The sequence below is a fragment of the Massilia sp. CMS3.1 genome, from assembly GCF_051262535.1.
In the GTDB taxonomy this organism is placed as follows: Bacteria; Pseudomonadota; Gammaproteobacteria; order Burkholderiales; family Burkholderiaceae_D; genus Telluria.
Window position 1 is genome coordinate 56387 of record NZ_JBIMES010000001.1, and the last position, 461373, is coordinate 517759.

The window sequence follows — 461373 nt, forward strand, 5'->3', positions numbered from 1 at the left end:
GGCGCGCCGCGCATCTATTATTCGTCGTATTCGCAGGAGTATCTCGACGCGCTGGCTGCCGACCTGGACGTGCACAGCGCCGCCGGACGCCAGGTCTGGTGCATCTTCGATAACACCGCGGCCGGCGAAGCGGTGCCGAATGCGCTCGACGTCCTGCGTGCCTGCAAGGGCGGCGTGCTGCCCGCTGCCTGACACGGGGGGATCGTCTCATTCAGGTTAGAATCCTGGCGTGAACGTCTCCTTGCCCCTGCTGCAGTTTCCAGTACGCGCCGAGTGCCCGCCCGGCGCCTGTGTCTGCGAGCGCGAACGCCTGATGGTCGAGCCGGACGCCGACGTCCGACCGCTTGCGATCGACCGCAAGCAGGAACAGAAGCTCATCGAGCGCATCGGGCGCATCGAGAGCTATGCCGAGCTGCAGCACGTGCAGGAACTGATCCGGAAAAATATAGGCGCCGAGCTGCGCATCGCACCCGGACCGAAGGAGGTGCGCACGCTGCGCGGCATCATCATCGTGCTCGAAGAAAAGCCGGGGCTGTGCAAGAAGGTGCGCCAGTCGGTGCCGGCGGCGGTGCGCAAGCGCTTGCAGGAAAAGCCGGAGATCGCCTGGGCGATTCTCGATGCCGGCAACCTGTTTGCTTAGATCTTCACCAGGTATTTCATGACGAAGCCGACCACCAGCGTGGCGGCCATGACCAGCGACAGCGCGCCGTGCAGGGCGTCCGAGCCAATCGACACCTCGCGCGACATTTCTTCCTTGCTGATCTTGGCGACGCGGGAGAGTACGACCGGACGCAGCAGTCCCTGGATGCCGAGCAGGATCAGGCCGAGCCCGATCACCGTTTCGCCGGTCAAGCCCTGTTTCAGGCCGCTCCAGACGCCCATGCCGCCGAGGATGGTCCCGAACAGGAACCAGAAGATGCGCGAGCCGGTGTAGCGCGAGAATTTATTGGTGTTCATCGAATGAATGGCTGTCAAAAATCGCATTATAGCGGCGCAGCAGCGCTGGACCGCGGCTTGATGATGACCAACGCCAGCGAGGCCACCACCAGCACGATCCCGGCCCATTGCCAGGGCGTGACGACTTCGTTCAATACCAGCATCCCGGCCGCGATCCCGACCGGCGGCACGGCCAGGCTGAAGGGCGCGACCCGGTTCGCCGGATGGCGTTTCAAGAGGCCCGTCCACATCGCATAACCGAGGATGGTGGCGAACCAGCCGAGATAGGCCATCGAGGTCCAGGCGGTGCCGGATACCGTGCGCCAATCCCAGTTGGTCGAGGGTGGATCGAAGGCGAACGAGAGCAGGATGAAGGGCAGGATTGGGACCATGCTGCTCCAGACCATGAAGGGCAGCACGTCGAACTGCGGCGTGCTGCGCTGGGCGATACGCACGACGATGTTCGAGGCGGCCCACATCGCCGCTGACGCGACGGAGAGGAGAAAACCGGTCAGCGTGACTTGCGAGCCGCGCCCCAAGGCATCCACACACAGGCAGGCCAGGCCAAGGGCGGCAATCCCCATCGCCGCCTGCAGGCGGCGTCCGACCTTTTCCTTCAGGATCACGAATGCGAAGAGGGCGGTGAAAAACACCTGCATCTGCAGCATGACCGGCGCCAGCGAAGCCGACATGCCTTCGCGCAGTGCCAGGAACAGAAGGCCGAACTGGCCCACGCCCTGGAACAGGCCGTACAAGACGACCCAACGCGGCGCCAGCTTCGGCGGGCGCACGAACAGCAGCAGCGGCAAGAGCGCAAACAGATAGCGCCCGGCGCCGAGCTGGAAGGGCGTCACCTCGCGCAGGCCCAGCTTCATGGCCACGAAGTTGGTGCCCCAGACCAGCACGACGCACAGGGCAGCCGCATAGTCGCGTCCTTCCAGTGCGCCGGCCTCCTTCATGCTAGTGCGCGTGCCCGCCGCCGAGATAAGCCGCCACCACCTTCGGATCGTTTTTCAGGCTCTCGGCCGCACCGTGCACCGAGATCCGTCCGTTCTCCAGCACATAGCCGTAGTCGGCCACGTTCAGCGCGGCGGCCGCGAACTGCTCGACCAGCAGCATCGTCACGCCCTCGGATTTCAAGCGCGTGATGATGCGAAACACCTCTTCGACCAGGATCGGCGCCAGGCCCATCGAAGGTTCGTCGAGCAGCACGACGTCCGGATTGAGCATGACGGCGCGCGCCATGGCCAGCATCTGCTGCTCGCCACCGGATAAAGTACCCGCCAGCTGGTTCCGCCGTTCCTTCAGGCGCGGGAACAGTTCCATCGCCTTTTCCAGGTCGCGCGCGACGTCGCCTTTCGGACGGGCGCGGGTAAAGCGCGGGAAGGCGCCCAGCAGCAGGTTGTCGGTCACGCTCATGGTCGCGAACACGCGCCGCCCTTCCGGCGAATGCGCCAGGCCCGCACGCGCGATGCGGTGCGAGTCGAGTCCCGTGATGTCCTTGCCCGCCAGGCTGATGCTGCCCGCCGTCGGCTTGATCATGCCCGAGATCGCGCGCATGGTCGTGGTCTTGCCGGCGCCGTTCGAGCCGATCAGGGTGACCAGTTTGCCCTTGGGGACCTCGAGCGAGATGCCGTGCAGGACCTGCACCTTGCCGTAGGCTGCTTCCAGATTATGAATGGATAACATGGTCTGGTTCTCCTTAAACGGTGGCCGCAGCCGGTGGGGTGGCCTCGACGGTGCCGCCGAGGTAGGCCTCGATGACCTTCGGATCGGCCTGCACGCTCGCAGGAATACCCTCGGCGATCTTCTGGCCGAAGTCGAGCACGGTGACCGTGTCCGAGATCGACATCACGACATCCATGTGGTGCTCGATCAGGATGATGGTGATGCCGTGGTCGCGGATCTTGCGGATGATCGCCATCAGCTCGCGGATGTCCGGCGCCGTCAGGCCCGCGGCCGGTTCGTCCAGCAGCAGCAGTTGCGGGTTCAGGCCCAGCGCGCGGCCGATTTCCAGCAGGCGCTGCTTGCCGTAGGGGAGGTTGCGCGCTTCCTCGTCGGCGAGATCCGACAGGCCGACGAACTCGAGGATCGCCGCCGCACGCTTCCTCGCCGCCGCTTCCTCGCGCCGTATGCGCGGCGTGGTGACCATCGCATCGAACACGGTCGAACGGAAGGTATGGTGCAGGCCGACCAGCACGTTTTCGGTGGCGGTCATCTCGCCGAACAGTTGCACGTTCTGGAAGGTGCGTGCGATGCCACCGAGCGCGATCTGCGACGGCGTACGTCCGGTGATCGGCTGGCCCGCGAACACGACGCCGCCCGCGGTCGGCTTGTAGATGCCGGTCAGGACGTTCATCATCGTGCTCTTGCCCGAGCCGTTTGGCCCGATCAGGCCGTGCACCGAACCGCGTGCGACGTTCAGGTTGACCAGGTTCAGGGCTTTCAGGCCGCCGAACTGCATCAGGATCTGCTCCGCGCGCAGCAGGTCGCCGCCCGTCTGGCCCTTGGCCACGCCTTCGAACGGATCAGCCGCAGCGTCTAGCCCGACCGCACGCACGTGTGCCGTACGCCGTCCCAGCAGCTGGCGGAAGAAGCCGACGATGCCATCCTGCAGGTAGTAGACGACGAACAGGGTCATCAGGCCGAAGATCGTCAGGCGCCAGTCGACCATGTTCTCGATCCGGTACGACCAGAAGGCCAGGCCAATCGTGGCCACCAGCGGAATGAGCACCTTGCGTGGCGTGGCGCGCTTCTTGACCAGGGCCAGCACCGAGAAGATCACGCCGAGCACGGCTGCGGCGACGGCGATCTGGCGGAACAGGGCGATGTCGGACAAGAGGCTCGGCAGCATGACGACGATGATCGCGCCAAGAATGGCACCGGTACGGGTCTTGCGGCCGCCCATGATCACGGCCAGCAGGAACAGGATGGTCAGCTCGAAGTTATAGGTATTCGGCGAAATATACTGTTCCGAATAGGCGTACAGGCTGCCGGCAAGACCGGCGAAGCCGGCGCTGATCACGAACGCATAGACCTTGTAGCGGTACACCGACACGCCCATGCAGTCGGACGCGATCGGGCTGTCGCGCAGCGCTTGGAAGGCGCGCCCGATATTCGATTTCAGCAAGCGGTGCACGAGCACCAGCGAGAGCAGCATGAACGCGGCGACCATGTAGTAATACTGCGTCTCGGAGAGTTCCTTGCCCAGCACATGCGGCTTGGGCACCGTGATGCCCATCGGGCCTTCGGTGAGGAAGGTCATCTCGTTGATCATGATCTGGGCGATGGTGCCGAAGGCCAGGGTGACCATCGCCAGGTAGGGACCGGTCACGCGCAGCGCCGGCAGCGCGAGAATCGCTCCGAACAGCGCGGTGATGACGATACTGGCGGGGACGGCAAGGAACCAGGGCGCGCCCAGTTTCATCACCAGAACGCCGGTGACGTAGGAGCCGATGCCGAACAGGCCGGCGTGGCCGAGCGAGACCTGGCCGGTATAGCCGACCACGATGTCCAGGCCGAACAGCAGGATCGCGTAGATCAGGATCGTTTCGGCCAGGTGGATGTAATACGGATTGGTGAAGGCGAGCGGGAACACGGCCAGCACGATCAGGCCGAGCACGCTGGCAACGAGGAGGGTTTTATTTTTCATCATGGTCAGACCTTCTTGATCGCGGCTTTGCCGAACAGGCCGGACGGTTTGATCGCCAGCACCAAGAGCAGCAGGATCAGACCCGGCACTTCCTTGTAGCCGGTCGAGATGTAGTAGCCGGTCGCCACTTCCGCGATGCCCAGGATCAGGCCGCCGACAATGGCGCCCATGCCCGAGGTCAGGCCGCCGATGATGGCCACCGCAAATGCTTTCAGGCCGAGCGAGGCGCCCATGGTGGCGCTGGTGAGCGTGAGTGGCGCGATCAGGGCGCCGGCAAAGGCGGCCGTGGCCGAGGACAGCGCATACGAGAAGGTGATCACGCGGCCGGTGTTAATGCCCATCAGGCCGGCGGCATCGCGGTCGTTCGAGGTGGCGACGACGGCTTTGCCGTAGATCGATTTGCGGTTGAAGATCTCGACCGCGAGCATCATCGCCAGCGCGCCGATGATGACGGCCACCTGCATCGGCTGCACGTTCGCGCCCATGACCTGGAAGGGCGTCGACGGCAGCGGCGACGGGAAGGGCAGCACGTCCTTGCCCCAGATGTTCTCGGCGACGTTCTTGAAGATGATGGCCAGCGCGATGGTCGACATGATCCAGCCGAATTCGGACTTGATCTTGATGGCAGGGCGCACGCCGATCCATTCGACGAACATGCCTTGCAGCGCGCCGAACATGATCACCAGCGGGATCATGAGCCAGTAGCTCATGTAGGGGCCGCCGTGGACGCCGCCCACGAAGGAAAGGCCGACCAGGGCGCCGAGCATGAGTGCCTCGCCCTGGCCGAAATTGAGGGTGCCGGAAGTGGCAAAGGTAAGTTGATAGCCGAACGCGACGACGGCATAGATCATGCCGAGTGCGATACCGCTGAAGACTAGCTGCAGAAGGATATCCATGATTTCACCAGTAGGAGGCGCATGCTGCGCCACCGGTCAACAAAAAAATGGCCAGCCGGTACGGTCCTGGCTGGCCACGGTCGAAACGTCTAGCCGCTGCCTTATTTGGCCTGCACCACGCGGCCGCCGTGTACTTCGCCGAACATGGTGTTGTTGAAGTTGATGGCTTCGTGGTCGGCCTTGGTGTATGGCTTGTCGTAGGTGGTGACGACGCCTTCAACCTTGGTGTTCAGGTTTTCGAGCGCGGCGACGATCTTCGGGCCTTCGGTGGAATTGGCCTGCTTCATGGCCGCGGCCAGCAGATAGATCGAGTCGTAGCCCTGGGCGGCCGACACGGCCGACGGCATGCGGCCACCCGGCGGGTTGTAGGCTTTGACGTAGGCGTCGATGAAGGCCTTGCGCTTTGGCGTGGTCGCTTCCTGGATGAAGGTTTGCGGCATGCGCGTGCCTTCGCCGTTCTTGCCGGCGTTGTCGACGAAGTTCGCCATCGACAGCGTCCAGCTGCCGACCATCGGTACTTTCCAGCCCAGTTTCTCCATGCCGTTGGCAATTTGCGCCAGCTCGGGGCCGATGCCGTAGGTGAGCACCGCTTCGGCGCCGGCCTGCTTGGCTTTGAGCAGCTGGGACGTCATGTCGACGTCCTGCAGGTTGTATTTTTCGATGACGACCGGCTTGATGCCTTTTTTCTCGAGTGCTTTTTCCAGGTCGGCGCGGCCGAGCTGGCCGTAGTTGGTCGAGTCGGCCAGGATCGCAACCTTCTTGAAGCCGCGGCGGGTGACGGCTTCCTCGACGATCATCTGCGACTGGATCGCATCGCTGGCCGAGGTACGGAACACGAAGTTCACCGGCTGGGTGGCGAACTGCTGGGTGATGATCGAGCCCGTGGCGACGTTGTTCATCACCGGGATCTGCGCCTGCTGGTAGAAGCGCTGCGATGCCTGCGCGACGCCGGTGTTGATGTAGCCGACGGTGGCGACGACGCGCTCCTTGTTGATCAGCTCCTGGGCAATTTGCACGCCGCGTTCGTTCTTCGCTTCGTCGTCGCGCTCGATCAACTGGATCTTGCGGCCAAGGACACCGCCGGCGGCGTTGATCTCGGTAACGGCCAGTTTGACGCCGTCACGCATCGACACGCCCATCGGGGCCGAGCCGCCCGTGAATGGTCCGGAAACGCCGATCTTGATGGGTTCCTGCGCCATGCCGGACATCGAAAAACCCAGTGCTACTCCTGCAACCAGTGCCTTCAACTTGAAATTCATTGCCGTCTCCGTAGTATGTTTTGGTCATGCCGTACGCTGGCCATGGGGCGGAAGATGCCGCCCGAGTGCCATCGACTGACCCATTGTAGATTAGCAATTGATACACAGCAATCGATTGCTAAGTTGCATACCAATATGCAACAAACATAAGCCAACGTAAGAAAACGGTAAGGAAAAGGGCGTATGGTGGCGCAAAATAAAAGAGGCCGCACGTATTCGTGCGGCCTCCCTGTTTTGGTGCATTTTGCAACAACGCGATGGCAGCTGCCTTGTTCCGTCAACGTCGGCGGTAACCGCCGCCGCGATGATGATGGTGACCACCGAAACTGCGGCCGAAACTAAAACCCAGGCCGATCGAGACCGGCGGATACCAGTACGGGTCCTGCACATAGACCGGCGCCGGCACATACACCGGCGGCGCCGCGTACACGGAGCGGCCCGGCACCACGGGCGCAGGGTTGACAAGGACGTTCGAGCTGGTGACTACACCGGCATCGCCCGCCCGCGCGCCGGTACCGGCGGGTACCGGCGTCACCGACACGACTTGCCAGCCGTTCGGGTCGGCCGCTTGGGAATAAGCACGGCTGCCGTAGTTCGCCGGACCGGGTCCGGGCGCAGCGCAGCCAGCCAGCACAGCTGCTGAAGCTAGTACGAGAATGAATTTTTTCATGGCGCTCCTCCTGATGACACCATGATAGTTTTTTCGCATCTATTTTGGCGGAGAATTACAGCTTGTTACACCTGGGGTTGTAACGATACATCAGCCTCTTCGCCGGCGGGTCAGCCCGGCTGTTCGTCGACGACGCTGCCACTGGTTATGAAGGGCGCCAGCGGCACCGCGTTGGCAATGGCCTGGTAGCCGGCATCGCTCGGATGCAGGTGGTCACCGCTGTCGTAGGTGGGCAGCACGCGTGCCGGCCGCGCCGGGTCGCGCAGCGCCGCTTCGACGTCGAGCAGGGCGTCGAACTCGCCGCTCGCGCGCATCCAGTCGTTGACGGCGCGGCGCACGCCTTCGCGCGCTGCCGTGTAATAGACAAAACCCTCGAAAGGCGGCAAGGTTGCCCCGATGATGGTGATGTCCCGCGCCTGGGCGCGCGATATCAGCTGGCGGTAGCCGGCGATGAGCTCAGCCGCCGGGATGGGGTTCGAGCCCGAGCTGTAGCAAATGTCGTTGATGCCGATGAACGCAACCAGGAAACGCACCCCGCTTGCCGCGAGGACGTCGCGATCGAAACGCTCGAGCGCGGCGTAACCGGCGAGCAGTGCGGTGGGGTAATCGGTGAGCATGGAATTGCCGCTGATACCCCGGTTCACGACGCCGATGCGTCCCGCCGCGCCAAGGGACGCCTGCAGGCGCCGTGCCAGGTAATCGGGCCAGCGCCGGTTCGCGTTCATGGTGCTGCCCTGGCCATCGGTGATCGAGTCGCCGAGGGCCACCAGGCAGGGGGCAGCGGCGTTGACGTCGACCTGGGTAAGGAAGGGCCAGGACGAAAGCGTACGCGATACCGGCATCGAAATCGTGGAGGTATAGTCGCCGCCGGGCGACACATAACTGCTCTGCAGCGCGGCATTGTGCAAGGTGGTTCCCTGCGCACTGCCGACCAGGTAAAGACTGATGGCGAGGTCGGCCTGGGCCGGCACCACAAGGTCGAGTGGGTCGGAGATGGCCGGAGCGCGCGCGGGAATCGTGACCCAGGCCGCGCCGCCGAAGCGCAGCTCGCGCAGGCTGGCCTGGTTCACCGCCGCGCCGCTCGAACGCAAGGCGATGCTGGCGCGGCCAATGCGCAGCGGCGTGGAACCCATTTCGTTGGACACGCGCACACGCACCCGGTTGCCCCCGATGGAGGTGCGCACGATCAAACGCAGCGTCTGGCCGGAATAGGTCTGGATGCTGCCCGAGGGCGGTGGCCCGGCCGGCGCCGCGCCCCAGGTGGCGCACCAGCGCACGGGACTGCCGCTCTGCGCGCGCGCCGGCAGCGCCGGCACCGCGAGCGAGGCCGCCAGCAGCGGCGCGGATTTCAGGAGGGCACGCCGGGTTGCGCCTTCGGCGGACGCTGGGGGCGACACGTTCTTCATGATCACTGCTCCCTGGACAGGTTGGCGGAACCGGCAGCGCCGTGCATGAGAATGGCGCAACGACCAATCTAAATCGCAGTAGCTATGGCACTCAAGGGATGCGCAACAAGGGGTTTGCGCTAGCGCAGGACTTGATGAGAATTGTCTTGGGGTTTAGCAACTGTGTGTTTGATTCAACCCGAACTTTTATCCCAGCACCGCCAGCACCCCATCCAGGCCACTGAAATTGAGCGCCACATCGGCCTGCGCCCGCACCACGGGCTTGGCCCGAAACGCCACCGACAGCCCGGCAACGCCCATCATCTTCAGGTCGTTCGCGCCGTCGCCCATCACGATCGCGCGCCGCGTATCGACGCCGAGTTCGGCGCACACGCGCTCCACGGTCCGCATCTTTTCCTCGGCGTCGACAATGCCGCCAATCACGCGGCCCGTGAGCCTGCCGTCCTCGACTTCGAGCACATTGGCGTGCGTGTAATCGAGGCCCAGACGCGTCTTCAAACGATCGGTGAAGAAGGTGAAGCCGCCCGACACCAGCAGCGTCGTCAAGCCGGCAGCCTTGACGGCGGCGAGCATGGTGTCGGCGCCCGGCGACAGGCGCAGCCGCTCTTCGCACACCCGCTCCAGACTGGATGCTTCCAGCCCTGCCAGCAACGCCACGCGCCGCGTCAAGCTGGCCGCGAAATCGAGCTCGCCGCGCATCGCGCTTTCCGTGATTTCCGATACCTGGGCCTTGAGTCCCTGCATGTCCGCGATTTCGTCGATGCACTCGATCGTGATCAGGGTCGAGTCCATGTCCATCGCCACCAGCGAAAAGTCCGCCAGCGTCCGTCCGGCCTCGATGAAGGTCGCATCGACCCGCGCCACGAGTGCGGCCGCTTGCACCGCCTCCACCACGTCTGGCGTGGCGGCGACTTCCTCGCAGCGCAGGGCCTGCGATGGCAGGACAGTGACCCGCGCAGGATGCGCCAGCCAGGCGATGCCTTCCATGATTGCGGCCGGAACGCCCGGCCCCTGTAACACCAGATTCATTGTCATGTCGGTCTTATGCGAGCAGTTGTTTGATCGTTTGCTTCACCTGAAGCACCCGCGAGGCCAGGTCCGGCATGGCGGCGGTGATGCGCAGCTTGTCCTGGCCGGCCAGCTTGATGTGGCGGTTCTTCTGGATCAGCGTGATGATCTTGATCGGGTCGATCGGCGGCTTTTCCATGAACTGCAGGCTGGCCGCCTCGCTGTGGGCGTCGATCTTGACGATGCCCACCGTCTTGGCCGCGACGCGCAGGCGGTGCGTCTCGATCAGCGCTTTCACCTGCTCGGGCAGTTTGCCGAAGCGGTCGATCAGTTCTTCCTGCATGTCGTCGATCTTGCCCTGGCTGTCGCAGTTGGCCAGTCGTTTGTAAATCGACAGGCGCTCGTGCACGTCGCCGCAGAAGTCGGCCGGCAGCAGGGCCGGGACGTGCAGGTTGATTTCGGTGGTGGTCGAGAGCGGCGCGGCCAGGTCCGGCTCCTTGCCGGCCTTCAGCGAACGCACCGCCTCGTTGAGCATATCGGAATATAGCTGGAACCCGATCTCCAGCATTTCTCCGGACTGGTTTTCGCCCAGCACTTCGCCGGCGCCGCGGATCTCGAGGTCGTGCATCGCCAGGTAAAAGCCGCTGCCCAGTTCTTCCATCGCCTGGATCGCGTCCAGGCGGCGCTGCGCCTGCTTGGTCAGGTTCTGCACGTCGGTCACGAGCAGATAGGCATAGGCCTGGTGGTGCGAGCGGCCGACCCGTCCGCGCAGCTGGTGCAGCTGGGCGAGGCCGAATTTGTCGGCGCGGTGCATGATGATCGTATTCGCGGTCGGCACGTCGATGCCGGTCTCGATGATGGTCGTGCACAGCAAAATATTGAAGCGCTGGGCCACGAAGTCGCGCATCACCTTTTCCAGGTCGCGCTCGTGCATCTGGCCGTGGGCCACGCCGATGCGCGCTTCCGGCAGCAGTTCGCGCAGCATGGCGAAGCGGTTCTCGATGGTCTCGACTTCGTTGTGCAGGAAGTAGATCTGGCCGCCGCGTTTCAGCTCGCGCAAACACGCTTCGCGGATCACGGAACCGTCTTCGCTGCGGACAAAAGTCTTGATCGCCAAGCGCTTTTGCGGGGCGGTGGCGATGATGGAAAAATCGCGCAAGCCCTCCAAGGCCATGCCCAGCGTGCGCGGGATCGGCGTTGCAGTGAGGGTCAGCACGTCGACTTCCGCGCGCAGGGCCTTCAAGGCCTCCTTCTGGCGCACGCCGAAGCGGTGCTCCTCGTCGATGATCACCAGGCCCAGGCGCGTGAACTTCACGTCCGGCGAGAGCAGCTTGTGGGTGCCGATGACGATGTCGAGGGTGCCGTCGGCCATGCCCTTGATCGCGTTGTTGATTTCTTTCCCGGTGCGAAAGCGCGACAGCTCGGCGATTTTCACCGGCCAGTCGGCGAAGCGGTCGGCGAAGGTTTGCGCGTGCTGCTCGGCCAGGAGCGTGGTCGGCGCCAGGATCGCCACCTGCTTGCCGCCCATGACCGCGATGAAGGCCGCGCGCAGGGCCACTTCGGTCTTGCCGAAGCCGACGTCGCCGCAGACTAGGCGGTCCATCGGCCGGCCCGAGGTCATGTCCTTGATGACGTTGATGATGGCCTCGTGCTGGTCCGGCGTCTCGTCGAAGCCGAAGCTCTGGGCGAAGTTTTCGTAATCAAGCGACGAATACTCGAAGGCGTGGCCGACGCGCAAGGCACGGCGCGCATACAGGTTCAACAGTTCGGCCGCGGTGTCGCGCACCTGTTCGGCGGCCTTGCGCTTGGCCTTGTCCCACTGGCCGGAGCCAAGCGAGTGCAGCGGCGCGTCTTCGGCCGCCGTGCCGGAATAGCGCGAAATGACATGCAACTGCGACACCGGCACATACAGCTTGGTGTCCTTGGCGTACTCGAGGTGCAGGAACTCGGTCTCGCCTTCGCCCAGGTCCATCGAGATGAGACCCATGTAGCGCCCGATGCCGTGGTTGATGTGCACCACCGGGTCGCCGATTTTCAGCTCGGAGAGGTCGCGCACCATCGATTCGACCTGGCTCGTCGCTTCCTGCTTCTTTTTACCGGCGCGGCGGCCTGATCCCGCATACAGCTCGGTCTCGGTGATGAAGACGAGGTGCCCGCTCGACTCCTCGATCAGCTCGAAGCCGGCCTGCAAGGGCGCCACGCCCAGGGCGAGGCGCGCATCGCTGGCGCGCATGCCTTCGAAGCCCTCGACCGGCACCACGCCGAGGTGGTATTCGTTGAAATACTGCTGCAGCGTCTCGCGCCGGCCATTCGACTCGGCGCAGATCATCACGCGCGCATTGGTCCCCGCCAGGAACGCGCGCAGGTTGGCGAGCGGATCTTCCAGGCGCCGATTCACCGCGATGTTGGGGATTGGCGCCGACAGTTCGGAAGCGATACCAGGTTCACGCGCGATGTTCCAGCGCCCGTGCGGCTTGGCGCAGGTGAAGAACTGTTCGTTTGAAATGAACAGTTCGCGCGGCTCGAGCAGGGGGCGATCGCGGTCGCTTTTCAGGAAACGGTAGCGCGATTCGGTATCGATCCAGAAGCGGGCGATGGCGCCATCGATGTCGCCCACCAGGGCCAGCGGACCGTCCTCGGGCAGGTAATCGAAGAGCGTGGACGTTTCTTCGAAAAACAGCGGCAGGTAGTACTCGATGCCGGCCGAGGCGATGCCGCTGCCGATGTCCTTGTAGACCGGGGAACGCGACGGGTCGCCCTCGAAGCGCTCGCGCCAGCGGCTGCGAAAACCCGTCCGTGCCGCCTCGTCCATCGGGAATTCCCGGCCCGGCAGCAGGCGCACTTCGCGCACCGGATACAGCGAGCGCTGGGTGTCGGCATCAAACGTGCGGATGGTTTCGATCTCGTCGCCGAACAAATCGAGCCGGTACGGCAGGGCGGAGCCCATCGGGAACAGGTCGATCAGGCCGCCGCGCACCGAGTATTCGCCGGGCGACATCACCTGCGTGACATGGCTGTAGCCGGCCAGGGTCAGCTGGGCCTTCAGGCGTGCTTCGTCGAGCTTCTCGCCCTGGCGGAAGAAGAAGGTGTACGCGGCGAGAAAAGAAGGCGGCGCCAGGCGCACCAGGGCCGTCGTCGCGGGCACCACCAGCACGTCGCACCCGCCGTTGCGAATTTCGTGCAGCGTCGCCAGCCGTTCGGACACCAGGTCCTGGTGCGGCGAGAAGGCGTCGTAGGGGAGCGTCTCCCAGTCCGGCAGCAGGTGGCAGGACAATGTGCCGTCGGCGAACCAGGCGATTTCATCGAGCAGGCGCTGGCCGTCGCTGGCATTGGCCACGATGACGGTGAGGATGCGCTTCTCCGCCTTGAAGGCGAGGCCGGCGATGGCTAAGGCATAAGCATCGGACGAACCTGCCAGCGCGGGCAGGACGAAACGGCTACCGGATTTGGGGAGGTGCTTGTTGAGGTCGAAAGGCATGCAGACGTGCGCTTTGGGATCTGGCGGATGGGTCCTCGATTATAGACGAACCCACCCGCCCGCGCCCCGCGCACGCAGGTTCAGCGGCGCTTGCCGGCGGCGAACAGCACGCCGCCGAGGATGATGCCGAAGCCCGCCGCGTGGTACAGCCGCGGCGCTTCGCCCAGCAGCGGCCAGGCCGCCAGCGTCGCGAAGACCGGGATCAGGTAGACCGACAGGCTGGCGCGCGCGGGACCGGCGATCGCGACCAGGCGATCGAAACAGAAGTAGGCGCCCAGGCTCGGCACGACCGCCAGAAACACCAGCGCGATATACAGGCGCGGGTCGGTGAAATTGGCGACATTGCCAAGCGAGGCTTCGAGCACCGCGAACGGGGCCAGCACCAGCGCGCCGCCGCCGATCAGCGCCATCAGCTTGACGGTGCTCGGCAGGTGCGGCAGCGGCAGGCGCTTGCCCAGTACCGTGTACAGCGTCCAGCCGCAGGCGGCCAGCACCACCCACAGGTCGCCGGCACCGAAGGCCATGCCGCTCAGCGCGTGAAGATCGCCTTTCGTGAGCACCACCAGCACGCCGAGGATGGCCAGCAGCATGCCGCCGGCCTGTTTGCGGGCGAGGGGCGCCTTCCAGACCAGGGTCTCGAGCAGCATCACCAGGGCAGGGCAGGCAGCAAAGATGATCGCGATATTCGCCGCGCTGGTATGGCGCGCGCCGATGTACTGGGGGCCGACAGCCAGGCCCATGCCGAGTCCGGCCAACAGGATCAGGCGCGGGAAGTTCGCCATGATGACGTGGCGCAGCGCCCACATGCGGGGACCGACGGCTGGCAGCAGGATGGCGAAGGCGAGCCCCCAGCGCCCGAAGGCCAGGAACAGCGGCGGCAAGGCCGCGCTCTCGGCCCAGCGGGCGACGACCAGGTTGGCGGCGAACAAGGCAGGGGTGACCAACATGAGCGGCAGTTCGGCGTTGCGGGAATCGACCCGTAAACTTCCTGATCCTGCGCGGGATACTGCTTCTGACACGAAAACTCCGAAATTCGAATGCTGCAATGCGGGGTGGGGCGGCGCTTCCAGCGACTGGATCGGGCCGGCTTGCCCTGCCGGGATGGCGGACCAGAATTTTAATGCAGCGCACAAAAAATTTTCTTTCGTTCACCCTGGGAAATTGGACGGAACTCGGATAATCCTTCTACGTTCAAGCTAAAATGCAGAAGGATTATCCGATACTGCCCGTATAGACAGGAGGAGCTGCAGCATGAAGGACGGAATACTCGACGAAATCGACAGGAAAATCCTGCGCACCCTCAGCCGCGACGGGCGCATCAGCAACCAGAAGCTGGCCGAGACGGTGAACCTGTCGCCGACACCCTGTTGGCACCGGGTGCGTGCGCTGGAAGAGAGTGGCCACATCGATGGCTATGTTGCCGTACTCGACCAGGGCAGGATGGGGCTGCCCGATACGGTGATCATCGAGGTGACGGTCGACCGCCATGACGACGAGATCTTCCAGGCGTTCTCGGACGCGCTGGCCGACTTGCCGGAAGTGATGGAAGCGTATTTGCTCTCGGGCGAATACGATTACCTGATCAAGGTGGCGGTGTCGGGGACGGAAGGGTACGAGCGCTTCCTGCGCCAGAAGCTCTACAAGCTGCCGGGTGTGAAGCACACGCGCTCGACCTTCACGCTGCGCTGCCTGAAGCGCTCCGCCTCGGTGACGCCTTGAACGACACCGTGCCTCGACGGGCGTTTATTTCGCCTTCGCGCGCAGCGTTTCGAGCTCCATGCGCAGCGCACCGCGATCGCTTTTCGCCGACGCCAGCTGCGCCTGCAAATCCTTGACTTCCAGCGCCAGGCTGTCGCGCGCGGTGGCCGCGCCGATCAGTTCCATTTCGGCCGCCAGGCGCGCATCCGACTGGGTGGAGGAGGCCGTCACATTGCGTTCGAGCTGTCCGCGCAGGTCAAGCAGCTGGGCATCCTTGCCCTCGATCGCCAGCTGGTCCTTGGCCTTGCCGACCAGGGCGTCCATGGCAACCTGGCGCGCATTGCGCAGTTCGGCCATCAGGCGCTCGATTTCCTCACTGCGTTCGTCGGCCACGGCCTGCGCCGCCTCGCGCGCGCTTGACGCATTGTCGATGTCGGCGAGCAGGTCGGTGCGCTCGGCTTCCAGGCGCTCGGCCTCGCTGAGCGCGTCTTCCAGGTCGCGTTCGCGCTGGGCCAGCAGCGCGCGCGCACCGAGGCCGGCATGTTCGGCATGCTGCTGCGCCCAGCGTGCCAGGTCGGCCAGCAGGGCAGGCGGCAACTCGGCCGGTGCCGGTTCGGGCAGCCGTTCGTGCTCGGCACGCCATGCGCGCAAGTGGCGGGCAATCGCCGTGGCCGAACCGCCGTCCAGCACGTCGCGCAAGGTGTCCAGCGACACCGGGGTCCCGGCCTCCTGCAGGTTCGACGCGGCGGCAGCAAGGTCGTCATAGGTGATGTCGAGGCGCGGTGATTCGGTGGTCATGGAGCAAAAGAGAGTGTTGTGGATGGCGTCCATGATACGCGAGGCCCCGCCCTCGACCCGCAACCCGGGGCGCGATATGCACGCTGACCGGCGCCGGACTGTGGTGGAATTGCCTCAATGTAAGATTTTATTATTATCATGTTGTAACATGGATGGTTTTTAACCAACTCGCACACCATGGACGCCTCCGCTGCCCTCCTCGACGACGCGCGTGCACTGCTGGCCGACGCTGACCAGAAACTGGCGCAGCTGCGCGCCATCGAGCCCTACCTGATCGATATCTCGCTGCGCGAGAATCCGGTCGGTTCCGGCATCGGCCACACCCTGGCGGACAAGCTGCGCATCCTTCCGCAGCTGCGCGCCTTCGGCATGCGCAACATCCATCTCGGCTCGCTCGATTATCCGATGCCCGACGAACTCGAAGTAGACGACGATTTCATGCTCTGGCTGCGCGACCACGGCGACGACATGCGCGGCTGCTTCGCTTTCACCGACATCGGGACAGTGCGGGGCGACGGCAGCTTTGCGCCTTCGCCCTCGATGCGCAAGCTCCAGGCCTACAAGGTGCCGAACACCCTGCACGAAATCTATCTCAGCGACGAGGGCATGGCCGGCCTGTACGACTTCGATACCTTGCTGCGCGACCTGCGGGCCAGCATCGGCTGGCTGCACGCGAACATCACAGGCGACAACGGCGGGGCGCCACGTATTCTGATCAATATCGTCGACGGCTGCGACGCGCTCACGAACAGGCTCGAACGCAGCTGCGCGCTGCTGGAGATGCTGGCCGGGCAGGACATCGAAGGCGTCAGCATCGAGGACGATCGCGGCACCTACCTGCCGTTCCAGGTGGGCGCCTGCGTGGCGATCGCGCGCCGCTGCCTGCCGCAGCCGAAAAAGCTGGTGGTGCACGTGCACGCCGGCGCCGGCTACGAGAACGCCTCGGTGATCGAGGCGCTGCTGCGCGGCGCCGACGGCGTCTGGGGCGGCATTCCGAAGCAGGCGGCCATCATCGGCCACGCTTCGCTGGGCGAACTGATCGCCAACCTGGTCCGCATCGGCAACCCGCACATGGCGGCCTACCAGGTCGAACGCCTGCTGCCGCTGGCGACAAGCCTGCAGGAGTTGGACTCCGGCCAGCCGGTACCGGACGACGTTCCCGTACTCGGCCGGAATGCCTACCGGCTGACGCTCGATTTCTTCCGCCAGCAGGGCAGCCGCCCGATGGACTTGCCGCCCGAGCGCATCGGCGGACGCTATGGCTACCGTATCTGCCCGGTCGTGAGCGACCGTCCCGTCATTGCCGGCCGCCTGGCCGAAGTCACCGGCCGGCCGGCCGCTTCGTTTCCGGACGAGGTACTCGACTCGATGATCCGCCTCATGCGGCGCGACCTGCGCGCCGGCCTGCGCCTGGCCTATGACATGCCTGCCGAACTGCTCGAACTGCATCGGCGCGCACTCGCGTTTTTCCCATCACCCATGCAAGCCCCTTCCTGCGAAACCCCATGAGTACCTCACCAAGCTACGACGACCCCGGCGTCTACCGCACCCTGCTCGAATCGACCAAGGCCATTCCCTGGAGGATCGACTGGGCCAGCATGCGCTTCACGTATATCGGTCCGCAGATCGAAACGCTGCTTGGCTGGAGCCAGTCGAGCTGGCAGACGGTGAACGACTGGGCCGAGCGCATTCACGAGGACGACCGCCAGAGAACGGTCGACTTCTGCGTCGCCCAGTCGATTGCCGGTGTCGACCACGAAGCCGACTACCGGGCGCTGACCCGAGACGGCGAGCTGGTCTGGATCCGCGACGTCGTCCACGTGAAGCGTCATCCGGACGGCAGCGTCGATTGCCTGGTCGGCTTCATGTTCGACATCACCGAGCGCAAGATCGCCGAGGACAAGATCCTGCAGCTGCAAAAGGAACTCGAGACCCTGTCCTACCGCGACCCGTTGACCGGCATCGCGAACAGACGCATGTTCGACCGCATCCTGGAGGTGGAGTGGAGCAAGGCGCGCGCGGTCGGCGAGCCGCTGTCCCTGATGATGCTCGACATCGATTTCTTCAAGCAGTACAACGACAGCTACGGCCACCCGCAGGGCGACCTGTGCCTGAAGCAGGTCGCCGGCCTGCTCGACGACACGGCGACGCGCACGCGCGACCTGTGCGCGCGCCTGGGCGGAGAGGAATTCGTGGTCCTGTTGCCGGGGACGAACGAGGAGGCAGCGCACACCATCGCGCAACGCTTCGCGCGCATGCTGTCGCGCGCCGCCATCGCGCACCGCAATTCGCGGGTGTCCGACGTCCTCACCGTCAGCATCGGCCTGGCGAGCATCGTGCCGGGCGCGCACGACACGCCCGGCGCCTTCATCGAGCTGGCCGATACCCGCCTGTACCAAGGCAAAACCGGCGGGCGCAACCGGATCGTGGGCTCGGGCGACTAGCAAATGCTGGGGTCAGCCTGACCCCAGCTGTTGAGTGTCAGGCGGGCGGGGGCGGCGCGACCCGATTCGCCACCCCGAACGGCACATGCACCATTGGAATCGTGCCGCCCGGCCCGGCCCGCAAGTGGGTCAGCTGGTCGTCGAAAAAGATGTGCGGCTTGAACACGCCCAGCACGCGCGACTTGTCCATTCCGCCGAGGAAGAAGGTTTCATCGGCCGACACGCCCCAGCTCTTCAGGGTCGTCACGACCCGCTCGTGGGCGGGCGCGCTGCGCGCCGTGATGATGGCGATGCGCACGATGCGGCGGTAGCCTGGATCGCGGCGCTGGGCGCGTTCTTCCAGACGCTGCATCATCGCCAGCTTCTGGAACATGTTCGCCAGCGGTCCCGGGCTGTGCGGACGGGCCATGTGCAGCGTTTCGTGGGCGTGGAACTGGTCGAGGCCGCCCTGCTTGAAGACGGCCTCCGATTCGTCGTCGGCCAGCACGCCATCGAAGTCGAAGGCGACGCGCAGCTCGAGGTCGTCGTCGCCGTCGTCGATCTGCGAGGGCAGCACCAGCCCGGCCGGATAGTTCACCGCGATGGCGCTTTTCACGTCTTCCTCGTTGGCAGACAGGAACAGCGAGGCATTGAACGCGGGCAGGTAGGGATAGGGCGACTTGCCGGTCATGAAGGCGGCGCGCGAGATGTCGAGGCCGTAGTGGGCGATCGAACGCAGCACGCGCAGGCCGGTTTCGGGCGAGTTCCGGGAGAACAGCACCACCTCGACCGGCGACTGGCGCGGAAAGCATTTATTGATGTTCAGGAAGCGCTTGATGAACGGGAAAGCCACGCCCTTGCCGAGGATGGTGTCGAGGTGCTGTTCCTGGTACAGCCGGTATTCTTCCTGACCTTTATCGAGGTAGACCTGGTGCGATTCGGCCAGGTCGAACAGGGCGCTCGAGGCGATCCCGATCACCAGCTTGTCTTCAATCTGAAATGGCATTCACGCTTCCTGTGGGAGTAAAAGGTCGAAGCAGGGGCGCAGGCGCGGCGTCACGACGGCTGCCACCAGTGGATCGTCAAAGGGCAGTTCGCCGGCATCGACCAGCAGGCGCAGCTTGGCCAGGACGTCGGCGCTTGCGAGCACACTGCCGAGCGCCGTCCCGTGTGCTGCGCCGGCGTCGGCGATGGCGCCGGCAACGGTCGGCGGAAATTCCCATTCGATGGCGATGCCGTGCGCGAGGCCGCGTGCGTGGCCGAGCAAGGCGGCGCAGAACGCGCTTGACCCCGGCAGGTTGTCTTCGGTGTAGACCTGGTCGATCAGGCGGAAGGCGACGACCAGGCCGACGTTCTGGATCAGCCCCGCGAGATAGGCTTCGAACGGATTGGCGGCGGCGTGCGGCGCGAGCGTGGCGGCGGCGAGTGCGCATTTCTCGGATTGCATCCAGATCCGCGGCGCGGCGCGTTTCGCAAAACGTCCGGACTGCATGCCGATCACGGGACGGAAGGCGACACGCGCGAGCAGCATGCGCAAACCGTTCTGGCCCAGCAGCATGACGGCGCCCTCGATATTCTTCACCGGCGTCGGCGGCCGGTAGTAGGGGCTGTTCGCCTCGCGCACGAGCTCTGCGACGAGCACCACGTCCTGCGCGACCATGCGCGACAGGTCGGCGTTCGAGACGCTGTCGTCGCGCAGGCTGCGTAGCAGTTCGGGGATCACGGCCGGCACGCGCGGCACCAGATCGGCGGCGCGTGCGGGGGAGTCGGCCAGGCGCGCCAGTTCGTCCAGGATCAGTCGTTCGGAGGCTTGCGGTGCATCGCCGCCGGCGCCGCCTGCGAGCCAGCGGAAGAAGGCGGCGTCGACCTCGGCGTTGGCGGCGGGTGCCGCCGGCGCGCGGGCGGCCGGCATGGCCGAAACACTCGAGGGGCTCTTGACGCTATCGTCCGGCGTCGAGGCGCCACCAAACCAGCGCGCAAACCAGTTTTTCTTCAAGGGGAAGCCTCGGCCGTGGCGAAAGCCCGATTCTACCTGACAAGTTTGTGGAAGAAAATTCAGCGGGCCGGCCATCTGGCCGGCCCGACAGCACGCACGGAAGGCGTGCCGGAATGCGACTAGCGGCCGGTGCCGGCGCCCGTCGCGGGCGGCGTCATCGGTTGCGTCATGGGGGGCGTCGTGCCTGTTGCGCCCGACGTACCCATGGCGTCGCTTGTGCCCGTTGTTCCGGTGGTGCCGGTCATGCCCGAGCTCGTGCCTGTGGCGCCCGTGCCGGGGGTGCTCATCGTACCGGTGCCGCCCATCGACGAACCCGAGCTGCTGGCGCCCGACATGGTATCGGTGGTGCCGGTCGAGGTGCAGGCGGCCAGGCCCAGGCCCATGGTGGCTGCGAAGATAAGGCTCAGAGTGGTTTGTTTCATATTCTTTTTCCTCTTCGGTTATGTGAGAACTTCATCATGCGAGTACTCCCGTCCACACGCCATAGGAATAAAACGTCAATGCGTGTAGGAGATGCCGGACAGTTAATGTCGAGATGAAACTGACGGTTAGCGCCGCTCGCCCGTATTTGCGGGGGTGGCGCCGGTGGCGCTGGTCGAGCCCTTGACGTCGGCATTCGCGGCGTCGACGCCGCCGGTCGTGCCCGAGGTGCTGGTGGCGCCCGCGCTGCCGGTGCTGCCGCTCGTCATCGAGCCGCTGCTGCTCCCAGAAACACTGCTGTCCATGGCGTCCTTGTTGGCGGTGGTGTTGCAGCCGGCCAGGGCAAGCCCGGTGGCCAAAAGCATGGTGGTCGTGATGCGCTTCATGGTTGTTCTCCCGTGGTAATCACAGGTTGCATGATGCGACGACGTGCGGAAGAGCGCTATAGGAACACTGCTGCCGGGCGTGTAGGACACGCCGGACACGTCAGGCAGTCGAGACAGCCCCCTGGTGCGCGGCTATCCATTCCACGAGTGCGCCCGAGACCACGGGACGACTGAAGAAATAGCCCTGTCCCTTGGCACAGGACTGGGCGCGCACAGCCTCGAGCTGGGCGGCGGTCTCGATGCCTTCGGCGACGGTATTCATGCCCAGGCTTTGCGCGACCTTCACGGTGGCCTCGATCAGCACCCGGTGGTGATGGCTGGTATCGGCCTTGCACACGAACGAGCGGTCGATCTTGACGGTGTCGACCGGCAGCAGGTGCAGGCTCGACAGCGAGGAGTAGCCGGTGCCGAAGTCGTCCAGTGCCAGCTTGACGCCGAGCGCTTTCAGTTCGTGCAGGCGCACCTGGATGTCTTCGTCCTGGGCCGCCAGGCTTTCGGTCACCTCGAGTTGCAGGCTGGTGGCCGGCATGCCGGTCTGCGCCAGGATGCTCGCCACCTTCGCCGCCCAGTCGAGCTGGGCCAGCTGGGCGCGCGACAGGTTCACCGCCATCAGGCGCGGCGCGGCTTCGCCCAGCTCGGCGCGCCAGCGCATGAAGTCCCTGCAGGCGCGTTCGAGCACGAAGTCGCCGATCTGGTCGATCAGGCCGCACTCCTCGGCAATGCCGATAAAGTCGAACGGCGGCACCAGGCCGCGGGTCGGATGCTGCCAGCGCACCAGCGCCTCGACGCCGGCCGAGTAGTCGGTCGAGCCGTCGGCGTTCAGGCCGACGACCGGCTGGTAGACGACAAACAGCTGCTCTTCGGCCAGGGCGGTGCGCAACTGGGCCTCGATATCGGCACGCCGCGCGGCGCGTTCGCGCATTTCCGGCTCGAACACGACATGGCGTGCGCCACCGTCGCGCTTGGCCTCGATCATCGCGATGCTGGCGTCGCGCATGGCTTCGTCGGCGTCGCCGCCGCTGCCGGTGTCCCAGAACACGCCGATACTGGCGCGGCAGGCGACTTCATGGCCGTCGAGCTGGTGCGGGCGCGCCAGCGTGTCGAGCAGGCGCAGCGCCAGGCGTTCGGCCTCGGCCGGGTGGCGCAGGCCCCCTTGCAGGACCACGAATTCGTCGCCGCCGACGCGCGCCACCAGACCGGCGCCGCTTGCCGACGGGTCGATCCGGCCATCCGCGGGCAGGCCGCCGGCGCGCATGCGGTCGGTCAGCGTCGCCAGCAGGCTGTCGCCGACCGCCACCAGCAGGCGGTCGCCGGCGTTCTGGCCGAGCGTGTCGTTGATCTGGCGGAAGCGGTCGCAATTGAGGACCAGCAGCGCGAAGCGTTCGTCGCCGGCTTCGCGGTTGAGCAGGCCTTGCAACTGCTCGACCGCCGCCGCCCGGTTCGGCAGGCGGGTCAATGCATCGGTGCGGGCGGCGCTGCGCAGGCGCCGGCGCAGGTTTTCCTGCTCGCGCTGGATTTCCAGCGTGGCGTCGGTGATCGCCGCCATCAGGCGCTCGGGGTCGAGCTTCATCAGGCTGATCGACAGCACTTGCGGTGCGCCGGGCGTTCCATTGGCATCGCCAAGCGGGACCCGCAGCGCATCGCAGATCACGCCCGAAGGCTGGTCAAACGCGTCGGCCAGGGCTTTTACCTGGGGCGCAACGCCTTCCAACACGGCGAACAGGTTGTCGAGCCCGCCGTCGCAGGCGAGCGGCATCAAGAGGTTCGATGCCATCGGGTTGAGCATTTCCACCGCGCCGTCCATGCTCGTTTGCACCAGGCCGATCGGGGCACGGTACAGGAACTGGACCAGCGCCTCGTAGGCGTTGACCTGCTCAACCTGCATCGCGGCTTCGCTGTGGAGGGTTTTCATGGTTCGAGAGTTCCGGAGTCCATGCGGCGACGCGGTTGCGTCCCTGCGATTTGGCCAGGTACAGCGCCTCATCGGCGCGCGCGATCAGCACGTCGATTCCTTTGGCGTCGCCGTCGAACACGGCCACGCCTGCACTGACCGTGTACGCGATTTCGACGCCGTCAGCGGCCACCAGGCGCGTTGACACCAGCAGGCGCAGGCGCTCGGCGCTCGCCAGGGCTTGCTCGATGCCGGTCGAAGGCAGCAGCACGCCAAATTCCTCGCCGCCCAGGCGTGCGACCGTGTCGACCGCGCGGAAGGTTTCGCGCAGGGCGTCCGCCAGGTCGCACAGCACGCGATCGCCCGCCGGATGGCCATACCGGTCGTTGACACGCTTGAAGTTGTCCGCATCGAAGACGATCAGCGCCAGCGCGCGCGGGGTGTGATTGGCACGGTCGAGCTCCAGCTGCGCCGCTTCGAAGAAGGCGCGCCGGTTCGGGAGTGCGGTCAGGTGGTCGCAAAAGGCCGCCTGGCGCCGTTTTTCGGTCGCTGCACGCTTGTCGCTGATGTCGCGCAGGATCATGCAATAGGCCGGTGCGTGCGGGTGGTCGCCGAACGCTTCGCGGTCCGGCAGCGGCGCAATCAGGGCGCTGCACCAGAACTGGCTGCCGTCGGCGCGCAGGCGCAGGCCTTCATCCATGCTCCAGCCGTCCTTGTCGGCTTCGCGCAGGCGATCGAGCAGATGCTCGTCCGTCATCGCATCGCGGGGATAGAAAACGGAGTAGGGCGAGCCGATCACGTGCTCATCGAAACCGGTGACGCGGGCGATGCTGTCGTTCCAGTCGCACAGCCGGCCGTCGCGGTCGAGAGCGACCAGTGCATAGTCGGTGATGCGCGTCAGGATCGCGCTCAGCCAGGCGTCGCTCTGGCGCAGCTGGCGTTCGCGCCGCATCTCGGCGGTGACGTCCTGGATCACGGCCATGATGCGCGCGTCGTCGAGTTTCAGGAGGGTCAGCGACAGGATTTGCGGCGTGCTGGTGCGTGCGCGTTCGTCCGGCCGCAAGTGGATGTGCAGGCCTTCGAAGACCATGCCGTTATTGCGCGGGTATTGTTCGCACTGGAGGCGCAGGTCGGGCGCCACGCTCTCGAGTGCGGTAAACAGGTTCGTCAGACAACCGTCTGGCGATAGCGGCATCAGGAGCTGGGCCGAGATCGGGTTGATCATCACGATCTCGCCATCGATGCCTGCCTGCACCAGTCCAACCGGTGCCAGATACAGGAAATGCATCAGGGCTTCGTGTTCTGCGCGCAGGCTCTCCACACTGTCGTTGCTCTCCATCACCGCCGCTGCACCAATACGTAACGGGTGCAGCTGTTGGCACTGGCCAGCAGGCGAAGCTTGACCTTGACGGGACGCATGCGCAGGGTCAGGACGTAATCGATCGTGTCGTCGAGTTCGCTGCCTTCTTCAAAGGCGTCTTCGAAACGCTGCGCCACGAGAAAATTGTTCAGACACGGTGCCACATTCGTGAACAGCGGCTCGCCGAGGACGCGTTGCGCCGACAGGCCGGCGGCCTGCGATTCGAAGGCATTGTAGCGCTGCACGACTTCGGCTCCATCGAAACCGATGACACCATAATCGAGCATATCTAGCTGTTCCTGGCTGCTGGCGTCGAGCAGGTCGGCCAGGCCGCGTGCATCGAAAGTAGGGGTAGCACTGGTCATAGGATATTCGCAGATTTTACAATTGATATTGAGAAACAAATGTTGGCACGCGTCAGGGCTGGTGTCAATCGGATGTGGTACAGACGGTCACGATTTTAGCGTGCTCGTTGACAGAATGGTCGGCGCGTTGCAACATCGCCAGCCTTTCATTGTCTCGGTGTAAAGAATGGAACAGTTTCGACAGCCGCAGTGGTGGCAGCATGAGCCGGCCTTGACGCGTGTCGTGCGCGACCTCGTCAGTGCGGAACTGGCCGCGGCGCATCCGGGCCGCGTCCTGCCGGCGCTGTCATCGTGGCCGCTCGACCCCGACCTGGTGGCCGACCTTGGCGCCGACTCGCTCGACCTGATGGGGGCGGCGACCAGCCTGGCCGACCTGCTCGGTTTCGCGCGTACCGGGTCCGAGGACGCGCTGCTGGCACAGACGCGGCTCGCGGACTGGATCGCCGCTGCCCGTGCCAGTCTCGCGCTCGACGACACGGAGCTGACCTTCCGCACCTCGGGCAGCTCGGGCGCGCCGAAGCGCTGCAGCCACCGGCTTGCCGGCCTCTGGCGCGAGGTGGACGAACTGGCCAGGCTGACCCCTGGCCGGCGCCGCATCCTCTCGGCGGTGCCAGCGCATCATATCTATGGCTTCCTGTTTACCGTGCTGCTGCCGCAGGCATCCGGCGCGGCGCTGCCCGTGATGGACCTGCGTGGGTCGTCGCCGGCAGCCTTGGCAAGCATGGTGGCGCCAGGCGACCTGGTGGTCGCGCATCCCGATTTCTGGGGGCAGGTAGCGGCGCTGGGGACGGTCTTTCCCTACGACGTCATCGGCGTCAGCTCCGGTGCGCCTTGTCCCGACGCCACCGCACGCGTGCTGCAGGAGGGCGGCCTTCGCCTGCTGCAGGTGTATGGCAGCTCCGAGACGGCCGGCGTCGGCTGGCGCGATCGGGCAGGGGAGCCGTACCGGCTGCTGCCCTACTGGCGCCGTGGCGGCATTGAACGGACGATCGAACGCACCATCGACGGTGTGGAGGAGCGTTACCCCTTGCAGGACTGGCTCGACTGGACCGATGAGGAGCGCTTCGTGCCGGGCGGGCGCGTCGACCAGGCGGTGCAGGTCGGCGGCACCAACGTGTATCCGGCTTACGTGGCCGAGGTGCTGGGAATGCACCCTGGTGTGTTCGAATGCGTCGTGCGCCCGATGCGGCTGGACGAGGGCACGCGCCTGAAAGCGTTTGTCGTGCCTTGTAAAGCCTTCGCCCCGGAATCCCTGCGCACGGAGCTGGCCGCCTGGATCGCCGAACGATTGGGTCCGGCGGAGCGGCCGGCGGCGTTGTCCTTCGGCCCGGCGCTGCCGCGCCAGCCGAACGGCAAGCCGGCCGACTGGATCATCGACGCCTGGGAGTAGCCCCGGGCTGGGGTTTTATTGCGTTGGCACGAACACCGGCGCCGGGTCGGGCGGCGTTGCCACGCCGTCCGCGCGTGGATGCAGCAGGTAATCGTCCTTGTCTTCGTCCTCCTCGTCCGGCGCCGCTGCCGGCGTATCCTGCGCCGCCACGTTGGTATCGATCGCGCGCAGCTCCGGCATCTCGGCGAACTCCGCATAGATCCAGTCGTCGTTCTCGCGCAGCACCCCTTCCGGCTCGGGACGATCGACCTGTGGACGCTTCGCCAGCGCCACCTGCATGTAGTCGAGCCAGATCGGCAGGGCCAGGGTGGCGCCGAATTCGCGCCCGCCGAGCGAACGCGGCTCGTCATAGCCCATCCACGCGACCGCCACCACATTCCCGCCATAGCCGGCGAACCAGCCATCGAACGCGTCGCTCGTGGTGCCGGTCTTGCCCGCGATGTCAGTGCGGCCCAGGCGCTTGGTTGCGGCCGCGCCGGTGCCGTAGCGGGTCACGTCGCGCAGCATGCTGTCCGTCATCCAGGCGTTGCGGGCGTCCAGCACGCGTGCGGCCTCCAGGCGTGCCTCGGGCGGCTTGTTCTCGATCAGGACCGTGCCGTTGCCATCCTCGACGCGCGCAATCAGGTAAGGCTTGACGCCATAGCCGCCGTTGGCGAAGACGGCATAGGCGCCGGCCATCTGCAGCGGCGTCACCGCGCCCGTGCCCAGCGCCAGGGTCAGGTTCTGCGGGTGGCGCGCCAGGTCGAAGCCGAACTTGCTCAGGAAACCGTGGGCATACGGCACCTCGAGTGCGCGCAGCAGGCGCACGGTCGGCACGTTCTTCGAATGCGCCAGCGAGTAGCGCATCGTGATCGGGCCATTGAAGACGCCGTCGTCGTTTTGCGGCGTCCAGTCGGCGCCGGCATTCTCGCCCGGCATGACCAGTTCCTGATCGAGGATCAGCGTGCCCGGGGAATAGCCTTTGTCGAGCGCCGCCGAATACACGAACGGCTTGATCGCCGAACCCGGCTGGCGCCAGGCTTGCGTGACGTGGTTGAACTTCTGCAGGTTGTAGTCGAAGCCGCCGACCAGGGCCTGGTAGGCGCCGCTGTCGGCATCGATCGCGACAAAGGCGGCCGCCACCAGCGGCACCTGGGTGATGCCCCATTCGGCCTTGGCCACGTCCTTGCCGACGCCTTTGCCCAACAAGCTGATACGCACCACGGCGCCGGGCGTGATGCGTTGGGCTGCTTTCGCCTTGTCCGACAAGCCGGCCGCGGCAAATTTGAGGCCGGCGCCCTTGATGGTGATCGTATCGCCGTCGATCGTCTCGACCTTCACGCTCTTTGCCGAGGCGGCGATGACCACCGCCGGCTCCAGGCCGTCGCTCGACGGACGCTTCTGCAGCGCTTCGACGATCGCTTCCTCGCGTTCTTCATCAAGCTCCGGGAGCTCGATGCGCGCTTCCGGGCCGCGGTAGCCGTGGCGGCTGTCATAGGCCAGGACGTTGCGCCGCACCGAATCGTAAGCCGCTTCCTGGGCCTTCGAGTCGATCGTCGTATACACCTTGATGCCGCGCGTGTACGACTCTTGCGCATACTGGGCGAACACCACCTGGCGCGCCAGCTCGGCCACGTACTGGGCGTGGGTGCCGAATTCCTGCGGCTTCGAATGCACGCGCAGCGGTTCGGCGACCGCCTGCGCATACTGGGCCTCGTCGATGTACTTCAGGTCGCGCATGCGGCGCAGCACCTGTTCCTGGCGCAGCTTGGCGCGTTTCGGATTGACCGCCGGGTTGTGGCGCGACGGGTTTTGCGGCAGGCCGGCCAGCATCGCGGTCTCGGCGATCGTGAGCTGGTCCAGCTTCTTGCTGAAGTAGCTGCGCGCCGCGCTGGCAAAGCCATACGAGCGCTGGCCCAGGAAGATCTGGTTCATGTACAGCTCGAGGATCTGGTCCTTGGTCAGGGCGTCCTCGATTTTGTAGGCCAATACCACTTCATTGAGTTTCCTCGACAAGACCTTTTCGCGCGACAGGAAGAAGTTGCGCGCGACCTGCATCGTGATGGTCGATGCGCCGCCCGAGCCGAAGCCGCCCGTCACATTCGCCTTCACCGCGCGCGCCGCGCCCATCCAGTCGATGCCCTTGTGTTCGTAGAAGCGTGCGTCCTCGATTGCCAGCACCGCCTTTTTCATCATTGGGGGCACTTCGGCGATCGGCACGAAGTCGCGGTGCTCCTCGCCGAATTCGCCGATCAGGACCTTGTCGGCGGTGTAGATGCGCAGCGGGATCTTCGGCTTGTAGTCGGTGACGGCGTCGATCGAGGGTAGGTTCGGCACGATCGCCATCATGAACCAGACGGCGACACCGGCGATCACGAGGACGATGGCGGCGAGGATGAAAAAGATGAAGCCGTGCTGGCGATGCGCTCGCCGCAGGCCTTGAAGGGGCTTGGTCAAGACAGTGTTCTCCTGCTGTGAGCCGCACAAAAGGCAGGCCCGGCGGGGCATTATAATCCGCTTTCTTTCGCACTCGACGTATGCCATAGTCACGCGTTCAGGCCCCCTTAAGAAAGCCTGGCACTTCGATAACCCAGGAACACGATGCCCTACGATCCCGCCTCTACGCCGATCAAGCCCTACATACCGGCGACGGCCGACCTCCCCGAATTCACCATCCGCGCCCTCGTCATGGGGGTCGTGCTGGGGATGATCTTTGGCGCTTCTTCGCTGTACCTGGTATTGAAGGTCGGCCTGACCGTCAGCGCCTCGATTCCGGTGGCGGTGATCGCCATCACCCTGTTCGGCATGTTCAAGAAGATGGGCGGGCGCGAGTCCACCATCCTGGAGAACAGCATCACGCAAACGGCCGGTTCGGCCGGCGAGTCGCTCGCCTTCGGCCTGGGCGTGACGATGCCGGCGATTATGATCCTGGGTTTCGATCTCGAGATCTCGCGCGTGATGCTGGTGGGGGTCCTGGGCGGCCTGCTCGGCATCCTGATGATGATCCCGATGCGCCGCACCATGATCGTCGAGCAGCACCGCGAACTGAAATACCCGGAAGGCACGGCCTGCGCCGAAGTGCTCAAGGCCGCCGCCACCGAAACCTCGCGCGCCGCCGCCGGCGAAGTGCGCGAAGCCGGATCAAGTGCCGCGCGCGACGCCAGCCGCCGCGCCGCGATCATCTTCGGCGGGTTCGGTCTCGGTCTCCTGTACAAGGTGGCCAACGTCTCGCTCAAGGGCTGGAAGGATGTCGCCAACTTCGAGTTCGGCGCACCGTTGAAGGCCGGCTCGGCCGGCGCCGAGATTTCGCCGGAACTGGTCGGCGTCGGCTACATCATCGGCCCGCGCATCGCGTTGACGATGGCGGCCGGCGGCGTGCTGTCCTACCTGCTCCTGATCCCGATGATCAAGTTCTTCGGTGAGCAGCTGGCGGTGCCGGTCTCGCCGGGCACCATGCTCATCAAGGACATGTCGCCGGACGATATCCGCGACGCCTATGTGCTCTATATCGGCGCCGGCGCCGTGGCCGCGGGTGGCCTGATTTCGCTGGTGCGCTCCTTGCCGTCGATCTGGAAGGGCCTGAAGGGTGGTCTCGCAGGGATGGGCAAGGGTGCACCTGCCGCGTCCTCGCTGCGCACCGACCAGGACATCCCGTTCAAATGGGTCGTTATCGGCTGCCTGGCGATCATCGCCATCATCACCGTGGCCACGCCGCTGCACATGAATTTGCTGGGCGCCTTGCTGATCCTGGTGTTCGGCTTCCTGTTCGCCACCGTGTCCTCGCGCCTGACCGGCGAAGTGGGTTCGTCCTCGAACCCGATCTCGGGCATGGCGGTGGCCACGCTGCTGTTTACCTGCCTGATCTTCCTCGTCCTGGGCTGGACCGGCGGCCAGTACTACGTCACCGCGCTGTCGGTCGGCGCGATTGTCTGCATCGCCGCGAGCAACGCCGGCACGACATCGCAGGATTTGAAGACCGGCTTCCTGGTCGGCTCGACGCCGCGCCTGCAGCAGTACGCGATCCTGTGCGGCGCATTCGCGTCGGCCCTGATCCTGGGTCCGATCCTGCTGAAACTGAACGATGCCGGCACGGTGTATGTGCCGGCCGCCCAGGTTGCGCCCGGCATCACGGTCGACGCGGCGAAGCTGAGGGAGACGGCGCAGCTGCAGGGGCCACAAGCCCAAACCGATAACAAGACCTATAAAGTCTGGCGCAAGGTCGGCACCGCCGGCGGGCCGGAAGGCAAATACCTGGTCGGTGACGACGGCAAGCTGGCCTACCTGGTCGACCCGGGCATCAACGGCCACCACAACACGCGTCCGGACGGCACCGAGGTGAAGAAATACGATGCGCCGAAGGCCGTGCTCATGTCCTACATCATCAAGGGCATCCTGGATCAACAGCTGCCGTGGACGCTGGTCCTGTTCGGCGTGATGATCGCGGTGGTGCTGGAAATGGCCGGCGTCCAGGCGCTGGCCTTCTCGGTGGGCGTCTACCTGCCGCTGGTGTCGACGCTGCCGATCGCCATCGGGGGCACGGTGCGCTGGGCGGCCGATCGCCGCAACAGCAAGCTGCCGCAGTATGCCGACCTGACTGCCGAGGAACGCACCGCCGCGGGCGACCGCAGCTCGGGCACCTTGCTCGCATCCGGCTACATCGCCGGCGGCGCGCTGGCGGGCATCGTCATCGCGATTACGGCGGGCGTGCTGACGAACTTCGACAGCATGATGGCAAAGTGGGCAGAAGGTTCGAACCCGTTCTTCGCGGGCCCGAATGCGGACCTGCTGTCGCTGATACCGTATGCGGCGATCGTGCTGCTGCTGTATTGGGTGGCGCGCGAGAAGGCGCGCAAGTAAAACGGCGGGCGCTTCGAGCGCCCGTTTTTTGGTGTCGACGGCCGCCCTTGGGTGGCCGTTTGCATTTGTCGCGTCGTCATTCGTGATGTACGCGCGACTCCGAAGTCGACGACGTCGGCGTGACACAACAAAAAACGGCAGCCGAAGCTGCCGTTCTCGTCGAAGCTAAAAGGCCGATTACTTCACGCCATGCATCAGCTTCTGGATCAGCGGTGCGAGCAGGAACAGCAGCACGCCGCCGGCCAGCAGCGACCAGAAACCGGAGGTGTAGCCGTCCAGAGCCGAGGCGATCGTCATGCCCGATTCGCCCGAGACATGCGAAGCGAAGATACCCGACAGGTTGTTGCCGATACCGGTCGACAGGAACCAGCCGCCCATGCCCAGGCCCACCAGGCGCACGGGAGCGAGCTTGGTGACCATCGACAGGCCGATCGGCGACAGGCACAGCTCACCGATCGACTGGATGAAGTAGACCGTGAACAGGGTCCAGAACGGGATCTTGTTGTCCATGTCCACCAGGCTACCGAGCGCAAACATCAACAGGCCGAAAGCGAGGCCGTTGAAGATCAGGCCGAGGCCGAACTTGCGCGGAATCGACGGGTTCGCGTTGCGGCGGCCCAGCATCACCCAGATGGCGGCGATGATCGGTGCGAACGCGATGATGGCGACCGAGTTCACGCTCTGGAACCAGGCGACCGGGAAGATCCAGCCATTCAGGTCACGGTCGACGATCTGGTCGGCCAGGAAGGTGAACGAGCTGCCGGCCTGCTCGAAGAACATCCAGAACAGGATGTTGAAGGCGAAGATGATCATCATGGCGATGGTCTTGTCGCGCGCGACTTTGCCGTTGCGGATGCCCTCGACCATCAGCATCGCTGCCAGCGCGAGGAACAGCACGGTCAGGATGATCTGCAGCGTACCGGCGCCGAGTTTGAGCAGGAAGTACACGCCGGGGATGACGATGATGCTGCCGATGATGACGGCGATCGAGCGGCCACGGCCCTGTGCCTGCGGTTCCGGAGCGCCGATGCCGGCGAGCGTCTTGCGGCCGATGTAGAACCACACGAGGCTGACCAGCATGCCGAGGCCGGAGACGAAGAACACCACCTTGTAGGCAGGCGTGGTGCCGTCGCCGAGCTCCTGCGCCAGGATCTGGGTCAGGATTGGAGCGATGAATGCACCGGCATTGATACCCATGTAGAAAATGGTAAAGCCCGAATCGCGGCGGGTATCGCCCAGGGAGTACAGTTTGCCGACCATGGTCGAGATGTTCGGCTTGAACATGCCGTTACCGACGATGATCGTGGCAAGACCCAGTTTGAAGATGTCCTGGTCAGGCAAGGTAATCATGAACAGGCCGGCGGCCATGAAGACGGCGCCGATCAGGATCGAGCGCTGGTAGCCGATGACGCGGTCGGCGATCAGGCCGCCGAAGACGGCGCCGGCGTACACCAGCGCGAGGTAGGAACCGTAGGTCAGGTTGGCGTCGGCCTGGCCGACCGCGGCGCCGCCGTAGAACTGGGCGACGATATAGAGCACGAGGGCCCAACGGATGCCGTAGAAGGCGAAGCGCTCCCAGAATTCCGTCATGAACAGCATCCACAGTGGCGCCGGGTGGCCCATGATCTGTTTGAACTCTGGAATGGCCTTTTCGCCAGGTATTGCAGCTGCACCGCTCATGCGGGTCCTCCCGAAATAGTGTTTATAGAGTGACTGTTTTATTGGAATGCCAGGCTTGCCGGAATTTCCAGTTGGGACGCATTTTAGAGGAAATTGCTTACCACAAGAAAAATTTTTGTCATTGTGGTAAACACGCGCGCAGGCGCTGCATTATGTTGCCTGGGTGCACCAATCGCGCGCAGATGCGCGGGCGTCTCTCTGCCACTTATCGTATATTGGTGAAACAGCCAGCCATGTTTCCGGAAGCCTTTATTTCGGAGAATTTGAAAAGGAAGACCTGCATGAACTACGAAGTCGTCGATGTTTTGATTTCCCCCGAAGGCCAGCTCGAGGTGCTCTCGAAGGCCGAAGTGGCCAAGCTGCTCGACACCAGCCAGGGCGGCCTGTACAACATATTCCGCAAGTGCGCGCTCGCAGTCCTGAACTGCGGCAGCTCGATCGATGATGGCAAGGAACTGCTTGAACGCTACAGCAGCTTCGAGATCAGCATCATCCAGCGCGAACGCGGGATCAAGCTCGACATCCGCGGCGCCCCGTCGATCGCCTTTGTCGACGGCAAGATGATCAAGGGTATCCACGAACACCTGTTCGCGGTGCTGCGCGACATCGTTTATGTGCACTTCGAAATCACCGAAAACCCGAAATTCAACCTCGCCAAGCCGGAAGGCATCACCGACGCGGTGTTCCACATCCTGCGTAACGCCAACATCCTGCAGCCGCAGCGCAGCCCGAACCTGGTGGTGTGCTGGGGCGGCCACTCGATCAACCGCGTCGAGTACAACTATTCGAAAGAAGTCGGCTACGCGTTCGGCCTGCGCGAACTCGATATCTGCACCGGCTGCGGCCCGGGCGCCATGAAGGGCCCGATGAAGGGCGCCGCGATCGGCCACTCGAAGCAGCGCCTGCACGGCGGACGCTACCTCGGCATTTCCGAGCCGGGCATCATTGCCGCCGAGTCGCCGAACCCGATCGTCAACGACCTGGTCATCATGCCGGACATCGAAAAGCGCCTCGAGGCCTTTGTGCGCACCGGCCACGGCATCTGTGTGTTCCCGGGCGGCGCCGGCACCGCCGAAGAGATCCTGTACATCCTCGGCATCCTGCTGCATCCCGATAACGCCGAGATGCCGTTCCCGCTGATCTTCACGGGTCCTGCGACCGCGCACGAGTATTTCCGGCAAATCGACGGCTTCATCGGCCAGACGCTCGGCGCGCGCGCCCAGGCCATGTACAAGATCATCATCGACGACCCGGAAGCGGTCGCGCGCGAGATGCAGGCCGGCATCAAGAAGGTGCGCGAATTCCGCAAGGCGCGCAGCGACGCCTATTACTTCAACTGGTTACTGAAAATCGACCAGGAATTCCAGAAGCCGTTCAAGCCGACGCATGAAAACATGCGCAACCTGAAGCTGCACAAGAACCTGGAGACGCACCTGCTGGCCGCGAACCTGCGCCGCGCGTTTTCCGGCGTCGTGGCGGGGAATGTGAAGGAAGAGGGAATTCGCGAGATCGAACAGTTCGGCAAGTACGAGATCCATGGCGACAGCGAGATCATGGGGCCGATGGATGCGTTATTGGCCTCGTTCGTCGAGCAGAGCCGCATGAAATTGCCGGGCAAGGCCTACGTGCCTTGTTACACGATCGTCCAATGACGGCTGCCTTGCGAGTGATGCCGGAATAAAAAACGGGGCGCTTCATTGAGCGCCCCATTTTTTAATCTTCTTTCCGCAAATGCGGGAACAACAGCACATCCCGAATATTCGGCGAGTCCGTCAGAATCATGATCAGGCGATCGATCCCGATCCCGCAGCCACCGGCCGGCGGCATCCCATATTCCAGCGCGCGGATGTAGTCGGCGTCGTAGTACATCGCCTCTTCATCGCCCGCATCCTTGGCCGCGACCTGCGACAGGAAGCGCGCGGCCTGGTCTTCCGGATCGTTCAACTCCGAGAAACCATTCGCAATCTCGCGGCCCACCATGAACAGCTCGAAACGCTCGGTGATGCCCGTACGGGTATCGGACGCGCGCGCCAGCGGCGACACTTCGACCGGATAGTCGATGATGTACGTCGGCTCCCACAATTGCGACTCCGCCGTCTCTTCGAACAGCGCCAGCTGCAGCGCGCCCAGGCCCGCGGTCGCGAACGGCTTGACGCCGAATTTCTTCAGTTCCGCCTTGATGAACTCGGCATCTTCGAGCTGCTCCGGCGTGTAGCCCGGTGCATACTTGTTGATGGCGTCGACGATCGTCAAGCGCTGGAAGGGCTTCGACAAGTCCAGCTCGCGCCCGCCATACGACAGCACGCCCGTGCCCTGGGCATCGACCGCCGCCTGGCGGATGATGGCTTCGGTGAAGTCCATCAGCCAGGTGTACTCGACGTAGGCCGCGTAGAACTCCATCATCGTGAATTCGGGGTTGTGGCGGATCGACACGCCTTCGTTGCGGAAGTTGCGGTTCACTTCGAAGACGCGCTCAAAACCCCCGACGACCAGACGCTTTAAATACAGCTCGGGCGCGATGCGCAAAAACATTTGCATGTCGAGCGCGTTGTGGTGGGTGGTGAAAGGTTTGGCCGCGGCGCCGCCCGGGATCGGGTGCAGCATCGGGGTCTCGACTTCCATGAACTCGTTCTTTTCCATGAAGCGACGCATCGACGACAGCGCGGCGGTACGCGCTTTAAACGTGCGGCGCGTGTCTTCGTTCATGATCAGGTCGACGTAGCGCTGGCGGTACTTGGTCTCCTGGTCCGCCAGGCCATGGAACTTGTCCGGCAGCGGACGCAGCGACTTCGTGATCAGGCGCAGTTTGCTGACCTTGATCGTCAGTTCGTCGACCTTGGTCTTGAACAGCGTGCCTTCGACACCCAGGATGTCGCCCAGGTCGTAGCTGCGCAAGGCCTCCATCGCCGCTTCGCCCGTGGCGTCCAGGGTCACGTAGATCTGGATGCGGCCGTCGGCGCGGATGCCCGATGCGTCCTGCAGCGTCGCGAATGCGGCCTTCTTGCCGGCTTCGCGTTTGAGCATCATGCGGCCGGCCAGCACCACCGGAATGGCTTGTTCTTCCAGTTCTTCGCGCGACAGGGCGCCGTAGTTCTCGATCAGCGCGGCCGCCTTGTGCTGTGGCTTGAAGTCGTTCGGGAAGGCGACCCCAAGCTGGCGGATCGCAGCCAGCTTGGCGCGGCGCTCGGTCATGATCTTGTTTTCGTCGGCCGCTGCCGCTGCCGGCGCCGGCGTGTTCTCTTGGTTTTCCGTAGTCATGGTGAGGTGTGTTGTATTGGTTGGTTCAGGCGAAGAGCGTGTCGATCGACAGGGCGGAGAAATCGTCGGCGATGGCGATCACGTTGTCGAATTCGGCGAAGGCTTCGCGCGGCAGGGTGGTGGTCAGGACCACCACCCGCATGCCGGCGCGGCGAGCCGCTTCCACGCCCAGCGGCGCGTCTTCGAAGACGATGCAGTTGGCCGGGTCGGCGCCGCAGCGGCGGGCCGCTTCCAGGAACACGTCCGGATGCGGCTTGCCGCGCGGGACGTCCGTCGCCCCGACAACCGTCTCGAAATGGCGGCGCAGGTCCAGGCCACCGAGCGTGAAGTCGACGTTCGCCGGCGGCGCGGCGGTACCGACCGCAAGGACGATGCCCTGCGAACGGGCATCGGCGATCAAGTCTTCGAAGCCGGCCACGGTTTTCAGGTGCGGCGCATACAGCTCGCGATAGACCGCTTCCTTCTCGTGGTTGAGCACGGCGACTTCTTCATCGAGCAGGTGCTCGCCCATGTGCGAACGAATGATCTCCTTGCCCTGGCGCCCGGCCGTGGTGCGGAAGAATTCGTCCGCATCGATGTCGCGGCCGCGGCGCTGGAAGAAGGTGACCCACGATTGCGTGTGGAAGGCCATGTTGTCGACGATGGTACCGTCCATGTCGAAGATGAAGGCGCGTTTCACCGACATCACGCTCCCACGCCTTGCTTGAGCGAGGCCGAGATGAAATCGTCCAGGTCGCCATCGAGCACGTTCTTCGTGTTGCCGGTCTCGAAACCGGTCCGCAAATCCTTGATGCGCGACTGGTCGAGCACGTAGGAACGGATCTGGTGGCCCCAGCCGACGTCGGTCTTCGAGTCTTCCAGCTTTTGCTGTTCGCTCATGCGGTTACGCATCTCGAGTTCGAACAGTTTCGCGCGCAGCATGTCGAAGGCCTCGGCCTTGTTGCGGTGCTGCGAACGGTCGTTCTGGCACTGCACGACAATGCCCGACGGGGCGTGCGTCAGACGCACCGCGGAGTCGGTCTTGTTGATGTGCTGGCCACCGGCACCGGATGCGCGGTAGGTATCGATGCGCACGTCGGCCGGGTTGATCTCGATCTCGATCGAATCGTCGACTTCCGGATACACGAACAGCGAGGTGAACGAGGTGTGGCGGCCGTTGGCCGAGTCGAACGGCGACTTGCGCACCAGGCGGTGGACGCCCGTTTCGGTGCGCAGGTGGCCATAGGCGTACTCGCCCTCGACCTTGATGGTCGCGGTCTTGAGGCCGGCGACTTCACCGTCGGACTGTTCCAGGATCTCGGCCTTGAAGCCCTTGCGTTCGCAATAGCGCAGGTACTGGCGCAGCAGCATCGAGGCCCAGTCCTGGGCTTCGGTACCGCCGGCGCCGGCCTGGATGTCGATGAAGCAGTTGGCGTGGTCCATGGGGTTGCCGAACATGCGGCGGAACTCCATGCCCTCGATCACCGCGTTGATCGCGTCGACGTCGGTACTGACGGCTTCGATGGTGTCGTCGTCGCCTTCTTCGCGCGCCATCTCGAACAGGTCGGCCGCGTCCGCGAGATCGGCCTTTGCTTTTTCGAGCGTGAGCACGACGCCTTCCAGCGCTTTTTTCTCTTTGCCGAGGTCGAGCGCGCGTTTCTGGTCGTTCCAGACGGTCGGATCCTCGAGTTCTTCGTTGACCTGCTCTAGTTTCTCTGACTTCCGATCGAAGTCAAAGATACCTCCGAAGTTCGGCCTCACGACCGGTTAGGTCGTTCAGCAGGGCGGAGATGGCGTTGATGCGTTCAGCTTCCATGGTGGTGGCGTCTCGGGGTAAGGTGAATGAGTGAGTTAAATCGAACCTTCGATTATACCCCAGTCGCTTGCCGCCATCCGTGCCGCTGCCGTATCATCGGCCCGTCTCCCATCGAAGAATCCCATGCGCCACTCCCTCCCATGTCAAATCGGCATTGCCTTGTTGCCTGCCGTCCTCGTTTCGCCCAGCCTGGCCGCATCCACGGCGCCAAAAGGCGCCAGCGCGACCCTCGCCGTGTTAGAGACCACCGACCTGCATGCGAACGTAGTCGGCTATGACTACTTCAAGCTCGCTGACGAGCCCTCGATCGGGCTGGATCGCACCGCGCGCCTGATCGCGCAGGCGCGCGCGGAGTTCGCCAATACCGTCTTGTTCGACAACGGCGACACCATCCAGGGCAATGCGCTGGCCGACTACCAGGCACTCGTCAAGCCGCTGCGCTGCGACCAGACGCTCGGCATCTACAAGGTGATGAACGCCTTGAAGTACGACGGCGCCTCGATCGGCAACCACGAGTTCAATTACGGCCTCGGTTTCCTCAGCCAGGTGACCGGCAACCGGTTCCAGGTCGCGGGCGTGGACCAGCCAAAGCGCTGCGCCGGTCCCGCCTTTCCGCAGGTGCTGGCCAACGTCTACAGCGTGCAGACGAAAAAGCCGCTGTTCGCGCCGTATCGCATCATCGAGAAAAAGGTGAGCGCGCGCGATGCGAACGGGCGCGCGATCACGGCGCTTGTGAAGGTCGGCATCATCGGCTTTACGCCGCCGACCATCATGTCGTGGGACAAGCGCTGGCTCGAAGGGAAGGTCTACACGCTTGGAGTGCGCGAAGCGGCCCTGAAATACATTCCGGAGATGCGCAGACAAGGCGCGGACATCGTGGTCGCCATCGCCCACGGCGGCCTGGACGCCAATCCGTACACAGCCACAATGGAAAACGCCGGCTGGTACCTGGCGCAGGTGCCGGGCGTGGACGCGATGCTGCTCGGGCACGCGCACCAGGTGTTCCCGAACGCCGCCAGCACGGCCCCGCAGTTCAAGCTGCCGGGCGTCGACAAGGCAAAGGGGCTGGTGCATGGGGTGCCCACCGTGATGGCGAATTTGTGGGGCAAGCACCTGGGCGTGATCGCACTGCAGCTGCGCGCCGACGGCAAGCGCTGGACGGTCGAGAAAGACAGGACGCGCGTCGAGGCGCGCAGCGCCCAGAATGCGGATAAAACCTTTGTCGCCGCCGATCCAGCCGTGATGGCGCTGATCCGGGAAGAGCATGAAGCGACCATCGGCTACGTCAAGACGCCGGTCGGCAGCACCGACTTTCGCATGACGACCTATTTCGCCGATGTCGGCGACACCTCCGCGATCACCGTGGTGAACGCCGCGCAGACGCGGTATGTGAAGAATTACGTGGCGGCCAACCTGCCCCAGTATGCCAGGCTGCCGGTGCTGTCGATGTCGGCGCCGTTCAAGAGCGGCCTGGCGGGTGCCTTCGATTTTACCGATGTCCCCGCCGGGAACCTGGCGCTGAACAATGCGGCCGACCTGTATCTGTACCCAAACGCGCTGTACGCGGTGAAGGTCGACGGCGCAGGCTTGAAAGCCTGGCTCGAGACCTCGGCGCGCCGCTTCAACACGATCGATCCTTCCAACAGTAGGCCGCAGGAGTTAATCAATGCTGCGGTCCCGAGCTACAACTTCGATACGCCAACGTCGAACGAGCTCAGCTACGAGATCGACCTCACCGCGCCGCCGGGCGAACGCATCCGTCAGCTCGCGCTGCGCGGTGTGCCGGTCACGCCCACGCAGGAGTTCATCGTCGCCACGAATAACTACCGTGCCAGCGGTGGCGGCAATTTCCCCGGCCTGGACGGCAGCAAGACGATTCTCGCCTCGCCCGACACCAGCCGCGATGTGCTCATCGCGTATATCCGCGAGGTCAAGCAGCTGACCCGCGCCACTCACGGCGCGACGCGCAGCTGGCGCTTCACGCCCGTCAAGACGGCCGGGCCGGTCGTATTCCATTCGGCGCCGGGCGTGCTGGGCCTGGCCGCGGAGGCGGGGCTGGAGAATGTGACGATGCTGCGTGCCGACGACGGCCTCGGCAAGGGCTTTGCGCTGTATGCGGTGGATCTGGCGAAATGAAGACGCTGGTGCTGGCGCTCGCGCTGCTGGGAGGGGGCGCCGCCCAGGCTGCGCAGCCTGCGCCAGTGGTGCAGGCGCAGGCCGGCGACGTCCATGCTGCCTGGAAGCTGGGACTGTTGTACCGGAACGGCACTGGCGTGGCTGCCGATGCCGGGCTCGCTGCGCACTGGATCGGCAGCGCTGCGCGCGGCGGACTGGCGCAGGCAATGTTCACGCTGTCGAACATGCTGGCGGCGGGAGAGGGTGTTGCGGTGGATGCTGCCGGCGCACGGCGCTGGCTGGAGGAATCGGCCGCACTGGGTTATCCGGCGGCCTTGCAGGAACTGGCCTTGAAGGAGCGGGATCCGCGTCAGTCGGCGCTCCTGATGCGCCAGGCGGCGCATGCCTTGCAGCACTGGCCGGCGCAGCCGCAGGGTGCATCTGCGTCAGCGGCAGCTGTCAGGCCTTGATCGACGCCTCGATCTCGCTCTCCGCAATCGCGGCCAGGTCGATCAGCGCCTGCAGTTCGGATGCGCGCAGCTTGCGCGGTTCGCGGTCGATCACGCACAGGGTGCCCATCGGCCTGCCCGAGGGATCGCGCACCGGCACGCCGGCGTAGAAGCGGATGTGCGGGTCGGCCAGCACCAGCGGATTGTCGGAAAAGCGCGTGTCGCTCAACGCGTCTTCGACCACGAACGGTCCGTCCTGCAGGATCGCATGCGAACAGAAGGCCCACTCGCGTGGCGTCTGCTGAGCCGGCAGGCCGACGCGCGCCTTGAACCACTGGCGGCGCGCGGTCAGGAGCGACAGGAGGGCGATCGGCGACTCGGTCACTTTCGAGGCCAGGCGCACGATGCGCTCGAAACGCTCATCCGACAGGGTATCTACGAGATTGGTTGCGGCCAGCGCGGCAAGGCGCTGCGCTTCGTCGTTGGCCACCGGGAAACCGGGATCGGGACTGGGCAGGAATTCGGGGTCGGTCGGCGTCGGCGGCAGGCGGCGCTCGGGCGAGCCGCCGTGACTGGAGACCCTGGTCATCAAGGCGCGTATATGGCTCTCGCGCGTGCGGCGGTGGCCACCCGGGGTTTTCCAGGACTCGATCGCGCCGCTTTCCATCCAGAGCTGGACGGTACTGGTCGCCACGCCAAGCAGACGGGCGGCAGCGCTGGTAGTGAGGATCGGATCCTCTTCCATTACATTGCTGTTCATCAATATTCCTACAGTTTATGGAAGTATAGCCGATTTGATGAAATTGTCCGCATGTTCCGGTTTTGTCCCGCTAAATTATCATTAAAACGGCAAAGTCGGCAGATTTAGTTTTCGTCTTGAAAACAATCCGGTGCCGCTTGTCAAGCTTTCATCAATTTCCAAGCGGCCATTCCCGCGTTTTCCTGAGGATCTGCCCTCAGGCGAGATGTTGTTTCACGCCGCTGCCAGCGCCAATGGCGAGGTCGTGGTGGCGGCACGTGTGCGGGCCGGTGCAAGGCCGAGCTCGTCCAGCGTGAAGGTGCTGACTACCTGCGCCAGGCGCGCAGCCTGTTCCTGCATCGACTCGGCGGCGGCTGCCGCTTCCTCGACCAGGGCCGCGTTCTGCTGGGTGACCTGGTCCATATCGACGATCGCGCTGTTGACCTGTTCGATACCGGCGCTTTGCTCTTCGCTGGCGTGGGCGATATCGGCGATGATGGTCGTCACCTGCTCGATGCTGCGCACGATCTCGCCCATGGTGGCGCCGGCGCGGTCGACCTGGCCGTTACCTGCCGCGACCTTGTTCACCGAGTCGTCGATGAGCAGCTTGATCTCCTTTGCCGCGCTTGCCGAACGCTGGGCCAGGTTGCGCACCTCGCCGGCGACAACCGCGAAGCCGCGGCCCTGCTCGCCGGCGCGGGCCGCTTCGACTGCCGCGTTCAGGGCCAGGATGTTGGTCTGGAAGGCGATGCCGTCGATGACGCTGATAATGTCGACGATCTTGCGCGAGGAGTCGTTGATCGAGCCCATCGTCGCCACCACTTCCGCCACCACGGCGCCGCCCTGGCCCGCAATCGCGGCGGCGTTCTTCGCGAGTTGGTTCGCTTCGCGCGCATTGTCCGCATTCTGGCGCACGGTCGAGGTCAGTTCTTCCATCGACGAGGCGGTTTCTTCCAGGGAGCCGGCCTGCTGCTCGGTGCGGGCGGAGAGGTCGGCGTTGCCGCTGGCGATCTCGTTCGACGCGGTGGCGATGGAGCCGGTGCTGCTCCGGACGTGGCCGACGAGGTCCGCCAACGCGGCCGACATGTCGCCCAGTGCGCGCAGCAGGTCGCCGGTTTCGTCGCGCTCGGTGGCCGGAGGGCGGCTGGTCAGGTCGCCGCGTGCGACGCGCTGGGCGAAGCTGACGGCGTGGCGCAGCGGCACCGTGATCGAGCGCGTGATCAGCCAGGCACAGGCCGCGCCCAGCAGCAGGGCGGCCACGCCCAGCGAGATCAGGATGACGCGGGTGCTCGCATAGGCGTCGAGGATGCCCTTGGCGACGCCGTCGGCGGCGTCGATCTGCATCGCCGCCAGCTTGTTCATCTCGCCGAGGAAGGCCGCGGCGAGCGGCGTGAGCTGCGCGGTATAGATCTTGTCGGCGCCCGCGACGTCGCCGGCGCGCTTGGCCGCGAACAGCGCGGCGCGCGCCTTCAGGTAAGGATCGCGGCTGGCTTTCACGACGGCGAACTGGGCGCGCACCGCTTCGTTGCGCAGCGATGCTTCCACCGTATTTTGCAGCTCGGTGGAGCGGACCGAGACTTCCTTCATGCGCGCTTCGACGCGCGCGATGACGGCGCTGTCGTCGGTCACATAGACGGTCTGCATCATCGCGCTGTTGAGCTCGATCAGCTTGCCCCATTCGGCGACATTGCGCTGGTTCTTGATGCTGGTATGCACCAGCCGGCCCGTCATGTCGCCCGCTTCCTGCATGCGCAGCACGGCGGTCACGGTCACGGCCAGCAGCAATGCCAGTACGATGGCAAATCCCGCGCCGAGGCGCACGCCGATCTTGAGGTTTTTCACGTTGGATTCCCGATGAATGCGCGGCCGGGGGCCGCTGTTTGAATTCGATACGACCGTCGGACTGACCGGTACGCGGCGAGCGCCGCAATCGAGCGATTCAGGGGAGTATACCAGCGCAGCGGCATTAAATGATGCCTTGCGGCAAATTCGCAACATCACGCGATGGCAATGTTGCAATCAGAGGCGGGTAGTAGCAGAGAGGGCGCCCTGAAGACTCAGTGCAGCTGCTTCTTTTCGGGCTGGACCAGAATGAACGGATGCACGACCGCCGCCCACAGCGCGGCGCCGCCGGCACTCCAGGTCTCGGCCTGCAGGTCCGATACCTTGGCAACTTTGGCGTCGGCCATCCAGCGCGCAATGGTCGCCTTGTCGTCGTGCGAGATGCGCATCGCGACGTCGATCAGGTCGAGTTCTTCGCTGACATAGATGACATTGCCCTGGGCGAAATGGCGCTCCAGCTCGCTCCATTCGACGCGGCCGGTCTCGCGGTTGATCTTGTCGTGCAGTTCGGTATCGTTTTCGGGCTTGGTTTTCATGGCTGCTTACATCAAATAATCTCGACCGTCGGAGTCGGCGAACCCGCCCATGTTAACCGATAGGCCTGGCCCTTGCGCACATTGCCGACCAGGGCCGGGCGGAAGCACGCCAGGTTGATGCCGGTGGGCGCGCGCACGCTCGGGTAAATGATGCCCATCGCGCCCAGTTCGAGCAGGGTGTTGGCCAGCTCCTGCGAGGCGACATAGCTGCGCGGATCGAGGCATTTGGTGAAGCCGCGCGCGCCGCGGATGTCGTGGAAGGTCGCGTTGAAATCGGCCAGCATCGCCTGGTAAGTCACGCTGTCCTCGAAACGCCCGATTTCCTGATACTCGACCGTCTTGTGGAAGCTGACCTCGGCCAGGGCCGTCCTGGCGTCGAACGCGCAATACCAGGCGCCGCGTTCGCCATCGTTGAAACGGCTGCCTTCCGGGCGCGCATAGGTGTAAGCGGCATTGATGATGCGGAAGTTCGGCAAGCCGAAGACCAGCTCGTCCATGCCGATCCCGGGCAACAGGCCCGCTTCGCCGCGCAGGCGCGCGTTGGTCGCGTTGTCGAGGTCGAACAGGTCGCGCAGGGTGTCGTCGTTGTCGGAGAGCGGCGCGAGCACCGAATCTTCGAGGTCGGCGAAGCGCGAGGGGAGCAGGCGGCAGGTATCGAACTGGCGCAGGCTGGCGAGTTTGGGAAGCGCCGCGAAGATCACAGGCCCCCGCGGCGTGCGTCGAGCAGCTGGCGCACCGTTTGCATGGCCAGCAGGCCGCCGCCCAGCATCACGGCCAGCGGCGTGCGTCCGCCGAAGATCAGGTTGCTGTTCGGGAGATGCACCCATTCGTCGGCGAGCTTGTCGCCGTACAGGATGTGCAGGGCCTTGTAGACGCCCAGCAGGTAGGAGATGCGCGTGATGCGGTCGACCTCGAGCACCCGGTCCGGATTCTTCTTCCAGTCGTAGAAGCTGGAAGCGGACAGGCCGCCGAGCAGTTCGCGCGCATCTTCGTCGCGCACTTGCCAGGCGCCGGCCAGCTTGAAGAAGCCGGACAGGGCGGACTTCGACAGGCGCTCGCGCTCGGCGCGGGAATTCAGGTCGACCAGGACCGCGGGCTCGAAGCGGCTGCGCGGGTAGGAGTAAGCAAGATTCATGGGTTTCTCCGTTTCTGGAGTATTTATACTCCGTTTTCGGACCTGTTGCAACTGATGGTTGTCAAGCCGTGTGGACCGTGACAGAATTGGCGCCGAATTGTCAGAAGGAAAAGGTTATTCCAATGCGGTGGCGATCGGCGGGAGTGTTGTTGGTGGTGGTGGCCTGCATTGCGCTGGCGGCCGTCGGCATGGCGCGCGGTTCGCGCGTGGCCCCGGGCGACTTGCGCCAGCAAGTCATGGCAGCCGAACGCGGCTTCGCCGCGACGATGGCGCGGCGCGACTTCGAGGCGTTCAGCGCTTACCTGTCGCGCGAGGCGGTCTTCATGCATCCCGGCGCTGCGTCGCGCGGCAAGGAAGCGGTGGCCCAGGCCTGGCGCGGCTATTTCGACAAGCCGCAAGCGCCGTTTTCGTGGGAGCCCGATGAGGTCGAGGTGCTGGCATCGGGGACGCTGGCCTACAGCAGCGGCCCGGTGCGCGATGCCGGCGGCAAGCAGATCCGGCGCTTCAACTCGGTCTGGCGGCTGGAAGGGCCGGGCACCTGGCGGGTGGTATTCGACCGCGGCTGCGACTGCCCGCGCTAGCGCAGCACCGGCAGCTCGATGTAACTCTGGTTGCCGGCATCGTGGTGCACCGCGTTATCGGCCACCACACCCACCTTCTCGCTTTCGTTCGGCCCGCCGGTATTGAGGTTGCGAACGAATTTCGGGAAATTCGACGAGCTCACCTCGACCCGGATCCGATGCCCCGCACCGAACTGTATCGCAGTCGCGATCGGGGTCGGGCGGATCGTCACCACTTCGCCGGGGGTGAGCATTGCGGGCTTGTCGAAACCGTTGCGGTAACGGGCGCGCAAGATCGTGTCGCCGATGATCCAGGCGGTGCCGTCAGGCGCGACATCGACCAGTTTTACCGAGAAATCGGTATCCTTCGCGCTGGAGGAGACGTTCAAGACCGCGTCGACGAAGCCCGCAACGCTGACCGGTGTGGGCAGCGGGTCGCTGGTGTAGACGAGCACGTCGGTCCTGGCTTCGACCTGACGCTGGTCGAAGGCGCCGGGCACCACGATGCCGCCGTTGCAGCAGTCGCCGCCGCCGATCGTCTGCACCGGATTCATCGGGTCGTAGCGGTAACGGTCCGCCGCTTCGGCCTGTGTCGGCGGCTCGGCCGAGAGGCGGCCGTCCCCATGGAGCGAATTGGCCTTGCCGCCAGAGCGCAGGTACAGCCGCATCGGCCTGGCCTTCTCGGGCGGCCATTGGCTTGCGCTCTGCCAGCGGTTGGCGCCCATCTCGAAATAGCGCACGCGCGGCGTATTCGCGGGGAAGGCCCTGGCATTGCCTTTCAGCCAGCGGTCGAACCAGCCAAACACGGCGCCGTCGACATCGAAGCTGGTGTCGCCCATGGCGCGTTCGCCGACGGTGGTGTCCGGGCCGAGCTTGGCGAACTGGCAATGCGGCACCGGCGCGACCACGGCATACTGGTTCGCGCTCGCCTCCTTGTCGGTGCTGGCCGCACGCGCATGGTTGAACAGCTCGAGGTTGGGCCCGATCGACACGTCATACCAGCTGTTGAACCAGAGCGCAGGCACGCCCCAGCCCATGTCGTCGTGATACAACCCGCCCTGGCGCCAGCCCGGATCGCCCGGGGTGCGCTTGATGAACTGCTCGAAGGTCGACGGCGGCTCGCCGAGCGAACTCAATAGCCCGTCGACAGGCAGGTGCTTGATCTGCTTGTTCCAGTCGACCTTTGGTTTGCCCGGATCGAGGTCGTTGTATGCCTCGATCCGTGCGCGCAGCTTTTCATCGACAATGGAAGCCGGCAGTTCGGCGCGCAGCGGATTGTCGACGCCATACAGCCAGACGAAGAACAGGTTGCGCGGCACGCCCCCGGTGTACCAGTTGCCTTGTTCCTGGAAACGTCCCACCTTGCCGATACCGGCGCCGGCCGCCATCGGCACCATCGCCGCATGCGCCGGGTGGTTCAGCCCGGCGAGCGCCAGCTGCCATTCGGCCGACGACGAGCAACCGAGCGTGCCGACCTTGCCGTTCGACCAGGTCTGCCCGGCGATCCAGGACAGGGTGTCGTAACCGTCGGTGTGCGGATTGCCGAGGATCTCCCATTTCCCTCCCGAGAAATAGCGGCCGCGCTCGTTCTGGACGATGAAGGTATAGCCGCGTTTGACCGATTCGAGCACGTAACGCAGTGTCGCGCCCTTGAGCTTGCCTTCGTTGTAAGGCGTCTTCCACAGGATGGTCGGGAGCGCGCCTTTCGTGTTTTTCGGCATATAGATGTCGGTCGACAGCGCAACGCCGTCGCGCATGCGCACCATGACCGAGGACCGCGCAGTAGCGGTCTGCACCAGTTCCTTCTCCAGGGCTTCCTGGCTGTATTTCGCATAGTCCTGCGCCGCGACATCGGTGACATCGGACAGGAACAGCGCTGCTGCGACTAGACTGGCGGTCATGGTTCTCAAGACAACTTCTCATGCGAATGAAAGCAAAAGCTGGGGTCAGGTTGACATTCAGACACGACCTCAACCGTACAGGTGGGCCTGGCGCGACATCGTGGTGCTAAAGCAGAGTTCGTGTACGAATGTCAGACCTGACCCCAGCCGTGGAACGTTCAGTCGGCGGTCGCGCCCGACTTCTTCACCGTCTGTCCCCACTTCGCCGTTTCGCTGCGGATGAATTCAGCGAACTGCTCGGGCTTTTCGCCATGCGGTTCGGCGCCTTGCTCGGCGAATTTCTTTTTCACGTCCGGATCGGCCAGCGCTTTGAGGATGGCGGCGTTCAGCTTGGCCACCACCGGCGCCGGGGTGCCGGCGGGGGCCAGCAGGCCGAACCAGGAGGTGGCGCTGTAGCCCGGCACGCCGGCTTCGGCGATCGTCGGCACGTCGGGCAGGGCCGGCGAGCGCTGCGGCGTCGTCACCGCCAGCGGCCGCAGTTTTCCGGCCCGGACGTGGCTGATCACCGACGGCATGTTGTCGAACATGAGCGCGGTCTGCCCGGACAGCAGGTCGGTCAGCGCAGGCGCGCTGCCTTTATACGGGATGTGCTGCATGTCGACGCCGGCCATCTGGTTGAACATCTCGGCCGACAGGTGGATCGAGGTGCCGCTGCCGGACGAAGCGAAGTTGATCTTGCCGGGATTGGCCTTGGCATGCGCGATCAACTCCTTGACGGTCTTGTAGGGCTGCGAGGGATGGACCACCAGCAGGTTCGGCACCAGCGCCACGCGGGTGATCGGCTGGAAGTCCTTGATCGGATCGAAGGCCAGCTTCTTGTACAGGCTCTGGTTGATGGCGTGCGTGCCGACGGTACCCATCAGCAGGGTATGGCCGTCGGCCGCGGCGCGCGCGACCATCTGCGTGCCGATATTGCCGCCGGCGCCGGGACGGTTATCGATCATCACCGACTGGCCCAGCTCGCGGCCCATGTGCTGGCCGATGATGCGCGCCAGGGTGTCGGTCGTGCCGCCCGCCGAGAAGCCGACGACGATCGTGATCGGTTTGCTCGGGAACGCGGCCTGGGCCTGGGCGGCGAAGGGCGCCAGCGCGAGGGCGCCAAGGGCAGCTGCGGCGAGGGCGAGCGTGCGGCGCTTCGGTAGGGTGGAACGAATCATGGCGGGTCTCCTGAATAGTGAATAGTTATGGTGGTAAAGGCGAAAGGTGCTAGATGGGTGCGACCCCGAGCGTGGTGCCGCCGCAGACGTACAGCACCTGGCCGGTCACGAAGCCATTCTCGGGCGCGAGGAAGAACAGCGCGGCGCGCGCGACATCCTCGGGCGTGCCGAGGCGCTTGACGACGATGCTGTCCAAAATACGCTGGGTCTGCGGCGCGCCCTCGGGATTACTGTTGCGGAAAAGCTCGGTGGCGATCGGTCCGGGCGCGACGGCATTGACGGTGATGCCGTCGGCGCCGAGTTCCTGGGCCAGCGTGCGCGTCAGGCCAATCAGCCCGGCCTTGGTGCTGGCATAGACGATGCGTTCGGGTTTGCCCAGTGCCGCGCGCGACGCGATGTTGACGATGCGGCCCTGTCCTGATGCGCGCAGGGCCGGCAGGCAGGCCTGGACCAGCAGGATGGGGGCTTTCAGGTGCAGGCCGACGACGTCGTCCAGGTCAGCCATGGTGGCGCTGTCGATGCTGCCGGGACGGGTGGCGCCGGCGTTGTTGACCAGGGCCGTCACGGCGTAGGTCGTGGTGATTTGGCGCGCGGCGCCCGCGATCTCGTCCTGGCGGGTCAGGTCCGCCTGCAGCGAGAAGAGACGGTCGTGGCCCCAGTCGGGCGCCCGGTAGTCGAGATTGACGACGCTGCGGCCCTGCGCCAGCAGCGCTTCGCAGATCGCCCGGCCGATGCCGGAACTGCCGCCCGTAACGAGGGTAACTTCCTGTGGTTCGCTCATCCATGCCTTTCTTGACCGATGCCCATGGCCTCGCAGCCCGGAATGCATAAATATTAGCATGGCATCGGCGGCCGATGAGCACAGCCGTACGAGCGCGTTACGCAGGCGCCCGAATGCGCGTTTACGCCGGCTCCGCGTGCTCCACCAGCAGCTGCACCTTGGTCACGCCGTTGTACTCGTTGGCGTCGAGCCGGAAGGCGACCCGCGCGCGTTCGCCCAGGCCGTCGGTATGGCCGAACCAGATGGCGTCATAGCGGCGCCCGTTGCGCTCGAGCAGAAGCTTGAGGTGCTTCTCTTTGAGGATGCGCTGGCTCAGTACGCGAAATTCGTCGCAGAACACGGGCGGCGCGAAGCCCTGGCCCCAGACCTGGCCATCCATCAGTTCGATGAAGGAGGTCGTGTAATACTCGTCTTCGAGCGGGCCGTCGGTCTCGACCACGCGCTCGAGCTGCGCCTGGGTCAGCCAGGCGCGCCCGACCGCTTCGAAGGCCTGCTGGAAGGCCTCGAACGATTCGTGCTTCATCGTCAGGCCCGCCGCCATCGCATGGCCGCCGAACTTGTCGATCAGGCCCGGTACCCTTTTCGATACCAGATCGAGCGCGTCGCGCATGTGAAAGCCCGGAATCGAACGTCCCGAGCCCTTGATCAAGCCCGGGCCGCCGGGAGCGAAGGTGATCGTCGGGCGGAAGAATTTTTCTTTCAGGCGCGACGCGACGATGCCGATCACACCCTGGTGCCAGCCGTCGTCGAAGACGGTAATCGTGCTGCTGTCGGTGGGCTCGAACGCGTCGAGGTGCAGCAGCGCCGTGTCCTGCATGTCGGCCTCGATCTCGCGCCGCTTCAGGTTGATGTCGTTGAGCTGCTGGGCGATCGCCCAGGCGCGGCCTTCGTCGTCGGTGGTGAGACATTCGATCCCGAGCGCCATGTCTTGCAGGCGTCCGGCCGCATTCAGGCGCGGGCCGACGGCAAAGCCCAGGTCGAACGGCGAGGCGCAGCGCGCTTCGCGGCCGGCGACCCGGAACAGGGCCGCCACGCCCGCATGCATGCGGCCGGCGCGCATGCGCTTGATGCCCTGCGCGACCAGGATGCGGTTGTTGGCGTCGAGTTTCACGACGTCGGCGACGGTGCCCAGGGCGACCAGGTCGAGCAGGTTGTCGAGTTTCGGCTGGGTCTGCGCATCGAACACGCCGCGCCGGCGCATTTCCGCGCGCAGGGCCAGCAATACATAAAAGACCACGCCGACCCCGGCCAGGTTCTTGCTCGGAAAACCGCACTCGGGCTGGTTCGGATTGACGATCACGCGTGCCGGCGGCAGGAAATCGCCCGGCAGGTGGTGGTCGGTGACGACGACTTCGATGCCGCGCCGGTTCGCCTCGATCACGCCGTCGACGCTGGCAATGCCGTTGTCGACGGTGACGATGATGTCGGGTGCCTTTTCGCGCGCCGTGAGTTCGACGATTTCGGGCGTGAGGCCATAGCCGTGCACCACGCGGTCGGGCACGATGTAGTCGACGTTCGCGCCCATCGCGCGCAGCCCCCTCAGGGCGGTCGCGCAGGCGGTGGCGCCGTCGCAGTCGTAGTCGGCGACGATCGTCATTTTCTTGCCGGCGGCGATGGCGTCGGCCAGGAATACTGCGGCCACGTCGATGTGTTTCAGGCCGCCGGGGGGCACCAGGGCGGTCAGTTCGCAGGACAGTTCGCGTACGTCGAGCAGGCCGCGCGCGGCGTAGATGCGGGCCAAAACAGGGTGCACGCCGCCCTGGCGCAGCATGTCGGACTGGCGCGGCGGGCAGGGGCGGGTCGAAATGCGCGTAGTCAAAGCAGTCGGTCCAGGGTAGGGCGGCGCCAGAAGGTGCGTTGCGCCAGGGCGGTGGTGGAGAATTCGGCATGCGCGTCGCGGTGGCTCAGCACCAGGGCAACTTTGCGTACGCGGCCCTTCATCAATGCGTCCAAGATGGGTGCGAACAGCGCGGCTTCAAGCTGCTGCAGCTGGTTGATCCAGCCGCCCCAGTCGGCGCCGACCGCATACGGGGCCGCGTTGGCGCAGTAGAGGATGGTGTCGCGGCCGGCGCCGGCGCCGAGGTCGACGAAAAACCGGGCCAGGTCGTCCACGAGGGTGTCGGCCAGGGCGTTGACGCCGCCATGCGCAGCGAAGGCCGCCAGCTTCGGCGCCCTTGCGTCTGGCGCCGGGAAGCGTGCCGCATCGGCCCCGCCCCAGATCCAGAACGCGTTCACGGGCGTCAGGCGGCGCGCCTCGCGCGCCAGGTTCACCGGGTGCGTATGCCAAAGGATTTGCACCTCGTTCTGCAGGCGCCGAAAGGCCGCCGCGCGGGTGCCGATCGGCATCCAGTCGGTCAGGTCCATGCCGAGCGCGGCGTCAAGCGTGGACGTGTCGAGGTCCGCCCAGTCGTCGGCGCGCATGAACCAGGTGCCGGCGTCGCCGTACACGAGCGTGTGGCCCGCCTCCTCGAAATACGGAAGGGCGGTGTCGAACAGGGCGCGGCTGTCGGCCTCAAGCAGGTGCAGCATGCCGGGGTCGCCCATCATCAAGTGGGTGCGCGCAATTTCGATATGGACCGGATTGACGATGAACCAGGTACCCGCCTCTGGGGTGAGGCCGCAGGCGCGCATCGCCGCCGTGGCCAGCGCCGGACGCCCGGCGTCATGCAAACCGAGCGCCCGGGCCAGCCATTGCTCGTGCGGCAGGGCGCGGATCGCATCGTCGACCTGCACGCGCGCGTGGCTGCTGGTACGCGACAGCAGCGAGGCCAGGGCCGGCGCCTCGAGGGCGCGCACCAGGTCGGGTGCGAATTCGGGAATGGGGAGGGCGAACGGAAGGACGAGCGTGATCTGGGACATCCCGTGATTGTAGGCGAAATGGCCTGCGCGCGAGTGGTCGGCCGCCGAACCCGGCAGGTAAAAGAGGGAGGCTGCGAACGCTTGCGGCGGCATGTCGTCTCCGCTGATGGGCAGATCACCCATTCGAGCGGCGCCGGACTCGGTAAGTTCCTGCCGCGGCAGGGGGCTTTCGTGGGGTGGCGCACTGTCATGGATGAGCTTTGTGTGGCAAACTGCGGGTCGGTTGTCAAACACTTACATTCATGAGCATCCTCTACAAGCTGCCGTTCGAAGCGCTGGTCGGGCTGCGCTATACGCGCGCCGGCAAGCGCAGCGGCCGCAACCGCTTCATTTCCTTCATTTCGATGATTTCCGTGGGCGGCATCGCGCTCGGCGTCGCGGCCCTGATCGTCGTGCTGTCGGTGATGAACGGTTTTCAGAAAGAAGTGACCGACCGCATGCTGTCAGTGCTGGCCCATATCGAAGTCTACGACGTGCGCGGCGCCATGCCGGACTGGCGCGCGGTCGAGCGTGCCGCGGCCCGCAACGGGCAAGTGCTGGCCGCCGCGCCCTTCGCCGACGTGCAGGGCATGCTGCTGCGCGACGGCGTGATGAAGCCGACCCTGCTGCGCGGCGTGTTGCCGGCGTTTGAATCCAAGGTGTCGGAAGTGGCGCAGCAGATGCGCCAGGGCAGCTTCGACAGCCTCACGCCGGGCTCGATGAACGTCGTGCTGGGGAGCGCACTGGCCAAGTCGCTGGAAGTAACAGTCGGCGAACGCGTGACGATGTTGCTCGGGTCCGCTGGCAGCAGCGGCGGCGCCCCGCCCGCGCCGCGCACCCAGACGTTGACGGTGGTCGGCATCTTCGAGGCCGGCCACTACGAATTCGATTCCACGCTCGCTTTTGCCCATCTGGACGACGCTGTCGCGGCCGCGCGCATCGAAGGCCCGGCCGGCCTGCGCCTGCGCCTGCGCGACATGCACCAGGCGCCGCAAGTGGCGGCCGAGTTGCGCCGCAGCCTGGCTGGGGAACTGGTGCTGCGCGACTGGTCGCAGGTGAACACCATCTGGTTCGCCGCCGTGCAGTCGCAAAAGCGCATGATGTTCATCATCCTGGCGATGATCATCGCGGTTGCCGCCTTCAACCTGGTCTCCACGCTCGTCATGACGGTGAAGGACAAGCAGTCGGACATCGCGATCCTGCGCACGCTGGGCGCGTCGCCGCGCTCGATCATGAAGATCTTCATCGTGCAGGGCACCCTGGTCGGCCTGCTCGGCAGCGCGCTCGGCGTGCTGCTCGGCGTCACGGTGGCGATGAATGTCGACCTTATCGTGCCGGCGATCGAGCGCGTGCTGGGAGTCCAGTTCCTCTCGAAGGAGATCTACCTGATCAGCGAGATTCCGTCGGAACTGCGCTGGCCGGATGTGGCGAGCATCGGCGGCCTGGCCGTGCTGCTGGCCTTCCTGGCGACGCTCTACCCGAGCTGGGCGGCGGCGCGCGTGAATCCGGCGCAGGCGCTGCGCTACGAATGATCATTCCTGACCTGATAAGCTGCGCACCATGAGCATTCTCCACAAACTGCCGTTCGAATGGCTGGTCGGCCTGCGCTACACGCGCGCCGGCAAGGGCAGCGACAACAGCGGCTTCATCTCCTTCATTTCGCTGATCTCGGTGGCGGGCATCGCGCTCGGCGTGGCGGCGCTCATCATCGTGCTGTCGGTGATGAACGGCTTCCAGAAACAGGTCACCGACCGCATGCTGTCGGTGCTGGCGCACATCGAGGTGTTCGACGCGCGCGGCGACATGCCGCAGTGGCAGGACGCCGCGCAAGAAGCGCTGCGCAACCCGGCCGTCCTCGGCGCCGCGCCCTTCGTGCAGAGCGAAGCGCTGCTGCAGCAGCGTGAGGGCGCGATGCGACCGGCCGTGATTCGCGGCATCCTGCCCGAAGCGGAACGCAATGTCTCGGATATGGCAGGCACCATGCGCCAGGGCCGGCTCGATTCGCTCACCCCCGGCAGCTTCAACATCGTGCTCGGCTACGCGCTGGCGGGCGCCCTGAACCTGCAGGTCGGCGACAAGGTCACCATGCTGCTGGCCCAGGCCCAGGCCACACCGGCGGGCCTGCTGCCGCGCATGCGCACGTTCACGGTGTCCGGCATCTTCGAGGCGGGCCATGCCGAGTTCGACGCGAGCATGGCCTTCATCAGCCTGACCGATGCGCAGAAGATGGAGCGCCTCGCCGCACCGGCCGGCCTGCGCCTGCGTGTCCGGGACATGCACGCCGCGCCGCAGGTGGCCCTGGAATTGAAAAAATCGATGTCGGGCGATCTCGTCATGCGCGACTGGTCGAAGCTCAACGCCATGTGGTTCGGCGCCGTACAGACCGAGAAAAAAATGATGTTCATCATCCTGACCCTGATCGTGACGGTGGCGGCCTTCAATCTCGTGTCGACGCTGGTGATGACGGTGACCGACAAGCAGGCCGACATCGCGATCCTGCGCACGCTCGGCGCCTCGCCGCGCTCGATCATGAAGATCTTCATGGTGCAGGGCGCGGTCGCGGGCCTGCTCGGCACCGCGGCAGGCGTTGCCGGCGGCGTGCTGGTCGCGCTGAATATCGATGTCATCGTTCCATTCATTGAACAGTTATTGGGAGTGCAGTTCTTGTCCAAGGATATTTACCAATTCACGGCCGTTCCATCCGACCTGCGCTGGCCGGACGTGACCCGCATCGGCGTCGTTGCCGTGATCCTGTCGTTCGTCGCCACCCTGTATCCGAGCTGGTCGGCGTCGCGCGTGAAACCTGCGGAGGCACTGCGCTATGAGTGATTCCACGAATACGCCGGTACTGGCCTGCCGCGGCCTGTCCAAGACGTTCAAGCAGGGAGACTACGAAGTGCAGGTGCTCGATAAGATCGATTTCACCATCGGTCGCGGCGAACGGGTCGCCATCGTCGGCGCCTCCGGCTCGGGTAAATCGACGCTGCTGCACCTGCTGGGCGGGCTGGACACGCCAACCGAGGGTTCGGTAACGCTGCTGGGCGAGGATTTCGCCACCCTGTCCGAAACGCGCCGTGGCGAGTTGCGCAATTCGTCGCTCGGCTTCGTCTACCAGTTTCACCACCTGCTGCCCGAATTCTCGGCGCTCGACAACGTCGCCATGCCGCTGCGGATCCGGCGCGTCAAACACGCGCAGGCAAGCGAGCAGGCGCAGGCGATCCTGGCGCGCGTCGGTCTCGCCAAGCGCGTCATCCACCGTCCCGGCGAACTGTCGGGCGGCGAACGCCAGCGCGTGGCGCTGGCCCGTGCGCTTGTCACCCAGCCGGCCTGCGTGCTGGCCGACGAGCCGACCGGTAACCTCGACCACACGACGGCGCTCGTCATCTTCGACCTGATGCTCGAACTCTCGCGCACCCTCGGCACGGCCTTTGTGATCGTCACCCACGACATGGAACTGGCGCGCCGCTGCGACCGCGCCTTGCGCCTGACCGAACACGGGCTGGTGCCGCTCGAGGAGTAAAAAAACCATGTGGATCGATACCCACTGCCATCTGGACGCACACGAATTCGGGGCCGATGCACTCGGCATCGCGGCGCGGGCGGAGGGCGCCGGGGTGTCGATGATCGTGATCCCGGCAGTCGAACGCGGTAACTTCGACGCCGTCGCACGCCTGGCGCATACGGCGCCGAACGCCAGCTACGCGCTCGGCATTCACCCGATCTGTGTGCCGCAGGCGCGCGACGAGGACCTGGTGCTGCTGCGCGCCGCCGTCGAAGCGGCAATGAGCGACCCGCGTTTTGTCGCGATCGGCGAGATCGGGCTCGATTTCTTCATCCCCTCCTTATGCGAACCGGCCATGCGCGAGAAGCAGGAACGCTTCTTTCGCGAACAACTGCGCATCGCGCGCGACTTCGGCCTGCCGGTGCTGACCCACGTGCGCCGTTCGCAAGACCAGGTGCTGAAACACCTGCGCCAGGTGACCCCGCCAGGCGGTATCGCGCACGCCTTCAACGGCAGCGAGCAGCAGGCGAATACCTTCATCAAGCTCGGCATGCATCTCGGGTTCGGCGGCGCCATGACGTTTACGCGCGCGCTGCAGATCCGGCGCCTGGCGAGCAGCCTGCCCTTGGACCGGATCGTGCTGGAAACCGATGCGCCCGACATTTCCCCAAGCTGGATTCATCCGGCGCGCAATAGCCCCGAGCAGCTGCCGGCGATCGGCGCGGCACTGGCCGTACTACGCGGCCTCGATACGGCCGAGGTAAGCGCCGCCGCCTGGCACAGTTCAGCGGCTGCGATTCCGCGTTTGACAGCGTTGCTGTCGTAATAAAACCGCGATTGGATGGAACCTTTTGTGCTGGCCGGACTCGGCTGTGCGCGCATACAGAAGAGTGTCCAGACCGTGCAAAGTTCGCCACATCGGGCCCGGGCACGATGACACGGCGCAACCGGGTATTGTCGGCTTCGTGTGACCATGGCTTCTTTCGGCCTGGGAGACGACATTGGACAGCGCAAGTGCCTTCCTGCGGGTGCTACGGCATGAACAGTCACTGAGCACGGCGCACCGCGCTCTGCGCCTGCGGCTCGGGCATGCCGAGGGACTCGAGGGCGACGTCCTGCTGCCGCAGCAGGTCACGGGCACGGAATCGATTTGCGGGGGCATCGAGTACCGCGTTGCCTGCGTGTCGAGCAACCCGGCGCTGCCGCTCAAGGCATTCATTGCGCTGCCGGCCGACATCCAGATCGTCACCGACCGCGGCGCGCTGCGCAGCGTGTGCGGCATCATTACCGAGGCGCGCTCCGGCGACAGCGACGGCGGCCTCACGACTTACCAGCTGGTGCTGCGCGACGCGCTGGCGATCATGGAAAAGCGGTTCAACAGCCGCGTCTTTCGCAACCAGAACGAGCTTGGCATCGTGCAGGTCCTGTTCGACGAATGGCGCCATGCGAACGCGGTGCTGGCCGGCGCCTTCGAATACGAGCTCGACGCGCTGCTCGACCTGGCCGACTATCCGGCGCGCGAACAGACCATGCAGTACAACGAGTCCGACGCCGCGTTTGTCCGGCGCCTGCTGCGCCGGCGCGGCATCTCCTGGTGCGTGCGCCCCGGGCGTAGCCGCGGCAGCGCCGTCGACCCCTCCCATGACCGCATCCCCGCGCATACGCTGGTGCTGTTCGCCGACGCCGGCAAGCTGCCGCAGAATGCCGCCGGCACCGTGCGCTACCACCGCGACGACGCCACCGACGCCCGCGACACCATCACCGCCTGGAGCGCGGCGCGCAGCCTGCAGCCGGGTTCCACGTCCCGCCACAGCTGGGATTACAAGCAGCCCGCCGGCAGCCAGTTCATGGCAAGCACTGCCCGCGCCGATGTCGACCAGGGCGGGCACGGCAACGCCCTGGCGGCCACCCTCGACGACTACCTGGTCGAGGCGCCGCATGCCGGCAACGATATCGAGGACAGCGTGCGCCTCGGCCAGCTGCGCATGGCGCGTCACGGCTTCGAGGCGAAATGCTTTCATGGCGAAGGCACGGTGCGCGATTTCTGCGCCGGCCAATACTTTGTACTCGCCGAACATCCCGAGATCGATACCCATCCGGAGAACGAGCGCGAATTTCTCATTACCGAAGTCCACGCCAGCGTGCGCAACAACCTGCCGGGCGATATGTCGGCGCGCATCGAACGCCTGCTGGCAAAAAGCGGCTGGGGCGCAGCGCTCGGCAGCGCCCCGGTACAGGTAGGGTTCACGGCCGTGCGGCGCGGCGTCCCGGTCGTGCCGGCATTCGACGCACGGGCCGATCTGCCGCACCCGCAGCTGCAAAGCGCCATCGTCGTCGGCCCGGCGGGCGAGGAAGTCCATTGCGACAGCCTGGGCCGCGTGAAGATCCGCTTTCCCGGCATGCGCACGCGTGACCACGCGCACGCGCACGGCGCCGGCGCGTCGGGCTCGCCGCTCGACTCGGCCTGGGTCCGCGTCGCCTCGAACTGGGCGGGAAACGGTCCCGGCAGTGCCCAGCAGTGCGGCACGCTCGGCCTGCCGCGCGTCGGCAGCGAGGTGCTGGTGGCTTTTCTCGGCGGCGACCCGGACAAGCCGATCGTGCTGGCCCAGCTGTTCAGCGGCCAGGCGCCGCCGCCCGCGCTCAGCCCGAACGGCGACCTGCCCGGCAACCGCTACCTGTCGGGCTTGCGCAGCCGTGAAGTGAGCGGGCAGCGCGGCAACCAGCTGCGCTTCGACGACACGCGCGGCCAGATCAGCGCCCAGCTGGCGAGCGACCATGGCGCCTCCGAACTGAACCTCGGCTGGCTGACGCGCCCGCGCGCCAACGGCGAAGGCGAAGCGCGCGGGGAGGGTGCGGAGCTGCGCAGCGATGCCCATGTGGCGATCCGCGGGCGCAAGGGCGTATTGATCAGCGCCGAGGCGGCATCGCAGGGCGAAGGCGGGCAACTGGCGCGCAGCAGCCTGATCGGCCTGACGGAATTGATGCAGAGCGTGGTCGACGAAATGGCCAGGCTGGCCGAGCAGCATGCCGGCGACGAGCCCAGTAGCCCACGCCTGGCCGAACTGGCCGAGAAGCTGAAGCACTGGGAAGACGGGAGCAACACGGCGCCAGGCGGGGACGGGGCGGCGCCGATCGTCGCCGTCACCGCGCCGGCCGGGATGGTGCTGGCCAGCCAGGACAATGTGGCACTCGGCTCCGAAAAAAAGGTTGACGTGGTCAGCGGCGGCGACGTCGGCGTCACAGCCGGGGGCAACGTGTTCGTGCGCGCCGCGCGCGGTATCCGGGGCTTCGCGCACGCGCTCGGCATCAAGCTCGTCGCGGCGCGCGGCAACGTCACCCTCGAGGCGCATCAGGGCGGCATCGACCTGATGTCGTCCGGGCGCATCAGCCTGGTCTCTTCGGAAGCCATCTATATCGAGGCGCCGCTGGTGCGAATTATCTCGAAGGGCGCGACAACGGAATGGGCGAACGGCGCGATCGATCAGCAAAGCAGCGGGAAGCATGTCGTGAAGGCCGCCTCGATCGTGCACGGCGGGCCGGGCGGGGGGTCCCCGGCGACGCTCGATTTCGCAGCATCGAAAATCCGCACAGACGAGCGCGTTGTCTTGCGCCACTTGCAGACACGCGACCCACTTCCCCACCAGCGCTACACCGCGTATCTGGAAGACGGCAGCACGGTCGACGGCGTCAGCGACGAAGACGGGCGCACGGCGCTTGTCAACACTGCCACGCTGGGGCCGGTCCGTTTCGACCTACTTCCCTGAAGCCCCGAATTCGTCCCCATGAGTGAACCGACCAGGCCACTGCCGCCTCCTACCCCCTTGTCCAACGGTGGCTGGGCGGTCCATTCATTCACGTCCTCGACGGAATACACAGTGAGGGGGCTGGGTCTGGTGCCGCCGAATCACGTGATTCCGGTGATTGTCGTGCCTGGGATCATGGGGACCAATCTGAAGGCGAAAGCGAAGCCGCGTCTGGGGCGGATCATCAACGAAAAGAACGCGAAAGTCCCGCTTGGAGACAAGGCCTGGCGTCCACCTAACGGCATGCAGGAGGGCCTGAATGCTTCGATTGAATGGGGCCGTTTTTCAGCAGCGGACCGCCAGGAAATATTCGATGGCCCGACGCTGGAAGTGGACGACGCTGGCGCCGTCACATTGTTGGACGCCGTCGACGGTTATGTGCTAACAGAGGCGGATGTGCGCCAGCGCGGGTGGGGCGAGGTCCATGCCGACTCGTATGGCATCTTGCTGCATGCGCTGCAGACGCGCCTGAACCAGACCTTCGGGTTCGACGAACAGACAAAGAAGCGCGTTCTCCAGCAGCACTGGAAGGATGTGATGGCGTGCGAGCCGCAGAAGTGGGGGGTGCGCGAGTTTGAACCGCTGACGGAAAACCACCTCGTGAAACACGCAGGGCATTATTTCCCGGTCTACGCCGTTGGCTACAACTGGCTGGAAGATTGCGAACAATCGTCGCAGCGCTTGGAAAAGCGCATTCTCGAGATCATTGAGTTCTGGGCCCAGGCAAAACGTAGTTGCGACAAGGTAATCCTCGTGACGCACTCAATGGGTGGCCTGGTGACACGCGCCTGCGCCAAGCGCATTCCGGACAAGATCGCGGGTATCATTCACGGCGCCATGCCCGCATACGGGGCGCCGGCCGCCTACCGCCGCTTGGCCTGCGGGACCGAAAGTTCGAGTCCGGATAGCAATCCGCTCGACAATATGGAAGCATCCGCCCTCGCGAAAATCCTCGGCGAAACAACCGAGAAAACCACCCCCGTGCTTGCGACCTCGCCCGGTGCCCTCGAGTTGCTGCCGAATCATCTCTATCCTGGACCGTGGCTGCATGTCCGCATCACGACGTCCATCGGCAAGCATCAAGCTGCAGCCGCCACCACGAAAGCTAGCGTCGCAGCCAACAGCCCGGCGTCCAGCGATTATCTGCATCTTCCAGGCGGAAGATTGACTAATCCGTATGACATGTACCGAGACATGACATCTTGGTATCGCCTGATTAACCCAGCATTGTCAGACCCGGCTGATAAGTATCGAGAAAAACCGGGCGGAGTGGAAAAAGCTATCAAATCAGCAATTGAGACTGCAGAGAAATTTCACCGAGCCCTCGGCGATTATTACCATCCGAATACCTACGCTTTTTACGGCGCCGATCAGTACCGACGATCGTATGGCCGAGTGCGTTGGGTCGCGAAGCAACAGGCAGGGGCGGCAACAGTCGTCACAGCGGCAAACGTCGGGGCTGCACGTTTTCTTAGTCACACTGCTCTCGGCCAGCGGCGCGTCCGGTTGGAAGAGAAGGCGGACCTGCTTTTCGAGCTCGAAGAGCAGGACGCCCGTGGCGACGGTACGGTCCCTCACCAGTCAGGCATGGGGCCGAGCGGGAAGGCAAAACAGGTTTTCGCGACGCAAGGATACGACCATCAGGGGGCGTACAACCATTCCGATATGTTGATGCTGACGTTACGCCTGATCGTGAAGATCGTCCAGGAGATGCCGTGAAGCGTTGGCTCCGGAACGGGCTGGCCAAGCTGCTGGCCGGGTTGGTCATCGTCGGATTGATGGGCGCCTGGGCCGTCGGCGAGGTTCGGGAAAAGCGCGAGGCGGCGCAACGGGACAAAGATGAGGTAGCACGCATGACGCAGAAAATGACGACGGTATGTATAGGAAGGTTTCTGATCGACTTGCCTGAGGAAACCCGGCTTGAGCTGGCACGGCCGCGCATCCATGGGCTTGATATCTCGTCTTTCGATGAGCCGGAAGATGAGTTTCAGGTCCGCCTTGCGCAGCGCGAAGCGCGCCTGCGGGCGGCACCAGACCGACTCGGAGGAAACAAGAACCTCGAATCGATTAGGGAGGTAAAAACCGACAACGGCATCGTAGGCAAGATTTTCGTACATAGCCGGACAGTGATGGAAGGCACCCAGGCAAGGGGTCTGGAGCTAGAGCGCTACCGTTATGAAGGTGTTTCAGTCGAGGCCCTTGTGCATGGAAGGGGCATGAGCTTCGATCTGTCAGCGGTCGATTACGACCCCAATAAAATCGAAAATCTACCTAGGTTGGTCTCCAAGCTCGTGCCGAATCCGGATGGCCGCGCACCTACAGAACCGGGGTTTTGCATCCACCGAGCGTGGTTCCGTGATCCCCTGACCGCCGACCAGGGAGAACGAATCATGATGTTCGCCCAGTTGCCCAGCCATCCGGACATCGAATTGACAGCCATTCTGGCCGCCGGACTCAAGCCCGATAAGCAAAGCTTGTTAGAGAGGAGTGCGGATATCGAGGCAAGATTGACACCGGATGAAAAGAAACGCGTAGTCAACCTTCGCGCAGCGCCACGGGCGATTGACGGCGTTACCGGCGACGAGATAGTAACGCGTGTCGCTGAGCTGAATGACACGACCGGTTATAGCTTTTGGTGGGAGGTCAAGGGGACGGAGGACAACGTCCTTGTTCCGCATTTCGTCTTCAAGATGACGACTGGAAAAGGTAGCAACCGACCTGTTCCTACCTCGTTGTCTCAAGGAGCCACAATTGCTCTGTGGGACAAGATATCGTCCAGCATTCGATTGCGCCCTGCGGAGCCGCCCAAACCAATTGCTGCCGAGCCGCCGCCCACGCCCCTCGGCGCCTACGCCTGGGCAGGCGAGCCTTGCCCGGAAAGCGGCTGGTGGCGTTGCAGCGTCGGCGGCAACGGCACCGGCGTGCTCGGTGGGCAGCGCCGGTATGTCAACAAGGGCGAGCGGATGCCGCAGGCGCTGCTGCTGCCGCCGCGGACGCTGTGGGAAAAGTTCAGGCGCATCCAGCCGAGTGTGGAAAGCCCGACGCAAACTTCGTGGAAACTGATCGACAAGCGCGCCCGCACCCGCGACCGCGCGCACTCGCCGCTGCCGCTGGCGCAGGCCACGCCCTCGGTAGATACCGGCATCCTGGAGCCGCAAGCCATGCCGCTCGGCAGCGTCGCCGCCACCGGCGTTTCCTGTCCCGCCAGCGGCTGGTGGCAATGCGAGGATTCGCGCGCGCTCGACGGAACCCGCTGGTTCGCCCGGGGCAGCCTGCTGCCGCCGGCAAGCTTTGCCGCCCCGCCCGGCGCCTTCGGCCGTTCGGGCGGCGCGGCAAGGTCGATCGAGCGTCGCGGTACCTGGCGCCTGGTGCGCCTGGCCGACGAGCCGGGGCAGGCCGCCAGCGGCAGCGGGGAAACGGCATGACGCGTCCCTTGCGCAACAGGCTGGGCGCCCTGTTCGCCGCCCTGGCATTCGCCGGCGTGGCGGCAAGCCTGGTCGCCGGCCAGGTGCGCGAGGCCGAGGCGGCGCACCGTGATCAAGCCGATGTGGCGCGCATGACGACAAACATGAAGTCCGTCTGCATCGGCAGGTTTCTCATCGACCTGCCGCAAGAGACACGCCTCGAGTTGCGCGGGCCGCGCATCGATGGCTTCGACATTTCGTCCTTCGACGAGCCGGAAGCCGCCTTTTACGTCCGCCTTGCGCAGCGCGAGGCCGAGCTGCGGGCGACGCCGGATCAGTTTGGGGGGAACAAGAACCTCCGATCGGTTCGGGAGGTAAAGACGGACAACGGCGTCATCGGCAAGATTTTTGTCCATGGCCACAAAGTGACGGAAGGCACGCGAAACAGGGGGCTGGAACTGGAGCATTACCGGGATGAAGGAGTGGCGATCGAAGCCATGGTGCACGGCCATGGGATGAGCTTTGCTGTGGCGGCAGGCGATTACAACCCCGACAACATCGAAGACCTGCCCAGGCTGGTCGCGAAGCTGGTACCGAACCCGCGCAACCAGATCCCAACCGAACCGGGCTTCTGCATCGACCGCGCCTGGTTCCGCGATCCGCTGACGGCCGATCAGGGCGAAGAGATCATGATGTCCGCCCAGTTGCCAAGCCACCCGGACATCGAGTTCCTGACCATTCTGGCTGCCGGGAACAAGCCCTCTCGTCAGAGCTTGCTCGAAAGGAGCGCAGACACGGATGCAAGGTTGACACTGGCCGAACGGTGGCGCATATCCACTCTGCGCGCAGCACCGCGACAAATTGCCGGCATTACCGGCGATGAACTGGTCACACGTTACGCCGAGATGAATGATACTGTCGGTTATTCATTCTGGTGGGAAGTCGCCGGAACAGTAGACAACGTACTCGTTCCGCACTTTGTTTTCAAAATGACCACCGGCGAAGGCGATCAGGAACCGGTTTCCACGTCGATGTCGGAAGACGCCGCCATGGCGCTCTGGGACAAGATCACGTCAAGCATCCGCTTTCACACGCCCGTCCCGGCGAAACGCGCGCGTCCCGCGTCGCCCGACAACGCATCAGCCAAGTCGTTGCGCCTGCCCGAGGCCTGACGATCCCGCTGCCCATCAGCCAGCGCACAATGCGCTCCACCATCCTCGGCTTCGTCGCCGGTGCCGCCTTCCTGCAAACCCGCGCCACGCTGCCTGAGGCCTGGCAGATCGCAGCCTGTGCAGCCGCAGCGCTCGCCCTGCTGCTCGCCGTGCGCGGCCCCGTGCGCGGCGCCATCGCCGGCACCTTGTTCGGCTTCTGCTGGGCCGCCTTCATCGCCCACCTGGCCCTCGCGCCCCAACTCGACAAAGCCGACGAAGGCCGCGACATCGAGATCGTCGGCACGGTCGCCAAGCTGCCGCACGACTTCGGCCAGGGTGTGCGCTTTCAATTCACCGTCGAAGATGTGCTGACCAGTGCAACCGGAGTGCCGCCGACGCTGGCGCTGTCCTGGTATCGCGGTGAGGACGAGAAACTGCAACTACGTCCCGGCCAGCGCTGGCGCCTGACCGTACGCCTGCAGCGCCCGCACGGTAACGCCAACCCGCATGGCTTCGACTACGAAGCCTGGCTGCTGGGGCAGGGCATACGCGCGACCGGCTACGTGCGCGTGGCCCCTGGCAACCGCCGGCTCGACGATTTCGTCCTGCGCCCTGGCCACATCGTCGAACGCAGCCGCGATATCCTGCGCACGCGCATCCTCGAAGCGCTGGCCAATGAACCCTATGCCGGCGTGATCGTCGCACTGGTGGTCGGCGACCAGCGCGGCATCGAGCAGCCCGACTGGGATGTGTTCAACCGCACCGGCGTGAGCCACCTGGTCGCCATCTCCGGGCTGCACATCACGATGGTGGCGGGACTGGCGGCCCTGGGAATATCAACGCTCTGGCGCCACTCCTTCTTCACGAACGCCCAACTGCCCCTGCTCCTGCCCGCGCAAAAGGTGGCGGCCCTTGGCGGCGCGCTTGCCGCGCTCTTGTACGTGCTGCTGGCCGGCTTCGGCGTGCCGGCCCAGCGCACGCTCTACATGCTGGCCGTCGTGGCGGCCGCCTTGTGGATGGGACGCGCGACAAGCGTGTCGCACATCCTGTGCCTGGCGCTCGGACTGGTCGTGCTGCTCGACCCCTGGGCCGTGCTGTGGCCGGGCTTCTGGCTGTCGTTCGGCGCGGTCGGCGTCATCCTGTATGCGGGCCTGGGCAGGATGGAAGAAGGCGCCCCTGGCTGGCGCGGCACGCTGCGCCTGGCCGCGCGCGCGCAGTACGCGGTCACGCTTGGCCTGGTGCCCTTGACGCTGCTGCTGTTCTCGCAGGTGTCGTTGGTCGGCCCGCTCGCCAATGCAGTCGCGATTCCGGTCGTCAGCTTCGTCGTTACCCCGCTGGCTCTGGTCGGCAGCTTCCTGCCTGCGGCGCTGGCAGGACCGGTGCTGTGGATTGCCCATCTGGCGCTCGCCTTGCTGGCCAAGTCCCTGGAGTGGCTCGCCGCGCTGCCGCTGGCTGTCTGGAGCGCGCCGGCGCCGCCACCCTGGCTGTTCGCGTTGGCCTTGCTCGGCACCGCCTGGATGCTGGCGCCGCGCGGCTGGCCGCATCGCTGGGCCGGTGCGGCGGCCTGGCTGCCGCTGTTCCTGCTGCAGCCGGCGCATCCGGCGCGCGGCCAGTTCACGGTCACCGCCTTCGACGTCGGGCAGGGCATGGCGCTGCTGGTCGAAACGGCACGGCACCGGCTGCTTTACGACACCGGTCCGCAATACGCGCCGGCGCAGGACGCGGGCAGCCGCGTTATCCTGCCTTACCTGCGCGCGCGTGGCATCAGGCACCTCGACACGCTGGTCGTCTCACACAGCGACCTCGATCACGCCGGCGGCGCATTGACCCTGCTCGATGCGCTGCCGGTCGACCATGTGAGCAGTTCGCTGGGGGAGGGGCACCGGGTCGTCGCGGCAGCAAAGCACCACACGCGCTGCAGCGCCGGGCAGCGCTGGGAATGGGACGGCGTCGTGTTCGAGATGCTGCATCCGGCGCTTGCCAGCTACGACACCGCCGGCCTGAAGGCCAACGCGCGCAGCTGCACCTTGCGCATATCGGCGGGGGGAAGGGCGATCCTGCTGGCCGGCGACATTGAAGCGGCGCAGGAGGCGGCACTGGTGAATGCGGCGCCGGACCAGGTGCGCGCCGACGTCCTGCTCGCGCCCCATCACGGCAGCGGCACCTCTTCCACGCCGGCCTTCCTGGCCGCGGTCAGGCCGTCGATCGGCGTGTTCCAGGTCGGCCACCGGAATCGTTACCGGCACCCGAAAAAGGAAGTGTTTGAACGCTATGGCGAGCTGGCCATCCAACGCCTGCGCACCGACGAATCGGGCGCCATTACCTTTGAATTCGCGCGGCACATCACGACGAGTGAACACCGCCGCGATCACGCGCGCTACTGGTACGACCGTTAGAGCGGCAGCACGATCGCCACCTGCAGCCCGCCACCCTCGCGGTTCGTCGCCCGGATCGTGCCGCCATGCGCGTGCACCACGCGTTCGGCGATCGCCAGGCCCAGGCCGTGGCCGTCGACGTTGTTATTCGACGGATTCGAGCGGAAGAAGGGCTGGAAGATGGTCGGCAGGTCGCCCGGCGCGATGCCGGGGCCGCGATCGAGCACGTCGACATACACCCAGGCGGTGTCGCAGCGCAGCGCCAATTCGACGGCGCCGCCCGCGCCGCCATGCTTGACGGCGTTGCGTACCACGTTCTCGATCGCGCGCCACAGCAGGTCGGGCGCGCCGCGCACGGCCACCTGCAGTTCGCCCGCGATCCGGACGGCGATAGCGGGACCATCGGGGCCGGCCTCGAAACGCGCGTCGGACGCGACGCCGTCGACCAGCTCTCCCATGTCGACCAGTTCGATTTTCGGGAGCTCCGGGTTCGCCTCCAGGCGCGACAGCGTCAACAGTTCGCCGACCAGTTTATCCATGCGCACGCTCTCGCGCTCGATGCGTTCGAGCGATGTCGCGATTTTGTCGGGCTGCTGGTGCGCCAGGCCGATCGCCGCCTGCAGGCGCGCCAGCGGCGAGCGCAGTTCGTGCGAGACATCGTGCAGCAGGCGGCGCTGGCCATCCATCAGGGCGCGCAGGCGGCCGCTCATGCGGTCAAAATCGCGTCCCAGGTCGTTCAGTTCGTCGCCGCCGCTGCTCTTGCTGCCGGCGAAACGCGGCGCCAGGTCGCCGGCCGCGGCGGCTTCGAAGGCATTGCGCAGGGCACGGATCGGACGCGAAAAATACCAGGCCAGCAGCAGGGCGAACAGCAGGCTGACGATCACGCTGGCCAGCAGCGGGATCGGGTTGTTCAATTGCCAGCCGGGGCCGAACGGGCCGACGTGGCCGCGTGGACCGCCGCCGCGCGCAAAACCCGGGCCACCGTCGGGGCCCGCGTGCGCACCGGCGTGCGAGGGGCGCGCTTCGCCGCGGCCGCCACTGGCGCCCTGGCCGGGAGGCGCACCCGCGCCGGCAAGCACGGAATGCAGCGCGCCCGCATGCAGGTGGCGCGGCACGAAAGCCAGCAGTCGCTGTCCATCAGGGGCAAGCAGTTCGCGCACGGGACGGAACGGGAGGTCGGCGCCAAGTTCGCGCCGCGCCTGGGCGAGGACCGCCGGCGCGACGCTGCGTCCGAGCAGTTCGCGTCCTGTCGGATCGATGACCAAGACCGTATGCCGCGTCATCTTTCCGACGATCTCGCGCAGCGCAGGCAAGCCGCCGTGTTTCAGGGCGATCGCGCTCGCGTCGAGCAGGAAACCGGCTGGCGGCCCGGTCTCGATGCCCGTCGCAGTGGTCGACAGGCGTGCCTGTTCGCGCAGCCAGAAGTAGCTGCCGATGCCGACTGCTGCCGCCACCTGCGCCAGCAGGATCGAGAGGAAGAATTTCCAGAAGAGCCGTCCCGCCGGCCGCGTGATCCTGCGCGCCATCGTCACACGCGAATGAGCTGGTAGCCGAGACGGTACACGGTCTGCAGCGGCGAGCGGCCGTCCGCCAAGGTGCCAAGCTTGTGACGCAGGCTGCTCAGGTGGACGTCGATATTCCGGTCGAAGCGCGCCAGCGGCCGGCCCAGGCCCTGTTCCGACAGCTCGCCCTTGCTGACCGGGCGGCCCGCATGGCGCGCCAGCACCTCCAGCAGGTTGAATTCGGTGCTCGTCAGTTCCAGGTTGGCGCCGTCCCAGGTGGCGCGGCGCTGCTCGGGCAGCATGGTCAGCTTGCCGACCGTGAGCACGACGCCGGCATCCCCGCCTGGTGCGGCGTCATGGGTGCGGCGCAGGATGGCGCGCACGCGCGCGGTAAGCTCGCGCGGGGTGCAGGGCTTGGTGACGTAGTCGTCGGCGCCGAGTTCCAGGCCGAGTATGCGGTCGGCGTCGTCGCCGCGGCCGGTCAGCATCAGCACCGGGATCTTGCTGGCGGCGCGGATGCGGCGCAGCGTGTCGATGCCGTTCAGGGACGGCATCATCACGTCCAGGATCGCAATCGCATGGCGTCCGCTGAGGGCTTCGCGCGCACCTGTCGCACCATGGTGGGCGCAGGCGACCGTGAAGCCTTCCTGTTCCAGGTATTCGGTAAACATGGCGACGAGCTCGATGTCGTCGTCGATCAGCAGGACATGGTTCATCCCCGGGATGATAGCAGCGCCGTTCTCCCCCGGGCGCGTTGCGCGATGCCATTTACCGTTCTTTACATGGCTGTGTCCTCGCCGCGACTTACGCGGTTCTACCTCCGCTTTACGGCAATTTACAGGCTGCCGCCAGCCGGCGCCAAAGCCTGCGCTGGCTGTTCGCGGGTACCGCTGCCGTGCCGCTGTACGGCTGCGCCGCCGGTTCGAGCGCCGGCACGAGCGCAAGCACCACGGCCGCCGCCGGCACGCCCGTCTACCTCTGGCATTGCGACCGCGACGGCAACTACGCGATGTCTTCGAGCGCGATCAGCGCGGAGAACTACCTGCGCGGCGTGCAGGAGGCGGACGCCGACGGTGTCGTCACCTTCACCACCATCTTCCCCGGCTGCTATGACGGGCGCATGCCGCAGGTGCACGTCGAGGTGTATCCGACGCTGGCCAAGGCGACGAGTGCCGCGAACCGCGTGAAGACCTCGCAGTTCGCCTTCCCGCTGGCCACTTGCAACGACGTGTACACGGCCAACGGCTACAGCGCATCCGTGCGCAACCTGGCGCGCATCAGCTACGCGCTTGATAAGGTATTCGTCGACGGCACGGCGTTGCAGATGGCGTCGATGACGGGCGACGTCGTGAATGGCTATGTCGCGACGCTGACTGTAGGTGTTTCCCTCTAAAGGAAGTTCACGCACGAGCTGCTCACATTACAATCAGGGCTTCTTCCGATTGGCCCCGCCCGCTTCATGACCAAGCCCCTGCTGCATTTCTGTCACGGTAACAGCTTCCCTTCCGGTACCTACCGCCAGCTGCTCGGCGGCCTGCGCTCCCATTACGAGGTCCATACGACCGACATGGTCGGGCACGATCCGCGCTTCCCGGTGGGCGATGGCTGGAGCGGCCTGGTGGACGAACTGGGTGCGGACCTCGAGCGCCATGGCCGCCCGGCGATCCTGGTCGGCCATTCGCTCGGCGGCATGCTGAGCACCATGCTGGCGGCGCGCCGTCCCGAACTGGCGCGCTGCGTCGTGATGCTCGACTCGCCCGTGGTGGCCGGCTGGCGCGCGCAGGCCTGGCGCGTGGTCAAACTGCTCGGTAAAGGCGCGCGCTTTTCGCCGGCGCGCTTTTCTGAGCGGCGCCGCAATGTCTGGCCGAACCGGGCCGCCGCGCATGAACACTTCATCTCGAAGGATATCTTCGCGGCCTGGGCGCCGGGCGTGCTGGACGATTACCTCGACGTCGGCCTGGCGCCCCATCCGGACGGGGTGCAGCTGCGCTTCGATCGCGCTGTCGAAACGGCCATCTACAATGGCCTGCCGCACCACATGGGCCAGGTGATCGGCCGCGGTTTTCCGGTGCCGATCGGTTTCATTGGCGCGAACAACTCGGAAGAGCTGCGCCAGGCGGGTCTCGCCTCGACGCGCAAACTCGTCGGCCCCAACTTCATCATGACCGAGGGATCCCATTTGTACCCGCTCGAGCACCCGAAGCGCGCCGCCCGGCTCACGCACGAGATGATCCAGCGCCTGCTGGGCACGCGCGTCGAGCGCAAGTCAATGCTGGCGCAAGGACAAGCCTGAGGGCGACCGCACCGGGCTTTTCGCGTAAAATCGTGGGATTCCAAGCAATCCTGAAAGAACCCAGCATGGCAATTAAGAGCGATAAATGGATCCGCCGCATGGCGCAAGAAACCGGCATGATCGAGCCGTTCTCACCTGGCCAGGTCCGCGAGGAAGAAGGCCGCCGCATCATCTCCTACGGCACCTCGTCGTATGGCTACGATATCCGCTGCGCCGACGAGTTCAAGATTTTCACGAACATCAACAGTACCATCGTCGACCCGAAGAACTTCGATTCGAACTCGTTCGTCGATGTGAAGAGCGACGTGTGCATCATCCCGCCGAATTCGTTCGCGCTGGCGCGCACCATCGAATACTTCCGCATCCCGAGGAATGTCTTGACCATTTGCCTGGGTAAATCAACCTATGCGCGCTGCGGCATCATCGTCAACGTCACGCCGTTCGAGCCGGAATGGGAAGGTTATGTGACGCTCGAGTTCTCGAACACGACGCCGCTGCCGGCCAAGATCTATGCCGGCGAAGGCTGCGCCCAGGTGCTGTTCTTCGAATCCGACGAAGTCTGCGAAACCTCGTACAAGGACCGCGGCGGCAAGTACCAGGGCCAGGTCGGCGTGACGCTGCCGAAAACCTGATACGTTTTTTAAGGGCAGGCTTCAAATCTTGTATCACTTCTAGCGGAGGCCGCCATGGCCGATTGCTGCAGCGGCGGGTGTTCAGCCGACAAACCGCCGGTGGACCCGGTCTACCGGCGCATCCTCTGGATCGCGCTCGTCGTCAACGCGCTCATGTTCGGCGTCGAGCTGGTCGGCGGCTGGGCGGCGGGCTCCGTGTCGCTGCTGGCCGACGCGGTCGACTTCTTCGGCGACGCCGCCAACTACGGCATCTCCCTGTTCGTGCTCGGCATGGCGCCGATCTGGCGTTCGCGCACCGCGCTGGTCAAGGGGATGAGCATGGGTGCCTACGGCGTCTTCGTCATCGGTACGGCCTTGTGGCACCTCGCGGCCGGCACCGTGCCGCGGGCCTCGACGATGGGCGCGATCGGCTTTGCGGCGTTGGCGGCCAATGGACTGGTGGCGGTGCTGCTGTTCGCGTACCGCAACGGCGACTCGAACATGCGCTCGGTCTGGCTGTGCACGCGCAATGACGCGATCGGGAACGTCGCCGTGATGCTGGCGGCGCTCGGCGTCTACCAGACGGGCAGCGGCTTGCCGGACCTGGTCGTGGCCGGGGTGATGGGTGTGCTCGGGTTGACGGCGGCGCGCAGTGTGATCATGCAGGCGCGGGCCGAGATGAATACGGTGCCCGCCATCACGACGGAGCCGATCGTTGAGTTAAAGCGTCGGTAGGGTGGACCACCGCCAACAAAAAAAGAGGAGCCAGCGGCTCCTCTTTTCACATCAGCGAAACAGCAATCAGTCCAGCTTCACGCAATCGACGAAGTAATCCCGCTTGCCATTCACCTCACGCTTGACCAGCCCGTGCACGTCGGTCTCGAAGCCCGGGAAGCGTTCGTTGAAGTCGCGTGCGAAGCGCAGGTAGTCGACGATGATCTTGTTGAAGCGCTCGCCCGGGATCAGGAGCGGAATGCCCGGCGGGTAAGGCGTCAGCAGGATCGCAGTAGTGCGGCCTTCGAGGTCTTCGATCGCCACGCGCTCGATGTCGCGGCGCGCCATCTTGGCGAAGGCGTCCGACGGCTTCATCGCCGGGACCATGTCCGACAAATACATCTCGGTGGTCAGGCGTGCCACGTCGTACTGCTTGTAGAAGGTGTGGATCTGGGTGCACAGGTCGCGCAGGCCGCTCGTTTCGTAGCGCGGATTGGCGGCGGCGAACTTGGGCATGACCTGCCACATCTGCTTGTTGCGGTCGTAGTCGTCCTTGAACTGCTGCAGTGCAGTCACCAGCGTGTTCCAGCGGCCCTTGGTGATACCGATCGTGAACATGATGAAGAAGGAGTACAGCCCGCACTTCTCGATGATCACGCCGTGTTCGGCCAGGTACTTGGTCACGATCGAGGCCGGGATCCCGCTCTCGCCGAACTTGCCGTCGAGCGACAGGCCAGGGGTGACGACGGTCGCCTTGATCGGGTCGAGCATGTTGAAGCCCGGCGCGAGTTTGCCGAAGCCGTGCCAGTCGTCCTCGGCGCTGATCATCCAGTCTGCCTGGGTGCCGATGCCTTCTTCGCACAGGGTGTCCGGACCCCAGACCTTGAACCACCAGTCGTTGCCGAATTCGGCGTCGACCTTCTTCATGGCGCGGCGGAAGTCGAGCGCTTCCAGGATCGATTCTTCAACCAGCGCGGTGCCGCCCGGCGCTTCCATCATGGCCGCTGCCACGTCGCAGGAAGCGATGATCGAATACTGGGGCGAGGTCGAGGTGTGCATCAGGAAGGCTTCGTTGAAGGCGTCCTGGTCGAGTTTCACCGTTTCGGATTCGCGTACCAGCACCTGCGAGGCCTGCGACAGGCCGGCCAGCAGTTTGTGGGTCGACTGGGTCGAGAAGATCATCGACTGCTTGGCGCGCGGGCGGTCGCGGCCGATCGCGTGCATGTTCTTGTAGAAGTCGTGGAAGGTCGCGTGCGGCAGCCAGGCTTCGTCGAAGTGCAGTGTCTCGATGCGGCCGTCCAGCATTTCGCGCAGGGTCTCGACGTTGTAGACCACGCCGTCGTAGGTCGACTGGGTAATCGTCAGGATGCGCGGCTTCTTGTCCTTCGCTTCACGGGCGAACGGGTTGGCTTCGATCTTGCGAGCGATCGACTCTTCGGTGAACTCTTCGAGCGGGATCGGGCCGATGATGCCGAGGTTGTTCCGGGTCGGCATCAGGAACACGGGAATCGCGCCGCACATGATGATCGAGTGCAGGATCGACTTGTGGCAGTTGCGGTCGACGACCACGATGTCGCCGGGAGCGACGGTCGAGTGCCAGACCATCTTGTTCGAGGTCGAGGTGCCGTTGGTGACGAAATAGCAGTGGTCGGCGCCGTAGATGCGCGCGGCGTTGCGTTCGGATTTGGCGACAGGACCCGTATGGTCCAGTAACTGGCCGAGTTCCTCGACCGCGTTGCAGACGTCGGCGCGCAGCATGTTCTCGCCGAAGAACTGGTGGAACATCTGGCCGACCGGCGACTTGAGGAAGGCGACGCCGCCCGAGTGGCCCGGGCAGTGCCACGAGTAGGAACCGTCGTAGGCGTAGTTGACCAGCGCGCGGAAGAAGGGCGGCGCCAGGCTGTCGAGATAGGCTTTCGCTTCGCGGATAATGTGGCGCGCGACGAATTCCGGCGTGTCCTCGAACATGTGGATGAAGCCGTGCAGCTCCTTCAGGATGTCGTTCGGGATGTGGCGGCTGGTGCGCGTCTCGCCGTAGATATAGATCGGGATGTTCGAATTCTTGTGGCGGATCTCTTCCACGAAGGCGCGCAGGCGCGTCAGCGCATGGTCGGTTTCCTCGAACGAGCCGGCGCCGAATTCCTCATCGTCGATCGACAGCACGAAGGCCGAGGCGCGCGACTGCTGCTGCGCGAACGACGACATGTCGCCGTAGCTGGTCAGGCCCAGCACTTCCATGCCTTCTTTTTCCATCGCGGCGGCGAGGGCGCGAATGCCCAGGCCGGACGTGTTCTCGGACCGGAAGTCCTCGTCGATGATGATGATGGGGAAACGAAATTTCATTGACAGCTCCAATGCGAAGCGCCGTGGGGCAAGCGCGCCCAGGTTGGGCGGCCCGCCTCGCACGGCACCGAAAATAAGAAGCGGATTTTCGCAGAAAATCCGCTGTCCGGTGTGAGTTTTTTACTAGAGTAACCGGGATGCGGCCGGGTACGGCGCACATCAGTACCGACGAGGCCAGGTTCCGCGCACCGGGCACGCTCAAGCGGCGGTTCCCTTGCGCGCATAGGTGACGAACGCGTAGTCGTAGCCGTTGGCGTCGGAGTGGTGAGCTTCGCGCTCGCGTTCGATCCAGATGTCGCGGTCGATCGGCGGGAAGAAGGTGTCGCAGTCGAAGCGGTAATCGATCTCGGTGACGATCATGCGCTCGGCAATGTCCATGGACGAGGCGAAGATCTGGGCGCCGCCGATGATGCTGGCCGGTTCGTCCTGGATGAGGGCGATCGCCGCTTCCAGCGAGGCGACGGCATCGACGCCCGCGTGGGACCACGCGGCATTTCGCGTCACGACGATGTTGCGCCGGCCCGGCAATGGGCGGCCGATCGAGTCGAAGGTCTTGCGGCCCATGATGATCGGCTGGCCCAGCGTGACGCGCTTGAAGTGGGCCAGGTCTTCCGGCAGGTGCCAGGGCAGCTTGTTGTCGATCCCGATGCCGCGCTGCGCATCGATCGCCACGACCAGGGTCAGGCGGCTCATCGGGCATCCCCTGGATGACGGTGAAAAGCAGGGGCGGGCACGTGCATATCGGTAGTCCTTGTCGATTGATCAAGCGGGGAGGGCAGATGGTGTCGCGACTGGGGCAGCGTGTCAAGCGTCTTGTGCACCGCGGGAGGTCAGCGCCCCTCGAACAAACCTTCGCCCTGCCAGCGCGGGCGCGGCAGGGCCGACTGCGCCGACACCGCCTTCGCCGCGTAACCATCTCCAAGCTTGGCCAGCAGCCGCGGAAAAGCACGGCAGTAGCTCGACTGGATCCCGGCCAGGCGCGCCAGGTGGCGGTATTCGATCACCGCATCCGGCGGGACCGCATCGAGCACGCACCGTACCCGCTCACGCCAATCGTCAAGCCAGGGCTGTTCGAGTACGCCGAGGTCGCGCACCCGGTCGCCGCGCCGGATCGTGCCGCCGGCGAGCACCCGCGCCAGCATGCCGCGCCGCAGCCCAAGCCGACGCGCCAGCCCGCTTTGCTGAACGTCGAGCTGGCCGCAGGCTTCGCACTGGAACATCATGCGCAGCCGCACTTCGCTGCCGACCTGCAGAACCGTGCCCGAAGCCAGTTGCGCGGTGTCCGCGTCGATCAGCAGGTTCTCGTGCAGCGCATGGGGCGGCAGGCGCAATGCATCATAGGCGCCGCTGCTCGCCAGCAGCAGCTGGCGCGGCGAGAGGGCGTCGGCATGGATGTCCCCATCGATGCCGACGCCTGCGCGCACAACAAGGCGCTCGAACGACTCTGGTGGCGCGCTGCGCAAGGTGCGCGATGCCAGCGCCACGACGCTACCGATATCCGCAGTGGTCACCGCCGCAGCGCCCGCACCAGGCCGTCCTCGACAACGATCCGGCTTGCCGCCGGCTCGGCCAGCAGCGCACGCCCGATACGCGCCTCGGCGTCTGCCGTGGTACGGCTGATGCCGAACAGCCGGCATACCGCCCGCGCCAGGCCCTCCGTGCCCGTGGCGCCATGCTGCGCCAGGACGTAAGAGGCGGCATTGCCGAGTTCCTCGACGCAGATGTCGTCGATGCCGCGGCGTGAATCCGGGTCCTGGTCGGGGACACGGAACGCGTCCCAGGCCGCGCCCGTTACGCCTTCAGGCCAATACACGTGCGCGCCATCGTTTGAGGCGGCCGGCGCATGCGGCACCAGCCGCGCCAGGTGCTCCTCGACCCGGCGCGTCAGGCGCGCGATACCCCAGGCCCGCGCGACGCGCTTGAACAGCACACCCTGCATGACCGGTCCCTCGCTGCGGATCACGTTGGCCAGCTGCGCCCGGATCAGCATCGTCGACGCCTTGTCATAGAACAGGTCGGCCTCGCCGCCGTCGATCACGGCGGCCCGGTACACCGGCAGGCTGGATGCCGGCGCGGCCTCGAGCGGCGGCAGCGCCTCGACCGGAGCCGATGGAGGATCGGCGTCAGGCGGTGCAACCGGCTCGGGCTCGGGCAGCACCTCGGCCTCGCTCTCGAGCGGCTGGTTCACCAGCGTCTCCAGGCGTGCAATCAGGCGCCTGCCTGGTTCCTCCGGATTGATCCACCAGTCGGTCGACCAGATCCGGTGCAGTTCCCAGCCCAGCCCTTCCAGCACGTGCTGGCGCAGCCGGTCGCGGTCGCGCGCGGTGGCGGCCGAGTGGTAGCTGGCGCCGTCGCATTCGACGCCGAGCAGGTAGCGCCCCGGCGCACGCGGATCGACCACGCCGATATCGATCCTGAAGCCCGACACACCGACTTGCGGGTGGACCTCCCAGCCGCGTTCGCGCAGCAGGGCGATGACCTGGCGTTCGAAGGGACTATCCGGTTCGCGCCCGGTCGGGATGCGCTGCTCGGTCAGTGCGCGCGGTCCGCGGATCGCAAACTCCAGGTAGTGCTTCAGGTCGCGCACGCCGCTGGCGCGCACGCGCGACAGGTCGATCTGTTCCGGCATCAAGGTGCTGAAAATGACCACTTGCTGGCGCGCGCGCGAGACCGCCACGTTCAGGCGCCGGTGTCCGCCTTCGAGATTGAGCGGGCCGAAGTTCAGGCTCACCTTGCCGGCCGCGTCCGGACCGTAGGTAATCGAGAAATAGATGATGTCGCGCTCGTCGCCCTGGACGTTTTCCAGGTTCTTGATGAACAAGGGCTCCTGGGCGGCAAGGGCCAGCGCCGCGTCCAGCTGCGGCAAGGCCCGGCGCCGTTCGTCGAGCAGGCGCTCGATCAGGTTTTGCTGCGCCTGATTGAAGGTCACGACGCCGACCGTCTGGCGGCGCCTGGCAGGATCCAGGTAATGCGCTTCGATGGCTTTGACGATCGCGTCGGCCTCGGCGCGGTTGGTGCGCGAGCCGCCGCGATCGTAGACACCAATCACGCGCTGGAAACGCACGCCCGTGTCCTCGGTATACGGAGACGGGAAAGTGATCAGCGCATTGTCGTAATAGGTGATGTTGCTGAAGGTGATCAGGCTTTCGTGGCGGCTGCGGTAATGCCAGTGCAGCGTCAACTGCGGCATGCCGATGCCGAGGCACTCATCGAGGATGCTTTCCAGGTCCTGGAGTTCGTCCTCGCCGTCGTCCTCGCCCTCATCGAGCCTGCTGAAGAAGCTCGTGGGGGGCAGCTGCTTCGGGTCGCCCACGCAGACCAGCTGGCGCCCGCGGGCAATCGCCCCGACGGCGTCCCAGACCGGAATCTGGGAGGCTTCGTCGAAGATGACGACGTCGAACTGGGCATGGCCGGCATCGAGATACTGGGCCACCGACAGCGGCGACATCAAGAGGCAGGGTTTCAGGCGCGGCATCAGGGTCGGCAGGTTCTGCACCAGCTGGCGCACCGGCATGTGCTTGCGCTGCTTTTGCAGTTCGCGGCGCAGCTTGCCCATCTCGGAATCGGCGCCCGGCGCGGTGCTGCCCCCAATCGGGATCTGGCCGGCCAGCCTGGCCACCACGTATTGCTGGGTCAAGGTCTGGAAGCGCTCGTCGGCCTGGCGGAATTCCAGGATCTTGCGTTCGTGGTCGGCGCTCGAGAAGGCGCACAGGACGCTTTCCGCGCCGATGGCTTGTCGCACCCACCAGTTGCGGTAGCTGAATTCGAAATAGTCGGCCACGCTGGCCAGGGGCGTGTCGCCCGCCTCCAGGGCGTCGACGATTCCCTGCAGGCCGTTCTTGACGGCGTCGTAACGGGCGCGCTGCCACAGGCTCCACGGTTGCAGCTGGCGCGCGGCCAGGCGCCATCCCTGGAGGGTGGCGAGCAGGCGGCTCAATGCCGCCGGGTTGGCATCGTCGCCCAGCAGGTGGCTGGCGCCGGCCAGTCCCGTTACGGTATCGATGCCGTCGACGCACTGGCGCCATGCATCGCGGTAGGCGAGCAGGATGCGTCCATGCGCCATGTCGCCGCCCAGCAGTGCGCGCTCGCTGTCGACCAGGGCACCCAGCTTGTCGCGCAACAAGCCCATGAGCTCCACGTCGCCGCCCGCGAGACGCAGCGTCGCCTGCGCAAAGCGCGCCGCCCATTGTTCGGCCGCCTCGACCCTGGCCCAGTCGGTCTTGTGACGGGCGAAATCGTCCTGCAGCAGGGTTTCTGCCTGCGGCGCCAGCGTTCCGATCGCCGCGTCTTCCCGGTTCAGCGTGGCGAGGGTATCGAGCATGCCTGGCATATGCGCGTCAAGCAGGGGCTGTCCATCGCTGCGGTAGCCGGAAAGGCGCGTCAGGACGGCGCGCCTGGCGAACCAGCTTTTCGGCCACCAGGTTTGTACGGCCGCGCTCCATTCGAGGCGCAGCGCCTGCGCGTCGAGCGCAGCCACGTCCTCGCGCCAGGCGCCCCCGAAAAGCTCCCAGGCTCGCGCCCGCGCCAGGCCGTGCCGGCGCAATACCGACAAGCGGCTGCGCGCGGCCTCGTCATGGGCGGCACGCGCCACGCCCACCGGGACCTGTGGCGCGGCCAGCAGGATGCCGGCCAGCTCGTCGAGCACGGTCAGCTCGGCCAGCGACAGGTCGCTGTGGTCGAGCCCCAGCAAACCGAAGAAGCGTCCGGCCGCATCCTGCAGGGCGCTCGCCTTCGCTTCCAGGGTGCTTGCGCCCTGCAGCAGCTCCTGCTCCCAGGTGGGCGTCCAGTCGCGGCGCGCAAGCTGCGCCAGCGGATGGCTGGACAGGCCGCTGAGCTGGCCGGCGAGCGCCGCCATCTGGCGGCAACTGGCGCGCAAGGCGTCCAGTTCGGCCCGCGAATGCGTGTCGAGCCCGGGAAAGTGCATGTGCGCGGGACGCCAGCCCGGGTGGCCGACCGTGGTGCCGATCGCGTCGTAGATAGTCAACTCGTTGCGGTGTACCCGGTGCAGGGCTTCTGCCACGCCGTTCAGGTCCTGGCGCAAGGCCCACAGGCGTTTGGCTTCGACTTCCCAGTCGCGCACGGTGCGCGTGCCGGCCGCCTCCAGGGCCGCACCGAGCTGCTTGAGCACATCGGCCTTGCGCGCCTTGGCCGAATGCAGCTCGAGGCAGAAGGCGCCGAGACCCAGTGAACTCAGGCGCCGGTGCACGACGTCGAGCGCCGCCATCTTCTCGGACACGAACAGCACGGTGCGCCCGGTCGCCAGCAGATGGGTGATCAGGTTGGTGATGGTCTGGCTTTTTCCCGTGCCGGGCGGCCCTTCGATGACCAGGTTCTTGCCGCCGCTGGCCACGCAAATGGCGCGCAGTTGCGAGGAATCCGACAGCATCGGCGCGAACAGGTCATGCGGCCGGTGCGTCTCGTCGAGCGTGCGCGGCTCGAAGCCGAGCGGTTCATTCAGGAAGGCTTTGCCCGGATTGTTGATCAGGTGCGCGACGACGCTGTTTTCCTGGAGTTGCCGGTGGCGGTCCTGCAGGTCCTTCCACATCAGGTATTTGGTGAACGAGAAGATCCCCAGCTCCACCGTCTCCTTCACCTCCCATCCCTTCAATTCGCCCACGTGCAGGCGGAAGGTTTGCAGGACGGCGGCGACGTCGATGCCTTTCTCGTCGCCCGGCAGCACATCGAAGGCCGGCAGCTTGAGGCTGAAGTCCCGGGCCAGCTTCTGGCGCAGGGTCGGGTTCACCAGGGCCTCGTCATCATGGCGCATCAAGCGGAAACCGCTGCGCACCGACTGGCGCGACAGGGTGACTGGAATGAGGAGGATCGGCGCCAGGTGGGTCGCTTCGGCGTCCATGCTTTCCTGCCATTGCAGGAAGCCGAAGGCCAGGAACAGGGTATTCGCGCCGCCTTCCTCCAGGCCCGTCGAGGCGGCCCGGAACACTTCGAGCAGGCGCGCGTCCAGGGCCTCGCTTGTGCTGTCGACGACGATTTCGCCGCGGCCCAGTGCGTCGAGCGCGAGCGCATCCAGGGGAGGCGCGCCATGACGCGCGCCGTACACGGCGGCGTCGCGGTTGTCGGCGCCGGTCATCAAGGGCGGCGCCGCCCGGATCCTGAATTCCTTGCCCTCGGCGAGGCTGTCTTCAAAGGCGCCCAGGTCGGGGCAGATCACGCGCAGCGTCGTCTTCGACGGTTTGAAGTTCAGCAGGCGGTTACGCAGTGTCAGGTCCAGCAGCCGGCTTTTCCACTTCGCCAGGCGCCCCTCCGGCGTGTCGGCCGCGAGCTCGCGTGCCGGCAATCCAGCCGGGTCGAGCGGGGGCAGGGGCGGCATCTCTTCGACCGCCGGCGCGCCGTCTTCCAGGGTCGGGACGGCCGGCGTGGCCGAAGTGGAGCGCGAAGGCAGCGGGCGGATCTGGGCTTCGCGCGCGCGGCGCACGTCGATGGCGCAGGTAAACGCCATGTCGCCCGCCAGCTGGTCTTCGCCCTGTTTGCAAGCCGTGCGCAGCGTCGTGCGCGCACCGCTGGCGACAACCGTGGTCTCGAACACCACGAGTTCGCCCGACTGGACGCGCTTGCGTACCGATTGCACGTCATCGACCAGCGCCGTCGGGAAGCTTGTGTCGACCAGCCAGGCGCCGACCCAGGCATGGCTTTCAGCAACAGGACTGGATTCAGGCCGGCCTGCTCGAGGCAGGACGCGAACAGCATCACCAGGTCGAGGCAGGTGGCCACATTGGTGTCGAGGATACGCTCGGGCGTGCGGATTTTTTGTCCGTCGTTGCCGAAGGAGGCCGGCGGATTCGAGTACTGCAGGTCAAGGGCTGCGATGGTGCTGTAGATGCTGGAAACCTGCTTCCAGGCGTGCTCGCGGTTCTTCGACTGGTAGCCGCTCATCGACAAGCCGGGCGCATCTGCGCGCAGCAGCGCCGAGGCCTTGGCCACGAGGCGGTCGACGACCGGCGAATTGGGCATGCAGAAGGCGGCCAGCAACTCCGGCAAGGCGCGGGTTCCGGCCCACTGGTCATAGGCCAGCACCTCGACCGGGCGCAGGGCTTCTGCCGCCGGTTCGCCGCCCACGCTGACGCTGACCTTGAGCGCGCCGCGCTCGGACTCGTCGAGCCCGGCGAGGTAGGCGTGATCGGGTTTCAGGTCGAGCGGCGCGATGCGGCGCACTTCCCCCGGCGCCAGGCGCTCGAAGTGCAGCCGTTCGCCGCGCGCGAAGGCGGGGGCGCAGCCAATCACGACTTCGACGTCTTCCAACGGCGCATCGCCCGGGTTGGTGAGCGTCAGCGCACGCAGTACCGGGAGGTTGTTCTGGATCGCCGCGTATCCCGTCGTCGGGTCGGCCTCAACGTCGATATGCAGGGTGGGTGAACGAGGTGAAACGTCGGCAGGCTGGGGCAAGACTGGCTCCGCGAGCAGGTCTTCGGTCATGATGCGATCCTGAGAAAAGGAAAACCCGCCAGGCATGCGCGAGGCGGGCAATGTTTCAATCTAAAGCCTGAGTCCCGCCTTGTCAATCGTGTACGGCTGGCCTGGAGGCTTGCAGCGCCTATACCGCGACCGGCGCCTTGATTCCCGCATGCGACTGGTAATCGACAAACTCGACATCCTCGAAGCGGTAGTCGAACAAGCATTCCGGTTTGCGCTTGATGACGAGTGTCGGCAGCGGGAAGGGTTCGCGTGACAGCTGCAGGGCGGCTTGCTCGAGGTGGTTCGAGTACAGGTGGCAGTCGCCCCCGGTCCAGACAAAGTCGCCCACTTCCAGGCCCGCCTGCTGCGCCATCATGTGGGTCAGCAGCGCATAGGAGGCGATATTGAAAGGCACGCCGAGGAAGATGTCGGCGCTGCGCTGGTAGAGCTGGCAGGACAGCTTGCCGTCGGCGACGTAGAACTGGAACAGCGCGTGGCAGGGCGGCAGCTTCATCTGGGGGATGTCGGCCACGTTCCAGGCCGAGACGATCATGCGGCGCGAGTCGGGGGTGTTCCTGATCTGCTCGAGGACCTGGCTGATCTGGTCGATGTGTTGGCCCGATGGCGTGGGCCAGTTGCGCCACTGGTGGCCGTAGATCGGACCGAGTTCGCCGTTCGCATCGGCCCATTCGTCCCAGATCGAGACGCCGTTCTCCTTCAGGTAGGCGATGTTGGTCGAGCCCTGCAGGAACCAGATCAGTTCATGGACGATCGACTTCAGGTGCACCTTCTTGGTGGTCACCAGCGGAAAACCGTCCTGCAAATTGAAACGCATCTGGTGCCCGAACACGGACAAGGTGCCGGTACCGGTGCGATCAAGCTTGGGAGCGCCGTGCTCTTTCACATGGCGCATGAAGTCGAGGTATTGGCGCATTGCTGGCTTTCGTGGAGAAACGCGCTATTTTAACTGATCGGCGAACAGGGCCAGGGCCTCGCGCAGCCGCGCCTGCGAAACGTTCAACAGGTTGTCGCCGACGTACAGCTCGAAGTAGCTCGTGCCCGGCAGGACACCGTCCGACACGCGGTTGAACAGCCAGATGCCGTGCCGTTCGGCGAGTTCCGCGCGAATGGCGAGCAAGCGTTCGCGGCTGACGGGCAAATGCAGGTGCAGCATGTTGGCCGCCGGCTTGTCCGGGTTGATGCGGATATCCGGGTGGGCGCGCAGCAATTCGTACAGCAGTTCGGTGCGGCGGAAATAATCCGGCATGCTTGCCAGGCGCGCGTCGAACTGCATGGCCGCCGAGACGACATAGGGCGAGCGGTGGATGACGTCGCCGCCTTGGCGCCGGAACCATTCGGCGGCACGCTCGACAAAGTCGCGGCTGCCGAGCAGCAGCGCGCCACCCAGGCCACCGATGCCCTTGTACAGCGAAACGTAGACCGAATCGAAGCCGGCTGCGATATCAGCCGCACTGCGTCCGTAACCGGCTTGCGCTTCCCACAGGCGCGCGCCATCCATGTGCAGGTGGGCGCCGCACGCCTTGCAATGCGCCTTGATCGCCTCGAGTTCTTCCCACGACGATAGCTGGCCGCCGATCTCGCGCATCGGGAGCTCGAGGCCGACGGCCCCGAGCTTGTCCGGCACGGCTTCCAGGTCGGCGACGCGCCAGGGGCGGTTGCGCTCGCCCACCTGGAGCGCGTCGAAGTGGCCGAGCAGCTGGTAGTTCGAGCGCTCGTGGACAAAAATGTGGGAAGTAGGGTGCAGGGCGGCGGGCGCGTTGGCACGATCAAAGCAGGCCAGGCGCAGGGCGGTCGCTTGCGCCATGGTGCCGCTAATGCAGAAGACAGCGGCTTCAAAGCCGAGCAGGGCGGCGACCTTCTCCTCGAAACGCGTGACCAGTTCCCCGCTGCCGTAGACGTCATGTTCGACCCCGTGCCGTTCGCACCAGGCGGCCATGGCGCCGTACATCTCGGCGGGGGTGCGGGCGCGGTGGCCGGGGAAGACGGTGTCGCAGCGGCGGATCAGTTCAAGGTCGGTCAAGATGGGCTCCTGGGTGGGGAGGCAACTTTACACCGGATGGGCGCAGGGTGGGCACTTGTGCCTTGCGCGGCCCGACCCACCCTGCGGTCAAGCGTGCGTCAGCGCGACCCGCCGGACCGGCGCCTCGAGCGCACCGGCACTTTCATCGAGCCGGAACAAACGCACCGCGCGCGCCAGTTCGGCCGCCTGGTCCTGCAATGCCTGCGCCGCGGCACTGGCTTCCTCGACCAGTGCCGCGTTGTGCTGGGTTGTGTCGTCCATCTCGCCGATTGCGCGGTTGACTTGCTCGATGCCGCTGCTTTGTTCGGCGCTGGCGGCGGTGATGTCGGCCATGATGCTGGTCACGCGGCCGACGCTGGCCAGCACTTCGTTCATCGTGGCGCCGGCTTTCGACACCAGCTCGCGCCCGGCGTCGACTTCGCTGGAAGACGCCGCGATCAGGGTCTTGATCTCTTTCGCTGCGGCGGCGCTGCGCTGGGCCAGGTTGCGCACTTCGCTGGCGACGACGGCAAAACCGCGTCCCTGTTCGCCGGCACGCGCCGCTTCCACCGCGGCGTTCAGGGCCAGGATGTTGGTCTGGAAAGCGATGCCGTCGATGACGCCGGTAATGTCCGAGATCTTGCGCGAGGATTGGTTGATCGATTCCATCGTCTCGACCACTTGGGCGACCATGCTGCCGCCCTTCTGGGCGATGGTCGAGGCGGAGACGGCCAGGGTATTTGCCTGGCGTGCGTGTTCGGCATTCTGGCGCACGGTCTCGGTCAGTTCGCCCATCGAGGACGAGGTCGTGGCCAGGCTGCTGGCTTGCTGCTCGGTGCGGGTGCACAGGTCGAGGTTGCCCGTCGAGATCTCGCTCGAGGCATTCGCGATCTGCTCGGCGCCATCGCGTACCTTGCCCACCACCATTGAAAGTTTGTGGCTGATGCCGTTCATGGCGTCCGCCAGCAGGCCGATCTCGTCGTTGTGGCGGCGCGCGACCGTGACCGTCAGGTCGCCGTCGGCGATGCGCACCGCGGCATCGCGCGCGGCAGCCAGCGGACGGGTGACGGTTGCCCGGACAAATATGTACAGGACGGCGGCGAAGATCGAGAGCGCAATCAGGCCGAAGATGGTGTACTGGTTGCGCAGTCGCGCAGCTTCCTGGGTGATCTCGTCGCGATAGGTGCCGCCTGCGACCACCCAGTTCCAGTCCTTAAAGTGGGTAAACGCGACCATCTTCTCGCGCCCGACCGACTCGCCCGGATTCTTCCAGTCATAACTGATCACGCCGGTCTTCTTCGCGAGGATATCTTTCACGAATTCGACGCCATTCGCGGCGCGGCTGTCGAGGATGTTATCGCCTTCGCGCGTCGGGTGTACCAGCAGCTCGCCATAGTTCTTGCCGGCTGCGGCGTTGAGCACATAGAAATAACCGGTGTCGCCGACCTTGACTGCGCGGATGCGTTCCTTCAGCGCAGCAACCTCCGGCGTGATGTCGACGCCGACGTACAGCGCGCCGACGACCTTGCCGGCCGCATCGCGCACCGGTGCGTACTGGGTGATGAACTGCTTGCCGAACAGCTTGGCGAGGCCGACGTAGGTCTTGCCGTCCTTCAGGGCGGCATACGCGGGGCTGGCGCGATCAAGCTGGGTGCCGACGGCGCGTTCGCCGTTTTCCTTCTTCACCGAGGTGGTGACGCGGACAAAATCGTCGCCGTCGGCCACGAAGATCGTCGCGTTGCCGCCGGTCGCGGCGCTGAAGCTGTCCGGAGCACTGAAATCGAGATTGATCACCTTGCCGTCATGCTTCAGGGAAGGCACCTGCTTGCCGCCGATATCGACTGGCGCAGCCGGATCGCTCTCGAAGCTGCCGCCGAACCCCGCGGCGAAGACGCGGCCGAAACTGACGGCCTCGGCCGACACGGTGCGATTGAACAGCTCGACCGTGTTGACCACGCCCTGCAGTTCGTTATGAAGGTTGTCCTTGGCGCGCTCTTCCAGCATCGCCGCGGTGGTGATCGTGATGGTCACGATCAGGGCCGCCAGGATGGCGCCGACGAGCGCGAAGCTGAAGGCGCTGATCTTGGTGCCGACGCTCCAGTTAATAGGGTGATATTTATTGTTGTTCATGACCGAAATTGACAGTGGTTGATCTTTCCGATCATACCTATCAATTGCTTTCAGTCAATACAAAGTGCCGGAATAGGTGCTAATTTTCAGTCGCGACGCAACACCATGTTCGACAATTAATGCGCGACATGCACATGATGGAACTGCAGCGCCGCCAGGTTGGCGTAAATGCCTTTCATCGCCACCAGCGAGGCATGGGTGCCGGTTTCCACGATCCGGCCGTCTTCCATGACGATGATGCGGTCGGCCCGCTGCACGGTTGCCAACCGGTGCGCGATGATGACCGTGGTGCGCCCGACCATTGCCGCTTCCAGTGCGCCCTGCACCAGGCGCTCGGATTCGGCGTCGAGCGCGCTGGTCGCTTCGTCGAGCAGCAGCAGCGGCGGGTTCTTCAGCAGGGCGCGCGCGATCGCGATGCGCTGGCGCTGGCCGCCCGACAGGCGCACGCCGCGCTCGCCCAGGAAGGAGCGGTAACCCTGCGGCAGGCGCTCGATGAATTCGTGCGCGGCCGCCAGCTTCGCCACGGCGATGACTTCCTCGTCCGTCGCTTCAGGCCGGCCGTAGCGGATGTTTTCCATCGCGTCCGCCGAGAAGATCACCGTGTCCTGGGGGACGATGCCGATCGCGCCGCGCAAGGCATGCAGGTCGAGGTCGCGGATGTCGACGCCATCGAGGGTGATCGAACCCGACTGCGGATCGTAGTAGCGCAGCAGCAGCTGGAACAGCGTCGTCTTGCCGGCGCCCGAGGGTCCGACCACGGCCACCGTTTCACCGGGACGGATCGACAGCGTCAGATGCGACAGCGCCGCCGTGTCCTGGCGCGACGGGTAGGCAAAGGTGAGCTCGTTCATGGCCAGGGCCGCGCCATTCGAGGCGCGGCTTGGGAGGGCGCGCGGATGCGCCGGGTTACGGATGTCGGAACGGGCGGCCAGCAGTTCGAGCAGGCGCTCGGTGGCGCCGGCGGCACGTTGCGCCTCGCCCATCACTTCGGCCAGTGCGCCGATCGAGCCGGCGACGATCGCGGCGTACAGGATGAACTGGCCGAGGTCGCCCCCGCTCATGGTCCCTTCCAGCACGGCGTGCGCGCCCAGCCACAGCACGAACACAATGGTGCCGAATACCAGCACAATGGCCAGCATGGTGAGCAGGGAGCGGGCGCGGATGCGCTGCATGGCGGCCTGGAACGCGCCTTCGACGCTGGCGCCGAAACGCCCGGCTTCGATCTTTTCGTGGGTAAATGCCTGCACGGTCGGCATCGCGTTCAAAATTTCGCCGGCCAGGGCCGAGGCGTCGGCGATGCGGTCTTGCGAATCGCGCGAGAGTTTGCGCACGCGCCGTCCGAACAGCACGATCGGCACGATCACGGCCACGAGCAAGGCCAGGATGATCGCGGTGAGCTTGGCGCTGGTCACGAACAGCATCACCAGGCCGCCGGTGAAGAGCAGGGTATTGCGGAGCGCCAGCGAAATGCTGGTGCCGACCACGCTCTGGATCAGGGTGGTGTCGGTGGTCAGGCGCGACAGTACTTCGCCAGTCTGGGTGGTCTCGAAGAATTCAGGGCTCTGGTGCACGACATGGCGGTACACGGCGCTGCGCACGTCGGCCGTGACGCGCTCGCCCAGCCAGGACACCATGTAGAAGCGCGCCGCGGTGGCCACGCCCAGCACCGCGGCGACGCCGAACAGGGCGAGGAAGGTGGCGTCGACGTGGCGGATGCTGTGGGCGCCGGCCGAGGCGCCGAAGCCCAGGTCGATCATCTGCTTGAAGGCGGCAGGAATGGCCAGCGTGGCGCCGGCCGCGAACAGCAGGGCGATACCGGCCAGGATGAATTGGCGGCGGTAGGGCGCCAGGAAGGGAGTGAGGCCCTTGAGCGCGGCGAGGCTGCCCTTGCGGGACGCGGTGGTGTCGGGAGCGGAAGGGGTAGTGCCGGTACTGGTACTGCTACTGGGTGAACGCTTGGTCATCGTGTCGCTTGTTGTTGTTCTGCTGGTTGTTCTGTCTGGTAATTCAAAGTTTCATCGGCCGCACATAGCCCGTCATCTCGAGGTAGCCGCGTCCCGCCGGCACGCCGTCGCGCGCCACCGTCACCGCGCCCTCCCAATAGACGGCGCCCGTCGAGCGGCGCGAGTCGAGTTCCTGGTCTTGCTGCAGGGGCGCGATCTGCCAGCGCGTGGCGCCCGTCGTGATGGTGGTGGCGACCGGGTAGTCGGCATTCGTACGCGGCGACTTCCACCGCGCCTGCGGAGAAAACCCCACCTCGCCGGGCGCGTAACGGGTGACTTTCCCGTCGGGCCCGCGCACGGTGGCGTGCGACCATAGTTTATCACCGTCCTTGCCGCGGATCTGGAAAGCCATCAGGGCCGAGCCGTCGTCGAGGTTCGCGCCGACCCAATCCCAACCGGTCGCCTCCGGTTGCAGCGCTTCGCTCGACCATTCGTGATCGAACCAGGCGCTGCCCGTGACCGGTCCCACGGCGCCGGTGCGACCCGCGACGCCGGTCACGCGCAGGTGCGGCAGGCTGTAGTAATAGCTGGCGTGCCGCGCGGCTGGCCCCTTGCGCGAATAGCCGCCCTCGCCCTGCAGCAGCGGCGCCTGGGTCGGGGCGAGCGTCAGTTCCAGGGTCAATTCCGACGACTTGAGCGTGACGCGATAATTGCCGTCGGCCGCGCGCGTCATGCGCCAGTCGTCCAGCTTCAGGTCGGTATCGCCCGGTTTCGCCCAGGCCAGGCCAAAGCCTTCGCGGCTGCTCCTCTGGTCGTGCACCAGCCGGCCCAGGCTCGGGTCGGACAACGCGGCGTGGCCGATCACCAGCTGGTGCGGCGCGAATGCGCTCGGGTTGCCCGGGTCGTGTTCGGTGCGGCTCCTGAAGAAGGTCACCTGGAAGCCCAGCGGCTTGCCGGCGGCCGTTTTGAGCCAGCCGGTGACATACCACCATTCGGTCCGGAACTCGGGATGGGCGCCGTAGTCGCGCGGGAAAACCAGCGCCTGCCCCGGTTTCACCGGCGCGAAGCTCGGCGGCGCCGCCTGCGCCAGGCTAACGAACAACAGCATCAAGACCATCAACAGGCGCATCACCAATCCTCCCTCACGGCGCGCACCGGGCCGCCCGACAATGCATAGCGTCCCGACACCAGCGCGGTGCCGACCGAAGCCGCCACCAGCACGGCGGCGACCGTCCCCAATAATCCCCACGGCAGGTGCAGTCCCATGGTCCAGTGGAAGGATTGCGGGTTGACGACGAAGACGAGGATCAGGCTGATGACCAGGCCCAGCGCGAAACCGCAAGCCACGCCCAGCGTCGTCAGCAAGCCGCCTTCGACAGCCAGGATGCCGAGCACCTGGCCGCGCGTCACGCCTACATGGCGCAGCATGCCGAATTCGCGCGCGCGGGCGAGCGTCTGCGCCGAGAAGGTGGCGGCCACGCCGGACAGGCCGATGAGGATGGCGATCGCTTCCAGCAGATAGGTGACGGCAAAGCTGCGGTCGAAAATCTGCAGGCTCATGGCGCGGATCTCGCCGGGACGCGCCAGCTGCAGTGCGCCGCCGAAGGGCAACTGGCGCAGCGCCCGTTCGATCTTGTCGGTCGCCGCTTCGCTGCCGGCATAAATGGCGGCATCGGTGACTTCCAGCGCATTGGTGAGCGCGCGGTAGTCGGACAGCCGCACGACGACCGAACCGGACTGGTTGGCATAGTCGCGCCAGACCCCAGCGACGAAGAACGACGACGGTCGCCCGCCCAGCGGTAGCGCCAGCGTCTGGCCGACCTGCACGCCGTACAGGTCGAGCATCGCTTCCGAGACCCAGGCCGGACGCGCGCCAGGGGGCACGGGCGCGGTGGCGCCGACCAGGAACAGCAGGCGGCCGGGGTCGAGCGGGTCGAGGTCGCGCGCGATCAGGACCACGTCGGGACGGTCGGCGGCGAGAGAAAGGGGGCGCGTGCGCAGGAACTGGACCTGGCCGCCTCCGGCCGCGCGGGCAATGGCATCCTGTTCCGGTGTGCCGAAAAAGCCCGAACTGCCGCCGGCGCTGCTGCGCACGTACAGGTCGGCCGGCAGGATGTGGCGCATCCAGTCGTCGACCGAGATCCGGAAGCTGGCCACCATGATCCCCATCGCGACCATCAGGCTGAAACTGGCCAGCACGCCGCCCAGTGCGATCGAGGCCTGGCCCGGTGCGTTCGCCAGGCGCGAGAGCGTCAGCGCGAGGACGGGGCGCGCTCTGCTCGACCCCAGCAGCGGGCGGCTCAGGAGGCGGAAGGTGCTGGCGGCCAGGCGCGGCATCAGGCCGATGCCGCCAATGAGCAAGAGGGCGATCGCAACATAACCGAACAGGGGCAGCTCGAACACGGGCGGCGCGAATGCGAACAGGCCCGCCAGCGCCAGGCAGACCAGCGAGGGCCAGATGCGCGACAGATTCGCGAGCGCCGCTTCGTCGTTGCCCCCCTTCAGGGCCACGGCCGGCTCGGCGCGCGCCGCCTCCAGGGCCGGCGCCAGGCAGCCGAGCAGGGCGACGCCGAGACCCAGCGCGAAGAAGACAAAAGCCGCCACCGGCGTGAACACGACCTGCGGCTTGATGCCGGGGAAGTAGCCGGCGCCGAGGTCGCCGCCGAAGAAGCGCAGGGCGAGGGCCGCGAGCGCGTAGCCGGCCGCCACGCCGAGCAGGGCGCCGAGCACGCCCAGGCTGGCGCCTTCGACCAGCACCTGGCGCAGCAACTGCCCGCGTTCGACACCGAGCACGCGCAGCAGCGCGAACTGGCTGCGGCGGCGCATCACGGAAAGCGCCTGCGTCGAAAACACGAGGAAGGCGCCGGTGAACAAGGCGACCAGCGCCAGCACGGTCAGGTTCACGCGGTAAGCGCGGCTGAGGTTATTGTTGCGGCTTTCCTGGTCGCTGTCGTTCGGCTGCTGGACCCGGAAGCGCCCAGGGAACTGGCGCTCGAGGTCGACCTTCAGGCGCGCCTCGAACTCGGCGCGGTTCACGCCATCGCGCAGTTTCAGGTCGACGCGCGAGAGTTTGCCGAGCTGGCCGAAGCGCCATTGCAGGGCGCCGATGTCCATCACGCCGAAGCGCTGGCCGGGCCGCGCGCGCGCAACCGGGCCGGCTACGCGCAGTGGAACATCGCTGGTGCCGGCGCGCACCAGCAGCGCCGCATCGCGTTGCAGCTTCAGCCAGCTTTGCGCGGCGGGCGACAGGAAAACGCTGTCGTCGGCCAGCACGTCGCTGCCGCGGCCTTCGGCCGGGACCCCCAGCAGGTCCGGTGCGATATAGCCGGCGCGCAGCGGGTCGATCCCCACGATGCGCAGCGCGCCTTTCGCACTCGGCACGGCAGCCTGGAGCTCGAGCACGGGCGACGCCAGCGCGACGCCCTCGACCTGCGCCAGCACCGGATAGATGGCTTCGTCGAACAGGGCTTCGCGTCCCGCGACCTGGACGTCGGCCTGGCCGGACAGGCTCTTGATCGCGCTTGAAAATTCGTTGAATGCGGCGGCGTTGATCAGGTGGATCGCGAACCCCATGGCCACGCCGACCGCGATCGCGGCCACCGCCAGCACGGCGCGCACGGGGTGGGCGCGCCATTCGCCGACCAGCAGCCAGCGTGACAGGAGGTTCAGGCCGGACATTGAACCGCCAGTACCTCGGCCTGCCGTTTTGCTTTCAGGCGCGCGGAGGAGAGCGTCGCTTTATCGGCGCGCGCCGCGTCTTCCTGCGCCCATTTTTCCTGCAGCCGCAGGCGATTGCATTTCTGGCGCGTGCCGGCAGCCGCGCGCGCGGCGCGCTGGCTGGCGCGGTCGTCGCGTGCCATGGCGGCCGCGCGTTCCTTCTGCAGCATCGCCAGCAGTGCCTTGTCACGCTCGAGCGCTGCGGCCGCCTCGGCGCTCGACGGCGCGGGAGGCACTGCGAGCGCCGTCGCCTTGCCGTCGGCGCACGGCAGCTCACCATAGCTGACCTTGCCGCTGGAAGTGCATTTGTAGATCGTCTGCGCAGCGAGCGGATGCGCCAGCGCGCACAAGATCACCGCTACCATCGTGGTCCTCATCGGTATGCTCCCTGTCTCACAAAATTTTGCCAGGGTTCATAATGCCGAGCGGGTCGAGGGCGCCTTTGATGGCACGCATCATGTTCAGTTCGACCGGATCCTTGTAGCGTTTCAGGTCCTCGCGCTTGAGGGCGCCGATGCCGTGTTCCGCCGAGATCGAGCCCTCGAAAAGCATCACGCTGTCGTGCACGATGCGGTTGATCGCATCCTGGTGGCCCAGGAAGGCCTCGTGCGACACGCCGGCCATCGGCGCGACGTTATAGTGCAGGTTGCCGTCGCCCAGATGGCCGAAGCAGACCACCTGGCAGCCGGGGAACGCGCTTGCCAGCTGGGCGTCGGTGGCGGCGATGAAGGCGCCGATCTGCGAGATCGGCAGCGAGACGTCGTGCTTGATGTTCTTGCCGGCGCTGGCCTGGGCCAGCGGGATGTGTTCGCGCAGCTGCCACAGGCCGCTCGACTGGGCGATCGAGGTGGCGACCACGGCGTCGTCGGCGAGCCCCCCCTCCAGCGCCGCTTCGATCGCCCCCTCCAGCAGGCCCAGCGCATGCGCTTCCGACTCGCTGCTCGACACTTCCAGCAGCGCATACTGCGCATGGCTGCGTGCGAACGGACGCGGCAGGTGCGGGAAATGCTCGCCGACCAGGCGCAGGCAGAAGTCCGACATCAGTTCGTACGCGGTCAGGCTCGAAGCGCACTGGTCCTGCATCAGCGACAGCAGCGACAAGGCGCGTTCCGGCGAATCCATGGCCACCAGCGCCGTCGTGGAGGCTTTCGGTTGCGGATAAAGTTTCAGTACGGCGGCCGTGATCACGCCGAGCGTGCCTTCGGCGCCGATGAACAGGTCGCGCAGCGCATACCCCGTGTTGTCCTTGCGCAGGCCGCGCAAGCCGTCCCAGACCTCGCCTTGTGGTGTGACCACCTGCAGCCCCAGGCACAGGTCGCGTGTGTTCCCGTAGCGCAGCACGGCAGTGCCGCCGGCGTTCGTCGACAGGTTGCCGCCGATGGTGCAGCTGCCTTCGGCCGCCAGCGACAGCGGAAACAGCAGCCCGGCCGCGGCTGCGGCTTCCTGGATTTGCTGCAGGATCGCGCCGGCCTGCACGGTGATGGTGCGGTTCGTCGTGTCGAGTTCGAGGATGCGGTTCATGCGCCGCAGCGACAGCACCACGGCCGCGCCGCTGGCGTCGGGTATGCTGCCCAGCACCAGTCCGGTGCGCCCGCCTTGCGGCACGATCGGCACGCGCTCGGCTGCGCAGGCGGCCACCAGTTGCGCTACCTGGTCCGTGTCCGCGGGAAGCAGCACCGCGCGCGCACGGCCGGTAAACCGGCCGCGCCAGTCGGTGAGGTAGGGTGCCATGTCGGCGTTAACCGACAGCACCCAGGACGCGCCGACGATCTCGCGGCAGCGTCCGAGGAAATCCTCAGTCATGCGGCACTTTTACCTTGTCCAGCAATTCCTTGGCCAGCTTTTGCGCCGCTTTTTTATAGGGACGCAGGTACAGCAGGGCACACGCGAAATACACGCATACCAGCGCCACTTCGCCCAGCGCCATCATGCGTGAGGCCTCGCTCGTGTCGCTCCAGGCGCGTACCACGCCTTCGGTGAAGTAGAGCAGGATCACCATCGACGACCACTGCAGCGTGTACAGGTCGCGCTTGATGACGCCGCGTAGCGGCAGCAACAGCGGCAGGGCTTTCAGGGCCAGCAGCGAGCCGCCCGGGTGCAGCGGTGCGATCCAGATTTCCCAGGCCACCAGCCAGCCGATCAGCCAGATCAGGCTGGCAATCGCGCCACCATGGAAGAGCTTTTGGGTTTGCATCAGCGTGGTCCGTGAAGTTTGGCGGCGGTGTCGGCGAGGCGGCGCCCGAGCGCAATGGCCAGGCGTTTCTCGTCTTCCGTGACCGCCTTGTCGCCGTCGATCCCGGCCCAGTGGGTAGCGCCATAAGGGCTGCCGCCGCTTGATGTCGTCATCAGTTCAGGATGGGTATAGGGCAGGCCCATGAAAAGCATGCCGTGGTGCAGCAGCGGGATCATCATCGACAGCAAGGTCGCTTCCTGGCCGCCATGCAGGCTGCCGGTGGACGCGAACACGACCGCGGGTTTGCCGGACAGGGTGCCGGCCAGCCATTCGGCTGCGGTGCCGTCAAGGAAATATTTCATCGCCGCCGCCATGTTGCCGAAGCGCGTGGGAGAGCCCAGCGCCAGCCCTGCGCACTCGGCCAGGTCGGACAGTTCGACATACGGCGCGCCATTGGACGGAATGCCGGGCGCGGTCGATTCCGCCACCGTCGAGACCGCCGGCACCGTGCGCAGGCGCGCTTCCACACCCGGAACGCTTTCGATGCCCTGGGCGATCAGCTCGGCCAGCTTGCGGGTGGCGCCATGGCGCGAGTAGTACAAAACGAGAATGGTCAGGGTCGGGTTCATCGTTGGTATTATAGAATGCTTTGCCTAAGCGAATGCCCCTGGGCGAATCTAATCCGACAACATGCTTTCCAAAACTGTTCATGCGATTTCGCGCTCCACGAACGAGATCTTCAACGAAGGCGTCGACCGTGTACGCGGGCTGACTTTAGCCGAGGTACGCGACCTGGTGCGCTTCGCACGGCGCCGCCTGCGCGAGGAAATGCTGCCGCAAGTGGCAGGCAGCCTCACCTTTACCACGACACTGGCCCTGGTTCCGCTGCTGACGATCGTACTGGCCATTTTTACCACGTTTCCGATCTTCGGTCAGCTCCGCACGGCGCTGGAGACGTATTTCGCCCAGGCCCTGATCCCGCGGGCGATCTCGAACACGATCATCGCCAACCTGACGCAGTTTGCCGACAAGGCCAAGGGCCTCTCCGCCCTGGGCGCGGTCATGCTGCTGCTCACGACCACCGCCATGATGGGCATGATCGAGCGCGTCTTCAACCAGATCTGGCGCGTGCGCCAGCCGCGCCCGCTGATGCAGCGGATGCTCACTTACTGGGCCCTGATCACGCTCGGTCCCTTGCTGTTCGGCCTGTCGATCAGCCTCACGGCCCAGCTGTTCACGGCCACCGGCGGCATGACACACTCCGTGCCGCTGCTGGGCACCATCCTGTCGACGCTGGCCTCGATTGCGCTCACGACCGGAGCCTACACCTTGCTGTATGTCGCCGTGCCGAACCGCCACGTCGACTGGCGCGATGCCTTGTGGGGCGCGCTGGCCGCCGCCATCGCCTTCGAACTGGCCAAGCGCCTGTTTGCGCTGTTCATCCGCCAGTTCCCGACCTATGCCATCATCTATGGCGCACTGGCCGCGCTGCCGCTGTTCCTGCTGTGGATGTATTTGTCCTGGCTGATCACGCTGCTCGGCGCAGTGGTCGCCGCCGCCTTGCCGGTGGTGAAATACGAACGCTGGTGGCATGTGCCGGCCCCGGGCGGCGTGTTCGTCGACGCCATGGCGGTGCTGAAAGTGCTGCATGGGGGCGCGCATGCGACCGGTTCGGCGCAGGTAGCCTCGAGCGCGATCCGCGCGCATACCCGCATAGGCTATGACGAACTCGGTCTGTTGCTCGAGCAGATGGCCGGCGCCGGATGGGTTGGAAGGGTGCAGCCCGACGCGCCCTTGCAAGGCGGCTGGGGCAGCGCGGCGCGTGCCGGGTCGGACAACTGGGTGCTGTTGGCGGACCTGGACGCGCTGCGCGTGGCCGATGTGTACCGGCTGTTCGTGTTCGGCGGCGCGCACGCGGCGCTGGCGCCGAATGCGCAGCAGGTGGCGGGATCTGTTTTGTCGCTCGATACCGGTGCGCTGGCGCGGCAGGTGGAGACGGCCGTGGCGCAGGGGCTGGACCAGCCGATCAGTGGCTATTTCGCGGACCGCTAGTCCACCCTGCAGCATCAAAAGCTCAATTTGCCGGTCAGCATCTGCCAATACATCACCCAATCCGCCTTGAACGACAGCCACGGCTGCGCAAACGTCGCCGGCCGGTTGTGCTCGTAGAAGAAATGGCCGATCCAGGCGCCGCCGTAGCTGAACACGAGCGCAACGGCGATCCACCAGGCATTCCCGGTCACCAAGGCGGTGGCGATCGCCAGCAGCGCCCCCGAACTTCCGATGAAATGCGTGCGCCGGCAGCGACGGTCGGCGTGCTGGGTCAGATAATACGGATAGAAGTCGGCGAAGCTCATGCGGGCGTCTCCTCGAGCGAGGCGGCAAAGGCATCGAGCGCATCGAGCACCGCATCGGGCTGTTCGCTCATGAGCGAGTGGCCGCAATCGACCTGGACCACTTTGCCATGCGCGATCGTGCCCGTCAGCAGTCCCGTCGAGCGCGCCGGCGTCATCATGTCCTTGGCACCGAAGATGAACAGGGTAGGGCAGCGCACCGCTTGCGCGGCCGCCTCGCCGTTCGCATAGGCGTTGCACGCCGAAAAATCGTTGTAGAACAGCCGGTCGGGATTGATCGCCGACATGCGCTGCATCAGCCGGCGCGCGCCGCCCATCACCGAAAAGCCCGGCCCGGGGCTCGACGGCTTGTGCGCGATCGTCGAATGCGACCAGATGTTGACCATGTCGATCGCGCGCTCCTCGTCGTCGCGTGCGGTGGCGAGCAGCGCATCGGACACCTTCATCGGGTAAGTCGTGCCGAGCATGGCCAGCGCGCGCACCTTGCCAGGTGCGCGTTGCGAGGCCTCCAGCGCGATGAGTGAACCCATGCTGTGGCCAACGAGGAGCGCCTTGCGCACCCCGCAAGCCTCCAGCACGGCGAGCAGCCAGTCGGCCATCTCTTCGACGCTGGCCAGGGCCGGGCCGCTGCTGCGGCCGTGTCCCGGCAGGTCGACGGCCAGTACGCCGAAGCCGTGGTGGGCGAACCAGCGCGACTGCAGGCCCCACACCGAGTGGTCGTTCTGAGCTCCATGGATGAAGACGACGGTGGGCAAGGCCGCATTGAACGCCTTGCCGCCGCTGTAGCAATAGGCGCCATGGCCCTGGATGTCGAGGATCATGGTCAAGCTCCCTTCTGTGAGGCTTTCAGCGCGCGCGCCAGGTCGTCGATCAGGTCGTGGGCATCTTCCAGGCCGACCGACAGGCGCATCGTGCCCTCGGTGATGCCCGACGCCGCCAACTGCTCCGGTGGCACGCGGAAGTGGGTGGTCGAGGCGGGGTGGATGACGAGCGACTTGGCATCGCCGACATTGGCCAGGTGCGAAAATACTTTCAGGGCGTCGACGAAACGCCGGCCCGCGGCGCGGTCGCCTTTCAGGTTGAACGTGAATACGGCGCCGCAGCCTTTCGGCAGCAGCGTCTTTGCCAGCGCGTGGTCGGGATGGCTTTCCAGCTCCGGATAGGAGACGGAGCTGACGGCAGGATTGGCCAGCAGGAATTCGATCACGCGGCGCGTGTTGGCCACGTGGCGGTCCATGCGCAGGCCGAGCGTCTCGATCCCCTGCAGCACGGCAAACGCGTTGTGCGGACTCATCACCGCGCCAAAGTCGCGCAAGCCTTCGCGCCGCGCGCGCAGGGCAAACGCGGCGACGGTCGATTCTTCGGCGAACACCATGCCGTGGAAGCCCTCGTAGGGCTCGCACAGTTCGGCGAAGCGGCCGCTGCGCTCGTAGGCGCCTTGCCAGTCGAAGGTGCCGCCGTCGACCAGCAGGCCGCCGATCGCGGTGCCGTGCCCGCACAGGAACTTGGTGGCGGAATGGAAGACCAGGTCGGCGCCCAGGTCGAACGGACGCAGCAGGTACGGCGTGGTGAACGTGGCGTCGACCATCAGCGGCAGGTCGTGCTCGTGGGCGAGCGCCCCGATGCGCGGAATGTCGAGCACGTCCAGGCCCGGGTTGCCCAGGGTTTCGCCGAACAGCACCTTGGTCTGCGGACGGATCGCGGCGCGCCAGGCGTCGAGGTCGCGCGGGTCGACGAAGGTGGTCTCGATGCCGAAACGCTTCAAGGTGTAGGCCAGCAGGTTATGCGAGCCGCCGTACAGGGCACGCGATGCCACGATGTGCGAGCCGGCGCCTGCAATCGTGGACAGGCCCAGGTGCATGGCGGCCTGGCCGCTGGCCGTGGCGATGCCGGCAACGCCGCCCTCGAGTGCGGCGATGCGCTCTTCCAGCACCGCATTGGTCGGGTTCGAGATGCGCGAATAGACGTGGCCGCTGCGCTCCATGTTGAACAGCGAAGCGGCGTGATCGGAGTCGCGGAAGGCGAACGAGGAAGTGAAATGGATGGGCGTGGCGCGCGCGCCGGTCGCCGGGTCGGGCGTAGCGCCCGCGTGCAGCGACAGGGTGTCGAAGCCCGGATAGCGTGGACCGCTCATGATTGTCTCGTATAGAAATAATTATGGGCGGCATCGTAGCATTCTTTTATGCCCGTGCCACGCCTCGGGCGTCTTGCGCCGCTACTTCCCTTCATAACTGGATTTTCTGCTAACCTTAGGCTACATTCGTATCATGCCTTAGACAAAGAAATCGACTAGTGAATATTCCAACAGAAGCCGGGGTGGCTAATATGAAAGTTTCAGAAATCCTGCAGGTAAAGGGCAATATCCTCTACACGGTGACCCCTGAAACACTGCTTGCCGACGCAGTCAATACGATGTCGGACAAGGACATCGGTTCCCTGGTCGTCATGGAGTATGGCGACCTGGTCGGGATGCTGACTTTCCGCGAAGTGATCAAGGTGCTGCACTCGAACGGCGGCGGGCTCGGCGCCGGCACCGTGCGCAAGCACATGGACGACAGCCCGATCACGGTCACGCCGGACACCGAAGTGAACGAGGTGCGGCGCATGATGCTGGAAAAGCATGCGCGTTACCTGCCGGTGATGAATGCCAAGACGCTGCTGGGGGTGATCTCGTTCTACGACGTCGCGCGTGCGGTGCTCGAGGCCCAGAGTTTCGAGAACCGGATGCTCAAGGCGTATATCCGGGATTGGCCGGCGGAGCAGGCGGCCGAAGACTGACGCCCTGACTCAGGCAGCGTTTTCGAGCTGCTGCGTCCCCAGCCATTCCAGCAAGGCTTGCGGCGACAAGGGCCGCGAGAACAGGTAGCCCTGCGCCAGCGGGCAGCCCAGCGCATGCAGGATCTGCGCCTGGCGCTCGTCCTCGACGCCTTCGGCGATCACCGACAGGCCAAGGTTGCGTCCGAGCTGGATCACCATTTCTGCGATGCTGCTGCCGCGTGCCGAACCGGTGATTTCGCTGACAAATGCGCGGTCGATCTTCAGGCGGTCGACCTTCAGGCGCTGCAGGTGCGACAGCGACGAGAAGCCGGTGCCGAAGTCGTCGATCGCGATCGACACCCCGGTGCGCTTGACCTGGGCCAGCATCTCGGTCAGCTGTTGCGGCTCTTCCATCGCCATTGATTCCGTGATTTCCAGCTCGATGTACTCGGGTGGTGCGCCGCTTTCGCGCAATGCGCGGCGCAGCACGTCGACAAAATGCGGATGGCGGAACTGGGCCTGCGAGACGTTCACCGACATCGTGAACGCGAGGTGCCCGGCGCTGCGCAGGCGCATCAGTTCGGCGCAGGCTTCGCGCAGCACCCAGGCGCCGATCTCGACGATGAGCCCGGAATATTCGGCGATCGGGATGAAGCGGTCCGGCGGGATCATGGTGCCGTCCTCGAGGCGCCAGCGCAGCAGCGCTTCGGCCCCGAAAGGACGGTGGGTCGCGAGGTCGACCTGCGGCTGGTAGGCGAGGAACAGTTCGCCGCGCCCCACGCCGCGGCGCAATGCGTGCATCAGGCGCACGCGCTCGCGGATCTCGACGCCCATGCTGCGCGAAAAATAGAAGTGGCCGCTGCGTTGCTGCGATTTGGCGCGCTTGAGCGCGATGTCCGCATCTTTCAGGGCGTCGGCGCCGCTGCCGTCGTGTTCATGCAGGCGTACCAGGCCCAGCGTGGCCGACACCTGCACATCCTGGCCGTCGATCGAGAAGGGCGCGGCGAACAGCGCCTGGATCGCCGCCGGGGTATTGCGTTCGGCCATGCCAAGCACCGCGAAGATGTCGCCGCTGATGCGTGCCACCGTGAGGCGCGCGTCCAGCTGCTGCTGCAAGCGCTGGGCGACGGTGACCAGCAGCGCGTCACCGAACTGGTGCCCGAGCGCGTCGTTGGTCTCGGCAAAATGGTCGAGGTCGACCAGGGTCAGCGTGGCTTCAAGTGTCCCGCCTGGCGCCTTCCCTTGCGCCACCGCCGCGTCGAGCTCCTCGACCAGGCGGGTGCGGTTCGGCAGACCCGTCAGCCGGTCGAAAAAGGCCGCCGTATTCAGGCGCCCGACCAGTTCGACGTTGTCGAGCCCGACCGCCACGACGCTGGCGAACACGTGCAGCAAGCGCCCGTTTCCCTCGCTGACCGGTTGCGAGAGCGGGATCGCGGCACAGAAATCGCGCCCGGATTTGCCGGGAAAGTACAGGGCCATGCAGGTCGGGCTGAACTCGCTCTGGCACTCGGCCAGCGCGCGTGCGGCAGCGCCCAGCAGCATCGCTTCCTCATGCGCGTCGAGCGTCAAGCCTTCGAGCTCCAGCGCGCTGCCGGCGGCGCCGAGGACGCGCAGGCCGCCCGCTTCGCGCACGCACAGCACGCCGGCCGCTTCCTGGCCGAGCAGGGCAGCGGCCTGCCGCAGCACGGAGCGCGCGACGTCGCGCGCGCCGTGCAGGCGCATCAGCTCGGTACCGGCATGCACGATGCGCTCCAGTCCGGCGCGCCCGATGACCAGCGCGCGCAACTGCTGGTAGCAGCGGACCGCCGCGGCGACCGTCGTATACAGCTTGGTACGGGTGAGCTCGGACTTGGTGCGGTAGTCGTTGATGTCGAGGTCGCGGATCGCTTCCATCTCGGGCGTGTAGCCCGGCTGGCCGGTGCGCAGGATGATGCGCACATCCTTCATGGCTAGCGTTTCGCGAATATGACGGACAAGCTGCAGGCCGGCGTCGGGCTGCTCCATGACGACATCGAGCAGGATCACGGCGATGTCGGGTTCCTGCGCCAGTACGGCACGTGCGGCGTGCGCCGAACGGGCGTGCAGGAATTCGAGAGGACGGTCCTGCACTTCAAGGCCGGCGAGGGCGAAGGTGGTCGTCGAATGGACGTCGGCATCGTCGTCGACGATCAGGATGCGCCAGCCGGGCCGGCTTGGGCGCGTCGGCGCGCGTGGCGTTTCATCGAGGAAAACGAGATCGTCGTGCATGGGTGCGGCGACGCCGGGCGTCATCGATGCGGGCATTATTGTTGCGTCTCCAGAATTAGGCTCGGCATGTCATACCAAGGGAGTATAGCGGACAATGTTGAACGCGCAGCCGTATTCTTGTTTCCTGAGGAAAATTTATATCCTTGAGGCAATTAAGATCCTTGCCCGAAGGGAAGGTTTGGACACCGGCCGATCCCCGCGCGGGCTGGTAGAATGGTCTTTTTCGCCCCTTCCACGCCTGTGCCTATGTCTGGTAATTCCTTCGGTAAACTGTTTTCTGTCACCACTTTCGGCGAATCGCACGGTCCCGCGATCGGCTGCGTCATCGACGGCTGTCCGCCGGGCATGGCGCTCTCCGAGGCCGATATTCAGTTTGATCTCGACCGCCGCAAGCCGGGCACCTCGCGCCACGTAACCCAGCGCCAGGAAGGCGACCGTGTGCAGATCCTGTCGGGGGTGTACGAGGGCGTCACCACCGGCACGCCGATCGCGCTGTTGATTGCCAACGAAGACCAGCGCAGCAAGGATTACGGCAACATCGCCGACACCTTCCGCCCCGGCCACGCGGACTATACCTACTGGCACAAGTACGGCGTGCGCGATCCGCGCGGCGGCGGGCGCTCCTCGGCGCGCCTGACCGCACCGGTGGTCGGTGCCGGCGCGGTGGCCAAGAAGTGGCTGCGCGAGCACTACGGGATCGCATTCGCAGGCTGCATGCGCCAGTTGGGCGAGATCGTCATTCCGTTCGGCGGGTGGGAGCACACCGCGAACAATCCGTTTTTCGCCGCGACAAGCGACACTGCGCTGCTGGCGCGCATGGAAGCCTATATGGACGAGCTGCGCCGCGCCGGCGACTCGATCGGCGCGCGCATCGACGTCGTCGCCACGGGCGTGCCGGTCGGCTTCGGCCAGCCGATCTACGACAAGCTCGACGCCGACATCGCCTACGCGATGATGGGGATCAATGCGGTCAAGGGCGTCGAGATCGGCGCCGGTTTCGCCTCGGTGGCGCAAAAGGGGTCCGAGCACGGCGACGAGCTCACGCCCGAGGGCTTTGTCGGGAACCATGCCGGCGGGGTGCTGGGCGGGATTTCGACCGGGCAGGACATCACGGTGTCGCTGGCGATCAAGCCGACCTCGTCGATCCGTGTGCCGCGCCGCTCGATCGACAAGGCGGGTGTGCCGGCCATGGTGGAAACCTTCGGCCGCCACGATCCTTGCGTGGGCATCCGGGCCACGCCCATCGCCGAAGCGATGCTGGCCCTGGTGCTGATCGACCATGCGCTGATGGGGCGCGCCCAGTGCGGCGACGTGCACGTCGACACGCCGCGCATCTAAGCCCGTTTTTCAGGGCTTGGTTGCTGCCATCTCGCTTTGGGTACGCCGTTCCAGCGTACCCACCACCAGCGCACGTAAATCGTTCAACAGCGAGAATTCGGTCTGGCTCAGATTGATCGACGGGAAGCTGTCGTCCCAGTCGCCATAGATGAAGCCGACCGGCTGGCCGTTCATGCACATCGGGATCACGACGAAGCAGCGCGCTTCCGACAGCGTGCCGCGCCACCAGCCTGGCAGCTTGGCGGCGAACTTCGGATCGCGCGCATTCTCGATGAAGATCACGCGGTCGCTGGTAAGGGCCGCATGGAACACGTCGGCCTCGTAGGCGTCGTCCATGCTCAAGTTCGGCATCAGGGACTTGGCGCCGGCACCGAAGCCCATGCGGGCCAGGTACTTGCCTTCGCGCCGGTTGCGCAGGAACGCAAAGGCGCGCGTGAACGACAGGCCCTGGTAGATGGTTTCCAGCGCCATCGACATCATCTGGCCCGGATTGACAGTCACGCCGACGTCGCGCATGTCGGCCACGCCGCTCATCAGGATCCGGTTGCCGGCTTCGCGCTTGCGTGCCACGACCTCGATCTCGGCGCGTTTTTCTTGCGGCTTGGCCAGCGGTGCGATCGTCAGGTCGGCAGCCGCTTCTATCTTGGCCTTGTCGATCGCGGCCATGACCTGTTCCGGCGCCACGCCCAGCATCGGCGCAAACGCCGCGGCCAGTTCCGCCACCTCGAGGGCACCTGCCTCATCGTTGTTCCAGAGCGAGTTGGCGCAGCGCGTCGACATCGTGCCGAGCGCCGCCAGCCAGTCGTCGTGGCCGAAGCCTTCCTCGCGCTCGCCCGGCTCCAGCGTGCGCATCCCCGCCACCAGGTTGCGCGGCAGGCCCCAGTGCTCGGCCGTGGCGCGGCCCAGCGCCTCGAGCGAGAGCCCAAGCACGTCCTGGGCGGCAGCGCCCTCGAAACCGGCGCCGGCCTGCGCCTGCATCTTGCTCCAGCGTTCGGGCATGTAGAAAGTCACCATCATCCGGCCCAGCGAATGCAGGAGCGAGCAGACCACGGCTTCCTCCGGGTCGCGCGTGGCGGCCCTGGCCGCTACCTGCTGCGCCACCATCCCGGCCAGCACGGCCTTTTCCATCTCGACGTGGGCGTGCGCCGAATCGGGCGTGCTTTTCGAGAGTTCCTCGATCAGCTTCAGGCCCAGCGCCAGATGGCCGATCGCCTCGGTGCCCAGCACCAGCACCGCTTTCGAGACCGTATTGATGCGTTGACCGAAGGCCGAGTACATGCCGCTGTTGGCCAGCCGTAGGACCTTTTGCGTCAGGACCGGGTCCGACAGCACGGTCTGCGTCATCGAGAATTCGCGCTCGTCCTCGCCGCGCATCGACGCCAGGATGGCATTGATGGCACGCGTGAAGCCGGGCATGTCGCCCTGGCGCCGGATGCGTTCCCACAGCAGCTCGAGGGTGGCGTCGGCCCCGGGTGCGCGTTCGTTCGTTGGTGCGGTCATGGTGTCCTGGCTTGACGCTCTGGCGGCAGCAATGCCGTGTAATGGTTGTCTTGCAGGGCGGCCAGGGCCACGTTGGCCGGCATCGGTTTGCCGGTCAGGTAACCCTGGATGTAGCGGCAGTCGCGCGCCTGGAGCCAGCCCAGCTGCTCCTCGGTCTCGACGCCTTCGGCAACGACCGACAGGTCGAGGTGGCGCGCCATGTCGAGCACGGCACTGCAGATGGCCGCTTCCTTCGGCGCGCCCGGCAGGTCTTTCACGAACGCGCGGTCGATTTTCAGCACCGAGATCGGGAAGCGCTTGAGGTAGGCCAGCGACGAGTAGCCGGTGCCGAAGTCGTCGATCGCGATGCGCGCCTGGCGCTCGGCCATTTTGGCGAGGATGGTCTCGGCGTGCTGCGGGTCGACCATCAGCGTGCCTTCGGTAATTTCCAGCACCAGTTTCCTGCCGGGCATGCCGGAGAGGGCCAATGCATCGTCCAGCACTCCAAGGAATTTGTCGTTGCGGAACTGGCGCGGGCTGATGTTGACCGACATGTAGAGCTCGCGCTTGGCCGCTTCCTCGAACTGCATCAGCTGGGCGCAGGCCGCCTTCAGGGCCCAGGCGCCGAGCAGGTTGATCAGGCCGTTCGTTTCCGCGATCGGGATGAAACGCACCGGCGGCACCATGCCCAGCGTCGGGTGCTTCCAGCGCATCAGCGTCTCGAAACCCTCGATCAGGCGCGTCTGGGCGTTGACGATCGGCTGGTAGTAGAGCAGGAATTCGCCTTCGCGCACGGCGCTGAACATGGCCGCTTCGAGCGAGATGTCGTGCTCCGGCGGACCCTGTTCGCGCGCGCTGTAGACGATCGCGCGGCCCTTGCCGGTTTCCTTGGCGCGTGACAAGGCCGCATCGGCCATCGCCAGCAGGCCATGGTCATCCTCGGCATGCTGCGGGTAGAGCGCGACGCCGACCGAGGCGCCAAGATAGATCGTGTGGCCCTCGAGCTCGAACGGCGACTGCAGGGTCGCCAGCAGGCGCCCGGTGACGAGCTTGATCTGGGCTTCGGTGGTGGTGCCGGGCAGGATCACGACGAATTCGTCGCCGCCCACGCGCGCCAGCGTATCGCTGTCGCGCATCGCACGGCGCAGGCGCGTGGCGGCCTGGCGCAGCACGGCGTCGCCGACCGTGTGGCCAAGCGCCTCGTTGACTTTCTTGAAGCCGTCGATGCCGACGGTGGCCACGGCAAAGCCCTGGCCCGAGCGGCGCGCGTTGGCCACCACCATCCGGATCCTGTCCGACAGCAGCAGGCGGTTCGGCAGTTCGGTCAGCGCGTCGTGGGTCGCCATGTGGCGCAGGCGTTCTTCGGTGGCCTGCTGCGCGCTCATGTCGCGTCCGACGACAAACAAGGCATCGTCGCCGCCCACGGCGGCGATACGCAGCTCGAACGCAATCAGGCCTTCCGCGCAGCGCAGGCGCAGGCGCACCAGCACCGGTTCGGCTGCGGCATGCGCGTCCAGGATGGCAGTGCGCAGGGCGGCGCCGTCGGTGTCGGCCGCAAAGGCGCTCAGCGGCATGCCCTCGACCGGAAACTGCAGGCCCAGCAGGCGCACCGCGCGCGCGCTGGCGCTGCGGATCTCGCCACTCGGGGCGATCCGGAACGCACAGTCGCCTGCCGCTTCCATCAGGCTCTCCAGGCCATGCGCCGGAGATGGGTGCGGCTGGTCGAACGGCACGGCGGCAGAAGTGGAGCGCATCGTTGAAATATCAGCCCTATTGCGGACACCTGGAACAGGTGGAACCGTGCGAGTTTAACAAACCCTGCAACAATTTATCATTTAAAAATTCCAACAGGCATTAAAAAATATCCGGGCCCTGGCCACTTTGGAACTCGTTTGCGTTAGCGCAGTCGCATCTTGCCTGAAGTTGCGCTTTGCGCTAGCCTCTTGACTGATCGCTAACATGCGTCGTTCATAATAGACGGCCATTGTCGCCGAAGCGTTGCGTTAGAGAAAGCACAACCGACCAGTTCGATGCTTTTCTGCAACATTACAGACCAGCACGCGCTTTTCATGCGTGGAGACCGCCATGCACCAGTTCGACACCCACGACGTCTTCAACCAGGCGCCGCCCTTCGGCGACGTCAACCTGTTGCGCTGCGACCCCGTGCTGCGGGAAGGCCTGGCGCGCGAGGGGGCGGGTTGGGCAAGCGACGCACTCGACGCGCTCGGTGCGCGCCTGGGCCGTGCCGAGGTACTCGACCTGGCACGCCTGGCGAACGCGAATGGTCCGCGGCTGGTCGCCTTCGACCGCTGCGGACGCCGCGTCGACGAAGTCGAATTCCATCCGGCCTGGCATGAATTGATGGGCATGATGATCGGCGCCGGCGCGCATTCAGCGCCCTGGCTCGACCCGCGTCCCGGTGCCCAGGTAGCGCGCGCCGCTGCCTACCTGTTGTTCGGCCAGGTCGAGAACGGCGCCCAGTGCCCGGTGACGATGACGTATGCCAGCGTGCCGGCGCTGCGCCGCGCGGGCAAACTCGGCGAGCGCTGGCTGCCGAAGGTCCTGTCGAACGACTACGATCCGCGTTCGCTGCCGGTCGAGCAGAAGCGCGGCGCCCTGATCGGCATGGGCATGACGGAAAAGCAGGGCGGTACCGACGTGCGTGCCAACACGACGCGCGCGACCGAAATCCTGCCGCTTGAGGCGGTCGCGCGCTTCGGCGACGAAGGCGAGGGCGCTTGGCGCATCGTCGGCCACAAGTGGTTCTTCTCGGCGCCGCAATCGGATGCGCACCTGATCCTGGCCCAGACCGATGAAGGCGGCAGCCAGGGCTTGTCGTGTTTCTTCGTGCCGCGCTACCTGCCCGACGGCAGCCGCAACGCGATCCGCGTACAGCGCCTGAAGGACAAACTCGGCAACCGTTCGAATGCCTCGTCCGAAGTCGAATTCGAAGGCGCCGTCGGCTGGCTGGTCGGTGCGGTCGGGCGCGGCATCCCGACCATCCTCGAGATGGGCAGCCATACGCGCCTCGACTGCGTGGTCGGCACCGCCGGCATCATGCGCGCGGCCCTGTGCCACGCGCTCAATCACGCGCGCGGGCGCACCGCCTTCGGCAAAGCGCTGGCGCAGCAGCCCCTGATGCAGAACGTGCTGGCCGATCTCGCGCTCGAGTCGGAAGCGGCGACCGCCTTTGCGCTGCGCCTGGCGCGCTGCTTCGACAACCCGGATGATCCCCTGGAAAGCGCGCTCGCGCGCATCCTGACCCCGGCCGGCAAGTACTGGCTGTGCAAGCGCGGGCCCGCTTTCGGCGCCGAGGCGATGGAAGTCATGGGCGGCAACGGCTATGTCGAGGACGGCCCGCTGGCGCGCCTGTACCGCGAGTTTCCCGTCAATTCGATCTGGGAGGGTTCGGGCAATGTGATGTGCCTGGACGTGCTGCGCGCGCTCGGCAAGAATCCGCAAGTCGCGCGCGCCGCCCTCGAGGCCGAGCTGGCGCCGGCAGTAAAGTTGGATACGCGCTTTGCCGCCTACGTGCAGCAGCTGGGGCAGGACATGTTGAGCACGCAGGAGGCGGAGGCGCGCGTGCTGGCGGAACGCCTCGTGATCGCGGTGCAGGGTGCGCTGCTGCTGCGCCATGCGCCGCCGTTCGTGGCCGAGGCCTTCATCGCCTCGCGCATCGCCCAGGACGTCGGCGGTGCCTTCGGCCGGCTGCCGCCGGGGCTCGATGTCGAGGCGATCCTGGCGCGGGCGCTGGCTGTCCAGGGTGATATTTCTACAGCCAGGGCGCGACAAAACGGCGCCCGGCTGGGATAATGGCAGGCTACGAGTTACAACTACAAACATCTCCAATGTCCATCATGAAACAAGACCCGCGTTTTCCCAGCCTTTACATCCTGAGCCACCCGCTGATCCAGCACAAGCTGTCGCACATGCGCGAGCACGACACCTCGACGCGCACCTTCCGCGAGCTGCTCAAGGAAATCACGCTGCTGATGGGCTATGAGATCACGCGCGACCTGCCGCTGACCACGCGCCCGATCCAGACGCCGCTGGTGACGATCGACGCGCCTGTCATCGCGGGCAAGAAGCTGGCCATCGTGCCGATCCTGCGCGCCGGCATCGGCATGAGCGACGGCCTGCTGGAACTGGTGCCGTCGGCACGGGTGGGCCACATCGGCGTGTTCCGCGATCCTGAGACCCACGAGCCGGTCGAATACCTGGTGCGCCTGCCGGACACCTCGGAACGCACCTTCATCCTGTGCGATCCGATGGTCGCCACCGGCAATTCGGCGGTACACGCGATCGACGTACTGAAAAAGCGCGGCGTGCCGGACGATCACATCATCTTCCTGGCCCTGGTCGCGGCGCCGGAAGGCGTCAAGGTCTTCCAGGATGCGCACCCGCACGTGAAGCTGTATGTGGCTGCGCTCGACTCGCACCTGGACGAGCACGCGTATATCGTGCCGGGCCTGGGCGACGCGGGCGACCGCATCTTCGGGACCAAGTAAGCGATGACCGCATCGGTCGATGCGGACTTCTTTGTCCGTTTGACGCAGGCGAACGAAGGTTTCCGCGCCGGCTTGCCCGCGACGCTGGGGCGCCTGCGCCAGGCCGGCGCCGGCTTCAACCCCGCCGCGCCGGCTCCGCAGCTGGCAAGCGAGCTGCAGTCGCTGCTGCATACGCTGGCCGGCGCCGCGGTCACCTTCGGCTTTCGCGAACTGGGGCAGGGCGCGCGCGCGCTCGAGCAGCGCCTGCGCGTGCTGACCGCGTTCGAACTCGTCGGCGAAGACGACTGGCAAGCCTGGCTGTCGTCACTGGACGAATTTGTCCGTGCCGGCCTGGCCGGTCCGACGCCCGCATATCACAGCGCGGCATTCTCTTTGTTGCCTTGAGCTAAAAGTCTAGCGTCGAGCCGTTTGATTCAGCGCAAACTTGAAGTCGGTCGATGACCTATATTGTCCCTAGTGCCGATATCGAAATAAGGGTGCGTAAAAGTTGGCCTACGGCATCGTCGCGTAGCTCAGTTTTTTATTTTACTAAAATCGTACGTGCGCGATTTTATTCGGTATAATACGGGATCGTTGGGTTCGAGCTAGTAAGTGCAGTCTGTCTGTCATTTCTTTCTTGCTACTTCAAACGATCATAAACGGGCGTAAGCCCACTTAACTGAAATAGGAAATTGTAATGGCAACTGGCATCGTTAAATGGTTCAATGACTCGAAGGGCTTCGGCTTCATCACCCCTGATGAAGGCGGCGAAGATCTGTTCGCGCACTTCTCGGCTATCCAGAGCCAAGGCTTCAAGTCCCTGCAAGAGAACCAGCGCGTCTCGTTCGACGTGACCTCGGGTCCTAAGGGCAAACAAGCATCGAACATCCAGCCGATCTAATCGTCTGAATTACCGATGAAAAAATCCTCGGCTCTGCCGAGGATTTTTTTCGTCTGCCGTTTCGCACCAGGGTAGCGAAACGATCTTCCGGCCGCGTTATCGCGGCCGTTTTTATACCCTGCTCACGCTTCCGATCCCTGTTTGATTTCCGCCCGCCAATAATCGGGTTGCGCATAAGCGCGCCGAAGGAAATCGACAAAGGCCCGGATCCGCAGCGGCAGGTGGCGGCGCTGCGCGAATACCGCGTGAATATCGTTGCCCGGCGCGGCATAATCGTCGAGCACCCTCACCAGTCGGCCCGCTTCGATTTGCGCACCGACTTCCCACATCGAACGCCAGGCCAGTCCTTTGCCGTCGAGCGCCCAGTCGTGCAAGACCTCGCCGTCATTACAGACCATGTTCCCCGCGACTTTCAAGGTCACCGCTGTATGATTGTCGCGAAAGCTCCAGCCGCGCTGGCTGCCTTCGCTGCTGATCGCCAGACAATTGTGGCGCGCCAGGTCGGCCAGCGTCCGCGGCGTGCCGTGACGCTTCAGGTAGCCGGGACTTCCCACCACCACACGCGCATTGTCGGCCAGTTTCACGCCGACCAGGTTTGAGTCGCCCAGGCTGGCAATGCGGATCGCCACATCGATCCCTTCGCCGACCACGTCGACGACGCGGTCGTTCAGGTTCAGGTTGATCGTCACGTCGCGGTGTTCGGCGAGAAAAGAGGGCAGCAGGGGCGCCACGTGCTGGCGGCCGAAGCCTGCCGGCGCCGACACCAGTAAATGGCCTTTCGCGTGCGCGCTGCGTTCGGACACGGCCGTTTCCGCTTCTTCCATCTCCACAAGGATACGCTGGCAGTCTTCCAGGAAGGCCGCGCCTTCATCGGTCAGGGCCAGGCGCCGCGTCGTGCGCTGCAGCAGCTTGACGCCGAGCCGCGCTTCCAGGGCATCGAGCCGGCGCCCGATCATGGCCGGCGCAATGCCTTCGGCCCGCGCCGCCGCCGACAGGCTGCCGCGCGCAATGACTTCCACAAACGTCGAGATTTCCCTGAATTTTCCCATGCATTCCCATCTATGACATTTATGCACAGATGAAGTGCGTAAATGTATCGTTTAAGTACTTTATGTTGAATATACTTGATGATATGACAAACGCCAAGCTGGCATATACTTGGCCGCATTGACTATCATCCTGCACGATCACCCATTTCCATCAAGGAGCACCACCATGACCATCGCCACCCCGCAAGGACTGGACATCTCGGGCGAGATCAAGCCCGGGTTCGACGCCATCCTGACGCCTGAGGCACTCGAACTCATCGCGATGTTGACCCGCAAGTTCGAGCCACGCCGCCAGGAATTGCTGGCCGCGCGGGTCGAGCGTGCCAAGCGCCTCGACGCCGGCGAGCGCCCGGACTTCCTGGCCGAAACGAAGCACATTCGCGACGGCGACTGGAAGATCGACCCGATCCCGCAGGCCCTCGAATGCCGCCGCGTCGAAATCACCGGTCCGGTCGAGCGCAAGATGGTCATCAACGCCCTGAACTCGGGCGCGGACAGCTACATGACCGACTTCGAGGATTCGAACGCGCCCAACTGGGACAACCAGATCACCGGCCAGATCAATATGCGCGATGCCGTGCGCCGCACGATCTCGCTCGAGCAGAACGGCAAGTCCTACAAGCTGAACGACAAGGTCGCGACCCTGGTCGTGCGTCCACGCGGCTGGCACCTCGATGAAAAGCATGTGCTCGTCGACGGCAAGCGCATCTCGGGCGGCATCTTCGACTTCGCCCTGTTCATGTTCCATAACGCGAAAGAGCAGCTGGCGCGCGGCGCCGGTCCGTATTTCTACCTGCCAAAGATGGAATCGCACCTGGAAGCACGCCTCTGGAACGACATCTTCATCGCCACCCAGGAAGCGCTCGGCCTGCCGCGCGGCACGGTCAAGGCAACCGTGCTGATCGAAACGATCCTCGCCGCTTTCGAAATGGACGAGATCCTGTACGAACTGCGCGAACACAGCGCCGGCCTGAATGCGGGCCGCTGGGATTACATCTTCTCGTGCATCAAGAAGTTCAAGCTGGACAAGGACTTCTGCCTGGCCGACCGTCCGAAGGTGACGATGACCTCGCCCTTCATGCGCGCGTACGCGTTGCTGCTGCTTAAGACATGCCACAAGCGCGGCGCGCCCGCCATCGGCGGCATGGCAGCCCTGATTCCGATCAAGAACGATCCGGAAAAGAACGAAATCGCGATGGGCGGCGTGCGTACCGACAAGGCGCGCGATGCAACCGACGGCTACGACGGCGGCTGGGTCGCGCACCCCGGCCTGGTCGAGCTGGCGATGACGGAATTTACCAAGGTGCTGGGTGAGAAGCCGAACCAGATCGAGAAGCAGCGTCCGGACGTCGAAGTGACGGCCGAGCAGCTGCTCGACTTCAAGCCGGAAGCCCCGATCACGGAAGCAGGCCTGCGCTACAACATCAATGTCGGCATCCATTACCTCGGCGCCTGGCTGGCGGGTAACGGTTGCGTGCCGATCCACAACCTGATGGAAGACGCGGCCACGGCCGAGATCAGCCGCTCGCAGGTGTGGCAATGGATCCGCTCGCCAAAAGGCGTGCTCGACGACGGCCGCAAGGTGACGGCCGAGATGGTGCGCACGATGATTCCCGAGGAATTGGCGAACGCGAAAGCAGCCGCGCCGAATGGCGACAATCCGAGCTATGCCCGCGCTGCGACCATCTTTGAGGAAATGTCGACGTCGGAAGAGTTCGCGGAATTCCTGACGCTGCCGCTGTACGAAGAAATCTAAGCCGCACGCAGTAAGGGAGGCGCCGTCATTGAGACGGCGCCTTTTTTTGGCCCTCTTCCAAAAATGTAACTAACCAACGAAGCAAGTGACAAAATATGGCGCCCCGGCGAAGAACACGCCGGGGCTTGGCAAGCAGGGCAAGGGTCCACATTCTGGACAATCAGGGGAGCATGGACGCCTTCGGCGTCCGCTGTAGCCGGGATGGACCTTCGCCGTTACGCAAGATCCCACACTTGACGCGAGCCGCACCGTAGTTAAAACACGTTCTTCCATTCACGCAGCGCGGCGAAAGCCTCTCCCTGCGCCGCGCCATCCCGCAATTTCCCGGCTGCCACCAGCGAAGCCACGATCTCGGGTTCGCGATAGCGCAGGAAGGGATTCGTGCGCCGCTCGAGCCCAATGCTTGACGGCACGGTCGGCAGGTGCGCCGCGCGCTTCGCGCTCTCGTCGCGCATGCGCAGCGCCAGCGCTTCGTTGGCTGGCTCGACAGCGAGCGCGAAGCGCAGGTTCGACAGCGTGTATTCGTGCGCACAATAGACTTCGGTATCCTCAGGCAGGGCTGCGAGCTTTTCCAGCGACGCCGCCATCTGCGCCGGCGTGCCTTCGAACAAACGCCCGCAGCCCCCCGCAAAGAGCGTGTCGCCGCAGAACAGCCAGTGCAGGCCGGGGGTCTTGCGCACGTAAGCGATGTGGCCGAGGGTGTGGCCGGGAACCTCCAGCACGGCCAGTTCCAGGCCCAGTCCCGGCACGGTAAAGGAATCGCCTTCGTCCAGGGGATCGGTAACGGCGTCGATGCCGTCATTGCGCGGGCCAAACACCGGCACCGGGAAGCGCTTCAGCAGCGCCGGCACGCCACCAATATGGTCAGCATGGTGATGGGTGAGTAAAATGGCGGTGAGGGTGAGGCCGTGCTCCTCGAGACTGGCGAGGATCGGCGAGGAATCGCCGGGGTCGACTACGGCGGCATGGCGGCCGTCGTGGATCAGCCAAAGATAATTATCCTTGAACGCGGGTACGGTCAAGACACTCAAATCATTACGCGCGGCGATATTGCCGGTAAGTTCAGGTCTGGTTTGCATGAGAGGTCGCCATGGATAGCGCTGCATCCGAAAAATCCATTATAGCGCTCGATGAATGGCTGCTTTCGCCGGCGGGCGCCTATGTGCGCGCCTTCGAACAAGCCTGCCTCGAGGAGCTCACGGCCGACATCTTCGGCTACAACGCGGTACAGATCGGCGTGCCGCAGATCGATGCGCTGTCCGCCAACCGCATGCCAAACAAGTGGCAGGCAGCAACGCGTACTTCGACCGACGATGAGATCGAGTTCGCCGCCAGCGGCAAGCAGGTCGCCGTGGCGCTCGACTTTGCCGACTTGCCTTTCGCGTCGCAAAGCCTCGACCTGGTGGTGCTGCCGCACGTACTCGAGTTCGCTGCCGAGCCGCATCAGGTCTTGCGCGAGGTCGAGCGCGTCCTGATTCCGGAGGGGCAAGTCATCATCTGCGGCTTCAATCCGGCCAGCCTGTGGGGCCTGCGCCAGGGAATCGGCAAGCTCACGCGCACTGGCTACCTGCCGGCGGCAGGCGAATTCATCTCTATGCCCCGCATGAAAGACTGGTTAAAATTGTTGAATCTTGGCGTCACGCGCAGCCACTTCGGCTGCTACGCGCCACCGTTTCGCACGGCCCAATGGATCAACCGCTTCGACGTGATGGAAGGAGCGGGGCAGAAATGGTGGCCCTACCTCGGCGCCGTCTACATCGTCCACGCGGTCAAGCGCGTAAAAGGCATGCACCTGATCGGGCCGGCGTGGAACAAGAAGTCAAACCGGGCGCCGCAAGCGGTCCCGGCAACCAATAGAGAATAGAACCAAGGAAAGACCCGGCGGCATGACGAAAGTGGAAATTTATACCGATGGCGCCTGCAAGGGCAATCCCGGTGCGGGTGGTTGGGGCGCGCTGCTGGTGGCCGACGGTCACGAGAAGGAAATCTTCGGCGGCGAGCCGAACACGACCAACAACCGGATGGAGCTGAAGGCTGTCATTGAAGCCCTGGGCGTGCTGAATCGTCCCTGTGAAGTCGTGCTGCACACCGACAGCCAGTACGTGCAAAAAGGTATCTCCGAGTGGATCCACGGCTGGAAGGCGCGTGGCTGGAAAACGGCCGCCAAGGAGCCGGTCAAGAACGACGATTTGTGGAAGGCGCTCGACCAGGCCCAGCAGCAGCACGCGGTCGAATGGCGCTGGGTGCGCGGCCACAACGGGCATCCGGGCAACGAGCGGGCGGACGTGCTGGCGAACCGTGGTGCGGCGACGGTGCGCCGTTAAGACGAGTCCGCTTGCGCTATACTACGGGCTTGCCTTACTTCATCATTAGCTTGCCATGCGCCAGATTGTCCTCGATACCGAAACCACCGGCCTGAACCCACGAACCGGTGACCGCGTCATCGAAATCGGCTGTGTCGAATTGTTCAATCGCACGCTCACCGGCAACAATTTTCACCGCTACATCAATCCCGAGCGCGAGTCCGACGAGGGCGCGCTCGCGGTGCACGGGTTGACCACCGAGTTCCTCAGCGACAAGCCGAAGTTCCACGACGTCGCCGAAGAACTGCGCGCCTATATCCAGGGCGCCGAAGTCATCATCCATAACGCCCCGTTCGACCTCGGCTTCCTGAACCACGAATTCGGACGCCTCCGCTTGCCGAGCTTCGTCTCGCACTGCAGCGGCGTGATCGATACGCTGGTCAACGCCAAGGAAATGCATCCGGGCAAACGTAACTCGCTGGACGCGCTGTGCGACCGCTACGGCGTCTCGAACGCCCACCGCAAGCTGCACGGCGCACTGCTCGACGCGGAATTGCTGGCCGACGTTTACCTGTCGATGACGCGCGGCCAGAATTCGCTGTCGATGGAGCATGAGATGGAAACGTCCCACGATGGCATCGAACTCGATGCCGTGCCGCTGGGCGAGATCATCGTCGTGGCCGCCAGCGCCGAGGAAGCCGCCGTGCACGAAGAGGTGCTGGCGGGTCTCGACAAGGGCGTCAAAGGGCAGTGTGTTTGGAGAAATTATACTCAGCAGGGGTGACGGTTGAGAAATCTTGTGGCATAATACGCCTCGTTGTCAGGGAGGTTAGCTCAGGGGTAGAGCACTGCATTCACACTGCAGGGGTCGCAAGTTCGAAACTTGCACTTCCCACCAGAATTCGTAAAAGCCCATCAGCTTCGGTTGATGGGCTTTTTGCATTATGGCGGCAGAAACATCGAAAGCAAGCTGAAGAGGCGTTGAACGCGAAAGCGGCGCAGCGCTTTTTTGCTTTTCTGGAGTGGATTTCGTCGCCCTCGTTCTCGCACTTCCATGACCAGCGAACGCAAGCCTGGCAGCTGGCCAGGCTTGACGTCCAGGGTGATGACGTAGTAGATCATGTGACGCGAACAACCGGCATGCTGCATCGCTGTGATGCCCACGCGGCTGGTATGGAAGAAATGCTCACGCTCACGCTGCTGAGCACTCCGCCACATAACGCGGTTCTCAATGCACCGTCCACGTCAGGACGGTATTGCAGAAGCAGCTGCGGCTGGCGGTCGACTATACTCACGCACCTCGATTCCGATATCGTCCTGCGCGACTTCGCCGAGGCTACCGGCTGCAGCATTCGAGCGTTGTAACGATTGCAGACGTTTCGTAGAAGTGGAGCTGCCGTCACTTGCGGGAGTTCGACCGCAAGTACCGTGATCGATGTGGGGAAACGCCTTCGGAGACGCGCAAACGGACAGGCAGAGCTAGTTGAACTGTTGCGCCGTAGCGTACAAACCAAAGTTGCAAAACTCTGTCACAGCACTTTAACCTTGTTTGGTATCCTGAATGATTGCGATCACAATAGGAACACCAGGGTCATTTTTCTCAAGGAAGTAAACGTCGTGATCGAGAAAGTCGTTGAAATGGTCCACCAACTCATCGAGGTCAGGACTGTTTCGCGCCTTGCCCGACATCTTGTTTGCACCCATACGAAGTACGTCATTAACAACGGATGACCATCCACCGGAAGCGGATTCATTGAAATCATATGACTTCCCTGCGGAAAATGTCATTAGCCGATAGATGAAGAAACCAAAGAGATGTTTGTGATTGACATTCCACGGGCTTAAGCGAGCAGTTGCGGTGCCATTGTTTAAAATCAGATACTGGAATGCGCTGGCACGTTGTTCGGCCCAGTTCGGCATGCTGCGGCCAGCCGTATTCGCCGCGGTCTTCTCCCAAAAGGATGAGGCAGCATAATCGAACTGATCGTCGAAATCATAAAACCACCGTTGGGTTTGATTATCTAAGACGTCATCTTTTTTTGCTTGAAAAAAACTGGCTTGTGAGGAAATTACGTTTTTCTTATTGTCAACAAAAACGGTAATACATAATAGGTCAGCTAATTCGCATCTTTCGCTGATGTTGGTGCCCGGATGCGTCGATACATTAGTCGAATTCCTGGCTATGTACGGTCTTTGATGGGCGTATACCCCGCCGAACTTTAAAACGAAACGATTTTGAGCGCCGTTTATCGATTTTGCCAGATTCTTGTTGAGGTAATCAACGCCAGCATTTTTATCCATCACATAGCTTTTGACTAGCTTAGGCTCGGACAGCGTAAAGTCACATCCCCGCCAAGAATTCATTACGTGGTTGATAATTGGTCTTTTGTGCTGAGCTAAGGTCTCGATGAGGTCTGATATTAATGTATGTTTTTGCATGTGGATCATCTTTGATCTGCGTTTTGTCGATTTTTTCCTATTACATCATAAATCAATTGTTGATGCCAAGTACTTGCGTGTAATAAAGGCGCTCGATGGGTGTGCAATAGCGAGGCGGTGTGCGCACGACAAGCGCCTTAGGACTATCGTTACGTTCTGGCGACCAGTGTTTTCACAAATGGTTGAATAAATGTGCATGTGCGCGCTACAGCGGCCCGATGCCAATATCAGGGTTGGAATCCGCTGTATCAGCAAACAGCGGATCGTATACTGGCCACATCGGTGCTCGCACTGTCAGCTTGATCTCGCTATTGTCAATTAGCGGACGCAGCATTGTTTCGTCCTTGTCCGCTGCCGCGCCCTGATTCTGCCCCGGTCATGTCGCAGCGGCCACATTAATCGGCTGAGAAACCGAAATGATCCGGGCCTGCGACTCGCGCATCTTGTCCAGTTCTCCCAGGGTGACCGCATCGTCGGGGCGCAAGGCCGCGCCACCAAAAAACCAGTCGAAATCGACCCCATCGACGAAACTCGGCGTAACTTGTCCCTCCCTGACCACCGACGCCAATAACGAAATCTCCAGCCACAAGTCGGCGGCATGCCCAGCCTGGAAATTTGCCTTGCTCAAGCGCAGCTCCAGACCCTGACTGCCGGGGTCGCGTTCTCCAGGGACGTGGACGACCTGCAATGCGCGTGCGACCTGTGCATCGTCCGGCTCGACCAGTTGCGTCGGCTCGGCTGCCTCGACCGAGCCGTCGGCGTTGATACAGCTGCCGGAAAACAGCGTAGCGGTGCCGTTGGATGCCACCGGCAGGTTGCCGACGAAGGCGAAGGAAAGCAGGTTCGGCTTGACCGTCCGGACGAAGGGCAGCGCGACCCAGTTCGCGCCGTGTGCCTCCGAGCGCAGCGCCAGTTGGAAGGAAGTCAGCGATTCGAGTGCCTGCCTGCCGCCGATCACGCGAATATGGATGGAAAGCTGCCAGCCGGCGGGGGCGCTCGACGGCGCCATGCGATCGAAGCCGGTTGCCTTCAGGTCGATATAGCCGCTGCGATAATGTTCCGGTACGGTCATCGCGCCGGGCGCCTGGTAGCCGAGGATAACGGCGGAGGTTTCGAATTCGATGATGCGTACCCGATCGACGTCGCGGGCGCCCGGAATACGGATATCACGCCCGGATGCCATCACCGCCGGCGACGGCACGTCGATGGGCTTGCCAATTCCCGCGCGCAGATGCGAGGGCAGGAGCGCGATATGGCGCTGGGCATGCACCGGGAAGGGTTTGGTTGACTGATTCGCCCGTATCCACCAGCCAATGCTCTGCCGCTGGAAACGCAGCAGCCATCCGTTATCGAATGCCGAGCGCCTGACCGCGAGTTCGCTGATCCCGACCGGTCCGCCGGCATCGGCAGCGCCGGGGGCAACGGCGCATACCGTATCGAAATTCGTATTCGTGCGGGCCCATTGGAGGGCGCTGCTCGCGCTTGCATTGATCAAGGAAACGGCATGGCCGGCCCCGTGAATCCCGATTTCGGCCGCCTCGCAGGTCACTGGAACCGACCATTCGATGCTGGCCAGCAGCGTCGGCGCATTGCCCGCGCCGCTGCGCTCTGGCACCGAGGACCCGGTGACAAAGAAGACTGAGAGTATCGCACGCCGTGGATCGAGGGGGGTGTGCAGGAAGACGATCGAACCACCGGCGGCCCCGTGCGGAAGAAGGCCGGGAATGCTGCACAGCGTCAGCGGCTGATCGTCGTGATTCAGCTTCAGGCGACCGGGAATCGCTGCCGCCGGGCGTGTGGCGAGGGTCCCGTCGACCGCGTAGCGGTCCACCGTGACCCGCATCGGGCCGTTCCCGCCTTCCTTGGCGGGGACGCAGCAGGCCGTCGCCATGCCGAACGCGTCCGCCTTGCCGGCCACCGACAAGCTTCCGTCGCAGGCGGGAAATTCGATCCACCAGGTGCGTTCGAACGGCGCCCAGACCGTCTGATCGACCGTGGTTGGCAAGGCGGTCGGTTCGTCGACCAGCCAGTGATGGTCCAGGTAGCGCCGCAGCACCACGCTCATGAAATGCTCGGCCAGTTGCGCGCTGGCGAGCGTGGGTCCGGCGTCCGTCGTGCCGCCCGCCAGGCGCCTTGGCGCCAGCAGCAGCGCCGTGCTTGAGAATGCCGGGGCCGCCGCGTCGTCGGCGTCGAAGGTCAGCCCGATCGGGCCCTCCGCCGCCAGTACAACGGTGCGCGCATCGTCGTCTTGCATGCCGAAGTAGGACAGACGGGGATCCGGTCCAAGTTCCTTGCGTGCATCCAGTGGCGCGGTTTGGGTGATGAGTTCGAAGCCGATGCCGGTCCTGATTTCGGCGGCAACACGGGCCGCCAGGCCGCCATTGCAGAACGGGCGCTCCTGCAGCAGCCCGATCAGCGGCGGATTCGCGCTGTCGCCCTCGTCGGCCGAGCTCGTAGCCGGTACCAGCGCCCGCAGCTGCGGACGCGTCAGGATCAGATGGGAGCGGTCGGCCAGCATGGCGATGCGGATCCAGCCTTGCTGCGCCTGTGCGGCCACGGCCGGCCAGGCGTCGCAGGACCCGTTTCGCGGGTTGCGCATGGCGGCGGCATAGCGCGAACGCAAAGTGAAGCGATGGCGGAACATTGTCGCGGACGCGTCTTCCCAAGGCACGTCGATCAGTTCGGTGCTTTCCGGAAGCGGCAGCAGCAGAGCGCTTTCGACCTCGGCGTCATACGGCGCGCGGCCGTAGAACGCCTCCGATTCGAACTCCTGCAGCTGGGGGTGATCGTGAGCGAGCTGGATCGATGTCTGGCCGCCCGCTGCGAGTGCATGCTTCCCGTCCCGCTTGGGCTTGATCCAGGTGTAGATCGGGCGGCCGGAAAAGCGCCATCGTTGCGTCGACACATCCACTCCACCTAGCTGGCGCCAGCGCCAGTCGTCGGCCGGCGGGGCTGCCATCAGGCGGTATGCGCGCGCCCAGTTCTCCGGTTCGTGCACGATGGCCGCATGCGCCTTGTCGAACCAAGCCGTGCGGCTCAGGCGCCAGCCCTCGTCTTTTTCATGGCTCAAGGCGCCCAGCATCGCCTCGATCTGGATACTGTCGCCGTTGAAGCTTGCATGGTCGCCGGTGTCGTCGAAGCCGACCGCCCATTGCAGGAGACGCTCGTCCATCACGCTTGGAAACCCTGCGGCATCCGGCTGGAACAGCGCGCGGCGCACCGCCGGGCGTGCCGAAAAGCGCGCGACGACGCCGGGCGGCACGTTGGCCACCACGTTCGCCCCCGGCGACAACCCGATCCGGCCTGGACGCGACTCGATTTGCACTGCCAGGCTGAGTGCCTGATCGAGCCACGACAGCATTGCCTTGATGTGCCCACCGTCGAGCCACTTGCCATAGGCCGCGGTCATCAGCAAATCGCCGAGGGGCCGCAAGGACACAGTCCGGTGCGCGGCCTGCAGCGCCGTATCGCCGGTCAGGTTCTTCGGCTCGTCCAGCAGCGCATCGGTCGCCACCAGTTCGAGCCGAAGCTCCGACACCGCGGGATCGGGCAGACGCTCGAGCAGCCGCGCCAGTTCCGCGTCCCCGGTTCGTGCGATATAGGCGCCGAGCAGCTGCTCCAGGAATTCGTCGGCCCTGGGCATGGCATTGAACACCTGCTTGCGCAGCACCGGATTGGCGACCCAGCGCGCAAAATCGAGATAGCCAACCCGGGGGTATTGCACGATCGCCCGCACCGGGCGCGAAAACGGCTCCTTCCAGAGCGCGGATCCGGTTTCTCCCAGCAGGACCAGGCTGTCCGGAACCGGCCGCGAGGCCGCCGCGCCGCCTGGCGAATCCGCCGCGGGATCGGCCAGCGTCATGGCGGCCTTGCCGTCGATGGCGCCGACGCGCAGGCGCAGCCAGGCGCTGCCGGCGCGGGCCGTGAATGATTTTTCTTCCAGCTTTGTGCCGTCAAGCAAAATCCGCATGGAATAGCTCTCGGGGTCGCCTTCGGCGACGCCGTCCATGCGCTTGATCTCCGCGACCACGTCGCCGAGCCGGCCCGAGGACGCCTTCACCACCAATTCGTCGATGGCGTTGGCCCCTGCGTTGGCCGCCGTGAACCATGCGATGCCGATCTCGACAACGCTTCCATTGGCAGCCCACAGCCACAGGTCGCGCAGGGTAGCGCGCGTAGTCGTTCCAGTTTTTTGCGGCAATTCGATACTGCCGCTGCCGTCATTGTTGCGATACACGTCGAGGAACTGGCCATGCCTGCTGGACAGGCCCAGGCGCGGATAATCGGCCGCGAGCGGCTTGAGTCCGTCAGGCATCGATTCGCCGGCGCCGCGCAAGGGTGTGATCCCCGTGCGGCCGAGCGCCGTGCGGCGCGAATACGGATAGCGCGTCACATAGCCTTCCTCGATGCGGTCCGGAGGGATCGCGGACACCGGCCGCCAGGGTACGGCGCCGCCGCTCTCCTGCAAGTCCAGCGGCAGCGTGCCGGCGCGGCCGACGGCGTGCGCGGCGATGTCGTAGTGCGCGCCATATGCCAGAGGCGCCACCGGCGCATAGCCAGGATGGACGTCCGGATAGTCGGTCGCGATGAATTTGTCCCAGGTGGCCGCGGCGGGGGCGCTGAGGGTGTTGTCGAAGGCCGAGCTTGCGATCGGCAGGCCATCGTAGGCGACGAAGAGCGTGCGGCGGCTGTCGGTCACTGTCGTCGGGATCGGCTGGATGGACCCGGCGTTTGCCGTCGGCAGCCCGGGGGCAGTCGGAAATTCGACCTCGGCGAGGTTGGCATAAGCCCACGCCTCGCCGGCCGCGGCAGCGCCGCCGCGGCGCACCGTCAGGGCGACGCCGGAAAAGGCGGCGGCGAAGTCGTCGACATTGTCGTCATCGTCGTCGGCTGCCGGATCGATGGTCAGCCGCACCGGCAGTGCCTGGGGCGCGTGGTCGGGCAGGAAACGCGCCGTGTCGGACGGGAACAGGTCGGCTTTGGCGGCGTGCTGCATCAGGCCGGCCACATCGTCCAGGCGCCGCACCCGTGCTGGTAGCTGGTCCGGCTGGCCGATGTAGGCGGCGAAATCGGCAACCGGCCGCGGCAGCATGGCGACCAGGGAGTCCATGTGCTCCTGGTCCGGCGGCGGCGACCCATCGCCGCGCCGCATACCCAGCCGGCGGTGCCAGAACAGGCTGTCATCGAAGGCCTGCGTCAATTGCGCCGCGGTGCCACGCTCGCCGGGCTCGGCCCCACCAAGCAGCAGCAGGTCGGCCAACAGCGAACCGACCGCGTGGCGCGCGGCCTCGGCGCCGTTCATGTCGCCGGCGAGACGCTGCCTGAACGCGTCGAGGGCGTCTGTCCAGGCGCTGCGTGCGCGCTTTGCAATGTCGTCATCGCCGCCCGCCAGCTTGGCGGCGAATGCATCGATAACGCCGTCGAGTGCGAGCATCCGCCCGATCGTGGCCTCGGCCCCGGATTCGCTGGAGACCCGGTCCTGTAACAGCGCCAGTCCCTGGTCGAGCAGCTGGGCCGGCGCGGGCGCAGGGTCTTTACCCGGATTCGTGCGCATTTTCTTCAATGCCGAAAGAATGCGGTCGCGGTTCTCGTCGCTGGGCGTAACGTAATACGCCAGCAGGCTGTCACGCCAGGTGTCCGCTTGCGCAAGGGACGGGTTCGGGGTGTTCTCGATCCGGCATACGCTTTCCAGCAGTTGCACCAGTGTCGCGCGCACGGGGGCATCGGCGTCCGTATCGGCCGGCGCGACGGCAAAGACAGCGCGGATGGCGTCGCGTGCGCACTGGCGCACTGTCGTGCGGCGTGTGCGCTCAGGCAGCACCGCTTCGACCTTGTCGCCGAGGGCGCCGGTCAGCTGCTCGATCAGCAGATCCAGGAACGGCCCCAGAAGCGCGCCGTCGCGCTGTCCACGCCCGGGCATGAGCAGGGCAATCAGGATCGTGTCGAGCGAGGTCGCGAGGGCATGCACAGCGCTCCAGGAAAGCAGCCTGAGTGCCTGCAGGCCCGGCGAATCCGCTGGCGCATCCTCCGCGCCGGCCGGCCAGCGGATCGAGTTCGACAGTTCGCGCACCCCGAGGAGCCCATTCATCAGCGACCCCGCGCGCTGTTCGACGCGGGCCAGCATCCGGTAGCCCGCTTCCGAGCCGGCACCGGCCTGCGCGAAGCCGTTCCGGTAGTCGATGGTGGTGCTTGGCTGCCCGGTACCCACGGGTTTGCTCACGCTGGTTTCGCACGAGCGTCCCTCCACGCTGGCGTAATCGCTCAGCCGCAGCATGGCTCCCTGCGCCGGGACCGCGATCGGGGTGTACGTGTCGGCCGGGACCTTTTCTTCAAAGTAGGGCAGGAAAACCACCGCGGTCCCGGGGGCGATATCGGTTACCCGCAGGACGAAGGCCAGGTGCAGACGTTGCGGAACCGGGGCGATCCAGCTCGCGGCCGCCAGCACAATGTCTTCGGCCCCGAGCGTGTCTTCGCTCTTGACCACGGGGCTGGCGGTGCCGGCGGCTGCCGCGACGAAGAAACGGGCGGGAAATGGCGCCGGCGCCTCGTGCGCGGCCGGCGTCGTGTTCGCGAATGCGGCTGCCTTTGCCTTGGCCTTCTGCCTGGCTTCATGTGCGCTCGCGCGCGCCGCCAGCCACTTGAAGAATTCATCGCGGTAAGGCGCGGCATAGTCTTCCGCGAGTACCAGCGGGTCAGCGGCGCGGACAAGCGTATTGCCGGTCACCGCATAAGCGGCGAAGCGGACGTTTTCGAGGGCGGCGAGGAACTTGCCGTAATCGTCCCTGGCCGAGGCCTCGTCGCCGTCCTCGACCCGGTAACTGAGCCTGACGGAAAAGCCGCGGCTGTTCTCGGGGTGAAACGCGACCGGTTCTTCATCGCTGACGCACAAGATGGTGTCGGTCATGGTTCAGCCTTTCTGTCCATCGATAAGCTTCTTGGCTTTTTTCAGGCTGTCGGCGCTGAGCTTGTAGTCGCTGCTGGTCGAGCTGCTTGACTCGCTTTTTCCGCCACGCATCGCGTAGCGCGCCTCGCCGCCCGCGCTGACCTCGAAAAAGCGCGAGATGCGCACTTTCAGCCGGAAGGTCCCGCTGGCGTCGATATCGCCGTTCTCGCGGTACGAGAGCCGTAACAGCAAGCTGAGCGTTGCATTCGCGATGCACAGAACATCGATTGTGCCGACGATCAACACCACCAGCGCTACCGTCAGGCCGCCGCCAGGCTTGCCGATCAGCTTGCGGTAAGTCAGCGCCACGCTGATGGTGATCGCCACTGAACCTGTACAGCCTGCAAAGCCGAAGCCGAGCGACGCCGAGCCGCCGGCGCCTGCTTCCACCACGACCAGCAATTCGTTCGTGAACGGCCGGTATTCGCAGTCCACGGTCAGCCATCCTGTGCCGCCAATGATGAAGACCGAAAAGATGAAGGGCAGGTCGGGGCGCGCCAGCGAAAAACGGTTGGCGATCATGAAGTCGGGGTAGGCAAGCAGCTGGAACTGGTTCGCGATCTGCAGGTTCTGCACGCCGCTGGTCCCGAACATCAGGTTCATCGGAGGCATGCTGAACAGGTGTTCGACGCCGACCGGGATGCCGTCGCGCTTGACGATTTTCAGGCCGCCGAATTCGTCGCCGACGATTGACTGCAGCGTGTTCTGGATGAACTGGAACGTGGGATTGAGTTTGAGGTTTTTGGGGTCGAAGTCGACCTTCAGGCTGCCGCTCTTGTCATAGCGCAGCTCTACCTTGTTCAGGGTGACCATGCTCTGTCCGCCGACCACCGCGTCGAAGGCCGTGGTGATGGTGGCGCTGCCGCTCTGTTCGACCTTGTCGCTGTCGGCGGCCGCTTCCAGGCGCACCTGGCCGACCAGGTTGGCGTCGAGCAGGTCGAGGCTGAACGGCCCGACCGAAAACAGGGGGTGCCTGCCATCGAGCGGCACGTTGACGTCGATGCAGACCCAGGCCCGCGCCCGCTTCTGGTCGAAATCGTGGGTGATACGGATGGCATCGCGCATCGGGCTGGCGAATGTCTGCCCCTTGAGCAGTTTGCCCAGCTCGCAGCCGGCGAACTTGTCGATGACGGCGCCGATATCGAGCCTGGAGAGGTCCATCGTTTCAAGCCAGTTGCCGATACGGTCGCAGGGGGCGTTCAGGCCCATCGACGCCAGGCCCTCGGCCAGCGCGCCGAAGCGCGCCGTCACCGGGGTAATGTCGACGACGTCGTTGACCGCGCCCAGGTAATAGGCCAGGCGTTCCTTGGCGAAGTCGAGATTGGGCATCGTCGGCGGATCGCCGGCCGCGGCAAAGGCCTTGAGGATGTTGCCCGGCGCCGCATCCAGCCCGCCTGCGCCGATATTGCCGATCGCATCGACCACCCGCTCGCCATACGCCTGGGCTTTCTGACCGCTGCTGGCGAGGTCGCTGCCGATGACGCGTACATCGCGGTCGAAACCATCGAACTTGCGGACCAGTTCGGCATATTTGGCAGGATCGCCGAGTGCCTCCTCGAGGCCGTTCATGACCTCTGCCTGGTACTTCTCCAGGCTGGCGCGCAGCGGTTCGAGAATTTCCGCCACCTCCGCGGTCAGCTGATTGCGGATATTCCTGATGCCGCCGGCGAAACGCCGGCAGGCCTCATCGAGCCCGTTCAGATAGTCACCGCCGAGCGAAAACGGTTTTTCGACGATACCGACGGCCTCGTCGACGATCTCGCCGAGTGCCGCGCCGGCTGCCAGTTTCCATTGCGCTGTGCCTTGCAGGACGGCGAGCGTTTGTACCAGCTCCTGCATCAAGCGGCCGACCCTCGCGTCGTCCAGTACGATCCCGACGATCGCGCCGACCAGCGGTGCCGGAGCGAGCGCCATTTCGACCTCCCTGACGGCATCGAGCGAATGCTCCGCTACCTCGTCAATCACCGTGCCCGCCGTATTGATGACCTCGACACAGCGCGCCGACTCTTGCGTGATCCGCTCCACCGTAATGGCGATGACGGCATCGATCCAGCTGCCTCCATTGGCGAGCAGCGCCAGCACCTGGGCAAGCGTCTCCTGCAGCGGCAGCCGCAGCGCATCGATCGCCGTGCGCACCTCCTCGACGATATCGCCCTGCACGCCATCAAGGTCGGTTTTGAGCTGGTCCAGGATTGCCCGAATGGGCGATCCGGCAACGCCGGCGAGCGCGCGCACCCGATCCGCGGCCTGCATCGCTTCCTTCGATATTGTGCGTCCGGCATGCACCAACACAGTGCCGAGGTCCGCGGCATATGTGGTTGAATTGTTAACCAGGGACGTGAAGTCGTCGATGCCGGCAAGGATGGCATCGATCTTCGCCGTCTGCCCAGGTTGGTCCTTCCTTGCCTTCTCCAGGGCCGCCCTGGCGTCGCCGGCCAGTTTGCCGATGCCTTGCGGTTGCATCTGCAGTGCATCGACCAGCGCGCCGACCTGCGCTTCGAGCTTGCCGTTCAGCGCCAGCCACGCGTCGAGCGCGCGCTGGCCGGCATCGATGCCGTCGAGCGCGCGCGCGGCCGCCGTGCCGACGCGCCGGCTCAGGTCGTCGAGTTCGGTCGCGAGACGGCGGCGCGCATCCCGCACCGCGGCGCTGATTGCCTCGAAGGCGCGCCGCAACACGTCGTCGAGCTGCGCGCCGAATTGCGCCATGCGCGCCTGCGACCACGGTTTTTCCAGGTCCATCGCTTTGCGCACGGCCTGCAACCGGGCGAGGCTGCCCTCGATGCGGGCGACGATCTCGGCGCGTACGTCGGCGATGGCCGACCTGGCGCTTTCTATCCCGCGCCGCAATTTGCCGACTTCAAACTCCGTCCCGGAGAACACGGGCATCAGGAAGTCGGCCATTTCCTCCTCGAGAAACGCGAGCAACATCTGCTCGCTCGCTAACGCGGTCTCGAACACCTCCGGTGTAGCCGCGATGCGCGCCTGCGTCTGCGCTTCCCAGGCCCGCATTTCCTGCACCATCGCCAGCCGTTTCGCGCCGAGCGCCGCCGACAGATTGGTCTTCATGGTCGCGCAGTAGTCCGGCAGGCCATCCTCGACCTTCTTGAGGCCATCGCCGAAGACGCCGAGCGTGGCCTTGTAGGCTGCGCTGATCTTGCCGAGTTCTGTTGGAAGCTCGCCTACCTGGACGGCGCCGGCGGCGGTGCCCAGTGTGTCCATGATCGTCTTGAGTTCCGTCTGCTTGATCGGGTCCGCGGAAAACCCGGCGCGCAGGGCGGTCGAGGCAGCGGCCAGTTTCTCGGAAAAGTCGGTCAGGGGGCCGCCGGCCGGCAAGGCGCTGGCCTTCATCCACGGCCCCGAAAACAGCGGGGCCGGAGCCGCGTTTGCGAGCGCCGCGCCGATCATCAGAGGGTCGTCCGGCGCCACCGGGGTGGCCGCTTGCGCGCCGCCGCCACGCATGAAGGTGATCGACTCGAGCGCGGTGTACACGGGCTGTTCGGCACGGCCGGCATTGATGGTGGTGCGCTGCGCGGGGGGCGCCAGGAGCCAGGTGAAGCGTGCGAAGCCGGGCGGCACGCGCGCCGCGTTGCCACCGTCGTCCGCGCCCGTGGGGTCGCCCGTGCGCTGGCTGGCCGGCCAGTCATGACAGGGCGCCGGCAGGTTGGTGAAGTCGATGCCCAGGCGCGCTTTCCATAGATCGGTGCGGTCATCGACGTTGGTCGTGTCGCTGAAAAAATAGAGATTGTCGGGATTCAGGCACTCCTGCGCCGTTTCAGCATCCTTCTCCTTGCCTTCGGCCGCCGTCACGAAGGCGGTGTCAGGCCGCACGTAGACTTGCGGCCTGACCTGGGCCGCATGGCGGTTCCACAGCGGGATCTGCCAGCCGATCGTACCCACGTCTTCGGCCCAGGCGCTATCGACCGGAATGATCTGGCTGTTGAAGCGCACCCCGCGCAGGAAACCGCAGGTATGCAGCGCCGCACCCGGCATGTCCGGGTAGCGCCGTTCCGGTTGCAGGATCTCAATGTATTCGCTGATCTTGCGCAGCACCGGCCGCCGCGTGCGCGAACCCAGGCCGCCTTCGGGCGTGAACTGGGCCGATGGATTGACAGTGCGTTCGTAGATGACGACATGCTTGGCGCGGTGCCAGAACACGCCGATGCGGCCCAGCACTTCGACCTTCTGGCGGTGGACGAAGCCGCTCCGGGTCGAGGTGATGACGGCGACGATGCCGTTGCAGAATCGCGCGTCCTGCTCCGCGTCGCCGCCATGCGCGGAGAGGGCGATCTGTTCGATCGCCCCCCCTTGCGCGGCGGGTGCGGATACGACCATGTTGAGGACGTTGAACGACTCGATCGGCCACAGTGCACCGCCGGCCAGGCCACGCGGGTGCAGCCGTGGCGACGCATCGCGCACCTGCTGGCGCGGCCAGGTCATGCCGTCGACCGGGACAAGGTCGGCAGCCGGCACGGCCGGCCGGTGCAGCGCGGTCTGGCGCAGGCAGAATCGTGCGCTGTCGGCAAAACGGGCCGGCGCGAAAGCGAGGGTACTGCTTGGATCGTCGGCCCAGACTTCCAGTCGCTCGGGGCGCCGCGCCAGCACCGAGCGCACGCGTTTCCAATGCACTTCGCGCTCCTCGCGCGACTCGGCGTTGGCGGTCATTGGATGGCCAATCAGCGCCTCGATCTCGGCGACCCGGGCGCGCCGGGCCGGTCCGCGCTCGGCAGCGGGCGTGACGGACACCGGCAGGCCGTACACGAACTCGGCGCGCAAGGCCGTCAGCGCGGCGCCGACACCCAGTTCGGATTTTTGCCGGAAAATCCTGGCGCTGGCCCATGGCGGCGCAAAGTAGTTGCGTTCGACGTCAGTGGGCGCGATCCACAGTTCGGCCGGCGGCGTCAGGCGAAACTCGACCGGGTAGCGCCGCAGCGCGGCGTCGCCCGGCGGGACCGGACTGAGGTAACCGTGAGCGGCAAGATCCTTGGGGTCGGCGTCGTGCAGCTCGAGCCGGCGCGGCTTGTCCATGCTTTCGCCAACCGACTGCGGTGGCAGCACGTAATGGTAGCTGCGGCCATCGCGCCTGACTTCCCAGTTGCCCTTGTCGCTGTCATAGGTTCCGACAATGGTGGTATCGGTGCCGCCCAGCGAGCCTAGCGGGCTCGACCAGAAGCGGTGGACCGCGAATGGCTGCTCGGAAAACAGCACGGTCTTGACGTCCGCGCGCCATTGTTCGTTCTCGTTGAGTTGGGCAGTCAGGCGCCAGTCGTTGTCTTCGCTGATCGACTCGGTGATCGCGAGGTAATACCGGGCTTCGGCCGCCGGCACCCCGCCAGGCTGTTCCTGCAACAGGACCGGCCCCGGGCGCAGCGAGCGGTCGCCGCGTTCGATATCGACGCCGGCTGGTGTTGCGGAATTGATGGAGAAAACAAGCTTCAACGTGAGATTGCCGGTTGCCAGCGGGTGACCCGGCTGCAACCCCAGGTCGAGCGGCGCGCGCGCGCCGACACGCAGCGTGGACGGCTGGGTCGCTGCATCGGGCGCCGCATACAGCACGCTCGTGCCCGACTGGAAGAAAATCATGCCGCCCAGGTTGGAGTACAACTCGCGTGCCGCCGTGGCCAGCTCCTCGATCGCGACCCAGACCAGATGATCTTGCGCTTCCAGGCGCTGCGCGCCAGTGTGCCGGCGCGTGCCGAAGGCTTGCGCCTCATGCACCAGGACCAGCGCATGGCGCGTGTTGTTGGCGCTCGTCTCGTAGTGGAACGACGGCCAGCTTGCCGTCAGGCGCAGACGCACATGGTCCTCCGCCTTGGCCGGATTGGCCAGTACATCGGCCGTTTCCAGGCTGGCGCGGAAGGCGTCGATTGCCAGACCGTCGGCTGCGGCGACGGGAAATTTCCCGTGTTCATCCAAGCGGACATCCTGGTATTTGGCAAACATCGCGAAATAGCGCCTCTGCTCCGCCAGTCCGGGCGCCAGGCTCACCTCCGGCAGCAAGGATTGCGGCTGCCGCGGCGACAAGTGACGCAGGCCGGCATGCGCCAAGCGCATCGACGCGAAGCTCGCGCCCAGCAGTTCGCCGACGCCCGCACCGTCTTCGATGGCCGCGGCCGGGCGCAGCAGCTCGGACGTCGCCGCCAGCGTCTCGAGCGCTTCGGACCATCCGATCCGCACCCCGACTGTCATCTCGGGCTGCGCGGCGAAAACGCTGGCGATCACACCTTCGACCTCGATCACGATATAGATCGTCTTGCCCAGTGACAGCCAGCGGTGGCCGCCGCCGGGCGCCCGGACCTGGAATTTCCCGCCGCGCACGCGGATATCGGATTTGTCTTCTGAGATGGCGCCCTGCGCGCCCGGCTCGGTCCTGATCGCGAAACACTGGCGCAGAAGATAGCGAGGCGCTTCCGTGCCCTGCGGTGCAAGCGCGCGCAACGTCACCGAGGGCATCCGTATCAGTGGAGAGCTCCGCGCATACGGCGTGACGACCGTGAACCGTGCATCGGGGTCCGTGCCGGCGAACCTGATGCCAAGCGTGCGCAGAACGCCCGTCAGGATCGTTCGCGAGGTCGGCCAGTTCGTCGTCGGTTCGGGAATGGCATAGCCCCGCGTGTCGCCGTACCTGGCGAAGCGGATGTCAGCCAGCGTGCCGTCTTCCAGCGCCACCTCGACGTTCGCGCCGGGCGGCCCGTAGTTGAGATTGTTGTACACCAGGGCTGTGCCGATGGCCGGCAGGTCGTCCAGCTGCGCTGCATACAGCGCTGAGAACGACAATACCGGCGTGTCGTGTTCGCGCTGCGTTTCAGTCATCGGTGCGGGCAGTCGCAGGCCAAGGTTGAGGCGCAGGGAAGGGTGGTTCCGGTGGCCGATCTGGATCGCGCTCGTATGTACCTGGCCGCCGGCACCGCCGATCCGGTATTCGCCCAGCAGCGGTATGCGCATCTGGCAGGCCTGCGCGCCCGTCTCCGCGCCGTCTTTAACCGGCAACGCATACTGTTCGAGAACGGTGATGCCCTCGAAGCGCAGCCGCTCGCCCTTGCTCACGTGCTTTCCCGATTCATCGAACCGGTAGACGAGTTCACCGTCCATGGCTGCTGCGAAGGCCTCGTTCAACTGGCTGTCGGAAAACGCATGGACATAGGGCAGGGTGGCCAGCGCGCCTTTGAATACCGGCCACGGACCGGAACCGCCGGCAAATGTTGCTTTGCCAAGCCAGCGCAGGCACCCGGCGTAGGTCTTTTTGGCCGGGTCCCACACGAAAAAGATCTCGACCACCCCTGCGGCGCGCAGCGTGGCCGTCTTGCCCACGACCGGAGGCCAGTGCACGGCATCCCCAAACCCACGGAATGCAACAAACCGTTCAGCATTCGCCATTCGAATCCCCGTTCACTGGACATGGAAAGCGTACGAAAGGGCAGCGCGGGCCGGGACAAGAGCGAGAACGGGACCACGAGCGCTCTTCCGGGCAGCTGTCGGGCATGTCCATGTGCAGTTGAATTGCCGGCGATGCTTGCGGGGCGAACTGGGTCCACCTCACATTCGTCCTGAACATCGTTGCATTTTCAAGCACATGCGGCCACCTAGCAAAACGGACAGGCTATTGCGCATCGCCCACAGGCGTAGATTGTCTCGATTGGCCGCGCCGCGATGCATGGCGGCGTACTCGGGTATTTCTTGATGCTCAGGAGGCAGTATGTTCGGTTCGGGTATTCTTGAGACGATTATTGGTCTGATATTCGTATTTTTGCTGGTGAGCATGCTGGTCACGATCATGAACGAAATGATCGCGGCGGCGCTGGCGTCGAGAGCAAAGTGGCTGCGCTTGGGAATCGACCGGCTGCTCGGTTCTACATGGGCCAAGCAGCTGTACGCGCACCCTTTGGTTGAAGGAACGGCGCGCAACGGCAAAGACTTCGCGGCCGGGCGGAATGGTCCTTCGTATATTCCTTCTCGTTCGTTCGCCAACGTGTTGATGCGCATCATCGAGCAGAATTCACAGGGATTCACAGCGTGCACACAGACCCTGAGGTCCGCATTCGATGCCGCCTCCAGCGCGGGATCGACGATCGAAAGCCTGCGGACACACATGTCTGCGGCGGCTGCCGAGATGCGGGCATCCGGTGGCGTCGGCGTGGCCGCAGCCGGCGACCTGGACCGGCGCCTGGAAAGCCTGCACGCGCCGAACACGCGCCAATGGCTGGGCGAACTCGATACCAGGCTCGACGAGATCGGCCGTGCCGCTAGACCGGAGTTCGCGCCGCTGCTCCAGACCCTGGGTACCCTGGTTGCCGACGGTATTCATGCACAGGCCGGGATCGAGGAGCTGCGCACGCGCTTCAACGACGCCGTGACGAACTTGCTGACAGGTCCTGCAACCCAGGTGTTAAAGGATGAACTCACCGTAATGGGCAAACGCTTGCAGGGGCCCTATACCGTGGGGGACGCCTACGCCGACATGCAATGGTGGATCGGCGGCTTCTCAGCCCGCTACGTGCGGCAAATGATCGAGGCGTTGCCTGAAGATCCTTCGGGACGCATGCGGAGCCTGCTGTTGACCTTGTTCGATGATGCGAAAAACGATGTCGATAAATTCAAGGAGAATATCGAGATCTGGTTCAACAACGGCATGGACCGCGTCAACGGCTGGTACAAGCGGCGCTCGCAATGGGTTATTGCAGGGCTTGCCTTGGGAACGGCAGTGGCAATGAATGTCGACGCGATCCTCCTCTTCAAGCATCTGCAAAAATATCCTGCCTCGCGCGACGCGATCGTCGCGCAGGCAAGGCTGTTCGTGGAAAAGAATCCGGCACCGCCGCAAACAGGCCCGACGATCAACTTTGGAAGCCAGTTCAGCGGGTATCTGACACTAAAAAAAGCGGGCACACCGAAAAGCGTGACCGTCACGAGCGAGAACCGTGCTCTCAAGGGCCTGCCCATTGTCGTCGCGGTTGCGCCTGATGCCACGAAAGTACCTTTTACTGTGGATACGGATTTCGCGGACAAGCAGGGTACTGCCGTCATCAAATCCGCAGACAATTCCACCGATGAAGTGACACTGACACTTGCGCCCAGCCTGCCCACGCAATTTTACGCAGCGCGGGAGCAACTCGAATCCCTGGCCATCCCGGTCGGTTGGGTCAGCAAAGGAAATCGTTCCGAAGTTGAGAACGGGCAGGTCCTTCCAGGCTTCCTCGACATTGCCGGCTGCTTCCGGCTGGCCTGGCAGCACGGCTTGGGATGGCTTCTGACAGCAATCGCGGCGACGCTGGGAGCGCCATTCTGGTTCGATATGCTCAATCGCATTATCTCGATACGTGCGGCCGGCAAGGCGCCCGAGGAGGAGCCGAAGCCACCGAAATCGGTGTCGGTTCCGGTCGAGCCGGGGCAATCGCAGCAAGAGGCCGACAGAACGAGGCATGAACACTTTCAAAGAAGATAAACAAGCCTGCAATGAAAGGAATCGCGACATGAGCTTGCCATATGTAGTGCCGGGACTGGTCGAGCCGATGAGGCAGCCGAACGATAACGCGTGCTGGGCCACTGCCTACACCATTCTCAAATCATGGAAAGAACAGCGCTCACTCGACATACGATCTTCTGTCGAAGCGGTCGATAGCAAGTACAGCACACTGTTCGACGCAAAGCAGGGATTGCCAGCGAGCGAGTTCGGCCCTTTTCTTGCGAAAGCAAATTTGCAACATTTGGCGATGATCAATCTCTCGATCGCCGGATGGGAGCAGCAACTGCGGTCCAAAGGGCTGGTATGGGTTGGTTCGATGGCGTCGCTCAGTACTGATTCAATGCTGCATTCGCGCATCTTGGAGGGGATGAGCGGCAATGGATCCCCAGCAGGCACCAACATGTCGATCGTCGACCCCGGCAACGGTACGCGCTATGTCGAGACCTTTGCAAGCTTCATCGCCAAGTATGAAGAAGCTGTTCGAAGAACCGGGTCCGACGAATATTATCAAATTCGTTTTTTCCCCTGAGGTCTGCCTGATCGCTGGAGTAATTTTACGGGGACGGCCTTTGGCGAATACCTTGGCCTGGACAAGCCCTTGCATATTCATGATTCAGGCGACATTAAACTCCCTGTTCAGTTGACTGGCTCGGCCGGATTCTGCGCAACATGGAGGTCAGCCTTCTTTTGGGCCTTCCTGAACGGATAAGCCTGTTGTTTCCGGAAACCGTCAGGGATCTTGCTGCCGACGACACCATAGGTTTCTGGAAATTGCCGATCAGTTTAGACGGCGGCGCCGAACAGGTAGGGAATTGGTGTCGACATGGCGTAGAGGGAGCGAGTTTGACCTGGAGCGCAGGCTACATTATTTTCTAAGAAAACTAGCCTCATGGAAATATCTATGATCTTGGTCGAAGGTCAATCGCAGTGGCCCTGTTGACTCGGTAAATAAGCATCGTGGCGGACCGTAAGATGTTCGTAAGGTATTCATCTCCCATCCCCATTAATGTGTTTTCTGGCATGCAAAAAGTGCATGGTTGAACGCAAACTCCGATGGGAACGCTGATGAATGCTCGCGCTGAAATGCTGGTGGAAGAACACGCTGTTGGGCCGGCGCAGGATCACGTTTCGCATGCGCTGCGCCAGTTGCTGGCCAGTCCGGTGTTCACCAAGGCACCGCGCATGTGTCAATTGCTGTCGTTCCTTGTAGAGAAGAAACTCAGCGGCAAAGAGAGCGACATTACCGAATACGCGATCGGGATGGAGGTGTTTCGCCGCGATGCGCGGCTCTACGACACCGTACTGGACCCGGTGGTAAGGGTGCAGATGGGCCGCCTGCGCGAGCGCCTGGCTGCCTATTATGCCTTACCCGATGCGCCGCTTGGCGTGCGGGTGGCGATCCCGCTGGGAAGCTATGTTCCCACGATCAGCCATGCTACCGTCGCGCGGCCTCTGTTGCACCGTCGGCAGCTGGAACTGACCCCGCTGCGTAACCTCACAGCTGAACACCACAGCAATTGCTTTGTTTCCGGGGTCGATGAGGAGTTGGGCTCCCGGCTGTTTCACGCGTTCGGCGCCCTGATCCAGCTGCGTGATCATGATCAGCCGATGGCGTCGTCGCCGGGCTTTGCCGATACGCGTGCGGCGCATCGCCTGGAGGGGAGCATCCGGGTGGAGAAAAACCACGTGCGGGCGTCGATGCGGTTGCGCGACACGAGCGCCGGGCAAATTTCGTGGTTTTCGCAATTCGATTGCCACGGCGAGCTCGGGATGTATTTGCAGGAAGAATTGGCCGGCGCAATCTGCGATAAGTTGCAGCGCTACCTGGCCGACTATTAACGTGGGATATTGCCTTCCTGTGGATCAATCCCGATCGTCACGTTGGTTATGGTGTTGAGATAGTTGATGTAGAACTGGTATTTGTCTTCCGTCGTGTGCGGGTTATACGTCAAGACCGACAGATTCAAGGCGCCAGGTGTTTGCGAAAGCTCCGGCGAACGGCCGTAGGGAGACGTGTTAACAATCGTCCAGCCACTCATCGTTGACGCATAGTCCAGCACAAACAGGCAGTAAACGGGCTGGTTGACCAGCAAATCGCATAGCGGGGCATTAATGTAGCTCTGCCCGGTAACAGGCGACAAATAACTGTAAAAGGCCTGGGCGTCTTTACCGGTGCCGATAATCGAAATGGTAATAATGCGCTGCGGTGTGGTCAGGGACATAGGGTTCCTTGTTAGCGAGTGGACAAGAATTGGACAAATACAGCGTCGCGGTACCCAATCTGTTGCAGGCGCTTGACCGCGATGTTGGCTTGAGCGTGATTTTGCAGGCAAAAGTTTATTTTGACCCAAGGATCAAGAATTTGGTAATTCGACGTCGATGGACCTTCGCTTTTGATCATGCCATAGGCTTGTCTGCAATTCAATAAAATTAATGAACTGTCATTGTTAGCAAGATGCGGCAGGGTTGACGGCAATAACAGCACGTCAATCAGCGCCAGCCGAGCGCTCAGGTCGGATGGATTACGCGCGTACAGGCCTTGCAGGCGCACGCGGGCCTCGTCGATTTCCCGCTGCGCGTCTTGCGCTTTGCCCCTTGCCAGCAGCGCGGCCGCAATCCGGGTGCGCGAGAGCGCTTCGCGCCTTGCCCACGATGCATTCTTCGGGTCCAGTCGCAGCAAGGATTCCCAATTGCGATGCACTGCGACAAGTTGCGGCAGCAGCACGCCACCGCCTGCGCCGCGGCTCAAGATGCGCAGGCGCTCTTGCTCCAGATGGGCCAGTTCGACCTGCCATACGCGGTTTTTCGGGTCCTGGTCCACAAGCGGCGTGAACAGCCGCTTGGCCTCGTCATAGTCGCGCAAGGCGTTCGCATCCATGCCCAAGGCCAGTGCGATCAGGGCGCGGTGCTGCAAGGCACGCACTTCGCGGTATATCCACATCGACTCGCTCGGGAAGCGCGCGCGCAGGCCCTGGACCAACTGCATTTCCTGCGCGTACAACTTTTCCGCGGCATCCAGCTGGCCCAAGGATTCCCGCGCCGAGGCCAACCACGAATAACTGTCAGCAAGTTCGACGGCAACGGAAGACGAGTCCGGCGTACGCTCGAGCGCACGCCGTTTCAGCGCGATCGACGCCATGAACGCCGGCGCCGCCAGGTCGGGCTTGCCGCGGGTCTGGGCCAGGGCGCCCAGGTTATTGTGCGCGTATGACTGTTCTACCCACCATTCCGGGTTCGCCGGGTCGAACTCGTGCAGCAGGTCGGCATATTTCAGGTAGTCGCGCAGGGCGTCCTCGGCCGCGTGCCAGTTGTTCTGGTCCTTGTGGATTTGTGCCACCCAGTAAGCGTTCGCACCGAGGTTTTTCAATACCTGCAAGTCACGCGGCGCCATGTGCAATTGGCGCATCAGGATGACCTGTGCCTTGACCAACGCGTCGAGGGCCTGTTTCGAATCGCCACGGGAACGGCTTACTTCGCCGATTGTCTGCAATCCCTTGGCGCGTAGCGTCAGCGCAGCCGGGCTCAGGTCGGCGCCGTCCGAACCGCTCAGGTATTGCAGTGATTTGCCGCTGACGCTTTCGAGCAAGTCCAGCCGGCCCAGCGGCCTGAGCTTGTCGGAAAAATCGCCGAGCATGAAGTCCATCAAACCTTCGGCCTCGCTGCGGCGTAATTCGGCTGCCCGGCTTGCCAGTTGCGCGCTTACCCCCAGGCCCACCGCCAACAAGGCCAGGGCCACGATCAGCGCCAGTGCACACATGCGCATCCGGTCACGCTGGCGTACGCGCCGGTTCGACGCAAGGATCAGTTCACGCTCGTGGGCCGTGAGCGACCAGACGCCTGCTTGCTGCAACTCCATCGCTTCCTGCAGCAGCTTTCCTTGGGGCAGCAGTAAATCGGTGGGACAGCCTTCATCGCACCAGCGGCCTGCGTGCTGTGCCAGGCGGCCTCGCGCCGCCAGCGCGTTGCGATGGGCGGCGATCCAGTCGGTCATGCGCGGCCAGCGCCGCAAGATCGCGTCATGGGCGATGCCGAACACGGGCGTGCCGCCGACCAGGTCGCTGACGAACAGGCGCGACTCGATCAATGCGGCCACTGCCTGGCGTGCGTGGTCGTCGCGCAGCGCCGCCCACGGCGCGCGCTGACTGCTGACGTTGACGCCGTCGCTCGAGAGGATGATTACCAGCGACATGATATGGGCCAGCGCGGCCCGCGGAGCCTCGTCCAGGCCAAGCACGACTTTCTCGGCGCGCTGACCAATCGCGCCTTCCAGGTCGCCCAACTGATGGAATGCTTCAAAGCTGAGCTCGCCTTCGCCCGTACGCAACCGGTACAGCTCTTGCAGGCAGTATTGCAGCAGGGGGAGGGCATCGGGCCGGCCGGCGGCGCTTGCACACAGGATATCGTCCAGCCCGGCGCCGGTCACCGGGTCGTTGCCGAAGCTGAGCCTGGCCGCCGCCGCGGGCCGCCGGATCATCTGGGCAATGTCGCTAAAAGCCGGCGGCTCCAGGTCGAAATGGCCGCCATGACGCTTGCCTTCGGTGAGCAAGGGATATTCAGCGATGCTGGGGTAAAAATCGTTGCGGCAGGCGACGACGATGAGGGCGCTGCTGCTGCGGGCCAGTTGTTCGAGCGTTCGCAGGAAGGCGCTGCGCTCGGATTCGGCGATCCGGGTGGCGTTGAACAAGGCTTCGAAGCGATCGATGAAGATGCCAAAGCGCAGGCCTGGCCGGATGGGGACATGCGCCGCAAGCGCCTTGCGCAGTTCGTCGATCACGGTCTCGCAACCGTGTTCCAGGCGCGCGCCGAGGGAGACCGCGTTCTCGCCGGGGAAGGCCCACTGGTCTTCCCATTGCAGGTCGAGCAGGGCGCCGGCCAGTGCCGTGAACAGGGTTTGTTCACCCTGGTCGAACAAGTCGAAGGCGGTGCTGGCGAGCAGGCAGGGCCCAGTGGAAGTGCTTGTACGGGACAAGGCGGGCAGCAGGCCGGCCTGGATCAGCGAGGTCTTGCCCGACCCGCTGGGGCCGAGGATCAGCATCAGTGCCAGGCCGCTCGCCACTTGCGCGCTTGCTGCATCGACCAGCTTGCGCGTGACGTCATCGCGTCCGAAAAAGACGTCGGCATGGTCGGCGTCGAACGCGAGCAGGCCGCGAAACGGCGAGCCCGCCTGCCAGCTCTTGCGGCTGTCCGCGTGCGCGTTGAAGACGACCGGCGCCACCGTACGGTAACCGCGCATGCGCAGGGTTTCGATAAAGCGCGGGGCGCTCGCGCTGTCGCCCAGGGCGCGGCGCAACTGCGCAATGTTCTTGTGAAGCGCACTGTCGCCGGAGTCGGTACTGCCCCAGCACTGCAGCAGGAGCTCGTCGGCGCTGAGGATGGCGCCGTGGGCCTTGCACAAGGCCACCAGCACCTCCATGGTGCGCGGCTCCATCTGGCGCTTCTGATCCGCCGTCACGATCGTATTGCTGGAAGGATCGACCAACCATGGCCCGAACTGGAAGCGCCGCGTCATGCGGTGGCCGTCGAAGGCGTCGTGGGCAGGGCCGGGGAACTCCGCTTGATCATGTTCGCGCTCGTTAACCAGAAGTTAATTATTTTAGCATCGTGCCGACGGTCAATGGTGCTGATCATTGGCGAAAGCGGAGCTCGCCTGATACCACGTTGATACTTGTGTTACGTCAGGGCCGACTCCTACCATCACTTCCGAACTCCCCGATTCCTGGTCAACATTTCAAGTGAGGATGTGATGGCAGACAGCTTGCAAAAATGGGTGGGACGAAATCGTCCACCGCGCGTTCAGATCACCTACGACGTCGAAATCGGTGGTGCCGTCGAGAAGAAGGAATTGCCGCTGGTGGTAGGCCTGCTGGCCGATCTGTCGGGGCAGCCCCTGGTTGCGCCGCCAAAACTGAAGGCGCGGCGCCTGGTCGATATCGACCGCGACAATTTCAACGAGGTGATGCAGAAGATCGCGCCGCGCCTGGACCTGTCGGTGCCCGACACCTATGACAACAAAGGCAACCTGAAGATCGAGCTGAACTTCAAGAACTTCCAGGATTTCCACCCTGAATCGATCGTCAAGCAGGTGCCGCGCCTGGCCAAATTGCTTGAAGTGCGCCAGCAATTGCGCGACCTGCTCGGCAAGCTCGACGGCAACGACGAACTCGACTCGCTGCTCCAGAACATCGTCCAGAGCACGGAAGAGCTCAAGGCGCTGCAAGGGGAAAGTGCCGATCCGGCCGCCCCATCGGCCGCCGAGCCGGCACCCGACAGCACCGAGCCTGTCGCATCCTGATAGCGCCCCCGCGCTGTTTTCTCCCACACTAGAGAAAGAGTAACCATGGCCAGCAATCAAGCGGTTCAGGCCGGTGCCAGCACCACCAGCGAGAGCATGACGCTGTTGGATCGCATCGTTCACGAAGGAAAAATGGCGGTCGAGCCGTCGCAGAACGGCTACGCGCGCACGCTGCTGGGGCAATTCGCCACGCAGGTCCTCAACGAAGGCATGCAAAAGGCACCCGACAAGGGCGTGGTCGCCATGATCAACGAGCGCGTAGCCCAGATCGACAAGATCCTGAGCGCGCAGGTCAACGCGATCATGCACCACGAGGGCTTCCAGGCGCTGGAATCGTCCTGGCGCGGCCTGCATGACATGGTCATGGGCACGGAAACGGGCAGCAAGCTCAAACTGCGCCTGTTGAACGTGTCGAAGAAAGAGCTGCTGAAAGACCTCGAAGGCGCGGTCGATCACGACATGAGTGTGCTGTTCAAGAAGATCTACGAAGAAGAATACGGCACCTTCGGCGGCAATCCGTATTCGCTCTTCATCGGCGACTATTATTTTGGCCGCGATCCGCAGGACATGGCGCTGATCGAGCGCCTGTCGAAAGTGGCGGCCGCCGCGCACGCCCCGTTCATCGCCGCCGCCGCCCCGTCGCTGTTCGACATGACCTCGTTCACCGAACTGGGCGTACCGCGCGACATGTCGAAAATCTTCGACAGCGCCGAACTGACCACCTGGCGCGGCTTTCGCGAATCGGAAGACTCGCGCTACGTCGCCCTGGTGCTGCCGCGCTACGCCGCGCGCCTGCCCTACGGCGCCAGGACCAATCCGGTCGATTCGTTCGCTTTCGAAGAAGACGTCGACGGCACTGATCACAGCAAATACCTGTGGTCGAACTCGGCTTATCAGCTGGGGCTGCGCATCACGGAATCGTTTGCCAAGCACAGTTGGACGACGGCGATCCGCGGCGTCGAGGGCGGCGGCAAGATCACCGGCATGACCGCGCATACGTTCAAGACCGATGACGGCGACGTGGTCCTCAAATGCCCGACCGAAGTGACGATTACGGACCGCCGCGAGAAGGAACTCAACGACCTGGGCTTCATCGCCGTGGTCAACGCCAAGGGCACGGATACGGCGGCGTTCTTCGGGGGGCAGTCGGTGAACAAGCCGAAGTTGTACAACCTGGATTCGGCGAATGCCAATGCGGCACTGTCTTCGCGCTTGCCGTATGTGCTGGCGGCGTCGCGGTTTGCGCATTATCTCAAGGTGATCATGCGAGACAAAATTGGGAGCTTCCAGACCCGTAAGGAAGTCGAGAATTTTCTTAACAACTGGCTCAGTGATTATGTTTTGCTGGATGCCAGTGCGACGCAGTCGGAGAAGGCCCGCTTCCCTCTGTCAGAAGGGCGCGTCGATGTCAAGGAAATCGCCGGCAAACCCGGTGCGTATTCAGCCGTCGTGTTCCTGAAACCGCACTTTCAGATGGAAGAGCTGAGCACGTCGATTCGCTTGGTGGCAGAGCTTCCGGCTGCGGTCGCCTAACGGATCGGCCGCAGTCGCGGACCCCATTTTTAACGTATTCCTGCATGGCAGCGGCATCGTCCGGCTGCCCTCGCATTCACATTGCGGAGTTCATCCATGTCAGACGTTCTCATTCTTGATTTAGGCGACATCAAAGGCAACTGCACGATCGACGGCTATGCGGACAAAGTGATCGTCAGCTCGTTTTCGCACAGCGCATATTTACCGATGGGTAGCGACGCCGGCAATACCGAACGCACAATGGGGCGTCCTGTCTTGTCGGAAATGTCGTTCTCGAAACCTTCCGACCTGGCGACGACGGCTTTGTTCAAAGCTTGTACGCAAGGCAGTAAAATTGGCCCGGCTACGCTGAATATCGGCCGCGTCGAAAATGGCAAATACATGAATTTCATGACATATTTAATGGATAACGCGATGATTTCTCAGATGAGTAGCAACGGCGGCGGCGGAACCCCGAATGATTCGTTTTCGATTAACTTTACGAAGATCACGGCGACGTTTACGCAGCAGCAAGCGGATTCGACCGCAAAAGGCAAGGGAACGTGGACTTGGGATTTGGGGACGATGAAGCCCGAATGATCTGGCGCTCCATGTTTCGTTAGATGTCAGCAAGTGAGATGTGTGAATTTCAGATCTGACTTCCGCACCTTGGACACGAGGGAGAATATGTTAGTTCAGCTGATAGAGTGGGAAAATAGAACAAAAAAGCATCCCTTCGGTGTTTGCGAAGCTGCGACCATGTTATGGCTGCAAAAAATCGACATCGAAGGGGTGCAGGCGGCGACGGAATTACTAGCCCAAGACTGTGATGATATACAGCTACTTGTCGAAGAAGGCCAAATTTCCTGGTTAGTGCATCTGAGGGATTTCCTCCATCCAAATTCAAATTTTCACAATGGGAACGTATTTGCCTTTACTGGCCAAGCGATAAGGGAACTCGACGTCGGCGATTTTATTTTTATCACTGGCGGGATTCATGCTGCTGCAATGTATAAGAATCAAGTTGGAATTTTTTTCTTTAATCCAGGCAAGGGGATGTTCTTGTGCCAGACTTCGCCAAACGTCGCGGACAATGCTCAATCGCACGCGCAGTTGTATAACGCTGTGATGAGTGACGCGGAGCTAGGACGCAATACATTCGCCAAGAAAGGTCGGCTCAGCTGTACCGAACGCGAAGTTGGTTGATGTTTGGGTGAACTGCGGCACGGCGCTGACGTTGTTACTTGTGTTACATACGAGTCGACAGCGATGATTGCCTGATCGCGCGATATATCTTGGATTCGCGTATCAGAACGCTTCACTGATGCCCAGGCACTCATCTTTGGCCTTTCAAACGTATTTAGGAAATGCAAATGCTCCTCGACCCACGTTCACCTGATGGAATAATGAACGCGCTAAACACCACCAGATATCATGATAAAGAGAGGGAGGGCGATGCTGCCTTTCAAACCGGTGACTGGGATGCGGCTGAGAATGCCTACTACGAAGCAATTCAAGCCAGATTACTATGTGGACGTTTGCATGCGCGTAATCATGTCCCGGATCCAGGCGATCATCCGAGGGCAATCGGATTTCTACAAACCAAAATTAACCGGACCTACGTTCAACGTAATGCTGTCCTTGTTCCAGCGGCTGCTCCTACTGCCGCTCCCACGTGGGCGTCACGCATAGGCACACGACGAGCTTGAGCGAATTAGCGCTCAAGGCGGTGATGCCCCGACCCTTACATACAAGACACAAGATAGGCAAGACACGCAAGATACGGAAGACAGGCAAGACGTGGGGTCAGGTATCACATTTGAAATGGGCCTCGCAGTGAAGCATCGCTTAGCCTGGATTAATTCCAATGGCGCGTGCCAATCCACTCCCTGAAGAGCTATGCATGCCCGGCCACGACAACCACCTCGAATACTACCGCCGCGAACTAAGCTACCTGCGCGTCGAGTCAGCCAACTTCGCCGCCCGCCACCCCAAGGTTGCCCGCCGCCTGGTGTTGAGCGACGCCCACTCGGCCGACCCGCACATCCAGCACCTGATCGAATCGGTGGCCTTCCTCACCGCCGGTATCCACCGCGAAATCGATGGTCTGGCGCCAGCCGCGGCGGCCGTCATCCTCGATAACCTGTGTCCCAGCCTGGCGCAACCGGTGCCGTCGATGACCGTCATGCAGATGACGCTCGACCCCGCCGAGGGCAAGGTCACGGCGGGCAGCAAGGTGGCCAAAGGAACGCTGCTGTCCACGACTGCGGCGTCCGGCGAGCCGTGCCGTTTCCAGGTCGGATGGAATACCACCTTGTGGCCGCTGCAGGTCGCCGATGTCGTACTGGAGGACGCCCGCAGCTTGCGTCTCGACCTGCGTACCGATGCCGGCGTCGACCTGGCCGATCTCGAAGTGGAAACGCTGCGCCTGCACCTGGCCGGCGAACTGATGACAACGATGCCACTGCATGAGCTCGTGCTCTGCGGCCTGGATTACGTCGAAGTCGTCAGCAGCGCCGGCGTGCAGCGCTTGCCGGCGCACTACCTGCGCGAAGCCGGCTTCGCCGAAGACGAAGCGATGCTGGGCAGCCCGTCTCATGTTCACCCCGCGTATGGCCTGCTGCAATCGTATTTCGCCTTCCCGCGCGCCTTCCAGTTCTTCCACCTCCAGGGCTTGGGCGGCAGACTGGGTAGCGGCAGCGGCTTCAGCATCCGCCTGACGTTCACCCATGGCGCCAATGTGCTGGCGCTGCTGCGCCCTGAACATATTCGCCTGAACTGCGTCCCGGCGATCAACCTGTTCCCGGTCACCAGCGAGCCGATCGCCTACGACCAGCGCCACTACGAATACCTGCTCATCGCGAATCGCAAGCGCGACGCCACGACCGAGGTGCATTCGGTCGTTTCCGTCACCGTGTCCGACCCGCGCAGCGAACGCGCCGACCTGATTCCCGGCGTGTTCGCCGACACTGGCGGCCTGGACGATACGGACCATATCCGCGGCAATGCGCCACTGTCCTGGACCATGCGGCGCGCCGCCAGCCTGCGGCCCGGCATCATCGGCAGCGACGTGTATCTCGGCTTTGTCGACCGGCGCGACGTGCGGGCCGCGCACGCGGAGCCGGTGATCTACGCCAAGGTGCTATGCACCAACCGCCTGCTCGCCGAGCAGGTCGCGCCCGGCACCCGTTTTTATGGCGAGGGCTTGGCTAGCTCCACCGATATCCGCGCGCTGTACCAGCCAAGCGCGCAAGGTCCGCCGGCCATGGAGAGCGAAGCACTGTGGGCGCTGGTCTCGCTGCTGCGCCTGAACCACCGCTCGCTGGTCGATGGCAGCGCCGGCGTGGCGAGCCTGCGCGAGATGCTGGGCCTGTTTGCCAGCAACAGCACGCGCGACGCGGTACAGGTTCGCGGTATCCGCAGCCTGACGGCGAGCCCGGGCAGTGCCCAACTCCAGGGCGGCGCGGGATCCGCCGCATGGCGTGGTCACTGTCGCGGCACCGACATCGCCCTGGAATTCGCGCAGGACGGCTATGCCGGGTCGTCGGCGCTGATGCTGGCCAGCGTGCTGGCGCACTTTTTCGCGCTCTACACGACGGCCAATTCCTTTGTGCGCCTGACGGTGCGCCGCAATGGCGAAACCTGGAGAACCTGGCCACCCATGACAGGGCGCCAGGCCCTGCTCTGAGGCGCGCCGGGCGCGGCTGATACCGCGTTGTTACTTGTGTTACGCGACGGGCGCCCCCTAGGATCACTCCAAGACTTCCAACCTTGGTACCCCATGCACACTCTGTCCGCCGTTTTGCCGCTGCCCTTGTTCGATCGTTTTGGCGGCGCTTCATCCGGGTCCTCCGGCGTGCGCTTGAGCGCCACCGAGGCGCTGCAGCTGTCGCTCCAGCTCGACCTGACCCGGCTCTTCAACGTGCGCAATGCACTGACGATCGCGCAGTTCCTGGGCACGTCCCCGACCGCGCTCGATTACGGCCTGCCCGACACCCTCGGCCTGTCGGTGCAGTCGGCCACCGACCTGCAGCGCTGGGAGCTGGTCATCGCGCGCGCCATCGCGCTGTACGAGCCGCGACTGAGCCAGGTGCGGGTCGTGGTGATGCCGGACCGCAGCAAGCCGACAGCAGCGCGGGTCACGATCATGGCGATGGCGGCGATGGGCAGCCAGATGTGCCGCTTCGATTTCGATATCGCGCTCGACGAGCGTAGTGCAAGCGCGCAAGCCCATGCCTGACATCCTCTCCCGGCTGCTGCGCGATCCACAGCATTTCAACCTGTTCCAGGCCATCAGCCTGCTCGAAAGGGCAGCGCCCGACCGGGCCCAGGTTGGCGCCGGCGTCGGCATGGACGAAGCTGTGCGCCTGGCCGCCCACGTCGACATGGCGTTTGCCCCCAGCGACATCGCCAGCCTGCGCCCGGGCACCGGGGACGGGCCGGCCTGGATCCTGCGCACGCCCGCCATGACGCTGGCCGGCGGCCAGGGCCCGCTGGCGACGCCCTTCACCGAATTGCTGATCGAGCAGCGCCGCCAGCGCAATCCTTCCGGCCTGGACTTGCTCGACATGTTCAACGGGCGCCTGCTGGCTTTCCGGCACCGTGCGCGCGCCAGGCAGCACCTGGCGCTGGCCCCGGGCGGGACCTCGCCGGTGACGGTGCCCGGCCAGGCGCCGATGGCGCCGCTGCTGCGCACGGTCGATGCGCTCTCGGGTTTGGGCCGCGGCCGGGGCGCGCACGGGCCGCTTGGCGAACTGGGATGGCTGCGCCACGCCGGGCTGCAAAACGCGGCGCCGCGCTCGATGACGAGTTTGCTGACGCTGCTGCGCGACCGCTTCGGGGTCCATTTCACGGGCCGGCAATTCGTCGGCGGGTGGCATCGGCTGGCGCCCGGCGACCAGGCCCGCCTGCTGGGGAGGGGAACGCACCGTCATGGAGGGCAATCGACCGGCATGGGCGCCAGCCTCGGCGCGCGCGCCTGGGACCAGGCAGCGGGCATGGCGCTCACCGCCCCGCCGCTGGCGGCGGCGCAGTTTGCCGCGCTGCTGCCGGGCGGCGCACAGTTTGCCTTGCTGGGGTGGCTGGTGGCGCGCCATCTGCAGGCCGATTTTACCGTGACGCTCACGCTGTCCCTGGCCGCCGCGCCGGCCACCCGCTTGGGCAGGAAGCCTGCACAAGCGTTCGCGCCCCGGCTGGGCCGCAGTGCCTGGCTATGCAGCCGGAATCGCGCGGGGCGATCGGAGCACGACTACCAGCATGCCCGTTTTGTGCTGTCGGCACCGAACGCCAACGACATCAAAGGGGCTTGAGCCATGGACATCGATATTCGCACTTTGCTGGCCCGCCTCAATCCCGAGTGCAAGCGCGCCATGGGCGTGGCGGCCGAACTGTGCGTCAAGCAGACCCATTTCAACGTCGAGGTCGAACACTTCCTGGTGGCGCTGCTCGACGCCGGCGCGCCCGACCTGATGCTGCTGCTGGCCCAATTCGAGGTGAGCCCGGAGGCCGTGCGCACGCAGGTGCAGGGCTGCCTGGACGGCTTCAAGCGCGGCAACGGGCGCACGCCCGCCATGTCGCCGAACTTCGTGGCGCTATTCCAGGAGGCCTGGCTGAGCAGTTCGATGCTGCTGGGGACCCAGCAGATCCGCTCTGGCACGGTGCTGCTGGCGCTGCTGGAGCAGGACCGGCTGCGCGGCATGCTGATCGAAACCGCGCCGGCCTTGCTGACGATTCCACGCGAACGCCTCAAGTCCTCGCTCGCTGCGCTGCTGGCCACGTCGAACGAGGACGCCGGCCCGGCCGGCGCCGTAGCGGCGGATGCGCCGCGCATGGGCGGCGCGGCCGGGACCATGCCGGCACTCGAACTCTACACCGTCGACATGACCGCGCAAGCGCGCGCCGGCCGCATCGACCCGGTACGCGGGCGCAATGCCGAGATCCGCCAGATTATCGACATCCTGCTGCGCCGGCGCCAGAACAATCCGATCCTCACCGGCGAAGCCGGGGTCGGCAAGACCGCCGTGGTCGAAGGCTTCGCGTTGCGCGTGGCTGAAGGCAGCGTGCCGGCCGCGCTGGCCAATGTAAGCGTCTGCTCGCTCGACCTGGCGCTGCTGCAGGCCGGCGCCGGCGTGCGCGGCGAATTCGAGCAGCGTTTGAAGTCGGTGATCGCCGAAGTGCGCGCCGCCACCACGCCCATCATCCTGTTCATCGACGAGGCGCACCAGCTGATCGGCGCCGGCGGCAGCGAAGGGCAGGGCGACGCCGCCAACCTGCTCAAACCCGCGCTGGCGCGCGGCGAATTGCGCACCATCGCGGCCACCACCTGGGCCGAATACAAGAAGCACGTCGAGCGCGATCCGGCGCTGGCGCGGCGCTTCCAGGTGGTGAAGGTGGAGGAGCCCACGCCCGAAGCGGCCATCGGCATGTTGCGCGGCATGGTGGCCACGCTGGAAAGCCACCACGGGGTCGAAATCCTCGATGAGGCGGTGCGCGACGCGGTGCGCCTGTCGCAGCGCTACATCACCGGACGCCAGCTGCCCGACAAGGCCATCAGCGTGCTCGATACAGCTTGCGCGCGCGTGGCCATCGCGCTGGCCGGCACGCCGCCGCAACTCGAATCGCTCGAGCACGAGATCGTGCTGGCCAGGGAAGGGCTGCGCATCCTGCGCCAGCAGCTGGGCCGCGGCGAAGGCGATGCGGCCGAGGCCGACCGCCAGGCCAGTACGCTGGCGCGCTTGAGCGAGCGCCACGCGGGCCTTTCGGCCAAGCTGGCCGAGGAACGCGGCGCCGTCGAGGAAATCCTGGCGCTGCGGCGCCAGATCGCGGGCGACGTCAACCAGGACGACAGTGCCGACGACGAAACCCGCAAGGCCCGTGCCGACCAGTTGCAGCGCCTGCAAAAAGGCCTGGAGACGATCCAGGACGACGAGCCGATGGTGCCGGTCTGCGTCGACTCGAGCATGGTCGCCGGCGTGATCTCCGGCTGGACCGGCATCCCGGTCGGCAGAATGCTGGCCGACGAGGTGCACACGGTGCTGCAGCTGCACGAGCGCCTGTGCGAGCGCGTGGTGGGGCAGGACCAGGCGCTCGACGCGATCGCGCGCCGGGTGCGCACCTTCCGCGCCGAGCTCGATGACCCGGGCAAGCCGGTCGGCGTGTTCATGCTGGTCGGTCCCAGCGGCGTCGGCAAGACCGAAACCGCGTATGCCCTTGCCGACATGCTGTACGGCGGCGAGCGCAACATGATCACCATTAATATGTCGGAGTTCCAGGAGGCGCACACCATCTCCAGCCTGAAGGGCGCGCCGCCCGGCTACGTCGGCTACGGCAAGGGCGGCGTGCTGACCGAGGCGGTGCGGCGCCGGCCCTACAGCGTGGTGCTGTTAGATGAGATGGAAAAGGCCCATCCCGACGTCCTGGAGCTGTTCTTCCAGGTGTTCGACAAGGGCACGATGGAAGACGGCGAGGGCGTCACGATCGACTTCAAGCACACGCTCATCCTGCTGACCTCCAACGCGGCCCAGGACGTGATCACGCGCGCCTGCCAGGATGCCCGCAGCGGCATGCGGCCCGACCCGGCCGCGCTGGTGGAGCAGTTGCGTCCGGCCCTGCTGCGCCAGTTCAGCCCGGCCTTCCTGGGGCGCGTGGTGCTGGTTCCCTACTACCCGCTGGGCGACGCCGAGATTAGCGTCATCGTCGAGATGAAGCTGGCGCGTCTGGCCGAGCGCTTCACCGCCAACCACCACGCGCGCTTCAGCTGGGACGACAGGGTCACGAACGCGATCACGGCACGCTGCACCGAAGTCGACAGCGGCGCGCGCAACATCGACTTCATCCTGACCCAGACCGTGCTGCCGCAGCTGTCGACGCTGGTACTCGAGCGGATCGCCACGGCGTCGGCCTTCTCGGCGGTACACATGTCGATGGCCGGCGGGCAGTTCAGCTACAGCTTGCGCGACAGCCAGCTGCTGGGCGCCGCATGAGGGATCACTTCAAGCAGGCCGGCGGCGTGATGCACTTGACGTCGCCGCTCGGCGCCGACGACCTGCTGCTCGACAGCATGGAGGGCAGCGAGGGCATCTCCGAGCTGTTCAGTTTTACCCTGCACATGCGCTCGAGCAGCACGAGCCTCGATGCGGCGGGCGTGGTGGGCAAGGACATGACGGTGACCATCGCCGGCGCGACGCCGCGCCATGTCAGCGGCATCGTCACGCGTTTTATCCAGAGCGGCCAGGACCGCGATTTCGCGACCTACGAAGCGGAACTGGCGCCCGCCCTGTGGCTGCTGACGCTCGCGCGCGACCGCAAAATCTACCCGAACCAAGGCGTCGACGCCATCGTCAAAGCCGTGCTAAGCAGTTTTGGGATCGTCTTCGAGTCCAGGCTGGGCGCCACCTACGCCGCCTGCGACTATTGCGTACAGTACGACGAGACTGCCTTCGATTTCATCTCGCGCCTGATGGAACAAGCCGGTATCTTTTACTTTTTCACCTTCACCAGCAGCGGCCATACCATGGTACTGGCCGATGCATCGGCGCACTTTTCCGACTGCGGCGGCGCCGCCACAGTGCGCTTCTGGCCCGACAGCGGCATGCAGACACCGGCCGACACTGTCGCGCGCTTCGCCTGGGAGCACCGCATCGCCCTCAAGAAGGCAACCGTCAGCGACTACGACTTCACCGCACCCGACACCGCGCTCGAAGGCAGCTTTGCCGCTGCGGCAGGTGTTGGCGCCACCTACGAATTCGCGACCGGCCACCCAACCGTCGACGCGGCCCGGGCGCTGGCCCGCTTGCGCGTGGAAGCCGGCCAGGCGACTGCCCACATCCTGCGCGGAGACAGTTACTGCGCGCCGTTCACAGCGGGTACCCGCTTTGCCTTGTCCGGCCACTTCGTCGCGGCGCTGAACGCGGCCTTCGTACTGCGCCGCGTGCGCCACACCGTGCGCGACGGCCGGTACGCCAATTCTTTCGAGGCTTTTCCCGCCGGCGTGGCGTTTCGCCCGCCGATGGAAACGCCGCGTCCGCGCGTGGTCGGCTGCGAAACGGCGCGGGTGGTGGGGCCGGCCGGCGAGGAAATCTGGACCGACAAGCATGGCCGCGTCAAGCTGCGCTTTCCGTGGGACCGCGACGGTGCCGACGACAAGCGCGCGCCGTGGGTCCGGGTGGCGCAGGCGGCGGCCGGCAAGGGCGTGGGCGCGCTATTCCTGCCGCGCGTGGGGCACGAAGTGGTCATCACCTACATCAATGGCGACCCGGACCGGCCGCTGGTGACGGGCAGCGTCTACAACGGCACCAACGTCACGCCGGCCACGCTGCCCGCCAACCAGACCCAGTCGATCCTGCGCACGCTGTCTTCCAAGGGGGGCAGCGCCGGCAACGAACTGCGCTTCGAAGACAAGAAAGACGCCGAGCAGCTCTACCTGCACGCCCAGAAGGACATGCTGGTCGAGATCGATAACGCGCTCACCACCACGCTGAAGAAGGGCGCCGAGCTGCACACGCTGGACGAAGGGGACCGCACCGTGGAACTGAAAAAAGGCAAGGAGACCCACAAGGTCGCCGGCACCCGCGACGTCTCGGTCACCGGGGCCGAGCAGCACGTCAACGGCGCGGCTTTCACGCAGTCGGTCAAGGGCGACTATGTCCTCAGCATCGACGGCAACCTCACGATCAGCGTCAAGGGCGCGATCAAGCTGGTGGGCGATAGCGCGATGGTGCTGCAAGCGAGTACCTCATTGACGGCCAAGTCCGGTACCGAATTGCTGTGCGACGCAGGTACCGACCTGGTCAGCAAGGCAGGCAAGGCGCTGTCGCACCAGGCCGGACTGAAAATCGACAACAAGGCGCCGATCATCAACAGCAAGGCCGATGCCACCCAAACCGTCGAGGCCGGGGCGATGCTGACGCTCAAGGGCGCCATGGCGAAGGTGAATTGATGGACGCGCACGACACCGACGCGACCGTGATCGAAGAGCACGATGCCGACGGCACCCTGCTGCTGCGCAGCACGATGGCCGAAGGCGTGTTGCATGGCCCGCTCGAACAGTTCGGCGCCGGCGGCCAGCCGGCGATGACCGCGCATTTTGAAAGCGGCAAGCTGCACGGAACGATGGCCGTGTACGGCGACGATGGCGTGCTGGTACAGCGTAGCGCATTTCGCCACGGCCGCGCCCACGGGCTGATCGAAACCTATGTGCACGGGCGCCGGGTAGCCGCACAGACGATGTCGGACGGCGTCGCCAGCGGGCCCTCGCTGTCCTTCGATGAAGCAGGCCAGATGACGGCGCGCCTGCAACTGGTGGCAGGCCAGGTGGAAGGGCCGGCCGCATTCTTCCACGAAGGCCGCCAGGTGCGCACTGCCAGCTACCACGCGGGCCTGCTTGACGGCGAATCGGTCGACTGCGACGCCGAGGGCCAGGTGGTGCAGCGCTGCGCCTACCGCGCCAACCTGCTGCATGGCGCGCTGCGGCGCTATTGGCCGAACGGCGCCCTGATGGAAGAAGTGCTGTACCACGATGGCGTGCCGCTGGGGGCACCATCCCGCTTCGACGAACAGGGCAAGTCGCTCGGGCACGCGGAAGCGCCGCCGGCGCTGTTCGAGCGGCTCAAACGACTGGTGCGGGGGGATTGATGGGACAACAAGTATGCGCCGGCGCGATGCTGAAATGCTCGTTCGGCCTGGCGCCGGGCGCCCTGGCGGTGCTGCCTGTGAACGGCGTGATGACGGCAGTGCCGGACGCGACCATCATGGACAACAAGCCGATCGTGAACATTGCGCCGTTTGGCATGTGCATCTCGATGGCCAACCCGGCGGTGGCGGCGGCCACCGCGGCGGCGCTGGGCGTGCTGGTGCCGGTGCCATGCATGCCCATTACCAGCGCGCCGTGGATGCCGGGTTCGCCCACGGTCTTGCTGGGAAACCTGCCGGCGCTGAACAATGCCTCGAAGCTGATGTGCATGGCCGGCGGTGTGATTGAAATTTGCATGCCGGGCCAGATGACCGTGGCTCTTCCTTAAATCTACGTTGGCAGGTGTACAGCATGGAATACCGCTTCAGTCTTACCCCGCGCCTGACGGCGCTCGGCGTCTTCGCCTGCGTGGCCTTGCTGGTGCTGCTGTTTGCGCTGGGCTTCTTGCTTGGCCAACGCATGGCCGGGCCGGTCGCCTCACCGGTGCCGGTGGCGGCGCCGGCGGCCCAATCAGCGATGGTAGCGCCATGAGCGGCCTGACTGCGCGCGCCTTGCTGCCGCTGCTCGCCTTGCTGGCAGGCTGCTCGCTGCTGGGCGGCGGGCCTAAACCGGTCCGGGCTGACTGGCAAAGCCTGGCCTTTGCCGCCGCCACTGACGCCAACGCCAACAGCGCACTGGCGGTGGACGTGGTGCTGGTCAAGGACAAGGCCCTGCTCGAGACCCTGGCGGCCATGTCGGCGTCACGCTATTTCGCCGCCAAGGCCGATTTGCAGCGTACCTATCCCGAGGCGCTGATGGTGTTGGCGGTCGAGATCACGCCTGGCCAGTTGATCCAGGTTGAGCGCAAGCGCTTCGGCGCGGAGCGCGTCTGGGCGGCGCTGGCCTTCGCCAACTACGCCGCGCCGGGCGAGCACCGCCTGCGTTTGCCGCTCGATACCGGCGCCTGCCTGCTGCAATTGAACGCCCAAGGCTTTGTCGTCACCGATTCCAAGACGGGCGCCGCCCGCTAACCAAGGAGCCAGCTGCCATGGCTGAAGCACAGTTATTCGACCGTATCCAGTGGCACGAGGGCATGCTGCTCACGCCACAACATTTTCAACAGGAGAGCGCGCGGGTCGACGCCTTGATTGGCTGGCAGGCATTGGCCGGGCAGCCTGCTGCGTGGGGCCTGCGCCGCCTGGTCGTCGACGAAGCGCGTTTTGCCCGCGGCGTGCTGCGCATCGGCGCGCTCGAGGCGGTGCTGCCGAACGGCATGGCGGTGCGCTATGACGCCGACCACGCCCAGGGCCTCACGCTCGAGCTCGACCTGGCTCCCTACGCCGACGCGATGGCGCAGCAAGACCTGCCGGTCTACCTCGTCGTCGGCACCACGCGCTCGCTGCGGCTTCCGGGCCAGCCGCCCATGTTTCGCCGCATTGCCGGCTGCGCGGTCGAAGACGAGGTGTCCGAGGCGCAGGCCGAAGAAGTGCCGCGCATGAGCGCGAACCTTTCGCTGCTGGCCGGGCAGCTGCCGGGCGCGGCCTACGTTTACCTGCAACTGATGACCTTGCGCAAGGAGAACGAGGTCGTTCGCCGCGGCGCCTGGTGGCCGGCCCAGCTGGAGGTAAGCGCCGCCTCGCCGATCAGCCAGCGCGCCAGGGCGCTGGCGGCGCTGATGCGCACCAAGGCCGTGTTCCTGGCCCAGCAGAGCAAATCGAACTCGTCGCGCCTGGAAGACCGTCTGGCCGTGCTCGAGCTGCGCTTCCGCTTGTCGAACCTGATGCTCAACCTGCCGCTGCTCGAAGCGACGCTGGACGCGCCGGCGGTGCAGCCGCTGGCGCTGTACCTGGCCCTGTGCGCCCAGCTCGGTTCACTGGCCGCGCTCGGCCCCGGCGTGGCGCCGCCGCCGCCGCCCTACGTGCATGGGGACAGCTACGCGGCCTTCGATACTGTGCTGACGCAGCTGCACGCGCTGGCCAGTGAAGTCAGCCAACAATGGCGCAGCTGCGCCTTCACTTTCGATGGCGAGTCCTTTGCGCTTCCCATGCGCCCCGAGTGGCTCGGTGCGCAACTGGTGGTGGGCCTGCGCGGGCAGGGCGAACGCGAGTCGGCGCAATGGATGGCCGGGGCGACCATCGGCTCGCGCACGGTGTCGGCCTCGCTGCTCGACTGGCGTGTGCGCGGCGCCGCGCGCGCCATGGTCGACGACGCGCCGGAGTTGGGGCTGCGCGGCGGCGCCGGCTGCACCCTGTTTGCGATCACGGTGGACGATCAGTTCATCGTCGCCGGCCAGGATCTCCTGATCGGCAACGGCAGCGCATCCCAGGCCGCCCTGCGTCCGAAGGAAATCGTTTTGTTCATCAAGGGATAAGCGCATGACCATCCATGACAAGGCCCAGCGCGCCGGCGACGCCGACGGCAACGACCTCGCATCAAGCCAGTTCCGCGCCTTTGTGGCGGTGCTGACCCAGGCGCGCGCTCATGCCGCCAACCTGGCCGAGGCCGAGGGCCGCACGGGCGCTGCCGCGCTCAGCCGTGAGCTGTGTCAACTGATCGAGTTGCAGAGCCTCGAGGCGGGGCGCCGCGGCGGCAAGGGTAGCCTCGACACCCAGTTGCAGGCGCGCTTCGTGAAGGCGGCGCTGGCCGACGAGATGATGCTCAACACTAACTGGGCCGGCCGCACGCATTGGCGTCACCAGCTGGTCGAGTCTGCGCTGCTGCAATCGGCCCACGCAGGCCAGCAGGTGTTCGACGACATCGACCAGTTGCTGCGCGAGCGCGATCCGGCGCGGCGCGCGGTGGCGCGCCTCTACCTGCACCTGCTCGCGCTCGGTTTTCAGGGACGCTATCGCGGCAGCGCCGACCTGGCCCCGATCGCCGCCTACCGGGGCCAACTGTTCCAGTTTGCCTACCAGCGTGCGCCCGGCCTGGGCGCGCGCGATGCCGTCCTCACCGAGCAGACCTATGCCAGCACCTTGTCGTCCGCCACCGGCCAGCGCCTGTCGAAACCGAGCCGCCGGGTTGCCATGCTGGCGCTGTCGCTGGCAGGCCTGCTGGTGCTGTCCCAATCCTTGTGGTTGTGGCAGTCATGGCCGGTGCGCCAGGCGCTGAAAGAGCCGGCCAGGCTCTACACCACGCAGCAGCAGGGGATGCCATGAACTACCTGCACGAGAACCTGCTGCTGATCGCGCTGCTGCTCGCCACGCTGGTGGTGCTGGCGCTGCTGGCCGTGGTGGTGAGCGCGGCGCTGCGCGGCGGCGCCGGCAGCGCCAAGGCGGGCAAGACACTGCGCCTGCTTGGGGCCGAGTCGCTGCACCTGTCGTTTCGCAGCGCGGTCAAGCTGATCGAGGCAAACCTGGCCAGCCGCGGCGAGCGCTACAACCTGTCGTGGACGCTGCTGCTGAACGAGAGCGCGAGCGAGGAGTTGCCCCTGCTGCAGTCGGGCCTGCACAGTGCGCTGAGCGCCGACAGCAGCCTGAACGCTTCGGCGCAGGGTATCGCCTGGAATTTTTTCGACAAGGGCGTGGTGGTCCAGCTGCGCTCCGACTACCTGGGTGCGCCCGAACCCGACAGTGCGGCCAGCAACGGCGTCTGGGATGACTTCCTGGGCCTGTGCCGCAACTACCGGCCCCAGCTCCCATTCGATTGCATCGTGGTGGCCATTCCATGCGCGGCCTTGCTGCAAACCGATCCGCAAGGCCAGATGGCGCTGGTGGCGCGCGCCAAGGCCATCCACCGGCGCCTGTGGCTGGCACAAAACCGGCTCGCCTTGCGCTTCCCGATCCACCTGTTGGTAACCGAGTGCGAAGCCGTGCCGGGGTTCGCCAGCTTTGGCGCTGCCTTGCCCGAATCGTTGCGCCGTTCGATGCTGGGCTGGGCCTCGCCCTACGAGCTGGTGGCCCCGTTTCGCATCCAGTGGGTCGACAGCGCCATGGACCAGATCGTCGGCGCGGTGGCCGACACATGCGCCGAACTGTGCGCACTCGAAACGGCCGACGCCGGCAGCAGCGCCTACTTCTTGTTGCCCAGCGAAGTGGAACGGCTGCGTGCGGGCCTCAAGATCTTCTGCGAAGAATTGATGCGCCCGAGCGCCTACCACGAGTCCTTCCTGCTGCGCGGCATCTACCTGACCGGCGACGCCGGCGCTGCCGCGCTCTTGCAGGCAGGCGCTGCCGGCCTGGACGCGACGCCGCTCGTGCAGCTGCCCGCTCTGGCCACGGCCGCGGGGGAACGCGAGGCAGGTCCGCGCGCGGCCATGCCGGTCTTCCTGCGCGATATCTTCGAACGCAAGATCTTCGCCGAGGTAGGCCTGGTGCGCTCATCGAGCCAGCACATGCGGCGGCCTGCCACAACCCGCCTGGCCTGGTGGGCTGCGCTGCTCGTGCCCATGTCGTGGGGGCTGGGCCTGGGCGTTGCCACCTTCCAGCTGCACCAAAGGCAAGGCGTGGTGCTGGCCTACCTGGCGGGGTCCGGCACGACAACCCAGGTCGCGGCGCCCGGCGTCGATGCAACGCCGGCGCAGCGCCGCGCCATCGCTGCCCTCGACAGCGTCGAGCAGATGCGGGGCGCGCGTTTCAGTTCGGTCTTCATGCCCGGTTCCTGGCCGCTGTTCGACGACCTGCAGGAGCAGTTGCAGCGGCGACTCGAACAGGGTTTCGCCGTTGATGTGGTGAGCGCGCTGCGCCATGCGGCCGTGGCCCGGGTGGGCCGGCTGACCGGGGCCGTGCGCGACCCTGCGACCGGCGACCTGCTGGACAACGGCGAGTGCAAGTTGCCGGCGCATTGGAGCGAGCAGGGGGGGGCGTCATCGGCCGGCCTGGGCCTGAAGGATGTGCCCGAGTATAACTGGCTGCTGGGCTACCTGGCGAGCCTGGACGAGCTCGACCAGGCCATCGGCGCCATGCAGCGCCTGGGGCCGTCCGCCCAGCTGCACAAGCAGGCGCCCGCGTCCGGCGCCGACCTGGCACTGGCGGTCCGCGTGTTGTTGAAGAGGGAGGTGGGCGGCATGCCGACGCGCACGGCCGCGTTGTACCGCGCCGCGGCGCAGGGGATTCCGGTGCTGCCCCTTGGGCCGCTCGAGGCCGCCGCGCGCTGCGCCCTGCGGCTGGGCGAGACGGCCATGTATCGGCGGCTGTTCGAAGACAACAGCCTGCTGCTCAGCGAGCAGGCGGTCACCGGGAGCCTGGCGCGCTTGCGCGACAGTACCCACCAGGGCGCCGACCTCGGCGCGCGCTTGCGCCTGTGGCAAACCCTGCGCACGGCGCTCGACAACCAGCAAAGCGGCCTCGTTACCGGCCAGGGCGGATGGATGCACGAGCGCGTGCTCGACCTTGGCAGTGCGCAGGACAACCTGCTCAAACAGATCGGCGCCAACCGGCTGCTCGGCCCGGTGGCGGTGCGGGACAGCAGGAATCTGGCGGCGCAAGGCTTCGGCCGCTTCAAGGTCGCATGGGAGCGCGTGGTGGCGGCACCCGACCAGGCCGACGGCGGCGCCGGCCTGGCCTGGGACGGCACGTCCTGGGTCTTCACGCCCGAGCGCAAGGCATTGCACAGTGCGGTCGCTGCCCTGATGGCGCAGCCCTACATGAGGGCTGCGGCGACGCTGCGCCTGCCCGTCCTGGGGACGGGAGCCACGATCGGCTGGGACAGGGCCCAGCTCGAGCAGGCAGCCAGCCTGCCTGATGCGCGCAAGGCCTTCCAGGGCGGTGCCTACATCGCTTTGCCCACGTCCTTGCAGCAACCGGCGGCCGCGGTGGTCGACCTGGCGCTGGGCGCCAGTGCCAGCGCTGCGTTGGCGCAAGCGCTGAGCGTGGCGCCGCCGCAGTTGCCCAGCGCCGCCGCCGATGCCGAGCGCGCCGTCGTACTGCGCATCCGGGCCTGGCTGCGGGAAATCGGCGCGCGCCAACTCGCCGACGACCTCGACGCCGCGCTGGAGCGCGATGCGCTATCGCGCCTGGCTCGCCTGGATGAAGTGTTCGATGCGGCGCAGTTGTACGTGCCGCGCGACGCCGGTTTCCAGCAATGGCAAGGCCAGAAGGGTGCCATGCTCGGCGCCTTTGGGGGCGACGTGGCGGGGCTGAACGCCTACCTCGAGCAGCAGCAGGAATTCATCGACACCATGGTCCAGCAGGCCGAGGGCGTACTGGCTGAACTGGCCAGCGGCGCATCGGGCGGGCATCCGCTGGTAGCGAGCTGGCAGGCGCTGGCCGCGGATTTGCGGCGCTACCGGCTCAAGAGCCCGACCAGCTCGCGCATGGCCCTCGAAACCTTCATCGCCATCGGCAGCGCCGAGATCGACATCAACAATTGCGTCGACAAGCTGGCGCTGCGCCAGCCGCCACGGCGTGCCGCTGATGTGTTTGCCGAGCGCCTGCAAAGCCTGCAGGTCGGGATGCTGGCGCGCTGCCGCGAACTGGCCAGTGGCGACGACCAGCGCCAGTGGCAGCATTTCGCCGAAGCCTATAACCGTGAGCTGGGAAAGCGGGCGCCTTTCGTCACGTTTGCCAGCGCGCGCTCCGGCGGGGCCGATGCGGTGCCGGCCGATCTCGAGGCCGTCGGCGCCGTGTTGAAACTGTACGACCGCGCCCGCGCCGCCGGTGCGCTGGCCGAGCGCGATCCGGGGCAGCCGGGCGCGCGTCCGGCGGTGCGCAAGGCCGACCAGCAGTTGCGCCGCGTGCGAGACCTGCTGGCGCCTCTGTATCCGGCCGAGGAGGGCCAGGTCGGGGCGCTCGACGTGACGGTGGAATTTCGCGCCAATACGGGCGGCGAGGCGGGCGCCAACAAGATCATCGACTGGGGACTGACCATCGGGGGAGCCACCGTGCGCCTGGCCGACCGGGCACGCGCCTTGCGTTGGGAGCCCGGCATGATCGTGGCCGATCGTACGGTCAGCTACCGCTTTGACGATCCGTGGGCCTTGTTCAGCTTCATCAACGCTTACCGCGACGGCGGTACCCCGGGCGACGATGGCCGGGTACCGCTGCTGCGCTTCGAGTTTCCCCTGGTGAGCGCGGAGGCGAGGCCGTCGTCGCCGCTGCCGCAGGCGCGCGCGCGCGTGTTCCTGCGCATGCGCGTCAGCGCGCCAGGCAAGCATGCCGCGCTGACCTGGCCGGCCTTGTTTCCGGCCCAGGTGCCGCCATGGCAAGAACCACTACAGAGCGCACTATGACAGCGATGCATGATTTTCCTGACAGTGCGGCTGACCAGCCGGTGCTCGACGCTTTGCTGGCGCCGCTGTCGCCCGAGCCGCCCTGCGGCCCGGCAGCGCGCTATGATCCCGTGTTCACCGCTATCCGCCTGCTGCGCGAGGAGGACGATCCCAGCCTGCCGATGGGTCAGTGGGAGCGCCCGCTGACGTGTGCCGACTGGCCGGAGATCGAGCGCCTTTGTGTCGACATGTTGCGGCTGCGCTCCAAGGATTTGCAGATCGCTGTCTGGCTGGTCGAGTCCTGGATGCGCCAGCGCGGTTTTGCCGGCTTGATGCAGGGCCTGCGGCTGCTCGACGCACTGCTGCAGCGCTACTGGCCGCAGTTGCATCCACTCATTGACGGCGATGATGCCGACGCCCGCCTGGCTGCGCTGGAATGGTTGAACGAATCGCTCAGCACCAGCGTGCGCCTGCACGCCGTCTTGTTGACCTTCGACGGCGGCAAGCCTGTACCCATGACCCTGGCCGAATGGGAACGCATGACGGCACAGGAAATGGCGCCGCATGCTCCGGCTGGCGACAGGCCGCCCGGCGCTGCGGCGCAGTTCTCACGGGCCGATGTCCATGCCGCGTCGGAGCATATCCGGCCGGCCCTGCTGGCGACCGGCGCCGCAGTCGGCGATTGCCTCGATTCCCTGCAGTCGATCATCGCCTTCCTCCATCACCAGCTCGGGGACGAGTCGCCCAACCTGGGCAAACTGGAGGGCACGCTGGAAGCGATCCTGCGCGTTTTGTCGCAGTTGCGACCGGGGCAACCTGCGGACGCGGCAAGCGACGGCACTCTGCCGGTCGACGCGGTGTGCGCCGAGGTCACCGTCGGCTTGGCGAGCGCGGGCAGCGCTTCGGCAGTGGTCCCGGGCATTGCTGTCGAGACCGGGCGTTGGCGCAACCGAGCCGAGGCGTATGCGACGCTTGAAGCGCTGGCCGATTATTTGAGCGAGGTCGAACCGCACAGCCCGTCGCCCTTTCTGATCCGTCGTGCCGTGAATTGGGGACGCATGTCCTTGCCGGAAGTAATTGCCGAAATTATCCGCGAGGAGGGGGATGTCGGCCGCTTGTTGAATGTGCTTGGCATCAAACTATAGGGCCTTGGCGTTCATGTCGCCAAGGGGGTGTGCATAGTCTGGGGCAAGCACGTCCTGATCCGTTTTCAATCGGTGTCGAGGCGATCGACGATCGTTCTCGGTCGCCGTTTTCATGTGCCTGTTCCTGCTCCTTCCCGCGCTAGAGCGGCGTGGCTTGCGTGAACCGTCTCTATACCGATCTCGCGGTGCTGGACGTGACTCTTGAGGGCCTGCGCGTCGTCGAGATGGCGCCGGGCCTGTCTTTCGACGAACTGCAAGCAGCAAGCTCCGCGCCCCTGCTGGCGCCCTGACACCCCCGGCAAAGCTTCGGGTGTGAGCGACGGCCGCCGACGCCGCAGGGACCTCAAGTCAGCGTGATGGACGGCAACGGCACGGTGCAAGCTTGTCTCCTGTTCACAACATCAGCGTCATGCATTTTTGCACTTTCTCCGAATCATTAGACTTATCTCTTCAGTAACGTAGCTACTGCTGTGTACGGTAATTAACGGCATCCAGCCTTCCGGTCACCGCTATTGCGATGAAGAAAATGACGTCTCATTGAATCAACGAGAAGGGCGAAAAATGCAGAAGCTCACATTGATCCCATGCGCATTACTGGCATTCACCCATGGCGCGTTTGCGCAGCAGCTGCCGAGCGCCGCCAGCCAGATGCAACAGATCCCGCCTACGCCGATGCCGCAAAAAACGGCGCCAACAGTCACGCTCACGCCAGCGGGCGCCCCCGCCACGGTGGCCGATGCGCCTGGCGTGAAAATCGTCGTCAAGCGCCTGGGGGTAGCGGGGGCTGGGGCCTACTCCGAAGCCGAGCTGCTGGCGGTGACCGGATTTGCGGCTGGCAGCGAACTGTCACTGCCCGACCTGCGCGCCATGGCCGCGAAGATTGCCGCTTTCTATCATCGTAACGGTTACTTCCTGGCCCAGGCCTACCTGCCGCAGCAAAACGTCAAGGACGGCGCGGTCACGATCGCGGTGCTTGAGGGCCGCTACGGCAAGGTCCTGCTCCGCAACGGGAGCGGCGTTTCCGACGACGTGGCGAACGGCCTTCTCAGCGGGCTCGACAATGGCGACATCGTGGCCGTCGAGCCGCTTGAAAACCGCTTGTTGCTCTTGTCGGACCTGCCGGGCGTGCAGGTCAAATCGACCCTGGTGCCGGGCGCATCGGTGGGTGCATCCGACCTGATCGTCGACCTGACACCTGGCCAGCGCCTTTCCGGCAGCATCGATGCAGACAATGCCGGCAACCGCTACACCGGCGCCAATCGCATCGGCGCGACGGTCAACCTGAACGACCCCACCGGACACGGCGACGTCGTCACGCTGCGCGTGCTGAGTTCGGGCTCCGGTCTGGACTACGGCCGTTTTGCCTACCAGGTGCAGTTTGGCAGGGCGCGGGTCGGCGTAGCGTATAGCGACCTGCGTTACAAGCTGAAACGCGAGTTCGCGCCACTCAATGCCAAGGGCAGCGCGAAAATCGCCAGTGTTTACGGCAACTATCCACTGATCCGTTCGCGCAACACCAACCTGTACGCCCAGGTTAACTTCGACGCCAAGCGCTTCGAGGACAGGGTTGGCTCGACCTCGAGCGTCACCGACAAGACTGCGCGCGTCTTGAACACGAGCCTGTACGGCGACCGTCGCGACAAGCTTGGCGGGGGCGGCCTGAACAGTTACGGGCTGACCTGGTCAACCGGCGAGATCGACCTGCAAACGCCGTCGGTGAGGGCGTTCGACGCCATGTCGGCCGCCAGCAACGGACGCTACAACAAGCTCGGCCTCAATGTCGCCCGGCTGCAAAGCGTGACCGAGTCGCTGTCGGTGTATGCCGCCGCTAACGGCCAATGGGCATCGAAGAACCTGGACGTGTCGGAAAAAATGGAGCTGGGCGGCATGTATGGCGTACGCGCCTATCCCGAAGGTGAAGCCTACGCCGACCAGGGCTATGTGCTCAACCTGGAAGCGCGCATGACTTTGCAGTTCTTCTCCGGGCCCATGGCCGGGCAGGTGCAGCTGGTCGGCTTTGCCGATCATGGCAGTGTCAGGACAAACGAGAACGCGTGGACGGTCGGGCACAACCACAGGGCCCTGTCCGGTGCGGGCGTCGGGCTGACCTGGGCGAAGAACAACAATGTCATGGTCAAGGCGTACTACGCCCACAAGCTCGGTAACGAGAAAGCGCTGTCCGCGCCGGATTCGGCGGGCCGTTTCTGGGTCCAGGCAGTCAAGTACTTCTGAGCTTGTAAATCACTACGGAACCAAAAGGTCACTCAATGAACAAACTCTACCGATCGATCTGGAATGATGCCACCGGCACCTTCGTCGCCGTGTCCGAAAACACCAGGGGCGCGGGCAAGAAAGCCTCGACCTGCACGGGTGCCATCAAGCATGCGCCGCTGGCCATGAAAGTACTTTCCCTGTCGCTGATGATGGTGGGCGCCAGCGCCTGGGCGGCGCCCGTGGACGGTGTCGTTACGGCAGGCGTCGCCACGATTAACGGCACGCCGGGCAGCACGGTCATTACCCAGACGAGCCAGAATGCAGTCATCAACTGGCAGAGCTTCAACGTGGCGGCCGGCGAATCGGTCCGCTTCGACCAGCCAAACGCGCATTCCGTGGCACTGAACCGGGTACTGGGGGCGGACCCGTCGAGCATCCTGGGCACGCTGTCGGCGAACGGCAAGGTGTTCCTGGTCAATCCGAACGGCATCCTCTTCGGCGCCGGCGCCTCCATCAACGTCGGTGGGCTCGTTGCTTCGAGCCTGAACATTGGCGACGCCGACTTCATGGCAGGCAACTATCGCTTCACCGGCGCGGGCAATGGTGAAGTGACCAACCTCGGCACGATCAACGCACCGGGCGGCCATGTCGCGCTGCTGGGCGCACATGTCAGCAATGACGGCGTCATCGCGGCCCGGCTCGGCAGCGTGGCACTTGCCGCCGGCAATGCCATCACACTCGACGTCGCCGGCGACGGCTTGCTCAATGTTGCGATCAGCGAGGGGGCGGTCAACGCACTCGCGTCAAATGGCGGCCTGATCGGGGCAGACGGCGGACAGGTGCTGCTGAGCGCGCGGGCGGCTGGCGGCCTGCTGCAGGGTGGCGTCAACAATAGCGGCGTGATCGAAGCGCGCAGCTTCGACAACCATCACGGTACGATCCGCCTGCTGGGCGATAGCCAGACCGGCGGGGCGCAGGTGAGCGGCACGCTCGACGCGTCCGGCCTGGCCGCAGGGCAGACCGGCGGTACCGTGCAGGTGCTGGGCAATACAGTGGAGTTGGCAGGCGCAACGGTCAATGCATCGGGCGACGTCGGCGGCGGTCTGGTGCACATCGGCGGCGGCTTCGATGGCGACACGACGATACCAGTGGCGCGCGCCACCGTCGTCGACAGCGGCGCGCTGCGTGCCGACGCGATCAGCACTGGCAACGGCGGCCGGATTGCTGTCTCATCGGCTGGTGCCACCTCGGTCAACACCACGCTGACGGCGCGCGGCGGCGCCAGCGGCGGCAACGGCGGCTTCATCGAAACAGCCGGGCAGAACGTGCTGCTGGGCACCGGCAACAGCGTCAGTACGCTGGCCTCATCTGGCAACACCGGTACCTGGCTGCTGCGCCCGGCCAACTGGACGATCGCCGGTGCCGGCGGCGACGAGACGCCGGGACAGGTGTCGACCAGCCTGGTCAGCTCGGATCGACTGATCAACACGACGAACGACATCACCGTGGCCGATGCGCTCGTCTGGACCACTGGACGCAAGCTCGAGCTGAGCGCAGGCCACAACGTGCTCGTCAAGGCGGCGATCACTGCCAGCACGGCCGGCTCCGCCATCGTCCTGACAGCCGGCAATGATGTGCTGGTCGATGGGGCCATTACGGCGAGCGCGACGGGTTCGCGCATCAGCATGGCCGCAGGGCGCGATGTGATCAACACTGCGGCCGTCACGGCAAGCGCGAACGGCGCCAAAATCGCGATGAACGCGAAACGCGACGTCAGCGTGACCACGGTCACCGCGGACGGCGGCGGCTCGATCGACCTGATCGCCAACCACGACGTGAAGGCACACGGACAAATCAGCGCCGACAACGGCGCCGTGATGATGCTTGCCGACAGCGATGGCAACGGCCCCGGTGTGGGCGGAGGTACCGTCAAATTTGTAGGCCCAGGCGCCGTCAACGCGACGGCAACGACGATTCGTTTCAATCCCGTCGCTTACGCCGCCACCAGCACGGAAATAGCGAACTATGCGAACAGGGTGGCATCGGGCACAGTCGACGCCAGGGCATGGGTATTCGCCCAGGGCGACGACAAGGTCTACAATGGCAGCCGCGCCGCTACCGTGTCCTTGCGCGGCTACCCGAGCGTCTGCAGCTGCGTCAACCTTGTGGCGGGCAATGCGACTTTCGACACCAAGAACGTCGGCACAAGCAAGTTGATTACCTTCGACGGCTATATCCTGGGCGGTGCCGACAAGGCGAGGTTTGCCTTGTATGCGCCTTTGGGTACGCCTGCCGGTTCCGGCACCACGACTGCCGACATCACGCCCCGGCCACTGAACGTGAGGGCCTTGGGCACCAACAAGGTCTATGACGGCCACACGGCCGATGCGGTGACCTTCACCGACAACCGCATCACGGGCGATTTGCTCACCGTCACCAGCGCTGCGGCCAACTTCGCCGATCCCAAGGTTGGCAACGGCAAGGCGGTCAGCGTCACCGGCATTAACCTGAGCGGCGCCGACGCCGCCAACTACAGCGCCAACACGACCGCGACGACTGCCGCCGACATTACGCCGGCACCGCTGATTGTGCGTGCGAACAACGCCGCCAAGCCATACGGGCACACGCTCATGCTGTCCCCGTCCGCCTTCACCCAGCTTGGCCTGGTCAACGGCGAGACTATGGGCAGCGTCAGCCAGACGAGCGTCGGCACGCCAGCCACCGCCGCTGTTGCAGGCAAGCCGTATGCGATCGTCCCGAGCGATGCGGCCGGCGGCACTTTTACGCCGTCCAACTACGCCATCAGTTACGTGAACGGAGCGCTGACGATCGTCCCGGCACCCTTGATCGTGGCGGCCCACGACGCCACCTCGCCGTATGGCCAGGATCCGGTGTTGACCGGTTTCATGGCCACCGGCCTGGCCAACGGCGAGAGCGTCGGCAACGTTACCCTGACCAGTCCTGGTGCGTTGGCTGCGGCCAGCGCGGCAGGGTCGTATGCCATCAAGCCGAGCAACGCAAGGGGTGGCACGTTCACGCCGTCCAACTATACGATCGCCTACACAGACGGAACCCTCCACGTGAGCGCACCGCCGGCCCCACCGCCCGCAGTCCTGCCCCCGGTAGCTCCACCGCCCGCAGTCCTGCCTCCAGTGGCCCCGCCGCCCGCAGTCATTCCCCCGGCGGCACCAACGGCGCCTGTCACGCCACCAGCACCGGTTCTGTCGGAACCGATATGGCCGTCCATCCCTCCCGTGAGGATACCGGTGACGGTCGTGCCTGCGCCGACCTCGCCCGACCCGATGCCCGTTATCGTGCTGGCGCAAACACCTGCCGGGCTGCAGACGCTGCTGGCACCAGGAGCCGCCGAGTCACAGCCGGAGCTTGAGCCAGCGCCAGTGCCGACCGGTCCGACGGTTCCCGAAGAGCCGGAAGTTGAGGTTCCCGCGCATCGCCCACCGAAGCAGGACAGGAACTGAGTACTAGTGGCAGCCGAGAATCACGTGAATACGCTACGCATCCTCGGCGCGCGGCTGGCCAGCCGGCTCCGCCTTAGCCTGATGGCCGCCGCTGTCGCCACTTCCCAGCAGGCGCATGCATCCGATGCACTGGGGATGTCGCCGGAACCGGTCGGCCGTGCTCGTGCATCCGATCCCGGGGCGGCGAGCGCCCCGGCTGCGACGTCGGCAGGCACACTCAAACGGGCGCGTTTCGGCGCGTCGATCCCGTCGGACGAAGCGCGACAACTGGCGGACTGGATTCTCGCTTCCAACAACAATCGCCGCCTGCCGTTCCTGATCGTCGACAAGAAGCAGGCCGTGGTTTACGCCTTCCACGCCGATGGACTCCTGCAGGGCATGGCCCCGGTTCTGCTGGGCAGTGCCGTCGGCGACGACTCGGTGCCACGCATTGGCCAACGCAAGCTGTCGGCAATCCGGCCAGACGAACGCACGACGCCGGCGGGACGTTTCGTCGCGGCGCTCGATCGCAACCTGCACGGCGCGGAGATCCTGTGGGTTGACTACAATGCCGCAATCTCGCTGCACCGCGTGGTGACCAGCGTGGCAAAAGAGCGTCGTGCGCAGCGTTTGACAAGCCCGACCCCGCTCGACAACCGGATCTCCTTCGGTTGCATCAATGTGCCGGTAGAGTTTTTCGATCAGGTCATCCGTCATGCATTCAAGGGCACCAATGGCATCGTGTACGTGCTTCCCGAGACACGGCCGGCGCATGAGGTGTTTGGTTCGCGCAAGCTCGATGAGCGCGCGCCCTTGCGAATGATCGACGAGGGCTAGCCGTCCTGGTCATGGGCCGGCGGGGCCAGGCGGTCGTCGGCAGATTTACAAATACCACGGGAAGTCGTATCGTCTGCCTACAACATGGCGTTTCGGATACCAACGTGGAGACAGGCATCATGACCGAGAGAACCTTCGCATCGCAGGCGGACCTGGAAGAAAAGAAGACCAGCTTCATCAAGCTCTCCGATAACGCGTACGCGTACACGGCCGAAGGCGATCCGAATTCCGGCGTCATCATCGGCGACGACAGCGTGATGGTGATCGACACCACCGCCACGCCTCTGATGGCCCAATCGCTCATCAAACACATCCGGGCAGTCACCGACCTGCCGATCAAGTACGTGGTGCTGTCGCACTACCATGCCGTGCGCGTGCTGGGCGCCTCGGCCTATTTTGCCGAAGGCGCCGAGCAGATCATCGCCTCGCGCGGTACCTGGGAACTGATCGTCGAACGCGGCGCGCAGGACATGCAGTCCGAGATCGAACGCTTCCCGCGCCTGTTCGCCGGTGTCGAATCGGTGCCGGGCCTGTCCTGGCCGACCATGGTGTTCGACACCGAAATGACCATCTTCATGGGCAAACTCGAGGTGCGCCTGGCACATATCGGCATGGGCCACACGAAGGGCGACACCATCGCCTGGATCCCGTCGCAGAAGATCTGCTTCTCGGGCGACCTGGTCGAATATGGCGCGGCGGCCTACACCGGCGACGCCCAGCTCGAGGAATGGCCGGCCACGCTGGAGGCGCTGCGCGCGCTCGGGGCGCAGAAGCTCGTGCCCGGCCGTGGCCCGGCGCTGGTCAGCCCGCAGCAGGTGAAAGAGGGCATCGATTACACGAAGGATTTCGTCACCACGCTGTTTCAAAGTGCGAAGGAAGCCGTGGCGGCGCAGATGACGCTGGCCGAAGCCATGACCCATGTGCGCAGCAGGATGGACCCGAAATTCAGCCACGTTTTCATCTACGAGCACTGCCTGCCGTTCGACGTCACGCGCGCCTACGACGAAGCGAAGGGCATCAAGCACCCGCGCATCTGGACCGCGGAGCGCGACAGGGAGATGTGGCACGCGCTGCAGAATTGAGACGGTTCCAACATGGACACCGATTATCAACGCTGCGTCTTCGACTATGTGCCGCGCGGCGCCGGCGTGGCACGCCACCCGGTGGTCGTGGTCGGCGCCGGCCCGGTGGGCCTGGCCACGGCGATCGACCTGGCGCAAAATGGCGTGCCGGTGGTGCTGCTTGACGATGACAACAAGCTCTCGAACGGCTCGCGCGCGATTTGCTTCTCGAAGCGCACCCTCGAAATCTTCGACCGCATCGAATGCGGCGAGCGCATGGCGGCCAAGGGCGTACGCTGGCACGTGGGCCGCGTGTTTCACCGCGACGAGGAAGTCTACAACTTCGACCTGCTGCCCGAGACAGGCCACGAGCGGCCGGCCTTCGTGAACCTGCAGCAGTACTTCGTCGAAGGCTACCTGCACGAGCGCGCGCAGGCGCTGACGAACCTCGACCTGCGCTGGTGCAGCAAGCTCACGCAGCTGGTCCGGCATGCCGACCATGTCGCGCTCACCGTTTCCACGCCGGATGGCGAGTATGTGCTGGAGGCGGCGTACGTCGTCGCGGCCGACGGCGGCAGGAGTACGGTGCGCGCGCTGATGGGGCTCGAGAGCCATGGCCGCACTTTCCGCGACCGCTTCCTGATCGCGGACGTGAAGATGACTGCCGGCTTCCCGGCCGAGCGCTGGTTCTGGTTTGATCCGCCCTTCCACCCGGGCCAGTCGGTGCTGCTGCACCGCCAGCCCGGGAATATCTGGCGCATTGACTTCCAGCTCGGCTGGGACGCCGATCCGGTTCTCGAAAAGGCTCCCGAGCGGGTGATCCCGCGCATCCAGGCGCTGCTCGGGGAGGACGCCCGGTTTGAGCTGGAATGGGTCAGCATCTACACCTTCCGTTGCATGCGCATGGACGCCTTCCGCCACGGCCGCGTCCTGTTCGCCGGCGACGCAGCGCATGGCGTCTCGCCGTTCGGGGCGCGCGGCGCCAACAGCGGCGTGCAGGATGCCGACAACCTGGCATGGAAACTGCGCCTGGTGGTCGAGGGCAAAGCGCCCGATGCGCTGCTCGATACCTATGCGAGCGAGCGCGAAGCTGCGGCCGACGAGAACATCCTGCATTCGACCCGCGCCACCGACTTCATCACCCCGAAGAGCGCGGCGAGCACACTGTTGCGCGACGCCGTGCTGCGGCTGGCGAAGGACCAGCCCTTTGCGCGCAAGCTGGTCAACAGCGGGCGCCTGTCGACCCCGATGACCTACGCCGAGACGATCCTGAACACCGCGGACAGCGATCCGTTTGCCGGCGCCATGGTCCCGGGCGCGCCGGCCGCCGATGCGCCGCTGGCACTGCAGGGTGAACCTGTCTGGCTGCTGCGCCACACCGGCAACGGCTTTACCGGCATTTACTACGCCGGCAGCACGCGGGGCGCTGAAGTGGCCGCCCAGGCCGAAGCACTGGCATCGGACACGATCCCCGTGCGCACCCTGGTCGTGGCGGCAAAGGGGCAGGGCGGTGCCGGCATGTTCGAGGACAGCGACGGCCTGTTCGCCGCCCGTTACGACGCGACGCCGGGCAGCTTCTACCTGCTGCGTCCCGACCAGCACCTCTGCGCACGCTGGCGCAGCGTCGATGTGCAGGCGGTGCGCGCAGCCGTGGCACGCGCCAGCTGCAACGCGGCCGCGCACCAGATGGAGCACGCATGCATCCCCGCCTGAATGTCGAACCGAACATCGCCGACCCGGACGCGTTTTATGCGCTGCTGGTGGACACGCACCAGGATCTGGGCGAGGAGCAAAGCGCGATGCTCAACGCCCAGCTGATCCTGCTGCTGGCCAATCACATCGGCGACCGGGCGGTCCTGCGCGAGGCCTTCGCGATCGCCCGCGGCAACGTACTGCCTTCGTCAGGCGGATAACTCCGGATCGCCCGATTCGACGTAGGTCTTGAGCCGCCCGAGCGCCGCCTCCCACTGCCGGCCGATGGCGTCCAGAGCATGCCGCGCCGCGTCGATGCGCTCCGGCGCGAGCTGCCAGCGCCGCTCGCGCCCGAACTTCAGGTCGTGCACCAGGCCGGCGTCGGCCAGCACTTGCAGGTGCTTGGTCACGCCCTGCCGGCTGATCGCCGTGCTGGCCGTCAGCTGGGCAATCGACAGCAGGCCGCTGCCGCACAGCAGGGTGACCAGCTGCAGCCGGGTCGGGTCGCCCAGGGCCGCGAAGACGTCGGCCAGCCCTGCGGCCGGTCCGGGTGCGCTATTGGCCGTCGACATGGCGCGCGATGTTGCCGACCTGCGTGTCCCAGCCCTGGCTGTTCATGCGGAACGCTTCCAGGCGGCGAGCCGGCGTCACCTTGTCGAAACCGGATTCGACGACCGTGAGGCGGGTCCCATCGTCCGTGTCCTGCAGCGTGAAGCTCACCAGGGTCGGCGCCTCCTGCGTGTAGTCGACCGCCGGGTCGATCGCATACGGGTGCCAATAGAAGGAGAGCAGCTGCTCCGGCTCGACCCGGTCGATGCGCACCTCGAACACAATGTGTTCATAGCCCGGGTGCGTGATGTGCCCGCGCATCTGAGCGCCCGGCACGAAGGCCTGGCCCGGCAGGTTCACGCCGAACCAGCTGCCGAACTCGGTCGTATCGGCGAGTGCGCGCCAGACCCGGGCGCGTGGCGCTTTGATCAGGATGCTGCGTTCAATAGGGTCCGTGCTCGTGCTTGAGCTCGTGTCGGCGGTCATGATGTTGTCTCCTGGCAACGTCTATTTTATTGCAACCATATGGTTGCATAAGACGATTGTACGAGGAAGGAGGGCGCGGCGCAATCGGAGGATCTCCATAGGGTGACAGGCCAAAAACGACGGTACGCGCGGCTTCGCATTCTCAAGACATATGCTCCATGAATAGCCATCATTATGAATTGCAATTTGATTTCTATCTGAATGGGGCCATACTGGATCCATAAGCCAACCAGTGAGGACACCATGACTACCCCGACCGCTACTCTTTTCGACAATGCTTCCCAATTCGTCAAGAAGCTTTTGGCGGGCTCCGCATCGAATGCGCCGACCGGCGACCTCTGGCAGCTGTATCGCATGTCCCGCGGCGTTGATTCGGTCCGTCCGGCAGTGACCCGCAAGCTCGACCTGATGGCCAGCCGTACCGCCAACTGAAGCATCGCAGTCCGATTAGGAACCCCGCCCGCGGGGTTTTTTTTCGCCGAATGGATCGTTGAACTGCCTGGATGCCGAGTGAGGATTGCGTACTCGGGGCAGTTACCGTTGCGTTCACGGTACACCCCGCATCCATGATCGCGACCAAGGGATTCATTCCGCTCTTGCCCGAGACGGCCGTCCGCCTCGTGTTGTCATAGGACAGTTTGCATAATTCGGCCCGAAACGTGGCAAGCTGAGGGGAGACATGTCCTTCCTGAATATCGAACATTCCGGAAAGCAATTAGATTTATTGCTCAAAATCATCATACTGTTGGCATCAGATCACCAGCGAGCAAGCGCATGTCCAGCAGCCAGTCAGCACGACCGTCAACTTCAGTCCCCGATGCGGGCCTGCTGAGCATCGCGCTTTCGTTCGTACAAAAACTCGCCGAGCGTATCGTCGTCCCGGTGGCGACCACCGAGGACATGCAGGACCCGTGGCGCCTGTACCGCTTGACGCCGGTCCGCACGAAGGCTGACGGGGCGCTTGCCACGGACACCGGCCGCCAGGCATCCTGAGCGCGCTGCACAGAAACCCGCCATGAGCGGGTTTTTTTACGCTTCGCGGAAAATGGCGCGTGCCGATTCCGTAATGAATCGACAATAAAGCTGGGTATAATGCGGGTTGGGTGATCGTACCGAACAGGTATGACAGGATGCGCGATGGTCGGGCCGCCACGCGGATACTTTCACGTCCATCGTCCATGACACTTCATCATCGGCTCCCTGCCCGCACATCGGCGCACCTCTCTGTCTTCTCTACATCACCAGTTTCAGCAGGCGAAAGCCTTTGCCCGTCCCAAGGGCTTTTTTACAAGTGCAGCCCCGCCGCGTCGACGGCCGGGCGGACGGAGAAAAAAATTGCGCATTGAAAAACGCCTCTCGAAAACCTTCAAGCAATTCACCGAGTCGGGCAAGGCCGGCGGCATCGTGCTCATTGTTTGCACGCTCATTTCCCTTGCCCTTGCCAACTCTGCGCTGGGAGAAGGCTACCTCGGCTTCTGGCACACCATCGTCGGCGGCCTCTCCATCGAGCATTGGGTCAATGACGCCCTGATGGCGATCTTCTTTCTCCTCATCGGCCTCGAGCTCGAGCGCGAGCTGTACAACGGCGAATTGTCCGATCTCCGGAACGCCATGCTGCCGATCCTGGCCGCGGCCGGCGGCATCGCCGTCCCCGCACTCATCCACTTCATGATGAATGGAGGTACGGCGACCCAGGCCGGCCTCGGCATCCCGATGGCCACCGATATCGCGTTCGCCCTTGGCGTGCTGGCCCTGCTCGGCAGCAGGATCCCGGCGTCGCTGAAAATCTTCCTGACCGCGCTGGCCGTGATGGACGACCTTGGCGCGATCATCGTCATCGCCGTGTTCTACACGGCGGAGCTGTCCTTCCTCTATCTCATGGCCGCCCTCGGCGTCTTCGCGGCGCTGATGCTGATGAACCGGGTGCTGCGCGTCATGGCGCTGCTGCCGTATCTCGTGGGCGGCGCCCTGATGTGGTTCCTGATGCTCAAGTCCGGCGTGCATGCGACGATCGCCGGCGTGCTGCTGGCCTTCACGATTCCCTATTCGGCCGTCGAAGACGATGCCGAGTCGGCCTCGCACCGGCTCGAGGAAGCCCTGCACAAGCCGGTCGCCTTCCTGATCCTGCCGGTGTTCGCCCTGGCCAATACCGGCATCCTGATCGGCACCGGCTGGGCCCAGGAACTCTTGTCGGCCAACAGCCTGGGCATCCTGCTCGGACTGGTCGTGGGTAAACCGGTCGGCATTTTCCTGTTCAGCTATGCGGGCGTCCTGCTCGGGATCTGCCGCCTGCCGCTCGACCTAGCATGGCGCCATATCCTGGGTGCGGGCCTGCTCGGCGGCATCGGCTTCACCATGTCGATCTTCATCACCAACCTGGCATACACCGGGCAGCTCGAGGTGATCAATGCGTCGAAAATGGCGATCCTGCTGGCGTCCCTCGTGGCCGGCATCATCGGCTTCACCTGGCTGAAACTGTTCGGTGCGCCGCTGGCGTCCGATCCGGATCCCGACACCATGGATTTCGACGACACGCCGCTGCGCGGCCCAGGGCGCGTCCGCTGAGATGAAGGCGATCCTGCACCCGGCCTTCTTGCATCCGGTTTCGCCATCCTCGACAATGCGGTCATGATATCGATTACCGAGACGACCCCCACCCTTGCACCGGCAGCCTTGAACCTCCTCGAGTGCGGCGTGATCGTGCTGGACGCGCAGCACCGGATCGTCCTGTGGAACCGCTGGATGGTGAGCCGCTCCGGCCGTTCCGCGGCGCGTGTGCGCGAGCACACCCTGTTCGACGTCTTCCCTGACTTGCGCGGTTCGCGCGTCGAGGCGGCGGTGCTGGCGGCGCTGGGCGATGGGACTTCCAGCAAGGTGCCGGCGGCGCAGGGCGGCGCGCCGTTTCCACTGCGCGAGGCGGGCAGCTTCGACGGTCCGCGCATCGACCAGGCGATTGCCGTCACAGGTTTCAGGGAAGGCAAGGCAGCCTTCTGCATGATCGAGATCCGCGACGTCAGCGGGTTCGTGGACCGCGAACGCCACCTGCTCGAACACGCCGAGTCGCTGCGCGCGCGTTCCTATGTCGATGGCTTGACGGGCATTCACAACCGGGGCTATTTCGACCTGTCGCTCGAGCGCGAACTGCGCCGCGTGCAGCGCCATGGCGGCGCGCTGTCGCTGCTGCTGATGGATATCGATTCGTTCAAGGCCTACAACGACCACTTCGGCCACCAGGCCGGCGACGCCTGTTTGATCACCGTGGCGCAGGCGGTGGCCGTGATGCTGAAACGCCCGGCCGACGTCGCCGCGCGCTACGGTGGCGAAGAGTTTGCCGCGATCCTGCCGGATACCTCCGCCGAACAGGCGCTGAGCCATGCGAACGCGATACGCGCACGGATCGCCGCGCTGGCACTGCCGCATGCGCCGGCAGCGCTCAAGCCGCATGTCACGCTCAGCATTGGCGTGGCGACCTTCGGCACTGGCCGGCTGGATGGCGCGGCCAGCCTGATCGCGGCCGCGGACAAGGCGCTGTATGCGGCCAAGCGCCGCGGGCGAGATCGCGTGGTCATGGCGAGCGAGGCCGGCAATGATTAGCCGGTTTCGGGCCTTTGTCGCTGCAACGCTGATGGCCGGGGCCCTGTGCGGCTGCTCAGACCACATGTACTACAGTGAAGGACGCGTCTACATGGACGCCGTCGAGAGGGTATTGGTCGAACGGGGCCTGTGCGAAAGTCCAAACGCGTGCAGCAGAAGGGAAATGGCCTTTTTCGGCGCCGACGGGGTCACCCTTGGGCCGTACTACGCCGCAGGCGTGAAGTTCGGGCCGTACAGGGCCGGCGGCGCTCGACGCGGCCGGACTCAAGACCAGCACGGGCACCGGCGCGGCAGTGAGTACCTGCCGGGTCTGGCTTCCGGCCATCAGCCTGCAATCCCGGCGCCCACACCCCGTGCGAATGCGATCGCCGCCGCCACTTCCTGGCGCGCGACGTCGGAGCCGTCGGTCGGTACCAGGATGCGCTGGAACATGACGCCTCCTTCCAGGATGAATGTGGCGGCGGTGGAGCCGCGTCAAGGCGTGATCGCCACTTTCAGCACGCCGTCGCGCTGGTTGGCGAACAGTTCATAGGCCGCCTCGATGTCCTCGAGGCGGAAGCGGTGCGTGACCAGCGGCGCGAGGTCGACCCGGTGCGCGGCGACGACATTCATCAGGCGCCGCATGCGCTCCTTGCCGCCCGGGCAGAGCGTGGTGACGATGCGGTGGTCGCCCAGGCCCGCGGCGAACGCGTCGACCGGCAGGCCCAGCTTGCCCGAGTAGACGCCCAGGCTCGACAGGGTGCCGCCCGGTTTCAAAGTGCGCAGGCAGCTCTCGAAGGTCTGCTGGGTGCCGAGCGCCTCGATCGTCACGTCGGCGCCCATGCCGCCCGTCAGGCGCATGACCTGCTCGACCGGGTCGCAGGCGTGAAAGTCGATTGTCTCGTCGGCGCCCAGGCGGCGCGCCATCGCGAGGCGCTCCGGCACGCCGTCGACGACGATGATGCGGCTCGCGCCGCGCAGCTTCGCCCCGGCCGTGGCACACAGCCCGATCGGTCCCTGGGCGAACACGACGACCGTGTCGCCGATGCGGATCGCGCCGTTCTCGGCGCCGCCGAAGCCGGTGCTCATGATGTCGGGGCACATCAGCACCTGCTCGTCGGTGAGGCCATCGGGAATGGGGGCCAGGTTGGCCATCGCATGCGGCACCCTGACGTATTCGGCCTGGCAGCCGTCGATCGTGTTGCCGAAGCGCCAGCCGCCGAGGGCATGGCCGCCGCACTGCGCGCCATGTCCGTCGAGGCAGGTGTGGCACTGGCCGCAAGGCGTGATCGCACCGGCGAGGACACGCTGCCCGAGCTGGTAGCCGGTGACGCCGGCCCCGAGCTGGGCGATGACGCCGACCGGTTCGTGGCCGATGGTCAGGCCCTCGGCGACCGGGTATTCGCCCTTCAGGATGTGCACGTCGGTGCCGCAGATCGTCGTCATCGTCACCTTGATCACTGCCTCGCCGGGGCCGGCGACGGGAACCGGCTTGCGCCCGAGGACGATCCGTCCGGGGCCGGCGAAGGTTGCTGCGTTCATGGTGGTCATGGTGGTCTCCTCGAGCGCGAAGCGCAGGCCTGCATTCAGTGGGCCATCAGCACCGCAGTGGTGCTGTCGGCGAGGACGGTCCGGCTGGCGCCGCCCAGGATCAGTTCATGGAAGGGACTGTGGCCGTAGGCGCCGATCAGGTGTGCGCCGTGCTGGGCGGCCTGCCGGGCCGCCAGTTCCACGCGCGCCTGCGCATGACGCGACAGGTCGGCGTGGACGAGGATGGTCTTGTAATCCATGGCGGGCCCCTGGCCGGCGGGTCGACGCCGGCTTCCCGATCGAGTTTCCTCGCCGCGTTTTGGTTTGTATTTGATCTAAATCAAAAACGTCCGAACAGTTTTTGTACGGTATTCAAAACAACGAATGCGCCGGCTTGCCCGGTGCGGGGCGGGTGCTCGCGCTGTCGGTGGCGCCAGCCCTGGTCCTGCGCGACCCGAGCGAAGCGGCGCCGCCCGAGGCCTGACGGCGTGAGCGCCGCGGCAGGACGTAAAAAAGCGATGCATGCAGCCGCAAGCATCGCTTTTCGCTTTCTGCTACCGCTTCGCCGTGTGGCCGTCGCAATTACGGCACGTACTTCCACGCGCCTTTCTCGATCTTCACCATCACCTGCGAGCGCTGGTCCAGCCCCTGGTGATTGGTCGGGCTCATGTTGAAGATGCCGTGCGAAGCCGGCACGTTCTTGAGCGCCTCGAGCGAATCGCGCAGCGCGGCGCGGAACTCTTTCGTGCCCGGCTTGGCCTTCGGCACAGCCGTCTTGGCAGCTTCCGTGAGCAGGAGCGAGGCGTCCCAGGCGTGGCCGCCAAAGGTCGACACGCTGTCCTTGCCGTGCGCGGCCGTGTACTTGGTCACATAGGTCAGCGCCGTCTTCTTGATCGGATTGGTGTCCGGCAGCTGGTTCGCGACCAGCATCGGGCCGACCGGAACAAACGTGCCTTCGCAGTCGGCACCGCAGACGCGCAGGAAGTCGCTGTTGGCCACGCCGTGGGTCTGGTAGATCTTGCCTTTATAGCCGCGCTCGCGCAGGGCTTTTTGGGGCAGCGCGGCCGGGGTGCCGGAGCCGGCGATCAGGATCGCGTCGGGGTTGGCCGCCATCATTTTCAGGACCTGGCCGGTGACCGAAGTGTCGGTGCGGGCGAAGCGCTCGTTGGCCACCAGCTTGATCCTGCGCGCCGGGGCAAACTTCACCGCTTCGCCGTACCAGCCTTCGCCGTAAGCGTCGGCAAAGCCGATAAAGCCCATCGTTTTCACGCCGGCGTTCGACATGTGCTGGGTAATCGCCGCGGCCATCTGGCCATCGTGCTGGGTGGTCTTGAAGACCCAGCGCCGCTTGGCGTCCATCGGCTCGACGATGCGCGCGGCGCCGGCGATCGTGATCATCGGCGTTTCCGTTTCGGCCGCCACTTCCAGCATGGCCAGCGAGGTCGGCGTGACCGAGGAGCCGATCAGGATGTCGACCTTGTCTTCCGAAATCAGCTTGCGCGCATTCTTGACGGCCTGGGTCGCGTCGGAAGCATCATCGAGCACGATGTACTGCACTTTCTGGCCTGCGATCTCGCTGGGCAGCAGCGCGAATGTGTTCTTTTCCGGGATGCCGAGCGAAGCCGCAGGGCCCGTGGTCGAGATCGACACGCCGACCTTGATCTGCGCGTGGGCGCTGAAGGCGGCGCTCAGGAGGGCGGCGAGAACGGCGCTCTTGCTGGCGGTGGTGATGCTGTGGATGCGGGTCATGCTGTCTCCTTCGTTGTTTTGAAAACCTGAACGATAGTATAGGCTGACAAGACGGAAAAAATGTCGGTTCCTCAACTGTTTTCGCATATCATTTAACCATGGTGGATGGAAAGCAGCTACCCCTGGCCGTATAACGACATTCGAAAAAGGAGGGCCACGCGGGCCGTGCCGCAGGACACATGGCACGCCCCAGGCAGCGGTATGGATTTAACGATTTTCGCCATCCTGACCCAGGACGGCATTGCCAGCGGGGCGGTCTACGTGCTGCTGGCGCTGGCGCTGGTACTGGTGTTTTCGATCACCCGCGTGATCTTCATCCCGCTTGGCGAATTCCTTGCGTTCGGCGCGCTGACCATGGCGGCGCTGCAGGCCGGCAAGGTGCCGCACAGTGCCGCCTTGCTCGTGATTCTGGGCGTGGCGGCCTTCCTGCAGGAGCTGCTGACCACCATGCGCAGTCCGGCCGGGCAGGTGAACCGTCGCCGCGCGCTCGGCATGGGCCTGTTCAAGTTCGTGATCTTCCCGGCGGCCGTCTTCCTCGTTGCGAAGTCGGCCGAGGGATCGTCCTGGCCGATGCTGGCGCAACTGCTGCTCACCTTCGCCATCGTCGCGCCGATGGGGCCGATGATCTATCGCCTGGCCTTCCAGCCGCTCGCTGAAAGTCCGGTGCTGGTGCTGCTGATCGTGGCCGTCGCTGTCCACCTGGCGCTGATGGGTATCGGCCTCGTGATCTTCGGCGCCGAAGGTTCGCGCACCACGCCGTTTTCCGATGCCGTGTTCAACGTCGGCACGCTCACCATCTCGGGCCAGAGCATCGTCGTGATCGTCGCGGCAACGCTGTTGATCGGCGCCTTGTACCTGTATTTCGACCGCACGCTGTCGGGCAAGGCCTTGCGCGCCACCGCCGTGAACCGGCGCGGCGCGCGCCTGGTCGGCATCGGCACCACGCAGGCCGGGCGCCTGGCGTTCTTGTTGGCGTCGACCATCGGCACCCTGTGCGGCGTGCTGATCGCGCCGCTGACCACCATTTATTACGACAGCGGCTTCCTGATGGGCCTGAAAGGCTTCGTCGGCGCCATCATCGGCGGCCTGGCGAGCTATCCGCTGGCGGCCGCCGGCGCCTTGCTGGTCGGGCTGCTGGAAGCGTATTCCTCGTTCTACGCCAGTGCCCTGAAGGAGGTCATCGTCTTTACCCTGATCATTCCGGTGCTGCTGTGGCGCTCGATCGTCCATCCGCAGGTCGAGGAGGGCGACGAATGAAGCGCCATCCATTGACCTGGCTGGGACTGGCCGCCCTGGTCTTCGGCCTGCTGCCGCTGCCGGCCTACTGGATCACCCTCGGCAACTACATCGGCCTGTATGCGATCGTCGCGCTCGGGCTGGTACTGCTCACCGGCGTCGGCGGGCTGACTTCGTTCGGCCAGGCCGCCTTTGTCGGCCTCGGCGCGTATGCCACCGCTTACCTCTCGACCGCGCACGGCATCTCGCCCTGGCTCGGCCTGGTCGTCGGCCTGGTTGTGACCGCCGCCTCGGCACTGTTCATCGGCGCCATCATGCTGCGCCTGTCCGGTCACTACCTGCCGCTCGGGACGATTGCCTGGGGCCTGTCGCTGTACTTCCTGTTCGGGAACCTGGAGTTCCTAGGCAAGTATGACGGCCTGGGCGGTATTCCTCCGATCAGCCTGTTCGGCATCGACCTCGGGTCCGGGAAGAACATGTTCTTCCTGATCTGGCTGATCCTGCTCGTCTCCGTCGCACTCTTGCGCAACCTGCTCAACTCCCGTTCCGGCCGCGCGATCCGTGCCCTGAAGGGCGGCGGCCTGATGGCCGAAGCGATGGGCGTGAACACCGCGGCGATGAAGATCCGCATCTTCGTCATCGCCGCCTTGCTGGCCTGCGTGTCGGGTTGGCTGTACGCGCACCTGCAGCGCGCCGTCAATCCGTCGCCCTTCGGCCTGAACTCGGGCATCGAATACCTGTTCATGGCGGTCATCGGCGGCGCTGGCTACCTGTGGGGCGCGATTCTCGGGGCGGCCGTGCTCACGATCCTGAAGGACCAGCTGCAAAGCTATTTGCCGACCCTGATCGGATCGAGCGGCAACTTCGAGATCATCGTCTTCGGCATCCTGATGGTCATTCTCTTGCAACACGCCCGCAACGGCATCTGGCCTTTTATCGCGCGCTGGCTGCCGCAGCGTCCTGACGCGGTGGCACCCGACACTGCACCGGTTTTGGAGCAGCGCGCCAAGCCTGCCATTGGCCATCCACTGCTCGTGATCGAGAAGGCGCGCAAGCAGTTCGGCGGGCTGGTGGCCGTGAACGACCTGACGTTTACGGTCAATAGCGGCGAGATCGTCGGGCTGATTGGCCCGAACGGCGCCGGCAAGTCGACCATGTTCAACCTGGTGACAGGCGTACTGCCGGTCACCAGCGGGGAGGTTCGCCTCCGTAGCGGCGACAGCCTGCGCCGGATCGACTCGCTCCCTTCGCGCGAGATCGTCAAGCTCGGTATCGGGCGTACCTTCCAGCACGTGCACCTGCTGCCGGAAATGACGGTGCTCGAAAACGTGGCGATCGGCGCCCACCTGCGTGCCCAGCGCGGCGTGTTCGCGAGCAGCCTGGCGCTCGACCGCGGCGAGGAAGCCGCGCTGCTGTTCGAGGCGCGAACGCAGCTCGAACGCGTGGGCCTCGGCGGCTTGCTGTACGAGCAGGCCGGCAACCTGGCGCTGGGCCAGCAGCGCATCCTCGAGATCGCGCGTGCGCTGTGCGCCGACCCGGCGCTGCTGCTGCTCGACGAACCGGCGGCGGGCCTGCGCTACAAGGAAAAGCAAGCACTCGCCACCCTGCTGAATAAACTGAAAGGCGAGGGCATGAGCATCTTGCTGGTGGAGCACGACATGGACTTCGTCATGAACCTGACCGATCGCCTGATCGTCATGGAATTCGGCACGAAGATCGCGCAAGGCAATCCGGCCCAGGTGCAGCAGGATCCGGCCGTGCTGGAAGCCTATCTCGGAGGGATCGACTGATGGCGATACCGATTTTGGAAATCAAGGACCTGCACGTCGCCTACGGCAAGGTCGAAGCGGTGCACGGGCTCAACGTGGTTGTGGGCGCAGGGCAGATCGTGACCGTCATCGGCCCGAACGGCGCCGGCAAGTCGACCATGTTGAATGCGATCGCCGGGGCGCTGGTGTCGAACGCATCGACCACGGGCGCGGTGCTGCTGCGCGGCGTCGATGTCAGCGCGTATCCGGTCGAGGGCCGTGTCGCCCAGGGCATGAGCCTGGTGCCCGAGAGCCGCGACCTGTTCACGACCATGAGCGTCGAGGACAACCTGCTGTTGGGCAGCTACACGCGCTACAAGCGCGGCGAAAAGGATTACGCGGCGGAGCTGGAATCCGTGTACGAACTGTTTCCGCGCCTGCGCGAGCGGCGCACCCAGGCGGCGGGCACGATGTCCGGCGGCGAGCGCCAGATGGTGGCGCTGGGCCGTGCGCTGATGGCGAAACCGGCGCTCCTGATGCTGGACGAACCGAGCCTGGGGCTGGCGCCGCTGATCGTCAAGGAGATCTTCCGCGTCATCGTGCGCCTGAGGGAAACCGGGGTCGGGATCCTGCTGGTCGAGCAGAATGCGCGGGCGGCGCTGCAGGCGGCCGACTACGGCTATGTGCTGGAAACCGGGGAGGTCGTGATGGAAGGGCCGGCGTCGCAACTGGCGAACGATCCGAAAGTGATCGATACCTATCTGGGGCTGAACAAGAAATCGGCGTGAGGAAGCGTATGACTGAGGATATCACTTGCATCGGCGTCATCGGCACCGGCGTCATCGGCGCCAGCTGGGCCGCGTATTTCCTGGCGCGCGGCTTCGATGTGTCGGCCTGCGACCCGATGCCGGGAGCGGAGGCGAAACTGCGCGAGACCGTGCGCGCGCACTGGCCGATTCTCGAAAAAATGGGCCTGGCCGCAGGCGCCTCGCCGGAGCGCCTGCGTTTTTCAAACGACCTGAAACGGGCGCTGGACGGCGTGCACTTCGTTCAGGAGAGCGGTCCAGAGCGCGAAGACCTGAAGCTTGCGCTGTTTCGCGACATGGACGCGCTGCTGGCGCCCGACGTGATCCTGGCGTCGAGCTCGTCCGGCCTGTTGATGAGCGTGGTGCAAGCTGCCTGCCGCCACCCTGAGCGCGTCGTGCTTGGCCACCCGTTCAATCCGCCGCACATGATCCCGCTGGTCGAAGTCATTGGCGGCGCGTTGACGTCAAACGAAACGGTCGAACGCACGATGGCCTTCTACGCGGCGATCGGCAAGCGACCCATCCACGTACGCAAGGAAGTGCCTGGCCATATCGCCAACCGGCTGCAGGCCGCGCTGTGGCGCGAAGCCTTCCACCTGGTGCAGGAGGGCGTGGCGACGGTAGCGGACGTCGATACGGCGATCGCCTATGGCCCGGGCCTGCGCTGGGCGCTGATGGGGCCTTTCCTGAACCTGCACCTGTCTGGCGGCGAGGGTGGGATAAAACACATGCTGGACCACCTGGGAGCGCCGATCGAGAGCTGGTGGGCCGATCTCGGCACGCCCAATATTACCGAGGAGCTGAAACAGCAGCTCAGTGCGGGGGTGGAAGCGGCACTGTCAGGGCGCGATTCGGCGCAACTGGCGCCGGCACGTGACGCCTTGCTGGCCGGACTGATCGAGGCCAAGGCGGGGACCGACAAGCTGCCTTGATGCGGACGTTCCACAGCGTGGAGTCGGGAGTCCACGCGGCACCAAGTTCGAATCTCGAAACGCCCGACAACCTCAGTGCGCCACCAGCACCGGCACCTTGCTGCGCTCGAGCAGCACGCGCGTCACGCCGCCCAGCACCAGTTCGCGGTAGCGGCTGTGTCCGAAGGCGCCGGTCACCAGCAGGCCGGCGTCATGGGCCTGCGCGATGCCGAGCAGCGCCTCGCCGACGGGCGCCGCCGTCTTCTCGTTGACCACGTCGACGCGCACGCCATGGCGCGCCAGGTAGAGGGCGATGTCGGCGCCGGGCTCGTCGCCATGCAGGCTTGATTCACGCTCGGCATTCACCAGCGCCAGGCGCACGCTGCGGGCGCGTACCAGCAGCGGCATGGCCGCCGACATGGCGCGCACCGCCTGCAGGCTGCCGTCCCAGCCGACGACAATGTCGTTCGTCATCGGCTCGCCGGCATAGGTGGGCGGCACCGCCAGCACCGGCCGTGCGCCGTGCAGTGCCACGTACTGCGGCAGGCCGCGCACGCTGTCGCGCGCGCCCGTGTCCTGGCTCGTGACGACGAGGTCGGCGTAGCGCGACTGCAGCAGCAGGGCGTGGCGGTGCTCGTCCTCGACCAGGCGTTCCTCGACCGATTCCACGCCGAGCTGGCGCGCACGTTCGGCAAAATCGCGCAGGCACTGGCGCGCACTCGTGCAGAGCAGGTTGAATTCGTCGATAGGCGTCACGGCCATCGAGCCGGTCAGCAAGGCGTAGGACGACCAGGACAGCCCGGTGGCGGCACTGCCCACGAGATGGGCTTCATGCAGCGTGGCGAGCCAGGCCGCCGCTTGCAGGCGCGATTCCATGGCGCTGCTGTCGTCGACGTGGACGACGATGGTCTTGTACATGTTGTCTCCTTTTTCATTCAAGGGGAAAACGCGACTGGAAAGCTGCTCACCTCGCACGCGCAGCATGGTCGGCCATCTACCCGTACCTTCAAGACTCTACGCCTCTCATCCGGCCATGTCACGCGGTCGAATGACGGCAATCGCCGTTGTGCGAATTCCCTGACGCGCGACGATGAATTCCATCAGGAATCGGGTGATAACGAATGGTATCGATCGCTTGTCGACCGATTTTACAGCTCAACAAGAGTCTATCCCGTCAATGCCCCGCAACGATGCATCGGCACATTTTATGCTTCATGGGTAGCACACCCACTTCGGAGGATTCGTCATGAAACGTCTTGCTCTTGCTTGTTCCATCTCCCTGCTGATGCTTGGCGGCGGGGCGGCGCACGCGGCCGTCATTACCTACTCGGCAACACTGAGTGGTTTGAACGAGGCCCCGCAGAACAACTCGCCGGCGACCGGTCGAACGACGGTGATGATCGATGACGCCACCGGCATGATGACCGTCAACGCGATCTTTTCAGGGCTCACTGGAATAACGACGGCATCCCACATCCATTGCTGTACGGCTATCCCCGGGGTGGGTAATATCGGCGTCGCAACCTCGCTGCCAAGCTTCCCGGCGTTTCCGCTTGGGGTCACGTCCGGCAATTACACCGAAACCTTCGACTTGCTGAACTCTGCCACCTACGCCCCGGCTTTCATCACCAGAAGCGGAGGTACCGTGGATGGCGCGCTGACGGCACTCCTGGCCGGCATGGCAGCCGGCCGCAGCTACCTGAACATTCATACCGAAGCTTTCCCCGGCGGCGAGATCCGCGGTTTCCTTGTCGCCGAAGTGCCCGAGCCTGGGAGCATCGCGCTGTTCGGCCTTGGTGCGGTCGGCGTGGCAGCCCTGGGGCGTCGGCGGGCGGCTGCCGCGGCCTGATCTGTAACAGTGCATGGAACAGCATGGCCCGCCGGTAAATACCGGCGGGCTTTTTCGTTCATGTGCGGGTCGGCGTCACGAACTGTCGCGCGTGAAAATTCGCATTGAGCGCGACCGAAGTATCATGCTCCCAATTTCTTTCTCGGTGGAGCAACAGTGAAACGATTTCTTGTAGTGAGCACCGCGCTCATGTGTGCCCTCGGTATCAGCGCCTGCGCTTACGTGGCGCCCACGTTGGGGCAACTGCCCGAACAGCAGCAGTTGCAAGGCGCGCCGCAATACCGCGACGGCGCGTTTCGCAACGAGGTCGCTTCGCCCCCGCGCCCTGGCGGCTTGGGCATGGCGTTCAGGATGATTCGCGGCCGTTTCGAGCCGCGCGACCCCCGGACAGCGCCAACCGTCGCGCTGCCCTCCGTCAAAACGGATTTGGCCGCACTGCCGCGCGAGCAGGACATCGTGGTCTGGCTGGGCCACTCGTCCTACTTCGTGCAGATCGGCGGCAAGCGCTTGCTGATCGACCCGGTATTTAGCAGCTACGCGGCACCCTTGCCCTGGATGGTGCGCGCTTTCGACGGCAGCAGCCCGTTCGCGATCGAGGATCTGCCCGCCATCGACGTCGTCCTGATTACCCACGACCACTACGACCATCTCGACCACGCGACCATGAAAGCCCTCGAGCCCAAGACCGGCCTGGTCATCGCGGGACTCGGCAACGGCGCCCATCTGCGGCATTGGGGATATGCGCCTGCGAAGATCCGCGAGATGAACTGGAACAGCAGCGTCGAGGTGGCGCCCGGTGTGCAGGTGCATGTCCTGCCCGCACAGCATTACTCGGGCCGCTTCATGCAGCGTAACCAGAGTCTGTGGGCGAGCTATGCGCTCGAGACGTCGGGACGGCGCCTGTACTTTAGCGGCGATACCGGTTTCGGTCCGCATTTCGCCGACATCGGCAAGCGCTTCGAGCGTTTCGATTTCGTCGCGCTCGACGCCGGGCAGTACAACGCAAAGTGGGCCGACATCCACATGACGCCGGAAGAGGCATCGCGTGCGGCCGAGATCCTCGACACGGGGGCACTGCTGAGCGGCCACGCCGGCCGCTTCAGCCTGGCGCGGCATGCCTGGGATGAGCCGTTCGAGCGCGCGCTCGAAGCCAGCAAGGGCAAGAATTACCGGCTCCTGACGCCACGGATTGGTGAGCCGATCAATCTGGGCGATCCGCAGCAATCGTTTGCCCATTGGTGGAAGGGGCTCGAGTAGCAGGTCGCCGCCGCGCCTCTGGAAGGTAGGGCCGGGCAGCAAGGTCTCCGTTGTCGTTCCCGGCGGCCTCGGTCACATGGCCCTGAAACTGGCCAACGCGCTGGGCGCCAGCGTGACGCTATTTAAGCGTTCCGCCGGCAAGGAAGAGGACGCCCTGCGACGCGGCGCCGACGGTCGCCATGACCCATATCGCGAACCAAGAGATCGAGAACGGCAAGGCGGCCGAATGGATGGAAAAGGCTAGCGACGAGCAGTAAGGGGCCGCCAGCCTCGCCGGATGGGTTCAGGCTGCGGTTTCACCGCACACCCTGTTTCGTCCGCCGCGCTTGGCCTCGTACAGCTGACGGTCGGCGCGTTCGATGATATCGGCGGGCCGCAAATTGGCATCGGCGCCAGGGTCGATGGTCGCCACGCCGAAACTTGCGCTGACGATGTGCATGGGTGAGTCGGCATGCGTGAGCTCCAAGGCCAGGATCGCCGCGCGAATGCGTTCTGCGACGGCGGCCGCACCGGCCCGGCCGGTACTGGGCAGGACCACGACGAATTCCTCGCCGCCGTAGCGCGCGCACAGGTCGCCGGCGCGGATGATTTGTTCCGACAATACCCGGCCGATGCCGCGCAGGACGGTGTCGCCTGCCGGGTGCCCGTAGCGGTCGTTGAATTTCTTGAAGTAGTCGACGTCGAGCATGATCAGCGACAGGCAGTTGTCGCCGCGTTGTGCGCGCCTGAGCTCTCCCTCGAGCACCTCGTCGAATGCGAGCCGGTTGGCGACGCCGGTGATCTTGTCCGTGTGCGCGAGGTGGTGCAGGCCGACATTATGTTGTTCCAGGTCGTCCGAACGGGCGCGCAGCTGTTCGTCGAGACGATCGCGGATGATGATTTGCCGGATCAGCTTTTTCGCCAGCAGCGCGAACATCGCGCAGATCGCCAGTACGGCTGCGCCGAGCAGGATTGCCGAGCGCTGCCAGTTCGCCAGCAGCTCGTCCTTGGTGCGTCCGACCGCCACTGCGAAAGGGAAGTTGTCCACGCTTCGGTAACTGTAGAGGCGCTCGATCCCGTCGATCCTCGAGACCAGGATGGACGAACCGGGGCCATGTTTGCGTAATGCCTGCAGCACGGGACCCTGGGAAATGTTGGTGCCGATTAGTTTTTCGTCGAAAGGGCGGCGATAGACGAGCGTGCCTTCGTTCAACGCGAGAAACACTGTACCGGTTGCGCCGACGTCGAGCTCGTCATAGATACGCTCGAAGAAATTCACCCTGAGCGTAACAAGCGCGACCCCGCCGAAGCTGCCGTCGGGCAGGTTGATGCGGCGCGAGACGGGAATGATCCAGACGCCGGTGGACCTGCTCTTGATTGGCGGGCCTACGTGCACTTCGCGGCCCGGATTGGCACGGTGGTAACTGAAGTATTCGCGGTCCGCATTGTTGCCTTGGGACGGCCGGCTCAGGGCGGTCGCCAGCCATGCGCCATCGGCGCCGTAGATGAACAGGCCGTGCAGCTCCGGGCTGGTCTTGGCGATCTCGACCAGATGCACTTGCACGCGCTCCATCGCGTCACTGCCGACACCATCGTGTTCGGCACGCTCGGCGATGTCAACCAGCGCGACGCTTGCCGTTTTCAGGCTCGACTCGACCTGCACCGCGATCATGCGCGCGATGTTCGTGTTGGCGACTTCGGCTTCGCGCAGCTGGGTGTCCCGGGACGTCGAAACGAACCGGGCGCCGGCAACGAGGACCAGAAGGCAGGCCAGCGTCGTGATCAGGAGGACAAGGCGCGCCGCCGGGCGCTTTTTACTGCTCAGGAGGACGAGGTGATTGTCGGTGTCGGTGACAGAAGCGTTCAATGGGGTGGTTCCAGTGCGTCAATTCCGTCATTTTCCCCCAATTGCGGGCGGGTCGGTGGGTTTCTTTCACACTAGATTTGTTGCTATCGGATCGCGTCTATCACCAGGGCGAGCGCGCGAGGGATGGCGCCGGCTCGGGTAAAACGGGTCCAGTCCCGGCCACAGCGGACACCAGTCTTCCATCACGCCCACCAGCCGCCCGGTCTGGACGTGCGCCACCACCAGTTCATCGGGCAGGAAACCCAAGGTTTGCGAATACAGCCGCCATCTTGCTGAATTTCAATCGATATCCAGCTTAGCTAGAGATAAGGCGCGGCAGGTCTGTATTTATTCGCTGCAATCCTGAATCAAACCCGTTCTGGTCCTGCACTTTTGATACAAATGTTGCAATGTTACCTCACTCCCAAATAGTCCATTGGGAGAATCGAAACCGACATCGAGGAACCTGGTAACGCGCCCGCGCCGATGTTAGCTCACGCTATTATACGGTCGCGTTAAATTTGGGTATTTCCTGGGCTAACTATAGTTCGCGTCACCCCGCAAACTGGCGCTATGGAAAAAACACTCCGATCATTAATTAAAGATTTCTTCCAAGCAGGCAGACATCGCCGTCGCCCGGATAACACAGCCGTTCCAGTTGGGGTGGAGAAATTTTCACTGCCCTCACTTCGTTTCCTGGAATGACCCGTCTTTGCACCGGTATTGGATTAGTTTATTAGTCAATGCTCTGTACATGAAAATGGCTATGCCTTAAATTAAAGCGTAGGAAGACTATCTACTACTGACCACACCCACGTTCGATACGTTGCAGATGAAACTCCAGTTAAGGCTCAGTATCAAAGTCTCGGTGTGACAGTCTATGGTCCGAACGCGTTTCTTGCTCCTGCGGGAACTATCTTCGCCAGCATTACTAAACGGTACTAATGTTTCACAAAAGAACAGAACTGCCATTGAGAAATTGGCGGCATTTTATGGTGTGATCCCTGAAAGGATGTCTTAAAATGAAAAATAGTCGCCGCGATTTACTCAAGGGTACCGCCGCAGCAGGCGTACTCGCATCAACTGGTCTTGGAACAAGTGCTGTAGTTGGGCAAGTTGTTGCAGTCCCAACACCTTATGTCACGCCGTTTAAAGACCCGTTGTTTGTGCCAGCAATTAAGGTGTCAGAACCAATGCATCCAGAATGCGCGAAATTTAGGGTAGAAGGAGAGTGCGGACGCGATCCGCATCAGGTCTTTGATCGCTTTCCACCGAGTGCGGAGAGCGAGTACATTGTAAATGTAGGCGTCTCAACCCATCGTTTTCACTCTGAGCTTCCACTCGAACAGGTGTGGACATATGACGGGACAATTCCTGGCCCAACGTTTGTGGAACGCAGCTTCACGCCAACAATGGTGCGCTTCATTAACAATCTTCCGGAAGATCATAAAGGGTTTGGTTCTCCTGAAATAAGTACACACCTTCACGGCGCGCACGTTGGCTCCGAGTCGGATGGCTATGCAGGAAACTATTACAGCAGGGAAGATAAAGGGCCAACGATTAGTGACAAGGGTGCTTTTTACGATAATCACTATCCAAACTACCCGAGCAAAGGTGATCCACGCAACATCTGCGGAACAATGTGGTATCACGACCATCGCGAAGAGTTTACCGCTCCCAACGTTTATCGTGGTCTTGCGGGTATGTACCTCGTGTTCGATGAAATCGATTCAGGCAATGAGAACGACCCAAACCCGAAGGCACTGCGTCTTCCAAGTGGAGTTGGTAAGTACGACATTCCGCTGGTAGTGCAGGACAAAAAGTTTGATGTTGGCGGTAACCTCGTATTTAATCAGTTGGACCCTGAGGGCTTCCTGGGTAACCTCATGATGGTCAACGGGACGGTCTCGCCTTACCTAAAGGTTGAGGGCAGAAAATATCGCTTCCGCCTGTTGGACGCGTCCATGGCCAGGTACTTCCAGTTTCACCTTCACAATGAAGCTGGTAAAGACCAGGAGTTTCACTTCATTGCAAGTGACGGCAACCTGCTGGAGCGCCCAGTGAAGATGACGAAGCTGTTCATGGGTATGGCGGAACGGTCGGACATCATCATCGACTTCGGCAAGTATCCACCTGGCACCAAACTGTACCTCGTCAACAGGCTGGAACAAACTGACCCGCGTAAGCCCAGTGGCAGCCTGTTGAACAAGCCCGTTCGATTGATGCGCTTTGACATTGGTGAAAAGACGACTGACTCACAGCCGATTCCTGCGTTCCTCCGCGCCTTGCCTCCCATGCCAACCAACATCGTGCGCACCCGTCGATGGGAACTTGGACGGAAAAATGGACAATGGACCATCAATGACAAGTTCTTCGATCCTGAGCGGGTTGACGCAGTCGTAAAACACAACCAGGCAGAAATTTGGAAGTTCGATATTGGTGGTGGCTGGGCCCATCCAATTCACATCCACTTGGATGACTTCCGCATTCTCTCGTACGACGGGAGGAGGCCGCCACCCGAATGGGCTGGCCGCAAAGACGTTATTCCACTCTTGCCGGGCGTTGAAATGAGTGTGCTCGTTATGTTCACCGACTATGTCGGAAAGTACATGATGCACTGCCACCAAACGGCGCATGAGGATAGCGCCATGATGATTCGCTATGACGTTGTTAAAGCCTGAGGCCAAAAATGAACAGCAAAAGAAATTTTCTGCTAAGCGCCCTTGGGGTAGCCGCAGCGATTCCAGCAATTGCAGCGCGACCGCAGTCGAAAGAGTACTTGCCAAATGTGGTGCTGCAAACTCACCTTGGCGAGGGGGTCAGGTTTTACGACGACCTTGTGAAAGGGAACAAGGTCGTCGTATTCAACATGATCTACACGGCGTGTCAAAATATCTGCCCGCCAAATACAGCTAACTTGATTCAAGTGCAGAAAATGCTCGGCAGCCGGATGGGTCGCGATATTTTCTTCTTCTCCATCACCCTGCAGCCAGAGGTTGACAAGGCACGTGATTTGCAGGAATACGCTAGGCGGTATGGCATTGCGCCTGGCTGGACGCTGCTGACAGGGAGAAGGAAGGAAATTGACATTGTTCGAAAGACCCTGGGTTTCGTTGATCCTGACCCGGCAGTTGATGAAAGTCTTGAACGACATACAGGTATGCTTCGTATTGGCAATGCGGGAATCGATCGTTGGTCGATGGTGCCATCCTTGTTGAAGCCTCAGCAAATCGTCAAGTCGATAACGTCGATGAAAAAGAGAGTGTCATAAACGATTCCGGCACGGTGGCGCAGCAAGGGTCATCAGCGCTTGCTGCGCCATATATGTTTGTACGAAAAGCGAACTATCACTGCAAGGCCGTTATCGACTCCGTATAAGCGTTCGAGCCAATTCGACGTGTTCGTCATGAATGTTTGAAATAATGTGAAAACGAGCTATAGAAGTGCAGCGAACACCGGGCTCGCTTAGCAGGAGGCATCACGAGCGAACTGGATCAGGAAGACCGCGACGATATGTTCGCCCGGCACTTCGCTTTCCCTGAACAGCACCGGGAATTTCTGGAGGACGCAAACCACGTACGTGCTGCCATCGCGCGCGTCAAACAAGTCGAGGGCGTAACCGACTGCGAGCGGAACGAGGCCTGGACACCTATCCGTGCCGCGGTAAAAAACTTTGACGCGCGAGATTGGGAAAGCGAGAAGCGCAAGCGTTGAGCCAGAACGCTGGGCGGTAGGTTAGCAGCGCCGCAAGCGCGCCGCCATACCATTTGTCGAGCGGCTCGCGGGCTGAAAACTAGCGTTCGGGTCCAGAACGCGCATATCGGCGACGTTGTCGCTCCGCGCTAGCAGATATTGAACGCTATCTTGCCAACTACTCCTGCCGATCCAATCGCAATAGCACTGCCGCCATCATCTTGGCAATATCCTTCCTTACCACGCTTGTCCCGATTACCCCCGGTACATCGAACTTCGGTTCAATGGTGGCGTGGTACACCACCCTGGTGCCGGCAGCGCCGGCCAACGGACTGAGCTCCCAGCTGGCGCGGTAGACTTTCATGTCGCCGTCGATCAGGCTGATGTCGATTCGATCCGGCGCCCGTTCGTGTACCTGCACAACCAAGCGGATAGTCTGGCTAAAGAAAAGGAAGTGCGCAGCTCCCTGTTGTTCGACAATGACCCTGTCACCATTGCGGGACACCACCCGAGCGCTTTTCAGGTTCGGAAGGTAATCGGCCAAATGGTTGTAATCAGTGAGAATACGCCATACAACATCCGGCGTGGACGCCACGGTGCCGCTCGAAGCGATCTGGTAGGCCCTGCCTCCTTGGGTCCCATCGACGCGTTTCACGTTCAGTTCGAACTTGGGGACGTGAGGCTGCGCCGCCACCGGCGCGGTGCCCCAGGCCGCTAAGGCGCACCCGAGCAACAGCATGTTCAAGATGCGATATACCATCCGTCGAGCGTAACATGCGGGTGGGTCCGGGTGACAAGTTAGCAGCGCAGTTTCATGAGTCGTTGCGGTGGTGATTGGGCAGGCGCGCCTTGCCCATCCGAGCCTCCCGTCCACACGCTCTATGGGTTCCCGAACGGCCTCTGGCGCCGTGCGACGATGTGGTAGCGCACCTCCAGTTCGTCCTGTACCGATAGCAGCCCGCGCCCTACTGAAAACGGCGTTATGCCGAAATCGGTCTGCTTCAGGCGGGCCGTTCCACTTGCGGTCACCTGTGCCGCCTCGACCTTGACAGTGGCCGGTAGCGCGAGCCAGCGCGTGGTGCCGTGCAGCGTGGCGGCGATGCGCAGCCGGCCGTCGGCCTGCCGTTCGGCATGCAGCGTCACCACCGGATAGCGCTGCGCGTCGAGCACGGGCCCCAGCATGTTCGCGCGTGTGCCCTCGACCGCCTTCGATGACGGCTGCCTGTCGATGCCCGCGTCGCGCAGCATTTGCGGCTCGTCGACGGTCATCTGGTCGACACGAAATGAGACGTCGGCGTGGCCGGCGCCAGGAGCAACATAGCCCGCCAGGGTGTGGCTGGCCACCACGTGGTCGTGCCCGAGCCGCGCCATCAGGCCCGCGCGGCGTACCGTGACGGCCAGTAGCGAGGCGTGCGGATCGACAGCGTAGACGGCGACACCGGAAGCCGCCGCCGCGCGATACGCGTCTGGATCGGCTCCCGGACCCGGCCCTGGCGGCGCCAGCTGCGGCCCGCAGGCCGTCAGCAGCAACAGCAACGGAAGGAGACGCTTCATGGCGGCCGACCCGGACCGCTTGCGCTCATGTCGCGCTCTTCTGCACTCATATTCGCCCATCATTTTAGAAATTCGCATGAATCAGTCATCGGATCGGTGACTTGAACGACGGTCCCTGGCCGACAGTCGACGCCAGGACGGGGCGAACATATGAAGCCGTTGCTGCGGAAGCCGGCACCAGGATCCGCTGAACTAAACGCTGAACTAAAGCTAAGGCCTGCGCATCAAGTCCTGCAAAGCCACGACCGTCGATTCGACGCCCATCCTCACCGCCGGCCCGTGCTCCACCTTGAACAGCGGGCTGTGATGGCTCGGCAGGCGCAGCTTGCCCGCCTTGGCGGAGGCGATGTTCTCCGGTGCCGTGCCGCCGACCGTGAAATAGACGCTCGGGATATAAGGATCGGTCACGAACATGGGGAAGTCCTCCGAGCCCATCCCTTCGCGAAACTCTTCTTCGCCAATGGCGCCAGGGCCCAGCCTGCCGGTCCAGACCGTGCGCAGGCGCCGCACCAGCTCGACGTTATTGAGAACCGGCGGGGCAGGCGTATCGACCAGTCTTACCTCCGGCAGTTCGTTTTCCGCCATGCCTGCGGCGCGCGCCGTGTTCTCGGCCATGCGTTTGATGGCCCCCAGCAACAGGTCGCGGGTCTTCGGACTTTCGCTGCGCACGGTCAGTTGCAGTTTCGCGTTGTCGCCAATGATGTTGGCCTTGGTGCCGCCATGGAAGGAGCCCACCGTGATCAGGCCGGGCTCGCGCGGGCTGAGTTCGCGGCTGACGATGGTTTGCAGCCCCATGACGATCATCGCGCCGAGCACGATCGGGTCTTTGCCGCGGTGCGGCTGCGCGCCATGGGCCCCGACGCCCTTGATCGCAATCTCGACAGTGTCCGCGCCTGAATACGGCGAGACTTCGGAAGCGTGCACCTTGCCCGTCGCCATGTCGGCCTTGACGTGGAAGCCCAGCGCGAAATCCGGCTTACCGAAGCGCTTGTACAGGCCGTCCTTCATCATCGCCAGCGCCCCGCCGATGCGCTCCTCGGCCGGTTGCCCGACCAGCATCAAGGTACCGGACCATTGGCTGCGCTCGGCAGCCATGCGGCGCGCCGTGCCGACCAGGCTGGTCATGTGGATGTCATGGCCGCAGGCGTGCGCCACGGGTGTCATGTTGCCTTCCATGTCTTTCTGGGTCGCCGTCGAGGCATTCGCCAGGCCGGATTTTTCCAGCATCGGCAAGCCATCCATGTCGGCGCGCATCATCACCAGCGGGCCGGGGCCGTTCTTCAGGATCGCCACCACGCCGGTGCCGTCGACGCCCTCGGTGACGGTGAAACCTGCCGCGCGCAATTCCTTGGCCATGCGCGCCGCGGTTTTCACCTCCAGAAAAGACAGCTCGGGATTGCGGTGGAAGTAATCCAGCAGCGGCGCAAGGTGGGTGTCGTAGTCTTGCGCGACAGCCTTGGACAGTTCATTTGCATGGAGGGCGCCTGGCAGCAGCATGGCAGCAAGCAGGGCGGAAAGCAGTCTCTTGGTCATGGCTTGTCCTGGTCAGGCGGTTGGCAAACGGTGTTCGTGGCAAACGTCGCGCAGCTTGTTCTTCTGGATCTTGCCGGTGCCGCCCATTGACAGCGCCTTGTTACGCACCACGTCGTCCGGAATGCGGCAGATGGCGGCCTTCCCATCCAAGAAGGCCAGCAGCGCCTCGCGCGGGAGGTCCGCACCCGGCCCGGTTGCAGACGTTCTTCAGCAATCAGTGTACGGGATACATTGCTATTGAGGAAATTTTCGATGCGGTGACCGAGTCGAGGCGCGCCTTTGCTTCCGACAGCGGCCAGCCAGCATGGCTCAGTGTACGAGGTTGTTAGCATCAGAGCAAGAAAGAGGTATTGCCAGGCGCTATTAGGCCGGGGCGGTGCCGGCCGGGCCGGCCGGCAGGAACCCCATCCTTAGGGGCAAGAAACGACCGTAAACTGCCCCTCGGCAACCGTGCCTCCCCCTATCGCAAATGTCTTTATCATAAGGCGACTTCCAGACGGCCGCCCCAGCGTTCCGCCCGGAAACCCATCCACGCGGGTCGCCATTGCGCCCACCAGAACAAAAGGCAACGAATATGGACGACCTGAGCGACATGAAGCTGTCGCGGCGCGACTTGTTGAAAAGCGGCGCTGCCGCCGCAACCGCCGCCGCCATCCCCACCGCTGCCGGGGCCCAGGCCCTGGCCGGTGCACCTGTGCCTGCCAATCCCCCGCCCGCCAGCGCGACAACCACGCTGCGCGTGAACGGCCAGCGGCGCGAGCTGACGCTCGACACGCGCACCACGCTGCTCGACGCCTTGCGCGAAAACCTCAAACTGACCGGCACCAAGAAGGGTTGCGACCAGGGCCAGTGCGGCGCCTGCACCGTCATCGTCAACGGCCGGCGCATCAATTCCTGCCTGTCCCTGGCGATCATGCACGACGGCGACGAGGTCACGACCATCGAGGGCTTCGGTACCCCGGGCAAGCTCCATCCGATGCAGGCTGCCTTCGTGAAGCACGACGGCTATCAGTGCGGCTATTGCACGCCGGGACAGATCTGTTCGGCGGTAGCCGTGATCGAGGAAATCCGCGCCGGCATCCCGAGCCACGTCAGCGGCGACCTGAATGTGAAACCGCTGATGAGCGTCGACGAAATCCGCGAACGCATGAGCGGCAACATCTGCCGCTGCGGGGCCTACTCGAATATCCTCGATGCGATTACGGAAGTGGCGGGCGTGCCGGGCGCGCTCGCCGCACGCCAGGAGGGCAAAGCATGAAGGCCTTCACCTACGAACGCGCACGCACCCCCGCCGAGGCGGCCGCGGCCGCCGAACGCCATCCCGGATCGCGCTTCATCGCCGGCGGCACCAACCTGCTCGACCTGATGAAGCTCGAGATCGAGGCGCCGCCGCACCTAATCGACGTCAACGGCCTGAAGCTCGACAAGATCGAAGCGCTCCAGGACGGCGGCCTGCGCATCGGCGCCACGGTCCGCAATACCGACCTCGCAAGCGACGCACGCGTGCGGCGCGATTACGCGGTGCTCTCGCGCGCCCTGTTGTCCGGCGCCTCGGCCCAGCTGCGCAACAAGGCAACGACCTCCGGCAACCTGCTGCAGCGTACCCGTTGCCCTTACTTTTTCGACACCAATTTGCCCTGCAACAAGCGGGTGCAGGGCAGCGGATGTTCGGCGATCGGCGGCTACACGCGCAACCACGCGATTGTCGGCCAGAGCGACGCCTGCATCGCCACCCACCCGAGCGACATGGCGGTGGCAATGCAGCTGCTCGATGCCGGTGTCGAAACGGTGCGCGCCAACGGCAGCACGCGTGTCATCCCGATCGCCGATTTTTATCGCTTGCCGGGCAACACGCCGCACATCGAAAACACCTTGCAGTCGGGCGAACTGATTACCGCCGTCGTGCTGCCGCGTCCGCTCGGCGGCTACCAGACCTACGTCAAGGTGCGCGACCGCGCGTCGTATGCCTTTGCCCTGGTGTCGGTGGCGGCGATCGTGCAAAAGGACGGCAGCGGCCGGGTCGCCCTCGGCGGCGTCGCGCATCGACCCTGGCGTGTGCCGGCGGCCGATGCCGCCATGCCGCGCGGCGCGCGTGCCACCGTCGACATCCTGCTTGCCGGCGCAAAAACAACAAGCGAGAACGCATACAAGGTCCCGCTGATCCAGCGCACGCTGGAAGCGGTGCTGGTCGACGCAAAGAAAGGCTCGGCATGAAATTCATTACTCCCGCCACTACCAACCCGATCGACCAGCTGAAGGTCGTCGGCAAACCGCTGGACCGGATCGACGGTCCCATGAAAACCACGGGCACCGCTCCCTACGCCTATGAGCAGCACAAGGCCGCCCCGAACGCGGCCTACGGCTATGTGATCGGCGCGGCCGTCGCCAAGGGCAAGATCGCCTCGATCGACACGGCGGCGGCGAAACGCGCTCCCGGCGTGCTGGCGATCGTCACGGCGGACAATGCCGGCAAACTCGACAAGGGCAAGTTCAATACTGCCCGCCTGCTGGCCGGGCCGGACGTGCAGCACTACCACCAGGCCGTTGCCGTGGTGGTTGCCGACACCTTCGAACAGGCGCGCGCGGCAGCCGGCCTGGTGAAGGTCGCGTACGTCAAGGAGAAGGGCGAATACGACCTGAAGCGCGCGAAAGCCAGCGCCAAAGTTCCTAAAAAGGAAGAGAAGCCGGAAACCAAGACGGGCGACTTCGGTACCGCGTTTGCCGGCGCCCCGGTCAAGCTGGACGCCACCTACACCACGCCCGACCAGTCGCACGCGATGATGGAGCCGCACGCAACGCTGGCAGTGTGGGAAGGCGATAAATTGACCCTCTGGACCTCGAACCAGATGATCGACTGGGGCCGCCAGGACATGGCGAAGACGCTCGGTATCCCGAAAGAGAACGTGCGGCTGATCTCGCCGTATATCGGCGGCGGCTTCGGCGGCAAGCTGTTCCTGCGCTCGGAAGCGTTGATGGCCGCGCTCGGTGCGCGCGCCGCCGGCCGTCCGGTGAAGGTGACGCTGCAGCGCGCGTTGATGTTCAACAACACCACCCACCGGCCGGCGACGATCCAGCGCATCCGTATCGGCGCCACGCGCGAGGGCCGGATCACGGCGATTTCCCACGAAAGCACCTCCGGCGACTTGCCCGGCGGCCAGCCGGAAACCGCGGTGCAGCAGACCCGCCTGCTGTACGCCGGCGCCAACCGCTTCACCCAACTGAAACTGGCTGTGCTGGACCTGCCCGAAGGGAACGCGATGCGTGCGCCGGGCGAGGCACCGGGCATGATGGCGCTCGAGATTGCGGTCGACGAGATGGCGGAAAAGCTCAAGATGGATCCGGTGACCTTCCGCATCGTCAACGACACGACGGTCGATCCGGAAGAGCGTTCGCGCAAGTTCTCGCAGCGCCGCTTTGTCGAATGCATGCGCCAGGGCGCGGAGCGTTTCGGCTGGAAAAACCGCAATCCCGAACCGGGCAAGCGCCGCGAAGGCCGCTGGCTGGTCGGCATGGGGGTCGCTTCGGCCTTCCGCAACAACATGAACATGAAGTCGGCCGCCCGTGCCCGCCTCGAGCGCAACGGCACGGTCACGATCGAAACCGACATGACCGACATCGGCACCGGCAGCTACACCATCATCGCCCAGACTGCGGCCGAGATGATGGGTCTGCCCATCGAGCGCATCGTCGTGCGCCTGGGCGATTCGGACTTTCCCGTGTCTTCCGGCTCGGGCGGGCAGTGGGGCGGCAATTCGTCCACGGCCGGCGTGTATGCCGCTTGCATGAAATTGCGCGAAGCGGTGGCGGCCAAACTCGGTCTCGACCCGGCCACGGCCGAGTTCGTCGACGGCGGCGTGCGCGCGGGCGGCAAGTCCGTACCGCTGGCGCAGGCCGCGCAGGGCGGCGAAATCAGCGCCGAAGACACCATGGAATACGGCGACCTGGAAAAGAAAACCCAGCAGTCCACTTTCGGGGCCCATTTCGTCGAAGTCGGGGTCGACGCCGCCACCGGCGAAGTGCGGGTGCGGCGCATGCTGGCCGTCTGCGCGGCCGGGCGCATCCTCAATCCGAAGTCCGCGCGCAGCCAGGTGATCGGTGCCATGACGATGGGCGTGGGCGCGGCGCTGATGGAGCATCTCGTGGTCGACAAGCGCATCGGCTTTTTCGTGAACCACGATCTCGCCGGCTACGAAGTGCCGGTCCACGGCGACATTCCGCACCAGGAAGTGGTCTTCCTCGATGAGACCGATCCGATGACTTCGCCCATGAAGGCCAAGGGTGTGGGCGAACTGGGTATCTGCGGCGTGGCGGCTGCGGTGGCGAATGCCGTTTACAACGCCACCGGCGTGCGCGTGCGCGATTATCCGATCACGCTCGACAAGCTGCTGCCGAAAATGCCGGCCTACGTCTAAGGCGCAAGGCAAACCGACCCGGCCCGCTAGCGGCCGGGTGAGCTGCCTCGCGGGCGGCGCAGGCATCTGCGCCGCTCCCGGGGCCGCCAAGGCTTTCCGGCCGTCGGCGAGCTACCCGCACACATGAGGCGAAACCACCTATGGAATGGTTGTCCGATCCAAACATCTGGATAGGGTTTTCTACCCTGGTTGTAATCGAGATCGTTCTCGGCATCGATAACCTGATCTTCATCGCCATCCTCGCCGAAAAGCTGCCGCCGGAACAGCGCGACCGCGCGCGCCTGCTCGGCCTGTCGCTGGCGATGCTGATGCGGGTCGGTTTGCTGACCATGATTTCCTGGATCGTCACGCTGACCGAACCCCTGTTTTCGCTCGGCAGCCTGGCGTTTTCGGGGCGCGACCTGATCCTGCTGCTGGGCGGCCTGTTCCTGCTGTTCAAGGCGACGGTGGAGCTGCACGAGCGGATCGAGGGCAAGACGGCGCACCGCACGGGTTCCGTCGAGTACGCCGCTTTCGGGGTCGTGGTAGCGCAAATCATCGCGCTCGACGCCGTGTTCTCGCTCGACTCGGTGATCACGGCAGTCGGCATGGTCGACGAACTCTGGGTCATGATGGCAGCGGTCGTGGTGTCGATGGGCGTGATGCTGTTCGCTTCGAAAACGCTGACCCGATTCGTCAATGCGCACCCGACCGTGGTCGTGCTGTGCCTCAGTTTCCTCCTGATGATCGGCCTGTCGCTGATCGCCGAGGGCTTCGGCTTCCACATTCCGAAGAGCTATCTGTACGCCGCGATCGGCTTCTCGGTCCTGATCGAGGCATTCAATCAGCTCACCTGGAGAAATGTCGCCAAGGAAGAGGCGCGCATGCCGCTGCGCGAGCGCACGGCCGACGCGATCTTGCGCATGTTGGGCGGCAAGACGGAGGGGCCGGCCACCGGCGCGGTGGCGGCTACGACCATGCATGCGCAGGCTTTCGAGCCGGCCGAGCGCAACATGGTCAGCGGCGTGCTGAGCCTGTCGCAGCGCTCGATCCGCTCGATCATGACTAACCGCTCGGACATTTCCTGGATCGATATCGATGCCAGCGCCGACGTCATCCGCGGCCAGATCATGGTGACGCCGCACAGCTTTTTCCCGGTCTGCAAAGGGGAACTCGACGAAATCATCGGTGTCGTGCGTGCGCGCGATTTGATGGCCGATCTCGCCACGGTCGGGCGCATCGACCCGGCGCATGTGCGCACACCGATCATCATGCCCGAGACCGGGGATGTTCTGAAAGTCATGGAAACACTGAAGCGATCGCACGGCCAGCTGGTCCTGATCGCCGACGAGTACGGCACGCTGCAGGGCCTGGTGACGCCGATCGACATCCTGGAGGCTATCGCCGGCGAGTTCCCGGACGAAGACGAGCAGCCGGCCGTCGTGCAGCAGGGCCCGGACCGCTGGCGCATCGACGGCGCGGCCGACCTGCGTTATGTCGAGCAAGAGCTGGGCGTCGACTCCCTGGTGAGCGAGAGCGACGACTACAGTTCAATGGCCGGTTTCATGCTCGAGCGTTTCGGCAGCTTGCCGCTGGTGGGCGAGCGGGTCGTGGTCGACGACCTGAGTTTCGAGGTCGCCGAGGTGCAGGACCGGCGCATCGCCTGTGTGATCGTCACCCGTATCGAGAAGGCACCGGTGACGGGACGCCCCGGTCGCGCGCCGCGCGGGGAAGGCGGCCAGGCAATGCCGCGCTCGCGCGGCTGAGGCGAGCGCCCGGCAACGCAAACCGCTCGAATTCGGGCGCGCCTCCCTTACACCGGAATGACCGAGGTGCCGCCACCGGCCGCACCATAATTCTGCAGGTCGGCGAAAGGCAGGCGCCGCTCGCCCAGCGCGGTGAGGATGGCTTGCAGCTGCTGCTCGTCCGGCGCGATATACACGATCACCTGGTCGAGTTCGTTCTCGAAATAGGGCGTGTAGGGCACGTCGGTTTCGCCCATGACCTTGGCGACGAAGCGCCCGTCCTGCAGTTCGGCGAAGACGGTGACGAGGGTGGTGGCGGTGGTGCTGTTGTTGACGGTGATTTCCATGGTTCTCCGATGGGTAATGGCGGGTTGCGGGTGCGGAAATGGATGGGCCGATGATCGCGCCAAACCGGCTGAGGTGGCGCAGCGTTGCCGCCAGTTAAATCCTGTCGGCGCTATAGCCGCAGCGCATTCGCGCGCAGGTAATCGTCGAGCACATCAGGTGACGGACTGCCCGCCGCCAGCCCCACATAGGTGTCGGGCCGCAGCAGGTAGAGCGCGTCACGCGCGAGCCCGGCTGCAGCGCAGTCCGCATGCCAGTCGAACTGGCGCAGCGCCACCCCGTGCAGGGCGCACCAGGCCTGCAAGTCCGGCCGGGCGCTGCCGTAGACATGCGCCTGCCATCCCGGTCTGGGCAGCGGACCGAAATTGTCGCCGGTCTCGAAGCGCACCCAGGGCAGGCGGTCCCCGCCATGCACCTTGCCGGCACGTCCCGCATTGAGCGGCGCATGGCGGTAGTGCAGCACCGTCTGCGAAATGGTGCGGAAAAGGAACTCGCGGGCGGCGGGCAGCTTGGCGACCAGGGGCATGATGCGCGGGAAAATGCCGGTGCGGATGATCTCGGCGATCGGGCCGTCGGCGGTCAAGAGGCTGAAGGCGCGGTCGGTCGTGTCCACCAGGCGCCGCGCGAAGGGCAGGCGCTCGGCTTCGTAGCTGTCGAGCAGGCCTTCCGGCGCCTGGCCCTTGGCGACGGCCGCCAGCTTCCAGGCGAGGTTGATGGCGTCGCCGATGCCGGTGTTCATGCCCTGGCCGCCGGCCGGACTGTGGATGTGGCCGGCGTCGCCGACCAGGAAGGCGCGCCCGCGCCTGAAGTGTTCGGCAACGCGGTGGTGTACGCGGTAGGTCGAGAACCAGTTCACCATGTGCACGCTGATCATCAGGTTGTCGATGGCGCGCTGGCTGACGTCGGAAAACTGCAAGGTCTCGGCGCGCTCGGCCCGCTCGTCGCGCACCGTGCCCACCAGCCGCGCGCGGCCGCGCGGCGCCGTTGCGAACACCGCCAGGATGTCCGATTCGTCCAGGTCGAGGTTCAGCTCGCCGTTCAGCGCGGGACTGTCGCCCTCGATATCGGCCACATAGAACACTTGGCGGTAGGTGCCGCCCGGGAAATCGACGCCGATGGCGGTGCGCACGGCCGAGCGCGCACCGTCGCAGCCGATCAGCCAGCGCGCGCTGCAGCGTTCTTCGTTGTCATCCGGGTCGACCAGCCTGGCCTCGACATGGTCGCCATGCTCGTCGAAGCCGATGAAGGTGCGCTCGCGTTCGACCTCGAGGCCGGCCGCGGCGAGGCGTTCGACCAGCAGCCGCTCGTGACGGTCCTGCGGGTAGATGTGGAAAAAAGGGTAGGGCGTCAGGCCGGCGCCGATCGCGCCGAGCGGGATGCGGGCACGGTGCTGGCCTTCGGACCAGACGTTGAAGAACTGGATCGGGTGGCCGTCGTCCAGCACGGGCTGCGCCAGGTCGAGCTGGCGGTACAGCTCGAGGGTGCGCGCCTGCACCGCCAGCGCGCGCGAGGTCGTGCCGGGACCGCTGGCCGCATCGACGATGCGCACGTCGACGCCAAAGGCCTTCAGCCACAGGGCCAGCACCAGCCCGCTGGGACCCGCGCCCACGATCAATACCTCCGCATCTTTCATCGCGCGTCCCCATCGCAGCTGTCCCGGATATCCTACTCCTGCCTGCTACTCGCCGCACTGACGGCGCGTGTCGCCGGCAGACCGGCCACCCGGCGGCGAATGCGCTGGCATTGCGCTTGTACGCGTGCGCCGCGGCGGCGCGTGTGCCCGCATCATGTGCCTGCACCATCCCGGATGCGCCCGCGAGGAGGACCAGTGACCGAGCACCCATCGACAACGCAATGCGCCGGCGTCAAGCGCATCGGCCTGCTCACGGGTGGCGGCGACGCCCCGGGCCTGAACGGCGTCATCAGGTCCGTCGTGCTGTCCGCGGCGCGCCTGGGCTGGGAGTGCCACGGCATCCGCGACGGTTTCAACGGCCTGCTGGCGCCCGAGACGTGTGCCGGCCAGCCGGTGCAGCGCCTTCTCGAGGTCGACGTGCATGCGATCGGCCACCTGGGCGGCACCATCCTCGGCACTACCAACCGCGCCGATCCGCTGCGCTATCCGACGCGCTCAAGCGACGGCAACCTGGTCGAGCAGGACCGCACGCCTGACGTCGTTTCCCTGTGCCGGGCGCGCGGACTCGACGCGCTGGTGATCGTTGGCGGCGACGGTTCGATGGGCATCGCCCAGGCGCTCCATGCGCAGGACTTACCCGTGGTCGGGGTGCCGAAGACCATCGACAACGACCTCGACCGCACCTTCTTCACCTTCGGCTTCGACACTGCGGTCGGTTTTGCCACCGAATGCATCGACCGCCTGCACACGACCGCGCACAGTCAGCACCGCGTGATGGTGGTCGAGGTGATGGGCCGCTACGCCGGTTGGATCGCGCTGCATGCCGGCATCGCCGGCGGCGCACATGCGATCCTGATCCCGGAAATCCCGTACCGTATCGACGCCTTGCTGGATGCCATCGCGGGCCGCGACGCGGGCGGCCACCATCATGCGGTCGTGGTGGTGGCCGAAGGCGCGCAGCCCGTCGATGGCGAACGCGAAGTCCAGGCGGCGGCCGAGGCTGGCCGTGCCGAGCGCCTGGGCGGCATCGGCGCGCTCCTGGCCGCGCAACTCGCGGCGCGCACGGCCAAGGAATGCCGCAGCGTCGTGCTCGGCCACCTGTTGCGTGGCGGCAGTCCGTCGAGTTTCGACCGGGTGATCGCGGCGCGTTTCGGGGCGGCGGCAGTACGCGCGCTGGCGGGCGGGCACAGCGGCGTGATGGTGGCGCTCGGCCTTGACAAAATCGAGCTGGTGCCGCTCGCGTCGGTGGCCGGGCGCACCAAGACCGTGGCGGTCACGGGCGACACGGTCGCGACCGCACGCGAATTGGGCATTTGCCTCGGAGATGGAAGGTGAAACGCCGCTCCAGCGCCCAAACAATCCGCTTGTGTTATTTTTGTAAGCACTGTCTTACATGCATGGGGGTTGCTTGCCGATGTGCGCTGCATAGGACAACACGGATAATTCCGGTAATCATTCAACAAGATTGTGAACACAAGTCCATGACGCCTTCGCTTGTTACCGATGTACCTGATGTACTCCAGACCCAGTGCAGCCGCGCCAGCATGGCCGGGCGTGCCAGGGAACTGTATTTCGCCCTGTACGCGGACCCGCTGACGAATGCGCGCGAGGGGGAGGCCTACCTGCGCGACCAAATCGAGGCCGTGCAGGACATCCCGGCCGACCTGCCGCCGACCCTCGCCCAATTGCCGGCGTGGATAGAAGCGCGCAGCGAAGCGGTCGGCATCCAGTACCGCGAATACCTTGCGGCACGCAAGGGTGGTGCGCCACGCCGCTATTTTCGTAACAAAGCGCATGCCCTGAATTTCATCAAGTCGGCCGCGCCGACCAAGCTGGTCGACGGTTCCTGGCTGTATGGCTTGCTCAAGCACTGGGACAGCCCGGATTTCCATCCCCTGATCAAGACCTACCTCGAAGAGCTGGGCGAGGGTGCGCCAAGCAAGAACCACGTCACGATCTACCGCAAGCTCCTGGCGACCCATGGTATCGACAACTGGGAGGAATTAAGCGACGACCATTTCGTGCAGGGCGCGATCCAGCTGGCACTGGGCCAGAACGCAGAGCGCTTCCTGCCCGAAGTCATCGGCTTTAACCTCGGCTACGAACAATTGCCGCTGCATCTGTTGATCACGTCGTACGAACTGAACGAATTCGGCATCGACCCGTATTACTTCACGCTGCACGTCACGGTCGACAACGCGGCCACGGGCCACGCGCAAAAGGCGGTCCAGGCCTTGCTCGACCTGATGCCGCGCGTGGGTGACCGCGCCGCCTTCTACGGGCGCGTGCTCGACGGTTACCGCCTGAACGAACTGGGCGCCAGTACGAATTCGGTGATCGCCGATTTTCAATTGCAGGACGAGCTGGTGAGCATCCTGGCGCAAAAGAGCACGGTAGGCAAGAACATGCACTCGGATTACTGCCGTGTCGCGGGCCGCTCGGTCAACGACTGGCTGGCGACGCCAGGCGAGATTCCGGGCTTCCTGGCGGCGCTCGAGACCGCCGGCTGGATCAAGCGCGGCGAGGGCGTCGAGCACAGCCGATTCTGGCGCCTGATCGAGGGCGAGCGAGCCGAGATGTTCGGCGTCTTCAGCGCCTACGAGCAGCAGGTGCTGCGCGACTGGATCGTCAGTATCCCGGGCAGCACGGTGAAGGAAGAACGGGTGCTGACCCACCGCGCGCGCCAGCGCACGCTCGACAACCTGGGCCAGCATGCTGACCGTAGCGGCAACTTTCCCGAACGCGGCCTGATCCGGCGCCGTGCCGCGCGCGATTCTGGCAGCGAGAACGAGCTCGCCATGCTGGAACAGCGTGTCGCCGCCGCCAGCGGCAAGGGCGAGGCCATGAATTTGTTGTTCGAGCTGATGACGCCGGCGCACCACCACAGCGCGGCAGGGCTGATGGCTACCCGCATGTACAGCCAGCTGCTCGACATCTGAACCGACAACGGATGTGCTTTACCCGACCGGGGCGTTTGCTGAGAGCGTGCCGGTCGTTTAACACCTGCGATTCAAAACAATAGGGACATTCTCGTGTATATCCTCGAACAACGATTCCTGCGTGGCCCGAACGTGCACGCGGACACTCCCTGCCTGCTCAGTGTGATCGACCTGGAAGACCTGTACGGCATCTCTTCGAAAGACATCCCGGGTTTTAATGACGCGCTGCTGGCAACCCTGCCGTCGCTGAACGGCCAGCCGCTGCCGCTGGGGCAAGCGCGCGGCTTCGCCCAGCGCCTGCGCGCCGGCACCTTCCTGGCGCGTGTCGTCGAACACGTCACGCTGACACTGCAGTCGATGGCCGGTCCGACGGTTGGTTACGGCCGTACGCGGCCGGCCAGCGGCCACCCCGCGGACAGCCGCCCTGGGGACGGCCGCCCCGGCCAGTACCGCGTCGTGGTCCAGTATGCGATTGAAAAACTGGCCGAGCCGGCGTTCCAGCTGGCGCTCGACCTGGTCACGGCACTGGCGAAGGGCGAGGTGTTCGAGGTCGAACCGCGCCTGCAGGAATTGCGCGCGCTCGGATCGCGCTATTCGATCGGGACCAGCACCGCGGCCGTGCTGGCTGCCGCCCACGAGCGCGGCATTCCGACCTCGCGCATCACCGATGAAGCGAACCTGTTCCAGCTTGGCTGGGGCTCGAAGCAAAAGCGCCTGCAGGCGACCGTCACCGGCGACACCAGCTATGTCGCCGTGAAGATCGCCAGCGACAAGCAGCTGACCAAGGCCCTCCTGACGGAAGCCGGCGTGCCGGTGCCCGAAGGCGGCACGGCCACCACGGTCGAAGAAGCCCAGCGCATCGCGCACCGCCTGCGCGTGGCCGTCACCATCAAGCCGCTCGACGGCAACCAGGGCAAGGGCGTGACCACCACCTGTTCGACGCCGGAGGAAGTGGCAACGGCCTTCCATTTCGCGCGCGAATACGGCCGCAAGATCATCATCGAGCGTTTCGTCGAAGGACGCGACTACCGCGTGCTGGTGGCGGGCGGCCGGGTTGCCGCCGCCTCGTTCCGGCGTCCGGCCCATGTGCTGGGCGACGGCGTCAGCACCATCACCGAATTGGTCGAGATCGAAAACCGCAACCCGGCGCGCGGCGCGGGCCACAGCAATGTGCTCACCCGCCTGTCGCTCGACGCCCACGCCGAAGACATGCTGCGCCGCCAGGGCTACGCACCCGATTCGGTGCCCGCCACCGGCGCCTGCGTCGAACTGCGCAGCAATGCGAACCTGTCGACCGGCGGCACCGCCGAAGACGTCACCGATTCTCTCCCCGACATCACGCGCGCCCTGTGCGTGCGCGCCGCCAGGAAGATCGGCCTGGACGTGGCCGGTATCGACATCGTCTGCCACGATATTTCGATTCCGCTCGACGAGCAGGGCGGGGCGGTGATCGAAGTCAATGCCGCGCCTGGCATCCGCATGCACCAGCACCCCAGCAAGGGCGAAGCGCGCGACGCCGGCGAGGCGATCGTCGACGGCCTGATGGGCCAGTCGAACGGACGCATCCCGGTGGTGGCCGTCACCGGCACCAACGGCAAGACCACGACTGCACTGATGATCGGGCACACCGCGCGCGTGGCGGGACTGGGCACGGGCGTGACCACCACCGAAGGGGTTTTTGTGAACGGCAAGCGCCTGGTCAAGGGCGACTGCACCGGCTACTGGTCGGCGCGCACCGTGCTCTCCGCGCCAGACGTCGATTTTGCCGTGCTGGAGACGGCGCGCGGCGGCATCCTGAAACGCGGCCTGGCCTTCGACCGGTGCGATGTCGGCGTCGTGCTGAACGTGGCGGGCGACCACCTCGGGCTCGATGGCGTCGAGACGATCGAGGACCTGGCGCAGGTGAAAGCGGTCGTCGCTTCGTCCGCTTCGAAGGCGCTTGTGTTGAATGCCGAGGACGCGCTGTGCGTCGCGATGGTGCGGCGCGCCAGGCCGGACGCCGAAATCATCTTTTTCTCGATGGATGCGGAAAACCCGATGTTGCTGCAGCACCTGGAAGACGGCGGCCGAGGCGCCTACCTGCAGGACAACGCGATCGTCATCGCCGACGCCAGGCTGCACCAGGAATTGATGCGCGTGGAATCGATGCCGTCGACCTTCGGCGGGCGCGCGCGCTACAACATTGCCAACGCGCTGGCGGCGAGCGCCGCGCTGATGGCTTGCGGGTTTTCGAACAGCCAGGTTGCCGACGGCCTGTCGACCTTTGTGTCCGACAGCAAGACCAATCCGCTGCGCACCAACGTCTTCGACGTGCGCGGCGTGACCGTGATCGTCGACTACGCCCACAACGCTGCCGCCTACGCGGCGCTCGGCGAGATGGCGCGCGCACTGCTGCCGGGCCAGCTGGTCGGCATCGTGACGGCGCCGGGCGACCGCCGCGACAGCGACCTGGTGCAGATCGGCGAAGTCTGCGGCGAGCGTTTCGACGAGCTGGTGGTCTACGAATCGCAAAGGCGCGGCCGTCCGGTAGGCGGCGCCGTCGACCTGATCATCGAGGGCATCGAAAAGGTCATCGGGCCGTCCGATACGACGCACCGCGAGATCGACGTCGACAAGGCGATCCGCCTTGGCCTGTCGCTGTGCCGTCCCGGCGACGTGCTGGTGTTCGCCTGCGGAACCTCGCTCAAGACCTTCATCGATGCGCTGCGCGTGGACGATCCGGAAAGTGCAGACCGGATCGAGGCGCAGACGATTTGATTGTGTCGTTTCGTTGAACAAAAGCGGCCGCGCAGGGCCGCACTCGCATGCGACGATCAAGCGAATCACACCGCTTCCGCTTCGATCCGCTGCGCAATCTCCGGCTTGGTCGGCCGCAGCGCCTCGGTCAGTTCCGAGATCGAGGAGCCGCAACCGAACACCAGCACGTCGCCAGGCTCGCACAGGGCCAGGCCGCGGCGAATCGCGTTGTGCACGTTCAGCTCGCATGCCAGCTTGTCGGCGGCACTGCGCCCGAGGCGCGCACCCTGCACCAGCAGCGCCGCGACTTCGCCCTCGCTACGGCCGCGGTTGACGGTCTCGTAGACGATCAGTTCGTCGAAGCCGGCGGCGCAGGTGCGGCCGATGTCGACCAGGTCGGCGTCGCGGCGGTCACCCGGCGCGGCGACGACGCCCACGACCCTGCCCGGCGTCATCGCGCGCGCCGTTTCCGACAGCGCCGCGTAGGCCGCGCAGTTGTGGGCGTAGTCGACGATCACCGTCACGCCCTCGACATCGAACACGTTCGAGCGCAGCGGGTTGTGCTTGCTGTCGGAGACGAAGCTGCGCATGCCGGCGACGATTTCGGCGTTGCCGAAGCCGGTCGCGGCCAGCGCGGCGGTCGCGGCCAGGGCGTTGGCGATGTTGTAGCGCGCGCAGCCATTCAAGGTGACCGGCATCTGGCGCACGTCGAGCAGCGCTTCGTGGCGCGCGCCGTTGGCCAGCACCACTGTCTTGTTTTCAAGGTAGACGCCGCGTCCGCCGCGTTCCAGGTGACGCAGCAAAACCGGGTTGTCGGCGTCGAGGGCGAAATACAGCACGTCGATATATTCCGCCAGATCCTTCGCCATCGCGACGCAGTAGTCGTCTTCGGCATTCAGGACCACGGCGCGCGAGGCGCGCTGGGCCACGACGGCCTTGACGCGCGCCAGTTCGTCGACCGTATCGACGCCGTCCAGCCCGAGGTGGTCGCTTGACACGTTCAGCACCACCGACACGTCGCAGTGGTCATACGCCAGGCCCCGTTTCAAGATGCCGCCGCGCGCTGTCTCCAGCACCGCGAAATCGACGTCCGGGGAGGTGAGGATGCTGCGCGCCGAGCGGTAGCCGGTGCAGTCGCCCTTGTTCAACAGCTGGCCGTCGACGTACACGCCTTCGGTCGTGCTGACGCCAGTGCGCAGGCCCGCCAGGCGCGCGCTGTGCGCCACCAGCAGCGAGGTCGTGGTCTTGCCGTTGGTGCCGGTCACGGCGACGACCGGAATGCGGCCGTTGTCCTGGCCGAACAGGGCCTCGACAATCGCGGCGCCGGCGTCGCGCGGCGTGCCGCGGCTCGGGTGCAGATGCATGCGGATGCCCGGTGCGGCATTGACCTCGATGATGCCGCCTTTCTGTTCGCGCAGCGGCTGCGAGATGTCCTGGCAGATGACGTCGATGCCGGCGACATCGAGCCCGATCGTACGCGCGGCGCGGATGCATATCGCGCGCGTTTCTTCCGGCAGCAAGTCGGTCACGTCTTCGGCGGTGCCGCCGGTCGACAGGTTGGCGTTGCCGCGCAGGTCGACCGTCACGCCTTTCGGCACGATCGAATCGACGCCATAGCCCTGTTTCTCGAGCGTGCTCAAGGCCAGGTCATCCAGCGGGATCTTGGTGAGGATGTTGGTGTGGCCAAGGCCGCGTGCCGGGTTGCGGTTCTCGACGTCCACCAGCGCGCCCACCGTGGAATGCCCATCGCCCGTCACGCAGGGCGGGCGGCGCCAGGAAGCGGCGGCGATCTCGTTGCCGGTAACGAGCACGCGGTAGTCGCGCCCGGCCAGGAATTCTTCCACGATCACATGGCGCCCGTAGCGGCGTGCGTGTTCGAAGGCGCGCTCGATTTCCTCGGGCGTGGTGCAGGTGGTGGTCACGCCCTTGCCCTGGTTGGCGTCGAGCGGCTTGATGGTGGCCGGGCCACCCAAGCGCCACGCCACGCGCTGGGCGTCCGCCAGCGTGGTGACGGTCGAGCCGCCCGGGACCGGCAGGCCGGCCTGTTCGAGCAGGGTCTTGGTCAGCTGCTTGTCGCTGGCGATGCCAACCGCGATCGAATTGGTCGCCCCGGTAATCGTCGCCTGCAGGCGTTTTTGCTTCGAGCCCCAGCCGAGCTGGAACAGGTTCGCTTCGTCGGTGATGCGCAGGCTCGGGATGCCGCGCCGGAGCGCCGCGTTCACCACCGCGCCGGTGCTCGTGCCAATCGCATAGTCTTCGGCGGTCTCTTGCAGTTCCTTCAGGGCGGCGCCAAGGTCGCAGTCTTCGCCGCGGGCGAGCGCCCCGATCATGACCGTGGCAAGGTCAAGCGCCTGGCGCGCGACCTGCTCGGTGCGATAGCCGCAGACGGCGCGGCGGGCGTCGGGATTGCGGGCGATGGCCAGGGTCTGGCTGAACTCGGCCGGGGCGCCGGCCAGGCGCTGCAGTTCCATCACGATCGGCTCGACAGCGTCGGCCACGCAGGCAAGGCTTGCCAGGCGCGCGGACACTTCCGGCGACAGTTCGGGCAGCAGGGCCAGCAAACGCGCGCCGAACCCGGGCGCGGATTGCGTTCCGGCGGAGTCGATGACCGCCATCAGGCACGGTGCGGCGGAAAACAGATTCGGGCCGCGCAGGACGCGTTGTTCGATGATTCTCACGAGATCGGATTCCTTTTCGTTACGTTTTCCAGGAAGTCACGCAGCGAGGGCGACATCGGCCGGGTCAGCGGTTCCTCGTCGGTCGGCAGGTAATAACGGCTGCCGGCCGGCAGCAGGTGCAGGCGCACGTCGATCAGTTCGGGCGTTGCGCGCTCCTGGATGTCGGCCATGTTGGTGTCCATCGTGCGGCCATCGACGACGGTGACCGAGCCTTCGCCGACGACCTCGATGCCGCGTCCACGTTCGATCACCAGCGCCGTATCCTCGTCGATGCCGATGCCCTGCAAATACGGGTTCTGCGCCACCACCGACAACAGCCGCGACAAGCGCTGCCGCTCCGAGAAGTGCTGGTCGATGACGACGCGGTGCACGAACCCGAGGCCCGCGGCCAGGCTGACCGCGCCTTTTTCCGGCAGCAGGTCGGTCTTGCCCTGGGCCAGCATGTGGCCCGACATGGCCGAGGCACCGGCGCTGGTGCCGCCGATGCAGGCGCCGCGCACCTTCAAGGCGGTGTGCATCGCGGCGTCGAGGGCGGTGCCGCCGATGATTGCCAGCAGGCGCTTCTGGTCGCCGCCGGTCATGAAGATGCCGTCGGCATCAGCGACCATGCGCACCTTTTCTTCGTCGTTCGCATCCTGGCGGCTGTTGAGGACCAGGTGGTCCAGATTGCGCACGCCGAGGTCGCCGAATGCCTGGTCGTAGATATCAAACATCTCGTCGGCGATCCTGCTGGCGGCAGTGATGACGACGATACGGGCGTGCTCGCCGCCGGCCAGTTCGATGAAGCGGCTCAGGATTTCCTTGCCGTGTTGACGGTCTTCGTGGCCGCCGATGATGACGAGGTGACCGTGCTTGGCTGTCCGGTGCGGTTCTGTTTTCATATCATTCGACGATTTTTCCAGTTGGCATATGCGTGTTGCTGCAGGCGGCGGCTTCGCTCTTCGTCACGGCGATCAGGCCGGTGACGACATCCTTGTCGATCAGGTCGATACCGCGCTGCAGCGCCTGCTGCAGGGGCATGCCCTGTTCGAGCCAGCCATAGACGGTGCGCGCCAGCATCTGGCGCACGATGTGTTCGCCGACGCCGGTGGCGGCGATCGCGCCCAGGGGGCCGGCATAGAAGCCGCTGCCCATGATCGGGGTGTCGCCGACGCGGCCCAGCAGCGATGGGGCCGAGCCGCCCGTCGAGGCCGCAACGGCGAAATGGCCGTCCACCCCCCGCACGACTGCGCCGACTGTATCGTGGGCGGCGCTCGTTGGCAGCTGCAGCGGCGTCTGGTAATTCCAGAAGCGTTCGAACATGCGGTTGTCGATGCCGGGCATGACCGGCACCGAAGCGGCAAGTTCCTTCAGCAGTGTCTGGTGTTTGTCAACTTGGCTGTCGCGGATTGGCTGGGCGCGCTCCAGGCCCAGTGCGCGCGCCAGGCGCCCGGCGCCTTCGCCGCACAGCAGCACGTGCGGGGTATCGGCGACAGCGCGTGCCAGCAGGATCGGGTTGCGCACGTCGCGTACGCAGGCGATCGCGCCCAGGCGTGCGCGCGTGTCCATGATCGAGGCGTCCATTTCGACCGTTTCGCCATCCAGGCAGAGCACCGAGCCGGTGCCGGCATTGAAGCGTTCGTCTTCCTCGAGCACCAATACGGCGGCAATCGCCGCTTCGAGCGCATCAGCGGTCTGCTTGAATTTCGCGTGGCCAGCCTCGGCCGCCTGTTCGCAACCGTCGGACAATTCCAGTGGTTCACCGGCGCCGCCATGCGTCACGATGGCAAATCCATGTTCCTTGTTGGTCACGGTGTCTTCCTCTCTGTCGTTGCCTTCGTGCCTTTGGCTCTTGACATATTTGATAGAGGATTATGCAAAACGGGATAGGAAACACCTATCGGTTACGTCGCCGCCTGAATGTAAGAGGATACTTACATCGAAGACAACATTTTCAGCGCAAGCGTGCTGGGTGAGAGCGCATGGCGCGGGCGAGTTCCTGCGCCACCTGCTGGCGCACGGTTTCGGAGACATAGCTGCCGATCTCGATGCGGGTGCCGGGCGACTCGAGCAGGATCAGCTTGCGCTCCCGCGGTAGCGGCGGGGCGATGCGGGTGCGGCCGGGGTCGAGCCGGAACTGGCTGCGCCGTCCGGCGTCGATCCGTTCGACCAGGAGGCTGCCGTCGGTCAGCGCGATGCGTTCGACGTCCAGTGCATGGCGCGCATAGTGCAGCATGGCCCAGCCGACAGCGAGCATTTCGAGCAGGGCGAAGGCGAGCACGATCCAGAAGCCCTGCAGCAGGAAGAACAGCGCGATACCGAAGGAGCCGGTACACAGGAGGATATAGGCGGCCGCCGACTGGCGCGGCGTCAGCGAACAGTTGCGCTTCAGGATCCAGGTGTACGCCATGTCAGGGCTCTCGGGCCGGCGGGGATTCGCTTCATTATAGGGGAGAGAGGCGCCGTATGCCGCGCGCAACGGCTGGAACCATGCCTTCGCCAAGCGAGCTCATTTCTGGTAAGATTTCGCCCCTTCCAAACGCGTCCTCCACAAAGGCAGACATGACGAACGCTTGCGGCGTCGACTTCGGTACGTCGAACTCCACGGTTGGCTGGATCAGGCCAGGGACCACGCCAGGGCCACGCCGGGCAGTACAGGGGGCGGGCGCGCTGCTGTCTCTCGAGGATGGCAAGGCAACCCTGCCGTCGGTCGTGTTTTTCAACGCCGACGATGAAGAGGTGCGCTACGGCCGCGCCGCACTGGCGGACTACCTGGCCGGCTACGAAGGGCGCCTGATGCGTTCCCTCAAGAGCCTGTTGGGGACCAGCCTGATGGATGGCCAGACCGAGGTCGGCGGGCGGGCGCTGCCGTTCCGGCTGCTGCTGGCCCAGTTCATCGGCGAGGTCAAGCGCCGCGCAGAAGCGCAGGCCGGGCGTGGCTTCGAACATGCGGTGTTCGGACGCCCTGTGTTCTTCATCGACGACAACCCGCTTGCCGACAAGCTGGCCGAGGATACGCTGCTGGACGTGGCGCGCAGCGTGGGTTTCCGCGAGGTCGCCTTCCAGTACGAGCCGATCGCCGCGGCCTTCGACTACGAATCCCAGATCGACCGCGAAGAACTGGTCCTGATCGCCGACATCGGCGGCGGTACCTCGGACTTTTCGCTGGTGCGCCTGGGGCCCGGCCGCGCCGGCAAGCTTGAGCGGCGCGACGACATCCTCGCCACCGGCGGCGTGCACATCGGCGGCACCGACTTCGATAAATACCTGAGCCTGGCGTCGGTGATGCCGCTGCTGGGATATAAAACTGCGCTGCGCTCGGGCGCCGAGATTCCATCGAGCTATTACTTCAACCTGGCGACCTGGCATACGATCAACCAGGCGTACACCCGGAAAAGCATCGCCCAGCTCGACGACCTGGTGCGCGATGCGCGCGAGCCGGCCAGGCTGACCCGCTTGCAGCACCTCATCGACGAGCGTGCCGGCCACTGGCTGGCAATGCAGGTCGAAGGCGCGAAGATCGCGCTGTCGCACGACCCGCTGGTAGCGCTCGAACTCGAGCGCCTGGCGCCGCCGGAAACCGTCTTTGTCGAACGCGCCACGTTCGAAGCCGCCATCGGCACAATGCTCGATGCGATCGACAGCACCGTGCTGCGCTTGCTGAGCGACGCCGGCATCAAACCGGCCGAGGTCGACACGGTTTTCTTCACCGGCGGCTCGAGCGGCGTGGGCTTGCTGCGTGAGCGTATCGGCGCCCTGGCACCCAGTGCGCGCAAGGTCGAGGGCGACCTGTTCGGCAGCATCGGCGCCGGCCTGGCACTGGACGCGCTGCGCAAATTCGGCTAAAAGGATCCCATGTCTATTTTCGAACGCCCCATCGTGATGCTCGACTTCGAGACCACGGGACTCTCGCCCGCCATGGGCGACCGCATCACCGAGGTTGCCGCGCTTCGCATCGTGGGCGGGCAGGTCACCGAACGCTTTGTGTCGCTGGTGAACTGCGGCGCGCGCATTCCCTCCTTTATCACCCACCTGACCGGCATCACCCAGGAGATGGTCGACTCGGCGCCGTCCGCACGGCAGGTCGTGCCGGAGCTGCTCGACTTCATCGGCAGCGATACCCTGTCGGCCCACAACGCCAGCTTCGACGAAAAATTCCTGGCCGCCGAGAGCGAGCGGCTCGGACGTGCCTGCGGCCACGTTGGCCTGGTCTGCTCGCTGAAGCTCTCGCGCCGGATGTTTCCCGGCATGCCGAGCTATAAACTGGGCATCCTGTCGCGCCAGCTCGGCATCGCCTTTCGCAGCGCGGCCCACCGGGCCGAGGCCGATGCCGAAGTCGCGGCCGAAGTGCTGATCCACATCGGGCGCCATATCGGCAGCTCGTATGGTCTGGCAGGCGTCGCGCCGGACCTGCTGGTGTCGATCAACAAGCTCTCGGCGGCCAAGGTGCCGACCTGGCTGGGCAAATACGCGGCCGAAAAAAAAGTCGTGCCGTCGCGCTGAGCCGGGTGCCGGGCCGCGCCCGCCGAACCCGCCGCGCCTGCCGCCCGGCGGGTTTTTTCTTGGGGCGCGCGCCGGCACGATTGTGCACCGTCAAACCCGCAGCGGGTCGCTGTCGTTAAAATTTTGTTAATACATATGAGGCCGCCTGAACCGAGTGGCCTACAACCGAACGCGGCAGACCTTGTTTTCACACTGGGGAAGAGCATGAACCACCAGAAGCTCCAGAACGAGAGCCACCAGACCTATCTCTGGTTCCGCCAGGCTGCCGAGCGCGGCAATGCCTACGCCCAGTTCAACCTCGGCCTGATGTACAAGAAGGGCAATGGCGTCGAGCGCGACGATGCCTGTGCCGTGCGCTGGCTGCGCCTGGCGGCGGTACAGGGGCTGGCCTTCGCCCAGAACCATCTCGGCGCCATGTATTACCACGGGCGCGGGGTCGACCGCTGCGACCACGAGGCGGCGCGCTGGTTCCGGCGCGCCGCCGATCAGGGCGACGCCTCGGCCCAGCAGAATCTCGGCCACATGTGCCGCCAGGGCCGCGGCATGGCGATCGATCCCGAACGCGCGCTGTCCTGGTACTACCGCGCGGCCGAGCAGGGCATGGCGGGGGCCCAGAACCAGCTCGGCGAATGCTATCTGAACGGCGTCGGCGCGGCCGTCAATTATCCGCTCGCCATGGCCTGGTTCCGCAAGGCCGCCCTGCAGGGCGAGGCGGCGGCCCAGCTGAACCTGGGGCTGATGTACCAGGGTGGCCTGGGAATCGATGCCAGCGCCGGCCAGGCGCTGTACTGGTTCCGCAAGGCCGCCGCGGCCGGCGAGCGCGGCGCCCAGCGCGAGCTCGGCATCGCCTACGTCGAGGGCAAGGGCGTGCGGCCTGACGCACGGCGCGCCTGTGCATGGCTGCAGCGCGCGGCCGAGCATGGCGACCGCGAAGCGCAGTTCCTGTTCGCCACCATGTGCGTCAACGGACGCGGCGTCGAACGCGACGAGGTCCGTGCGCTCGAATGGTACACGCGGGCGGCGGGGGGCGGGCACATGGCGGCCCAGTACAACCTGGCCAACATGTACGCGCACGGGCGTGGCACCGCGCGCGATCCGGCGCGCGCCTTCGACTGGTACCGGCGGGCGGCCGAGCAGGGCGCGCCGAACGCCCAGTTCAACCTCGGCGTCATCTACGCCAATGGCCAGGGCGTCGAGAAGGACGAGGCACGCGCCGCCTACTGGTACCGACTGGCCGCCGAGCAGGGCGACGCCAGCGCCCAGAACAACCTGGGCGTGATGTATGCGGGCGGCCAGGGCGTCGCCCAGGACGACGCCCTGGCCGTCTACTGGTACGAGCAGGCGGCCGAGCAGGGTCATGCGCTGGCCCAGTACAACCTGGGCGGCATGGTCGGCAGTGGCCTGGGCGTGGCGCGCGACCCGGTGCGCGCCTACATGTGGATGTTGCTGGCGGCCGAGGGCGGCGACAGCGCGGCCAACGTCAACAAGACCATCGTCGCACGGCGCCTCTCCCCGTCCGAAATCGGGTGGGCGCTCGACCTGCAGCACAAATGGCAGATGAGCCATCGCGAGGTCGTGGCACGCCGCGCCACGTAGGGGGCATCGAGGCCAATGGCCTCAATGCCGGGTTCATTGGTCGGCTCCACCCGAACGCGAGCGTTGACGCGCCGTCTCCGCCGCCCACGCGTCCAACGCAAGTTCGCGTCACGTAGAATGCTCGCGCGAAACACGGGTTCGCTTCCTGCCGGGTTTCGCGCTATGATTGCCTTCGGCACATTTCGCCTCCCACCGTTCCGAGAAGAATATGCACATGAGACATGCAACGCTTGCCGTCGCCCTGATGACGGTCTTTGGCACCACGTACGCGGCCGACCCGGCTGCTGCGACGGCCGCCTGCGTGGCCGGCAGCGCAGTGACTTATCCAGTCACCGCCAAGGTCGGGCAGACGGACAACTACCATGGCACCACGGTCGCCGACCCCTATCGCTGGCTGGAAGACGCGAACAGCGCCCAGACCAAGGTGTGGGTCGACGCCCAGAACGCCGTGACCCAGGGCTATCTCGGCCAGATCCCGCAGCGCGAGGCGATCCGCCAGCGCCTGACCACACTCTGGAACTACGAGCGCTACTCGGTGCCCTCGAAGGAAGGCGGCCGTTATTTCTACAGTCGCAACAACGGCCTGCAGAACCAGTCGGTTCTGTTCACGATGAAGTCCTTGTCCGATGAGCCGCGCATGCTGCTCGACCCGAACACGCTGGCCGCCGACGGCACGGTGGCCCTGGCTGGGCTTGAAGTGAGCCCGGACGGCAAACTGTTGGCCTACGGCACCGCTGCATCGGGTTCGGACTGGAACGAGTGGAAGGTGCGCGACATCGAGACCGGCAAGGACCTCGAGGACCACCTGAAATGGGTGAAGTTCTCGCAGACGGCCTGGACGAAGGATGGCAAGGGCTTCTTCTACAGCCGCTACGACGCGCCGGAAGAGTCGGCGAAGCTGGCTGGCGTGAACTACTTCCAGAAGCTGTACTTCCACAAGATCGGTACCCCGCAAAGCGAAGATACGCTGGTCTACGACCGTCCGGACGAAAAGGAATGGGGCTTCCGCGCCCAGACCACCGACGACGGCAAATACCTCCTGATCACGGCGACCAAGGGCACGGCCCACAAGTACCGCGTCTTCATCAAGGACTTGAGCAAGCCTGATGCGAAAGTGGTGCCGCTGATCGACAACTTCGACGCGGCCTACGACTTCATCGACAACGTCGGCTCGACCTTCTATTTCAGCACCGACCGCAAGGCCCCGCGCCAGCGCATCGTCGCCATCGACGTGAACAAGCCGGCGGAGTCGAACTGGAAAGAGATCATCCCGGAATCGAAGGACACGCTGTCGAACGCCCATATCATCGGGAATCGCCTGGTGACCGAGTACCTGAAGGATGCACGCAGCGTCGTGCGCGTCAACGACCTCGATGGCAAGCCGGTGCGCGAGATCGCCTTGCCGGGAATCGGTTCGGTCTCGGGCTTCACGGGAAAGCGCGGCGACACGGAGACCTTCTTCTCGTTCACCGGCTTCACCACGCCGACGACGATCTACCGGATGGACATGAAGAGCGGCAAGACGGGTGTCTTCCGCCAGCCGAAGGTCGACTTCGATCCGAAGGCCTATGAAACGCGCCAGCAGTTCTTCACCAGCCGCGATGGCACCAGAGTGCCGATGTTCATCGTGTCGAAGAAGGGCATCAAGCTCGATGGCAGCAACCCGACCTATCTGTACGGCTACGGCGGCTTCAACATCTCGATGACCCCGGGCTTCTCGCCGGCCAACCTGGCCTGGATGGAAATGGGCGGCGTGTATGTCGTGGCCAACCTGCGCGGCGGCGGCGAATACGGCGAATCCTGGCACCATGCCGGCACCAAGCTGCAAAAGCAGAACGTGTTCGACGACTTCATCGGTGCGGCCGAGTGGCTGGTGGCGAACAAGGTCACTTCTCCAGCGAAGCTGGCGATCGGCGGCGGCAGCAATGGCGGCCTGCTGGTGGGCGCGGCAATGACCCAGCGTCCCGACTTGTTCGGCGCGGCGATCCCGATGGTCGGCGTGATGGACATGCTGCGCTTCCACAAGTTCACGATCGGCTGGGCCTGGACCTCGGACTACGGTTCGGCCGACAACCCGGAAGAGTTCAAGGCGCTGGTGAAGTATTCGCCGTTGCATAACCTGAAAGCCGGCACCAGCTACCCGGCGACGATGGTCACCACGGCCGACCACGACGACCGCGTGGTCCCGGCGCACAGCTTCAAGTTCGCCGCCGCGGCCCAGGCCGCGCAAGCCGGCTGCAACCCGGTCTTGATCCGCATCGACGTCAAGGCCGGCCACGGTGCCGGCAAGCCGACCACGAAGCAGATCGAGGAAGTGGCGGACCGTTGGGGCTTCCTGACGAAGGCGCTGAAGATGTAAAGATGGTGCAGGCAATTGCGCGAGGCCGGCCGCATGCGCGTCCTGCCTCGTGCCGCAGGGCCGCTCTCTGACGGCCCTTGACATTTAACGGGAAAGCGCCGCTCCATGAATGCGCCGATTGAATTCGATTACGAGGCCGCCCTGGCTGGCTGCGCACGCGGCGACCAGCGCGCACTGCGCAGCATCTACGATCGCGAAGGGGCGCGCCTGCTGGGCGTGGCGCTGCGCATCGTGCGCCAGCGCCAGGTGGCTGAAGACGTGCTGCATGACGCGTTTCTGTCCATCTGGACCAGGTCGCGCAGCTTCGATCCGGTGCGCGGCGCGGGCCGCGGCTGGATCTACAGCATCGTGCGCCACCAGGCGCTGGACGTGGTGCGCGGCAGCGGGCGCGAAGTGCAGGCCGACGCCGAGGCGCTCGACGCTCTCGACGCCGAAGCTTTCGACAACGGCGCCGGCCCGGTCGACGCCCTCGAGCGCCGCCAGGACATGGGGCGCTTGCACGATTGCCTGGTCGGACTCGACGCTTCCAAACGCGACAGCATCCTGTACGCCTATGTCGACGGCTGCTCGCATGCCGAGATCGCCGCGCGCATGCAGTCGCCGCTGGGCACGATCAAGGCCTGGATCAAGCGCGGCCTGAGCGCCCTGAAGGAGTGCATGGGATGACGACCCCGATCGATGACGATACCGACGACATGGCGGGCGAATACGTGCTCGGCACGCTGTCGCCGGGCGAACGCCGCCACGTCGAGCTGGCGATCCCGCACGAGCCGGTCTTGCGCGCGGCCGTGCAGGCTTGGGAAGCACGGCTGCTGCCCTTGACCGCGCTGGCCGAACCGGTCAATCCTTCGCAACAGCTATGGCCGCGGATCAACGCCGCGCTGGCAGCCGCACGCGTGCCTGTGCCGGCCGCGCCAAACGGCAAGTGGTGGGAAAGGTTGAACTTCTGGCGTGGCCTGGCCGCGACCGGCTTCGCCGCCGCGGCGATCACGGCCGTCGTGCCGCGCCTGCAGGCGCCCGAGCCGATTGCGCGCTACATGGTCGTGCTGGCGGCGCCAGGCAACATGGCCCCTGGCTGGATCGTGCAGGTAAATAACCAGGGTGCGCTCAAGCTGGTCCCGCTGGGCACCACAAGCGTGCCGGCCGAGAAATCGCTGCAGCTGTGGACCAAGGCCGATGGCTGGAAAGGTCCGGTCTCGCTTGGCCTGGTTCAGCCCGGCAAGGCGGTCGACGTTTCCCTGGCGAGCCTGCCGCCGCTGCAGGCGAACCAGTTGTTCGAGATCACGCTGGAACCGAAGAGCGGCTCACCGATCGGACGGCCGACCGGGCCGATCCTGTATATCGGCCGTGCGGTACAGATGCTGTAGGAGCTTGTGCGTGGTGCGACATAAAAAAAGGACGCTTCATTGAGCGTCCTTTTTTTTATGTTTGCAGGCGAATACCTTAGCGTGAGGCGGCCCGCGCGAAACGTGCGTGCCGCCTGATGCGCTCCCTTACTTGATCAGGATCGCGATGTCGCGCAAGCCCACCTGGCCGTTGCCGATCGCCGACGTCCCAGGGTTGGCCGCGCCGTTGACCATGGTGGCCGCACCGGTCGCCAGGTCGATCCGGTACAAGGACGACGGTCCGCCCGCGCTGGTACGCAGCGCTGCCAGCACCAGGCCGTTGGCGCCGCCCGCAATGTCCATGCCCACATCACCGGCGACTGCCACGCCCAAGGCGCCGACACTGACCAGCGTGCCGTCGTTCGGCGGGTTCTGCATGACCAGGCTGGCGTTCGCGCCGTCGATATCGTAGAGCGTCGTCGCGGTCGTGCCGGCGAAGCTGTTGGTGTAGGCGCCAGCGGTGACGAACGGCGCCGCGCCCGTGCGGTTAATCGCGCCATCGGTCGTGGTGGCGCCCGTGTCGACGTTGATGCGCAGGTTCTGGCCCGTGTCGCCGATTACGCGCAGGCGGTCGGCCACCGGATTGAAGTCGACCGCGAACGCGGTGCCGATGACCGCGCCATACGGCGCCGTCGTGTCGGCGGCATCGGCCGACAGCGTCGCCTTGGCCGTGGCCACGCCGGTTGCCGGGTCGATGGTCACGATGCGCGCAGTCGACGTGATCCCGTACAGCAGGCCATCTTTAGGGCGGAAGTCGATGCCGAGCAGGGTCTCACCACCATTCAGGCCGGTCACCGCCACGGTGGCGTCGATCGTGTTCGGCGTGGCCGGCTTGAAGGCCAGCAGGCGGCCGTCGTCGGCCAGGCCATATGCCATCGGCGCCGATGCCGCGCGCAGGGCGATGCCGCGGATGTCTTCCGTCAGGCCGACGGCGCCGATGCTTGTTGCCGGGCTGGTCGTGGCCGCCAGGTTGATCGAATACAGGTTGCGCGCGCCGCCGACCGTGAGCACCGCATACGCCATGTTGGTACGGGCATCGATGTCCATGCCGTTCGCCACGCCCGCGTCCACGCCCAGTGCCACCGGGGTGCTCAAGGTGCCGTTGTTCGGCGGGTTCTGCACGTACAGGGTGTCGTTCGCGGTGTCGAGCGCGTACAGGGTCGTGGTGGCGGTGCCGGCGAAGGAATTGGTGTAGGCCGAGGCCGTGACGGCGGCATTCGCCGCGCCGCCGTTGATCGCGCCGTCGGTCGTCGTCGCGCCACTGTCGACGTTGATGCGCAGGCTCTGGCCGGTATTGCTGACCACGCGCAGGCGGTCCGCTGCCGGGTTGAAGTCGACCCCGTAGTCGGTACCGTTCAGGGCCGTGAACGGCAAGGTGGTGTCGGTGGCGTCCGCTGCCAGCGTGGATTTCGCCGTGGCCGCGCCCGTCGTGGTATTGATCGTGTAGATACGGCCGCTGCTGCCCACCGCATACAGAAGGCCGTCGACAGGACGGAAATCGATGCCGAGCAGGGTTTCTGCGCTTTGCAGGCCGGTGACGGCGACATTCGTGCGGATCGTGGCCGGCGCATCGCGGTTGAAGGAGACCAGTTTGTTGCTGACAGTAATGGCGAATACATCGCCCGCGCTCATCACGGGTGGGCTTGGCGTCGGGTCTGGGACCTGCATGTCATCGTCGTCGCTGCTGCCACAGGCGCTCAAGGCCAGGGCGATGGAAGAGGCAAGGATCAGCTTCGGGAAAAGGGTCTTGTTCATGGTCTGCATCCTGAAATAGTTGGCACACGCTGTGCGATAAGGGCTCGACGGACCGGCGCCGCGGCGCTGTCCATGCCCTTACTACGTTGGCAAGGTCGATTTGGATGCAGTCTTCTGAAAATAAATGTAGGGTCAATATTGCAGGGCCGGCGCTCAGCGGTGGACTACCACCAGCAGCGCTTTCGCCTCGGTCTTGCCGACATTCCTCAGCACGTGGTCCTGGTTGGCCGCATAGCGCGCCGTCCCGCCCGCCTTGACCTTGCGCTTTTCCAGCCCGACTTCCACTTCGAGCGAGCCGTTGAGCACCGTCAGGTGCTCCTTGGTACCCGGATCGTGCGCCTGTGACTTCAGTTCGCCGCCCGGCGCCAGCGTCAGCTCATACCACTCGTACTGGCCCGCCAGTTCCATCGGCCCGAGGATGCGCAGCACATAGCCGGCGTGGTTCCCGGGAAGCGTAGGCGTCTCGTGCGCGTCGAGTACGCGGATCGACTCGACATCGCGCGTTTCCGACGCCAGCAGCTCGCCGATCTGCACGCCGAGTGCATTGGCGAGACGCCAGGTGATGGCAATGGTAGGATTCGCCTTTTCGCGCTCGATCTGCGAGAGCATCGACTTCGACACGCCGGCGATGCGCGACAGGTCCTCCAGCGTCAGGCCGCGCGCCAGGCGCAGGCGCTGCAGGGTGGCGCCGACTTCGGGCGGGGCGTTGTTGGTGGGGACCAGGGTTTTCATGTTCAGGCAGCTCTAGTATGGGTGGAGCGCCGCACCTTGCCAAGTTCAACAGGTCGGCGTAATATCCATTATATTGAATATTAGTTCGAGATACCGAAAATGCGGCTTGCTGTTAAAGGTGTACAGCGAACGGCCAACGGTACAGCATAGTTCAACCGCCGGTCAAGCCGGCATCAACGACGAGGTAATCACATGAGCGAGCAAGCGAAGAACGCGTTTTATACGGGCCTGCAGCAGAACCTGACCACCTTGCGCGAGCAGGGCCTGTTCAAGCCCGAGCGCGTGCTCGCCTCGCGCCAGGGTGCGCAAGTGCAGTCCGAAGACGGCCGCACCCTGATCAATATGTGCGCGAACAACTACCTCGGCCTGTCGGGCGACATGGAAACCCAAAAAGCGGCCGAAGTGGCGCTCCAGAAGTATGGTTATGGTCTCTCTTCGGTGCGCTTCATCTGCGGCACCCAGACCGTGCACAAGGAGCTCGAACGCAAACTGTCCGAATTCCTCGGCACTGAAGACACGATTTTGTACGCCGCGGCTTTTGACGCCAACGGCGGCGTGTTCGAGCCGCTGTTCGACGAAAACGATGCCATCATCTCGGACGCCCTGAACCACGCCTCGCTCATCGACGGCATCCGCCTGTGCAAGGCGGCGCGCTACCGTTACGCCAATAACGACATGGCCGACCTCGAGGTGCAACTGCAGGCCGCCGGCGCCGCCGGCAAGCGTCATAAAGTCATCGTCACCGATGGCGCGTTCTCGATGGACGGGACGATCGCCCAACTCGACAAGATCGTCGCGCTGGCCGAGAAATACGGCGCGCTGACCCTCATCGACGAATCGCACGCCTCCGGCTTCCTGGGCGCGACCGGGCGCGGCACGCACGAGCACTGCGGCGTCATGGGCCGTATCGACATCATCACCGGCACACTGGGCAAGGCCCTGGGCGGCGCGATGGGCGGCTTCACGTCGGGGCGCAAGGAAGTGATCGAAACGCTGCGCCAGAAGTCGCGGCCTTACCTGTTCTCGAACACCCTGGCGCCGATGATCGCCGGCGCCTCGCTGTCGGTACTCGAGCGCATTTCAAAGTCGACCGAGCTGCGCGACCGCCTGATGGAGAACACGGCCTTCTTCCGCACGGAGATCGAGCGCATCGGCTTCACCATCAAGCCGGGTACCCACCCGGTGGTGCCGGTGATGCTGTTCGACGCGCCGGTGGCGCAGAAATTCGCGGCGCGCATGTTCGAACTGGGCGTGCTGCTGTCGGGCTTCTTCTATCCGGTGGTGCCGATGGGGCAGGCGCGCGTGCGTGTCCAGTTGTCGGCGGCGCATACCCGCGAGCAACTCGTGACCGTGCTGGCCGCCTTCGAGCAGGCCGGCCGCGAACTCGGCATCCTCAAGAATAACTAATCCACGCAACAGCATTCAGGAACACACATGGAACGCATCCTCATCATCGGCGCCAACGGCCAGATCGGCAGTGAACTGGTTTCCGCACTGGCGCAGCAACACGGCGCCGCCAACGTCCTTGCCACCGACATCGGCGCCAACAACGTCTACGGCGCGGCGCGCTACGCACAGCTCGACGTGCTGGACAAGGACCGCTTGATGGCGCTGGTCGAGGAAGAGGGCGTGACCCAGGTGTATCAACTCGCGGCACTGCTGTCGGCGACCGGCGAAAAGGCGCCCTTGAAGGCCTGGACCCTGAACATGGATGGCCTGCTGAACATCCTGGAAGTGGCGCGCGAGCGTGGAGAAGCCGGCAAGCCCCTGAAAGTCTTCTGGCCCTCGTCGATCGCTGCCTTTGGCCCGAACACCCCTGCGGAAAACACACCGCAGTACACGGTGATGGACCCGACCACGATCTACGGCATCAGCAAACTGGCGGGCGAGCGCCTGTGCGAGTACTACCACTCCAAGTATGGCGTGGATGTGCGCTCGATCCGCTATCCGGGCATCATCAGCTTCAAGTCGCCTCCGGGCGGCGGCACCACCGACTATGCGATCGCGATCTTCCACGCGGCCTTGAAGGGTGAGACCTACGAGTGCTTCCTGGGCCCGGAAACCACGCTGCCGATGATCTACATGCCGGACGCGATCCGCGCCACGATCGAATTGATGGATGCCCCAGGCGACAACGTGGTGATTCGCTCGTCCTACAATGTGGCCGGCGTCTCGTTCAATCCACGTGAACTGGCCGTTGCCATTCGCCGCGCCCTGCCGGCTTTCGAGATCGCCTATAAACCGGACAGCCGCCAGGCGATTGCCGATACCTGGCCGAAGAGCCTGGACGACAGCCGCGCAACGAGCGACTGGGGTTGGAAAGCCCGTGTCGGGATCGAGGAGATGGTGGCCAGCATGCTCGAGAATATCGACGTCGGCGCGACTGCTTGACCATATAACGATAAAAACAGACTAGTGAGACAAGCAAGATGGACATGAGTGTTTTCGATCTTTTCAAGATCGGTATCGGCCCTTCGAGCTCGCATACGGTGGGCCCGATGGTCGCGGCGCGCCGCTTCCTGCTCGAATGCGGCTTGCTCGAGCACGCGGTCGGTGTCGAAGCGCACCTGTACGGATCGCTCGCACTGACCGGTATCGGCCACGCGACCGACAAGGCCGTGATCCTCGGCCTGATGGGCGAGACGCCGCAGGACATCGATCCGGGCTCGGTCGAGGACAAGCTGGCCGAGGCGGAGCTGGACGGCGTGCTGCGCCTGCTCGGCACGAAAGAGGTGCCGTTCTCGATGCGCGCCAATCTCGTCTGGCACAAGCAATCGAGTCTGCCGGAACACCCGAACGGCATGCGCTTCGTGCTGCAGCTGCGCGACGGCAGCGTCATCGAACGGATTTTCTATTCGGTCGGCGGCGGCTTCATCACCGCGGCCGGCGAAGCGCAGCGCCCGCAAGAGCCAAGCCAGGTGCAGGTGCCGTTCCCGTTCGCGACGATGGCCGATCTGCTGGCCCAGGGCCGCGAACACGGTCTCACGATCCCGCACATGCTGCGTGCGAACGAACTGGTGAGCATGAGCGAGCTTGATCTCGACGCCGGCCTGGACCGCATCTGGAGCGTGATGCGCGACTGTATCGACCATGGCCTGGTGACGTCCGGCCAGCTGCCGGGCGGCCTGAACGTCAAGCGGCGCGCCGCCACCTTGTGGAAGCAGGCGCACTGCGTCGAAGGCAAGCGCGTGAACGAACTGCCCCACGATTCGACCCATCAGGTGACGCTGTACGCGATGGCAGTCAACGAAGAAAACGCCGCGGGCGGGCGTGTCGTCACGGCGCCGACCAACGGCGCGGCCGGCATCATCCCGGCGGTAGTGCGCTATTACGCCGAAGACTGCCGTCCGACCGACGCGGTGAAGGGCATCCGCGACTTCCTGCTGACGTCCGCCGCGATCGGCATGCTGTGCAAGAAGAACGCCTCGATCTCGGGCGCGGAAGTCGGGTGCCAGGGCGAGGTCGGCGTGGCGTGCGCGATGGCGGCGGCGGGCCTGGTGGCGGCGCTCGGCGGCTCGAACGAGCGGATCGAGAACGCGGCCGAAATCGGCATCGAACACCACCTCGGCATGACCTGCGACCCGATCGGCGGCCTGGTGCAGATTCCCTGCATCGAGCGCAACGGCATGGGCGCGATCAAGGCGATCACGGCAGCCTCGCTGGCATTGAAAGGCGACGGCACCCATTTTGTCAGCCTGGATAACGTGATCGAGACGATGCGCCAGACCGGGGCGGACATGCAGGTGAAGTACAAGGAGACCTCGCTGGGCGGCCTGGCGATTCACGTGGTGACGGTCAATCACGCGGCTTGTTAATCACTTAGGGTGGGCACTTGTGCCCACGCGCTTGCATCGTAGGCGTTGCGGCGGTGCCGCAAAACACCGCGCATGCATGCAATCGATTCGATCGACGCGGTGCGGTGCGGTACGCAAGGGTAGGACCGCGTGGGCTCGAGAGCCCACCCTGCGACGCTTGAAATCTCTGCCAAACTCGACCGTACACAGGATTCCCGGGCTCGCACTATAATAAAAGCATCAACGCGAGCCCAACCGGATCATCCAAGTATGCAATACGTGTCTACCCGCGCAACGAGCGCGTCCGCTTCCCGCAATCAGGAAACCTTCTCCACCATCCTGCTCGGCGGCCTGGCCCCGGATGGCGGCCTGTTCATGCCGGCCGAATACCCGCAGGTCACAAACGCGGAGCTCGACGCCTGGCGCAAGCTGTCCTACGCCGAACTGGCCTACGAGATCCTGCGCAAGTTTGCGACCGATATTCCCGACGCCGACCTGAAGGCGCTCACCAGGAAGACCTACACGCCCGAGGTATATCGCAACGCACGCGCCGGCGAGTCGGCAACTGACATCACGCCGCTGCGCACCCTGGAAGAAGAGGGCGGGCGCACGCTGATCCTGCAGGCCCTGTCGAACGGACCGACGCTCGCGTTCAAGGACATGGCGATGCAGTTGCTGGGCAACCTGTTCGAATACGCGCTGGCCAAGGACGAGGAAGAACTGAATATTTTCGGCGCCACCTCGGGCGACACCGGCAGCGCCGCCGAATACGCGATGCGCGGCAAGCGCGGCGTACGTGTGTTCATGCTGTCCCCAAGCGGGAAGATGAGCGCGTTCCAGACCGCCCAGATGTTCGGCCTGCAGGACCCGAACATCTTCAACATCGCCGTCGAAGGCGTGTTCGACGACTGCCAGGATCTCGTGAAAGCCGTCTCGAACGACCTGTCGTTCAAGGCGCGCCAGAAGATCGGCACCGTCAATTCGATCAACTGGGCGCGCGTCGTGGCCCAAGTCGTGTACTACTTCCGCGGCTACCTCGCGGCGACAAGCGACAATACACAAAAAGTCTCGTTCACGGTCCCGTCGGGGAACTTCGGGAATATCTGCGCCGGCCACATCGCCCGCATGATGGGCCTGCCGATCGACAAGCTGGTGGTTGCCACCAACGAGAACGACGTGCTCAACGAATTTTTCCGCACCGGCGTCTACCGCGTGCGCAAGTCCAGCGAGACCTACCACACCAGCAGCCCGTCGATGGACATCTCGAAGGCATCGAACTTCGAGCGCTTCATCTACGACCTGGTGGGACGCGACAGCGAGCGGTGCCACGCGCTGTTTCGCAAAGTCGACACCCATGGCGGCTTCGACCTGTCGGGCGGCCCGGGTGCGGACGGCGACGAATTCAAACGCGTCGGCGAATTCGGCTTCGTGTCCGGCAAATCGACGCACGCGGACCGGCTCGAGACCATTCGCATGGTGTTTGATGACTACGACATCATGATCGACACCCATACCGCCGACGGCATCAAGGTCGCGCGCGAGCACATGGCGCCCGGCGTGCCGATGATCGTGCTCGAGACGGCGCTGGCGGCGAAATTCAACGAGACCATCCTCGAGGCGCTGGGGCTCGATGCCGTGCGTCCGGCCGGCTTCGAGGATATCGAGGCGCTGCCCCAGAAGTTCGTCGTGATGCGCCCGAACGTCGACGAGATGAAGACCTTCATCGCTGCGCACACGGGCCTGTAAGATGACGACTTCGAACGAGAAACCGGCACCGCGCCCGATGTTGTCGGTGCGCGAAGCGCTCGATACGCTGCTGGCCGCGGCACGCCCGGTCCAGGATATGGAACTGGTCCCCACCTTGGAGGCCAACGGCCGCGTGCTGGCTGCGGACCAGGCGTCGACCATCGACGTGCCGTCCGCCGACAACACATCGATGGATGGCTACGCCGTGCGCTCGCTCGATTGCGTGAACGGCGGCGCGGTTCTGCGCGTGGCCCAGCGCATCCCGGCCGGCCATGTGGGCGAGCCTTTGGAAGCCGGCACGGCGGCGCGCATCTTCACCGGCGCCATGCTCCCTCCTGGCGCGGACGCGGTCGTGATGCAGGAGCAGTGCGAGCTGCTCGGGGACATGGTCACGATCCGCCACACGCCGACAAGCGGCGAATGGATTCGCCGCACCGGCGAAGACATCGGGGCGAATTCGACAATCCTTGCGGCCGGCACGCGACTACGCAGCCAGGAACTGGGCCTGGCCGCATCGGTCGGCCTGGCCAGCCTGCCCGTGCGCCGGCGCCTGCGCGTGGCCGTCTTCTTCACCGGTGACGAGCTGACCATGCCGGGCGAAGCGCCGGGCGGCGTGCTCGCGCCGGGCGCCATCTACAATTCGAACCGCTTCACCTTGCGCGCGCTGCTGGAAAACTTCGGCTGCACCATCGCCGATTTCGGCATCGTGCCCGATACGCTCGAGGCCACGCGCGCCACGCTGGTGGAGGCCGCGCGTGGGAATGACCTGATCATCACCTCGGGCGGCGTCTCGGTCGGCGAGGAAGACCACATCAAGCCGGCGGTCGAGGCGGAGGGCCAGCTGAACATGTGGCAGATCGCGGTCAAGCCGGGCAAACCGCTCGCGTTCGGCGAAGTGCGCAACGACAGCTGTGGCGCATTCTTTATCGGCCTGCCGGGCAATCCGGTCTCGAGCTTCATCACCTTCCTGCTGTTCGTGCGGCCCTTCCTGCTGCGCCTGCAGGGCGTGACGGGTCCGGTCGAACCGCGGGCCTGGATGCTGCGCGCCGACTTCAGCCTGCCGAAAGCCGACCGCCGCAACGAGTTCCTGCGCGCGCGCGTGAATGCCGGCGGCGGCCTAGACCTGTTCCCGAACCAGGGCTCGGGCGTGCTCACCTCGACCGTCTGGGGCGACGGCCTGATCGACAATCCACCCGGACGCATCATCAACGAAGGCGATATCGTGCGCTTCATTCCGTTCGCCGAACTACAGCACTGACAGACCATGCACATCGAATTACGATTTTTTGCGTCCGTACGCGAAGCCCTGGGCCTCGCGGGGGAGCGTATCGAACTACCCGAGGGCGTCGCGACCGTGGGCGCCGTGCGCGAGCACCTGATCGCCCGCGGCGGCCCCTGGGCGGGAGCCCTGGGGCACGAGCGCGCACTGCGCATGGCGTTCAACCACGTCATGTGCGGGCCGGAGACGGCAGTGAAAGAGGGCGGAGAGGTAGCGTTTTTCCCACCTGTGACCGGGGGGTAAAAGCAAGCAGTGGCAGGGCGGCGCATGCCGCCCTGTTCGACTACAGCGCGACGATCGACTTTTCCGCAAGCGCCAGCAGTCTGGCGCAATTCTCATTGCGCCCGCTGAAGTCCACCCAGGCCGTCGTGCGTGCCATGTCCTGCCATTTTTTCAGGGTGTCGGCATTCATGTCGACCACCCGCGCGCCGGCGCGCGCGTAGACAGTCGCTACCGCCGCGTCGTCGCCCTGGGCCATGCGCAGGGCGAACTTTTCGAGGTCGGCGCCGACCGCCATGATGGCCGCCTGCTGGTCCTTGTGCAGGCGGTCGAACACGGTCTTCGACATCAGGAGCGGCTCGAGCATGAACCAGTAGCCGCCGCTGCGTGCGGTGGTCAGCGAGCGCGACACGTCATGCAGGCGGAACGAGATCAGCGAGGTCGAGGACGTGAAGGCGGCGTCCAGCGCACCGCTCTTCATCGCCGCGTGGATGTCGTTCGACGGGATGTTGACGATGGTCGCTCCCGCTTCCTGCAGGATCAGGTCCATCTCGCGCGAGCCGCCGCGCACTTTCAGGCCGCGCGCGTCTTCGGGCGCCACGATCGGCGCGCCGCGCGCGGCCACGCCGCCGGCCTGCCAGATCCAGCTGATCACGACCAGGCCTTGCTCGGCCAGGATGCGCGTCAGTTCCTTGCCCACTTCCGCATTCTTCCAGCCGTAGCCCTGGGCATAGGACGTGACCAGGCCGGGCATCAGGCCGATGTTGGCTTCGGGGGATTCATTGTTGGCGGCGTAGGACAGCGGCACCAGCGCGAGCTCGAGGCCGCCCTTCTTCAGTGCGCCGAACTGGGCGTTCGGCGCCATCAGGGTGGCGTTTGGGTAAATCGAGAACTTCAGGCTGCCGCGGGTACGCTTTTCGACGTCGGCCGCGAACATGCGGCACAGCCGGTCGCGGAAGTCGCCTTCCATGATGCTGCCGCCGGGGAACTGGTGCGAGATTTTCATCGACTGCGATGCGGCCCATGCACTGCCGAGCCACAGGGGGCTGGACGCGATGGCGGCCAGCACGGTTCTACGAGCCGAGATCGGCCCTGTCTTCAACGACATATTCATCCTCCAAGATGAGTAACACTTCACTACCGGGCGAATCGTGCATGCCTACGGACACGCATCGTTCGCTTTATGGTTCCTATAAGAATATTCCTTAGATAATACTTGTCAAGCAGTATCTTGTTTTCTTAACAAAGGCGCCGTGAATAACACGAGGAGGAAGGGCTTATTTCTTGTCCAGTGCGTTGCCGGCGATGCCGCGCTTCATGTTGCGGTAGCGGGTTCCGATGAAGATGGCCGAGGCGACCGTCGCCCACATCAGCGCTGAGACCCAGGCGCGCTCGAGCGTTTCGCCGCGCAGCAGATCGACCACCATCAGCAGGGTGAACATGGAGACGACGGCAAACAGGTATTGCATGATCCAGTGACGAAGCGGTGGCATGGCGGTCTCCTCAGAGTGTTTTCAGGAACTGGCGCAACGCGTCGTGCACCGCCTGCGGCTGGTCCAGCATGGCGAAGTGGCGCGCGTTGTCGATGAATACGACTTCCAGCTTCGGCGTGCCGGTCATCAGTTCCCGATAATACGCCACCTTCTCTGGCGCGGACACGCCCATGCCGGCATTGTCCGGGCCGTACGAGGGCGTCAACATCAGCAGCGGGGACCGGATCTTCGGCAGCCCCGGGCGCAGGTCGAGCGCCAGCACCGCGCCTATCCAGGCGGCCACCGCTTGCGGGTCGCTGCGCGCGGTGAGCCGGGCCAGGTCGTCGGCCTTGCCCATGTCGGTCACACCCATCGTGCGCATGTATTGCCGCTGCTGGCTAGCAAATGCCTGTGGGTTCAAGCTGGCCATCCGCTGGCGCATGTTGTCGGCCATGGCAGCGCGTTGTTCAGGCGGCATGTCCTCGGTGCGCGGGAACACCGACAAACCGTCGATGGCGACGGCGCCGCCAATCCGGTCCCCCAGGTCCTGGGCCAGGGCGATCGCCAGTGTGCCGCCGACGCTGTGCCCGACCAGCACCGGTTTGACGAGCTTGCGCGAGGCTACCAGTTCGGTCAGGGCGGACCTGGCCGCATCGAAGGGGTTGCCGGCCACGGCGGGGCGGCCGTCGAAGCCGGGCAGGGTCACGACATACAGGGTGTGGTCTTTCGAAAATTCGCGCACCGTTTCCTGCCACACCCACCCGCCGGTGGCCAGGCCCGGAATCAGGACCAGCGGGCGACCGCCGCTGCCGTAGCGTTCGACCAGCATGCCCTTGACCTCGAAGCGTTCCGCAGCGGCGATCGACGTGGCGAAGCGGTTCGGCTGTTGCGGCGTTTCCTGCGCAAGGGACGGAACGGCGGCAGCGAATAGAAGTGCGAACAAGATGGACGCGCGTTTGAAGGGTGCTTTCATGCAGGCTCCTGGTCAGGGTTGAAGATCGATTCGATCGGTTGCTGGAACAGTCGGGAAATCGCAAAGGCCAGCGGGAGGCTGGGGTCGTAGCGGCCGTTTTCGATGGCGATCACGGTCTGGCGCGACACGTCGAGCAGCTCGGCCAGGCGCGCCTGGCTCCAGCCGTGTTCGGCGCGCAGTTCGCGGAGATGGTTGTTCATCGGTCGAGGATTTTTCGCACGATCTGCACCACGACCACCGACAGGCAGAGCACGCACCAGACGATGAACATCGACAGCTTCGGAAAGCCGGCGGTTTCGAGAAAGCCGTAGGTGAAGGTCAGGCCGGCCGTGATCGCCGCACCCAGCGAGACGTTTTCCAGCAGGAGCCTGCGCACGTATTCGTCGGCGCGCTGGACCTGGCGCACGATGGCCCAGATGGCGGCGCCGAAGCCGATCATCGGGCTGACCAGGATCGCGGTGCGCAGCACACCAGGCGCCATTGGTCGCCCGAACGTGATCGCCAGCATCAACAGGACGGTGTACAGCGCGAGCGCACCGAACAGCTCGCGCAAGTAAAGTTTGGCAATACGTTTTTCGTGCATGGCGGGCTCCGCGGTGTAAAGTATGCTTTACATCCTAGGCGCACAGAAAGTCGATGTCAAGCACCCTTTACACTTTCTTTATGCAAGGTGATTTCGACTACAATGCGCGCTCCGCACATCTACCTTGCCCAGCATGTCCAACACCCTTCAAACGTCCCCGCGCGTCGTCGTCATCGGCGGCGGCCCCGCCGGCCTGATGGCCGCCGAAGTGCTGGCCGCAGGCGGTGCACAGGTCGATCTGTATGACGCCATGCCCTCGGTGGCGCGCAAATTTCTGCTGGCGGGGAAGGGCGGCATGAACATCACCCATTCCGAGCCGTATGAGGACTTCGTGCGCCGCTACGGCGCGAGGAGCGGCGAAGTCGCGGCATGGCTTGGCGAGTTCACCCCAAGCGACGTGCGCGCCTGGATCCATGGCCTGGGCATCGACACCTTCGTCGGCACCTCGGGCCGCGTCTTCCCGACCGACATGAAGGCCGCTCCCTTGCTGCGCGCCTGGCTGCACCGGCTGAGGGAAAGCGGCGTGCGCTTACACATGCGCCACCGCTGGCTGGGCTGGGAGGGCGCGTCGCTGCGCTTCGCGACACCCGAGGGAGAGACGTCGGTGCAGGCCGATGCCGTCATCCTGGCGCTCGGCGGCGCCAGCTGGGCGCGGCTTGGCTCGGATGGCGCCTGGGTGCCGCTGCTGGAAGGACGCCGCGTGGAAGTGGCGCCCCTGGTGCCCGCCAACTGCGGCTTCGATGTCGACTGGTCGCCGCACTTCAGCAACAGGCACGCCGGCGCGCCCTTGACCACGGTGGCGATGGCCTACGAAGAGCGCGACGGCAACCGCGCCCGGCGCCAGGGCCAGTTCGTGGTCACCGCCACCGGGATCGAGGGCAGCCTCGTGTACGCCTTGTCGAGCGTGCTGCGCGACCAGATTGCCGCACGCGGCGAGACGACGGTCTGGCTCGACCTGGCACCCGACCACGACGCCGACCGGGTGCGCGCGCAGGTGACGAGACCGCGCGGCGCGCGTTCGATGTCGAGCCATTTGCAGAGCCGGCTCGGGATCAAGGGCGTGAAGGCGCTCTTGCTGCGCGAATGCCTGGCGCAGGCCGATTACATGGATGAAGAGGTGCTCGCGAAAGCGATCAAGGCGCTGCCGGTGACACTCAAACGTCCGCGCCCGATCGATGAAGCGATCAGCAGCGCCGGCGGCGTGCGCTTCGAATCGATGGACGCGCACGGCATGCTGCTCGCGGCGCCGGGCGTGTTCGTCGCCGGAGAGATGATCGACTGGGAAGCGCCGACCGGCGGCTACCTGCTCACTGCCTGCTTTGCCAGCGGCCGCGCGGCGGCGCGAGGTGTACTGCGCCGGTTGACGGATCAGTGATCGAAATGAACGTCGCCGGCGCCGGTGCGGCTGATTGAGCGCTGGGGCGGGTCGCCGTAGACGTCGACATCGCCGCTGCCGCTGACCGCGACCGCGACCCTGGCGTTGGCGGTGACGCTGGCGTTGCCCGAGCCGGTCTGGCGTACTGTCACGGTCTCGGCCCGCAGGCGCTTGGCGTCGACCGTGCCCGAGCCGTTCGACTCGGCCTGGAACTCGCGCGCGGCGCCCGCCAGCGCGATCGTGCCGGCGCCGGAGAGCTCGGCCTCAACGCTGTCGCCGTTGCCGGCATCCAGGGTGAGTGTACCGGTGCCGTGCACCGTGGCTTTCGCCTGGCGATAGCGGCCGTTGAAGTCGATGCTGCCGGAACCGTTCAGCTCCACCTCGATCAGCTCGCCCGAGAAGCCGTTGACGCGGCTGTCGCCGCTGCCGTCGACACCGAACCGGTCGAGCGCCGGCAAGGTCAGTTCGACCTCGATCGGCTGGCGGTGGCGCAGCACGATGCCGCGCGTGCCGATGTGCAGCACGCGGCCCTCCTGGCTCGTCTCGATGTTGGCCAGCAGGCGCTGTTCGCCGCGCACCACGAGCCTGGGCTGGGCGCCGTAACGCAGGGTGAGGTCGATCGGCCCGGAGAGTTCGACCGCACGCACCTGGCGCGTGACCGGCCGCGATTGTTCGTCGACGATGCGCGCGTCCAGGCGCGCGCTGCCGCCCTGGGCGCGCAGAGCGCCGTAGGACAGCCCGATCAGGACAAAGGCAAGGATCAACAGGCCGAAGCCCACCCGCAATAAGGAACGCATCGCCCTCCCTTCAGCTGCCGCGCAGCAGCGACATGTTCATTTGCAGGTAGCGCTTGAGCCCCAGCGCCGCGTAGCGGGTGACGACGATCGACACCAGGAACAGCACGATCCCGCCCAGCACACTGGCCAGGCCCAGCACGGTCTGGGTCGCGCGCGATTCTTCGTCCATGTCGGTCGAGATGCGGATGCCGCTCCCGGCCACCCGCTCGGCGCCGCGCACCACGCGCGAGTTCGATTCCTCGTCGCGGTCGTTCCCGGCATCGGCTCCGGTGTCGGGCGCCTTGTCCTGGCTGACCTCGATGCCGGTCTCCCCGATCGACACGCGCGTGCGCGTGCCGTCGTCGACGTCGCCACCCATGACGTGGCGCAGGGGCCCGTCGAGCACCAGTTCGTTGGCGCCGGCCAGGCCGCTGGCGGTAATCGCGATACCGCCGACATACAAGGCGAATGCGCCGACGTAGAGGGCCGCGAGGAGCGCGCCGAAGACGGCGGCCGGGATCACCATGAACAGGTTGAAGATCACCAGTCCCAGCGCCGACACCAGCATGCGCACCAGGTTTGCCGGGTTCTTCTGTTCGGTAAAGGCAGTCATGTGGGTGTTCGCACGCAGGGTCAGGGCGACTTTCTTCGGATCGTCCAGTTCGCGTGCGATCTCGGCATCCGGCCGCCCGGCGGCCATGCCGTCGACGAAGCGCTGCTCGTACCAGGCCAGGGTCTTTGCCTGCAGTTCCGGCGGCAGGCCGAGCATGGCGCGTTTCAGCGCGTCGAGGTATTGGAGCTTGCCCATGGCTCAGGCGTGGCCGAGCGCGAGCATCGACAGCAGGAGCAGGGTGCGCAATCCGGGTTGGGGTGTCATGGTGGTGTGCAAAATCCGCTTATCCGATACGCTTACTGTACGGATTCGGCAGGTGGGCTGGTACCGGCGTGCGACAGGCTGCCGTTTCCGGCGCTTGAAGCGCCTCCACGCAGGATGATCGACGCCGCCGCCTGGGCGCTGCGCACCGCCGACTCGAGGGTGGCAGGATAATCGCCCGCCGTGTAGTCGCCGGCCAGCGCCAACCCGGGCAGGGGGGTGGCATTTTCCGGGCGGGCCAGGCCCGGGGTGCAAGCGAAGGTGGCGCGCTTTTCGGTGATCACGCGGCTCCATTGCGGCTTGTCCAGGCCAAGGCCGGGGAATGCGGCGCCTAGCTGGACAGCACAAGCGCGAGCCAGCGCGTGCTGGTCGAGCGCGGCTGCCGCGCCGGCGGCGCTGATCACCACCGCCAGCAGGCCGGCCTGGGTCGCGTCGAGCTGGCCGCGGTCGAACACGAACTGGCCGAAGCGCCCTTCACCTGGCGCGTCGAGCAGGGCGCAGAACGGCAGCGGCAGGCGCAGGCCCGGATCGTATTGCAGGTAGCAGGTGGCGATCGGCTCGTACTCGAAGCTGTTCAATTGAACGGCCAGATCGGCGGCTTCGGCAAACGGCGCGAGCAGCGTGCCGGCGTTCGCCGGCGGCGTGGCCAGCACGACGGCGTCAAACTTGCCGCGCCATGCGCCGCCGAGCGCATGGCCGCTGGCAGCGAGCTCCCAGCCGCCAGGGACGCGCATCAAGGACTCGACCTTGGCGCCGGTGTGGACGGTGCCGGCTTTCGATGCGAGATAGCGCCCGGCCGCCTGCGGGAACAAGGCCCCCAGGTCGAGGCGCGGGAGCAGCATGTCGGAGGCCGCGCGTTTCGCGCCCAGGCTGTCGCGCAGCACGGCAAGGAACACGTTGGCCGAAGCGCGTTCCGGCGCCGTGTTCAGGGCCGCCAGGCACAGCGGATGCCACATCAGGCGCTGCAGGCGCGCGGTCTGGTCGAAGCGATCGAGCAGGACGGTGACGCTGACGTCCGTATCCAGGCGCCAGCCCATCCAGCGCGCGGCGCTGCTGAAGCGCGCCAGCGCCATCTTGTCCTCGCGCGTCAATCCTTTTGCACGCAGCAGGGCGACCAGCATGTGCCAGGGCGCCGGCAGGCGCGGCGCGACGAAATCCATGCCGCCGCTGTCCGCCGGGTAGCGCATCTGCAGCGGCAGGCGCAGCATGGCCGTGCCTGGATCGACGCCGACGCGTTTCAACAGGGCGAGGGTGTGCTTGTAGGCGCCGAGCAGGATGTGCTGGCCGTTGTCGAGGGGGCGGCCATCGACCTCGATCGCGCGCGCCCGCCCGCCGAGGGTGCGCGCGGCTTCGAACAGGGTCACGGCGGCGCCGCGCCGCGCCAGTTCGACGGCTGCCGCACAGCCGGCCCAGCCGCCGCCGACGACGGCGACGGAGAGCTGCGCTCTAGGTGCGGACATAGGTCTTCCACGCCAGCCAGAGTTTGCGCAGCGGGGTGAGGGAGATGCGCTGGTTCAGCACATGGAAGTTGTCGTGGGCGATTTCGTCGAGCAGGGTGCGGTAGATCGAGGCCATCATCAGGCCCGGACGCTGGGCGCGCCGGTCCTCTTTCGGCAGGAGCGCGAGGGCCTCGTCGTACATCGCCTGCGCGCGTTCGGTCTGGAACCGCATTAGCGCCTCGAACTTTTCGCTGTGGCGGGCGCTGAGCAGGTCCTGCGCGGTGACGCCGAACTGCTGCAGCTCGTTGACCGGCAGGTAGATGCGGCCCTTGCGCGCGTCTTCACCCACATCGCGGATGATGTTGGTCAGCTGGAACGCCAGCCCCAGCTTCTCGGCATACGCGAGCGTTTGCGGGTTCGAAAAGCCGAAGATGCTGGCCGAAAGAATGCCGACCACGCCGGCCACATGCCAGCAATACTTGCGCAGGCCCGGGTAGTCGAGGTAGCGGCTCTGGTCGAGGTCCATCTCCATGCCGTCGATGATAGCCTGCAGGTGCTGCTCTTCCAGGTGATACACGTCGAGATGGGGCTTCAAGGCCTGCGTGACCGGGTGCATCGGCGTGCCCTTGTACATGGTCGAGACTTCGGTGCGCCACCAGGCCAGCTTGATGCGGGCCAGCGAAGCGTCGGTCGCGTCGTCGACGGTATCGTCCACCTCGCGGCAGAACGCGTACAGGGCCGTGATCGCACGGCGGCGCTCGGCAGGCAGGAAGAGGAAGCTGTAATAGAAGCTGGAACCGCTCTGGACAGTCTTTTGCTGGCAGTATTCGTCAGGAGACATGTAAAAAAGGCAAGATTAGGCAGGCGAAGCCGTTATCTTAGCTGATGCGGGCCACGGCCGGGCTTGTTCGAGCGCTTTTTCGCCGGGACAAGTGCCTTACATGCGCAGCGCGCGCCAGACCATGAGGAGATAATCGAGTTTGCCCAGTGCCGGGCGGCGCCGGAACACATCGTAATCGGCCGCTTCGATCCGATCGAGGATGCGCAGGCCGCCCTGGATCACCAGGCGCAGCTCCCAGCCGATGCGACCCGGCAGGCGCGTGGCCAGTGGCGCGCCCGACAGCATCAGGGCCCGCGCGCGCGCGACCTCGAACGCCATCAGCGCGCGCCAGGCCGGGGTGTCGGCGCCCGCAACGATGTCTGCTTCGCGAACGCCAAAGCGCGTCAAATCTTCCTGTGGCAGGTAAATGCGGCCTTTCCCGATATCGATGCCGACATCCTGCCAGAAATTGATCAGCTGCAGGGCGCTGCAGACGGCGTCGGCGTCGCGCAGGTTGGCCGCGCCAGCGACGCCGTAGAGGGCCAGCATCAGGCGCCCGACCGGGTCGGCAGAGCGGTGGCAATAGTCGAGCAGGGCGGGATAGTCCGGGTAGCGCGCGGTGACCACATCCTGGCGGAAGGCCGACAGCAGGTCGCGCAGCGGTTGCAGCGACAGCTTATATTGCGCCACGACCGTGGCGAGGCGGGCGAACATCGGCCGGCCTGGGGTGCGGCCGGCTTCAATGTCGCCGAGTGCGGCTTCGTACTCGGCAAGACTCGCCAGGCGCTCGGCTGGGGAGGCATCGCCCTCGTCGGCGACATCGTCGGCGCCGCGCGCGAAGGCATAAATGGCTTCGACGGCGGGCACCAGGCGGCGCGGCAGCAGGATGGAGGCGACAGGGAAGTTTTCGTAGTGATCGACGGCCATGATAAAAATGACCGGCAAGTCATTTGATAAAGGTATTTGCAACATTATAATTGCCGGGCTTTGGAGCGTGCGGGTTTGCGCTGATAATGCTCCATTCCCAGAAAAGGAAGACTACCGTGTCCACATCGACCCGACCGCGCCGGCAACAGACAGCGCCCGCCATGCTCCTTTGTGCGTTGCTATTGGGCGCCTGCTCGAAGGAAGCGCCGAAGCTTGATGCGCCGCGTCCGGTGCGCGCCGCCGTGCTGGCCGAAGGCGCCGCCGGAGCGAGTGCCGAGTTCTCGGGCGAGGTGCGTCCGCGCATCGAATCGCGCTTGGGCTTCCGGGTAGCCGGCAAGATCACGGCGCGCGAAGTCGACGTCGGCACGCTCGTCAAGCAGGGACAGGTGCTGATGCAGCTCGACCCGCAAGACCTGAAACTGGCTGCCACGGGGGCACAGGCCAGCCTGCGCGCGGCCGAAACGAATCGCGACCTGGCCGATGCCGACTACAAGCGCTACCAGGAACTGCGGACTAAAAATTTCGTCAGCCAGTCGGTGCTCGACACCAAGCGCGCCGCCTTGCGCGCGGCCCAAGCCGAAGCCGATGCCGCGCGCGCGGCGTTTCGCGGCCAGTCGAACCAGGCCGGCTACGCCAGCCTGGTCTCGGACGTGGATGGCGTCGTCACCAGCATCGACGCCGAGGTCGGGCAGGTGGTCAATGCCGGCACGCCGGTGGTGCGGGTCGCCCGTACCGACGAACTCGATGTCGTGATCGGCATTCCGGAAGACCGCGTCGGCGACCTGCGCCGCGCCAGTTCGGTGACGGTGCGGATATGGTCCAGCCCGGATCAGCCGATCGCGGGCCGGGTGCGCGAAGTTTCGCCGATCGCCGATCCGGCCACGCGCACCTATACGGCCAAGATCGCGATCCCGCCGCGTGCAGGCGTGCGCCTGGGGATGACGGCCGCGGTGCAGGTGGCCTCGAAAAACGGCGGCACCGGACTGCGCGCGCCGCTCACCAGCCTGCACCATGAAAAAGGCGTGACCGGGGTCTGGTTGGTCGAGAACGGCGCCGTGCGGCGCGTTCCCGTCACCATCGTCGGCCAGGCCGGCAACGATGTGCTGCTGGGCGAAGGCGTGAAAGCCGGCCAGACCGTCGTCACGGCCGGCGTCAACCTGCTGCGCCAGGGCCAGAAAGTGCGCATCCTGACTGCCGACGTGGCGCGCCGTGACGATACGGAGGCGGCAGCAGCCAGCGCTCCGGCGGCCGGCGCTCCGGCAGCAGCCGGCGGGGCCGTCAAATGAGGGGATTCAACCTCTCGCGCTGGGCGCTCGAACACATTCCACTGACGCGCTACCTGATCGCCGCCTTGCTCATCGGCGGCATCCTCAGCTACGGCGCCCTGGGCCAGGACGAGGATCCCCCATTTACCTTCCGCGCGATGGTGGTGCGCGCCGTCTGGCCCGGCGCGACGGCGGTGCAGATGGCCGAGCAGGTGACGGACAAGCTGGAGCGAAAACTCCAGGAAACCCCGTATGTCGAGCGCATCCGCAGCTTTTCCAAGCCCGGCGAGACGACCATCATCCTGGAACTGCGCGAGTCTGCGCCGCCGAAAGACGTGCCCGGCTCCTGGTACCAGGTGCGCAAGAAAATCGGCGACATGGCCGGGACCTTGCCGCAGGGCGTCATCGGTCCCTTCTTCAACGATGAATTCGGCGATACCTACGGTTCGATCTTCGCACTCTCGGGCGACGGCTTCACCTATGCCGAGATGAAGGATTACGCCGACTTCGTGCGCCAGCAACTCCTTGGCGTGCCGCTGGTGGCGAAGGTCGAGCAGTTCGGGGTGCAGAACGAGAAGGTCAACATCCTGTTCTCGAACAAGAAGTTCGCACAGCTGGGCGTGCCTTTCGAGCAGATCGTCAACCAGCTGGCCACGCAAAACAATGTCGAGGCGTCCGGCGTACTGGTGACGCCGACCGACAACCTGCAGGTGCGCGTCACCGGCGCCATCAAGAGCGTCAAGGAACTCGAAGACCTGCAGCTGCGCGCCGGCAGCACGACCTTCCGGCTGGGCGACTTTGCCACCGTGAAGCGCGCCTACCAGGATCCGCCCACGGACAAGATGCGTTTCAACGGCAAGGAAGTGATTGGACTCGGCGTGTCGATGGAGAAGGGCGGCAACATCATCAAGCTGGGCGAGTCCCTGACGTCCACGGTCGAGCGCATCCGTGCCCAGCTGCCGGTCGGCATCGAGCTCGAACGCGTGTCGGACCAGCCGCGCGCAGTGACGAGCTCCGTCAACGAATTCATCCGCACGCTCATCGAAGCGGTCTTCATCGTGCTGGCCGTCAGTTTCGTCGCCCTCGGCCTGCATACGAAACCAAAGCTCTCGCTCGACATGCGCCCCGGCCTGGTAGTGGCACTGACGATTCCCCTGGTGCTGGCGATTACCTTCCTCTTTATGCGCGTGCTCGATATTTCATTGCACAAGGTCTCGCTCGGCGCGCTGATCATCGCGCTTGGCCTGCTGGTGGATGACGCCATCATCGCGGTTGAAATGATGGTGCGTAAGATGGAAGAGGGCCTGTCGCGGCTGGAGGCGGCGACTTACGCCTACACCTCGACGGCGATGCCGATGCTGACCGGCACCCTGATCACGGCCGCCGGCTTCCTGCCGATCGGCCTGGCCAAGTCGGCGGCGGGCGAATACACGTTCTCGATGTTCTCGGTGAACGCGATTGCGCTCCTGGTGTCGTGGGTGGTGGCGGTGACGTTCACGCCGTATATCGGCTTCATTCTGCTCAAGGTCAAGCCGCATGGGCAGGGACATTCCGAGCACGACGTGTTCGACACGCCGGGTTTCCGCCGCTTTCGCAAGGTGGTGACCTGGTGCGTGGAGTTTCGCAAGACGACGATCATCGTCAGCCTGGCGGTGTTCGCGCTGGGCGTGTTCGGTTTCAAGTTCATCGAAAAGCAGTTCTTCCCGGATTCGAGCCGACCGGAACTCATGGTCGAGATGTGGCTGCCGGAGGGCACGAGCTTCGCGGCCAACGAAGCGCTGGCGAAGAAGTTCGAGGCCTTCGTGCGCAAACAGGAAGGTGTGGAAAGCATCACCAGCTATGTCGGTACCGGCAGCCCGCGCTTTTATTTACCGCTGGACCAGATTTTCCCGCAGTCGAACGTCTCGCAATTCGTCGTGCTGCCGGTCGATGCGGCGCGCCGCGACACGTTGAAGATAAAGATCGAAGAGGTGTTCAGGAACGAGTTCCCCGAGGTGCGCGGGCGCGTAAAACTGCTGCCGAACGGTCCGCCGGTGCCGTATCCGGTGCAATTCCAGGTGGCCGGACCGGACATCGGCATCGTGCGCGGCGTGGCCGACCAGGTCAAGGATGTGCTGCGCGCGAATCCGAACGCGGTCGGGGTGAACGACAACTGGAACGAGTCCGTGAAAGTGCTGCGCCTCGACCTGGACCAGGATAAATTGCGCGCGCTCGGCGTGACCTCGCAATCGGTGCGGCGCTCTGTCAATACCGTGCTGTCGGGCACGACGATCGGCCAGTTCCGCGAAACCAACGAGTTGATCGACATTGCCGTGCGCCAGCCAATCGAAGAGCGCTCGACGATCACGGTGTTGAAAGACATGAACATCCCGACCGCCTCGGGTCGCTCGGTAACGCTGGGACAGGTGGCGCGGGTGGAGTTCGTGTGGGAACCGGGCGTCGTCTGGCGCGAGGGTCGTGAGTGGGCGATCATGGTGCAGTCGGACGTCGTGGCCGGGATCCAGGGGCCGACGGTGTCGACCCAGGTCGGCGACAAGCTGGCCGAGCTCCGCGCCAAATTGCCGGCCGGCTACCGCATCACGCTCGAGGGCGCGGCGGCCGACAGTTCGCAGGCGGAGGCCTCGATTACGGCCAACGTGCCGCTGGTGCTGTTTATCGTGTTTACCTTGCTCATGCTCCAGCTGCACAGCTTCTCGCGTGCGCTGCTGGTGTTCCTGACCGGTCCGCTGGGCGTGGCGGGGGCGGCGATGGCCTTGCTGCTGCTGGGGCGGCCGTTCGGTTTCGTGGCGAACCTGGGCGTGATCGCATTGTTCGGGATGATCATCAGGAACTCGGTCATTCTCGTCGACCAGATCGAGCAGGACATCAAGGCCGGCGCCGAAGCCTGGGACGCGATCATCGAGGCAGCCGTGCGGCGCTGCCGGCCGATCCTGCTGACGGCGGCCGCGGCGGCGCTGGCGATGATCCCGCTGTCGCGCTCGGTGTTCTGGGGGCCGATGGCGGTGGCGATCATGGGCGGCTTGCTGGTGGCGACGGCGTTGACCTTGTTGTTCTTGCCGGCCTTGTATGCGGCATGGTTCCGGGTCAAGAAGCCGGTGCGGTAAGTTTGGGCCTCCTTACGGCGTGGGCACTTGTGCCCACGCCGTATCGCCATATGAAGATCGGCGGCGCCAATTCATATGCCTATCAGCCCCGCCCCCCCACGTCAGCAAAATTCACGCCTGTCGTGTCAGAAAATCCAGTAAAATACCGGGTTGAAGTTCTAGCCCCTAAACAATGGAGTGCAAGGGCGGCCGGTTTCACTGTCGGGCGCCCTTTGTTTATGTGGCAATATGCAATCCTGCGCGAGGATGGCGAAATTGGTAGACGCACCAGGTTTAGGTCCTGACGCCAGCAATGGTGTGGGGGTTCGAGTCCCCCTCCTCGCACCACGAATAATTATTTTTTTGGACGATTTTACGATGGCAACTGCAGTCGAAACCCTGGATAAACTCGAGCGTCGCTTGACGATCACTTTTCCACTGAGCGATGTCCGTTCGGAAGTTGAAAAACGCCTCAAGAAGCAGGCCAAGACCGCCAAGGCTCCTGGTTTCCGTCCTGGCAAAGTGCCTCTGAAAATGGTCGCTGCCCAGTACGGCTACCAGATCGAGTCGGACGTGCTGAACGACCGCGTCGGCCGCGCCTTCAACGAGGCAGCCAACGAAAACGGCCTGCGCGTTGCCGGTTTCCCGAAAATCGAACCGAAAGAAGACGCAGCCGAAGGCATGCTGTCTTTCGACGCGACCTTCGAAGTATTCCCGGAAGTCGTCATCGGTGAACTGTCGGCTGTTGAAGTCGAAACCGTGGTCGCCGACGTGTCGGATGCCGAAATCGACAAGACCATCGACATCCTGCGCAAGCAGCGCGTGCACTACCACACCAAGGGCGAAGCAGGCGAACACGGCGACGGCGGCGAGCCGGTCGCGGCCGTTGGCGACCGCGCGACGGTCGATTTCGTCGGCGTGATCGACGGCGTTGAATTCTCGGGCGGCAAGGCTGAAGACTACGCCTTCGTGCTCGGCGAAGGCCGCATGCTGCCGGAATTCGAAGCTGCGACCGTCGGCCTGAAGGTTGGCGAGAGCAAGACCTTCCCGTTGGCATTCCCTGCCGATTACCACGGCGCCGACGTTGCCGGTAAAACTGCCGACTTCACCATTACGCTGAAAAAGCTGGAATGGGCGCACATGCCGGTCGTGGACGAAGAGTTCGCCAAGTCGCTGGGCATTGAGGACGGTGCGATCGAGAAGATGCGCGCCGACATCAAGTTGAACCTGGAGCGTGAAGTCAACGCCCGCGTCAAGGCCCGCAACAAGGAAGCCGTGATGGACGCCCTGGTCAAGGTGACCACCATGGACGTGCCAACCGTCATGATCCAGCAAGACGCAGAGCGCCTGGCCGAGCAAACCCGCCAGGACATGGCCCAGCGCGGTATGGACGTCAAGAGCATGCCGTTCCCGACCGAACTGTTCGCCGAGAAGGCCGAGCGCCGCGTGCGCCTGGGTCTGATCCTGTCGCAACTGGTCGCTGACAACAGTCTGCAAGCAACGCAAGAGCAGGTGAAGGCCCAGGTCGAAGATTTTGCACAGAGCTACGAAGATCCAAAAGAAGTCCTCAAGTACTACTACAGCGATCGTCGCCGCCTGGGTGAAGTCGAAGCCCTTGTATTGGAAGAAAACGTCGTTAACTATGTGCTTGGCAAGGCAAAGGTCAGCTCCAAGGCAGTTGCTTTCGACGAATTGATGGGCAGCAACCCACAGGCTTGAACCCAGGCGTAGGCTTTTTGTTTCGAGCCTCCGTTTTTCAAGCCATCTTACAAGGAACGAACAGGTATGAACCGTAATCCGGCATTGGACACCCAAGCACTCGGCCTCGTGCCGATGGTAGTTGAGCAAAGCGGCCGCGGCGAACGCGCGTACGACATTTACTCGCGTCTGCTCAAGGAGCGCGTGATTTTCCTGGTCGGTCCGGTCAACGACCAGATGGCCAACCTGATCGTCGCCCAGATGCTGTTCCTCGAGAGCGAGAATCCCGACAAGGACATTTCGCTCTACATCAACTCGCCGGGCGGGTCGGTGTCGGCAGGTCTGGCGATCTTCGACACGATGAACTTCATCAAGCCCGACGTGTCGACGCTCTGCACGGGCCTGGCTGCCTCGATGGGCGCTTTCCTGCTCGCCGCCGGCGCCAAGGGCAAGCGTTTCTCGCTGCCGAACTCGCGCGTCATGATTCACCAGCCGTCGGGTGGTTCGCAGGGCATGGCATCGGACATCGAGATCCAGGCCAAGGAAATCCTGTATCTGCGCGAGCGCCTGGCACGTATCATGGCCGAGAATACCGGCCAGAGCGTCGACCAGATCCACAAGGATACCGACCGCGACCGCTTCATGTCGGCCGAGGAGTCGGTCGACTATGGCCTGATCGACAAGGTGTTGACGACCCGCGCTTGAGGCATCACAAGGTGTTGCTTAAATAACGCCCGGGCGCAAACACGTTCGGGCGTTTGTTTTTTATTTCGGGTAGCATGGTGGGGTACGCGTGCATTGCCGCGTGCCCCGCATTCGAGTTATATTTTCGCGATATCTTCTTAGTTCTTCACACGAGACAAGCCCCCCATGTCTGACAAAAAATCCTCCAGCGGCGAAAAGCTTCTGTACTGCTCGTTCTGCGGCAAGAGTCAGCACGAGGTCAAAAAACTTATCGCGGGACCTTCGGTCTTTATCTGCGACGAGTGCATCGACCTGTGCAACGACATCATCCGCGACGAGACATCGAACGTCGAGTCGGTGGCGGGCGCCAAGTCCGACCTGCCGACGCCGCACGAGATCGCCGAACTGCTCGATCAGTACGTGATCGGCCAGCAGACTGCCAAGCGCATCCTGTCGGTAGCGGTCTACAACCATTACAAGCGTCTCAAGCACCTCGGCAAGAAGGATGATGTCGAGCTGGCCAAGAGCAATATCTTGCTCGTCGGTCCGACCGGCTCCGGCAAGACCCTGCTGGCCCAGACGCTGGCGCGCATGCTCAACGTCCCGTTCGTCATCGCCGACGCCACTACGCTGACCGAAGCGGGCTATGTGGGCGAAGACGTCGAGAACATCATCCAGAAGCTGCTGCAGAGCTGCAATTACGAAGTCGAGAAGGCCCAGCGCGGCATCGTCTACATCGACGAGATCGACAAGATTTCGCGCAAGTCCGACAATCCGTCGATCACCCGCGATGTCTCGGGCGAAGGCGTGCAGCAGGCGCTGCTGAAACTGATCGAAGGCACGATGGCTTCGGTGCCGCCGCAAGGCGGGCGCAAGCATCCAAACCAGGACTTCGTCCAGATCGACACGACCAACATCATGTTCATCTGCGGTGGCGCGTTCGACGGCTTGGCCAAGATCGTGCAGAACCGTTCGGAAAAGGGCGGCATCGGTTTCGGCGCCAGCGTCAAGAGCGCGACCCAACGCTCGAACAGCGAAATCATGATGGAAGCCGAGCCGGAAGACCTGATCAAGTTCGGTCTGATTCCGGAACTTGTTGGCCGGCTGCCTGTCGTAGCTACGCTGAACGAATTGACTGAAGAAGCGCTCATCCAGATCCTGATCGAGCCGAAGAATGCGCTCATCAAGCAGTATTCGAAACTGCTGGAAATGGAAGGCGCGGAATTGGAAATCCGTCCGGCGGCATTGCATGCCATTGCAAAAAAAGCACTGGCACGCAAGACCGGTGCCCGTGGCCTGCGTTCCATCCTGGAACACGCGCTGCTCGACGTGATGTACGAATTGCCGAATCAGCAAAACGTGGTGAAAGTCGTGGTTGATGAGAATACGATCACGAATGGCGCCAAACCTTTGCTGATTTACAGCGAAACCGCCAAAGCATCCGGAGAAAATTAAAAAATATCCACGCGGAAACCACAAAAGCACTTGTGCGCAGGGAGCTTGGCGGTACAATTTACCTCAATAAAAGCATCCGGCTTCAATCGAAAAGCCACTCGCGACTTCGGTCGCGTGGTGGCTTTTTCATTTGGAATCGGGATTTTATTGGAACGTCCAGATTGCATTTCGCGAATATGTTTTTTTATTCACAGAAATAATTTTTCGGACGGTCTTGAGTTTTAACCGTGTACGCCCAACATCGACTACACGCTTTTTATAAGGTATACCATGACAACTTCGAAATTAACCGAGCAAACGACGCTGCCTCTGCTGCCGTTGCGCGACGTGGTCGTATTTCCCCATATGGTAATACCCCTGTTCGTTGGCCGTCCGAAATCGATCAAGGCGCTGGAAGCCGCGATGGAGCAGGGCAAGAGCATCATGCTCGCCGCCCAAAAGGCAGCCGCCAAAGACGAACCTTCCGCCGAGGACATCTACGAGATCGGCTGCGTCGCGAACATCCTGCAAATGCTCAAACTTCCGGACGGTACCGTAAAGGTGCTGGTCGAAGGGTCGCAGCGAGCCCGCATCGACAGCATCAGCGATGCGCCGACGCACTTTGTCGCCGAACTGACCCCGCTGCGTTCGGAAATCGGCGACGATTCCGAAGTCGAGGCGATGCGCCGCGCGATCGTCCAGCAGTTCGATCAGTACGTCAAACTGAACAAGAAAATCCCGCCCGAGATCCTGGCCTCCCTGGCCGGTATCGATGATGCCGGCCGCCTGGCCGACACGGTCGCGGCGCACCTGCCATTGAAGCTCGAGCAGAAACAAGTCATCCTGGAGATCTTCAACGTCGCCAAGCGCCTTGAGCACCTGCTCGGCCAGCTGGAAGGCGAGCTGGACATCCTGCAAGTCGAGAAGCGCATCCGTGGCCGCGTCAAGCGCCAGATGGAGAAGTCGCAGCGCGAGTACTACCTGAACGAGCAGGTCAAGGCGATCCAGAAGGAGCTGGGCGAGGGCGAAGACGGCGCCGATATCGACGAGCTGGAAAAGAAAGTCATCGCCGCCAAGATGCCGAAGGAAGCGCTCGACAAGGCCACAGCCGAGATCAAGAAGCTGAAACTGATGTCGCCGATGTCGGCCGAGGCCACCGTCGTGCGCAACTACATCGATACCCTGGTGTCGCTGCCATGGAAGAAGAAATCGAAGGTCACGAACGACCTGGTCAACGCCGAGCGCGTGCTGGAAGCGGAGCACTATGGCCTCGACAAGATTAAAGAACGCATCCTGGAATATCTTGCAGTCCAACAGCGCGTCGACAAGCTGAAAGCCCCGATCCTGTGCTTCGTGGGCCCTCCAGGCGTGGGTAAGACCTCGCTCGGACAGTCGATCGCCCGTGCCACGAACCGCAAGTTCGTGCGCATGGCCCTGGGCGGCGTGCGCGACGAAGCCGAGATCCGCGGCCACCGCCGTACCTACATCGGCTCGATGCCGGGCAAGGTGCTGCAGTCCCTGGCGAAGGTCGGCGTGCGCAATCCGCTCTTCCTGTTGGATGAGATCGACAAGATGGGTGCGGACTTCCGCGGCGATCCGTCGTCGGCCCTGCTTGAGGTGCTGGACCCGGAACAGAACCACACGTTCTCGGACCATTACCTGGAAGTCGACTTCGACTTGTCGGACGTGATGTTCGTGGCGACCTCGAACTCGTACAACATCCCGCCGGCACTGCTGGACCGGATGGAAGTGATCCGCCTGTCGGGTTACACCGAGGACGAAAAGACGAATATCGCGCAGCGTTACCTGCTGCCGAAGCAGGTCAAGGCAAACGGGCTCAAGGATGGCGAGATCCGTATCGAGGAATCGGCGATTCGCGACATCATCCGGTATTACACCCGCGAAGCCGGCGTGCGTTCGCTCGAGCGTGAAATCTCGAAGATCTGCCGCAAGGTCGTCAAGATGCTGCTTTTGAAAAAGAGCGACAAGGTGGTCATCGTCAACGGCAAGAACCTGGACAAGTTCCTGGGCGTGCGCCGTTACGACTTCGGCGTGGCCGAGAAGGAAAACCAGGTCGGCCAGGTGGTGGGACTTGCCTGGACCGAAGTCGGCGGCGACCTGCTGACGATCGAGGCGGTGAATGTGCCGGGTAAAGGCGCCATCATCCGCACCGGTACCCTGGGCGACGTCATGAAGGAGTCGATCGAAGCGGCGCGCACCGTGGTTCGTTCGCGCGCGCAGCGCTTCGGCATCAAGTCCGAAGCGTTTGAAAAAAACGACATCCACATCCACGTGCCGGAAGGCGCGACGCCGAAGGATGGTCCGTCCGCGGGTATCGGCATGACGACGGCGCTGGTGTCCGCCTTCACCGGCATTCCGGTTCGTGCGGATGTGGCGATGACGGGCGAGATCACGCTGCGCGGCGAAGTGCTGCCGATCGGCGGCCTGAAGGAAAAGCTGCTGGCAGCCCATCGCGGCGGCATCAAGACGGTGTTGATCCCCGAGCAGAACGTGAAGGACCTGGCCGAGATTCCGGACAACGTCAAGAACAAGCTCGAGATCGTCCCGGTGCGCTGGATCGAGAAGGTGCTGGAAATCGCACTGGAACGCCAGCCTGAGCCATTGGTCGAGGTGCAGGCCGTAGCGGTGACGCCGGCGCCGGCAGCCGCCGAAGGGCAGGGCGAGGTCGTCAAGCACTGATCGCTGTCGGATCGAGAACGAGAGGCGCCCTGCGGGGCGCCTTTTTTTATTGGGCTGCCGCCGGTACGGCGTAGGGGGCATACGAATCACCACACTGAAACATCCTTCGATGAATGTTGCTTGACAGAAGCAATCCCCCCTTGTTTAATACGCGCTTGCACTTTTTGCAGCAAGGCGCAGCGCCGCCGCGTCAGAACGACTAGAGGATTAGAGTGAACAAGACTGAACTGATCGAAGAAATCGCGAAATCCGCGGACATTACGAAGGCCTCGGCCACTCGTGCGTTGGACGCGATGATCGAAGCGGTGACGAACACCCTGAAGAAGAACGACAGCGTGACGCTGGTCGGCTTCGGCACCTTCACCGTCGGCGACCGCGCTGCGCGTACCGGCCGCGATCCGCGCACCAAGGAGCCAATCAAGATTAAAGCGGCGAAGGTTCCGAAATTTAAGGCTGGTAAAGCGTTAAAAGATGCTGTAAACTAATGCCTTCTCTGCAGTGACATGCAGAGACAACATCCTGAAGCTGTCGCCGCACGGATGATGCAGTACCCAGTATTTACGTGGAGCGGTAGTTCAGTTGGTTAGAATACCGGCCTGTCACGCCGGGGGTCGCGGGTTCGAGTCCCGTCCGCTCCGCCACTTAAATACAACGAATTTGGAGCGGTAGTTCAGTTGGTTAGAATACCGGCCTGTCACGCCGGGGGTCGCGGGTTCGAGTCCCGTCCGCTCCGCCAGATTTCAGTATTATTTGGGGTGCTCGGAAAACAGCATTTCAACGAGAAGAGGCGAACGCGAGTTCGCCTTTTTTTTTAACTTGTGCTTTGAAGTCATTTCTACAGCGATTGGTGGACCATGTTTGATTTCGTACGTAACAACAAGCGCTTGCTGCAGGGCGTCCTGCTGCTGCTGATCATCCCTTCGTTCGTGCTGGTCGGCGTCGACAGCTACCAGGACCGTGGTGACAGCGCTACGGGCGTGGCTGAAGTCGATGGCCGCAACATCACCCAGCAGGAATGGGACGATGCGCAGCGGCGCCAGATCGACCAGGCGCGACAGCAGATGGGCCCGCAGTTCGACCAGAAGATGTTCGACACGCCGGAAGCGAAGCGCGAAGTGCTGGAAAACCTGGTCGCCGAACGTGCCGTCAATGCCGAAATCGACCGCAGCCACCTGACCGTCAGCGACAGTGCGATTGCGAAGGCCATCGGCGCTCTGGGCACCTTCAGTAAACCGGACGGCAGCTTCGACCTGGACGCCTACCGCGCCGCCCTGGCCGCGCAAGGCATGACACCGCAGGCTTTCGAGGCGCGCATGCGCCGCGACATGGCCATTGCCCAGCTGGCCGGTTCGATCCAGTCGACCGCCTTCGTGCCGCGTTCGGTCGCCAACCGCGTCTCGGACATCAATGACCAGGAACGCGAAGTCCAGGAACTGCTGTTCCCGATCGCCCAGTACCTGCCGCAAGTGAAAGTCACTGACGACATGGTGAAAGCCTTCTACGACAAGAACGCGAACCTGTTCCAGATCCCGGAAACCGTGAAGGCCGAGTACATCGTGCTCGACAGCGCCGCCGTGGAAAACCAGGTCACGGTCAGCGACGCCGAAGTCAACCAGTTCTACAGCGCCAACCAGAAGCGTTTCACCACGCCTGAGCAGCGCACGGCCAGCCACATCCTGATCACCAAGGCACAAGATGCGAAGCCTGCCGAGGAAGCCGCCGCCAAGGCGAAAGCCGAGGCCGTGCTGGCCGAAGTGCGCAAGAACCCGGCCGACTTCGCGGCGATCGCCAAGACCCAGTCGCAAGATCCTGGTTCGGCACCCCAGGGCGGCGACCTCGGCCTGGTGGAGCGCGGCAGCCTGGTGAAATCGGTGGAAGATGCGATCTACGGCCTGAAGGAAGGCGAAGTATCGGGCATCGTGCCCTCGGAGTTCGGCTACCACATCATCAAGGTCACCGCAGTCAAGGCGCAGACCCAGAAGTCGCTCGAGGAAGGCAAGCTCGAGATCGCAGCCGAAGTGAAGAAGTCGAAGCTCTCGAAGAAGTATTCGGAACTGGCCGAACAGTTCAATGACAGCGTCTACGAACAGGCGGACAGCCTCAAGCCTACCGCCGACAAGCTGGGCCTGACCATCCAGAGCGCCGAAGGCCTGGGCCGCAAACCCAATCCTGCCCTGGGCGCCGCGCCTTTCAACAACGAGAAATTCCTCGCTGCCCTGTACGCGACGGATGCGATCAAGAACAAGCGCAATACCGAAGCGGTGGAAGTCGCGCCGGCCGTCCTGATCGCCGGCCGCGTAGTCGAATTCAAGCCGGCGACCAAGCGTCCGCTGGCTGAAGTGGAAGCCGCGATCCGCCAGCGCGTGACCCAGGAAGAAGCCCTGCGCCTGGCACGCCAAGCCGGTGAAGCGAAACTGGCCGCCGCCAAGGCATCGGGCGACGCCACCGGCTTCGGCGAAGCGAAGGTCCTGACGCGCACCAAGGAGCCGACGATCAACCCGGCTGGCGCGCTCGCCGTGTTCAAGGCCGATGTCACCAAGCTTCCGGCCTATGTCGGTGTCGACCTGCCGGGTACGGGCTATGCCGTGTATCGCATCGGCAAGGTCTCGCAGCCGGCCCAGGTCGACACGGCCCGCCGTGCCCAGGAAGCCCAGCAGATCGGCGGCCTGGTCGGCCAGACCGAGCTGTACAACTTCGTGGAATCGATCAAGGTCAAGTCGAAGGCAAAGATCAGCGCAGGCAGCGCGCCGGCCAAGGCGGAATAAGCCCGGCTCGAAGCGACGATTAAAAAAACCCGGATGCTCGCGCATCCGGGTTTTTTTTCGTTCGTACCTTCCTTCGAGCCAAGCCGAAGCTTGCTCAGCCTTCGTGCAGCGTCCGCGCCGCCTGCAGGAAATCCTGCGGCCCGATGTCGTCCAGCTCCAGCACGCTTGCCTGCCCGACTTGCGCAAAATTGCGGTCGATCGAGCGCAGGTAGGCGGGGTCGTAATGCTCGACCAGCAGCTGGTCGACCAGTTCCGGCATCGCGCCGCTGTTCGCCAGCGCGTGCCAGGCGTCGATCCTGGCGCGGCCGTGCAGCTGTACCAGGTGGTCCAGCTGGGTGTTCAGGGCGCAGGGGTCGCGCGCGAAGTGTTCGTAGTCTTCCATCAAGAGGCGCACGCGGTTCGGGCGCGACAGGGTCAAGGCGATGCAGGGCGCCGCGCGCATGCGCTCCATGACGGCGTCGGGCACGCGCAGGTTGCCGACTTTCTTGCTTTCGGACTCGACGAACACGGGGCGGCTCGCATCGAAATGACGGAGCAGGTCCCAGATCAGGGTCTCGAACCGCTTTTGCGACGGCTGCGGTTCATGCGGCAGGTGGCCGAGCACGGAACCGCGGTGGGCCGCCAGGCGTTCCAGGTCGAGTACCTGGGCACCGATCCCGTCCAGGGTTTCCAGCAGCCGGCTCTTGCCGCTGCCGGTGGTGCCGCAAACGACGCGCCATTGCAAGTCCGGCGGCGCCTCGAGCGCGGCGCTGACGTGGGCGCGGTACGCCTTGTAGCCGCCGTCGAGCTGGATGGCCGGCCAGCCGATCTTGGCCAGGATGTGGGCCAGCGAACCGCTACGGTTGCCGCCGCGCCAGCAGTAGACCAGCGGCTTCCAGTCGCGCCCCTTGTCGGCGAACTGCGTTTCCAGGTGCCGCGCGATGTTGCGGGCCACCAAAACGGCGCCCAGCTTCTTCGCTTCGAACGACCCGACCTGCTTGTAGAGCGTGCCGACCCGCACCCGTTCCTCGTCATTTAGCACCGGGCAATTGATCGCACCTGGCAGGTGGTCGAGGGCGAACTCGCCTTCGCTGCGCGCGTCGATAATGGTGTCGAACCTGTCGATGTCGGGAAGGATGTCGGCAAAAGCGAGTAAGGCTGGGTATCTCATTGGGACTTGATCAGGGAAGAGAAGGTCGGCCAGATGTTATTCAGGATAATCGGGTGTGCCTGCGCGCTGGGGTGCAGGCGGTCTGGCTGGAACAGCGTCGGCTTGTCGGCGACGCCTTCGAGCATGAAGGGCACCAGCGGCGCCTTGAATTCCTTCGAGAGTGTGTTGAACATTCCGAAGAAGCGTTCGGTGTAGGCGCGTCCATAGTTCGGCGGCATGCGCATGCCGATCAGCATTACCTTGGCGCTCTGCTTTTGCGACATCGTGATCATCTGGCGCAGGTTGGTCGCCGCGGCCTCGACCGGCAAGCCACGCAAGCCGTCGTTGGCGCCCAGTTCAATCACGACGAGGTCGGGCTTGTGCGCGGTCAGCAGGGCAGGCAGGCGCGCGCGTCCGCCGCTGGTGGTCTCGCCGCTGATGCTGGCATTGACGATGTTGGCGTCGATCTTTTCGCGTTTCAACTTTTGCTCGAGCAGAGCGACCCAGCCGGCGCCGCGCGTCAGGCCATATTCGGCCGAAAGGCTGTCACCCACCACGAGTACGGTTTTTGGTGCAGAATAGGCGCTCGCCGCCGCCAGCGTCAGGCTGACGGCGACAGTCAATTTTTTTAAAAATGCGTTCTTGAGAAAAGCTAGCATGCGCGATAACCCCGAGGCTTTCAAAAATACGTTGTCGGCCGCCCCAGGCGGGACGGCTGCAATACAGGTGGCAGGACTATCGAAACGGGTAGCGGACGCCAGCGGCGAACTCACCATCCTGCACAGCATCGATTTTACCGTGCAACCGGCTGAGACGCTCGCGATCGTCGGCGCTTCCGGTTCCGGCAAGTCGACCCTGCTCGGGCTGCTGGCCGGCCTGGATACGCCGAGCGGCGGTAAAGTGCTGCTCGACGGCACCGATATCTTCGCCCTCGACGAAGACGGCCGCGCCGCGTTTCGCAAGGCCAATCTCGGCTTCGTGTTCCAGTCGTTCCAGCTCCTGGCGCATCTGGACGCAGTCGAAAACGTGATGCTGCCACTGGAATTGCGCGGCGACGGCCAGGCGCGCGTCAAGGCCGAGGCAATGCTGGGCCGGGTCGGCCTGTCGAGCCGGCTGCGTCATTACCCGAAATATCTGTCTGGCGGCGAGCAGCAGCGCGTGGCCCTGGCGCGCGCCTTCGTCACCGAGCCGCCGCTGCTGTTTGCGGACGAGCCCACCGGCAGCCTGGATGCGGCGACGGGCGAGGCAGTGATTCAATTGATGTTCGAACTCAATCGTGAACGCGGCTCGACGCTGGTGCTCGTGACGCACGATCCGGCGATGGCGGCGCGTTGTGTTCGGACGATTACGATTGCGGCGGGGAAGCTGGTGTAGGGTTCCCCGCCCACGCGTTCAACCAGCTGACGAACGGCCGCGAGCGTGCTTCGTAACGAGGTCGTTGTACACCCCCCTTACCGCCGCCGGTAATTCCCCCGCCGTCATCCCGACCGGCCCGATACCGCTTTCCACCAGCCGGTCCGCCGCGGCTCCATGCATCCACACGGCGCCGACGGCCGCCTCCCAGCCCGGCCAGTCCTGCGCCAGCAGCGCCCCGCACACGCCGGCGAGCACGTCGCCGCTGCCGCCGGTCGCCAGCCCCGGATTGCCGGTAGGGTTGATCGCCACTTCGCCATCCGGCCGTGCAAGGACCGTGCCGCAGCCCTTGAGCACCACGATCGCCTGCAATCGTTTGGCCAGGCTGCGCGCCGCGCCAAGGCGATCAAGCTGCACTTCCGTCGCCGAGATGCCCAGCAGGCGCGCCGCCTCCAGCGGATGCGGCGTGACGATCGTCTCCGCCTGGCGCCGCGTCACCCGTTCCTGCAGATCGGTACTGGCCGCGACCAGGTTCAGGCCATCGGCGTCGATCACGATCGGCGTCGCGCTGTCGATGCCGGCGCCCAGCGCGCGCATCGCTTCCATCGCGCCCCCCATGCCGGGGCCGAGCACCAGCACGCGCCCCGCCATGTCGAAGTCGTTCGCAGCGCGCAGCATCAGTTCCGGGTGCAGCGGGTCGAGCGCCATGGCCGGGCCGATCATGACGGCGAACACGCGGCCGGCCCCGGCGTAGAGTGCGCCCCTGGCGGCCAGCACCGCGGCGCCGGCCATGCCATGCGCGCCGCCGATCACGGCGACGTCGCCAAACTGGCCCTTGTGCGAATTCTGGCGCCGCGGCGCAAGGCAGGCGGCAAACAAGGAAGGCGCGCCGATGCCGGCCTGCGCCGGCTCGAACAGTGCCGCCTCGAGCCCCAGGTCGGCCACCTGCACCAGGCCCGCATGGTCGCGTCCCTCGGCCGTGTGCAGGCCCGGCTTGTCGCCGATGAAGGTGATCGTGTGGGTCGCGCGCACGGCCACGCCGCCTGCGCCGACGACTGCGCCGCTATCGGCGTCGAGGCCGCTCGGCACGTCCAGCGCCAGCACCGGGCACGCCACCTTGTCGATGCCGGTCACCAGCTCGCGGTAGCGCCCCTCGAGCGCGCGCGTGAGACCAATCCCGAACAGGCCGTCGACGACCAGCGCCCAGTCGCGCACGTCCAGGCCGACGTCGGCGAAGTTGGCACGGCTGCCGCGGGCGCGGGCCAGGGCCTGGGCCGCTTCCGGCGACATTTTGCCGCTCCCCGCCAGGTGCAGGACGACGACGTCGACATTGGCTTCGCCCAGGTTGGCCGCCAGTTCCAACGCATCGCCGCCGTTGTTGCCGGGGCCGGCCAGTACCAGCACCGGCCGTGCGCGGTCGCTGCCGAGCAGGGCGAGGGCGGCGTCGGCTGCTGCGCGGCCGGCGCGGCGCATCAGCGCGCCCGCTTCCAGGCTGGCCGCCGCGGCGGCTTCTGTGGCACGGATCTGCGCCACGCTATAAAGACGATTGTCCATCCAAACTCCTCAGATTCTTCGATTCATGCATTTTCGCCAATTTGCAGGCGCTGCGCGCATACAATACGCGATACTTACACCAGCATGGGAGTTTGCACATGGATTGGCAGTTCTGGATCGACCGCGGCGGCACTTTTACCGACATCGTGGCGCGCCGCCCCGACGGGCTGCTCGCCACGCACAAGCTGCTGTCGGAGAATCCCGAGCAGTACCGCGACGCCGCGGTGGCCGGCATCCGGCACCTGCTCGGCGTGGCCCCCGGCGAGCCGCTTCCCGTGCACCAGGTCGAGGCCGTCAAGATGGGCACGACGGTGGCCACCAACGCCCTCCTCGAGCGCAAGGGCGCACCCACGGCACTGGCGATCACGCTGGGCTTTCGCGACGCGCTGCGCATCGCCTACCAGAACCGGCCCAAGCTGTTCGAGCGCCACATTGTGCTGCCCGAGCTGCTCTACGGCCAGGTGGTCGAGGTCATTGAACGCATCGGCGCCCACGGCGACATCGTGCGCGAACTCGACGCCACTACTGCGCGCGCCGACTTGCAGCGTGTGTTCGACAGCGGCACCCGCGCACTGGCCATCGTCTTCATGCACGGCTACCGCCACACCCGGCACGAGCTCGCGGTCGCCCGCATCGCTCGCGAGATCGGTTTCACGCAAGTCTCGGTGTCGCACGAAGTGAGCCCGATGATGAAGCTGGTCGCGCGTGGCGACACCACCGTGGTCGATGCCTACCTGTCGCCGATCCTGCGCCGCTATGTGGATCAGGTAGCGGGTGAATTGCCCGGCGTGCACCTGCAGTTCATGCAGTCGAACGGCGGCCTGACGGACGCGCGCGCCTTCCAGGGCAAGGACGGCATCCTGTCGGGACCGGCCGGCGGCATCGTCGGCATGGTGCGCGCGAGCCGCACAGCGGGATTCGAGCGCGTCATCGGCTTTGACATGGGTGGCACCTCGACCGACGTCTCGCATTATGCCGGGGAGTTTGAACGCGTCTTCGAAACCCAGGTCGCCGGCGTGCGCATGCGCGCGCCGATGATGAGCATCCATACGGTGGCAGCCGGCGGCGGCTCGATCCTGCATTTCGACGGCAGCCGCTACCGCGTCGGGCCAGGCAGCGCCGGCGCCAATCCGGGGCCGGCCAGCTACCGCCGCGGCGGGCCGCTCACCGTCACCGATGCCAATCTGTGTCTCGGGAAAATCCAGCCGGCGCACTTCCCGCACCTGTTCGGGCCTAACGGGGACGCGCCGCTCGATATCGATGTCGTGCGCCTGAAATTCGGGGAGCTCGCGCGGCAGGTCGGCGAGGCCACCGGGCAATTGCGCACACGAGAGCAGGTGGCCGAGGGTTTCATCCAGATCGCGGTCGGGAACATGGCCAACGCGATCAAGCAGATCTCCGTTCAGCGCGGGCACGACGTCACCGAGTATGCGCTGACCAGTTTCGGCGGCGCCGGCGGCCAGCACGCCTGCCTGGTCGCCGACGCGCTCGGCATGAAGACGGTGTTCATCCACAGCCTGGCCGGTGTGCTGTCGGCCTATGGCATGGGCCTGGCCGACCAGAGCGCGATGCGCGAACAGGCGGTCGAGGAGCGCCTGGAGGGCGGCGGTTGCGGCGCACTGGCGGCGCGGCTCGATGCGCTGGCCGATGCGGCGAGCGCCGACTTGCGCGCCCAGGGCGTGGGCGACGAGCGGATCGACGTCGTCAAGCGCGTGCACCTGCGCTACGAAGGCACGGATTCGGCGCTGGTGGTGAGCTTCGGCGAGCCGACAGCGATGCAGGCCGCGTTCGAAGACGCCTACAAGCGGCGCTTCTCCTTCCTGATGCCCGCGCGCGCGCTGATCGTGGAAGCGGTGTCGGTCGAAGCGCTGGGCCGTTCGGAAGCGCCGCCCGAGACACTCGCAGTGTCGGCGCAGCGCACCGACCCGCTGGCGAGCGCGCAATCGGTGCCGATGTTCGGCGCCGGGCAATGGCGCGCGACCGGCGTCTACCGCCGCGCCGACCTCAGGTCGGGCGATGTCCTCAATGGCCCGGCGATCGTCGCCGAGGACAACGCCACCACCGTCATCGAAGCCGGCTGGCAGGCTGAGGTCACCCCTTATAACCATCTGGTGCTGCGCCGCGTCGAAGCGCTTCCCGAGCGGCGCGCGATCGGCACCACGGCCGACCCGGTGATGCTCGAGATCTTCAACAACCTGTTCATGTCGATCGCCGAGCAGATGGGCCTGCGCCTGCAGAACACCGCGCATTCCGTGAACATCAAGGAGCGCCTGGACTTCAGCTGCGCCATTTTCGACGCCGGCGGCAACCTGGTCGCCAACGCGCCGCACATGCCGGTGCACCTGGGTTCGATGGGCGAGAGCATCAAGACCGTGATGCGCGAAAACGCCGGGCGCATGGTTGCCGGCGATGTCTATGTATTGAACGACCCGTATAACGGCGGCACCCACCTGCCCGACGTGACCGTGATCTCGCCGGTGTTCGACGAAACAGGGATGAAGATCCTGTTCTACGTCGGCTCGCGCGGCCACCATGCCGACATCGGCGGCACCACGCCCGGCTCGATGCCGCCGGACTCGCGTCACATCGAGCACGAGGGGGTCCTGATCAACAACTTCAAGCTGATCGACGGCAGTGACGGCCTGCTGCGCGAGGCCGAGGCGCGCGCCATGCTCACCGGCGCACGCTACCCGGCGCGCAATCCCGACCAGAACATGGCGGACCTGCGCGCGCAGGTCGCCGCCAACCAGAAGGGCGTCGACGAGCTGCACCGCATGGTCGCGCATTTCGGCCTGGACGTGGTGCGCGCCTACATGGGCCATGTGCAGGACAATGCCGAGGAAGCGGTGCGGCGCGTGATCACGGCCCTGAAGGACGGCGCCTTCACGGTGGAACTGGACAACGGCGCCCGCATCGTGGTCGCGATTACCGTGAACCTCGCCGCGCGCAGCGCCCGCATCGATTTCACGGGCACATCAAGCCAGCTGCCGAACAATTTCAACGCACCCTCCGCCGTCTGCATGGCGGCCGTGCTGTACGTGTTCCGCACCCTGGTGGCCGATGAGATTCCGCTCAACGGCGGCTGCCTGAAACCACTGGAGGTGATCATCCCGCCCGGCTCCATGCTCAACCCGCATTACCCGGCCTCGGTCGTGTCGGGCAATGTCGAGACCTCGACCTGCATCACGAATGCGCTCTACGGCGCGCTCGGCGTGATGGCCGCATCCCAGGGAACGATGAACAACTTCACCTTCGGTAACGCCGAATACCAGTACTACGAAACGATTTCCGGCGGCAGCGGCGCAGGCGACGGCTTCGACGGCACCGACGTCGTGCAGACCAACATGACCAACTCGCGCCTGACCGATCCCGAGATCCTGGAATTCCGGTTCCCGGTGCGGCTCGAGAGTTATGCGATCCGGCCTGGCTCCGGTGGGGCGGGACGCTGGCATGGCGGCAACGGCGGCGTGCGCGAACTGCGCTTCCTGGAGCCGATGACGGCGGCGATTTTGTCGAACAACCGGATTTATGCGCCGTTCGGGATGGCGGGCGGCGAACCGGGGGAGCGCGGCACCAACACGGTCGTGCGTGCCGATGGGCGCGTCGAACAGGTCGGCCACATCGGCAAGGTCGAGATGGCGGCCGGCGACAAGTTTGTGATCGCGACGCCGGGCGGGGGAGGGTACGGACGGGCGTCATAGCGCGTCCGGGTTTGCCACCTACCGGCGGCGCACGAGCGGCATCACCCGGATATACCGTACTTCCTGCGCATCGCCAGATACTCGTCCTCGAGCGGCCCCAGACGCGGATGCTGCGCATCGATCGTCCTGATCTTCTCCAGCTGCGCCAGGCACAATTCCCCGAGCGGGTGATCCCAGCCCAGCTCGCTGATCTGCCTGAGCACGCCGCCGGCCACCGCGATCGTCACCTGCAGGTTCGTCGGCGCCATGTGCAGCGCCTCCTGCAAGGTCTGCAGCGCGCCGCGCACGTCGCCCATGTTGCGCTTTTCGTCGGCCACGCCGAGCAGGATCTGGGCTTGCGCCTTGAGCTGCTGCTGGACGCCGTCGGCCAGGTCGCGCCGGCCCGCGTTCGCAAACAAGCTCAAGGCGTCTTGCGAAGTCAGGCCGCTGTGCTGGTCGTTCACCACCGCCATCATCACGTCCTGCGCACCCTTGTCGAAGCGGTGGTCGAGGCAGGCGCGCACCAGACCGAGCTTGAGCCCGGTCGACAGGCCGCTGCTGGCGCGTACCGCCGACACCGCGCCCTGCAGGTCGGACAGCGCCCCGGCGCGGTTGCCGGCAGCATCGTGCAGCGCCGCGTTGGCCACCGCCACGCAAGCGTCCAGTTCAGGCGACGCGCGCATTGAGCGCTCCAGCTCGCGCACGACGCCGTTCGCGCCGAGCACGTCGCCCCGTTTGACGAGCGCCTTCACCAGCCGCACGTGATCCTCGGGGTCGCGAAACTCGGAGTAGCGCGCCTTGGCGACCACCTGCTTGAAGGATTTCTCGGCCGCGGCCGCGTCGCCCGCCTCGAGCGCGACTTCGCCCAGTTTGCGCAGGCGTCGCACCATGTGCGGCGAGATGGCGACGGCTTCCTCGAGGATTTTCTGGGCCTGTGCGTGGTTTCCCGCCGCTTCGTGGCAACGCGCCAGCAGGTCGTAGCCGCCCATCAGGCGCGGGTTGGCGGCCACCAGCACCTGCAGCGTCTCGCGCGCTTCCTCGATACGCCCGAGCGCAAATTGCGCCCGCGCCAGGCCGAGACCCGCCCAGCCGAGCGGCTTGTAGGCCAGCACTTTAGTGTAGATCTCGTGCGCCTCGCCGTGTTCCGCGAGGTTCACATGCAGCTCGGCGCGCAGGCGCGCGAATTCCAGGGCGTGGCGCGGATGCGCGATCTCGGCGGCCGAGGCCGAGCGGATCGCTTCACGCACATTGCCCTGGGCGACCAGCTGGTAGGTCGGCAGGAAGACCGCGCGGCGTTCGATCGCGCGCGCGATGCGCGCCCCGAGCGTCTCGGCCGTGAACGGTTTCAGGACGTAATCGGTCGGAGCCAGTTCGGCCGCGCCGATCACCTTGCCGTAGACCGCTTCCGAGGTCAGCATGATGAAGATCGACCACGGGCTGATCAGCCGATGGTGGCGCAGGTCCTCGAGCAGCTGCTGGCCGTCCTGGCCATCGCCCGAACCGCTGCCGAGGTCGTATTCGCAGAGGACGATGTCGTAGCTGCGGCGCGTCAGCTGGCGGATCGCGGTGCCCGAATTGACGGCGTACTCGATCTTGTTGATGTTCGATGCATTGAGCATGTTCTGCAGATTGCTGCGCATGCCCGGGTTGGGGTCGATTACCAGTACCGACAGTTGGCTGTTCTCTTGCATCGTCTCTCTCTTGGGCGGGCGCGCGCCGCCATCGTACTCGCTACAATACCGACAAGCGTGTTGCCGGGCAACTGCCAACCGTTGCAATGCATAGGCAATATTGCCGACCCTGTATAATAGCGGGCCATCTTCCACCCGCAGCCACGCTGCATCAACCGACTTCCAGCCATGTTGATTCTGCCGGGTTCCAATGCCCTGTCTGTCTTTCGTAGCCAACGCCTCCTGAGCCAACTGCAAGCTGTCGCCCCCGCGATTGCCGCGGTCCAGGCCCGCTTTGTCCATTTCATCGACAGCGCCGCGGCGCTGTCCATCGACGATACCCAGCGCCTTACCGCCATGCTGACTTACGGGGAGCCTGTTCCGGAAACGCTGTACGAAGGATCGACCGTTGAGTTCTTCGTGATCCCGCGCCTGGGCACGATCTCGCCATGGGCCTCGAAAGCGACCGATATCGCGCACAACTGCGGCATGATGCACGTGCACCGCATCGAGCGCGGCGTGGCGTACAAGGTCGTGTTAAAGAGCGGCATCCTGGGCAGCAGCATCGGCGCGCCGAAGAAGCTTTCGGAAGACGAGCTCGCCAACGTGGCCGCCTTGCTGCACGACCGCATGACGGACACGGTGCTGCGCCAGGCCGAAGACGCCGCGCAGCTGTTCCGTGAGCTCGAGGGCAAGTCGCTCGAATCGATCGACGTGTTGAAAGAGGGCCGGGAAGCCCTGCTGCGCGCAAATACGGAACTGGGCCTGGCGATGTCGATCGACGAGATCGATTACCTGAACGAGGCGTTCACGAAAGCGCAGCGCAACCCGACCGACGTCGAGCTGATGATGTTCGCCCAGGCCAACAGTGAACACTGCCGCCACAAGATCTTCAACGCCGACTGGATCATCGACGGCGTGAAGCAGGACAAGTCGCTGTTCGGGATGATCAAGAACACGCACCAGCTGCAGCCGAAGGGCACCGTGGTCGCCTACAGCGACAACTCGTCGATCATGGAAGGCGCGGTCGTCACGCGCTTCTTCCCGCGTGCGGATAATGAATACGCGCCGATGACGGAGTTAACGCACACCCTGATGAAAGTGGAGACCCACAACCACCCGACCGCGATTTCTCCATTCCCGGGGGCCTCGACCGGGGCTGGCGGCGAGATCCGCGACGAGGGCGCCACCGGCCGCGGCGCCAAGCCGAAGGCGGGCCTGACGGGCTTCACGGTATCGAATCTGCTGCTGCCGGACGCCAGGCGTCCGTGGGAAAACGCGGCTGACGTCACCGCGCTCGACAAGGGCGACGCGCCGGTCTACGGCAAACCGGAACGCATTGCCTCGCCATTGCAGATCATGATCGACGGCCCCCTGGGCGGCGCGGCGTTCAGCAATGAATTCGGTCGTCCGGTGCTGGCCGGCTATTTCCGCACCTACGAGCAGAACGCGCAGGCCGCCGGCGGCGTCTACGGCTACCACAAGCCGATCATGATCGCGGGCGGCATCGGCAATATCTCGGACCAGCACACGTTCAAGAACGATATCCCGGTCGGCAGCCTCCTGGTCCAGCTCGGCGGCCCGGGCATGCGCATCGGCATGGGCGGCTCGGCGGCGTCATCGATGGCGACCGGCACGAATACCGCGGACCTCGATTTCGACTCGGTCCAGCGCGGCAATCCGGAAATGGAACGCCGTGCCCAGGAAGTCATCAACGGCTGCTGGCAGCTGGGTGCCGATAACCCGATCATCTCGATCCACGACGTCGGCGCGGGCGGCCTGTCGAACGCCTTCCCGGAAATCGTGAACGACGCCAAGCGCGGCGCGATTTTCGACCTGCGCAAGATCCAGCTGGAAGAGTCCGGCATGGCGCCGAAGGAAATTTGGTCGAACGAGTCACAAGAGAGATATGTGTTGGCAATTGCGCCGGAAAGCCTGAGCATATTTGCAGCGCTGTGCGAGCGCGAGCGCAGTCCGTTCGCCGTGATCGGCGTTGCCACCGAGGAGCGCCAGCTGCGCGTGACCGATCCGCAGGCCGGCAACAACCCGGTCGACATGCCGATGGACGTCCTGCTCGGTAAACCACCGAAGATGACGCGCGACGTCGAACACGTGACCTGCACATTGCCGCCGGTCGACCTGACCGGCATCGCACTCGACGAGGCCGCGCGCCGCGTCCTGCTGCTGCCGACCGTCGCCGACAAATCCTTCCTGATCACGATTGGCGACCGCAGCGTCGGCGCCATGACCGTGCGCGACCAGATGGTCGGCCCGTGGCAGGTACCGGTTGCCGACTGCGCCGTCACCGCGATGAGTTACGAAGGTTTTGCGGGCGAAGCGATGGCGATGGGCGAGCGCACGCCGCTGGCGGTGATCAATGCCGCCGCGTCCGGCCGCATGGCCGTCGGCGAGGCGATCACCAACATCGCCGCGGCTGGAATAGCCTCGATCGAAGACATCAAGCTGTCGGCCAACTGGATGGCGGCCTGCGGACAGCCGGGCCAGGACGCGGCGCTGTTCGATACCGTGAAAGCGGTCGGCATGGAACTGTGCCCGGCGCTCGGCATCAGCATCCCGGTCGGCAAGGATTCGCTGTCGATGCGCACCACCTGGAATGACGGGGACCAAGCCAAGTCGGTGATCTCGCCGGTCTCGCTGATCGTATCGAGCTTCGCGCCGGTGCCGGACGTGCGCCGCTGCCTGACGCCGCAACTGCGTACCGATCTGGGCGACACCGCCCTGGTGCTGATCGACCTCGGCCGCGGCAAGAACCGCCTCGGTGCCTCGGCGCTGGCGCAGGTGACCCAGCAGCTGGGCGATTCCGTGCCGGACGTCGATTCGGCCGAAGACCTGAAAGCCTTCTTCGCCGCGATCGGACGGTTGAACGAAGGCGGCAAATTGCTCGCCTACCACGACCGTTCCGATGGCGGCCTGTTCGCCACGCTGGTCGAGATGGCCTTTGCCGGGCGCGCCGGCGTGTCGGTCAACCTCGACATCCTGGCCATGGGAGACGAGCATGCATCCGACTGGGGCGACGCCAAGAACTGGGCCTCCCAGGTCGGCGAACGGCGCAACGAGATGACGCTGCGCGCGCTGTTCTCGGAAGAGCTCGGCGCCGTGGTGCAGGTGCGCGACGAAGACAAGCGCGAGGTGATGAACGTCCTGCGCGAGCTGGGCCTGGGTGCCTGCAGCCATATCATCGGCAAGCTCAACGAGCGCGGCGCGATCGAGTTTACGCGCGATGCGAAGCTCATCTATAACCAGTCGCGCAGCAGCCTGCACCGACTCTGGTCCGAGACTAGCTGGCGCATCGCGCGCCTGCGCGACAACCCGGATTGCGCGGACCAGGAATACGATCGCCTGCTCGACGCAAGCGATCCGGGCATCACGCCGCGACTGTCCTTCGATCCGAGCGAGGACATTGCCGCGCCCTTCATTGCGACGGGCGTGCGTCCGCGCGTGGCCATCCTGCGCGAGCAGGGCGTCAACTCGCATATCGAAACCGCCTGGGCGATGCACCAGGCCGGCTTTGCCGCGGTCGACGTCCACATGAGCGATCTGATCGCGGGCCGCGCCACGCTCGCCGACTTCCAGGGCGTGATCGCCGTGGGCGGCTTCTCGTACGGCGACGTGCTCGGTGCGGGCGAGGGCTGGGCCAAGACCATCCTGTTCAATGCCCGGCTGGCCGATCAGTTCGCCGCCTTCTTCGCGCGCCAGGACACCTTTGGCCTGGGCGTGTGCAACGGCTGCCAGATGCTGTCGAACCTGAAGTCGATGATTCCGGGCGCGCACGCCTGGCCGAAATTCACGCGCAACAAGTCGGAGCAGTTCGAGGCGCGATTCGGCATGGTCGAAGTGCTCGATTCGCCCTCGATCTTCTTCGCCGGCATGGCGGGCACCCAGGCGCCGATCGCGATTGCGCATGGCGAAGGTTTTGCCGACTTCTCGCTCACCGGTAGCCTCGATGAGGTCGTCCAGTCGATGCGCTATGTCGACAACCGGGGGCAAGCGACCGAACAATATCCGTTCAACCCGAACGGCTCGCCGGGCGGCTTGACGGCGGTAAGCACGCTTGACGGCCGCTTCACGGCGATGATGCCGCATGCCGAGCGCGTGTTCCGCACGGCCGTGCATTCGTGGGCGCCGCCGTCATGGGGAGATGACGCGCCGTGGATGCGGATGTTCCGCAACGCGCGCAAGTGGGTCTGTTGATTCGTCCGCCAGCGTGAACGAGAGCGCCTCCTCCGGGAGGCGTTTCTTCATGGTGATCACTACCCCAGGAGTTAGCCCCAATAAAAAAGGCGCCTCCGAGGAAGCGCCTTCTTCACACCAGCGACCCGATGATTACTGGATCTTGGCCTTTTTCAACAGCGACTCGCGGTACTCCGCCAGCTTGCGCTGTTGCAGCTGTTCCGCCACCTGCTGCTTGACCTGCTCCAGCGGCGGGATCGTCAGTGGACGGACTTCGTCGAGCTTGATGACGTGGAAGCCGAACTGGGTCTTCACCGGGGTATCGGTGATGGCGCCGGTCTTGAGTGAGGTCAGGGCCTTCGAGAACTCGGGCACGAAACGGCCCGGGTCGGTCCAGCCGAGGTCGCCGCCCTGGGCTGCCGAGCCAGGATCCTTGCTCTGCTTGGCCAGTTCTTCGAACTTGGCGCCGCCCTTGAGCTTGGTGATGATCGCTTTCGCGTCTTCCTCTTTCTCGACCAGGATGTGACGCGCCTTGTATTCCTTGTCCGGTGCGCCGGCTTTCGCCTTGTCGTACTCGGCCTTGATGTCGGCATCCTTGACCGGGTTCTTCTTGACGTAGTCGGCCAGCATTGCGTTGATGATGATGCTCTGGCGCGCGTTGTCGATGGCGGCCTTGACGTCGGCGCGCGCGCCCACGTTTTGCTTGTCGGCTTCCTGGATCAGCACTTCACGGCCGATCAGGTCCTTCTTGATCATGTCGCGCAGCTGCGGCGTATCCGTCGCGCGGCCTTGGGCGACGACCTGCTTGACCATCTGGTCGACCCGCGTCGCCGGAATCGGCTTGCCGTTCACGGTCGCAACGTTTTGGGCGAAGACAGGTGCGGCCACGATGAACGACATGGCAAGCAACAGGCGGGTTGGCTTTGAAATCATTGTTCAGATCCTATAAAAACTCGAAAAGTCGCCCGGTGGCGACGATAATCCGGCGCCCGCGACGGCGCCGTGGCAAATATCTTACTGCACCTTTGCCTTCTTGACCATTTCCTCTTGGTAAGTCGCCAGTCTGCCCTGGGTCAGGCTTTCCGAGATCTGGGTCTTGATCTCGTCCAGGGCAGGCACTTTCACTGCGCGCACGTCGTCGACCTTGATGACGTGGAAACCGGCGCCGGTCTTGACCGGGGTGTCGGTCACGCCGCCTTTTTGCAGCTTGGCAAAGCCGGCTGCGAATTCAGGCGGGAAGGCCGATGGCGCAGCCCAGTCGAGGTCGCCGCCATTGGCAGCCGAACCGGTGTCCTTGCTCGTCTTGGCCAATTCTTCGAACTTGGCGCCGCCTTTGAGCTTGGTGATGACGGCTTTCGCTTCGTCTTCTGTCGTGGTCAGGATATGGCGCAGGTGGTATTCCTTCTCGGCGGCCTGGGTCTTGGCGTAGCGGTCGTACTCGGCCTTGACTTCGGCATCGGTCACCGGGTTCTTGGTGATGTAGTCGCGCGCAAGCTGGTTCACGACGATGGCCTGGCGGGCGCTGTCGAGGGCTTCCTTGACCTCCGGCTTCTTGTCGTAGCCTTGCTTGATGGCTTCTTGCATCAGCACTTCGCGCGCGATCAGGTCACGCTTGACGGCGTCGCGCAGTTGCGGGGAATCCTGTCCCTGGCCCTGGGCGACAACCTGCTTGACGACCGCGTCGACGCGCGAGGTCGGGATGGCCTTGCCGTTCACGACGGCCAGGTTCTGTGCGAATGCGGGCGCTGCGATCAGGGCGGTCAAGGCTAACAGCAGGCGTGCTGGCTTCAAAGTCATTATTGGTTCCTGTGGAGGGAGTTGCTTGGACGTTATTGGAGTATTTTTTGTGCGGATCAGTTCAAACATGATTGTGCGATACAAGTCTTAAGCGACCCTGAACCGGCCTCAGTCCGTTTCAGAAGGCGCCAGGGCCGTAATGGCAAGGGCATGGATCTCGGCCCGCATCATTTCGGCCACGGCATCATACACCAGTCGATGACGCATGACGAGTCTCAGTCCATGGAAGCGTTCCGAGACGATCTTCACGCTGTAATGCCCGCCGCCGGAGGCTGCGCCGGCATGGCCGGCGTGCAGATGCGAGTCGTCGCCGACCTCGAGGGATGTCGGCGCCAGGGCGGCCTGCAGCGCAGCGCGAATGCGCTCCACGCGGTGATCGACGGGGTTAGTCAAGTTCATGCTTTCTCCTGCGGAATGTGCTTCATGAGCAGCATCGACTGGCCGATGGTGAACAGGAAGAAAATGGCGGTCATGCCGAAGACCTTGAAGTTGACCCAGGCCGCCGTGTTATCGCGAAACACCACGAAGGCCATCACCAGGTTCAGGGCGCCGAGCAGGAACAGGAAGGCGGCCCAGGTGAAACCGACGCGCGGCCAGACCGCGTCCGGCAGCGGCAAGGCTTCTTCCATGGCTTTGCGCATCAAATTCTTGCCGAAGAACAGCTGGCTGATCAGGAGCGCTGCGGCGAACACCCAATAGATGATGGTCGGCTTCCACTTGATGAAGGTTTCGTCGTGCAGGTAGATGGTCATGCCGCCGAAGACGACGATGACGAAGAACGACACCCACAGCATGCCATCGACCTTGCGCCGCCGAAGCATCAGGTAGCCCACCTGCAGGAAAGTCGCCAGGATCGCCACCACGGTGGCGAGCATCATCGGCGCCTGGTCCGCCAGGATCTTGCCGCCCGAAACCAACCCCCCAAGATATTGCTCGGCGAGGGCAAGTGCGGCCGCTTCGTTGCCGTTCCCGAGTTTGTAGACGAGGAAGAACAGGATCAGCGGGAAAAAGTCGAACAGGAATTTCATGGTGCTCCGGGAATTTAAACTTCGTCGAACCGCAGCGAGGCGGAATTAATGCAGTACCGTAAGCCGGTCGGCGGCGGGCCGTCGGGGAACACATGGCCGAGGTGGGCGTCGCAGACGGCGCAGATGATTTCGGTGCGCCGCATGCCGTGCGTGGTATCCGTCTTTTCGATCACGTTGTCAGGATCGAGCGCACGGAAATAACTCGGCCAGCCGCAGCCGGACTCGAACTTGGCGTCCGATTCGAACAGCGGCGTATTGCAGCAGACGCAGTGGTAGATGCCGTGGCCGTGGTGGTCCCAGTACTTGCCGGTGAAGGCGCGTTCGGTGGCGGCATGGCGCGTCACCTGGTATTCCATCGGGTCCAGCTGCGAACGCCACTCGGCGTCGGTCTTCGTTACTTTATCGGTCATGGTGGTCTTTCTGGAATAAATCAGGATGAGCAGCTTACTTCGAGGTGCGCCGCCCAGTCCGGCGGCAGCGCGGCGTAGACTTCATTGCCCGGCTGCTCGTCGAAAGGCTGCTCGAGTATGGCGAGCAGCGTGGCCACGCCCGCATAGTCGCCGTTCTGTGCCTGTTCGATCGCCTGCTGGGCCAGATAGTTTCGCAGGATGTACTTCGGGTTGACGCGGTTCATGCGCGCGCGGCGTTCGGCATCGATGCTCGATTCGCCACGCAGGCGTTCCCGGTAGCGCAGGGCCCATTCGTCGAATGCGGCGCGGTCGAGGAACAGGTCGCGCAGTGGTGCGTCAAGCTCCTGGGCATCGACCTGCAGGTCGCCCAGGCGGCGGAACAGCAGCGTGAAGTCGACGTGGCCGGCCTGCATGATGGTAAACAAGCCGTCGATCAGGGCCCGGTCGCCTTCCTGTGTGGTGGCCAGGCCGACTTTCGCGTGCAGCAGCTCGTCGAGCTTTTCCTCGAACGCCGGCATGTAGGCGTCGAGTGCTCCCTGGGCATCCTCGACCGTGCCGATCAGTGGCAGCAGCGCATTGCCCAGCGCATAGCAGTTCCAATGGCCGATCGCCACCTGGTTCGCATACGAGTAGCGCCCGCCCTGGTCGGTATGATTGCAGATGTAGTTGACGTCGAAGGCTTCCATGAAGCCGAAGGGGCCGTAGTCGAGCGTCAGGCCGAGGATCGACATATTGTCGGTGTTCATCACGCCATGCATGAAGCCGACCGACTGCCAGCCGGCGATCATGCGCGCCGTGCGGCGCGTTACTTCGGCAAGCAGTTCTTTATACGGATTGGCAGCACCGCGCAGCTCTGCGTAGAAGGTGTCGATGACGTAGTCGGCGAGAAGACGCAGTTCGTCCGGGCGGTCGCGGTAATGCCAGTGCTCGAAGGAGCCGAAGCGTACGAAGGAAGGCGCCATGCGCGTCACGACCGAGGCAGTCTCGATGTTCTCACGCATCACGCGCTGGTTCGAACCGGTGATGACCAAGGCACGCGTGGTCGGAATACCGAGCGCGGCCATCGCTTCGGAGCAGAGGAATTCGCGGATCGAGGAGCGCAGCACCGCGCGTCCATCGCCCATGCGCGAATACGGCGTCTTGCCGGCGCCTTTGAGTTGCAATTCCATGCGGCCTTCCGGGCCGTCGGCGTCGCCCAGCAGGATCGCGCGCCCGTCGCCGAGCTGGCCGGCCCAGACGCCGAACTGGTGGCCGGAATAGACCGCCGATACCGGTTCGGAGCCGGGCAGGGGAGTGTTGCCGGTGAAGGCATTCACGAAATCGTCGCCCTTCAAGGTCTCCACGTCGAGCCCCACCAGGGCTGCGGCGCGGCTGCTGGCCGCGACAAAATACGGCGCGGGCAGGGGCGTCGGCATCAAGCGCGTATGGAAGGCGGGCGGCAGCGCGGCAAAGCCGTTCTTGAGGTGCAGGTCGTCGGGCGTAATGGCAGCTCCAGGGCAAAAAGAGGAAACAGGACGATTTTACCGTACCCGGCACATTCTATTCGCGCACGCCCGATCTGCACCCGGCCCTTACATCCGGTAACGGAAAAGCACGCTCGTGCTGCACCGCAACATCGAAACGTCTTGACGGGCTGCGCCAGCGCGAATCACACTCGTCCGGAGTTAACATTCCGTCCACAGGAGACCCGCAATGACGTCCTATCCGAAGAGCCCGCTCATGGGCCAGATGATGAACCAGCCGCTGCTCATATCGAGCATCATCGAATTTGCGGCGCGCCATTTCGGCGGCAACGAAATCGTGTCGCGCCGCGTCGAAGGCGACATGCACCGCTACACCTACCGCGAGTGCGAAGGCCGTGCGCGCCGCATGGCACATGTGCTGCAAGGATTGGGCGTGCAGATCGGCGACCGGGTCGCGACCCTGGCCTGGAACGGCTACCGCCACCTCGAGCTGTACTACGCGGTCTCGGGGTCGGGCGCGGTGATGCACACGGTGAACCCGCGCCTGCATCCGGAGCAGATCGCCTATATCGTCAACCACGCCGAAGACCAGTACCTGTTCTTCGACCTGACCTTCCTGCCGCTGGTGGAGGCCGTGGCCGCCCACTGCAAGACGGTCAAGGGCTTCGTCCTGATGAGCGACCGCGCGCACATGCCGGCCGAGACCAAGATCGCCAACCTGCTGTGCTACGAAGACCTGATCGCGTCTTCCAGCGACGACTACGCCTGGCCGCTGTTCGACGAGAACTCGGCGGCGACCCTGTGCTACACCTCGGGCACGACCGGCAACCCGAAGGGCGCGCTGTACTCGCACCGCTCGACCATCCTGCACGCCTACGCCGCCAGTTCGCCGAGCGCGCTGAACGTGGCGTCCAGCGACACGGTGCTGCCGGTGGTGCCGATGTTCCACGTCAACGCCTGGGGCCTGCCGTATTCGGTGCCGCTGTCGGGCGCGAAGATGGTGTTCCCGGGTGCCGCGCTGGACGGCAAGTCGCTCTACGACCTGTTCGAATCCGAGGGCGTGACCTTCTCGGCCGGCGTGCCGACGGTCTGGCTCGGCCTGATCAACCATGCGGTCCAAAACAATCTGCAATTCTCGACCTTCCGCCGCACCGTGATCGGCGGCTCGGCCTGCCCGCCGGCGATGATGGACACCCTGATCGACAAGCTCGACGTGCAAGTCATCCACGCCTGGGGCATGACCGAAATGTCGCCGCTCGGCACGGCCAGCACGCTGCAAGCCAAGCACCTGAAGTTGCCAAAGGATGAGCAGCGCAAGATCCTGCAAAAGCAGGGCCATGCGATCTATGGCGTCGACTTGAAGATCGTCGACGACGACGACAAGGAACTGCCGTGGGACGGTGTCACCTACGGCCACCTGTACGTGAAGGGCCCGTGGATCATCACGCGCTATTTCAAGGACGAAGGCGGCGACGTACTGAAGGATGGCTGGTTCCCGACCGGCGACGTGGCGACCATCGATGCCGACGGGTATATGCAAATTACGGACCGCAGCAAGGACGTGATCAAGTCCGGTGGCGAGTGGATCGGCAGCATCGACCTGGAAAACATCGCGATGGCACACCCGGCCGTGCTGCAGGCGGCCTGCATCGGCGTCGCGCACCCGAAATGGGATGAGCGCCCGATGCTGGTCGTGGTGAAACGTCCGGGCCAGGAACTGTCGCGCGAGGAGTTACTCAGCTTCTTCGAAGGCAAGATCGCGAAATGGTGGCTGCCGGACGACGTGGTGTTTACCGAGGCGCTGCCGATGGGAGCCACCGGTAAGATCCAGAAGAACCGGCTGCGCGATCAGTATCGTGAGCACAAGCTGCCGACGGCGTAAGGGATGTTGAGCTGTGGGCGGCATTTCGCCCGCAGCTCAATCACCCACCGCCGGCCCGATTGACCAGATGGCGGAAGGTCGGCTCGATGTTTTGCGCGTGCAGGTGACGTACGATATCTTCCAGCGTAGCATTGCGTAGCAGCAGTTCGCTCGTGTCAGCCTGCGGGGCCGAGCCGGGCTGCACGGCTGTCAGCGTCACCGCAGCAGCCGGCCGCACCGGCTGCAATGCGGCAATCGCTGCATGAAACTGTTCCAGCTCGATGCTCTCGAGCTGCTCGAGGAAAGCGGCCTGCGCGACCGGCGGGGGCGCCATCTCGAGGCCGGGTTCATCGATGAACGAAGCTCCCATGCCCGGATGAATGAAGGCGGCCCAGCGCCCGCTTGCCCCATCGCGGCAGGGCGGCAGTTCCGCAAGCCGCGTCGCCGCGTCGGGCGCGACCACCAGATCCGGGAAAGCGGCCTCGCGCAGCAGTTCCAGGAATTGCCGGGCCAGGTCGGCCGGCACCGGCGCCTCCAGGGATAACCACAGCCGGAAACCCGACACCGCGGAGATGCTGACGCCTGGCGCAGGGAAGCCGTAGCGCGCCTGCAAGGCATGGGCGACTTCGCACAGGCGCGCCCAGTGCTGGCCGTCTTCCTGGTACCTGGCCTTGTCGAAGGGGATGACGATGGCGCGGGTCGTCCCCTCAGGCGTGCTCAAGTCGACGGGCGCCGTGTCCTCGCCCAGTACACGTTGGGCCAGCAGACCCGGGTTCGGCTGGCCGGTCGCCATATACAGGCGCACCAGCTGCGCAATCAGTTTTTCCATCTGTCTTCTCCAAGTTCGTGCGCGCTGCGCTCTTGTGCGCAGCGATTGTTCGAGCGCATTCTGACACAGCACGGCAGCCAATACCGGGACCAGGCGGGCGCATCTCAAAAAACGCCGCGCCGGCCCTGAAGAAATAACACGACCGTACTTTTTGGCGTTATAGTTGAAAGTGCTGGTTCAACTATTAAAAAGGAAGAGACATGAGTGCAGACTACGTCGTGCATGGCAGCGTTGCCGTCATCACCCTGAACAATCCACCGGTCAATGGCCTCGGCATGGACACCCGTACCGCGGCTGTGGAAGCGCTGCGCCGCGCCGCCGAGGACGATGCCGTGAAGGCGATCGTGATCACCGGCGCCGGCAAGGTGTTTTCGGGCGGGGCGGACATTCGCGAATTCAACTCACCGAAAGCGCTGACCGAGCCGACCCTGCACACCCTGATCGCGACGGCCGAGAATTCGGTCAAGCCGGTCGTGGCCGCCATCCACGGCGTCTGCATGGGCGGCGGCCTCGAGCTCTCGCTCGGCTGCCACTACCGCGTCGCTACGCGTGGCGCCCAGATCGGCCTGCCGGAAGTCAAGATCGGACTGGTCCCGGGCGCCGGCGGCACCCAGCGCCTGCCGCGCGTCGTCGGCCTCGAGCTTGGCCTGAACATGATTGTCTCAGGCAACCCGGTGCTGTCCGAACTGCTGGCCGAGACCAAGTTGTTCGACAAGGTATTCGCCGAAGGCGCTGACCTGGTGGCGTCCGCCGTGGAATTTGCGAACGGCATCGCCGACGCCCGTCCGCTGCCGAAAGTGCGCAACCTGAAGGTCGATTATCCGAACCATGAAGCCTTCCTGCAGTTCTCGCGTAACACCGTGAAGGCCATGGCCGGCGTCTTCCCGGCGCCGCTCGAATGCGTCGAGTGCGTGGCAGCCGCCGTCACGATGAAGTTCGAAGAGGGCTTGAAGTACGAGCGCGATCGTTTCCTGGCGCTGGCGCAGACCGACGAATCGAAAGCACTGCGCCATGCCTTCTTCGCCGAACGCGCAGCGAGCAAGGTGCCGGACGTGCCAGGCGACACCCCGACCCGCAATATTGCCCGGGCAGCCGTGATTGGCGCCGGCACCATGGGCGGCGGCATCGCCATGAACTTCGCGAACGCCGGCATTCCGGTCACGATCCTGGAAACGAAGCAGGAAGCACTGGATAAAGGCCTGGCATTGATCCGCAAGAATTATGAAAACACGGTCAAGAAGGGCAAACTGTCACCCGAAAAGGCGGGCCAGCGCATCGGCCTGATCAGCGGCACCCTGTCGTACGAGGAGATTGCCCAGGCCGATATCGTGATCGAAGCCGTGTTCGAAGACATGGGCGTGAAGGAAACCGTGTTCCGCCAGCTGGACGCGGTCATGAAGCCGGGCGCGATCCTCGCCTCGAACACCTCGACGCTCGACCTCGACCGCATCGCCGCCTTCACGGAGCGTCCGCAGGACGTGATCGGCCTGCACTTCTTCAGCCCGGCCAACGTGATGAAGCTGCTGGAAATCGTGCGCGGAAAGGAAACCGGCAAGGACGTGCTGGCGACCGCCCTGGCGCTGTCGAAGAAGATCAAAAAGACCGGCGTGGTGTCGGGCGTGTGCGACGGTTTCATCGGCAACCGCATGCTGGAACAGTACCTGCGCCAGGCCTTCTTCCTGCTGGAAGAAGGCGTGCTGCCGGAACAGATCGACAAGGCAATCGAGAAATTCGGTTTTGCCATGGGACCGTTCCGCATGAGCGACCTGGCCGGCAACGACATCGGGTGGTACATCCGCAAGCGCCGCACCATCGAGACCCCGGACATCGACTACTCGAAGGTGCCGGACCTGCTGTGCGAACAGGGCCGCTTTGGCCAGAAGACCGGTGCCGGCTGGTACGACTACAAGGCGGGCGACCGCACGGCCTATCCGTCGCCGGTCGTCAACGACCTGATCATGTCGCAATTGCAGGCGAGCGGCGCCGAGTCGCGCAAGGTATCGGACCAGGAAATCGTCCAGCGCCTGCTGTTCGCGCTGGTCAATGAGGGCGCCCTGATCCTGGAAGAAGGCATCGCCCTGCGCGCGTCCGACATCGATATGGTCTACCTGACCGGCTACGGCTTCCCGCTGCACCGCGGTGGCCCGATGCTGTACGCGGACACGGTCGGCCTGCCGAACGTGCTCGAATCCATGCGCGGTTTTGCGCGCGGCAAGCATGGCGACGCCTGGAAGCCGGCCCCGCTGCTCGAACGCCTGGCAGGCGAGGGCAAGGGGTTTAACGGCTGATAGCGCCGGCTTGAAGTGACCGCGACGCCGCTGCCTGCAGCGGCGTCTTTCGTTGCGCTGGCGACTTCATGTTCCCACAGTACCGATACGGCGCGAATTGAGGTCGGTGCGAAACACGATCGGTTGCGCTGCGGCTTCTGCCTGTCCGCGCTGCGCTTGCATGACAATGGTCTGCAGCTCGGCGTGGTGCGGCGACCTGGCGCACACCGGGTCGGCATTCTCCGCGTCGCCCGTCATTGCATAGGCCTGGCAACGGCAGCCGCCGAAATCCTTGTCCTTCTCGGGACAGCTGCGGCAAGGCGATTTCATCCATGCATCGCCCCGGTAGCGATTGAAGGCGCCGCTGGCGTACCAGATCTCCTCCACTGAAAAATCGCGCACGTTGGGAAACGCGATGCCCGGCAGCGAGCGCGCCGCATGGCAGGGCAGGGCCGTGCCATCGGGCGCGATGCCGAGGAAGACCGAGCCCCATCCGTTCATGCAGGCCTTCGGGCGTTCCTCGAAATAGTCCGGCACGACGAACAGGATCCGTACCTTGTTGCCGATTCGGGCGCGGAAGTCGTTGACCACGGCCTCGGCGCGCACGAGTTGCTCGCGCGTCGGCATGAGCTGAGCGCGGTTGACAAGACCCCAGCCGTAATACTGCGTATTCGCCAGTTCGAGGTACTCGACACCCATCTCGAGCGCCATCTCGATGATCCGGCCGACATGGTCGAGGTTGAAGCGGTGCAGCACGACATTGAGCACCATCGGATAGTCGTATTGCTTGATCAGCTTTGCGACCTGCAGTTTGAGGTCGAAGGTCCTGGTGCTCGAGAGGAAGTCGTTCATCTCCCGCGTCGAGTCCTGGAACGATAGCTGGACGTGGTCGAGGCCAAGTGCCTTCATGCGCGCCAGGCGCGTTTCGGTGAGACCGATGCCGGACGTGATCAGGTTGGTGTAGAAGCCGAGCCGGCGGCCTTCGCCGACGAGCTCCTCGAGGTCGTCCCGCAGCATGGGTTCGCCGCCCGAGAAGCCGAGCTGGGCCGCACCGAGTGCGCGCGCCTGGCGCATGACGTCGAACCACCCGGCGGTGGAGAGCTCGGCTTTCTCACGCGTGTAGTCGACCGGGTTATAGCAGAAGGCACAATGGAGCGGGCAGCGGTAGGTCAGCTCGGCCAGCAGCCAGAGGGGCGCCGCGATTCCGGCCGGGGGCAGGGGAGCGTTCATGGACGCTCCCTCAGGCAAGCCAGCCGCGTTCGTTGGCGGCGCGCAGGAAATCGTCGACATCGTCCTGCAGGCCGCTGGCGCCGAAGGCCTGTTCCAAGTCGGCGACGATGGCCGGTATGCTGCGCTGGCCGTCGCAGCGTTTCAGGATCTCGGCCGCACTCCCGTTCAGTTTGACCATTCCTTCCGGATACAGCAGGACGTATTTGTTCTGCGTTTCCTCCCACTGCATGCGAAACACGCGGGACAGCGATGGTTTGTCGGGCAGGGTGTTCATGTCGGTCTCCGCTGTTCAGGGATAGGCTTTATCGATCGCGTCCAGCATGGCCCACAGGACATCGAGTTTGAATTGCAGGATCTCCAGCGCGCGGCCCTGTTGGGCACGGGTCGTGAAATGGCCGAGCGTCACCTGCAAGCCGTGCTCGACGTCGCGCTCGGCCAGCGAAATCCGGCTGCGGAAATACTGCAAGCCCTCGGGGTCGATCCAGCCGTAGTGTTCCGGCCAGTTGGCCAGGCGGTCCTTGTGGATTTGCGGCGCAAACATTTCAGTGAGCGAGGAGCAGACCGCTTCCTGCCAGGGCGCCTGGCGGGCGAAGTTGAGATACGCGTCGACGGCGAAGCGCACGCCGGGCACGACGAGCCGTTGTGACCACAGCGCCACCGGGTCGATGCCGACCGCCGCGCCAAGGCGCACCCAGGCTTCGATGCCGCCCTCGTTGTCGTCCCAGCCGTCATGGTCGAGAATCCGGCGCACCCACTTGCGCCGGGTTTCCCGGTCGGGGCAGTTGGCGATGATGGCGCCGTCTTTCTGCGGGATGTTGACCTGGTAATAGAAGCGATTCGCGACCCAGCCGCGTAGCTGGTCCCCGCTCAGCTGCCCGCTGTTCATCCTGACGTTGAACGGGTGATGGATGTGGTAACCGGCGCCGCATGCGCGCAGTTGCGCTTCAAATTCGCTGCGGCTCCAGGGTGGAAGCGTCATAGGTGGATCTCCATGCCGTCGAAAGCGACCTCGATGCCATGGCGCGCCAGGGTAGCGCGCTGCGGCGAGTCGTCGTCGAGGATCGGGTTGGTATTGTTGATGTGGATGAGGATCTTGCGGCGCGCATCGATGCTGTCGAGCACGGCGATCATTCCCTCCGCGCCCGATTGCGGCAGGTGGCCCATGTCGGCCGCGCTCTTGCGCGAGAACCCGAGTTCGGTCATTTCATCCTGGGTCCAGAAGGTGCCGTCGACCAGCACGCAGTCGGCGCCGCGCAGGGCGGCCTCCACATGCGGCTCGATGGCGCCGAGTCCGGGTGCGTAGAACACGGATGTTCCCTTGTCCAGGTCCTCGATCAGGAGGCCGATGTTGTCGCCCACGCCGGGATGGGTCCGGTGCGGCGAATACGGCGGCGCCTTGCTGGTCAAGGATAGCGGCGTGAAGCGGATGCCCTCGATGCCCGGCACCTCCACCGGCAGCATGGCCGGGCCACCATCCACGGCATGCAGCGCGTGCCAGCGCACGCCGCAGTAGTGCGACAGGACGGGAACGAGCGGCAGACTGGTATTGAGGTCGTCCCAGACCGATGCACTGCAGTAGAGCGGCAGCGTTTTTCCCTCGCGCAGCATCAAGAGGCCGGTGACGTGGTCGACCTGGGCATCCATCAGCATCACGGCGGCAATGCCGGAATCGCGCCTGCTCCGCGCAGGCTGCAAGGCCGGCGTGGCGCGGATCTGCGCCAGAATATCGGGCGAAGCGTTGATCAGCACCCAGTCGTTGCCGTCTTTTGAGACTGCAATCGACGATTGGGTGCGCGCCGTGGCGCGCAAGCTTCCACTGCGCAGGCCGGCGCAATTGCGGCAGTTGCAGTTCCACTGCGGGAAACCGCCACCCGCCGCCGAGCCCAAGACGATGATCTTCATGTGTTGTCCGGTTGTTCGGAGGACCGTGCGCCCGGGGCTAAGTTCCGGGGCACGGTTTCCGGTGAAACGCGCGCTTGGCGCTTAGCGCTTGGCGATGTAAAGCGTGATTTCGAAGCCAAAACGCCAGTCGATGAATTCCGGTTTGCTCCAGGTCATGATCGATCTCCTCAAGAATAAAATGGTTGGGTCTGTCGAATGCACGGACACACTGCGCTGGGGGAGAACCCCCGGGCCCTTGCAGAATGAAAGCAAGAGCAATTTCTGTGCCGTGTGGCCAGGCGGGGCGCCGGCGGCATGGCATGTTCACGGATAGAACAGTGTGTCGAAACTGAACACACCGTTCGCAACAATCCGTACGCTGTGTCATGCCCGGTATAATTTCCGGCTAGATCGTCAACCCGCTCACGATAAATGTTTCTTGATCGCTCTCCACATTTTCGACAAGCGCGCAGCGCGGACATTCCCGCCATGTCGCGAATTCGCTTATCCGTCACTGAAAACGTGTTATCCGACCCGAGTCGGGTGACCGACCAGATGTACGAAGACTATCTTGAAGCCGCGGGCCGTGGCTGGGTTGCGGAAATCGACGGGGAGGTTGCCGCTTTCTGTTACGCCGATAAACACGACGGATCGATCTGGGCCTTGTTTGTCAATCCAGGGGACGAAGGCCAGGGTATGGCAAAGAGATTACTGGGCCTGGCGGTGAACTGGATTTTCGAATTGGGCCACGCATCTGCCCGACTCGATACGACGGCCAATACCCGGGCCGACCGTTTTTATCGTTTGCAAGGCTGGGAACGCCGGCCGGTCAGTGACACCAAGGTCGAATATTTCCTGCACAGGCCCGGCACGGTGTTGTAGTTCCAGTCCTTTCCATTGCTCCTGCGCCACATCTGGCCCATATTCGCATGGTTAAAAGGCGAATATTGTCCTAGCCTTGAAAGCGATTCTGCGCCGCCCGGCACGGTTTGGCCGCCGGCCTGTGCGCTTGACGATGGCCTGGTGGAACGCCGCATGCGCATTACATTTAAAACCCCGGATCAACCCGACGTGCACGCGCTAAGTACTTGACCGGGAATAAATGTGAATTTTGGCAAACAGAACCGGATGCGGTGCAAGGCGGCGAGTGCGCCGCAGTGCGAGCACTGCGAGCACTGCAAGCACGAGGCAACGCAGCAACGCGCCGGTTCTGGCAGCCAAAAACACATTTATTTCTGGGCGAGTACTTTAGTGCAGGAACTCGATGCTTACCTGTATTCCCGTTATCCGGCCGAAAACATGTACTCACTCGCTCTCGGTCTTCATGAATAAGAACGCAGCTTGAGATCTTGCGTGACGTTCGGCTGCGGTGTGACGAGCCCGGCTGGCAATAAATAAACACAGCAATTTACTTATTGCCGAGCCGGGACCAGAATGTGCGCATGCGCTCCCGTTCACCCTCGACCAACAACGCATTGCTGATCGCCAGTGCCTGCCTGCTGGGCTTGCTGTCCACGACCGGCGCTTCGCTGCCGTATCCGATCCTCGCGCCCTTGTTCGGGGGCGACACCGGCAACGGGCTGACAAACTTTCTCGGCATCCCGGCCAAACTGTTGCTCGGCATCGCGCTGATGGTCAACCCGCTCGGGCTCTTGATCGGCAGCACCGTGCTGGGAGCTGTCTCCGACCGCCTGGGACGGCGGCGCATCCTGCTTGCGACCGCAATCGGCGGCGCGCTCGGCCATGCCCTGACGGCAGCGGCCCTGGTCGCCGAATCCTATCCGCTGTTCCTGCTGGCCCGTTTCGGCACCGGTCTGCTCGAGGGGAATGGCGCGATCATGCGTGCCATGCTGGCGGAAAAGCTGGAAGGAGGCTTGCGCAACCACGCGCTGTCCTGGCTGAACGGGGCATTTCATCTGGGCTGGCTGGTCGGGCCGCTGCTGGCGGGATTGACGGTGGGTGTCTCGATCACGCTGCCGTTTTCGATTGCCGCCGGCGCCTTGCTGCTCGGCGCCGCGCTGGCGGCGCTTGCGCTCGCGCGGGAAACGCCGGCGCCCGCTACCGGCGAGCGCTGGTGGGCGGTGGCGCGCGAGCGCCATGCGTTCACCCTGCTGCGCCACGCACCGCTACGCGCGCTCTTTTACATCCACTTCGCTTACGCCTGCGGCGTTGCCGCCTTCTACGAATTCTTCCCGCTGTGGCTGGTCGATGTCGGACGCTACGACGTGCGCCAGATCGCTTTCGTCAACATGGGCATGTGCGCCCTGATGACCTTTGCCGCGCTGTTCGCAGGCCGCGCGAGCAACATCGACCCGCAGCGCCGCGCCAGTGTCCAGGCGGGCCTGGCGGCGCTGGCGATCTTGGCGGTTGGCTTCGGCAGCCTCGGCGTCGGCCTGGCGGCCATCGTCCTGTTTGGCTTGCCGCATGCGTATTACAACGCGACCGTGCAGGGCTGGGCTGCGGACCGTTTCGGCGGCTTCGGCCAGGGCGCCGTCATGGGCTTGCTGTCGGCCACCTTCTGCCTGGCGAACATCGTCATGGCGCTGGCGGGCGGCCTGCTGGCGCTGGTCGACACCCGCCTCGTGCTCATTGTCGGCGGGGCGATGGCGGTCTGGGCGGCGCTTGCCATGCGCAGCGCAAGCGCGCGCAAGGCAGAGCGCGCGGTGGGGGCCAAATGAATTCGATCGAACAGCTGCTGTCGCTGCTCAAAACCCGCGGGCCGCAGACGGCCCAGGCGCTCTCGAGCCTGCTCGGCCTGACGTCGATGGGCGCGCGGCGCCAGCTCGAAGCGGCGCAGGAAAAAGGCCTGGTGGCGTATGTCGACAGCCCGGGCAAGGTGGGCCGGCCGGTGCGGCGCTGGATGCTGACCGAAGCGGGCCACGCGCGTTTCCCCGACCGCCATGCCGAGTTGACGCTGGACCTGATCGCGCAACTGCGCCTGTTGTTCGGAGAAGAAGGACTCGGGCGCCTGATCGGCGCGCGCGAACACGCCGTCGAAGCGGCCTACCGTTCCCAGGTCGATGCGTCATCAAGGCTGCCAGAACAGGTCGCCGCGCTGGCGCGCGCACGCAAAGCCGAGGGCTACATGGCCGAGGCCGAACCCCAGCCGGACGGCAGCGTGCTGCTGGTCGACCACCATTGCCCGATCCGCGCGGCCGCACGCAGCTGCCAGGATTTCTGCCGCTCCGAGCTTGCCGTGTTCGGACGGGTACTGGGGCCGGGTGTATCGGTGCTGCGCATCGAACATCAACTGGCTGGGGCGCGGCGCTGTGCGTACCGGATCACCGCTGTGGCCGCAGCGCCCGCTGGCTGAAGCGCGGCACCAGCCATAAAAAAATGCCGCTGTTTCCAGCGGCATTGTCGTTTCAACGCGGACGATGCTCAGTCGGATGCGTAGATGTTGTTGTCCTTGGTTTCGCGAACGAAGAACGCACCGATCACGACAGTGATGAGGGCGATGATGATCGGGTACCAGAGGCCATAGTATATGTTGCCGTTGGCCGCTACCAGGGCGAACGAGATGGTCGGCAGCAGGCCGCCGAACCAGCCGTTACCGATGTGGTAAGGCAGGGACATCGCGCTGTAGCGGATACGGGTCGGGAACATCTCGACCAGCATCGCCGCGATCGGGCCGTAGACCATGGTCACATAGAGCACCAGGATGAACAGCAGCAGCACCAGCATCGGCTTGTTGATCCGGGCCGGGTCGGCTTTTTCAGGATAGCCGGCGGCCTTCAGGGTGCCGACGACTTCGGTCTTGAGCGCCGCTTCCTTGGCCTTGCTGTCGGCGTCGAAGTTCAGGTTGTCAGGCGTCATGACGGCGTTGAACGACTGGATGAGCTTGTCGCCGACCTTGATCTGGGCCACGGAGCCGGCCGGCGCGTCGACGGTCGTGTAGTTCACCGAGGCGTTGGTCAGCATGCGGGTGGCGATGTCGCAGGACGCAGGGAACTTGGCGGTGCCGGTCGGGTCGACCTGGAAGTTACAGGTGGCCGGGTCGGCGACGACGGTGACCGGGGCGGTGGCGATTGCCTGTGCCAGGGCCGGATTGCCGTAGTGCGTGATCGCCTTGAAGATCGGGAAGTAGGTCGCCGCGGCGATGAGGCAGCCGCCGAGGATGATCCACTTGCGGCCGATCTTGTCCGACAACGCGCCGAAGAACAGGAAGAACGGGGTCGCCAGCAGCAGGGCGATCGCGATCAGGATGTTGGCGGTCGGGCCGTCGATCTTCAGGGTCTGGGTCAGGAAGAACAGGGCGTAGAACTGGCCGGTGTACCAGACCACGGCCTGGCCCATCGTCAGGCCGATCAGGGCCAGGATGACGATCTTGGCGTTTTTCCAGTTCAGGAAGGCTTCCGACAGCGGCGCCTTCGAGGTCTTGCCCTCGGCCTTCATCTTGGCGAACGCCGGCGACTCGTTCATCGACAGGCGGATCCAGACGGAGATGCCGAGCAGGACGACGGACAGCAGGAACGGAATGCGCCAGCCCCATTCGGTGAACTCGGCTTCGCCGACGATGGTACGGGTCGCGAGGATGATCAGCAGCGACAGGAACAGGCCCATGGTCGCGGTGGTCTGGATCCAGGCGGTGAAGAAGCCGCGCTTGCCTTCCGGAGCGTGCTCGGCAACGTAAGTGGCCGCGCCGCCGTATTCGCCACCCAGCGCCAGGCCCTGCAGGATGCGCAGCGTGACGAGGATGATCGGCGCCGCGATGCCGATCGTGGCGTAACCCGGCAACAGGCCGACGATGAAGGTGGAGGCGCCCATCAGCAGGATGGTGATCAGGAAGGTGTATTTGCGGCCGATCATGTCGCCCAGGCGGCCGAACACGAGGGCGCCGAAGGGACGCACGATGAAGCCGGCGGCGAAGGTGAGCAGGGCGAAGATGAAGGAGGTGGTGGGATCACCAAGGAAAAACTGCTTGCCGATGATGGCGGCAAGCGAACCGTAGAGGTAGAAATCGTACCATTCGAAAACGGTGCCAAGCGAGGAAGCAAAGATCACCTTGCGTTCTTCCTTGGTCATCCCCTGCGAGGAAGGCACTGCCTTGCCGCCCGCGGTCATTCCGGGTGTGACTGCCATTTTTTGTCTCCGTATAATAATGTTATTGCCGCATCGGATAGCCGAGACTTTGTCAGCTGGGACGCAGTGTGACTCGTTAAACTTACGTCATGCTTGCTCCAAACTTACCGGAAACTTACAGTTTCTTGACGACTTCGGTTGTCGGTAGCGGAGCCAACCAGTCTCTCTGTATTTGGACAGCGACCGGCGCCAAAAAGATCCGGAACAACCGTTTGAGGCCGCTCACAGAATTTGCGAACGGTCGTACTTAATTGTGCTATTCTCGGTTGGTCCAAAACCAACTATAGGGAGACCAGCATGCAAGACGCAGTGATCGTATCGACCGCCCGCACGGGCCTGGCCAAGTCGTGGAAAGGGTCCTTCAACATGACCCACGGCGCCACCCTTGGCGGCCACGTGCTGGCCGCGGCCATTGCGCGCGCCGGCATCGAAGCGGGCGAAGTGGAAGACGTGGTCATGGGTTGCGCCAATCCGGAAGGCGCCACGGGCGCCAACATCGCGCGCCAGATCGCGCTGCGCGCTGGCTGCCCGACCACGGTGCCGGGCATGACGGTCAACCGCTTCTGTTCCTCGGGTCTGCAGACGATTGCGCTGGCGGCCCAGCGCATCATCGCCGGAGAAGGCGAGATCTACGCCGCCGGCGGCGTCGAATCGATCTCCTGCGTGCAGCAGGAAATGAACACGCACATGATGACCGACCCGTGGCTGCGCGCAAACAAGCCGGAAATCTACTGGCCGATGCTGCAGACGGCCGAGACGGTCGCGAAACGGTATGGCATCCCGAAGGAACGCCAGGACGCCTACGGCGTGCAGAGCCAGCAGCGCGCCGCGGCCGCCCAGGCCGCCGGTCGTTTTGAGGCCGAAATCGTACCGATGACCACGGTGATGGGCGTGGCCGACAAGGCGTCCGGCCGCCTGCTGACGCGTGAAGTCACCATGTCTGCCGACGAGGGCATCCGCGCCGATACGACGATCGAAGCCGTGTCGAAGATTCGCACCGCGCTCGCGGGCGGGGTGATCACGGCCGGCAACGCCAGCCAGTTCTCGGACGGCGCCTCGGTCTCGATCCTGATGAGCCGTAGCATGGCCGAATCGAAAGGCCTGCAGCCGCTGGGCGTGTTCCGCGGCTTCGCGGTGGCTGGCTGCGAGCCGGACGAGATGGGCATCGGTCCCGTGTTCGCGGTGCCGAAACTGCTGCACAAGGCGGGCCTCACGGTGGCCGACATTGGCCTGTGGGAATTGAACGAAGCGTTTGCCGTGCAGGTGCTGTACTGCGCGGACAAGCTCGGCATTCCGATGGACCGCCTGAACGTGAACGGCGGCGCGATCGCGGTCGGCCACCCGTATGGCGTGTCCGGTGCGCGCCTGGTCGGTCATGCACTGATCGAAGGCAAGCGCCGCGGCGTGAAATATGTCGTCGTCACGATGTGCATCGGCGGCGGGCAGGGCGCGGCAGGCTTGTTTGAAGTGCTGTGATTCGAAAGAACATATGATCAAACACATCGTCATGTGGAAGCTCAAGGACGAGGCCGAAGGCGCCGACCGCCTCACGAATGCGCGTGAAATGAAGCGCCGCCTCGACGCGTGCGCGGACATCGTCCCGGGCATCCTCACCTTCGAAGTCACGCTCGCCCAGCCGGGCCTGGAAGCGACCTGCGACGTCGTCCTGTACTCGGAATTCGAGAACAAGGCGGCATTGGAAGCCTACGCCATGCACCCGACGCACAAGGCGCTGGTGCCCTTCATCGGCGCCGTGCGCGAAGGGCGCCAGTGCATGGATTACGAAGTTTGACACCCCCACCATAAAAAATACGGAGACAGCATGCGCACTACACAGGAACTTTTTTCGTTGCAAGGCAAGACGGCGCTGGTGACCGGCGGCTCGCGCGGGCTCGGCCTGCAGATGGCCGAGGCACTTGGCGAGCAGGGCGCGCGCATCGTGATTTCGGCGCGCAAGCAGGATGAACTCGACGAAGCTGTCGCACACCTCACCGCACGCGGCATCGAGGCGTCCGCCATCGCGGTCGACCTGCAGAGCGAGGCAAACGTGCAGCCTTTCGTGGAGGAAGCGCTGCGCCGCCTCGGCCAGATCGATATCCTGGTCAACAACGCCGGCGCCAGCTGGGGCGCGCCCGCCGAGGACCACCCGCTCGAAGCCTGGGACAAGGTCATGAACCTGAACGTGCGCAGCATCTTCCTGGTCTCGCAGGCGGTCGGCAAGCTGTCGATGATTCCGCGCCACTACGGCAAGATCATCAACATTTCCTCGATCGCCGGGCTGGCGGGCAATGCGCCGGGCACGATGAGCACGATCGCCTACAACACCTCGAAAGGTGCCCTGGTCAATTTCACGCGCACCTTGGCCGGTGAGTGGGGCCGCCACGGGATCACCGTCAATTCGATTGCGCCAGGCTTTTTCCCATCTAAAATGACCAAGGGCGTACTGGCTTCGATCGGCGTCGACAAGCTCGCGCAAGGATCGCCCCTGGGCCGCCTGGGCGACGACGAAGACCTGAAGGGCGCGGTGGTGCTGTTCGCCTCCGACGCGAGCAAGCACATCACGGGCCAGATCCTGGCTGTCGACGGCGGCGTGTCCGCGGTCTGAGGAGAGTCAATTGAAAAATTTCAAGGGCAAGGTAGCCGTCATCACCGGCGCCGGCAGCGGCCTGGGCCGTGAATTCGCCGACCGCGCCGCCGAGCTGGGCATGAAGCTGGTGCTGGCCGACGTCCAGGCCGACGCACTCGAACGCGCCACCGATGAATTGCTGGCGGGCGGCGCCGAAGTGCTGGCCATGGTGTGCGACGTCAGCAAGGGCGCGCACGTGCAGGAACTGGCCGACGCGGCCATCGCCCGCTTTCACGGCATCCACCTGGTGTTCAACAACGCCGGCGTCGGCTCGGGCGGCCTGATCTGGGAAAACAGCGAGGCCGATTGGGAATGGGTACTGGGCGTGAACCTGTGGGGCGTGATCCACGGTGTGCGCATCTTCATGCGCGCCATGCTCGAGTGCGCCAAGCGCGATCCGGACTACGAGGGGCATATCGTGAATACGGCCTCGATGGCGGGTCTGCTCAATGCCCCGGCGATGGGCGTCTACAACGTCTCCAAGCATGCCGTGGTCTCGCTCTCGGAAACGCTGTACCACGACCTGCAACTGGTCAACGCCCCGATCGGCGCGTCGGTGCTCTGCCCGTATTTCGTGCCGACCGGAATCAACCAGTCGCACCGCAACCGTCCGGACGAGCTCAAACCCGATGTCGGCCCGACCGCCAGCCAACTGGCATCGCAGGCCGTGACGACCAAGGCGGTCCAGTCGGGCAAGGTGTCGGCGGGCGACGTCTCGCGCATCACGTTCGACGCGATCCGCGACGGCCAGTTCTACATCTATTCGCACCCGCAGGCGCTGGGCGGCGTGCAGGAACGGATGGACGCCATCGTCCACGCCAAGAATCCGCCGGATCCGTACGGAGCGACGCCGCACGTGCGCGAGATGCTGCGCTCGCGGCTGTAAACGGGGCAGCGATGCGACCTTAAGCGGAGCCTGCGGGCTCCGCTTTTTTATGGCGTGTCAGCTGCCGTTAGCAAGCTCCGCCGTCGTAGCCGTCGGGTTATTGCTTGGCAGCTCGCCGATCGTGCCAGTCCTTGATGGGGTCTGGCAACCGAGCAGGAACGCGGCCAGGCTGGCGCTGAACAGGAGTCGGGAAGTGCGCATGGTGGTCCTCCGTGCGTGAATACATCGAAGGACGACGCTAGCGCCGTGGGTGGCGGGAGGTTTGAATTCGATCAAACGGATTCCGGGAACTAATTTACGGCTGCACAACCCGCTCATGCAACTCCGCCGGCGCATGTTCATACAGCTTCACTACCGTCGAGGTCCTGGTTCCATACCCCGGCGTCTCGATGCACACCGCCGACAGCACGCGCTCCAGATCGAGCGGCACGCCGGTCGCCGGCAAGCGCATGTCCGGCGCGCAGGTGGTGTCGGCCAGCATTTCGAAATAGGCATCCTCGGGCGCGCCCTGGCACAGCAGGCTGGCGAACTGGGCTTTCGTACGCGTCACCTTCGGCCATGGTGCGTCGAGCAAGCCATTCGAGACGCCGTAAATGCGCCCGGCCTCCAGGGGCTGGCCATTGCGCGGGTCGTCGCCGGCGCGGTTCGAGTACCAGTACAGGTTGCCGACGTCGCCCAGCACAAGGTTGAAACCGTTGTACACGTCGCCGCGCGCGGCGATCAGGTCCAGGTACTCGGCCGCTGAAAGCGAACCCTTCAGGAAATCGGCCACCAGTTCGCCGCGCGAGGGCGCGTTCGCGCGGCCTTCGCCGGGGGCGCGGATGTTGGTGAGCGCGGCAAATTTCGGGCCGTTCGGCCCTTCGCGCGTGATGCCCATCCAGCTGCCGCCGTGTTCGAGGTCGCGTCCGGCAATCAGGTTGGGATGCTCAAGCCAGGGCGCGGCGGGCGCGGCCGGGCGGTCATAGAATTCGTCGCGGTTGGCGGCAGCGATCACCGGCACGCCGGGGATGACTCGCCAGGCAAATACGATCAGGCACATGGTGGGAACTCCATGAAAATTTCGACACGGCGCGGGCCTTCCACCAGGCCCTCCAGGCCGGCGTGCGCGACAGCTGCTTCGAGATCGGCGGCAAAGTGCTCGGGCACGTCCGGATAGACTTCCATCCAGGTTTGCAAGCCGCCCTGACTTTCCGGCCGGCGCAGCAGGCGGGCGGCGCCGGGCTGGATCACCCTGGCCTGGAGGGAGCAGACCAGTGGCGCGAGTGCCGCGGCGTGCTCGTCGCGCACCTTGTAATACACGTAGAGGTCGATCATGCTACAGGTCGAGCGCGTCCAGCGCGTAGGGCATCGTCAGGAAGCGCAGGGGCGCGCCGCCGCTCGCGCCCAGGTGCACGTCTTCCTCCAGCGCGGCGAGCTTCGTTTCGACCAGCAGGTCGGCGCCGCCCAGGCCGTTCGGCGCGGCATTGACGACCATGCCGCAGGGCTGGTCGGGGTCGGCTTTCGAAAACACCTCGTCGCCGGCGCGGGCGGCGGCGTTCTCGACCGACGCCAGGCTCGTCCTGCGCTTGAGTTTGCCGAGATACTGGCTGCGCGCGACGATTTCCTGGCCCGGATAGCAGCCCTTCTTGAAGTTCACGCCGCCGAGCAACTCGAAGTTGATCATTTGCGGCACGAACTGCTCCTGGGTGGCGGCGGTCACTTGCGGCACGCCGGCGTGGATCGCGGCCAGTTGCCAGGCGGCGTTGCCGCCGAGCACCAGCTGCGTCGACAGCGCCGGCAGGATGGCCTGGGCATGCGCAGCCGAAGTGACCCACAGGTAACGCGGGGCGCCGAATGCGTCGGACAAACGAATCACGGTGCCACGCTCGTCATGCGTGCTCGCCATGGCAACGTCCGGCAAGACCAGGCCCCAGGCGCGCAGGACGGCTTCGCCCTTGACGCCACCGATGCCGATCACGGCCGCGACGGCGTCCTCAAAGGTCGCATCGCGCAGCTTCGCTTTCGAGCGCATCACGAACATTGACAGACGCTTTTGCAGCGGCGCCTGGATCGAGCGCGGCAGTTGCAGCCACACGGTCGCTTCAGGGTCGCGCCACATCAGGAAGGTCGCCTGCAGTCGCCCCTTGGGCGTACAGAAGCCGGCGAGCCGTGCTTCGCCCGTACCCAGGTGCTCGACGTCGTTCGTCAGCTGACTGTGCAGGAAGCGCGCGGCGTCCTCGCCGGCGACCGCAATCAGGCCGAGATCGGTGACCGGCGCGACGAACCCAAGCGCCAGATCGTCGACCGTCAAGGTGCGGCCGAAATCCTCGACCGCTGTCGCTTCATCGATATGGAAGCGGGCGCCGTGCGACGCCAGATATTCTGTCCAGTTGCTCATAAATGCAATATGCTTCGCGGTTTAGGCTTTATCATTACGGCCTCATTATAGAGTTGTCGAGCAAATCGCGCCGGAGACGGCAAAACAGCCTCCGCGAAACACACAAAACAGAATGGCATTCATCAAAAAATCTCTCGTCGCTGCGATCGTCCTGCCCATCATGGTCGTCGGCGCTTTCGCGTGGTGGTCCAAGGATCCGCTGACCACGGCCGAACCCCCGATCGAATTCACGATCACCCCTGGCAGCGGCGTCGGCGCCGCCGCCCAGCAAATGGTCAAGGCGGGTGTGCCCGTCAACCCATTCCTGTTCCAGATCCTCGCGCGCGTGACCGGGCAGAGCGCCCGCATCAAGGCCGGCAGCTATGAGCTGAAACCGGATACCTCGCCGCGCTTGCTGCTCGCCCAGCTGGTGCGAGGCGAATTCGCTCAGGAAACGCTTACCATCATCGAAGGCTGGACCTTCCGCCAGATGCGTGAAGCGATCGATGGCGCCAAAACGCTGCGCCATGAAACGGCGAAGATGTCGGATGCCGAATTAATGGCCAAGGTCTCTCCTTCCTACAAACAGCCCGAAGGCCTGTTCTTCCCGGATACCTATCTGTTCGCCAAGGGCGCGAGCGACTTGCAGATCTACAGGCAGGCGCACCAGATGCTGCTGACCCGCCTGAACGCGGCCTGGGAAAAGCGCGACGCGGACCTGCCTTACAAGACACCGTACGAAGCGCTGATCATGGCCTCGATCGTCGAGAAGGAAACCGGGCAGAAGAGCGAACGGGCGATGATCGCCGGCGTGTTCGTCAACCGCCTGCGCACCGGCATGATGCTGCAGACCGACCCGAGCGTGATCTACGGCATGGGCGCGCGCTACCATGGCAAGATCGCGAAGAAGGATCTCCAGACCGATACGCCGTACAACACCTATACCCGCTACGGCTTGCCGCCGACGCCGATCGCGCTGCCGGGCACCCAGTCGCTCTCCGCGGCCCTGGCGCCCGCCAACACCCCGGCCCTGTATTTCGTGTCGCGCAATGACGGCACCAGCCAGTTCTCGGAAAACCTCAACGACCATAACCGCGCCGTGAACCAGTATCAGCGCGGCGCGAGCACGCCATGAGTTCGCGCGGTAAATTCATTACGGTCGAGGGGATCGACGGCGCCGGCAAGTCGACCCATATCGGCTTCGTGACGCAATTGCTGGAGTCGCGTGGCAAGACAGTCGTTTCTTCACGCGAACCGGGCGGCACGCCGCTGGGCGAAAAGTTGCGCGACCTGCTGTTGCACGAAAAAATGCACCTGGAAACCGAAGCCTTGCTGATGTTCGCCAGCCGGCGCGAGCACATGGCGCAGGTCATCGAGCCGGCGCTCGATGCCGGCGCCTGGGTGCTGTCGGACCGGTTTACCGACGCCAGCTTCGCCTACCAGAGCGGCGGGCGCGGCATGGACCGTGCGAAGATGGAAGCGCTCGAAGCCTGGGTCCACCCGGACCTGCAACCTGACCTGACGCTGTTGTTCGACGTGCCCCTGGAAGTGGCGCGCGAACGCCTGGATGCGACGCGGGACCTCGACAAGTTCGAGCGCGAGCAGGGCGAATTCTTTGCCCGCTGCCGCGCGGAATACCTGCGCCGCGCCGCCCAGTATCCGGCACGCTTCGCCGTCATCGATTCGACGCGCAGCATCGCCGAGACCCAGGCCAAGATCGGTGAGGCGCTGGAGACATTGTTGTGACGATTTATCCTTGGCAGGCAGCCGCCTGGAGCCAGCTCCACGCGATGCGCGCTCGCCTGCCGCACGCGATCCTGTTCCACGGTCCGGCCGGCATCGGCAAGGCGGACTTCATCGAAGCCTTCGCCCAGTCGCTGCTCTGTGAAAACGTGCAGCCCGGTGGCCAGGCTTGCGGCAGCTGCGCCTCCTGCGGCTGGTTTGTCCAGCACAACCATCCGGATTATCGCCGCGTACGGCCGGAAGCGCTGGAAGACGAGCTCACCGGCGAGGGCGACGAGGCCGGCGACGGCGATAAGAAATCGAAGTCGGCCAAGGCGCCGTCGAAGGAAATCAAGATCGAGCAGATCCGGGCGCTGGCCGATTTCATGAACATGTCGACCCATCGCCGGGGCCTGCGCGTGGTCGTGCTGTATCCGGCGGAAAGCCTGAACATGCCGGCCTCGAACGCGCTCCTGAAAACACTGGAAGAGCCGCCGCCGGGCACCGTGTTCCTGCTCGCCTCCAACAGCCTGGACCGCCTGCTGCCGACGATCCTGTCGCGTTGCCGCAAGTTTGCGATGGCCGTACCCGGTCACGCCGCGGCGCTGGCCTGGTTGCAGGAGCAGGGCGTGAACGACGCCGACAGCTGGCTGCGCGAGGAGGGCGGTGCGCCGCTGGCCGCGCTGGCCCAGTCGGCAGGGGGCAGCCGCGAAGAACTCGATGGTCTGCTGGGCTTCCTGGCCCGGCCGAACACCGAGTCCGCCCTGCGCCAGGCTGACAAGCTGAGCAAGACGCCGCTGGCGGCGCTGGTGTCCTGGCAGCAGCGCTGGTTGTACGACCTGTTGTCCAGCAAGCTGGCCGGCACGGTGCGCTACTATCCGCGCTACCAGAAGGAACTTGCAGCCTTGGCCGGCAGCGTGCACACTGCGAATCTGTTACGTGCGATCAAGTCCGCGAACGAACGCCGCGCAGTGGCGGACCATCCGCTCTCGCCCAAGCTGTTTGTCGAGGACATGTTGCTGGACTATACAGCGTGCTGCAACGCGGCTTGAAAGGCTTGAACATGACCGGCAATACCACCGACCCGAACGCCTCGCTCGTGCCGCGGCCGTCGGTCCTGTCGCTTGCGATCAAGGAAAAGGCGGCCCTGTACGCGGCCTATATGCCGTTCCTGAAGAACGGCGGCATGTTCGTGCCGACGAATAAACCGTACAAGATCGGCGACGAGGTCTACCTGATCCTGTCGTTGATGGACGACGTCAACAAATACCCGATCGCGGGCAAAATCGCCTGGATCACCCCGGCCGGCGCCAACAACAGCAAGGCGCAGGGGATCGGCGTGCAATTCCCGGCCGATGAAACCGGTCAGCGCGCCAAGGCCCGCATCGAAGAAATCCTGGGCGCGGCGCTGCGCTCCTCGCGCGCCACGCACACCCTGTAATCATCTTTCCCGCGCTTTTTCGACACTATGTCTTACGCCCACCGTCTTGCCCGCCGCGATGATTTACCTGTCATCGTCGACATCTATAATTCCACCATTGCCTCGCGCGAAGTCACCGCCGACACCGAACCGGTCAGCGTCGCCTCGCGCGAAGCCTGGTTCAACGAGCACACGCCGGAGCGGCGCCCGCTGTGGACCATCCACGACGCGGCCGACACGTCGGACAATCCCGCCGTGATCGGCTGGATGTCGTACTCGAATTTTTATGGCCGTCCGGCGTATTCGGGCACGGCTGAGCTGTCGATCTATATCGCGGAGCAATGGCGCGGCAAGGGGCTGGGACGGTATTGCCTGGAACAGGCGATCGCGTTTGCGCCTTCCATCCGCGTGCATACGCTGCTCGGCTTTATCTTTGGCCACAACGTGCCGAGCCTGGCCTTGTTCCGCAAGTTCGGCTTCGATACCTGGGCCAATTTCCCTAGGGTTGCGAATCTGGATGGGATCGAGCGGGACCTGATCATTCTCGGCAAACGGGTTGTCGACTGACCCGCGTGACGCGACTCGCCGCCTCCCCGTACAATACCGGGATGTATATCGATTCCCACTGCCACATCAACTTCCCCGAGTTAGCGTCCCGCATGCCCGAGGTGCTGGCCAAGATGCTTGAAAACCGGGTCACGCATGCGCTGTGCGTCTCGGTCGACCTGCCCGACTTTCCTTCGGTGCTCGCCCTGGCCGAGCAATATCCCCATATTTATGCCTCGGTCGGCGTCCATCCGGACTACGAGGACACGCCGGAACCATCCGTGGCCCAGCTGGTCGAACTGGCTCAGCATCCGAAGGTGATCGCGATCGGCGAGACCGGCCTGGATTATTACCGCCTCGAGGGCGACCTCGAATGGCAGCGAGAGCGTTTTCGCACACACATCCGGGCCTCGCGCGAGACACGCAAGCCTTTGATCATCCATACCCGCGCGGCCAGCGTCGACACGATCCGGATCATGGTGGAAGAGGGCGCGGGCATCAAGGACGGCGGCGTGGCCGGCGTGATGCATTGCTTTACCGAGTCGCTCGACGTGGCCGAGGCGGCGATCGAGATGGGTTTCTATATCTCGTTCTCCGGCATCGTCACCTTTAAAAGCGCGAAAGACTTGCAGGCCGTAGCGCGCGCGGTGCCGCTCGAGCGGATGCTGATCGAAACCGATTCGCCTTACCTGGCGCCGGTGCCCTACCGCGGCAGGATGAACGAGCCCGGCTATGTCGCGCACGTGGCCGAGTACATCGCCACGCTCAAGGATCTGCCGCTGCGCGAAGTGGCCGACCGCACGACCGACAACTTTTTCAACCTGTTCCAGCACGCAAAGTCCTGACATGCACCCAACGCGCCGCCTCCTCCTTCGCACTGCCGTACTCGGTCTCGGCCTGGCCTGCGGCGTCGTTGCCGCGGCGCCCGTGCCGCCCAACGAAAGGCAGCTGACCAGCTTTTTCCGTGCCGTGCAGATGGACGACGCCAGGACGGTCAGGACCATGTTGGGTGCGGTCGTCAACGCCAACCAGATCAATCCGATCGGGGGCGAGCCGGGCCTGGTGCAGGCCCTGCGCGAGGATGCGATGAACGTGGTCAAGGTGTTCCTCGAGCATCGCGGAACGGATCTGGAGACGAAGGCTGCGAACGGCAATACGGCGCTGATGATGGCGGCGTTCAAGCGCAACCGTCCCGCCGTGGAAGCTCTATTGGCCAGGGGCGCGGCCGTCGACCAGCCGGGTTGGACAGCATTGCACTACGCCGCGTCCAGTGGCGACGAGGAGATCGTGCGCCTGTTGCTCGCGCGCGGCGCGCAGGTCGACCCGGTCTCGCCTAAGGCCAGTGGCGGCTACACACCGATGATGATGGCGGCGCGCGAAGGGCATGACGGCACGGCGCTGGTCCTGATCGCCCACGGCGCCGACCGCGTGCGCAGGAACACCGAAGGCTTGACCGCCGTGCAGCTGGCCGAGCGCGCCGGCAAGCCGCGTGTGGCCAAGGCACTCGAACGAGGCCGCTGAGTTGGTCCTGTAATCCACTGGCCGGCTCCTTCAAGCCGGCTTTTTTTCGCCAACCCTGCCTGTGTCGCCGGAACTGGCGGGTATTCCCGCCTTTCCTCCTCCTATCGCCCACCCCCGGGGCGCCGCATAATCGCGTCATCAAATCGAACATTGCGACACGGCAACAGTGTCGCTTACCAAGGATCTCCCATGCTGAACGAACGCGAAATCGAAAGCTGCTACCTCGGCCAATTCATCCCGGTCCATTACCACCACAACATGCTGATGGACCAGAACCGCATGAATGCCTTCCAGGCGGCGATCGCGCATGCGGTGCGTCCCGGCATGAAAGTGCTCGAGCTGGGCGGCGGCACCGGCGTGCTCTCGTATTTCGCGGCCCAGCAGGCCGACAAGGTGTACTGCGTCGAGTTCAATCCGGACCTGGTGATCGAGGCGCGCCGTTTCCTGGCGATGAACCCGAACGGCCAAAAGGTCGAGGTGATCCACGCCGATGCCTTCGAGTACCTGCCGCCCGAGCCGGTCGACGTCGTGATCTGCGAAATGATCCATGTCGCCATGCTGCGCGAAAAGCAGGTGGCCGTCATTGAAGCGTTCAAGGAGCGCTACCTCGCGCGTTTCGGCGGCCCGCTGCCGATCTTCATGCCGGAAGCGGTCGTCATGGCCGTCCAGCCGCTGCAGCAGGACTACAATTTCCACGGTTTCCACGCGCCGATCGTGCAGTTCCAGGATACGACTGTCGCCTGGCCGGGCACGCTGGAGCTGGCCCAGCCGGCGGTGTACAGCGTGCTCGACTTCGCCGAGGCAACGGGCAGCCTGATCGCCTGGCGCGGCAGTTTCACGGTGGAGCAGGATGGAACGCTCAATGCCCTGCGCTTCGTGACCAAGAATGTGCTGGCTATCGTGCAGGAACGCGGCACGACCATCGACTGGCTGAACCATTACATGACGCTGCCGCTGGTGAAATCCCTCGATGTGGTCGCTGGCGACGTCGTGAACGTCGCGTTCCAATACCGCGCCGGGGCCTCGATTCCGAGTCTGCAGGCATCGATCCGCGCCACGCTGGCACCCGATGGGATCGAGGCGACGGCGCCGGTCGCCATTCGCACTGCCGAATTCGCGTAAACGGCTCGTAGCTCCCCGGCTGGCCTGAATTTCAGGCTGGTTCGTCGCGCGATTCTGCAGCTTGGCGGCCTCCAGCCTGCCGTTCATCGCATCGGCCCGCATCCCGTTCGCTCGCGCCGTACACTGGCTCCATCACTTCCCTGGAGCGTGCGATGTTCGGTTTCCTGCTGTGGCTGCTACTCCTGTTCCTGTGCTGGCCGCTCGCCTTGCTGGCGCTGGTGCTGTATCCCATTGTCTGGCTGGTCTTGCTGCCCTTGCGGCTGCTGGGGATGAGTGTCGACGCCGTCTTGGGCCTGCTGCGCGCGGTCCTGATGCTGCCGGCGCGCGTGCTTGGCCTGTCGCCCGGAAGATGATCAGCCGCCCAGTCCGGCAGAGTGTGCGGAAATTAACAGACGCCGGAGTGGCGATCGCCTACTGTGGAGTCGTACGCTTTCATCCGAAAGCGCGCTTTTTCACAGTAAGGAAACGATTATGCGCCTGGACATCTACCGCAGAGCCGAAAGCGACGGCAAGTTCTCCTACTTGGCCGTGCCGGAAACTCGCAACATCCCCGAAGAAGCCACGAATACCGATTGGGAAGTCGAGGCAAAGGCCTTCGAGATCGACGATAACGCCGATCAACTGCCCGACTTCGCGATCGACAATCTCACTGACCAGCTTGCCGAAAAAGGTTACGCGATGACGGCCTTGCAGTAAGAGCCTGTCCCAGTAGCCTGGAGTCGCTGCTGGCGCGCCTGACAAACGCGTGCTGCGTTGCTCGTCCTTGCATGGCCAGCCATGCGGCCTCCTCACGCCTTGCCCGCGCTTGCCATGCATCGCCACCAGCTTCCCCCAGTCTACTGGGATAGGCTCTAAACCCTTTCGCCGCAGCGCGCGCTCACAATGCGCAAGCTTCGGTGTGTACGCGACAAGTAAAGTTGTTTTCACCGGGCCCCCGGTCGGGGGCCTGGTGAATATGCTATTCTTGCGCCCTATTTACGTTGACGCTGGTCCTGCGGGCCGGGTTGGGGACACGATGAAGTGGGCGGTGGTCGGTTTTTATTTCCTCGCGGTTCTTCATATCCACTTCCGCGGCAAGGTACGGTTGCCGTTCGGCCGCCAGCTGTTCGACCATTCGTCGTTCATGGCGCCCATCAACTTGTTCATGCACCTGTTTTCGCGGGTGCCAAGCACCCCCTACATTCCCGTGCGCGACTTCGCCGAACTGGCGCCGCTGCAGGCGAACTGGCAGATCATCCGCGCCGAGGCGGAGCATCTGATTTCGCTGAACAAGATCAAGGCGGCTGAGCATAACGACGACGCCGGCTTCAATTCCTTCTTCAAGACCGGCTGGAAGCGTTTCTACCTGAAGTGGTACGACGCCAGCCATCCGTCGGCTGCGCGCCTGTGCCCGCAAACCCATGCGCTGCTGCAGGCAATTCCGTCGGTGAAGGCGGCGATGTTCGCCGAACTGCCACCCGGCGCCAAGCTCAATCCGCACCGCGACCCGTTTGCCGGCTCGATGCGCTATCACCTGGGCCTGGCCACGCCCAACGACGACCGCTGCTTCATCGAAGTCGACGGCGAGCGTCACAGCTGGCGCGACGGCCAGGGCGTGATTTTTGACGAAACCTATATCCACTGGGCGGTCAACGGCAGCGACAGCGACCGCATCATCCTGTTCTGCGACATCGAGCGGCCGATGCGTTACCGCTGGATGGCGGCGATCAACCGCTGGCTCGGCCGCACGATGATGACGGCCGCCAGTTCGCCCAACGAAAGCGGCGACCAGACCGGCCTCGTCAGCAAACTGTTCCGCATCTCGCACGTCATGGGCCAATACCGGCGCCAGTACAAGGCGTGGAACGGGACCGCCTACAAGGTGACGAAGGTCTTGCTGATCGTGGCGCTGGCCGCCTTTATCTACTGGGTGTAATCCGCGCTCAGCGATAGACCAGCACGGGAATCGCGCTGTGCACCAGCACTTTCTGTGTCTCGCTCCCCAGCAGCAAACCGCCCAGGCCGTGCCTGCCGTGCGAAGCCATGATGATGAGGTCGCAGCCCCGGTCACGCGCGGTGCGCAGGATGGCCTCGTGCGGATCGTCGGAACGCACAAGCACGGTGGTGCACTCGGCGCCAACCGACTTGGCCGCATCCGCGATCGTCGCCAGATGCTTGGCTCCACGTGCTTCGCTGGAGGCGAGGTACTCATCCTCGGTGCTCTCGAGCATGTCGGTGTCGACGGTGATGGTTTTGAAGTCGGGCAGGGCGGTCACGCCGACCACCTGGGCGCCGATCTCTTTCGCAAAACTCACGCCCGCCAGCACGGCGCGCGCGGATAGTTCGGATCCGTCGGTTGGTAACAGAATTCGTTTGAACATGGTGCCTCCTGGGTCGGGGACATGGCGCGCGTCGGCGCGTATCTAACACCAGTCTGGCGCCCGACCCGAGGGTGAGGTTGATCGCGATCAAACGCGCTCCGGTGACATGGCGCGGTTATCGGTGGCGAGCACGGGTCGCGCTATGTGGCCTTTGTACTGGCGGCCGCGGGGCGTTCAAGCGTCGCGGGGTCCGTGCCTTCGCGCAACCACACGAACAGGACGGCCATGATGAACGGTCCGACAAACAGACCAATCACGCCCAGCGTGGAGACGCCGCCGAGCAGGCCGAACAGGACCGCCAGGAAGGGCAGGTTGACCTTATGGCCGATCAGCTTGGGCCGGACGAATTTGTCGACCAGGAACAGCTCGATCGTTCCCCACATGAACAGCCCGAGCGCCGCCGCCGAGTGTCCCTGGCCCAGCAGCAGGAGCGACACCATGGTGAACGACAGCGGCGCACCGCCGGGAATCAATGCGAGATAACCGGTGATCACGCCCAGGAGGACTGGCGCCGGGGCGCCGGCCACCGCATAGGCGATTCCGAGTACGACGCCTTCAAGAATCGCGATCGAAAACAGGCCGAGTGCGGTGCCGCGTACCGACAGGGGCAACACGCGGCGCAGCATGCCGTAGTGCGCCGGAACCAGGCGCATCCCGGTGCGGTCGACGTAGCGCACCACCGCGTGGCCGTGCAGGTAGAGCACGAACAGCGTCAGCAGGGTGAGGAACAGATACAGCGCATTGGCCAGGATGGTCGAGCCCCAGCTGCGCGCCGCCCCGCTCAGGTGCGGCATGAAATCGCCGACCGTCGTCTGGATCAGGGTATTCAGGCCGCCGGGCACGGCCAGGTGCTTTTCCCACCATTCCCTTGCCGAGGTGGCAATGATGGGAAGGTCGGCAATCCAGCCCGGTACCGGCACGCCCGCCTCGTTGAGGTGGCCGACCAGGCGATGCACGCCCGCCATTTCATGGCTCAAGGTGTCGAGCAGCAGTAGCGCGGGCCCGACGAAACTGACGATCAGGACGCCGAGCAGGGTACTTGCAGAGAGGGCGCGATGCCATCCGCGCTGCAGCAGGCGCGTATGCAGCGGCCAGGTGATGACGGCCAGCAGCCCGGCCCAGGCGAGCGAACCGAGGAAGTGCTGCAACAGGAATGCCAGCACGAGGGCAAACGCAATCGGAAGGATCAGGGCGGAATAGCGCATACCGGTCATGATTCAGGCACGCTCCTGCACGGTCGATCGGGAGGAACTGGCCATAAAGGCGAATGGTCGAGGTAGCGAGGGCGTCTGTTGGGTCACTGGTCGTTAGTTGCTGCGTATCGTAAGGTGGCTGCACCATTTATGTGCAGTGAGTATAGATCAGTAGACACGGTAAAAAAACGGATTATACGGAGCGTTGGTTCGGAAAAACCGAAGTTTTTCCCGTGATGGCGGAATAAATGGCAGTGTCAGGGCACGGCGCTCGGGCCCAGGTTCTCGAGGACGCCGGCATCCGACAGCGCCAGCACACTGGCCCGGAGTGTCGAATGTGACGGATGGTTCATGTGGCCGGATCCGGTTTCACACGGGTGAGCTTGTAGTCGGCGGCTGAACGCTCGAGCGCCAGGCCGAGCACGTCCTTCAGATCGTCAGGACTCGCGCCGCTGTCCAGTTGCCGCTTTGCGAATGTATTGCGCAAGGTTCTGCCGCCCGAGCGCGCCAGGTCCATTCCCGCGCGCTCGAAGGTGGCCCGAATTTGCATATACACGGTTTTCTTCGTTAACTTCTTGCCAACCAGGTTAGCAGGGAAGGCGAACTCGCCCGGAATACCCATGTTTTTGCGTTCTTCCAGCCAGGCACGGAGTTCGGCAACGCCTTCGCACGGCAGGCTGATCGTGTGTTCGTAACTGGTGTCGTGCTTTTCTTCGGGAGTAATCGTCAGTTCGATGGATCCGTCGATGGCCGTCTGCTGGCCGATCTCGTGGATGAGCAGGCCAGTCGCTTCCGCAACACGCAGGCCTGCCAGCGCGATGACGACCTGCATGGCGCGGTCACGCCGGCGCTTCCAGCCGTCGAAGGGCGTTACCTGACGGCGCCGCGGCGGGTGGGCGGGAAGGGCAGCGAAGAAGCGTTGCAGCTGATCGTCGGATAAGGTTCGACCGGCCTCATCTTTCGCCAGATGGGCGCGGTCGATGCCGAGGATCGCCTGCGTGGCAGGGTTGGGGTCGGCAGCCAGGTATTCGTAGCAACGTTCCAGCAGGCGCAGGTAACGGTAGGCGATCTTGCTGTTGAGCACGCGCTTGCTGTTCTCTTCGCGGTTGACAAAGCGCAGGAGGTCGGCATGCGTCACGGTCGACAGGGTCATTTTTCGTTCCCCCATCCAGCCTGTCACATTGGCAAACATAAAGATGTAGACCTTGGCCGATTCCTCCGACACTACCTTGAACGTGCCGTCGGCGCGCAAGCGCCGGCCTGTCTCAGCGAAATCGGTAGTGAAGACAAATTGCTTGAACGCCTTGACGGGATCGGCGTTCCACGATGTTAGATCAGGCATGGCAATTGGACTAAAAGGAAAATATCTCAAGCTAACACAAAAAAGGTAACTAACCAACTAAGATCGAAACTAAAAACAGGTTTTCGAACGCCAACAACTCCGAGCACTCCCAAGCAAGGCCGCGCATACCACTCCGATCCTGGTCTTCAAGAAAGGGGCAAACCCCTCGACCAAGAAATCCGTCGTCGGCTCGGCTTTATCGGGAGCAGGGTGCGGGTCGGCAGATTCCTGAAGAACCAGGCCGGCAGAAGAAACGGCTGGGGTTGGTGGAAAGCGCTCTGGGAGCCGCCAGTGCGTTACACCGCTGAGGCTCATGCTCGAACTTGCGCGGCACGCATGGTTGCGAACGGATCGGTGGCATCCATATAGCGCATGGCGGAGTGGGCATCTTGCCAGCCGACGTATTCCATCAGCGTTTTCAGGTCCCAACCGTTCGACGTCGCCCAGTTGGCGAAGCCACGGCGTAAGGAATGGCCGCTGTACTGGTGCGCCAAGGCGATGCCCGCATGATGGAACAAGGCCCTCAGCACGGGAACAAGACTGTTGATATGCAGACCCGCGTCGCTAAGGTTTCCCCATCGATCCACCGCGCGAAAGACCGGGCCCTCGGTCATTCCAGCCAATGCAACCCAGGCGAGATACGCATCGACTGGACAAAGGGAACGCAGTGCCGGGGCCTTGAATGTCTTGCCGCGCAATTCCCGGTCGCCTTTTGATTGGGAAAGGAAGCAAGTCATTCCTTGGCCAGACACCGCATCGATATGTTCAATCCGCAGGCGTGTGAGCTCGTCACCGCGAAAACCACGCCAGAAGCCCAGCAGGAGGAGGGCGCGGTCGCGCGTATGGCGTAAGTGATCCGGTCGGCGGCCGGCCAGCGTGGCGGCCGCGATCGCTTCGTCGAGCCAGAGCGCAATCTGGCCGACCTGTTCCAGCTGGATTGGACGCGCCTGCTTCTGCCGCGCTGGATGCAAAGCGCGGATCCCCTTCAAGACCTTGCGCACGATCTGCGACCTGGTCGGGTCGGCAAATCCATGCGTGTGATGCCAGTCGGCGAGCGCCGCCAGGCGTTGCTGCAGCGTGCTGATCGACAGCGTCCCGGCGTGCTCGGCGAGATAGCGCGCAACGGTATCGGGGCTTGCCGGCAGCAGGCCGCCCCATTCGACTTCGAAGTGCTGCAAGGCCGAGCGGTAGCTGCGCTGGGTGTTCTCACGCGTGGCTGCGCGCGCGTAAATGTCGACAGTGCTCATGGTTCGGTTCGCGCTTTGGAAATTGCCGGCAACGAGCAAATGTACCGGTGAACGCGCATTTTAGAGCGAAAACCATTGCTGACACGGGATAATCTTTCATTATAAAGCGTATAAAATCAAAAATTATGGGGGTGAATTTTTACAATATTAGTACGTAATACATTAGTATGTAATGCAGTACGTTATTTTACGGAGAACACTTATGGCACGTGCCGGAGTTTATTTTTCTGACGTCAAACGCGCGCGGGATGCGGTCGTTGCCGAAGGGCGGCATCCGTCCATTGACGCCGTTCGCGCCGCTCTCGGGAATACCGGGTCAAAGACGACGATCCACAAGTATTTGCGGGAGATCGAAGCCGAGGAGGGCGGTCAGCAAGCTGGCGTGAGCGACGCCATCCAGGCATTGGTGACCCAGCTTGCGGATCAGCTCAAGGGTGAAGCCGCCACTACGGTCGAAGTGATGCGCGTCCGAATGGCTGAACTGCAGGAAGCGCACGAGCACGTCCAGGCTGCGCTCGAATCGCAGCTGGTCGACATGCGGCAAGCGCTGGAGGGCGTGTCCCGGCAACTGGCGTCGACCGAGCAGGACTTGGCCGGGCTAAAGGACCAGCTAAGCATTGAACAAATTGCCAGGCACACTGCGGAGCAGCGCAGTCGTGATCTTGGCGAAAGACTCGCGGACGCTGAGCGGCACCAGGCGTCACTGGAAGAAAAGCACCGGCATGCACGCGACTCGCTGGAGCACTATCGAAGCGCGTCCAGGGAACAGCGCGAACAGGAAAGCCGGCGCCATGAACAGCAGGTGCATGGCTTGCAGGCCGAACTGCGGCAAGGGCAGCTCGCGGTATCGCTCAAGCAGGAGGAATTGACCCGGTTGAACAAGGAAGCCGCGGCGCTTGCAAGCGAACTGGGCGCGAATAAACAGGCATTGCATCTCGAACGGGACGCTGGCCGGAACCTTGCGCGAAAAATCGAGCAGCTCCAGACTGTCGAATCGCGCGTCGCCGTGCTGGAGGCTCAGCTTGCAGAGAGCCGGAACCGGGCGGCGCAGGCTGAAGAGGCATCCACACGGGTCGCTGAACTGTGCAACGAACTCCGGCAGCAAAAGGCCATGCTCGAGGTTCAGCTGGCCAGCGCAAACAGCGTGACGGCGTGGGAGGACCGCCTGGCCAAACTCGACAAGGCGGTATTCGGCGCCGAGAAACCCGGGCCCGCCGACAGCGAGGCGGCAGCCGATTGATCCCGGAGTGCTTTTTCCTAAAACGAAGCATCCGCTGGCCTGGCTAAATGATAAGACAAACTTTATCGTGAATATGCTTCCAAAGCTGCTCACCAATGACTGAATTTCATTGAGTAAGTAGGCGACGTTGATAGTTGCAAAGCGTCGCCAGGAATACTTGGCATGCTTTAACGAGAGCGCGATGCCGTTGAGTTCCGGACTATACCGGACCTCAAGATTTTCTATATCCGACAGCGGCGTCATTCCCGTGTCGGGTTTATTCCGCCAACCTTATTCGCCGAGTCCTTCAGCGAACAGCCGCAGAAAGCTCGGGACGAGCGTGTCTTTTATTGACAGTACACCTCTGACGTCCTTCATGCAAACGGCTAGACCGAGCTTATTCCGGCGTTCTCGCCACTGTTCAAATCAACACTCTTCAAATGCGCCGTGGACTCGTCAGCAGTCTGCTGCGACGTCAATCCTTGACTCGATCGTAAAATCCCCTGAGCCGGCATCCGCGACTGAGAATGCGGGAAATTCCTATTTCTCGCAGTGTGTGTCGTTCGTCCTGCGACAGAGCTGGAAGACTTATCGCGCGAGCCTTGCATCAGCGTCCTTTCGACGTTGACAGAAAAGATTGGCAAAGTACTCGAATCATTGATTTTAAATCCAACGAAACTTGCTGCGGTCGATCAATCGATCGCGGAGCGGCGATGCGTAATCAAATTCGAGCTCGCCACCACTCGTCGCATGAGCGGCCAGGTTACCCATCCATCCGATGCAGATAAAAGCAGACGTCTCCCGTGAACCGCCTTGATATTCGGGCGTTTTGTTTCCCAACTACGCACGACGCTATTATTTCTTGTTACGACGCAGGGTGAATGCTCCAATTGCTTTATCGCACAGGCGCACTGGACTTACGGAACAAAATGCAGGGCTCATATACCGACCCATCGGATATTCGCGGTAATTGTAATACTCGATGAGCGAAGTATGACCCGCACAATCGAAACAGGTGCGGTAATTGAACGCCAAGGGGTTCGTCTGCTCCCACTGCCCTTCTGCTTTGCGCTGCCAGTTGCTTGACTAAACTGCCCGGCAGTGGCGCCCGCGATCTCGGGCAAGCACTTCGGCCTCGCCGAACAGCCGTGCCTGCGCTGACGATTGTTCACAGCTTGCACCGTACGAACGGTGTCGCGCCAGCGCTGCTGGCAAAAAAATTCAAATAAGAAATAAATAATACTTCTGGGAATAGTGCGTAGAGGACTCACGACACGTGAAGCTAGCTGCTTGGCGTCAATGGCGCGGGCGCTCGTGATGTCAAAGCCTCCGGCGGCAGGCCGTGAAAAAAACTTAAAACATAACCGCGGTCAATGATTCTCGCATTCGGCTCTTGCAACATCGTCTTACTTTCACTTTCTTTCCAGACCACGATGCGGCGTCACCGGATCATGCGCCTGGGGTGAAAGTAGTGAACGCAATCGGAACCTGCGGTCGTCGAGGTATGCAATTTTTCTATAGGAGGAGAGCGGCAATATCGAACTTTCACAATCAGGACGACGCTGTCATGAGCGGCTGTCGCGCTTGGTGGCCGGCAGTTCTGCCGCTTCCGACATGCTGACGGCTTTTTAAAATACTTATTGCTTTATAAATCTTTCAATGAGAAAAAGCGTAAGGACCGGAACGCGAGTTTAAGGCTCAACGTGAAGCAAGCACATCACACCATAATAATGGAGACATGAAATGCTAGAGACCACATCCAAGCTGGCGCGCAGGGCGCTCGCGTACCCGTCTGCACCTTCGAATAGAAAAAAACTATCGATTCAAGGAGCGCCAAATGCATAATTCATCGACAGCGGCGCTTCGCCCTGATCAACCGCTCTCTGACAGAACACGATGGATACAGCTCGCCGTCGGCGTCATCTGCATGATTGCAACCGCGAATATCCAGTATGCCTGGACCTTGTTCGTTCCTGAAATCCAGGATACCTACGGCTGGTCCCGCGCCAGTATCCAGATCGCCTTTACGGTATTCGTCATCGTCCAGACCTGGCTCGCGCCTATCGAAGGTTATTTTATTGACAAGTTCGGCCCGCGCCTGATGGTCGCGTTTGGCGCCATTTTCATCGGCATGGCCTGGGTTATCAATTCGCAAGCCACCAGCCTCGCGGGCTTCTATCTCGGGGCAGCCGTCGGCGGCATCGGGGTAGGCTCGATTTATGCGACTTGTATTAACAATGCGCTCAAGTGGTTCCCGGATCGCCGCGGCCTCGCCGTCGGCCTCACTGCGGGTGGTTACGGCGCGGGTTCGGCCGCGACGATCTTGCCGATCGCGGCCATGATCGAGTCGTCGGGTTTTCAGGAAACCTTCTTCTTCTTCGGCATCCTGCAGGGCTCTCTGGCCTTCGTCGCTGCATGGTTCCTGCGCTCGCCAAAGCCGGCTGAGGTCAGGAAGTCGAGCAAGCTGATGCAAGCAACCCGTGACTACACGCTCAAAGAGGCGATGAACACCAAGCTGTTCTGGCTGATGTTCGTGATGTTCATCCTGGTGGTCACTGGCGGCATGATGGCAGTTGCACAGCTCGGCGTTATCGCAAAGGACCTGGGGGTGAAAGAGTTCCAGGTAGATATGCACTTCTTCGTGATGGCTGCCTTGCCCCTTGCCCTGATGCTCGATCGCATCATGAACGGCATCTCGCGTCCGCTGTTCGGCTGGATCTCGGACCATATCGGTCGTGAGAAGACCATGGTCATCGCGTTCACGCTTGAAGGTATTGGCATCATTGCACTCGGTTACTTCGGTAGCAATCCGTATGCATTCCTGATCCTGTCCGGTATCGTGTTTCTTGCGTGGGGCGAAGTGTACTCACTGTTCTCTGCTCTTGCCGGCGATGCGTTTGGTACCAAACACATCGGAAAAATCTACGGCGTCCTGTACACGGCAAAGGGTATTGGCGCGCTGTTCGTCCCGGTCGGCAACCTCATGATGGAGGCGACCGGCACCTGGTCGACCGTCCTGTACACAGTTGCCGCCATGGACCTGACCGCGGCGCTCCTTGCGATCGTGGTCCTGCGACCAGTCCTGGCCAAGCACGTGGCGTACTCCAAGGATCTGTTCGCAAAAGAGAAGACTGTTACCCAAGGCGCCTTGCCTGCCTGACCGCTTTGGCGCAAGCGTTCGGTAACACAGAAAGCGGGCTTCTTCGGAAGCCCGCTTTCTCTCGTGCGCCTGGCAGAACGTCGTTTGGTGAATCTTGACTTCGGTCAATGAACAAGTCGGGTTCGCCTCGATAGAATGATTCGACCTTATTGCTATGTCACGTGGGTAACATTTGCACGGAAGCATTGGTGGGCGCAGAATGCAAAAAAGCTAACATAAATCTTCGGAGGAAACAGGTATGGGCAAAGCGTTGGAAGGCGTTCGCATTCTCGATTTCACCCATGTCCAGTCCGGGCCAACCTGTACCCAACTCCTGGCATGGTTCGGGGCCGATGTGATCAAGGTTGAGCGGGCCGGTGAGGGCGATGCCACACGCAATCAGTTGCGCGACATCATGGGTGTGGACAGCCTTTACTTCACCATGCTCAACCATAACAAGCGCTCAATAACGCTTGATACCAAGCGGCCTGCCGGCAAGGAAGTGCTGGAAACGCTGATCAAGGAATGCGATGTGCTCGTCGAGAATTTCGCTCCAGGCGCGCTTGATCGGATGGGCTTTAGCTGGGAGCGTATCCAGGAGCTCAATCCGCGCATGATCGTCGCATCGGTCAAGGGCTTCGGCCCCGGCCCTTATGAGCACTGCAAAGTTTATGAAAACGTGGCCCAGTGCGCCGGCGGCGCGGCGGCCACCACCGGTTTCGACGATGGTCCTCCGATGGTCAGCGGCGCCCAGATCGGCGACAGCGGCAGCGGCCTGCATCTGGCACTGGGCATCGTGACCGCGCTGTACCAGCGAAACGCCACGGGACGCGGCCAAAAGGTGCTCACCTCGATGCAGGATGCCGTGCTGAACCTGTGCCGGGTCAAGCTGCGCGACCAGCAGCGCCTCGAGCGCAATGGTGTCATGGAAGAGTATCCGCAGTTTGCCAACGGCCAGTTTGGCACTTCTGTCCCTCGCGCCGGTAACGCCTCGGGAGGTGGGCAACCCGGCTGGATCCTCAAGTGCAAGGGCTGGGAAAGCGATCCGAACGCGTATATCTATTTCATTGCGCAGGCGCCGGTCTGGGCCTCGATCTGCAAACTGATCGGGCGCGAGGGGTGGATCACCGACCCCGACTATGCGACGCCAAAGGCGCGCCTGCCGCGCCTGATGTCGATATTCGCTACTGTCGAGGAGTGGACCAGCAGCCTGACCAAGTTCGAGGCGATGGACATTCTGAACAAGTACGATATCCCGTGCGGACCGATCCTGTCGATGAAGGAAATCGCCGAGGAGCCGTCGCTGCGCGCCTCGGGCACCATTGTCGAGGTCGATCATCCCGAGCGTGGCCCCTACCTTACCGTGGGTAACCCGATCAAGCTGTCCGACAGCCCGACCGAGGTGCTCCGTTCGCCCCTGCTGGGTGAACATACCGACGAAGTGCTGTCCGAACTGGGCTACTCTCGCGAGCACATTGCCGTGCTGCGCGACGAGCGGGTAATCTGAAGCTGGCCACGGCGCCAGCGCCATCATTCTTTCGACGCTGCACGCAACCGCGCGCAGCAGGCATCAGGCCGTCAAGGCCATTCTGTAGCGGATCCAGCCATGAACCAAATGATCATTCCAATCAGAGTCGAAGGCGCCTCGCGCCAACGCAAGCGTGAAGCGCCCAAAGGGCGTCGCGTCGATCTTGCCGCACTGGCGCAAGTGCGGGAACTGCTCGGCAACGAGTCGCGCCAGGCAGACCTGTTGATCGAGCACTTGCACAAGATCCAGGACCGCTTCGGCTGCCTGTCGGCGGCGCACCTGGCCGCGCTGGCCAGCGAAATGAAGCTGGCGCAGACCGAGGTGTACGAAGTGGCAACCTTCTATCACCACTTCGACGTGGTGAAGGAAGGCGGCGAGGCGCCGGCCGCACTGACCGTGCGGGTGTGCGAGGGCCTGTCATGCGAGATGGCCGGCGCCCGTGCGCTGCTCGACAAGTTGCCGGCGATTCTGGGCCGCGGCGTGCGCGTGCTCGCGGCGCCTTGCATCGGCCGCTGCGAGCAGGCCCCTGCGGCCGTCGTCGGCCAGAACCCGATGCCGTTCGCGACGGTTGAGGCGGTCGAAGCCGCGGTGACTGCCGGCGCCACCGTCCATGTGCCGAGTCACTACAGCGGCTACCTGGCTTACCGGGAGGGCGGCGGCTATCGCCTGCTGCGCGAGTGCGTCGCCGGCGTGCACGACGTCGATGCGGTGCTGCGCACGATGGAACACTCTGGCCTGCGCGGCCTCGGCGGCGCAGGCTTCCCGGCCGGGCGCAAATGGCGCATCGTTCGCGCCGAGCAAGGGCCCCGACTGATGGCGATTAACATCGACGAGGGCGAGCCAGGCACCTTCAAGGACCGCTTCTACCTCGAGCGCGACCCGCACCGCTTCCTTGAGGGAGCGCTGATCGCTGCCTGGGCAGTTGGCATCGACACTATTTACGTTTATTTGCGCGACGAATACCACGGCTGCCGTGCGCTGCTCGAAAGCGAGCTCGCGCTGCTGCGCGCCGACCCGCCCGTACAGGGCATTCCCGAGATCGTCCTGCGCCGCGGCGCCGGGGCCTACATCTGCGGCGAAGAATCGGCCATGATCGAGTCGCTCGAAGGCAAACGCGGCATGCCGCGCCTGCGTCCGCCGTATGTGGCGCAGGTCGGCCTGTTCGGTCGCCCGACCCTGGAGCATAACTTCGAGACGCTGCACTGGGTGCGCGACATCCTCGAAAAGGGCGGCGACTGGTTCGCAGGCCATGGCCGCAACGGCCGCAAGGGACTGCGCTCGTTCTCGGTTTCCGGGCGGGTCAAGGAACCCGGCGTCAAGCTGGCGCCGGCCGGCATCACCATCGCCGAATTGATCGAGGAGTACTGCGGCGGCATGCAGGACGGACATGGTTTCTATGCCTACCTGCCGGGCGGCGCGTCGGGCGGCATCCTGCCTGCGTCGATGAGCGATGTCCCGCTCGACTTCGACACCCTGCAGCCGTACGGCTGCTTCATCGGATCGGCCGCGGTGGTCGTCCTGTCCGACCAGGACAGCGCGGTCGGCGCTGCCCGCAACACGATGCAGTTCTTCAAGCACGAATCGTGCGGCCAATGCACGCCGTGCCGGGTCGGCACCTCGAAGGCGGCGGCGCTGATTGAACAGCCGCGCTGGAACCTGACGTTGCTGGCCGAGCTGTCGCAGGTGATGCGCGACGCCTCCATTTGCGGGCTGGGACAGGCAGCGCCCAATCCGGTCGACTGCGTCGTCAAGTATTTTCCACACGAGCTGGGATAAAAGATGAACGCAATTACCCGTAATGAAATGGCGCAGGTGAATGCACCAACCGTCAGCTTTGAACTCAATGGCCGCACGGTCACCGGCCTTGCCAACGAGACGATCATCGAGATCGCCGATCGCGAAGGTCTCGAGATTCCCCGCCTGTGCTACAAGGAAGGGTTGGACACGGTCGGCAACTGCCGTTCCTGCATGGTCGAGATTGACGGCGAGCGCGTGCTGGCGCCGTCGTGCTGCCGCTTCCCGTCGCCCGGCATGAAGGTCAGCACCGACAGCGAGCGCGCCCGTGCGGCGCAGAAGATGGTGCTCGAACTGCTGCAGTCCGATATGCCGGAAGCCGAGTACACGCGCCACAACGAAGTCGACCAATGGGCGGCCAGGCTGGGCGTGGGCAAACCGCGCTTCGAAGCGCGCGAGCGCGTCGCACCGGACCATTCGCATGCCGCCATCACCGTCAACCTCGATGCGTGCATCCAGTGCACGCGCTGCGTGCGCGCCTGCCGCGACGAGCAAATGAACGACGTGATCGGCCTGGCGCTGCGCGGTCCGGATACCAGGATCGTGTTCGACATGGACGATCCAATGGGTAACTCCACCTGCGTGGCCTGCGGCGAATGCGTGCAGGCCTGCCCGACCGGCGCACTGATGCCGGCGCGCGAAGTGGCGCTGAACATCCCGGACAAGCAGGTGGAGTCGGTCTGCCCGTATTGCGGCGTCGGCTGTCAGTTGACCTATAACGTCAAGGATAACAAGATTTTGTATGTCGAGGGCCGCGACGGTCCGGCCAACCACGGGCGCCTGTGCGTCAAGGGACGCTACGGCTTCGACTACGCGCAACATCCGCATCGCCTGACAGTGCCCCTGATCCGCCGTGCCGACGCGCCAAAACGCGGCGACGTCGAGATGGACCCGACCCGCGTGTTGGAGTACTTCCGCGAGGCCAGCTGGGACGAGGCACTGGAACGGGCGGGCGGCACGCTGGCGCAGATCCGCGACACTTACGGCAAGAAGGCGCTGGCGGGCTTCGGCTCGGCCAAGGGCAGCAACGAGGAGGCCTACCTGTTCCAGAAACTGGTACGGACGGGCTTCGGCAGCAATAACGTCGACCACTGCACCCGCCTGTGCCATGCATCGTCGGTGGTGGCGCTGCTCGAAGGTATCGGTTCGGGCGCGGTATCGAATCCGGTGATGGATGTGGTCAATGCCGAGGTGATACTCGTCATCGGCGCCAACCCGACCGTTAACCATCCGGTGGCTGCCACCTGGATCAAGAACGCGGTCGCAAACGGCTCCAAGCTGGTGGTGTGCGACCCGCGCCGCTCGGAACTGGCGCGCATGTCGCACCGCTTCCTGCAGTTCAAGCCGGATACCGACGTCGCCATGCTGAACGCGATGATGCACGTCATCGTCCACGAGAACCTTGTCGACCGCGAGTTCATCGAAAGCCGCACTGTCGGCTACGAGGACCTGAAGAAGAACGTCGAGGGCTACAGTCCCGAGGCGATGGCGCCGATCTGCGGCATCGACCCCGAGACCCTGCGCTATACCGCTCGCCTGTACGCGACCTCGCGCGCCTCGATCATTCTGTGGGGGATGGGAGTGTCCCAGCACGTGCACGGCACCGACAACGCGCGCTGCCTGATCGCGCTGGCCCTGATGACCGGGCAGATCGGCCGTGTTGGCACCGGCCTGCATCCGCTACGCGGCCAGAACAACGTGCAGGGAGCGTCCGATGCCGGCCTGATCCCGATGATGTATCCGGACTACCAGCACGTGTCCGACCCGGCGGTGCAGGCGCGCTTCGAGGCCGCATGGCGGCTCGAGCCCGGCACGCTGGACAGTACGCCAGGCCTGACCGTCGTCGAGGTGATGCATGCGATCTTGCATGGGGATGTGCGCGGCATGTACGTCATGGGCGAGAATCCCGCGATGTCCGATCCGGACGCCAACCACGCGCGCGCGGCGCTCGCGGCGCTGGATATCCTGGTAGTGCAGGATATCTTCCTCACGGAAACTGCCTACCTGGCGGACGTGATCCTGCCGGCGACCGCGTTCCCCGAGAAAACCGGGACCTTCACGAATACCGATCGCCTGGTACAGATGGGACGCCAGGCGCTCGACCCGCCAGGCCAGGCAAAGCCCGACCTGTGGATCATCCAGCAGCTCGCACGCCGACTGGGTCTGGACTGGAACTACGGCCACGTGTCGGAAGTCTTCGACGAGATGCGCCGCACCATGCCGAGCATCGGCGGTATCACGTGGGAGCGGCTGGAGCGCGAGCACGCGGTGGTGTACCCGTGCACGAAGGAGGGCGATCCCGGGCAGCCGGTCGTGTTCACCGCCCGCTTCCCGCGTGAATCGGGGCGTGCCCGCTTCGTCCCGGCGGACATCATCCCGGCCGCTGAACGGCCGGATCTGGAATATCCGATGGTGCTGATCACCGGGCGCCAGCTGGAACACTGGCACACGGGCAGCATGACGCGGCGCGCACTGGTGCTCGATGCGCTCGAGCCCGATCCGGTGGCGCTGGTGCATCCGCTCGACCTGGCGGCGATGGGGGCGCAGCCGGGCGCGGTCGTCACCATCGAGTCGCGGCGGGGCCGCGTGACCTTGTATGCGCGTGCCGACGACAGTTCACCGCGCGGCGCGATCTTCGTACCGTTCTGTTACTACGAAGCGGCCATCAACCGGCTCACCAATGCCGCCCTCGATCCGTTCGCCAAGATCCCGGAGTTCAAATACTGCGCGATCCGGGTGACCCCGGGCGGCGCCGACCCGGTGCAGGGCAGCTACGGCGGTGGACAGGTGCTGGCGGCGACCACGATGGCGCGACCGGCAGCCCGATTGGAATAGACCGCGACGGGAAAGGGGCCAGGGCGGTTGCCGCCCTAGCGCATGAGCGGCCGGGTCCAGTACCCTGGCTGGGCGTATACGGCTTTCAGTGTATCGATGAAGAAACGTACCCTGGCGGGAAGGTGGCGCTGCTGCATGTAAACCGCCATGATGTCGTAGTCGGGCAGGGCGTACTCGTCGAGCACTGTCATCAGTTCGCCGGCCGCCAGCTGCGCCTGTATCTCCCAGGTTGAACGCCAGGCCAGCCCAAGTCCTTCGCTCGCCCAGCGGTGCAGCAATTCCCCGTCATTGCAATCGAGGTTGCCGTTCACCTTGATCGTCACCGGCTTGCCGTCCTTCTGGAAGTACCAGCCGCGCTGCTGCCCGCCCTGCAGGTTGAAGGCCAGGCAGTTATGCTGCGCCAGCTCGTCGAGCGTGCGCGGAATGCCGCAGCGCGCGAAGTAGGTCGGAGTACCACACACCACACGCCGGTTGGTCGCCAGACGGCCGGCGACGAAACTCGGATCGAGCACTCCGCCGATCCTGATCCCCAGTTCGTATCCTTCCCGAACCAGATCGACCACGTGGTCGGTGAGGTTGAATGAAATCTGCACTTTCGGATTGGCCGCCAGGAAGGCCGGGGCGTGCGGCGCCACGTGCAGCCGTCCGAACGCCGCCGGTGCCGACACGATCAGGTGCCCGCTTGCCTGGTCACGACCTTCGGAAACGATGGTTTCGGCCATCTCGATTTCTGCCAGCAGTTTGCGGCAGTGCTCGAGGAAGAGCGATCCCGATTCGGTCAAGGTCAGGTGGCGCGTAGTCCGGTGCAGCAGCTTGACGCCAAGGCGCCGCTCCAGCGCATCGATGCGTCGCGCCAGCATGACCGGCGTGATGTTCTGTTCCAGCGCAGCGCGCGCCAGGCTGCCCTTGTCGACCGCATCGACGAAGGCGCACATCTGTTTGACTTTATCCATGCCTGCAGTGTTCCATACTCCAGGTATCGAATAAACCTATTTTTTGTGTTCTTATCAAGTGCCCTCCAACGCTCTAGCATACGTTCATCGCAAGTGTACTTTTTACTTTTATGAGCCTGGAGGTATGGCATGGCAAAGATGACAGCAGCAGAGGCAGCGGTCCTGGTGATGGAAAAAGAAGGGATTAGCGTCGCCTTCGGCGTGCCTGGCGCCGCGATCAACCCGTTTTACGCCGCGCTGCGCAAGCGCGACAGCATTCGCCACTTCCTGGCGCGCCACGTCGAGGGCGCCTCGCACATGGCCGAGGGATACACCCGGGCCAAGGCCGGCAACCTGGGCGTGTGCATCGGCACCTCCGGGCCGGCGGGCACCGACATGATTACAGGTCTTTATTCGGCGCAAGCAGATTCGATACCTATTCTTTGCATTACCGGCCAGGCGCCGCGTGCCCGCCTCTACAAGGAGGACTTCCAGGCAGTCGACATCGAGTCGATCGCCAAGCCGGTCACCAAGTGGGCCGTCACCGTGCGCGAGCCGGCATTGGTGCCGCGCGTGTTCCAGCAGGCGTTCCACCTGATGCGCTCCGGCCGGCCCGGCCCGGTGCTGATCGACCTGCCGATCGACGTGCAGATGGCGCAGATCGAGTTCGACGGCGACACCTACGAGCCGATGGCGCTGTACAAGCCCAGGGCTACCCGCGCACAGATCGAGAAAGCGCTCGACATGCTGAACCGGGCGCAGCGTCCCTTGTTGACCGCCGGCGGCGGCATCATCAATGCCGACGCGTGCGCGCTGCTGGTCGAGTTCGCGGAGATCACTGGCGTCCCCGTGATTCCGACCCTGATGGGGTGGGGTTCGATCCCCGACGACCATCCCCAGATGGCGGGCATGGCGGGCCTGCAGACAAGCCACCGCTACGGCAATGCGACGATGCTGGCCTCCGATTTCGTCATGGGCATCGGCAATCGCTGGGCCAACCGCCATACCGGGGGCATCGAGGTGTTCACCAAGGATCGCACCTTCGTCCACATCGATATCGAACCGACCCAGATCGGCCGCGTGTTCGGTCCCGATTTCGGCATCGTGTCGGATGCGAAGGCCGCGCTGGAGCAATTGGTGGAGTTGGCCCGCGAGTGGCGCGCCAGTGGCAGGCTGGCCGATCATTCCGAGTGGCTGGGAGCGTGCCAGGAGCGCAAGCGCACCATGCTGCGCAAGAGCGATTTTGCCGACGTGCCGGTCAAGCCGCTGCGCGTCTACCACGAGATGAACCAATACTTCGGACGTGATGTGCGCTACGTGGCCAGCATCGGCCTGTCGCAGATCGCTGCCGCCCAGTTCCTGCACGTGCACCACCCGCGCCATTGGATCAACTGTGGTCAGGCCGGCCCGCTGGGCTGGACCATCCCGGCGGCGCTCGGTGTGCGCGTGGCCGACCCCGATGCCGACATCGTCGCCATCTCGGGCGACTACGACTTCCAGTTCATGATCGAGGAACTGGCGGTGGCTGCACAGTTCAAGCTTCCGTATATCCACGTACTGGTGAACAACGCGTATCTCGGCCTGATCCGGCAAGCGCAGCGCGGCTTCGAGATGGACTACTGTGTCCAGCTGGCATTCGAAAACGTCAACGCACCCGAACTGGAAGGGTACGGCGTCGATCACGTTGCCGTGGTCGAGGGCCTGGGGTGCAAAGCACTCAGGGTATTCCGGCCGGCCGATATCATCCCGGCCTTCGAGCGCGCGCGCGCACTGATGAAGCAATACAGCGTGCCCGTGGTGGTCGAAATTATCCTTGAGCGCGTCACTAACATAGCGATGGGCACCGAGATCGACGCGCTCAACGAGTTTAACGAAGTCCTCGACGTCGAGTGACGCCAGCACAAGGAACCGAGATGACCAAACTTGCCGCCAACCTGACCATGCTATTTACCGAGGTCGAGTTCCTCGACCGCTTCGAGCACGCCGCGAAGGCAGGCTTTCGCGGCGTCGAATTCCTGTTTCCCTACGCGTTTCGGGCAGAAGAAATCGCCGCCAGGCTCGACGCGTGGCGTCTCGAGCTGGTGCTGCACAACCTGCCGGCCGGAGACTGGGCCCGCGGCGAGCGCGGCATCGCCTGCCATCCGGGGCGCGGTGCCGAATTCCAGGACGGTGTGGGCACGGCGATCGGCTATGCCAAGGCGCTTGGCGTCAAACAGCTCAACTGCCTGGCCGGCATCGTGCCGCCCGGGGTCGCGCCCGAGGCAGCGCACGCTACGCTGGTGGCGAACCTCGCGTTCGCCGCCGGCCAGTGCAAGGCCGAAGGAATCGGCCTGCTGATCGAGCCGATCAACACCTTCGATATCCCCGGATTCTTCCTGCACGGTACGCGCCAGGCGCTGGACATCATCGGCGAGACTGGCTCGGACAATCTGTTCCTGCAGTACGACATCTATCACATGCAGCGCATGGAAGGCGAACTGGCGGCGACGATCAAGGCTAACCTGCCGCTGATCCGCCACATCCAGCTGGCCGACAATCCAGGCCGCTGCGAGCCGGGCACGGGCGAGATCAATTACCGCTACCTGCTCGGCATGCTCGACGAGATCGGGTATGCCGGCTGGGTCGGCTGCGAATACAAGCCGAGGGCCGGCAGCGCGCAGGGTCTGGGCTGGATGGCCGAACACGGCCTGTAGACACGTACTGCAAAGCGCTTTGCACACATTTCAAACCTGGAGACCATCATGACGAAAGTAGGATTCATCGGCCTTGGCATCATGGGCGGGCCCATGGCCGCCAACCTGCAGGCGGGCGGCTGCAAACTGTACCTGCACGACCTGAAAAATCCGCCGCTGTCGCTGGTCGAGGCCGGCGCCACCGTCTGCACCAACGCCACCGAGGTGGCAAAACGGGCTGACATCATTATTGTGATGGTGCCCGACACCCCGCACGTGGAAGAGGCGCTGTTCGGCGCGACCGGGGTGGCCGCCGGTCTGGCGCCGGGCAAGATCGTGGTCGACATGAGTTCGATCTCGCCGATGGCTACCAAGGAGTTTGCAAAAAGGATCAACAAGCGCCAGTGCGACTACCTCGACGCGCCGGTGTCGGGCGGGGAGGTGGGGGCGCGCGCCGCCACGCTGACGATCATGGTGGGCGGCTCGCAAGAGGCGTTCGACCGGGTCAGGCCGCTGTTTGAACTGATGGGGAAAAACATCACGCTCGTGGGCGGCAATGGCGACGGCCAGACCACCAAGGTGGCGAACCAGATCATCGTTGCGCTGAACATCCAGGCCGTAGCAGAGGCCCTGCTGTTCGCCTCGAAGGCGGGCGCCGACCCGGCAAAGGTCCGGGAGGCGCTGATGGGCGGGTTTGCCGCTTCGCGCATCCTGGAAGTGCACGGCGAGCGCATGGTCAAGCGCACCTTCGCACCGGGGTTCCGGATCGAACTGCACCAGAAGGACCTCAACCTTGCGCTGCAGGGCGCAAAGAGCCTGGGGATCTCGCTGCCGAGCACCGCCACCGTGCAGGAGCTGATGAATTCCTGCGCCGCACACGGCATGGCGCATCTCGATCACTCGTCGCTGTGCCAGGCGATCGAGCGGATGTCGAACCATGCCATCGCCGCGGCTTGACAAGAACTTCTCATGACTACTTTGGTGTTCTATCATCCGGCCTGCCTCGGGCACGCGCCCGGGCCGGGCCATCCGGAATCGCCGCAGCGCCTGCATGCGGTGATGGGGGCGCTGCGGCAGCCGGAATTTGCGCAACTGGCCTGGCGCGAGGCGCCGCTCGGCACGCGCGAACAGGTATTGCTGGTGCACAGCGCCGAGTATGTCGATGCGATCGCCGCCGCAGCGCCGCGCAGTGGCCTGGTGGCGCTTGACGGCGGCGACACCGTGATGTCGCCCGGCACGTGGGAGGCGGTGCTGCGCTGCGTCGGCGCCGCCTGTGCCGGGGTCGATGCCGTGCTGGCGGGTGAGGCCGGCAACGTGTTCTGCGCGACCCGGCCTTGCGGACACCATGCCGAGCCGGACCGGGCGATGGGCTTTTGCGTCTTCAACCAGGCCGCCATCGCTGCCGTCCACGCCCTCGAAACGCACGGCCTGGAGCGCGTAGCCGTGATCGATTTCGACGTCCACCATGGAAATGGCACGCAAGCCGCGTTCTTCGACCGTCCGGAACTCTTCTTCGGCTCGAGCCACCAGTCGCCGCTGTATCCAGGGACCGGTGCGGCCAGCGAAACCGGAGCGAGCGGGAACATTGTCAACCTTCCGCTGCCGCCTGGCTGCGGCACGAAGCTGTTTCGCGCGCAGGTGGCGAGCGCGTTGCTGCCCGCATTGCGCCGCTTTGCGCCACAGTTCATCGTGATGTCGGCCGGGTTCGACGCGCACCGGCTCGACCCGTTGGCGGGCATGAATCTGGAGGACGAGGATTTCGGCTGGATTACACGCGAAGTGATGGGGATTGCCGAGGATGTGTGCCAGGGCCGGATCGTCTCGATCCTCGAAGGCGGTTACAGCGCCGACGGGCTGGCAGGGGGCTGCGCGGCGCACCTGCGCGCGCTGATGCAGCGCTAAGGGCAGGGCGGGGGAATCAGCAGGGCGATCCGGGCCGCCCCTTCGTTCAGCAGGAACGCCCGGAACGCCCGCGCCACCGGCGGGAGCCGCTTCTCGCGGCGGTGCACGACATACCAGTTGAGCATCAATGGAAACCCCTCGACCTCCAGCACCACCAGGCTGCGCGCAGTGAGCTCGCGGCCGATCGTATGGGCAGACAGGAAGCCCAGTCCGATACCGGCGATGACCGCCTGCTTGATCGTCTCGGTGCTCTTGATTTCCATCGCAACCTTCAGTTCGCCCAGGTGGCTGCCGAACGCAGCTTCCATCGAGAACCAGGTGTCGGAGCCGGGTTCGCGAATCACGAAGGGCTGACGGATCAGCTCGTCCATCGAAATGGGCCCGCGTCCAGCCAGGGGATGGTCCGGCGCGCCCACGATCACGTAGGGATGGGGGGCGAACGCATCGTTCTGCGTGTCGAGCCCGGCAGGCGGGCGCACCATCACAGCCAGATCGGTGCTGTTGGCCGACAGCCTGCCCAGCAGTTCCTCGCGATTGTGCACCATCAGGTTCAACTGCACACCCGGATGCTGGCGCGCGAAGGCGACCATCAGCTGTGGAAAGAAATAGTCGCCGGCACTGATCACCGCCACGTTCAGCTTGCCGCCCGCGATCCCCTTGAGCTGCGCCATTGCGTCTTCCGCTTCATCGAACTGCTGGATGATGGCGCGGCAAAAGGGCAGCAGCTCGGTGCCCGCCTGGGTCAGGTAGATCGTCTTCCCGAGTTGCTCGAACAAGTCCGCCCCGACATGGCCCTCGAGGGTCCGGATCTGGATCGACACGGCCGGTTGGGTGAGGTGCAGTTCTTCGGCGGCGCGCGAAAAACTGAGGCGACGCGCGACCGCCTCGAACACCTTCAGTTGGCGCAGTGTCGCGTTCTTCATCGGACTCCAGAGGTATAAGCAATCGCTAATGATTATCCCTAAAAACTTTAACTATTGCTAATCATTTTGTTGGAATAGGATGGTTTCCAGATTACTCAACCGCACGAACCCATTTGGAGAATTGCCATGACGACGATCCGCAGCAGCGACGCCGACGCCCAGCGCAACGCCTACAACGCGGCTTTTCATGAACTGGGACTGAGCTGGTTCTGGGACACAGGACACTATGCGAGCGTCGCCTCGGGCAGTGATGACCGCACCGGCTTGCGAAACTACCTGGCAGCGCACCAAGCCCACCTGCTGAGCGCGCACGACGCCGATTTCCTGGTCGAGGCGATCCTGGCCACCAAGGAGCGCTGCCACGCGCAAGCGAGCGCCGCTGGCGGCAATCCCGCCGCCTTCATCAACTGGCCAGAGATCCAGCAGCGGCAGATCGGCGTATAGACACGACTGGCTGAGCGGAGATTTTCGAATCTTAACCATGGTCAAGGATATGCAGAAGTTGTTCTTCCACAATCAGACGAGAAGCAAGGCTGCATGCCGGGCTGTCCCCCGATCCCCGCCGTACGAGAGAAAAATCACATGATTCAACACTGGATACGCTTTCAACACCTCGACACCGTGCGTTTCGGCACAATCGAGGGCGACAAGATCCGGATCTTCAAGGGCGACATGTTCGACAGCCCGCGACGGACCGACCATGCGATCGGCCTGGCCGAGGTCAAGGTGCTCGCCCCCGTCGTGCCCGGCAAAGTACTGGCGATGTGGAACAACTATCACGCCCTCGGCCAGAAGCTGGGCCTGGCTCCGCCGGCCGAGCCGCTCTACCTGATGAAGCCGCCGACTTCGTACCTGGCGCCAGGCGGCACGATCCGCAGGCCGCCGTCCGAGGGCAAGGTGGTATTCGAAGGCGAGCTGGCGATCGTCATCGGCCGCAGCTGCAGCGCCGTCTCGGTAGAGGACGCTCCCGACCATGTGTTCGGCTACACCTGCGCCAATGACGTCACCGTGGCCGATATCATCCAGCGCGATCCGACCTTCCCTCAATGGGTGCGCGCCAAGGGTTTCGACACCTTTTGCCCGTTCGGCCCGGTGATTGCTACCGGACTCAATCCGACAATGCTGGTCGTGCGCACGATCCTGAACGGCGAGGTGCGCCAGGACTACCCCGTCAACGATATGGTGTTTTCGGTGGCCGAGCTGGTCAGTAAAATTTCGCATGACATGACATTGGAGCCGGGCGATATCCTGCTGTGCGGAACGTCGGTCGGCGTTGGCTCGATGCGGCCGGGCAGCTTGATCGAGGTAGAGATCGACGGCATCGGAAAGCTGGTCAATCGGTTCGAGTAAACGACGAGGGGTGGGTCATGAAAATCGCAGTCATCGGAGCGGGAGCAATCGGAGGCCTGGTCGGCGCCAGGCTGGCGTTGGCAGGGGAGGAGGTGACATTCATTGTCCGGGGAGCCAACCTGGAGGCGATTCGTGCACATGGTATCAAGCTCATCGAAATGAGCGGCGAAGAAAAGGTCGCGTTGGAAGTGCGCGCGACCGATGATTATGAGGCGGCCGGCGTGCAGGACCTGGTGATCCTGGCCCTGAAAGCGCACCAGGTCGATGGCGTCTCCGCCCGGATCGGCCAGCTGTTCGGTCCGCGGACCGTTGTGGTGACAATGCAAAACGGCATACCCTTCTGGTATTTTCACCGCCATGGCGGCGAGTTCGACGGTCGCACCGTGCACAGCGTCGATGCCGGTGGCGAACTGGCGCGCAGGATCCAACCCGAGCGGGTGCTCGGCTGCGTGGTCTACCCGGCAGCCGAACTGGTGGCGCCAGGCGTCATCCGGCACATCGAAGGCGCGCGCTTTCCGCTGGGGGAGCTGGACGGCACTGCGAGCGAGCGGGTCAATGCGGTCTCCGCCTGCTTCCAGAACGCCGGCTTCAAGTCGCCAGTGCTGGACAATATCCGCGCCGAAATCTGGCTCAAGCTATGGGGTAATGTCAGCTTCAACCCGATCAGCGCACTGGCGCATTCGACCCTGGTCGACATCTGCCAACACCCGCTCGCACGCGAGCTGGCGGCGGCCATGATGCGCGAGGCGGAAGCGGTCGCGACCAAGCTGGGAATTTCGTTTCGCGTCACGCTAGATCGGCGCATCGAGGGCGCCGAGAAAATCGGCAAGCACAAGACCTCGATGCTGCAGGACGTGGAGGCAGGCCGGGGGCCGGAAATCGATGCACTGGTAGGCTCGGTGATCGAACTGGCGCGCATGACCGGGACCCCTACGCCGCATATCGATTCGGCGTATGCGCTCGTGAAGTTGCTGGAGCAGACAATGACCGAGGAACGCGGCGGGGTAAGGCTGCAGAAACTGGTTACGACCTGACCGGCTTTTCAGAAACAAAACGGACCGGCCAGGCCAGCACTGGCCGGCCGGTGCGTTTGCCTTCAGATCTTTCCCCGATTTTTCAAGCGGCTCAGCGTTTCCGGCGACAGGTTCAGGTACGACGCCAGTTCTTTCTTTGGCAGTCGTTCAAACAAGTCGGGGTGCTTGCGCACAAAGCGGTGAACCCGGCCCGGCGCATCCAGCAAATGCAGCGTAATGGTGTGCGCCATGATGCTGCTCATCAGGTTCATGACCTCGTATTCGAACGCCTGCTTCACGGTGCTGTGGCTTTGCAGGTAGTCGACCCATTGCGACAGCGGCATTCTCGCCACCCGTGCCTTGGTGACGCACACGATGCTGTACGGAGTCGGCGTTTTCAGGCACCAGGCGGCGTAACTGGTTTCGATATCGCGTTCCGCCGAGAAGCGCAGGATCATCTCCTTTGCTTCCTGATTGGTGACCTGGCGTTTGAGGATGCCGTCAAGAATGAAATACTGGGCCATTTCGTGCACGCCCTGATTCACCAGCAGATCACCCTTCTGATGATTCACGATCGTCAAATAGGGCTCGAGCGCGGCCATTTCACTGTCGCGTAATTCCTTGAGAATCACGTTCTGTTTCAACTGGAGTCGGATGATGTTCCGTTCCGAGTGATTTGCAATGAGCGTCATTGAACCGGGCCATTTACCTGGAATCCTCCATCATGCGGCGAAAATTGACCGTGGTCAATGAGGCAAATCAGACGGGCTGGATATGATGATTCAAGGGCGACACACATGGCGTGGCCACCTGGATCGACAATAACCGGAGACATCAATGACAAACCACGTATCGGTAGACGTGACCGACGGCTTTCACCTGGTAATCGATGCGTTGAAACATAACGACATCGATACGATTTTTGGCTTGGTCGGAATTCCGATTACCGACCTTGCCCGCCTGGCGCAGGCCGAGGGGATGCGTTTTATCGGCTTTCGTCATGAACAGAACGCAGGGAATGCCGCAGCGATTGCCGGATACATAACGCAAAAGCCGGGTATTTGCCTGACCGTATCGGCGCCGGGCTTCCTCAACGGCCTGACGGCACTGGCCAACGCGACCACCAACTGCTTCCCGATGATTTTGATTTCCGGTTCGAGCGAACGCGAGATCGTCGACCTGCAGCAGGGCGACTATGAAGAGATGGATCAGCTGAACGCGGCCAAGCCGTACGCCAAGGCTTCTTACCGCATCAACAAGGCCGAGGACATCGGCATCGGTGTCGCGCGTGCGATTCGCGCTGCCGTCTCAGGTCGCCCGGGCGGTGTCTATCTCGACCTGCCGGCCCAGCTGCTGTCGCAGACGCTCGAGGCGGGCCACGGCAAGCGCACCTTGGTCAAGGTGGTGGACCCGGTGCCACGCCAGCTTCCGGCCCCGGACTCGGTGCAACGCGCACTGTCGCTGCTCAAGGGCGCAAAGAAGCCGCTGATCCTGCTCGGCAAGGGCGCTGCCTACGCGCAGGCGGATGAGGACATCCGCGCCCTGGTCGAGCGCACCGGGTTTCCTTACCTGCCAATGTCGATGGCCAAGGGCTTGCTGCCGGACACTCACGCCCAGTCGGCCTCAGCGGCCCGCTCCTATGTGCTGGCCGAGGCCGACGTGGTGGTGTTGATCGGCGCGCGGCTGAACTGGCTACTGGCGCACGGCAAAGGCAAGACTTGGGGCAAGCCCAAACAGTTCATCCAGATCGATATCTCGCCCACCGAAATCGACAGCAACGTGGCGATTGCCGCGCCGCTGATCGGCGATATCGGCTCGTGCGTGGCGGCCCTGCTCGAGGGGCTCGACGGCGCCGGCATCGCCAAGCCGGACGCATCGTGGCTCGGTCCGATCGCCGAGCGCAAGGACCAGAACATGTCCAAGATGGCAGCGCAGCTGGGCCGAGAAGTGTTTCCGATGAACTTCCACACCGCCCTGGGTGCAATCCGCGACGTGCTGAAGCACCATCCCGACATCAACCTGGTCAACGAGGGCGCCAATACCCTTGACTATGCACGCAGCATCATCGACCAGTACCAGCCGCGCAAACGTTTCGACTCCGGCACCTGGGGCATCATGGGCATCGGCATGGGCTACGCCATCGGCGCGGCGGTCGTCAGCGGCAAGCCGGTGGTCGCGATCGAAGGCGACAGCGCTTTCGGTTTCAGCGGCATGGAACTCGAGACCATCTGTCGCTACGATTTACCGGTGACGACTATTATTTTCAACAACAACGGCGTGTACCGCGGTACCGACGTCAATCCGACCGGTGGCAAGGACGTGGCCCCGACCGTGTTCGTCAAGAACGCCCGCTACGACAAGATGATCGAAGCGTTTGGAGGCATCGGGTACAACGTCACCACTCCGCAAGAGCTCACCCGTGCGCTGACCGAGGCGATTGCCGCCGGCAAGCCCGCCCTCATCAATGCTGTGATCGATGAGACCGCCGGGACAGAGAGCGGCCGCCTGACCAACCTGAATCCGCAAAGCGGCACGAAAAAGTAAGACAGCCACTCGCACGACCGCCGGCGCCATCCCTCAGGCAAGCCGGCAGGCAGGCCTGCGGGTCCCGCATATCGATTGACAAAAGGAGACTGACATCATGAGCAAACCACTTGAAGGCATCAAGATTATCGACTTTACCCACGTCCAGGCTGGCCCCGCTTGCACGCAGTTGCTCGCATGGTTCGGCGCCGACGTGATCAAAGTCGAGCGTCCCGGTTCGGGCGACGTTACGCGCTCGCAGTTGCGCGACATCCCGGACGTCGACGCACTGTATTTCACCATGCTGAACAGCAATAAGCGTTCGCTGACGCTCGATACCAAAAAGCCCGAAGGAAAGGAAATCCTTACCAAGCTGATCAAAGAGTCGGACGTGCTGGTCGAGAACTTTGGTCCGGGCGCACTGGACCGCATGGGCTTTACGTGGGAACACATCAAGGAACTCAACCCAGGCATGATCGTGGCGTCGGTGAAGGGCTTCAGCGACGGTCACCACTACGAAGACCTGAAGGTCTATGAGAATGTGGCGCAGTGCGCCGGCGGTGCGGCATCGACCACCGGTTTCGACGACGGTCCCCCGACCGTCAGCGCCGCCGCGCTCGGCGACAGCAATACCGGCATGCACCTGGCGATCGGAATATTGACCGCCCTGCGTGCACGCGACACGACGGGGAAGGGCCAGAAGGTGGCGGTATCGATGCAGGACAGCGTGCTGAACCTGTGTCGCGTCAAGTTGCGCGACCAGCAGCGCCTGGACCGTATCGGCTACCTGGAAGAGTATCCGCAGTACCCGCATGGGAAGTTCTCAGACGTCGTTCCGCGTGGCGGCAATGCCGGCGGTGGCGGCCAGCCGGGCTGGGTGCTCAAGTGCAAGGGCTGGGAAACCGACCCGAACGCCTACATCTATTTCACCATCCAGGGGCACGCCTGGGCGCCAATCTGCAGGGCAATCGGCAAGGACGAGTGGACCGCCGACCCAGCGTACATGACCGCTGCCGCGCGCCAGGACAAGATTTTCGACATCTTTGCGACGATCGAAGAATGGCTGAAAGACAAGACCAAGTTCGAGGCGGTAGACATTTTGCGCAAGTTCGACATTCCTTGTTCGCCAGTCCTGTCGATGAAAGAAATCGCCAGCGATCCTTCGTTGCGTGCCAGCGGTACGATCACCGAGGTCGACCACAAGGAACGCGGAAAATACCTGACCGTGGGCAGCCCTATCAAGTTCTCGGACATGAAGGTCGAAATCACGGGTTCGCCGCTGCTGGGCGAACATACCGACGAGGTACTGGAAAGTCTCGGCTACAGCACGAAGCAGATCGCGGCGCTGCACGAGCAGCAGGTGGTCTGATCCCGGGAATACCTGGATAAAACGGATCCTTGCGCGCGTCGGCCTGTTGCGGCGCGCGCTCGCTTTTTTAGAAGGAGTGTTCATGCACGTCGAACTCGATTTTCAACAACTGGTACATGCACTGGGCGACGGTGTCATTGTCTGCGATGCGGCCGGCGCAATTACCTTCTGGAATGGAGCCGCTACGCGCATCTTCGGCTTTACCGAAAGCGACGCCATCGGACAGTCGCTGGACCTTATCATTCCTCAGCGTCAACGCGAGCGTCACTGGACCGGCTACCACAACACCATGGCCACGGGCCAGACGCGCTACGGCAACGACGTGTTGCGTGTCCCGGCAGTACACAAGGAAGGCAAGCCCTTGTCAATCGCTTTTACCGTCGCGATGTTGCACGCTCCGAGCGGGGAGGTGTCGTCTATTGTCGCAGTGGTGCGCGATGAGACCGAACGCTGGAGCGAGGAACGCAAGCTGCGGGCGCGCCTTGCCCAGCTCGACACAGCACAGGCGTAGTCGCGTGCCTGCGCGCTCGCGCGTATGGAACGCGATATGTCACGTGCGGCCAGGGATTGCGCAACGGTCTCGAAGGCACTGTCGATTGCACCGAACGTGCTTGCCCGGCAGTTCAACCCGGGATCGCCCAACTTGGCTTAGGCCTCGGACGTGTCGGCATCGGTTCTGGCAAATGAAGAAAATCGATCAAACCTCGCGGAAGTGCATTGACCTAAATGAAGGAGCTGGAAGCTGCCAGGACAGCGAAGCTCCAGCTGCTACTGCGCAGATCAAGAACTTCGCATAATCTATATTATGTAAAATACGCTTCCTACCTCGAGTATATCGTATGGGCGCCCAGCCCGGCACGCCCTGCCATTACGCAGGTCGGCCCGACCTGACCAATAAGGCTGCCGCTCCCAGGTTCCAGATCGAATGCACGCCGAAAATTGCCATCAGGTTGAGTGGCGCAAGGCGCACATCGGCGATCAGGATGAAAAGTCCGGGAAACAATCCTGCCATGACCCCTAGCGCTGCACACCAACGCGACCATGGCCAATCTGGCGCCGATGCCAGAGCGTACGACCACGCTAGAAATGCGGCGCACATGGCCAGCAAGCCTGCCTTGGTCAGCACTTGAATCATGGTGCCCATGACGCGCAGGACGATATACATCACCTCGATCTCACGCTCGGAGGCTGCGACGAACTGCCGCGCAAGTTGGGGCACCACGAAGCCGTCGAGCAGCATCGCACCGACGACAATGCAGCAGCCAAGCGAATACGCGGCCATCGCGACGATCACTGGTACCCGGCGCCGCCCGAGCAGGCCGCTGAATACTGCAAAACCGCCGGCCAGCATGGCGAGCATGACCATGAGACCACCGTGCACGACGCCGTCCATGAACTGCAGCGAGACGAGCTGGGTCAGGCTTTCCTGAACGGACGACGCTTTCGTGACGACGGGGTGATGGGACAAGGCGAACAATGCAAGACCAGTGGTGCAGGCGATGGCAAACGCGGCCCGGCGGCGATGCGCCGGAAGAGGAACAGTTGCTTGCAAATTCATGGGATTCCTTTACTTTTTGGTTGGAGTCCCACTAATATCATCCGTCGCCGCGTGGAGTGGCAGAGCAGTTTCCCGGTTCATCCGCTAGCGGACAAAACATCCGCATTGTCCGTCAGAGAGGATTACATGGTTGACCAGATGCTCGACCGACGCAGCCAGCGCACTTGCGCCGCGCTCCACAGCGCATTCGTGGAACTGTTGCTGGAACAAGGCTACGCGACGCTCAAGGTCGGCACCGTCGCGGACCGCGCCAATGTCGGCCGCTCGACCTTTTATGAGCATTACCGGACCAAGCACGACCTGCTGCGCGCAAGCATCGTCGGACCTTTTTCCATCCTGGCCGATCTGGTCGGCCCAACAGGTTCGAGCGATGCCGTGACGACCCTGCTTCGGCATTTTCGGGATCACCAGCAGGTTGCGCGCGTCCTGCTGAGCTGGCCAACGAGACCCTTGCTGTGCCAAACCTTGGCCAATCTGATTGTCGAGCGACTCAGACGTAGTCCCGACGGCGTCGCGCGCATTCCACTCGAGCTGATTGCAGCGCAAGTAGCACATGCCCAACTCTCGCTTGTCGAAAGTTGGGTGCATGGAAGACCTCGACTCGATCTTGACGTGGCGGCAGACGCGCTCAGGCGCACTGCCGTCGCCCTGGCTGGTGTGCACAATGAGAACTCGACAATATAATGCGTAATGTCGAGTTCATGATGGGTGTGTTTTTCCGGTTGTCAGCTGGTTTGGCTGTTGATCGCTTGCCCGGCAATGAGGTGACGGCATTTCGCCCCCGCCACAGGCTAGGTCCGACTGCACCCTTGCACAGCCCAGCGATTTGCGCGCGCCTGCTTGGTGTCACGCACGTCCCCTGCCCCGCTGCGCTGCTTACTTCTCTTTCTTGTTCACGACCGAACCGATGATTTCATCGTGCCGCTCGTTATCGGTCTTGTGCAGGTAGCCCGCCGTGGTCGCGATGTTGGCATGCCCTGCCGTATCCTGCAGCGTCTTGAGTTGCACGCCGTTGTTGGCGTGGTTGGTCAGCATGCTGTGGCGCAGCCAGTGGGCCGATGCGTGGCGCAGGCTCGCGGCGATGTCTTCCTGCCCTGCCCCGGCCGCGGCCTGCGCAGCTTCGGCGAAGACGCCCTTGATCGCTTCCGATGCCGCCTCGTCGGTGAGACGGGTGACCGCCCGGCTGCGGCTCGACAGCACGAGCGGCATGCGGTCGGCACGCGCCGTATGGCCCGGCAGGCCGAAAGCTTCCCGGTAGCGGCGAAAGGCCTCGAGCATGTCAGCGGGGACCGGCAGGCGGCGCGGCTTGTTGCCCTTCCCCATCACGTCGAGCCACCAGCGGTCGTTTCCTTCCGAGTAGATCGCGCCCATGTTTGCGCTGACAAGCTCGTTCAAGCGGGCGCCGGTATGGGCAAAAGCGATCAGCATGAAGCGGTCGCGCTCGCGCCGGCGCAGGCCCGCCGGCGAATCGGGCACGCGGCGCGCGACCGTGTCGACGGCAAGGGCGATCGCATCCGGCGTCAGGTAGCGTGTGACGCGACTGGCGATCGGCGTACGCACGTTGCGTACCAGTGCGGCTGGATTACGGCGCAGGTAGCCGGTCTGCTCGGCGAAGGCCAGCAAGCCTTTGACCGCGATCATGGCCTGGCGCCGACTGGGGTCGGACAAGGGGCCGGTGAATGGACGGTAGCGCGGATCGCTGCGCGGCCATTTAGTGGTCGATACCCAGTCGGGCGGCGGATCGCGCAGGAATTCCTTGTAGGCGTTCAGGTCGGCCACATTCAGCTGGGACAGCGTTTTTTTCGCTTCTTCCCGGCACCAGGTAAGAAAGCGGAACAATTCTTTCTGGCTGTTGGCGATCGACTTTGGACTGAGTTCTCCGTTGCCGATGAACTCGCGCGCTATCTCGGCGTCGGTCTGGGCTTCGGTGATCGGGTCGTCGGCGACGCGGAACATCTTGACGTCGAGCCGGCCGCTGGGCGCCTCAAGCTGCCCTGCCAGGCGTGGTGCGAGATCGATGGGGATGAACTTGGTCATTGTGGGCTTCATGAAATACTGTGTTTTTATACAGTATATCATGTGCGTCCGGCAGTGCCCACGCGCGGAGCGTGCTAAGCTGTTTCCATCAAATGCTCCCACAGGACAAGGCATGAATTCGATCCAGCTCACCCGTGACGACGCCCTCCTCGTCATCGATATGCAAGTCGATTTTCTTCCCGGCGGCAAGCTTGGTGTCCCGAAGGGCGACGAGGTGATCACGCCGGTCAACCGGCTGATGCGCCTGTTCGCCAGCCAGGGCTTGCCGGTCGCCGCCTCGCGCGACTGGCACCCGGAGAACCACTGTTCCTTCACCGCGCGTGGTGGTCCGTGGCCACCGCATTGCGTGGCAGACACGGCGGGCGCGGCGTTTTCCACGCTGCTCGCGCTGCCCGGCGATGCACTGATCGTGTCGAAAGCAGACACTGCCGACACCGACGCCTACTCGGCCTTCAACGGCACCGACCTGGCCGACCAGTTGCGTCAGCGTGGCGTGCGCCGGTTGGTAGTGGGCGGGCTGGCCACCGACTACTGCGTGCTGAACACGGTCGTCGACGCGCGCGAGCATGGCTTCGAAGTGATCATCGTGCGCGAGGCGATGCGTGCGGTCGATGTCGCACCGGGCGACGGCGAACGCGCGCTTGCGCGCATGGCCGCGCTCGGGGCACGCCCGGCCGGCCTTGACGAATTCGCCGGCATCCCGGCCAATGCCTGAACCGGTCCAGCCAGAATAAGGCGCGAAAAAAAACCTGGCCGCGGCTAAACGCCGGCGGCCAGGTTGTTGCTACTGGGTTGAACCGGCCGCGGCCGGTTCAGATCAGGCTGGTTTGTTCAGCAGCGAGCGCGAGCGCGCATAGCCGAAGTACACGATCAGGCCGAGCAGCAGCCAGATGCCGAACGCGATCCAGGTCGTGGCGCTCAGGAAGGACATCAGCACCAGGCAGAAGATGATCGCCAGGACCGGGACCACCGGCACGCCCGGGCAGCGGAAGGCGCGCGGCAGGTCGGGACGGGTCTTGCGCAGGATGATGACGGCCAGCGAGACCAGCGAGAATGCGGCCAGCGTGCCGATATTGACCAGCTCGGCGAGCACGCCCAGCGGCACGACCGCGGCGATCAGGCCGAAGACGATGCCCACCAGCCAGGTAGCGAAGAACGGGGTGCCGTATTTCGGATGCACGCTCGAGAGTTTCTTCGGCAGCAGACCATCGCGCGACATCGCATACAGGATGCGGGTCTGGCCATAGGCCATCACCAGCATCACGGTGCTCATGCCCAGGATGGCAGCCAGGTCGACGAGACCGGCAATCCAGTCCTGGCCGGCATATTGCAGGGCCAGCGACACGGGGTGGTCGACGCCCTGGAAGTTCATGAACGGGACGATACCGGTCATGATCGCCGACACAGCCACGTACAGCACGGTGCAGACAAGCAGCGAGCCGATGATGCCGATCGGCAGGTCTCGGGTTGGATTCTTGACTTCTTCGGCAGCCGAGGTGACCGCATCGAAGCCGATAAAGGCAAAGAACACGAGAGCGGCAGCGCTCATCACGCTACCGGCGCCGAACGGCATGAACGGCTGCCAGTTTTCCGGCTTGACGTAGTTCACGCCGACGACAATGAACAGGATGACGACGCCGGTCTTGATCAGCACCATGATGTTATTCACGCGCGCCGACTCACGCACGCCGAGCGACAGCATGAAGGTCAGGACGATCATGATCAGGAAGGCCGGCAGGTTAAAGACGGTCTCCACGCCCGGAATGGCGCCCGGGGCGGCGCGCAGTGCTTCGGGCAGCACGATGCCGATGCCTTTGAGCAGCGACTGGAAATAGCCCGACCAGCCCACGGCAACCGTCGAGGTGGCCAGACCGTATTCGAGCAACAAGTCCCAGCCGATCATCCAGGCAACGCCTTCACCCAGGGTGACGTAGGAATAGGTGTAGATCGAGCCGGCTACCGGCACGCTCGAGGCGAATTCCGCATAGCACAGCGCAGCAAACCCGCAGGCCACGGCGGCGATGATGAAGGACAGGGTCAGCGCCGGCCCTGCCGTGACCGCACCGGTACCGGTCAGCACGAAGATACCCGTGCCGACAATGGCCCCGATACCCATCAAGATCAAGTCCAAGGGACCGAGAACCTTCTTCAGCCCGCCAGGGGCGCGGCTGCCCGCGACCATGGCATCGAGATTTTTCTTCCTAAAAATACTCACAACGTGTTCTCCTGTTTTGCATTGTCGTCTCCTGTCGGAAAGTCGCCGGTGTTACCCGTTCGCTTTCCCGCTTTCCTGCTGTTTTTTCGCCGGCGCATCGCGTACGCACACCCGTCCCATCCGCGCATCACGCCGAGGGGATCAGGTCAAGTAATCACTTCCGAGGGAAAACGCCCGCGATCTTGCCGGACGCCGAACGACCCACCAGGTTCGCGTCCGCTTCGGTCAGGGGCGCGCGAAAAGCGATAACAATAAGCCAGCACATCCGCATTATTGCTCCGGCAACCCCTGTTGGGCAAGCGCTGCCAGTGCCAATGCGGCGCTAATGGCCGTTTTTCGTTCGCTCGCGGCATGTGCTTGCTCGCAGAAGGGAAATGTGCCGGGGCGGCGCCGTCACATTCGCTGCCGGCGCAGCGCCGTCATGCGCTTGCGCCAGACCAGTGCGTACAGCACCAGATTGATGGCCGCGACGCTGCCAGCCAGGGCGAATTGCATCTCGCGCGTCAGGCCGCCCGGGTACAGGATCCACAACATATAGTGTTCGACGAAGCCTTCGCTGTATCCCTTGACACCGGCGCGCAGGCGGAGCAGGTTTTCGAACGCCGTCAACGGACAGCCACGACCGCTCGACTCAACGTAGACGCCCCAGACGGCGGCCGGCACGTGCAGCCACGCCAGTCGCGGCAGGCGTAGCACCAGGAAAGCGCCGAAAACGACGAACAGGACGAAGGCCAGGTGGGCCAGCAGGACAAGCACGGCTGCGACGGCGTAGAGCATGGTCGATCCTGACGCTAGGCAGGCGGTTCTTCCGCCATCGGTTGCCCCATGTCCGCGTCGGCCGGCGGCGCCGCAGCGGCGCTGTTGACGACCTGTTCACGGGCGAAATGCGCCAGCGCGCCGATGGCGTTGGCGGCCGAGCGCAGGTAAAACGCCTGCAGATGAAACACATGCCAGCGTTCGCGGTGGATCTCGAGGCGGCACGCCACACCGCAGGCGGCGGCGTGCTGCGCGAGCAGTTTGGCGTCAGGCAGCAGGATCTCCTGGTCACCCGCCTGCACCAGCATCGGCGGCAAGCCACGCAGATCGCAGCGCAGCGGATGATGGGCGTCGGCATCCGGTGGAGGCGCGTACCAGGCCAGGCCCTGGCGCACCCACGCAGCGCGCACCATCGGATCGAGGGCGGCATCGGCATGCTGCTCGCTTGGGGGTATCTGCGTCACCGGGGAAATCAGCGCCAGCGCGGCGGGCATGGCGGCGCCGCGTGCGCGCAACCGGATTGCGCTTGCCAGCGCCAGGGATGCCCCGGCGGAGTCGCCGGCGAGCACGATCCGTTCGGCCGGGATCTGCGCGGCCAGCATGGCGTCGTAGCACGCCAGGGCATCCTCGAGTGCCGCTGGATAAGGATGCTCGGGGGCCAGGCGATAGGCGGGCACCCATACCGCCAGACCGGCGTCGCGCGCCAGGCGCGAGGTAACGCTGCGGTGGCTCACCGGGCTGCCCAGGCAAAACGCCCCGCCATGCAGGTACAGCACGGCGCCCTCGCCTGCTACGGCGGGCGTCACGATTTCCACGGACAGCCGCCCCACCTGCAGCTGGCGGTAGGCGAGGCCGCGCACGCCCGGCATCAGGGGCGCGAGCAGCCTGACGATGCTGCGCTGGGTACCGGCGCCGAATGGCGGGCCGATGAAAGGCTTGAAGCAGGTACGCAGGAAAGCGCGCTGGAATGCCGCCGCCAGGCGCTCCGGCAAGGAGCGCGGCGCGGCGACCGAAACACCGGCGGAAAATCCCGGCAGGGGCGACGTGAAACGGTAGGCGAGCAGGCTCGCGTGGCGCGTCAGAAAGCGGTAAGTGAAGGTGAAGCGCGGCCAGTTGGCGCTGTTACGTCCGTGGCGGTCGAGGTACCAGCTGTTGCACCCCTGCCAGACCGTGCCCGCCAGGCGCCGGCGCAAGCGCGCGTTGAAATTCGCATGCGGCGTGGCCTCGACCTCGATCGAAGCCGCCCCGGCCGCATCCATCGCTCGGCAGCAACGCATGATGTGCTCCACCTGGCTTTCCAGCATATAGATGATGGAATTATGGCCCAGGTTCGTGTTCGGCCCATACAGCATGAAGAAATTTGGGAAACCCGGCACCGTCATCCCGAGATAGGCTTCGGCGCCCCTGCGCCACGCGTCGCCGAGCGCACGCCCGCCGCGGCCGCGGATCGACATCGGCGCCAGGAATTCGGTCGCGGCGAAGCCGGTGCCGTAGATAATGACGTCGAACTCGTGGTGCTGGCCGTCATCCGTTTCGATGCCGGTAGGCGTGATGCGGCGAATCGATCCGGTCACCAGGCTGACCGAAGGCCGGGCGAACACCGCCAGGTAATCGTCGCTCACCAGGATGCGCTTGCAGCCGATCGGGTAATCCGGGCTCAGGCTGGCGCGCAGCACCGGATCGGCGATCTCGCGCGCCAGCATGTCCTGGAACGGCTTGCCGACGGCCAGCCACATCATGCCTTTCATGCGCGTAAACGCCAGCGCCCGGGCTTCGTACTTGGCGTAGATCAGGCCGCGATGCAGGCGCATCAGGACCGGCAGCCGGCGAAACAGCTTCTTTTGCCAGAGCGGGTACGGCTGATCCTCGCGCGCTTTGAGGTAGGACGGGGAGCGCTGGAAAATGCTCAAGCGCCCGGCTTCGCGCGCGATCGCGGGAATGAACTGGGTCGCCGACGCGCCGGTGCCAATCACCGCGACGCGTTTGCCGGCCAGCGCGCAGCCATGGTCCCAGTGCGCCGAGTGGAAGGCGCGCCCCTTGAAGGTGTCGATCCCGCGAAGGCGCGGCAGCACGGGCCGGCTGAGCAGGCCGGCCGCGCTGACCAGCAGGCGCGTCAGCAGGCGCTCGCCGTTTGCCAGTTGTACCTCCCATAGCGCGCGCGCTTCGTCGTAGCTCGCACTGTCGACGGGACTGGCGCAGCGAATATGGCTGCCCAGCGAAAAGCGGCGCACGCACGCGTGCAGGTAGGCGTGGATCTCGGCCTGCTGCGCGAAGGTCTGCGACCAGTCGGGGTTCGGCGCGAAGGAAAACGAATACAGGTGCGAGGGAACGTCGCAGGCGGCGCCGGGATAGGTGTTGTCGCGCCAGACCCCACCGAGGTCCGCGCTTTTTTCCAGGATCAAAAAGCGCTCGACGCCGGCGCGGCGTAGCGCCACCCCCATGCAGATGCCTCCAAACCCGGCGCCGATGACGATGGCCTCGTGGATGGCGTCCGGCGTATGGGTCGCTGAATGTGGCGGCAAGGCTGTCATCTGCTGTCTCCTGGGCGGTCGGGCTTGGATTTAATTCCCAGCCGCAACGATACACGAGGAGTTTGCCCTTGGATTGATGTCGGGACGAAGTTTTGTGAGCATTCAGCCACCCTGCATACGCCCAATGCAAACGGGGTAAGCCTGAGCCCGCCGACCAGGATTTGGCCGGCGTGGCTGCTGTCCTACAGTCGCACGCTGCACGCACCGATGGCGCGCGGGACGCACACGTCCATAATGGGCGATCAACCAACAGGAGAGCAGCATGACGACAGGAGCTTTAAACAGTGCGGCATCGACGCCGGACGCGGCCACGGTGGGCATCGGCGGCACGACCAGCGGCCAGGCCGGCGCGACACCGGCCCACGAAACCCAGCAGGAAACGGGCGGCAGCGGCGGCGCGCAGCTGACCCACAGTACCGGCGAGATCGACGCGCCCCCGGGCACGACGCCGGCTCCTTCCGAAGCGAAAGGCAGCGCCATGCAAACCGGCGCGCGCGGCGCCCAGGATACCCAGGCACAGCAGGCGGGAGGCACGGGAACCGGACTCGGATCGCGCGAATCCGGCGCGAATCAGTCGGACAAGGATCTGCCGCCGGCGCAGTGACCGGCGAAAGGTGCGGCGGCCCTGGCCGCCGCGTATCGGTCAGGGTTGCAGCTTGATCATGCCGTGCTCGCCCGGATCGACATCCGGCGTCGTGCCCGTCATGGCTGCCTTGGCCATCTGGAACAGGCGCACCATCTTGCTGTCGTTCGAATCCCAGTATTCCGCGCCATGCGGCGCGACGCGCACGAGCACGACGTGTTCGTCGTCCGGGCCATGCGGGAACCAGGCTTGCACCATCGGATTCCAGAGCGCGCGAATGCGCTCGCGGTCGACCACGCGCTCGGCGGTCCCGCTGATCGACACGTACAGGCTGTCCTCCGGCTGGGCGAAGCTGACGTTCACTTCGGGCTGGGTCGCGATATTGAGCCACAGCGGCGCATAAGTCGACGTGTAGAACCACAGGCCACCCTGCTCGTCCGTTTCCTGGTTCGTCATCGGATGGCTGATCAGGTGACCGTGCTCATCAACAGTCGTGAACATTGCAAACCGCATCGAGCGGATCTTGTCCGCCAGCGCGGCCGCTTGGACGTTAGCATTCGTCATGGACATGGCATTTCCTTTGATTTGAGTGAACCGACATCCTAGAGCGCGCGCACGCAACGCTCCGTGCGGCGCCGAACGCAAGCGCCCTCTTCCCTCTATTGCAAGCCGGCTGCCAGCGCCGGCTGATAGCGCCCGGGCGCCAGGATGCCGGCCGGATCGAGGGCCGCCTTGATCGCCGCGACCGTGCGCCAGTAACTGTCGCCTTCCGGGTCGAGCCGGCCCATCGCGTGGTTGCCGACGCGGTAGGGAATATAGCCGGCCTCGAACATGTTGCCGAACACCTCGTCGTGGCAGGCCCGGGCGCGCGCCGCCTCGTCCGGATCTTCCTTGTCGTAGGCAACGGTCAGCACGCCGCCGAGTGCCCGCTCGTTGATCATGCTGAAGGTGGCGAACAGGTCGAAGCCGTATTTGTCGAAACTGGACCGGGCCAGGTCATGCACGGCCAGCATGTCCGATCCGCGCAGCGGCAGCACGGGCGACACCCACAGCAGGCCGCACCCGTCCTGCGCCGGATTGGCGCCATCGGGAAAGCTCGTTGGTACACCGCCGCGGCGGCGCCAATAGGCCCCGGCCAGGAAGCGTCCGTCGGGGACGCCGCGGTTCATCGCAAACAGCGATTCGCCGAGCATGACCCTGGCGCGCAGGCGCCGGCCCGCCTTCGTAGCGCCGAGCAGTCGCGCCGCCAGTGCCCCGGCACGCAGGCTGCGCTCGCTCACAAACGCCGGGCGTCCGGCGGTGCCGCGCAGGGCGCGCCGCAGCGCGGCGCGCGCCGCCGCTACCTGGGCGTGCGAGCCGTAGAGCGCGCCGGACACGGTCCAGGCGCCGACACCGCTTGTCGCACGCATCTGTGCGCGCAGCGCGTCGGGCGGGCGCGCACCTTGGGTGACGGCGTCGCGCGGGAACGCGCCGGCGCCGGAAAATACCCGCATGTCGTTACCGATATGCAAGATGCTGCGCAAGGTGCCGTCCAGGCGCAGCGGACGCAGCGCATCGACGACGGGCTCGATGTCGGCGTGTTCGGGCACGCTGCACAGGAAGTGGTTCACGCATTCGGCCTGCGGCATCAGCCAGATCCCCAGGCGCGTGACGATTCCCATGTTCGACTGGGTGAACAGGCCATCGAGGAAGGGTCCGACCCCATATGGAAACAGATGCGCTGCGCGCGCCTGGCGGTAATGGCCGAAGCCGGTCTCGAGCAGTTCGCCGCTGGCCAGCACCACCTGCATCCCCGCCACGTGCTGCAAGCGGTTGCCGTAGGGCGAATGGCCGAAACCGCGTTCCATGATATTGCCGATGTAGCTTGTGTCCGGTCCGGCGCCGGTGCAGTCGGCCCACAACCGGTAGCCGCGTTCGCGCAAGTGGTCCGACAGCTGGCGCTGCGTCACGCCGGGCTCGATGACCGCATAGGCCAGCTCCGCGTCGACGTGGACGATCTTGTTCATGCGCGACAGGTCGAGGATCACCTGGCCGGCGCCGAGCGCGCAGGCGTCGCCATAGCCCCAGTTCCTGCCGGTGCTGATCGGGTACACGGCGACACGCGAGCGGGCGGCGATGCTGACCAGTTGCGCCACCTCATCGGCATTCCCCGGGCGCACCAGCGCCAGCGGACGCACCGGCCGCGCCGCCGTGCTGCGCGCGTAACGTTCGCACGTGGCCTCGTCGGCCAGCACGTGGCGGGCGCCGACCACTGCCGCCATCGCGGCCAGCGCATCGGCAAGGCCTGTGCCTTCCTGCAGGTCGTTGAGCTGGCTCATGCGCGTTCGCCTCCACGGCACAGCGCGGCCAGCCGGGTGCTGATGCCGGGTTCGTCCCAGACCGGGAAAAACCAGGGGTAAAAGGAGCGCTCGCCCCCCTGCTGCTCGAAGCTGCCGGCCCACTTGCGGATCTGCGCGCCCATCTGGTCCAGGGGCAGGCGCAGCAGCACGGCAGGGGCGCCGACACGGCTGCAGGGACGTTCGCCGCCGAAGTCGGCGAACCCGAGCATGCGCTGGTAGAACGCGACATGGCGCGGGTTGACCTCGATAACGTAATCGGTAAAGCCGTGCAGCTCTCCCGCATACAGGTAAGAAATGTGGATCAGCGCTGCGAATACGCGCTTCGACATGCCGCTATCGATCGCCAGGCGCGAGGGTTCGCACAGGCGGCGTCCCTCGCGGCGCAGGATGTCGAGGCGGTCGCCGAAGTTCTCGTCGGCCGGAAGCGCGCCTCCCCGGTCGAGGCACAGGCTCATCGTGCCGACGAGCTCGCCGCCGGTTTCGGCGTACAGGGTCACCTTATCGAAGCTGCCCTCGCCGCCGTCGAAGGCATAGCCGCGCCAGGCGTACATGCGGCGCACCAGGGCGCCGCTGTCGGCATGGCAGCCGGCCGACAGCGCAACGCGGATATTGAATACCTGCTGCCCGGTGCGCGCCGCTGCCTGCTCCCTGGCGGCACGTCGCGTGCCCGGTGCCTGGAACGGTGGCGCCTGGAACGATGCGATGGGCATTTCATCTACCAACATGCTGGTCTCCCTGAAAAAGCGTCCCGCCTTTATTGGCGAAAACGTCATGACTGCCAATCAGACAAGGTCAGCAGTGAGCGGGTTCCCGCAGTTCGGCCCAGATCTTTGCCATCTGGACATAGATCAAGCTTTAAAGAAATTTGCAGCAAGCACTTGTTGGAAAGCTGTGTTGACAAGGAAATTTCGCATACGCACAGGACGCTTTTGACCGGTATCAACGGGAAAAAGGGTTCCGAAGTGCTGGCGGCGCGCAGCCATATAATCGACAGACCAGCGACCCGCGCCGCCCTGCCTCACCGGAGACCGTCCAATGTTGCTCGTCCCTCGCCATCGGCCGGCCCGGCCGCACCAGACGCTTCCCTTTGCCGCGCACCCATGAGCTCACTTCCCCTTGCGGTAGTCCCCCAGGCAGCCGCCTGCCATGGGTAACCGGCCCGTCGCCGCCCTGGCCCCCGCGTGCGCGCCGCCCCGGCTCGTGGCCCACGTCGTCAACCGGCTCGATGCCGGCGGCGCCGGCAATGGCCTGCTCGACCTGATTGCCCACATGCCGGGCGACCGCTACCGGCATGTGGTCCTCTGTTTGCGCGACCACGGCATGTTCCATACCCATTTGCGCGAACACGGGGTCGAAGTCATCGACCTGCACAAGCGCGATGGCGCGGACCCGGGCCACTTCGTGCGCATGGTGCTTGCCTTGCGTGCGCTGCGTCCAGACCTGGTTCACACGCGTAATTTCGGTGGCCTGGAGGGCCAGCTGGCGGCGGCGCTGGCGGGCGTGCGGCTGCGGGTGCATGGCGAATACGGTCGCGATCCCGCCGAACCCTGCCGTACGCGCCCGCCCAGCCTGCTGCGCCGGGCGCTGCGCCCGCTCGTCGGCCACTACATTGCCGTCAGTGCCGAGCAGGAGCGCTGGCTGATCGAGCAAGTCGGGGCCGCGCCATCCCGGGTGTCGCACATCTCGAATGGTGTCGACAGCCTCGAATTCCATCCGCGCCTCGGTCCCCATGCCGCGGTCGGCCCGGATGGCTTCATGCGCGACGATGCTTTTGTCATCGGCAGCGTCGGGCGCATGGACGATGCCAAGAACGACACGACCCTGGTCGAATCCTTCCTGAGGCTCATTTCCTCCCCCCATGCATCGCACAGCCGCTTGCGCCTCCTGATCGTTGGTGACGGGCCGATGCGCGCCGAATGCCAGGCGATGCTCGATCGTGCCGGTGCCGGCCACCGCGCCTGGCTGCCCGGCGAGCGTCTCGATACGGCGCAGCTGATGCGGGCGATGGACCTGATGGTGTTGCCGACCCTGGCCGAGGGCAGTGGCAATGTGTTGCTCGAAGCGATGGCAACGGGGCTGCCCGTGGTGGCGACGTCGGTCGGCGTGCACAAGGAGCTGGTCCAGCCCGGCCTGACCGGCATCCTGGTGCCGCCGATGTCGCCCGACGTGATGGCGGCGGCCATTGCCGACTACTGCCGGATTCCCGAAATGGGCGCCCGCCACGGCGCCCGTGCGCGCGGCCAGGTGATCGCGCATCACAGCCTGCCGGCGATGGCGCGCAGCTACCTGGCTGTATACGACGCGCTGGCCGGCGCCTGACCGGCTGGCGCCGGGCTTACCCGGGCACGGATACCGACACCTCGCAGGGCGCTGCGGCAGCGACCCCCTCGCGCCTTCCCCGTGCCAGCCATTGCTCCAGCATCAGGAGCCGCCAGGCGGTCCCGGCCGGCAGCGCGCCGCCGATCTCGCGCAGCGCTTTGCCAAACAGATGGCGCGGACCGTCCCCGCTCTTGTGGCGCGGCGCCAGGCGCGCCGCCATGGCGACCACGGCGTTGTCCAGAAAGGGAAGCATCGGCCCGACACCCGCCGCCGCGCAGGCCGCGCCGAAGGCCGGCACGATCCGGTACGGGAGGTCGCCCTGCAGTTCCAGGTCGACCGCGCGGTTCACGGGACTGCGTGCCTGGGCCAGCCACCAGGCCTCTTCCTGCACCTTGGCGGGCGCATCGGCGTCGACCAGTTCCAGGAAGGCCGGCTCGAACACGTTTGCCGTGCCGTGGGCGAGCAGCGCATTGCGCCGGCGCAGGCGCGCCAGGGGCGGCGCCATCGATTGTTCGATACCCGTGCGCAGCCGTTCGAACAGCGGCAAGTGGGCGAACGCTCCGAACAGGAGTGGCTCGATCAGCAACTGGCGCAGCGCGCCTGGCACGCGCTCGTAGCGGTTCGGCTGGGCCAGGCAGGCATAACGGCGGCCAAGGCGGAACAGTGGGGCAGCGCCGAGGGCACCGTGCAACCGCCCCAGGCCATCCTCGCGCGCCATGCGCGCCGCGAACAGCATGGCCACGGTTGCCGGGTCGCCGCAGGGCGCGTCAAGGCTGCATGCCAGCGCGGCCGGCTCGCGCGAGAACCAGCCACAGAGCCCGCTCATCGCGCCACGTCAGCGAACAGCGGGGCCAGTTCGCCGGCCAGCAGCGCGCGGTCGATCTGCCCATCGCGCGAGCGCGGCAAGGGTGCGCGCCGGACGTCCACCATGGCCGGCAACATGTGTTGCGGCAGGCGTGCGCGACAGGCGCCGAACAGGATCGAGGAATCGAGCCGGGCGCCGGGCCGGGCCGTCGCCAGTACGGCGATCACCTGCCCCAGCACAGGATGGGCGACCCCGACCGCGGCAGCCTCGGCCACGAGGCCGGTGCCGACCACGATTTTCTCGACTTCGCGTCCGCTGATGCGGTAGCCGCCGGTCGTGATGGTGTCGTTGCGTCCTTCGTTCAGGTACAGGTAGCCGTCGAGGTCCTTGCGCGCGCTTACCCCCGGCCAGTAGCCGCGGTATCGGCCAACCCCGCTCTGGGCCGGCCCGGCCGCCGGCGGCAGGAACCGGAACTGCTCGGCGCTGGTACCCGGGTCGTTCCACCAGCCCGGCGCAACGAGCGCGCCGCGGCGCACCAGTTCGCCGGCCTCGCCCGGTGCGCATTCGCGCCCGTCCGCCCGCAGTACCAGCCAGTCCGAATACGGCATGGCGCGCCCGATGGAACCCGGCCGCTCGTCGAGCTGCGCGGGCATCAGGCTGGTCGAGCGACATGCCTCGCCGATGTCGTACAGCAGATGGATGCGGGTACGCGGAAGCGCCTCGCGCAACGCCGCGAGGGCGTCGCGTTCCAGGCCGCCGCCGGCGCAGGCGGCATAGCGCAGGCAATCGGCGGCGCGCCCGAGGTCGTGACCTGCCAGGGCATTCCACGTGGGCGGGAGCGCGGTCAGCGCGGTGATCTCGCCGCGTTCGAGCAGGCGCGCCAGCGCCACCGGGTCGGGCAGCGCGTCCTGCGGCGCGCCAACGCCATCGAGCACCACAGTGGCGCCCACGGCCAGTGCCGCCAGCAAGGCGTTGATGCCGTAGTCGCTGTGGAACGGAAGCGCGGCAAGTACCCGGTCTCCGGGCCGGAGCCCGAGGCAGCGCGCGGTCGAGGCGGCGCCTGCGACCAGGTTGCGGTGCGACAGTGCCAGCGCGCGCGCGCCCGTGGCATTCCCGGGGGCCGCACTGTATATCAGTGCGCCCAGGGTCGGGTTGACAGGATCGGCGACGCAGGCCGGACCCGACGGCGCCAGGAAGGCCTCCCAGGCGAGCACGGGAACGGGAGCGACCGGGGACGCGGCGCTGCCGTGCACGACGACCGAGCGCAGCGCTGGGCAATTGCGCAGCGCTGCGCCGAGCAGGTCCATCCCCGCCGCGTCGGTGACCAGCACGCGCGCACCGCAATCGTGCAGCAGGGCCGCGCTGGCGCCGGCGTCCAGGTTCGGGTCGAGCGGGACAAACGCGCAGCCGGCGCTTGATGCGCCAAGCAGTGCCGCGACTGCCGGCGTCGAGGCCGGCAGTCGCACGGCCACGCGCTCGCCGCTGCCGACTCCGAGCGCCTGCAGCGCGCCGGCGAAGGCGGCGATCGCACCGGCAAGCCCGGCGTAACTGATACGCTCGGCCTTGTGGCGCAAGGCGGTCGCACTCGGCGACCAGAGCGCCGCCGCGTCTACCAGTTCATGTGCCAGCTGGGCCATCTTCTCTCCAATCTTGCTGAACGTAAAAATGCATGATTGAGAAAAACTGCAAACAGGTCATTGACCCTCATCAATAGATATTGCTCAGTCTCAGCTGTCTCCGCGCAAGGTCGGCCGGCGGCACGCGTGTCTAATTTATATAAATGCATGATCGTGAACCGACAAACCGGCTTCGACACGCGGCTAACGCGCGCCAGGCCCCTTAGCGCAGGAGATAACCGGCCATGAATGCTCCGCTGCTGACCACGCCGCGCGTCGAGCCGTTTTTCTTCGATGCCGAGCCTGGAACGCGTTTCAGCCTTTACCACGCACCCAATCCCCAGGTCGCGCCGCGCGGTGCGATCCTCTACGTCCACCCGTTTGCCGGCGAGCTCAGCCGCACTCGGCGCATGGCCGCCGTCCAGTCGCGCGCGTTTGCGGCGCTCGGCTATGCGGTGCTGCAGATCGACCTGTTCGGCTGCGGCGACAGCTGCGGCGAGTTCAGCGCCGGACGCTGGCAGATCTGGCACGACGACCTGGCGCTGGCCGCGGCCTGGCTGGCCGATCGCGACAGCGGGCCGCTGACGCTGTGGGGAATGCGCCTCGGCGGCCTGCTTGCGCTGGACGCGGCGGCGCGCCTGGAGGCACGCCGGGTGCTGCTGTGGCAGCCGTTCATGAGCGGGCGCGCCTGCATCAACCAGTTCCTGCGCCTGTCCGAACAACTGCAGGATCCGGCGCCGGGTGCGCCGCGCAGCACGGCCGCGCTACGGGCGCAACTGGCGGTGCACGGCGCCATCGAGGTCGGCGGCTTCGAGGTGGCGGTGCCGCTGGTGAAAGCGATCGACGCCTGCGACGCCGCCCACGTCGCTTCTCCGCGCTGCGCCGTGCACTGGTTTGCCTACGGCGGCCCGGCGCCATCGAAAATCAGTGCCAGTGCACAGCGGCTGGCCGAACGCTGGGGCGCGGCCGGGACGGCCCTGCACTTTCACCCACTCGACGGCGCACCGCTCTGGAGCGGTGCGGGCGAACTCGACCTGCCGGCCCTGCGCGACGCCACCTGCAGCCTGTTTTCGGGAGACCCCGCATGAAGCTCGAACAACGCGCCTTGCGCTTCCACGCCAGGGGCGACGCCCTGATCGGCATTGTCGACGTGCCGGAGCGGCCTCTCGCGCGCGGCATGCTGATCCTTGCCGACAGCACCCAGTACCGCACAGGAAGCCACCGCCAGTTCACCTTGCTCTCGCGCCTGCTGGCGGGGCGCGGCGTGGCCGTGATGCGCTTCGACCGGCTGGGCGCCGGCGACAGCGACGGCCAGGCGACCATGCAGGGCCTGGACGACATTGGCGCTGCGATGAAAGAATTTTTCATTCACGTGCCCGAAATGAAAGAATCTGTCATCCTGGCCTCTGGCGACGCGGCCGGTTGCGCCGCGCTGTATGCAGCGCACGACGCCCGCGTCACAGGCCTGGCCCTGCTCGATCCCTTGCTGCCGCAAAGCCAGGACGTGAGCGGCCCCCCCGAGCAGGCCGCCAGGCCGGGGTTGCGCTACGGTTCGCGCTCGGCGGCCGACCGCCTGTTCCGGCGCGCCGCCGCGTTTCGCCGCGCTGCCAGCCGTGCCATCGGCCGCGAGCCGCCGGGCCAGGGCGTCACGCCGGCGCTGGCGCAAGCCCTGGCCGGGTTTGGCGGCCGGGTGTTGCTGGTCTGCGGCGACGCGCACATCCCGGGCCAGGACGCTACCCGCACGCTCGAAGGCCAGTACCCGCGCAGCCGGCGCGTCGAGATCGCGCATGCCGGGCTCGACGCTCGCCGCAGTGCCTGGCGCGACGCGGTCGCCTTCGCCTGTGCAAGCTGGCTTGGGTCGTGGTGAGCCGGGGGGGCCATCGCCCCCGGACCTGTATGGAACGCATCCACTGCAAATGGTCTATAGTGATGCTTCTGTACAAAACATAAATTCCCATGAAATTTGACGTCGCAATTGTCGGCAGCGGCCTGGCCGGCCTGTCAGTCGCCTTGCACCTCGCGCAAACGCGCCAGGTTGCCATTATCTCGAAACGCGCCCTGCTCGACGGCGCCAGCAACTGGGCCCAGGGCGGTATCGCCGCCGTCCTCGATTCAGGCGACAGCCACGGCCAGCACATCGCCGACACCTTGGTCGCCGGCGCCGGCCTGTGCGACGAGGCGGCCACCCGTTTCATCGTCGAACACGGGCGCGCCGCGATCGAATGGCTGATCGAGCAAGGCGTGCCGTTTACGCGGGACGCGACCGCCGAACTGGGCTTTCACCTGACGCGCGAGGGCGGGCACAGCCAGCGCCGCATCATCCACGCGGCAGATGCCACCGGCCATGCGGTGCAAGTCACGTTGGAGGCGAAAGTGCGCGCGCATCCGAACATCACCTTGTTCGAACAGCACTGCGCGATCGACGTCATCACGTCCGACAAGCTGACCGGCAAAGGCGTGCACGGCGGCACGCCGCACCTGGTCGGCCAGCCGCGCTGCCATGGCCTGTATGTGCAGGACGAAAAGAGCGGCAAGGTGCTGACCTTCGAGGCCGAGCACACCGTGCTGGCCACCGGCGGCGCCGGCAAGGTCTACCTGTACACGACCAATCCCGACACCGCCACCGGCGACGGCATCGCGATGGCCTGGCGTGCCGGCTGCCGCGTCTCGAACATGGAATTCATCCAGTTCCACCCGACCTGCCTGTACCACCCGTACGCCAAATCCTTCCTGATCACGGAGGCGATCCGTGGCGAAGGGGGCCTCCTGAAGCTGCCGGCGGAAGCGGGCGCGGCGGGCGGTACACGTTTCATGCCGGCCCACGACGAACGCGGCGAACTGGCCCCGCGCGACGTGGTCGCACGCGCGATCGACTTCGAGATGAAAAAGCGCGGCCTGGATTACGTCAATCTCGACATCAGCCACCAGAGCCCGGAGTTCCTGAAGGAGCACTTCCCGACCATCTACGCGCGCTGCCTGGAGCTGGGTATCGACATCACGAAGGAACCGATTCCGGTGGTGCCGGCCGTGCACTTCACCTGTGGCGGCGTGGTCACCGACCTAGCCGGACGCACCGACATCCCCGGCTTGTATGCCGTCGGCGAAACCGCCTGCACCGGCCTGCATGGGGCGAACCGCCTGGCCAGCAATTCGCTGCTCGAATGCGTGGTGATCGGACGCGCCTGCGCCAGCCAGATCGCCGCCGCACCGCGGGTCGAGAACCCGGTGTTGCCGCCCTGGGACGAAAGCCGCGTGACGAACGCCGACGAAGAAGTGGTGATCGCCCATAACTGGGACGAGCTGCGCCGCTTCATGTGGAATTATGTCGGCATCGTGCGCACCACCAAACGCCTCGAGCGCGCCCAGCACCGCATCGCGCTGCTGAAGGAGGAGATCGACGAGTACTACCGCAACTTCCGCATCACGCACGATTTGCTGGAACTGCGCAACCTGGTCGACGTGGCGTCCCTAATCGTCAACAGCGCGCTCTCGCGCCGCGAAAGCCGCGGCCTGCATTATTCGCGCGACTATCCGGACACGCTACCGAAAGCGCTGCCAAGCGTCCTGACACCGGACCGCCGCTGATTCTCGCCATGCCGTAACAAGCCCGTCGCTGTGCGACGGGCGTCCCCCTTCCCATGAACCGCAAACTGACCCCGCGCACCGCGCTATTGTTGACCGTGCCTCCCCTGCTCTGGGCCGGCAATGCCATCGTCGGGCGCATGGTGCGCGATGCCGTGCCGCCGATGACGCTCAACCTGCTGCGCTGGAGTATCGCGCTGCTGGTCCTGCTGCCGCTCGGGCGCGCAGTGCTCGACCCCGGCACCGGGGTGCTGAGCAATTGGCGCCGCTACAGCATGCTGGGCCTGCTCGGCATCGGTCTCTACAACTCGCTGCAATACCTGGCGCTGCAAAGCTCGACCCCGATCAACGTGACACTGGTGGCCTCCGGCATGCCGGTCTGGATGCTGCTGGTCGGCCGCATTTTCTACAAGGCGCCGGTCAAGCGGCGCCAGGTCGGCGGGGCCTTGCTCTCGATCGCGGGCGTGCTGGTCGTGCTGTGCCGGGGCGACCTCGACCAGCTGGCCGCGCTGCGCCTGGTGCCCGGCGACCTGTACATGATCCTGGCGACCATCGCCTGGTCCTTCTACAGCTGGATGCTGATGCAGCAGCGCGACGCCCCGGGCTTGCGCGCCGATTGGGCGGCGTTCCTGCTGGCACAGGTCGGCTACGGTGTGCTGTGGTCGGCCGCCTTGTCGGGCGCCGAGTGGGGCATCAAAGGCGTCGATGTCGCCTGGAGCTGGCCGCTCGCGGCCGCCCTGCTGTACGTGGCGATCGGACCGGCGATCATCGCCATGCGCTGCTGGGGCGCCGGCCTGCAGAAAGCCGGCCCGACCCTGGGTTCCTTCTTCATCAACCTGACGCCGCTGTTCACGGCGCTGTTGTCGTCCGCCTTCCTGGGCGAGGCGCCGCACCTGTATCACGCGCTGGCGTTTGCGCTGATCGTCGGCGGCATCGCCGTGTCGGCGCGCTGAAAGAGCGTTTATTCCATCAGGTTGGTGGTCCACCAGACGTTACCGATCTTCCACTTGCCCTCGACGTTCTTCATCATCTGCCAAGTCTCGATGCCGTAGTTCCAGACCTTGCCGTCCTCCACGAACTCGTAATCGAACATCACCCAGGCGACATGCTTGTCCTGGGTGATCTTGAGGTTGTAGAAGCGCTCCTCCACCGGCACCTTGCTCTCGCGAATGAAGCGCGCGAAATCGCGGAAGCCGCCGGCGCGCAGGCCATTCGCGTTCGGGTCGTACGCTTCGCGAATTTTCCTGATCGCTTCCGGCGAGGGCGGCGACACGAACTCGATATCGGAGTGGAGCATCAGCGAGGAGAGCAGGCGGATGTCCTTGGTCTTGAGTGCCGTCTGGAAGTCGGCCACGACCTGCCTGATCTGGCGCTGGTCCTCAATGGTCGTCGTGTGGCGCCCGATATGGGCAGGAGCGTCCATGGCGGCGGCGGGTGCCGCGCCGATCATCAGCGTGCTCATCGCAGCAAGAATCAAGAATCGCATGTCTTCCTCTTCAGTCATGTGGGAATGGCTACGTTAGCGTCGAACCGGCAGCGCAGATAGCGCCGTGTGATGAACACCCGGAATCGTGTGTCGGATGAAGCCGCAAGGGTGCTAGGATCCCAGCAGAATGGGAGGATGCATCACGATGGCAGAGGGATTCGATGACCACGACCAGGCCGCCGCACTGGCGGCTTTCCTTGCGCGCCACCCGAAGGCACTTGTGCTGACGGGTGCCGGCCTGTCGACAGCCTCCGGCATCCCCGATTACCGCGACCGCGATGGCGTGCGGCGCGGTCGGCTGCCGATCCAGGGCCCGGAGTTTCGCCGCTCGCAGGCGGTACAACGGCGTTACTGGGCGCGCAGCATGATCGGCTGGCCGGTACTGGCGCAGGCGCGGCCGAATGCCGGCCACGAAGCGCTCGCCGCGCTGGAAGCGGCGGGCAGAATCGGCGCGCTGCTGACGCAAAACGTCGACGGCTTGCATCAGCGTGCGGGCAGCCAGGGCGTGCTCGAGCTCCACGGGAATATCCATGCGGTCGTCTGCCTCGACTGCACAATGCGGGTGCCGCGCGCGCTCGTCCAGACGCAGCTGCTTGAGGCCAACCCGCAGGCCGCGCACGCGAGCGCGCAAGCGCTGCCTGACGGCGATGCCCAGGTCGAGCCGGATTTCATCGATGCGTTTCAACTGCCGGACTGCAGCCACTGTGGCGGAACCCTGATGCCGGATGTCGTCTTTTTCGGCGACAACGTTCCGGCCGCACGCACCGCCTGCGCGCTGGCCCAGATGGAAGCGGCCGACGCCTTGCTGGTGGTCGGCTCCTCGCTCGTGGTGTATTCGGGCTTTCGTTTCTGCCGCCTCGCCCACGACGCCGGCAAACCGATTGCCGCGGTCAACCTCGGCCGCACCCGGGCCGACCACCTGATCTCGCTGAAAATCGAACAATCGGCCGAACGGCTGCTGCCGCAGGTTGCGGCGCGGCTTGGCGCCGGTCCCGTGCCGATACCCATCGGCCTCATTAACGAAAGGGGAGTATTTTGACGACACCGTTTGGTAGCACCATCCCAGGAAGCAGTCGCGTGCGCACCGGCGTCGCGCTCGGTGCGCTGGCCCTGCTCGCCTCTTACCTCGTCGTGCGCAGCAAGAGCGCGCAGGTCGAGCGCGAGAATCCGCCGCGCGGCAAGTTCGTCGAGGTCGACGGCATACGCCTGCATTATCTGGAACGCGGCAGCGGGCCGGTCCTGGTCCTGCTGCACGGGAACGGCGTGTTCGCGAACGACTTCGAGTACAGCGGCTTGATGACCCAGTTGAGCGAACGCTACCGTGTCATCGCGTTCGACCGTCCCGGCTACGGCTACAGCGAACGGCCACGCAGCACGCTCTGGACGCCGGACGCCCAGGCGCGCCTGCTGCACCGCGCGCTGCAGGGAATCGGCGTCGACTCGGCCATCGTGCTGGGCCACTCCTGGGGGACGATGGTGGCCCTCGCCATGGGCTTGCAGGTGCCGGACTTCGTACGCGGGCTGGTGCTGCTGTCGGGCTACTACTACCCTACCCTGCGCCTGGACGTGCCGCTCGCCGCCCAGCCGGCCATTCCCATCATCGGCGACGTCATGCGCTATACGGTGTCGCCGCTGGTGTCGCGCATGCTCTGGCCGCTGGTCTGCAAACACATGTTTGCGCCGCTGCAGGTGTCGGAACGCTTCCGCCGGATGCCGCCCTGGATGGCCCTGCGCCCGGGCCAGCTGCGCGCCAGCGCGGCCGAAGCGGCGCTGATGGTGCCGGCGGCGATGTCGCTCTCCAAACGGCTCGACCAGTTGCGGGTGCCGGTGCAGATCATCAGCGGGACGCAGGACAAGGTCGTCAAGCCGGCGTCCCATTCCGAGCGCCTGCATAAGGATATACAGGGCCACGGCCAGTCGAGCGAATTGCATTTGCAGCCGGGGGTGGGACACATGGTGCATTACGCGCATCCGGAGCAGGTGGTCGTCGCGATCGATGCGATTGCCGCGCAGGTCGGGGAGCCGGTTGCCATACGTTCCGAGCAGGCCGACGCGTTGGCGCGGGCGAGCGAGAGCGGCGTATAAGAAAAGAAAAATGGGCGGGATAACCCGCCCATTTTCATTCACACGACCAGGCTCTCAGCCAAGGATACGCAGCGAATAATCCGTGGCCCGCACATCCTTCGTCAGGCTGCCGATCGAAATCCGGTCGACGCCGGTCTCGGCGATCGCCCGCACCGTTGCCATGTTGATGCCGCCTGAGGCTTCGAGCAGCGCGCGGCCGGCGTTCACCTTGACGGCTTCCACCATCATGTCGAGCTTGAAGTTATCGAGCAGCACCGACTTCACGCCCGCCGCCAGCGCTTCTTCCAGTTGAAGAATCGTTTCGACTTCGATCTGCACCGTCACGCCGGCATTCAAGGCCGTGGCATTGGCCAGCGCGCGCGTCACGCCGCCGGCGGCCGCAATGTGGTTTTCCTTGATCAGGATGCCGTCATACAAGGCCATGCGCTGGTTCTTGCCGCCGCCGACGCGCACCGCGTATTTCTGCGCCTGGCGCAGGCCGGGCAGCGTCTTGCGCGTGTCGAGGATGGCGGCACCCGTGCCCGCGATCACATCGACATACTTGCGGGTACTGGTCGCCACGCCCGAGAGCAGCTGCATGAAGTTCAGCGCGGCCCGTTCGGCGGTCAACAAGGAACGCGGCGAGCCTTCGATCGTGCAGACCACGCTGTCTTGCGCCATCAGATCGCCCTCGGCGTACTGCCAGTCAATCTCGATGTCCTGGTCGAGCGCCAGCATCACGCCTTCGAACCACGGTGCGCCGCACAGGACCGCCGCTTCGCGCACGATGACGCGCGCTGTTGCGCGCGGCTCGTCGGGCACCAGCATGCCGGTCAGGTCGCCGCTGCCGATGTCTTCCAGCAAGGCGGCCAGGATGTTCTGCTCGAACGACGCCTGCAGCTTGTCGTCAAAGGCGGCGTGCGGATTACGTAAGGTAGTCATTGAGGTCATCATGCCGGCCCCACATTCGAAAACAGCTTGGCGTTCCGCTCGAGCGCCCCTTGCGGCAGCGCTTGCGCCTTTTTGGCCGCAGCGAAATCGAGCATGCGGTCGATCGCACGCACGGCTTGTACACCGATCGCCGGATCGACGAACACTTCGTTGGCGCCCGACTCCAGCACCTCGGCCAGGTTCTTCAAGCCGTTCATCGCCATCCACGGGCAGTGCGCACAGCTCTTGCAGGTGGCGCTGTTGCCGGCGGTCGGCGCTTCGATGAAATGCTTGCCAGGCGCGGCCTGACGCATCTTGTGCAGGATGCCGTTGTCGGTGGCGACGATGAAGTGGGTTGCCGGCAGCGTGACCGCGGCGTTGATCAGCTGGGTGGTCGAGCCGACCACGTCGGCCTGGGCGACCACATTGGCGGGCGACTCGGGGTGCACCAGCACCTTCGCGTCCGGATACTCGGCCTTCAACAGGTCGAGTTCGATGCCCTTGAACTCGTCGTGCACGATGCAGGAACCCTGCCAGAGCAGCATGTCGGCGCCGGTTGCCTTCTGGATGTATGAACCCAAATGACGGTCCGGCGCCCACAGGATTTTCTTGCCCTGCTCATGCAGGTGTTTCACGATGTCGAGACCGATCGAGGACGTCACCATCCAGTCGGCGCGCGCCTTGACCGCGGCGCTCGTATTTGCGTAGACGACGACGGTGCGGTCCGGATGCTGGTCGCAGAAGGCCGCGAATTCGTCGGCCGGGCAGCCAAGGTCGAGCGAACAGGTCGCCTCCAGGTCCGGCATCAGGATGGTTTTTTCCGGGCTCAGGATCTTCGCGGTTTCGCCCATGAAGCGCACGCCCGCCACGACCAGGGTCTTGGCCGGATGGTCACGGCCGAAGCGCGCCATCTCGAGCGAATCGGAGACGCAGCCGCCGGTCTCCTCGGCCAGGTCCTGCAGGTCGGGGTCGACGTAATAGTGGGCGACCAGCACTGCCTGCTTTTCCTTCAGCAGGCGGCGGATGCGCTCTTTGAGTTCCCGCTTTTCTTCAGGCGACGGCACAGCGGGCGTGCGGGCCCAGGCTTGGGCGGTGCAGGCGTTGCCGCCTTGCGGGTGGTCGTATTCGTAGGTCTGGATCGGCAGGATGTTCATGCGCAGTGGACTCTTCTAGTGGGGCGGTAATGCCAGCGCCAGTTTGCTGAAGCTGGTTGAACGCGTGGACGGGAGTTCAGTCCCCCGGAACTGAAATCCCCCGTCCACCCTACGTTACTTAATCGATGCCCTGGCTGGTCAGGTATTCTTCATACGTGCCGCGGAAGTCGACGATTTCGTTGTCCTTCACTTCCAGCACGCGCGTGGCGAGCGAAGAGACGAATTCGCGGTCGTGCGAGACGAAGATCAGCGTGCCTTCGTATTTATCGAGCGCGATGTTCAGGGACTCGATCGATTCCATGTCCATGTGGTTGGTCGGTTCATCCAACAGCATGACGTTGTGACGGCCCAGCATGAGCTTACCGTACATCATGCGGCCCTTCTCGCCACCCGACAAGACGCGCACCGATTTCTTGACTTCGTCGCCACCGAACAGCAGGCGTCCCAGGATCGAGCGCACGGCCAGGTCGTCGTCGCCCTCTTTCGTCCAGCGTCCCATCCAGTCGGTCAGGATGGCGTCGGTCGGGAATTCCTCGGTCGGATCTTGCGGCATGTAACCCACGCTCGCGTTCTCGGCCCACTTGGTGCGGCCGTGATCGGCTTCCAGGCCCGCGACGTCCCTGCCGCCGATGCAGCGCAGCAGCGTGGTTTTACCGGCGCCGTTGGCGCCGATGATTGCAACGCGCTCGCCGGCCTCGATCATGATCGAGAAGTTCTTGAACAAAGGACGCTCATAGGCTTTGGTCAGGCCCTCGGTCTCCACCGCCAGGCGATGCAGCTTCTTCTCGCCTTCGAAACGCACGAAGGGATAGGCGCGCGAGGATGGCTTGAAATCCTCGATCTTGATCTTGTCGATCATTTTCGCGCGCGATGTCGCCTGGCGCGCCTTGGACTTGTTGGCCGAGAAGCGGCGCACGAATTCCTGCAGTTCGGCGACCTTTTCCTTGGCCTTGGCATTGTTCGACAACTGCTGGTTGCGCGCCTGCGTCGAAGCGAGCATGTAGTCGTCGTACGAGCCTGGATACACCTTCAGCGTGCCGTAGTCCATGTCGGCGATGTGGGTGCAGACCTGGTTCAGGAAGTGGCGATCGTGCGAAATGATGATCATCGTCGAGTTGCGCTGGTTCAGCACATCCTCGAGCCAGCGAATCGTATTGATGTCCAGGTTGTTGGTCGGCTCGTCCAGCAAAAGGATGTCCGGGTTAGAAAACAGGGCCTGGGCCAGCAAGACGCGCAGCTTCCAGCCCGGTGCCACGGCGCTCATCGGGCCCTGGTGCAGGTCGCTCGCGATTTCCAGGCCCAGCAGCAGTTCGCCGGCACGCGCTTCGGCCGAATAGCCGTCGTATTCGGCAACCTTGCCCTCGAGTTCGGCGGCGCGCATGTAGTCGTCGTCGGTCGCTTCCGGATTGGCGTAGATGGCGTCGCGCTGGGCGATGGCGTCCCACAGCTCGGTGTGGCCCATCATGACCACGTCGAGCACGCGCACGTCTTCATACGCGAACTGGTCCTGGCGCAATTTACCGAGACGCTCGCCCGGGTCCAGGCTGACGTTGCCGGCCGACGGTTCGAGGTCGCCGCCGAGGATCTTCATGAAGGTCGATTTGCCGCAGCCGTTCGCGCCGATCAGGCCATAACGGTTGCCATCGCCGAACTTGACGGAGATGTTCTCGAAGAGCGGCTTTGCGCCGAATTGCATTGTGATGTTAGCGGTGGAGAGCACGAATATTGCCTTATAAGCGAGGTATGCGATTAACCGGGCATTTTACCATCGTGCGCCCGGTGACGCATCAAGCCGGCCGCAGGGTCGGGTAATCGCTCATCGTCAGGCGGAACCCATCATCGTTCGACTTAAGGTTTGCCTGGGCCCCGAACGGAATCGTCACCCGGCGCGGAATATGTCCGAACGAGAGACCGGTGATCACGGGAATCGGCAGCGCCTGCCGCAGGTAGGCCAGCATGGCGTCGAAATCGTAGCCATTGTCCATCTCCCCCAGCCGGTAGCCGGAGAAGTCGCCCAGCACCAGTGCTTGCTGGCGCGCCAGTACCCCGGAGTGCAGCAGTTGCAGCAGCATGCGCTCGACCCGGTACGGGTGCTCGGCAATGTCTTCGACAAACAGGATGCCGCCGTCGATCCGGGGAAACCATTCGGTGCCGATGAGCGAGACCAGCATCGCCAGGTTGCCGCCCCAGACCGTGCCGGCCACGTCCACCTGCGGATTGCCGCAAGCGGTTTCGACGACCGTATGCGTTGGACCGGCCAGGCAGCTCCAGAAATCATCCAGCGTGAATTGCTCGAGTTCCGGCGCGCCGAAGTCGTTGGCGACGAACGGGCCGGCGTAGCTGAGCGTGCCCGTCTTTGCATACAGGCCCATCTGCAGCGCGGTGATGTCGGAATAGCCGACGAACAGTTTTCCACTGTTCCCCAGGCGTTCGAAATCGATGGCCTGCATCAAACGTGACAGGCCGTAGCCGCCGCGCACGGCCATGACCAGGTCGACCTCGGGGTTGTCCGCCGCCGCGTACAGGGCGGCCAGGCGCGCCGCGTCGGTGCCGCCGAAGCGCTGGTGGATCGCATCGTGATCGTAGTAGTTGTACACGCGGCAGCCACGCGCCTGGAGATAGGCCAGGCCGCGCTCGACAGCGAGCGGGTCCTGCACGTAGCCGGCGGGCGCCACAATGGCGACGCCGAGAGAAGGATTGGTCAATTGGTTTCACTGCCCGACGAACAGGCGCGGTGTTGAGCTGGTGGTCATCTTACCGCGCGCGTTGGCGTCGATCAAGGCAAGCATCCGCTCGTTCAGCTGGGACGGCAAGTCGTGCCCCATTCCCTGGATGACTTCCAGGCGCGCGCCCGGCACCTGCGCCGCGGTGTCTTCGCCGCAGGCCAGTGGCACCAGGGGATCGGCGGCGCCATGGATGACGAGGGTCGGCGTTTGAATCGAGCGCAGCAGTTCGCTGCGCTCGGGGGCGCTCCTGACGGCCAGCATCTGGCGCGCCACGCCGGCCGGACAGTAACAGCGCCGCAGGCCGCGCGCCGCGCGCCGCCGCAACTGCTTTTCCGGCGTCGGATACGCCGGGCTGCCGATCACCTGTTGCAAGGCGACTTGCGCCTCGATGATCGAGTCGACATCGTTCGGGTCGGCGGGCCGGCGCAGCAGCGCCTGGCGCACGCCTGGGGTCGGGCCCGGCAAGCCGCGTTTGCCGCTGCTCGACATGATGGACGTGAGACTGAGCACGCGCTGCGGGTGGCGCGCAGCCAGGATCTGCGCCACCATGCCGCCCATCGATACCCCGACCAGGTGGGCGCGCGCGATGCCCAGCGCCGACAGCACGCCGAGCGCGTCGTCGGCCATGTCGTCCAGGTGATAGGCGGGCCGCATGGGCAGCTTCAGGTGCGACTTGATCCACGAGGTGAGCCGATTCAAGACCAGGTTCGACCTGCCCGTGCGGTCGAATTTGGTGGACAGGCCGCAGTCGCGGTGATCGAAACGGATCACGTAAAAACCCAGCTCGACCAGGCCGTCGACGAACTCGTCGGGCCAGCTGGTGAGCTGCATGCCGACGCCGTGCACCAGCAACAGCGGCGCGGACTTGGCGTCCCCGGCGGTATCGAAAGCGATGCGGATTCCGTTGGCGGTCAGCGTCGGCATGGGTTCGAAGCTGGCGCATTGGACGCGCGCCGGCATGATGATGAAAAGGAGGTTGGTCCCTGTCGCTTGTGGCGCCAGATCGAGACCAGCATAACATTTTCACAGCACGCACGGCGTGCGTGGATGCGCGCGCGCGGAAGGTGCGGCGCATGCGCCACGGTTTGCCGCGCTAGATCGCCGTGTTTCGGCGGACGGCAGCGCGCCGTTCGGCGAAGAAGCCTTTGAGCATTGCGCTCGCCTCCTCCGCCAGCACGCCCTTGACGACCTCGGTATGGTGGTTCAGCACCTCATGCGCGAACAAGTCGAGGACCGATCCGCAGACGCCCGTCTTCGGGTCGCTCGCCGCATACACGACGCGCGCCAGGCGCGCATGCATCATCGCGCCGGCGCACATCGCGCAAGGTTCGAGGGTCACGTACAATTCGCAGCCCGGCAGCCGGTAATTGCCGAGTGTTTCGGCGGCCGCCCGCAGCGCATTGACCTCGGCGTGCGCCGTCGGGTCGTGGCGCCCGATCGGCTGGTTGTAGCCGACCGCCACCACTTCCCCGTCCTTGACGACGACGGCGCCAACCGGCACCTCGCCTTGCGCGCGCGCGACGCCGGCCTGCTCGAGCGCGAGGCGCATGAAGTGCGCGTCGAGCATGGCCGACTCCGCCATGGCGGCATCTGCCAGCACAAGACCGGACCTCAGTCCCGGCATCGGCACGCTGTCAGGCATCGGTGATCTCGGCCCAGCAGTTCGGGGTTTCGTGCAGCACCAGTTTATGCAAGTGCAGGCCGGTGCCGAAACGATCGGTATAGGCCGCCTTCAGGATGCCGAAGGCCACTTGCGCCAGATTTTCGACGGTCGGGATGCGGTCGATCACGACCGTCTTGTGGCCAGGCAGGCTGGCCAGGAATTCGCGCACCTTGTCGTCTTTCTCGTAGACGATGAAGGCGTGGTCCCAGACGTCGACCAGGTGCTCCTTGGCGAGCGCCTTGATGTCGGAAAAATCCATGATCATGCCGTTGTCCGAATTGCCTTCGGCCTGGATCACGGCGCCGACGAGCGTGATTTCGAGCGTGTAGCGGTGCCCGTGCAAGTTGCGGCACTGGCTTTTGTGGTCGGGAATCCGGTGTCCGGCATCGAATTCGAGCTTGCGGGTAATGGTCAGCATCAGCGTAGTACTCTTTTACGGGATTTGTAGCAGTTTATGGGTCTGGAGGCTGAGCTTCCATTTCGGGTTGCTGCGGCAGGTCTCGATCGCCAGGCGCGTATTCTGCGCGGCAAACAGGCCGTCCATCGGCTGCACGAAGAAATGTTCGAAGTCAAAATGCTCGTAGACGGCAAGAACCTGGTTCGCCTGCGGGATGACGACCTTGATTTCGTTGCCCTTCTCGACGACCAGCGTCGAGCCCATCTTCGGGCTGACGCAAATCCAGTCGACGCCCGGCGGCACCGGCAAGGTGCCGTTGGTTTCGATGGCGATCGTGAAACCGTGCGCATGCATGGCGGCGATCAAGGCAAGGTCCAGTTGCAACAAAGGTTCGCCCCCGGTGAAGACGACGTATTTGCTGGGCGCATGCGTGGCCGGCCAGAGGCCGTCGATCTCGGCAGCGAGCGCCTCGGCGTCGCGGAACTTGCCCCCGCGCTCGCCGTCGGTGCCGACGAAATCGGTGTCGCAGAAAGTGCAGACGGCGCTCGCGCGATCGGCCTCGCGCCCGGTCCACAGGTTGCAGCCCGCGAAGCGGCAAAATACCGCCGGCCGCCCGGCGTGGGCGCCTTCGCCTTGCAAGGTGTAGAAAATTTCTTTGATGCTGTAAGTCACAGTAAACCTCTCGTCAACCGTCCATTATACCCGCGCGACACGGCCCTTGCCGAGCCCCGGCCCGCGCCCGGCGCCGCTGATTTACTGACTATCCGGCACGGGTATTGACTATCGACAAGACAGATCGACGCGCCAAGCGGTAACTTGATTACCGGAAATTTCTTATAACCCGTCGGAAGGAGCGTCATGAAGCGTTCGCTTGCCAGGACAGCCAGCTACCTCCCCGCGATCGCGGTGCTGCTGGCCTGCGTAGTCGGTGTCACGCTTCCCAATGCGACGCCGAGCCTGTCGACCATCGCGACGATCCTCTGGCTGCTGGGGGCCGGCGGCGCGAGCTGCCTGCTGCTGCGGCGTGCGATCGACGCCGATGACCGCACCCGCGACCTGGCCAGGCGCCTCGGGCAGGAACAGGATGCGCGCCGCGCGCTGGATGCCATCCTGGGCGATACCCAGGCCGTACTGTCGAAGGTCGTGCGCCAGCTGGAAGAATTCACGCGCCTGAACGGCATTGCGCACCAGCTCGAGATCGCGCCGGGACCGCTCGGCGAACCTGAACCGCCCGCGTTTGAAGGCGACGCCCTGCTCTACCGCGTATTGCAGGAAGCATTGGCCGAGGTGGCACACCAGGCCAGCGCCACCGAGGTGCGCGTCGGCCTGCAATGTGACAGTCTTGGGATGATGTTGCGCGTCGACGACAACGGCAAGGGCAACCGGCGTACGCAGGCCGCATGCGCCTGCGGCCTTGCCGGCATACGCGAACGGGTCGAAGCATGCGGCGGCGCCCTGCGGATCACGGCGAAATCGGGTGGCGGCACAGCCCTGTCCTTGCGCCTGCCATGCGCCCGGGACCTGGCCCTGACCTGAAAGTCAAGCCAGATCATATTGTTCAACATCAAAAGCAGAGGCCTGCTGCGGTTGCAGAATCGGTTCTTGTCAGCAATCAATAAATTGCTCAACGGAATGTTGAAAAGGCCGACTGATGACCAGTACAGCGATGCACCGGGCGCCGAGCCCGGCGAATGAAACAATGTTGGGCGCGGCGCTCTCCCCCACGCCGGGTGCGGCAAGCACTCCAGCCCCGGGCGCGCTACCCGTCACTCTGACGAACAGCATCGCCCCGGCCGCCGATCTGGCTTTTGCATACCAGCTGATGGAGATGCTGGCGATCCCCGCGTTCGTGCTCGACAGCCAGGCCCAGGTGCTGATCTGGAACCGCGCCTGCGAGCGCCTGACCGGGGTGCCTGCGAGCGAAGTCATCGGCACCGACAATCACTGGCGCAGTTTCTACGACGAGCCGCGTCCGACCCTGGCCGACCTCGTGATCCAGAACCGTCTGGACGAGATCCGCCATATCTATCCGCGCCACGGCAAGCCGCAAAGCAGCGCCTCGCCGCTGTCGGTGGAAACCTGGTGCGACATGCCGCGCGTCGGAAGGCGCCGCTACCTGGCGGTCGACGCCAGCCCGATCTTCGATGAACACGGACGCCTGAAGGCAGTGGTCGAAACATTGCGCGACCTGACCGACGAAAAGATGGCCCAGCTGGCGCTCGAAAAACTCGCCACCCGCGATGGCCTGACGGGCCTGGCAAACCGGCGCTGCTTCGACGATACCCTGGCCGCCGAATGGGAGCGTGCCCTGCGCCTGCGCCAGCCACTGTCGCTCCTGATGGTCGACGTCGACAACTTCAAGGCCTATAACGATGCGAACGGCCACCTCGGCGGCGACGAATGCCTCAAGCGCATCGCCACGGCCGTGGCCAGCGAAATGCGTGCCAACGACCTGGTGGCGCGCTATGGCGGCGAGGAGTTCGCCGTAATCCTGCCGAACCAGTCACTCAAAGGCGCAGCCATCGTCGCCGAGCGCATCCGCCGCCGCGTCGAACAGCTGCAATTGCCGAACGGCCTGGCGCCGCTGCGCCAGGTGACGGTGTCGATCGGCGCCGCCACCGCCATTGCCGGGCTCGAGAACCAGGCCAGCGAACTGGTAGCGACCGCCGACGCAGCCCTCTACCGTGCCAAGCACCTCGGGCGAAACCGGATCAGCCTGCCGCTGGTCGAGGGCAGCCGAGGGCCTGCCTGATCCTGCTGTTCATTCGCCGGGGAATATTTTATGCTTCGCGCCAGATTTTTTCTCAAGGAGAGCTTGCGTCCACACGCGATCCGACGGCGTTCGCGCCGTCCGCGTCCGCCAAAGCCGCAGGCACTGCCGGCGTATTGCCATTCAAGGCGACCGAAAAAACGCTGGCCAACGGCCTGAAGTCGAAGAGCGTACTCAACAAGGAATGTCATGAATAAAAAGAAAAGGGCGCCCGCGGGCGCCCTTCGTCATTGCTGGAACAGGCGAGCTTGCGCCCGCCCGTACCACAGAACTGACCTGCCTTACTTCGTCATCTTGTCCCAGCCGTGGCGCACCGCGGCCTTCATGTCTTCCCAGGTCGAGCCGGTCTTGCCTGCATTGCGGGTTTCCCAGTCGCTGCGCAGGTCGGTTTCGACTTCGTCCCACGGACGGTTACGGTACATCTGGCTCTGGCGCATTTGCGAGCCATAGCTGTAGGCCGGCTGGTAGGTATCGTAGTCGCCGCCCGCGCTGCTGTAGGTGGCGCTGTAGTGCTTGCGGTAGTAGTCGTCGTCGACCAGGTTCGCAGTGGCGCCGAGCTGCTCGACTTCAACTTCGGTATGGCGCACGGTGTCGTTGATTTGCTGTTCGCGCTGCGTGACTTCCTTGTTGATCATCACTTCCTCAACCACGCGTGCCGATTTCTCGACCACGGCTTCCTCGGCCGACTCGCGCATCTCGATCGACTGCTCCTTGAAGGCGCTTGCATCCACGCCGCTGATCGGCTGGTTGACCGGACGGCGCTCGACGTTCACGTGCTCTTCGCGCAGGCCGATGCTTTCGTTGACCGGCGTTTCGACGATGCGCGAATACACGCGCACGCCGCCACGCTGGACTTCACGCTTGCCGATCTTGATCTGCTCCTGCACAACCGGGATGGCGGCCGTGGTGGTGTCGCGTTGCTGCGACCCAGTCTTCGCCGAGCCGGTCAGGGAGCCCGCTGCGGCCGAGCCTTCGAGCGACGATCCGGTCAGCGACGACGCCGACTGGTTCTGCTGCAGGCTGTTGCCGGTGCCGGCGCCATACGTGCCGACCGAGAGTTCGTCGCGCGAACCCATCGGCTCCTGATAGGTGGTGCCCATAGGAACCGGATCGTTGAGCGACTGCTGGTTCAGCGGCAAACGGTCACCGTCGGACTGCAACGACATCGACTGGCCGCCGCTCATGCTGCCGGCGCTGCCCATGGCCATGGCGCCGGCGCTCGCCCCGCCGCTTGCCCATTTTTCGGACTGCTCGTCGATGTCGATCGGGCCGAAGCGCTCGACGATGTCGGCGGCGCGTTCAACTTCCGGCTCGCTGTCGGCGTTCACCGTCAGGATGTGGTTGCCACGCGAGGCGGCTGACGAGTATTTGTTGCTGTATTCATCGGTGTCGCTGCCGAAGATGTCGCTGAAGAAGTTCTTGATGCTGGTGCCGATACCTGGCTCGTCGGCGCCGGTGGTCGAGCCAGTGGCCATCGAACCGCCGGGTGCGGTTTCGTCCCCGTGCTGCAAGCGCACGTCGCTGCTCGAGAAGCCCGAGGACAGCAGTTCAGTCTGGGCGCTGGTGGCGTCGGCGTGATTGTCAAAGACGGCGATCAGGGTATGTTGCATGATGAGTCCTCCAGAGTGTATTGATTACTTCGTTGGCAGGGTGCCGGATTCGTCGAAACGTTCGACACTGACCTGTTCGGCCTTCAGGACGACTTCTTCCTGGTGGTGTTCCTCGCGACGGATCCGGGTGATGTGAAGCTCTTCCTTGATGCGCACGCGGCGCTCGACAACCAGCACTTCTTCGAGGATCGGCACGATCAAGGTGTCGCCCTCGTAGCGGTTGGCGGGCGCTTCGTCGGGAGCAACGATACGGTCGACCGCGACATGCCTGACTTCCACCTCGTCGCGCATGAGGCGCTCGTCGATGTTGACCGGCTGTTCGACGACGGTCTTGTGAACGCGAACGCCGCGTCCCGTGTCCACCGTACGGGTTCCGACGGCGAGTTGTTCCGCGATGACCGGAATCCGGATTGGTTCCTGCGCTGCCTGGTCTTCGGGATTGACTGCCATTGTGTGAACTCCGTGTGGTTGCTTTTACAAGACTCAATCAATGTACTCCAAACAGACAGGGCACCGCGCACCATTGACTCCCGTAAATGTTGAAACAAAAAAAAGACGAAATGCAAACAAAGCAGGCGAATAAAGGCGACATGTCGCACAGACGGCAAGCGCCAGAAACGCACCTCGAACCTTCCGGAATGGGTATGCGGCACGGATCCGCTGGCGCAGCCGGAACGGGAAATATGGTGAGAAGAGGCGTAAAAAAAGGCCTCGAACGAGGCCTTCGGAAGGCACAAAATACTAGTTGAACGGATTGGCGACGCTCGTGACATCCGGCGGCGGCAGGCGCTCCGGCAGCGCCTGGCTGTCGAGTTTTTCGAGCACCGCATCGATCACCTCTTTCAGGCGCCGCGCATGGGCCAGGCCCACCTTGTCGGCAGTCAGGTCGACGTCGCCCGAGATCGTGATGCGGTCAAGCCGGTTCTCGATCATCAGGTTGTCGACCTGCAGGACGTCGGCTTCGTTCGCATAGGGCACGAAGGTTTTCTTTTTCGCTGTCATGGATGGCTCCGGTTATTGGAAGTGCGAGACGCTTTCAGGAAAAGAAGTTGTTTTTCTTCTTCTGGCGGATTTTCGGCAGGTGCAGCATGCGCTCCTTCTGCTGGCGCGACAGCGAAGGCAGGAATTCGATGCCGACGATGCGCTCGAGCTCGGCGACCGGGATCACCCGGATCTCGGCGTTCGACTGGTTCTCCGTGAACCAGGCTGCCGCCAGCTTCTGGCGCGGGCTGTAGACGACCTTGTACACGTGGCTCGGCACCAGCACGTTGCCGACCTTGCGCAGATTGGTGCCGAGGAAGGCCGGTCCGGTGATTACGTAGAGCTGCCCTTCCTTCTTCGCCATCTTGCGCACCGCGCCTTCGATCGGTGCCCAGATGTGACGGTTATGATCGCCGTCCTGCGGAACCATGTTCGCCAGCGTGAAGCTTTCGCGCTGGCTGCGGCGGTCCGGCATGTCGCCGTTCGGGGCCATGTGGCCGCGGTCGTAGCCGCTGCGCGCATAGTCGTCGAGTTCGGCGCGCTGGCTGGGCGGCAGGCGTGGCTCGGCATGGAAGGCATTGTCGCGCTTGAGGCCCTGGGCCGAGGCCACGTTGTAGGCGCGCAAGTTCTCGGCCGACCACAGAGGCGTGCGCGTGACGCCCGAATGCATGATGCCGAACACGCCGTAGCATAGCTCGCGCGTGGCCACTGCCAGCTTCTGGTTGCGGATCTCGGGCGCGCGGCCGTCGGCGTAATGGTCGGGACAGCTTGACGCGAGTGCGAGGGCCGGCGCGAGCAGCGTGCCGACGAAAGCGGCCCCAAGTACTATTTTCTGAAACATGGATGAGTCGAAAGTATGTGACAAAAGCGCATTGTAGCCGACACATATCGGGGAAGCCGGCGCGCCGCCGCCCGTGCGGGCGCGTCAATACCTTCGCACGTTACGATCACAAGGGTGCATTCTCGGCAAGAATCCTCTAGAATTGCCCCCTCTTTCGACAACATTCCATACCGGAAACAACTCCCGTCAATGGAAAAGGCCCAATTCCCGGAGGACCTGCGGAGATTCGTGCTCACGAGTATTCCGTCAGTTCCCTTTCTCGAAGCATTACTGCTGTTGCGCGCCAATCCGACGCAGCAATGGCATGGCGACTCGCTGGCGCGGCGCCTCTACGTGCGCGAGCGCACCGCGCAGGCCCTGCTCGAAGAGCTGCTGCGGGCCGGCATGGTCGCTCCCTGCCCGGGATCGGAACAGCTCTGCTATCAGTACCAGCCCACGTCGATCCAGCTGCGCGAGCGCATCGACGCCCTGGCCGACCTGTATGCGCGGCACCTGGTCGACGTCACCCACCTCATTCATTCTTCCCTCGACCGCAAGGCGCAGCAATTTGCGGACGCCTTCAAACTGCGAAAGGACTAGCCAGTGGCGGTAACCATCTACATCCTGTGCCTGCTCACTTCGCTGGCCTGCGCCTGGCTGTTGTTCGCCAGCTACCGGCGCACGCGCTACCGCCTGCTGTTCTGGAGCGGCTCGTGTTTCGCGGCGATGACGCTGAATAACCTGTTCCTGTTGCTCGACAAAATCGTGTTCCCTGGCATCGACTTCCTGCCGGCGCGCCTGATCAGCGCCCTGGTGGCGATTTCCCTGCTGCTGTACGGCCTGATCTACGAGAAGGAGTGACCGAATGACTGACCTGATTACCGGCGCGATCTGCATGGGCTCGCTCGTCATCGCGCTCTACTTCGTGCGTTTCTGGCGCGACTCGGGCGACCGCTTTTTCCTGTATTTCGCGGCGTCCTTCTTCATCGAAGGCCTGCACCGCCTGTATTCGGCCCTGAACGACGCGGGTGCCGAGGATTCACCGCTGCACTACCTGATCCGCCTGCTTGCCTACGGCCTGATCCTGTGGGCGATCCTGGAAAAGAATCTGCCGCGCGAGCGCGAGCGCAAGTAGTGTGCGCCCGCGCCCGGCGCGCTCGGACATAATGAAGCCATGTGAACATGTTGATATGGAGACCATCATGGCGACAATCGATCCGCGCGGCCAGCCGCAATCCCCTCAAGCTCCTGCCGACGAACACAAGCGCTCCGAAAACTTGCTGCCGGGCGAAGAAGGCGCTGAAGACGGCCGCTTCGAGGTCGCCGAAGAGGTCAGCCTCGACATCCAGTCGGACGACGCGCGCCGTGTCGGCCAGCTGCCGGGCAGCGTGACCGAGTCGATGCCCGACACGGTCCAGACCGAAGCGGAACAAGAGAACAAGGGCACGCCGTAATTGCGCCCGAACGGTGCGTGCTTGCATGGGCGGAACTCCTTATACTCATGCATCAGCCACCGTTGAAGACGCCCCATGCAGACGCATTTCTCCGCCGCCTTCGCGGCAATCAAGCTTGACCTTGAACGCATCGTCGACGAAGTCGTCGCCCCGAATGCGGCGGCGGTCGACCGCGATTGCCGCTGGCCGGCCGAATCGCTTGCCGCGCTTGCCGCAGCGCGCCTGACCGGACTGCAGGTGCCGGCCCGTCTCGGCGGGCACGGCGGGGGCCTTTCCGCCCTGCTCATGGCGACCGAACTGATCGGCACAGCCTGCCCCTCGACGGCGCTCTGCTTCGGCATGCATTGCGTCGGCAGCGCCGTGATCGCCGCCAAGGCGACCGCCTGGCAGGAAGAACACTACCTGCGCCCGATCGCCGCCGGCGAGCACCTGACCACGCTGGCCCTGTCCGAGAGCGGCAGCGGCGCCCACTTCTATCTGCCCGCCACCACCCTCAGTCCGGACGGCGACGGCTTCCTGGTCCACGGCAGCAAGCAGTTCGTCACGAACGGCGGCCATGCCGACTCCTACGTCATCTCGACCCTGGCGGCCGGCGCCGAGGACGGCGACTTCAGCTGCCTGGTGGTCGACGCCGGCACGCCGGGCCTGTCCTGGCTGGCGCCCTGGGAAGGCTTCGGGATGCGCGGAAATTCCTCGCGCGGCATGGGCCTCGATGGCGCCCGCGTCGGTGCACACCATTTGCTGGGCGAACAGGGCGACCAGGTCTGGTACGTATTCGAGGTGGTGGCGCCCTACTTCCTGATGGCGATGGCCGGTACCTATCTCGGCCTGGCGCAGTCGGCGCTGGACGCCGCGGGCGAACACCTGCGCAACCGCCGTTACGACCATTCCGGCGAATCGCTGCGCGATGTCGAGACCTTGCAGACACGCTATGCGTCGATGTGGATGGCGGTCGAAAAGACGCGCGCCCTGGTCTATGAGGCGGCGCGCCGCGGCGACGCCGGCGACCCTGACGCGCTGCCCTGGATCCTCGCCTGCAAGGCCGACGCCGGCGATACCGCGGTCCTCCTGGCCAACGAAGCGATGACGATCTGCGGCGGCGCCGCCTACCGCGAGAACAGCCGCGTGGGCCAGATGCTGCGCGACGCGCGCGCCTGCCACGTGATGTCGCCGACGACCGACCTGCTGCGTCTGTGGACCGGCCGCAGCCTGCTCGGCCTGCCGCTGCTGTGACGCCCGCCCCACCCCAGCGGCTCCATGTCGGCGCGGCCGAAGGCCAGTACGCGCTCACGCCCGACGCTTTGCTGATGCGCCTCGCAGCGCCCTGGATTGGTGCGCACCCCGCGCTGGTCGTGTTCGAGGCCGACGTCGCCCAGCCCCTGCAACTGGCGCGCGCGCTGCGCCAGGCCGGCATAGACGCCCACTACCTGTTCGTGCGCGCGCCGGCCGACCTCTACCCGCTGCGGCGCGACCTCCAGCGCGCCCCCCTGATCGGACGGCGCTGGACCCTGATCGCTGCAAGCGACCCGCAGCGCGCCACGATCGAAGCCGATGCCTTGCGCGATGCCGCCCGGCGCGCCCGCCTGCGCACGACGCTCGACAGGGCCAATGCCAGCCTGGCCGCACCGCGCGAGGGCCATGAGGCAGGCCGCGCGCAGCGCATGGCGGGCCACTTCCTGTCAAACTTCCTGGCGCAGTCGAACGACGCCCTGCTCGGCGTCGACCTCGACCTGCTGCTTCTTTACTGGAACGACAGTGCGACGCAGCTGTTCGGCATCGACGGCGCCTCCGCGCGCGCCAGCCTGCGCACGCTGCCCTTTTACGGTGAGCGCATCGAGACACTGCTTGGCGAAGTCCGTGGCGGCGCCGGCCGCGCCCAGGCCGAGCTCGAATGCGTACTGCGTGCGCGTCCTGCCTGGCTGGAAGTGCACGGCTCGGCGGTGCGCGACGGCGCTGGCCTGCTGGTGGGCTTCATGCTCTCCTGCCGCGACGTGAGCGAGCGCCACGAGCGGCTCGCGCACGAGCGCGCACAGCAGCAGGCCGCGGTGCGCCTGGCCGACGAGGGCCGGCGCCAGCTGGCGGCGCTGTTCGACCAGGCCCCCGGCTTCATGGCTGTCACGCGCGGGGCACGGCACGTGTTCGAGATGACCAACCGCGCCTATGCAGCCTTGTTCGGGCCGCGTGAATACAATGCGCGCACGCTCGACGACGTGTTCCCCGACCTGCGCAACCAGCCGTTCGCGCGCCTGCGCGACGAGGTCTATGCCAGCGGGCGGCCGTATGTCGGCCGCGCGATGCCGGTCGTGCTGCAAGGCGCGAAAGGACGCAGGGTGCGCTATATCGACTTCATTTACCAGCCGCTGCGGGGCGAGAGCGGCGAGATCACCGGCATCTTTTGCCAGGGTCATGACGTCACCGAGCAAAAGCTGATGCAGGACGGCCTGCTGCATCACCAGGCCGAACTCGAGGACATGGTGGCCAGCCGCACCGAGGCCCTGCACGCGGCCAACCTGGCGCTGCAGCAGTCGCAAAAGCTCGAAGCGGTCGGCAAGCTGACCGGCGGCGTCGCCCACGACTTCAACAACATCCTGCAGATCATCGGCAGCAACCTCGATTTGCTGGGCCTGGAACTGGGGCCAGGCGCCGCCGCGCAGCGCCGGGTGGACGGCGCGCGCGGCGCGGTCGAGCGCGGCGGCAAGCTGGCCGCGCAGCTGCTCGCCTTTGCGCGGCGCCAGCCCCTGCAGCCGGTCGCCACCGACCTGACCGGCATCCTGCGCGACATGGACGACCTGCTGCGCCGCGCGCTGGGGCCGGCCATCGACATCGCGCTGCGCATCGCCCCCGACCTGTGGAACACGTCCGTCGACCGGGACCAGCTTGAAAACGTCTTGCTGAACCTGGCGATCAATGCGCGCGACGCTCTGCGCGGCAGCGGGCGCCTGACGATCGAACTCGAGAATGCGACCCTCGATTCGCGCTACCGCGATGCCAACCCCGATTGCGCCCCCGGCGAGTACGTGCTACTGGCGGTCTCCGACGACGGGCCGGGCATGCCGCCGGAGGTGCGCGAGCGTGCGTTCGAGCCCTTCTTCACGACCAAACCCGAGGGCGAAGGCACCGGTCTGGGCCTGTCGATGGCGTATGGATTCGTCAAGCAAAGCGGCGGCCACATCAAGATCTACAGCGAGGTGGGCCACGGCACCACGGTCAAGATCTTCCTGCCGCGTACGCGCGAGATGCCGGTCGCGCCAGGGCGCCCCCGCAGCGACGCGATCCGCGGCGGCACCGAAACGGTCGTCGTGGTTGAAGACGACGCCGCCGTTCAGCGCGCGGTGATCGACATGCTGGGCGGGCTCGGCTACACCGTGCTGGCCGCCCCCGACGCCGCCAGCGCCTTGACCGTGCTGGAAAGCGGCGTCGCGGTCGACCTGTTGTTCACCGACGTGGTCATGCCGGGGCTACTGTCAAGCAGCGAGCTGGCGCGCCTGGCGCGCGTCCTGCACCCGGGGGTTGCCGTGCTGTTCACGTCCGGCTACACGCGCAACGCGATGATGCACGGCGCGCGGCTCGATCCCGACGTCGAATTGCTGAGCAAACCATACCGCCGCGACGAACTGGCGCGCAAGGTGCGCCAGATGCTCGACGCCCGGGTCAGGGCGGCGCCTTCGCTGCCGGCTGCGCACCCTGAACCGGAAACGCCGGCCGCGCCGCGCGTGGTGGTGGTCGAAGACAACGAGGATGGCCGCGAGATGCTGTGCGCACTGGTCGAGATGCTGGGGTATGCAGTGACCGGATTTCCCAGTGCCGAAGCGGCCCTGCCGGCCCTGGCGCCGGGCGACATCCTGATGACCGACTTGCACCTGCCCGGCATGTCCGGCACTGCGCTGGCACGCGCGGCGCGCGAACGCCTGCCCGCACTGGCCGTCATCATCGCCTCGGGCCAGTCGGTCGCGCCCGATCCGGCACTGCCGGCGCAGACCCTCCTCAAACCATTTACGCTCGAGGCTTTGCGCGGCGCACTCGAGCGCGCGCTCGCGCCCTGAAACTCAGGCCTTGACGCCCATTTTCAAGCCTTCGATCGTATGCGCCTGCACAATCGGTTCGAGCCGCTCGACCAGGCGGCAGGTGATGTGGCGACGTAGCTCGGGCGCCAGGCTCTCGTAGTAGGCATGGGTCAGCTGCAGGTCGTGCTTGTCCGCGTTGCGCGCATCCGGCGCGTCGACGCCGAGCACGAACACGGGGCGCGAGCGGTTCGATTCGTTGGCGGTGCCGCGGTGGATCGTCAGCGCCGATCGCGCCGAAATATCGCCCATCCTCGGGAGCTTGCGTTGGGCCCGCGCCTGGTAGCGCGGCCACAGCGCCGTTGGCGGGAACATCGGGTCGCCATCACCCAGGTCGTCCCACTGGGTGCCGGGCGCGATCTCGAACGGACCCATGTCCTCGCTGACGTCGACGGTCGTGATGTTGAAGGCCAGCGAATCGAGGCGCCGGCCGATCAGGGTGGCGTCGGGCGAGCGGAAATCACGGTGCCAGGGCTGGTGCAGTGCGCCGGGGCCGGGAACGTCGAAGCCGGCCTCGACGACGCGATACTCGGGACCGAGGACGGCGCGGCAGACCGCCACCACCCACGGGTGCCCAATGATGTCGGCAAAGCCTGAAATGCGCTCGGGATGGACTTCCACGTAATAGCGGTTCGGCCCGCGCGCAAGCAGCCCGCCGGGCTGGCGCTGGGCCTGATCGAACAGCGTGGCGATGTCGACCCCGAGCCGTTCGACCCAGGCCCGCTCGAATGCGCCCTTGCAGGCAATGATGCCGTCGCCATACAGGCCGCCCATGATGGTGGCGACGTCGCAGGAGTCGGTGGCGGTGGGTTGGCTGGTCATGGCGGTCTCCTCGTTTCCTTGTTTCCTGGCGCGTTCATGGTACTGCGAAACACCGTCGCCGTGCGCACGGGCGTGCTACCAGTCCAGTGTCAGCAACAAGGCCCCCATCCGCGGCCAGCACAGCTGGCTGATCTCCTCCCGCCGCGCCCACCTGAAACCATCCATCTCCGGCGTCGGCTTGCCGGTTTTCACATGCGGGAAATAGCTGCTGCAGGCCAGCTGCGACAGGTCTCCTAGCGCGGCGCCGGCATCGACCCGAAACAGGTGCACGCGCTTGTCGCGCCGGTAGTCGAACTCGCCCAGGTCCTGGAAACGTCCGGCATCGAAGGACACGCCCGCCTCCTCGCGCAATTCGCGCATCGCCGCTTCCAGGCTCGTCTCGCCGGGGTCGCGCATGCCCTTCGGGATGTCCCAGGCCGCGGTGTGCGTCACATGGCACAGCAGCAGCTGGCCCTTCGAATCGAGCACCAGCGTGCCGCAGGAAACCATGTAGCGCGTCATGCGCGCCCCTCGATCGCGGTGCCGAGGGCCTGCTCCAGCGCCTCGCGGCTGACCGGCTTGGTCAGGTGCTGGTCGAAGCCGGCCTGGTGCGACAGCGTCAGGTCGCTGGCCGCGCCCCAGCCGGTGAGGGCAATCAGCGTCATCGCGCGCAGCCCGCCGCTGGCGCGCACTGCGCGCGCGAGTTCGTGACCGTTCATGCCGGGCAGGCCGATGTCGAGGAACGCGAGGTCGGGCCGGAAGGCGCGCGCCGCCGCCAGACCCGACGGGCCGTCGTGCGCCATGAACGTTTCGTGGCCGAGCGCGTCGAGCAGCGCCACCAGGCTTTCGGCGGCGTCCAGGTTGTCGTCGACCACCAGCACGCGCAGCCGGGGCGCGCTCACGGGAATCGGCAGCTCCTTCCGCAGCTCCTTCAGTTCGCCCGCGCCGCGCTTGAGCGGCAGGCGCACGGTAAACGTGCTGCCGCGTCCGCGCCCGGCGCTGAAGGCATGCACGCGTCCGCCATGCAGCTCGACCAAGCGGCGCACCAGCGACAAGCCGATCCCGAGCCCGCCCTGGGCGCGGTCGAGGCTGCTGCGCACCTGGGTGAACATCTCGAACACCGAACCGATGGCCTCGGCCGAGATCCCGATGCCGCTGTCGGTGACGGCGACCACCGCCTGCGCGTCCTCGCGCCACGCCGCCAGGCTGATGCGTCCTCCGCCGGGGGTGTATTTGGCAGCGTTGTTGAGCAGGTTCGACAGCACCTGGACCAGGCGCGTGAGGTCGGCCTCCAGCGGCAGCGGTTCGTCCGGCAACTCCACGTGCAGCTGGTGCTTGCCTGCCTGGATCAGCGCCGCGCTCGACTCGACCGCCATCGAGACGGCGCTGCGCAGGTCGACCGGCTCTTTCTTGAGTTCGATACGTCCGCGCGTGATGCGGGCGATATCGAGCAGGTCGTCGACCAGGTGAATCAGCTGGCCGAGCTGGCGGTCCATCATCTCGTGCACGCGGCCGGCGGTGACGGCATTCCCCGGCGCCATGCGCAGCAGGTCGAGACCGGTGCGGATTGGCGCCAGCGGATTGCGCAGCTCGTGTGCGAGCGTGGCCAGGAATTCGCTCTTCCTGTGATCGGCCTCGGACAGGTCGGCCGCGATGCGGCGCAATTCGTCCTCGGCGCGCTTTTGCTCGGTGATGTCGCGCGTGATCGTCGCCAGGCCCAGGTGGGCGCCATCGGCGCCGTGCACGGCAAAGCCTTTGAAATACACCGGTACCGCGTCGCCCGCGCCGCGCCCGGCAAAACGCAGTTCGCCCTCCCATTTCCGGGCCTCGCCGGTCAGCGCCGGCAGCACGTCGGTGCGCACGAATGCGCGGCAGTCCTCGGAGAAAAAGTCGAGCAGGCGCGCGCCGCGGATGTCGGCCTCGACGCGCAGGCCGGCCATCGCGCGCCCGGCGGGATTGAGGTAGACGCCGGCGCCATCGGGCGCGAAGATGCCGATGAAGTCGGACGACTGCTCGGCTACCGCCGCCAGGCGCCGCACGCCTTCCTCGGCCAGGCGCCGCTCGCTTTCATCGCGCAGGTACAGGGCAATGCCGCCGTCGGGCGTCGGGAAGCAGTTGATCTCGTACCAGCCGCCCCAGGCGGCGACGTGGGCCTCGGTGCGCATGGCAGTGCCCTCGAGGGCGCAGCGGCGGCAGGCTCCCTCCTGCACGCTGCCCTGCCAGTCGGGAAACAGATCCCAGAACACGTCGCCAAAGAGCTGCGAACGGTCCAGGCCAGTGATGCGCTCGGCAGCGGCGTTCGCGTAGCCGATGCGCCAGGATCCGTCGAGGGCGAGGAAACCGTCGGTCATGCTTTCCAGGATCGCATGCGAACGCTCCTCGGCGGCCTGGCGCGCCGTCGCCTCGGAACGCTGGCCGATCACGAGGGAGGCGGTATTGGCGAGCAGCGCCAACGCCTGCGCATCGCGCACCGCGCGCACGGCGCCGACCCGGTAATACCAGGTGAACGCGCCAAGCACCTGGCCCGAGGGCGCCAGGATCGGCAGCGCGCGGCAGGCGGCCAGCCCGGCATCGGCCGCCTGGACACGGCAGCGCTCCCACAGCGGATCGGTGGCGATGTCGGGACAGTCGACCGGTTCGGCGCGCCAGGCCGCCGCGCCGCCGGCCCCGCCGAGCGGCGAGAGTCCGAGTCCGTCCAGCGCGCCGCGCAAGTCGTCCGGCATGCTCGGAGCGGCCGCATGGCGCAACCCGTTGCCGCGCCCTGCCAGCTGGATCCCGGCCAGCACCGCGCCGCCGGCATAATCTTCGGCGCTGCGCGCCAGCAGGTCGAGCACGTCGTCAAGGGGCGCGTCCGACACCGCCAGTTCGAGCGCGTCGCGCTGGCCGGCCGCCAGCAGGCTGGCGCGGGTGCGCTCGGTCAGGTCGATCCCATGGATCAGGATGCCGGACACGCTGCCGTCCGGTTCGCGCAGTGCCATGTAGAGGAAGTCGACGTAATACGTGTCGAGGTCCCCGCTTTCGGTTTGCAGCTGGAGGCGCACGTTGCGCCCCTCATGGGGAAGGCCGGTGGCATAGACGCCGTCGAGCAGTTCGAAAAAGCCCTGTCCTGCGAGTTCGGGCAGGGCTGCGCGCGCGGGTTTGCCGAGCAGCGCACGCCCGCCCACCAGGTCGACGAAGCGCTGGTTGGCCATCTCGAACACCATGTCGGGTTTGCGCAGCACGGCCATGAAGGCGGGCGCCTGGTAGAAGATGTCGCGCATGCGCTCGTTGGCCGCGCGCAGCTGCGCCACCAGCCGTTCGCGCTCGGCGCTGGCCTTCTGGCGCGCGCTGATGTCGGTAAAGGTCAGCACCGCGCCGGGACGCGCGCCACTTGTCATCGGGTGCACCGAGCAGGCCACCGGCAGGCTGCTGCCATCCTTGCGCAGCAGGCGCGCGGCATCGCGGCGCAGGGTAGCACCGCTGCGCACGGCATCGAGCAGCACGTCCGCCCCCATGCCGTCGGCGCCATCGGCCACTTGCGTCGCCGGCAACAGGATGCCTGCGGCGACCCCGGCCAGCTCCTCGGGCGTGTAGCCGAGGCAGGCAGCGCCGGCGGCGTTAAGGAAGGTGCAGTGGCCATCGGCATCGAGCCCGAGAATGCCCTCGCCCGAGGACTCGAGCAGGCGCGCGAAGCGCTCGGTGCTGTCGTGCAGGGCGCGCTCGCTGGCGGCCAGCTGCTGCGCCGCTTCGTGTTCGGCGGTAGCGTCGCGCATGATCTTGGCGTAGCCGCGCAGGACGCCGTCTTCGCGCAGCGCGATCATCATGCCGTCGGCAAAGAAGCGCCCGCCGCCCTTGTGCAGGTGCCAGCGCTTGTCTTCCGAACGCCCGTTGCCGCGCGCGCGGGCGGCTTCTTCCTCGGGCCGGCCGGCGGCGCGGTCTTCAAACGTGAAGATCATGTCGGCCGACTGTCCGCACGCCTCGCCCGCGCTCCAGCCGGTGACAACTTCGGCGCCCGCCTCCCACTCGGTGATGCGGCGCTCGGTGTCGGTGCCAATGAAGGCGTAGTCGTGCAGGTTGTCGAGGATCAGGCGCAGCCGGCTGGCATGACCGCCGGCAGGTGCGTATACGGCAGCGGGCGCGTGCAATGCCCGCAGGCGCGCCAGTTCGACGTCCTTGCGGTACAGCGCCAGGAATTGCCCGACCCGGGCGCGCAGGACATGCGCGTTCAGCGGCTTGGCCAGGTAGTCGACCGGCCCGAGCGCATAGGCGCGCTCGAATGGAAATGCGTCGGGGTCGCCGGCCGTGACGAAGACGATCGGGACAGACTGCGAACGCGGGTGCTCGCGCATCAGCTCGGCGGTCTGGAAGCCGTCGAGGGTGGGCATCTGGACGTCGAGCAGGACCAGGGCGAATTCATCGGCAAGGAGCGCGCGCAGCGCCGCTTCGCCCGAATCGGCGCAGACGAGCACTGCGTCCAGTCCGGCCAGCAGCGCTTCGAGCACCGCAAGGTTGGCAGGCTGATCGTCCACGAGAAGGATGCGAGGTTGGACGGCAGCACTCATCGATAAGTAGTCAGTCGGGCGCGCGCTGCGCAAGAATGTGTGAGTAATTGTAAAGAAAACAATGTAGGCCCCATGCTTTCAATTGTCAATTGTGCGCGCCCTCTGCCCGGCCATCCACACACTGGCGAGTCGCATGCGTTCAAGCAGTTCATGAAACCTTGCGAAAAAAAACCCGCCGGGCCTGTTGGCCGGGCGGGTTCTTGTGGCTGGCTAAAAAATCAGGCAGCCGTCTTTTGCGCGACCGGCAGCGGGTTGACGCGCGCTGCGGTGCCGCCTTCGAGCACGGCGGCGGCGGCGGAACGGGCTTCGCCCGGGGGCGTGGTGCTGATCAGCTCATGCATGCGGCTGGCGGTCATGTCCCACGAGGTATTGGCGACGATGTCGCGCATGCGCTGGACCAATTTCTCCTTCTCGGCGGCGATCATCCCCAGCATGCGCTCGCAGGCGGCGATGTACTCGTCGGCGGTCGAGGCGATGGCAACCACATCGCCGTACGGCACTTTGACATCGGTGATCGGAGTACTGACGGAGAGCTTTTCTGCCGCCATGTACTCCAGCACCTTGGTCGGGCTGATGAACTTGGTCGAGTCGTTCATCGCGAACGGCAGCAGGCACAGATCCCAGCCGGCCAGGAACTTCGGCAGCTCGTCATAGTTGCGCTGGCCCATGTAGTGGACGTTGTCGGCGCGCGGCAATTCGGCCGGGTCGATCTTCACCACAGGGCCGACCAGCACGATCTGCCACTCTGGGTGGCTTGCTGCCATCTGGCGTACCAGGTCGATATCGAAACGCTCGTCGATCACGCCGTAGAAGCCAAGACGGGGACCGGCGATATGGGCCTGATCCGGATGCGAGATGGCGGCATCGAGGGCCTGGCGGAAGTGTTTGGCGTCGACGCTGCTCGAGAAGCAATGGGCGTTCGCGTGGCGGTCTTTCTTGGCTTCATACAGGCTCGGGCCGCCGGTGAAGACCAGGTCGGCGATGTTGAGCAGCGCCGATTCGCGCTGCAGCAGCTGCTTCGGCGGATTCTTGAACGAGGCCAGTTCGTCCATGCAGTCGTAGACGACCATCGACGGGTTCAGGCCCTGCAGCAAAGGAAGCGCCATCGGGGTGTAGAACCAGACAACAGGACGCTCGCCTTCCGGTACCAGGTCGGCCAGCAGGGCTTGCAGGGTTGGGAGCTGGTCGTCGTGGAAGCCGAAGGTATGTTGAATCGGGGTATGCGGACGGTACACCGTGATATTCGGCGCGACCGCCGTTTTCTCCAGGCGTGCCTGGCCTTCGCCATGCACCGGCTCTTCGACGAACAGGATATTGTAGTGTTGCGCCAGACGCGTCATGAGGTGCTGGGGGCGTTGGAAGACGAAGTCCCAGCGGAGATGGCAAAACACGATCAGAGTCGGCATGTTGATTTCCTTTCGCCTTTGTGGCGCTATAGTTTATCTTGGATCCGGTGCGATTCGAGGCTGCGGTGGAGAGGCTTCACACTCTTGCCGTGGTACCGGAGGAGCGCATCGTAACATGCAAATTTAATACTATTTTAATTTATCCAGTGCAACATTAGCGCTTAGAAAGGGCCTGACGTAAATACGTGGGATTGCCTCATAGGAGAGTTCCGATTCCACCAGGAATTTTTGTAGGTTTATTCCTACTTCTATACAAGGAAATCCACTACGAAAACTCATCCATACGGGAAGCTTGCGCAACCGTGCGCGGCCCTCGAAAGGGGCCAGCGAAGCGGTTATCGGCGGTCTGCAGGGCATCGGAAAGCGCGCCAGAGGGTGTAGGCATACTCTGCAGTGGCCTACGCAAAATGTGCAGGTGCGCGTCGTGCGGCCTGCCACCGAAGCTGCGGCACGGGGCTTGGCATGCGCCCCGTTGTTGCACTGCAGCGCAGGTCAGCCCGGAGGATACGGCTGGGCGCCTTCGGGATGGCCTTCGGCGTCGAAGCCGTCGGCGGTCGAGACGTCGTCGATGCCGATCGAGCCGAGGGCATCGCACAGCTCGTCGACTTCGGCTCCGAGATCGGCAGCCAGGTCGACCGCCTTGAGCACCCCGCCCCAGGGCGGCCCGCCATCGAGCGCGTACAGGTTCACGCGTAGTTCGATGTGTTCGCCCGCGTCCTGTGGCGCAACGACGGCGCGCACGCTGTCGGCCGCCAGCTCTTTCGCCCCCAGCAGACCATTGATCTCAGACAAGGTGCCGAGCATGGCCAGTTCGGACACGCCCTGCTCCTTGGCGCCATGGAACAGGTCCTGGTACAGGAAATCGATGCTGATGCGCTCCGGATCGGCGGCCAGGCAGCGCCTTAACAGCGGCGCCACGCGCTCGGTCCAGGCGCGATAGCGGCGCATGCGGTCGGCGAAATACACGTCGGCATCGATCTCGTGCTTCGGTACCGCGTAGAACGGGTCGCCCACGCGTTTGAGTGAAAAGCCGAACAGGAAGCGCAGTTCCATGGCCGTCTCATCGGGCGCGAAACGTTCCCCCGTCCAGCCGCGGATGCTGGCCTCGAGCAGTGGCGCGGCTACCGGCTTTTTACTCGTCAGCGAGGCCCCCGCCTCGCGCAGAAGCTCCTGCAGGACCGAAAAACCGATATGGTCGGCTTCGGCCAGGTCGTAGGCGTGGCGCACCAGGGCCACCTTCGCCGCGGGGCTATCGAGTTCGCTCGCGGTAAAGCTGGCGGACAGTTCTTCGTAGGCGGCGTCGTCGACGAAGGTTTCTTCGGCCACCAGGCCGCCCGTGCTGCGCACGAACAGGGGGATCAGGAAGGCGTCGATCTCGAACTCTTCTTCACCCTCGCGGCGCAGGTGCAAGGTGGCCGACTGCTCGCCGATATGGCTTCTCAGCAGGCGGCAGGCCTCGGGGTCGGTAAACCGGGCCAGCTCGATGGCGCCGTACAGCACCTCGTCGCGCTTCTTGCGCAACGCCTTGCGGATGGCGACGAGCAGTTCTTCCTCGCGCGCGGCAGCCAGCTCGGGGTCGGCGTCCTCGCCTTCGGCCACCTCGAGCGCGAGGTCGGCCAGGGCCTGGGCCAGCGCGTCGGTATCGGGTTCGGCGGCAGCCGCCGTCTTGCGTGGCACGGGCTTCTTATTTTTCGGCATGGTAGGCATGATGAATGATGAAAGCGCCATGGTAGCGCATCAGGGCACACGAAGCGGCCAGGAGCGCGCTTCTACTCGGTGCGCTCGGCTTCCGGAGACAGGTTCGCCAGGGACAGCGCCGCCAGGATCTCGTCCGGTTCGGCCGGCTTGGCGATGTGCAGGTCGAAGCCGGCTTCGCGCGCCCTCACCTTGTCGGCCAGCTGGCCGTAGCCGGTCAGCGCGATCAGCAGCGTGGCGGCGAACTGCGGCATGGCGCGCAGGCGCTCCGCCAGTTCGTAGCCGTTCATGTCGGGCAGCCCGATGTCGAGGATGAAGACGTCGGGCCGTTCGAAGGCCGCCCATTCAAGCGCGCTGGCGGCGTCGTAATAGGTCGACACCAGATGGTCGCCCGCCGCCTCCAACAGAAGCGACAGGCTGACGGCGGCGTCGATATTGTCGTCCACTAGCATGACCCGCAGCGCGCTCGGAACGGCATCGCGGCCGGGCTCCCGCCCACGGCGCGGCGGCAGCGGCGCGGTCAGCGCCGCCAGTTCGTGCTTGAGCGGCAGGCGCACGGTGAAGATGCTGCCGCTGCCGCGCCCGGGACTGCTCGCCTCCACGCTGCCGCCGTGCAGCTGCACCAGGCTGCGCACCAGTGCCAACCCCAGGCCGAGGCCGCCCTGGGCGCGGTCGGCCTTGCGCTCGCCCTGCGAGAACAGGTCGAACACGCGCGGCAGCAGCTCGGCGGTGATGCCCTCGCCGTCATCGGCCACGGACAGGCTCGCTTCTTCACGGCTGCTTGCCAGGGACAGCTGGATCGCGCCGTGCGGCGGCGTGTACTTGGCCGAATTGGTGAGCAGGTTCGCCACCACCTGGGTCAGGCGGGTCTGGTCGCCGCGCACCGCGACCGGCCCGTTCGGGAGTCGCAATTCGAGCCGGTGCTGGCGCTCTTCCATTAATGGACGGGTCTGCTCGACGGCGCGTTCGACGATGTCGCGCAGATCGACGTCTTCCAGGCTCAGGGTCACCAGGCCGCGCGTCACGCGCGAGACGTCGAGCATGTCGGAGAGCAGCCGGTTCATGTGCTCGACCTGGCGCCCGATCACGTCGCCGGCATAGCGCGCGCGGTGGCCATCGAGATCGGGCAGTTTCAGCAACTGGGCCGCGGTGCCGATCGGGGCCAGGGGATTACGCAGTTCGTGGCCGAGCATGGCGAGGAACTGGTCCTTGGCGCGGTTTTCCTCCTCCGCCGCCTGGCGCGCTTGCTGGGCCCGTTCGAGCTGGGACTGGCGCTCCGAGCCGGCCGACTCGCGCGTGGCCTGGGCCCGGCGCAGTTCGTTGCCGGCCTGGCGCAGCGCGCCCAGCAGGCGGTCGATCTCGACGATGCGCGAGCGGCGCGTCGGCGGAAACTCGCCGCGTCCGAGCGCGCTGGCCGCCTCGACGGCGCTCCTGATCGAGCGTGCATAGCCACGCCCGAACCAGGCCGATATCGCCGCCGCACCAAGCAGTGCCGCCACCAGTGCCAGCGCGGCCGTGCGCCGAACGCCGCCTGGCGCCGCCGCCACGGCGCCCGCCGGCGCGCCGACCGCGATCAGCCAGCCCGCATACGGCGTGCGGCCGAACGCGACGCTGCCTTGTCCGCCATTTCGTAACGGCATTTCCAGCATGCCTTCCTGTGCCCGCAACGCGGCGGCCACCAGGGCTGGGGCCGCATCCTGGCCCACCAGCTCGGCCGGCCCCATGCTCGATGCGACCAGATGGCCCTTGCGGTCGACGATGTCGACCTGCCAGTCGCGCGGCAAGCCGGTCCTGGACAGCAGGCGCCGGTAATAATCGGTGCCGTAGCCCACCGCCAGCACGTAGCGCCGCCCGCCGACCACCTGCGGCATGGCGACGGCGGTAATCAGGCGCCCGCTGGCGCGGCCCGGCATGACGTCGCTGACAACAGCCCGGTTTTGCGCGAACATGACGGGGAAATACGAGGGGGGCGGGTCTTCCGGCAGCGTGGCGCCGACCGGGCCCAGGGTAGCGAACAGCAGGCGGCCGCGCTCGTCCATGAGCACACTCCAGACGTCGTGCTCGTCCGCAGCCGCTTTGGCTTCGCCGTGGAAGGCGTCGAGGTCGCCTCGCGCCAGCGTCGGCGACACGCCCAGCACGCGCAAGGCGGCCTGGGTATGGGTGTGCTGGGCGTCCACCAGCAGCGCGACCCGCTCGGCCGCGCGCACCACCCTGGAACGCGCCAGATCCCGCTCCGCTTCCTCGAGCATGCGCAGCGCGAAGCCGGCAAAGAGAATCACCGGAACCAGGATTGCTGCGGCCATCAAGTACAGGTAGGCACGGATTTGCATCGCGGGCTCACAGGTAGACGGCCGTCGGCATGACAGCCAGCAAATCGATGATACCAATGTCTCAAGGTAAAGCAAGAGATGCCTTGACAAGCGCAGTGAAAAAACGGATGGGCAAAAGCGGCGCGCCGCGCGCCGGCGTTTTCGCCGGGCCCCGGGGCCGCGTGACGCCCCGCGCGGTGTTATGCTTCGGTCATCCCAACCGCGCCGCGTGCGCACCCATCGGAACTCCATCCACGATGCTCGACAACTATTTCAAACTCAAGGAAAGCGGCACCGACGTGCGCACCGAGCTGCTCGCCGGCCTGACCACCTTCCTGACGATGGCCTACATCATTTTCGTCAATCCTTCGATCCTGGGCGACGCCGGGATGCCGAAGGAAGCGGTGTTCGTCGCCACCTGCCTGGTGGCCGCGCTCGGCAGTGCGGTGATGGGCCTGTATGCCAATTACCCGATCGGCATGGCGCCCGGCATGGGCCTGAACGCCTACTTCGCCTACGCGGTCGTGCTCGGCATGGGGGTGGCCTGGCAGGCCGCGCTGGGCGCCGTGTTCATCTCGGGCTGCCTGTTCATCCTGGTCTCGGCGTTGGGGTTGCGCGGCATGATCGTGAACGGCATCCCGCATTCGCTGCGGGTGGCCATCACGGTCGGCCTGGGCATGTTCCTGGCCCTGATCGCCCTGAAAAATGCCGGCATCGTGGTCGGCAGCGAGCCGACCCTGGTGAAGGCGGGCGACTTGCACAAGCCCGAAGCGATCATGGCGATCGTCGGCTTCCTCCTGATCGTGACGCTCGACCGCCTGAAGGTGCGCGGTGCGATCCTGATCGGCATCGTCGCCGTCACCGTGCTCAGCTTTTTCTTCGGCGGAAACACCTTCAAGGGCATCTTCTCGGCGCCGCCGTCGATCGATCCGACCCTGTTCAAGCTCGATATCCCGGGCGCACTCTCGGTCGGCATCATCAACGTGGTGCTGGTGTTCTTCCTGGTCGAACTGCTCGATGCCACCGGCACCCTGATGGGCGTGGCCAGCCGCGCTGGCCTGCTGGTCGAGGGCAAGATGGAGCGCTTGAACAAGGCCCTGCTGGCCGACAGCGGGGCGATCGTCGCCGGCTCCATCCTCGGCACCTCGAGCACCACCGCCTACATCGAGAGCGCGGCCGGCGTGCAGGCGGGCGGGCGCACCGGCCTGACTGCCCTCGCCGTGGCGGTGCTGTTCCTGGCCTGCCTGTTCATCGCGCCGCTGGCCGGCGTGGTGCCGGCCTATGCGACCGCGCCGGCGCTGCTGTTCGTGGCCTGCCTGATGCTGCGCGACCTGGGCGACATCGAATGGGGCGACACCACCGAAAGCGTTCCGGCGGCCATCACCGCGCTGGTGATCCCGTTCACCTATTCGATCGCGGAAGGCATCGCCTTCGGTTTCATCACCTACGCGGCGCTGAAACTGACGACGGGCCGCGCGCGCGAAGTCAAGCCGGTGGTGTGGGTGATCGCAGGGCTGTTCATTTTCAAGATCGTCTATATCGGCACCTGAGATTGTTTCGCCACGTAACACATTTCGACTGCTTCTAGGATACAATCAGCGCCGATATGAAACCATTCCTGTTACCGGCGCTCGCGCTTCTCGGCCTGGCGCACAGCCCCGCTTTAGCACTTGATGGCGCTGCCGACGACTTGCCGCAAATCGGCAGCATCCACAATGGCCTGAGCGTGAACCGTCCCGATACGATCCCCGACGGCAGCTGGTTCACCTCGGCGGAACTGGGCGCGATCAACACCTCCGGCAACACGACCGGCACCTCGATCAGCGGCAAGATCGACGCCCGCCACGAAACACGGGACTGGAGCCGCGAGTACATTGTCAGCGGCTTCTTCAAGGAAGACGAGATCACCGACGATGACGGCGAGCGCTACCGTCAGCGCTCGGCCGAGCGCTGGGCGCTGTCGGCCAAGGCGGCCTACAAGCTGATGAACGAAGGTTCGCGCGCATTCGTGCTCGGTTCGCACGTGAACGACAAGTTCGGCGCCTATACGCGCTATTCCTCGTTCGCCGTCGGCCACGGCTCCCAGCTCTACACCACCGACGACAAGGCACTCGACGTCGAAATCGGCCCGGGCTATTTCAACGGCCAGCGCGAGACCGGCGAAACGGAGAGCGGCATGACGGTGCGCGGCGCCGCGCGCTTTCGCTGGCAGGTGAGCCCGTCGGCGGCATTCATGCAAACGGTGAGTGTCGAGCGCGGCACCTCGAACGTGCACTCGATCGCCGAGTCGGCCCTGTCCACCAAGATCAACGACACGATGCAGATGAAGGCAGCTTTCTCCGCCCGCAACGATACCAATGTGCCGTCCGACAAAAAGAACCTTGACACCCAGACGTCGCTGACGCTGGTGTATTCGTTCTGACGCCGCATGGACCGGCGAACCGACTACAAGACCGCGCTGCTGATCGATGCGGCGCTTCAAACCCATGCCGCCGGCGGCGCCTCTGCCGCCCGCACGATGGCCGGCATGGGCGTGTCTTTCGAGACCGCGCACCGTGTGCTGACCCGCCCCGGCGAGCGGCGCCACCCGCTGCCGGCGCCGGAATTCAGGCACGAATCCTGACGCCGCCCTTCCCTTGCTGAACAAGCGCCCCTGAGCGGGCGCCGCCGGGCTTCATGCCTGCGGCTCGTGTACGTCGTCCTCGGTCACCGGCTCGGCGGCGATCTTCTCTTCGGCCAGCTTTTTGTCGTCTGCATCGGCCGTCAAGCCTTCCTGTTCGGCGCCGCGTACGGCGTCATAGACCAGCTCCACCAGCACCGGAAAGTGGTCCGAGCCAAAATGCGGCAGGCGGCGGATGAAGCCGAGCGTGAAGTGGTGGCTGTGGAAAATATGGTCGAGTGGCCAGCGCAGGAACCAGTGATCGGCGTGGAAGGTGTTGAACATGCCGCGGCCGATGCGCGGGTCGAGCAGGCCACTGATCTTGCGGAACAGCCGCGTCGTGGTCGACCACGCGACATCGTTCAGGTCGCCGGCGACGATCACCGGCGTATCCAGGCCGGCGACGCTCTTCGCCACCACCAGCAATTCGGCGTCGCGCTCGGTCGATTCATCGTGCTCGGTCGGACTGGGCGGGGCCGGGTGCAGGAAGTGCATGCGCACCTTGCGCCCCGAAGGCAGCACGGTCATCGCATGCATCGACGGGATATCCTCCTCGACCAGGAACTGGATTTTCCCATCCTCGAGCGGCAGCTTCGAATACACGTGCATGCCGTACAGGTTGTCGAGCGGGCACTTCATCGAGTACGGGTAGTCGGGCTCGAGTACATCGAGGCGGTCCTGCCACCACTGGTCCGTCTCCAGCGTGACGAACACGTGCGGCGTGTGTTCGCGAATCAAGCCGATCAAGGCGTCGGTGTTGCGGTTCGGGGTCAGGACATTGGCGGTCAGGATGCGAATCCGGTCGCCCGGTGCCGAGCCGACGGCCAGCTTGACCTCGTTGCGAAAGGGCCGGGTGTAGGGAATGATCCACCATGCCTGGTAGGCGAGACACAGGACGGTGATGATGACCAGGAACGGCGACTCGCGCTCTCCCATATCGAGGAAGCATGCTTCGGCCGCCAGCACGCCGAGCGCGAGAACCGCGATCTGCAGCCGGGGAAAGTCGAGGTCGCGCACCCACCATTCAGTGTGGCGCGAAAGCGGCACGAGGGTTGCGATCACAATCAGCACGACCAGCGTTGCGATGATGAGAAAAGACATGGTGATGGGTCCTGAGGGCAGTTCGGTAATTAATTACAAGCAGGCAATAAGCGTAGTATGCCTCGTAAATGGGAAGGGGACTGTGCGCTAGCGTGCACAGCGCATCGCTCGAATGCCGGGCCCGGTCAGCCGTGCGTTGGCAAATCGACCAGATACGCGATACTGCACGCCTGAATCCTTGCCCTGACGACCCAGACCAATGACCACATCCAGCCCCGAGACTGCCTTTTTGATCTTGACCCGCGCCGGCTTTGCCGACATCAACGCCCGTGTTCAGTACGCCGGCGCCGCCTTTTACCTCAACCCGGGCGTTGCGACCGAACCGGACATCGCCCGGCTGCAGGAAGGCGGCGCGCGCGTGCACCTGCTGCCGCAAGCGCTTCCGTTCGACTTGTCCGGCCAGTTCGAACAGGTGCTGCTGGCCGCGGGCTTGCCACCCGGCCGGCTCTGGATCGAGCACCCGGAACGCGTACCCGCCGTCGACCCGCTGCCGGATACAGCCGCCTTCGACGCCGCGCCGGAGCAAGCCGCGCTGCACGAGCGCATCGCAAGCCGGGCCGGACAGTTCGCCAGCGGGGCGCTGCGCCGCCTGCGCGGTGGGGGCGGCGACCGGCCGCTGCTGGTGCTGCCCTATCTCGGCTTCGGCAATGCACAAAGACTCTGGATCAAGGGCCGCGTGCTCGATGAAGCGAGTTTCCGCGAACAGACCGGGCAGGACAGTAGCTGGAGCAACCTGGTCGCGCTCTACCACCGGCTGGAATCGGACCAGGTCGCCGGCGCACGCGTGCTGGCGCACTTCGGCGGGCGCAATTGGGAAACCGTGACCGACGGCGGTGGCTACTTTTCGTTCGACATCGAATCGACAACGCCCCTGGCTGGCGGTACGCACCTCGTCGAACTCGAACTGCCCGACTGGATGGGCGCGGACGGCGCCCCGATCCGCGCGTCAAGCGAGGCCTTCGTGCCGGCCCCCAGCGCCCGCTTCGGCATCATCAGCGACATCGACGACACAGTGCTGTGGACGAATGTCACGAACAAGTTGAACATGGCCTTGATGCTGGCGCGCACCAACGCCCATACGCGCAAACCCTTCAAGGGCGTGGCCGCGTTCTACCGCGCGCTGCGCGACGGCGCTGGCGGCAATGAGGACAACCCGCTGTTCTACGTATCGAGCAGCCCCTGGCACCTGTTCGGCTTCCTGGTCGATTTCCTGCGTCTGCAAGGCATTCCGGTCGGGCCCCTGCTGTTGCGCGAACTGGGCCTGCGCGACGTCCTCAAGCCAACCAACCACGGCAGCCACAAGCTCGACAAGATCGAGCTGATCCTCGGCTTGTACCCGGACATGCCGTTCGTGCTGATCGGCGACAGCGGCGAGAAGGACCCGGAAATCTATACCGAGATCGTGCGCCGCCATCCGAAACAGGTGCGCATGATCTACATCCGCAATGTGAACCCCGATCCGATGCGCATCGATGCGCTCGACCGGCTGATCGAGGAAGTGAGCACCACCGGCACCCAGCTGATCCTGGCGCCCGACAGCGTGTTCGCAGCATCGCACGCGGCGGCCGAGGGACTGATCAGGGTCGACCGGCTGGCGGGGGTGCGTTCGGACAAGAAGGAAGATGACAGCTTGTTGCCGTCGGTGTAGTGGGGCTGTCGAACGTCCCGGAACAGCCCCCAGGACGCTCGCATATCCTAAAGAATCACACCAGCGACACCCCAGTCCGCCGCCCCTCGCCCCTCACCAGCATCAACGCGACCAAACTGAGCAAGGCCGCACCGGCCAGGTAGTAGCCCACGTACTCGATCCCGTGCCTCGTCGCCAGCCAGGTCGCCGCATACGGCGCCAGCGAGGCACCCAGGATGCCGGCCAGGTTGAAGGTCAGCGAGGAGCCGGTATAGCGCACCTCGGGCGGGAACAGTTCGGCGAGCAGCGTGCCGAGCGGTCCGTAGGTCAGTCCCATCAAACTGAGGCCGATCACCAGGAACAGGCCGACCGCGAACAGGTTGTTGGCAACGAAGAGCGAACCGAAGAACAGGCCGAAGACCATGATCGCCACCGTCACTCCGATCATCGCCGCACGGCGCCCGAAGCGGTCGGCGATCAGCGCCGACGGCGGAATCAACAGGCCGAAGAAGATCACGGCGCCCAGCTGCAGCACCAGGAATTCGGTGCGCGAGTAGCCAAGGCCGGTCGTGCCCCAGGAGAGCGCGAACACGGTGAGCAGGTAGAACAGGACGAAAGTCGAGGTCGCCATCAGGGTGCCCAGCACCAGCGCCCGGCCATGGTCCTTGAACACGGTCACGACCGGCACCTTGACGCGCTCGCCCTTGTCGATCACGGCCTGGAAGTCCGGCGTCTCGTGGATTTTCAGGCGTACGTACAGGCCGACCGCGACCAGCAGTGCGCTCGAGAGGAAGGGCACGCGCCAGCCCCACGAGAAGAACTGTTCTTCGGTGAGCGACTGGGTCAGCAGCAGGAACACGCTGCCCGACAGGAAGAAGCCGATCGGCGCACCCAGTTGCGGGAACATGCCGTACCAGGCGCGCTTGCCCGGCGGCGCGTTTTCGGTCGCGAGCAGCACCGCCCCGCCCCATTCGCCGCCCAGGCCAAGGCCCTGGCCGAAGCGGCACAGCGCGAGCAGCAAGGGCGCCATGGTGCCGATCGCGGCATAGGTCGGCAGCATGCCGATCAGGATGGTCGAGATGCCCATCGTCAGGAGGGCCGCCACCAGCGTGGCTTTCCTGCCGATGCGGTCGCCGAAGTGGCCGAACACGGCCGAGCCGATCGGACGCGCGAAGAAGGCGATCGCAAACGTGGCGAAGGATTGCAGGACGGCGGCGGCCGGGTCGGCCGCCGGGAAGAACAGTTTCGGGAACACCAGCACGGCGGCGGTGGCGTATATGTAGAAGTCGAAAAATTCGATCGTGGTGCCGATCAGACTGGCAAACAGGACGGTACGCGTTTTATTGGCTGGCGGCTTCATGCGCTCACCGCCTTCGACAGCGCATCGCGTACTTCGTCGCTCGTGTCCGGGCGGGTCACGCGGGCGACCTCGACGCCGTCCTTCAGGACCACGACGGTCGGCCACAGCTTGACCTTGAACGAGCGGCCGAGCGGCCGGCCGGGGCCGTCCTCGACCTGGATGTGCTGCGCATCCGGATAGTCCTTCAGCGCGTTTGCGATGACGGGCTCGCCGGCGCGGCAATAGCCACACCAGTCGGTGCCGAAGTCGAGTGCGACGAGGCCGGGCAGCGCGTCGACCGCGCTGCGCTCGGGCTGGGAACTTGTATAAGACATTGGTGACTCCTCAATAGTGCCGATGAGACAAGCGTACCCGAAACATCGGAGAGCAGCCAACAACTTCTTGCGTTAACTCAAGCTGGGCCAGGCGCGCCCATGCTTGCGCCCGGCCCCCGGTTCTCAATGCGCGTGCCCGCCCACTTCCGCCTCGTGCGCGCCGGCGCCAGGATCTCGTCCTGGGTGTACACGCGCCCGTTCTTGACCACCAGCCGCACGTCGGCTGCCGCGCGCAGGTCGGTCAAGGGGTCGCCGCGCACCACGATCAGGTCGGCGAGTTTCCCTTCGTCGACCGTTCCCAGGTCCTTGTCGACCAGCGCGATGCGGGCGGCGTCGAGGGGCAAGAAATCACCCATGGCTGACTTGGATCAAAGGAGGACGCTGACGAGCGGGAACTTTTTACGGTAGTGCTGCACTTGAGCAATTCATGTTCAACGTGAAATGCTTAACGGACGCGTGGGGAGTGCGATGTCATATTCATTCCCAACTCGTCAATAGGAGCCCCATCATGTCCGACAACCTGCAAAAATCCGGTCAACAGGACCGTAGCCGTATCAATGTGCACGAAGAGTGGGAAGTCCGTTACTGGACCGAAGCCCTGGGCGTGACGCGCGAGGAGCTGGAAAAAGCAGTCTCCGACGTCGGCGTATCCGCCAACGCCGTGCGCGAGCACCTGAAGGGCAAGTAAGCGTTCCGTTTGCCGCAGGGGGGGCACGCCACGCGTGCACCCCTGCGCCGCGCAAGCACGTCGCGGCCATCCCGCTGTCGATTTTCCCGGGTTGAACCAAGCCCGCATGCCCTGCCGCCGAACACCGCCGGGTATGTCACGCGCCCTTGCGCCCCCTCTTCCATAAAAAAAAAGGAGCCCACAGTGGATATCCGCGCCTTCATTGCGTCCCTCGACCTCACGCTGCCGAATGTACTGTTCGCACTGGCCCTGGCCGCGGTCAGCTTCATCGCCGTCCATGGCGTGCTGGCTTTGTTCCGGCGCCGCCTCGATACATTGAGCGACGAATCGGCGCACCGCCCGGTGGCCGAAGTACTGAAGAAAACCCTCGCCCGCACGAGCAACCTGGTCGTGTTCGCCACCAGTATCCTGATCGGACTGTCCGCCCTCGACCTGCCGGTGCCCTGGAATACGCGCGTCAGCCACCTGTGGTTCCTGACCGTCGGCCTGCAGCTGGCGATCTATCTTCACAGCGCGATCAAGGTCACGGCCAGGCGTTATTTCCAGGCCCATGGCCAGGCCGCGGCCGACGCCCAGGTCACCGTCGCCCATACCCTCATCATCTGGGTGCTGCAGACCAGTGTCTGGGTGATTTTCGCGCTGGCCCTGCTCGCCAACCTCGGGATCAACATCTCGACCTTTGTCGCCAGCCTCGGCATCGGCGGCATCGCCATTGCGCTGGCGGTCCAGAACGTGCTCGGCGATTTGTTCGCCTCGCTTTCGATCGCCATCGACAAGCCGTTCGAGGTAGGCGACTTCATCTCGACGCCCGACACCTCGGGCACGGTCGAAAAGGTGGGCCTGAAGACGACCCGTCTGCGGGCCCAGAGCGGCGAGCAGATCATCGTCTCGAACGCCGAGCTGCTCAAGGACACGGTGTCGAACTTCAAGCGCATGGTCACGCGCCGCATCGTCTTCAACTTGCGCGCCCATCCGGACACGCCGGCCTCGCTGGCGGCGAAAGTGCCCACCGCCGTGGCTGCGTTCTTCGAACGCCATGAGAAGGTGCGCTTCGACCGGGCCCATCTCGCCAAATACACGCAGGACTACATCGAGTGGGAAATCGTTTATACCGTACTCGATTCCGACTACGAGCTGTTCATGAACACCCAGCAAGCCATCATCCTGGCCTCGATGCAGATGTTTGCCGACCTTGGCATCTCGACCGCGCCGCGCGCCCAGCAACTGCTGCTGCAGGAAGTGGTCGAAGCCGGCGCGCCCGACGTAGCGCAGGACCGCGCCGATCCGCGCCAGGCACGCCATGCCGCATCCCTGCGCAGCCTGCCGAAAGGGGCTTGATTTTCCACGCCTCGCTTCCCATGTCGATGGTCAGACCAGCTACCAGGGATCAAGCAAGCTGCCCGGCGCGTTCACAGGCGGGACGCCCAACGTGGGCACATGTGCCCACCGTACCCCTCAATCGAACTGCGTCGACGGCGGGGGCGGTGGTGGCGGCACGCCCTCCATCGGCGCATCGATCACTTCCTCGGCCTCGTCCTCGATCGGCTCTTCTTCCTCTTCCATCTGGGGCTGCAGCTGCGGTTCATCCGGCGGCATGCCTTCGATCATGTCGCCCGGCTCGATGAATTCCTCTTCCGGCGCTTCTTCCTGCACCTGTCGAGGGGCCGCCGGACGCCCGCCAGGGAACATGGCGGCGCGGTCGATCTTGCCGGAATCGAGCGCGCTGCGCAAGAAGTCGCCCACCAGCAGCAGCGCATTGTGGCCGCCCTGGCCCCAGTAGCTCGAGCGCATCGTCACGCGGTTGTCGTTGAAGCCGACCCAGGCCCCGGTCACCAGGTTCGGGTGCATCAGGATGAACCAGCCGTCGGCATTGTTCTGCGTGGTACCGGTCTTGCCGGCGACGTCGCCGTTGATGCCGAAGCGATAGCGCACGCCCGTTCCGGTGCCGCGGTTGACGACCCCGCGCATCATGTCGATCAGGGCCACGCTCGACGCCTGCGACATCGCGCGTTCGGGGGCGACGTTGGCGAAGTCGGCGATGACGTTGCCGTCCCGGTCCGTGATCCGCCGCACGAACACGGGTTTGCGGTATTCGCCCTGGGCTGCGATGGTGGCGTAGCTGCTGACCATCTCGAGCAGGGTCACGGGACTGGTGCCCAGGGCCAGCGACGGGACGGCAGCGAGTTTGCTCTCGCGGATACCGAGGTTCTGCGCCAGCTTGATGACCGGCGGCAGGCCGACGTCGCGCATCACCTGGGCCGTGATCGTGTTCTTCGAGTACACCAGGCCATCGCGCATCGTCATTTGGCGCCCGGAGGTGCCCGACATGTCGGTCGGGCGCCAGACGGTGCCGTCGGCGGCGCGGATATCCATCACCGCATCCACATACGGCTGCTCGGGCGAGATGCCGTTCTCCAGCGCCGCTCCATAGACGAAGGGCTTGAAGGTGGAGCCCGGCTGGCGCGTGGCCTGGGACACATGGTCGAACTGGTCGCGCGCGAAATCGCGGCTGCCGACCCAAGCCTTGACCTCGCCGCTCATCGGATCGATGGCGACGAAGCCCGCTTCCAGGCGCGCTTTCGACTCGCGCAGTTTACGCATGAAGTCACGATCGAGCTTGATGCGTTTCAGGGCCGCAGCCGGCGCTTCGCCGCCCTCGACCGCTTTGCGGTAATCCGGCGTCTCGCGCACGAAGGCGTCGAGCTGGGCGCCGTGCGTACGCCAGTAATACGAGAACGGGGCCACGCCAGTGCGCATCGAGGTGTAGGTGCCGATCGACGTCGAGCCAGGCAGGCCCGGATTGGCCCACTCGACGTCGGCCACCGCCTGCAGCGCGCCCGCCTGCTTCTCGACCGCGCGCAGCGCCGCTGCCTGCAGGTCGGCGTCGAGCGTGGTCTGCACGACCAGGCCGTCGAGGGCCAGGTCGTAGTCATTCTCGGCGGCCCATTCGAGCAGCCATTTGCGCACATGGGCGGTGAAATGGTTGTCGCGGCCGCTGCGCTCGGCCTGGCGCTCGAAGTCCAGGCGCAGTGGGCGCTTTGTAAGTGCCTTGAGGCGCGCTTCATTGAACGCGCCATGCTTGAACATCTGCCCGAGCACGACGTTGCGGCGCGCGAGCGAGCGCTCCGGGCTGCTTACCGGGTTGTAGTAGTAGGTCCCCTTCAGCATGCCGACCAGGGTCGCCGACTCGAGCACGTCCAGCTTCAATGCCGGCTTGTCGAAATAGGTGCGGGCCGCCATCTCGATGCCGTAGGCGTTGTACAGGAAAGGCACCGTGTTCAGGTAAGCCTCCAGAATCTCGGTCTTGCTGTAGGTGTTCTCGATCTTGATCGCGGTGATCAGTTCCTTCAGCTTTCGGTTGATGCTGCGCGCGCGCCCGATCTCTTGCGGGAACATGTTGCGCGCCAGTTGCTGGGTGATGGTCGAGCCGCCCTGGGCATCGCCCTTCAGGCTGGCCAGCAGGGCGCCGGCGATGCGCGTGAAGTCGACCCCGTGGTGATCGTAGAAGCGATGGTCTTCGGTCGAAATCAGGGCCTTGACCACATGTGGCGACACCTGCGACAGTTTGATGCGCTCCTGCAGGCCTTGCTCGAAGGTGCCGAGCTCCTTGCCGTCGGCGGACAGAATCCGGGTCGGGCGCGCGCTGCTGACCTGCTTCAAGTCGTCGATGCCGGGCGTGAGCGGAATCAGGATGATCAGGTAAACAATCAGGGCCGCCACCAGGGCCGCGAACGACAGCATCCCGACCAGCAGCACCTGCTGGTGGCGCGGCCGGCCTTTGATGAAACCATGCGCCTGGCGCACGCCTGCCTTCGCCCTGCCCCCTGCGCTGCCAAATAATTCCCTGGCCTGCTGCCGAATGCCGTTATCCAGCTTCTCGTCCTGATCCACTTGTGTCCTTGCTCAATTGTTTCCTTGTGCGCCAAGTATAGCCGACCCGGCCGTCCATTCACGCCGCGCGGCGGCGACGCCCCTCGCCGTGGCTTGCACTTTCCGCTATGATGTCACAATGTCTTCACAATTGCCCCCTACAGAAGCGCCTGACCCTGAGCCGGCAACCCGCGTCCTGCGCCAGTTCCGGATCGTCTTCAACTCCGTCAAGACCCATTTTCGCCAGGTCGAACGCGAAGCCGGCCTGGGTGGCGCCCAGTTGTGGGCACTGTCGGTGATCTCCCAGATGCCGGGCATCGGCGTGACCGAACTGGCGCGCTCGCTCGACATCCACCAATCCACCGCCAGCAACCTGGTGCGCACGCTCACGCAGCGCGGGCTGATTTCGGCCGCGCGCGACGGTTCCGACAGGCGCGGCGTCGCTTTGCGTGCCCAGCCCGCGGCCGACGCACTGCTCGCACGCGCGCCGATGCCGTTTGCCGGCGTGCTGCCGGACGCACTGTCGAGCCTGGACCAAGCGACCCTGCAGCGGCTCGAGGCCGACCTGGCGCGTTTGATTACCCTGCTGGCCGCGGACGAAAGCGCCGCACAGGTACCGCTGGCGCAGATCTAGCGTGAACATTCCAACCCAATCGATCGATCGGAAACCTATGCCAGGCCCAATCAGGAATTTCCTGTCGTCTCGCCTGGGGCGCGGCACGGTGGAAACATGCATGAGCATGGATGCAACCGGAACCGTCCAGATCAAATTCGACGGCGCCCATTCCGGGTTGCGCGTGTTTACGTTCAATGCCGCCAGCGCCGCCGCACTGTGTCAACGAAAAGATCCGGCCGAGACACTGGCCCGCATCGCGCTGGCCCAGGCACACCAGATGGCAGCCCAAAACGACGGGGGCGCCGGCGGCCCCGCCCCATTGAATCTGGATCTGAAACCCTGGGTCGGCGACTTGACCGACGAGCCGTACGGTGGCGCAACGGACGGCTACAGCACGCGCGGCGCAAAGCCTAAGTCAGCAGTGTTCCCAGATGTTCCTCTTTTTCCATCCCGCGATGACGCGGCAAGGACACGGTAAACTGGCATCCCCTACCCAGGCCATCGCTTGCGCAGGCTACTTTCCCGTCGTGTAGTTCGACCAGGATTTTCACGAGCGCCAGGCCCATGCCGTCGTCGGCCACCGTGATCACCACCTGGGCGTCATGGGGCGCCATCGTCAGGCGGATATGTCCCCATTCGGGCGTATATTTGGCCGAATTCTTCAGCAGATTGGTCAGTACCTGCACCAGCCGCTTCTTGTCCGCCTGGACCAATGTCGGGTCGGGAGGACAGTTCAGCTGATGGGCGACAGCGGATTGCGCAGTGCATGCGCCAGCAGTGTGATCAATATTGCAATGGAACTTTATCGCATGATCTCACATTTGATAGAGCAGAAGTAGCCGCGGGACCCAATCGAAACGTGGCATATGATGCCGGTAGGTCGACGCAGCCTTTCATTTACCGTCAACCTGAGCGACCGCACAGCGCGACTTCCTGCCCTCTACCCGACAGCTGTTGCGCTCGCGCCCATCGAGGTCCCAGACCTTCACCAGCCAAGCGTCGGGTCCGGTGCGCTCCATGGTCATGAAGCCGAAGCCGTCGATCCACGAACTCATGTTCTCGACGATGGCGCCGGGTGCCGGTGTCCTGCCCGGTGGCGGCATGGCCGGCAGCGGGACCGTATCCTCGAGCGTGCCCGAAAAGCCCGCCACGAATTGGGTCGGATGGGGGCTGGCGAAGCTGAGCTGCTGCCACAGGTGGACGTGCCCCGAGAGCAGCATGCCGATCGACGAGGGCAGGTAGAGCGGATCGACGTCGCCGAACGCATCGAGCAGGCCGGCGTCGCCGCCGAACAGCGTCACCGCGCCCGTTTTCGCGTCGCGGTTGGCGCCAAACCCGAACAGCGGGTGATGATCGACGCCAATGTTGTAACGCGCCTGGCGTGCCAGCACCTCGATCTTGCGGAGGCTGTCGGCATACACGGCGCGCCGCGGGTCGGTCTTCGGCAAGCCCTTCCAGCTGGTGTTGGCGGTGTCAAAGACAATCAGCTGGGCGTTTGCGCCGAGCGGCACGGCATACGGGTCGCTGTGTTCGCCAAGCGCGTCGTTCGCGGGCAGATCGCAATCGCGCCCGTCCTGGTAGGGGCGCGGATCGAGCCAGCGCCACCAGCCCTGCCCCGCGCGCGTGCAGCTTTCGTGGTTGCCGCGCGCCAGCACCCAGGGCGCCGCCGCGAACAGTTTGCGGGCCGGAGTGAAGAAGTCGGCGGCCCAGGCGTCGTAGCCGTAACCGTAGGGACTGCCGGCGCAGCCGGGCTGGTTCGCCGGGCACGGGTCTTCGCGGTAATGGTAGTCGCCGACGTGGATCACCAGGTCCGGCTCGAAGGCGGCGGCGCGCGCGGCCACCCGCGCGAACGGGTAGCGCGCAGGGTCATTGCAGGCCTGCGCCTCCTTTCCCTTCAGGCGGCAGCCGGTGTCGCCGATGACGACGATGCGCCGTGGCGCGCTCTTTGGCACCGGCAACGGCAGGCCCGCCACGCTGGCGGTCACGCTGCCGGCGGCGATCGGGGCTTCGCAGGTGAGCATCGCGCTCGAGGGCGGCACATGCGGCTGGCCAGGGCGCGCCGGGACGCTCGACGTCGGCACCCGCACGCGCATCGGCATGGCCCGGTTGTCGACCGTCAAGGGCGGACAGCCTGGCGCGGCCGTGATCAGGCGCGCGGTCGCTTCTCCGTTCTCGCCGAGCACGACGAAGGCGACGTCCTCCGGGCCGGGGTCGCTCACCATGCTGGCGCAGCCGGCCAGCAGCAGGGCTGGAAGCAGTCTGGCCATCCGGGTCGAGGGGAACGGTGTCATGCGCTTCTCCATGAAAAAGTGGCGAATGTATCACGCCAGTATGTCAGCTTTGTTGCAAGCCCGAGCAGGCGAACGCGGCCGTTTCGCGCGCTGGCTTACCATTCCGGGAAACGAAAGGATACGATGGAACAGGTACCGATGTGGCTGCAGGCGGGAGGATGGGGATTGGTGGCGGGCGGGGCGCTCCTGATCGGGGCCGTGGTCGGCTACCGTTTCCAGGTGCCGGCGCGGCTGGTGGCGGGATTCATGGCCTTCGGCAGCGGCGTGCTCATTTCCGCTCTCTCCTTCGAGCTGATGGACGAGGCCTTTCGCATCGGCGGCTTCCAGGCGACGGCGCTTGGCTTTTTGGGCGGCGCGCTGGCCTACACGCTGGTCAACTGGTGGCTGGCCCACCGCGGCGCACGCCACCGCAAGCGTTCCGGCTGCCAACCCAGCGAAGAAGAACACGGCGGCAGCGGACGCGCGATCGCGGTCGGCGCCCTGCTCGACGGGATTCCGGAGTCGATCGTGATCGGCCTGTCGATGCTGGGCGGCAGCAAGGTCAGCATGGTGGCGGTATCGGCGATCTTTCTCTCGAACATACCGGAAGGCTTGTCGAGCGCCGCCGGGATGAAAAAGGCGGGCCGCAGCGGGCGCTACATCTTCGGCATCTGGGGCGCGATCGCGCTCGCCTCCGGCCTGTCGGCGCTGGCCGGCTACACCCTGTTCGAGGGCGTTTCGCCGGCCACTGTCGCCGCCACCACGGCGGTGGCGGCCGGCGCGATCCTGGCGATGCTGGCCGATACCATGATTCCCGAAGCGTTTGAGGAGGCCCATGATTTCGCGGGCATGATCACGGTACTCGGTTTTCTCGCGGCGTTTGCGCTGAGCAAGTTGGGCGGGTGATGCAATGAGCCGACCGGCGCATTCTCAGCCGGTCGCGGTCAGGAGCCTGTACCCGACGCCGGTTTCGGTCAGGAGATAGCGCGGCTGGGCCGGGTCGTCTTCGAGCTTGTGGCGCAAGTGTCCCATGTAGATCCGCAGATAGTGGCCGTCCTCGACATGCGAAGGCCCCCATACCGAGCGCAGCAATTGTGGATTGGTCAGTACCCTCCCCGCGCTCCCCACCATGACCGCAAGAAGACGGTATTCGGTCGGCGTCAGGTGCACACCCGCGCCACCTTTCGTGACGCGCCGGTCTTTCAGGTCGACGGCCACGTCGCCGAAGTGCACCAGCCCCGCATTCTCGATGTCGGGCTGGCGCTGGCGGCGCAAGGTCGCGCGCACCCTGGCCTGCAGTTCGCCGACGCTGAACGGTTTGGTCAGGTAATCGTCGGCGCCGGCGTCGAGCGCCATGATCTTGTCGGCCTCTCCCGTACGCGCCGACAGCACGATGACCGGCACGGTGGACCATGTGCGCACGTCCTTGATGAAGTCGATCCCGTCCCCATCGGGTAAACCCAGGTCGAGGATGACCAGGTCCGGGCTGCGCGTGCCGGCATCAATGAGGCCGCGCTGGACACTGGCAGCCTCATGCACGTGCCAGCCTTCTTCCTCGAGGGCGGCACGCACGAAACGGCGGATCTGGGGCTCGTCTTCCACCAGCAGCGCGAGCGGCGCGGTGTCATTCATACATTGTTCCTTGTTTCCATGTCCGGTTCGAAGGCCGTGGGCGGCTGTCCCAAAGGTAAAGCGATCACGAATGCGGCGCCGCCAAGCGACGAGCGGACGTAGCCGATCGTGCCGCCATGCGCCTCGACGATGGCGCGGCAGATCGCCAGGCCGAGGCCGACGCCGCTTCTCGCGGCCTCGCGCTCTCCGCGCGTGAATTTCTCGAACATTTCCTCTTCCCGCCCAGGCGCGACGCCCGGACCATTGTCAGCCACCGTCAAGCTCGCCCAGGCGCCGCGCAAAGCCGCGGACACGTCGATCCTGGAACCCGGCGGCGTATATTTCGCGGCGTTTTCCAGCAAATTGCACAGGACCCGCTCGAGCAGGACGGCGTCGAATTGCAGGAGCGGAAAATCGGCGGGGATGCTGGTCGTGACCAGATGGTTGTCCAGCGGGGCCGCCGTCAGGCGCAAGGCCGTGCCGACGGCTTCCTCGAGTGCCTGCCATTCTCGATTGAGCTTGACCTGTCCGCTCTGCAGGCGCGCCATGTCGAGCAGATTCGCTACCAGCGCACTCATGCGCAGGGCTTCGTCATGCAGGCCCTGCGCCATCTCCAGCTGCCCGGGAACCAGTGCCGGCTTCGAGCGCGTCAGGGATTCCGACAGGCCCACCAGCAGCGTCAGCGGCGTACGCAAGTCGTGCGAGAGCGCCGCCAGCAGGGAATTACGCAAGCGTTCCGTCTCCATGTTCACCAGCGCGCCCTGCGCAACCTCGATGTAATGCACGCGCTCGAGGGCAATCGCCGCCAGGGCGGCAAAGGTATCGAGCTGCTGGCGCTGTTCCGGGATCAGGATCCAGCGCTGCTGCTCCGGTTCGATCGCCAGCACGCCGCGCGTGCGCATTGGCGCGACCAGCGGTAAATAAAAAAAGGAACTTGCCGGCAAGGTGTCGGTACCCAGGCCGGCAGCTTCGGCATGGTCGAAGGCCCATTGCGCGATACCCAGGTCGGGGGGAGCCGCAGCGCCCGCATGCTCCGGCGCGATCAGGCGCTCGTCGGCGCCGGGCACCAGCAAAATTGCGCGCGCCCGGAAGGTGCGCCCGATGAAGTCGCGGGTCGTATCGAAAATCTGCTCCGTTTGCAGCGCACCGGAGAGTTCGCGCGCGAATTCGTACAGGGCGCGCGAGCGCCTTTCGCGGTGCGCCGCCACATGGGCCTGGAAGCGCAGGCCGGCAGTCAGGTGGCCGATGACGAGACCGACAGCGAGCATGACGGCAAAGGTGATCAGGTACTGCAGGTCGGAGACGGCGAACGAAAAACGCGGCTGGACAAAGAAAAAGTCGAAACAGGCGACGCCGACACAGGTCGAAACCACCGAGGCGCGCCGCCCCAGGCGTACCGCGACCAGCACCACCACCAGCAGGAACAGCATCGCGATATTGGCCAGGTCGAGATAGGGCAGCAGCGGCGTCGCCAGCAGCGCCGCCGCCAGGCTGGCGGCCGCCGCGACGGCGTAGGACAGCCAGCCTTGGCCGGCGGCGCCGATCGCCTGCGCCTGTGTCGCCTGCCCCGGCGCCGCCGCCTGCGCCACCGCGTGGCTGGCGTCGCCGATTTCGATCAGGTCGATATCGGGCGCCATGGCCGTGATGCGCCGGAAATGCGGGGTCCTCCACGGCCAGGTCTTGTGGCCGCGCGCGAGGACGATCTTCGACAAGTTGTGTTCACGCGCGTAGTCGACGATGGCCGCGCCGATGTCACGGCCGGCGAGCACCGCGGTAGACGCGCCGAGCTCGCTTGCCAGCTTCAGGGCCAACAGTATTCTCTGTCGCTGTTCGGCGGGCAGGCGCTGCAATTCAGGGGTTTCGACATACACCGCATGCCAGTCGGCGCCGAGTTGCCCTGCCAGGCGCGCGGTGCTGCGCACCACGTGTTCGGCGCCTGGCCGGGGGCCGACGCAGGCAAGCAAGGCGCCGCCCGTTTTCCAGACCGTGTCGATTGACTGTTCGACGCGGTAGGCGCGCACGTCGTCTTCGATACGGTCAGCGGTGCGGCGCAGGGCGAGTTCGCGCAGCGCGATCAGGTTACCTTTGCGGAAAAAATTCCTCGCGGCGCGCTCGGCCTGGGGCGCCTGATACACCCTGCCGCTCCTCAAGCGCGCCAGCAATTCGTCGGCGGGAAGGTCGACCAGCACCACTTCGTCGGCGGCGTCGAAGACCGTATCGGGAACCGTTTCGGCTACCCGGATGCCCGTAATGCCGCCGACGACATCATTCATGCTGTCGAGGTGCTGCACGTTGACGGTGCTGAACACATCGATACCGGCATCGAGCAGCTCTTCCACATCCTGCCAGCGTTTCGGGTGACGCGAACCGGGCGCATTCGAATGCGCCAGTTCGTCCACCAGGATCAGGCCGGGACGCCGTGCGAGCGCCGCGTCGAGGTCGAACTCGCCAAGCGTCTTGCCCCGGTGGGCGAGCTGTTTCAAGGGCAGCAGCTCGAGCCCTTCGAGCATGGCAGCGGTCTCTAACCGCCCGTGCGTTTCGACCACCCCGACCAGCGGCGCGCGGCCCTCGCATTCCAGCTTGCGGGCCGCGGCCAGCATGGCCCAGGTCTTGCCGACCCCTGCCGATGCACCGAAATAAATGCGCAAGCGTCCGCGCGCCTCCTTGCGCGCCTGGCTTTGCACCTGGGCCAGCAGCGCGTCCGGGTCGGGACGCTGGTGTTCATTCGGGGGCATCGACTTCTTTCGGCAAGGGTCAGCGGCGTGCCTGCGGCTCGCCATCGAGCGCCAGGTTCAGGGCAAGCACATTCACCCTCGCTTCGCCTAAGAATCCCAGCACTTTCCCGACAGTATGCCTTGCCACCAGCGCATCGACCTGTTGGCGCGGCAATGCGCGCGCCGCCGCCACCCGGCCGGCCTGGTAGTACGCGCCCGCCACGCTGATCTCAGGGTCCAGTCCGCTGGCCGACGCCGTCACCAGGTCGACCGGCACCGGGTCGATATTGCCGGGATCGGCGGCGCGCAATGCGGCGATGCGCCCTTTGACCGCTTCGGCCAGCGCCGGGTTCAGTGGCCCCTGGTTGGAGCCGGAACTGCCGCCGGCATTGTTGGCCATGGGCCCTGTGGCCGACGGCCGTCCCCAGAAGTAGCCGGGCGAAGAGAAGGACTGGCCGATCAGGGTCGAGCCCACCGGTTTTCCGCCCTGCACGATCAGGCTGCCGCCGGCCTTGTCGGCGAAGGCGACTTTCCCGATGCCGGTGACGAGCGCGGGATAAAGGACGCCGACAACGACCGTGAGCGCGCCGAACAGGACGAAAGCGGGACGCAAAGTGGATTTCATAGTGTGCTTCCTTTAAACAAAGTTCAGGACCGACAACACCATGTCGATCAGTTTGATGCCGACGAAAGGCAGGATGAGTCCGCCCACGCCATAGATCAGGATATTCCTGCGAAGTAAAGCCGCAGCGCCAATGGCACGGTATTGGATACCACGCAGTGCCAGCGGAATGAGCAGAATGATGATCAGGGCATTGAAGATCACGGCCGACAGGATCGCGGAGTCCGGGCTGGTCAGGTGCATGACGTCGAGCGCTTCGAGTTGCGGATAGGTGCCGACGAAGGCCGCGGGAATGATCGCGAAATACTTGGCGATGTCGTTGGCGATCGAGAACGTGGTCAGCGAACCGCGCGTCATCAGCATCTGCTTGCCGATCTCGACGATCTCGAGCAGCTTGGTCGGGTTCGAATCGAGGTCGACCATGTTGCCCGCTTCCTTGGCCGCTTGCGTGCCGGAATTCATGGCTACGGCGACGTCGGCCTGGGCCAGCGCCGGCGCGTCGTTGGTGCCGTCGCCGGTCATGGCCACCAGCCTGCCCTGCGACTGGTAGTCGCGGATCAGCTTGAGCTTGTCTTCCGGCGTCGCCTCGGCCAGGAAATCGTCGACGCCGGCTTCGGCGGCGATCGCTGCCGCCGTCAGCTTGTTGTCGCCCGTGATCATGACCGTCTTGATGCCCATGCGGCGCAATTCGGCGAAGCGTTCCTTGATGCCGCCCTTGACGATGTCCTTGAGCTCGACGACGCCCATCACGCGGGCGCCGTCGACGACCACGAGCGGCGTGCTGCCGCGGCGCGAGACCTCGTCCACAATGCGCGCCATCGCCGCCGGATAAGCCTCGCCCAGGGTTTCCACATGCTTGCGCACCGATTCGGCCGCGCCCTTGCGTACCTGGCGCTCGCCGAGGTCGACGCCGCTCATGCGGATATTCGCGCTGAACGGTATGAAAACGGCCTGCGGGGCGCCCGGGGTGTTCATGCTGCGCTCGCGGATGTTGAACTTCTGCTTGGCCAGCACGACGATGGAACGGCCTTCAGGCGTTTCGTCGGCCAGCGAGGCCAGTTGCGCGACGTCGGCCAGCTGCTGCTCGGTCACGCCCGGCGCCGGGAAGAAGCCCGCCGCCTGGCGGTTGCCGAGAGTAATGGTGCCGGTCTTGTCGAGCAGCAGGACGTCGACGTCGCCGGCGGCCTCGACGGCCCGGCCGGAAGTGGCGATCACGTTCGCGCCCATCATGCGGCTCATGCCGGCCACGCCGATCGAGGACAGCAGCGCGCCGATGGTGGTCGGGATCAGGCAGACCAGCAGCGCGATCAGCACCGTGGCGCTGACCGGCGTCCCGGCACCCGCGGCGCTCACGCTGAACAGCGAGAATGGCAGCAAGGTCACGGTGACGACCAGGAACACGATGCTCAGGGCCACCAGCAGGATCGTCAGGGCGATTTCGTTCGGCGTCTTCTGGCGCTTGGCGCCTTCGACCATGGAAATCATGCGGTCGAGGAAAGTCTCGCCGGGGTTGACCGACACGCGCACCACCAGCCAGTCCGACAGCACCCGGGTGCCGCCGGTGACGCTCGAGAAGTCGCCGCCCGATTCGCGGATCACCGGCGCCGATTCGCCCGTGATGGCGCTCTCGTCGACCGAGGCCACGCCTTCGATGACCTCGCCGTCGATCGGAATCACGTCGCCCGCTTCCACCAGGATAGTATTGCCTTTGCGCAGGTCAGGACCGGGCACCGGCAACCAGGGCGTGCCGTGTTTTGGCGTCGCCAGCTGCTTGGCCATGACCGCCCCCTTGAGACCGCGCAGCGACGCGGCCTGGGCCTTGCTGCGGCCTTCGGCCAGCGCTTCGGCGAAGTTCGCGAACAGCACCGTGAACCACAGCCAGACCGCGATCGCCAGGATGAAACCGCTCGACGCGGCTTCAAGCCCGCCGGTAACGGCCTGGACGTACATGAAGGTTGTCAGGATACTGCCGACGTACACCACAAACATGACCGGGCTGCGCGCTTGCGTGCGGGGCCCCAGCTTTTTGAATGCATCGACAATCGCCGGCCAGAGCAGGCTGGCATCGAACAGGGTGAGCGCCTTGCGGGGCGTTGCTACCGTGGGTAGCGTTTCTAATTTGGACATCGTGGACTCCGTGAGCTTCGACTATTACTTGGTATGGAGTTGCAGGTGTTCGACGACCGGGCCGAGGGCCAGTGCGGGAACGTAATTCAGTACGCCGACCAGCAGCACTACCCCGACCAGCAAGCCCACGAAAATCGGGCCGTGGGTCGGCATGGTTCCCGGGTTGGCTTCGAGCCGCGGCTTTGCGGCCAGCGCGCCGGCAATCGCCAGCACCGGCACGATCACCGCAAAGCGCCCGAACCACATCGCGATCGCCAGCATGGTGTTGTAGAAGGGCGTATTCGCCGACAGGCCGGCAAAGGCGCTGCCGTTGTTGTTGGCGGCCGAGCTGAACGCGTACAGGATCTCGGAGAAACCGTGCGCGCCGGGATTGGCGATACCGGCGCGGCCAACCTCAAGCATGACGGCAATCGCGGTACCGCTCAACACCAGCACCGGCGTAACCAGGATGGCGATCGAGCTCATCTTCATTTCATAAGTCTGGATTTTCTTGCCCAGGTATTCAGGCGTGCGGCCGATCATCAGGCCGGCGATGAACACGGCGAGGATGGCGAACACCAGCATGCCGTACAGGCCGGAACCCACACCCCCGAAGACAACTTCCCCGAGCTGCATCAGGAGCATCGGCACGGCGCCGCCAAGCGGCGTGAACGAATCATGCATGGCATTGACCGCGCCGCAGGAGGCAGCGGTGGTCACCGCGGCGAACAGGCTGGACGCGGAAATGCCGAAGCGGGTTTCCTTGCCCTCCATATTCCCGCCCGCCTGGTACGCGCCCGCCGCCTGGTCCACGCCGAGCGCCGCCAGTTGCGGATGGACCGACTGTTCCGCGCCCATCACGGCCAGCGTGGCGGCCACGAACAGCACACTCATCGCAGCGAGCACCGCCACGCCCTGGCGCCGGTCGCCGACCATGCGCCCAAAGGCGAAGCACAGGGCCGCCGGGATGATGAAGATGGCGAGCATCTGCACGAAGTTCGACAGCGGCGTCGGATTTTCGTAGGGATGCGCCGAATTGGCATTGAAAAAGCCGCCGCCGTTGGTGCCGATCAGTTTGATCGCCTCCTGCGAAGCGACCGGACCCATGGCGATGGTCTGGGTCGTCGCGGTCACGCTTTCCATGACCGCGGCGCCCGCTGCGTCTTTCAGCGGCTGGCCGTCGGCGCCGGTTTTCGGCACCGAATACGTCACAGGTTCGATCAGCTGGACTTCCTGGTAGGGTGAAAAATTCTGGATGACGCCCTGCCCCATCAGCACGATCGAGACCAGCAGCGACAGCGGCAACAGCACGTACAGCGTGGAGCGCGTCAGATCGACCCAGAAATTGCCGATGGTCTGGGCCGAGCGCGCGCTGAAGCCCCGGATGAGTGCGAAGACCACCGCGATGCCGGTGGCCGCCGACAGGAAGTTCTGGCCGGTCAGGGCCAGCATCTGCGTCAGGTAGCTCATGGTCTGTTCGCCGCTGTAACCCTGCCAGTTCGTATTCGCGACAAAACTCACCGCGGTATTGAAGGACGAGTCCGGACTGACATTGGCGAGCGACTGCGGATTGAAAGGCAGCCAGGCCTGCATGCGCTGGAGCGCAAATACAAACAGCGCGCCGATGCCGTTAAAGACGAGCAAGGCGAGCGCGTAGGATTTCCAGTTCATGCCGCTGGCGGGCGCTACACCGCCGGCCTTGTACAACAGGCGTTCGACGCGCCCCATCCAGGCCATGCCTGGAACGGCGCCGCCGTCGCCCACCCGTGCCAGCACCAGGCCCAGCGGCCATGCGAGCGCGAACAGGACGACCAGGAAGGCGCCGAGCAGCGCCAGCGAGTGCATGGTCATCACAGCTCCTCCGCTTTCAGGAGAGCATGGATCAGATAGCCCAGCAGGCCGAGCGCCACCAGGGCGCCGATGTACAAGATATCCATTATTTGCCTCCCAACTTGTCGCAGCCGGCCGCAAAGGCCCAGGTCAAGCCGAAAAACGCGGCCAGTGCCCCGATGTAAATTGCATCCATGTCATCCCTCTTGAACTTCGTGTTTTGATGCGGCCAGCGTAGCGCCCGCCGCGTAAAAATTTTATAAAGACTGCCGCGCCTGGCGTAAACAAGCCGTAAAAACGAACGTCGACGCCAGGCTGTCGTCAGAAGGTCTTGCTGAGCGTGAGCAGCAGCGCCGATTTGCCGAGGAACTTGCCGTTAGCCGGCGATGCATACGCGCTCTTGCTGGCGTTCGTGCCAATGTAGGCCAGCGCGCCGGTCACCACGCCGAAGTCGCGCGTGACGCCGATCTTCCAGTCGGTGTAGCTGGCCGCGCTGTTATTGGCGACGCGCTGGCGCCCGGCATGCAGGTTGACGGTCACGCCGCTGCCCGCGTCCAAATTAGCCGCAAGGTCGAGGTAAGCGCTGTCCTTGCTGTCGACGAAACCGAACAGGTTCGTCACCGCATGCGAATACTTCACGAGCGCCGTTCCGTAGGACAGCTGTGCATACGCTTCCGTCGTGTTCGCATTGACGAAGCCCGGCACGCTTGCCAAGTCGTTCGACGGATACGCATAGCGCAGCACGCCGACGTCGTAGCCTAGGCCGGCCGACAGTTCGCCGCGTTTGCCCAGGTACAGGTCGATTTCGACATCGCCGTCGCCGCCGGCGTCGCTCGTCCATTTGATGCTCGAGGCCCAGGCGCCGGCGTAGACCCCTGACGCCTTGTGAACGAAGTCGGCGCCGCCTTGCAGCGCAGGCTGCATGCGCGTCTGGGAAATGCCGCGATAGCGGTAGTCGCTGGTGACGGCGGCGTTGAAGCTCAGGTCGTTGGCCGCCATGGCTTCGGCTGCGCAGGCGCTGCCGGCGGCAAATGTGGTCGTCAAGGCTGCTGCGAGAATGGCAAATTTCATGTCGGTCTTTCTGTGGTGCTTGTTAAAGAAATGGAAAATTTAATGGCGGGCGTGCCTGTGCCGGGAACACGCATTCGGCAGACAGAAGCCTAGCAAGGGAGGTATAAGGATTTTGTAAAAAAGACATCGCACCACGTAAACGGCGGGTAAAAACCAGGCCCGGTCGATGTCGCTGCGTCGCAACGCACGCCGCGATCGCATGGTGCTCGCGCCTGACGCCGCCTAGCCATTACAATAGGCACTGCACCCCAACAGCAGGAAATGCAATGATTCTATTGAAGGTCCCCTACGCGGAAAAAGAGGAAGCCAAGACACTCGGCGCACGCTGGAATCCGACCCGCAAATGCTGGTACGTCCCCGACGGCAAGGACACGGCGCCCTTCGCACGCTGGATCGTCGCCGGCGGCGCGCCCGAGAACCCCGATGGCGCGGCGAAAACGCCATCCTCGCGCGACGCCCACGGCGCCAAACCGGTGATCGGCTCGAAGTATGTCGAGCTGTCGCATGCCTGCAACCCGTTCGAGGAATGCGCCGAGTGCCGCCCCAGGCTGATCGAAAGCGGCTGGCTGGAGGCGCACCAGGCGGTACGCAGCTTGCTGGCCGGGCTCTGACACTGTACCAATTCCACCTCGTTTACTGAACCGGGCGCGATCTGGCGTGCCCGGCCGTTATACTATTGCCCGGTGCAATAGCCCGCACGCACCTACCCCGACAATTACCCAAGAAAAATACGATGCACAGTGAACCAATTTCCCAGCGGCTCCGTTCCCTGGTCCGCTCCCTGCCGCGCACCGGCATCACGCTCTCCGAACTGGTCCACCGCGTCGGCGACGACGGCCTGCTGATCCTGACCGCCCTGCTCACCCTGGTGTTCCTGATTCCCGTGTCGATCCCTGGCGTCTCCACCGTGTTCGGCGGCGCCATCCTGCTCATTGGCCTGTCGCGGCTGTTCCAGCGCGACCTGTGGATTCCGGCAAAAATCGAACACCGCGTCATTGCGACCAAGAAGCTGCGCCCCTTGCTGCGCAAAGCCCTGCCATGGCTGCAAAAGATCGAACGCGTGAGCCGCCCCGACCGTATCAGCTGGCTGGTGGCCGACGGCGCCGCCACCCACCTGAATAACGCATCACTGATCCTGGGCGCGGTCCTCCTGATGATGCCCTTTGGTTTGATCCCGTTCAGCAATACCTTCCCCGCCGTGGCGCTGCTGTTCTTCGCCATCGGCCTGCTCCAGCGCGACGGCGTGTGCGTGCTGCTCGGCCACATCAGCAATGTGGCCACCATCGTCTATTTCGCCCTCTTGATCGGCGGCGGCGGCTTGGCGGCGCGTGAAGTGTTCCAGCGCTTGACCGCCTGAACGCGGGGCCAGTCGGCCCCGGTTTGTCTCTGGCAACTTCTCGACTATACTGGCAGTGCATTTTCGCCAACAGACTTACAACGAGGAGAGACAACAATGTTCAGTCATGTGATGATCGGTTCGAACGATATCGAACGCTCGAAAGCCTTCTACGACGCTGTGCTGGGAACGCTGGGCGTGGGCGAGCCGTTTCGCAACACGTCGGCCACCGGCCATACCCGCCTGTTCTACCGGCACGAAGGCAACAGCTTCGGCGTTACCGAGCCGATCGACGGCGAAGCGTCCACTTGCGCCAACGGCGCCACCATCGGCTTCAAGTGCAACTCGCCGGAACAGGTAAAGCAGTTTCACGATACCGCGGTCGCCCATGGCGGCACCTCGGTCGAAGACCCGCCCGGCCTGCGCGAAGGCAGCATGGGCGCGCTGCACCTGGCCTATGTGCGCGATCCCGACGGGCATAAACTCTGCGCGCTGTACCGGCCGAAGTAATCTTGCAGGCGGCGCGGGGCGTCGAACGCGCCCGGCCGCCGCTTCGCGTTCATCGTGCAAGGCCGCTTGCCGCAGCTACTTCATTGTCTATTTCACCCGCTGCTTCTCGAGCTTCCTCGCCAGCGTCCGGCGGTGCATTCCCAGCCGCCGGGCCGCCTCCGAAATATTGAAATCGGTTTCGGCCAGCACCGCATGGATGTGCTCCCACTCGAGCGTCTTGATGGACGTCGAGCGGTTCGTCACCTCGACGTCGGCGCTGCCCGCGACGTGGCCGAAGGCCGCTTCGATGTCGTCCGTGTTCGAGGGTTTCGCCAAGTACTGGCAGGCGCCGAGCTTGATCGCTTCGACCGCCGTGCCGATGCTGGCAAAACCGGTCAGCACCACGATCAGCATCTCCGGGTCATGCGCGTGCAGCAGTTGCACGCAATTCAGGCCAGAAGAATTGCCCTTCAGTTTCAAGTCGACCACGGCATAGCCGGGATCGTTTTCCTTGAGTACCTCGGCCGCTTCCTCGTAGCCTGACGCGTGCAGCACGCGGTAGCCGCGCCGCTCGAACGAGCGCCCGAGGGTACGCGCAAACGCTTCGTCGTCCTCGACGATGAGCAGGCAGGGAGTCTCAGGCATGCTCGCCCTCCCCCCTCAATGCGATCGACGCGATCGGAATGGTGAGCGTCACCAGTGCCCCACCCTCCTCGCGGTTGCGCGCATTGACCCCGCCGCCGAGCGTGCGCGCCACGTTCACGACGAGGAACAGGCCGACACCGGCGCCGGGCCGGCTCTTGGTCGACTGATACGGTTTGCCGAACTGGGCCAGCATGGCCGGCGCGAAGCCGGGACCGCGGTCGGTGACCGCCAGAACCAGGGTCCCGTCCTCGACGCTTGCTTCGAGCCGGACCCAGTCGGGCGAGCTTTCCAGCGCATTGTCGAGCAGGTTGTCGATGGTCTGCTTCAAGGCCGAGTCGAACGCGACCGGGATGTCCTCGAAAATCCGGTTTTCGTACTCGAAACGGCCTACCTTGCGGCTGTCTTCCCATTCCTCGGCGAGCCCGTCGAGGAAAGTGTGGATCGTCGTCCTCACGGCCGACTCGCCGCGCGCGCTGCCGGCGGACAGAAGAATGCCGCTGACGATCGACTTGCAGCGCTGAAGCTGGGTCTGCATTTCGCCGATTTCCTCGATCAGGTCGGGATTTTCGCGAAACTCCGGCATCCGCTTCCAGTCGCCCAAAATCACCGACAAGGTGGCCAGGGGCGTGCCCAGCTCGTGGGCCGCGCCCGAGGCGAGCAGGCCCATGCGCACGATATGGTCTTCCTCGGCGGCGCGCTGGCGCAGGTCCGCCAACTGCGCCGCCTTGCCGCGCAGGGTGCCGCTGATGCGCGAAATGAAAATCACGAGCAGCGCCGCGTTGATCGCAAAGCACAGGAGCATGCCCTGCACGTACAGGCTGGCGACGCCGCGCGCGTGATCGAAGGGCAACGCGAGCGGCTGGGCGAAGACGGCCAGCATGGCCAGGCAAAGGAGGGTCACAACGACAATAGTCCAGGTCGACCAGGGCGCGAGCAGCACGGCCGAAATGATGATCTGCAACAGGTAAAGGAAGGCGAAGGGATTGTTCGTGCCGCCCGAGAGATAGAGCTGGACGGTGAGCGTCGCCACGTCCACCAGCAGTGCCATGAACAGCTCGCTGTTGGCGACCGGGCGGCGTTCGTGCCAGCGCAGGTGACTGGCGATATTGAAGGCGATCAGGCAGGCCAGCACCTGCAGCATGTGCACCAGCGGCAGGTTGACGTCGAAGACCAGGATGGCGGCGGCAATCGTCGTGACCTGGCCGAAGACGGCGATCCAGCGCAGCTCGATGAGCTGCAGCATGTTCTTGTGGCCGGCTGCGTATTCGACGCTCGCCTCGAGAGCCGAGGCCTTCTGAGGGGTGATTCTAGTTAGTAGATCAAGCTTTACTGCCATCGTTCCTTGCCTTGCGGTTTTCCTTATCGTTGCCCGAGCGTGCAACAAACCACCACGCCGCAGCAACCATCAAAGCCAGAGCATACCAAGTGATCGCATACACGAGGTGATTGTTTTGAAAGGAAATGACCGTCAGGCCGCCGACCGGCTTTTCCGGCGCGCCGGCGGGATCTTGCCCCCGGGCGGCGTCGACGAAGTACGGTGCGACTTTGTTCAAACCGCGCGCGCTGGCGATGCCGGCAACGTCGCGCGAGAACCAGCGGTTATTCACCGGATCGTTTTCGCGCAGGAAGCCGCCGCCCGGTTCGGCGATGCGCAGCAGGCCGGTGAACGAATGGGGTGTCGCGGCGACTGCGGCGCAAGGCTTGCCGTCCGCGCGGCGCGCGGGATAGCGGCCCGCCCTGTTGTCGGCCGCAGGAATGAAGCCGCGGTTGACCAGGACGATGGTGCCGTCAGTCGTGCATAGGGGCGTGACCAGCCAGAAGCCGGCGCCCAGGTTCGATACGGCTTGCACCGGCGTCGAGTAGTCGTAGAGGAAGTGTCCGGCGAGGCGTACGTGCCGGTATTCGTGGGATTCTTTTGAAACAGAGGACCAGTGCGCCGCCGATGGCGGCGCGACCGGGTTTGCGCCGACGCGCGATTCGATACGTTCGATCAGGGCCAGTTTCCATTGCAGGCGTTGCACCTGCCAGGTTCCCAGTCCTGCGAACAGCACGATCAGGAGCAACCCGACGATCGCCAGGAGGATGCGCACCACACTGCGTGGCCGCGCCGCCCTGGGGCCGTCGACGTGCTCCGGACCGTGCCGGTCCATCATGGCATGTCGTGCGCGCCGTGGCCGGTCATCCCGGCTGCGTCACCCATGCCGGGCATCATGTTGGCATTCATGTGGTACATGACCCAGACCGAACCGGCCAGGATAATTCCCAGCAGGACGATGGTCAGGATCAGCGCCATCATGTTCCAGCCGCCCTCGGACTTCGAGTTCATGTGCAGGAAGTAAATCATGTGCACGACCACCTGCACCGCCGCAAAGCCCATGATCACGAAACGCGTCATCGATGGATCGAGGATATTGCCCATGACCAGCCAGAACGGGATCACCGTCAGGACCACGGCCAGCAAGAAGCCGATCGTGTAATCCTTCACGCTGTAATGCACGACGTGTTCTTCATGGCCGTGATGGCCGTGGTTGTGATGATCGCTCATGGCAGCACTCCCATCAGGTAAACAAAGGTGAAGACGAAGACCCAGACCACGTCCAGGAAGTGCCAGAACATCGACAGGCAAGCCATGCGGCGCAGGTTCTCGACCGACAGGCCGTGTTTCGCCAGCTGGAACATCAATGTCACGAGCCAGACGATACCGAACAGCACGTGCAGGCCGTGGGTGCCGACCAGCGAGAAGAACGCCGTCAGGAAGGCGCTGCGCGACGGGCCAGCGCCCTGATGGATCAGGTGGTAGAACTCGTAGATTTCCAGCGCCAGGAAGCAGGCGCCGAGGACACCGGTGATGCCCAGCCAGAGCTGCGCGCGGCCCAGGTTTTTCGCCTGCGCCGAGATCATCGCGAAGCCGAAGGTGATCGACGACACCAGCAGGAAGGCCGTGTTGATGGCGACGAGCTTCAGGTCGAACAATTCGGCGCCCGACGGACCGCCGGCGTAGTTGCGGCCCAGTACGGCATAGGTCGCGAACAGGCTGGCGAAGATGAGGCAGTCGCTCATCAGGTAGATCCAGAAACCGAGCATGGTGCCGTGTTCTGGATGATGTTCGCGCACGTGGTAGCGCGAGCCGGCGTCGGCGCCGGGGGCGCCCGGATTGGCGCTCAGGGTTGCGTTAATGTCAGACATGGGCTTCCAGCAATTTAGTGCGTGCATTCTCGGTGCGGGTGACTTCTTCCGCGGAGATGTAATAGTCACGCTTGTAGTTGAACGTGTGGACAATGATTGCCACCATCACGGCAAAGAACGCGAGGCCGGTCAGCAGCCACATGTGCCAGATGATCGCAAAACCCACCACCATCGAGATCGCCGAGATCACGAAACCAGCCCAGGTGTTCCTCGGCATGTGGATCGCAACGTAGTCCTTCAATGGACGCGACCACTTGTTCTTCTTCATGTCGGCGAAGGTGTCGTTGTCGTACACCACCGGCGTGAAGGCGAAGTTGTAGTCCGGCGGTGGCGACGAGGTCGTCCATTCCAGCGTACGGCCATCCCATGGGTCGCCGGTGTTGTCGACCAGCTTCTTGCGGTCGCGCCAGGAGACGAAGATCTGCATCAGGAGCGCGCCGATACCACCGGCGATCATCAGGGTGCCGATGAACGAGATGATGAACAGCGACTGCAGCTCAGGATCTTCGAAGTGGCTCGAACGACGGGTGACGCCCATGAAGCCCAGGATGTAGCCCGGCAGGAAGGCAACCCAGAAACCGATCGACCACAGCCAGAAAGAGACCACACCCCAGAAACGGTTCAGCCTGAAGCCGAACATCTTCGGGAACCAGTAGTTAAAGCCGGCGAACAGGCCGAACAGCACGCCGCCAATGATGACGTTGTGGAAGTGCGAGGTCAGGAACAGCGAGTTGTGCAGCACAAAGTCGGCCGCAGGAATGGCCAGCATCACACCGGTCATGCCGCCGATGGTGAAGGTCAGCATGAACGACACGGTCCACATCATCGGCAGCTCGAAACGGATACGGCCTTTGTACATCGTGAACAGCCAGTTGAAGATCTTCGCGCCGGTCGGGATCGAGATGATCATCGTCGTGATACCGAAGAACGAGTTGACGCTCGCACCCGAACCCATGGTGAAGAAGTGGTGCAGCCAGACCAGGTAGGACAGGATCATGATCACGACGGTGGCGTACACCATCGAGGTGTAGCCGAACAGGCGTTTGCTCGAGAAGGTCGACACGACTTCAGAGAAGATACCGAAGGCCGGCAGGATCAGGATGTAGACCTCGGGGTGGCCCCAGATCCAGATCAGGTTCACGTACAGCATGGCGTTGCCGCCCTTGTCGTTCGTGAAGAAGTTGGTGTCGAACAGGCGGTCCATGCCCAGCATTGCCAGGGTGGCGGTCAGGATCGGGAACGACATCACGATCAGGATGTTGGTGCAGAGCGAAGTCCAGGTGAAGACAGGCATCTTCATCAGGTCCATGCCCGGGGCACGCATCTTGATGATGGTGACGATCAGGTTGACACCCGAGAGCAAGGTGCCGACACCCGCGATCTGTAATGACCATATGTAATAGTCGACGCCGACACCCGGACTTGCCAGGATGCCCGACAGCGGTGGGAAGGCCAGCCAGCCGGTACGCGCGAATTCACCGACGAACAGCGACGCCATGACCAGCACGGCACCCATGGTCGTCATCCAGAACGAGAAGTTGTTCAGGAACGGGAACGCGACGTCGCGCGCACCGATTTGCAGCGGCACGACATAGTTCATCAGGCCCGTCACGAACGGCATCGCCACGAAGAAGATCATGATCACGCCGTGGGCGGTGAAGACCTGGTCGTAGTGGTGCGGCGGCAGGAAGCCGGCATTCTCGCCGAACGACATGGCTTGCTGGGCGCGCATCATGAGTGCGTCGGCAAAGCCGCGCAGGAACATGACCAGGCCCAGGATCATGTACATGATGCCGATTTTCTTGTGGTCGATACTGGTGATCCAGTCGCGCCACAGGGTGCCCCACAGGCGGAAGTAGGAGATCAGGGCCACCAGGGCCGCGCCGCCGACGATCACGCCTGCGAAGGTAGCGAGCAGGATCGGCTCATGGAACGGAATCGCGTCCCAGCTGAGCCGTCCGAAGATTAGCTTCGTCAAGTCAAATGAGTCTTGCATGGTTACTTCTTCACAGAATTAGGTGGGGTTTCGCACACTTCGGCAGTCGCCTCGGCTTTTGCTACCTGACGCTTGGCGTCTTGCGGCAATTGCTTGAGGGCGATGTCGTTGCGCACGCGTTGCGTATCCTGGGCCATCTGGTGGTTCATGCAGACAGCACCTTCGGCCACACAGCGGTTCAGGATCGACATGAACAGCGCCGGCTGGACCGTGCCGTAATGACGGACCGGTTCTTTTTCCGACGGCTTTTCGAGTGCCAGGTAATCGGCGCGGCCGAGCGTGTTGCCGCTGGCCTTGACCTTGGCGACCCAGGTATCGAAATCGGCCTGGGTGGTGCCGCGGTAGGCGAACTTCATGTGCGAGAAACCGTCGCCGCTGAAGTTCGAGGACATGCCCTTGTACTCGCCGGTCTTGTTCAGCACCGCGTTCAGGGTCGTCTCCATCGCCGGCATCGTGTAGATCATGCCGGCCAGGGTCGGAATGTAGAACGCATTCATCACCGTCGACGAGGTCAGCTTGAAGCGGATCGGGGTATCGATCGGCGTCACCAGTTCATTGACCGTCGCGATGCCCTGCTCCGGGTAGATGAACAACCACTTCCAGTCGAGCGAGACGACCTGCACTTCGAGCACCTTGGTGCCGGCCGGGATCGGACGGTTCTCGTCGAGGCGTTCCAGCGGACGGTAGGGGTCGAGCTTGTGGGTGCTGATCCAGGTGATCAGGCCGAGCGCGATGATGATCAACAGGGGCGCGCCCCAGATGACCAGCTCGAGCTTGGTCGAATGGTCCCAGTCCGGTTCGTATTTTTCATTGGCGCTCTTTCGGTACTTCCATGCGAAGAAGACCGTGAGGAGCATCACCGGGACGATGATGATTAACATTAACAGGACCGAGATGGTGATCAGGTCGGCCTGCTGCTTGGCGATATCCCCGGCGGGGTTCATTACCACCGTGTTGCAGCCGGACAGCACCGCAAGCAGGAGTAAGGACAGTCCGGGACGGACAATTTTAGGAATCATGCTAGGTATCTAACGTTACATGGGAATAAGAACATGCTACTGTACTGGCATCGGTCTTCATTGAACATTGGACGTTTTGTCCCACCCTTGTCCAGGCCGCGGGACTACGAAGGCCGCCGACCTACCTGGAAAAGAGAAGAGCATATGCAGAACACAAACAGCTACGGCGGCGAAGGCGCCGCTCCCATCAGCGCCCCGCATAGCGGGGCCCGCAACATCAACGCCCGGGACTCCCACATTTCCCCGAGCGAAATCGCGATCGGCGTGGTCATCGGCCGCGCCTCCGAATATTTCGACTTCTTCGTTTACGCGATTGCCTCCGTGCTCGTGTTTCCTGCGGTATTTTTCCCCTGGGCCGACCGGCTGGAAGGCACCCTCTACGCGTTTACGATTTTTGCATTTGCCTTTATCGCGCGCCCGATCGGCACCATCCTGTTCATGAAGATCCAGGAGCGCTTCAGCCGTGAAGTCAAGCTGACGGTTTCCCTGTTCCTGATGGGCACCGCGACGGTCGTGATTTCCTTCCTGCCGACGTATGCCCAGATCGGCACCACCTCGATCGTGCTGCTGTCGCTGATGCGCATTGCGCAGGGCGTGGCGCAAGGCGGTTCGTGGGACGGCCTACCGTCGCTGCTGGCCCTGAACGCGCCTGAAAACAAGCGTGGCTGGTACGCCATGCTCGGTCAACTGAGCGCCCCGCTGGGCTTCGTGATCGCCGCCGGCCTGTTCGCCTATCTGCTCGACAACCTGCAGACCGACGACTTCCTGGTCTGGGGCTGGCGCTATCCGTTCTATGTCGCCTTCGCGATCAACGTCGTCGCCCTGTTCGCACGCCTGCGCCTGGTTTCCACCACCGAATACTCGCGCCTGCTCGACTCGCACGAACTCGATCCTGCGCCGGTCGGCGAACTGGTGCGCACGCAAGGCGCCAACATCGTCATCGGCGCCCTCGCTGCCCTTGCCAGCTACGCGCTGTTCCATCTGGTTACCGTGTTCCCCTTGTCCTGGATGCAGTTGTATGACACCCGTCCGATCAGCGGTTTCCTGTATATCCAGATGTGGGGCGCCGGCGTTGCCGCCATCTGCATCCTGCTGTCCGGCCTGATTGCCGACAAGATTGGCCGCCGCACCACGCTCGGCATCTTCGCCGCCCTGATCGCGATCTTCTCGGCCTTCGTGCCGATGCTCCTCGAAGGCGGCGAAGCCGGCCAGAACACCTTCATCCTGGTCGGTTTTGGTTTGCTCGGCCTGTCGTACGGCCAGGCAGCGGGCGCCGTGACCTCGAACTTCGCCTCGCGCTTCCGCTACACCGGCGCGGCCTTGACCTCGGACCTGGCCTGGCTGGTCGGCGCGGCCTTCGCGCCCCTGATCGCACTGGGCTTGTCGGCGAACTTCGGCCTCGGCTATGTCAGCCTCTACCTGCTGTCGGGCGCGGTCGGCTCGCTGGCGGCGCTGAGCCTGAACCGCAAGCTGGAGATTCGCGACTAAACAAGTACGCCGCCCTCCCCCGGGCGGCAAGCTTTACCTCCGAAATCCGGGCGGACCATGTGTCCGTCCGGATTTTTTCTTGTCAAGCGCGGTCCAAGGAGTTTTGTCGGAGACGAACATGGCACGCGAGATGCTGGTCAGCATTCCGGCAGGCGCGGTTCTCCTGGAGGGCCTGCTCGCGCTGCCGGCCTCACCGATCGGCGTGGTGTTGTTCGCGCACGGCAGCGGCAGCAGCCGCTTCAGCCCACGCAACAACCAGGTCGCTTCCGCATTGCAGGCCGCCGGGATCGGCACCCTGCTGCTGGACCTGCTTACGCTTGACGAAGACGCGCTTTACCGTAACCGCTTCGAGATCGACGTGCTGGCCTCGCGCCTGCATGCGGCAAGCAGCTGGCTCGGCACCCAGGCGCCCACTGCCCCCCTGCCCCTCGGCCTGTTCGGCGCCAGCACCGGCGCGGCGGCGGCCTTGCGCCTGGCGGCCGACAGCGGCGAGGGCATTGCCGCCGTCGTCTCGCGCGGCGGACGCCCCGACCTGGCAGGTGCTGCTCTGGAGCAAGTACGTGCGCCGACGCTGCTGATTGTGGGTGGGGAAGATGGGGTCGTGCTGGACTTGAACCGGCTTGCCTTTGCGGCGCTGTCGTGCGACAAGCTGCTGGAGATCGTGCCGGGAGCGACGCATCTGTTCGAGGAGCCCGGGGCGCTGGAGCAAGTCGGCGCGCTGGCCTCGAACTGGTTCGTGCGGCACTTTACTGCCATGCACCTTCGAACCGGCGTGTTTACGCCAAGGCCGTATCGAGCACCGTCATGAGAATGAACCCGAATATCAGCGCAATCGTCGCCGAGGTGCCGTTTCCGTTCTCGCGCATCTCGGGAATCACGTCGTTGACGATCACGAATAACATCGCGCCGCCGGCGGCGGCCAGGGCGAACGGCAGCAGGCCGCTGGAAATGCCGATCAGGGCCACGCCAAAGGCGGCGGCAATCGGCTCGATCACGCCCGACAATACGCCCAGGCCGACCGAGGTCAGCCGGCTGTAGCCGACCGTGCGCAAGGCAAGCGCCACCACCAGTCCCTCGGGCACGTCCTGGATCGAAATCCCGGTCGTGAGCGAATGGGCTTTTTCGATGTCGATACCGGCGTAGGCGACGCCGATCGCCATACCTTCCGGCAGGTTGTGCAAGGCCACGGCGGTGACGAACAGCCAGGCGCGGCGCAGCGAGTTGCCATGCACGTTGCCGACCAGCACCTGAGCCGGCGCCGTGGCGCGGCTCATCAGGAGGATCGCACCTGCCCCGGCCATGATGCCGGCGCCCGCCAGCAGGCTCGCTTCCCATGGACCGGCGCCGGACGAACGCGCCGCGGCAAGGGCCGGGATGACGAGCGAAAACGCGGTCGCGCCCAGCATCACGCCGGCGCCGAAACCAAGGAAGCCGTCATAGGTGCGCTTTGAAAAATTCTGTGAAAACAGGACCGGCAAGGTGCCCAGCGCGGTGGCTGCGGCAGCGGTCGCGCCGCCCAGCAAGGCGGCATGCATTTTTGGATTCGAATTGAGGAGCTGCTCGACCAGGCTGCCCAACAATAACAGACAGCCTGCCGAAAAGATCAGCAGGCCGATAACGCGCCGCACGGTCAGTACGCGCATGATGGCGCCGGTCCAGCGTAATTTCTGTGTTTCCGATTTCATTCACGATTCCTTCTGTCCGCCAACACTGACCTACCCTGCATACGAAGCAGGGTAGCAAACATACTGGCGGCCACGGCGCGCGCGAGAAGCATTGGGGCAATGCCTGGCGCGCTCGCCAGTGTATTACCGCTTGGCTTACGGCTTGCTGACTGCCGACGCGCCCTTCGGCCTCGATGGATCCAGACCCAGCTCGGACGCGGTCTTTGGATCCGAGGTCGGATCGGACAGCGTGCGCACCAACATCTGCTTGAGCACGTCGATGTCGTCGGTGGGCAGCTTCACTTGCGCTTCGCCGGAACCGCCGTCGACTGCAAACATTCCGACTCTTCCGATAGATGAAACCTAAGCGTCCACGCGACAGTATGCGGTGCCATCTCAAAAAGGCTGTACGGCTTGACACCGTGGGTCGAACATGAGTCATCTTGGCAGTAGCCTAGGTGACAGGTAATCAGCACCTTGGCCGTGTCGGTGTAGGACAAAGGTGACAAACTATTAAACAATTCTGATAGAACCGACGGTTTTTGTCGCCGGCAGGACATTACACTTTCGGTTACGAAATCATTACCGGATGAATCCATCGAGGACGCGCTGTTTGCCGACAGAGCTCTGCGTTGCGCTCCTACGCCGTGCGCAGGCTGGTGAAACTAGCATCTCCATTATTCGTCAATCCGGAGGGTCACCAAAATGTTTTCATTAAACCAACTAAGCCCGACCATCACCGACATGATCCGCTTCGATCATTCGCACGTGATGGTGACGTTCCACCAGTATACGAAGGACAAGTCGCCGACCGTCAAGAAAGCATTGGCCGATACCATTTGCACCGCGCTCGAGATCCACGCGACACTGGAAGAGGAAGTGTTTTATCCGGTGATGCGCGAGCTCGACAAGGGCGAGCCCTTCGTCCACAAGGCCGAGCCTGAGCACAACGACATGCGCCGCATGATCGCCGAGCTGCGCCGCATCAGCGCGTCCGACCCGCGCCACGACAAGGTCCTGCTGGAACTGATGCGCGACGTGATCCACCACGTGGCGGACGAGGAAACGACCTTGCTGCCGCAGGCGGAAACCCTGATGAGCAAGGCACGTTTGGCGGAACTGGGTTCGCAGATGACCAAGCGCCGCATGGAACTGATCGCGCCAAAGGCCGGCAAGCTGGCCAAGAGCCATGCCGTGGGTTTCTCGGGCAGCACGACCGCGGTAGTGGTCGGCGTCGCCAGCGCCCTGTTCGCGCTGCGTACCCTGGTCAAGAAGCCGGGTGGCGAATCGGCCAATACCAAGAGCTGGACCAGCGCCAACTCGATGCCGCACGGGAGTTGACAGCAGTGCCGCGGCGCCGATTCCATGGCGCCGCGGCTGTCTCGCACTTTACGCCACTTCCGCCGCTTGCCCGATCGCGCCGCGCTTGACCTGATCGCGCTCGATCGACTCGAACAGCGCCTTGAAATTCCCCTCGCCAAAACCATCGTCGCCCTTGCGCTGGATGAACTCGAAGAATACCGGTCCCAATTGCGTCTCCGAGAAAATTTGCAGCAGCAAACGCGGCTTGCCGTCGACGACATTACCGTCGAGCAGCAAACCACGCGCTCGCAGCTCGGGCGCGTTCTCGCCGTGGCCCGGGATGCGGCCGTCCAGCATTTCGTAGTACGTCTCCGGCGGCGCGCTCATCAAAGGCACGCCGGCGGCGCGCAGGGAATCGACCGTCGTGACCAGGTCGTCGGTCAAGAGCGCGATGTGCTGGATGCCTTCGCCGTTGAACTGCATCAGGAATTCCTCGATCTGGCCGCCGCCCGCCTTGCCCTCTTCGTTCAGCGGAATCCGGATCATGCCATCGGGCGCGGTCATCGCCTTCGAGGTCAGGCCGGTGTACTCGCCCTTGATGTCGAAGTAACGGATTTCGCGGAAGTTGAAAAGCTTCTCGTAAAAGCCGGCCCAGAACGACATGCGGCCGCGGTAGACGTTGTGGGTCAGGTGGTCGATGATTGTCAAGCCATGGCCGGCCGGGCGCCGATCGACCTGCGGCAGGAATTCGAAATCGATGTCATAGATCGACTTGCCGTCCTCGAAACGGTCGATCAGGTACAGCGGCGCGCCGCCGATGCCCCTGATGGCCGGCAGGCGCAGTTCCATCGGGCCGGTCGGGATCTCGACCGCCTGGGCGCCGAGTTCGAGCGCGCGCTTGTAGGCTGCGTGCGAATCCTTGACGCGGAACGCCATGCCGCAAGCCGACGGGCCGTGCTCGGCGGCGAAGTAGGCGGCGTAGCTCTTCGGCTCGTTGTTGACGATAAAATTGATCTCGCCCTGGCGGTACAGCACCACGTCCTTCGAGCGGTGTACCGCGACCTTGGTGAAGCCCAGCTTTTCGAACAGCGGCTCGAGCACGCCCGGCGTTGGCGATGCGAACTCGACGAACTCGAAGCCCATCAGGCCCATTGGATTCTCAAACAGGTCAGCCATCTTGTTTTCCTTTTGATGCAAGTGATCTCCTCCAGCCGGCGCGCGCCTCGTGAGCGGCGCCAGGCGGAACCGTGCGGCCGGCACGCAGCTCGTGTGCGGTACCAGGCCCGAACATGTGCCCAGCCCTTTCCCGTGACCGGCGCGGCTGCGCGACGAACGGGATGATACGCCAGTTGCGTTCACGCTTCCAGCAAGATTGTTAAACAGGCATGCCCCGGGCCTGGCATGGCATGGCAAGGCTTTACGACAGCGTCAGCGACGCGCACGCTCCTGCAGCAGCGTCTTGATATCGCCCAGCAGCACGGTCGGATGCAGGTAGGAGGTCGAATAGATCTCCCGAACCTCGCCGCCGGTATCGAGCAGGTACACCTTGAGCATGTGGCTCAGCACCGGCGCGCGCTGTCCCGTGGGCTGCAGCGCTGCCACCGATACGTCCTGGCCGAATCCATCGAGCATCGGCGCCAGTTCCCTGCTGCTGCGCGTGGTGAGGAAATGCCATTCCAGGCCGCGCCGGTCGCGGGCCTCGCGTCCGCCATAGCTGCGCATCGCCACCGGGGTGTCGTATTCCGGATCGAAGCTCATGCTCACGAAACGCACCTTGCCGTGCATGGCCGGGGTGCGCTCGATCGTGCTCTTCAGGCTGTGCAGGGTGGCATAGGCCAGCGGGCATCCTTTGGCATCGGTGCAATAGGTGTAGATAAACGAGAACAGCGTGATTCTGCCCGTCGTGAATTCCGACAGGCGCCGCACGCTGCCGTCGCTCTCGAGCACGATGCCGTCGGGCGCCTTCATGATCCGCTCGAGCCGGTAACTGCCAGGCGCCGGGGGCACGAAGGCGAGCCTTGGCACGGCAGGCGCGTACGGTGACGGTGACGGTGACGGTGACGGTGACGGTGACGGTGCCGGTGCCGGTGCCGTTGCTGCAGCGCCCGCGCACAAGGCAAGCGCCATCGAAACGGCGCGCAGCGCAGCCTTGCCAGTCGTCATCGGATTGCCTGCAGGCCTGCTTGCGCGGCATGGGCCACCCGCTGCCCCGCTTTGGCGCCGAATTTCATGTGGTGCGGCCGCCCAAGCTTGAGCTTGTAGAAATCCACCTTCCATTGTTCGCTCAAGGCCTTGCCGTCCCATGCGAACAGTTTCACGAACTGCTCGTTGTCGACACCGGCCTTGTCCCAGTTGGCCAGCAGCGACGAGCTCACATACACACGCTTGCCATCCCAGCTTTGCGAAACCATGTTGACCTGGGACCCCGTCTTCTTGGCATAGGTCTGGCGCGGGGCGTCCGGGTTGCTGATATCAAAGTAGCGGGTGGTGCCATCCATGAAGGTGTTCACCCATAATCCCTTGCCATCGGCCCGCATCGAGATGTCGACCGGCAGCGGCGTCTTGGCCGGGTCCCCGATCGGACCGACATCCCTGGCCTGCCATTGGCCGTTGGCGTCCTTTTTGACCAGCCACAGCTTCGACGTGAGCGCGGTGGCGGTGATCGCCCAGTCGTCGCCCTCTTTCAGCGACCAGCGAATTTCCAGCGGCGCACCCGGCACGCTGAGAACTCGCTCGGGCTGCATGGCCTTCAGGTTCCACACCACCATCGTATTGCCGAACTGCTTCATCGCGGCCTCGTCCTTGATCAGGGTGCCGAGCGGCGTCATGTAGTTTTTCTTGCCGGTGAAACTGGAGCTGAGCATTGCGTTCCTGCCTGGATTGATCGCCAGGTCGTAGCCGTAGCCATCGCCGCCTTTCGTGGCGGGCATGTCGTATGTCCTGATGAAGTCGCCCTTGTTGTTGTACAAGGCCATGCCGGTCTTGCCGCCGCCATCCTTGGCGTTCGATAGTGCCCCGATCAGCATCCGGCCCGGCATCGCGTAGAAGGTGTGGGGGCCGACCAGCCCCGAGCGTTTCGCGAAATCGCCGATGGTATTGACAAGCCGCGGCCTGCCTGGCTCGGTGTGAACGTCGAACACGTAGATCTTGCTGTCGTCCAGCCCCCCGGCCCACAGGAAGCGCCGGTCGTCGGTAAAACCGGCGTGGTGGGCCTCGCCGCGCCCGCCCACCGACACCTGCGTCACCACCTGGCCGTATTGTGGCGAGCGGGGATTGGCGTCGAGGGTGACGAGCTTGTCGGAGCCGTCGCCCATGCCCTGCACGCCCAGCGTCCATACGTAGACGTAATCTTCCTGCCCCTTGATCAGGTTCGACATGTAGGGGGAGTTGCAGGTTTCGTCCGCAATGGCTGGCACGACATGCAAGCCGAGCATGACGGCGGCAAGCGCCCCCGTGCGGGTGAATCGATGTTGTCGCATCTTGAACTCCTGTCAAAGAATTCATCAGGATCACCGGCTTGTAGCTATCCGGTTTGTGCCAGATCAAGGCGAACGGAAAAAACGAACTCGAGCGTAGACGCGAAAGCCGGACGACCGGCTAATCGGCGAAGGTTTCCGCGACCAGTGCGCGCAGCCACCCGTTCCCCGGGTCCTGGTGGTAGCGCCGGTGCCAGAACATGTTGGTCTGCAGGGTCGGCAGATTCAAGGGCGGCGTGATCCAGGCCAGGCCGAACGGCGGGCCGGCCCGTTCCGCCAGCTTTTGCGGCACCGTCACCACCAAATCGCTGGCGCCAATGATGTAGGGAACCGCCGTAAAATGCGGCACCCGGAAGCGGGTCGAGGCGCCGACGCCCGCCTTTTCCAGCAGGTCGTTGATGCGGTCGTAGGGAGACTCGAGGGAGTCGACGAACAGGTGCTCGGCCGCCGCGAAGCGCGCCAGGTCGACCGTGCCCACAGTTAAAGGATGGCCGCGGCGCAGCATGCTGACATAGGGCTGGCGAAACAGCAGGCGCTGGTACAAGGCTTCGGAAATGTCTTCGAAGGGGCCGATCGCCAGGTCGACACGCCCGCTTTCCATGTCGTCCTTCAAGGCGATGCCGCCCGCGCGGCGCGAACTGATCTGCAGGAACGGCGCCGCCACCCGGCAGCGCTCGATCAGCGCCGGCATGAAATGCACTTCGCCCACGTCCGTCATCGCGATCGTGAAGCGGCGCGTGCTGGTGGCGGGATCGAAGCCGCCGCGCGTATTCAAGGCCAGCGCAACCTGTGCCAGGGCGGCGCCGACCGGCTCGGCCAAGCCCTCGGCGAAGGGCGTAGGCTGCATGCCCTGCCCCGTGCGCACGAACAGCTCGTCGCCGAACAGGCGGCGCAGGCGCGCCAGCGCATTGCTGACGGCCGACTGCGACAGGCCAAGCCGGCGCGCCGCGTTCGAGATCTGGCGCTCGCGGTAGACCTCCTGGAACACGGCCAGCAGGTTCAGGTCGATCTCGTGGGGTTGGAGCATGCGCCCTCCATTATTTATATGATGAATAGTCTACATTCATCTATTCACGTCGTAAAACATCGAGGCCTGACTTACAGTGCTCGATAGATAACAATCGCGCATCCGCGAGGAGACCCGCATGATTCAGCACATCGGTACCGAGCTCGGCTACCAGTCCGGCTTCGGCAACGAATTCGCCACCGAAGCCCTGCCCGGCGCCCTGCCGCAGCACCGCAATTCGCCGCAGCGCGTGGCCTACGGCCTGTATGCCGAGCAGATTTCCGGCACCGCCTTCACCGCTCCACGCGGCCACAACCGGCGCTCCTGGCTGTACCGCATCCGCCCGGCCGCCATGCACGGCGCCTTCGAGCAGATCGACAAGGGCCGGATCGTCGGAAATTTCAACGATGTCGCGCCGCCGCCGAACCAGATGCGCTGGAGCCCGCTGCCGATGCCCGACACCCCGACCGATTTTATTGCCGGCTGGGTCACGATGGCCGGCAACGGTTCCAGCGAAGCCATGAGCGGCTGCGCAATCCACCTGTATGCGGCGAACCAGTCGATGACGGACCGCTTCTTTTATTCGGCCGACGGCGAACTGCTGGTCGTGCCCCAGCAGGGCCGCCTGGAAATTGCCACCGAGCTCGGCAGCATCGACCTCGCGCCGCAAGAAATTGCCGTGATCCCGCGCGGCATCCGCTTCCAGGTACGCCTGCCCGACGGCGAAGCACGCGGCTATATCTGCGAAAACTTCGGCGCGCTGCTGCGCCTGCCGGACCTGGGCCCGATCGGCTCGAACGGCCTGGCCAACCCGCGCGACTTCCTCACGCCAACAGCGCGCTTCGAGGAACGCGAGGGCGACTTCACGCTGGTGGCGAAATTCTGCGGCAACCTGTGGGCCGCGAAGATCGGTCACTCGCCGCTCGACGTCGTCGCCTGGCACGGCAACTATGCGCCCTACAAATACGACCTGCGCCATTTCAACACCATCGGCTCGATCAGTTTCGACCATCCGGACCCGTCGATCTTCCTGGTGCTGCAATCGCCCTCGGACACGCCGGGCGTCGACACGCTCGACTTCGTGATCTTCCCGCCACGCTGGCTGGTGGGCGAAGACACATTCCGTCCACCCTGGTTCCACCGGAATGTCGCCAGTGAATTCATGGGCCTGGTGCATGGCGCCTACGACGCCAAGGCCGAGGGATTCGTGCCCGGCGGCGCCAGCCTGCACAATTGCATGAGCGGACACGGGCCGGATGCGGCGACCTTCGACAAGGCCAGCAAGGCCGACACCGGCAAGCCGGTCAAGGTCGCCGACACGATGGCCTTCATGTTCGAGACAAAACAGGTCCTGTGCCCGACCGTGCATGCGCTGGCGTCTCCGCAACTGCAGGGTGGCTACCAGGATTGCTGGGCCGGGATCGGCAAGAACTTCCGGCCGACGCCGTAACGCGCCATGGCGCACCAGGCGACATTGACGTTCCAGACCCGCGGGCGCGGCACGCAGGCCATCACGCGCGAGGTGGCCGAGGTGGTCGCCTGCTCGGGCATCGCCTGCGGCCTGGTGCAGGTGTTCGTGCAGCACACCAGCTGCTCGCTGACGATCACCGAGAACGCCGACCCCGACGTGCGGCGCGACCTCGACACAGTGCTCGACCGCCTGGCGCCGGACGGCGACCCGGCCTACCGCCACAAGGACGAGGGGCCGGACGACATGGCCGCGCATGTACGCAATGTCCTGACTGACACCGGAATCACGGTACCGGTCGGTGCCGGCCGGCTGCTGCTCGGCACCTGGCAAGGCATCTTCCTGTGGGAGCACCGCAGCGCACCACATCGGCGCACGGTCGTCGTCACCGTGATCGGCTGAGATCCCTGCGCGCCTTCTCACCACGCAATTTCCCAATACCATAGGTGCAGGCGCCTGCAATTGCTGACCCGGGTTTGTAGCGACAGTTTCCAGCGCACGTATCGAACGGATCATTGGCAGGCGAAACCGGCTCACCAGGATTGAGATGTGGACAGCGCGGCGGCACTATCCAGATGGCATGATGGAGGGGGAAGGGGCGCGTTTGCGCCGCCCTGATTAAAATGTCACCCACCATATCGAGATGCCGGGCCGTAAAGACGCCCGCCCTGCCCCGCATGACAAAAATTTTTCTCGACGACCTGGCGCTGCACCAGGTGCGGCGCTTCAACCGGATGCTCGCGCACCTGCCGCGTTTCAGGGTCGCGAACCGCATCGCACCCTTGCTGATCCAGGCGCTGCTGCGCGTGTCGCAAATCGGCGCCGACGGCAGGTTGAAGCGGCGCGGCATCCGCGTCGAACAGCGCGTTGCCGAAGCGGACGGCTTGCGCGTTCCTGTGCGGGTGCTGCGCCCTGCCGGCCCGATACGCGGGGTCGTGCTCGACATTCACGGCGGCGGCTGGGTGATCGGCAACCCGCGCCTGGACGACGCGCTCAACGCGGCACTGGTGACTGCCTGCGCCGTCGCCGTCGTGTCGGTCGACTACCGCCTGGTGCCGCGCGCGCCGCTGCAAGCGGCGATGGACGACTGCCTGGCCGCAGCGCGCTGGCTGCTGGCCGGGGGCATCCCCGACTTCGACGGCCTGCCGATGTTCATCCTGGGCGAGTCGGCCGGCGCGCACCTTGCCGCAACCGTGCTGCTGCGCATCAAGGACAAGCCGGGCCCGCAGCCATGCTTCGATGGCGCGGTGCTCTACTACGGCGTCTATGACCTCGGCGGCACGGCGCGCGTGCACCGGGCCGGTCCCGAGACCCTGGTGCTCGACGGCCCCGGCATGGTCGATGCGCTGCGCATGCTCACGCCGCACTGCAGCGACATCGAACGGCGTGCGCCGCCGCGCTCGCCCTTGTACGGAGATCTCGGCGGCCTGCCGCCGGCGCTGATGTTCGGCGCGCAGCGCGATCCGCTGTGCGACGACACGACGCGGATGGCCGCGCGCTGGCTGGAAGTGGCCGAGGTCGAACTGCACGTGCTGCCCGAGGCGCCGCATGGCTTCATCCGGTTCCCGACGCCGCTGGCGACCGTCACGCTGGCACGCACGCATGCGTGGATACGCGAACGCATTGCGCAGCTGCAGGGAGTCGCGGCTTGAAGCGGTGCAGCGGGTCCTGCGGTGCGGGCCACCAGCGATCGATCATGCGATCATGGTATTTCATCATCAATCATGGCGCCCCAGGCGCCCCGGCACCGGCCCGGCAAGCCGCTCGGAACCCATTGCATCCCCCATGTTGACCAGCACACTGATTATCCTCTTCCTGATTCTCCTGAATGGCGTATTTGCGATGTCGGAACTGGCGCTGGTCTCGGCCAAGCGCATGCGGCTCGAAAAATCCGCGAGCGAAGGCAGCCGCGGCGCCCGCGCCGCGCTCGACCTGGCCGACGAACCGAGTCACTTCCTCTCCACGGTACAAGTGGGCATTACGCTGATCAGCATCTTCAACGGTGCCTTCGGTGAAGCTTCGCTGGTCGCCGAACTGACGCCACGTTTCAAGGAAATTCCGGTCATCGCACCGTATGCCTACCAGGTTGCGCTCGGCCTGGTGGTCGTGTGCATCACCTTCGCCTCGATCATCCTCGGCGAACTGGTCCCCAAGCGCATCGCGATGGCGTATCCGGAAGCAGTGGCCACCCTGATCGCGCCGCCGCTGCGGGTGCTGTCGACCGTCATGTTGCCGTTCGTGAAGATCCTGGCGCTGGCGACGGAGGCGATCGCGCGCCTGATCGGCATCGGCCGCCACAAGGAAGAAGCGCCGACCGAGGAAGACATCACCGGCATGTTCAAGGAAAGCACCGCGGCCGGCGTGTTCGAGAAGACCGAATTCGACATCGTCTCGCGCGCGCTGCGCCTGGACGACAAGCACCTGAAAGCCCTGATGACGCCGCGCGTCGACCTGACCCTGGTCGACCTGGAGATTCCGCGCGCCGACAACCTGGCGCGCATCGCCTGCAGCCGCTACAGCCGCATGCCGGTCTGCCGCGGCGACCGCTCGCGCATCATCGGCTTCGTGCACTGCCGCGACCTGCTGGCCCAGGCGGTGCGCGCACGGTCGATCGACGCCATCGACATCGAAGCGGCGGTGCAGGAGATCCTGTACGTGCCCGATACGGTGAGCGCGATGGCCCTGCTCGAACTGTTCAAGAAAAACAAGGCGGAGATTGCGCTGATCGTCGACGAATACGGCGACATCCAGGGCATGGTCACGCTCACCGACGTGATGAGCGCACTGGTGGGCGACGTCTCGGTGATCGGCGAGGAAGGCGAGGACGATGCGGTGCAGCGCGAGGACGGCACCTGGCTGCTCGACGGCGGCGTCGCGCTCGAGCGTTTCCGCGATGTGTTTGCAGCGAGCCTGCGCTTCCCGAACGAAGAGGCCGGCACCTACCACACGCTGGCCGGCTTCATGCTCTACCAGTTCGGCTACATTCCGAAGGTTTCCGAAACCACGCGGTGGGGAGAATACCGCTTCGAAGTGATGGACATGGATGGCAACCGGATCGACAAGCTGCTCGTCAGCCACGTGCCGCCGGAGCCCGAGCCGGTGGACGAGGACGATGGCGTGCGCGGCGACGCGGCCTGGGGCGCCTGAGGAGCATGTCCGGCGGTCTTCATTTTCCGTTAATATTGCTGAGCTAATCTTGCGGCTTTATAGTCGCGTTCGCTGAAACGGAAAAGCGGTATGGATGCCATCAACCTCGGGCCACTGGTCCTGCCGCTGCGCGTGCTGGCGCCACTGACCGCGCTGCTGGCGGCAAACCTGGTCGCCTGGCTCTGGCAGCGCCGGCGCGGCGTGGACGCCTCCACCGCGCTGTGGCAGATGACGCTGTGGGGCTTCGTCGCCGCCCGCGCCGCCTTCGTGCTCAAGCACCTCGAAGCCTATCTCCAAAGCCCGCTCGGCATGCTCGACATCCGCGACGGCGGCTTCATCGCCTTCGCCGGCCTGCTTGCCGGCTGCGCGGTCGGCTTCGAGCAGCTGCGGCGGCACCCGGCGCTGCGCCGGCCTTTGACTACGGCCGCGCTGGCCGGCATGCTGGTCTGGGCGGGCGCCACGGTCGCGATCCGCGCGAGCCAGCCGCTCAATGTTCCCTTGCCCGCCCTCGCCCTGCAGCGCCTGGGGGGCGGCGCCGTGGACCTCAGCCGGTTCAAGGGGCGCCCGATCGTCGTCAACCTGTGGGCGACCTGGTGCCCGCCCTGCCGGCGCGAGATGCCGGCCCTCACCGCCGCCCAGGCGGCCAGTCCGGATGTCGCCTTCCTCTTCGTCAACGTCGGCGAGGATGGCGCCACCGTGCAGCGCTATCTGCAGGAAGCAGGCTTGACACCGCAGAATGTCCTGCTCGACGCGACGCGCACGGCTGCGCGGGCCTTCGATGCCGTCGGCTACCCGACGACCCTCTTCTACGACAGGCATGGCATGCTGGCGGGACGCCACATGGGCGAACTCTCGCGCGCCGCTGTGGACGAACAGCTGGGCAAGCTGCGCGAGGCGCGCTGAACGACAGTTACGGCACCCTTCATGGCGCTCGCGGTCAAATCGCAAAGGGACACGCCGTTCAAGCTGCCCGCGCGCGGTGTGATCGACCGCCGGCTGGTGCTGGGCAGCGTGGTGTTCCGCGTCGGCTGGGGCCTGGCCGGGTTGTGCCCGGGACCGGCGCTGGCCTCGCTGGGTGCCGGCCTGGTCGAGCCGCTCCTGTTTGTCGGCGCGATGGTCGCGGGCATGGGCTTGTTCGCGCTGTTCGAACGGCCCGGATAAGGATGCGCCCCGCAAATGCCCGGATGCATTAGAATCATTGGCTTTTGTACACCGGGCAGGCGCCAATGTCAGAACCCACGCACCAACTCACACGCGGTCTTAAAAGCCGGCATATTCAGCTGATCGCCCTCGGCGGCGCCATCGGCACCGGGCTTTTCCTCGGTATTGCGCAAACCATCCAGATGGCCGGGCCATCGGTGCTGCTCGGTTACGGCGTGGCCGGCGTGGTCGCCTTCCTGATCATGCGCCAGCTGGCCGAACTCGTCGTCGACGAGCCGGTTGCCGGCTCGGTCAGCTATTTCGCCGACAAATACGGCGGCCACATGGCCGGCTTCATCTCGGGCTGGAATTACTGGGTGATGTACATCCTGGTCAGCATGGCGGAACTGTCGGCGGTCGGCATCTATGTCCAGTACTGGTTTCCGGAGGTGGCCCCCTGGCAGTCGGCGCTGGTCTTCTTCTTCATCATCAATTCCTTCAGCCTGCTCAATGTGAAGGCCTTCGGCGAACTCGAATTCTGGTTCGCCGTGATCAAGGTCGTCGCCGTGATCGGCATGATCCTGTTCGGCAGCTACCTGCTCATCTCGAATACCGCCGGTCCCGAGGCGGGCGTGGCCAACCTCTGGCGCCATGGGGGCTTCTTCCCGAATGGCCTGTCCGGCCTGGTGATGGCGATGGCGGTCATCATGTTTTCCTTCGGCGGCCTGGAACTGATCGGCATCACCGCGGCCGAAGCCAAGGACCCGTCGCGCTCGATCCCGCGCGCGACCAACCAGGCCTTGTGGCGCGTGCTGATCTTTTATATCGGCGCCCTGTTCATCCTGCTCTCGCTGTTCCCCTGGACCAAGGTGGTGCAAGGCGGCAGTCCCTTCGTGCTGATCTTCGCGGCCCTGAACAGCAATGCCGTTGCCACCGCATTGAACATCGTCGTGCTCACCGCCGCGCTGTCGGTCTACAACAGCGGCGTGTACGCCAACACGCGCATGCTGTACGGCCTGGCGTCGCAGGGCAATGCGCCGCGCTTCCTGATGAAGCTGACGGACAGCGGGGTGCCGCTGGCGGCGCTCGGCGTGTCGGCCGTGGCGACCGGCATCTGCATCGCGGTGAACTACTTCCTGCCGGGCGAAGCCTTCGGACTGATGATGGGTCTTGCGGTCGCGGGTTTGATCATCAACTGGGCCACGATCTCGATCGTGCACCTGCGTTTTCGCGCCGCCAAGGCCGGTACGCGCACGACCTTCCCGAGCCCCTTCTACCCGCTGGCAAATTACCTGTGCCTGGTTTTCCTGGCAGGGATCACGGTGGTGATGTACCTGACGCCGGGGCTGCGCATCTCGGTCTACCTGATCCCGGTCTGGCTGCTGCTGCTGTGCATCGGCTATGCGGTGCGCCAGCGCCGCGCGCGCCTGACCGGCGCCACGCTCGCGCCGCCGCGACCGTAAAGCGGCTAGTATCCTGCTGTTACCAACTGTGGCCATTGCATGGAAACCTTCGCACAGCGTTTCGCAACCGGTGGCGCCGGTCCACAGCCCGGCAAGGCGGCACCGCGCCCGGGCGAGCCGGGGGCTCTCGTCGCCGACGCAGTGCAGCGCGTGCTGGCCGCCAGCAACGGCTTCTACGACCGCACTCAGCTCGCCCCCGTCGACGTGGTCGGGCGCACGCTGGCCGAACTTGGTGCCGCGCTGACGCGTAACGCTGCGCTGCGCCAGCCGGCCGGGCTCGATATCGTCCCGATGCTCGATGCGAACGGCGTTGCCGCCCACTATAGCGCCACCCTGCGCGAGGGCAGCGGCGCGCGGCGCCCGGACAGTCCGCCGCGCGCTTTCAACGAGCTGCTCGACCATATTCCGGCCGGGGGGTATTTGCTGGGCAGGCCGGTGGCGATGGAGGAGTTCGAGCGCAATTGGGGCGGCAGCATTCCATAGCGTTCGTGCCGGAGGCCCCATCCGTGCGCTCGCCGACGCGGCATCGCAGTATTCTGGTCGGAATTAACCGGACAAGGCTGTCCACAACCATGACCCAGTTGCGTTCCGATGCCGCGCTGCGGCGCGACCAGATCCTCGATGCCGCCGATGCCGTCTTCTCCGAGCGCGGCATCACGGCCCCGCTCGACCTGGTGGTCACGCGCGCCGGCGTCGGGCGCGCGACCCTGTACCGCAATTTCCCGGACCGCGCGGCGCTGGTCGAGGCTTTGTTCGAACGCGCCATGGCGCAGCTGGAAGCCGCGGCGCCTGGCCTGGACCTGTTCGCCCTCATCGAACAGCTTGGCCTGAACATCGTCGGTGCCCCGGCCCTGGCCGACTACTGGCGTGCCCTCGAACCCGGCCACCCGGCGGCAAAAGCGGCGCGCGAGCGCGTAGCACGGTTGTTTCGCGCCCCGCTCGCCAGCAGCCTGGCGCGCAGGCGCTGCCGCGCGGACCTGCGCCCGGCCGACCTGGTGCTCGTCTGCGGCATGCTCGGCACGGCACTGCGCGGCGAGACGCCGGCCAGGCGGCGCACGCTGGTGAGGCGCGCCCTCGCGCTGTTGCAGGGCGGGGTCGCGGCAAGCTGAGGCGCGCGCTCGCTCCTGCGCATGGCCGTTGTCACGTAAAGCTGAGCCTGCTTACGTTGCGGTGCACGATGGGCAAGCGGCAGCGATCACGCGGGCCAGGATCAATCGCGCTCGCGCCGAACACCGCATTATTATGCTGCAAAGCACCACGAAAATACTTCTCTGCAATGCCCGTGCGCCCACCCGCACCCTTTATCATCTCAGCTTGCCGCACATCACCTCACAAAGGGAACGCGAATTATGAGCCAGGGTAATCCTCTGTCGCTGCATGTCCCGGAGCCAACCGGCCGTCCGGGTTGCAAGACCGATTTTTCGTACTTACAAATGAGTCCCGCCGGCGCCGTCCGGCGGCCGGAAGTGGACGTTCTCTTCGGCGATACCGCCGACCTCGTCTCCGTCCTGATCCGCGTGCTCGACGACGAAGGCAATGCCGTCGGTCCGTGGGCGCCGGATATCAGCATCGAACAACTGCGCTTCGGCCTGCGCACGATGATGAAAACCCGGATTTTCGACGCCCGCATGGTCATCGGCCAGCGCCAGAAGAAAATGTCGTTCTACATGATCTCGCTCGGCGAGGAAGCCATCGGCACGGCGCAGACGATGGCGCTGCGCGCCGACGACATGTGTTTCCCGACCTACCGCCAGCAAAGCATCCTGATGGCGCGCGAATATCCGATGGTCGACATGATCTGCCAGCTGCTCTCGAACGAGCGCGACCCGATGAAGGGCCGCCAGCTGCCGGTCATGTATTCGGTGAAGGAAAAAGGCTTCTTTTCCATCTCCGGCAACCTGGCCACGCAACTGCCGCAAGCGGTGGGCTGGGCCATGGCGTCCGCCATCAAGGGCGACACAAAAATCGCCTCGGCCTGGATCGGCGACGGCGCCACCGCGGAAAGCGACTTCCACACCGCGCTCACGTTTGCGCACGTCTACCGCGCACCCTGCATCATCAATGTCGTCAACAATCAGTGGGCGATCTCGACCTTCCAGGCGATCGCCGGCGGCGAGAGCGTGACCTTTGCCGCGCGCGGCGTCGGCGCGGGCATCGCGTCCCTGCGCGTGGACGGCAACGACTTCCTGGCGGTGTACGCGGCTTCCTGCTGGGCCGCCGAGCGTGCCCGCAACAACCTCGGCCCGACGCTGATCGAATGGGTCACCTACCGGGCCGGCCCCCACTCCACCTCCGACGATCCGTCGCGCTACCGCCCTTCCGACGACTGGAGCCGCTTCCCGCTGGGCGACCCGATCGCGCGCCTGCGCCAGCATTTGACCAGGCTCGGTGCCTGGTCCGACGACGAGCACGAACGCGTCCAGGCCGACCTGGAAGCCGAAGTCCTGGCCGCGCAACGGGAAGCCGAACAATACGGTACGCTGGCAGATGGCCGCGTCCCGAGTGCGGCAACGATGTTCGAGGATGTCTATAAAGACATGCCCGAGCACCTGCGCCGCCAACGTCAACAATTGGGGGTGTGAGATGGTGCGCGACAATGATATAGACCCGGTCGAAAAAGACCCGGTCACCACGCAGATGACCATGATCCAGGCGCTGCGTTCGGCGATGGACGTCATGCTCGGGCGTGACGACAACGTGGTCGTCTACGGCCAGGACGTCGGCTATTTCGGCGGCGTGTTCCGCGCCACCGACGGCCTGCAGGCCAAGTATGGCAAGCCGCGCGTGTTCGACGCGCCGATCTCCGAAGGCGGCATCGTCGGCACCGCGGTCGGCATGGCCGCGTATGGCCTGCGCCCGGTGATCGAGATCCAGTTCGCCGACTATTTTTACCCGGCGTCCGACCAGATCGTCTCCGAGGCCGCGCGCCTGCGCTACCGCTCGGCCGGCGATTTCACCGCCCCGCTGACGATCCGCATGCCTTGCGGCGGCGGCATCTATGGCGGCCAGACCCACAGCCAGAGCCCGGAGGCGATGTTCACCCATGTCTGCGGCCTGCGCACGGTGATGCCTTCCAACCCGTACGATGCGAAGGGCCTCTTGATCGCCTCGATCGAAAACGACGATCCGGTGATCTTCCTCGAACCCAAGCGCCTGTACAACGGCCCTTTCGACGGCCACCACGACCGTCCGGTAGTCTCCTGGGGCAAGCATCCGATGGGCCAGGTCCCGGAGGGTTACTACACGGTCCCGCTGGACAAGGCGGCGATCTTCCGCCCGGGCGCCGACCTGACGGTGATCACCTACGGCACCATGGTCTGGGTCTCGGAAGCGGCGGCCATGGAAACCGGCATCGATGCCGAGATCATCGACCTGCGCACCCTGTGGCCGCTGGACCTCGACACCATCGTCGAATCGGTGAAGAAGACCGGGCGCTGCGTGGTCGTGCATGAAGCGACGCAAACGAGCGGCTTCGGCGCCGAACTCGTAGCCCTGGTGCAGGAACACTGCTTCTATCACCTGGAAGCGCCGATCGAGCGCGTCGCCGGATGGGACACCCCGTATCCGCACGCGCAGGAATGGGCGTACTTCCCCGGCCCCGACCGTGTCGGCGCCGCGTTCAAACGTGCGATGGAGGCGAAATAAATGGGTATTCACGTCATCAAGATGCCCGACCTCGGTGAAGGCATTGCCGAAGTCGAAGTCGTCGCCTGGCACGTCAAGCCGGGCGACACGGTCAAGGAAGACCAGGTGCTGGCCGACGTCATGACCGACAAGGCGACGGTCGAGATTCCCTCGCCGGTGAACGGCACCGTCACCTCGCTGGGCGGCAAGCTCGGCGAAGCCATGGCCGTGGGCGCGGAACTGATCCGCCTGGAAGTCGAAGGCGCCGGCAATGTCAGGGGCGACACCACGGCCGCGCGCCAGCAGAATGCGAGCGCCGCCGCGGCGCCCGCCGCAGCCGGTTCGACCGCCGGCACGGCCGAAGAGTTCGAGCCGATCACCGTGGCCCAACCGGAAACGGTCGTCACCAGCGTGACCAGCGCCGAAACGGCCGCGCCGGCGCACGCCGCGCCGGCACGCCCGGCGCCGGCCCCAAGCACTACGCAAGGCGGTCACACGTCGGCACCGGCCCACCACGGCCGCGCCGCCGGCGAAAAGCCGCTGGCCGCCCCCGCCGTGCGCCAGCGCGCCTGGGACATGGGGATCGAGCTGCAATACGTGACCGGTTCGGGACCAGCCGGGCGCATCAGCCACGCGGATCTGGACGCCCACGTCTCGCGCGGCCAGCAAAAGGCCGCCGAGGGCGACCGCCGCTACGCGGTGCTCGAGGGCGAGCAGGCCATGCCGCTGATCGGCATGCGCCGCAAGATCGCCGAGAAGATGGCGGAAGCCAAGCGCCGCATCCCGCACTTCACCTACGTCGAAGAAATCGACGTCACCGAACTCGAAGCGCTGCGCGTCCAGCTCAATGCACGCTATGCGGGCCAGCGTCCGAAACTCACGCTGCTGCCCCTGATCATGCGCGCCACCGTACTGGCGATCCGCAAGTATCCAATGGTGAACGCCCGTTTCGACGACGACGCGAATATCGTCACCACCTACAATCCGGTCCATCTCGGCATCGCCGCCCAGACCGATGCCGGCCTGATGGTGCCCGTCGTGAGGAATGCCGAAGCGCGCAACCCGTGGTCGGCAGCCGCCGAGGTGTCGCGCCTGGCCGAAGCCGCGCGCTCCGGCAAGGCACTGCGCGAAGAACTCTCCGGATCGACGATCACGATCACCAGCCTGGGTGCGCTGGGCGGGATCGTCACCACGCCCGTGATCAATCGCCCGGAAGTGGCGATCGTCGGCGTGAACCGCATCATCGACCGTCCCACTATCCGCGATGGCGCGATGGTGGCGCGCAAGCTGATGAACCTGTCGTCCTCGTTCGACCATCGCGTGATCGACGGCATGGTGGCGGCCGAGTTCATCCAGACCATCCGCGGCTACCTCGAGTGCCCGGCAACCCTGTTCGTGGAGTGAGCCGATGAACCAACTGACCACCACCCTGCTCGTCATCGGCGGCGGCCCCGGCGGCTATGTCGCCGCCATCCGCGCCGGCCAGCTCGGCATCCCGACGATCCTGGTCGAAGCCGGCCAGCTGGGCGGCACCTGCCTGAACATCGGCTGCATTCCCTCGAAAGCGCTGATCCATGCAGCCGAAGAGTTCGAGAAGGTGAATCACTATGCCAGTGGTTCAGCGCTCGGGATTTCGGCCACTGCGCCGTCGATCGATGTCACCCGTACCGTCGGCTGGAAGGACGGCATCGTCAAACGCCTGACAGGCGGCGTCGGCGCACTGCTGAAAAAGAACGACGTCCAGGTGATCGATGGCTTTGCCCGCATCCTCGACGGCAAGACGGTCGAAGTCAAAGGCGCGGACGGCCAGCTGCAGCGCGTGCGCTGCGAGCACCTGCTGCTCGCAGCCGGCTCGGAAGCGGTCGAACTGCCCTTCATGCCCTTCGGCGGCATGGTCGTGTCCTCGACCGAAGCGCTCTCTCCCACCTCCATTCCCAGGCAGCTGGTCGTGGTCGGCGCCGGCTACATCGGCCTGGAACTGGGAACGGCCTACCGCAAGCTCGGCGCCGACGTCACCGTCATCGAGGCTGCGGAGCGCATCCTGCCGGCCTATGACGCGGAACTCACCAAGCCGGTCGCGGCCAGCCTGAAGCGTCTCGGCATCGACCTGCGCCTCGGTTCCAGTGTGCTGGGCCTGAACGCGGCCGGCGACGGCGTGCGGGTGCGCGAAGCGAATGGCGAGGAAATCGTGTTATCAAGCGACCGCGTGCTGGTGGCCGTCGGCCGCCGTCCGCGCGCCGGTGGCTGGGGACTCGAATCGCTGCAGCTCGACATGAACGGGCGCGCGGTAAAAATCGACGATCAGTGCCGCACCTCGATGCGCAACGTCTGGGCCATCGGCGACCTGGCGGGCGAACCGATGCTGGCGCACCGCGCAATGGCGCAAGGCGAGATGGTCGCCGAGATCATCGCCGGCAAGCGCCGCCATTTCACGCCTGCCGCCATGCCGGCGGTCTGCTTCACGGATCCGGAAGTGGTCGTGGTCGGCATGGTGCCAGGCGAGGCCGAGGCGGCCGGCATCGACGCCATCACGGCCAACTTCCCGTTCGCCGCCAACGGCCGCGCGATGACGATCGAGTCGACGGACGGTTTTGTCCGCGTCGTGGCGCGGCGCGACAACCACCTGATCCTGGGCTGGCAGGCGGTCGGACGCGGCGTGTCTGAACTGAGTACGGCCTTCAGCCACTCGATCGAACTGGGCGCGCGGCTGGAAGACGTGGGTGGGACGATCCATGCGCATCCGACGCTGGGCGAGGCGGTGCAGGAAGCGGCGCTGCGGGCGCTGGGGCACGCGCTGCATATCTGAACTGCTTTGAAAAGCATGCGATAATCCGCGCCCGGCCGACGCCATGCTTTCGGCCTCTTTCATTCACCATCCATCAGAGAGTCCATACATGTTCAAGAAAATCGCCGCCGCAGCCATCCTCGTCGCCGCTTCGAGCGCCGCAGTCGCCGTCGAACCGCAGCCGTTCTACGCCGGTATCGACGTCGGCTCGACCAAGATCGAAGGCTTCGACCGCGAAGGCGGCTACGGCGCCTTCCTCGGCTACAAGTTCAACCAGAGCATCGCCATCGAAGGCGGCTACCACCGCCTGGTCGATACCGAATTCCGCTCGGGCCCGGTGCGCGGCGACGTGACGATCGACCAGCTCGACCTGTCCGTCATCGGCACCCTGCCGCTCTCGAACGGTTTCGACGTATATGGCCGCCTCGGCTACAACCGCCTCGAAGCCGAAGCCGACGTTGCCGGCTTTACCGGCAAGGAACACGATTCGAACGCCCTGTACGGCCTGGGCATGGGCTACTCCTTCAGCCCTGTCGTTCACGCCCGCCTGGAAGTGCAGAAGCCGTCGAGCGACGCGACCAGGATCCTCGCCGGCGTCGCCTTCGCCTTCTAGGCAGGTACGCGCCTCAGCCTCCAGCAGGCTGATCGCATGAGGACCGGGCTGCTCGTGCAGTCCGGTTTTTTTTCGTGCGTGCGGCTCGCAACGCCGCCCGGGGCACCCTGTATAATCTGTACAATCTGTACAAGATAACAAGACGCCCTCCCATGCCGAGCCCACGCATCCTGGTCCTGTACGCCCACCCCGCCCCGCACCGTTCGCGCATCAACCGCAAACTCGCCGACGCCGCGCGCGCCCTGGACGGCGTGCTGGTGCACGACCTGTACGAGACCTATCCCGATTTCTACATCGACGTGGCGCGCGAACAGGCGCTGCTTGCGCAGGCCGAACTGGTCGTGTTCCTGCACCCGATCCGCTGGTACAGCATGCCCTCGCTGCTCAAGGAATGGGTCGACAGCGTGCTGGAGGCCGGCTGGGCCTACGGTCCCGGCGCCACGGCCTTGCGCGGCAAGGGCTACTGGCTGGCCGTGACCACCGGCAGCCCCGAAGACGCCTACCAATCCGGCGAGCGCCACGGCCGCCCGTTCGACGCCTACCTGCCGCCCTTCGAGCAGACCGCGCTGCTGTGCGGCATGCACTGGTGGCCGCCGCACATCCTGCACGGCGCGAACGGCGCCGACGATGCCGCCATCGAGGCCCATGTCGCAGCCTTTCGCGCGCGCCTGGAAGCCTGGCTGGCCACCCCTGCGAAAGAGAGCGCACATGGAGCATAGTTTGCTGGCCAATGCCGTCGTCTACCTGGGCGCCGCCGTCCTCGCGGTGCCGCTGGCCAAGCGCCTGGGCCTGGGCGCGGTGCTGGGCTACCTGCTGGCCGGGATGGCGATCGGCCCCTGGGGCCTGGGCCTGATCCGCGAAGTCGAGACCATCCTGCATTTTTCCGAATTCGGCGTCGTGCTGCTGCTGTTCCTGATCGGCCTGGAACTCGAGCCGGCGCGCCTGTGGTCGATGCGCCGGCCCATCTTCGGCTGGGGCGCGGCGCAGGTGCTGGGCGTGGCCGGCGTCCTGTTCGGCGCGGCGCTGCTGGTCGGCATTGCATGGCAGGTCGCGCTGGTGGCTGCGCTCGGGCTGTCGCTGTCCTCGACCGCGATCGCGCTGGCGACCCTCGGCGAGCGCAACCTGATGGGCACCCCGGCGGGCCAGGCCAGCTTCGCCCTGCTGCTGTTCCAGGACATCGCGGCGATTCCGATGATCGCCCTGGTGCCCGTGCTCGGCGTGAGCGCGGCCAGCGGTGCAGGCGAGGACGGCTGGATCGGCGCCGCGCGCCTGGCCGGCGTCATCATCGGCCTGGTGGTGGCCGGACGCTACCTGGTGCGCCCGGCCCTGCGCATCATCGCCAAGTCCGGGATGCGCGAGATCTTCACCGCGTTCGCGCTGCTGCTGGTGATCGCCATTTCGCTCCTGATGCAATGGGTCGGCATGTCGATGGCGCTGGGCGCCTTCATGGCCGGCGTGCTGCTGGCCGATTCCGAATACCGGCACGCGCTGGAAACCGACCTGGAACCGTTCAAGGGCTTGCTGCTCGGGCTGTTCTTCATCGCGGTCGGCATGTCCGTCGATTTCGGCGTCTTCCTCGCCAGACCCTGGCTGATCCTGGGGCTGGTGCTGGGCTTCCTGGCCTTGAAGCTGGCGGTGCTGTTCGCGCTTTCGTTCCGCTTCGGTATCGCGCGCGGCCAGCGCTGGCTGTTCGCCTTCCTGCTCTCGCAAGGCGGCGAGTTCGCCTTCGTCGTGTTCGGGGCGGCGGGCGCCGCGCGCGTGTTCACGCCGGAAGTCGGTTCGATCCTGGTCGCCGTGGTGGCGCTGTCGATGGTGACCACGCCCCTGCTTCTGCTGCTGCACGACAAGGTGCTCGAGCCCCGCTACCACGGCCAGAACCTGCGCCAGGCAGACGCCATCGAGGGCGACGAAGGACACGTGATCGTCGCCGGCTTCGGGCGCTTCGGCCAGATCGTCGGCCGCCTGCTCAACGCGAACCGAATCAAGCTCACCGTGCTCGATCACGACCCGGACCAGATCGAGCTGCTGCGCCGATTCGGCTGGAAGGTGTTCTATGGCGACGCCACCCGGGTCGACCTGCTGCATGCGGCGGGCGCGGCCAAGGCGCGCGCGCTGGTGCTGGCGATCGACGACATCGAGGACAGCCTGGCCCTGGTCGACGCCGTGCGCGAGCACTTCCCGGAATTGCAGATCCTGGCGCGGGCGCGCAACGTGACCCATTATTACCAGCTGATGGACCGCGGCGTATCCGTGATCGAGCGCGAAACCTTCGAGTCGGCCCTGCAGCTCGGGCGGCGCGCGCTGTGCCATCTGGGCTACGGCGCCTACCGCGCGCGCGAAGCGACGCTCAAATTCCGGGAGCACAACAAGGCCAGCGTCGACGCGGTCTACCCGTTCTACAAGGACCGCGAGCAGTACGCATCGATGTCCAAGCGCGCGCGCGACGAACTGAACGAGATGTTCGCGCGTGACCTGAAGACCTATGAGAAGGAGTCGGACAAAGGATGGGATTGACCCCGGCTACCGGCCCGCTTTTGAACCGAGATCCAAAAATTGGCATCTCGTCAACTTCTGTAGAGTGCGAGGTTTGATCGGCCGGGCCCAGCGTGAACAAACAAGAGAACCCCTACGGTTTCCTGGACAATGGCGGGCGCCTCGGCCGGCGCATCCGCAATCTCGACTGGTCACAGCACCCACTTGGCCCCATCGACACCCGGGACGCCACGCTGCGCACCAGCCTGGACATCGTCCTCTTTCCCTCGTTTCCTACCTTCCTGCTCTGGGGCGACGACCTGACCCTGTTCTTCAACGACCCCTACGAGCCGATGCTGGGCCAGAAGGCCCACAGCCTGGGCTCGCCCTACCGGGCCGTCTGGCACCAGGCATGAACAGAGCACTGTCCCACGTTTGTCACAGAGATCGAGATAAGTTCCAATAGGAAACATAAATTCCATGATATAACTTCAGCCCTGAACAATCAGGCCACGGCTCAGCGTCTGTGGCAATCACCACAAGGAGATAAAATCATGTCAATCAATCAACTCGTCTATATCAGCCAGGCAGTGCGCAAGATGTCGGCAGAAGACCTGCAAGCGATCCACGCCAAAGCCCGCGCAAATAACGAACTGATTGATGTAACGGGCAGCCTGTTCTACAACGGCGGTTGGTTCCTGCAGGTGCTCGAAGGGCCAGCGGCCACCCTTTCCAAGCTGTATGACAAAATCGACCTCGATCCACGGCATAAAAATTCGCGCGTGCTCTACAACGAGCCGGCGACATTCCGAACTTTCTCCCGCTGGAACATGAACATGACGAACCTGGAGGATCGCCAGGCAGACAAATATGACGAACTTCTTGAGGTGATCGACGCTGCCCGGGGCAATCGCAAGATTGGTGCCGCATCTCCGGCAGTTACCCTGCTCAGGATTTTCAAAGAGTAAGACGATATTCGGCTACCGGGATTTTCCGTTTCCCGGATGTCAACCAGTGGTTCTATCCAGCGCGTTCGCTTGCCGGTCGCGCCAACACCATCCCGAGACGCAGCGCGGCATCGGTCACCTGCGTCAATGGCGGCTGGTAGTCGTTGTCGATCCAGCGCAGCGCAATGTGCATCACGCCGCCGACGATGCCGGCCTGCAGCAGCTCGTCGGGCGCCGCGCCCACCGGCACGATCTGGCGCGCCACTTCGGCGCCGATCGCGCGCAGGGCCGCGTCGAAGGCCTTGTCGACCTCGCGGCTCACGCCGCGGATCTCGACCAGGTACACGCGGGCCGAGGCAGGCTCCCTCTGCAGCGCACTGAAGTAGGCATCGAGCATGGCGCGGGCACGGGCGACGCGTCCGCGTCCGGCCGCCCGGCTTGCTGCCGTGATCTCGTCGAATACCGCGTAGGTCACCGCGTTGAACGAGGTCACGAGCAGCTCTTCGCTGTTCCCGAACGACTCATAAAAATAACGCTCGGTGAGTCCTGCCGCTTCGCACACCGCCTTGACGGTCGACTGACGGTAGCCGCGCTCGCCGTACACGGCGATCGCCGCGGCGATCAGCTTCTCGCGCCGCTCGGCGCGGCGCTGTTCGGAAGAGACGCCGCGGTAAGCGCGCGGCGTAGTCGAGTCAGCATTCATGCCGCTATTTTGACACAGTAACTTGTCATCCCTAATCTGACAATGTACAGTGTCAATACTACAAAAAACATAACAGAGACATCATGAACACCTCGTCCACCGACGACGGCGCGATTCTCGACGTGCTGATCGTCGGCGCCGGCCTGTCCGGCATCGGTGCGGCCGCCATGCTGCAGGAGCGCTGTCCGGGCAAGCGCTACGCCATCCTCGAGGCGCGCGCCGCCATCGGCGGCACCTGGGACCTGTTCCGCTATCCGGGCATCCGTTCCGACTCCGACATGTACACGCTCGGCTACGGCTTCAAGCCGTGGACCGATCCGAAGGCGATCGCCGACGGACCATCGATCCGCGCCTATATCCGCGACACCGCGCGTACCCACGGCATCGAGCGGCACATCCGCTTCGGCCACAAGGTCATGCGCGCGTCCTGGTCGAGCACCGAAGCGCTGTGGACGATCGAAGCGGAAACCGGCGACAAGCGCGCGCCGCGTACCATACGCACGCGTTTTCTCCACATGTGCAGCGGCTACTACAGCTACGACCATGCCTGGCGGCCCCATTTCGAGGGTGAAGAAGCCTACACAGGGCGCATCGTCCAGCCGCAGTTCTGGCCGGAAGACCTCGATTACGCCGGCAAGCGGGTCGTCGTGATCGGCAGCGGCGCCACCGCCGTGACTCTGGTGCCGGCGATGGCGGCGACGGCTTCCCACGTCACGATGCTGCAGCGCTCACCCACCTATGTGGTCTCGCGCCCGTCCGAGTACCGTTTCGCGCGGCGCCTGCAACAAGGCCTGCCGCCGAAACTGGCCTACTGGGCCACGCGCTGGCGCGTGATCGGCGAATCGATGCTGCTGTACCGGATCGCGCGCGGCAAGCCCGAGCTGGCCAAGCGCAAGATCGTCGGCATGGCCGCGCGCCAGCTCGGCCCCGGGATCGATGTCGCCCACTTCACGCCCGACTACAAGCCCTGGGACCAGCGCGTCTGCGTGGCGCCCGACGGCGACCTGTTCCGCGCCCTGCGGGAAGGCCAGGCCGAGGTGGTGACCGACCACATCGCGCGCTTCGCCGAGAACGGCATTGTCCTGCGCTCGGGGCGCGTATTGACGGCGGACGTCGTCGTCATGGCCACCGGCCTGTCGCTGTCGGTGCTGGGCGGCGTGGCGATCGACGTCGACGGCCAGGTATATGCGCCGAGCCGGCACATGGCCTACAAGGGCATGATGCTGAGCGATATGCCCAACAGCGTGATGACCTTCGGTTACACGAATGCGTCGTGGACGCTGAAGGCCGACCTGACGGCGGCCTGGGTCTGCCGCCTGCTGACCTACATGGACCGCAAGGGCCAGGCGATCGCCGTGGCGCGGCGCGAGGCAGGCGTCGAACCGGAGCCTTTTCTCAGCTTCACCTCCGGCTATGTGCAGCGCGCCCAGGCGCTGCTGCCGAAACAGGGGTCGCGCCGCCCGTGGCAGGTGTACCAGAACTACCTGCAAGACATGTTTACGATCCGCTTCGGCCGCCTTGCCGACGGCGTGATGCGCTTTGGACCAAAAGGAAATATGCCATGAATGTTTCGAACCGGGTCGCCGTGATTACCGGCGCCGGCAGCGGCATCGGTCGCGCGGTCGCTCTCTCCCTCGCCCGCCGCCACTGTCACCTGGCCCTGGCCGACATCGATGCGGCCGGCCTGAAGGACAGCGCGGCAATGCTTGCCAACATCGGGGTGCGCGTGACCACCCATGCGTTCGACGTCGCCGACCGCGCCGCCGTGCGCATGCTGCCCGCGACAGTACACGACGCCCACGGGCGCGTCGACCTGCTGGTCAACAATGCCGGCGTGGCGCTGGGCGGCACGTTCGAACAGGTCAGCGAGGATGATTTCGACTGGCTGATGGACATCAATTTCAACGGCGTCGTGCGCATGACGCGCGCCTTCCTGCCGCTCCTGCGCCGGAGCGACGAGGCGCGCATCGTGAATGTCTCGAGCATTTACGGCATCGTCTCGCCGCCGGGACAAAGCGCCTACTCGGCCAGCAAATTCGCCGTACGCGGCTTTTCCAACGCGCTGCGCCATGAGCTCGAGGGCAGCACGGTGGCGGTCAGCGTGGTCCACCCGGGCGGCGTGTCGACCTCGATCGCGCGCAATGCCCGCGTGCCCGCGGGCACGCCGCCGGACGAAGTGACGCGCGGGCGCGAGAGCGCCGAAAAGCTGCTGCGCCTGGCGCCCGAAGCGGCCGGCGAAATCATCACGCGCGGCATCGAAGCGCGCCAGTCGCGCATCCTGGTCGGCAACGATGCCAAGGTGGCCTCCATCCTCGAACGCATTTCGCCCGTCAATTACTGGCGCATCCTGAAGAAAGCCACCGCCCCATGACCATCCTGCTCGTCATCCTCGCACTGCCCGTCCTGGTGCTGGCCGGCCTGGCCTGGTTTACACACCGCACCGCGCGCCGCATCGAAGCAACCATGCCGGCGCCGGGGCATTTTGTGGACGTGCCGGGCGCGCGCCTGCACGTGCGCGAGGCCGGCAGCGGCCCGGCGATCCTGCTGCTGCACGGCCTCGCCGGGCAGACGGCGCATTTCGACTACGGTGTGTTCGACGACCTGGCACGCAATCACCGCGTGGTGGCGGTCGACCGGCCCGGCTCCGGCTACTCCCAGCGCGACCCCGGGAGCGCGGCCGACCTCTCGACCCAGGCCGCGGCGCTGGCGGCCCTGATCGACCAACTCGCCCTGGGACGCCCGACCGTCGCCGGCCATTCGCTGGGCGGGGCGATTGCGCTGACGCTGGCCCTCGAGCATCCTGAAAAAGTAGGCGCGCTCGCGTTGATCGCGCCCCTGACCCATGTCCAGACGGCGTCGCCCGAGGTATTCAAGGCACTCGCGATCGCGTCCCCGGCGCTGCGTAAGCTCTTCGCCTGGACCCTGGCCACACCCGGTGCCATCGCCGGAGGCAAGAAGGTGCTGGCGGCGGTATTCGCGCCGGAGGCCGCGCCGCGCGACTTCCCCGTCAGGGGAGGCGGCATGCTCAGCCTGCGTCCGCGGCAGTTCCTCGCTTCCTCGGCCGACATGCAGGCGCTGCCCGGCCACATGCCGGCACTGGTGGCGCGCTACGGGCGGCTGGCGGTGCCGACGGGCGTTCTGTATGGCCGCGAAGACGCCATCCTCGACTGGACCCAGCATGGCCAGGCGCTGGCCGACAAGGTGCCGGGAGCGCGCCTGGAACTGGTCAACGGCGGCCACATGCTGCCGGTGACCCAGCCGCCACTGGTGGCCGATTTTGTCGCGCGCTGCGCCCGACGGAACGTCGCAGCACAGGCCGCACCCTGACCACCCGGCCCGCGCGTTTGCACGCGCGAGCGCCTGAACCGTTATCATCTGTCCTCAAGGTTCGCGGCCCCAAGGGCGCGCGGACCGCATCGACCGGTTCAAGGATGGGAGTTGGGTATGGTAGTGGTAACGCATAGCGGCAAATTTCACGCGGACGACGCATGGGCGGTGGCCGTCCTGTTCATCCTGTACCCGGACAGCGAACTGGTACGCACGCGCGACACGGCCACCATCGAAGGGGCCGATTTCGCGATCGACGTCGGCGGCATCCACGATCCGGCCACGGGCCGCTTCGACCATCACCAGAAGGGTTTCGCTACCACCCGACAGAGCGGCGTGCCGTATGCCAGCGCCGGCCTGGTCTGGCGCGAATTCGGCGCACGCTGCGTCGCGGCGCTCGCACTCGAACACACCGGCCGCACGCTCGGCGCGGACGCCTGCCAACAATTGGCGTATGCGATCGATGCCGACATCGTCCAGTACCTCGATTTGTCGGACGTCGGCGCGGCCAAGAATGCACCTGGCGGCTATGGCCTGTCGGCGATCGTCTCCGGCTTCAATCCGAACTGGATGGACGAGCAGCGGCTCGGCTACGGCGAGGCCACCGACGCATATCGCCTGGCGCAATTTCGCAAGGCGATGGCGCTCCTCACCGACATCATGATCAATTCGGTCAAGTACCGGGTCGGCGCGCTGCTGGCGCTGGAACAGGTGCGCGGCGCCGAAGTGCTCGAAGACGGCAAGCTGCTCTTCTTGAGTAACGGCGCCCTGCCCTGGACCACGGTCGTGCGCAAGGAGATGCCGAAGGTGCTCTTCGTCATCAGCCACAGCATCGCCGAGCAGCGCTACATGATCCATGCGGTGCCGCTCAATGCCGAGAGTTTCGACGCCCGGGCCGACCTGCCGGAAGCCTGGGCCGGCCTGCGCGACGCCGATCTGGCGCGCGTCACGGGCGTGCCGGATGCGACCTTCTGCCATAACGGACGCTTCATCGCGGCGGCCAAGTCGTATGAAGGCATCCGCGAGCTGGCGCGCCTGGCGCTGCAGGACGTGGCGCAGACAGCAGTGGTAGAGTAACAACGACATGTTTTCCATCGTCCTGAACGTCATCGGTTCCCTGTTTCACTTCTACGTCGCGCATCGCCTGTACCGTCTCGATCCGGTTCGCACGCGCGTGCCGGCAACAGCCTGGTGGGTCGGCGCCGTCCTCCTGTGGCTGGTCTACCTGGCCGGCGTGCACCTGGGTGACGAAGCGATCGACTGGCGCTGGTGGCCGGGACAGTTCGCGCTGACCTGGCTCGGGGTCATGTTCGTGATGACCTTGTGCCTGCTGGCGGCGGACATCGCGACCGGTTTCGGGTTCTGGTGGCGCGCTCGCGCGCAGCGCGTACTCGGCATTGCGGCGGTGGCCGGCGTCGTGCTCGCCGGCTTTGCGATCTTCCAGGGCGTACGCGCGCCGGTCGTGGTCGAACAGGAAGTGGTGATGCCGAACCTGCCGGCCGCGCTCGACGGTATCGTCGTGGTCATGGTCACCGATCTGCACCTGGGCGCCCAGCGCCGTGCCGACTGGATGGAAGACCGGGTGGCGCAGATCAATGCCTTGAACCCCGCCGCCGTGCTGATGGTCGGCGACCAGGTCGAGGACAATCCGCTGGGCGAGCCGCGCCTGGCAACTGCCTTGCGTGGTTTGAAAGCGCCGCGCGGTGTCTGGGCGGTGACCGGCAACCATGAGTTCTATGGCGACGTCGAAACCACGGTGCGCGAATTCGAGGATGGCGGCGTGCGCTGGCTGCGCGACCGCAAAGTGGAACTGGCGCCGGGCCTGGTGCTGGCAGGGATCGAGGACGTCGGCAGCAGGATGCGCGCAGGCGGCACGATCACGGCGGACCTGGATGCGCTCTTGCCGGCGTCCACAAACATGGCCACGATCCTGCTCTCGCACATCCCGGCTGCGCCCGTCATCGACATGGCGGCCGCGCGCGGCGTCGGCCTGATGCTGTCGGGTCATACGCACGGCGGCCAGATCTGGCCCTTCAGCTACCTGGTGCAGCACCGCTTTCCGCAGCTCGTCGGGCAGCACCAAGTGGACCAGATGGCGCTGGTCATCAGCCGCGGCGCGGGCAGTTGGGGGCCGCGAATGCGCCTCTGGCAACCGGGCGAGATCGTGAAGATCACGCTGCGCGCCCCACGCCCGGCAGACCCGACCTAGAAACCCCGGCCGCAGTCGAGCATCGCCTGCTCGTACTGCGCCAGAGTCGGCTTAGCGGTTCTGCCTGCCTGTGGATGCCGGATCTTCGTCCCGTCCTTCATCCGACGCACGCGCGCCTTGAGAACCGTGCTGGTTGTGCGCCTCCGGCTGCGTCGATTGACGATTGCCCTTTGCGCCACCGGTCAAGTTGCCGATGCCTTCCAGCCCGGTCTCCACCCGTCCGCCGCCGCTCGAAAAACCCTTGTCGCCCGTCGGCGCCGAGCCGTCGTCGAGCAGGTCGTCGGTGCGGCCGGCTGCTTGCTCGCTGCCGTCGCCCTGCAGCTTGCCGCTGTCGCCCGTGCCGCCCACGCCCATGCTGCCGGCGCTGCTGGTGCCGTGCTTCGTGATCTGGTCCCAGGAGCGGCCATGCACGTCCTTCTTGTCGTCTTGTGTCGACATCGTTTTCTCCTCGTTCGTTGGTATCCCGCCATCTTAGCTCCACCGCGCGCCGGAGCAATCGGCGCACGCGCGAAGCTGCTGTAGGACTGGCCGCACGGCGCAGAAAATGGACGAAAAAAAACGGCGCCAATGGCGCCGTTCCCGCGAGCTGAATACGATCAGTTCTTGAAAGACAGGACGCGGCCACTCAGCTTGATCGTGCCGGCGCCGGTGATCATGTCTTCACCGCCGGTCAGCGTGCCGCCACCGGTGACTTTGGAGAACTTGCCGGTGCCGCCAGTGACCTGGAAGGTCGCGCCGGAAAACACGTATTGCGCGCCCACGCCGGTTGGCACCATCTGGCCGCTGTAGTTGGCGTAGATCTGGTCGCCCGAGGTCGTCATGACGATGAACTTGCCGCCGCTGAAGTTGAACAGCGGGCCGACCGGGGTGATGCAGTCGGTGGCGATGAAGACCACCTTGCCGCCCATCAGATTGCTCGTGCCATGACCGCTGATCGTGCCGCCGAATTTCGACAGGCAACGGTCGGCCGGGCCGACCGCTTCAACCAGCACGCCTTCGACGTCGAGGGTCTGGACTTCCCAGTTTCCGGCAGATGCCGCGGCCGATGCAGCCAGTAAAAGGGTGGCGGCAGCTGGACGGGCGATCGTGCGCAGGAAGGAAGTGAACATGTGTGTCTCCGGGGTAAATTAAGATTTAATAATAATATCCATTTTGCAAAAAATGCCGCGCACGCTCAGCCATTTTTGTGGTGCTGCAGACACATGTTTTTTTGAAAACATCGACATGCTGCCGTGCGCCAGTGTCATCCCGGCTGAGCTAACTTGATCACCTCATCGGAACGGAGAAAAAATGCGCATTGCGACCTTTAACATTAACGGTATCGGCAGCCGCCTCCCGGCCTTGCTGGAGTACCTCGAAGAAAAAAAGCCGGACGTGGCATGCCTGCAAGAACTGAAAGCACCGCAGGAACGCTTTCCGCTGGCCGAGATCAACGCCGCCGGCTACGGGGCGATCTGGCAGGGGCAAAAAAGCTGGAACGGCGTGGCGATCCTGGCGCGCGGCACCGACCCGGTCGAGGTCACGCGTGGCCTGCCGGGCGACGATAGCGACGAGCAGAGCCGTTACCTGGAGGCGGTCATCGGCGAGGTCGTGGTCGCCTGCCTGTATCTGCCCAACGGCAATCCGGCGCCGGGACCGAAGTTCGACTATAAATTGGCCTGGATGGAGCGCCTGATCACGCGCGCCCAGCAACTGCTCGAGAGCGGCGCGCCGGTCGTGATGGCGGGCGACTACAACGTGATCCCTACCGAGCTCGACGTCTACAAGCCGGAGCGCTGGCTGACCGACGCCCTGTTCCGCCCCGAGTCGCGCGAAGCCTTCCACCGGCTGGTGAACCAGGGCTGGCTCGATGCGCTGCGCGCGATGCATCCGGATGAAGTCATCTACACCTTCTATGACTATTTCCGTAATGCGTATGGCCGCAACGCAGGCATCCGCATCGATCACCTGCTGCTGAGCCCGGCCCTGGCGCCTGCGCTGCGCGCGGCCGGGGTGGACCACGATATCCGCGGGCGCGAAAAGCCGAGCGACCACGTGCCGACCTGGATCGACCTCGACCTCGCCGCGCTGAACACGAAAAAAGCGGCGAAAGGAACGACACAAGTCTGATCAGCGGCCGCTGCGATCTTGCAGGAACTGCTGCGCGCGCGGATGGCCGGGCCTGGTGAAGAAGTCTTCCGGTGCTGCCCGCTCCAGGATGCGGCCTTCGCTCATGAACAGGATGCGGTCGGCGACGTCGCGCGCGAAGCCCATTTCGTGGGTCACGCAGACCATGGTCATCCCCTGCCCGGCCAGTTTGCGCATCACCTGCAGCACTTCGCCGACCATTTCCGGGTCGAGCGCGCTGGTCGGCTCGTCGAACAGCATGACCGGCGGGCGCATCGCCAGTGCGCGCGCAATCGCCACGCGCTGCTGCTGGCCGCCCGACAGTTCGTGCGGGTAGGCAGCGGCCTTGTGCGCCAGGCCCACGCCCTCCAACAGCTCCATCGCATACGCACGCGCTTCGGCCTTGGTGGCGCGCTTCAGGTTGACGGGCGCGAGCATGCAGTTTTCCAGGGCCGTCAAATGCGGGAACAAATTAAAGTGCTGGAACACGAAGCCGATGCCCGCGCGCAGCGCATTCACATCGCCCCCGCGCGCATGGATATCGCGCCCGTCGACGGCAATGCGTCCGCCGTCGATTTCTTCCAGGCGGTTGATCGTGCGGATCAGGGTCGACTTGCCCGAGCCCGAGGGGCCGCAGACCACCACCACTTCATTTTTTGCGACGCGCTCGTCGATATCGACCAGCGCGTGATACTGGCCGTACCACTTGTTGACGCCTTCGAGATGGATCATGGACTTACCTCTGGTACGGGCGCCGGGCGCCGATTCAGGCGGAGCTCCAGCAGGAAGGCCAGGCGCGACAGGCCAAAGCACAAAATAAAGTAGGTTGCGGCGAGTACGATATAGACCTCGACCGCCTTGGTAAACACCAGCGTGTTGACCTGGGTGGCGATGAACGACACTTCGGACAAGCCGATGATATAGCCCAGCGAGGTGGCCTTGATGGTCGCCACCAGCTGGCTCACCAGCGACGGCGACACATGGCGCAGCGCCTGCGGCAAGATCACGAGGCGCAGCGCCTGGCCGTAAGAAAGGCCGAGCGAGCGCGCCCCTTCGAACTGGCCCTTCGGCAGCGACTTGATGCCGGCGCCGACGATCTCGGCCAGGTACACGGCATCGAACAACACGAGCGTCATCAGCATGGTCGTGGCCTGCCCGGTTTTCACGCCGGTCACGGCCGGCAGGAAGAAGTAGGCCCAGAACACGACCAGCAGCAAGGGCACGGCGCGTACCAGCTGCACCAGCACGGCCACCGGCCAGCGCACCGCGCGCCAGGGGCTGACGCGCGCCACGCCCAGCACCAGGCCAAGCGGCATGGCCAGCAGCAGCGCCGCCCCGGATAACAGCACGGTCAGGGCCAGTCCGCCGAGCGGCCCGTTCGGGTATTGGCCGACGAGGAAGTACAGCCAATAGTCCTGGATCAGTTCAATCATCAATGCCTCAGTTCGTCCGCACCGGGAAGCGGCGCGCGTACAGCTGCGCGGCCAGGGAGATCGCCAGCGACACGCTCACATAGGCCAGCGTGGCGAAGGTGAAGGCTTCGACGCTGCGGAAGGTCGCCGTCTCGACGCGCGCGGCCTGGTACATCATCTCGGCCGCGCCGATGACGGTGGCGACACTCGTGTCTTTCCACAGGTTGACCGTCTGCGACAGCAGCGGCGGCACAGCAATGCGGATCGACTGCGGCAGCAGCACCAGGCGCAGCGCGGCGATGCGCCCCAGGCCGAGCGAACGTGCCGCTTCCATCTGGGCGGCGGGCACCGCGCGGATCCCGCTGCGGATGTCCTCGGCCATGTGGACGCCGGCGTACAGGGACAGCGCAATGACGGCGCAGATGAATTCGGGGTTGCTGTCGTAGAGGGCCAGTTTGACCTCTTCCGGCAGCAGCTCGGGGAAGGCGAAGTACCAGAACAGCAGGTGCGCCAACAGCGGCACGTTGCGGATCCCCTCCACCACACTGGCACCAATTGCGCGCAGCACGCCGCTGGTGGAGGTGCGCATCAGCGCGATCGCCACACCCAGCGGCAGTGCGATCACGAAGCTGAAAGCGAGCAGCTGCAGCGAGACGATGAATCCCTGCACCAGCCAGTCGTGGTACTGGCCGGTCTGGATCAGGCTTGGGTCGAAAAACGTCAACTGGGAGGACTCAGAGCTTGTCGGTATGGATGGTGAAGGCGCGCTTGGCAATGTTCGCGCGCGTGCCCGGACCGTACCACTTGTTGAACAGGGTGTTCGCCGCGCCCGTCGTTTCCAGGTCGCGCAAGGTCGCGTCGACGACCGCCTTCAGGCTCTTTTCCCCTTTGCGCAGGCCGAGCGCGATCGATTCGATGCCGATGCTGTTCAGCAGGATCGTGAAGTTCTTCGCATTCGGACCGAGCTTGCCGTAGTCGGCCAGCAGCGAGGACTCGTCGTTGACATAGGCGATGCCTTTGCCCTGCTGCAGGGCCTGGAACGCTTGCTGGGTATTCTCGAAGGTCACGACAGTGGCGGTCGGCACGGCGGCGCGGATGTTCGTTTCCTGGGTGCCGCCACGGACCGTGACGACCTTCTTGCCGCCCAGTTGAGGCAGCGCAGTGACGCCGCTGGCCGCGCGCACCATGACTTTCGAGCCGGTCACGAAATGGGTCAGCGCGAAATCGACCTGCGATTCGCGCTCCTTGTTGTGGGTGAGCGTTGCCGCCAGCACGTCGACATGGCCCTGCTGCAGCTCGGGGATGCGTGCGGCGACCGACATCTGCTTGAACACCGGCTTGACGCCGATTTTCTTCGCCACGGCTTTGGCCAGGTCGATTTCGTAGCCGACCAGTTCGCGCGTCTTGGGGTCGATAAAACTGTTCGGCTCGTCGGTGCCGAGCACGCCGAAGACGATTTCGCCCTTCTTCTTGATGTCGGCGAGCTGGTCGGCGTGAGCGGTAGCGGCGACGGCCAGTTGGGCAGAAAGCGCGATCGCGCAGGCAAGCAGGGTGCGGCGGGTGGCCATGAGATCTCCAACGGCGTGAATAAGCAGGTTAAATAAACGGACCGAAGAGTATACGCCATGTGAATGATTGGGCGAAGGATCGAATTCCTATAAGAACATGTGAATCTGGCATAAGGGCGGCGAGCCCGTGCGGCTTGCAATGGAACTCGCGCTTAGCCGCAGCGAGCAATATACTGAGCGCCTGTCCAGCTTGATCGACGAAAGAATTGTTACATGAACTACCCTGATGAAATCTTGATGGCGTATGCCGACGGCGCGCTGCAAGAACCGAAACGCAGCGAAGTCGAACGCGCCGTGCGCGCCGATCCGACGCTGGCCGCCATTGTCGAACGCCACCGCGCCCAGCGCCGCGAGGTGGTGACTGCGTTTGCCGGCGTGCTTAACGAACCGGCGCCGTCACACCCGCAGCCGGCCGCGCCCGGCAAGGTGCTCTCGTTTGAGGCGGCCCGTAGTGCGAGGGCGCGCGATGCGGCCCCGCCAGCGGCGCCGGCGCCGCAGCGCAGCGCCTGGCCGCGCTGGGGCGCGCTGACTGCCGCTTTGGTGCTTGGGGTGCTGGCCGGCAGCCTCTGGTTCGACGGCAGCAGCGGCGACGGCAGCATGGTGACGGCCGATGCACACGGCCGCCTGGTCGCACGCGGCCAGCTGGCCGGTGCGCTGTGGCGCCAGCTGGCGAGTGACCCGGCGCCAACCAGCCCGGTGCGTATGGGCGTGAGCTTCGCCAGCCGCGACGGCGGCTACTGCCGCAGCTTCCGGGTGGGGGCCAGCGCGGGCCTGGCCTGCCGCGACGGCGACACCTGGCGCATTCCCGTCCTGAGTGAAACCCGCGCGGCCCGTGGCGAGGACCGGCAAGCCGCCGGCGCGACGCCGGAAGCGGTGCTCGATGCCATCGACGAGCGCATCACCGGGACCGCCCTGAACGCCGCTGCCGAACGCACGGCGCGCACGCGCGGCTGGAAACGCTGAGGCACTGCGTCGACGCCCGCCGCTTTGGAGAACGTTTGATCAGACCCGACGTGCATGCCCAGCAAGGCCCGCTCGCGCGCATTCGCCGCCATCCCCGCCGCGTGCGCAAACTCGGCAGCCGCGTCAGCGCGACGGCCCAGCTTTTCGAGCAAATCTCCACGCACACTCGGCAGCCACTGGTAGCGCTCCAGCGCCCGGCTAGCCGCCAAAGCGTCGATCAGCGCCAGCCCGGCCGCCGGTCCCTCGGCCATGCCGACCCCCACCGCCCGGTTCAGCTCGACCACGGCGACGGGCTCACGCGCGCCAGTTCCCCGTACAGCGCGGCAATCCGGGCCCAGTCGGTATCCTGCGCCGTACGCGCCCTGGCGTGGCAGACGGCGATTGCGGCCTGCAGCGCATACGGTCCCGGCACACCCGGCAGCCCGGCGCGCGCCACCCCTTGACACATGTAGACACAAGAGCAAGCAGTATGCAACGCGGCGCCGGTCGAGTAAAGCATGGCGGCCATGACTGCAATGACGGTGTCGATCAAGCGTGCGAAACCTCCTACAAGGCCCTCTCGCATGCGCCTATTGTCCCTTGCCCGCCGGCGGTTACCATGGGGGAACCAGTCACCGACAGCAGGAGGCAGCTATGAGCGAGAACAAAGGCAGGGGAACGAAAGGCCGCAACTACGACGAACTGACGGGCGTGGGCACGAGCAGCGCGGGTATCACCGGCACCACCGGCAACCTGAACACCGGGACGCGCGACGGCGGCATCGGCATGCCATCTCCCGGCGACAGCGGCAACCGCGCGGGCAACCGCCAGTCGGCCGACCTCGAGGATGAGGACACGACGCCGGCACTCGGCCGCGGCACACGCGCCAGGCCGGCGCAGCAGCCGCAGGGTAAGCCGGGTAACCGGAGCGGCGGCAGCGAGCAAAGCGGGCAAACAGGACAGAACGCCCAGGGCGGGCTCGGTCACAGCCTCGACCAGGACGTGATGGGCAAGGAGCAGTAAGCATTCGTCACACGTTTGTCTGGTGCCACGCACCTTTTGGAGAGCCGATGCGATTCCTTTTAAGCAGCGCCGTGCTCGCGGCGCTGCTGCTGGGCGGCTACGCCCTGCTCGGCCCGTATATCAAGAACATGCTGTACACGATGCGCCTGGCGTCCATGGAGGTGCCGGCCGCACTGCCGGTGCCGGTGCGCGGGGTCGCGCCGCGCGCCCTGCGCGATACCTGGCATGGCGCACGCAGCGAGGGCCGCAGGCATGAGGGCATCGATATCTTTGCCAAACGCGGCACCGCGGTGATTGCCGCTACCGAAGGCGTGGTAATGCGCGTCTCCACGAATCGCCTCGGCGGCCAGGTGGTCTGGGTGCTGGGGCCGGGCGGGCAGCGCCATTACTATGCGCATCTCGACCGCTTTGCCGACATCGGGAATGGCCAGCGCGTCAGGCCCGGGACCGTGCTCGGGTATGTCGGTACAACGGGGAACGCAGCCGGGACGCCACCGCATTTGCATTACGGGATCTATGAGGCGGGGGGTGCGATCAATCCGTATCCGATGCTGCGGGCGGACAAGCGCGTGGGCATCGATGCGCGCTGAGCCAATCCGCTCCCTCAATGCGCGCTGCGTAAAAATTCGGTTGCAGCCCGCTCCGACATCGGCCGGCTGAACAAAAATCCCTGGAACAGGTCGCAATCGCAGGCGGCCAGCGTGCGGTGCTGTTCCAGCGTTTCCACGCCTTCGGCCACCACGTGCATGTCGAGCTTGTGTGCCAGCGCCATGATGCCGGCACACAGGTCGGCGTCCTTCGGGTCGATGGCGCAGTTCTGCACGAACGAGCGGTCGAGCTTGAGATAGTTCACCGGCAACTGGCGCAAGTAGGACATCGACGAAAAACCGGTGCCGAAATCGTCGATCGAGAGCGCCACGCCCCCGCCGCGCAGGCGGTGCAGGATCGCAATGGCGAGATCCGGGTCGGACATCATCATCGACTCGGTCAGTTCCATCTCCAGGCAGCCGGGTTCGATGGCGTGCTCGCGCATCAGGCCGAACACGTAGTCGGGCAGCGCGGCGCTGGTCAGCTGGCTGGTCGACAGGTTGACAGCGATCGGGATCGTGCCCAGGCCCGCGTCGCGCCAGGCGGCGATCTGGAGGCAGGCCTGCTCGATGACCCAGCGCCCCAGGTGCAGCAGCAGGCCGAGCTGTTCGGCGAGCGGAATGAATTGGTCGGGCGCCACCAGGCCAACGCCGGGACGGTTCCAGCGGATCAGGGCCTCGAAGCCGGCGATGCTGCCGTCGCGCCGCATCTTCGGCTGGTAGTGCAGCGCGAATTCGGCAGAGCCGATCGCGGCGCGCAGGTCGCGCTCGAGCGCCACGCGCTGGTCGACGGTCGCGCCCAGTTCAGGCGAATAGAAGCGGTACTGGTCGCGCCCATTGTCCTTGGCCGAATACATCGCCGCTTCGGCGCGCCCGAGCAGCTCGGCCGCGCCATGCAGGCTGCCGCGCGAGAGCGCGACGCCGGCACTGAAGGTCAGGTGCAGCGGCTGGCGCAGTATCGGGTATGGTTGCGCGAGAAAGGCGCGGATCTGCTCGACCTGCCGTGCCACTTCCTCAGTGGAACCGGCATGCGGCAGGATAAAGGCGAATTCGTCGCCGGACAGGCGCGCCAGGCTGCCGAGGACCACATTGCATTGCTGCAGGCGCTGGCCGACGAGCTGGATCAGCTCGTCACCGATGCCCTGTCCAAAACTGTTATTGATGAGCTTGAACTGGTCGAGGTCGATGAGCACGACCGCCAGCCGTACGCCCCCGAGCGTGGCCATGACGAGCTGCTCCTCGAGCGCCGACTCGAACATGACGCGGTTGGCCAGGCCGGTGAGCGAATCGGTGATGCGCTCGTGCTCGAGCCGGCGGCGCAAGCCGCGCAGCTCGGTGATCTCGGTCGAAAAGCCGATCAGGCAGGTTGGCTGGCCAGGCAGCTGCAGCCTCACCTTGCGCGACCGGAAATGATGCTTGCAACCATCGGCGCCAATGATGGTTTCCTCGCGCGTCTCCTCGCCCTCGCCGGCCAGCACTTCGGCGTCATAGGCGGCCACGCGCGCCGCGGCGTCGTGCGGCATCAGTTCGCTGTCGGTGTGGCCGACCAGATCAACCAGGTCGCGCCCGTGCAGGGCCAGCACCGGCCCGTTGGCGTAGAGGTAGCGGCCTTCCTGGTCCTTCAGGTAGATGGCGGCGTCGACGTTCGCAAGTACGGTGTTGAGGAGCGCATTACGCTCGATGAGTTCATCGACGGCGCGGCGCTGCTCGGTGATGTCGGTCGAGATGCCGCACAGGCCGATGACGCGCCGCTCCTCGTCGAACAGCGGCAGCTTGACGCTGCGAAACATCCGGCAATCGCCGTTCCTCAGGCAGACGATCTCGTCGGTGGCGACTTTTTCGCCGGTCGACCAGGTTTGCCGGTCGGTGGCGCCGATGCTCGACGCGTCCAGTTCAACGAAAAGCGCATCGGACTTGCCGACGATGTTCGCGGGGTCGGTGCCGAAGACGGCCCCCAGGGCCTGGTTGGCGAACAGGTAGCGCCCCTCGACGTCCTTCACATAAAAGCATGCGTCGAGGTTGTCGACGAGCGTCCACAGGCGCCGCAGCTGGACGGGATCGGGGCCGGCCGCGTTGACGGCCACGGTATCGGCAGCTGTGGCATCCTGCGGTGTTTTCATGCTTGCATTCCTCCCCGGTCCAGGCACGTATGCCGGCGGCATCCGATGGCACAGTGTAGCGCCTTGCTGGATGTTTCGGCACGTCTATAGTCTGCACCGCAAAAAGGAGACAAACCCCCGACACCAGGAAGAACGATATTTCCTTGGTAACATATTTACGCTAGTCTGGTGGCTGACAAAACCCGTCGAGGAAATCCATGCCCTTCACACCACTGCGCAGGCGCTGCCTGTCGCTGGCCCTGCTGGCAGTCCTGTCCGCCTGCGCCGGCACGCCCACCGCGCCGCCTGCAGCCTTGATCGATGCGCAGATTGGGTCCGACTATAACGGCGTCGTGCTGGTGCGTGCCAAGCGCGGCGCGGCAGCGCTCGTGAAAGCCTACGGCAAGGCCCAGTTCGAAATGCCCGCCTCGCTGGCGCCGGACGCTCGCTTCATGATCGGTTCGGTGTCGAAATGGATCACGGCGGTGACGGTACTGCGCCTGGTCGAAGAGAAGCAGCTCGACCTCGACAAGCCTGTCACGACCTGGCTGCCGGAGCTGCCCGCCACCAGCCGCGCGGTCACCTTGCGCACCCTGCTGTCGAACACGAGCGGCATCGAGAACGGCCTGAATCTTGCCATGAAGCGCGACCGCAGTCCGGAGCGCATGACGATCTCCGCTACGCAAGCAGCCCTGAAATTCGGCAGTGGTCCTTTAAGCTTCGCACCGGGCACGAAGTTCGATTATTCGGTCACGAACTGGCTCATCATCGCCGGCGCCGTCGAGCGCGCCACGGGCGAACCATTCTCCCGCACCGTCGCCCGCCTCGTGTTCGAACCGGCCGGTGTGCGCGACACCGGCTTTGCGGACCAGGAGTACGCAACGCTGCCGCGCATGGCAGTGGCCTACGCAACGACGAAAACGGTGCGCAAGACCCCGCCGGCGCCGCCGATGGTGGCCGCCAGCGGCACCATCTACAGCACCGCCAGCGACCTGGTAAAGATTGCCGATGCCGTGTATGGGAACGGCTTGTTGACGCCGGCCTCGCGCCGGGAATTGCTGACGGTCCAGCACGCGCCGGAAGAGTATGCGCTGGGCGGGCGGATCAAACAGCTAGGCAGCGGCGCAGGAATGCGCACGCTGGCATGGGAAACGGGCGTCAGTGGCGGCTACAAGACCCTGCTGGCGTATTCGCCCGTCGACGGCCGCACCGTGGTCTTGTTGAACAACACCGACATGGCGCAGTCCGAGCAGGCCAGGATCGGCCTGGCACTGCTAGGCGCACTCGACAGGTGATTACTTGGTCACCGCCAGCACGCTGCGCTTGCCACCCTTGAACGTGTAGAGCGTGATGGTGCCGTCGCGGATGTCGCCGCGGGTATCGAACGCGATCGGGCCGGTCACGCCCTTGTACTGGATTGTTGCCAGCACCGGCAGGTACTTCGCAGGCGCGGTCGAACCGGCCTTGACCATGGCATCGGCCATCGTCATCACCGCATCGTGGGCGTACGGCGCATTGATCTGGACCTCGATGCCGAAGCGCTTCTTGTAGTCGCTGCGGAACTTGTCGAGCGCGGCGCGGCAGGCGGCGTCGACGCCACCGGCTTCGGCGCAGAACACCTGGCCGTCCGCCATGGCGCCGCCCGAGAGCTTGTGGATTTCGTCAGAGCAGATGCCGTCGCCGCCCATCATTTTCGCGTTAAAGCCAAGCTGCTTCATCTGGCGCAGCATCGGCCCGGCCACGGAGCTCATGCCGCCAAAGAACACCAGGTCCGGCTTGGTGGCGCGGATCTTGGTCAGGATGGCGTTGAAATCGGTTGCCTTGTCGTGCGTGAACTCGCGCGCCACCACCTGCGCGCCCTGCTGCTTGAGGCCCTTGGCGAACTCCACCGCCAGGCCCTGGCCATAGGCGGTGCGGTCGTCGATCACGGCCACGCGTTTGGCTTTCATTTCCTTGACCGCGTAGCGGCCCAGCGCCTGGCCGAGCTGGACGTCGTTGGCCACCACGCGGAAGGCCGTATTGAAACCTTGCTGGGTGTATTTCGGGCTCGTGCTCGAGGGCGAAATCTGCGGGATGCCGGCCTGGTGATAGATCTTCGAGGCCGGGATCGTGGTGCCCGAGGTTTCGTGGCCGACCACGCCGTTCACACGCGCGTCGACCAGCTTCTGGGCAACGTTGGTCGCCTGCTTCGGGTCGCCGCCATCGTCCTCGGCCAGCAGCTCGAAGCGCACCTTCTTGCCGCCAACGACGACGCCGCGCGCGTTCAGGGCTTCTATGCCCATGCGTGCGCCGTTTTCCGTGTCCTTGCCAAAATAGGCGACCGGTCCGGTGACGGCGGCCGAGTGGCCGATTTTGACGACTTCCTGGGCGTTCGCCAGGCTGGCGATGGCGAGCAGCACGGCTGCGACTAGGGTCTTGTTCATGCATTCCTCTTGATGGCGATGCCGCCGAAAGGAAGAATCATAACAAGGATGAGCCGGACGCGTGGGGGGGGCCGGTGGGGCTGTTGCCTGTGGCCTCAGTGGCATGCATGATCCTGAGGAGCCGCGCGCCGTCGCCCGCCCAGCTTGCGGCATACTGGCTGGACCTGCGCGCAATGTCCACGAGGAGCCGGCATGACCAGCGAGCACCAAGGCAGCGAAACGAGCCAGCTGCGCTTTCGCACCCTGCTCTACCGCTTCATCTTTTTCGACTGGCTGTTCCAGGACGCCGGCGGCGCGCGCACGCCGATCGAACGCCATGCCGCGACCCAGCACAACCGGCTCATTAGCAAATACCTGCCGGTCTACCTGCGCCGCTGGTCCTTCCTCACCGTCCTCGCTTTCGCGCTCGGCTGCCTGGTCGAGCGCGCGCTGCAGGCGACCTTGCTGTCGGCATGGTTCTTCACCTGGACCTGCATCACGGCCACCGGCATCGTCATCATCATGGTGGCCTGGATCTTCCTGACCCAGCCGCAGCCGCCCTGAGCCATTCCACGTGACGCACTGCACAAATCGCGCTTGACAGGCTGGCCGCATCCGGCTTAGAGTCAAGTCAATGACTCCCCAACTGCATCTGCCGACTGTCCTGCCAAACGCTTGCGACCTATCGCTGGCGCTACTACTACGCGCCTGATTTCCGCCGCGTTCCGGCCCCGCCGGTGTTCAAAGTAGTGACAGGAATTCGCAACGATGTTCGCTTCTTCTTACTCCGCCAAGTTTCCCCGACTGATTATCAGCCGGGCCTGCGTTCGTCTACTGCAAAGCGCGGTCGCGCTAAAGCTACCGATCGGTTGCCGGGCCCAGCGACTTGTGGCCCGTCCGGCAGCCTCTCGCCACTCCCGCGCCGAATCCGGCACCGCCTACTAAAAGGAGTACGAACATGTTGAACAACCCATCCGCCAAATACCGTCCTTTCCCCGCCGTCGACCTGATTGACCGCCAGTGGCCCGGCAAGACCATCACCCGTCCGCCGATCTGGATGAGCACCGACCTGCGCGACGGTAACCAGGCGCTGATCGAGCCGATGAGCATCGACAAGAAGCTGCGCTTCTTCGACATGCTCGTGAAAGTCGGCATCAAGGAAATCGAAGTCGGCTTTCCGTCCGCGTCGCAGACCGACTTCGATTTCGTGCGCATGCTGGTCGAGGGAAACCGGATCCCCGACGACGTCACCATCATCGTCCTGACCCAGGCGCGCGACGAACTCATTCGCCGCACCGTGGACTCGGCAGTCGGCGCGAAGCGCGCCATCGTGCACGTCTACAATTCGGTCGCGCCCGTGTTTCGCCGCGTCGTCTTCGGCATGAGCGAGGACGAAATCGTCGACATCGCCGTGAACGGCACCCGCCTGATCAAGTCGCTGGTGGCGCAACACCCGCAGACGCAATGGGGCCTGGAATATTCCCCGGAGTCGTTCTCGACCACGGAGCTCGATTTTTCCAAGCGCATCGTCGACGCGGTGAGCGCCGAATGGCAGCCGACGCCTGAGAACCCGATGATCGTGAATTTACCGTCGACTGTCGAAGCGAGCACGCCGAACATCTACGCCGACCAGATCGAATGGATGTGCCGTCACCTCGAACGGCGCGAGTCGCTCGTCATCAGCGTCCACCCGCACAACGACCGCGGCACGGCCGTGGCGGCGGCGGAGCTCGCCGTGCTGGCCGGCGCCGACCGCGTCGAGGGCTGCCTGTTCGGCAACGGCGAGCGCACCGGTAATGTCGACCTCGTGACGCTGGCGCTGAACCTGTACACGCAAGGCGTGCATCCGGGCCTGGATTTGTCGGACATCGACAGCGTGCGCCAGCTGGTCGAGGACTGCAACGCCCTCCCCGTGCACCCGCGCCATCCCTACGCTGGCGACCTGGTGTTTACCGCTTTCTCCGGCTCGCACCAGGATGCGATCAAGAAGGGTTTCGCGCGCCAGAAGCCGGACGCCATCTGGGAAGTGCCCTATTTGCCGATCGACCCGGCCGACCTCGGGCGCAGCTACGACGCGGTGATCCGCGTAAACAGCCAGTCCGGCAAGGGCGGCATGGCGTATTTGCTGGAGCAGGAATACGGCCTCGAGCTGCCGCGGCGCTTGCAGATTGAATTCTCGCGCGTGGTGCAGCAGCTGGCCGACAGCAGCGGGCGCGAAATCGCGGCCAGCGACATCCACGCCCTGTTCGAGCGCGAATACCTGGAGCAGGACAAGCCGTATCGCTATGCATCGCACCGCATGACGGAAAACACCGCCGCCAGCGAACCTGTGCAGGTCGAGGTGACGGCCTTCGAGAACGGGATGCAGCGCGTGCTGCCAGGCGCCGGCAACGGTCCGATCGACGCCTTCGTGAATGCGCTCGGGATCGACATCCGCCTGATGGATTACCACGAGCACGCAATCGGCTCCGGTGCGAATGCGCGCGCCGCCTGCTATGTGGAACTGCGCGTGGGGAATGGGCCGACCTTGTTCGGCGCCGGCATCGACAGCAATATCGTCACGGCCTCGTTCAAGGCGGTGCTGTCGGCGGTGAACCGGCATGCAGCGAGCGCGGTCGACATCGCGCCGCCACTTGCTGCCTGAACCCACACGGTGACCAGATGCGAAAAATTGCCATTCTCTTGCTCGCCTCTGCACCCCTGGCCGCCAGCGCCGCCGACCTCGCCAATGGCCAGCGCCTGTTCGCCTCGCGCTGCGGCTCCTGCCATAGCGTGGGGCCATCGGCGCGCGCCGGCTTCGGGCCGCACCTGAATGCCGTGTTCGGCCGGCGCGCCGGCGGCACATCCGACTTCCGCTATTCTGCGGCGATGGTCAAGTCGAACATCGTCTGGAACGACAGGACGCTGACCGCCTTCATCGACGCCCCGGACGATCTTGTCCCCGGAACCAAGATGCGCTTCTGGGGCATGAGCAACGGCAAGCAGGTGACCGACCTGCTTGCCTACCTGCGCAGCATTCCTCAGGCCGCGCCGCGCTGAGCAGCCTTACTGTTCGTTTGCCGCGCCGAATGCATAGGACGCCATCGGCACCTTCATCACCTGGTCGATGAACAGCGCGCGTCCCCTGTCCTCGCCGGCAGCACCGGCCACTACCATCAGCGGCACCAGATGGTCTTCGCGCGGATGGGCCTGACGCGCGGCGGGGCCCTGTTCCCAATCGACCAGCATGGCGTTGCGCACGCTCGCGCTGTCCTGGCTGATGGCGCCGTTCAGCCAGCGCTCGAAGGCTTCGGCCACCGCGGTCGACTCGTCGCGTCCGAAGCCGCGCATGTTATGGTAAGTCAGGCCGCTGCCGATGATCAGCACCCCTTCATCGCGTAGCGGCGCCAATGCCGCGCCGAGACGCAGGTGCTCGGCCGGGTCGTAGTTCGATTTCATCGACAGCATGACGACCGGGATGTCCGCGTCCGGATACATCAGGTAGAGGGGCACGAATACGCCGTGATCGAAGCCGCGTTGCGCGTCCTGCGCCACTTTCACACCCGCACCTGCGAGCAGGTCGCACACCCGTAAAGCCAGGTCGGGCGAACCCGGCGCCGGATAGCTGATGTGGTAGGTGTGCTCGGGGAAACCGGAATAATCGTATTCCATGGGCGGGCGCGCCGAGCTCGAGACGGTGAACTCGCTCGCTTCCCAATGTCCGGATACGACCAGGATCGCCTTCGGCTTTACCGGCAGCCGGTTCGGCAGCGCGGCGAATTCACGCGCCGTGCGGGCATACATGCCGCGCATCTGCTCGATCCAGGGCCAGGGGCCGCCGCCATGGGAAATGAAATAAACCGGAAGTCTGGATGGGCTCATGCTGCCTCCTTGATGCGTCCACATCCTAACTCTTTTTCCAGTGCAGCGCCTGCCGCGATTGCTTGCGCTCCGCCGCCTTCTCGCAGCGCCGCTTCTGCTCCTGTGTCTCCGGTACCAGCGCCGGCACCGCCTGCGGTTTGCGGTTCGCATCCACCGCGACCATCGTGAAATAGCAGCTGTTCGCATGGCGCTCGGTGCGCTGCTGGATGTTTTCGGTCATGACGCGGATCCCGATTTCCATCGAGCTGGTGCCGGTGTAGTTGACCGACGCCAGGAAGGTCACCAGTTCGCCGACGTGGATCGGCTGCAGGAACATCACCTGGTCGACCGACAGCGTCACGACGTACGCGCCGGAGTAGCGGCTGGCGCAGGCGTAGGCCACGCTGTCGAGGAATTTCAATATGGTGCCGCCGTGGACATTGCCGGAAAAATTGGCCATGTCGGGGGTCATCAGGACCGTCATCGTCAATTCGTGGGCGGGTCTTCCCTGCTGGTCGTTCATCTCGGCCCCTGTGATCAAAGTAGCGCGACTGCGCTGCCGACGCATTGTACGACGCTTCCCGCATCTTGATTTTCAAGGCGGCGATGTTGGCGCCAGCCCCTCACCCCAGCGTGAACACACCGTCGGCCGCCGGCACCCCGGCGCAGAACAGCACATACCGGTTCGCTTCGGCGCCATGCGTCAGCACAGCCGCCTGGCCGAGCGGCACTGGCGCCGTGAAGCGTACCGAGATCGACGCGACCGGCCGCCCCGCCATCTTCTCGAGCGCCGCGCAGGCCTTGCCTAGCGAATGCATGCCGTGGATGATAGGCGCAGGCAGGCCCATCAGACGCGCACTCCAGGGCGCCAGGTGGATCGGGTTCCAGTCGCCCGAGATGCGCGCATAGTCGCGCCCGCTCGACGGCCCCAGGGTCCAGCTGTCGATGACGGCGCCCTGCTGTACACGGAGCCGCTCGCCGCGTGCCTTGCCCGAGCGCGCGCCGCGCACGGCGAGATAGCTGCTGGTGCAGGTGAAGATGGGTTCGCCGTTCGCGCTTCCCACGGTCTCCAGGGCGCAGTAGACGGCGCCCGAGGCGGTGGGCGGCAGGACGTCGATACGCGTGGCGAGCATCACCGGCGCGTCCAGCGGCGCCTGCGCGTGCGCCGTCAGTTCGTTCTCGACATGGACAATGCCGGCCAGCCGGTACGGAAAGTCATCCGACAGGAGCGTCGCCATATGCGCGCGCTGCACCGGCAAATACCAGTACGGGAGCGGCACCGCGCCGGGCGTGAAGCCGAGTGCGCGGCAGTAGCTGGCGACGTGGGCCTGGTCGAGCCCCGGCAGCGTGAATACGGAGGTCAGCGGCGCGGGTGTGCCTGCCGGCAGCGGACGGGCACGCTTGGAAAGCACGCGCAGCACCAGGCCGGGGCCCATGCGCGGAAGCTGCGGCACGGGGCCGGCATCGTTCGAAACAAGCACTTTTTCTCCCTGAATGCTGTGATTGATCGATAATACCGCCTGACGACGCACTACCGCACTGTCGCGCCCTGCAGATTTACGGAGACTGTATGAACAAAGTTGGTCCATCGACCCTGTCGATCCAGAAAAGCCTGATGCCCCTTCCACCGCTTGAGCGTTCGGCGCTGCTCGACAATCCCGGCTTCGGCCGCGCGTTCAGCGACCACATGGTCACGATCCGCTACACCGAAGGCCGCGGCTGGCACGACGGCAAAGTCGAGGCGCGCGGCATGCTCCCGCTCGACCCGTCGACCATGGTGCTGCACTACGCCCAGGAAATCTTCGAAGGCCTGAAGGCCTATCCGCAGCCGGACGGCGGCGCTGCCCTGTTCCGCCCGGACGCCAACGCGCGCCGCTTCAAGAATTCGGCCATGCGCCTGGCCATGGCGCCGCTGCCGGACGAACTGTTCCTGGAAGCCGTGCACGCCATCGTCAGCGAAGACCGCGACTGGATCCCGCGCGCGGAAGGC

The 461373-nt window shown here is 64.8% G+C and carries 396 protein-coding genes, 4 tRNA genes and 3 pseudogenes (2 of these 403 only partly in view); 214 read left to right on the forward strand and 189 right to left on the reverse strand.

Annotated features, from left to right (window positions below):
- Positions 1-192, forward strand: partial view of a DUF72 domain-containing protein gene (locus ACHAC9_RS00275; RefSeq protein WP_435755967.1) — the 3' portion only. The gene continues 567 nt to the left of window position 1, outside the view; 192 of the gene's 759 nt are visible here — the last part of the coding sequence; its start codon lies beyond the left edge, outside the window; it ends in the stop codon at positions 190-192.
- Positions 193-313: 121 nt separating this feature from the next.
- Positions 314-640: a hypothetical protein gene (locus tag ACHAC9_RS00280; RefSeq protein WP_435757219.1), complete on the forward strand. Its 327-nt coding sequence runs from the start codon at positions 314-316 to the stop codon at positions 638-640.
- Here the strand turns inward: ACHAC9_RS00280 and ACHAC9_RS00285 are convergent.
- The 11 genes from ACHAC9_RS00285 to ACHAC9_RS00335 form a co-directional block, all read right to left on the reverse strand.
- Positions 637-957 carry a hypothetical protein gene (locus tag ACHAC9_RS00285; protein WP_435755969.1) on the reverse strand — a complete coding sequence of 107 codons (321 nt, stop codon included), beginning with the start codon at positions 955-957 and terminating at the stop codon, positions 637-639. The genes ACHAC9_RS00280 and ACHAC9_RS00285 overlap by 4 nt on opposite strands.
- A 26-nt stretch (positions 958-983) precedes the next feature.
- Positions 984-1895: an EamA family transporter gene (locus ACHAC9_RS00290; protein ID WP_435755971.1), complete on the reverse strand. Its 912-nt coding sequence runs from the start codon at positions 1893-1895 to the stop codon at positions 984-986.
- 1 nt (position 1896) lies between these two features.
- Positions 1897-2625 carry an ABC transporter ATP-binding protein gene (locus ACHAC9_RS00295; RefSeq protein ID WP_435755972.1) on the reverse strand — a complete coding sequence of 243 codons (729 nt, stop codon included), beginning with the start codon at positions 2623-2625 and terminating at the stop codon, positions 1897-1899.
- A 13-nt stretch (positions 2626-2638) separates the two neighbouring features.
- The gene (locus ACHAC9_RS00300) at positions 2639-4591 is read right to left on the reverse strand and encodes a branched-chain amino acid ABC transporter ATP-binding protein/permease (protein ID WP_435755974.1); all 1953 of its coding nucleotides are present in this window, start codon (positions 4589-4591) and stop codon (positions 2639-2641) included.
- 2 nt (positions 4592-4593) lie between these two features.
- Positions 4594-5484, reverse strand: a complete 891-nt coding sequence (locus ACHAC9_RS00305) for a branched-chain amino acid ABC transporter permease (RefSeq protein ID WP_435755976.1) — start codon at positions 5482-5484, stop codon at positions 4594-4596.
- A gap of 101 nt (positions 5485-5585) precedes the next feature.
- Complete coding sequence (locus ACHAC9_RS00310) at positions 5586-6743, reverse strand: ABC transporter substrate-binding protein (RefSeq protein WP_435755978.1); 1158 nt, start codon at positions 6741-6743, stop codon at positions 5586-5588.
- A gap of 277 nt (positions 6744-7020) precedes the next feature.
- Positions 7021-7413, reverse strand: a complete 393-nt coding sequence (locus ACHAC9_RS00315) for a hypothetical protein (protein ID WP_435755980.1) — start codon at positions 7411-7413, stop codon at positions 7021-7023.
- Positions 7414-7523: 110 nt separating this feature from the next.
- Complete coding sequence (locus tag ACHAC9_RS00320) at positions 7524-8819, reverse strand: SGNH/GDSL hydrolase family protein (RefSeq protein ID WP_435755982.1); 1296 nt, start codon at positions 8817-8819, stop codon at positions 7524-7526.
- A 186-nt stretch (positions 8820-9005) separates the two neighbouring features.
- Complete coding sequence (gene serB / locus ACHAC9_RS00325) at positions 9006-9854, reverse strand: phosphoserine phosphatase SerB (RefSeq protein ID WP_435755984.1); 849 nt, start codon at positions 9852-9854, stop codon at positions 9006-9008.
- A gap of 7 nt (positions 9855-9861) precedes the next feature.
- Positions 9862-13305: a transcription-repair coupling factor gene (gene mfd / locus ACHAC9_RS00330; protein ID WP_435755986.1), complete on the reverse strand. Its 3444-nt coding sequence runs from the start codon at positions 13303-13305 to the stop codon at positions 9862-9864.
- 80 nt (positions 13306-13385) lie between these two features.
- Positions 13386-14252, reverse strand: coding sequence for a DMT family transporter (locus ACHAC9_RS00335; RefSeq protein WP_435755988.1), 867 nt, complete (start codon positions 14250-14252; stop codon positions 13386-13388).
- Between the two features lie 304 nt (positions 14253-14556).
- On the opposite strand from ACHAC9_RS00335, the gene ACHAC9_RS00340 reads away from it, so the two are divergent.
- A complete protein-coding gene (locus ACHAC9_RS00340; RefSeq protein ID WP_435755990.1) occupies positions 14557-15024 on the forward strand; it encodes an Lrp/AsnC family transcriptional regulator in 468 nt (155 codons plus the stop codon).
- A 24-nt stretch (positions 15025-15048) separates the two neighbouring features.
- Here ACHAC9_RS00340 and ACHAC9_RS00345 read toward each other — a convergent pair whose 3' ends face one another.
- A complete protein-coding gene (locus ACHAC9_RS00345; RefSeq protein WP_435755992.1) occupies positions 15049-15801 on the reverse strand; it encodes a DNA-binding protein in 753 nt (250 codons plus the stop codon).
- A gap of 177 nt (positions 15802-15978) precedes the next feature.
- Between ACHAC9_RS00345 and ACHAC9_RS00350 the strand changes: the two genes are divergently transcribed.
- On the forward strand, positions 15979-17310 hold the full coding sequence (locus ACHAC9_RS00350; RefSeq protein WP_435755994.1) for a hypothetical protein: 1332 nt from the start codon (positions 15979-15981) through the stop codon (positions 17308-17310).
- Complete coding sequence (locus tag ACHAC9_RS00355) at positions 17307-18245, forward strand: sensor domain-containing diguanylate cyclase (protein WP_435755996.1); 939 nt, start codon at positions 17307-17309, stop codon at positions 18243-18245. The genes ACHAC9_RS00350 and ACHAC9_RS00355 overlap by 4 nt, the downstream gene beginning before the upstream one ends.
- A 37-nt stretch (positions 18246-18282) precedes the next feature.
- On the opposite strand, the gene ACHAC9_RS00360 is transcribed toward ACHAC9_RS00355, so the two are convergent.
- From ACHAC9_RS00360 to ACHAC9_RS00390, 7 genes are all read right to left on the reverse strand, one after another.
- Positions 18283-19230 carry a 5'-nucleotidase gene (locus ACHAC9_RS00360; protein WP_435755998.1) on the reverse strand — a complete coding sequence of 316 codons (948 nt, stop codon included), beginning with the start codon at positions 19228-19230 and terminating at the stop codon, positions 18283-18285.
- On the reverse strand, positions 19231-20220 hold the full coding sequence (locus ACHAC9_RS00365) for an HDOD domain-containing protein (RefSeq protein WP_435756000.1): 990 nt from the start codon (positions 20218-20220) through the stop codon (positions 19231-19233). It abuts the gene before it with no gap.
- 119 nt (positions 20221-20339) lie between these two features.
- Positions 20340-20642 carry a hypothetical protein gene (locus ACHAC9_RS00370; protein WP_435756002.1) on the reverse strand — a complete coding sequence of 101 codons (303 nt, stop codon included), beginning with the start codon at positions 20640-20642 and terminating at the stop codon, positions 20340-20342.
- A 126-nt stretch (positions 20643-20768) separates the two neighbouring features.
- The gene (locus ACHAC9_RS00375) at positions 20769-21026 is read right to left on the reverse strand and encodes a hypothetical protein (RefSeq protein ID WP_435756003.1); all 258 of its coding nucleotides are present in this window, start codon (positions 21024-21026) and stop codon (positions 20769-20771) included.
- 100 nt (positions 21027-21126) lie between these two features.
- On the reverse strand, positions 21127-22938 hold the full coding sequence (locus ACHAC9_RS00380) for a putative bifunctional diguanylate cyclase/phosphodiesterase (protein WP_435756005.1): 1812 nt from the start codon (positions 22936-22938) through the stop codon (positions 21127-21129).
- On the reverse strand, positions 22901-24256 hold the full coding sequence (locus tag ACHAC9_RS00385) for a sensor domain-containing diguanylate cyclase (RefSeq protein WP_435756007.1): 1356 nt from the start codon (positions 24254-24256) through the stop codon (positions 22901-22903). The genes ACHAC9_RS00380 and ACHAC9_RS00385 overlap by 38 nt, the downstream gene beginning before the upstream one ends.
- A complete protein-coding gene (locus ACHAC9_RS00390) occupies positions 24256-24642 on the reverse strand; it encodes a phosphonate transporter (protein WP_435756009.1) in 387 nt (128 codons plus the stop codon). The genes ACHAC9_RS00385 and ACHAC9_RS00390 overlap by 1 nt, the downstream gene beginning before the upstream one ends.
- Before the next feature lie 166 nt (positions 24643-24808).
- Between ACHAC9_RS00390 and ACHAC9_RS00395 the strand changes: the two genes are divergently transcribed.
- On the forward strand, positions 24809-26032 hold the full coding sequence (locus tag ACHAC9_RS00395) for an AMP-binding protein (RefSeq protein ID WP_435756011.1): 1224 nt from the start codon (positions 24809-24811) through the stop codon (positions 26030-26032).
- 15 nt (positions 26033-26047) lie between these two features.
- Here ACHAC9_RS00395 and ACHAC9_RS00400 read toward each other — a convergent pair whose 3' ends face one another.
- Positions 26048-28519 (reverse strand): penicillin-binding protein 1A, encoded by a 2472-nt coding sequence (locus ACHAC9_RS00400; RefSeq protein WP_435756013.1) that lies wholly within the window; start codon positions 28517-28519, stop codon positions 26048-26050.
- 93 nt (positions 28520-28612) lie between these two features.
- Here ACHAC9_RS00400 and ACHAC9_RS00405 point away from each other — a divergent pair, with 93 nt between their 5' ends.
- Positions 28613-30868, forward strand: coding sequence for an OPT family oligopeptide transporter (locus tag ACHAC9_RS00405; protein ID WP_435756014.1), 2256 nt, complete (start codon positions 28613-28615; stop codon positions 30866-30868).
- Positions 30869-31045: 177 nt separating this feature from the next.
- On the opposite strand, the gene ACHAC9_RS00410 is transcribed toward ACHAC9_RS00405, so the two are convergent.
- Positions 31046-32548, reverse strand: a complete 1503-nt coding sequence (locus ACHAC9_RS00410; RefSeq protein ID WP_435756016.1) for a peptide MFS transporter — start codon at positions 32546-32548, stop codon at positions 31046-31048.
- A 281-nt stretch (positions 32549-32829) separates the two neighbouring features.
- Between ACHAC9_RS00410 and ppnN the strand changes: the two genes are divergently transcribed.
- A complete protein-coding gene (ppnN, locus tag ACHAC9_RS00415; protein ID WP_435756018.1) occupies positions 32830-34200 on the forward strand; it encodes a nucleotide 5'-monophosphate nucleosidase PpnN in 1371 nt (456 codons plus the stop codon).
- A gap of 61 nt (positions 34201-34261) precedes the next feature.
- On the opposite strand, the gene lysS is transcribed toward ppnN, so the two are convergent.
- The 3 genes from lysS to prfB form a co-directional block, all read right to left on the reverse strand.
- Positions 34262-35806, reverse strand: coding sequence for a lysine--tRNA ligase (gene lysS, locus ACHAC9_RS00420; RefSeq protein ID WP_435756020.1), 1545 nt, complete (start codon positions 35804-35806; stop codon positions 34262-34264).
- Positions 35807-35831: 25 nt separating this feature from the next.
- Positions 35832-36491, reverse strand: coding sequence for an HAD family hydrolase (locus ACHAC9_RS00425; protein ID WP_435757221.1), 660 nt, complete (start codon positions 36489-36491; stop codon positions 35832-35834).
- Positions 36491-37601 (reverse strand): peptide chain release factor 2 gene (gene prfB, locus ACHAC9_RS00430; RefSeq protein WP_435756022.1). Its coding sequence is split into 2 segments (ribosomal slippage): positions 36491-37519 and positions 37521-37601, totalling 1110 coding nucleotides; the frame shifts between segments, so codons are not numbered across the junction. Before prfB ends, ACHAC9_RS00425 begins: the two co-directional genes overlap by 1 nt.
- A gap of 123 nt (positions 37602-37724) precedes the next feature.
- Between prfB and ACHAC9_RS00435 the strand changes: the two genes are divergently transcribed.
- Both ACHAC9_RS00435 and ACHAC9_RS00440 read left to right on the forward strand, forming a co-directional pair.
- The gene (locus ACHAC9_RS00435) at positions 37725-39737 is read left to right on the forward strand and encodes a bifunctional 2',3'-cyclic-nucleotide 2'-phosphodiesterase/3'-nucleotidase (RefSeq protein WP_435756024.1); all 2013 of its coding nucleotides are present in this window, start codon (positions 37725-37727) and stop codon (positions 39735-39737) included.
- Positions 39734-40186: a tetratricopeptide repeat protein gene (locus ACHAC9_RS00440; protein WP_435756026.1), complete on the forward strand. Its 453-nt coding sequence runs from the start codon at positions 39734-39736 to the stop codon at positions 40184-40186. Before ACHAC9_RS00435 ends, ACHAC9_RS00440 begins: the two co-directional genes overlap by 4 nt.
- On the opposite strand, the gene ACHAC9_RS00445 is transcribed toward ACHAC9_RS00440, so the two are convergent.
- The 5 genes from ACHAC9_RS00445 to ACHAC9_RS00465 form a co-directional block, all read right to left on the reverse strand.
- Positions 40176-40925 carry a GAF domain-containing protein gene (locus ACHAC9_RS00445; RefSeq protein ID WP_435756028.1) on the reverse strand — a complete coding sequence of 250 codons (750 nt, stop codon included), beginning with the start codon at positions 40923-40925 and terminating at the stop codon, positions 40176-40178. The two genes, ACHAC9_RS00440 and ACHAC9_RS00445, sit on opposite strands and share 11 nt — an antisense overlap.
- Before the next feature lie 213 nt (positions 40926-41138).
- The gene (locus tag ACHAC9_RS00450) at positions 41139-42746 is read right to left on the reverse strand and encodes a methyl-accepting chemotaxis protein (protein WP_435756030.1); all 1608 of its coding nucleotides are present in this window, start codon (positions 42744-42746) and stop codon (positions 41139-41141) included.
- Between the two features lie 215 nt (positions 42747-42961).
- Positions 42962-43282 (reverse strand): DUF2288 domain-containing protein, encoded by a 321-nt coding sequence (locus ACHAC9_RS00455; RefSeq protein ID WP_435756032.1) that lies wholly within the window; start codon positions 43280-43282, stop codon positions 42962-42964.
- 11 nt (positions 43283-43293) lie between these two features.
- Positions 43294-43983: an RES family NAD+ phosphorylase gene (locus tag ACHAC9_RS00460; protein WP_435756033.1), complete on the reverse strand. Its 690-nt coding sequence runs from the start codon at positions 43981-43983 to the stop codon at positions 43294-43296.
- Positions 43980-44417, reverse strand: coding sequence for an MbcA/ParS/Xre antitoxin family protein (locus tag ACHAC9_RS00465; protein WP_435756035.1), 438 nt, complete (start codon positions 44415-44417; stop codon positions 43980-43982). Before ACHAC9_RS00465 ends, ACHAC9_RS00460 begins: the two co-directional genes overlap by 4 nt.
- A gap of 122 nt (positions 44418-44539) precedes the next feature.
- Between ACHAC9_RS00465 and ACHAC9_RS00470 the strand changes: the two genes are divergently transcribed.
- A complete protein-coding gene (locus tag ACHAC9_RS00470) occupies positions 44540-44998 on the forward strand; it encodes a YybH family protein (RefSeq protein WP_435756037.1) in 459 nt (152 codons plus the stop codon).
- Here ACHAC9_RS00470 and ACHAC9_RS00475 read toward each other — a convergent pair.
- The 5 genes from ACHAC9_RS00475 to ACHAC9_RS00495 form a co-directional block, all read right to left on the reverse strand.
- Positions 44995-46878, reverse strand: coding sequence for a CocE/NonD family hydrolase (locus ACHAC9_RS00475; RefSeq protein ID WP_435756039.1), 1884 nt, complete (start codon positions 46876-46878; stop codon positions 44995-44997). The genes ACHAC9_RS00470 and ACHAC9_RS00475 overlap by 4 nt on opposite strands.
- Before the next feature lie 158 nt (positions 46879-47036).
- Positions 47037-48035: a Bug family tripartite tricarboxylate transporter substrate binding protein gene (locus tag ACHAC9_RS00480; RefSeq protein WP_435756041.1), complete on the reverse strand. Its 999-nt coding sequence runs from the start codon at positions 48033-48035 to the stop codon at positions 47037-47039.
- Positions 48036-48084: 49 nt separating this feature from the next.
- On the reverse strand, positions 48085-48816 hold the full coding sequence (locus ACHAC9_RS00485) for an SDR family NAD(P)-dependent oxidoreductase (RefSeq protein ID WP_435756043.1): 732 nt from the start codon (positions 48814-48816) through the stop codon (positions 48085-48087).
- Between the two features lie 121 nt (positions 48817-48937).
- Positions 48938-50587, reverse strand: a complete 1650-nt coding sequence (gene recJ / locus ACHAC9_RS00490) for a single-stranded-DNA-specific exonuclease RecJ (protein ID WP_435757223.1) — start codon at positions 50585-50587, stop codon at positions 48938-48940.
- A gap of 44 nt (positions 50588-50631) precedes the next feature.
- On the reverse strand, positions 50632-51768 hold the full coding sequence (locus ACHAC9_RS00495; RefSeq protein WP_435756045.1) for a hypothetical protein: 1137 nt from the start codon (positions 51766-51768) through the stop codon (positions 50632-50634).
- 149 nt (positions 51769-51917) lie between these two features.
- Here ACHAC9_RS00495 and ACHAC9_RS00500 point away from each other — a divergent pair, with 149 nt between their 5' ends.
- The 9 genes from ACHAC9_RS00500 (at position 51918) to ACHAC9_RS00540 (ending at position 65910) form a co-directional block, all read left to right on the forward strand.
- Positions 51918-53186 carry a lipoprotein-releasing ABC transporter permease subunit gene (locus tag ACHAC9_RS00500; RefSeq protein ID WP_435756047.1) on the forward strand — a complete coding sequence of 423 codons (1269 nt, stop codon included), beginning with the start codon at positions 51918-51920 and terminating at the stop codon, positions 53184-53186.
- Positions 53187-53214: 28 nt separating this feature from the next.
- Positions 53215-54483 (forward strand): lipoprotein-releasing ABC transporter permease subunit, encoded by a 1269-nt coding sequence (locus ACHAC9_RS00505; protein WP_435756049.1) that lies wholly within the window; start codon positions 53215-53217, stop codon positions 54481-54483.
- Positions 54476-55174, forward strand: coding sequence for a lipoprotein-releasing ABC transporter ATP-binding protein LolD (gene lolD, locus ACHAC9_RS00510; protein ID WP_435756050.1), 699 nt, complete (start codon positions 54476-54478; stop codon positions 55172-55174). Before ACHAC9_RS00505 ends, lolD begins: the two co-directional genes overlap by 8 nt.
- Before the next feature lie 7 nt (positions 55175-55181).
- Complete coding sequence (locus ACHAC9_RS00515; protein ID WP_435756051.1) at positions 55182-55982, forward strand: TatD family hydrolase; 801 nt, start codon at positions 55182-55184, stop codon at positions 55980-55982.
- A gap of 175 nt (positions 55983-56157) precedes the next feature.
- Positions 56158-58920 carry a type VI secretion system Vgr family protein gene (locus ACHAC9_RS00520; RefSeq protein ID WP_435756053.1) on the forward strand — a complete coding sequence of 921 codons (2763 nt, stop codon included), beginning with the start codon at positions 56158-56160 and terminating at the stop codon, positions 58918-58920.
- 144 nt (positions 58921-59064) lie between these two features.
- Positions 59065-60678 carry an esterase/lipase family protein gene (locus tag ACHAC9_RS00525; RefSeq protein ID WP_435756055.1) on the forward strand — a complete coding sequence of 538 codons (1614 nt, stop codon included), beginning with the start codon at positions 59065-59067 and terminating at the stop codon, positions 60676-60678.
- Positions 60675-62384 carry a T6SS immunity protein Tli4 family protein gene (locus tag ACHAC9_RS00530; protein WP_435756057.1) on the forward strand — a complete coding sequence of 570 codons (1710 nt, stop codon included), beginning with the start codon at positions 60675-60677 and terminating at the stop codon, positions 62382-62384. The genes ACHAC9_RS00525 and ACHAC9_RS00530 overlap by 4 nt, the downstream gene beginning before the upstream one ends.
- Positions 62381-63535, forward strand: a complete 1155-nt coding sequence (locus ACHAC9_RS00535; RefSeq protein WP_435756059.1) for a T6SS immunity protein Tli4 family protein — start codon at positions 62381-62383, stop codon at positions 63533-63535. Before ACHAC9_RS00530 ends, ACHAC9_RS00535 begins: the two co-directional genes overlap by 4 nt.
- A 29-nt stretch (positions 63536-63564) precedes the next feature.
- Positions 63565-65910: a DNA internalization-related competence protein ComEC/Rec2 gene (locus ACHAC9_RS00540; RefSeq protein WP_435756061.1), complete on the forward strand. Its 2346-nt coding sequence runs from the start codon at positions 63565-63567 to the stop codon at positions 65908-65910.
- Here ACHAC9_RS00540 and ACHAC9_RS00545 read toward each other — a convergent pair.
- A complete protein-coding gene (locus tag ACHAC9_RS00545) occupies positions 65907-67415 on the reverse strand; it encodes a HAMP domain-containing sensor histidine kinase (RefSeq protein ID WP_435756063.1) in 1509 nt (502 codons plus the stop codon). The genes ACHAC9_RS00540 and ACHAC9_RS00545 overlap by 4 nt on opposite strands.
- Positions 67416-67417: 2 nt before the next feature.
- Entirely contained in the window at positions 67418-68107 is a 690-nt protein-coding gene (locus tag ACHAC9_RS00550; protein WP_435756065.1) for a response regulator, read from the reverse strand.
- Between the two features lie 38 nt (positions 68108-68145).
- On the opposite strand from ACHAC9_RS00550, the gene ACHAC9_RS00555 reads away from it, so the two are divergent.
- From ACHAC9_RS00555 to ACHAC9_RS00570, 4 genes are all read left to right on the forward strand, one after another.
- A complete protein-coding gene (locus tag ACHAC9_RS00555; RefSeq protein WP_435756067.1) occupies positions 68146-68784 on the forward strand; it encodes a hypothetical protein in 639 nt (212 codons plus the stop codon).
- Between the two features lie 66 nt (positions 68785-68850).
- On the forward strand, positions 68851-69684 hold the full coding sequence (locus ACHAC9_RS00560; protein WP_435756069.1) for an alpha/beta fold hydrolase: 834 nt from the start codon (positions 68851-68853) through the stop codon (positions 69682-69684).
- A gap of 65 nt (positions 69685-69749) precedes the next feature.
- The gene (gene dcd, locus ACHAC9_RS00565; protein ID WP_435756071.1) at positions 69750-70316 is read left to right on the forward strand and encodes a dCTP deaminase; all 567 of its coding nucleotides are present in this window, start codon (positions 69750-69752) and stop codon (positions 70314-70316) included.
- 54 nt (positions 70317-70370) lie between these two features.
- Positions 70371-71030: a cation transporter gene (locus ACHAC9_RS00570; protein ID WP_435756072.1), complete on the forward strand. Its 660-nt coding sequence runs from the start codon at positions 70371-70373 to the stop codon at positions 71028-71030.
- A 66-nt stretch (positions 71031-71096) separates the two neighbouring features.
- Here ACHAC9_RS00570 and ACHAC9_RS00575 read toward each other — a convergent pair whose 3' ends face one another.
- The 14 genes from ACHAC9_RS00575 to wrbA all read right to left on the reverse strand — a co-directional run bounded on the left by ACHAC9_RS00575 (position 71097) and on the right by wrbA (position 93374).
- On the reverse strand, positions 71097-73352 hold the full coding sequence (locus tag ACHAC9_RS00575; protein WP_435756074.1) for an Orn/Lys/Arg decarboxylase N-terminal domain-containing protein: 2256 nt from the start codon (positions 73350-73352) through the stop codon (positions 71097-71099).
- A 198-nt stretch (positions 73353-73550) separates the two neighbouring features.
- Positions 73551-74045 (reverse strand): dihydrofolate reductase, encoded by a 495-nt coding sequence (locus ACHAC9_RS00580; protein ID WP_435756076.1) that lies wholly within the window; start codon positions 74043-74045, stop codon positions 73551-73553.
- Between the two features lie 137 nt (positions 74046-74182).
- Entirely contained in the window at positions 74183-74863 is a 681-nt protein-coding gene (locus tag ACHAC9_RS00585; protein WP_435756078.1) for an MOSC domain-containing protein, read from the reverse strand.
- Complete coding sequence (locus ACHAC9_RS00590) at positions 74860-79938, reverse strand: DUF3320 domain-containing protein (RefSeq protein ID WP_435756080.1); 5079 nt, start codon at positions 79936-79938, stop codon at positions 74860-74862. The genes ACHAC9_RS00585 and ACHAC9_RS00590 overlap by 4 nt, the downstream gene beginning before the upstream one ends.
- Before the next feature lie 963 nt (positions 79939-80901).
- Entirely contained in the window at positions 80902-81696 is a 795-nt protein-coding gene (gene thyA, locus ACHAC9_RS00595; RefSeq protein ID WP_435756082.1) for a thymidylate synthase, read from the reverse strand.
- Between the two features lie 24 nt (positions 81697-81720).
- On the reverse strand, positions 81721-82803 hold the full coding sequence (locus ACHAC9_RS00600) for a threonine aldolase family protein (protein ID WP_435756084.1): 1083 nt from the start codon (positions 82801-82803) through the stop codon (positions 81721-81723).
- Between the two features lie 87 nt (positions 82804-82890).
- The gene (locus ACHAC9_RS00605) at positions 82891-84912 is read right to left on the reverse strand and encodes a methyl-accepting chemotaxis protein (RefSeq protein WP_435756086.1); all 2022 of its coding nucleotides are present in this window, start codon (positions 84910-84912) and stop codon (positions 82891-82893) included.
- Positions 84913-85028: 116 nt separating this feature from the next.
- A complete protein-coding gene (locus ACHAC9_RS00610; protein WP_435756088.1) occupies positions 85029-86876 on the reverse strand; it encodes an ABC transporter transmembrane domain-containing protein in 1848 nt (615 codons plus the stop codon).
- Between the two features lie 43 nt (positions 86877-86919).
- Positions 86920-87984, reverse strand: coding sequence for a lipocalin-like domain-containing protein (locus ACHAC9_RS00615; protein ID WP_435756090.1), 1065 nt, complete (start codon positions 87982-87984; stop codon positions 86920-86922).
- Positions 87984-90533 (reverse strand): FtsX-like permease family protein, encoded by a 2550-nt coding sequence (locus ACHAC9_RS00620; RefSeq protein WP_435756092.1) that lies wholly within the window; start codon positions 90531-90533, stop codon positions 87984-87986. Before ACHAC9_RS00620 ends, ACHAC9_RS00615 begins: the two co-directional genes overlap by 1 nt.
- Positions 90521-90949, reverse strand: a complete 429-nt coding sequence (locus tag ACHAC9_RS00625) for a DUF4124 domain-containing protein (RefSeq protein WP_435756094.1) — start codon at positions 90947-90949, stop codon at positions 90521-90523. The genes ACHAC9_RS00620 and ACHAC9_RS00625 overlap by 13 nt, the downstream gene beginning before the upstream one ends.
- A gap of 16 nt (positions 90950-90965) precedes the next feature.
- The gene (locus ACHAC9_RS00630; RefSeq protein WP_435756096.1) at positions 90966-92375 is read right to left on the reverse strand and encodes an FAD-binding oxidoreductase; all 1410 of its coding nucleotides are present in this window, start codon (positions 92373-92375) and stop codon (positions 90966-90968) included.
- The gene (locus tag ACHAC9_RS00635) at positions 92368-92766 is read right to left on the reverse strand and encodes a DUF2069 domain-containing protein (protein ID WP_435756098.1); all 399 of its coding nucleotides are present in this window, start codon (positions 92764-92766) and stop codon (positions 92368-92370) included. The genes ACHAC9_RS00630 and ACHAC9_RS00635 overlap by 8 nt, the downstream gene beginning before the upstream one ends.
- The gene (wrbA, locus tag ACHAC9_RS00640; RefSeq protein WP_435756100.1) at positions 92766-93374 is read right to left on the reverse strand and encodes an NAD(P)H:quinone oxidoreductase; all 609 of its coding nucleotides are present in this window, start codon (positions 93372-93374) and stop codon (positions 92766-92768) included. The genes ACHAC9_RS00635 and wrbA overlap by 1 nt, the downstream gene beginning before the upstream one ends.
- Before the next feature lie 61 nt (positions 93375-93435).
- On the opposite strand from wrbA, the gene ACHAC9_RS00645 reads away from it, so the two are divergent.
- The gene (locus tag ACHAC9_RS00645) at positions 93436-94797 is read left to right on the forward strand and encodes a YihY family inner membrane protein (protein ID WP_435756102.1); all 1362 of its coding nucleotides are present in this window, start codon (positions 93436-93438) and stop codon (positions 94795-94797) included.
- A gap of 14 nt (positions 94798-94811) precedes the next feature.
- Here the strand turns inward: ACHAC9_RS00645 and ACHAC9_RS00650 are convergent, their stop codons facing one another.
- The 3 genes from ACHAC9_RS00650 to ACHAC9_RS00660 are packed head-to-tail and all read right to left on the reverse strand — an operon-like array spanning position 94812 to position 97233.
- Positions 94812-95102 carry an Mpo1-like protein gene (locus ACHAC9_RS00650; protein ID WP_435756104.1) on the reverse strand — a complete coding sequence of 97 codons (291 nt, stop codon included), beginning with the start codon at positions 95100-95102 and terminating at the stop codon, positions 94812-94814.
- Positions 95099-95920 (reverse strand): alpha/beta fold hydrolase, encoded by an 822-nt coding sequence (locus tag ACHAC9_RS00655; protein WP_435756106.1) that lies wholly within the window; start codon positions 95918-95920, stop codon positions 95099-95101. The genes ACHAC9_RS00650 and ACHAC9_RS00655 overlap by 4 nt, the downstream gene beginning before the upstream one ends.
- A gap of 2 nt (positions 95921-95922) precedes the next feature.
- Entirely contained in the window at positions 95923-97233 is a 1311-nt protein-coding gene (locus tag ACHAC9_RS00660; RefSeq protein WP_435756108.1) for an O-acetylhomoserine aminocarboxypropyltransferase, read from the reverse strand.
- A 191-nt stretch (positions 97234-97424) separates the two neighbouring features.
- Here ACHAC9_RS00660 and ACHAC9_RS00665 point away from each other — a divergent pair, with 191 nt between their 5' ends.
- On the forward strand, positions 97425-97877 hold the full coding sequence (locus ACHAC9_RS00665) for a CBS domain-containing protein (RefSeq protein WP_435756110.1): 453 nt from the start codon (positions 97425-97427) through the stop codon (positions 97875-97877).
- 9 nt (positions 97878-97886) lie between these two features.
- Here ACHAC9_RS00665 and ACHAC9_RS00670 read toward each other — a convergent pair whose 3' ends face one another.
- Positions 97887-100139: a putative bifunctional diguanylate cyclase/phosphodiesterase gene (locus tag ACHAC9_RS00670; RefSeq protein ID WP_435756112.1), complete on the reverse strand. Its 2253-nt coding sequence runs from the start codon at positions 100137-100139 to the stop codon at positions 97887-97889.
- Positions 100140-100349: 210 nt separating this feature from the next.
- Here ACHAC9_RS00670 and aroC point away from each other — a divergent pair, with 210 nt between their 5' ends.
- Positions 100350-101441, forward strand: a complete 1092-nt coding sequence (aroC, locus tag ACHAC9_RS00675; RefSeq protein WP_435756114.1) for a chorismate synthase — start codon at positions 100350-100352, stop codon at positions 101439-101441.
- 9 nt (positions 101442-101450) lie between these two features.
- Here aroC and ACHAC9_RS00680 read toward each other — a convergent pair whose 3' ends face one another.
- Together ACHAC9_RS00680 and ACHAC9_RS00685 are read right to left on the reverse strand one after the other, a co-directional pair.
- Positions 101451-102941, reverse strand: a complete 1491-nt coding sequence (locus tag ACHAC9_RS00680) for an HDOD domain-containing protein (protein ID WP_435756116.1) — start codon at positions 102939-102941, stop codon at positions 101451-101453.
- Positions 102938-104674, reverse strand: coding sequence for a putative bifunctional diguanylate cyclase/phosphodiesterase (locus ACHAC9_RS00685; protein WP_435756118.1), 1737 nt, complete (start codon positions 104672-104674; stop codon positions 102938-102940). Before ACHAC9_RS00685 ends, ACHAC9_RS00680 begins: the two co-directional genes overlap by 4 nt.
- Before the next feature lie 331 nt (positions 104675-105005).
- On the opposite strand from ACHAC9_RS00685, the gene ACHAC9_RS00690 reads away from it, so the two are divergent.
- The 4 genes from ACHAC9_RS00690 to ACHAC9_RS00705 all read left to right on the forward strand — a co-directional run bounded on the left by ACHAC9_RS00690 (position 105006) and on the right by ACHAC9_RS00705 (position 108308).
- Positions 105006-106733: an isovaleryl-CoA dehydrogenase gene (locus ACHAC9_RS00690; protein WP_435756120.1), complete on the forward strand. Its 1728-nt coding sequence runs from the start codon at positions 105006-105008 to the stop codon at positions 106731-106733.
- Positions 106734-106777: 44 nt separating this feature from the next.
- Positions 106778-107428 (forward strand): uracil phosphoribosyltransferase, encoded by a 651-nt coding sequence (gene upp / locus ACHAC9_RS00695; protein WP_435757225.1) that lies wholly within the window; start codon positions 106778-106780, stop codon positions 107426-107428.
- A 3-nt stretch (positions 107429-107431) separates the two neighbouring features.
- Positions 107432-107812: an Hpt domain-containing protein gene (locus ACHAC9_RS00700; RefSeq protein WP_435756122.1), complete on the forward strand. Its 381-nt coding sequence runs from the start codon at positions 107432-107434 to the stop codon at positions 107810-107812.
- Between the two features lie 292 nt (positions 107813-108104).
- A complete protein-coding gene (locus ACHAC9_RS00705) occupies positions 108105-108308 on the forward strand; it encodes a cold-shock protein (protein WP_182988379.1) in 204 nt (67 codons plus the stop codon).
- A gap of 122 nt (positions 108309-108430) precedes the next feature.
- Here the strand turns inward: ACHAC9_RS00705 and ACHAC9_RS00710 are convergent, their stop codons facing one another.
- Positions 108431-109357 carry a LysR family transcriptional regulator gene (locus tag ACHAC9_RS00710; RefSeq protein ID WP_435756125.1) on the reverse strand — a complete coding sequence of 309 codons (927 nt, stop codon included), beginning with the start codon at positions 109355-109357 and terminating at the stop codon, positions 108431-108433.
- Positions 109358-109523: 166 nt separating this feature from the next.
- Between ACHAC9_RS00710 and aceB the strand changes: the two genes are divergently transcribed.
- The gene (aceB, locus tag ACHAC9_RS00715; RefSeq protein WP_435756127.1) at positions 109524-111113 is read left to right on the forward strand and encodes a malate synthase A; all 1590 of its coding nucleotides are present in this window, start codon (positions 109524-109526) and stop codon (positions 111111-111113) included.
- A 254-nt stretch (positions 111114-111367) separates the two neighbouring features.
- On the opposite strand, the gene gloB is transcribed toward aceB, so the two are convergent.
- On the reverse strand, positions 111368-112192 hold the full coding sequence (gene gloB / locus ACHAC9_RS00720; RefSeq protein WP_435756129.1) for a hydroxyacylglutathione hydrolase: 825 nt from the start codon (positions 112190-112192) through the stop codon (positions 111368-111370).
- An 11-nt stretch (positions 112193-112203) separates the two neighbouring features.
- Here gloB and ACHAC9_RS00725 point away from each other — a divergent pair, with 11 nt between their 5' ends.
- The 5 genes from ACHAC9_RS00725 (at position 112204) to ACHAC9_RS00745 (ending at position 114781) form a co-directional block, all read left to right on the forward strand.
- On the forward strand, positions 112204-112977 hold the full coding sequence (locus ACHAC9_RS00725; protein WP_435756131.1) for a class I SAM-dependent methyltransferase: 774 nt from the start codon (positions 112204-112206) through the stop codon (positions 112975-112977).
- Between the two features lie 22 nt (positions 112978-112999).
- Complete coding sequence (rnhA, locus tag ACHAC9_RS00730) at positions 113000-113437, forward strand: ribonuclease HI (RefSeq protein ID WP_435756133.1); 438 nt, start codon at positions 113000-113002, stop codon at positions 113435-113437.
- 55 nt (positions 113438-113492) lie between these two features.
- Positions 113493-114200: a DNA polymerase III subunit epsilon gene (gene dnaQ, locus ACHAC9_RS00735; protein WP_435756135.1), complete on the forward strand. Its 708-nt coding sequence runs from the start codon at positions 113493-113495 to the stop codon at positions 114198-114200.
- Between the two features lie 39 nt (positions 114201-114239).
- Positions 114240-114314: transfer RNA gene (locus tag ACHAC9_RS00740), tRNA-Val, on the forward strand.
- Between the two features lie 83 nt (positions 114315-114397).
- Positions 114398-114781 carry a hypothetical protein gene (locus ACHAC9_RS00745; protein ID WP_435756137.1) on the forward strand — a complete coding sequence of 128 codons (384 nt, stop codon included), beginning with the start codon at positions 114398-114400 and terminating at the stop codon, positions 114779-114781.
- A 174-nt stretch (positions 114782-114955) separates the two neighbouring features.
- On the opposite strand, the gene ACHAC9_RS00750 is transcribed toward ACHAC9_RS00745, so the two are convergent.
- From ACHAC9_RS00750 to ACHAC9_RS00760, 3 genes are all read right to left on the reverse strand, one after another.
- Positions 114956-115855: a hypothetical protein gene (locus tag ACHAC9_RS00750; RefSeq protein WP_435756139.1), complete on the reverse strand. Its 900-nt coding sequence runs from the start codon at positions 115853-115855 to the stop codon at positions 114956-114958.
- Positions 115856-116231: 376 nt separating this feature from the next.
- Positions 116232-122759, reverse strand: coding sequence for a hypothetical protein (locus ACHAC9_RS00755; protein ID WP_435756141.1), 6528 nt, complete (start codon positions 122757-122759; stop codon positions 116232-116234).
- 3 nt (positions 122760-122762) lie between these two features.
- A complete protein-coding gene (locus ACHAC9_RS00760; RefSeq protein ID WP_435756143.1) occupies positions 122763-130124 on the reverse strand; it encodes a hypothetical protein in 7362 nt (2453 codons plus the stop codon).
- A 367-nt stretch (positions 130125-130491) separates the two neighbouring features.
- Here ACHAC9_RS00760 and ACHAC9_RS00765 point away from each other — a divergent pair, with 367 nt between their 5' ends.
- From ACHAC9_RS00765 to ACHAC9_RS00775, 3 genes are all read left to right on the forward strand, one after another.
- A complete protein-coding gene (locus ACHAC9_RS00765; protein ID WP_435756145.1) occupies positions 130492-132237 on the forward strand; it encodes a hypothetical protein in 1746 nt (581 codons plus the stop codon).
- Positions 132215-132787, forward strand: coding sequence for a papain-like cysteine protease family protein (locus ACHAC9_RS00770; protein WP_435756147.1), 573 nt, complete (start codon positions 132215-132217; stop codon positions 132785-132787). The genes ACHAC9_RS00765 and ACHAC9_RS00770 overlap by 23 nt, the downstream gene beginning before the upstream one ends.
- Positions 132788-133311: 524 nt before the next feature.
- Positions 133312-134097 carry a hypothetical protein gene (locus tag ACHAC9_RS00775; protein WP_435756149.1) on the forward strand — a complete coding sequence of 262 codons (786 nt, stop codon included), beginning with the start codon at positions 133312-133314 and terminating at the stop codon, positions 134095-134097.
- Here ACHAC9_RS00775 and ACHAC9_RS00780 read toward each other — a convergent pair.
- On the reverse strand, positions 134094-134480 hold the full coding sequence (locus ACHAC9_RS00780; protein ID WP_435756151.1) for a hypothetical protein: 387 nt from the start codon (positions 134478-134480) through the stop codon (positions 134094-134096). The genes ACHAC9_RS00775 and ACHAC9_RS00780 overlap by 4 nt on opposite strands.
- An 11-nt stretch (positions 134481-134491) precedes the next feature.
- Entirely contained in the window at positions 134492-137767 is a 3276-nt protein-coding gene (locus tag ACHAC9_RS00785; protein WP_435756153.1) for an nSTAND1 domain-containing NTPase, read from the reverse strand.
- A gap of 234 nt (positions 137768-138001) precedes the next feature.
- Here ACHAC9_RS00785 and tssB point away from each other — a divergent pair, with 234 nt between their 5' ends.
- From tssB to ACHAC9_RS00905, 24 genes and pseudogenes are all read left to right on the forward strand, one after another.
- Positions 138002-138550: a type VI secretion system contractile sheath small subunit gene (gene tssB / locus ACHAC9_RS00790; protein ID WP_435756155.1), complete on the forward strand. Its 549-nt coding sequence runs from the start codon at positions 138002-138004 to the stop codon at positions 138548-138550.
- A 45-nt stretch (positions 138551-138595) separates the two neighbouring features.
- Positions 138596-140083, forward strand: a complete 1488-nt coding sequence (tssC, locus tag ACHAC9_RS00795; protein WP_435756157.1) for a type VI secretion system contractile sheath large subunit — start codon at positions 138596-138598, stop codon at positions 140081-140083.
- Positions 140084-140179: 96 nt separating this feature from the next.
- The gene (locus ACHAC9_RS00800; RefSeq protein WP_435756159.1) at positions 140180-140662 is read left to right on the forward strand and encodes an Hcp family type VI secretion system effector; all 483 of its coding nucleotides are present in this window, start codon (positions 140180-140182) and stop codon (positions 140660-140662) included.
- 87 nt (positions 140663-140749) lie between these two features.
- Positions 140750-141268 carry a hypothetical protein gene (locus tag ACHAC9_RS00805; RefSeq protein WP_435756161.1) on the forward strand — a complete coding sequence of 173 codons (519 nt, stop codon included), beginning with the start codon at positions 140750-140752 and terminating at the stop codon, positions 141266-141268.
- A gap of 697 nt (positions 141269-141965) precedes the next feature.
- The gene (tssF, locus tag ACHAC9_RS00810) at positions 141966-143750 is read left to right on the forward strand and encodes a type VI secretion system baseplate subunit TssF (protein ID WP_435756163.1); all 1785 of its coding nucleotides are present in this window, start codon (positions 141966-141968) and stop codon (positions 143748-143750) included.
- Positions 143751-143843: 93 nt separating this feature from the next.
- Complete coding sequence (tssE, locus tag ACHAC9_RS00815) at positions 143844-144302, forward strand: type VI secretion system baseplate subunit TssE (protein ID WP_435756165.1); 459 nt, start codon at positions 143844-143846, stop codon at positions 144300-144302.
- Positions 144295-145371, forward strand: coding sequence for a type VI secretion system baseplate subunit TssG (gene tssG, locus ACHAC9_RS00820; RefSeq protein WP_435756167.1), 1077 nt, complete (start codon positions 144295-144297; stop codon positions 145369-145371). The genes tssE and tssG overlap by 8 nt, the downstream gene beginning before the upstream one ends.
- A gap of 3 nt (positions 145372-145374) precedes the next feature.
- The gene (gene tssH / locus ACHAC9_RS00825; RefSeq protein ID WP_435756169.1) at positions 145375-148044 is read left to right on the forward strand and encodes a type VI secretion system ATPase TssH; all 2670 of its coding nucleotides are present in this window, start codon (positions 145375-145377) and stop codon (positions 148042-148044) included.
- Positions 148041-149999: a type VI secretion system Vgr family protein gene (locus tag ACHAC9_RS00830; protein WP_435756171.1), complete on the forward strand. Its 1959-nt coding sequence runs from the start codon at positions 148041-148043 to the stop codon at positions 149997-149999. The genes tssH and ACHAC9_RS00830 overlap by 4 nt, the downstream gene beginning before the upstream one ends.
- Entirely contained in the window at positions 149999-150694 is a 696-nt protein-coding gene (locus tag ACHAC9_RS00835; RefSeq protein WP_435756173.1) for a toxin-antitoxin system YwqK family antitoxin, read from the forward strand. The genes ACHAC9_RS00830 and ACHAC9_RS00835 overlap by 1 nt, the downstream gene beginning before the upstream one ends.
- Positions 150694-151080 carry a DUF4280 domain-containing protein gene (locus tag ACHAC9_RS00840; protein WP_435756175.1) on the forward strand — a complete coding sequence of 129 codons (387 nt, stop codon included), beginning with the start codon at positions 150694-150696 and terminating at the stop codon, positions 151078-151080. The genes ACHAC9_RS00835 and ACHAC9_RS00840 overlap by 1 nt, the downstream gene beginning before the upstream one ends.
- A 23-nt stretch (positions 151081-151103) precedes the next feature.
- Positions 151104-151283, forward strand: coding sequence for a hypothetical protein (locus ACHAC9_RS00845; RefSeq protein WP_435756177.1), 180 nt, complete (start codon positions 151104-151106; stop codon positions 151281-151283).
- A complete protein-coding gene (locus tag ACHAC9_RS00850; RefSeq protein ID WP_435756179.1) occupies positions 151280-151762 on the forward strand; it encodes a hypothetical protein in 483 nt (160 codons plus the stop codon). The genes ACHAC9_RS00845 and ACHAC9_RS00850 overlap by 4 nt, the downstream gene beginning before the upstream one ends.
- Positions 151763-151779: 17 nt before the next feature.
- Positions 151780-153102: a type VI secretion system baseplate subunit TssK gene (gene tssK / locus ACHAC9_RS00855; RefSeq protein WP_435756181.1), complete on the forward strand. Its 1323-nt coding sequence runs from the start codon at positions 151780-151782 to the stop codon at positions 153100-153102.
- 4 nt (positions 153103-153106) lie between these two features.
- The gene (locus tag ACHAC9_RS00860) at positions 153107-153889 is read left to right on the forward strand and encodes a DotU family type IV/VI secretion system protein (RefSeq protein ID WP_435756182.1); all 783 of its coding nucleotides are present in this window, start codon (positions 153107-153109) and stop codon (positions 153887-153889) included.
- Positions 153886-157899 (forward strand): type VI secretion protein IcmF/TssM N-terminal domain-containing protein, encoded by a 4014-nt coding sequence (locus tag ACHAC9_RS00865; RefSeq protein WP_435756184.1) that lies wholly within the window; start codon positions 153886-153888, stop codon positions 157897-157899. The genes ACHAC9_RS00860 and ACHAC9_RS00865 overlap by 4 nt, the downstream gene beginning before the upstream one ends.
- Positions 157896-159023 (forward strand): type VI secretion system protein TssA, encoded by a 1128-nt coding sequence (gene tssA, locus ACHAC9_RS00870; protein ID WP_435756186.1) that lies wholly within the window; start codon positions 157896-157898, stop codon positions 159021-159023. Before ACHAC9_RS00865 ends, tssA begins: the two co-directional genes overlap by 4 nt.
- A gap of 143 nt (positions 159024-159166) precedes the next feature.
- Positions 159167-159313 (forward strand): annotated as a pseudogene (locus ACHAC9_RS00875) (3-oxoadipate CoA-transferase); the annotation flags it as partial.
- A gap of 271 nt (positions 159314-159584) precedes the next feature.
- Positions 159585-161255, forward strand: a complete 1671-nt coding sequence (locus ACHAC9_RS00880; protein ID WP_435756188.1) for a ShlB/FhaC/HecB family hemolysin secretion/activation protein — start codon at positions 159585-159587, stop codon at positions 161253-161255.
- A 35-nt stretch (positions 161256-161290) separates the two neighbouring features.
- The gene (locus ACHAC9_RS00885; protein WP_435756191.1) at positions 161291-164716 is read left to right on the forward strand and encodes a filamentous hemagglutinin N-terminal domain-containing protein; all 3426 of its coding nucleotides are present in this window, start codon (positions 161291-161293) and stop codon (positions 164714-164716) included.
- Between the two features lie 24 nt (positions 164717-164740).
- Positions 164741-165532 (forward strand): hypothetical protein, encoded by a 792-nt coding sequence (locus tag ACHAC9_RS00890; RefSeq protein WP_435756193.1) that lies wholly within the window; start codon positions 164741-164743, stop codon positions 165530-165532.
- 119 nt (positions 165533-165651) lie between these two features.
- The gene (locus tag ACHAC9_RS00895; protein ID WP_435756195.1) at positions 165652-166614 is read left to right on the forward strand and encodes an MBL fold metallo-hydrolase; all 963 of its coding nucleotides are present in this window, start codon (positions 165652-165654) and stop codon (positions 166612-166614) included.
- Positions 166615-166626: 12 nt separating this feature from the next.
- Positions 166627-168306: an FAD-dependent oxidoreductase gene (locus tag ACHAC9_RS00900; protein ID WP_435756197.1), complete on the forward strand. Its 1680-nt coding sequence runs from the start codon at positions 166627-166629 to the stop codon at positions 168304-168306.
- Positions 168291-168506, forward strand: coding sequence for a DUF2783 domain-containing protein (locus tag ACHAC9_RS00905; protein ID WP_435756199.1), 216 nt, complete (start codon positions 168291-168293; stop codon positions 168504-168506). Before ACHAC9_RS00900 ends, ACHAC9_RS00905 begins: the two co-directional genes overlap by 16 nt.
- On the opposite strand, the gene ACHAC9_RS00910 is transcribed toward ACHAC9_RS00905, so the two are convergent.
- Complete coding sequence (locus ACHAC9_RS00910; RefSeq protein WP_435756201.1) at positions 168495-168857, reverse strand: ArsR/SmtB family transcription factor; 363 nt, start codon at positions 168855-168857, stop codon at positions 168495-168497. The two genes, ACHAC9_RS00905 and ACHAC9_RS00910, sit on opposite strands and share 12 nt — an antisense overlap.
- On the reverse strand, positions 168841-169320 hold the full coding sequence (locus tag ACHAC9_RS00915) for an SRPBCC family protein (protein WP_435756203.1): 480 nt from the start codon (positions 169318-169320) through the stop codon (positions 168841-168843). The genes ACHAC9_RS00910 and ACHAC9_RS00915 overlap by 17 nt, the downstream gene beginning before the upstream one ends.
- A 243-nt stretch (positions 169321-169563) precedes the next feature.
- On the opposite strand from ACHAC9_RS00915, the gene ACHAC9_RS00920 reads away from it, so the two are divergent.
- The 4 genes from ACHAC9_RS00920 to ACHAC9_RS00935 all read left to right on the forward strand — a co-directional run bounded on the left by ACHAC9_RS00920 (position 169564) and on the right by ACHAC9_RS00935 (position 172914).
- Complete coding sequence (locus tag ACHAC9_RS00920; protein ID WP_435756205.1) at positions 169564-169752, forward strand: hypothetical protein; 189 nt, start codon at positions 169564-169566, stop codon at positions 169750-169752.
- Positions 169753-170094: 342 nt separating this feature from the next.
- A complete protein-coding gene (locus ACHAC9_RS00925; RefSeq protein ID WP_435756207.1) occupies positions 170095-170313 on the forward strand; it encodes a hypothetical protein in 219 nt (72 codons plus the stop codon).
- A 342-nt stretch (positions 170314-170655) separates the two neighbouring features.
- Entirely contained in the window at positions 170656-171885 is a 1230-nt protein-coding gene (gene nhaA / locus ACHAC9_RS00930) for a Na+/H+ antiporter NhaA (RefSeq protein WP_435756209.1), read from the forward strand.
- A gap of 63 nt (positions 171886-171948) precedes the next feature.
- Positions 171949-172914 carry a diguanylate cyclase gene (locus ACHAC9_RS00935; protein WP_435756211.1) on the forward strand — a complete coding sequence of 322 codons (966 nt, stop codon included), beginning with the start codon at positions 171949-171951 and terminating at the stop codon, positions 172912-172914.
- A gap of 474 nt (positions 172915-173388) precedes the next feature.
- Here ACHAC9_RS00935 and ACHAC9_RS00940 read toward each other — a convergent pair whose 3' ends face one another.
- Both ACHAC9_RS00940 and ACHAC9_RS00945 read right to left on the reverse strand, forming a co-directional pair.
- Positions 173389-174444, reverse strand: a complete 1056-nt coding sequence (locus ACHAC9_RS00940; RefSeq protein ID WP_435756213.1) for an NAD(P)-dependent alcohol dehydrogenase — start codon at positions 174442-174444, stop codon at positions 173389-173391.
- Between the two features lie 35 nt (positions 174445-174479).
- Positions 174480-174683 carry a hypothetical protein gene (locus tag ACHAC9_RS00945; RefSeq protein ID WP_435756215.1) on the reverse strand — a complete coding sequence of 68 codons (204 nt, stop codon included), beginning with the start codon at positions 174681-174683 and terminating at the stop codon, positions 174480-174482.
- Positions 174684-174784: 101 nt separating this feature from the next.
- Between ACHAC9_RS00945 and ACHAC9_RS00950 the strand changes: the two genes are divergently transcribed.
- Complete coding sequence (locus ACHAC9_RS00950) at positions 174785-174907, forward strand: hypothetical protein (RefSeq protein ID WP_435756217.1); 123 nt, start codon at positions 174785-174787, stop codon at positions 174905-174907.
- Between the two features lie 98 nt (positions 174908-175005).
- Here ACHAC9_RS00950 and ACHAC9_RS00955 read toward each other — a convergent pair whose 3' ends face one another.
- A complete protein-coding gene (locus tag ACHAC9_RS00955) occupies positions 175006-176172 on the reverse strand; it encodes an ABC transporter substrate-binding protein (protein ID WP_435756219.1) in 1167 nt (388 codons plus the stop codon).
- Positions 176173-176373: 201 nt separating this feature from the next.
- Here ACHAC9_RS00955 and ACHAC9_RS00960 point away from each other — a divergent pair, with 201 nt between their 5' ends.
- Genes ACHAC9_RS00960 through ACHAC9_RS00975 form a run of 4 tightly spaced genes read left to right on the forward strand, consistent with a single transcriptional unit; the run spans position 176374 to position 180894 of the window.
- Positions 176374-177429, forward strand: coding sequence for a branched-chain amino acid ABC transporter permease (locus ACHAC9_RS00960; protein ID WP_435756221.1), 1056 nt, complete (start codon positions 176374-176376; stop codon positions 177427-177429).
- Positions 177426-179198 (forward strand): branched-chain amino acid ABC transporter ATP-binding protein/permease, encoded by a 1773-nt coding sequence (locus ACHAC9_RS00965; RefSeq protein ID WP_435756223.1) that lies wholly within the window; start codon positions 177426-177428, stop codon positions 179196-179198. The genes ACHAC9_RS00960 and ACHAC9_RS00965 overlap by 4 nt, the downstream gene beginning before the upstream one ends.
- Complete coding sequence (locus ACHAC9_RS00970) at positions 179198-179944, forward strand: ABC transporter ATP-binding protein (RefSeq protein ID WP_435756225.1); 747 nt, start codon at positions 179198-179200, stop codon at positions 179942-179944. The genes ACHAC9_RS00965 and ACHAC9_RS00970 overlap by 1 nt, the downstream gene beginning before the upstream one ends.
- 8 nt (positions 179945-179952) lie before the next feature.
- On the forward strand, positions 179953-180894 hold the full coding sequence (locus ACHAC9_RS00975; RefSeq protein ID WP_435756227.1) for a 3-hydroxyacyl-CoA dehydrogenase NAD-binding domain-containing protein: 942 nt from the start codon (positions 179953-179955) through the stop codon (positions 180892-180894).
- 72 nt (positions 180895-180966) lie between these two features.
- On the opposite strand, the gene ACHAC9_RS00980 is transcribed toward ACHAC9_RS00975, so the two are convergent.
- A complete protein-coding gene (locus tag ACHAC9_RS00980; protein ID WP_435756229.1) occupies positions 180967-181791 on the reverse strand; it encodes a universal stress protein in 825 nt (274 codons plus the stop codon).
- A gap of 328 nt (positions 181792-182119) precedes the next feature.
- Between ACHAC9_RS00980 and ACHAC9_RS00985 the strand changes: the two genes are divergently transcribed.
- The 3 genes and pseudogenes from ACHAC9_RS00985 to ACHAC9_RS00995 all read left to right on the forward strand — a co-directional run.
- Positions 182120-182722: a CHRD domain-containing protein gene (locus ACHAC9_RS00985; protein ID WP_435756231.1), complete on the forward strand. Its 603-nt coding sequence runs from the start codon at positions 182120-182122 to the stop codon at positions 182720-182722.
- 156 nt (positions 182723-182878) lie between these two features.
- On the forward strand, positions 182879-183979 hold the full coding sequence (locus ACHAC9_RS00990) for an MBL fold metallo-hydrolase (protein WP_435756233.1): 1101 nt from the start codon (positions 182879-182881) through the stop codon (positions 183977-183979).
- A gap of 4 nt (positions 183980-183983) precedes the next feature.
- Positions 183984-184151, forward strand: a pseudogene (locus ACHAC9_RS00995) (NAD(P)-dependent alcohol dehydrogenase); the annotation flags it as partial.
- A gap of 111 nt (positions 184152-184262) precedes the next feature.
- On the opposite strand, the gene ACHAC9_RS01000 reads toward ACHAC9_RS00995, so the two are convergent.
- Entirely contained in the window at positions 184263-185825 is a 1563-nt protein-coding gene (locus ACHAC9_RS01000; RefSeq protein WP_435756235.1) for a sensor domain-containing diguanylate cyclase, read from the reverse strand.
- Between the two features lie 1001 nt (positions 185826-186826).
- Between ACHAC9_RS01000 and ACHAC9_RS01005 the strand changes: the two genes are divergently transcribed.
- From ACHAC9_RS01005 to ACHAC9_RS01015, 3 genes are all read left to right on the forward strand, one after another.
- Positions 186827-188485: a multicopper oxidase domain-containing protein gene (locus ACHAC9_RS01005; protein WP_435756237.1), complete on the forward strand. Its 1659-nt coding sequence runs from the start codon at positions 186827-186829 to the stop codon at positions 188483-188485.
- 8 nt (positions 188486-188493) lie between these two features.
- Positions 188494-189075 (forward strand): SCO family protein, encoded by a 582-nt coding sequence (locus ACHAC9_RS01010; RefSeq protein WP_435756239.1) that lies wholly within the window; start codon positions 188494-188496, stop codon positions 189073-189075.
- Positions 189076-189317: 242 nt separating this feature from the next.
- A complete protein-coding gene (locus tag ACHAC9_RS01015; RefSeq protein WP_435756241.1) occupies positions 189318-189518 on the forward strand; it encodes a DUF6582 domain-containing protein in 201 nt (66 codons plus the stop codon).
- A 157-nt stretch (positions 189519-189675) separates the two neighbouring features.
- Here the strand turns inward: ACHAC9_RS01015 and ACHAC9_RS01020 are convergent, their stop codons facing one another.
- The 4 genes from ACHAC9_RS01020 to ACHAC9_RS01035 form a co-directional block, all read right to left on the reverse strand.
- A complete protein-coding gene (locus tag ACHAC9_RS01020) occupies positions 189676-190236 on the reverse strand; it encodes an SRPBCC family protein (RefSeq protein ID WP_435757227.1) in 561 nt (186 codons plus the stop codon).
- Positions 190237-190376: 140 nt separating this feature from the next.
- Positions 190377-191051, reverse strand: coding sequence for a YceI family protein (locus ACHAC9_RS01025; RefSeq protein ID WP_435756243.1), 675 nt, complete (start codon positions 191049-191051; stop codon positions 190377-190379).
- 210 nt (positions 191052-191261) lie between these two features.
- Positions 191262-192584 carry an amidohydrolase gene (locus ACHAC9_RS01030; protein WP_435756245.1) on the reverse strand — a complete coding sequence of 441 codons (1323 nt, stop codon included), beginning with the start codon at positions 192582-192584 and terminating at the stop codon, positions 191262-191264.
- A 12-nt stretch (positions 192585-192596) separates the two neighbouring features.
- The gene (locus ACHAC9_RS01035) at positions 192597-192734 is read right to left on the reverse strand and encodes a hypothetical protein (protein ID WP_435756247.1); all 138 of its coding nucleotides are present in this window, start codon (positions 192732-192734) and stop codon (positions 192597-192599) included.
- 424 nt (positions 192735-193158) lie between these two features.
- Here ACHAC9_RS01035 and paoA point away from each other — a divergent pair, with 424 nt between their 5' ends.
- The 4 genes from paoA to ACHAC9_RS01055 all read left to right on the forward strand — a co-directional run bounded on the left by paoA (position 193159) and on the right by ACHAC9_RS01055 (position 198741).
- Entirely contained in the window at positions 193159-193842 is a 684-nt protein-coding gene (paoA, locus tag ACHAC9_RS01040) for an aldehyde dehydrogenase iron-sulfur subunit PaoA (RefSeq protein ID WP_435756249.1), read from the forward strand.
- A complete protein-coding gene (locus ACHAC9_RS01045; RefSeq protein WP_435756251.1) occupies positions 193839-194798 on the forward strand; it encodes an FAD binding domain-containing protein in 960 nt (319 codons plus the stop codon). Before paoA ends, ACHAC9_RS01045 begins: the two co-directional genes overlap by 4 nt.
- Positions 194795-196996, forward strand: coding sequence for an aldehyde oxidoreductase molybdenum-binding subunit PaoC (paoC, locus tag ACHAC9_RS01050; RefSeq protein WP_435756253.1), 2202 nt, complete (start codon positions 194795-194797; stop codon positions 196994-196996). The genes ACHAC9_RS01045 and paoC overlap by 4 nt, the downstream gene beginning before the upstream one ends.
- A 140-nt stretch (positions 196997-197136) precedes the next feature.
- Positions 197137-198741, forward strand: coding sequence for a TerC family protein (locus ACHAC9_RS01055; protein ID WP_435756255.1), 1605 nt, complete (start codon positions 197137-197139; stop codon positions 198739-198741).
- Positions 198742-198788: 47 nt separating this feature from the next.
- Here ACHAC9_RS01055 and ACHAC9_RS01060 read toward each other — a convergent pair whose 3' ends face one another.
- The gene (locus tag ACHAC9_RS01060) at positions 198789-199067 is read right to left on the reverse strand and encodes a hypothetical protein (RefSeq protein WP_435756257.1); all 279 of its coding nucleotides are present in this window, start codon (positions 199065-199067) and stop codon (positions 198789-198791) included.
- A 110-nt stretch (positions 199068-199177) separates the two neighbouring features.
- On the reverse strand, positions 199178-200698 hold the full coding sequence (locus ACHAC9_RS01065) for an FAD-dependent monooxygenase (RefSeq protein WP_435756259.1): 1521 nt from the start codon (positions 200696-200698) through the stop codon (positions 199178-199180).
- A 195-nt stretch (positions 200699-200893) separates the two neighbouring features.
- On the opposite strand from ACHAC9_RS01065, the gene ACHAC9_RS01070 reads away from it, so the two are divergent.
- The 3 genes from ACHAC9_RS01070 to cphA (ACHAC9_RS01080) all read left to right on the forward strand — a co-directional run bounded on the left by ACHAC9_RS01070 (position 200894) and on the right by cphA (ACHAC9_RS01080) (position 206394).
- Positions 200894-202033: a 6-phosphofructokinase gene (locus ACHAC9_RS01070; RefSeq protein WP_435756261.1), complete on the forward strand. Its 1140-nt coding sequence runs from the start codon at positions 200894-200896 to the stop codon at positions 202031-202033.
- 146 nt (positions 202034-202179) lie between these two features.
- Positions 202180-203637, forward strand: coding sequence for an iron-containing redox enzyme family protein (locus tag ACHAC9_RS01075; RefSeq protein ID WP_435756263.1), 1458 nt, complete (start codon positions 202180-202182; stop codon positions 203635-203637).
- A 93-nt stretch (positions 203638-203730) separates the two neighbouring features.
- Positions 203731-206394, forward strand: a complete 2664-nt coding sequence (gene cphA, locus ACHAC9_RS01080) for a cyanophycin synthetase (protein ID WP_435756265.1) — start codon at positions 203731-203733, stop codon at positions 206392-206394.
- Positions 206395-206459: 65 nt separating this feature from the next.
- On the opposite strand, the gene cphA (ACHAC9_RS01085) is transcribed toward cphA (ACHAC9_RS01080), so the two are convergent.
- The 4 genes from cphA (ACHAC9_RS01085) to ACHAC9_RS01100 form a co-directional block, all read right to left on the reverse strand.
- Entirely contained in the window at positions 206460-209051 is a 2592-nt protein-coding gene (cphA, locus tag ACHAC9_RS01085; RefSeq protein ID WP_435756267.1) for a cyanophycin synthetase, read from the reverse strand.
- The gene (locus tag ACHAC9_RS01090; RefSeq protein ID WP_435756269.1) at positions 209048-209932 is read right to left on the reverse strand and encodes a cyanophycinase; all 885 of its coding nucleotides are present in this window, start codon (positions 209930-209932) and stop codon (positions 209048-209050) included. Before ACHAC9_RS01090 ends, cphA (ACHAC9_RS01085) begins: the two co-directional genes overlap by 4 nt.
- A gap of 1 nt (position 209933) precedes the next feature.
- Positions 209934-210842, reverse strand: coding sequence for an isoaspartyl peptidase/L-asparaginase (locus tag ACHAC9_RS01095; RefSeq protein WP_435756271.1), 909 nt, complete (start codon positions 210840-210842; stop codon positions 209934-209936).
- 142 nt (positions 210843-210984) lie between these two features.
- Positions 210985-211440, reverse strand: a complete 456-nt coding sequence (locus ACHAC9_RS01100; protein WP_435756273.1) for a DUF2244 domain-containing protein — start codon at positions 211438-211440, stop codon at positions 210985-210987.
- Between the two features lie 152 nt (positions 211441-211592).
- On the opposite strand from ACHAC9_RS01100, the gene ACHAC9_RS01105 reads away from it, so the two are divergent.
- The 6 genes from ACHAC9_RS01105 (at position 211593) to ACHAC9_RS01130 (ending at position 218855) form a co-directional block, all read left to right on the forward strand.
- On the forward strand, positions 211593-212876 hold the full coding sequence (locus ACHAC9_RS01105; protein ID WP_435756275.1) for an Hsp70 family protein: 1284 nt from the start codon (positions 211593-211595) through the stop codon (positions 212874-212876).
- A gap of 9 nt (positions 212877-212885) precedes the next feature.
- Positions 212886-213533 carry a 3'-5' exonuclease gene (locus ACHAC9_RS01110; RefSeq protein ID WP_435756276.1) on the forward strand — a complete coding sequence of 216 codons (648 nt, stop codon included), beginning with the start codon at positions 212886-212888 and terminating at the stop codon, positions 213531-213533.
- A 204-nt stretch (positions 213534-213737) separates the two neighbouring features.
- Positions 213738-215129 carry a tetratricopeptide repeat protein gene (locus ACHAC9_RS01115; protein WP_435756278.1) on the forward strand — a complete coding sequence of 464 codons (1392 nt, stop codon included), beginning with the start codon at positions 213738-213740 and terminating at the stop codon, positions 215127-215129.
- A gap of 208 nt (positions 215130-215337) precedes the next feature.
- Complete coding sequence (locus ACHAC9_RS01120; protein ID WP_435756280.1) at positions 215338-217488, forward strand: prolyl oligopeptidase family serine peptidase; 2151 nt, start codon at positions 215338-215340, stop codon at positions 217486-217488.
- 105 nt (positions 217489-217593) lie between these two features.
- Positions 217594-218154: a sigma-70 family RNA polymerase sigma factor gene (locus ACHAC9_RS01125; RefSeq protein ID WP_435756282.1), complete on the forward strand. Its 561-nt coding sequence runs from the start codon at positions 217594-217596 to the stop codon at positions 218152-218154.
- Complete coding sequence (locus ACHAC9_RS01130) at positions 218151-218855, forward strand: anti-sigma factor (protein ID WP_435756284.1); 705 nt, start codon at positions 218151-218153, stop codon at positions 218853-218855. Before ACHAC9_RS01125 ends, ACHAC9_RS01130 begins: the two co-directional genes overlap by 4 nt.
- A 126-nt stretch (positions 218856-218981) precedes the next feature.
- On the opposite strand, the gene ACHAC9_RS01135 is transcribed toward ACHAC9_RS01130, so the two are convergent.
- Both ACHAC9_RS01135 and ACHAC9_RS01140 read right to left on the reverse strand, forming a co-directional pair.
- Positions 218982-220628 carry a DUF4394 domain-containing protein gene (locus tag ACHAC9_RS01135; RefSeq protein WP_435756286.1) on the reverse strand — a complete coding sequence of 549 codons (1647 nt, stop codon included), beginning with the start codon at positions 220626-220628 and terminating at the stop codon, positions 218982-218984.
- Between the two features lie 153 nt (positions 220629-220781).
- Positions 220782-221360, reverse strand: coding sequence for a helix-turn-helix domain-containing protein (locus tag ACHAC9_RS01140; protein WP_435756288.1), 579 nt, complete (start codon positions 221358-221360; stop codon positions 220782-220784).
- 192 nt (positions 221361-221552) lie between these two features.
- Here ACHAC9_RS01140 and kbl point away from each other — a divergent pair, with 192 nt between their 5' ends.
- From kbl to moaD, 6 genes are all read left to right on the forward strand, one after another.
- Positions 221553-222767, forward strand: a complete 1215-nt coding sequence (gene kbl / locus ACHAC9_RS01145) for a glycine C-acetyltransferase (protein ID WP_435756290.1) — start codon at positions 221553-221555, stop codon at positions 222765-222767.
- 27 nt (positions 222768-222794) lie between these two features.
- A complete protein-coding gene (locus ACHAC9_RS01150; protein ID WP_435756292.1) occupies positions 222795-223751 on the forward strand; it encodes an NAD-dependent epimerase/dehydratase family protein in 957 nt (318 codons plus the stop codon).
- A gap of 38 nt (positions 223752-223789) precedes the next feature.
- Entirely contained in the window at positions 223790-225175 is a 1386-nt protein-coding gene (locus tag ACHAC9_RS01155) for an L-serine ammonia-lyase (RefSeq protein WP_435756294.1), read from the forward strand.
- A 249-nt stretch (positions 225176-225424) separates the two neighbouring features.
- Complete coding sequence (gene thrC / locus ACHAC9_RS01160; RefSeq protein WP_435756296.1) at positions 225425-226900, forward strand: threonine synthase; 1476 nt, start codon at positions 225425-225427, stop codon at positions 226898-226900.
- 1 nt (position 226901) lies between these two features.
- Positions 226902-228158, forward strand: coding sequence for a molybdopterin molybdotransferase MoeA (locus ACHAC9_RS01165; RefSeq protein WP_435756298.1), 1257 nt, complete (start codon positions 226902-226904; stop codon positions 228156-228158).
- A gap of 6 nt (positions 228159-228164) precedes the next feature.
- The gene (gene moaD, locus ACHAC9_RS01170) at positions 228165-228422 is read left to right on the forward strand and encodes a molybdopterin converting factor subunit 1 (RefSeq protein WP_435756299.1); all 258 of its coding nucleotides are present in this window, start codon (positions 228165-228167) and stop codon (positions 228420-228422) included.
- A 40-nt stretch (positions 228423-228462) separates the two neighbouring features.
- Here the strand turns inward: moaD and dctP are convergent, their stop codons facing one another.
- The 5 genes from dctP to ACHAC9_RS01195 all read right to left on the reverse strand — a co-directional run bounded on the left by dctP (position 228463) and on the right by ACHAC9_RS01195 (position 231426).
- Positions 228463-229506 (reverse strand): TRAP transporter substrate-binding protein DctP, encoded by a 1044-nt coding sequence (gene dctP / locus ACHAC9_RS01175; protein ID WP_435756301.1) that lies wholly within the window; start codon positions 229504-229506, stop codon positions 228463-228465.
- Between the two features lie 169 nt (positions 229507-229675).
- Entirely contained in the window at positions 229676-229891 is a 216-nt protein-coding gene (locus ACHAC9_RS01180) for a hypothetical protein (protein ID WP_435756303.1), read from the reverse strand.
- A gap of 10 nt (positions 229892-229901) precedes the next feature.
- Positions 229902-230843: an alpha/beta fold hydrolase gene (locus ACHAC9_RS01185; protein ID WP_435756305.1), complete on the reverse strand. Its 942-nt coding sequence runs from the start codon at positions 230841-230843 to the stop codon at positions 229902-229904.
- Positions 230840-231043 carry a helix-turn-helix transcriptional regulator gene (locus tag ACHAC9_RS01190; protein ID WP_435756307.1) on the reverse strand — a complete coding sequence of 68 codons (204 nt, stop codon included), beginning with the start codon at positions 231041-231043 and terminating at the stop codon, positions 230840-230842. The genes ACHAC9_RS01185 and ACHAC9_RS01190 overlap by 4 nt, the downstream gene beginning before the upstream one ends.
- A complete protein-coding gene (locus ACHAC9_RS01195) occupies positions 231040-231426 on the reverse strand; it encodes a hypothetical protein (protein ID WP_435756309.1) in 387 nt (128 codons plus the stop codon). The genes ACHAC9_RS01190 and ACHAC9_RS01195 overlap by 4 nt, the downstream gene beginning before the upstream one ends.
- 133 nt (positions 231427-231559) lie before the next feature.
- Between ACHAC9_RS01195 and ACHAC9_RS01200 the strand changes: the two genes are divergently transcribed.
- On the forward strand, positions 231560-232801 hold the full coding sequence (locus ACHAC9_RS01200) for a TIGR03862 family flavoprotein (RefSeq protein WP_435756311.1): 1242 nt from the start codon (positions 231560-231562) through the stop codon (positions 232799-232801).
- Here ACHAC9_RS01200 and ACHAC9_RS01205 read toward each other — a convergent pair.
- From ACHAC9_RS01205 to hpnC, 5 genes are all read right to left on the reverse strand, one after another.
- Positions 232795-233598: a head GIN domain-containing protein gene (locus ACHAC9_RS01205; protein WP_435756313.1), complete on the reverse strand. Its 804-nt coding sequence runs from the start codon at positions 233596-233598 to the stop codon at positions 232795-232797. The two genes, ACHAC9_RS01200 and ACHAC9_RS01205, sit on opposite strands and share 7 nt — an antisense overlap.
- 10 nt (positions 233599-233608) lie before the next feature.
- Positions 233609-234385 (reverse strand): DUF1700 domain-containing protein, encoded by a 777-nt coding sequence (locus tag ACHAC9_RS01210; protein WP_435756315.1) that lies wholly within the window; start codon positions 234383-234385, stop codon positions 233609-233611.
- Between the two features lie 101 nt (positions 234386-234486).
- On the reverse strand, positions 234487-235911 hold the full coding sequence (gene hpnE, locus ACHAC9_RS01215; protein WP_435756317.1) for a hydroxysqualene dehydroxylase HpnE: 1425 nt from the start codon (positions 235909-235911) through the stop codon (positions 234487-234489).
- Positions 235898-236731: a presqualene diphosphate synthase HpnD gene (gene hpnD, locus ACHAC9_RS01220; RefSeq protein WP_435756319.1), complete on the reverse strand. Its 834-nt coding sequence runs from the start codon at positions 236729-236731 to the stop codon at positions 235898-235900. Before hpnD ends, hpnE begins: the two co-directional genes overlap by 14 nt.
- A gap of 96 nt (positions 236732-236827) precedes the next feature.
- Positions 236828-237637, reverse strand: coding sequence for a squalene synthase HpnC (hpnC, locus tag ACHAC9_RS01225; RefSeq protein WP_435756321.1), 810 nt, complete (start codon positions 237635-237637; stop codon positions 236828-236830).
- A 161-nt stretch (positions 237638-237798) separates the two neighbouring features.
- Between hpnC and ACHAC9_RS01230 the strand changes: the two genes are divergently transcribed.
- From ACHAC9_RS01230 to ACHAC9_RS01280, 11 genes are all read left to right on the forward strand, one after another.
- Positions 237799-238923: an efflux RND transporter periplasmic adaptor subunit gene (locus tag ACHAC9_RS01230; protein ID WP_435756323.1), complete on the forward strand. Its 1125-nt coding sequence runs from the start codon at positions 237799-237801 to the stop codon at positions 238921-238923.
- The gene (locus ACHAC9_RS01235) at positions 238920-242006 is read left to right on the forward strand and encodes an efflux RND transporter permease subunit (protein ID WP_435756325.1); all 3087 of its coding nucleotides are present in this window, start codon (positions 238920-238922) and stop codon (positions 242004-242006) included. Before ACHAC9_RS01230 ends, ACHAC9_RS01235 begins: the two co-directional genes overlap by 4 nt.
- A gap of 240 nt (positions 242007-242246) precedes the next feature.
- Positions 242247-242333, forward strand: a tRNA-Leu gene (locus ACHAC9_RS01240).
- A gap of 30 nt (positions 242334-242363) precedes the next feature.
- Entirely contained in the window at positions 242364-243704 is a 1341-nt protein-coding gene (gene tig, locus ACHAC9_RS01245) for a trigger factor (protein ID WP_435756327.1), read from the forward strand.
- 66 nt (positions 243705-243770) lie between these two features.
- Entirely contained in the window at positions 243771-244388 is a 618-nt protein-coding gene (clpP, locus tag ACHAC9_RS01250; RefSeq protein ID WP_435756329.1) for an ATP-dependent Clp endopeptidase proteolytic subunit ClpP, read from the forward strand.
- Positions 244389-244553: 165 nt separating this feature from the next.
- Positions 244554-245822: an ATP-dependent Clp protease ATP-binding subunit ClpX gene (clpX, locus tag ACHAC9_RS01255; protein WP_435756331.1), complete on the forward strand. Its 1269-nt coding sequence runs from the start codon at positions 244554-244556 to the stop codon at positions 245820-245822.
- 270 nt (positions 245823-246092) lie between these two features.
- Positions 246093-248501 (forward strand): endopeptidase La, encoded by a 2409-nt coding sequence (gene lon, locus ACHAC9_RS01260; RefSeq protein WP_435756333.1) that lies wholly within the window; start codon positions 246093-246095, stop codon positions 248499-248501.
- A gap of 212 nt (positions 248502-248713) precedes the next feature.
- Positions 248714-248986 (forward strand): HU family DNA-binding protein, encoded by a 273-nt coding sequence (locus ACHAC9_RS01265; protein WP_435756335.1) that lies wholly within the window; start codon positions 248714-248716, stop codon positions 248984-248986.
- 79 nt (positions 248987-249065) lie between these two features.
- Positions 249066-249142: transfer RNA gene (locus ACHAC9_RS01270), tRNA-Asp, on the forward strand.
- Between the two features lie 18 nt (positions 249143-249160).
- A tRNA-Asp gene (locus ACHAC9_RS01275) sits at positions 249161-249237 on the forward strand.
- A gap of 118 nt (positions 249238-249355) precedes the next feature.
- Positions 249356-251266 carry a SurA N-terminal domain-containing protein gene (locus tag ACHAC9_RS01280; protein ID WP_435756337.1) on the forward strand — a complete coding sequence of 637 codons (1911 nt, stop codon included), beginning with the start codon at positions 249356-249358 and terminating at the stop codon, positions 251264-251266.
- 94 nt (positions 251267-251360) lie between these two features.
- Here the strand turns inward: ACHAC9_RS01280 and mnmH are convergent, their stop codons facing one another.
- Together mnmH and ACHAC9_RS01290 are read right to left on the reverse strand one after the other, a co-directional pair.
- Positions 251361-252416 carry a tRNA 2-selenouridine(34) synthase MnmH gene (mnmH, locus tag ACHAC9_RS01285; protein WP_435756339.1) on the reverse strand — a complete coding sequence of 352 codons (1056 nt, stop codon included), beginning with the start codon at positions 252414-252416 and terminating at the stop codon, positions 251361-251363.
- Positions 252413-253054, reverse strand: coding sequence for an arylesterase (locus tag ACHAC9_RS01290; protein ID WP_435756341.1), 642 nt, complete (start codon positions 253052-253054; stop codon positions 252413-252415). Before ACHAC9_RS01290 ends, mnmH begins: the two co-directional genes overlap by 4 nt.
- On the opposite strand from ACHAC9_RS01290, the gene ACHAC9_RS01295 reads away from it, so the two are divergent.
- A complete protein-coding gene (locus ACHAC9_RS01295; protein ID WP_435756343.1) occupies positions 253053-253769 on the forward strand; it encodes an ABC transporter ATP-binding protein in 717 nt (238 codons plus the stop codon). The genes ACHAC9_RS01290 and ACHAC9_RS01295 overlap by 2 nt on opposite strands.
- Positions 253770-253787: 18 nt before the next feature.
- Here ACHAC9_RS01295 and ACHAC9_RS01300 read toward each other — a convergent pair whose 3' ends face one another.
- On the reverse strand, positions 253788-255302 hold the full coding sequence (locus ACHAC9_RS01300; RefSeq protein WP_435756345.1) for an NAD(P)H-hydrate dehydratase: 1515 nt from the start codon (positions 255300-255302) through the stop codon (positions 253788-253790).
- 98 nt (positions 255303-255400) lie between these two features.
- On the opposite strand from ACHAC9_RS01300, the gene ACHAC9_RS01305 reads away from it, so the two are divergent.
- A complete protein-coding gene (locus ACHAC9_RS01305) occupies positions 255401-259003 on the forward strand; it encodes a hydantoinase B/oxoprolinase family protein (protein ID WP_435756347.1) in 3603 nt (1200 codons plus the stop codon).
- 41 nt (positions 259004-259044) lie between these two features.
- Here ACHAC9_RS01305 and ACHAC9_RS01310 read toward each other — a convergent pair whose 3' ends face one another.
- Positions 259045-260673 carry a tetratricopeptide repeat protein gene (locus ACHAC9_RS01310; RefSeq protein ID WP_435756349.1) on the reverse strand — a complete coding sequence of 543 codons (1629 nt, stop codon included), beginning with the start codon at positions 260671-260673 and terminating at the stop codon, positions 259045-259047.
- Between the two features lie 168 nt (positions 260674-260841).
- Between ACHAC9_RS01310 and purL the strand changes: the two genes are divergently transcribed.
- The gene (gene purL / locus ACHAC9_RS01315; RefSeq protein ID WP_435756351.1) at positions 260842-264864 is read left to right on the forward strand and encodes a phosphoribosylformylglycinamidine synthase; all 4023 of its coding nucleotides are present in this window, start codon (positions 260842-260844) and stop codon (positions 264862-264864) included.
- 132 nt (positions 264865-264996) lie between these two features.
- On the opposite strand, the gene ACHAC9_RS01320 is transcribed toward purL, so the two are convergent.
- The 6 genes from ACHAC9_RS01320 to ACHAC9_RS01345 form a co-directional block, all read right to left on the reverse strand.
- Entirely contained in the window at positions 264997-265776 is a 780-nt protein-coding gene (locus ACHAC9_RS01320; RefSeq protein WP_435756353.1) for a peptidylprolyl isomerase, read from the reverse strand.
- An 81-nt stretch (positions 265777-265857) separates the two neighbouring features.
- Positions 265858-266640: a peptidylprolyl isomerase gene (locus tag ACHAC9_RS01325; protein ID WP_435756355.1), complete on the reverse strand. Its 783-nt coding sequence runs from the start codon at positions 266638-266640 to the stop codon at positions 265858-265860.
- 108 nt (positions 266641-266748) lie between these two features.
- On the reverse strand, positions 266749-267039 hold the full coding sequence (locus ACHAC9_RS01330) for a BolA family protein (protein WP_435756357.1): 291 nt from the start codon (positions 267037-267039) through the stop codon (positions 266749-266751).
- Positions 267036-267668 (reverse strand): septation protein A, encoded by a 633-nt coding sequence (locus tag ACHAC9_RS01335; protein WP_435756359.1) that lies wholly within the window; start codon positions 267666-267668, stop codon positions 267036-267038. Before ACHAC9_RS01335 ends, ACHAC9_RS01330 begins: the two co-directional genes overlap by 4 nt.
- 14 nt (positions 267669-267682) lie before the next feature.
- On the reverse strand, positions 267683-268078 hold the full coding sequence (msrB, locus tag ACHAC9_RS01340) for a peptide-methionine (R)-S-oxide reductase MsrB (RefSeq protein WP_435756361.1): 396 nt from the start codon (positions 268076-268078) through the stop codon (positions 267683-267685).
- Between the two features lie 20 nt (positions 268079-268098).
- Positions 268099-269493: a protein adenylyltransferase SelO gene (locus tag ACHAC9_RS01345; RefSeq protein WP_435756363.1), complete on the reverse strand. Its 1395-nt coding sequence runs from the start codon at positions 269491-269493 to the stop codon at positions 268099-268101.
- A 277-nt stretch (positions 269494-269770) separates the two neighbouring features.
- Between ACHAC9_RS01345 and ACHAC9_RS01350 the strand changes: the two genes are divergently transcribed.
- Positions 269771-271423: a 3-(methylthio)propionyl-CoA ligase gene (locus tag ACHAC9_RS01350; RefSeq protein ID WP_435756365.1), complete on the forward strand. Its 1653-nt coding sequence runs from the start codon at positions 269771-269773 to the stop codon at positions 271421-271423.
- 40 nt (positions 271424-271463) lie between these two features.
- Here the strand turns inward: ACHAC9_RS01350 and ACHAC9_RS01355 are convergent, their stop codons facing one another.
- Entirely contained in the window at positions 271464-272231 is a 768-nt protein-coding gene (locus tag ACHAC9_RS01355; protein ID WP_435756367.1) for a hypothetical protein, read from the reverse strand.
- A 200-nt stretch (positions 272232-272431) separates the two neighbouring features.
- Between ACHAC9_RS01355 and ACHAC9_RS01360 the strand changes: the two genes are divergently transcribed.
- The gene (locus tag ACHAC9_RS01360; RefSeq protein ID WP_435756369.1) at positions 272432-274519 is read left to right on the forward strand and encodes a 3-hydroxyacyl-CoA dehydrogenase NAD-binding domain-containing protein; all 2088 of its coding nucleotides are present in this window, start codon (positions 272432-272434) and stop codon (positions 274517-274519) included.
- Positions 274520-274585: 66 nt separating this feature from the next.
- Here the strand turns inward: ACHAC9_RS01360 and pqqE are convergent, their stop codons facing one another.
- The 5 genes from pqqE to pqqA form a co-directional block, all read right to left on the reverse strand.
- Positions 274586-275728 (reverse strand): pyrroloquinoline quinone biosynthesis protein PqqE, encoded by a 1143-nt coding sequence (pqqE, locus tag ACHAC9_RS01365; protein WP_435756371.1) that lies wholly within the window; start codon positions 275726-275728, stop codon positions 274586-274588.
- Between the two features lie 10 nt (positions 275729-275738).
- Positions 275739-276002: a pyrroloquinoline quinone biosynthesis peptide chaperone PqqD gene (pqqD, locus tag ACHAC9_RS01370; protein ID WP_435756373.1), complete on the reverse strand. Its 264-nt coding sequence runs from the start codon at positions 276000-276002 to the stop codon at positions 275739-275741.
- Between the two features lie 15 nt (positions 276003-276017).
- Entirely contained in the window at positions 276018-276707 is a 690-nt protein-coding gene (gene pqqC, locus ACHAC9_RS01375) for a pyrroloquinoline-quinone synthase PqqC (protein ID WP_435756375.1), read from the reverse strand.
- Positions 276704-277630 carry a pyrroloquinoline quinone biosynthesis protein PqqB gene (gene pqqB / locus ACHAC9_RS01380; protein ID WP_435756377.1) on the reverse strand — a complete coding sequence of 309 codons (927 nt, stop codon included), beginning with the start codon at positions 277628-277630 and terminating at the stop codon, positions 276704-276706. Before pqqB ends, pqqC begins: the two co-directional genes overlap by 4 nt.
- Before the next feature lie 81 nt (positions 277631-277711).
- Positions 277712-277786, reverse strand: a complete 75-nt coding sequence (pqqA, locus tag ACHAC9_RS01385; RefSeq protein ID WP_435757229.1) for a pyrroloquinoline quinone precursor peptide PqqA — start codon at positions 277784-277786, stop codon at positions 277712-277714.
- Positions 277787-278098: 312 nt separating this feature from the next.
- On the opposite strand from pqqA, the gene ACHAC9_RS01390 reads away from it, so the two are divergent.
- From ACHAC9_RS01390 to ACHAC9_RS01400, 3 genes are all read left to right on the forward strand, one after another.
- Positions 278099-278491: a GNAT family N-acetyltransferase gene (locus ACHAC9_RS01390; protein ID WP_435756379.1), complete on the forward strand. Its 393-nt coding sequence runs from the start codon at positions 278099-278101 to the stop codon at positions 278489-278491.
- A 560-nt stretch (positions 278492-279051) separates the two neighbouring features.
- Positions 279052-280287, forward strand: coding sequence for an MFS transporter (locus ACHAC9_RS01395; RefSeq protein WP_435756381.1), 1236 nt, complete (start codon positions 279052-279054; stop codon positions 280285-280287).
- Positions 280284-280922, forward strand: a complete 639-nt coding sequence (locus ACHAC9_RS01400) for a helix-turn-helix transcriptional regulator (RefSeq protein WP_435756383.1) — start codon at positions 280284-280286, stop codon at positions 280920-280922. Before ACHAC9_RS01395 ends, ACHAC9_RS01400 begins: the two co-directional genes overlap by 4 nt.
- A 68-nt stretch (positions 280923-280990) precedes the next feature.
- Here ACHAC9_RS01400 and ACHAC9_RS01405 read toward each other — a convergent pair whose 3' ends face one another.
- Positions 280991-282691, reverse strand: a complete 1701-nt coding sequence (locus ACHAC9_RS01405; RefSeq protein ID WP_435756385.1) for an MFS transporter — start codon at positions 282689-282691, stop codon at positions 280991-280993.
- 297 nt (positions 282692-282988) lie between these two features.
- Between ACHAC9_RS01405 and ACHAC9_RS01410 the strand changes: the two genes are divergently transcribed.
- The 4 genes from ACHAC9_RS01410 to ACHAC9_RS01425 are packed head-to-tail and all read left to right on the forward strand — an operon-like array spanning position 282989 to position 286203.
- On the forward strand, positions 282989-284167 hold the full coding sequence (locus ACHAC9_RS01410) for an acetyl-CoA C-acyltransferase (protein WP_435756387.1): 1179 nt from the start codon (positions 282989-282991) through the stop codon (positions 284165-284167).
- Between the two features lie 13 nt (positions 284168-284180).
- Positions 284181-284483: a Dabb family protein gene (locus ACHAC9_RS01415; RefSeq protein WP_435756389.1), complete on the forward strand. Its 303-nt coding sequence runs from the start codon at positions 284181-284183 to the stop codon at positions 284481-284483.
- A 30-nt stretch (positions 284484-284513) separates the two neighbouring features.
- Positions 284514-285296 (forward strand): SDR family oxidoreductase, encoded by a 783-nt coding sequence (locus ACHAC9_RS01420; RefSeq protein ID WP_435756391.1) that lies wholly within the window; start codon positions 284514-284516, stop codon positions 285294-285296.
- A gap of 10 nt (positions 285297-285306) precedes the next feature.
- Positions 285307-286203, forward strand: a complete 897-nt coding sequence (locus tag ACHAC9_RS01425; protein WP_435756393.1) for an SDR family oxidoreductase — start codon at positions 285307-285309, stop codon at positions 286201-286203.
- Positions 286204-286260: 57 nt separating this feature from the next.
- Here the strand turns inward: ACHAC9_RS01425 and ACHAC9_RS01430 are convergent, their stop codons facing one another.
- The 4 genes from ACHAC9_RS01430 to ygfZ all read right to left on the reverse strand — a co-directional run bounded on the left by ACHAC9_RS01430 (position 286261) and on the right by ygfZ (position 288580).
- Positions 286261-286404 carry a hypothetical protein gene (locus ACHAC9_RS01430; protein WP_435756395.1) on the reverse strand — a complete coding sequence of 48 codons (144 nt, stop codon included), beginning with the start codon at positions 286402-286404 and terminating at the stop codon, positions 286261-286263.
- A gap of 94 nt (positions 286405-286498) precedes the next feature.
- On the reverse strand, positions 286499-287242 hold the full coding sequence (locus ACHAC9_RS01435; RefSeq protein WP_435756397.1) for an NRDE family protein: 744 nt from the start codon (positions 287240-287242) through the stop codon (positions 286499-286501).
- On the reverse strand, positions 287233-287517 hold the full coding sequence (locus ACHAC9_RS01440) for a DUF4936 family protein (protein ID WP_435756399.1): 285 nt from the start codon (positions 287515-287517) through the stop codon (positions 287233-287235). Before ACHAC9_RS01440 ends, ACHAC9_RS01435 begins: the two co-directional genes overlap by 10 nt.
- Before the next feature lies 1 nt (position 287518).
- The gene (ygfZ, locus tag ACHAC9_RS01445) at positions 287519-288580 is read right to left on the reverse strand and encodes a CAF17-like 4Fe-4S cluster assembly/insertion protein YgfZ (RefSeq protein ID WP_435756401.1); all 1062 of its coding nucleotides are present in this window, start codon (positions 288578-288580) and stop codon (positions 287519-287521) included.
- A gap of 112 nt (positions 288581-288692) precedes the next feature.
- On the opposite strand from ygfZ, the gene mltG reads away from it, so the two are divergent.
- From mltG to lpxO, 11 genes are all read left to right on the forward strand, one after another.
- Entirely contained in the window at positions 288693-289694 is a 1002-nt protein-coding gene (mltG, locus tag ACHAC9_RS01450; protein WP_435756403.1) for an endolytic transglycosylase MltG, read from the forward strand.
- Positions 289691-290305 carry a dTMP kinase gene (tmk, locus tag ACHAC9_RS01455; protein ID WP_435756405.1) on the forward strand — a complete coding sequence of 205 codons (615 nt, stop codon included), beginning with the start codon at positions 289691-289693 and terminating at the stop codon, positions 290303-290305. Before mltG ends, tmk begins: the two co-directional genes overlap by 4 nt.
- A gap of 44 nt (positions 290306-290349) precedes the next feature.
- Complete coding sequence (gene holB, locus ACHAC9_RS01460; RefSeq protein ID WP_435757231.1) at positions 290350-291333, forward strand: DNA polymerase III subunit delta'; 984 nt, start codon at positions 290350-290352, stop codon at positions 291331-291333.
- An 11-nt stretch (positions 291334-291344) separates the two neighbouring features.
- Positions 291345-291722: a PilZ domain-containing protein gene (locus ACHAC9_RS01465; RefSeq protein ID WP_435756407.1), complete on the forward strand. Its 378-nt coding sequence runs from the start codon at positions 291345-291347 to the stop codon at positions 291720-291722.
- Positions 291723-291749: 27 nt separating this feature from the next.
- Positions 291750-292268: an N-acetyltransferase family protein gene (locus ACHAC9_RS01470; RefSeq protein ID WP_435756409.1), complete on the forward strand. Its 519-nt coding sequence runs from the start codon at positions 291750-291752 to the stop codon at positions 292266-292268.
- A gap of 41 nt (positions 292269-292309) precedes the next feature.
- Positions 292310-293092, forward strand: a complete 783-nt coding sequence (locus ACHAC9_RS01475; RefSeq protein ID WP_435756411.1) for a TatD family hydrolase — start codon at positions 292310-292312, stop codon at positions 293090-293092.
- 1 nt (position 293093) lies between these two features.
- Positions 293094-293768 carry an ankyrin repeat domain-containing protein gene (locus ACHAC9_RS01480; RefSeq protein WP_435756413.1) on the forward strand — a complete coding sequence of 225 codons (675 nt, stop codon included), beginning with the start codon at positions 293094-293096 and terminating at the stop codon, positions 293766-293768.
- Positions 293769-293957: 189 nt separating this feature from the next.
- Positions 293958-294890: a methyltransferase domain-containing protein gene (locus ACHAC9_RS01485; protein ID WP_435756415.1), complete on the forward strand. Its 933-nt coding sequence runs from the start codon at positions 293958-293960 to the stop codon at positions 294888-294890.
- Positions 294891-295042: 152 nt separating this feature from the next.
- On the forward strand, positions 295043-295243 hold the full coding sequence (locus ACHAC9_RS01490; RefSeq protein WP_435756417.1) for a hypothetical protein: 201 nt from the start codon (positions 295043-295045) through the stop codon (positions 295241-295243).
- Between the two features lie 118 nt (positions 295244-295361).
- Positions 295362-295586 (forward strand): DUF6139 family protein, encoded by a 225-nt coding sequence (locus ACHAC9_RS01495; protein WP_435756419.1) that lies wholly within the window; start codon positions 295362-295364, stop codon positions 295584-295586.
- 319 nt (positions 295587-295905) lie between these two features.
- The gene (lpxO, locus tag ACHAC9_RS01500; RefSeq protein WP_435756421.1) at positions 295906-296805 is read left to right on the forward strand and encodes a lipid A hydroxylase LpxO; all 900 of its coding nucleotides are present in this window, start codon (positions 295906-295908) and stop codon (positions 296803-296805) included.
- Positions 296806-296812: 7 nt separating this feature from the next.
- Here lpxO and ACHAC9_RS01505 read toward each other — a convergent pair whose 3' ends face one another.
- The 4 genes from ACHAC9_RS01505 to ACHAC9_RS01520 form a co-directional block, all read right to left on the reverse strand.
- Positions 296813-297250, reverse strand: a complete 438-nt coding sequence (locus tag ACHAC9_RS01505) for a universal stress protein (protein WP_435756423.1) — start codon at positions 297248-297250, stop codon at positions 296813-296815.
- 140 nt (positions 297251-297390) lie between these two features.
- On the reverse strand, positions 297391-298464 hold the full coding sequence (locus ACHAC9_RS01510; protein WP_435756425.1) for an AI-2E family transporter: 1074 nt from the start codon (positions 298462-298464) through the stop codon (positions 297391-297393).
- Between the two features lie 328 nt (positions 298465-298792).
- On the reverse strand, positions 298793-299842 hold the full coding sequence (locus ACHAC9_RS01515; protein ID WP_435756427.1) for a site-specific integrase: 1050 nt from the start codon (positions 299840-299842) through the stop codon (positions 298793-298795).
- A 254-nt stretch (positions 299843-300096) separates the two neighbouring features.
- Positions 300097-301032 (reverse strand): site-specific integrase, encoded by a 936-nt coding sequence (locus ACHAC9_RS01520; protein WP_435756429.1) that lies wholly within the window; start codon positions 301030-301032, stop codon positions 300097-300099.
- Positions 301033-301234: 202 nt separating this feature from the next.
- On the opposite strand from ACHAC9_RS01520, the gene ACHAC9_RS01525 reads away from it, so the two are divergent.
- The 5 genes from ACHAC9_RS01525 to fdhF all read left to right on the forward strand — a co-directional run bounded on the left by ACHAC9_RS01525 (position 301235) and on the right by fdhF (position 311547).
- Positions 301235-302272, forward strand: coding sequence for a DNA-binding protein (locus tag ACHAC9_RS01525; protein ID WP_435756431.1), 1038 nt, complete (start codon positions 301235-301237; stop codon positions 302270-302272).
- A 1816-nt stretch (positions 302273-304088) separates the two neighbouring features.
- A complete protein-coding gene (oxlT, locus tag ACHAC9_RS01530) occupies positions 304089-305411 on the forward strand; it encodes an oxalate/formate MFS antiporter (protein WP_435756433.1) in 1323 nt (440 codons plus the stop codon).
- A gap of 238 nt (positions 305412-305649) precedes the next feature.
- Complete coding sequence (gene frc, locus ACHAC9_RS01535; protein ID WP_435756435.1) at positions 305650-306897, forward strand: formyl-CoA transferase; 1248 nt, start codon at positions 305650-305652, stop codon at positions 306895-306897.
- Positions 306898-306996: 99 nt separating this feature from the next.
- Positions 306997-308694 carry an NADH-ubiquinone oxidoreductase-F iron-sulfur binding region domain-containing protein gene (locus ACHAC9_RS01540; protein ID WP_435756437.1) on the forward strand — a complete coding sequence of 566 codons (1698 nt, stop codon included), beginning with the start codon at positions 306997-306999 and terminating at the stop codon, positions 308692-308694.
- 3 nt (positions 308695-308697) lie between these two features.
- Complete coding sequence (gene fdhF, locus ACHAC9_RS01545) at positions 308698-311547, forward strand: formate dehydrogenase subunit alpha (RefSeq protein WP_435756439.1); 2850 nt, start codon at positions 308698-308700, stop codon at positions 311545-311547.
- Between the two features lie 35 nt (positions 311548-311582).
- Here fdhF and ACHAC9_RS01550 read toward each other — a convergent pair whose 3' ends face one another.
- Complete coding sequence (locus tag ACHAC9_RS01550; RefSeq protein WP_435756441.1) at positions 311583-312500, reverse strand: LysR family transcriptional regulator; 918 nt, start codon at positions 312498-312500, stop codon at positions 311583-311585.
- Between the two features lie 129 nt (positions 312501-312629).
- Here ACHAC9_RS01550 and gcl point away from each other — a divergent pair, with 129 nt between their 5' ends.
- From gcl to ACHAC9_RS01570, 4 genes are read left to right on the forward strand one after another with little or no spacing between them, the layout of a single operon-like run.
- Positions 312630-314372, forward strand: a complete 1743-nt coding sequence (gcl, locus tag ACHAC9_RS01555; RefSeq protein ID WP_435756443.1) for a glyoxylate carboligase — start codon at positions 312630-312632, stop codon at positions 314370-314372.
- A 20-nt stretch (positions 314373-314392) separates the two neighbouring features.
- Positions 314393-315172 carry a hydroxypyruvate isomerase gene (gene hyi / locus ACHAC9_RS01560; RefSeq protein ID WP_435756445.1) on the forward strand — a complete coding sequence of 260 codons (780 nt, stop codon included), beginning with the start codon at positions 314393-314395 and terminating at the stop codon, positions 315170-315172.
- Between the two features lie 48 nt (positions 315173-315220).
- A complete protein-coding gene (locus tag ACHAC9_RS01565; protein WP_435756447.1) occupies positions 315221-316108 on the forward strand; it encodes a 2-hydroxy-3-oxopropionate reductase in 888 nt (295 codons plus the stop codon).
- A 12-nt stretch (positions 316109-316120) separates the two neighbouring features.
- On the forward strand, positions 316121-317053 hold the full coding sequence (locus tag ACHAC9_RS01570; RefSeq protein ID WP_435756449.1) for a histone deacetylase family protein: 933 nt from the start codon (positions 316121-316123) through the stop codon (positions 317051-317053).
- On the opposite strand, the gene ACHAC9_RS01575 is transcribed toward ACHAC9_RS01570, so the two are convergent.
- A complete protein-coding gene (locus ACHAC9_RS01575; RefSeq protein WP_435756451.1) occupies positions 317050-317976 on the reverse strand; it encodes a LysR family transcriptional regulator in 927 nt (308 codons plus the stop codon). The two genes, ACHAC9_RS01570 and ACHAC9_RS01575, sit on opposite strands and share 4 nt — an antisense overlap.
- A gap of 126 nt (positions 317977-318102) precedes the next feature.
- On the opposite strand from ACHAC9_RS01575, the gene ACHAC9_RS01580 reads away from it, so the two are divergent.
- The 3 genes from ACHAC9_RS01580 to ACHAC9_RS01590 all read left to right on the forward strand — a co-directional run bounded on the left by ACHAC9_RS01580 (position 318103) and on the right by ACHAC9_RS01590 (position 320360).
- The gene (locus tag ACHAC9_RS01580) at positions 318103-318420 is read left to right on the forward strand and encodes a hypothetical protein (protein WP_435756453.1); all 318 of its coding nucleotides are present in this window, start codon (positions 318103-318105) and stop codon (positions 318418-318420) included.
- A 138-nt stretch (positions 318421-318558) separates the two neighbouring features.
- A complete protein-coding gene (locus ACHAC9_RS01585; RefSeq protein WP_435756455.1) occupies positions 318559-319326 on the forward strand; it encodes a fumarylacetoacetate hydrolase family protein in 768 nt (255 codons plus the stop codon).
- A gap of 17 nt (positions 319327-319343) precedes the next feature.
- Positions 319344-320360: a 2-dehydropantoate 2-reductase gene (locus tag ACHAC9_RS01590; protein WP_435756457.1), complete on the forward strand. Its 1017-nt coding sequence runs from the start codon at positions 319344-319346 to the stop codon at positions 320358-320360.
- 62 nt (positions 320361-320422) lie between these two features.
- Here ACHAC9_RS01590 and ACHAC9_RS01595 read toward each other — a convergent pair whose 3' ends face one another.
- Positions 320423-321031: a Crp/Fnr family transcriptional regulator gene (locus ACHAC9_RS01595; RefSeq protein ID WP_435756459.1), complete on the reverse strand. Its 609-nt coding sequence runs from the start codon at positions 321029-321031 to the stop codon at positions 320423-320425.
- 145 nt (positions 321032-321176) lie between these two features.
- On the opposite strand from ACHAC9_RS01595, the gene oxc reads away from it, so the two are divergent.
- From oxc to ACHAC9_RS01610, 3 genes are all read left to right on the forward strand, one after another.
- Positions 321177-322883, forward strand: a complete 1707-nt coding sequence (gene oxc / locus ACHAC9_RS01600) for an oxalyl-CoA decarboxylase (RefSeq protein ID WP_435756461.1) — start codon at positions 321177-321179, stop codon at positions 322881-322883.
- Between the two features lie 97 nt (positions 322884-322980).
- On the forward strand, positions 322981-324231 hold the full coding sequence (gene frc, locus ACHAC9_RS01605; RefSeq protein ID WP_435756463.1) for a formyl-CoA transferase: 1251 nt from the start codon (positions 322981-322983) through the stop codon (positions 324229-324231).
- Between the two features lie 82 nt (positions 324232-324313).
- Entirely contained in the window at positions 324314-324742 is a 429-nt protein-coding gene (locus ACHAC9_RS01610) for a PAS domain S-box protein (protein WP_435756465.1), read from the forward strand.
- 357 nt (positions 324743-325099) lie between these two features.
- Here ACHAC9_RS01610 and ACHAC9_RS01615 read toward each other — a convergent pair whose 3' ends face one another.
- On the reverse strand, positions 325100-325789 hold the full coding sequence (locus ACHAC9_RS01615; RefSeq protein WP_435756467.1) for a hypothetical protein: 690 nt from the start codon (positions 325787-325789) through the stop codon (positions 325100-325102).
- A 126-nt stretch (positions 325790-325915) separates the two neighbouring features.
- Between ACHAC9_RS01615 and ACHAC9_RS01620 the strand changes: the two genes are divergently transcribed.
- The gene (locus tag ACHAC9_RS01620; protein WP_435756469.1) at positions 325916-326473 is read left to right on the forward strand and encodes a TetR/AcrR family transcriptional regulator; all 558 of its coding nucleotides are present in this window, start codon (positions 325916-325918) and stop codon (positions 326471-326473) included.
- Between the two features lie 192 nt (positions 326474-326665).
- Here the strand turns inward: ACHAC9_RS01620 and ACHAC9_RS01625 are convergent, their stop codons facing one another.
- Positions 326666-327826, reverse strand: coding sequence for a tyrosine-type recombinase/integrase (locus ACHAC9_RS01625; protein WP_435756471.1), 1161 nt, complete (start codon positions 327824-327826; stop codon positions 326666-326668).
- A gap of 112 nt (positions 327827-327938) precedes the next feature.
- Here ACHAC9_RS01625 and ACHAC9_RS01630 point away from each other — a divergent pair, with 112 nt between their 5' ends.
- Positions 327939-328541 carry an isochorismatase family protein gene (locus ACHAC9_RS01630; protein ID WP_435756473.1) on the forward strand — a complete coding sequence of 201 codons (603 nt, stop codon included), beginning with the start codon at positions 327939-327941 and terminating at the stop codon, positions 328539-328541.
- 102 nt (positions 328542-328643) lie between these two features.
- On the opposite strand, the gene ACHAC9_RS01635 is transcribed toward ACHAC9_RS01630, so the two are convergent.
- The 3 genes from ACHAC9_RS01635 to ACHAC9_RS01645 all read right to left on the reverse strand — a co-directional run bounded on the left by ACHAC9_RS01635 (position 328644) and on the right by ACHAC9_RS01645 (position 333328).
- The gene (locus ACHAC9_RS01635; RefSeq protein ID WP_435756475.1) at positions 328644-330041 is read right to left on the reverse strand and encodes an amino acid permease; all 1398 of its coding nucleotides are present in this window, start codon (positions 330039-330041) and stop codon (positions 328644-328646) included.
- 393 nt (positions 330042-330434) lie between these two features.
- Positions 330435-330818, reverse strand: coding sequence for a DUF2784 domain-containing protein (locus tag ACHAC9_RS01640; protein WP_435756477.1), 384 nt, complete (start codon positions 330816-330818; stop codon positions 330435-330437).
- Positions 330819-330832: 14 nt separating this feature from the next.
- Positions 330833-333328 carry a flavin-containing monooxygenase gene (locus ACHAC9_RS01645; RefSeq protein WP_435756479.1) on the reverse strand — a complete coding sequence of 832 codons (2496 nt, stop codon included), beginning with the start codon at positions 333326-333328 and terminating at the stop codon, positions 330833-330835.
- 262 nt (positions 333329-333590) lie between these two features.
- On the opposite strand from ACHAC9_RS01645, the gene ACHAC9_RS01650 reads away from it, so the two are divergent.
- Complete coding sequence (locus ACHAC9_RS01650; protein WP_435756481.1) at positions 333591-333932, forward strand: hypothetical protein; 342 nt, start codon at positions 333591-333593, stop codon at positions 333930-333932.
- A gap of 39 nt (positions 333933-333971) precedes the next feature.
- Here ACHAC9_RS01650 and ACHAC9_RS01655 read toward each other — a convergent pair whose 3' ends face one another.
- The 3 genes from ACHAC9_RS01655 to ACHAC9_RS01665 all read right to left on the reverse strand — a co-directional run bounded on the left by ACHAC9_RS01655 (position 333972) and on the right by ACHAC9_RS01665 (position 336975).
- Positions 333972-334481 (reverse strand): pyridoxamine 5'-phosphate oxidase family protein, encoded by a 510-nt coding sequence (locus tag ACHAC9_RS01655; protein ID WP_435756483.1) that lies wholly within the window; start codon positions 334479-334481, stop codon positions 333972-333974.
- Positions 334482-334570: 89 nt separating this feature from the next.
- Entirely contained in the window at positions 334571-336229 is a 1659-nt protein-coding gene (locus ACHAC9_RS01660) for an FAD-binding oxidoreductase (RefSeq protein WP_435756485.1), read from the reverse strand.
- On the reverse strand, positions 336226-336975 hold the full coding sequence (locus ACHAC9_RS01665; RefSeq protein ID WP_435756487.1) for an N-acyl amino acid synthase FeeM domain-containing protein: 750 nt from the start codon (positions 336973-336975) through the stop codon (positions 336226-336228). Before ACHAC9_RS01665 ends, ACHAC9_RS01660 begins: the two co-directional genes overlap by 4 nt.
- 421 nt (positions 336976-337396) lie before the next feature.
- Here ACHAC9_RS01665 and ACHAC9_RS01670 point away from each other — a divergent pair, with 421 nt between their 5' ends.
- Positions 337397-338569 (forward strand): glycosyltransferase, encoded by a 1173-nt coding sequence (locus ACHAC9_RS01670; RefSeq protein WP_435756489.1) that lies wholly within the window; start codon positions 337397-337399, stop codon positions 338567-338569.
- Positions 338570-338585: 16 nt separating this feature from the next.
- Here ACHAC9_RS01670 and ACHAC9_RS01675 read toward each other — a convergent pair whose 3' ends face one another.
- Positions 338586-339395 carry an asparagine synthase-related protein gene (locus ACHAC9_RS01675; protein WP_435756491.1) on the reverse strand — a complete coding sequence of 270 codons (810 nt, stop codon included), beginning with the start codon at positions 339393-339395 and terminating at the stop codon, positions 338586-338588.
- Positions 339392-341011: an AMP-binding protein gene (locus tag ACHAC9_RS01680; RefSeq protein WP_435756493.1), complete on the reverse strand. Its 1620-nt coding sequence runs from the start codon at positions 341009-341011 to the stop codon at positions 339392-339394. The genes ACHAC9_RS01675 and ACHAC9_RS01680 overlap by 4 nt, the downstream gene beginning before the upstream one ends.
- 224 nt (positions 341012-341235) lie before the next feature.
- Between ACHAC9_RS01680 and ACHAC9_RS01685 the strand changes: the two genes are divergently transcribed.
- From ACHAC9_RS01685 to ACHAC9_RS01700, 4 genes are all read left to right on the forward strand, one after another.
- The gene (locus tag ACHAC9_RS01685) at positions 341236-342078 is read left to right on the forward strand and encodes a hydrolase 2, exosortase A system-associated (protein WP_435756495.1); all 843 of its coding nucleotides are present in this window, start codon (positions 341236-341238) and stop codon (positions 342076-342078) included.
- The gene (locus tag ACHAC9_RS01690) at positions 342075-342857 is read left to right on the forward strand and encodes a hypothetical protein (protein WP_435756497.1); all 783 of its coding nucleotides are present in this window, start codon (positions 342075-342077) and stop codon (positions 342855-342857) included. The genes ACHAC9_RS01685 and ACHAC9_RS01690 overlap by 4 nt, the downstream gene beginning before the upstream one ends.
- An 89-nt stretch (positions 342858-342946) precedes the next feature.
- Positions 342947-344575, forward strand: coding sequence for an L-aspartate oxidase (gene nadB / locus ACHAC9_RS01695; RefSeq protein WP_435756499.1), 1629 nt, complete (start codon positions 342947-342949; stop codon positions 344573-344575).
- 53 nt (positions 344576-344628) lie between these two features.
- Positions 344629-345525, forward strand: a complete 897-nt coding sequence (locus ACHAC9_RS01700; protein ID WP_435756501.1) for a DMT family transporter — start codon at positions 344629-344631, stop codon at positions 345523-345525.
- 8 nt (positions 345526-345533) lie between these two features.
- Here the strand turns inward: ACHAC9_RS01700 and ACHAC9_RS01705 are convergent, their stop codons facing one another.
- Positions 345534-346058 carry a YybH family protein gene (locus tag ACHAC9_RS01705; protein ID WP_435756503.1) on the reverse strand — a complete coding sequence of 175 codons (525 nt, stop codon included), beginning with the start codon at positions 346056-346058 and terminating at the stop codon, positions 345534-345536.
- 145 nt (positions 346059-346203) lie between these two features.
- Here ACHAC9_RS01705 and ACHAC9_RS01710 point away from each other — a divergent pair, with 145 nt between their 5' ends.
- Positions 346204-347097, forward strand: coding sequence for an NAD-dependent protein deacetylase (locus ACHAC9_RS01710; protein ID WP_435756505.1), 894 nt, complete (start codon positions 346204-346206; stop codon positions 347095-347097).
- Between the two features lie 38 nt (positions 347098-347135).
- The gene (locus ACHAC9_RS01715) at positions 347136-348143 is read left to right on the forward strand and encodes an alpha/beta fold hydrolase (protein WP_435756507.1); all 1008 of its coding nucleotides are present in this window, start codon (positions 347136-347138) and stop codon (positions 348141-348143) included.
- Between the two features lie 54 nt (positions 348144-348197).
- Here the strand turns inward: ACHAC9_RS01715 and nadC are convergent, their stop codons facing one another.
- The 8 genes from nadC to queE all read right to left on the reverse strand — a co-directional run bounded on the left by nadC (position 348198) and on the right by queE (position 355664).
- On the reverse strand, positions 348198-349064 hold the full coding sequence (nadC, locus tag ACHAC9_RS01720) for a carboxylating nicotinate-nucleotide diphosphorylase (protein WP_435756509.1): 867 nt from the start codon (positions 349062-349064) through the stop codon (positions 348198-348200).
- 8 nt (positions 349065-349072) lie between these two features.
- The gene (gene nadA, locus ACHAC9_RS01725) at positions 349073-350206 is read right to left on the reverse strand and encodes a quinolinate synthase NadA (RefSeq protein ID WP_435756511.1); all 1134 of its coding nucleotides are present in this window, start codon (positions 350204-350206) and stop codon (positions 349073-349075) included.
- Positions 350207-350324: 118 nt separating this feature from the next.
- Positions 350325-351926, reverse strand: coding sequence for an ABC-F family ATPase (locus ACHAC9_RS01730; RefSeq protein ID WP_435756512.1), 1602 nt, complete (start codon positions 351924-351926; stop codon positions 350325-350327).
- 67 nt (positions 351927-351993) lie between these two features.
- Positions 351994-352911, reverse strand: a complete 918-nt coding sequence (ldcA, locus tag ACHAC9_RS01735; protein ID WP_435756514.1) for a muramoyltetrapeptide carboxypeptidase — start codon at positions 352909-352911, stop codon at positions 351994-351996.
- Between the two features lie 6 nt (positions 352912-352917).
- Positions 352918-353856 carry an alpha/beta fold hydrolase gene (locus tag ACHAC9_RS01740; protein ID WP_435756516.1) on the reverse strand — a complete coding sequence of 313 codons (939 nt, stop codon included), beginning with the start codon at positions 353854-353856 and terminating at the stop codon, positions 352918-352920.
- A gap of 169 nt (positions 353857-354025) precedes the next feature.
- Positions 354026-354499 carry a tRNA adenosine(34) deaminase TadA gene (gene tadA / locus ACHAC9_RS01745; RefSeq protein ID WP_435757233.1) on the reverse strand — a complete coding sequence of 158 codons (474 nt, stop codon included), beginning with the start codon at positions 354497-354499 and terminating at the stop codon, positions 354026-354028.
- Between the two features lie 67 nt (positions 354500-354566).
- Positions 354567-355013 (reverse strand): 6-carboxytetrahydropterin synthase QueD, encoded by a 447-nt coding sequence (gene queD, locus ACHAC9_RS01750; RefSeq protein ID WP_435756518.1) that lies wholly within the window; start codon positions 355011-355013, stop codon positions 354567-354569.
- A gap of 15 nt (positions 355014-355028) precedes the next feature.
- Positions 355029-355664: a 7-carboxy-7-deazaguanine synthase gene (gene queE, locus ACHAC9_RS01755; protein ID WP_435756520.1), complete on the reverse strand. Its 636-nt coding sequence runs from the start codon at positions 355662-355664 to the stop codon at positions 355029-355031.
- A gap of 186 nt (positions 355665-355850) precedes the next feature.
- On the opposite strand from queE, the gene ACHAC9_RS01760 reads away from it, so the two are divergent.
- Together ACHAC9_RS01760 and ACHAC9_RS01765 are read left to right on the forward strand one after the other, a co-directional pair.
- Entirely contained in the window at positions 355851-356528 is a 678-nt protein-coding gene (locus tag ACHAC9_RS01760) for an ATP-binding protein (RefSeq protein WP_435756522.1), read from the forward strand.
- Between the two features lie 286 nt (positions 356529-356814).
- The gene (locus ACHAC9_RS01765; protein WP_435757235.1) at positions 356815-357744 is read left to right on the forward strand and encodes a diguanylate cyclase; all 930 of its coding nucleotides are present in this window, start codon (positions 356815-356817) and stop codon (positions 357742-357744) included.
- A 299-nt stretch (positions 357745-358043) separates the two neighbouring features.
- On the opposite strand, the gene ACHAC9_RS01770 is transcribed toward ACHAC9_RS01765, so the two are convergent.
- From ACHAC9_RS01770 to ACHAC9_RS01785, 4 genes are all read right to left on the reverse strand, one after another.
- Positions 358044-359372, reverse strand: a complete 1329-nt coding sequence (locus tag ACHAC9_RS01770; protein ID WP_435756524.1) for a YsnF/AvaK domain-containing protein — start codon at positions 359370-359372, stop codon at positions 358044-358046.
- A gap of 24 nt (positions 359373-359396) precedes the next feature.
- Entirely contained in the window at positions 359397-359822 is a 426-nt protein-coding gene (locus ACHAC9_RS01775) for a YsnF/AvaK domain-containing protein (RefSeq protein WP_435756526.1), read from the reverse strand.
- Positions 359823-360113: 291 nt separating this feature from the next.
- Complete coding sequence (locus tag ACHAC9_RS01780; RefSeq protein WP_435756528.1) at positions 360114-360374, reverse strand: hypothetical protein; 261 nt, start codon at positions 360372-360374, stop codon at positions 360114-360116.
- A gap of 34 nt (positions 360375-360408) precedes the next feature.
- Positions 360409-361194 (reverse strand): DNA/RNA non-specific endonuclease, encoded by a 786-nt coding sequence (locus ACHAC9_RS01785; protein ID WP_435756530.1) that lies wholly within the window; start codon positions 361192-361194, stop codon positions 360409-360411.
- A gap of 228 nt (positions 361195-361422) precedes the next feature.
- Here ACHAC9_RS01785 and ACHAC9_RS01790 point away from each other — a divergent pair, with 228 nt between their 5' ends.
- The 6 genes from ACHAC9_RS01790 to ACHAC9_RS01815 all read left to right on the forward strand — a co-directional run bounded on the left by ACHAC9_RS01790 (position 361423) and on the right by ACHAC9_RS01815 (position 366670).
- Positions 361423-361773: a hypothetical protein gene (locus ACHAC9_RS01790; protein WP_435756532.1), complete on the forward strand. Its 351-nt coding sequence runs from the start codon at positions 361423-361425 to the stop codon at positions 361771-361773.
- A gap of 3 nt (positions 361774-361776) precedes the next feature.
- Positions 361777-362034 (forward strand): DUF5985 family protein, encoded by a 258-nt coding sequence (locus ACHAC9_RS01795; protein ID WP_435756534.1) that lies wholly within the window; start codon positions 361777-361779, stop codon positions 362032-362034.
- 4 nt (positions 362035-362038) lie between these two features.
- Positions 362039-362308: a DUF5985 family protein gene (locus ACHAC9_RS01800; RefSeq protein WP_435756536.1), complete on the forward strand. Its 270-nt coding sequence runs from the start codon at positions 362039-362041 to the stop codon at positions 362306-362308.
- A gap of 67 nt (positions 362309-362375) precedes the next feature.
- Positions 362376-362627 carry a hypothetical protein gene (locus tag ACHAC9_RS01805; RefSeq protein ID WP_435756538.1) on the forward strand — a complete coding sequence of 84 codons (252 nt, stop codon included), beginning with the start codon at positions 362376-362378 and terminating at the stop codon, positions 362625-362627.
- 75 nt (positions 362628-362702) lie between these two features.
- Positions 362703-363860 (forward strand): acyl-CoA dehydrogenase family protein, encoded by a 1158-nt coding sequence (locus tag ACHAC9_RS01810; protein WP_435756540.1) that lies wholly within the window; start codon positions 362703-362705, stop codon positions 363858-363860.
- Positions 363857-366670, forward strand: a complete 2814-nt coding sequence (locus ACHAC9_RS01815) for an ATP-binding protein (protein ID WP_435756542.1) — start codon at positions 363857-363859, stop codon at positions 366668-366670. Before ACHAC9_RS01810 ends, ACHAC9_RS01815 begins: the two co-directional genes overlap by 4 nt.
- Before the next feature lie 3 nt (positions 366671-366673).
- Here the strand turns inward: ACHAC9_RS01815 and ACHAC9_RS01820 are convergent, their stop codons facing one another.
- The 6 genes from ACHAC9_RS01820 to ACHAC9_RS01845 all read right to left on the reverse strand — a co-directional run bounded on the left by ACHAC9_RS01820 (position 366674) and on the right by ACHAC9_RS01845 (position 377461).
- Complete coding sequence (locus ACHAC9_RS01820) at positions 366674-367510, reverse strand: phytanoyl-CoA dioxygenase family protein (protein WP_435756544.1); 837 nt, start codon at positions 367508-367510, stop codon at positions 366674-366676.
- A 75-nt stretch (positions 367511-367585) separates the two neighbouring features.
- Entirely contained in the window at positions 367586-368011 is a 426-nt protein-coding gene (locus ACHAC9_RS01825; RefSeq protein WP_435756546.1) for an NUDIX hydrolase, read from the reverse strand.
- Positions 368008-371997 carry a PAS domain S-box protein gene (locus ACHAC9_RS01830; protein ID WP_435756548.1) on the reverse strand — a complete coding sequence of 1330 codons (3990 nt, stop codon included), beginning with the start codon at positions 371995-371997 and terminating at the stop codon, positions 368008-368010. Before ACHAC9_RS01830 ends, ACHAC9_RS01825 begins: the two co-directional genes overlap by 4 nt.
- A gap of 251 nt (positions 371998-372248) precedes the next feature.
- Positions 372249-373436 carry a glycosyltransferase gene (locus tag ACHAC9_RS01835; protein ID WP_435756550.1) on the reverse strand — a complete coding sequence of 396 codons (1188 nt, stop codon included), beginning with the start codon at positions 373434-373436 and terminating at the stop codon, positions 372249-372251.
- A gap of 492 nt (positions 373437-373928) precedes the next feature.
- On the reverse strand, positions 373929-375113 hold the full coding sequence (locus ACHAC9_RS01840) for a hypothetical protein (protein WP_435756552.1): 1185 nt from the start codon (positions 375111-375113) through the stop codon (positions 373929-373931).
- A 92-nt stretch (positions 375114-375205) separates the two neighbouring features.
- Positions 375206-377461: a hybrid sensor histidine kinase/response regulator gene (locus ACHAC9_RS01845; protein ID WP_435756554.1), complete on the reverse strand. Its 2256-nt coding sequence runs from the start codon at positions 377459-377461 to the stop codon at positions 375206-375208.
- A 236-nt stretch (positions 377462-377697) separates the two neighbouring features.
- Here ACHAC9_RS01845 and ACHAC9_RS01850 point away from each other — a divergent pair, with 236 nt between their 5' ends.
- Genes ACHAC9_RS01850 through ACHAC9_RS01860 form a run of 3 tightly spaced genes read left to right on the forward strand, consistent with a single transcriptional unit; the run spans position 377698 to position 380063 of the window.
- The gene (locus ACHAC9_RS01850; RefSeq protein ID WP_435756556.1) at positions 377698-378990 is read left to right on the forward strand and encodes an NCS2 family permease; all 1293 of its coding nucleotides are present in this window, start codon (positions 377698-377700) and stop codon (positions 378988-378990) included.
- A 56-nt stretch (positions 378991-379046) separates the two neighbouring features.
- Complete coding sequence (locus tag ACHAC9_RS01855; protein ID WP_435756558.1) at positions 379047-379862, forward strand: DUF481 domain-containing protein; 816 nt, start codon at positions 379047-379049, stop codon at positions 379860-379862.
- 6 nt (positions 379863-379868) lie between these two features.
- The gene (locus ACHAC9_RS01860) at positions 379869-380063 is read left to right on the forward strand and encodes a hypothetical protein (protein ID WP_435756560.1); all 195 of its coding nucleotides are present in this window, start codon (positions 379869-379871) and stop codon (positions 380061-380063) included.
- A 51-nt stretch (positions 380064-380114) separates the two neighbouring features.
- Here the strand turns inward: ACHAC9_RS01860 and ACHAC9_RS01865 are convergent, their stop codons facing one another.
- Positions 380115-381200: an endonuclease/exonuclease/phosphatase family protein gene (locus ACHAC9_RS01865; protein WP_435756562.1), complete on the reverse strand. Its 1086-nt coding sequence runs from the start codon at positions 381198-381200 to the stop codon at positions 380115-380117.
- Between the two features lie 199 nt (positions 381201-381399).
- Between ACHAC9_RS01865 and ACHAC9_RS01870 the strand changes: the two genes are divergently transcribed.
- Complete coding sequence (locus ACHAC9_RS01870; RefSeq protein WP_435756564.1) at positions 381400-382848, forward strand: App1 family protein; 1449 nt, start codon at positions 381400-381402, stop codon at positions 382846-382848.
- Positions 382849-382903: 55 nt separating this feature from the next.
- Here the strand turns inward: ACHAC9_RS01870 and ACHAC9_RS01875 are convergent, their stop codons facing one another.
- The 3 genes from ACHAC9_RS01875 to ACHAC9_RS01885 form a co-directional block, all read right to left on the reverse strand.
- A complete protein-coding gene (locus ACHAC9_RS01875) occupies positions 382904-384187 on the reverse strand; it encodes an MFS transporter (RefSeq protein ID WP_435756566.1) in 1284 nt (427 codons plus the stop codon).
- Positions 384184-384501 carry a thioredoxin family protein gene (locus tag ACHAC9_RS01880; RefSeq protein ID WP_435756568.1) on the reverse strand — a complete coding sequence of 106 codons (318 nt, stop codon included), beginning with the start codon at positions 384499-384501 and terminating at the stop codon, positions 384184-384186. Before ACHAC9_RS01880 ends, ACHAC9_RS01875 begins: the two co-directional genes overlap by 4 nt.
- 77 nt (positions 384502-384578) lie before the next feature.
- On the reverse strand, positions 384579-384857 hold the full coding sequence (locus ACHAC9_RS01885; protein ID WP_435756570.1) for a hypothetical protein: 279 nt from the start codon (positions 384855-384857) through the stop codon (positions 384579-384581).
- A gap of 152 nt (positions 384858-385009) precedes the next feature.
- On the opposite strand from ACHAC9_RS01885, the gene ACHAC9_RS01890 reads away from it, so the two are divergent.
- Together ACHAC9_RS01890 and ACHAC9_RS01895 are read left to right on the forward strand one after the other, a co-directional pair.
- A complete protein-coding gene (locus ACHAC9_RS01890; RefSeq protein ID WP_435756572.1) occupies positions 385010-385189 on the forward strand; it encodes a DUF3606 domain-containing protein in 180 nt (59 codons plus the stop codon).
- Between the two features lie 183 nt (positions 385190-385372).
- Complete coding sequence (locus ACHAC9_RS01895; RefSeq protein WP_435756574.1) at positions 385373-386527, forward strand: mechanosensitive ion channel family protein; 1155 nt, start codon at positions 385373-385375, stop codon at positions 386525-386527.
- A gap of 117 nt (positions 386528-386644) precedes the next feature.
- Here ACHAC9_RS01895 and ACHAC9_RS01900 read toward each other — a convergent pair whose 3' ends face one another.
- Positions 386645-389080, reverse strand: a complete 2436-nt coding sequence (locus tag ACHAC9_RS01900) for a penicillin-binding protein 1A (protein WP_435756576.1) — start codon at positions 389078-389080, stop codon at positions 386645-386647.
- Between the two features lie 118 nt (positions 389081-389198).
- Here ACHAC9_RS01900 and ACHAC9_RS01905 point away from each other — a divergent pair, with 118 nt between their 5' ends.
- Positions 389199-389693 (forward strand): MarR family winged helix-turn-helix transcriptional regulator, encoded by a 495-nt coding sequence (locus ACHAC9_RS01905; protein WP_435756578.1) that lies wholly within the window; start codon positions 389199-389201, stop codon positions 389691-389693.
- A 100-nt stretch (positions 389694-389793) separates the two neighbouring features.
- Positions 389794-390153, forward strand: a complete 360-nt coding sequence (locus ACHAC9_RS01910) for a hypothetical protein (protein WP_435756580.1) — start codon at positions 389794-389796, stop codon at positions 390151-390153.
- On the opposite strand, the gene ACHAC9_RS01915 is transcribed toward ACHAC9_RS01910, so the two are convergent.
- Both ACHAC9_RS01915 and ACHAC9_RS01920 read right to left on the reverse strand, forming a co-directional pair.
- Entirely contained in the window at positions 390086-390388 is a 303-nt protein-coding gene (locus ACHAC9_RS01915) for a sensor histidine kinase (RefSeq protein WP_435756582.1), read from the reverse strand. The two genes, ACHAC9_RS01910 and ACHAC9_RS01915, sit on opposite strands and share 68 nt — an antisense overlap.
- 180 nt (positions 390389-390568) lie before the next feature.
- Entirely contained in the window at positions 390569-391966 is a 1398-nt protein-coding gene (locus ACHAC9_RS01920; protein ID WP_435756584.1) for a metallophosphoesterase, read from the reverse strand.
- Positions 391967-392089: 123 nt separating this feature from the next.
- Here ACHAC9_RS01920 and ACHAC9_RS01925 point away from each other — a divergent pair, with 123 nt between their 5' ends.
- On the forward strand, positions 392090-392851 hold the full coding sequence (locus tag ACHAC9_RS01925; protein ID WP_435756586.1) for a ZIP family metal transporter: 762 nt from the start codon (positions 392090-392092) through the stop codon (positions 392849-392851).
- Positions 392852-392875: 24 nt separating this feature from the next.
- Here the strand turns inward: ACHAC9_RS01925 and kdpE are convergent, their stop codons facing one another.
- From kdpE to ACHAC9_RS01955, 6 genes are read right to left on the reverse strand one after another with little or no spacing between them, the layout of a single operon-like run.
- Positions 392876-393577, reverse strand: coding sequence for a two-component system response regulator KdpE (gene kdpE / locus ACHAC9_RS01930; protein WP_435756588.1), 702 nt, complete (start codon positions 393575-393577; stop codon positions 392876-392878).
- A complete protein-coding gene (kdpD, locus tag ACHAC9_RS01935) occupies positions 393574-396291 on the reverse strand; it encodes a two-component system sensor histidine kinase KdpD (RefSeq protein ID WP_435756590.1) in 2718 nt (905 codons plus the stop codon). Before kdpD ends, kdpE begins: the two co-directional genes overlap by 4 nt.
- A 19-nt stretch (positions 396292-396310) precedes the next feature.
- Complete coding sequence (kdpC, locus tag ACHAC9_RS01940; RefSeq protein WP_435756592.1) at positions 396311-396895, reverse strand: potassium-transporting ATPase subunit KdpC; 585 nt, start codon at positions 396893-396895, stop codon at positions 396311-396313.
- A gap of 12 nt (positions 396896-396907) precedes the next feature.
- A complete protein-coding gene (gene kdpB / locus ACHAC9_RS01945; RefSeq protein ID WP_435756594.1) occupies positions 396908-399019 on the reverse strand; it encodes a potassium-transporting ATPase subunit KdpB in 2112 nt (703 codons plus the stop codon).
- A gap of 24 nt (positions 399020-399043) precedes the next feature.
- A complete protein-coding gene (kdpA, locus tag ACHAC9_RS01950; RefSeq protein WP_435756596.1) occupies positions 399044-400849 on the reverse strand; it encodes a potassium-transporting ATPase subunit KdpA in 1806 nt (601 codons plus the stop codon).
- Complete coding sequence (locus ACHAC9_RS01955; RefSeq protein ID WP_435757237.1) at positions 400849-400896, reverse strand: hypothetical protein; 48 nt, start codon at positions 400894-400896, stop codon at positions 400849-400851. Before ACHAC9_RS01955 ends, kdpA begins: the two co-directional genes overlap by 1 nt.
- Here ACHAC9_RS01955 and ACHAC9_RS01960 point away from each other — a divergent pair.
- Entirely contained in the window at positions 400876-401013 is a 138-nt protein-coding gene (locus ACHAC9_RS01960) for a hypothetical protein (RefSeq protein WP_435756598.1), read from the forward strand. The two genes, ACHAC9_RS01955 and ACHAC9_RS01960, sit on opposite strands and share 21 nt — an antisense overlap.
- Positions 401014-401149: 136 nt before the next feature.
- Here the strand turns inward: ACHAC9_RS01960 and ACHAC9_RS01965 are convergent, their stop codons facing one another.
- Positions 401150-401899 (reverse strand): TorF family putative porin, encoded by a 750-nt coding sequence (locus ACHAC9_RS01965; RefSeq protein ID WP_435756600.1) that lies wholly within the window; start codon positions 401897-401899, stop codon positions 401150-401152.
- Between the two features lie 266 nt (positions 401900-402165).
- On the opposite strand from ACHAC9_RS01965, the gene ACHAC9_RS01970 reads away from it, so the two are divergent.
- The 3 genes from ACHAC9_RS01970 to ACHAC9_RS01980 all read left to right on the forward strand — a co-directional run bounded on the left by ACHAC9_RS01970 (position 402166) and on the right by ACHAC9_RS01980 (position 403745).
- Entirely contained in the window at positions 402166-402510 is a 345-nt protein-coding gene (locus ACHAC9_RS01970) for a DUF5710 domain-containing protein (protein WP_435756602.1), read from the forward strand.
- Positions 402511-402632: 122 nt separating this feature from the next.
- Entirely contained in the window at positions 402633-403256 is a 624-nt protein-coding gene (locus ACHAC9_RS01975; RefSeq protein WP_435756604.1) for an exopolysaccharide biosynthesis protein, read from the forward strand.
- Between the two features lie 96 nt (positions 403257-403352).
- Complete coding sequence (locus tag ACHAC9_RS01980) at positions 403353-403745, forward strand: VOC family protein (RefSeq protein WP_435756606.1); 393 nt, start codon at positions 403353-403355, stop codon at positions 403743-403745.
- 87 nt (positions 403746-403832) lie between these two features.
- Here the strand turns inward: ACHAC9_RS01980 and ACHAC9_RS01985 are convergent, their stop codons facing one another.
- Genes ACHAC9_RS01985 through cyoA form a run of 7 tightly spaced genes read right to left on the reverse strand, consistent with a single transcriptional unit; the run spans position 403833 to position 410570 of the window.
- Positions 403833-404369 carry a response regulator transcription factor gene (locus tag ACHAC9_RS01985; RefSeq protein WP_435756608.1) on the reverse strand — a complete coding sequence of 179 codons (537 nt, stop codon included), beginning with the start codon at positions 404367-404369 and terminating at the stop codon, positions 403833-403835.
- Complete coding sequence (locus tag ACHAC9_RS01990; protein ID WP_435756610.1) at positions 404362-405705, reverse strand: ATP-binding protein; 1344 nt, start codon at positions 405703-405705, stop codon at positions 404362-404364. Before ACHAC9_RS01990 ends, ACHAC9_RS01985 begins: the two co-directional genes overlap by 8 nt.
- Positions 405689-406522: an SURF1 family protein gene (locus tag ACHAC9_RS01995; RefSeq protein WP_435756612.1), complete on the reverse strand. Its 834-nt coding sequence runs from the start codon at positions 406520-406522 to the stop codon at positions 405689-405691. Before ACHAC9_RS01995 ends, ACHAC9_RS01990 begins: the two co-directional genes overlap by 17 nt.
- The gene (cyoD, locus tag ACHAC9_RS02000) at positions 406519-406914 is read right to left on the reverse strand and encodes a cytochrome o ubiquinol oxidase subunit IV (protein WP_435756614.1); all 396 of its coding nucleotides are present in this window, start codon (positions 406912-406914) and stop codon (positions 406519-406521) included. The genes ACHAC9_RS01995 and cyoD overlap by 4 nt, the downstream gene beginning before the upstream one ends.
- Positions 406911-407555: a cytochrome o ubiquinol oxidase subunit III gene (gene cyoC, locus ACHAC9_RS02005; protein WP_435756616.1), complete on the reverse strand. Its 645-nt coding sequence runs from the start codon at positions 407553-407555 to the stop codon at positions 406911-406913. Before cyoC ends, cyoD begins: the two co-directional genes overlap by 4 nt.
- Complete coding sequence (cyoB, locus tag ACHAC9_RS02010) at positions 407548-409551, reverse strand: cytochrome o ubiquinol oxidase subunit I (RefSeq protein WP_435756618.1); 2004 nt, start codon at positions 409549-409551, stop codon at positions 407548-407550. Before cyoB ends, cyoC begins: the two co-directional genes overlap by 8 nt.
- A gap of 2 nt (positions 409552-409553) precedes the next feature.
- A complete protein-coding gene (gene cyoA / locus ACHAC9_RS02015; RefSeq protein WP_435756620.1) occupies positions 409554-410570 on the reverse strand; it encodes a ubiquinol oxidase subunit II in 1017 nt (338 codons plus the stop codon).
- 144 nt (positions 410571-410714) lie between these two features.
- Between cyoA and ACHAC9_RS02020 the strand changes: the two genes are divergently transcribed.
- Both ACHAC9_RS02020 and ACHAC9_RS02025 read left to right on the forward strand, forming a co-directional pair.
- Entirely contained in the window at positions 410715-412058 is a 1344-nt protein-coding gene (locus ACHAC9_RS02020; RefSeq protein ID WP_435756622.1) for an MFS transporter, read from the forward strand.
- Between the two features lie 118 nt (positions 412059-412176).
- Entirely contained in the window at positions 412177-412866 is a 690-nt protein-coding gene (locus ACHAC9_RS02025; RefSeq protein WP_435756624.1) for a dienelactone hydrolase family protein, read from the forward strand.
- Here the strand turns inward: ACHAC9_RS02025 and ACHAC9_RS02030 are convergent.
- Positions 412835-413743: a ZIP family metal transporter gene (locus ACHAC9_RS02030; RefSeq protein WP_435756626.1), complete on the reverse strand. Its 909-nt coding sequence runs from the start codon at positions 413741-413743 to the stop codon at positions 412835-412837. The two genes, ACHAC9_RS02025 and ACHAC9_RS02030, sit on opposite strands and share 32 nt — an antisense overlap.
- Before the next feature lie 135 nt (positions 413744-413878).
- Positions 413879-414061 carry a hypothetical protein gene (locus tag ACHAC9_RS02035; protein ID WP_435756628.1) on the reverse strand — a complete coding sequence of 61 codons (183 nt, stop codon included), beginning with the start codon at positions 414059-414061 and terminating at the stop codon, positions 413879-413881.
- A 366-nt stretch (positions 414062-414427) separates the two neighbouring features.
- Here ACHAC9_RS02035 and ACHAC9_RS02040 point away from each other — a divergent pair, with 366 nt between their 5' ends.
- A complete protein-coding gene (locus ACHAC9_RS02040) occupies positions 414428-415063 on the forward strand; it encodes a hemerythrin domain-containing protein (protein ID WP_435756630.1) in 636 nt (211 codons plus the stop codon).
- Between the two features lie 48 nt (positions 415064-415111).
- Here the strand turns inward: ACHAC9_RS02040 and hppD are convergent, their stop codons facing one another.
- From hppD to ACHAC9_RS02060, 4 genes are all read right to left on the reverse strand, one after another.
- Positions 415112-416200: a 4-hydroxyphenylpyruvate dioxygenase gene (gene hppD / locus ACHAC9_RS02045; RefSeq protein ID WP_435756632.1), complete on the reverse strand. Its 1089-nt coding sequence runs from the start codon at positions 416198-416200 to the stop codon at positions 415112-415114.
- 252 nt (positions 416201-416452) lie between these two features.
- Positions 416453-417049 (reverse strand): SCO family protein, encoded by a 597-nt coding sequence (locus tag ACHAC9_RS02050; RefSeq protein ID WP_435756634.1) that lies wholly within the window; start codon positions 417047-417049, stop codon positions 416453-416455.
- Between the two features lie 134 nt (positions 417050-417183).
- Positions 417184-418503: a selenium-binding protein SBP56-related protein gene (locus ACHAC9_RS02055; protein WP_435756636.1), complete on the reverse strand. Its 1320-nt coding sequence runs from the start codon at positions 418501-418503 to the stop codon at positions 417184-417186.
- 118 nt (positions 418504-418621) lie between these two features.
- On the reverse strand, positions 418622-419527 hold the full coding sequence (locus ACHAC9_RS02060; RefSeq protein WP_435756638.1) for a LysR family transcriptional regulator: 906 nt from the start codon (positions 419525-419527) through the stop codon (positions 418622-418624).
- 118 nt (positions 419528-419645) lie between these two features.
- Between ACHAC9_RS02060 and hmgA the strand changes: the two genes are divergently transcribed.
- The 18 genes from hmgA (at position 419646) to ACHAC9_RS02150 (ending at position 437186) form a co-directional block, all read left to right on the forward strand.
- Positions 419646-420956 (forward strand): homogentisate 1,2-dioxygenase, encoded by a 1311-nt coding sequence (gene hmgA / locus ACHAC9_RS02065; RefSeq protein WP_435756640.1) that lies wholly within the window; start codon positions 419646-419648, stop codon positions 420954-420956.
- A 24-nt stretch (positions 420957-420980) separates the two neighbouring features.
- Entirely contained in the window at positions 420981-421376 is a 396-nt protein-coding gene (locus tag ACHAC9_RS02070) for a secondary thiamine-phosphate synthase enzyme YjbQ (RefSeq protein WP_435756642.1), read from the forward strand.
- A gap of 275 nt (positions 421377-421651) precedes the next feature.
- On the forward strand, positions 421652-422626 hold the full coding sequence (locus ACHAC9_RS02075) for an alpha/beta hydrolase (protein ID WP_435756644.1): 975 nt from the start codon (positions 421652-421654) through the stop codon (positions 422624-422626).
- Positions 422627-422759: 133 nt separating this feature from the next.
- Complete coding sequence (locus ACHAC9_RS02080; RefSeq protein ID WP_435756646.1) at positions 422760-424121, forward strand: hemolysin family protein; 1362 nt, start codon at positions 422760-422762, stop codon at positions 424119-424121.
- A 90-nt stretch (positions 424122-424211) separates the two neighbouring features.
- Positions 424212-425024: a redoxin family protein gene (locus ACHAC9_RS02085; RefSeq protein WP_435756648.1), complete on the forward strand. Its 813-nt coding sequence runs from the start codon at positions 424212-424214 to the stop codon at positions 425022-425024.
- A gap of 21 nt (positions 425025-425045) precedes the next feature.
- Positions 425046-425282 (forward strand): DUF6691 family protein, encoded by a 237-nt coding sequence (locus ACHAC9_RS02090; protein ID WP_435756650.1) that lies wholly within the window; start codon positions 425046-425048, stop codon positions 425280-425282.
- Positions 425283-425347: 65 nt separating this feature from the next.
- Positions 425348-426724, forward strand: a complete 1377-nt coding sequence (locus tag ACHAC9_RS02095) for an amino acid permease (protein WP_435756652.1) — start codon at positions 425348-425350, stop codon at positions 426722-426724.
- 39 nt (positions 426725-426763) lie between these two features.
- Positions 426764-427207: a hypothetical protein gene (locus ACHAC9_RS02100; protein WP_435756654.1), complete on the forward strand. Its 444-nt coding sequence runs from the start codon at positions 426764-426766 to the stop codon at positions 427205-427207.
- 89 nt (positions 427208-427296) lie between these two features.
- Complete coding sequence (locus tag ACHAC9_RS02105) at positions 427297-427833, forward strand: TetR/AcrR family transcriptional regulator (RefSeq protein WP_435756656.1); 537 nt, start codon at positions 427297-427299, stop codon at positions 427831-427833.
- A gap of 240 nt (positions 427834-428073) precedes the next feature.
- A complete protein-coding gene (locus ACHAC9_RS02110) occupies positions 428074-429306 on the forward strand; it encodes a 3-methyl-2-oxobutanoate dehydrogenase (2-methylpropanoyl-transferring) subunit alpha (protein ID WP_435756658.1) in 1233 nt (410 codons plus the stop codon).
- 1 nt (position 429307) lies between these two features.
- Positions 429308-430369 (forward strand): alpha-ketoacid dehydrogenase subunit beta, encoded by a 1062-nt coding sequence (locus tag ACHAC9_RS02115; RefSeq protein ID WP_435756660.1) that lies wholly within the window; start codon positions 429308-429310, stop codon positions 430367-430369.
- A complete protein-coding gene (locus tag ACHAC9_RS02120) occupies positions 430370-431752 on the forward strand; it encodes a dihydrolipoamide acetyltransferase family protein (RefSeq protein ID WP_435756662.1) in 1383 nt (460 codons plus the stop codon).
- A 4-nt stretch (positions 431753-431756) separates the two neighbouring features.
- On the forward strand, positions 431757-433154 hold the full coding sequence (gene lpdA / locus ACHAC9_RS02125) for a dihydrolipoyl dehydrogenase (protein ID WP_435756664.1): 1398 nt from the start codon (positions 431757-431759) through the stop codon (positions 433152-433154).
- An 88-nt stretch (positions 433155-433242) separates the two neighbouring features.
- Complete coding sequence (locus ACHAC9_RS02130) at positions 433243-433746, forward strand: porin family protein (RefSeq protein WP_435756666.1); 504 nt, start codon at positions 433243-433245, stop codon at positions 433744-433746.
- 152 nt (positions 433747-433898) lie between these two features.
- Positions 433899-434465, forward strand: coding sequence for an NAD(P)H-dependent oxidoreductase (locus tag ACHAC9_RS02135; RefSeq protein WP_435756668.1), 567 nt, complete (start codon positions 433899-433901; stop codon positions 434463-434465).
- Positions 434455-436260 (forward strand): glutathione-regulated potassium-efflux system protein KefC, encoded by a 1806-nt coding sequence (gene kefC, locus ACHAC9_RS02140; protein WP_435756670.1) that lies wholly within the window; start codon positions 434455-434457, stop codon positions 436258-436260. Before ACHAC9_RS02135 ends, kefC begins: the two co-directional genes overlap by 11 nt.
- A 92-nt stretch (positions 436261-436352) precedes the next feature.
- Entirely contained in the window at positions 436353-436634 is a 282-nt protein-coding gene (locus tag ACHAC9_RS02145; RefSeq protein WP_435756672.1) for a hypothetical protein, read from the forward strand.
- A gap of 138 nt (positions 436635-436772) precedes the next feature.
- A complete protein-coding gene (locus ACHAC9_RS02150; RefSeq protein ID WP_435756674.1) occupies positions 436773-437186 on the forward strand; it encodes a BLUF domain-containing protein in 414 nt (137 codons plus the stop codon).
- Between the two features lie 52 nt (positions 437187-437238).
- On the opposite strand, the gene ACHAC9_RS02155 is transcribed toward ACHAC9_RS02150, so the two are convergent.
- Positions 437239-437868 (reverse strand): TetR/AcrR family transcriptional regulator, encoded by a 630-nt coding sequence (locus ACHAC9_RS02155; RefSeq protein ID WP_435756676.1) that lies wholly within the window; start codon positions 437866-437868, stop codon positions 437239-437241.
- 83 nt (positions 437869-437951) lie between these two features.
- Here ACHAC9_RS02155 and ACHAC9_RS02160 point away from each other — a divergent pair, with 83 nt between their 5' ends.
- The 5 genes from ACHAC9_RS02160 to ACHAC9_RS02180 all read left to right on the forward strand — a co-directional run bounded on the left by ACHAC9_RS02160 (position 437952) and on the right by ACHAC9_RS02180 (position 443404).
- Positions 437952-439433 carry a flavin-containing monooxygenase gene (locus tag ACHAC9_RS02160; RefSeq protein WP_435756678.1) on the forward strand — a complete coding sequence of 494 codons (1482 nt, stop codon included), beginning with the start codon at positions 437952-437954 and terminating at the stop codon, positions 439431-439433.
- Positions 439430-440239, forward strand: coding sequence for an SDR family NAD(P)-dependent oxidoreductase (locus ACHAC9_RS02165; RefSeq protein ID WP_435756680.1), 810 nt, complete (start codon positions 439430-439432; stop codon positions 440237-440239). Before ACHAC9_RS02160 ends, ACHAC9_RS02165 begins: the two co-directional genes overlap by 4 nt.
- Positions 440236-441195: an alpha/beta fold hydrolase gene (locus tag ACHAC9_RS02170; protein WP_435756682.1), complete on the forward strand. Its 960-nt coding sequence runs from the start codon at positions 440236-440238 to the stop codon at positions 441193-441195. Before ACHAC9_RS02165 ends, ACHAC9_RS02170 begins: the two co-directional genes overlap by 4 nt.
- A gap of 117 nt (positions 441196-441312) precedes the next feature.
- Positions 441313-442272, forward strand: coding sequence for an MYG1 family protein (locus ACHAC9_RS02175; RefSeq protein ID WP_435756684.1), 960 nt, complete (start codon positions 441313-441315; stop codon positions 442270-442272).
- Between the two features lie 7 nt (positions 442273-442279).
- Positions 442280-443404, forward strand: coding sequence for a metallophosphoesterase (locus ACHAC9_RS02180; protein ID WP_435756686.1), 1125 nt, complete (start codon positions 442280-442282; stop codon positions 443402-443404).
- A 51-nt stretch (positions 443405-443455) separates the two neighbouring features.
- Here ACHAC9_RS02180 and ACHAC9_RS02185 read toward each other — a convergent pair whose 3' ends face one another.
- Together ACHAC9_RS02185 and ACHAC9_RS02190 are read right to left on the reverse strand one after the other, a co-directional pair.
- Entirely contained in the window at positions 443456-443842 is a 387-nt protein-coding gene (locus ACHAC9_RS02185; RefSeq protein WP_435756688.1) for a hypothetical protein, read from the reverse strand.
- A 158-nt stretch (positions 443843-444000) separates the two neighbouring features.
- Positions 444001-444513 carry a hypothetical protein gene (locus tag ACHAC9_RS02190; protein WP_435756689.1) on the reverse strand — a complete coding sequence of 171 codons (513 nt, stop codon included), beginning with the start codon at positions 444511-444513 and terminating at the stop codon, positions 444001-444003.
- Between the two features lie 181 nt (positions 444514-444694).
- On the opposite strand from ACHAC9_RS02190, the gene xth reads away from it, so the two are divergent.
- On the forward strand, positions 444695-445513 hold the full coding sequence (gene xth, locus ACHAC9_RS02195) for an exodeoxyribonuclease III (protein ID WP_435756691.1): 819 nt from the start codon (positions 444695-444697) through the stop codon (positions 445511-445513).
- Here the strand turns inward: xth and ACHAC9_RS02200 are convergent, their stop codons facing one another.
- From ACHAC9_RS02200 to ACHAC9_RS02215, 4 genes are read right to left on the reverse strand one after another with little or no spacing between them, the layout of a single operon-like run.
- A complete protein-coding gene (locus ACHAC9_RS02200; protein ID WP_435756693.1) occupies positions 445514-446242 on the reverse strand; it encodes an amino acid ABC transporter ATP-binding protein in 729 nt (242 codons plus the stop codon).
- A complete protein-coding gene (locus ACHAC9_RS02205) occupies positions 446239-446943 on the reverse strand; it encodes an amino acid ABC transporter permease (RefSeq protein ID WP_435756695.1) in 705 nt (234 codons plus the stop codon). The genes ACHAC9_RS02200 and ACHAC9_RS02205 overlap by 4 nt, the downstream gene beginning before the upstream one ends.
- Positions 446944-446950: 7 nt before the next feature.
- The gene (locus tag ACHAC9_RS02210; RefSeq protein WP_435756697.1) at positions 446951-447646 is read right to left on the reverse strand and encodes an amino acid ABC transporter permease; all 696 of its coding nucleotides are present in this window, start codon (positions 447644-447646) and stop codon (positions 446951-446953) included.
- Positions 447647-447656: 10 nt separating this feature from the next.
- Positions 447657-448490 carry an ABC transporter substrate-binding protein gene (locus tag ACHAC9_RS02215; RefSeq protein WP_435756699.1) on the reverse strand — a complete coding sequence of 278 codons (834 nt, stop codon included), beginning with the start codon at positions 448488-448490 and terminating at the stop codon, positions 447657-447659.
- Between the two features lie 213 nt (positions 448491-448703).
- Here ACHAC9_RS02215 and ACHAC9_RS02220 point away from each other — a divergent pair, with 213 nt between their 5' ends.
- Positions 448704-449453 (forward strand): anti-sigma factor family protein, encoded by a 750-nt coding sequence (locus ACHAC9_RS02220; RefSeq protein WP_435756701.1) that lies wholly within the window; start codon positions 448704-448706, stop codon positions 449451-449453.
- Positions 449454-449512: 59 nt separating this feature from the next.
- On the opposite strand, the pseudogene ACHAC9_RS02225 reads toward ACHAC9_RS02220, so the two are convergent.
- Positions 449513-449874 (reverse strand): annotated as a pseudogene (locus ACHAC9_RS02225) (RNA polymerase subunit sigma-24); the annotation flags it as partial.
- A gap of 212 nt (positions 449875-450086) precedes the next feature.
- On the opposite strand from ACHAC9_RS02225, the gene ACHAC9_RS02230 reads away from it, so the two are divergent.
- A complete protein-coding gene (locus ACHAC9_RS02230; protein ID WP_435756703.1) occupies positions 450087-450455 on the forward strand; it encodes a hypothetical protein in 369 nt (122 codons plus the stop codon).
- Between the two features lie 47 nt (positions 450456-450502).
- Positions 450503-451045: a M23 family metallopeptidase gene (locus ACHAC9_RS02235; protein ID WP_435756705.1), complete on the forward strand. Its 543-nt coding sequence runs from the start codon at positions 450503-450505 to the stop codon at positions 451043-451045.
- A gap of 14 nt (positions 451046-451059) precedes the next feature.
- Here ACHAC9_RS02235 and ACHAC9_RS02240 read toward each other — a convergent pair whose 3' ends face one another.
- Positions 451060-453162 (reverse strand): sensor domain-containing protein, encoded by a 2103-nt coding sequence (locus tag ACHAC9_RS02240; RefSeq protein ID WP_435756707.1) that lies wholly within the window; start codon positions 453160-453162, stop codon positions 451060-451062.
- Positions 453163-453359: 197 nt separating this feature from the next.
- On the opposite strand from ACHAC9_RS02240, the gene ACHAC9_RS02245 reads away from it, so the two are divergent.
- Entirely contained in the window at positions 453360-454436 is a 1077-nt protein-coding gene (locus ACHAC9_RS02245; protein WP_435756709.1) for a serine hydrolase domain-containing protein, read from the forward strand.
- Here ACHAC9_RS02245 and ACHAC9_RS02250 read toward each other — a convergent pair whose 3' ends face one another.
- Positions 454437-455564 (reverse strand): branched-chain amino acid ABC transporter substrate-binding protein, encoded by a 1128-nt coding sequence (locus ACHAC9_RS02250; RefSeq protein WP_435756712.1) that lies wholly within the window; start codon positions 455562-455564, stop codon positions 454437-454439. It lies immediately after the preceding gene.
- A 192-nt stretch (positions 455565-455756) separates the two neighbouring features.
- Here ACHAC9_RS02250 and ACHAC9_RS02255 point away from each other — a divergent pair, with 192 nt between their 5' ends.
- The 3 genes from ACHAC9_RS02255 (at position 455757) to ACHAC9_RS02265 (ending at position 458582) form a co-directional block, all read left to right on the forward strand.
- The gene (locus ACHAC9_RS02255) at positions 455757-456107 is read left to right on the forward strand and encodes a hypothetical protein (RefSeq protein ID WP_435756714.1); all 351 of its coding nucleotides are present in this window, start codon (positions 455757-455759) and stop codon (positions 456105-456107) included.
- A gap of 394 nt (positions 456108-456501) precedes the next feature.
- Positions 456502-458187, forward strand: a complete 1686-nt coding sequence (gene leuA / locus ACHAC9_RS02260; protein WP_435756716.1) for a 2-isopropylmalate synthase — start codon at positions 456502-456504, stop codon at positions 458185-458187.
- A 17-nt stretch (positions 458188-458204) separates the two neighbouring features.
- Positions 458205-458582, forward strand: coding sequence for a c-type cytochrome (locus ACHAC9_RS02265; protein ID WP_435756718.1), 378 nt, complete (start codon positions 458205-458207; stop codon positions 458580-458582).
- Between the two features lie 6 nt (positions 458583-458588).
- Here the strand turns inward: ACHAC9_RS02265 and ACHAC9_RS02270 are convergent, their stop codons facing one another.
- The 3 genes from ACHAC9_RS02270 to ACHAC9_RS02280 form a co-directional block, all read right to left on the reverse strand.
- Positions 458589-459404 carry a DODA-type extradiol aromatic ring-opening family dioxygenase gene (locus tag ACHAC9_RS02270; RefSeq protein WP_435756720.1) on the reverse strand — a complete coding sequence of 272 codons (816 nt, stop codon included), beginning with the start codon at positions 459402-459404 and terminating at the stop codon, positions 458589-458591.
- Positions 459405-459429: 25 nt separating this feature from the next.
- On the reverse strand, positions 459430-459906 hold the full coding sequence (locus tag ACHAC9_RS02275; protein ID WP_435756722.1) for an acyl-CoA thioesterase: 477 nt from the start codon (positions 459904-459906) through the stop codon (positions 459430-459432).
- Positions 459907-460006: 100 nt separating this feature from the next.
- Complete coding sequence (locus ACHAC9_RS02280; RefSeq protein ID WP_435756724.1) at positions 460007-460864, reverse strand: MaoC/PaaZ C-terminal domain-containing protein; 858 nt, start codon at positions 460862-460864, stop codon at positions 460007-460009.
- Positions 460865-460953: 89 nt separating this feature from the next.
- On the opposite strand from ACHAC9_RS02280, the gene ACHAC9_RS02285 reads away from it, so the two are divergent.
- Positions 460954-461373, forward strand: partial view of a branched-chain amino acid aminotransferase gene (locus ACHAC9_RS02285; protein ID WP_435756726.1) — the 5' end (the start) only. Its footprint extends 678 nt past the window's final position; the window shows 420 of its 1098 coding nt (coding positions 1-420); its start codon is at positions 460954-460956; its stop codon lies beyond the right edge, outside the window.

Coding starts and splice junctions, on each gene's coding strand:
- ACHAC9_RS00280 (WP_435757219.1), top strand. CDS start 314: ATGGTCGAGCCGGACGCCGACGTCCGACCGCTTGCGATCGACCGCAAG.
- ACHAC9_RS00285 (WP_435755969.1), bottom strand. CDS start 957: ATGAACACCAATAAATTCTCGCGCTACACCGGCTCGCGCATCTTCTGG.
- ACHAC9_RS00290 (WP_435755971.1), bottom strand. CDS start 1,895: ATGAAGGAGGCCGGCGCACTGGAAGGACGCGACTATGCGGCTGCCCTG.
- ACHAC9_RS00295 (WP_435755972.1), bottom strand. CDS start 2,625: ATGTTATCCATTCATAATCTGGAAGCAGCCTACGGCAAGGTGCAGGTC.
- ACHAC9_RS00300 (WP_435755974.1), bottom strand. CDS start 4,591: ATGATGAAAAATAAAACCCTCCTCGTTGCCAGCGTGCTCGGCCTGATC.
- ACHAC9_RS00305 (WP_435755976.1), bottom strand. CDS start 5,484: ATGGATATCCTTCTGCAGCTAGTCTTCAGCGGTATCGCACTCGGCATG.
- ACHAC9_RS00310 (WP_435755978.1), bottom strand. CDS start 6,743: ATGAATTTCAAGTTGAAGGCACTGGTTGCAGGAGTAGCACTGGGTTTT.
- ACHAC9_RS00315 (WP_435755980.1), bottom strand. CDS start 7,413: ATGAAAAAATTCATTCTCGTACTAGCTTCAGCAGCTGTGCTGGCTGGC.
- ACHAC9_RS00320 (WP_435755982.1), bottom strand. CDS start 8,819: ATGAAGAACGTGTCGCCCCCAGCGTCCGCCGAAGGCGCAACCCGGCGT.
- serB (WP_435755984.1), bottom strand. CDS start 9,854: ATGACAATGAATCTGGTGTTACAGGGGCCGGGCGTTCCGGCCGCAATC.
- mfd (WP_435755986.1), bottom strand. CDS start 13,305: ATGCCTTTCGACCTCAACAAGCACCTCCCCAAATCCGGTAGCCGTTTC.
- ACHAC9_RS00335 (WP_435755988.1), bottom strand. CDS start 14,252: ATGTTGGTCACCCCTGCCTTGTTCGCCGCCAACCTGGTCGTCGCCCGC.
- ACHAC9_RS00340 (WP_435755990.1), top strand. CDS start 14,557: ATGAAGGACGGAATACTCGACGAAATCGACAGGAAAATCCTGCGCACC.
- ACHAC9_RS00345 (WP_435755992.1), bottom strand. CDS start 15,801: ATGACCACCGAATCACCGCGCCTCGACATCACCTATGACGACCTTGCT.
- ACHAC9_RS00350 (WP_435755994.1), top strand. CDS start 15,979: ATGGACGCCTCCGCTGCCCTCCTCGACGACGCGCGTGCACTGCTGGCC.
- ACHAC9_RS00355 (WP_435755996.1), top strand. CDS start 17,307: ATGAGTACCTCACCAAGCTACGACGACCCCGGCGTCTACCGCACCCTG.
- ACHAC9_RS00360 (WP_435755998.1), bottom strand. CDS start 19,230: ATGCCATTTCAGATTGAAGACAAGCTGGTGATCGGGATCGCCTCGAGC.
- ACHAC9_RS00370 (WP_435756002.1), bottom strand. CDS start 20,642: ATGAAACAAACCACTCTGAGCCTTATCTTCGCAGCCACCATGGGCCTG.
- ACHAC9_RS00375 (WP_435756003.1), bottom strand. CDS start 21,026: ATGAAGCGCATCACGACCACCATGCTTTTGGCCACCGGGCTTGCCCTG.
- ACHAC9_RS00380 (WP_435756005.1), bottom strand. CDS start 22,938: ATGAAAACCCTCCACAGCGAAGCCGCGATGCAGGTTGAGCAGGTCAAC.
- ACHAC9_RS00385 (WP_435756007.1), bottom strand. CDS start 24,256: ATGGAGAGCAACGACAGTGTGGAGAGCCTGCGCGCAGAACACGAAGCC.
- ACHAC9_RS00390 (WP_435756009.1), bottom strand. CDS start 24,642: ATGACCAGTGCTACCCCTACTTTCGATGCACGCGGCCTGGCCGACCTG.
- ACHAC9_RS00395 (WP_435756011.1), top strand. CDS start 24,809: ATGGAACAGTTTCGACAGCCGCAGTGGTGGCAGCATGAGCCGGCCTTG.
- ACHAC9_RS00400 (WP_435756013.1), bottom strand. CDS start 28,519: ATGCCCCGCCGGGCCTGCCTTTTGTGCGGCTCACAGCAGGAGAACACT.
- ACHAC9_RS00405 (WP_435756014.1), top strand. CDS start 28,613: ATGCCCTACGATCCCGCCTCTACGCCGATCAAGCCCTACATACCGGCG.
- ACHAC9_RS00410 (WP_435756016.1), bottom strand. CDS start 32,548: ATGAGCGGTGCAGCTGCAATACCTGGCGAAAAGGCCATTCCAGAGTTC.
- ppnN (WP_435756018.1), top strand. CDS start 32,830: ATGAACTACGAAGTCGTCGATGTTTTGATTTCCCCCGAAGGCCAGCTC.
- lysS (WP_435756020.1), bottom strand. CDS start 35,806: ATGACTACGGAAAACCAAGAGAACACGCCGGCGCCGGCAGCGGCAGCG.
- ACHAC9_RS00425 (WP_435757221.1), bottom strand. CDS start 36,491: ATGTCGGTGAAACGCGCCTTCATCTTCGACATGGACGGTACCATCGTC.
- ACHAC9_RS00435 (WP_435756024.1), top strand. CDS start 37,725: ATGCGCCACTCCCTCCCATGTCAAATCGGCATTGCCTTGTTGCCTGCC.
- ACHAC9_RS00440 (WP_435756026.1), top strand. CDS start 39,734: ATGAAGACGCTGGTGCTGGCGCTCGCGCTGCTGGGAGGGGGCGCCGCC.
- ACHAC9_RS00445 (WP_435756028.1), bottom strand. CDS start 40,925: ATGAACAGCAATGTAATGGAAGAGGATCCGATCCTCACTACCAGCGCT.
- ACHAC9_RS00455 (WP_435756032.1), bottom strand. CDS start 43,282: ATGAAAACCAAGCCCGAAAACGATACCGAACTGCACGACAAGATCAAC.
- ACHAC9_RS00465 (WP_435756035.1), bottom strand. CDS start 44,417: ATGAATCTTGCTTACTCCTACCCGCGCAGCCGCTTCGAGCCCGCGGTC.
- ACHAC9_RS00470 (WP_435756037.1), top strand. CDS start 44,540: ATGCGGTGGCGATCGGCGGGAGTGTTGTTGGTGGTGGTGGCCTGCATT.
- ACHAC9_RS00475 (WP_435756039.1), bottom strand. CDS start 46,878: ATGACCGCCAGTCTAGTCGCAGCAGCGCTGTTCCTGTCCGATGTCACC.
- ACHAC9_RS00480 (WP_435756041.1), bottom strand. CDS start 48,035: ATGATTCGTTCCACCCTACCGAAGCGCCGCACGCTCGCCCTCGCCGCA.
- ACHAC9_RS00485 (WP_435756043.1), bottom strand. CDS start 48,816: ATGAGCGAACCACAGGAAGTTACCCTCGTTACGGGCGGCAGTTCCGGC.
- recJ (WP_435757223.1), bottom strand. CDS start 50,587: ATGCTGCGCCAGGGCGGCGTGCACCCTGTTTTGGCCCGCATCTACGCC.
- ACHAC9_RS00495 (WP_435756045.1), bottom strand. CDS start 51,768: ATGCCGCCGCAAGCGTTCGCAGCCTCCCTCTTTTACCTGCCGGGTTCG.
- ACHAC9_RS00500 (WP_435756047.1), top strand. CDS start 51,918: ATGAGCATCCTCTACAAGCTGCCGTTCGAAGCGCTGGTCGGGCTGCGC.
- ACHAC9_RS00505 (WP_435756049.1), top strand. CDS start 53,215: ATGAGCATTCTCCACAAACTGCCGTTCGAATGGCTGGTCGGCCTGCGC.
- lolD (WP_435756050.1), top strand. CDS start 54,476: ATGAGTGATTCCACGAATACGCCGGTACTGGCCTGCCGCGGCCTGTCC.
- ACHAC9_RS00515 (WP_435756051.1), top strand. CDS start 55,182: ATGTGGATCGATACCCACTGCCATCTGGACGCACACGAATTCGGGGCC.
- ACHAC9_RS00535 (WP_435756059.1), top strand. CDS start 62,381: ATGACGCGTCCCTTGCGCAACAGGCTGGGCGCCCTGTTCGCCGCCCTG.
- ACHAC9_RS00540 (WP_435756061.1), top strand. CDS start 63,565: ATGCGCTCCACCATCCTCGGCTTCGTCGCCGGTGCCGCCTTCCTGCAA.
- ACHAC9_RS00545 (WP_435756063.1), bottom strand. CDS start 67,415: ATGGCGCGCAGGATCACGCGGCCGGCGGGACGGCTCTTCTGGAAATTC.
- ACHAC9_RS00550 (WP_435756065.1), bottom strand. CDS start 68,107: ATGAACCATGTCCTGCTGATCGACGACGACATCGAGCTCGTCGCCATG.
- ACHAC9_RS00560 (WP_435756069.1), top strand. CDS start 68,851: ATGACCAAGCCCCTGCTGCATTTCTGTCACGGTAACAGCTTCCCTTCC.
- dcd (WP_435756071.1), top strand. CDS start 69,750: ATGGCAATTAAGAGCGATAAATGGATCCGCCGCATGGCGCAAGAAACC.
- ACHAC9_RS00570 (WP_435756072.1), top strand. CDS start 70,371: ATGGCCGATTGCTGCAGCGGCGGGTGTTCAGCCGACAAACCGCCGGTG.
- ACHAC9_RS00575 (WP_435756074.1), bottom strand. CDS start 73,352: ATGAAATTTCGTTTCCCCATCATCATCATCGACGAGGACTTCCGGTCC.
- ACHAC9_RS00580 (WP_435756076.1), bottom strand. CDS start 74,045: ATGAGCCGCCTGACCCTGGTCGTGGCGATCGATGCGCAGCGCGGCATC.
- thyA (WP_435756082.1), bottom strand. CDS start 81,696: ATGCGCCAATACCTCGACTTCATGCGCCATGTGAAAGAGCACGGCGCT.
- ACHAC9_RS00605 (WP_435756086.1), bottom strand. CDS start 84,912: ATGAACAACAATAAATATCACCCTATTAACTGGAGCGTCGGCACCAAG.
- ACHAC9_RS00610 (WP_435756088.1), bottom strand. CDS start 86,876: ATGACCAAGCGTTCACCCAGTAGCAGTACCAGTACCGGCACTACCCCT.
- ACHAC9_RS00615 (WP_435756090.1), bottom strand. CDS start 87,984: ATGCGCCTGTTGATGGTCTTGATGCTGTTGTTCGTTAGCCTGGCGCAG.
- ACHAC9_RS00620 (WP_435756092.1), bottom strand. CDS start 90,533: ATGTCCGGCCTGAACCTCCTGTCACGCTGGCTGCTGGTCGGCGAATGG.
- ACHAC9_RS00625 (WP_435756094.1), bottom strand. CDS start 90,949: ATGAGGACCACGATGGTAGCGGTGATCTTGTGCGCGCTGGCGCATCCG.
- ACHAC9_RS00630 (WP_435756096.1), bottom strand. CDS start 92,375: ATGACTGAGGATTTCCTCGGACGCTGCCGCGAGATCGTCGGCGCGTCC.
- ACHAC9_RS00635 (WP_435756098.1), bottom strand. CDS start 92,766: ATGCAAACCCAAAAGCTCTTCCATGGTGGCGCGATTGCCAGCCTGATC.
- wrbA (WP_435756100.1), bottom strand. CDS start 93,374: ATGAACCCGACCCTGACCATTCTCGTTTTGTACTACTCGCGCCATGGC.
- ACHAC9_RS00645 (WP_435756102.1), top strand. CDS start 93,436: ATGCTTTCCAAAACTGTTCATGCGATTTCGCGCTCCACGAACGAGATC.
- ACHAC9_RS00650 (WP_435756104.1), bottom strand. CDS start 95,102: ATGAGCTTCGCCGACTTCTATCCGTATTATCTGACCCAGCACGCCGAC.
- ACHAC9_RS00655 (WP_435756106.1), bottom strand. CDS start 95,920: ATGATCCTCGACATCCAGGGCCATGGCGCCTATTGCTACAGCGGCGGC.
- ACHAC9_RS00660 (WP_435756108.1), bottom strand. CDS start 97,233: ATGAGCGGTCCACGCTATCCGGGCTTCGACACCCTGTCGCTGCACGCG.
- ACHAC9_RS00665 (WP_435756110.1), top strand. CDS start 97,425: ATGAAAGTTTCAGAAATCCTGCAGGTAAAGGGCAATATCCTCTACACG.
- ACHAC9_RS00670 (WP_435756112.1), bottom strand. CDS start 100,139: ATGCCCGCATCGATGACGCCCGGCGTCGCCGCACCCATGCACGACGAT.
- aroC (WP_435756114.1), top strand. CDS start 100,350: ATGTCTGGTAATTCCTTCGGTAAACTGTTTTCTGTCACCACTTTCGGC.
- ACHAC9_RS00680 (WP_435756116.1), bottom strand. CDS start 102,941: ATGACCGCACCAACGAACGAACGCGCACCCGGGGCCGACGCCACCCTC.
- ACHAC9_RS00685 (WP_435756118.1), bottom strand. CDS start 104,674: ATGCGCTCCACTTCTGCCGCCGTGCCGTTCGACCAGCCGCACCCATCT.
- ACHAC9_RS00690 (WP_435756120.1), top strand. CDS start 105,006: ATGCACCAGTTCGACACCCACGACGTCTTCAACCAGGCGCCGCCCTTC.
- upp (WP_435757225.1), top strand. CDS start 106,778: ATGAAACAAGACCCGCGTTTTCCCAGCCTTTACATCCTGAGCCACCCG.
- ACHAC9_RS00700 (WP_435756122.1), top strand. CDS start 107,432: ATGACCGCATCGGTCGATGCGGACTTCTTTGTCCGTTTGACGCAGGCG.
- ACHAC9_RS00705 (WP_182988379.1), top strand. CDS start 108,105: ATGGCAACTGGCATCGTTAAATGGTTCAATGACTCGAAGGGCTTCGGC.
- ACHAC9_RS00710 (WP_435756125.1), bottom strand. CDS start 109,357: ATGGGAAAATTCAGGGAAATCTCGACGTTTGTGGAAGTCATTGCGCGC.
- aceB (WP_435756127.1), top strand. CDS start 109,524: ATGACCATCGCCACCCCGCAAGGACTGGACATCTCGGGCGAGATCAAG.
- gloB (WP_435756129.1), bottom strand. CDS start 112,192: ATGCAAACCAGACCTGAACTTACCGGCAATATCGCCGCGCGTAATGAT.
- ACHAC9_RS00725 (WP_435756131.1), top strand. CDS start 112,204: ATGGATAGCGCTGCATCCGAAAAATCCATTATAGCGCTCGATGAATGG.
- rnhA (WP_435756133.1), top strand. CDS start 113,000: ATGACGAAAGTGGAAATTTATACCGATGGCGCCTGCAAGGGCAATCCC.
- dnaQ (WP_435756135.1), top strand. CDS start 113,493: ATGCGCCAGATTGTCCTCGATACCGAAACCACCGGCCTGAACCCACGA.
- ACHAC9_RS00750 (WP_435756139.1), bottom strand. CDS start 115,855: ATGCAAAAACATACATTAATATCAGACCTCATCGAGACCTTAGCTCAG.
- ACHAC9_RS00755 (WP_435756141.1), bottom strand. CDS start 122,759: ATGACCGACACCATCTTGTGCGTCAGCGATGAAGAACCGGTCGCGTTT.
- ACHAC9_RS00765 (WP_435756145.1), top strand. CDS start 130,492: ATGTTCGGTTCGGGTATTCTTGAGACGATTATTGGTCTGATATTCGTA.
- ACHAC9_RS00770 (WP_435756147.1), top strand. CDS start 132,215: ATGAACACTTTCAAAGAAGATAAACAAGCCTGCAATGAAAGGAATCGC.
- ACHAC9_RS00775 (WP_435756149.1), top strand. CDS start 133,312: ATGGGAACGCTGATGAATGCTCGCGCTGAAATGCTGGTGGAAGAACAC.
- ACHAC9_RS00780 (WP_435756151.1), bottom strand. CDS start 134,480: ATGTCCCTGACCACACCGCAGCGCATTATTACCATTTCGATTATCGGC.
- ACHAC9_RS00785 (WP_435756153.1), bottom strand. CDS start 137,767: ATGACGCGGCGCTTCCAGTTCGGGCCATGGTTGGTCGATCCTTCCAGC.
- tssB (WP_435756155.1), top strand. CDS start 138,002: ATGGCAGACAGCTTGCAAAAATGGGTGGGACGAAATCGTCCACCGCGC.
- tssC (WP_435756157.1), top strand. CDS start 138,596: ATGGCCAGCAATCAAGCGGTTCAGGCCGGTGCCAGCACCACCAGCGAG.
- ACHAC9_RS00800 (WP_435756159.1), top strand. CDS start 140,180: ATGTCAGACGTTCTCATTCTTGATTTAGGCGACATCAAAGGCAACTGC.
- ACHAC9_RS00805 (WP_435756161.1), top strand. CDS start 140,750: ATGTTAGTTCAGCTGATAGAGTGGGAAAATAGAACAAAAAAGCATCCC.
- tssF (WP_435756163.1), top strand. CDS start 141,966: ATGCCCGGCCACGACAACCACCTCGAATACTACCGCCGCGAACTAAGC.
- tssE (WP_435756165.1), top strand. CDS start 143,844: ATGCACACTCTGTCCGCCGTTTTGCCGCTGCCCTTGTTCGATCGTTTT.
- tssG (WP_435756167.1), top strand. CDS start 144,295: ATGCCTGACATCCTCTCCCGGCTGCTGCGCGATCCACAGCATTTCAAC.
- tssH (WP_435756169.1), top strand. CDS start 145,375: ATGGACATCGATATTCGCACTTTGCTGGCCCGCCTCAATCCCGAGTGC.
- ACHAC9_RS00830 (WP_435756171.1), top strand. CDS start 148,041: ATGAGGGATCACTTCAAGCAGGCCGGCGGCGTGATGCACTTGACGTCG.
- ACHAC9_RS00835 (WP_435756173.1), top strand. CDS start 149,999: ATGGACGCGCACGACACCGACGCGACCGTGATCGAAGAGCACGATGCC.
- ACHAC9_RS00840 (WP_435756175.1), top strand. CDS start 150,694: ATGGGACAACAAGTATGCGCCGGCGCGATGCTGAAATGCTCGTTCGGC.
- ACHAC9_RS00845 (WP_435756177.1), top strand. CDS start 151,104: ATGGAATACCGCTTCAGTCTTACCCCGCGCCTGACGGCGCTCGGCGTC.
- ACHAC9_RS00850 (WP_435756179.1), top strand. CDS start 151,280: ATGAGCGGCCTGACTGCGCGCGCCTTGCTGCCGCTGCTCGCCTTGCTG.
- tssK (WP_435756181.1), top strand. CDS start 151,780: ATGGCTGAAGCACAGTTATTCGACCGTATCCAGTGGCACGAGGGCATG.
- ACHAC9_RS00860 (WP_435756182.1), top strand. CDS start 153,107: ATGACCATCCATGACAAGGCCCAGCGCGCCGGCGACGCCGACGGCAAC.
- ACHAC9_RS00865 (WP_435756184.1), top strand. CDS start 153,886: ATGAACTACCTGCACGAGAACCTGCTGCTGATCGCGCTGCTGCTCGCC.
- tssA (WP_435756186.1), top strand. CDS start 157,896: ATGACAGCGATGCATGATTTTCCTGACAGTGCGGCTGACCAGCCGGTG.
- ACHAC9_RS00880 (WP_435756188.1), top strand. CDS start 159,585: ATGCAGAAGCTCACATTGATCCCATGCGCATTACTGGCATTCACCCAT.
- ACHAC9_RS00885 (WP_435756191.1), top strand. CDS start 161,291: ATGAACAAACTCTACCGATCGATCTGGAATGATGCCACCGGCACCTTC.
- ACHAC9_RS00895 (WP_435756195.1), top strand. CDS start 165,652: ATGACCGAGAGAACCTTCGCATCGCAGGCGGACCTGGAAGAAAAGAAG.
- ACHAC9_RS00900 (WP_435756197.1), top strand. CDS start 166,627: ATGGACACCGATTATCAACGCTGCGTCTTCGACTATGTGCCGCGCGGC.
- ACHAC9_RS00905 (WP_435756199.1), top strand. CDS start 168,291: ATGCATCCCCGCCTGAATGTCGAACCGAACATCGCCGACCCGGACGCG.
- ACHAC9_RS00910 (WP_435756201.1), bottom strand. CDS start 168,857: ATGTCGACGGCCAATAGCGCACCCGGACCGGCCGCAGGGCTGGCCGAC.
- ACHAC9_RS00915 (WP_435756203.1), bottom strand. CDS start 169,320: ATGACCGCCGACACGAGCTCAAGCACGAGCACGGACCCTATTGAACGC.
- ACHAC9_RS00920 (WP_435756205.1), top strand. CDS start 169,564: ATGACTACCCCGACCGCTACTCTTTTCGACAATGCTTCCCAATTCGTC.
- ACHAC9_RS00925 (WP_435756207.1), top strand. CDS start 170,095: ATGTCCAGCAGCCAGTCAGCACGACCGTCAACTTCAGTCCCCGATGCG.
- ACHAC9_RS00935 (WP_435756211.1), top strand. CDS start 171,949: ATGATATCGATTACCGAGACGACCCCCACCCTTGCACCGGCAGCCTTG.
- ACHAC9_RS00940 (WP_435756213.1), bottom strand. CDS start 174,444: ATGACCACCATGAACGCAGCAACCTTCGCCGGCCCCGGACGGATCGTC.
- ACHAC9_RS00945 (WP_435756215.1), bottom strand. CDS start 174,683: ATGGATTACAAGACCATCCTCGTCCACGCCGACCTGTCGCGTCATGCG.
- ACHAC9_RS00955 (WP_435756219.1), bottom strand. CDS start 176,172: ATGACCCGCATCCACAGCATCACCACCGCCAGCAAGAGCGCCGTTCTC.
- ACHAC9_RS00960 (WP_435756221.1), top strand. CDS start 176,374: ATGGATTTAACGATTTTCGCCATCCTGACCCAGGACGGCATTGCCAGC.
- ACHAC9_RS00965 (WP_435756223.1), top strand. CDS start 177,426: ATGAAGCGCCATCCATTGACCTGGCTGGGACTGGCCGCCCTGGTCTTC.
- ACHAC9_RS00970 (WP_435756225.1), top strand. CDS start 179,198: ATGGCGATACCGATTTTGGAAATCAAGGACCTGCACGTCGCCTACGGC.
- ACHAC9_RS00975 (WP_435756227.1), top strand. CDS start 179,953: ATGACTGAGGATATCACTTGCATCGGCGTCATCGGCACCGGCGTCATC.
- ACHAC9_RS00980 (WP_435756229.1), bottom strand. CDS start 181,791: ATGTACAAGACCATCGTCGTCCACGTCGACGACAGCAGCGCCATGGAA.
- ACHAC9_RS00985 (WP_435756231.1), top strand. CDS start 182,120: ATGAAACGTCTTGCTCTTGCTTGTTCCATCTCCCTGCTGATGCTTGGC.
- ACHAC9_RS01005 (WP_435756237.1), top strand. CDS start 186,827: ATGAAAAATAGTCGCCGCGATTTACTCAAGGGTACCGCCGCAGCAGGC.
- ACHAC9_RS01010 (WP_435756239.1), top strand. CDS start 188,494: ATGAACAGCAAAAGAAATTTTCTGCTAAGCGCCCTTGGGGTAGCCGCA.
- ACHAC9_RS01015 (WP_435756241.1), top strand. CDS start 189,318: ATGTTCGCCCGGCACTTCGCTTTCCCTGAACAGCACCGGGAATTTCTG.
- ACHAC9_RS01020 (WP_435757227.1), bottom strand. CDS start 190,236: ATGCTGTTGCTCGGGTGCGCCTTAGCGGCCTGGGGCACCGCGCCGGTG.
- ACHAC9_RS01025 (WP_435756243.1), bottom strand. CDS start 191,051: ATGAAGCGTCTCCTTCCGTTGCTGTTGCTGCTGACGGCCTGCGGGCCG.
- ACHAC9_RS01030 (WP_435756245.1), bottom strand. CDS start 192,584: ATGACCAAGAGACTGCTTTCCGCCCTGCTTGCTGCCATGCTGCTGCCA.
- paoA (WP_435756249.1), top strand. CDS start 193,159: ATGGACGACCTGAGCGACATGAAGCTGTCGCGGCGCGACTTGTTGAAA.
- ACHAC9_RS01045 (WP_435756251.1), top strand. CDS start 193,839: ATGAAGGCCTTCACCTACGAACGCGCACGCACCCCCGCCGAGGCGGCC.
- paoC (WP_435756253.1), top strand. CDS start 194,795: ATGAAATTCATTACTCCCGCCACTACCAACCCGATCGACCAGCTGAAG.
- ACHAC9_RS01055 (WP_435756255.1), top strand. CDS start 197,137: ATGGAATGGTTGTCCGATCCAAACATCTGGATAGGGTTTTCTACCCTG.
- ACHAC9_RS01060 (WP_435756257.1), bottom strand. CDS start 199,067: ATGGAAATCACCGTCAACAACAGCACCACCGCCACCACCCTCGTCACC.
- ACHAC9_RS01065 (WP_435756259.1), bottom strand. CDS start 200,698: ATGAAAGATGCGGAGGTATTGATCGTGGGCGCGGGTCCCAGCGGGCTG.
- ACHAC9_RS01075 (WP_435756263.1), top strand. CDS start 202,180: ATGACGCCTTCGCTTGTTACCGATGTACCTGATGTACTCCAGACCCAG.
- ACHAC9_RS01090 (WP_435756269.1), bottom strand. CDS start 209,932: ATGAAAACAGAACCGCACCGGACAGCCAAGCACGGTCACCTCGTCATC.
- ACHAC9_RS01100 (WP_435756273.1), bottom strand. CDS start 211,440: ATGGCGTACACCTGGATCCTGAAGCGCAACTGTTCGCTGACGCCGCGC.
- ACHAC9_RS01105 (WP_435756275.1), top strand. CDS start 211,593: ATGACGAACGCTTGCGGCGTCGACTTCGGTACGTCGAACTCCACGGTT.
- ACHAC9_RS01110 (WP_435756276.1), top strand. CDS start 212,886: ATGTCTATTTTCGAACGCCCCATCGTGATGCTCGACTTCGAGACCACG.
- ACHAC9_RS01115 (WP_435756278.1), top strand. CDS start 213,738: ATGAACCACCAGAAGCTCCAGAACGAGAGCCACCAGACCTATCTCTGG.
- ACHAC9_RS01120 (WP_435756280.1), top strand. CDS start 215,338: ATGCACATGAGACATGCAACGCTTGCCGTCGCCCTGATGACGGTCTTT.
- ACHAC9_RS01125 (WP_435756282.1), top strand. CDS start 217,594: ATGAATGCGCCGATTGAATTCGATTACGAGGCCGCCCTGGCTGGCTGC.
- ACHAC9_RS01130 (WP_435756284.1), top strand. CDS start 218,151: ATGACGACCCCGATCGATGACGATACCGACGACATGGCGGGCGAATAC.
- ACHAC9_RS01135 (WP_435756286.1), bottom strand. CDS start 220,628: ATGAACAAGACCCTTTTCCCGAAGCTGATCCTTGCCTCTTCCATCGCC.
- ACHAC9_RS01140 (WP_435756288.1), bottom strand. CDS start 221,360: ATGAAAACCCTGGTCCCCACCAACAACGCCCCGCCCGAAGTCGGCGCC.
- kbl (WP_435756290.1), top strand. CDS start 221,553: ATGAGCGAGCAAGCGAAGAACGCGTTTTATACGGGCCTGCAGCAGAAC.
- ACHAC9_RS01150 (WP_435756292.1), top strand. CDS start 222,795: ATGGAACGCATCCTCATCATCGGCGCCAACGGCCAGATCGGCAGTGAA.
- ACHAC9_RS01155 (WP_435756294.1), top strand. CDS start 223,790: ATGGACATGAGTGTTTTCGATCTTTTCAAGATCGGTATCGGCCCTTCG.
- thrC (WP_435756296.1), top strand. CDS start 225,425: ATGCAATACGTGTCTACCCGCGCAACGAGCGCGTCCGCTTCCCGCAAT.
- ACHAC9_RS01165 (WP_435756298.1), top strand. CDS start 226,902: ATGACGACTTCGAACGAGAAACCGGCACCGCGCCCGATGTTGTCGGTG.
- moaD (WP_435756299.1), top strand. CDS start 228,165: ATGCACATCGAATTACGATTTTTTGCGTCCGTACGCGAAGCCCTGGGC.
- dctP (WP_435756301.1), bottom strand. CDS start 229,506: ATGTCGTTGAAGACAGGGCCGATCTCGGCTCGTAGAACCGTGCTGGCC.
- ACHAC9_RS01180 (WP_435756303.1), bottom strand. CDS start 229,891: ATGCCACCGCTTCGTCACTGGATCATGCAATACCTGTTTGCCGTCGTC.
- ACHAC9_RS01185 (WP_435756305.1), bottom strand. CDS start 230,843: ATGAAAGCACCCTTCAAACGCGCGTCCATCTTGTTCGCACTTCTATTC.
- ACHAC9_RS01190 (WP_435756307.1), bottom strand. CDS start 231,043: ATGAACAACCATCTCCGCGAACTGCGCGCCGAACACGGCTGGAGCCAG.
- ACHAC9_RS01195 (WP_435756309.1), bottom strand. CDS start 231,426: ATGCACGAAAAACGTATTGCCAAACTTTACTTGCGCGAGCTGTTCGGT.
- ACHAC9_RS01200 (WP_435756311.1), top strand. CDS start 231,560: ATGTCCAACACCCTTCAAACGTCCCCGCGCGTCGTCGTCATCGGCGGC.
- ACHAC9_RS01205 (WP_435756313.1), bottom strand. CDS start 233,598: ATGCGTTCCTTATTGCGGGTGGGCTTCGGCCTGTTGATCCTTGCCTTT.
- ACHAC9_RS01210 (WP_435756315.1), bottom strand. CDS start 234,385: ATGGGCAAGCTCCAATACCTCGACGCGCTGAAACGCGCCATGCTCGGC.
- hpnE (WP_435756317.1), bottom strand. CDS start 235,911: ATGTCCGCACCTAGAGCGCAGCTCTCCGTCGCCGTCGTCGGCGGCGGC.
- hpnD (WP_435756319.1), bottom strand. CDS start 236,731: ATGTCTCCTGACGAATACTGCCAGCAAAAGACTGTCCAGAGCGGTTCC.
- hpnC (WP_435756321.1), bottom strand. CDS start 237,637: ATGGCCGTCGATCACTACGAAAACTTCCCTGTCGCCTCCATCCTGCTG.
- ACHAC9_RS01230 (WP_435756323.1), top strand. CDS start 237,799: ATGCTCCTTTGTGCGTTGCTATTGGGCGCCTGCTCGAAGGAAGCGCCG.
- ACHAC9_RS01235 (WP_435756325.1), top strand. CDS start 238,920: ATGAGGGGATTCAACCTCTCGCGCTGGGCGCTCGAACACATTCCACTG.
- tig (WP_435756327.1), top strand. CDS start 242,364: ATGGCAACTGCAGTCGAAACCCTGGATAAACTCGAGCGTCGCTTGACG.
- clpP (WP_435756329.1), top strand. CDS start 243,771: ATGAACCGTAATCCGGCATTGGACACCCAAGCACTCGGCCTCGTGCCG.
- clpX (WP_435756331.1), top strand. CDS start 244,554: ATGTCTGACAAAAAATCCTCCAGCGGCGAAAAGCTTCTGTACTGCTCG.
- lon (WP_435756333.1), top strand. CDS start 246,093: ATGACAACTTCGAAATTAACCGAGCAAACGACGCTGCCTCTGCTGCCG.
- ACHAC9_RS01280 (WP_435756337.1), top strand. CDS start 249,356: ATGTTTGATTTCGTACGTAACAACAAGCGCTTGCTGCAGGGCGTCCTG.
- mnmH (WP_435756339.1), bottom strand. CDS start 252,416: ATGAGATACCCAGCCTTACTCGCTTTTGCCGACATCCTTCCCGACATC.
- ACHAC9_RS01295 (WP_435756343.1), top strand. CDS start 253,053: ATGCGCGATAACCCCGAGGCTTTCAAAAATACGTTGTCGGCCGCCCCA.
- ACHAC9_RS01290 (WP_435756341.1), bottom strand. CDS start 253,054: ATGCTAGCTTTTCTCAAGAACGCATTTTTAAAAAAATTGACTGTCGCC.
- ACHAC9_RS01300 (WP_435756345.1), bottom strand. CDS start 255,302: ATGGACAATCGTCTTTATAGCGTGGCGCAGATCCGTGCCACAGAAGCC.
- ACHAC9_RS01305 (WP_435756347.1), top strand. CDS start 255,401: ATGGATTGGCAGTTCTGGATCGACCGCGGCGGCACTTTTACCGACATC.
- ACHAC9_RS01310 (WP_435756349.1), bottom strand. CDS start 260,673: ATGCAAGAGAACAGCCAACTGTCGGTACTGGTAATCGACCCCAACCCG.
- purL (WP_435756351.1), top strand. CDS start 260,842: ATGTTGATTCTGCCGGGTTCCAATGCCCTGTCTGTCTTTCGTAGCCAA.
- ACHAC9_RS01320 (WP_435756353.1), bottom strand. CDS start 265,776: ATGATTTCAAAGCCAACCCGCCTGTTGCTTGCCATGTCGTTCATCGTG.
- ACHAC9_RS01325 (WP_435756355.1), bottom strand. CDS start 266,640: ATGACTTTGAAGCCAGCACGCCTGCTGTTAGCCTTGACCGCCCTGATC.
- ACHAC9_RS01330 (WP_435756357.1), bottom strand. CDS start 267,039: ATGAACTTGACTAACCCCGTCGATCACCGCGTGGAGCGCATTCGCGCT.
- ACHAC9_RS01335 (WP_435756359.1), bottom strand. CDS start 267,668: ATGAAATTCCTGTTCGACTTTTTCCCGCTGATCCTGTTCTTCCTCGTC.
- msrB (WP_435756361.1), bottom strand. CDS start 268,078: ATGACCGATAAAGTAACGAAGACCGACGCCGAGTGGCGTTCGCAGCTG.
- ACHAC9_RS01345 (WP_435756363.1), bottom strand. CDS start 269,493: ATGCCGACGCCCCTGCCCGCGCCGTATTTTGTCGCGGCCAGCAGCCGC.
- ACHAC9_RS01350 (WP_435756365.1), top strand. CDS start 269,771: ATGACGTCCTATCCGAAGAGCCCGCTCATGGGCCAGATGATGAACCAG.
- ACHAC9_RS01355 (WP_435756367.1), bottom strand. CDS start 272,231: ATGGAAAAACTGATTGCGCAGCTGGTGCGCCTGTATATGGCGACCGGC.
- ACHAC9_RS01360 (WP_435756369.1), top strand. CDS start 272,432: ATGAGTGCAGACTACGTCGTGCATGGCAGCGTTGCCGTCATCACCCTG.
- pqqE (WP_435756371.1), bottom strand. CDS start 275,728: ATGAACGCTCCCCTGCCCCCGGCCGGAATCGCGGCGCCCCTCTGGCTG.
- pqqD (WP_435756373.1), bottom strand. CDS start 276,002: ATGAACACCCTGCCCGACAAACCATCGCTGTCCCGCGTGTTTCGCATG.
- pqqC (WP_435756375.1), bottom strand. CDS start 276,707: ATGACGCTTCCACCCTGGAGCCGCAGCGAATTTGAAGCGCAACTGCGC.
- pqqB (WP_435756377.1), bottom strand. CDS start 277,630: ATGAAGATCATCGTCTTGGGCTCGGCGGCGGGTGGCGGTTTCCCGCAG.
- ACHAC9_RS01390 (WP_435756379.1), top strand. CDS start 278,099: ATGTCGCGAATTCGCTTATCCGTCACTGAAAACGTGTTATCCGACCCG.
- ACHAC9_RS01395 (WP_435756381.1), top strand. CDS start 279,052: ATGCGCTCCCGTTCACCCTCGACCAACAACGCATTGCTGATCGCCAGT.
- ACHAC9_RS01400 (WP_435756383.1), top strand. CDS start 280,284: ATGAATTCGATCGAACAGCTGCTGTCGCTGCTCAAAACCCGCGGGCCG.
- ACHAC9_RS01405 (WP_435756385.1), bottom strand. CDS start 282,691: ATGGCAGTCACACCCGGAATGACCGCGGGCGGCAAGGCAGTGCCTTCC.
- ACHAC9_RS01410 (WP_435756387.1), top strand. CDS start 282,989: ATGCAAGACGCAGTGATCGTATCGACCGCCCGCACGGGCCTGGCCAAG.
- ACHAC9_RS01415 (WP_435756389.1), top strand. CDS start 284,181: ATGATCAAACACATCGTCATGTGGAAGCTCAAGGACGAGGCCGAAGGC.
- ACHAC9_RS01420 (WP_435756391.1), top strand. CDS start 284,514: ATGCGCACTACACAGGAACTTTTTTCGTTGCAAGGCAAGACGGCGCTG.
- ACHAC9_RS01430 (WP_435756395.1), bottom strand. CDS start 286,404: ATGCGCACTTCCCGACTCCTGTTCAGCGCCAGCCTGGCCGCGTTCCTG.
- ACHAC9_RS01435 (WP_435756397.1), bottom strand. CDS start 287,242: ATGTGCCTGATCGTATTTGCCTGGCGAGTCATCCCCGGCGTGCCGGTG.
- ACHAC9_RS01440 (WP_435756399.1), bottom strand. CDS start 287,517: ATGATCGACCTCTACGTGTATTACAAGGTGCGCGACGAGCACGCCGCG.
- ygfZ (WP_435756401.1), bottom strand. CDS start 288,580: ATGAGCAACTGGACAGAATATCTGGCGTCGCACGGCGCCCGCTTCCAT.
- mltG (WP_435756403.1), top strand. CDS start 288,693: ATGGCATTCATCAAAAAATCTCTCGTCGCTGCGATCGTCCTGCCCATC.
- tmk (WP_435756405.1), top strand. CDS start 289,691: ATGAGTTCGCGCGGTAAATTCATTACGGTCGAGGGGATCGACGGCGCC.
- holB (WP_435757231.1), top strand. CDS start 290,350: ATGCGCGCTCGCCTGCCGCACGCGATCCTGTTCCACGGTCCGGCCGGC.
- ACHAC9_RS01465 (WP_435756407.1), top strand. CDS start 291,345: ATGACCGGCAATACCACCGACCCGAACGCCTCGCTCGTGCCGCGGCCG.
- ACHAC9_RS01470 (WP_435756409.1), top strand. CDS start 291,750: ATGTCTTACGCCCACCGTCTTGCCCGCCGCGATGATTTACCTGTCATC.
- ACHAC9_RS01475 (WP_435756411.1), top strand. CDS start 292,310: ATGTATATCGATTCCCACTGCCACATCAACTTCCCCGAGTTAGCGTCC.
- ACHAC9_RS01480 (WP_435756413.1), top strand. CDS start 293,094: ATGCACCCAACGCGCCGCCTCCTCCTTCGCACTGCCGTACTCGGTCTC.
- ACHAC9_RS01485 (WP_435756415.1), top strand. CDS start 293,958: ATGCTGAACGAACGCGAAATCGAAAGCTGCTACCTCGGCCAATTCATC.
- ACHAC9_RS01490 (WP_435756417.1), top strand. CDS start 295,043: ATGTTCGGTTTCCTGCTGTGGCTGCTACTCCTGTTCCTGTGCTGGCCG.
- ACHAC9_RS01495 (WP_435756419.1), top strand. CDS start 295,362: ATGCGCCTGGACATCTACCGCAGAGCCGAAAGCGACGGCAAGTTCTCC.
- lpxO (WP_435756421.1), top strand. CDS start 295,906: ATGAAGTGGGCGGTGGTCGGTTTTTATTTCCTCGCGGTTCTTCATATC.
- ACHAC9_RS01505 (WP_435756423.1), bottom strand. CDS start 297,250: ATGTTCAAACGAATTCTGTTACCAACCGACGGATCCGAACTATCCGCG.
- ACHAC9_RS01510 (WP_435756425.1), bottom strand. CDS start 298,464: ATGACCGGTATGCGCTATTCCGCCCTGATCCTTCCGATTGCGTTTGCC.
- ACHAC9_RS01520 (WP_435756429.1), bottom strand. CDS start 301,032: ATGAGCACTGTCGACATTTACGCGCGCGCAGCCACGCGTGAGAACACC.
- ACHAC9_RS01525 (WP_435756431.1), top strand. CDS start 301,235: ATGGCACGTGCCGGAGTTTATTTTTCTGACGTCAAACGCGCGCGGGAT.
- oxlT (WP_435756433.1), top strand. CDS start 304,089: ATGCATAATTCATCGACAGCGGCGCTTCGCCCTGATCAACCGCTCTCT.
- frc (WP_435756435.1), top strand. CDS start 305,650: ATGGGCAAAGCGTTGGAAGGCGTTCGCATTCTCGATTTCACCCATGTC.
- ACHAC9_RS01540 (WP_435756437.1), top strand. CDS start 306,997: ATGAACCAAATGATCATTCCAATCAGAGTCGAAGGCGCCTCGCGCCAA.
- fdhF (WP_435756439.1), top strand. CDS start 308,698: ATGAACGCAATTACCCGTAATGAAATGGCGCAGGTGAATGCACCAACC.
- ACHAC9_RS01550 (WP_435756441.1), bottom strand. CDS start 312,500: ATGGATAAAGTCAAACAGATGTGCGCCTTCGTCGATGCGGTCGACAAG.
- gcl (WP_435756443.1), top strand. CDS start 312,630: ATGGCAAAGATGACAGCAGCAGAGGCAGCGGTCCTGGTGATGGAAAAA.
- hyi (WP_435756445.1), top strand. CDS start 314,393: ATGACCAAACTTGCCGCCAACCTGACCATGCTATTTACCGAGGTCGAG.
- ACHAC9_RS01565 (WP_435756447.1), top strand. CDS start 315,221: ATGACGAAAGTAGGATTCATCGGCCTTGGCATCATGGGCGGGCCCATG.
- ACHAC9_RS01570 (WP_435756449.1), top strand. CDS start 316,121: ATGACTACTTTGGTGTTCTATCATCCGGCCTGCCTCGGGCACGCGCCC.
- ACHAC9_RS01575 (WP_435756451.1), bottom strand. CDS start 317,976: ATGAAGAACGCGACACTGCGCCAACTGAAGGTGTTCGAGGCGGTCGCG.
- ACHAC9_RS01580 (WP_435756453.1), top strand. CDS start 318,103: ATGACGACGATCCGCAGCAGCGACGCCGACGCCCAGCGCAACGCCTAC.
- ACHAC9_RS01585 (WP_435756455.1), top strand. CDS start 318,559: ATGATTCAACACTGGATACGCTTTCAACACCTCGACACCGTGCGTTTC.
- ACHAC9_RS01590 (WP_435756457.1), top strand. CDS start 319,344: ATGAAAATCGCAGTCATCGGAGCGGGAGCAATCGGAGGCCTGGTCGGC.
- ACHAC9_RS01595 (WP_435756459.1), bottom strand. CDS start 321,031: ATGACGCTCATTGCAAATCACTCGGAACGGAACATCATCCGACTCCAG.
- oxc (WP_435756461.1), top strand. CDS start 321,177: ATGACAAACCACGTATCGGTAGACGTGACCGACGGCTTTCACCTGGTA.
- frc (WP_435756463.1), top strand. CDS start 322,981: ATGAGCAAACCACTTGAAGGCATCAAGATTATCGACTTTACCCACGTC.
- ACHAC9_RS01610 (WP_435756465.1), top strand. CDS start 324,314: ATGCACGTCGAACTCGATTTTCAACAACTGGTACATGCACTGGGCGAC.
- ACHAC9_RS01615 (WP_435756467.1), bottom strand. CDS start 325,789: ATGAATTTGCAAGCAACTGTTCCTCTTCCGGCGCATCGCCGCCGGGCC.
- ACHAC9_RS01620 (WP_435756469.1), top strand. CDS start 325,916: ATGGTTGACCAGATGCTCGACCGACGCAGCCAGCGCACTTGCGCCGCG.
- ACHAC9_RS01625 (WP_435756471.1), bottom strand. CDS start 327,826: ATGACCAAGTTCATCCCCATCGATCTCGCACCACGCCTGGCAGGGCAG.
- ACHAC9_RS01630 (WP_435756473.1), top strand. CDS start 327,939: ATGAATTCGATCCAGCTCACCCGTGACGACGCCCTCCTCGTCATCGAT.
- ACHAC9_RS01640 (WP_435756477.1), bottom strand. CDS start 330,818: ATGCTCTACGCCGTCGCAGCCGTGCTTGTCCTGCTGGCCCACCTGGCC.
- ACHAC9_RS01645 (WP_435756479.1), bottom strand. CDS start 333,328: ATGACAGCCTTGCCGCCACATTCAGCGACCCATACGCCGGACGCCATC.
- ACHAC9_RS01650 (WP_435756481.1), top strand. CDS start 333,591: ATGACGACAGGAGCTTTAAACAGTGCGGCATCGACGCCGGACGCGGCC.
- ACHAC9_RS01655 (WP_435756483.1), bottom strand. CDS start 334,481: ATGTCCATGACGAATGCTAACGTCCAAGCGGCCGCGCTGGCGGACAAG.
- ACHAC9_RS01660 (WP_435756485.1), bottom strand. CDS start 336,229: ATGAGCCAGCTCAACGACCTGCAGGAAGGCACAGGCCTTGCCGATGCG.
- ACHAC9_RS01665 (WP_435756487.1), bottom strand. CDS start 336,975: ATGTTGGTAGATGAAATGCCCATCGCATCGTTCCAGGCGCCACCGTTC.
- ACHAC9_RS01670 (WP_435756489.1), top strand. CDS start 337,397: ATGGGTAACCGGCCCGTCGCCGCCCTGGCCCCCGCGTGCGCGCCGCCC.
- ACHAC9_RS01675 (WP_435756491.1), bottom strand. CDS start 339,395: ATGAGCGGGCTCTGTGGCTGGTTCTCGCGCGAGCCGGCCGCGCTGGCA.
- ACHAC9_RS01680 (WP_435756493.1), bottom strand. CDS start 341,011: ATGGCCCAGCTGGCACATGAACTGGTAGACGCGGCGGCGCTCTGGTCG.
- ACHAC9_RS01685 (WP_435756495.1), top strand. CDS start 341,236: ATGAATGCTCCGCTGCTGACCACGCCGCGCGTCGAGCCGTTTTTCTTC.
- ACHAC9_RS01690 (WP_435756497.1), top strand. CDS start 342,075: ATGAAGCTCGAACAACGCGCCTTGCGCTTCCACGCCAGGGGCGACGCC.
- nadB (WP_435756499.1), top strand. CDS start 342,947: ATGAAATTTGACGTCGCAATTGTCGGCAGCGGCCTGGCCGGCCTGTCA.
- ACHAC9_RS01700 (WP_435756501.1), top strand. CDS start 344,629: ATGAACCGCAAACTGACCCCGCGCACCGCGCTATTGTTGACCGTGCCT.
- ACHAC9_RS01705 (WP_435756503.1), bottom strand. CDS start 346,058: ATGCGATTCTTGATTCTTGCTGCGATGAGCACGCTGATGATCGGCGCG.
- ACHAC9_RS01710 (WP_435756505.1), top strand. CDS start 346,204: ATGGCAGAGGGATTCGATGACCACGACCAGGCCGCCGCACTGGCGGCT.
- nadC (WP_435756509.1), bottom strand. CDS start 349,064: ATGACTACCTTACGTAATCCGCACGCCGCCTTTGACGACAAGCTGCAG.
- nadA (WP_435756511.1), bottom strand. CDS start 350,206: ATGAACATCCTGCCGATCCAGACCTACGAATACGACCACCCGCAAGGC.
- ACHAC9_RS01740 (WP_435756516.1), bottom strand. CDS start 353,856: ATGCCGACGCTGACCGCCAACGGAATCCGCATCGCTTTCGATACCGCC.
- tadA (WP_435757233.1), bottom strand. CDS start 354,499: ATGCTCGACGCGCACTTCATGCGCCTCGCGCTCGAGCAGGCCGGCGTC.
- queD (WP_435756518.1), bottom strand. CDS start 355,013: ATGCTGACCATTACCCGCAAGCTCGAATTCGATGCCGGACACCGGATT.
- ACHAC9_RS01760 (WP_435756522.1), top strand. CDS start 355,851: ATGAAGCGTTCGCTTGCCAGGACAGCCAGCTACCTCCCCGCGATCGCG.
- ACHAC9_RS01765 (WP_435757235.1), top strand. CDS start 356,815: ATGGAGATGCTGGCGATCCCCGCGTTCGTGCTCGACAGCCAGGCCCAG.
- ACHAC9_RS01770 (WP_435756524.1), bottom strand. CDS start 359,372: ATGCAACATACCCTGATCGCCGTCTTTGACAATCACGCCGACGCCACC.
- ACHAC9_RS01775 (WP_435756526.1), bottom strand. CDS start 359,822: ATGGCAGTCAATCCCGAAGACCAGGCAGCGCAGGAACCAATCCGGATT.
- ACHAC9_RS01780 (WP_435756528.1), bottom strand. CDS start 360,374: ATGACAGCGAAAAAGAAAACCTTCGTGCCCTATGCGAACGAAGCCGAC.
- ACHAC9_RS01785 (WP_435756530.1), bottom strand. CDS start 361,194: ATGTTTCAGAAAATAGTACTTGGGGCCGCTTTCGTCGGCACGCTGCTC.
- ACHAC9_RS01800 (WP_435756536.1), top strand. CDS start 362,039: ATGACTGACCTGATTACCGGCGCGATCTGCATGGGCTCGCTCGTCATC.
- ACHAC9_RS01805 (WP_435756538.1), top strand. CDS start 362,376: ATGGCGACAATCGATCCGCGCGGCCAGCCGCAATCCCCTCAAGCTCCT.
- ACHAC9_RS01810 (WP_435756540.1), top strand. CDS start 362,703: ATGCAGACGCATTTCTCCGCCGCCTTCGCGGCAATCAAGCTTGACCTT.
- ACHAC9_RS01820 (WP_435756544.1), bottom strand. CDS start 367,510: ATGACCAGCCAACCCACCGCCACCGACTCCTGCGACGTCGCCACCATC.
- ACHAC9_RS01825 (WP_435756546.1), bottom strand. CDS start 368,011: ATGACGCGCTACATGGTTTCCTGCGGCACGCTGGTGCTCGATTCGAAG.
- ACHAC9_RS01835 (WP_435756550.1), bottom strand. CDS start 373,436: ATGCCGACTCTGATCGTGTTTTGCCATCTCCGCTGGGACTTCGTCTTC.
- ACHAC9_RS01845 (WP_435756554.1), bottom strand. CDS start 377,461: ATGCAAATCCGTGCCTACCTGTACTTGATGGCCGCAGCAATCCTGGTT.
- ACHAC9_RS01850 (WP_435756556.1), top strand. CDS start 377,698: ATGCTCGACAACTATTTCAAACTCAAGGAAAGCGGCACCGACGTGCGC.
- ACHAC9_RS01855 (WP_435756558.1), top strand. CDS start 379,047: ATGAAACCATTCCTGTTACCGGCGCTCGCGCTTCTCGGCCTGGCGCAC.
- ACHAC9_RS01860 (WP_435756560.1), top strand. CDS start 379,869: ATGGACCGGCGAACCGACTACAAGACCGCGCTGCTGATCGATGCGGCG.
- ACHAC9_RS01865 (WP_435756562.1), bottom strand. CDS start 381,200: ATGTCTTTTCTCATCATCGCAACGCTGGTCGTGCTGATTGTGATCGCA.
- ACHAC9_RS01870 (WP_435756564.1), top strand. CDS start 381,400: ATGACCACATCCAGCCCCGAGACTGCCTTTTTGATCTTGACCCGCGCC.
- ACHAC9_RS01875 (WP_435756566.1), bottom strand. CDS start 384,187: ATGAAGCCGCCAGCCAATAAAACGCGTACCGTCCTGTTTGCCAGTCTG.
- ACHAC9_RS01880 (WP_435756568.1), bottom strand. CDS start 384,501: ATGTCTTATACAAGTTCCCAGCCCGAGCGCAGCGCGGTCGACGCGCTG.
- ACHAC9_RS01885 (WP_435756570.1), bottom strand. CDS start 384,857: ATGGGTGATTTCTTGCCCCTCGACGCCGCCCGCATCGCGCTGGTCGAC.
- ACHAC9_RS01890 (WP_435756572.1), top strand. CDS start 385,010: ATGTCCGACAACCTGCAAAAATCCGGTCAACAGGACCGTAGCCGTATC.
- ACHAC9_RS01905 (WP_435756578.1), top strand. CDS start 389,199: ATGTCTTCACAATTGCCCCCTACAGAAGCGCCTGACCCTGAGCCGGCA.
- ACHAC9_RS01910 (WP_435756580.1), top strand. CDS start 389,794: ATGAGCATGGATGCAACCGGAACCGTCCAGATCAAATTCGACGGCGCC.
- ACHAC9_RS01920 (WP_435756584.1), bottom strand. CDS start 391,966: ATGACACCGTTCCCCTCGACCCGGATGGCCAGACTGCTTCCAGCCCTG.
- ACHAC9_RS01925 (WP_435756586.1), top strand. CDS start 392,090: ATGGAACAGGTACCGATGTGGCTGCAGGCGGGAGGATGGGGATTGGTG.
- kdpE (WP_435756588.1), bottom strand. CDS start 393,577: ATGAATGACACCGCGCCGCTCGCGCTGCTGGTGGAAGACGAGCCCCAG.
- kdpD (WP_435756590.1), bottom strand. CDS start 396,291: ATGCCCCCGAATGAACACCAGCGTCCCGACCCGGACGCGCTGCTGGCC.
- kdpC (WP_435756592.1), bottom strand. CDS start 396,895: ATGAAATCCACTTTGCGTCCCGCTTTCGTCCTGTTCGGCGCGCTCACG.
- kdpB (WP_435756594.1), bottom strand. CDS start 399,019: ATGTCCAAATTAGAAACGCTACCCACGGTAGCAACGCCCCGCAAGGCG.
- kdpA (WP_435756596.1), bottom strand. CDS start 400,849: ATGACCATGCACTCGCTGGCGCTGCTCGGCGCCTTCCTGGTCGTCCTG.
- ACHAC9_RS01960 (WP_435756598.1), top strand. CDS start 400,876: ATGGATCAGATAGCCCAGCAGGCCGAGCGCCACCAGGGCGCCGATGTA.
- ACHAC9_RS01965 (WP_435756600.1), bottom strand. CDS start 401,899: ATGAAATTTGCCATTCTCGCAGCAGCCTTGACGACCACATTTGCCGCC.
- ACHAC9_RS01970 (WP_435756602.1), top strand. CDS start 402,166: ATGATTCTATTGAAGGTCCCCTACGCGGAAAAAGAGGAAGCCAAGACA.
- ACHAC9_RS01975 (WP_435756604.1), top strand. CDS start 402,633: ATGCACAGTGAACCAATTTCCCAGCGGCTCCGTTCCCTGGTCCGCTCC.
- ACHAC9_RS01980 (WP_435756606.1), top strand. CDS start 403,353: ATGTTCAGTCATGTGATGATCGGTTCGAACGATATCGAACGCTCGAAA.
- ACHAC9_RS01985 (WP_435756608.1), bottom strand. CDS start 404,369: ATGCCTGAGACTCCCTGCCTGCTCATCGTCGAGGACGACGAAGCGTTT.
- ACHAC9_RS01990 (WP_435756610.1), bottom strand. CDS start 405,705: ATGGCAGTAAAGCTTGATCTACTAACTAGAATCACCCCTCAGAAGGCC.
- ACHAC9_RS01995 (WP_435756612.1), bottom strand. CDS start 406,522: ATGATGGACCGGCACGGTCCGGAGCACGTCGACGGCCCCAGGGCGGCG.
- cyoD (WP_435756614.1), bottom strand. CDS start 406,914: ATGAGCGATCATCACAACCACGGCCATCACGGCCATGAAGAACACGTC.
- cyoC (WP_435756616.1), bottom strand. CDS start 407,555: ATGTCTGACATTAACGCAACCCTGAGCGCCAATCCGGGCGCCCCCGGC.
- cyoB (WP_435756618.1), bottom strand. CDS start 409,551: ATGCAAGACTCATTTGACTTGACGAAGCTAATCTTCGGACGGCTCAGC.
- cyoA (WP_435756620.1), bottom strand. CDS start 410,570: ATGATTCCTAAAATTGTCCGTCCCGGACTGTCCTTACTCCTGCTTGCG.
- ACHAC9_RS02020 (WP_435756622.1), top strand. CDS start 410,715: ATGCAGAACACAAACAGCTACGGCGGCGAAGGCGCCGCTCCCATCAGC.
- ACHAC9_RS02025 (WP_435756624.1), top strand. CDS start 412,177: ATGGCACGCGAGATGCTGGTCAGCATTCCGGCAGGCGCGGTTCTCCTG.
- ACHAC9_RS02030 (WP_435756626.1), bottom strand. CDS start 413,743: ATGAAATCGGAAACACAGAAATTACGCTGGACCGGCGCCATCATGCGC.
- ACHAC9_RS02035 (WP_435756628.1), bottom strand. CDS start 414,061: ATGTTTGCAGTCGACGGCGGTTCCGGCGAAGCGCAAGTGAAGCTGCCC.
- ACHAC9_RS02040 (WP_435756630.1), top strand. CDS start 414,428: ATGTTTTCATTAAACCAACTAAGCCCGACCATCACCGACATGATCCGC.
- hppD (WP_435756632.1), bottom strand. CDS start 416,200: ATGGCTGACCTGTTTGAGAATCCAATGGGCCTGATGGGCTTCGAGTTC.
- ACHAC9_RS02055 (WP_435756636.1), bottom strand. CDS start 418,503: ATGCGACAACATCGATTCACCCGCACGGGGGCGCTTGCCGCCGTCATG.
- ACHAC9_RS02060 (WP_435756638.1), bottom strand. CDS start 419,527: ATGCTCCAACCCCACGAGATCGACCTGAACCTGCTGGCCGTGTTCCAG.
- hmgA (WP_435756640.1), top strand. CDS start 419,646: ATGATTCAGCACATCGGTACCGAGCTCGGCTACCAGTCCGGCTTCGGC.
- ACHAC9_RS02075 (WP_435756644.1), top strand. CDS start 421,652: ATGACAAAAATTTTTCTCGACGACCTGGCGCTGCACCAGGTGCGGCGC.
- ACHAC9_RS02080 (WP_435756646.1), top strand. CDS start 422,760: ATGTTGACCAGCACACTGATTATCCTCTTCCTGATTCTCCTGAATGGC.
- ACHAC9_RS02085 (WP_435756648.1), top strand. CDS start 424,212: ATGGATGCCATCAACCTCGGGCCACTGGTCCTGCCGCTGCGCGTGCTG.
- ACHAC9_RS02090 (WP_435756650.1), top strand. CDS start 425,046: ATGGCGCTCGCGGTCAAATCGCAAAGGGACACGCCGTTCAAGCTGCCC.
- ACHAC9_RS02095 (WP_435756652.1), top strand. CDS start 425,348: ATGTCAGAACCCACGCACCAACTCACACGCGGTCTTAAAAGCCGGCAT.
- ACHAC9_RS02100 (WP_435756654.1), top strand. CDS start 426,764: ATGGAAACCTTCGCACAGCGTTTCGCAACCGGTGGCGCCGGTCCACAG.
- ACHAC9_RS02105 (WP_435756656.1), top strand. CDS start 427,297: ATGACCCAGTTGCGTTCCGATGCCGCGCTGCGGCGCGACCAGATCCTC.
- ACHAC9_RS02110 (WP_435756658.1), top strand. CDS start 428,074: ATGAGCCAGGGTAATCCTCTGTCGCTGCATGTCCCGGAGCCAACCGGC.
- ACHAC9_RS02115 (WP_435756660.1), top strand. CDS start 429,308: ATGGTGCGCGACAATGATATAGACCCGGTCGAAAAAGACCCGGTCACC.
- ACHAC9_RS02120 (WP_435756662.1), top strand. CDS start 430,370: ATGGGTATTCACGTCATCAAGATGCCCGACCTCGGTGAAGGCATTGCC.
- lpdA (WP_435756664.1), top strand. CDS start 431,757: ATGAACCAACTGACCACCACCCTGCTCGTCATCGGCGGCGGCCCCGGC.
- ACHAC9_RS02130 (WP_435756666.1), top strand. CDS start 433,243: ATGTTCAAGAAAATCGCCGCCGCAGCCATCCTCGTCGCCGCTTCGAGC.
- ACHAC9_RS02135 (WP_435756668.1), top strand. CDS start 433,899: ATGCCGAGCCCACGCATCCTGGTCCTGTACGCCCACCCCGCCCCGCAC.
- kefC (WP_435756670.1), top strand. CDS start 434,455: ATGGAGCATAGTTTGCTGGCCAATGCCGTCGTCTACCTGGGCGCCGCC.
- ACHAC9_RS02150 (WP_435756674.1), top strand. CDS start 436,773: ATGTCAATCAATCAACTCGTCTATATCAGCCAGGCAGTGCGCAAGATG.
- ACHAC9_RS02155 (WP_435756676.1), bottom strand. CDS start 437,868: ATGAATGCTGACTCGACTACGCCGCGCGCTTACCGCGGCGTCTCTTCC.
- ACHAC9_RS02160 (WP_435756678.1), top strand. CDS start 437,952: ATGAACACCTCGTCCACCGACGACGGCGCGATTCTCGACGTGCTGATC.
- ACHAC9_RS02165 (WP_435756680.1), top strand. CDS start 439,430: ATGAATGTTTCGAACCGGGTCGCCGTGATTACCGGCGCCGGCAGCGGC.
- ACHAC9_RS02170 (WP_435756682.1), top strand. CDS start 440,236: ATGACCATCCTGCTCGTCATCCTCGCACTGCCCGTCCTGGTGCTGGCC.
- ACHAC9_RS02175 (WP_435756684.1), top strand. CDS start 441,313: ATGGTAGTGGTAACGCATAGCGGCAAATTTCACGCGGACGACGCATGG.
- ACHAC9_RS02180 (WP_435756686.1), top strand. CDS start 442,280: ATGTTTTCCATCGTCCTGAACGTCATCGGTTCCCTGTTTCACTTCTAC.
- ACHAC9_RS02185 (WP_435756688.1), bottom strand. CDS start 443,842: ATGTCGACACAAGACGACAAGAAGGACGTGCATGGCCGCTCCTGGGAC.
- ACHAC9_RS02190 (WP_435756689.1), bottom strand. CDS start 444,513: ATGTTCACTTCCTTCCTGCGCACGATCGCCCGTCCAGCTGCCGCCACC.
- xth (WP_435756691.1), top strand. CDS start 444,695: ATGCGCATTGCGACCTTTAACATTAACGGTATCGGCAGCCGCCTCCCG.
- ACHAC9_RS02200 (WP_435756693.1), bottom strand. CDS start 446,242: ATGATCCATCTCGAAGGCGTCAACAAGTGGTACGGCCAGTATCACGCG.
- ACHAC9_RS02205 (WP_435756695.1), bottom strand. CDS start 446,943: ATGATTGAACTGATCCAGGACTATTGGCTGTACTTCCTCGTCGGCCAA.
- ACHAC9_RS02215 (WP_435756699.1), bottom strand. CDS start 448,490: ATGGCCACCCGCCGCACCCTGCTTGCCTGCGCGATCGCGCTTTCTGCC.
- ACHAC9_RS02220 (WP_435756701.1), top strand. CDS start 448,704: ATGAACTACCCTGATGAAATCTTGATGGCGTATGCCGACGGCGCGCTG.
- ACHAC9_RS02230 (WP_435756703.1), top strand. CDS start 450,087: ATGAGCGAGAACAAAGGCAGGGGAACGAAAGGCCGCAACTACGACGAA.
- ACHAC9_RS02235 (WP_435756705.1), top strand. CDS start 450,503: ATGCGATTCCTTTTAAGCAGCGCCGTGCTCGCGGCGCTGCTGCTGGGC.
- ACHAC9_RS02240 (WP_435756707.1), bottom strand. CDS start 453,162: ATGAAAACACCGCAGGATGCCACAGCTGCCGATACCGTGGCCGTCAAC.
- ACHAC9_RS02245 (WP_435756709.1), top strand. CDS start 453,360: ATGCCCTTCACACCACTGCGCAGGCGCTGCCTGTCGCTGGCCCTGCTG.
- ACHAC9_RS02250 (WP_435756712.1), bottom strand. CDS start 455,564: ATGAACAAGACCCTAGTCGCAGCCGTGCTGCTCGCCATCGCCAGCCTG.
- ACHAC9_RS02255 (WP_435756714.1), top strand. CDS start 455,757: ATGACCAGCGAGCACCAAGGCAGCGAAACGAGCCAGCTGCGCTTTCGC.
- leuA (WP_435756716.1), top strand. CDS start 456,502: ATGTTGAACAACCCATCCGCCAAATACCGTCCTTTCCCCGCCGTCGAC.
- ACHAC9_RS02265 (WP_435756718.1), top strand. CDS start 458,205: ATGCGAAAAATTGCCATTCTCTTGCTCGCCTCTGCACCCCTGGCCGCC.
- ACHAC9_RS02270 (WP_435756720.1), bottom strand. CDS start 459,404: ATGAGCCCATCCAGACTTCCGGTTTATTTCATTTCCCATGGCGGCGGC.
- ACHAC9_RS02275 (WP_435756722.1), bottom strand. CDS start 459,906: ATGAACGACCAGCAGGGAAGACCCGCCCACGAATTGACGATGACGGTC.